The organism is Pedobacter sp. KBS0701, from assembly GCF_005938645.2.
In the GTDB taxonomy this organism is placed as follows: domain Bacteria; phylum Bacteroidota; class Bacteroidia; order Sphingobacteriales; family Sphingobacteriaceae; genus Pedobacter.
The window spans coordinates 4,383,028-4,844,400 of record NZ_CP042171.1 but is presented as its reverse complement, the minus strand read 5'-3'; the positions used below and the strand labels follow the sequence as shown (position 1 = coordinate 4,844,400).

Annotated in this window: 361 protein-coding genes, 8 tRNA genes and 1 pseudogene (2 of these 370 cut by a window edge); 213 read left to right on the top strand and 157 right to left on the bottom strand. The window is 38.3% G+C overall.

The features are described from left to right. On the top strand, positions 1–1,057 hold the 3' portion of the coding sequence (locus FFJ24_RS19520) for a hybrid sensor histidine kinase/response regulator (protein ID WP_138818842.1). 1,421 nt of this gene lie to the left of the window's left edge; the window shows 1,057 of its 2,478 coding nt (coding positions 1,422–2,478); the start codon falls outside the window, past its left edge; its stop codon occupies positions 1,055–1,057. On the opposite strand, the gene FFJ24_RS19515 is transcribed toward FFJ24_RS19520, so the two are convergent. The 4 genes from FFJ24_RS19515 to FFJ24_RS19500 all read right to left on the bottom strand — a co-directional run bounded on the left by FFJ24_RS19515 (position 1,058) and on the right by FFJ24_RS19500 (position 3,561). Further along, entirely contained in the window at positions 1,058–2,389 is a 1,332-nt protein-coding gene (locus FFJ24_RS19515; RefSeq protein ID WP_138818841.1) for a sigma-54 dependent transcriptional regulator, read from the bottom strand. It lies immediately after the preceding gene. Between the two features lie 69 nt (positions 2,390–2,458). Further along, positions 2,459–2,773, bottom strand: a complete 315-nt coding sequence (locus FFJ24_RS19510) for a hypothetical protein (protein WP_116169014.1) — start codon at positions 2,771–2,773, stop codon at positions 2,459–2,461. A gap of 79 nt (positions 2,774–2,852) precedes the next feature. Further along, complete coding sequence (locus FFJ24_RS19505) at positions 2,853–3,164, bottom strand: hypothetical protein (RefSeq protein WP_138818840.1); 312 nt, start codon at positions 3,162–3,164, stop codon at positions 2,853–2,855. A gap of 82 nt (positions 3,165–3,246) precedes the next feature. After that, positions 3,247–3,561: a hypothetical protein gene (locus tag FFJ24_RS19500; protein WP_138818839.1), complete on the bottom strand. Its 315-nt coding sequence runs from the start codon at positions 3,559–3,561 to the stop codon at positions 3,247–3,249. 387 nt (positions 3,562–3,948) lie between these two features. Here FFJ24_RS19500 and FFJ24_RS19495 point away from each other — a divergent pair. From FFJ24_RS19495 to FFJ24_RS19485, 3 genes are all read left to right on the top strand, one after another. Further along, positions 3,949–4,021: transfer RNA gene (locus FFJ24_RS19495), tRNA-Thr, on the top strand. Between the two features lie 114 nt (positions 4,022–4,135). Then, a complete protein-coding gene (locus tag FFJ24_RS19490) occupies positions 4,136–5,302 on the top strand; it encodes an amidohydrolase family protein (protein ID WP_138818838.1) in 1,167 nt (388 codons plus the stop codon). Positions 5,303–5,529: 227 nt separating this feature from the next. Next, positions 5,530–6,486: a nitronate monooxygenase family protein gene (locus tag FFJ24_RS19485; protein ID WP_138818837.1), complete on the top strand. Its 957-nt coding sequence runs from the start codon at positions 5,530–5,532 to the stop codon at positions 6,484–6,486. 124 nt (positions 6,487–6,610) lie between these two features. On the opposite strand, the gene FFJ24_RS19480 is transcribed toward FFJ24_RS19485, so the two are convergent. Continuing rightward, the gene (locus FFJ24_RS19480) at positions 6,611–6,976 is read right to left on the bottom strand and encodes a hypothetical protein (RefSeq protein ID WP_138818836.1); all 366 of its coding nucleotides are present in this window, start codon (positions 6,974–6,976) and stop codon (positions 6,611–6,613) included. Positions 6,977–7,367: 391 nt separating this feature from the next. On the opposite strand from FFJ24_RS19480, the gene FFJ24_RS19475 reads away from it, so the two are divergent. From FFJ24_RS19475 to feoB, 19 genes are all read left to right on the top strand, one after another. Further along, positions 7,368–7,640 carry an acylphosphatase gene (locus FFJ24_RS19475; RefSeq protein ID WP_138818835.1) on the top strand — a complete coding sequence of 91 codons (273 nt, stop codon included), beginning with the start codon at positions 7,368–7,370 and terminating at the stop codon, positions 7,638–7,640. Positions 7,641–7,709: 69 nt separating this feature from the next. Further along, on the top strand, positions 7,710–9,191 hold the full coding sequence (locus FFJ24_RS19470) for a lipopolysaccharide biosynthesis protein (protein ID WP_138818834.1): 1,482 nt from the start codon (positions 7,710–7,712) through the stop codon (positions 9,189–9,191). Between the two features lie 81 nt (positions 9,192–9,272). Then, positions 9,273–9,704: a dUTP diphosphatase gene (dut, locus tag FFJ24_RS19465; RefSeq protein ID WP_138818833.1), complete on the top strand. Its 432-nt coding sequence runs from the start codon at positions 9,273–9,275 to the stop codon at positions 9,702–9,704. Positions 9,705–9,762: 58 nt separating this feature from the next. Then, positions 9,763–11,460, top strand: coding sequence for a tetratricopeptide repeat protein (locus tag FFJ24_RS19460; protein WP_138818832.1), 1,698 nt, complete (start codon positions 9,763–9,765; stop codon positions 11,458–11,460). Further along, a complete protein-coding gene (locus tag FFJ24_RS19455; protein WP_138818831.1) occupies positions 11,438–12,229 on the top strand; it encodes a DUF4292 domain-containing protein in 792 nt (263 codons plus the stop codon). The genes FFJ24_RS19460 and FFJ24_RS19455 overlap by 23 nt, the downstream gene beginning before the upstream one ends. 187 nt (positions 12,230–12,416) lie before the next feature. Beyond that, positions 12,417–13,712: a murein hydrolase activator EnvC gene (locus FFJ24_RS19450; RefSeq protein ID WP_138818830.1), complete on the top strand. Its 1,296-nt coding sequence runs from the start codon at positions 12,417–12,419 to the stop codon at positions 13,710–13,712. A 46-nt stretch (positions 13,713–13,758) separates the two neighbouring features. After that, complete coding sequence (locus FFJ24_RS19445; RefSeq protein ID WP_138818829.1) at positions 13,759–14,121, top strand: twin-arginine translocase TatA/TatE family subunit; 363 nt, start codon at positions 13,759–13,761, stop codon at positions 14,119–14,121. A gap of 11 nt (positions 14,122–14,132) precedes the next feature. Continuing rightward, positions 14,133–14,333, top strand: a complete 201-nt coding sequence (locus FFJ24_RS19440; protein ID WP_029287719.1) for a twin-arginine translocase TatA/TatE family subunit — start codon at positions 14,133–14,135, stop codon at positions 14,331–14,333. Positions 14,334–14,351: 18 nt separating this feature from the next. Further along, positions 14,352–15,770, top strand: a complete 1,419-nt coding sequence (gene gatA / locus FFJ24_RS19435; RefSeq protein ID WP_138818828.1) for an Asp-tRNA(Asn)/Glu-tRNA(Gln) amidotransferase subunit GatA — start codon at positions 14,352–14,354, stop codon at positions 15,768–15,770. Positions 15,771–15,976: 206 nt separating this feature from the next. After that, positions 15,977–17,380 (top strand): lytic transglycosylase domain-containing protein, encoded by a 1,404-nt coding sequence (locus FFJ24_RS19430; protein WP_138818827.1) that lies wholly within the window; start codon positions 15,977–15,979, stop codon positions 17,378–17,380. Between the two features lie 190 nt (positions 17,381–17,570). Further along, the gene (locus tag FFJ24_RS19425) at positions 17,571–19,892 is read left to right on the top strand and encodes an NADP-dependent malic enzyme (protein WP_138818826.1); all 2,322 of its coding nucleotides are present in this window, start codon (positions 17,571–17,573) and stop codon (positions 19,890–19,892) included. A gap of 6 nt (positions 19,893–19,898) precedes the next feature. Then, positions 19,899–20,483: a Holliday junction branch migration protein RuvA gene (ruvA, locus tag FFJ24_RS19420; RefSeq protein ID WP_138818825.1), complete on the top strand. Its 585-nt coding sequence runs from the start codon at positions 19,899–19,901 to the stop codon at positions 20,481–20,483. 11 nt (positions 20,484–20,494) lie between these two features. Continuing rightward, complete coding sequence (sprA, locus tag FFJ24_RS19415) at positions 20,495–27,694, top strand: cell surface protein SprA (protein WP_138818824.1); 7,200 nt, start codon at positions 20,495–20,497, stop codon at positions 27,692–27,694. A 2,662-nt stretch (positions 27,695–30,356) separates the two neighbouring features. After that, positions 30,357–30,737: a glycine cleavage system protein GcvH gene (gene gcvH, locus FFJ24_RS19410; protein WP_138818823.1), complete on the top strand. Its 381-nt coding sequence runs from the start codon at positions 30,357–30,359 to the stop codon at positions 30,735–30,737. Positions 30,738–30,747: 10 nt separating this feature from the next. After that, positions 30,748–31,149 carry a VanZ family protein gene (locus FFJ24_RS19405; protein ID WP_138818822.1) on the top strand — a complete coding sequence of 134 codons (402 nt, stop codon included), beginning with the start codon at positions 30,748–30,750 and terminating at the stop codon, positions 31,147–31,149. Positions 31,150–31,408: 259 nt separating this feature from the next. Then, the gene (locus FFJ24_RS19400; RefSeq protein WP_138818821.1) at positions 31,409–34,219 is read left to right on the top strand and encodes an outer membrane beta-barrel family protein; all 2,811 of its coding nucleotides are present in this window, start codon (positions 31,409–31,411) and stop codon (positions 34,217–34,219) included. Between the two features lie 228 nt (positions 34,220–34,447). After that, the gene (locus FFJ24_RS19395) at positions 34,448–37,219 is read left to right on the top strand and encodes a TonB-dependent receptor (protein WP_138818820.1); all 2,772 of its coding nucleotides are present in this window, start codon (positions 34,448–34,450) and stop codon (positions 37,217–37,219) included. Between the two features lie 97 nt (positions 37,220–37,316). Next, positions 37,317–37,532 (top strand): FeoA family protein, encoded by a 216-nt coding sequence (locus FFJ24_RS19390; RefSeq protein WP_025145397.1) that lies wholly within the window; start codon positions 37,317–37,319, stop codon positions 37,530–37,532. Positions 37,533–37,537: 5 nt separating this feature from the next. After that, positions 37,538–39,652 carry a ferrous iron transport protein B gene (feoB, locus tag FFJ24_RS19385; RefSeq protein ID WP_168202570.1) on the top strand — a complete coding sequence of 705 codons (2,115 nt, stop codon included), beginning with the start codon at positions 37,538–37,540 and terminating at the stop codon, positions 39,650–39,652. 662 nt (positions 39,653–40,314) lie between these two features. On the opposite strand, the gene FFJ24_RS19380 is transcribed toward feoB, so the two are convergent. Then, on the bottom strand, positions 40,315–40,791 hold the full coding sequence (locus tag FFJ24_RS19380; protein ID WP_138818818.1) for an Lrp/AsnC ligand binding domain-containing protein: 477 nt from the start codon (positions 40,789–40,791) through the stop codon (positions 40,315–40,317). A gap of 156 nt (positions 40,792–40,947) precedes the next feature. Here FFJ24_RS19380 and FFJ24_RS26185 point away from each other — a divergent pair. The 3 genes from FFJ24_RS26185 (at position 40,948) to FFJ24_RS19375 (ending at position 42,438) form a co-directional block, all read left to right on the top strand. Continuing rightward, positions 40,948–41,064 (top strand) — tRNA-Asp (locus tag FFJ24_RS26185). A 70-nt stretch (positions 41,065–41,134) separates the two neighbouring features. Further along, positions 41,135–41,279 (top strand) — tRNA-Asp (locus FFJ24_RS26180). A 145-nt stretch (positions 41,280–41,424) separates the two neighbouring features. Next, positions 41,425–42,438, top strand: a complete 1,014-nt coding sequence (locus tag FFJ24_RS19375; RefSeq protein ID WP_138818817.1) for a LacI family DNA-binding transcriptional regulator — start codon at positions 41,425–41,427, stop codon at positions 42,436–42,438. Between the two features lie 58 nt (positions 42,439–42,496). On the opposite strand, the gene frr is transcribed toward FFJ24_RS19375, so the two are convergent. The 11 genes from frr to pnuC all read right to left on the bottom strand — a co-directional run bounded on the left by frr (position 42,497) and on the right by pnuC (position 53,895). Then, a complete protein-coding gene (gene frr, locus FFJ24_RS19370) occupies positions 42,497–43,060 on the bottom strand; it encodes a ribosome recycling factor (RefSeq protein WP_029279059.1) in 564 nt (187 codons plus the stop codon). A gap of 39 nt (positions 43,061–43,099) precedes the next feature. Then, positions 43,100–43,804: a UMP kinase gene (gene pyrH / locus FFJ24_RS19365; RefSeq protein ID WP_138818816.1), complete on the bottom strand. Its 705-nt coding sequence runs from the start codon at positions 43,802–43,804 to the stop codon at positions 43,100–43,102. Between the two features lie 140 nt (positions 43,805–43,944). Next, positions 43,945–47,214, bottom strand: a complete 3,270-nt coding sequence (locus FFJ24_RS19360; protein ID WP_138818815.1) for a carboxypeptidase regulatory-like domain-containing protein — start codon at positions 47,212–47,214, stop codon at positions 43,945–43,947. A 57-nt stretch (positions 47,215–47,271) separates the two neighbouring features. Then, the gene (locus FFJ24_RS19355; RefSeq protein WP_138818814.1) at positions 47,272–48,234 is read right to left on the bottom strand and encodes an MBL fold metallo-hydrolase; all 963 of its coding nucleotides are present in this window, start codon (positions 48,232–48,234) and stop codon (positions 47,272–47,274) included. A 10-nt stretch (positions 48,235–48,244) separates the two neighbouring features. Continuing rightward, positions 48,245–49,336: an N-acetylglucosamine-6-phosphate deacetylase gene (gene nagA, locus FFJ24_RS19350; RefSeq protein WP_138818813.1), complete on the bottom strand. Its 1,092-nt coding sequence runs from the start codon at positions 49,334–49,336 to the stop codon at positions 48,245–48,247. A 301-nt stretch (positions 49,337–49,637) separates the two neighbouring features. Beyond that, positions 49,638–50,483, bottom strand: coding sequence for a translation elongation factor Ts (gene tsf / locus FFJ24_RS19345; protein WP_138818812.1), 846 nt, complete (start codon positions 50,481–50,483; stop codon positions 49,638–49,640). Between the two features lie 128 nt (positions 50,484–50,611). Beyond that, positions 50,612–51,445, bottom strand: coding sequence for a 30S ribosomal protein S2 (gene rpsB / locus FFJ24_RS19340; RefSeq protein ID WP_057931874.1), 834 nt, complete (start codon positions 51,443–51,445; stop codon positions 50,612–50,614). Between the two features lie 18 nt (positions 51,446–51,463). Continuing rightward, a complete protein-coding gene (gene rpsI, locus FFJ24_RS19335; protein WP_055913282.1) occupies positions 51,464–51,850 on the bottom strand; it encodes a 30S ribosomal protein S9 in 387 nt (128 codons plus the stop codon). A 3-nt stretch (positions 51,851–51,853) separates the two neighbouring features. Then, positions 51,854–52,297 carry a 50S ribosomal protein L13 gene (gene rplM / locus FFJ24_RS19330; RefSeq protein ID WP_010602007.1) on the bottom strand — a complete coding sequence of 148 codons (444 nt, stop codon included), beginning with the start codon at positions 52,295–52,297 and terminating at the stop codon, positions 51,854–51,856. 533 nt (positions 52,298–52,830) lie between these two features. Continuing rightward, positions 52,831–53,193, bottom strand: coding sequence for an ORF6N domain-containing protein (locus FFJ24_RS19325; protein WP_246862659.1), 363 nt, complete (start codon positions 53,191–53,193; stop codon positions 52,831–52,833). Between the two features lie 90 nt (positions 53,194–53,283). Then, positions 53,284–53,895, bottom strand: coding sequence for a nicotinamide riboside transporter PnuC (gene pnuC, locus FFJ24_RS19320; RefSeq protein WP_246862658.1), 612 nt, complete (start codon positions 53,893–53,895; stop codon positions 53,284–53,286). A 199-nt stretch (positions 53,896–54,094) separates the two neighbouring features. Here pnuC and FFJ24_RS19315 point away from each other — a divergent pair, with 199 nt between their 5' ends. Both FFJ24_RS19315 and FFJ24_RS19310 read left to right on the top strand, forming a co-directional pair. Further along, the gene (locus tag FFJ24_RS19315; RefSeq protein WP_138818810.1) at positions 54,095–55,174 is read left to right on the top strand and encodes a mechanosensitive ion channel family protein; all 1,080 of its coding nucleotides are present in this window, start codon (positions 54,095–54,097) and stop codon (positions 55,172–55,174) included. 330 nt (positions 55,175–55,504) lie between these two features. Further along, a complete protein-coding gene (locus tag FFJ24_RS19310; RefSeq protein WP_138818809.1) occupies positions 55,505–55,960 on the top strand; it encodes a hypothetical protein in 456 nt (151 codons plus the stop codon). Between the two features lie 142 nt (positions 55,961–56,102). Here the strand turns inward: FFJ24_RS19310 and FFJ24_RS19305 are convergent, their stop codons facing one another. The 5 genes from FFJ24_RS19305 to FFJ24_RS19285 form a co-directional block, all read right to left on the bottom strand. Next, on the bottom strand, positions 56,103–58,394 hold the full coding sequence (locus FFJ24_RS19305; RefSeq protein WP_138818808.1) for a Tex family protein: 2,292 nt from the start codon (positions 58,392–58,394) through the stop codon (positions 56,103–56,105). 488 nt (positions 58,395–58,882) lie between these two features. Then, entirely contained in the window at positions 58,883–59,179 is a 297-nt protein-coding gene (locus tag FFJ24_RS19300; protein ID WP_246862657.1) for an iron chaperone, read from the bottom strand. A 113-nt stretch (positions 59,180–59,292) separates the two neighbouring features. Further along, positions 59,293–59,865, bottom strand: coding sequence for a pentapeptide repeat-containing protein (locus FFJ24_RS19295; protein ID WP_138818806.1), 573 nt, complete (start codon positions 59,863–59,865; stop codon positions 59,293–59,295). 331 nt (positions 59,866–60,196) lie between these two features. Beyond that, a complete protein-coding gene (locus tag FFJ24_RS19290) occupies positions 60,197–61,183 on the bottom strand; it encodes a pyruvate dehydrogenase complex E1 component subunit beta (RefSeq protein WP_138818805.1) in 987 nt (328 codons plus the stop codon). A gap of 300 nt (positions 61,184–61,483) precedes the next feature. Further along, positions 61,484–62,041: a GNAT family N-acetyltransferase gene (locus tag FFJ24_RS19285; RefSeq protein WP_138818804.1), complete on the bottom strand. Its 558-nt coding sequence runs from the start codon at positions 62,039–62,041 to the stop codon at positions 61,484–61,486. A gap of 173 nt (positions 62,042–62,214) precedes the next feature. Here FFJ24_RS19285 and FFJ24_RS19280 point away from each other — a divergent pair, with 173 nt between their 5' ends. Further along, positions 62,215–63,336 (top strand): ATP-binding protein, encoded by a 1,122-nt coding sequence (locus FFJ24_RS19280; RefSeq protein WP_138818803.1) that lies wholly within the window; start codon positions 62,215–62,217, stop codon positions 63,334–63,336. Positions 63,337–63,440: 104 nt separating this feature from the next. Here the strand turns inward: FFJ24_RS19280 and FFJ24_RS19275 are convergent, their stop codons facing one another. The 5 genes from FFJ24_RS19275 to FFJ24_RS19255 form a co-directional block, all read right to left on the bottom strand. Beyond that, entirely contained in the window at positions 63,441–66,302 is a 2,862-nt protein-coding gene (locus FFJ24_RS19275; RefSeq protein ID WP_210419397.1) for a PD-(D/E)XK nuclease family protein, read from the bottom strand. Position 66,303: 1 nt separating this feature from the next. Then, positions 66,304–69,522: an exodeoxyribonuclease V subunit beta gene (locus tag FFJ24_RS19270; RefSeq protein WP_138818802.1), complete on the bottom strand. Its 3,219-nt coding sequence runs from the start codon at positions 69,520–69,522 to the stop codon at positions 66,304–66,306. Between the two features lie 101 nt (positions 69,523–69,623). Further along, positions 69,624–70,139: an endonuclease domain-containing protein gene (locus tag FFJ24_RS19265; RefSeq protein WP_138818801.1), complete on the bottom strand. Its 516-nt coding sequence runs from the start codon at positions 70,137–70,139 to the stop codon at positions 69,624–69,626. A gap of 133 nt (positions 70,140–70,272) precedes the next feature. Then, positions 70,273–71,064: a ThiF family adenylyltransferase gene (locus tag FFJ24_RS19260; protein WP_138818800.1), complete on the bottom strand. Its 792-nt coding sequence runs from the start codon at positions 71,062–71,064 to the stop codon at positions 70,273–70,275. A 113-nt stretch (positions 71,065–71,177) separates the two neighbouring features. Then, positions 71,178–71,837, bottom strand: coding sequence for a TatD family hydrolase (locus tag FFJ24_RS19255; RefSeq protein ID WP_138818799.1), 660 nt, complete (start codon positions 71,835–71,837; stop codon positions 71,178–71,180). 251 nt (positions 71,838–72,088) lie between these two features. Between FFJ24_RS19255 and FFJ24_RS19250 the strand changes: the two genes are divergently transcribed. Beyond that, a complete protein-coding gene (locus FFJ24_RS19250) occupies positions 72,089–72,622 on the top strand; it encodes a thioredoxin family protein (protein ID WP_138818798.1) in 534 nt (177 codons plus the stop codon). Between the two features lie 100 nt (positions 72,623–72,722). Here FFJ24_RS19250 and FFJ24_RS19245 read toward each other — a convergent pair whose 3' ends face one another. From FFJ24_RS19245 to FFJ24_RS19215, 7 genes are all read right to left on the bottom strand, one after another. Then, positions 72,723–72,932, bottom strand: a complete 210-nt coding sequence (locus FFJ24_RS19245; RefSeq protein ID WP_138818797.1) for a hypothetical protein — start codon at positions 72,930–72,932, stop codon at positions 72,723–72,725. Positions 72,933–73,480: 548 nt separating this feature from the next. Further along, the gene (locus FFJ24_RS19240) at positions 73,481–75,214 is read right to left on the bottom strand and encodes a glycoside hydrolase family 3 protein (RefSeq protein ID WP_168202509.1); all 1,734 of its coding nucleotides are present in this window, start codon (positions 75,212–75,214) and stop codon (positions 73,481–73,483) included. Positions 75,215–75,304: 90 nt separating this feature from the next. Continuing rightward, complete coding sequence (gene nadD / locus FFJ24_RS19235) at positions 75,305–75,877, bottom strand: nicotinate (nicotinamide) nucleotide adenylyltransferase (protein WP_138818796.1); 573 nt, start codon at positions 75,875–75,877, stop codon at positions 75,305–75,307. A gap of 147 nt (positions 75,878–76,024) precedes the next feature. Next, complete coding sequence (locus FFJ24_RS19230; protein ID WP_138818795.1) at positions 76,025–76,408, bottom strand: type II toxin-antitoxin system VapC family toxin; 384 nt, start codon at positions 76,406–76,408, stop codon at positions 76,025–76,027. After that, a complete protein-coding gene (locus FFJ24_RS19225) occupies positions 76,408–76,611 on the bottom strand; it encodes a DUF2281 domain-containing protein (protein WP_138818794.1) in 204 nt (67 codons plus the stop codon). Before FFJ24_RS19225 ends, FFJ24_RS19230 begins: the two co-directional genes overlap by 1 nt. A gap of 36 nt (positions 76,612–76,647) precedes the next feature. Next, positions 76,648–77,214: a guanylate kinase gene (gene gmk / locus FFJ24_RS19220; protein WP_138818793.1), complete on the bottom strand. Its 567-nt coding sequence runs from the start codon at positions 77,212–77,214 to the stop codon at positions 76,648–76,650. 65 nt (positions 77,215–77,279) lie between these two features. After that, entirely contained in the window at positions 77,280–78,143 is an 864-nt protein-coding gene (locus FFJ24_RS19215) for a YicC/YloC family endoribonuclease (protein WP_138818792.1), read from the bottom strand. Positions 78,144–78,553: 410 nt separating this feature from the next. Between FFJ24_RS19215 and FFJ24_RS19210 the strand changes: the two genes are divergently transcribed. From FFJ24_RS19210 to FFJ24_RS19200, 3 genes are read left to right on the top strand one after another with little or no spacing between them, the layout of a single operon-like run. After that, on the top strand, positions 78,554–79,267 hold the full coding sequence (locus FFJ24_RS19210; RefSeq protein ID WP_138818791.1) for a hypothetical protein: 714 nt from the start codon (positions 78,554–78,556) through the stop codon (positions 79,265–79,267). Positions 79,268–79,271: 4 nt separating this feature from the next. Then, positions 79,272–79,997 (top strand): hypothetical protein, encoded by a 726-nt coding sequence (locus tag FFJ24_RS19205; RefSeq protein ID WP_138818790.1) that lies wholly within the window; start codon positions 79,272–79,274, stop codon positions 79,995–79,997. After that, complete coding sequence (locus tag FFJ24_RS19200) at positions 79,994–80,704, top strand: hypothetical protein (RefSeq protein WP_138818789.1); 711 nt, start codon at positions 79,994–79,996, stop codon at positions 80,702–80,704. The genes FFJ24_RS19205 and FFJ24_RS19200 overlap by 4 nt, the downstream gene beginning before the upstream one ends. A 221-nt stretch (positions 80,705–80,925) precedes the next feature. Here FFJ24_RS19200 and rnc read toward each other — a convergent pair whose 3' ends face one another. From rnc to FFJ24_RS19185, 3 genes are all read right to left on the bottom strand, one after another. Next, positions 80,926–81,654, bottom strand: coding sequence for a ribonuclease III (gene rnc, locus FFJ24_RS19195; RefSeq protein WP_138818788.1), 729 nt, complete (start codon positions 81,652–81,654; stop codon positions 80,926–80,928). A gap of 95 nt (positions 81,655–81,749) precedes the next feature. Further along, a complete protein-coding gene (gene fabF, locus FFJ24_RS19190; protein ID WP_025145352.1) occupies positions 81,750–83,003 on the bottom strand; it encodes a beta-ketoacyl-ACP synthase II in 1,254 nt (417 codons plus the stop codon). Positions 83,004–83,024: 21 nt separating this feature from the next. Continuing rightward, positions 83,025–83,261, bottom strand: coding sequence for an acyl carrier protein (locus FFJ24_RS19185; RefSeq protein WP_008508386.1), 237 nt, complete (start codon positions 83,259–83,261; stop codon positions 83,025–83,027). Positions 83,262–83,419: 158 nt separating this feature from the next. Here FFJ24_RS19185 and FFJ24_RS19180 point away from each other — a divergent pair, with 158 nt between their 5' ends. The 3 genes from FFJ24_RS19180 (at position 83,420) to FFJ24_RS19170 (ending at position 85,901) form a co-directional block, all read left to right on the top strand. Next, positions 83,420–83,839, top strand: coding sequence for an IPExxxVDY family protein (locus FFJ24_RS19180; protein ID WP_138818787.1), 420 nt, complete (start codon positions 83,420–83,422; stop codon positions 83,837–83,839). Between the two features lie 149 nt (positions 83,840–83,988). Next, positions 83,989–85,419 carry a pyruvate kinase gene (pyk, locus tag FFJ24_RS19175; RefSeq protein WP_138818786.1) on the top strand — a complete coding sequence of 477 codons (1,431 nt, stop codon included), beginning with the start codon at positions 83,989–83,991 and terminating at the stop codon, positions 85,417–85,419. A 397-nt stretch (positions 85,420–85,816) separates the two neighbouring features. Continuing rightward, positions 85,817–85,901 (top strand) — tRNA-Ser (locus FFJ24_RS19170). Between the two features lie 380 nt (positions 85,902–86,281). On the opposite strand, the pseudogene FFJ24_RS26805 reads toward FFJ24_RS19170, so the two are convergent. After that, positions 86,282–87,145, bottom strand: a pseudogene (locus FFJ24_RS26805) (DNA cytosine methyltransferase); the annotation flags it as partial. Positions 87,146–87,701: 556 nt separating this feature from the next. Here FFJ24_RS26805 and FFJ24_RS19160 point away from each other — a divergent pair. The 7 genes from FFJ24_RS19160 to FFJ24_RS19130 all read left to right on the top strand — a co-directional run bounded on the left by FFJ24_RS19160 (position 87,702) and on the right by FFJ24_RS19130 (position 103,712). Further along, on the top strand, positions 87,702–88,019 hold the full coding sequence (locus tag FFJ24_RS19160) for a T9SS type A sorting domain-containing protein (RefSeq protein WP_210419396.1): 318 nt from the start codon (positions 87,702–87,704) through the stop codon (positions 88,017–88,019). 28 nt (positions 88,020–88,047) lie between these two features. Further along, positions 88,048–94,635 carry a polymorphic toxin type 23 domain-containing protein gene (locus tag FFJ24_RS19155; protein WP_138818783.1) on the top strand — a complete coding sequence of 2,196 codons (6,588 nt, stop codon included), beginning with the start codon at positions 88,048–88,050 and terminating at the stop codon, positions 94,633–94,635. Continuing rightward, positions 94,629–95,129 (top strand): hypothetical protein, encoded by a 501-nt coding sequence (locus tag FFJ24_RS19150; protein WP_138818782.1) that lies wholly within the window; start codon positions 94,629–94,631, stop codon positions 95,127–95,129. The genes FFJ24_RS19155 and FFJ24_RS19150 overlap by 7 nt, the downstream gene beginning before the upstream one ends. Before the next feature lie 454 nt (positions 95,130–95,583). Continuing rightward, entirely contained in the window at positions 95,584–96,780 is a 1,197-nt protein-coding gene (porV, locus tag FFJ24_RS19145; RefSeq protein WP_138818781.1) for a type IX secretion system outer membrane channel protein PorV, read from the top strand. Between the two features lie 1,226 nt (positions 96,781–98,006). Further along, the gene (gene ppsA / locus FFJ24_RS19140; protein ID WP_138818780.1) at positions 98,007–100,631 is read left to right on the top strand and encodes a phosphoenolpyruvate synthase; all 2,625 of its coding nucleotides are present in this window, start codon (positions 98,007–98,009) and stop codon (positions 100,629–100,631) included. A 183-nt stretch (positions 100,632–100,814) separates the two neighbouring features. Beyond that, positions 100,815–102,950, top strand: coding sequence for a S9 family peptidase (locus FFJ24_RS19135; protein WP_246862656.1), 2,136 nt, complete (start codon positions 100,815–100,817; stop codon positions 102,948–102,950). A gap of 90 nt (positions 102,951–103,040) precedes the next feature. Next, entirely contained in the window at positions 103,041–103,712 is a 672-nt protein-coding gene (locus tag FFJ24_RS19130) for an NAD-dependent epimerase/dehydratase family protein (RefSeq protein WP_138818779.1), read from the top strand. Between the two features lie 86 nt (positions 103,713–103,798). Here the strand turns inward: FFJ24_RS19130 and FFJ24_RS19125 are convergent, their stop codons facing one another. Next, positions 103,799–104,560 carry a M57 family metalloprotease gene (locus tag FFJ24_RS19125; protein ID WP_138818778.1) on the bottom strand — a complete coding sequence of 254 codons (762 nt, stop codon included), beginning with the start codon at positions 104,558–104,560 and terminating at the stop codon, positions 103,799–103,801. Between the two features lie 305 nt (positions 104,561–104,865). Here FFJ24_RS19125 and FFJ24_RS19120 point away from each other — a divergent pair, with 305 nt between their 5' ends. After that, positions 104,866–105,183 (top strand): hypothetical protein, encoded by a 318-nt coding sequence (locus tag FFJ24_RS19120; protein ID WP_138818777.1) that lies wholly within the window; start codon positions 104,866–104,868, stop codon positions 105,181–105,183. A 160-nt stretch (positions 105,184–105,343) separates the two neighbouring features. Further along, positions 105,344–105,868: a DinB family protein gene (locus FFJ24_RS19115; RefSeq protein WP_138818776.1), complete on the top strand. Its 525-nt coding sequence runs from the start codon at positions 105,344–105,346 to the stop codon at positions 105,866–105,868. 328 nt (positions 105,869–106,196) lie between these two features. On the opposite strand, the gene FFJ24_RS19110 is transcribed toward FFJ24_RS19115, so the two are convergent. Both FFJ24_RS19110 and FFJ24_RS19105 read right to left on the bottom strand, forming a co-directional pair. Then, entirely contained in the window at positions 106,197–106,376 is a 180-nt protein-coding gene (locus tag FFJ24_RS19110; protein WP_090765130.1) for a hypothetical protein, read from the bottom strand. A gap of 256 nt (positions 106,377–106,632) precedes the next feature. Continuing rightward, positions 106,633–107,334 (bottom strand): SAM-dependent methyltransferase, encoded by a 702-nt coding sequence (locus FFJ24_RS19105; RefSeq protein ID WP_138818775.1) that lies wholly within the window; start codon positions 107,332–107,334, stop codon positions 106,633–106,635. 278 nt (positions 107,335–107,612) lie between these two features. Here FFJ24_RS19105 and FFJ24_RS19100 point away from each other — a divergent pair, with 278 nt between their 5' ends. Further along, complete coding sequence (locus tag FFJ24_RS19100) at positions 107,613–109,226, top strand: DUF6600 domain-containing protein (protein WP_210419395.1); 1,614 nt, start codon at positions 107,613–107,615, stop codon at positions 109,224–109,226. A 297-nt stretch (positions 109,227–109,523) separates the two neighbouring features. Here the strand turns inward: FFJ24_RS19100 and FFJ24_RS19095 are convergent, their stop codons facing one another. Then, complete coding sequence (locus FFJ24_RS19095) at positions 109,524–110,150, bottom strand: HAD family hydrolase (protein WP_168202508.1); 627 nt, start codon at positions 110,148–110,150, stop codon at positions 109,524–109,526. 79 nt (positions 110,151–110,229) lie between these two features. On the opposite strand from FFJ24_RS19095, the gene FFJ24_RS19090 reads away from it, so the two are divergent. The 3 genes from FFJ24_RS19090 (at position 110,230) to FFJ24_RS19080 (ending at position 112,764) form a co-directional block, all read left to right on the top strand. After that, a complete protein-coding gene (locus tag FFJ24_RS19090; RefSeq protein WP_138818773.1) occupies positions 110,230–110,457 on the top strand; it encodes a YtxH domain-containing protein in 228 nt (75 codons plus the stop codon). 63 nt (positions 110,458–110,520) lie between these two features. Beyond that, on the top strand, positions 110,521–111,921 hold the full coding sequence (locus FFJ24_RS19085) for an MBL fold metallo-hydrolase RNA specificity domain-containing protein (protein WP_138818772.1): 1,401 nt from the start codon (positions 110,521–110,523) through the stop codon (positions 111,919–111,921). A 156-nt stretch (positions 111,922–112,077) separates the two neighbouring features. Beyond that, positions 112,078–112,764 carry a bifunctional 2-polyprenyl-6-hydroxyphenol methylase/3-demethylubiquinol 3-O-methyltransferase UbiG gene (locus FFJ24_RS19080; protein WP_138818771.1) on the top strand — a complete coding sequence of 229 codons (687 nt, stop codon included), beginning with the start codon at positions 112,078–112,080 and terminating at the stop codon, positions 112,762–112,764. A gap of 156 nt (positions 112,765–112,920) precedes the next feature. Here the strand turns inward: FFJ24_RS19080 and FFJ24_RS19075 are convergent, their stop codons facing one another. From FFJ24_RS19075 to FFJ24_RS19045, 7 genes are all read right to left on the bottom strand, one after another. Further along, a complete protein-coding gene (locus FFJ24_RS19075) occupies positions 112,921–113,997 on the bottom strand; it encodes a DUF5694 domain-containing protein (protein ID WP_138818770.1) in 1,077 nt (358 codons plus the stop codon). Positions 113,998–114,172: 175 nt separating this feature from the next. Continuing rightward, complete coding sequence (locus FFJ24_RS19070) at positions 114,173–115,312, bottom strand: M28 family metallopeptidase (protein WP_138818769.1); 1,140 nt, start codon at positions 115,310–115,312, stop codon at positions 114,173–114,175. 27 nt (positions 115,313–115,339) lie between these two features. Continuing rightward, positions 115,340–115,522 carry a hypothetical protein gene (locus FFJ24_RS19065; RefSeq protein WP_121287516.1) on the bottom strand — a complete coding sequence of 61 codons (183 nt, stop codon included), beginning with the start codon at positions 115,520–115,522 and terminating at the stop codon, positions 115,340–115,342. Between the two features lie 222 nt (positions 115,523–115,744). Continuing rightward, complete coding sequence (locus FFJ24_RS19060) at positions 115,745–116,683, bottom strand: DUF6607 family protein (RefSeq protein ID WP_138818768.1); 939 nt, start codon at positions 116,681–116,683, stop codon at positions 115,745–115,747. A gap of 23 nt (positions 116,684–116,706) precedes the next feature. Then, positions 116,707–117,909 carry a PepSY domain-containing protein gene (locus FFJ24_RS19055; protein ID WP_138818767.1) on the bottom strand — a complete coding sequence of 401 codons (1,203 nt, stop codon included), beginning with the start codon at positions 117,907–117,909 and terminating at the stop codon, positions 116,707–116,709. Positions 117,910–117,984: 75 nt separating this feature from the next. Beyond that, positions 117,985–118,695, bottom strand: a complete 711-nt coding sequence (locus FFJ24_RS19050; protein ID WP_138818766.1) for a DUF4198 domain-containing protein — start codon at positions 118,693–118,695, stop codon at positions 117,985–117,987. Positions 118,696–118,753: 58 nt separating this feature from the next. Continuing rightward, entirely contained in the window at positions 118,754–121,171 is a 2,418-nt protein-coding gene (locus FFJ24_RS19045; protein ID WP_138818765.1) for a TonB-dependent receptor, read from the bottom strand. Between the two features lie 466 nt (positions 121,172–121,637). On the opposite strand from FFJ24_RS19045, the gene FFJ24_RS19040 reads away from it, so the two are divergent. From FFJ24_RS19040 to FFJ24_RS19025, 4 genes are read left to right on the top strand one after another with little or no spacing between them, the layout of a single operon-like run. Continuing rightward, entirely contained in the window at positions 121,638–124,847 is a 3,210-nt protein-coding gene (locus tag FFJ24_RS19040; RefSeq protein ID WP_138818764.1) for a SusC/RagA family TonB-linked outer membrane protein, read from the top strand. Positions 124,848–124,859: 12 nt separating this feature from the next. Next, entirely contained in the window at positions 124,860–126,377 is a 1,518-nt protein-coding gene (locus FFJ24_RS19035) for a RagB/SusD family nutrient uptake outer membrane protein (protein WP_138818763.1), read from the top strand. 27 nt (positions 126,378–126,404) lie between these two features. Next, the gene (locus tag FFJ24_RS19030) at positions 126,405–127,091 is read left to right on the top strand and encodes a hypothetical protein (protein WP_138818762.1); all 687 of its coding nucleotides are present in this window, start codon (positions 126,405–126,407) and stop codon (positions 127,089–127,091) included. A gap of 19 nt (positions 127,092–127,110) precedes the next feature. Continuing rightward, positions 127,111–128,088, top strand: coding sequence for a DUF5007 domain-containing protein (locus tag FFJ24_RS19025; protein ID WP_168202507.1), 978 nt, complete (start codon positions 127,111–127,113; stop codon positions 128,086–128,088). A 110-nt stretch (positions 128,089–128,198) separates the two neighbouring features. Here FFJ24_RS19025 and FFJ24_RS19020 read toward each other — a convergent pair whose 3' ends face one another. Beyond that, the gene (locus FFJ24_RS19020; protein WP_138818760.1) at positions 128,199–128,900 is read right to left on the bottom strand and encodes a DUF4397 domain-containing protein; all 702 of its coding nucleotides are present in this window, start codon (positions 128,898–128,900) and stop codon (positions 128,199–128,201) included. Positions 128,901–129,481: 581 nt separating this feature from the next. Between FFJ24_RS19020 and FFJ24_RS19015 the strand changes: the two genes are divergently transcribed. The 19 genes from FFJ24_RS19015 (at position 129,482) to FFJ24_RS18925 (ending at position 145,160) form a co-directional block, all read left to right on the top strand. Continuing rightward, positions 129,482–130,183, top strand: coding sequence for a GNAT family N-acetyltransferase (locus FFJ24_RS19015; RefSeq protein WP_138818759.1), 702 nt, complete (start codon positions 129,482–129,484; stop codon positions 130,181–130,183). A 1-nt stretch (position 130,184) separates the two neighbouring features. Then, the gene (gene argG / locus FFJ24_RS19010; RefSeq protein WP_138818758.1) at positions 130,185–131,375 is read left to right on the top strand and encodes an argininosuccinate synthase; all 1,191 of its coding nucleotides are present in this window, start codon (positions 130,185–130,187) and stop codon (positions 131,373–131,375) included. Between the two features lie 84 nt (positions 131,376–131,459). Then, the gene (locus FFJ24_RS19005; protein ID WP_138818757.1) at positions 131,460–131,810 is read left to right on the top strand and encodes a cupin domain-containing protein; all 351 of its coding nucleotides are present in this window, start codon (positions 131,460–131,462) and stop codon (positions 131,808–131,810) included. After that, on the top strand, positions 131,803–132,273 hold the full coding sequence (locus FFJ24_RS19000; RefSeq protein WP_138818756.1) for an N-acetyltransferase: 471 nt from the start codon (positions 131,803–131,805) through the stop codon (positions 132,271–132,273). Before FFJ24_RS19005 ends, FFJ24_RS19000 begins: the two co-directional genes overlap by 8 nt. Before the next feature lie 2 nt (positions 132,274–132,275). After that, positions 132,276–133,259: an N-acetyl-gamma-glutamyl-phosphate reductase gene (argC, locus tag FFJ24_RS18995; RefSeq protein ID WP_138818755.1), complete on the top strand. Its 984-nt coding sequence runs from the start codon at positions 132,276–132,278 to the stop codon at positions 133,257–133,259. A 59-nt stretch (positions 133,260–133,318) separates the two neighbouring features. Beyond that, positions 133,319–133,687, top strand: a complete 369-nt coding sequence (locus FFJ24_RS18990; RefSeq protein ID WP_138818754.1) for a four helix bundle protein — start codon at positions 133,319–133,321, stop codon at positions 133,685–133,687. Between the two features lie 51 nt (positions 133,688–133,738). Next, positions 133,739–134,869, top strand: coding sequence for an aspartate aminotransferase family protein (locus tag FFJ24_RS18985; protein WP_138818753.1), 1,131 nt, complete (start codon positions 133,739–133,741; stop codon positions 134,867–134,869). Positions 134,870–134,915: 46 nt separating this feature from the next. Then, positions 134,916–135,887, top strand: coding sequence for an acetylornithine carbamoyltransferase (locus tag FFJ24_RS18980; protein ID WP_138818752.1), 972 nt, complete (start codon positions 134,916–134,918; stop codon positions 135,885–135,887). Between the two features lie 14 nt (positions 135,888–135,901). Then, the gene (locus tag FFJ24_RS18975; RefSeq protein WP_168202506.1) at positions 135,902–136,954 is read left to right on the top strand and encodes a YhcG family protein; all 1,053 of its coding nucleotides are present in this window, start codon (positions 135,902–135,904) and stop codon (positions 136,952–136,954) included. Beyond that, a complete protein-coding gene (gene argB, locus FFJ24_RS18970) occupies positions 136,944–137,780 on the top strand; it encodes an acetylglutamate kinase (protein WP_138818751.1) in 837 nt (278 codons plus the stop codon). Before FFJ24_RS18975 ends, argB begins: the two co-directional genes overlap by 11 nt. A 429-nt stretch (positions 137,781–138,209) precedes the next feature. Next, positions 138,210–139,022 carry a pyrroline-5-carboxylate reductase gene (gene proC, locus FFJ24_RS18965; protein ID WP_138818750.1) on the top strand — a complete coding sequence of 271 codons (813 nt, stop codon included), beginning with the start codon at positions 138,210–138,212 and terminating at the stop codon, positions 139,020–139,022. A 76-nt stretch (positions 139,023–139,098) separates the two neighbouring features. Continuing rightward, positions 139,099–140,166, top strand: coding sequence for a M20 family metallo-hydrolase (locus FFJ24_RS18960; RefSeq protein WP_138818749.1), 1,068 nt, complete (start codon positions 139,099–139,101; stop codon positions 140,164–140,166). Positions 140,167–140,400: 234 nt separating this feature from the next. After that, positions 140,401–140,625, top strand: coding sequence for a DUF433 domain-containing protein (locus tag FFJ24_RS18955; RefSeq protein WP_210419394.1), 225 nt, complete (start codon positions 140,401–140,403; stop codon positions 140,623–140,625). Next, on the top strand, positions 140,625–140,957 hold the full coding sequence (locus FFJ24_RS18950; RefSeq protein ID WP_138818748.1) for a DUF5615 family PIN-like protein: 333 nt from the start codon (positions 140,625–140,627) through the stop codon (positions 140,955–140,957). The genes FFJ24_RS18955 and FFJ24_RS18950 overlap by 1 nt, the downstream gene beginning before the upstream one ends. Positions 140,958–141,012: 55 nt before the next feature. Further along, positions 141,013–142,344, top strand: coding sequence for an argininosuccinate lyase (gene argH, locus FFJ24_RS18945; protein ID WP_138818747.1), 1,332 nt, complete (start codon positions 141,013–141,015; stop codon positions 142,342–142,344). Between the two features lie 20 nt (positions 142,345–142,364). Further along, positions 142,365–142,553, top strand: a complete 189-nt coding sequence (locus FFJ24_RS18940) for a hypothetical protein (RefSeq protein ID WP_138818746.1) — start codon at positions 142,365–142,367, stop codon at positions 142,551–142,553. Continuing rightward, complete coding sequence (locus tag FFJ24_RS18935) at positions 142,553–142,864, top strand: hypothetical protein (RefSeq protein ID WP_138818745.1); 312 nt, start codon at positions 142,553–142,555, stop codon at positions 142,862–142,864. Before FFJ24_RS18940 ends, FFJ24_RS18935 begins: the two co-directional genes overlap by 1 nt. Positions 142,865–142,984: 120 nt before the next feature. Further along, positions 142,985–144,238, top strand: a complete 1,254-nt coding sequence (locus FFJ24_RS18930) for a pyridoxal phosphate-dependent aminotransferase (protein ID WP_138818744.1) — start codon at positions 142,985–142,987, stop codon at positions 144,236–144,238. Positions 144,239–144,308: 70 nt separating this feature from the next. Then, on the top strand, positions 144,309–145,160 hold the full coding sequence (locus FFJ24_RS18925) for a hypothetical protein (RefSeq protein ID WP_138818743.1): 852 nt from the start codon (positions 144,309–144,311) through the stop codon (positions 145,158–145,160). A 361-nt stretch (positions 145,161–145,521) separates the two neighbouring features. On the opposite strand, the gene FFJ24_RS18920 is transcribed toward FFJ24_RS18925, so the two are convergent. The 4 genes from FFJ24_RS18920 to FFJ24_RS26170 all read right to left on the bottom strand — a co-directional run bounded on the left by FFJ24_RS18920 (position 145,522) and on the right by FFJ24_RS26170 (position 149,427). Then, entirely contained in the window at positions 145,522–146,946 is a 1,425-nt protein-coding gene (locus FFJ24_RS18920) for an RtcB family protein (protein ID WP_138818742.1), read from the bottom strand. A gap of 11 nt (positions 146,947–146,957) precedes the next feature. After that, the gene (locus FFJ24_RS18915) at positions 146,958–147,794 is read right to left on the bottom strand and encodes a hypothetical protein (RefSeq protein WP_138818741.1); all 837 of its coding nucleotides are present in this window, start codon (positions 147,792–147,794) and stop codon (positions 146,958–146,960) included. A gap of 63 nt (positions 147,795–147,857) precedes the next feature. Continuing rightward, positions 147,858–148,955, bottom strand: a complete 1,098-nt coding sequence (locus FFJ24_RS18910) for a slipin family protein (RefSeq protein WP_138818740.1) — start codon at positions 148,953–148,955, stop codon at positions 147,858–147,860. Between the two features lie 410 nt (positions 148,956–149,365). Then, positions 149,366–149,427: transfer RNA gene (locus FFJ24_RS26170), tRNA-OTHER, on the bottom strand. Between the two features lie 598 nt (positions 149,428–150,025). On the opposite strand from FFJ24_RS26170, the gene FFJ24_RS18905 reads away from it, so the two are divergent. After that, the gene (locus FFJ24_RS18905; protein WP_138818739.1) at positions 150,026–151,060 is read left to right on the top strand and encodes a YafY family protein; all 1,035 of its coding nucleotides are present in this window, start codon (positions 150,026–150,028) and stop codon (positions 151,058–151,060) included. 32 nt (positions 151,061–151,092) lie between these two features. Here FFJ24_RS18905 and FFJ24_RS18900 read toward each other — a convergent pair whose 3' ends face one another. Together FFJ24_RS18900 and FFJ24_RS18895 are read right to left on the bottom strand one after the other, a co-directional pair. Next, positions 151,093–152,067, bottom strand: a complete 975-nt coding sequence (locus FFJ24_RS18900; RefSeq protein WP_138818738.1) for a thiol-activated cytolysin family protein — start codon at positions 152,065–152,067, stop codon at positions 151,093–151,095. A 179-nt stretch (positions 152,068–152,246) separates the two neighbouring features. Beyond that, positions 152,247–153,830, bottom strand: a complete 1,584-nt coding sequence (locus tag FFJ24_RS18895; protein ID WP_056094020.1) for a peptide chain release factor 3 — start codon at positions 153,828–153,830, stop codon at positions 152,247–152,249. A gap of 506 nt (positions 153,831–154,336) precedes the next feature. On the opposite strand from FFJ24_RS18895, the gene FFJ24_RS26690 reads away from it, so the two are divergent. The 5 genes from FFJ24_RS26690 (at position 154,337) to FFJ24_RS18870 (ending at position 158,323) form a co-directional block, all read left to right on the top strand. After that, on the top strand, positions 154,337–156,604 hold the full coding sequence (locus tag FFJ24_RS26690; protein ID WP_138818737.1) for a helix-turn-helix domain-containing protein: 2,268 nt from the start codon (positions 154,337–154,339) through the stop codon (positions 156,602–156,604). 67 nt (positions 156,605–156,671) lie between these two features. Beyond that, positions 156,672–157,049, top strand: a complete 378-nt coding sequence (locus tag FFJ24_RS18885; protein WP_138818736.1) for a GxxExxY protein — start codon at positions 156,672–156,674, stop codon at positions 157,047–157,049. A 46-nt stretch (positions 157,050–157,095) separates the two neighbouring features. After that, entirely contained in the window at positions 157,096–157,704 is a 609-nt protein-coding gene (locus FFJ24_RS18880; protein ID WP_138818735.1) for a SprT-like domain-containing protein, read from the top strand. A gap of 38 nt (positions 157,705–157,742) precedes the next feature. Next, complete coding sequence (locus FFJ24_RS18875; protein WP_138818734.1) at positions 157,743–157,979, top strand: DUF433 domain-containing protein; 237 nt, start codon at positions 157,743–157,745, stop codon at positions 157,977–157,979. Further along, complete coding sequence (locus FFJ24_RS18870) at positions 157,979–158,323, top strand: DUF5615 family PIN-like protein (RefSeq protein WP_138818733.1); 345 nt, start codon at positions 157,979–157,981, stop codon at positions 158,321–158,323. Before FFJ24_RS18875 ends, FFJ24_RS18870 begins: the two co-directional genes overlap by 1 nt. A gap of 1 nt (position 158,324) precedes the next feature. Here FFJ24_RS18870 and ade read toward each other — a convergent pair whose 3' ends face one another. From ade to pdxA, 19 genes are all read right to left on the bottom strand, one after another. Next, positions 158,325–159,962 carry an adenine deaminase gene (gene ade, locus FFJ24_RS18865; RefSeq protein WP_138818732.1) on the bottom strand — a complete coding sequence of 546 codons (1,638 nt, stop codon included), beginning with the start codon at positions 159,960–159,962 and terminating at the stop codon, positions 158,325–158,327. A 110-nt stretch (positions 159,963–160,072) separates the two neighbouring features. Beyond that, positions 160,073–162,049, bottom strand: a complete 1,977-nt coding sequence (locus FFJ24_RS18860) for a thiamine pyrophosphate-dependent enzyme (RefSeq protein ID WP_138818731.1) — start codon at positions 162,047–162,049, stop codon at positions 160,073–160,075. A 21-nt stretch (positions 162,050–162,070) separates the two neighbouring features. After that, positions 162,071–162,454, bottom strand: a complete 384-nt coding sequence (locus tag FFJ24_RS18855; protein WP_138818730.1) for a type II toxin-antitoxin system VapC family toxin — start codon at positions 162,452–162,454, stop codon at positions 162,071–162,073. Further along, positions 162,436–162,672: a hypothetical protein gene (locus FFJ24_RS18850; protein WP_138818729.1), complete on the bottom strand. Its 237-nt coding sequence runs from the start codon at positions 162,670–162,672 to the stop codon at positions 162,436–162,438. The genes FFJ24_RS18855 and FFJ24_RS18850 overlap by 19 nt, the downstream gene beginning before the upstream one ends. 80 nt (positions 162,673–162,752) lie before the next feature. Beyond that, positions 162,753–164,138, bottom strand: coding sequence for a LutB/LldF family L-lactate oxidation iron-sulfur protein (locus FFJ24_RS18845; RefSeq protein ID WP_371716856.1), 1,386 nt, complete (start codon positions 164,136–164,138; stop codon positions 162,753–162,755). Between the two features lie 464 nt (positions 164,139–164,602). Next, positions 164,603–166,237 (bottom strand): M28 family peptidase, encoded by a 1,635-nt coding sequence (locus tag FFJ24_RS18840; RefSeq protein WP_138818728.1) that lies wholly within the window; start codon positions 166,235–166,237, stop codon positions 164,603–164,605. 27 nt (positions 166,238–166,264) lie between these two features. Next, positions 166,265–166,702 (bottom strand): ribose 5-phosphate isomerase B, encoded by a 438-nt coding sequence (rpiB, locus tag FFJ24_RS18835; RefSeq protein WP_138818727.1) that lies wholly within the window; start codon positions 166,700–166,702, stop codon positions 166,265–166,267. 45 nt (positions 166,703–166,747) lie between these two features. After that, the gene (tatC, locus tag FFJ24_RS18830) at positions 166,748–167,629 is read right to left on the bottom strand and encodes a twin-arginine translocase subunit TatC (protein WP_121287609.1); all 882 of its coding nucleotides are present in this window, start codon (positions 167,627–167,629) and stop codon (positions 166,748–166,750) included. 116 nt (positions 167,630–167,745) lie between these two features. After that, positions 167,746–168,012: a Txe/YoeB family addiction module toxin gene (locus FFJ24_RS18825; protein ID WP_138818726.1), complete on the bottom strand. Its 267-nt coding sequence runs from the start codon at positions 168,010–168,012 to the stop codon at positions 167,746–167,748. Then, positions 168,003–168,200: a DUF2683 family protein gene (locus FFJ24_RS18820; protein WP_138818725.1), complete on the bottom strand. Its 198-nt coding sequence runs from the start codon at positions 168,198–168,200 to the stop codon at positions 168,003–168,005. Before FFJ24_RS18820 ends, FFJ24_RS18825 begins: the two co-directional genes overlap by 10 nt. A 96-nt stretch (positions 168,201–168,296) precedes the next feature. After that, on the bottom strand, positions 168,297–169,637 hold the full coding sequence (gene accC / locus FFJ24_RS18815; RefSeq protein ID WP_138818724.1) for an acetyl-CoA carboxylase biotin carboxylase subunit: 1,341 nt from the start codon (positions 169,635–169,637) through the stop codon (positions 168,297–168,299). 97 nt (positions 169,638–169,734) lie between these two features. Further along, positions 169,735–170,211, bottom strand: coding sequence for an acetyl-CoA carboxylase biotin carboxyl carrier protein (accB, locus tag FFJ24_RS18810; RefSeq protein ID WP_138818723.1), 477 nt, complete (start codon positions 170,209–170,211; stop codon positions 169,735–169,737). A 118-nt stretch (positions 170,212–170,329) separates the two neighbouring features. Continuing rightward, complete coding sequence (locus tag FFJ24_RS18805; protein WP_138818722.1) at positions 170,330–171,328, bottom strand: beta-ketoacyl-ACP synthase III; 999 nt, start codon at positions 171,326–171,328, stop codon at positions 170,330–170,332. Positions 171,329–171,346: 18 nt separating this feature from the next. Beyond that, the gene (gene plsX / locus FFJ24_RS18800) at positions 171,347–172,285 is read right to left on the bottom strand and encodes a phosphate acyltransferase PlsX (protein WP_138818721.1); all 939 of its coding nucleotides are present in this window, start codon (positions 172,283–172,285) and stop codon (positions 171,347–171,349) included. A 101-nt stretch (positions 172,286–172,386) separates the two neighbouring features. Then, positions 172,387–172,578, bottom strand: coding sequence for a 50S ribosomal protein L32 (gene rpmF / locus FFJ24_RS18795; protein WP_025143959.1), 192 nt, complete (start codon positions 172,576–172,578; stop codon positions 172,387–172,389). Positions 172,579–172,593: 15 nt separating this feature from the next. Continuing rightward, the gene (locus FFJ24_RS18790; protein WP_138818720.1) at positions 172,594–173,124 is read right to left on the bottom strand and encodes a DUF177 domain-containing protein; all 531 of its coding nucleotides are present in this window, start codon (positions 173,122–173,124) and stop codon (positions 172,594–172,596) included. A gap of 134 nt (positions 173,125–173,258) precedes the next feature. Continuing rightward, entirely contained in the window at positions 173,259–174,101 is an 843-nt protein-coding gene (locus tag FFJ24_RS18785; protein WP_138818719.1) for a sulfurtransferase, read from the bottom strand. A 178-nt stretch (positions 174,102–174,279) separates the two neighbouring features. After that, the gene (locus FFJ24_RS18780) at positions 174,280–175,467 is read right to left on the bottom strand and encodes a nitrate/nitrite transporter (RefSeq protein WP_138818718.1); all 1,188 of its coding nucleotides are present in this window, start codon (positions 175,465–175,467) and stop codon (positions 174,280–174,282) included. 246 nt (positions 175,468–175,713) lie between these two features. Continuing rightward, the gene (gene pdxA, locus FFJ24_RS18775) at positions 175,714–176,793 is read right to left on the bottom strand and encodes a 4-hydroxythreonine-4-phosphate dehydrogenase PdxA (protein WP_138818717.1); all 1,080 of its coding nucleotides are present in this window, start codon (positions 176,791–176,793) and stop codon (positions 175,714–175,716) included. A gap of 173 nt (positions 176,794–176,966) precedes the next feature. Here pdxA and rsmA point away from each other — a divergent pair, with 173 nt between their 5' ends. Both rsmA and FFJ24_RS18765 read left to right on the top strand, forming a co-directional pair. Continuing rightward, complete coding sequence (rsmA, locus tag FFJ24_RS18770) at positions 176,967–177,752, top strand: 16S rRNA (adenine(1518)-N(6)/adenine(1519)-N(6))-dimethyltransferase RsmA (protein ID WP_138818716.1); 786 nt, start codon at positions 176,967–176,969, stop codon at positions 177,750–177,752. 194 nt (positions 177,753–177,946) lie between these two features. Beyond that, positions 177,947–178,546, top strand: coding sequence for a thioredoxin family protein (locus FFJ24_RS18765; protein WP_138818715.1), 600 nt, complete (start codon positions 177,947–177,949; stop codon positions 178,544–178,546). A gap of 178 nt (positions 178,547–178,724) precedes the next feature. Here the strand turns inward: FFJ24_RS18765 and FFJ24_RS18760 are convergent, their stop codons facing one another. Next, complete coding sequence (locus tag FFJ24_RS18760; RefSeq protein ID WP_025143968.1) at positions 178,725–179,006, bottom strand: ATP-dependent Clp protease adaptor ClpS; 282 nt, start codon at positions 179,004–179,006, stop codon at positions 178,725–178,727. 173 nt (positions 179,007–179,179) lie between these two features. On the opposite strand from FFJ24_RS18760, the gene FFJ24_RS18755 reads away from it, so the two are divergent. Continuing rightward, positions 179,180–180,226 (top strand): 3-oxoacyl-ACP synthase III family protein, encoded by a 1,047-nt coding sequence (locus FFJ24_RS18755; protein WP_138818714.1) that lies wholly within the window; start codon positions 179,180–179,182, stop codon positions 180,224–180,226. A gap of 145 nt (positions 180,227–180,371) precedes the next feature. Here FFJ24_RS18755 and FFJ24_RS18750 read toward each other — a convergent pair whose 3' ends face one another. Together FFJ24_RS18750 and FFJ24_RS18745 are read right to left on the bottom strand one after the other, a co-directional pair. Beyond that, positions 180,372–182,819 (bottom strand): hypothetical protein, encoded by a 2,448-nt coding sequence (locus FFJ24_RS18750; protein ID WP_138818713.1) that lies wholly within the window; start codon positions 182,817–182,819, stop codon positions 180,372–180,374. After that, on the bottom strand, positions 182,785–183,810 hold the full coding sequence (locus FFJ24_RS18745) for a hypothetical protein (protein ID WP_246862655.1): 1,026 nt from the start codon (positions 183,808–183,810) through the stop codon (positions 182,785–182,787). Before FFJ24_RS18745 ends, FFJ24_RS18750 begins: the two co-directional genes overlap by 35 nt. A 30-nt stretch (positions 183,811–183,840) precedes the next feature. On the opposite strand from FFJ24_RS18745, the gene dtd reads away from it, so the two are divergent. The 3 genes from dtd (at position 183,841) to FFJ24_RS18730 (ending at position 186,245) form a co-directional block, all read left to right on the top strand. Then, positions 183,841–184,293 carry a D-aminoacyl-tRNA deacylase gene (gene dtd, locus FFJ24_RS18740; protein WP_138818711.1) on the top strand — a complete coding sequence of 151 codons (453 nt, stop codon included), beginning with the start codon at positions 183,841–183,843 and terminating at the stop codon, positions 184,291–184,293. 91 nt (positions 184,294–184,384) lie between these two features. After that, a complete protein-coding gene (locus tag FFJ24_RS18735) occupies positions 184,385–185,926 on the top strand; it encodes a glycosyltransferase family 39 protein (protein ID WP_138818710.1) in 1,542 nt (513 codons plus the stop codon). After that, positions 185,916–186,245, top strand: coding sequence for a nucleotide pyrophosphohydrolase (locus FFJ24_RS18730; protein WP_138818709.1), 330 nt, complete (start codon positions 185,916–185,918; stop codon positions 186,243–186,245). Before FFJ24_RS18735 ends, FFJ24_RS18730 begins: the two co-directional genes overlap by 11 nt. A gap of 42 nt (positions 186,246–186,287) precedes the next feature. Here the strand turns inward: FFJ24_RS18730 and FFJ24_RS18725 are convergent, their stop codons facing one another. Continuing rightward, positions 186,288–186,599, bottom strand: coding sequence for a DUF4286 family protein (locus FFJ24_RS18725; RefSeq protein ID WP_138818708.1), 312 nt, complete (start codon positions 186,597–186,599; stop codon positions 186,288–186,290). Positions 186,600–186,985: 386 nt separating this feature from the next. Here FFJ24_RS18725 and FFJ24_RS18720 point away from each other — a divergent pair, with 386 nt between their 5' ends. Together FFJ24_RS18720 and FFJ24_RS18715 are read left to right on the top strand one after the other, a co-directional pair. Then, on the top strand, positions 186,986–187,549 hold the full coding sequence (locus FFJ24_RS18720; protein WP_138818707.1) for a GNAT family N-acetyltransferase: 564 nt from the start codon (positions 186,986–186,988) through the stop codon (positions 187,547–187,549). A gap of 29 nt (positions 187,550–187,578) precedes the next feature. Further along, positions 187,579–188,238: a hypothetical protein gene (locus FFJ24_RS18715; protein ID WP_138818706.1), complete on the top strand. Its 660-nt coding sequence runs from the start codon at positions 187,579–187,581 to the stop codon at positions 188,236–188,238. Positions 188,239–188,481: 243 nt separating this feature from the next. Here the strand turns inward: FFJ24_RS18715 and FFJ24_RS18710 are convergent, their stop codons facing one another. Then, the gene (locus FFJ24_RS18710; RefSeq protein ID WP_138818705.1) at positions 188,482–190,305 is read right to left on the bottom strand and encodes a tetratricopeptide repeat protein; all 1,824 of its coding nucleotides are present in this window, start codon (positions 190,303–190,305) and stop codon (positions 188,482–188,484) included. A 229-nt stretch (positions 190,306–190,534) separates the two neighbouring features. Here FFJ24_RS18710 and FFJ24_RS18705 point away from each other — a divergent pair, with 229 nt between their 5' ends. The 3 genes from FFJ24_RS18705 to FFJ24_RS18695 all read left to right on the top strand — a co-directional run bounded on the left by FFJ24_RS18705 (position 190,535) and on the right by FFJ24_RS18695 (position 194,886). Continuing rightward, entirely contained in the window at positions 190,535–192,418 is a 1,884-nt protein-coding gene (locus FFJ24_RS18705) for a prolyl oligopeptidase family serine peptidase (protein ID WP_138818704.1), read from the top strand. Between the two features lie 2 nt (positions 192,419–192,420). Further along, complete coding sequence (locus tag FFJ24_RS18700; protein WP_138818703.1) at positions 192,421–194,094, top strand: sensor histidine kinase KdpD; 1,674 nt, start codon at positions 192,421–192,423, stop codon at positions 194,092–194,094. 102 nt (positions 194,095–194,196) lie between these two features. After that, complete coding sequence (locus FFJ24_RS18695) at positions 194,197–194,886, top strand: response regulator transcription factor (RefSeq protein WP_025143982.1); 690 nt, start codon at positions 194,197–194,199, stop codon at positions 194,884–194,886. An 84-nt stretch (positions 194,887–194,970) separates the two neighbouring features. Here the strand turns inward: FFJ24_RS18695 and FFJ24_RS18690 are convergent, their stop codons facing one another. The 5 genes from FFJ24_RS18690 to FFJ24_RS18670 all read right to left on the bottom strand — a co-directional run bounded on the left by FFJ24_RS18690 (position 194,971) and on the right by FFJ24_RS18670 (position 200,989). After that, positions 194,971–196,212 carry a metallophosphoesterase gene (locus tag FFJ24_RS18690; RefSeq protein WP_138818702.1) on the bottom strand — a complete coding sequence of 414 codons (1,242 nt, stop codon included), beginning with the start codon at positions 196,210–196,212 and terminating at the stop codon, positions 194,971–194,973. 59 nt (positions 196,213–196,271) lie between these two features. After that, complete coding sequence (locus FFJ24_RS18685) at positions 196,272–197,021, bottom strand: AAA family ATPase (protein WP_138818701.1); 750 nt, start codon at positions 197,019–197,021, stop codon at positions 196,272–196,274. Between the two features lie 28 nt (positions 197,022–197,049). Further along, a complete protein-coding gene (locus FFJ24_RS18680; protein WP_138818700.1) occupies positions 197,050–198,537 on the bottom strand; it encodes a magnesium chelatase in 1,488 nt (495 codons plus the stop codon). Between the two features lie 149 nt (positions 198,538–198,686). Continuing rightward, positions 198,687–199,784 carry a VWA domain-containing protein gene (locus tag FFJ24_RS18675; RefSeq protein WP_138818699.1) on the bottom strand — a complete coding sequence of 366 codons (1,098 nt, stop codon included), beginning with the start codon at positions 199,782–199,784 and terminating at the stop codon, positions 198,687–198,689. 323 nt (positions 199,785–200,107) lie between these two features. Continuing rightward, positions 200,108–200,989 (bottom strand): carbohydrate kinase family protein, encoded by an 882-nt coding sequence (locus tag FFJ24_RS18670; RefSeq protein WP_138818698.1) that lies wholly within the window; start codon positions 200,987–200,989, stop codon positions 200,108–200,110. A 93-nt stretch (positions 200,990–201,082) separates the two neighbouring features. On the opposite strand from FFJ24_RS18670, the gene FFJ24_RS18665 reads away from it, so the two are divergent. Next, positions 201,083–201,508 (top strand): DUF4440 domain-containing protein, encoded by a 426-nt coding sequence (locus tag FFJ24_RS18665; protein ID WP_138818697.1) that lies wholly within the window; start codon positions 201,083–201,085, stop codon positions 201,506–201,508. A 606-nt stretch (positions 201,509–202,114) separates the two neighbouring features. Here FFJ24_RS18665 and FFJ24_RS18660 read toward each other — a convergent pair. The 7 genes from FFJ24_RS18660 to hemW all read right to left on the bottom strand — a co-directional run bounded on the left by FFJ24_RS18660 (position 202,115) and on the right by hemW (position 208,723). Beyond that, positions 202,115–202,729, bottom strand: coding sequence for a sugar O-acetyltransferase (locus tag FFJ24_RS18660; protein WP_138818696.1), 615 nt, complete (start codon positions 202,727–202,729; stop codon positions 202,115–202,117). Between the two features lie 103 nt (positions 202,730–202,832). Further along, positions 202,833–203,711: a cupin-like domain-containing protein gene (locus tag FFJ24_RS18655; RefSeq protein WP_113947658.1), complete on the bottom strand. Its 879-nt coding sequence runs from the start codon at positions 203,709–203,711 to the stop codon at positions 202,833–202,835. Positions 203,712–203,822: 111 nt separating this feature from the next. After that, positions 203,823–204,623, bottom strand: coding sequence for a DUF3050 domain-containing protein (locus FFJ24_RS18650; RefSeq protein ID WP_138818695.1), 801 nt, complete (start codon positions 204,621–204,623; stop codon positions 203,823–203,825). Positions 204,624–204,752: 129 nt separating this feature from the next. Then, a complete protein-coding gene (locus FFJ24_RS18645; RefSeq protein WP_138818694.1) occupies positions 204,753–205,634 on the bottom strand; it encodes a cupin-like domain-containing protein in 882 nt (293 codons plus the stop codon). Positions 205,635–205,834: 200 nt separating this feature from the next. Further along, positions 205,835–206,386, bottom strand: coding sequence for a fasciclin domain-containing protein (locus FFJ24_RS18640; protein ID WP_138818693.1), 552 nt, complete (start codon positions 206,384–206,386; stop codon positions 205,835–205,837). A 320-nt stretch (positions 206,387–206,706) separates the two neighbouring features. Continuing rightward, a complete protein-coding gene (locus FFJ24_RS18635) occupies positions 206,707–207,489 on the bottom strand; it encodes an SDR family oxidoreductase (RefSeq protein ID WP_138818692.1) in 783 nt (260 codons plus the stop codon). A 100-nt stretch (positions 207,490–207,589) separates the two neighbouring features. Continuing rightward, entirely contained in the window at positions 207,590–208,723 is a 1,134-nt protein-coding gene (gene hemW / locus FFJ24_RS18630) for a radical SAM family heme chaperone HemW (RefSeq protein ID WP_138818691.1), read from the bottom strand. Positions 208,724–208,983: 260 nt separating this feature from the next. Here hemW and FFJ24_RS18625 point away from each other — a divergent pair, with 260 nt between their 5' ends. The 6 genes from FFJ24_RS18625 to gldN all read left to right on the top strand — a co-directional run bounded on the left by FFJ24_RS18625 (position 208,984) and on the right by gldN (position 215,632). Next, positions 208,984–209,961 (top strand): DUF4271 domain-containing protein, encoded by a 978-nt coding sequence (locus FFJ24_RS18625; RefSeq protein ID WP_138818690.1) that lies wholly within the window; start codon positions 208,984–208,986, stop codon positions 209,959–209,961. A gap of 13 nt (positions 209,962–209,974) precedes the next feature. Continuing rightward, positions 209,975–210,745 (top strand): uroporphyrinogen-III synthase, encoded by a 771-nt coding sequence (locus FFJ24_RS18620; RefSeq protein WP_029274186.1) that lies wholly within the window; start codon positions 209,975–209,977, stop codon positions 210,743–210,745. A 223-nt stretch (positions 210,746–210,968) separates the two neighbouring features. Continuing rightward, positions 210,969–212,294, top strand: coding sequence for an SUMF1/EgtB/PvdO family nonheme iron enzyme (locus tag FFJ24_RS18615; RefSeq protein ID WP_138818689.1), 1,326 nt, complete (start codon positions 210,969–210,971; stop codon positions 212,292–212,294). A gap of 38 nt (positions 212,295–212,332) precedes the next feature. After that, complete coding sequence (gldL, locus tag FFJ24_RS18610) at positions 212,333–213,139, top strand: gliding motility protein GldL (RefSeq protein ID WP_138818688.1); 807 nt, start codon at positions 212,333–212,335, stop codon at positions 213,137–213,139. A 41-nt stretch (positions 213,140–213,180) separates the two neighbouring features. Beyond that, complete coding sequence (gene gldM / locus FFJ24_RS18605) at positions 213,181–214,713, top strand: gliding motility protein GldM (protein WP_138818687.1); 1,533 nt, start codon at positions 213,181–213,183, stop codon at positions 214,711–214,713. 7 nt (positions 214,714–214,720) lie between these two features. Then, positions 214,721–215,632, top strand: coding sequence for a gliding motility protein GldN (gldN, locus tag FFJ24_RS18600; RefSeq protein ID WP_138818686.1), 912 nt, complete (start codon positions 214,721–214,723; stop codon positions 215,630–215,632). Between the two features lie 244 nt (positions 215,633–215,876). Here the strand turns inward: gldN and uvrC are convergent, their stop codons facing one another. The 3 genes from uvrC to FFJ24_RS18585 form a co-directional block, all read right to left on the bottom strand. Then, a complete protein-coding gene (uvrC, locus tag FFJ24_RS18595) occupies positions 215,877–217,679 on the bottom strand; it encodes an excinuclease ABC subunit UvrC (RefSeq protein WP_138818685.1) in 1,803 nt (600 codons plus the stop codon). Between the two features lie 193 nt (positions 217,680–217,872). Then, positions 217,873–220,092 (bottom strand): transglycosylase domain-containing protein, encoded by a 2,220-nt coding sequence (locus FFJ24_RS18590; protein WP_138818684.1) that lies wholly within the window; start codon positions 220,090–220,092, stop codon positions 217,873–217,875. A 192-nt stretch (positions 220,093–220,284) separates the two neighbouring features. Then, positions 220,285–223,047 carry a tol-pal system YbgF family protein gene (locus tag FFJ24_RS18585; RefSeq protein WP_138818683.1) on the bottom strand — a complete coding sequence of 921 codons (2,763 nt, stop codon included), beginning with the start codon at positions 223,045–223,047 and terminating at the stop codon, positions 220,285–220,287. Between the two features lie 111 nt (positions 223,048–223,158). Here FFJ24_RS18585 and FFJ24_RS18580 point away from each other — a divergent pair, with 111 nt between their 5' ends. The 12 genes from FFJ24_RS18580 (at position 223,159) to FFJ24_RS18525 (ending at position 232,981) form a co-directional block, all read left to right on the top strand. Further along, positions 223,159–223,383, top strand: a complete 225-nt coding sequence (locus FFJ24_RS18580; protein WP_138818682.1) for an AtpZ/AtpI family protein — start codon at positions 223,159–223,161, stop codon at positions 223,381–223,383. Between the two features lie 187 nt (positions 223,384–223,570). Then, positions 223,571–223,960 (top strand): hypothetical protein, encoded by a 390-nt coding sequence (locus tag FFJ24_RS18575; protein WP_246862654.1) that lies wholly within the window; start codon positions 223,571–223,573, stop codon positions 223,958–223,960. Positions 223,961–223,974: 14 nt separating this feature from the next. Continuing rightward, positions 223,975–225,108 carry a F0F1 ATP synthase subunit A gene (gene atpB, locus FFJ24_RS18570; RefSeq protein WP_138818681.1) on the top strand — a complete coding sequence of 378 codons (1,134 nt, stop codon included), beginning with the start codon at positions 223,975–223,977 and terminating at the stop codon, positions 225,106–225,108. A 42-nt stretch (positions 225,109–225,150) separates the two neighbouring features. Next, a complete protein-coding gene (gene atpE / locus FFJ24_RS18565) occupies positions 225,151–225,363 on the top strand; it encodes an ATP synthase F0 subunit C (RefSeq protein WP_025144011.1) in 213 nt (70 codons plus the stop codon). Between the two features lie 88 nt (positions 225,364–225,451). After that, positions 225,452–225,946 carry a F0F1 ATP synthase subunit B gene (locus tag FFJ24_RS18560; protein ID WP_025144012.1) on the top strand — a complete coding sequence of 165 codons (495 nt, stop codon included), beginning with the start codon at positions 225,452–225,454 and terminating at the stop codon, positions 225,944–225,946. Between the two features lie 61 nt (positions 225,947–226,007). Continuing rightward, positions 226,008–226,547 (top strand): ATP synthase F1 subunit delta, encoded by a 540-nt coding sequence (gene atpH / locus FFJ24_RS18555; RefSeq protein ID WP_138818679.1) that lies wholly within the window; start codon positions 226,008–226,010, stop codon positions 226,545–226,547. Positions 226,548–226,668: 121 nt separating this feature from the next. Next, positions 226,669–228,243 (top strand): F0F1 ATP synthase subunit alpha, encoded by a 1,575-nt coding sequence (gene atpA / locus FFJ24_RS18550; RefSeq protein WP_138818677.1) that lies wholly within the window; start codon positions 226,669–226,671, stop codon positions 228,241–228,243. An 85-nt stretch (positions 228,244–228,328) separates the two neighbouring features. After that, positions 228,329–229,225 carry an ATP synthase F1 subunit gamma gene (gene atpG, locus FFJ24_RS18545; RefSeq protein ID WP_138818675.1) on the top strand — a complete coding sequence of 299 codons (897 nt, stop codon included), beginning with the start codon at positions 228,329–228,331 and terminating at the stop codon, positions 229,223–229,225. Between the two features lie 154 nt (positions 229,226–229,379). Beyond that, positions 229,380–230,507, top strand: coding sequence for an ATP-binding protein (locus tag FFJ24_RS18540; RefSeq protein WP_138818673.1), 1,128 nt, complete (start codon positions 229,380–229,382; stop codon positions 230,505–230,507). Between the two features lie 28 nt (positions 230,508–230,535). After that, positions 230,536–231,300 carry a 5'-nucleotidase, lipoprotein e(P4) family gene (locus FFJ24_RS18535; protein WP_138818671.1) on the top strand — a complete coding sequence of 255 codons (765 nt, stop codon included), beginning with the start codon at positions 230,536–230,538 and terminating at the stop codon, positions 231,298–231,300. A 57-nt stretch (positions 231,301–231,357) separates the two neighbouring features. Next, positions 231,358–231,576 carry a hypothetical protein gene (locus tag FFJ24_RS18530; protein ID WP_029278686.1) on the top strand — a complete coding sequence of 73 codons (219 nt, stop codon included), beginning with the start codon at positions 231,358–231,360 and terminating at the stop codon, positions 231,574–231,576. 511 nt (positions 231,577–232,087) lie between these two features. After that, complete coding sequence (locus FFJ24_RS18525; protein WP_138818669.1) at positions 232,088–232,981, top strand: DUF4349 domain-containing protein; 894 nt, start codon at positions 232,088–232,090, stop codon at positions 232,979–232,981. Positions 232,982–233,151: 170 nt separating this feature from the next. Here the strand turns inward: FFJ24_RS18525 and ruvC are convergent, their stop codons facing one another. Then, complete coding sequence (ruvC, locus tag FFJ24_RS18520; protein ID WP_138818668.1) at positions 233,152–233,739, bottom strand: crossover junction endodeoxyribonuclease RuvC; 588 nt, start codon at positions 233,737–233,739, stop codon at positions 233,152–233,154. A gap of 40 nt (positions 233,740–233,779) precedes the next feature. On the opposite strand from ruvC, the gene FFJ24_RS18515 reads away from it, so the two are divergent. From FFJ24_RS18515 to FFJ24_RS18505, 3 genes are read left to right on the top strand one after another with little or no spacing between them, the layout of a single operon-like run. Further along, a complete protein-coding gene (locus tag FFJ24_RS18515; RefSeq protein WP_138818667.1) occupies positions 233,780–234,757 on the top strand; it encodes a lysylphosphatidylglycerol synthase domain-containing protein in 978 nt (325 codons plus the stop codon). Beyond that, positions 234,735–235,871, top strand: a complete 1,137-nt coding sequence (locus FFJ24_RS18510; protein ID WP_138818666.1) for a glycosyltransferase — start codon at positions 234,735–234,737, stop codon at positions 235,869–235,871. The genes FFJ24_RS18515 and FFJ24_RS18510 overlap by 23 nt, the downstream gene beginning before the upstream one ends. Beyond that, the gene (locus FFJ24_RS18505) at positions 235,871–237,013 is read left to right on the top strand and encodes an ABC transporter permease (RefSeq protein WP_138818665.1); all 1,143 of its coding nucleotides are present in this window, start codon (positions 235,871–235,873) and stop codon (positions 237,011–237,013) included. The genes FFJ24_RS18510 and FFJ24_RS18505 overlap by 1 nt, the downstream gene beginning before the upstream one ends. Before the next feature lie 60 nt (positions 237,014–237,073). Here the strand turns inward: FFJ24_RS18505 and FFJ24_RS18500 are convergent, their stop codons facing one another. The 7 genes from FFJ24_RS18500 to pgi form a co-directional block, all read right to left on the bottom strand. Next, positions 237,074–237,526, bottom strand: coding sequence for a ubiquinol-cytochrome c reductase iron-sulfur subunit (locus FFJ24_RS18500; RefSeq protein ID WP_138818664.1), 453 nt, complete (start codon positions 237,524–237,526; stop codon positions 237,074–237,076). Positions 237,527–237,561: 35 nt separating this feature from the next. Then, positions 237,562–238,509: a DUF5777 family beta-barrel protein gene (locus tag FFJ24_RS18495; protein WP_138818663.1), complete on the bottom strand. Its 948-nt coding sequence runs from the start codon at positions 238,507–238,509 to the stop codon at positions 237,562–237,564. A 5-nt stretch (positions 238,510–238,514) separates the two neighbouring features. Further along, positions 238,515–239,057, bottom strand: a complete 543-nt coding sequence (locus tag FFJ24_RS18490) for a YceI family protein (RefSeq protein WP_138818662.1) — start codon at positions 239,055–239,057, stop codon at positions 238,515–238,517. 48 nt (positions 239,058–239,105) lie between these two features. Continuing rightward, on the bottom strand, positions 239,106–239,468 hold the full coding sequence (locus FFJ24_RS18485; protein ID WP_138818661.1) for a cytochrome c: 363 nt from the start codon (positions 239,466–239,468) through the stop codon (positions 239,106–239,108). 282 nt (positions 239,469–239,750) lie between these two features. Further along, a complete protein-coding gene (locus tag FFJ24_RS18480) occupies positions 239,751–241,829 on the bottom strand; it encodes an insulinase family protein (RefSeq protein WP_138818660.1) in 2,079 nt (692 codons plus the stop codon). Between the two features lie 33 nt (positions 241,830–241,862). Beyond that, a complete protein-coding gene (locus FFJ24_RS18475) occupies positions 241,863–243,176 on the bottom strand; it encodes a pitrilysin family protein (protein WP_138818659.1) in 1,314 nt (437 codons plus the stop codon). Between the two features lie 161 nt (positions 243,177–243,337). Next, positions 243,338–244,984 (bottom strand): glucose-6-phosphate isomerase, encoded by a 1,647-nt coding sequence (gene pgi, locus FFJ24_RS18470; RefSeq protein WP_138818657.1) that lies wholly within the window; start codon positions 244,982–244,984, stop codon positions 243,338–243,340. A gap of 796 nt (positions 244,985–245,780) precedes the next feature. On the opposite strand from pgi, the gene FFJ24_RS18465 reads away from it, so the two are divergent. From FFJ24_RS18465 to FFJ24_RS18435, 7 genes are all read left to right on the top strand, one after another. After that, positions 245,781–246,509, top strand: a complete 729-nt coding sequence (locus tag FFJ24_RS18465) for an NHL repeat-containing protein (protein ID WP_138818655.1) — start codon at positions 245,781–245,783, stop codon at positions 246,507–246,509. Positions 246,510–246,634: 125 nt separating this feature from the next. Beyond that, entirely contained in the window at positions 246,635–247,939 is a 1,305-nt protein-coding gene (locus FFJ24_RS18460; RefSeq protein WP_138818653.1) for an amidohydrolase, read from the top strand. Positions 247,940–248,073: 134 nt separating this feature from the next. Beyond that, positions 248,074–249,148 (top strand): peptide chain release factor 2 gene (gene prfB / locus FFJ24_RS18455; protein WP_138818651.1). Its coding sequence is split into 2 segments (ribosomal slippage): positions 248,074–248,133 and positions 248,135–249,148, totalling 1,074 coding nucleotides; the frame shifts between segments, so codons are not numbered across the junction. Between the two features lie 39 nt (positions 249,149–249,187). Then, on the top strand, positions 249,188–249,706 hold the full coding sequence (locus FFJ24_RS18450; RefSeq protein ID WP_138818649.1) for a hypothetical protein: 519 nt from the start codon (positions 249,188–249,190) through the stop codon (positions 249,704–249,706). A 2-nt stretch (positions 249,707–249,708) separates the two neighbouring features. After that, the gene (locus FFJ24_RS18445; RefSeq protein WP_138818647.1) at positions 249,709–250,620 is read left to right on the top strand and encodes an alpha/beta hydrolase; all 912 of its coding nucleotides are present in this window, start codon (positions 249,709–249,711) and stop codon (positions 250,618–250,620) included. A 353-nt stretch (positions 250,621–250,973) separates the two neighbouring features. Then, entirely contained in the window at positions 250,974–251,801 is an 828-nt protein-coding gene (locus FFJ24_RS18440; RefSeq protein WP_138818645.1) for a glycoside hydrolase, read from the top strand. Between the two features lie 66 nt (positions 251,802–251,867). Then, a complete protein-coding gene (locus tag FFJ24_RS18435) occupies positions 251,868–252,350 on the top strand; it encodes a CAP domain-containing protein (RefSeq protein WP_138818643.1) in 483 nt (160 codons plus the stop codon). Here FFJ24_RS18435 and FFJ24_RS18430 read toward each other — a convergent pair. Together FFJ24_RS18430 and FFJ24_RS18425 are read right to left on the bottom strand one after the other, a co-directional pair. Further along, entirely contained in the window at positions 252,345–253,454 is a 1,110-nt protein-coding gene (locus FFJ24_RS18430; RefSeq protein WP_246862653.1) for a glycoside hydrolase family 18 protein, read from the bottom strand. The genes FFJ24_RS18435 and FFJ24_RS18430 overlap by 6 nt on opposite strands. A 12-nt stretch (positions 253,455–253,466) precedes the next feature. Beyond that, the gene (locus FFJ24_RS18425) at positions 253,467–254,336 is read right to left on the bottom strand and encodes a transglutaminase-like domain-containing protein (RefSeq protein WP_138818641.1); all 870 of its coding nucleotides are present in this window, start codon (positions 254,334–254,336) and stop codon (positions 253,467–253,469) included. Between the two features lie 44 nt (positions 254,337–254,380). Between FFJ24_RS18425 and FFJ24_RS18420 the strand changes: the two genes are divergently transcribed. The 6 genes from FFJ24_RS18420 (at position 254,381) to FFJ24_RS18395 (ending at position 263,330) form a co-directional block, all read left to right on the top strand. Continuing rightward, positions 254,381–255,163 carry an O-methyltransferase gene (locus FFJ24_RS18420; RefSeq protein ID WP_138818639.1) on the top strand — a complete coding sequence of 261 codons (783 nt, stop codon included), beginning with the start codon at positions 254,381–254,383 and terminating at the stop codon, positions 255,161–255,163. A 3-nt stretch (positions 255,164–255,166) separates the two neighbouring features. Next, the gene (locus FFJ24_RS18415; RefSeq protein ID WP_138818637.1) at positions 255,167–255,835 is read left to right on the top strand and encodes a DUF1345 domain-containing protein; all 669 of its coding nucleotides are present in this window, start codon (positions 255,167–255,169) and stop codon (positions 255,833–255,835) included. Positions 255,836–256,857: 1,022 nt separating this feature from the next. Beyond that, complete coding sequence (locus tag FFJ24_RS18410) at positions 256,858–257,226, top strand: BlaI/MecI/CopY family transcriptional regulator (protein WP_138818635.1); 369 nt, start codon at positions 256,858–256,860, stop codon at positions 257,224–257,226. Continuing rightward, positions 257,223–258,776, top strand: a complete 1,554-nt coding sequence (locus FFJ24_RS18405; protein WP_138818633.1) for an N-acetylmuramoyl-L-alanine amidase — start codon at positions 257,223–257,225, stop codon at positions 258,774–258,776. Before FFJ24_RS18410 ends, FFJ24_RS18405 begins: the two co-directional genes overlap by 4 nt. A 12-nt stretch (positions 258,777–258,788) precedes the next feature. Beyond that, positions 258,789–260,957, top strand: coding sequence for a M56 family metallopeptidase (locus FFJ24_RS18400; protein WP_138818631.1), 2,169 nt, complete (start codon positions 258,789–258,791; stop codon positions 260,955–260,957). Next, complete coding sequence (locus tag FFJ24_RS18395) at positions 260,958–263,330, top strand: outer membrane beta-barrel family protein (RefSeq protein ID WP_138818630.1); 2,373 nt, start codon at positions 260,958–260,960, stop codon at positions 263,328–263,330. Between the two features lie 341 nt (positions 263,331–263,671). On the opposite strand, the gene FFJ24_RS18390 is transcribed toward FFJ24_RS18395, so the two are convergent. After that, positions 263,672–264,802, bottom strand: coding sequence for a BamA/TamA family outer membrane protein (locus tag FFJ24_RS18390; protein WP_138818628.1), 1,131 nt, complete (start codon positions 264,800–264,802; stop codon positions 263,672–263,674). Positions 264,803–265,465: 663 nt separating this feature from the next. Between FFJ24_RS18390 and FFJ24_RS18385 the strand changes: the two genes are divergently transcribed. The 26 genes from FFJ24_RS18385 (at position 265,466) to FFJ24_RS18260 (ending at position 295,001) form a co-directional block, all read left to right on the top strand. Beyond that, positions 265,466–266,446, top strand: coding sequence for a deoxyhypusine synthase family protein (locus tag FFJ24_RS18385; protein ID WP_121284005.1), 981 nt, complete (start codon positions 265,466–265,468; stop codon positions 266,444–266,446). A gap of 255 nt (positions 266,447–266,701) precedes the next feature. Beyond that, positions 266,702–268,000: a c-type cytochrome gene (locus tag FFJ24_RS18380; protein ID WP_138818626.1), complete on the top strand. Its 1,299-nt coding sequence runs from the start codon at positions 266,702–266,704 to the stop codon at positions 267,998–268,000. Positions 268,001–268,048: 48 nt separating this feature from the next. Continuing rightward, complete coding sequence (locus tag FFJ24_RS18375; protein ID WP_138818624.1) at positions 268,049–271,081, top strand: TAT-variant-translocated molybdopterin oxidoreductase; 3,033 nt, start codon at positions 268,049–268,051, stop codon at positions 271,079–271,081. Positions 271,082–271,107: 26 nt separating this feature from the next. Further along, on the top strand, positions 271,108–272,580 hold the full coding sequence (gene nrfD, locus FFJ24_RS18370; protein WP_138818622.1) for an NrfD/PsrC family molybdoenzyme membrane anchor subunit: 1,473 nt from the start codon (positions 271,108–271,110) through the stop codon (positions 272,578–272,580). 2 nt (positions 272,581–272,582) lie between these two features. Further along, complete coding sequence (locus tag FFJ24_RS18365) at positions 272,583–273,119, top strand: DUF3341 domain-containing protein (RefSeq protein WP_090498415.1); 537 nt, start codon at positions 272,583–272,585, stop codon at positions 273,117–273,119. Beyond that, a complete protein-coding gene (locus FFJ24_RS18360; RefSeq protein ID WP_138818620.1) occupies positions 273,091–273,696 on the top strand; it encodes a cytochrome c in 606 nt (201 codons plus the stop codon). Before FFJ24_RS18365 ends, FFJ24_RS18360 begins: the two co-directional genes overlap by 29 nt. Before the next feature lie 14 nt (positions 273,697–273,710). Further along, complete coding sequence (locus FFJ24_RS18355) at positions 273,711–274,964, top strand: quinol:cytochrome C oxidoreductase (RefSeq protein WP_138818618.1); 1,254 nt, start codon at positions 273,711–273,713, stop codon at positions 274,962–274,964. Positions 274,965–275,033: 69 nt separating this feature from the next. Continuing rightward, complete coding sequence (locus FFJ24_RS18350; RefSeq protein ID WP_138818616.1) at positions 275,034–276,266, top strand: cytochrome c oxidase subunit II; 1,233 nt, start codon at positions 275,034–275,036, stop codon at positions 276,264–276,266. 23 nt (positions 276,267–276,289) lie between these two features. Next, on the top strand, positions 276,290–278,170 hold the full coding sequence (locus FFJ24_RS18345; RefSeq protein WP_210419393.1) for a cbb3-type cytochrome c oxidase subunit I: 1,881 nt from the start codon (positions 276,290–276,292) through the stop codon (positions 278,168–278,170). A gap of 82 nt (positions 278,171–278,252) precedes the next feature. Further along, a complete protein-coding gene (locus FFJ24_RS18340) occupies positions 278,253–279,311 on the top strand; it encodes a heme A synthase (protein WP_138818614.1) in 1,059 nt (352 codons plus the stop codon). A 12-nt stretch (positions 279,312–279,323) separates the two neighbouring features. Next, the gene (cyoE, locus tag FFJ24_RS18335; protein WP_138818612.1) at positions 279,324–280,232 is read left to right on the top strand and encodes a heme o synthase; all 909 of its coding nucleotides are present in this window, start codon (positions 279,324–279,326) and stop codon (positions 280,230–280,232) included. A gap of 15 nt (positions 280,233–280,247) precedes the next feature. Continuing rightward, entirely contained in the window at positions 280,248–280,814 is a 567-nt protein-coding gene (locus FFJ24_RS18330) for a cytochrome c oxidase subunit 3 (protein WP_138818610.1), read from the top strand. Between the two features lie 31 nt (positions 280,815–280,845). After that, positions 280,846–281,559, top strand: coding sequence for a cytochrome c oxidase subunit 3 (locus tag FFJ24_RS18325; protein WP_138818608.1), 714 nt, complete (start codon positions 280,846–280,848; stop codon positions 281,557–281,559). A gap of 25 nt (positions 281,560–281,584) precedes the next feature. Continuing rightward, positions 281,585–281,938: a cytochrome C oxidase subunit IV family protein gene (locus tag FFJ24_RS18320; RefSeq protein ID WP_138818606.1), complete on the top strand. Its 354-nt coding sequence runs from the start codon at positions 281,585–281,587 to the stop codon at positions 281,936–281,938. Then, positions 281,938–282,633, top strand: a complete 696-nt coding sequence (locus FFJ24_RS18315) for a redoxin domain-containing protein (RefSeq protein ID WP_138818604.1) — start codon at positions 281,938–281,940, stop codon at positions 282,631–282,633. Before FFJ24_RS18320 ends, FFJ24_RS18315 begins: the two co-directional genes overlap by 1 nt. Positions 282,634–282,718: 85 nt before the next feature. Continuing rightward, positions 282,719–283,261 (top strand): DUF420 domain-containing protein, encoded by a 543-nt coding sequence (locus FFJ24_RS18310; RefSeq protein WP_138818602.1) that lies wholly within the window; start codon positions 282,719–282,721, stop codon positions 283,259–283,261. Positions 283,262–283,443: 182 nt separating this feature from the next. Next, the gene (locus tag FFJ24_RS18305; protein WP_138818600.1) at positions 283,444–284,043 is read left to right on the top strand and encodes an RNA polymerase sigma-70 factor; all 600 of its coding nucleotides are present in this window, start codon (positions 283,444–283,446) and stop codon (positions 284,041–284,043) included. A gap of 62 nt (positions 284,044–284,105) precedes the next feature. Beyond that, on the top strand, positions 284,106–285,263 hold the full coding sequence (locus FFJ24_RS18300) for a FecR family protein (protein ID WP_138818598.1): 1,158 nt from the start codon (positions 284,106–284,108) through the stop codon (positions 285,261–285,263). Positions 285,264–285,609: 346 nt separating this feature from the next. Then, positions 285,610–289,176: a SusC/RagA family TonB-linked outer membrane protein gene (locus FFJ24_RS18295; protein WP_246862652.1), complete on the top strand. Its 3,567-nt coding sequence runs from the start codon at positions 285,610–285,612 to the stop codon at positions 289,174–289,176. Positions 289,177–289,191: 15 nt separating this feature from the next. Next, positions 289,192–290,778, top strand: a complete 1,587-nt coding sequence (locus FFJ24_RS18290) for a RagB/SusD family nutrient uptake outer membrane protein (RefSeq protein ID WP_138818594.1) — start codon at positions 289,192–289,194, stop codon at positions 290,776–290,778. Positions 290,779–290,780: 2 nt separating this feature from the next. Beyond that, on the top strand, positions 290,781–291,674 hold the full coding sequence (locus tag FFJ24_RS18285) for a putative zinc-binding metallopeptidase (protein ID WP_138818592.1): 894 nt from the start codon (positions 290,781–290,783) through the stop codon (positions 291,672–291,674). An 11-nt stretch (positions 291,675–291,685) separates the two neighbouring features. Then, positions 291,686–292,489 carry a DUF4302 domain-containing protein gene (locus FFJ24_RS18280; protein WP_138818590.1) on the top strand — a complete coding sequence of 268 codons (804 nt, stop codon included), beginning with the start codon at positions 291,686–291,688 and terminating at the stop codon, positions 292,487–292,489. A gap of 103 nt (positions 292,490–292,592) precedes the next feature. Beyond that, positions 292,593–292,865 carry a hypothetical protein gene (locus tag FFJ24_RS18275; RefSeq protein ID WP_138818588.1) on the top strand — a complete coding sequence of 91 codons (273 nt, stop codon included), beginning with the start codon at positions 292,593–292,595 and terminating at the stop codon, positions 292,863–292,865. A gap of 4 nt (positions 292,866–292,869) precedes the next feature. Beyond that, the gene (locus FFJ24_RS26165; RefSeq protein WP_168202505.1) at positions 292,870–293,268 is read left to right on the top strand and encodes a DUF983 domain-containing protein; all 399 of its coding nucleotides are present in this window, start codon (positions 292,870–292,872) and stop codon (positions 293,266–293,268) included. A 115-nt stretch (positions 293,269–293,383) separates the two neighbouring features. Beyond that, positions 293,384–294,046 carry a DUF2461 domain-containing protein gene (locus FFJ24_RS18265; protein ID WP_138818586.1) on the top strand — a complete coding sequence of 221 codons (663 nt, stop codon included), beginning with the start codon at positions 293,384–293,386 and terminating at the stop codon, positions 294,044–294,046. A gap of 115 nt (positions 294,047–294,161) precedes the next feature. Further along, complete coding sequence (locus FFJ24_RS18260; protein WP_138818584.1) at positions 294,162–295,001, top strand: OmpA family protein; 840 nt, start codon at positions 294,162–294,164, stop codon at positions 294,999–295,001. Between the two features lie 372 nt (positions 295,002–295,373). Here the strand turns inward: FFJ24_RS18260 and FFJ24_RS18255 are convergent, their stop codons facing one another. After that, on the bottom strand, positions 295,374–297,965 hold the full coding sequence (locus tag FFJ24_RS18255; RefSeq protein ID WP_138818582.1) for a tol-pal system YbgF family protein: 2,592 nt from the start codon (positions 297,963–297,965) through the stop codon (positions 295,374–295,376). A 241-nt stretch (positions 297,966–298,206) separates the two neighbouring features. On the opposite strand from FFJ24_RS18255, the gene FFJ24_RS18250 reads away from it, so the two are divergent. The 4 genes from FFJ24_RS18250 to FFJ24_RS18235 all read left to right on the top strand — a co-directional run bounded on the left by FFJ24_RS18250 (position 298,207) and on the right by FFJ24_RS18235 (position 317,988). Next, positions 298,207–311,667 carry a putative Ig domain-containing protein gene (locus FFJ24_RS18250; RefSeq protein WP_168202504.1) on the top strand — a complete coding sequence of 4,487 codons (13,461 nt, stop codon included), beginning with the start codon at positions 298,207–298,209 and terminating at the stop codon, positions 311,665–311,667. 37 nt (positions 311,668–311,704) lie between these two features. Then, positions 311,705–312,706 (top strand): PorP/SprF family type IX secretion system membrane protein, encoded by a 1,002-nt coding sequence (locus FFJ24_RS18245; RefSeq protein ID WP_138818578.1) that lies wholly within the window; start codon positions 311,705–311,707, stop codon positions 312,704–312,706. 69 nt (positions 312,707–312,775) lie between these two features. Further along, on the top strand, positions 312,776–314,776 hold the full coding sequence (locus tag FFJ24_RS18240; protein WP_138818576.1) for an OmpA family protein: 2,001 nt from the start codon (positions 312,776–312,778) through the stop codon (positions 314,774–314,776). A 413-nt stretch (positions 314,777–315,189) separates the two neighbouring features. Continuing rightward, positions 315,190–317,988, top strand: a complete 2,799-nt coding sequence (locus FFJ24_RS18235) for a lantibiotic dehydratase (protein WP_138818574.1) — start codon at positions 315,190–315,192, stop codon at positions 317,986–317,988. Here FFJ24_RS18235 and FFJ24_RS18230 read toward each other — a convergent pair. Then, a complete protein-coding gene (locus tag FFJ24_RS18230) occupies positions 317,985–318,755 on the bottom strand; it encodes a sensor histidine kinase (protein ID WP_168202503.1) in 771 nt (256 codons plus the stop codon). The genes FFJ24_RS18235 and FFJ24_RS18230 overlap by 4 nt on opposite strands. Before the next feature lie 487 nt (positions 318,756–319,242). On the opposite strand from FFJ24_RS18230, the gene FFJ24_RS26160 reads away from it, so the two are divergent. Beyond that, positions 319,243–319,392 carry a hypothetical protein gene (locus tag FFJ24_RS26160; RefSeq protein WP_168202502.1) on the top strand — a complete coding sequence of 50 codons (150 nt, stop codon included), beginning with the start codon at positions 319,243–319,245 and terminating at the stop codon, positions 319,390–319,392. A 5-nt stretch (positions 319,393–319,397) separates the two neighbouring features. Here FFJ24_RS26160 and FFJ24_RS18225 read toward each other — a convergent pair whose 3' ends face one another. Then, on the bottom strand, positions 319,398–320,144 hold the full coding sequence (locus FFJ24_RS18225; RefSeq protein WP_138818570.1) for a LytTR family DNA-binding domain-containing protein: 747 nt from the start codon (positions 320,142–320,144) through the stop codon (positions 319,398–319,400). Positions 320,145–320,513: 369 nt separating this feature from the next. Here FFJ24_RS18225 and FFJ24_RS18220 point away from each other — a divergent pair, with 369 nt between their 5' ends. Continuing rightward, entirely contained in the window at positions 320,514–320,885 is a 372-nt protein-coding gene (locus FFJ24_RS18220; protein WP_138818568.1) for a hypothetical protein, read from the top strand. A gap of 19 nt (positions 320,886–320,904) precedes the next feature. Then, complete coding sequence (locus FFJ24_RS18215) at positions 320,905–321,402, top strand: type I restriction enzyme HsdR N-terminal domain-containing protein (RefSeq protein ID WP_138818566.1); 498 nt, start codon at positions 320,905–320,907, stop codon at positions 321,400–321,402. 142 nt (positions 321,403–321,544) lie between these two features. Here the strand turns inward: FFJ24_RS18215 and htpG are convergent, their stop codons facing one another. The 7 genes from htpG to FFJ24_RS18180 all read right to left on the bottom strand — a co-directional run bounded on the left by htpG (position 321,545) and on the right by FFJ24_RS18180 (position 332,088). Continuing rightward, positions 321,545–323,431 (bottom strand): molecular chaperone HtpG, encoded by a 1,887-nt coding sequence (htpG, locus tag FFJ24_RS18210; protein ID WP_210419392.1) that lies wholly within the window; start codon positions 323,429–323,431, stop codon positions 321,545–321,547. 649 nt (positions 323,432–324,080) lie between these two features. Continuing rightward, positions 324,081–324,818 (bottom strand): DUF4241 domain-containing protein, encoded by a 738-nt coding sequence (locus tag FFJ24_RS18205; protein ID WP_138818565.1) that lies wholly within the window; start codon positions 324,816–324,818, stop codon positions 324,081–324,083. Between the two features lie 90 nt (positions 324,819–324,908). Beyond that, positions 324,909–325,301, bottom strand: a complete 393-nt coding sequence (locus FFJ24_RS18200; protein ID WP_121283970.1) for a PleD family two-component system response regulator — start codon at positions 325,299–325,301, stop codon at positions 324,909–324,911. A 109-nt stretch (positions 325,302–325,410) separates the two neighbouring features. After that, complete coding sequence (locus FFJ24_RS18195) at positions 325,411–326,274, bottom strand: N-acetylglucosamine kinase (RefSeq protein ID WP_246862651.1); 864 nt, start codon at positions 326,272–326,274, stop codon at positions 325,411–325,413. A 292-nt stretch (positions 326,275–326,566) separates the two neighbouring features. After that, positions 326,567–327,877 (bottom strand): TolC family protein, encoded by a 1,311-nt coding sequence (locus FFJ24_RS18190; protein ID WP_138818563.1) that lies wholly within the window; start codon positions 327,875–327,877, stop codon positions 326,567–326,569. A gap of 1 nt (position 327,878) precedes the next feature. After that, positions 327,879–330,989 (bottom strand): efflux RND transporter permease subunit, encoded by a 3,111-nt coding sequence (locus FFJ24_RS18185; RefSeq protein ID WP_138818561.1) that lies wholly within the window; start codon positions 330,987–330,989, stop codon positions 327,879–327,881. Between the two features lies 1 nt (position 330,990). Further along, positions 330,991–332,088 (bottom strand): efflux RND transporter periplasmic adaptor subunit, encoded by a 1,098-nt coding sequence (locus FFJ24_RS18180; RefSeq protein ID WP_138818559.1) that lies wholly within the window; start codon positions 332,086–332,088, stop codon positions 330,991–330,993. 371 nt (positions 332,089–332,459) lie between these two features. Between FFJ24_RS18180 and FFJ24_RS18175 the strand changes: the two genes are divergently transcribed. After that, positions 332,460–334,289 carry a M61 family metallopeptidase gene (locus tag FFJ24_RS18175; RefSeq protein ID WP_138818557.1) on the top strand — a complete coding sequence of 610 codons (1,830 nt, stop codon included), beginning with the start codon at positions 332,460–332,462 and terminating at the stop codon, positions 334,287–334,289. A gap of 137 nt (positions 334,290–334,426) precedes the next feature. Here the strand turns inward: FFJ24_RS18175 and FFJ24_RS18170 are convergent, their stop codons facing one another. Beyond that, a complete protein-coding gene (locus FFJ24_RS18170) occupies positions 334,427–334,891 on the bottom strand; it encodes a hypothetical protein (RefSeq protein WP_138818555.1) in 465 nt (154 codons plus the stop codon). 256 nt (positions 334,892–335,147) lie between these two features. On the opposite strand from FFJ24_RS18170, the gene FFJ24_RS18165 reads away from it, so the two are divergent. From FFJ24_RS18165 to FFJ24_RS18150, 4 genes are all read left to right on the top strand, one after another. Next, positions 335,148–336,923, top strand: coding sequence for a long-chain fatty acid--CoA ligase (locus FFJ24_RS18165; RefSeq protein ID WP_138818553.1), 1,776 nt, complete (start codon positions 335,148–335,150; stop codon positions 336,921–336,923). Then, complete coding sequence (gene ggt / locus FFJ24_RS18160) at positions 336,895–338,616, top strand: gamma-glutamyltransferase (protein WP_138818551.1); 1,722 nt, start codon at positions 336,895–336,897, stop codon at positions 338,614–338,616. Before FFJ24_RS18165 ends, ggt begins: the two co-directional genes overlap by 29 nt. Positions 338,617–338,756: 140 nt before the next feature. After that, entirely contained in the window at positions 338,757–340,466 is a 1,710-nt protein-coding gene (locus tag FFJ24_RS18155; protein WP_138818549.1) for a DUF885 family protein, read from the top strand. Between the two features lie 703 nt (positions 340,467–341,169). Beyond that, complete coding sequence (locus FFJ24_RS18150) at positions 341,170–342,492, top strand: DUF6089 family protein (protein WP_138818547.1); 1,323 nt, start codon at positions 341,170–341,172, stop codon at positions 342,490–342,492. A 482-nt stretch (positions 342,493–342,974) separates the two neighbouring features. Here FFJ24_RS18150 and FFJ24_RS18145 read toward each other — a convergent pair whose 3' ends face one another. After that, positions 342,975–343,952 carry a hypothetical protein gene (locus FFJ24_RS18145; RefSeq protein ID WP_138818545.1) on the bottom strand — a complete coding sequence of 326 codons (978 nt, stop codon included), beginning with the start codon at positions 343,950–343,952 and terminating at the stop codon, positions 342,975–342,977. Positions 343,953–344,062: 110 nt separating this feature from the next. On the opposite strand from FFJ24_RS18145, the gene FFJ24_RS18140 reads away from it, so the two are divergent. The 8 genes from FFJ24_RS18140 (at position 344,063) to FFJ24_RS18105 (ending at position 353,001) form a co-directional block, all read left to right on the top strand. After that, on the top strand, positions 344,063–344,497 hold the full coding sequence (locus FFJ24_RS18140) for a MarR family winged helix-turn-helix transcriptional regulator (protein WP_086547854.1): 435 nt from the start codon (positions 344,063–344,065) through the stop codon (positions 344,495–344,497). 79 nt (positions 344,498–344,576) lie between these two features. Then, on the top strand, positions 344,577–346,982 hold the full coding sequence (locus tag FFJ24_RS18135; protein WP_210419391.1) for a 3-hydroxyacyl-CoA dehydrogenase/enoyl-CoA hydratase family protein: 2,406 nt from the start codon (positions 344,577–344,579) through the stop codon (positions 346,980–346,982). A gap of 153 nt (positions 346,983–347,135) precedes the next feature. Beyond that, complete coding sequence (locus FFJ24_RS18130) at positions 347,136–348,311, top strand: acetyl-CoA C-acyltransferase (RefSeq protein WP_086547852.1); 1,176 nt, start codon at positions 347,136–347,138, stop codon at positions 348,309–348,311. Between the two features lie 111 nt (positions 348,312–348,422). Then, the gene (locus tag FFJ24_RS18125; protein WP_138818541.1) at positions 348,423–348,779 is read left to right on the top strand and encodes a four helix bundle protein; all 357 of its coding nucleotides are present in this window, start codon (positions 348,423–348,425) and stop codon (positions 348,777–348,779) included. Between the two features lie 236 nt (positions 348,780–349,015). After that, positions 349,016–350,809, top strand: coding sequence for an acyl-CoA dehydrogenase family protein (locus tag FFJ24_RS18120; protein ID WP_138818539.1), 1,794 nt, complete (start codon positions 349,016–349,018; stop codon positions 350,807–350,809). A gap of 137 nt (positions 350,810–350,946) precedes the next feature. After that, entirely contained in the window at positions 350,947–351,510 is a 564-nt protein-coding gene (locus tag FFJ24_RS18115) for an FKBP-type peptidyl-prolyl cis-trans isomerase (RefSeq protein WP_246862650.1), read from the top strand. 87 nt (positions 351,511–351,597) lie between these two features. After that, positions 351,598–352,086 carry an FKBP-type peptidyl-prolyl cis-trans isomerase gene (locus FFJ24_RS18110; RefSeq protein ID WP_138818537.1) on the top strand — a complete coding sequence of 163 codons (489 nt, stop codon included), beginning with the start codon at positions 351,598–351,600 and terminating at the stop codon, positions 352,084–352,086. A 3-nt stretch (positions 352,087–352,089) separates the two neighbouring features. After that, positions 352,090–353,001 (top strand): FKBP-type peptidyl-prolyl cis-trans isomerase, encoded by a 912-nt coding sequence (locus tag FFJ24_RS18105; protein WP_138818535.1) that lies wholly within the window; start codon positions 352,090–352,092, stop codon positions 352,999–353,001. On the opposite strand, the gene FFJ24_RS18100 is transcribed toward FFJ24_RS18105, so the two are convergent. From FFJ24_RS18100 to FFJ24_RS18090, 3 genes are all read right to left on the bottom strand, one after another. Beyond that, entirely contained in the window at positions 352,991–354,292 is a 1,302-nt protein-coding gene (locus tag FFJ24_RS18100; protein ID WP_138818533.1) for a deoxyribodipyrimidine photo-lyase, read from the bottom strand. The two genes, FFJ24_RS18105 and FFJ24_RS18100, sit on opposite strands and share 11 nt — an antisense overlap. Positions 354,293–354,495: 203 nt before the next feature. Beyond that, positions 354,496–355,398 (bottom strand): TIGR01777 family oxidoreductase, encoded by a 903-nt coding sequence (locus FFJ24_RS18095; RefSeq protein WP_138818531.1) that lies wholly within the window; start codon positions 355,396–355,398, stop codon positions 354,496–354,498. A 69-nt stretch (positions 355,399–355,467) separates the two neighbouring features. Next, positions 355,468–357,081 carry a DUF4139 domain-containing protein gene (locus FFJ24_RS18090; RefSeq protein ID WP_138818530.1) on the bottom strand — a complete coding sequence of 538 codons (1,614 nt, stop codon included), beginning with the start codon at positions 357,079–357,081 and terminating at the stop codon, positions 355,468–355,470. A 176-nt stretch (positions 357,082–357,257) separates the two neighbouring features. On the opposite strand from FFJ24_RS18090, the gene FFJ24_RS18085 reads away from it, so the two are divergent. From FFJ24_RS18085 to FFJ24_RS18070, 4 genes are all read left to right on the top strand, one after another. Continuing rightward, the gene (locus tag FFJ24_RS18085; protein WP_138818528.1) at positions 357,258–358,532 is read left to right on the top strand and encodes a DASH family cryptochrome; all 1,275 of its coding nucleotides are present in this window, start codon (positions 357,258–357,260) and stop codon (positions 358,530–358,532) included. A gap of 210 nt (positions 358,533–358,742) precedes the next feature. Continuing rightward, entirely contained in the window at positions 358,743–361,541 is a 2,799-nt protein-coding gene (locus FFJ24_RS18080; protein WP_138818526.1) for a 2-oxoglutarate dehydrogenase E1 component, read from the top strand. Positions 361,542–361,644: 103 nt separating this feature from the next. Further along, positions 361,645–362,871, top strand: a complete 1,227-nt coding sequence (odhB, locus tag FFJ24_RS18075) for a 2-oxoglutarate dehydrogenase complex dihydrolipoyllysine-residue succinyltransferase (RefSeq protein WP_138818524.1) — start codon at positions 361,645–361,647, stop codon at positions 362,869–362,871. 112 nt (positions 362,872–362,983) lie between these two features. Beyond that, positions 362,984–363,343: a DUF2809 domain-containing protein gene (locus FFJ24_RS18070; protein WP_138818522.1), complete on the top strand. Its 360-nt coding sequence runs from the start codon at positions 362,984–362,986 to the stop codon at positions 363,341–363,343. 13 nt (positions 363,344–363,356) lie between these two features. Here FFJ24_RS18070 and FFJ24_RS18065 read toward each other — a convergent pair whose 3' ends face one another. The 5 genes from FFJ24_RS18065 to ileS form a co-directional block, all read right to left on the bottom strand. Beyond that, a complete protein-coding gene (locus tag FFJ24_RS18065; RefSeq protein ID WP_138818520.1) occupies positions 363,357–364,037 on the bottom strand; it encodes a DUF1080 domain-containing protein in 681 nt (226 codons plus the stop codon). Between the two features lie 216 nt (positions 364,038–364,253). Then, positions 364,254–364,775 carry a DUF4269 domain-containing protein gene (locus FFJ24_RS18060; protein ID WP_210419390.1) on the bottom strand — a complete coding sequence of 174 codons (522 nt, stop codon included), beginning with the start codon at positions 364,773–364,775 and terminating at the stop codon, positions 364,254–364,256. 438 nt (positions 364,776–365,213) lie between these two features. Next, complete coding sequence (locus FFJ24_RS18055) at positions 365,214–365,816, bottom strand: lipoprotein signal peptidase (RefSeq protein WP_138818518.1); 603 nt, start codon at positions 365,814–365,816, stop codon at positions 365,214–365,216. Continuing rightward, on the bottom strand, positions 365,816–366,199 hold the full coding sequence (locus FFJ24_RS18050; protein ID WP_025144123.1) for a TraR/DksA C4-type zinc finger protein: 384 nt from the start codon (positions 366,197–366,199) through the stop codon (positions 365,816–365,818). The genes FFJ24_RS18055 and FFJ24_RS18050 overlap by 1 nt, the downstream gene beginning before the upstream one ends. A 30-nt stretch (positions 366,200–366,229) precedes the next feature. Then, positions 366,230–369,631: an isoleucine--tRNA ligase gene (ileS, locus tag FFJ24_RS18045; protein WP_138818517.1), complete on the bottom strand. Its 3,402-nt coding sequence runs from the start codon at positions 369,629–369,631 to the stop codon at positions 366,230–366,232. An 83-nt stretch (positions 369,632–369,714) separates the two neighbouring features. On the opposite strand from ileS, the gene FFJ24_RS18040 reads away from it, so the two are divergent. From FFJ24_RS18040 to FFJ24_RS18005, 8 genes are all read left to right on the top strand, one after another. Further along, a complete protein-coding gene (locus FFJ24_RS18040; protein WP_138818515.1) occupies positions 369,715–369,903 on the top strand; it encodes a hypothetical protein in 189 nt (62 codons plus the stop codon). After that, a complete protein-coding gene (locus tag FFJ24_RS18035) occupies positions 369,900–370,172 on the top strand; it encodes an isoleucyl-tRNA synthetase (protein WP_138818513.1) in 273 nt (90 codons plus the stop codon). Before FFJ24_RS18040 ends, FFJ24_RS18035 begins: the two co-directional genes overlap by 4 nt. A 529-nt stretch (positions 370,173–370,701) precedes the next feature. After that, positions 370,702–371,367: a DUF6134 family protein gene (locus FFJ24_RS18030; protein WP_138818511.1), complete on the top strand. Its 666-nt coding sequence runs from the start codon at positions 370,702–370,704 to the stop codon at positions 371,365–371,367. A 1-nt stretch (position 371,368) separates the two neighbouring features. Next, complete coding sequence (locus tag FFJ24_RS18025; protein WP_138818509.1) at positions 371,369–372,373, top strand: NAD-dependent epimerase/dehydratase family protein; 1,005 nt, start codon at positions 371,369–371,371, stop codon at positions 372,371–372,373. Between the two features lie 142 nt (positions 372,374–372,515). Continuing rightward, positions 372,516–373,307 carry an SDR family oxidoreductase gene (locus tag FFJ24_RS18020; protein WP_138818508.1) on the top strand — a complete coding sequence of 264 codons (792 nt, stop codon included), beginning with the start codon at positions 372,516–372,518 and terminating at the stop codon, positions 373,305–373,307. Between the two features lie 192 nt (positions 373,308–373,499). Further along, a complete protein-coding gene (locus tag FFJ24_RS18015; RefSeq protein WP_246862649.1) occupies positions 373,500–374,066 on the top strand; it encodes an RNA polymerase sigma-70 factor in 567 nt (188 codons plus the stop codon). Between the two features lie 4 nt (positions 374,067–374,070). Continuing rightward, positions 374,071–375,021 carry a FecR domain-containing protein gene (locus FFJ24_RS18010; RefSeq protein ID WP_138818506.1) on the top strand — a complete coding sequence of 317 codons (951 nt, stop codon included), beginning with the start codon at positions 374,071–374,073 and terminating at the stop codon, positions 375,019–375,021. 5 nt (positions 375,022–375,026) lie between these two features. Further along, entirely contained in the window at positions 375,027–376,883 is a 1,857-nt protein-coding gene (locus FFJ24_RS18005) for an STN and carboxypeptidase regulatory-like domain-containing protein (protein ID WP_138818504.1), read from the top strand. Positions 376,884–377,147: 264 nt separating this feature from the next. Here the strand turns inward: FFJ24_RS18005 and FFJ24_RS18000 are convergent, their stop codons facing one another. Beyond that, positions 377,148–379,499, bottom strand: a complete 2,352-nt coding sequence (locus FFJ24_RS18000; protein WP_246862648.1) for an RND family transporter — start codon at positions 379,497–379,499, stop codon at positions 377,148–377,150. Positions 379,500–379,618: 119 nt separating this feature from the next. On the opposite strand from FFJ24_RS18000, the gene recO reads away from it, so the two are divergent. From recO to FFJ24_RS17985, 3 genes are all read left to right on the top strand, one after another. Beyond that, a complete protein-coding gene (gene recO, locus FFJ24_RS17995; protein ID WP_138818502.1) occupies positions 379,619–380,344 on the top strand; it encodes a DNA repair protein RecO in 726 nt (241 codons plus the stop codon). A gap of 96 nt (positions 380,345–380,440) precedes the next feature. Next, positions 380,441–380,515: transfer RNA gene (locus FFJ24_RS17990), tRNA-Val, on the top strand. Between the two features lie 58 nt (positions 380,516–380,573). Then, positions 380,574–380,651: transfer RNA gene (locus FFJ24_RS17985), tRNA-Val, on the top strand. 47 nt (positions 380,652–380,698) lie between these two features. Here FFJ24_RS17985 and FFJ24_RS17980 read toward each other — a convergent pair. Together FFJ24_RS17980 and FFJ24_RS17975 are read right to left on the bottom strand one after the other, a co-directional pair. Further along, positions 380,699–381,625, bottom strand: a complete 927-nt coding sequence (locus FFJ24_RS17980) for a hypothetical protein (RefSeq protein ID WP_145315349.1) — start codon at positions 381,623–381,625, stop codon at positions 380,699–380,701. Between the two features lie 459 nt (positions 381,626–382,084). Further along, the gene (locus tag FFJ24_RS17975; RefSeq protein ID WP_138818499.1) at positions 382,085–382,501 is read right to left on the bottom strand and encodes a VOC family protein; all 417 of its coding nucleotides are present in this window, start codon (positions 382,499–382,501) and stop codon (positions 382,085–382,087) included. Between the two features lie 169 nt (positions 382,502–382,670). Here FFJ24_RS17975 and FFJ24_RS17970 point away from each other — a divergent pair, with 169 nt between their 5' ends. The 3 genes from FFJ24_RS17970 to FFJ24_RS17960 all read left to right on the top strand — a co-directional run bounded on the left by FFJ24_RS17970 (position 382,671) and on the right by FFJ24_RS17960 (position 385,292). Further along, complete coding sequence (locus tag FFJ24_RS17970) at positions 382,671–383,582, top strand: hypothetical protein (RefSeq protein ID WP_138818497.1); 912 nt, start codon at positions 382,671–382,673, stop codon at positions 383,580–383,582. 113 nt (positions 383,583–383,695) lie between these two features. Continuing rightward, positions 383,696–384,322, top strand: a complete 627-nt coding sequence (locus tag FFJ24_RS17965; RefSeq protein WP_138818495.1) for a class I SAM-dependent methyltransferase — start codon at positions 383,696–383,698, stop codon at positions 384,320–384,322. Between the two features lie 73 nt (positions 384,323–384,395). Continuing rightward, on the top strand, positions 384,396–385,292 hold the full coding sequence (locus tag FFJ24_RS17960) for an NAD(P)/FAD-dependent oxidoreductase (RefSeq protein WP_138818494.1): 897 nt from the start codon (positions 384,396–384,398) through the stop codon (positions 385,290–385,292). A gap of 14 nt (positions 385,293–385,306) precedes the next feature. On the opposite strand, the gene FFJ24_RS26155 is transcribed toward FFJ24_RS17960, so the two are convergent. Next, positions 385,307–385,471 (bottom strand): hypothetical protein, encoded by a 165-nt coding sequence (locus FFJ24_RS26155; RefSeq protein ID WP_168202501.1) that lies wholly within the window; start codon positions 385,469–385,471, stop codon positions 385,307–385,309. 206 nt (positions 385,472–385,677) lie between these two features. Continuing rightward, entirely contained in the window at positions 385,678–387,132 is a 1,455-nt protein-coding gene (locus FFJ24_RS17955) for an amino acid permease (protein ID WP_138818492.1), read from the bottom strand. Between the two features lie 613 nt (positions 387,133–387,745). On the opposite strand from FFJ24_RS17955, the gene FFJ24_RS17950 reads away from it, so the two are divergent. The 4 genes from FFJ24_RS17950 (at position 387,746) to FFJ24_RS17935 (ending at position 392,980) form a co-directional block, all read left to right on the top strand. Further along, positions 387,746–388,081, top strand: a complete 336-nt coding sequence (locus tag FFJ24_RS17950) for a PadR family transcriptional regulator (protein ID WP_025145298.1) — start codon at positions 387,746–387,748, stop codon at positions 388,079–388,081. A 15-nt stretch (positions 388,082–388,096) separates the two neighbouring features. Further along, positions 388,097–389,839 carry a PspC domain-containing protein gene (locus FFJ24_RS17945; protein WP_138818490.1) on the top strand — a complete coding sequence of 581 codons (1,743 nt, stop codon included), beginning with the start codon at positions 388,097–388,099 and terminating at the stop codon, positions 389,837–389,839. A 174-nt stretch (positions 389,840–390,013) separates the two neighbouring features. Continuing rightward, on the top strand, positions 390,014–392,467 hold the full coding sequence (locus FFJ24_RS17940) for an outer membrane beta-barrel family protein (protein WP_138818488.1): 2,454 nt from the start codon (positions 390,014–390,016) through the stop codon (positions 392,465–392,467). A 150-nt stretch (positions 392,468–392,617) separates the two neighbouring features. Further along, positions 392,618–392,980 (top strand): hypothetical protein, encoded by a 363-nt coding sequence (locus tag FFJ24_RS17935; protein ID WP_138818487.1) that lies wholly within the window; start codon positions 392,618–392,620, stop codon positions 392,978–392,980. 292 nt (positions 392,981–393,272) lie between these two features. Here the strand turns inward: FFJ24_RS17935 and FFJ24_RS17930 are convergent, their stop codons facing one another. The 3 genes from FFJ24_RS17930 to FFJ24_RS17920 all read right to left on the bottom strand — a co-directional run bounded on the left by FFJ24_RS17930 (position 393,273) and on the right by FFJ24_RS17920 (position 394,483). Then, the gene (locus FFJ24_RS17930) at positions 393,273–393,623 is read right to left on the bottom strand and encodes a VOC family protein (protein ID WP_138818486.1); all 351 of its coding nucleotides are present in this window, start codon (positions 393,621–393,623) and stop codon (positions 393,273–393,275) included. Between the two features lie 50 nt (positions 393,624–393,673). Then, the gene (locus tag FFJ24_RS17925) at positions 393,674–394,120 is read right to left on the bottom strand and encodes a hypothetical protein (RefSeq protein WP_138818485.1); all 447 of its coding nucleotides are present in this window, start codon (positions 394,118–394,120) and stop codon (positions 393,674–393,676) included. A 63-nt stretch (positions 394,121–394,183) separates the two neighbouring features. After that, complete coding sequence (locus FFJ24_RS17920; protein ID WP_138818484.1) at positions 394,184–394,483, bottom strand: hypothetical protein; 300 nt, start codon at positions 394,481–394,483, stop codon at positions 394,184–394,186. Positions 394,484–395,024: 541 nt separating this feature from the next. On the opposite strand from FFJ24_RS17920, the gene FFJ24_RS17915 reads away from it, so the two are divergent. Beyond that, positions 395,025–395,519: a dihydrofolate reductase family protein gene (locus FFJ24_RS17915; RefSeq protein ID WP_246862647.1), complete on the top strand. Its 495-nt coding sequence runs from the start codon at positions 395,025–395,027 to the stop codon at positions 395,517–395,519. 407 nt (positions 395,520–395,926) lie between these two features. On the opposite strand, the gene FFJ24_RS17910 is transcribed toward FFJ24_RS17915, so the two are convergent. Beyond that, positions 395,927–396,574, bottom strand: a complete 648-nt coding sequence (locus tag FFJ24_RS17910) for a DUF4279 domain-containing protein (protein WP_138818483.1) — start codon at positions 396,572–396,574, stop codon at positions 395,927–395,929. A gap of 140 nt (positions 396,575–396,714) precedes the next feature. Next, the gene (locus FFJ24_RS17905; RefSeq protein WP_138818482.1) at positions 396,715–397,791 is read right to left on the bottom strand and encodes an FISUMP domain-containing protein; all 1,077 of its coding nucleotides are present in this window, start codon (positions 397,789–397,791) and stop codon (positions 396,715–396,717) included. A gap of 493 nt (positions 397,792–398,284) precedes the next feature. On the opposite strand from FFJ24_RS17905, the gene FFJ24_RS17900 reads away from it, so the two are divergent. Then, positions 398,285–398,971, top strand: coding sequence for a hypothetical protein (locus tag FFJ24_RS17900; protein ID WP_138818481.1), 687 nt, complete (start codon positions 398,285–398,287; stop codon positions 398,969–398,971). Between the two features lie 815 nt (positions 398,972–399,786). Beyond that, positions 399,787–399,859 (top strand) — tRNA-Lys (locus FFJ24_RS17895). 61 nt (positions 399,860–399,920) lie between these two features. Here the strand turns inward: FFJ24_RS17895 and FFJ24_RS17890 are convergent. Beyond that, positions 399,921–400,112, bottom strand: a complete 192-nt coding sequence (locus FFJ24_RS17890; protein ID WP_138818480.1) for a hypothetical protein — start codon at positions 400,110–400,112, stop codon at positions 399,921–399,923. A 397-nt stretch (positions 400,113–400,509) separates the two neighbouring features. On the opposite strand from FFJ24_RS17890, the gene FFJ24_RS17885 reads away from it, so the two are divergent. Then, entirely contained in the window at positions 400,510–400,956 is a 447-nt protein-coding gene (locus tag FFJ24_RS17885; RefSeq protein WP_138818479.1) for a hypothetical protein, read from the top strand. 288 nt (positions 400,957–401,244) lie between these two features. Here the strand turns inward: FFJ24_RS17885 and FFJ24_RS17880 are convergent, their stop codons facing one another. Both FFJ24_RS17880 and FFJ24_RS17875 read right to left on the bottom strand, forming a co-directional pair. After that, complete coding sequence (locus FFJ24_RS17880; RefSeq protein WP_138818478.1) at positions 401,245–401,733, bottom strand: hypothetical protein; 489 nt, start codon at positions 401,731–401,733, stop codon at positions 401,245–401,247. Between the two features lie 2 nt (positions 401,734–401,735). Further along, entirely contained in the window at positions 401,736–403,025 is a 1,290-nt protein-coding gene (locus tag FFJ24_RS17875; RefSeq protein ID WP_138818477.1) for a hypothetical protein, read from the bottom strand. A gap of 1,070 nt (positions 403,026–404,095) precedes the next feature. Here FFJ24_RS17875 and FFJ24_RS17870 point away from each other — a divergent pair. The 11 genes from FFJ24_RS17870 (at position 404,096) to FFJ24_RS17820 (ending at position 425,757) form a co-directional block, all read left to right on the top strand. Beyond that, positions 404,096–406,234 carry an FUSC family membrane protein gene (locus tag FFJ24_RS17870; RefSeq protein ID WP_138818476.1) on the top strand — a complete coding sequence of 713 codons (2,139 nt, stop codon included), beginning with the start codon at positions 404,096–404,098 and terminating at the stop codon, positions 406,232–406,234. 1,406 nt (positions 406,235–407,640) lie between these two features. Then, positions 407,641–408,300, top strand: a complete 660-nt coding sequence (locus FFJ24_RS17865; RefSeq protein ID WP_138818475.1) for a GDSL-type esterase/lipase family protein — start codon at positions 407,641–407,643, stop codon at positions 408,298–408,300. Positions 408,301–409,192: 892 nt separating this feature from the next. Continuing rightward, complete coding sequence (locus FFJ24_RS17860; protein ID WP_138818474.1) at positions 409,193–412,111, top strand: triple tyrosine motif-containing protein; 2,919 nt, start codon at positions 409,193–409,195, stop codon at positions 412,109–412,111. 260 nt (positions 412,112–412,371) lie between these two features. After that, a complete protein-coding gene (locus tag FFJ24_RS17855) occupies positions 412,372–415,515 on the top strand; it encodes a TonB-dependent receptor (RefSeq protein WP_138818473.1) in 3,144 nt (1,047 codons plus the stop codon). A gap of 13 nt (positions 415,516–415,528) precedes the next feature. Then, positions 415,529–417,055: a RagB/SusD family nutrient uptake outer membrane protein gene (locus FFJ24_RS17850; RefSeq protein ID WP_138818472.1), complete on the top strand. Its 1,527-nt coding sequence runs from the start codon at positions 415,529–415,531 to the stop codon at positions 417,053–417,055. Positions 417,056–417,140: 85 nt separating this feature from the next. Further along, entirely contained in the window at positions 417,141–418,538 is a 1,398-nt protein-coding gene (locus FFJ24_RS17845; protein WP_138818471.1) for a glycoside hydrolase family 30 beta sandwich domain-containing protein, read from the top strand. A 17-nt stretch (positions 418,539–418,555) separates the two neighbouring features. Beyond that, on the top strand, positions 418,556–420,307 hold the full coding sequence (locus FFJ24_RS17840) for a cellulase family glycosylhydrolase (RefSeq protein ID WP_138818470.1): 1,752 nt from the start codon (positions 418,556–418,558) through the stop codon (positions 420,305–420,307). A 16-nt stretch (positions 420,308–420,323) separates the two neighbouring features. Then, the gene (locus FFJ24_RS17835; RefSeq protein WP_138818469.1) at positions 420,324–421,520 is read left to right on the top strand and encodes a multiheme c-type cytochrome; all 1,197 of its coding nucleotides are present in this window, start codon (positions 420,324–420,326) and stop codon (positions 421,518–421,520) included. Between the two features lie 99 nt (positions 421,521–421,619). After that, positions 421,620–423,944, top strand: a complete 2,325-nt coding sequence (locus tag FFJ24_RS17830; protein WP_138818468.1) for a TonB-dependent receptor — start codon at positions 421,620–421,622, stop codon at positions 423,942–423,944. A gap of 4 nt (positions 423,945–423,948) precedes the next feature. Then, entirely contained in the window at positions 423,949–424,755 is an 807-nt protein-coding gene (locus tag FFJ24_RS17825; protein ID WP_138818467.1) for a DUF4249 domain-containing protein, read from the top strand. Positions 424,756–424,797: 42 nt separating this feature from the next. Beyond that, a complete protein-coding gene (locus tag FFJ24_RS17820) occupies positions 424,798–425,757 on the top strand; it encodes a D-glycerate dehydrogenase (protein ID WP_138818466.1) in 960 nt (319 codons plus the stop codon). An 87-nt stretch (positions 425,758–425,844) separates the two neighbouring features. On the opposite strand, the gene FFJ24_RS17815 is transcribed toward FFJ24_RS17820, so the two are convergent. From FFJ24_RS17815 to mutL, 6 genes are all read right to left on the bottom strand, one after another. Beyond that, positions 425,845–428,571 carry a carboxypeptidase regulatory-like domain-containing protein gene (locus FFJ24_RS17815; RefSeq protein ID WP_246862646.1) on the bottom strand — a complete coding sequence of 909 codons (2,727 nt, stop codon included), beginning with the start codon at positions 428,569–428,571 and terminating at the stop codon, positions 425,845–425,847. Positions 428,572–428,868: 297 nt separating this feature from the next. After that, entirely contained in the window at positions 428,869–429,501 is a 633-nt protein-coding gene (locus FFJ24_RS17810; protein WP_121283905.1) for a nitroreductase family protein, read from the bottom strand. 1,367 nt (positions 429,502–430,868) lie between these two features. Next, on the bottom strand, positions 430,869–431,951 hold the full coding sequence (locus FFJ24_RS17805; protein ID WP_246862645.1) for an endonuclease/exonuclease/phosphatase family protein: 1,083 nt from the start codon (positions 431,949–431,951) through the stop codon (positions 430,869–430,871). Between the two features lie 29 nt (positions 431,952–431,980). After that, entirely contained in the window at positions 431,981–432,835 is an 855-nt protein-coding gene (locus tag FFJ24_RS17800; protein WP_138818464.1) for a rhomboid family intramembrane serine protease, read from the bottom strand. Continuing rightward, positions 432,828–433,559, bottom strand: a complete 732-nt coding sequence (locus tag FFJ24_RS17795; protein WP_138818463.1) for a rhomboid family intramembrane serine protease — start codon at positions 433,557–433,559, stop codon at positions 432,828–432,830. Before FFJ24_RS17795 ends, FFJ24_RS17800 begins: the two co-directional genes overlap by 8 nt. 164 nt (positions 433,560–433,723) lie before the next feature. Continuing rightward, on the bottom strand, positions 433,724–435,559 hold the full coding sequence (mutL, locus tag FFJ24_RS17790) for a DNA mismatch repair endonuclease MutL (protein WP_138818462.1): 1,836 nt from the start codon (positions 435,557–435,559) through the stop codon (positions 433,724–433,726). A gap of 1,774 nt (positions 435,560–437,333) precedes the next feature. Between mutL and FFJ24_RS17785 the strand changes: the two genes are divergently transcribed. The 3 genes from FFJ24_RS17785 to FFJ24_RS17775 all read left to right on the top strand — a co-directional run bounded on the left by FFJ24_RS17785 (position 437,334) and on the right by FFJ24_RS17775 (position 441,369). Beyond that, the gene (locus FFJ24_RS17785) at positions 437,334–438,968 is read left to right on the top strand and encodes an amidohydrolase (RefSeq protein WP_138818461.1); all 1,635 of its coding nucleotides are present in this window, start codon (positions 437,334–437,336) and stop codon (positions 438,966–438,968) included. After that, on the top strand, positions 438,955–440,772 hold the full coding sequence (locus FFJ24_RS17780) for a serine hydrolase (RefSeq protein WP_138818460.1): 1,818 nt from the start codon (positions 438,955–438,957) through the stop codon (positions 440,770–440,772). Before FFJ24_RS17785 ends, FFJ24_RS17780 begins: the two co-directional genes overlap by 14 nt. A gap of 75 nt (positions 440,773–440,847) precedes the next feature. Continuing rightward, the gene (locus FFJ24_RS17775) at positions 440,848–441,369 is read left to right on the top strand and encodes a hypothetical protein (protein ID WP_138818459.1); all 522 of its coding nucleotides are present in this window, start codon (positions 440,848–440,850) and stop codon (positions 441,367–441,369) included. 64 nt (positions 441,370–441,433) lie between these two features. Here FFJ24_RS17775 and FFJ24_RS17770 read toward each other — a convergent pair whose 3' ends face one another. From FFJ24_RS17770 to FFJ24_RS17745, 6 genes are all read right to left on the bottom strand, one after another. Next, a complete protein-coding gene (locus tag FFJ24_RS17770) occupies positions 441,434–442,039 on the bottom strand; it encodes a tetratricopeptide repeat protein (RefSeq protein ID WP_138818458.1) in 606 nt (201 codons plus the stop codon). A 69-nt stretch (positions 442,040–442,108) separates the two neighbouring features. Continuing rightward, a complete protein-coding gene (locus FFJ24_RS17765; protein WP_138818457.1) occupies positions 442,109–442,570 on the bottom strand; it encodes a hypothetical protein in 462 nt (153 codons plus the stop codon). A gap of 1 nt (position 442,571) precedes the next feature. Then, positions 442,572–444,068, bottom strand: a complete 1,497-nt coding sequence (locus tag FFJ24_RS17760) for a hypothetical protein (RefSeq protein ID WP_138818456.1) — start codon at positions 444,066–444,068, stop codon at positions 442,572–442,574. Positions 444,069–444,138: 70 nt separating this feature from the next. After that, positions 444,139–444,726 carry a Crp/Fnr family transcriptional regulator gene (locus FFJ24_RS17755; RefSeq protein WP_138818455.1) on the bottom strand — a complete coding sequence of 196 codons (588 nt, stop codon included), beginning with the start codon at positions 444,724–444,726 and terminating at the stop codon, positions 444,139–444,141. A gap of 140 nt (positions 444,727–444,866) precedes the next feature. Then, entirely contained in the window at positions 444,867–445,712 is an 846-nt protein-coding gene (locus tag FFJ24_RS17750) for a hypothetical protein (RefSeq protein WP_138818454.1), read from the bottom strand. A 107-nt stretch (positions 445,713–445,819) separates the two neighbouring features. Then, complete coding sequence (locus FFJ24_RS17745) at positions 445,820–446,782, bottom strand: isopenicillin N synthase family oxygenase (RefSeq protein ID WP_138818453.1); 963 nt, start codon at positions 446,780–446,782, stop codon at positions 445,820–445,822. Positions 446,783–447,056: 274 nt separating this feature from the next. Between FFJ24_RS17745 and msrA the strand changes: the two genes are divergently transcribed. After that, positions 447,057–447,656: a peptide-methionine (S)-S-oxide reductase MsrA gene (msrA, locus tag FFJ24_RS17740; RefSeq protein ID WP_138818452.1), complete on the top strand. Its 600-nt coding sequence runs from the start codon at positions 447,057–447,059 to the stop codon at positions 447,654–447,656. An 81-nt stretch (positions 447,657–447,737) separates the two neighbouring features. On the opposite strand, the gene FFJ24_RS17735 is transcribed toward msrA, so the two are convergent. After that, positions 447,738–449,039: a short-chain dehydrogenase gene (locus FFJ24_RS17735; protein WP_138818451.1), complete on the bottom strand. Its 1,302-nt coding sequence runs from the start codon at positions 449,037–449,039 to the stop codon at positions 447,738–447,740. A 385-nt stretch (positions 449,040–449,424) separates the two neighbouring features. On the opposite strand from FFJ24_RS17735, the gene FFJ24_RS17730 reads away from it, so the two are divergent. After that, positions 449,425–450,942, top strand: a complete 1,518-nt coding sequence (locus tag FFJ24_RS17730; protein WP_138818450.1) for a malate:quinone oxidoreductase — start codon at positions 449,425–449,427, stop codon at positions 450,940–450,942. Positions 450,943–451,608: 666 nt separating this feature from the next. On the opposite strand, the gene ytxJ is transcribed toward FFJ24_RS17730, so the two are convergent. Together ytxJ and ribH are read right to left on the bottom strand one after the other, a co-directional pair. Continuing rightward, positions 451,609–451,941, bottom strand: coding sequence for a bacillithiol system redox-active protein YtxJ (gene ytxJ, locus FFJ24_RS17725; RefSeq protein ID WP_138818449.1), 333 nt, complete (start codon positions 451,939–451,941; stop codon positions 451,609–451,611). A gap of 261 nt (positions 451,942–452,202) precedes the next feature. Next, complete coding sequence (gene ribH, locus FFJ24_RS17720; RefSeq protein WP_138818448.1) at positions 452,203–452,694, bottom strand: 6,7-dimethyl-8-ribityllumazine synthase; 492 nt, start codon at positions 452,692–452,694, stop codon at positions 452,203–452,205. 162 nt (positions 452,695–452,856) lie between these two features. On the opposite strand from ribH, the gene FFJ24_RS17715 reads away from it, so the two are divergent. Further along, positions 452,857–459,210 (top strand): alpha-2-macroglobulin, encoded by a 6,354-nt coding sequence (locus tag FFJ24_RS17715; RefSeq protein ID WP_138818447.1) that lies wholly within the window; start codon positions 452,857–452,859, stop codon positions 459,208–459,210. A gap of 269 nt (positions 459,211–459,479) precedes the next feature. On the opposite strand, the gene FFJ24_RS17710 is transcribed toward FFJ24_RS17715, so the two are convergent. The 3 genes from FFJ24_RS17710 to FFJ24_RS17705 all read right to left on the bottom strand — a co-directional run. Further along, positions 459,480–460,154, bottom strand: a complete 675-nt coding sequence (locus tag FFJ24_RS17710; RefSeq protein ID WP_138818446.1) for a LytTR family DNA-binding domain-containing protein — start codon at positions 460,152–460,154, stop codon at positions 459,480–459,482. A 47-nt stretch (positions 460,155–460,201) separates the two neighbouring features. Continuing rightward, positions 460,202–460,435 (bottom strand): GIY-YIG nuclease family protein, encoded by a 234-nt coding sequence (locus tag FFJ24_RS26800; protein WP_371717076.1) that lies wholly within the window; start codon positions 460,433–460,435, stop codon positions 460,202–460,204. 226 nt (positions 460,436–460,661) lie between these two features. Further along, on the bottom strand, positions 460,662–461,373 hold the final stretch of the coding sequence (locus tag FFJ24_RS17705; RefSeq protein WP_210419389.1) for a sensor histidine kinase. The gene runs 827 nt beyond the window's last position; the window shows 712 of its 1,539 coding nt (coding positions 828–1,539); its start codon lies off the right edge, out of view; its stop codon occupies positions 460,662–460,664.

Here is a 461,373-nt window from a genome sequence, read left to right as displayed (position 1 = left end):
AGGTGAAATTAAACTTTCTGTATCTTACAAAAAGCAAGGTGAGGATCTTCACTTTCATTTTACCATAAAGGATACCGGAATAGGATTTGAAGAAAAAGATATCCCTAAAATATTTAATGAATTTGAGCAGATAGAATCTCCTGAGAAATATATTATTAACCCTGCCGGTACAGGTTTGGGCCTACCTATTGTTAAATCTTTGATTGAAACTCAGGGAGGAAGAATTTATGTGAAAAGTAAGCCGGGCATTGGTACCACATTTAATATCTACATGAGGTATGAAAATACCACTGAGCGCGTAAATGATGCTTTAGACTTAGCGCATTATGCTATTGTAAACCCTGGAACGGTTTGGGTAATTGATGATGATAAACTTATTCTCGATTTATGCGGAATGATTTTTCAAAAAAACAAAATCCCTTACAGAAGTTTTACCCAGGTAGCAGATATTTTAAATGCTGAACCCGACCAGGATTTAAAGTATGTTTTAGTTGATATGCGCATGCCCGAAATGACAGGTTTCGAACTGTGCCATTTATTAAAAAAGAAACTGCCGCAAAATATTAAATTCTATGCCATTACTGCACAGGTTTTACCTGAAGAGCGTGAGATGGTTTTGAGTGAGGGTTTTGACGGCCTGATTATGAAACCGTTTAGGGCGGTCGATATCCTATCTATATTTGATAAAACAGAAGTATTAACAGCGCAGCCCGAATTTGATTTTTCTTCGATAGAAAAAATGACTTTTGGCGATCAGGAGATGCTTGAAAAAATCCTAAACCGTTTTAAGCAGGATTCGATCGATGATGCTGCTGAACTCAAAAAACACCTGGACGAAAACGAGCAGGATAAGAGTAGGTTATTGGTTCATCGCCTTGCAGGACGCACTGCACAAATGGGGTCGAAGACATTGGCCAATGCCTTTAGAACCTTAGAAATAGAAATAGCTGAAAAAGGCTTAACGGGGAACATTAAAACTGAAGTTCTGTTACAGATCGGAAAGCTGGATAGTTTGATTGCCTTTATGGAAAATATAGACTACGCTAATGCGGGCTAACTACTCTATCCCGTAGCGTTCCATTTTGGCATATAGTGTTTTACGATCGATGTTTAAAATTTTAGCAGCTTTTGATTTGTTATGTCTTACTTTGATTAACGTTTCCGTAATTAACGCTTTTTCATTCTGTTCGTTAACTGCTTTCAGATCAGATGAATTGCCAGGAGCTGATTGCTGATGGATAGAAATCATCATTTCATCAGGTAGTGCACTAATCTGGGCAATATCGCCAGGGCTCAATAAAACCATACGTTTGATCACATTGCTAAGCTCGCGCAGATTTCCCGGCCAATCGTAACTTAACAATAATGCTTTCGCTTCAGCAGATACACTTTTAACATTCCGGTCTAAATCGCGGTTTGATAACTGTATAAAATGATTAATAAACAGTTCCAAATCTCCACCTCTTTCTCTCAATGGCGGAAGCTGGATTTTGAATTCATTTAAACGGTGGTATAAATCTTCTCTAAATTCTCCCTGTTGCATGCTATTGGCCAGGTCATCATTGGTAGCCGTGATGATACGGACATTAACCGGAATCTGTTTGGTGCTACCCAAAGGCTGGATTACCCTTTCCTGTAAGGCCCTAAGCAATTTAATCTGCACTTCATAGCTCAGGTTACCCACTTCATCCAGAAACAAGGTTCCTCCGTCGGCCGCTTCAAACTGACCTTTTTTATCATTTAAAGCACCCGTAAAAGCACCTTTAACATGTCCGAATAATTCGCTGGCGGCTAAATCTTTTGATAAAGCACCACAATCTATTGCCACAAAAGGTTTATCAGCACGTTTACTCTGTTGATGCAGGGTTCTGGCGGCAAATTCTTTTCCTGTGCCGCTTTCGCCCTGTATAATTACCGACATGTCTGTAGGGGCTACCAAATTAATATGTTCATATAGTTTATCTGCAATTGCACTTTTCCCTTTTATAAAGTCGCTGTTTGTTTCTTTTGGTTCAATACTTTTTAAATCCTTTTTAGCTAAAGAATTTTTGATCACCATTAATAATTCGTCTGGATTAACTGGCTTTGTAATGTAATCAAACGCACCCAATTGAATAGATTTTACTGCTGTGCGAACATCATTAAAGCTGGTCATGATGATTACCGGAATGGAAAGACCCAGATCACGAAGATGAGTAAGCACTTCAAATCCGGTTCCGTCTGGCAGGCGGTAATCGATTAAAAGTAAATCGAATGTATAGGTTTCAACCTGTTTAAATGATTGCTTTACCTGGGTTACGAGGGTAATTTCGTGACCTTTTTTTGTTAAAAAGCCATCAAGTAATTGAGCAAATGTGGTATCGTCTTCTAAAATCAGGATTCTCGCCATGTAACAAAAATAAGAAAAGCCGGACATAATCCGGCTTTCTTATCATAGGTAGATGTAATTATTTGGGTTTTATTGTACGGGCTTACCGTCTTTATCAATTTTAACCGAACCAGTTTCGGCTTCTTTTTTAACATTGATCAAGTAGTATTCCTTTGTTCCTTCTTTAACAGACCAGGCTTCAGTAGCGGTCCATCCTTTATAAGCATCAGATTTTAATGCTGTTGTAACCGGCTCAGGAAGTTCTTCCAATTTAACCGGAGTTTTCACTGCGCTATCTTGAACTGCAACAATTGCAGCATTTTTAATTGTATTTACTTCACTTGCCTGTACTGCTGAGAATCCTGCAAAAGCTAAGAACGCAGCTGATAAAATTAATTTTTTCATCTTGATTATTTTTTAAGTTAGTGCGAGCATTAAGGCTACGCTTATATTGATTATGCCTTTATGGCGTATTTATTTTAAATTATTGAACTGGTTTACCGTCTTTATCAAATTTAAGTGAACCTGTTTCTGCTTCCTTTTTAACATTTACTAAATAATACTCTTTAGTACCTTCTTTAACTGTGAAAGCTTCAGTTGCTGTCCAACCTTTGTAGGTGTCAGATTTTAATGCTGTTGTAATCGGCTCAGGAAGTTCTTCCAATTTAATTGGAGTTTTTACTGCACTATCTTGAACTGCAACAATTGCAGCATTTTTGATTGTATTTACTTCACTTGCTTGTACTGCTGTGAATCCTACGAATGCTAAAGTAGCGGCTAAAATGATCTTTTTCATGATATTGTGTTTTAATATGATTGGTAACTTTCGTTACTGTTTAAATATAATTGTTAATTGTGGAGCGCTAATTTTGTATTGATTATTGAACTGGTTTACCGTCTTTGTCGATCTTTACCGAACCGGTTTCAGCTTCTTTTTTCACATTGATTAAATAATACTCTTTTGTACCTTCTTTAACTGACCAGGCTTCAGTAGCGGTCCAACCTTTATATGCATCAGATTTTAATGCGGTTGTTACTGGCTCAGGAAGTTCTTCCAATTTAACTGGAGTTTTCACTGCGCTATCTTGAACTGAAACAATTGCAGTAGTTTTAAAATCTTTTACTTCACTTGCCTGTACTGCTGAGAATCCTGCGAATGCTAATACTGTAGCTGCTAAAACGAATTTTTTCATGGTATATATTTTAAAATTTAATTTGTGTAACAATACTTGCTAATGTTTCATAATGGTGCCAAACAGCGTTTTTTATTTAAATAATTGATTTACAGTAATTTATTTCTGTGCCAAAGTTTTAATGTTGTGGAGTTTGTCCACACTTTGTGGTGAATGACTACAAGTTTAGCAACCATTTGTTATTAGCCCGGTAGTGTGCCGTTGTTCTTTTGCCATTAGATATTACCATCTGATGGATTTAAAATTCTTTGGAGTGGAATTGCAAACTATTGCAACTCCAGAGTTCCTTTAGCTTTCAGATGGTAACATCTGAAAGCACGTCGGAAAAAATAAATCTCAATTTTTGAAAAAAGAAGATTTTTTTCTATCATTGCAGCCCGATTGAAAGCCTCCTTAGCTCAGCTGGTAGAGCAACTGACTTGTAATCAGTAGGTCATTGGTTCGATTCCGATAGGAGGCTCTTTTTCTTTTTCTAATTTCTTAAGAAGTTAAATCAAAAATCATTTTATCATCAAAATAGGTCAGGCAGATAAAATATTTTTTATTTGCTCCGGTTATTCCGCTAATTTGCGATATGTTAAAATACTTTTCAGCAGATTGGATCTTTCCTGTTTCCTCCCCACCAATGAAAAACGGAGTAGTAGCTGTAAATCCAGAGGGCGAAATTGAAGAAGTGTTAACCAAAAAAGAAGCCGAAAACCTTAATTTGGATATCATAAAATATAAAGGGGCAATCGTTCCAGGCTTAATTAATACCCATTGCCATTTAGAATTATCGCATATATTAGATCAAATCCCTGAGCAAACGGGTTTGGTAGAATTTGTACAGCATATTATTAAAAGCAGACAGGGCGATATAGCAGAGATTAAAGCGGCTATGTATGCAGCCGACCAGGAAATGTTCGAAAATGGGATTGTAGCCGTTGGCGATATTTCCAATCAAATTTCCTCTAAAGAAGTGAAAGAGAAGAGTAAAATCCATTACCATACCTTTGTAGAGGCCATGGGTTTTAATCCCGAAAGGGCCGGAGCCATAATGGATAATGTGAAGGGAATTAAGGAGGATTTTAAACCACTGCCTGTATCTATTGTTCCGCATGCACCTTATTCAGTATCTCCGGCATTATTCGAATTAATAAGGGAAGAGGCAGAAAAAGATAATAGCCTTATTAGTGTTCACAATCAGGAAACGGACAATGAAAATGCTTTTTTTGAAAATAAAACAGGTGGATTTTTAGATCTCTATCAATTTTTAGGACTGGACATCACTTTCTTCGAGCCAACCCATAAAACATCATTACAAAGCTGGCTACCTTATATTAAGGAACAGAAAACTTTATTGGTACACAATACCGTTTCAAACAAAGCTGACATTACTTTTGCGAAAGCGAATAACCCGAATTTATACTGGTGCCTTTGTCCGCAGGCTAATCTTTATATTGAAAACACTTTGCCAGATGTTAATCTCCTGATAGATGAAAAAGTGAAAATTACTTTAGGTACGGATAGTTTGGCCAGTAACCATCAACTTAATATTCTGTCGGAAATGTTCACTTTACAGAAATACAAACAGGTTCCTTTTGAAAAACTGTTGAGCTGGGCAACAATAAACGGAGCAGAATTTTTGGAGCTTGATCAACAAATTGGTACAATAGAAGTTGGTAAAAAACCAGGATTGAATTTAATCCGGCTGTCTGCCAATTTTACAATTGAAAGCGACAAAGTACAGCGACTGATTTAAAGAAAGTATCCGTTCTTTAATAACCTTAAAAATCGCTTGTTTTGAAGAGTCATTTTATTTGGTCATGAGTTTAATGCCATTTCGAGCTTATACATTAAAAATCAGCTTTTTTATGTATAAGGGTATTATTTCAATTTATTTAACGCGATTTTGGAATTATATAGAATTCTTTCGGAATAAGTGATATTTCAATAATTTGCCAACTATTTGTAAAGTAAATTTTCCTCATGAACCCAATCTGTAAACTATTCAATATTAAATATCCTATTATTCAGGCTGGAATGGTTTGGTGCAGTGGCTGGAGACTGGCTTCAGCAGTTTCTAATGCAGGAGGCCTGGGCATTATTGGAGCAGGTTCAATGTATCCTGACGTTTTAAGAACACATATTCAAAAGTGTAGATTAGCAACTCATCAGCCATTTGGCGTTAATATTCCATTACTTTACCCTAATATTCAGGAAATTATAGATGTAGTAATTGAAGAAAAGGTAAAAATTGTATTTTCTTCTGCCGGTAACCCGGCAACATGGACCAGTTTTTTAAAAGAAAAGGGTATTACTGTGGTTCATGTAATTGCGAATACAAAATTTGCTATAAAAGCTCAGGAAGCCGGTGTTGATGCGATTGTTGCCGAAGGTTTTGAGGCGGGTGGGCATAACGGGAGAGAAGAAACTACAACGATGTGTTTAATCCCTATAATAAAAGAGCTTGTTAACATTCCGGTCATCGCTGCAGGTGGCATCGGGAGTGGTAAAGCCATGCTGGCTGCATTTGCCTTAGGTGCTGATGCCGTTCAAATAGGTTCGGCTTTTGCAGTGGCCGAAGAATCGTCTGCTCATCAGGCGTTTAAACATAAAATTATTGCTGCCAGTGAGGGCGATACTAAACTAGCGATGAAAAAACTGGTTCCGGTAAGGTTACTGAAAAATGAATTTGCTGATGCTATTACCAAAGCTGAAGCCGACGGAGCAAGCCGGGATGAGCTGGCTGAACTTTTGGGCCATGCCAGGGCGAAACTGGGAATGTTTGAAGGCGATATGGAAAATGGCGAACTTGAAATCGGTCAGGTTTCGGCAATGCTGAAAGAAATTAAGCCTGCAAGAGTTATCCTTGACGAAATATGGCAGGAATTTAATGTAAAAATAGCCCAGCTTGCGCAACTGCAAAACAATTTTTATATCTAAATCAACATCGTATTATGCAATTATAAGGCTTATCTCACCACATCTATTGGTTTTGGGGCTAAATGGATGATTGGTAGTGTTGTTGTTCTTTGAAAGACTTATTCGACAACAATCATGCTTCCAATTAACGGTATTGGACTTTTTCGAGTAAAGAAACGGTATGTGAGAGGTTTTGGATTATTTTATCCTTAAGTTCGATGGCTTTATTTTTCTCGCTTAGCAGGCTTTTTAGCCTTTTGATCTCTTCTGCTGATGCCTGCGTTTCCTTTTTACTAAACTCCGAAAATAGTTTACCCTTTTCGTAATAGCTGAAAAAATTGTAGCCCAGTATTTCACTCACATTGGCAAGCAGTGAAACATCCAGGCTTGGACTATTGATGATTTCCTGTGCTTTGGTTTTGCTAATGGCCATTTTTTCTGCGAATAGGGAAACAGAAATCTCTTTGGTTTTCATTTCCTTCCAGATCATCAATCCTATATGTACACTCATTATCGTCTCCGTTTTAAAATTCAAATTACCTAAATGTTAGCCTAATCCGGAAAAATTAGTGTTAATGATAACCAGTCTAATTATAATTTTTGATTTGGCAGATAATTACCCCGTTCTTTTATAAACTCACTTCGGCTATTGATACTCCTTTAAGTTTCAACTTTATTTTACAATTCATATTCGACTACGCTCAGACTGACATACAAAATAAATTTTATTTAATTTAAATAGGCTCTTGTAGCTCTAAGATAAAACGTAATTGATTTTGTATAACCAAACAAATGGGTATAGCTCCATTACATCAGCTTGGTGCCATCATGAACAGGTGTTAAAGAATTGTTATAATTCATTTACCTTTGCAACAGTAAACATTTCAACTTTACAACAATAAATGAAACATCTCAATATAAAAGTAACAGGCAAAGTACAGGGCGTTGGCTTTAGAGAAACTACTAAAATTATTGCCAACCAAATGATGGTAAATGGTTTTGTAAGGAACGAAAAAGACGGATCGGTTTATATAGAAGCGGAAGGCGAAGAAATTTTTTTGGAAGAATTTCTAAACTGGTGCAATGAAGGCCCTGACCGCTCACGTGTAGAAAATGTGGCGGTGAGCGATGGCGAAGTGAAAAACTATCGTAATTTTGAAGTCTTAAGAAAATAAATTGCTGAATTGCTATTTGTTCCGGTATGGAACTTATCTCAATACGCAATGCTCAAATCTCAATCATAAATGTCTGTATATAAAAAGTTTCTCGGGCAAACCATGATTTATGGTATTAGTACCATTTTTTCCCGGTTGTTCAATTTTATTTTAACGCCTGTTTACACGGGTGTTTTCGCTCCTGGAGTTTATGGTGTTTTTACCAAAATGTTCAGTTACGTGTCCATCATCAATCCAATACTGGCTTTTGGGATGGAAACCACTTTTTTCAGGTATTTAAATAAACATGAAGATCGGAAGCAGGAAGTATATAACAATAGCTTTTTAGTAATTGCTTTTATATCAACCCTGTTTTTAATCACCGCATTAATTTTTTCCGATTACCTGGCCAGGTATACATTAGACGGAAACATCGCAGAATTGGCTGACCAAAAATCTTATGTACATTATTTCGCATGGATTTTATTTGTGGATGCCATCAGTGTAATTCCATTCGCCAAATTAAGGGCCGATGGAAAGCCATTTAAATATAGCTTAATCAAGTTTCTCAATATAGGCACATTTGTGGGCTTAAACCTGGTGTTTATTTACGTTATCCCGTTCCTCATCAAACATGATATCTTGAGCGGATGGTTCACTTCGTGGTATAAAGGCCGTTGGGTGGGGTATGTATTCGTAGCCAATTTAATCGCGAGCATTGTCACGCTGCTTATGCTTATTCCACAGTTTTTGGAAATCCAGTTTAAGTTTAATAAAAGCTTATTTAACAATATGCTGGGATATAGCTGGCCTGTTTTGGTGGCCAATTTATCATTTATTATCAATGAAAATTTAGACAAAATTTTATTGGGTAAGTACCTGCCAGCAAGTATTGCCAATCATGATGTTGGTATCTACGGGGCCGTATGTAAGCTGGCCATCTTCATCAGTATTTTTAATACGGCCTTTAGGTTAGGTGCCGAACCATTTTTCTTTAGTCACGCTAAAAATGCAAATGCAAAACAAACCTATGCTAACATTTTATATTACTTTGTACTTGCTTTATCCATCCTTTTTGTAGGCTTAACAGCCAATATCGAAATCATCAAATATTTCATCAATTCAAGGTATTGGGTGGGGCTCAACGCAGTTCCGTTTTTGTTGTTCGGCTATGTTTGTTTAGGTATTTATATGAATTTATCGGTATGGTACCGTTTATCCGATCAAACCAGGTACGGCCTATATATCTCTTTGGTCGGCGCTGTTTTCACCATCATCATGAACATTATCCTGATTCCTAAATTTAGTTATATGGGTTCTGCATGGGTATCAATGTTTGCCTATTTTATCATTATGGTTATTTCTTATTTACTCGGACAAAAACATTACCCCATACCTTATAAACTTAAAGCAATGAGTGTCTATGTATTGGTTTCTATTGTGATGGTATACTTATCTTTTTGGGTTTTTAAACGCAACATTTACATCGGGAATGGCATTTTAGTGTTATTTCTCCTGGGTATTTTCTATTTTGAGAAGAATAATGTAATGAAAATGCTAAAGAAGGGTTAAAAAATATTTATAATTATTGGTTCATGGTCAATGGCCATTAAATTATGAACTATCAACCTGGGCATCCAATTATAAAAAAGAATGGAAATAAAAATCATCAATACATCCGGGCACCCGCTTCCTCAGTACGAAACTGCAAATGCGGCAGGAATGGATTTAAGGGCAGCCATCACAGAAGAAATAATACTTAAACCTTTACAACGTCTGTTAGTACCAACGGGTTTGTTTATCGAACTGCCTATTGGTTACGAAGCACAGATCAGACCAAGAAGCGGCCTGGCCTATAAGCACGGCATCAGCATTGTAAATTCACCAGGTACAATTGATGCTGATTACCGTGGCGAAATAAAAGTATTATTGGTAAATTTATCGGATACAGATTTTAAAATCGTTAATGGCGATAGGATTGCACAAATGATAGTGGCCAAACACGAAACTGTAAGCTGGCAAACCGTTGAACAATTAGGAGAAACTGCACGCGGCGAAGGCGGTTACGGACATACGGGGAAATAGTCAACAGTCCTAAGTCATAAGTCCTTAGTCTGGAGTTAATTTTGGATTGATAAATGATATGAAATACAAAGTACATTTTCTTGTTGGAGCCACTTTGATTAGCTTCCAGGCTTTTGGGCAGGGAACGGTTGTACCAGGTACCAACCGTGATAGCAATATGGTAAAGCAATTGTTTTTTGCCGGTCTGCGGGAGAAAATGTCTGAAAATTATGCTGTCGCCTCTACCAATTTTAATAAAATTGTTGGATTAGATCCAAATAACCATGCCGCTTATTTCGAGCTGGCCAATGCCAATCTCCGTTTAGATAAACTTAGCGAGGCCGAACAGAACATCAAACAGGCAATCAAATTAAATACTGGTAATTTATGGTACTGGCGCTTACTCGGTGAGATATACAAGCGCAGCAATCAAATGCCCGAACTGATTGAGGTTTTTAATCAGTTGATCCGCATTGATCCCGAAAATGATGCCTATTATTTTGATAAGGCCAATGCCCAGTTTTTAGCTAATCAGTTAGATGCTGCAAAAAAAACTTATGATGAAATCCAGGTTAAATTTGGCGATTCAAGAGACCTGACGAATGCCAGAAAGCGCTTTCAGGCAAATGGAAGTGCAACAGAAAGTGATATTGTAAAATTATTGGAAGGTAACCAGGCGGATGTAAAGAACTATTTATACGCAGCAGGTTTGCTTTTACAAAAAGGAAATGATCCGGAAGCATTAAAGGTATTAACCAAAGCCCGGCAGCTGGAACCGAATAATTTTGAGGTAAACCTGGCTCTGGCCGATATTTACCGCAAGCAGAAAAATGATGACGCTGCATTTTCATCCTTAAAATTGGCTTTCCAAAGTGATGAAATGCCGCTTGCTGAAAAGGTAAAGATTATTGCAGCACTTTTTCCGAAACTTAACCAGCCTGTTATTGCTAAAAATGTAAGTGAACTGAGTAAGTTAGTTGCAGAGAAAAATCCGACTGAAGCAAAAGCATTAGCACTTTATGGCGATGTACTTTATCAGCAGAATAACCTGAAAGAGGCATTGGGCCAATATCAGGCTGCTTTGAAACTTAACGAACAGGTTTATGTAGTTTGGGAACAGGTAATTAATATCCAAACTTTACTGGGGAATTATGATGATGCTATAAAAGTAGGCGATGAAGCGCTAACCATTTACCCAAATCAGGCCAGTTTATACTACTACATGGCTTATGCAATGTTTAGGACCGGTAAATATGAGTCTGCTCAAAACAATTTAAAAACATCCTTACAGTTAGATGTGGAGAATAAAAGCCTGCAGGCACAAATTTATGCCCTTCAGGGCGATATCTACATCAACCAGAATAATTTTCCCCTGGCTAAAACAGCTTTTGAAAAAGCCATTTCAACGGAGCCCGATAATTATCTCATCATGAATAATTATGCGTATTATCTGGCGTTAAGAAATGATGACTTAACAAAGGCGGAGAAATATGCGGAAACAGCAGCCAATGCAATGCCAAATAATCCCTCAATTGCAGATACTTATGCTTTTATTTTGTTTAAACAGCAGAAATACGATCTGGCGAAAACATGGATAGAAAAGGCTTTGCAAAACAATAACAATAAAAATGGTGTTTACCTGGAGCGATATGGCGATATACTTTTTATGAAAGGTGAAAAGGACGCCGCATTAATTCAATGGCAAAAAGCAAAAGAGTCCGGAAACGGATCAGAAGTATTAATTAAAAAGATAAATGAAAAGAAATATTTTAAATAGTGCATTCCTGTTAGGAGCTGTAATTTTTGTTTCGGCATGCAAACCTAAAAAAGAAATTGTTGTGGCTCCCCCTACCAAAACGGAAACCAAAACAGATAATTCAAAAGCCGAAGCCTTAACCTTATTAAATAGCAAACAACTTAAATTTAATACACTTTCTTTAAAAGCAAAAGCAACTTTAGCTATTGGCACCGATGCAAATGACGTTACCATGAATTTCAAAATGAAAGACAAGGAAACCATTTGGGTAAGTATTACGGCCTTAGGTGGAATGGCGGAGGTGGCAAGGGCTTTGATTACGCCTGATAGCATCAAGATCATGAACCGGATGAAAAGTGAATACCTCAAAAAGCCGTTTAGTTATATTTACAATTTCACCAACAAACAGGTTAATTTTAATACGCTCCAGGCTATTTTAACGGGAAATGCCATGGGTGAGTTTTTAACTGCAGAATCAGATGTTAAACAGGAAAATGGTGTTTGGGTAGTTTCGGGAAGCAAAGCGGAGTTAGATTACAAACTGCTTTTTAATACGCTGTTCAAGGTATCTGAAACCAATTTAAATGACGTTAGAAACGGACAGGCATTAAAAGTTACCTATTCCGATTATCAGAAGTTAAATGAATCTTTATTCCCAAGTGCTTTACAGATCAAAACACTGTCTAAAGCGAAGAAAATAAACATCGATCTACAGTTTGTGAAAATTGATGGCAATGTTCCTATCGATTTTCCGTTTAATGTACCAAAGAGGTTTGCGGTTGTGAAATAAGCTTAGGACTTAATAATTTAATATTTATAACTGGCTTGCCAAAGGTATCTGCTGCTTCAGTATGGTCACTTTGGCAATCTTTGCATGATATGAAGATTAGGTGAAGACGATTTTGTAATAAGCAATTATGACTTTAGTATCTCGATTTTAATACTTTTTACTATAAAATTTTTATACTTTTGGCTTAATGAAGCTACAAAAACTCCTATTTATCCTTTTTTTAAGCGTGTTAACACTTTCGGCTGTTGCACAAACTGAAAGTCAGCTCAGAAGGAAAAAAGAAGCTATACAACGCGAAATCGAACAGCTTCAGAAGAATTTGAATAAAACTGCCAGTGGTAAAAAGCTTACTATACAGCAGATTAATACTATAAATGCTCAGATTAGGTTGCGCCAGGATAAAATTGGGACCATTAACTCTGAAATAAAAAATCTGGATAACCAAATCTCTCAGAACACAAATACCGTACATACATTACAAGGTCAGTTAGGAGATCTTAAAAAAGAGTATGCAGGCATGATCCGATTTGCCCAGCGCAACAGAAATTCGTACGATAAAATGATGTTCATTTTTGCAGCGAAGGATTTTAACCAGGCATATAAAAGGATCAAATATTTACAGCAGTTTAGTCAATACCGTAAAAAACAGGCCGGATATATTGAAAATACCCAGCAAGATCTGAACGGTAAAATTAAAGTGCTGGATAAAACACTTAGAGAAAAAAGTGATCTGTTGAAGGAACAGGAAAGAGAGCGTGAGCGTTTAAGCAAAGATAAAAGTAAGCAATCAGTAGAATTAAACAAACTGAGCAAGGACGAAAAACAGTTTAAACAGGATATCACCAGTCGTAAAAAACAACAGGCTCAGATAGACAGGGCCATTAGTGCTGCAATTCAGCGGGCAATTGAAGAAGCGAGAAGGAAGGCCGCAGAAGAGGCAAGAAGGAAAGCAGCTGAAGAAGCAAGAATTGCGGCAGCAAAAGCCAAGGCAGAAAATAAACCTGCACCAACAGCTCCTGCTACCCCTACAGCTAAAGCAAAATCGACTGGGGAATTGCTTACCGCAACTCCGGAAGCGGCAAGGTTATCGGCGGGCTTTGAAAATAACAGGGGTAGGTTACCCTGGCCGGTAGCAACAGGTACCATAACCGAAAGGTTTGGTATGCATAAGATAGATCAGGCAAGTTATACCAACGATGGTGTAGATATTACTACAACAGATGGGGCGGCGGTTAGAGCGGTATTTGCAGGTAAAGTTGCTGCTGTTCAGGTAATGATGGGAAGAACGGTAGTTTTGATCAACCACGGTGAATACTTTACGGTTTATCAGAATTTAAAATCGGTTAGTGTGAGCGTGGGTAATTCTGTTGATACCAAACAAACCATTGGGGTTGTAGCCAATACTGGTGATGATGCTGTGCTGAAGTTTCAGATCAGAAGAGGGCAGGCAGCTTTAAATCCGGAAGCCTGGATCAGTAAATAAAAGAATAGTTTTTAAAATGTCTATATTTGTATAAATTATATTAGTGATGTATCAAGGCACGTTATTAGAGTTTTTAAATATGGGTGGATCGGAGATCGTGCTCATTTTAGTGGTAGTTCTATTGTTGTTCGGAGGTAAAAAATTACCTGAACTGGCAAGAGGACTGGGGAAAGGGATCAGAGAATTTAAAGATGCCTCTGATGGTGTGAAGCGTGAAATTCACAGAAATATTAATGCTATGGACTTAGATAAAGAAGAAGCGGAAGAAACAGCTGTAAATACCCATAGTCAACGTCATCACCCAACAGAAGAATCGCCTGTTGATGAAAAAGTTGAGTCAAGTGTGCCACATATCGATTTGGCAAAGCCTACGGATGAGAAAATTGTAACTGACAAAGAAAAAGTTTAAACAAAAAAATCATGTTAAATACAACAATAGCAGCAATGCTTGGAACACCAGAAATTATCATTATTGCGGTAGTGGTATTGTTATTATTTGGTGGTAAAAAAATTCCTGAACTGATGAGAGGTTTAGGTAAAGGTGTTAAAGAATTTAAAGATGGTAAAGATGGCGTTGACGGAGAACAAGTAGATCCATCTAACCGCGATAAAACTGTTTAATTGCAATAATTTTTAGTTTTGAAGAAATACAGCTCTCTGAAGGAGATTCAAACACTCATTTCGCAAAAGCAATTAACTTTACCCGATTTATTAGCTTATTACTTTAAGCAAATTGAATATAATGAACACCTCAATGCATTTAATGAGGTGTTTTTTTTATCGGCAGAAGTTCAGGCGAAAGCAGTGCAGCAAAAAATAGAAGAAGGCACTGCAGGTAAACTTGCAGGGATGGTAATTGGTATTAAAGATAATATCTGTTATGAAGGCCATATTGTTACCGCATCATCAAAAATGCTAGAAGGCTTCGTATCCCCATATTCTTCTACAGTTGTACAACGTTTGTTACAGGAAGATGCCGTTATTATCGGCCGTTTAAACTGTGATGAATTTGCTATGGGCGGCTCTAATGAAACTTCATACTATGGGGTTGCTAAAAATGCGGCAAATCCCGAACTTGTTCCGGGTGGATCTTCAGGCGGCTCTGCTGTTGCAGTTCAGGCCGATATGTGTTTGTCGGCCCTGGGTACCGATACCGGTGGTTCGGTAAGACAACCAGCTGCTTTTTGCGGACAGATTGGACTTAAACCGACTTATGGCCGCATTTCAAGGTACGGTGTTATTGCTTATGCTTCCTCTTTCGATCAGGTTGGGCCCATTACATCTTCAGTAGAAGATGCTGCTCTGCTCTTACAGGTTTTAGCTGGTGCTGACGATTATGATTCTACAGTTTCTCCAGCTGCAGTACCCGATTATCCTGCTCATTTGGATGAACGTAAAAAACAAAAAATAGCGGTATTAAGGGAAACTATTGAGAGCGAAGCCCTTGATCCCGAAATCAAATCTGCTATTTTAAAATCAATCGAACAGCTTAAGGCTGATGGGCATTCTGTTGAGTATGTTTCTTTTGATCTGTTGGATTATCTGGTTCCGGCTTATTACATTTTAACAACGGCCGAAGCTTCTTCCAATCTTTCGCGTTATGATGGCGTTCATTACGGACATCGTAATATGGATGCGAAATCCCTGAATGAACTTTATAAATTATCCCGCGCCGAAGGTTTTGGCGAAGAAGTAAAACGCCGCATCCTTTTAGGTACTTTTGTTTTAAGTGCAGGATATTACGATGCATATTATCAAAAAGCACAGCAGGTTCGTCGATTGATCAGAGAAAAAATGGACGTTTTGCTTCAGGATTATGATTTGATTCTGTCTCCTGTGGCACCAACAGCAGCTTTTAAAATTGGCGATCATGTTCAGGATGCAATTGTAATGTATATGGCCGATATTTTTACCGTATTACCTTCTTTAAGCGGGAATCCGGCAATTGCTTTACCAATAGGCAATAATGCGGCAGGTTTACCGTTAAGTATACAATTTACAGCCAAACATTTTGAGGAAGACAAGCTTCTGGCTTTTTCTCAGGCATTTTTATCATAGTTTTATCGTCATTGCAATTACGAAGCAATTTTAATGCAAAAAGCATTATAGTTAAGTATGGCAATGGCATTTATTAACTGTTTTCCAGGCGTCGTCTGGAAGGTTCGCAGATTCTTAACTTTTCCTTATTGTGAGAGAAAAAGAAATCTGGTTAAAGGTTTGTGAAAACACAAACTACGGTTAATGAAAATTTGAACCAATAGCCCATGATTAAAAAATTACTTTTTGCTTCAATTTGTACTTGTTTAGGATACGTTTCTTCCTCTTCCGCGCAACAAACACTCAAACTGGATAGCCTTCCGAAGATTCATAACAACATCTTTATCAATACCGATACTGTAGCGGTACCGGTTGTTTCTGAAAACCCATTAACTATGGGGCAGAACTTTATCTATAAGCTCAGGCTAGATTCTATCGCTAAAACAGTACCCCTTCCATACAACGAATACGTTCAGCAGTACATCGATATTTATGCCAAACGTAAAGATATGTTCGGTAAAATGATCGGCTTATCAAGCTATTACTTCCCGATTTTTGATAAGGCCTTAAAGGATTATAACATTCCGCAGGAAATAAAATATTTAACTATCGTCGAATCGCAGATGAATCCGCATGCTATTTCGAGAGTAGGGGCAACGGGTATCTGGCAGTTTATGTTTGGCACTGGTAAGGCCTATGGGCTAAAGATGGACAATTTTGTAGATGAACGCAAAGATCCGATCCAGGCCAGTTATGCTGCGGCAGCATATTTTAGAGATGCTTTTGAAGAGCTTGGTGATTGGCTGTTGGCCATTGCCGCATATAATTGCGGAAAGGGAAATGTGAACCGGGCTATCGATAAAGCGGGATCGAGGGATTTTTGGGTAATCAGACAGTTTTTGCCTAAGGAAACCAGAAATTACGTGCCCGCATTTATTGCCGCGGTATATGTGATGAACTATTCGCACAAGCATCAGATTATGGCGCAGGCATCGAGCATGTTCCTGAAAACCGATACCGTTCAAACCACTCGTTTTGTTTCGTTGTCCACGCTTGCAAAAGTGTTAAATGTTGATGAAGCAGCGATTATGGCCTTAAACCCATCGTATAAGAAAAAGATTGTAAATGGGACAGATGATGAGCCGAAGCGGATTGTAATGCCCAAATTGAGGGATGTTGATTATGCCGGTATTTACGACGTACTAAACAACCAGGAAGTGGATGTAAGCATGAAAGTGGTGGCCGCGAGTACTGATGATGTAAGAGATTTAAGAAAGAAAAAAACTAAAAGTATAGCTACATCGGCTGTGGTGTATTATAAAGTTACTTCAGGACAGAGTTTAACAACTGTTGCCGACAAATATGGTGTAGAGGTACAGGATTTAAGAGTTTGGAATGGTTTAAAAAGCAAAACCTTAGTGCCAGGACAAAGACTAAAGATCTATGCCAAAAACCGTACACCATTAAAAGCACCATCATCATTTTTAAGTTACAAAGTAAAAACGGGCGATACCTTATCGGAAATTGCGGAGAAATTTGACGGTGCAACTGTTCAAAGCATCAGAAGAGATAACCGTTTATCAAAAGCAGGTTTGCAGGTTGGGATGATCTTGAAAATTAGCAAGGGATAGTACTTTAAACTTGATTATAATATTTACTTATCGATCAGGCTTTTCTGAAATCTTATCATAACAACTGTTTACTCTATTTGACATTACCAGTAGCTTAACGTTGCGTCTTATTTAACTTTTTTGAACGGCTTTTTATTTTAAGCCTCATAAAAAGAATTGTACCTTTGCGACGTCACTAATAAGTTACTTAATGAGTAATACGAATAGAAAGCAAGATGCGTTGGATTACCACTCGCAAGGCCGTCCGGGAAAGATACAAGTAGTACCCACAAAACCCACAACATCGCAGAGGGATTTAACCCTGGCATACTCTCCGGGAGTTGCTGAGCCTTGTTTAAAAATAGCAAACAACAAAGATGATGTTTATAAATATACCGCAAAAGGTAATTTAGTTGCTGTAATCAGTAATGGAACAGCCGTTTTGGGGCTGGGCAACATCGGTCCTGAAGCAGGTAAACCGGTAATGGAAGGCAAAGGCCTTCTGTTTAAAATATTCTCCGACATCGATGTATTTGATTTGGAGCTGGATACTGAAAATGTAGATGATTTTGTAAAAATCGTTAAAGCTTTGGAGCCAACTTTCGGAGGAATCAATCTGGAAGATATTAAGGCACCGGAGTGTTTCGAGATTGAGCGCCGTTTAAAACAGGAAATGAATATTCCTGTAATGCACGATGATCAGCATGGAACAGCCATCATTTCTGGTGCAGCATTATTAAATGCCTGCGAAATTCAAAAAAAGAAAATAGATAAAATCCAGGTTGTGGTGAGTGGCGCAGGCGCTGCTGCGGTTTCCTGCTCTAAAATGTACCTGAGTTTAGGGGTTAAAAAAGAAAATTTGGTGATGTTCGATATCAATGGATTAATTGATATCCACCGGACTGATCTGGATGATATCCGCATGAGCTTTGCAACCACCAGAAAAGGTATTTCTAATATTGGAGAGGCAATGAAAGGGGCCGATGTTTTTATCGGACTTTCAGCAGCAAACGTCATTTCTCCGGATATGTTGGTGGGGATGGCTAAAAACCCAATTGTTTTCGCGATGGCGAATCCAAATCCTGAAATTGCCTATGAACTGGCAATCAAAACCCGTAAAGATCTGATCATGGCTACAGGCCGTTCTGATTATCCGAACCAGGTGAATAATGTACTGGGTTTTCCTTATATTTTCCGTGGAGCGCTTGATGTTCGGGCAACCAGTATCAATGAAGCCATGAAAATCGCTGCGGTTAGGGCAATTGCCGAACTTGCCAAAAAATCAGTTCCCGAAGCCGTTAACCTGGCCTACAATGCGCGTAATTTAAAATTCGGACGTGACTATATCATCCCAAAACCTGTTGATTTCAGGTTAATTACCGAAGTATCAACTGCCGTTGCTAAAGCTGCAATTGAAAGTGGCGTGGCCAGAAAAATTATTACCGATTGGGATGCCTACAATGAAGAATTAAGGAAACGTTTAGGTTTGGATGATGCCATCATGAGGGCGGTAACTACCAAAGCGAAGATGGACCCTAAACGCGTGGTATTCGCAGAGGCTGATAATTATAAAATTTTAAAAGCTGCTCAGATTGTAAAAGATGAGAATATCGCCATTCCCATTCTTTTAGGGAATAAAGAAAAGATACAAGCCATTATTGATGAGCATGCGCTGGAGCTTGTGGGAGTAGAGATCATCGATCAGATGCAAAATCCTGAAAAAACCCAACAATATGCAGAAGCACTTTTTAAAAAACGCCAACGCAAGGGCGTTTCTTCGATGCGCGATGCGACAAAATTATTGAGAGACCGTAACTATTACGGTGCTTCTATGGTTGAATTTGGCGAGGCCGATGCCATGATTTCAGGTTTGACCAAAAATTATGGCGCTACTATTAAACCTGCCCTGCAGGTAATCGGTGTAGAACCAGGCGTTAAGCGGGTTGCAGGTATGTACATGATGATGACCAAAAAAGGTCCTGTTTTCTTTGGCGATACCACTGTAAACGTAGACCCAACTGCTGAAGAGTTGGTAGATATCACGCTGTTGATTGATAAATCTGTTAAACAGTTTAACATCAAACCGCGCATTGCCTTGTTATCTTATTCAAATTTTGGATCTAACGATGGGATAACCCCAAACAAAGTAAGGGAAACAGTAAGGCTTCTTCATCAAAATCATCCTGAAATTGTGGTGGATGGAGAAATGCAGGGAAACTTTGCCATCAACAACGAACTGTTGCAGGATAATTTTCCATTTAGCACTTTGGCAGATGCCCCGGCCAACACTTTGGTGTTCCCAAATCTGGAGTCGGGAAACATTGCATACAAATTGTTACAAGAGCTTGGCGGTGCCGAAGCAGTTGGTCCAATCTTATTAGGACTGAATAAACCTGTTCATATTGTTCAATTAGGTAGTTCTGTACGTGAAATCGTTAATATGGTTACCATAGCTGTTGTAGATGTGCAGGCAAAAGAAGAAATTGCAACATCGAAACGAAAAGGTATATTTGGGAAAACAACTAAAAAGTAATATTACATGTACGCCTATATTGATGGTAGATTGACATTTAAAAACCCAGCCTATGTTGTGGTTGAAGCCGGAGGTATAGGCTATCATATAAACATTTCATTAAATACATACAGCGCTTTGGGCGATGCAGAAAGGTGTAAATTGTATACCTGGTTGCATGTAAAAGAAGATGCACATACGTTATACGGCTTCGCTGATGAAGGCGAACGCCGTTTATTTTTACATTTAATTTCGGTATCGGGTATCGGACCGAATACGGGCAGGATGATTTTATCCTCCATCACCCCCGTTGAGATTCAGACTGCAATTGTGAAGGCAGATTTGCCACTCATACAGCGGATTAAGGGCTTGGGTGCAAAAACCGCACAACGCCTGGTTTTAGAACTGCAGGATAAGTTAAAAAAAGAAGGTGCTGACTCATTAATTTCTATGCCTCAGCACAATACTGTTAAAGATGAAGCGTTATCAGCATTGGTAATGCTCGGATTCGCCAAACAAACCGCCGAAAAAACTATAGACCAGATATTAAAAGTGACAGAGGGAAGCCTATCGGTAGAGCAGTTAATTAAACAAGCTTTGAAAACTTTATAGATTTAACGCCTTTGAAGAGAATATCTACATTTCTGTTTCTCATTCCTCTTTTTTTAATTGCTTCTCAAACTGCTTATGCTCAAGTTGTTCCAAGCAAAACGGATACTATTATCCCGAAAAACAATTTTAGCTTACGGGAAAAAGAACGGTTAGGCCTTAGTCCGGCAATTCATCCATTTTATCCATCTCCCAGTAATTTAAAGCGTGTTGTAGAATACGATGCAAAAAACAGGCGTTATATTGTTAAAGAACTCATCGGCGAAAACTTCGTTCTTAATACCCAATACCTTACCATTGATGAGTACCAACGGCTGGTAAACAGTGAAATAAAAAGGAGTAACTGGCGAAGCATTTCTAATGCTGAGGTGAGCGACTATAGAAGCACCGGCATTATTCCGCAGATCCAGGTAAACAGCAGAGCTTTTGAAAAACTGTTTGGAGGCACAACGATTGATATTCAGCCACGCGGTGAGGCCGAGCTTACTTTTTTGGGAAGGGTGAATAAAAATGAAAACCCTCTTTTTAATGAAAGACAAAGGGTACAAACCAATTTCGATTTTAACCAGAGGATTCAGATGGACCTGGTTGGAAATATTGGTACCAAATTAAAAATTAAAAGTAATTACAACACAGAAGCACAGTTTGATTTTGAAAATCAAATCAAACTGGATTATACAGGCGGCGTAGATGATATTATTCAAAAAATAGAAGCCGGTAACGTAAGTCTGCCATTAAATACTTCTTTAATTACCGGAACACAGGCCCTTTTTGGTATTAAAACGCAACTAAAATTCGGGCGTTTAAACGTAACAAGTGTTTATACCCAACAAAAATCACAATCTAGAGAGATTAAAATTACCAATGGGGCACAGCAAAATACCACCACGGTAAATATCGATAACTACGAAGCCAATAAACACTATTTCCTGTCGCAATATTTTAGAAATAACTATAACAAAAACCTGGCTAACGCACCTATCATTACCTCTCCGATCCAGATTACCAAAATTGAAGTTTGGATTACTAATAAAGCAGGAAATACCACCGACTCCAGGGATGTATTGGGTTTGATGGATTTGGGTGAAAACGTTCCTTTTAACAATAATTTAATTACCGGAGGTACTTCTGGTCTGCCGGCAGGAACTACCGCCACCGGTTTCCCACAGCAATCTAACAACTTGATCTCGCAATTAAATGCTTATCAGGGTGGTGCTATCAGGCAGACAAATTCTAATGCCGTCCTTTCTTTTTTCCAAACAACGCCAGCTAACAGTAGCAATACCGATAATTTTGCTAAATTGGTTTATGCGAGGAAGTTAACAGATCGCGAATTTACTTTTCAGCCACAACTCGGTTATTTATCATTAAACAATCCGCTAAATGCCGATGAGGTTTTAGCAGTTGCTTACCGCTATACCTATAACGGTGTGGAATATCAGGTGGGCGAGTTTTCTACCGATGTTTCTTTTGATGCGGCTAATCCAAAAGTGCTTTATGCCAAATTATTAAAGAACGAAACCACGAAGATTCAGCTGCCAACATGGGACCTGATGATGAAAAATATTTACGCTATCGGCGGATATCAGATTAGCAGTCAGAATTTTAAACTGGATATTTACCGTATCGATAACGAAACAGGTGTAGACAATCCGGTCATGACCGAAGGTCAGAATACCGCTAATAAACAGTGGATTGCCCTAACTGAATTCGATCGTTTGAATCAGCAAAATGAGCGGAAGCCCGATGGGGTTTTCGATTTTGTATCTGCAAACAATGCTTTTGGATCTTATTCTACGGCAAGCAATGCCAACCAAGCCAGTATGTTCGGTGTAGGCAGCAATGGGCAGACCTCATTGGTTACCAATACCAATTCGGGATATATCACCATTGATCCGGCAAATGGGAGGATTATTTTTCCTGTGATTGAGCCATTTGGTAAAGATCTGGCTGCAAAGTTTTTGCCGAGCGAACAGGCATTGATCAATAAATATACTTTTACCGCGCTTTACGATTCAACACAAACCATCGCCAGGCAGCTGTTTCAAAACCAGAACAGGTATACCATCAAAGTAAACTACCAATCTGATATTTCTTCTGAATTCAGCTTAAATGCCATTAATGTTCCGGAAGGATCGGTAAAGGTTTTTGCAGGAACAATGCCGCTGACAGAAGGCGTAGATTTCACGGTCGATTATCAGGGTGGACGTGTAAGCATCATTAATCAGGCACTTTTGGTATCTGGACAACCGATTAGAATTACCACAGAAAACAGTGAAACCTTTGGTCTGCAACAGCGGTCGCTTTTCGGAACCCGTTTAGACTACCGTGTAAACAATAAACTAAACCTGGGGGGTACGATCATGAACCTGACCGAAAAACCCTTAACCCAAAAGGTAAACATCGGCGAGGAACCCATCTCGAATACCATTTGGGGAGCAGATATTAACTATAGTTCACCCTCACGGTTTTTAACAAAACTGGTTGATAAACTTCCTTTTATTTCAACTAAAGCGCCATCAAGTGTAACTTTTTACGGTGAATTTGCTCAACTAATTCCAGGTCACCCAAGGGCGTTGAATTTTGCAGGCAGTAAAAACGGGGTAAGTTATTTAGATGATTTCGAAGCATCAAGATCGGTAATCGATTTAAAGAGTGCCATTGCCTGGCAGCTGTCTGGTACTCCTCAGCTTTTCCCGGAATTTGATAAATCCAACGATTTATCCTATGGTTACCACCGGGCACGAATTGCATTTTATAACATCGATCCAACTTTTTATAATTCGGCGGCTTCTACCACTCCTGCCAATATCAGGGGCAACCGCGCAGAACTTTCCAATCACTATGTAAGAGAGGTAATTGAGCAGGAAGTTTTTCCTTTTAAGGAAACGGCAACCGGGCAGGCCTTAAATATTACCACTCTGGATGTGGCCTTTTACCCAACCGTTAGGGGACCTTATAATTTCCGTACCACTGATTTCAGACCAGATGGAAGTTTATTGCAACCCAGAAATAATTGGGGAGGTTTTCAGCGAAAGATCGAAACAAACGATTTTGAAGCTTTAAATGTTGGCTTTATCGAATTTTGGGTAATGGACCCATTTATTTATAAACCAAATTCGGCAGGTGGTGATATATATTTTAACCTGGGGAATATTTCGGAAGATATTCTTAAAGATGGAAGAAAATCGTTGGAAAATGGTTTGCCGGCAACAAACGATCCGGGCAAGTACGATGAAACTGTTTGGGGGCGCGTGCCGAAATTACAACCCGTTGTACAGGCTTTCGATAATAATGCCGATTCGCGCAGGGCACAGGATGTAGGTTTGGACGGATTATCAGATGCTGATGAAAAAGTAAAATTTGCTGCAGCAATCACTCAGATCAAATCGCAACTAAACGCAACAGCTTCAACTGCTCTTGATGCCGATCCATCATCAGATAATTATACTTATTTCAGGGGGCCGGCATTAGATCAGATTAATGCAGGTATTCTTAAACGCTATGAAAAATATAACGGAACTGAAGGAAACTCTAAAACTTCGCAGCAGTCGCAAGAAGAATTAGGACTGGAAAACTCCGCTTCGACTTCTTTACCTGATGGGGAAGACATCAACCGCGATAATAACATGACGCAAAGTGATGAGTATTTTCAGTATAAAGTTTCGATGCGCCCGGGAGATTTAAATGTTGGACAGAATTTTATTACCGATAAAGTAACGTCGCAGGTAAAACTGGCCAATGGAAACACACAGGCTGTTTCGTGGTATCAATTCAGGATTCCGATTAGCCAGTACCAGGATAGGGTAGGCGGTATCCAGGATTTTAAATCTATCCGTTTCTTTAGGATGTTTATGACTAATTTTGCCGATACTGCCGTAATGCGTTTCGCGAAGTTACAATTGATCCGCGGGGAATGGAGACCATATAATGCTTCGAATCTGGCTGCACAAGTAATCGTCGATCCATCTTTGCCCGCACTTACGCCTGATAATTCTACTATTGAAGTATCAACAGTAAACATCGAAGAAAATGGAAAACGTTCACCAATTCCGTATGTTACACCTCCTGGTATTCTTCGTGAGCGCGACTATAGCAACTATCGTGGCGATACGCGTTTAAATGAGCAATCACTATCCGTTACCGTAAAATCGTTAAGAGATGGCTATGGCAGAGCAGCTTTTAAAACAGCCTACAGCGATTTCAGATCTTATAAACATTTGGAAATGTTTATTCATGCCGAGGCTGTTAATAACCAAATTTTAAATGATAACGATGTTGCCGCATTCTTAAGAATCGGAACCGATAACCAGGATAATTATTATGAATATGTAATCCCGTTAAAGGTGACTAATCCGGGTACCAGCGATCCTGATGCTATTTGGCCAGAAGCCAACAGAATGGATATTGATCTGATGCTTTTCCAGAATGCCAAGCTGGCCCGTAACGTAGCCAAACAAGCTAACGGACAGCCATGGCCTACAAATGTTCCATTTACCTATACCGACGGAACAAAAACAATCATCGTTAAAGGGCAACCTGATATGAGTAAGGTTAGGGTATATATGGTGGGTGTTAAAAATCCGCTCCGTGCCACCAATGATGAACGTAATGATGATGGTCTTGATAAAAATGCGCTGGTTTGGTTTAACGAATTAAGATTAACTGAATTCGATGAAAGAGGTGGTTGGGCAGCTACGGGAAGATTGAATTTAAAATTAGCCGATTTTGCCGATGTCAATATTTCCGGAAGTAAATCAACCATCGGTTTTGGATCTATCGATTCGAAAGTGAGCGAGCGGAACCGTGCAGATAATGTATTGCTTGATGTTTCTTCTGCCATGGAGTTAGGTAAGTTTCTGCCACAAAAATCGGGGATGAAAATCCCGATGTTTGTGAGTTACTCTAAACAGGTTTCTACTCCGCAGTACAATCCAAGGACACCAGATATCGAACTCAAAAATGCTTTGGAGCAATCCACAAAAGAACAAAAAGATTCGATTTTAAATTTTGCACAGGATTATACTGTTAGAAGGGGGATAAACTTTACCAACGTAAGAAAAGAAAGGACCAATAACAGTAAACCTGCCCGCCTTTGGGATATTGAGAACTTTGCAGCAAGTTATGCTTATACCCAATATAACCATCGCGACTTTATTAACCAGAGCAGTATTCAGAATACCTATAGGGCATCGCTACAATACAGTTATGCTAAAGAAGCGAAAACAATAGCGCCGTTTGAAAAGATTATAAAATCGAACATGCTGGCTTTATTGAAGGATTTCAATTTCAGTATTTTTCCAAGTGCCATTAATTTCAGGATTGATGTAGACCGCTTGTATTCAGAAAATACCTTACGGAATAACGATCCGAATAATACCATCGGGCTTTACCAGAGTGGCTATGGCACCACCTTTAACAAAAACTTTACCATGAGCCGGATTTATGGTATCGCATGGAACCTTACCCGTTCGTTACAATTAGATTTTAATGCCACAAATTATTCGATCATCGATGAGCCGGATGGACGAATTGACGGCATGAAACGCGATACTGTCTGGCAAAACTTAAAACGCTTGGGACGTACAACCGATTATAACCACAATTTAAACGTTACCTATAATTTACCAATTGATAAAATACCAGGGCTAAACTGGGTTACCGTAAAAACCCGTTATGGTACCAACTTTAACTGGCAAACCGAACCGCTTTCTACCTTACTGGATCCAAATATTAATTTGGGTAATACCGTACAAAACAGCAGAACTGTACAGGTGAACCCAACGTTAAACCTTATTACATTGTACAACAAGTTTGGCTTTATCAGGAATGCTGGTAATGATCAGGACGGTGGCAAAGCGAAGAATTTTTTCATCAACATCTTAACCAGTTTAAAAAATGTTAATGCCAGTTTCGTACAAACTAAAGGTATTTTTCTCCCTGGTTATTTGCCAACCACGAAGTATTTCGGTATCGACAATGCAACAGGGGCACCAGGCTTAGGTTTTGCTTTTGGTAGTCAGCGGGATATTAGGGAAATGGCTTTGAATAATGGTTGGTTAACAACTGATACTTTACAGAACCAATTGTATGTAAATACCTTAAGAGAGGATTTTCAATTCACCGGTTTACTGGAGCCTTTTAAAGATCTACGGATTACCTTAAAGGCAAATAAAGCGCAAACAAGAAACTTTTCTACTAATTTCAGGTATGTGGCCAGCGTATCATCTTTTGAGAATCTGAGTGCAATTACTACGGGCGATTACAGCGTATCGTACATCGCTTTGGGTACTGCATTTAAAGAAAGCAACTCCACCATTATTTCAGGGTTATTTAATCAGTTTATGGCTAATAGGATTATTATTTCCAGAAGGCTGGGCGCTGAAAACCCAAATTCCGGAGGCATTAATGCGGGCTATGCAGATGGTTACGGTAAGGAGAGCCAGGATGTAATTATCTCTGCTTTTATGGCGGCTTATACGGGTAAAGATGCAGGTAAAACAAAAATGAATGCTTTCCCTAAAATACCGCTTCCAAACTGGAGCCTAACTTATAGCGGCTTAACACGTATTCCTTTTATTGCCGATAAATTTTCGTCTGTCGATATCCGTCATGGCTATCGTTCGGCCTATAATATTAATGGTTTTAACTCATTGTTGCGTTACCAGGAAACAAACGGTGCCGTTAGCAGCAGAGATGTAAATAATAACTTTTTACCGGAATACCAGTTTGCTCAGGTAACCATTTCAGAATATTTTTCTCCTTTGGTTGGCGTTGATACGAGGTTTAAAAATAACCTGACCGCTTCTTTTGAATTAAACCGTTCGAGGTTATTGGGCTTAAGTTTATCAAATAGTCAGCTGGCACAGTTATCAGAAAACAATATGGTTTTGGGATTGGGCTACCGTACCAATAAATTCCGTTTCCCTTTTGGATGGTTTAAAAGCCTGAAAATGGATAACAATATGGACTTTAAATTGGATGTGGCTATCCGTGATAATAAAACGGTGATTTACCGTGCCGATGTTACCGAAGCAGAAGTTTCTTCAGGTGCAAAAAACATTACGCTTCGGCCAAGTGTAGATTATGTTTTGAATCAGAAATTTAACATCAAATTGTTTTACGATTCGAACATTACCAAACCTTATACCTCACAAACTTTTAATACCTCATTCAGTAATTTCGGATTTAGTTTAAGGTTTACATTAAATTAGAAGATATAGTCCTGGTATTAAGAAGTGGTACAACCTGCATAAATGATCTGGTGTTGCACGTGAATTTTCTTTTAAAAATACCTGTTTTATGGATAGTCCTGAAATGATTGTTCGTGCTTTACGCTACCATTAACAGACTATAAAAAAAGGTCGTCATCTCGACCGGAGCAACGCGAAGTGGAGAGATCTATCAAACAAATTTTGCTTTACAGAGCCTTCTGGTTCTCAACTACATTACCGATGTAAAATCGATACAGGTATTCCGCCGCTCGAAAGGACGGTAACTCGGGGAATTTTTACACATAGATAAATTGCTGTCATTCATGTTGATTTTTATACAATAAATTACCCCTCAAGATGATAATCTATATTTATGAAACAGCCTCATGACCGGTTTTATTCTATGTTTTTTGCATGCCTTGTATTCAACCAGAATATAGTGCTCGTCAATAGGATAAAAGCAATAATAATAATAGGTTGTACGAACAGAAGGACTGTCCAAAATAAGGTGAAAAAAATAATTGCAATAATAATTAGCTTACTCATATTTGGTTTTCGGTTAGATATCTGTATGGTTAGATTTACATATATACGTAATTTTTGACATATTGGATTTTATTTTTATAAAAAAAATATTTTTTTTATAGAGTCGTATACATTTTGAAATGTGCTGTTTTATTGGTTAACAGATATTTTTATGATTATTGTAGCGTAATTATGTGTGTATGTATAAACAGGCAAGAATGCAGGAATCTAACCGTTAATTGGAAATCAGTTTTTTCCTGGTTTAAGTTCCGGTTATTTTTTTGTTAAGCAATCGGAGATTTTCTTTGAAAGAGAAGTTTTGACTTATTTGTTCGATTTGATATTTATTAATTTTTTCCATTGTGCGGTTCTTTGGTTTAACTGCAGTTCATTTTTCTCTAAATTTGCATGTATTTAATACTCAGATTATGAAAAAGCAATTCACAACAGACTGGATGTTAATTTCGTTATTAATTTGTGCTATAATTATGATTTTAATAGATATGGCCAGTCAGAACAGACGAGTCCAAAAAATTAATAACTCCTTTGGAGTTTCGTACAGCAGGTAATTTTAGAAGAGATTTCACAAATAGGACTGGATTTAATTTAAAATGTTGCCGGCCAATTCTATCCCCCCGGCAAATGCGTTTGCATATATGCCTGTCGGTTAATAATAAACCGTACTTTCTGCAGTATTGTGTTGCTTTAAGTTTTTTACTATGTTTGCAGTCTAACCAATTATTTCTTATGAGAGACCGTCCAACAGTGGACTGGGTATTGATTGCTTTGTTAATTATAGCACTAATGCTAATGATATTTGATTTTCATTACCAGAAAAAACGCACTCAAGATAGAAAGAAGTCGATAACAATAGCACATCAGAACTAGTGATTTACTACAGTTATGATGCTTATCCGTGTTGTATATTGCTCCGAAAAGTCAGACACCAGAGCGAATCCAAAACTCCTGACCGAAAATCAGTGTGGTAATCGCATAGTAAGCGGAAAATACGATAAGGCTGTTTAAAAATTAATTCGTATGTCAGTCTGAACGTAGTCGAAGACCATTTTAATGCATTAATAAAAGCAATCCATTGTGCTCAGCGTGAAAGCAAAATGCTATGTAATATTTGCTGTAAAAATTTAAACAGGTTCATAGCAAAAAGCGATAACATTTAAAAGTCACCAGGTCTATCTTCCTGAGTACACCACCGGGAAATACGATGCCATAATTAAGTTAAATGCTGGTAGATTGATGTCGATCTGCAATTGTTTTATCATTTTTCTCCTGATCTTCTTGTTACTTCTTCTGGATGATAGAATTTCTTGTATCAAGTTCTGATTTTGCTTCGGATTCTACAATATTAAATTCTAATAATCGGATTGACTGAAAAAATGAACAAAGCGAACAACCATTTTATAAAACATTTCGTATGTATCAATTTGTTATCTACTAACTAACCAAATATTATGAGCAACTTTAATATAATCGGATCAATATTTACACTATTACTTATTATCTCATTACTGGTGTGGATAATTACGATGGAATGAAAACGTTATGTTACGGCATAAAGATTTTGATATAGGCACTGTCTTTAAAGTACTGAAGGTTTTTAGAACATCATATTATTAGTGGAATAGAATTGAGTTTTTTGAGGCAGTTACACGAAGATTCAAGTACTGTCTGATCTCACCATAACTTTTCTAGCGAATATCATGGGTTCTTTGCCAGGAAAAAATCAATCATTGGTGTATTGAGTGGAATAGGTATCTTAAAGTTGACCGAAGCATAGACAATCCGGCATATTAGCCTTTGTCGAATTCCTTCATGTAATTCACTGCTTCAGCTAACATAGGCATAAAATTCATGCCTTTTGCTTATCAGGAATTCTTTAACAGCTTTATATCTCACCTTAACGCAATCGCTGCTAGTGCAATTAACATACGTCACTATACATGCGCACAGTACTGACACCATTAATATTTTTAAGTTAATTCGCCTGGCATTGCGATATGTAAAACTTAATTGTATTTTTGAAGGGCAAACGAAATGAATAATTAAATGTTTGCAACTATGCGTGCAAGCCTGATAGAGCAACGAACTTAAATAACTTATTTTCAAAAATATATAAATAATGAATTTTCCATCAGAATTAAAGTACACTAAAGACCACGAGTGGGTTAGAGTTGAAGGTAATGAAGCTTATATCGGCGTAACTGATTTTGCACAACGCGAATTGGGCGATATCGTTTATGTTGATATTAACACTGTAGGTAGCGAGGTAGCTAAAGAAGAAGTTTTTGGTACGGTAGAAGCTGTTAAAACGGTATCTGATTTATATATGCCAGTTACAGGGACAGTATTGGAACTTAATGCTGAATTAAACGACAACCCGGAATTGGTTAACTCTGATCCATACGGACAGGGATGGATGGTAAAAGTATCTTTAGCTGATTTAGCTGAAGTAGAGGGTTTATTAACAGCAGAAGCTTATCAGGAACTTGTAGGTGCCTAATTCTAATATTTTGTACAAAACACTAAAACAGCAAAAATGGGCCATTCTTTGGACAGTTGTTGTTTTGGTGTTTTGTAATATGCACATTTCCGATTCTGTTGGAAAAAGCGGCTTTTTCTTCGAAGGCTTTGATAAAATGACCCATCTGGGATTTTTCTTTGTTTTATCTGTATTACTTTTCTATGGTAAAATAAAATACCAGCATACCTATGCTTTCAGAACCTTAACCATTTTTAAGGTTTTACTTGTCTGTGCTATTATCGGTGGCGGAATTGAACTATTACAATGGAAAGTTTTTACCTATCGTTCTGCAGAATGGTGGGATTTTGGCTGTGATATGTTAGGCGCATCAATGGCAGTTTTTAGTTATGTATTGCTCCATAAATTGAATTTCAATGAGAAGAAAGGTTAGCATCATCTGTTTAATCGCAGCCCTATATTTAAGCGGCTGCAGTATTTTTAAAAAGAACTGTAATTGCCCAAAAGTATATTACAAAAGCTATCCTTCTCAGCAAAAATAATCCTCTTACTGATCATCTTCCTGTTTGATCTGACTACCTTCCTCAGGCTGTATTTAAAATGTTACCAAGCTTTTAACACACCTTAACAAACCTTTCTGCTTTTCTACAGTCTGATAGCTTAGTTTTATATTATAATATCTAATTTTTTTAATGAAAAGAAACGTTCAGCGGGCAATATTCATTGTTCTTCTATTTTGTGGTTACATCGCCCAGGCTCAAAATACTGGTTCGATAAGCGGAAAAGTAATTAACGCGAAAGATAAAAAGCCAGTTGATTTTGCTACAATCGCAATTAAGAGTTTAAAAGATTCGAGTGTTGTGGCATCCGGTCAAACCGATCCTGATGGAAGCTTTAACTTTAAAGCCATAGCTCCGGGTAAGTACAGGATTTATTCCGCCTTTTTAGGTTTAAAAACAACAACGAAAGATATAGAAGTGGCTAAAGCAGCCGTAAATGCCGGTGAAATTGCCATGAGTGATGATGGCGTTGATTTAAAAACAGTTAATGTAACCGCTACCATCCCAATTGTGGTGAAGAAAGATACTTTAGAATTTGATGCCAAATCGATTAAAGTGCGCGAAAATGCCGTGGTAGAAGATCTCCTGAAAAAGGTGCCTGGGGTTGAGGTAGCAAAAGATGGCAGTGTTAAAGCGCAGGGCGAAACCATTACCAAAGTAAAGGTTGATGGTAAAGAATTTTTTGGCAATGATCCATTATTGGCGACTAAAAATCTTCCGGCCGATATGGTTGATAAGATCCAGGTAATTGACGAACTTTCTGAACAGGCACAGTTTACCGGCATTGATGATGGAACAAGGAACAAAATCTTAAACATTACCACCAAAAATGGCATGAAACATGGTTATTTTGGTAACAGCACTGTAGGTTATGGTTCTAACGATCGTTATGATGCCAGCTTGAACGTAAACAAATTTGATGATGACAGGCAGATCAGCTTTATTGGTCAGTTTAACAATGTGAACAAGCAGAACTTTGGCCAGGGCGGAGGTGTAGGTAATGGATTTGGAGGTGGAGGCGGCCGTGGTGGATTTGGTGGTGGGGGTGGAGCAGGTTCCGGCGGCGGAAATGGTGGGATCACCACTACCAATGCAGCAGGCTTAAACTTTGCCGACACCTATAAAGACGGTACTCAGTTTCAGGCCAGTTATTTCTTTAATAAAGCAATTTCTGAAAATATCCAGAACTCCAACACCCAAAACCTGGCAGGAGGTACGAACAACATTGCTGAAGATATAAATAATACTTCCGATAGGATTAACCATCGCTTCAATTTCATGGTTGATACCAAGATAAATCCATCTTTATCTATTAAAATTCAGCCCAACGTGGCTTATACCGAAACAGACGGAAACAATTTGAATAAATATACGAGAACGCTTGATGATGGCTCGACCGATGGTACACAGCGCAATACCACAACTTCTGCTACGCCTACCATGAGTAATAATTTATTAATCCGTAAAAGTTTTAAACGGAGAGGTCGCACACTTTCCTTAAATGTAAATACTAGTATAAATGATAATGACGGTACAAACCTTAACTATAGAAATGATAAAATTACGGAAGGGACAGCAACGAGAGACACCATTACCAATCAATTCAATAATACCAATAGCCATTCCATAAATAATACCACGAGGCTTGTTTATACTGAACCGATAAATAAAACCCTAAGCGTAGAGGTTAACTATCAGAATGGTTACTCAAATAGCGATTCGCAAAGAGATGTGTTTAATTACAATCCGTTAACCCTTCAATTCGACCTTGTAGATAATGCATTTTCGAATATCTATAACAATCGTACCTTAACAAATGCGGCTGGGTTAAGCCTTACTACAACTGAAAAAAAATACAACTGGAATATCGGCTTAGCCGCACAACAAACCAACAGGGTAAATAATAATTTAACCACAGGTTTAAAACGTACACAGAATTTTATCAATATTACGCCATCGGCGCAGTTCAGGTATAATTTTAGTAACCGTAAACGTTTGTTCATTAATTATAGGGGCTCTACCTCACAACCAACTATCGATCAGATCCAGCCGATTCTGGATAATACAAACTCTCAGACCATTTATATAGGTAATCCGGCATTAAAACCATCGTTCAACAACCAGTTGAGGATCAACTTTAACAACTTTAATATCGAAAATGGCCGGTTTTTCTTTGCGGGCTTAAATCTTACCCAAACCTTTAATGCCATTGGAAATACGGTTGTGCCTTTGTCAGGAGGTGTTCAACAGGTAAGTTATATTAATGTGGATGGCGTTTATGCTGGTAATGCCAATGCCACTTGGTCTTTACCATTGATGGCAGAACGTAAGCTAACGTTGAATATTTCTGGAAACGGAGCGTACAGTAGAAACGTGAATTTTATTACAGGACAGGGGATTACCGATCTGGTAAAAAATATAACCAATAGTTATACCATTTCAAACGGGTATAAATTGGTAACCAACGTTGATAAATTCGATTTAACTGGGGGTATAACCGGAAGCTATACCAACTCTACATTTTCTGCAAGGCCATCATCCAATACGCAGTATTATACCATTAATCCAAGTTTTGATGTCAGTTATGTATTGCCAGCCAATATCAGGTTAGCAATCGATATCGATTATTTCAGGAACTTTGGTGGTGGTGATCTGTTTAATCAGGAATACACTATTCTTAATCCTTACATCAGCCGTCAGTTTTTTAAAAACAGAGGAACATTTAAATTTTCTATAAATGATGCGCTTAACCAGAATACCGGTGTAAGCAGAACTGCTACCGGGACTTCAATTGTTGATTTAACCACAAATGTGTTAAGACGTTATTATATGTTCTCATTCACCTACTCGTTAACGCGTATAGGTGGCAGAAACATGAGTGGCGATATGCAGATGCCAGGCCAACGCGGTGGCGGTGGCGGCGGTGGCCGTCCAAGGATGTAAGCTTTTCCAATAGTCGGTGGCTCACCGACCATCAATATGATAATAAAAGTCCCGGTTTTAACCAGGACTTTTTGTTTTACACTTTTTCTATCGGTTAGTCTCAACCACTGATACCCAAACCTTTGGATTAAATGTACAATTGATATTTATGTATTTCAAATGTTACTAAAATAAAAATAAACCTTTATAACAGCCGGTAGTCTTTATCTCAACAATCAAACTAACCGAATGAAACAAATTTTTACGTTCCTGCTTATTTTATCGTCTTTTTATGCTTACGCCCAGAAAACGGGTTCAGTCAGCGGAAGGGTTATTCAATCAAAGGATAAAAAGCCAATTGATTATGCTTCTTTGGCTGTTAGAAATCTGGCAGACTCAAGCATGGTAGGCGCTGTAAGTACTACAGAAGATGGAAAGTTCGTTTTCAAAAACCTGAAGCCAGGTACGTACAGGTTATATGCGGCATTTTTAGGCTTAAAGAATACCACTAAAGATTTTACCATCTCAACAGATAAACTTGATATCATCCTGGGCGATATTATTTTAGAAGGCGGCGCAATAGATCTTCAAACGGTAGATATTAAAGCAGAAATTCCACCAATTGTGGTAAAAAAAGATACCCTTGAGTTTAATGCAAGTTCGTTTAAAGTGGTAGAGAATGCTGTAGTTGAGGATCTGTTAAAGAAATTACCAGGAGTAGAGGTAGATAAAGCCGGGACAGTAAAAGCCCAGGGTGAAACCATTACCAAAGTTAAGGTAGATGGAAAAGAGTTTTTTGGGAATGATCCCTTATTGGCTACTAAAAACCTTCCGGCCGATATGATCGATAAAATTCAGATTATTGATGAACTTTCCGATCAGGCACAGTTTACCGGAATTGATGATGGATCAAGAACCAAAATCATTAATATCACCACCAGGAAGGATAAAAAAAACGGCTATTTCGGGAACAGTACAGCTGGTTATGGTTCCAACGATCGTTACGACGTAAATGCGAATATCAACCATTTTGATCAGGATAAGCGATTGAGTGTAGTTGCCCAGTTTAATAATGTAAACAAACAAAATTTTGGTGGCGGCCTGGGCGGCGGAAGTGGGGGTGGCAATGGCGGACGTAGCGGTATTACCGATACTAAAGCAGGTGGATTTAACTTCTCGGATGTGTATGCTGACCAGACAGAAGTAAGTTTAAGTTATTTTGTGAATAAATCCGATAACCTGATTTTAAGAAATAGCGTTACCCAAAATCTTTTGGGCAATGTAACTACGGTTTTCAATAATAACCAGACCAATGCTTCCGATCGTTTAAATCACCGCTTAAACTTTATGGTTGATACCAAAATCGATTCGCTAACCTCACTTAAAGTACAGCCCAATTTAAGTTATACCGATAACGAAAGCCTAAACAGCAGTATTTATACCCGCGATTTTGGTACCTATAACACAAGCGGATCTCAGCGCTTAACCAATCATAATACGGCGCCCGCTATCAGTAATAATATTTTGTTGCGCAAAAAGTTTATGCGCCGCGGAAGAACATTGTCGCTGAATTTTAACACGAACATTAACAATAACGACGCTGATAATTATAATTACAATCCCGAAACACGTGAAAAAGATAATGTTAAAACGGTAAAGATTATTAATCAGCTTAATGATCAGGAAAGCGAATCTATTAGTCAGAATACCCGACTGGTTTATACAGAGCCTTTAAGTAAAACCCTTAGCCTTGAATTTAACTATCAGAACGGCTATAGCCATAATACTTCTGATCGTTTTACTTACGACTTTAACCCGGCTACGCTGAACTATGATTTGCTGAATGATTCATTAAGTAACGTTTACGAAAACACCATCTTAACCAATACGGCTGGTTTCAGTTTCAATAAAATGGACAAAAAATACAACTGGAATGTGGGGATGGCCGTTCAGAATACCGATCGTAATAACAATAACATTACCCGTGGATTTATATTAAAACAGAACGTATTTAACTATACACCTTCTGCCATGTTCAGGTATAATTTTAGCAATAGTAAGCGTTTGGTCTTCAATTATCGTGGTAGTACGAATCAGCCTACCATACAACAGTTGCAGCCTATCCCCAATAATACCAATACACAAAGTATCCCGTTGGGAAACCCCAATTTAAAACCCGAATTTAACAATACCCTACGTATTGCATACAACACTTTTACGGTAGGAAAAAACAGGTCGCTATTTGTTAATGTGAACTTAACCCAGACTTCCAATAAAATTGCCAATAGCAGCAGTTTAATCGAAAGCGGTGTTAACCAGGGTAAATTTGCAGTACTGCCCGTAAACGTAAGTGGTGTTTACTCTGGCTCACTATCCTCCTCATTAAGTTTGCCCATTATGGCAGAAAATAAGCTTAATTTTCACATCAACATCAGTAGTAACTATGATCGGGATGTAAACTTTACCAATGCCTTAAAAAATATTACCAATAGCTGGTCAATTAACAATGGTTACCGTTTGGTTTCCAATTTGGATAAACTCGATTTAACCGCAGGTGTTAGTGGCTCAATTAACCGTGCTACCTATTCTGTTCAGCCCAGTTCCAACACGCGTTATTATACTTTTAGTCCAAATATCAGTATCAGCTATATGTTTCCTGGCGATATCCGCTGGTCAGTAGATGCAGACTACAACCAGAATACAGGTAGGGGAGAGGATTTCGATACCCACTTTACTTTGGTGAATTCGTACCTAAGCAAACAATTTTTTAAAAACCGCGGCACTTTTAAAGCTGCCGTAAACGATTTGCTGAATGAAAACCAGGGTGTAAATCGTACGGCTAACAACAACACTATTCGTGATGAAAGCTACAACGTATTGCAGCGTTACTTCATGTTTTCATTTACCTATTCCTTAAACCGAATGGGCGGTAAAAACAGAATCAGGGGTGCAGAAGAAGGTGGTAGAAACCGTGGCGGCAATGGTGGCGGGGGCTTTGGCGGCGGCGGGCAGAGAAACTAAATCATTTAAGCGTAAAGCTGTGCAATTTATACAACCATATTGGTTTTCTTATTTGGAATAAATCTAAAGAAAGGCTAACTTGCGCCAAATTTAGCACATGAAACTGTCGCACCTAAAGATTGGAGAAAAAGGAACAATTGTAGCATTTACAGATTTAGATATGTCTGTAAAGTTAATGGAGATGGGATGTTTGCCGGGCGAGGTGGTAGAAGTTGAGCGTTTTGCTCCGCTGGGCGATCCAATGGCGATCCGTGTTGCTGGTTATCAGCTTTGTTTGCGTAAAAGCGAAGCCGATGTAATCATTATACAATAAATAAGCTGGGTTTGGATATTAAAGTTGCGTTAGTTGGTAATCCCAATACAGGTAAATCTACTTTATTTAACCGTTTAACAGGGTTAAATCAGAAAATAGGAAACTTTCCAGGTATCACTGTCGATAAGAAAACTGGTTTTACGAAACTTACTGGCGAAAAGGATGCCGAGATTATCGATTTACCCGGAACCTATAGCTTATATCCCAAAAGTTCTGATGAAAGTATCGTTTTTCAGGTACTTGCCGATAAAAATAACAATAGTCATCCCGATGTAATCGTATTGATTGCCGATGCCTCCAACCTGAAGCGAAACATGCTTTTGTATTCGCAGGTGGCCGATTTGGGCATCCCGATGATTTTAGCATTGAACATGATCGATCTTTCCACTAAACAAGGCATTGAGATCGACCTTGATAAACTTGCACAAAAATTGGGCGTTCAGGTGGTTTCCATTTCAGCAAGAAATAACATCGGAATTGATAAGTTAAAACAAGCCATTGCCAATACCAATAAAATTGCCACCCAGTTTCAGGATGTTGATGTGAATTTTCTGGCACCCGAAGCCATTAATGCCATCAAATCGAAACTGAATTCGGATAAGGATTATTATGCCCTTCAGGTGCTTCACCAGCACGAATACCTTACTTTTTTTACCGAAAAAGAGCAGGAAGAAATTGAAAAAATAGAGCAATCGCATCATTTCGAATCTTCCAAAGTTCAGGCAGCAGAAACGATTGCGCGTTACAAGCACCTCAGCAGCATATTATCTGGTGTTGTGGTGGATAATGGTACAGAAAAGAAATTTTCTTTTAGCGATAAAATAGACGCGATCCTTACCCATAAAATATGGGGTTTCGCCATTTTCCTGTTGATCTTGTTCGTCATTTTTAATGCCATTTTTGCCTGGTCGTCTTATCCAATGGATTGGATTGAAGGTGGATTCGGTTATATTACCAATGTTGGTCACGAATATTTACCTGCCGGCATGCTTACCGACCTATTATTGGATGGCGTAATTGCAGGTTTAGGCGGTATTTTTGTTTTTATTCCACAGATTGCTATTCTCTTCGCATTCATATCCATTTTAGAAGATACGGGATATATGGCCCGTGTTACCTTCATGATGGATAAAATTATGAGTAAAGTTGGACTTAATGGTAAATCGGTAGTGCCGATGATTGGTGGTTTAGCCTGCGCAGTTCCATCTATTATGGCGGCCCGGAATATCGAAAACTGGAAAGACAGAATGATTACCATTATGGTTACCCCATTGGTAAGCTGTTCGGCAAGGCTTCCGGTGTATATTTTGATCATTTCCTTAATTATTCCTTCTCAAACCGTCCTGGGTATTTTTAATCTGCAGGGATTGGCCCTAATGGTGATGTACCTGGTGGGGATTTTTGCTGCGGTATTAGTGGCCTGGGTCATGAAATTCATCATCAAAACCAAAGAAAGATCGTATTTTATCATGGAATTGCCGGTTTACCGCATGCCAAGATGGAAAAATGTGTTCTACACCATGTACGAGAAATCGAAAACATTTGTGTTTGAGGCTGGTAAAGTAATTATTGCCATTTCCATCATCCTTTGGGTAATGGCTTCTTTTGGACCTGGAGGCCGCTTTGAAAGTATTGATAAAAAATATGAAACGGCATTGGCCGATACCTCAAAAAATACCGATCATATTAAAACTTTGGTAGCAACTGAGAAGTTGGAAAACTCTTATGTGGGTATTCTTGGTCATGCGATTGAACCTGTCATCCGCCCTTTGGGTTACGATTGGAAGATTGGTATTGGTTTAATTACTTCTTTTGCTGCCCGTGAAGCCTTTGTAGGTACCATGGCTACCATTTACAGTGTTGATGGAGGTGATGAGGATACAGGTACGATTAGAGAGCGTATGTCTGCCTCTAAGAACAGCCGTACAGGTTTGCCTGTTTACACTTTTGCTACAGGTATTTCATTGATGCTTTTTTATGCTTTTGCCATGCAATGCATGAGTACAGTTGCTATAGTTTACCGCGAAACCAAAGGCTGGAAATGGCCGGTAATCCAATTGGCTTACATGACAGCTATGGCTTATGTTGCTGCGCTGGTTGCTTATCAGCTACTGAAATAGTGTTATCTTTTTTTGTTTGTCACCCTGAGCGTAGTCGAAGGGCCTCCTTATAAATATGATTATTAAGGGTAGGAGAGCAAGGCCTGTACAATTATCCAGGTTTCTTCCCGCTTTCCGTTTTATCCCGACTGAAAATGTCGGGATGCCCACTCCAATCGGGTCTAGGTGGGCGATAGGCGATACTATTTAATAGCGGGGTGCTTATTTGTACTTTCTCTAAACTTCGTTTTATCGCATTTGTCACCCTGAGCGTAGTCGAAGGGCCTCCTTATAAACATGATTATTAAGGGTAGGAGAGCAAGGCCTGTATAATTATTTGAGTTTGCTCCCGCTTTCTGTTTTACTTATCCCGATGAAATATCGGGATTGCGTGTTCACTCCAATCGGGTCTGGGTGGCCCATTAGGTGGTGCTCTTTTTGGCTGGTTGCTTAGCTGCGCCAATCTTTGTTTCTAAACCCGGTAGAAGCGGCAGCCCCCGATTGTAATTCGGGGCTATAGCGGATAACGGGGCTGCTCTTCCCGAAATCCCACCGAACGTTCATTTTCAAATAAAATCACTAAAGGTTTTTACCATATAAGACATATAAGGTCATCCAAGCTCAGGTATGATTACACAGATTGGGGTCCTTCACCTTTAATCTTTATGCTTTAGTCTTTCCGCTTATCCCAGTTCAATCTGCCGCTTAATGCTTTCTTCCAGTGATATTAAAGTCTCCGTACGCTGGATACCGTTCACCGCCTGTATTTCTTCGTTTAAAACGTGACGTAAGTGATTGGTATCCCTGCAAATAATTTTGGCAAACATGCTGTAGGCACCCGTGGTGTAGTGTAATTCCACTACTTCTTTAATTTTGCTCAACTGTGAAACCGCATCCTTGTACTGGATTCCTTTCTCCAGGTAAATACCCAAAAAGGCACAAATATCGTATCCAGCCTTTTGCGGATCGATGATAAGATGAGAACCTTTTATAATCCCCATTTCCTGCAGTTTCTTCATTCTAACGTGTATCGTTCCGCCAGAAACAATCAGATCTTTAGCGATTTCTGTATAGGGTTTAGTGGCATCCTGCATCAATTGTTTCAGTATATCGATGTCGAGGTTGTCAATTTCTAAATTGGAATTGTCTTTTTTAAGCATATTTTTGAATTATGATAAGCAAATTTAATAATATTTATCAATATTATAAAAATAAAATTAAATGTTTAAAATATTTGCAAGGTATTGGTTGTTCCTTTACATTTGTATCAAGCAATTAACAAAAAGGAAACGTTCTTTCAAAATTGCATAACATAATGTAGGGTGGTGAAACAGGCAGACACACCTCCTTGTCTCGGTGGCGGAGAATAATGGGAATATACCGGTTTCGGTACTAACCACTCCTTGAAGGTTCGATTCCTTCCCCTACAGCCAGTTCAGTTAACAATTTACAGTTAGCAGTTTAAACTGAAAATTGGAAATTGAAAACTGTCAACTTTTAAAATGTTGGGTGGTGAAATTGGCAGACACGCCTCCTTGTCTCGGTGGTGGGGAATAATGGGACAAACGCAGTTTATTGGGTTGACCACAAATTAATTTTTTGAACTGTAGCTAACTACCCCTTGAAGGTTCGACTCCTTCCCCAACAGCATTTTTTATGAATAATAAGTTAGTTAATCGAGCAATCCTGGATAGGTTGCTCTTTTTCTTTTTAGGCTAGTTTTTTCATATCCATCATATATTTATAGTAATATTGTTATATTACCAATCAAATTTATTCGTTCAATGCCTGTGATGAAGAAACGCATTTCAATTAAAGATATCGCTAAACAATTAAATATTTCCATTACAACCGTGTCGTTTGTAATTAATGGAAAAGCCAGAGAGAAAAACATTAGCGAATCGCTTACTAAAAAGGTTTTAGATCTTGTGGCTGAATTAAATTACCAGCCTAATGCCCTTGCCACAAGTTTAAGAACAGGCAAAACAAAAATTATAGGTTTCTTGGTTGATGACATTTCTGAACCTTTTTTCTCTGGTATAGCACGCCGAATTGATGAAATTGCTTCAAGCCTTGGTTATAAAATTCTTTTTAGCAGTACCAGAAACGATACCGGGAAGGCAATAGAACTGTTGCAGATTTTTAAAGACAGGCATGTTGATGGCTATATTATGGCTTTGCCTGAGGGATTGGAAGAAGAAGTTAAAAAATTGATTCAAACAGATGCTCCCGTAGTGCTTTTCGATCGGTATGTACAAGATGTTAAAACAGATTATGTAATAATCGATAATCTAAACAGCACCTACGAAGCTACTGAGCACCTCATTAAAAATAATTACAAAAAAATAGGGTTTGTAACCATCGATACCTTACAACAACAGATGGTAGACCGTTTGGCCGGTTATGAAAGCGCTGTCGGAAAATATAAATTGCCGTCAATTGTAAAGAAGATCAAATATGTAAACTCTGCCGATTCCATTGAGGAGATGATAAAATTTTTTAAAGAGGAGCAGCTAGATGCGGTAGTTTTTGCAGCTAACTACATCTGCTTGGATGGCTTAAGAACTTTTAAAAAATTAGGTATTCAGATCCACAAAGATATAGCGGTTGTTTCTTTTGATGATTTCGAAATCCTGGAATTTTGTGAACCTGCGGTTACGGCTATAGCACAGCCTCTTGAGGCCATTGCAGAAAACGTGATGAAGATTTTATTGAATAAGCTTAAAAAAGCTGGCAAATCTATCGAAAACATGCAGGTCTCGTTACCTACCGTCTTAAACGTTAGAGGCTCAAGCGCAAAGAAATAAAGCAATAAAAAAGGGAATAGATTTAAGTCCATTCCCCTCCGATTTTATATTGAACAGATTAAACTGTCATTACATCTTTTTCTTTGGCTTCGGCATGTTTGTCAACCTTGATGATATAGGCATCGGTTAATTTTTGTACTTCGCCTTCACCTGTTTTAATCTCGTCATCAGAAACACCTTCACCTTTCAGTTTTTGAATTTTGGTATTGGCATCCTTACGGATGTTACGAACGGTAATTCGGCCTCTTTCGGCTTCCTCCTTCACTTTTTTCACTAAGTCTTTTCTACGCTCTTCTGTTAAAGGCGGTACAACCAGGCGGATAACAATGCCATCATTTTGTGGATTGATACCAATGTTAGCTACCTGAATAGCTTTTTCAATTGCAGTTAAAAGTGATTTTTCCCAGGGTTGGATTACGATTGTTCTGGCATCAGGCGTATTAATGCTGGCTACTTGTGATAGTGCTGTAGCTGCGCCATAATAATCTACGAAAATACCATCCAACATTCCAGCTGATGCTTTACCAGCTCTGATTTTAGTTAATTCAGATTCACAATGATCGATTGCTCTATCCATTGCAGATTGGGCATCCATTAATTGTAATTGTATGAGGTCGTTCATAATTGTGTGTATTTCTACGAAAATAATAATTTTTATTCCTTATTTAACCAGGGTTCCAATAGGTTCGCCACTAGCGATTTTCATGAAATTGCCATGTTTGTTCATATCAAACACAATAATCGGCACTTGGTTTTCTTCACAAAGAGTAAAGGCTGTCATATCCATTACATTAAGGCCTTTATCGTACACTTCTCTGAAAGAAATTTCTTCGTATTTAGTGGCTAACGGGTCTTTTTCAGGATCTGCGGTATAAATTCCATCAACACGCGTTCCTTTTAAAACAACATCAGCTTTGATTTCGATAGCTCGTAAAGCAGCAGCAGAATCAGTTGTGAAGTATGGGTTTCCGGTACCTGCACCAAAAATAACCACACGGCCTTTTTCTAAATGTCGAACAGCCCTTCTGCGGATAAATGGTTCGCAGATCTGCTCCATTTTAATTGCGGTAAGTAAACGTGTTTTAATCCCAACTTTTTCTAAAGCATCTTGTAAGGCCATAGAGTTGATTACTGTAGCCAACATGCCCATATAATCGGCCTGTGCTCTGTCCATCCCACTTTTTTCGGCGCTTAAGCCCCTAAAAATATTCCCTCCTCCAATTACGATTGCGATTTCTAAACCTTTATCGTGTACGGCTTTGATATCTTCAGCGTATTGCTTAACGCGTTCATTATCAATACCGTATTGTTTTTCGCCCATTAGCGATTCTCCACTAAGCTTAAGTAGGATGCGTTTATATTTCATGGCCCCAAAAATATTAACAATTTTTTACTTACGGGCTATCGTTTTTAATAATTGATGTAAATTGTTTATTGGATTTTACCTGGCAAACAATAAAAGCTCCTGTTACAGAGCTTTTATTGTGAAAAGATACGGATCGCGAATTAATTAAAAATGTAACGCACACCAAATTGTGCCTGCCAACGCGAAATCTGATCAGTAATATTTTTGTATGTTGTGGTATATGGCGTTAAATTGGCCTTATCCTGATAAGGGAATGAATATGTAGGCTTCCCTGATGTAGCATCTAAACCTTTATAAGCCAATAATACAGCGGTATTGTAAGTTGATAATGGGATATTTGGTGTTTGATATAAGCCCCAATCACTATTTAACAGGTTCCCAAGGTTAATGATATCCAATGTAAACTGAAGCGTGTTTCTCTTGCCTTTCTGACCAACAAAAAAATCTTGTGCAATGTGTAAATCTGCCCTTTTGAAGTACGACATGATGGCACCATTTCTCTTTGCAAATTCACCCCTGTGTTTACTAAGATAGCTATCTTGAGTAATATAGGCGTTCAACTGGTTCCAGATCTGATCCTGGGTACGCGTATCGCCAGCAAAATCAGGAACCAAAGTAATATCGCCTTTGTTTTGTGGAATGTAAACTAAATCGTTCGCGCCACCATCGTTATTGATATCGCCAGATGAAACATAACTGAATGCGCCGTTATTGGCCGATTCGAAGATTAAACCTATAGTGGTAGCCGCATGTTTAAAATACTCTTTTTTATAGCTTAAGGAAGCAATAACCCTGTTCGGCTGAATAAAATTGGTATTGGCTAAAACATCCGAATTTGCATCGCCGGCAATTGCCCTTTGCGACCAGATTGAACTTGCAGTAGAACCACCGTCGTTTACAGATTTCGATTGACTGTAAGTATAAGCTACACTTGCATTAAATCCACTTAAAAAAGATTTTTGCAACTGACCTGTAATGAAGTAAGAATAGCCTTTTTTGGTATTCTGCATATAAATAAATGGTGAAATCGATGGATTTGCTGCTGTAGTACCTGTATGTGTAGATTTTACGGTATAACGCTGCTGACCTTCAATACCAGGAAGAGTATTTAAGCCGGTTGAATTGTTTGGTAATGCCGCGTTAGAAAAGTTTACGGCATTGATATCTTTAGTATAGGATGCTTCTAAAGTGGCAATAATGCCCATTGGTAATTTTTGGTCAACTGCTACGTTTGTTCTCCAGATCTGTGGGTATTTAAAATCTTTCGAAGCTGCATCTACCTCATAAGAAGTATTGGCTGATGCGGTACCAGGTACAGGACGGTTGGCATTCACATTCGGATTAAAAATCAAACGTGGATCGCCAGTGGTAGAAACGGTACTTGAGCTAAATAATGTTCCGGTATTAGAGGCCTGGTTAGAGATCCAAACATAAGGCACCTGACCAGTAAAAATTCCGGTTCCACCACGTAGCTGTGTAGTTTTATCGCCAAAAACATCATAATTAAAGCCTACACGTGGCGAGAACAATAATTTCTTGTTCGGGAATTTAGAAATGTCTACCTGCAATCCATTCTGGAAGGTTAAAGCAGCCAAATTTGGGTTTGGATCCAGTTTGGTAGGGAAATAAGTATAATCGGCACGGATACCATAGGTTAATTTAAAATTATCACTCACCTGATATTTATCCTGTGCATATAGGCTTAAGTTGTAAGAAGACATTTTTGCGAATGGAAATGATCCATCGGCCAATGCCGAGTTGCGGTATGAATAACTTACCGCGGGCTGGTTATTGATAAAATCATCAGCTGTTCTAAAATAATACAAGCCGTTATAATTTGGGGCAAAACCATTCAAGAATTTGTTTAACTGGTTGCTGGTACCGATGGTGATTTCGTGTTTACCGGCATAGATCGAGAAATCATCAGAGAACTGATAAATGTCGGAGTTTAACAGGTTGTTTGCGGTAAAAACTTCATAACCAAAACTGGTTAAAATACCACCGTTTCCATTACCGATATCAACCATTGGCAGTTCAGCACCGTTTGAAGCGCGGAAATCTCTCAAGGCTGAATAACCCAATGTTAATTTGTTTGACATATTATTGCCAATCCTGGTGTTTAACTCCACAATGCCAATATTAAAGTTATTGTTGATCGTATAACTAGAACCAAAATAAGGCATAGAAGTTGAAGAAGGTGAGCGGCTACCGTTTAAGCCTGCGGGAATACCCGAGCCACTGGCAACAACCTGTCTGTTCGATTTCAGGTAGAAATATTTTGCACTTAAGGTATTGTTTGCATTGATGTTCCAATCTATTTTTGCCGTGATTTTATCACTCTGTGTTTTGTAAGGATAATTTTCGTAAGGACCGGTTGCATAGTTGTATTTACTCATTAAATAGTTCGATAAACGATCTAATGTAGCGGCATCTGCTGTTGAAACATTTGCACCCGATAAACCTGATCTTGATGCGACGAACGAAGTTGCAGGTGTACTGATCCTTTCCTGTTCACCGGAAACAAAGAAGAATAATTTGTCTTTAATAATCGGTCCACCGATATTTAAACCACGTTGATTGTAGCTAAAATCAACAACAGGTATTTTGGTTACCCCGGCAGAGTATCCGGTTAAATCAGTTCCCCTGGTATAGTAATACGCCGAACCCTTAAAATTATTTGTTCCTGATTTTACAATGGTATTAATACCCGCGCCAGTAAAAGATCCCTGGCGGACATCATAAGGCGCAATATCTACCTGGATCTGCTCAATCGCATCTAACGAAATCGGTTGCGAATTCGCCTGTCCACCCAAACTGCCCGACAATCCGAACGAGTTGTTGAATAAGGCTCCATCAACCGTTAAGTTATTGTAAGAACCACTTCTGCCACCGAAACTTAAGCCCCCAACTGTTGTAGAGTTTGCAGACGGGGTTAATTTGGTGAAATCAGATAATGAACGGCTGATGGTTGGTAAATTATCAATCTGCTGTCTTGTAATGGTTTCCCTTGCGCCGGTACGTGAGGAGTTAATGACCTTGTCCTGAGTTCCTTTTACTACAACATCGGCCAGGTTTTGCGAGGTTTCGGTAAGCGATGCGTCAACTCTTAAATCTTCCCCAATGGTTGTGTTCAGGTTTTCTTTAACCAGTTCGTTGTAGCCGACGTAACTAATTTTAATCGTATATGGCCCGCCAACACGTACATTGGGCAGGTTATACCTTCCGTCCGCCCTGGTTAGCGTTGAGTATTTTGTGCCCGAAGGAATATGTATGGCGGTAACTGTTGCACCGGGTATTACCCCTTTTTGATCTTTAACCGTACCAATAAATGATGCCGTAGTTACCCCTTGTGCAAAACCGTAGATGGTTAAGGCAAACACAAAAGTTATTAATAATATAAGTCTTTTCATCAGTCTTTTTTTTTGACAAAAATACACTGACTTACTGCTGCTTATGTTCTGTTTATATTAATTAATTGTTAAGCGCCTACCTTGTTCCGGGAAGATTAATTTTAAACCTTTTATATTTCCCGAAATCAATTGTTGTTTTACTTTTTCTGCAGACTGAAATGGGGGTTTGGTATGGGTTACAATAAAAGAAACTTTCCTAAATGCTTTCTCATTAATTAAAGCTTCAAGTTTCGACAGCTCGCTAAAGAAAAGTTTTGGTGTGAGGTGCCCGAACAATTGTTTATCGGGCTGTTCGTTAGGGAAAGAAACCTCTATAAAGATAGCTTTTAGCTGGCCCGCATTAATCAGCGGTACTATATTTTGCCATAAGCTGGCCAGTTTATCTGATTTTTCAATTTCATCGGCGCCGGTATCTCCCAGATAAAGTACATAACTATCATCATGGCTGATTAGAAAAGCAGTACTTTTATAAGGATTACCATGGCTCAGTTCAAAAGCTTTTACTTTCATTTCTGTGCCCGCTAACGGATAAGTATTGCCTTCAATCAGTGGGAAATAGGTATACTTTTTTAGCTGTGGTTTTTCGCCTTCGTTAGCAAAATTGGCCCATGCATCCCATGTAAAATATTTATCCCTTAAAATATTGAGGACAGAGGGTAAGCCATAAATGTTTTTGGCCGTATCTGCCGGCGAATTGATAATCAGGCCAGCTAAATGGTCCAGGTGACCATGGGAGATGAGATAACCTTTAATCTGCTTGCGCTGGATTTCTTCGCTATTGCCTTTTAAAGATTTAAAATCAATTGCTTTTTGGATGCCTGCGTTTATGGTTCCCGCATCAAGGCAAACATATTGGTCACTTCCTTTTGGCGTTATCATATACGATGATAAATTGCTCTCATCATCCCCACCTTTTACACCAAGCGGAATGATGGTAAACGCAGAACCGGTTCCCTGCGCCCACAAATTACTTGCATAAATGGATAGAAAGATAATCGCTGGAAGAATTCTTTTGAACATGTTGGTTTGATTATACCGTTTTACCTTTAAAAATAACCTCTTTTAAGTTTAGTGCATCATCAAGCACTACTAAATTTGCCTGCTCGCCAGCTGCGATATTTGCCGTTAAGCTTTCGATTCCGATTAATTTTGCAGGATAACTTGTTCCCATTTTAACTGCATCATTTAAACTGATGCCACAGTGTAATACACAGTTTTTAACGGCTTCTAACATCGTTAGCGATGAGCCTGAAAGTGTACCATCGGGCATCGCAAATTTGTTTCCTTTTTCACTATGCTGATAAGGACCGGTTGAACAGGCTGTAACGGCATCAGTGATCAGGAATAAACGCTCTTTCAATATTTTCTGCGCAAATTTAACCACTTCAAAATCTACATGTTGCCCGTCAACGATAATACTGGTCATAGCCTTATCATGACTGAAAAGAGCAGTTGGTATGCCAGGTTCGCGGTGGTGTATCGGACTCATGGCATTAAAAAGATGTGTGGTAGTCTGAATCCCTTTGTTATAAGCTGCTGTAGCTTCTTCGAAAGTTGCGTTGCTATGCCCAAGCGAAACAATCACGCCGTTATCCAATAGATATTGGATAACTTCATCATCTTGAATTTCTGGGGCTATCGTCATCATTTTAATAACACCATCACCAAAATCAATTAGACTCTTAATTTCATCGAGTGAAGCTTTCCTTACAAATTCAGGCACATGGGCACCCAAACGTTTTGGATTCAAAAATGGACCTTCTAAGTGTAGCCCAAGGCAATTTTTTGCAGATGATCGATGTGCTTTGGCTGCTTTGATACACTCATTAAAAACTTCCGGAGAATTTGTTGCCATACAAGCTAAAAAGCCTGTTGTTCCTTTTTTAAGCAGGTCATCTTCCATTATGATTAATGATTCTACAGTTGGATCGGCAGAAAATAATCTGTCGCCTGCTCCATAAATCTGTAAATCTATAAAGCCTGGTACAACAAGTAAGCGCCCATTTTCAGTATTGCTACTTCCTTTAACAGCTGAAATGATATCACCATCGATGATGATGTCTTGATTCTTTTTTAAATCGTTGCCCTTAAAATAGGAGGTGTTGGAAATTACTTTAGGCATATCAAACTTTTGAGTGAATTTAATCTTATACGGCTAAAGTTAAATATTGTGACTATATATTTGGATAATAAGATGAAATAACCAAATAAATGAAATCAGCCCAATAGAAGAAGTTGCAGGCTCAGCCAGGTTAAATTTGTCTTCATAGATCTCTCCTTTTTACTGTGTTTCAGTCGAGATGAAAACATCTTTTATTGAAGGGCAGAATGGTAGTAGCAGAGATGAGGGCCATGCTTTAGAATTATTGGGCAAAAAAAAAGGCTCCAATTTCTTGGAGCCTTTTTAATATGTTTTCTTTTGCTTATGCACCTAATTGTACGCGTTTGAAAGCAGATACAGTTAATCCTTTAGCAGTATTATCTAAGAATTTACGAACATCTACAGAACTATCTTTTACAAACTCCTGATTTAATAAAGTACTGTCTTTGTAGAATTTGTTCAATTTACCAGCAGCAATTTTCTCAACCATTTCTTCTGGTTTGCCTTCTTGACGAATAACGTCTTTCGCAATTTCAATTTCACGTTGAATAGTAGCCGGATCAACTCCGTCTTTATCAACAGCAACTGGGTTCATTGCAGCAATCTGCATAGCAACATCTTTACCAGCTTCAGTAATATCTACGCCATTAGCGCCTTCAAATACCACTAAAACACCCATTTTACCATTAGAGTGGATGTAAGAAACGATTTTTTCACCAGATATATTTGCGTATTCCTGAATAACGATTTTCTCTCCGATTTTTCCGGTTAGTTCAGTTATGGTTTCGGCAACTGTACGTCCATCTTCCAAAGTGATCGCTGATAACTCTTCAGTGGTAGCAGGATTGTTGGCAACTGCTGCAGCTAAAACAGCCTGAGCCAGGTTACGGAAATCTTCAACTTTAGAAACTGGTTCAGTTTCACAAGCCAAAGCAACTAATTTACCATTTGTACCATCCGCTGAAACAGCAATTGATACTAAGCCTTCTGAAGTAGCATTACCAGAACGAGCGGCAGATACTTTTTGACCTTTTTTGCGCAATAAATCAACAGCAGCTTCGAAATCGCCATTAGCTTCTAATAATGCTTTTTTGCAATCCATCATACCAGCACCAGTTTGTTGGCGTAGTTTATTTACATCAGCGGCAGTAATTTGTACTGTAGACATTTTATTTCCTTTTTTAAATTTACAATCTTGTTATAACAATTACAGGTTACAAGTTACAAGCGCCAAGTTAAACTCATGTTAAGCCAACTTAAAACCTGAAACCAGTAACCTGCAATTAAAAAATATTACTATTCTTCTGTTTTAGTTTCTTCTGATGCTGACGCTTCAACTTCTGCTTCAGCAGCTTTTTTACGTCTTGGCTCTTTTGCTTCCGGAGCATCAGCCGCAGCTTTAGCAGCTACCGCTTCTTTTTCAGCCTCATCATCTTTTTCGCGTTTACGCTCGTCTAAACCTTCTTCAATAGCTTTGATAATTACATCAGTAATTAAAGAGATTGATTTTGTAGCATCATCATTCGCTGGGATAGGGAAGTCGATGTTAGAAGGATCAGAGTTAGTATCAACCATCGCAAAAGTAGGGATGTTTAATTTTAACGCTTCAGTAACTGCAATGTGTTCTTTCTTAACATCAATTAAGAATAATGCTGCAGGTAAACGGTTTAAATCAGCAATACCACCTAAAAGTGATTCTAATTTAATACGCTCACGTTGAATCATTAAACGCTCTTTTTTAGATAAGATTGAATAAGTACCGTCTTTAGTCATTTTATCGATGTTAGACATCTTTTTGATTGACTTGCGAACAGTAGCAAAGTTAGTTAACATACCACCTAACCAACGCTCGGTTACGAAAGGCATGTTTACTTTTTTCGCTTGTTCAGCTACGATTCCTTTTGCTTGTTTTTTTGTTGAAACAAATAATACTTTACGACCTGATTTTACGATTTGTTTAATCGCAGCCGCAGCTTCTTCAGTTTTAGTTAAAGTTTTATTTAAATCTATAATGTGAATTCCATTACGCTCCATGAAAATGTAAGGAGCCATTTTTGGATTCCATTTACGGGTAAGGTGACCAAAGTGTACACCTGCATCCAATAAGTCTTGATAAGTTGTTCTTGCCATTGTTCTTGCCTCCTGTGATTAACGTTTACTGAATTGGAATTTCTTACGGGCTTTAGCACGTCCTGGTTTTTTACGCTCAACCATACGCATATCACGCGTCATCAGGCCTTTAGCACGTAATGCAGGTTTTTTCTCCGCATCTAGTTCAACAATCGCTTTAGCAATAGCTAAACGAACAGCTTCTGCTTGTCCTTTTACTCCACCACCTTGTACATTTACAGTGATATCATAACGACCAGTAAGCTCAGAAACTTCTAAACTTTGGTTTACGATATATTGCAAAGGTAAAGTTGGGAAATATACTTTGTGATCTTTACCGTTAACGGTAATTGCGCCAGCACCATCTTTTAAGTAGATACGTGCAACAGCTGTTTTTCTTCTTCCTGAAGTGTTAGTAACTGACATTTCTTAAAGTTTAATGGTTTTTGGAGATTGAGCTGCATGAGGATGAGTTTCACCAGCATACACAAAAAGATTGGTGTATAATTTTTTACCCAATTTAGTTTTCGGTAACATACCACGTACCGCTTTCTCAATTACACGTTGAGGGTGTTTCGCCATTAACTCCTTAGGAGAAATAAAACGTTGACCACCTGGATAACCAGTATAAGAAACATATTGCTTTTCGCTGAATTTGTTTCCTGTCAATTTAACCTTGTCTGCATTGATAACAATTACGTTATCGCCGCAATCTACGTGTGGGGTGTACTCAGGCTTGTTTTTACCACGGATGATCATAGCGATCTTCGATGACAAGCGCCCCAAAATCTCGCCTTGCGCATCAACAACAATCCACTGTTTGTTAACAGTTTTCGCATTGGCCGAGACAGTTTTGTAACTTAACGTATTCACTTGCTTGTATTTAATTTATTAAACAATTTATTATTCCCATTAAATTTGGGACTGCAAAGATAGATAGAATACTTTTATTATCAAATAGTTGAAGAGAAAAATTTTGATATTAAATTATCGTCATTGCGCAGCGCGCAACAATGTGGCAATCTAATTGTTGCTTTTTGTAAAGCGTAACCTGTAGTTCTTGGGGTGGTTCCAGTCGGGCTTTACGCTAAATCTTTTTTGTTTTTTTAAGCTTTGACAAATTTCTTGCCAGTGCTATTAATTTGTCAAGGCAAAAAACAAAAAAGGATATCGCTGCAATCCCGTTTAAGAATCAGAGCTAGTACAATTATTAAAGGTTAGGGGGTAAGTGCATAGATATTAATGCTATCTCTTACAAATCATCAGGCATATAGCCAATCCTTTTTCTTGGTCCAATTTTCTTATCAATGAGTTTATCCAGATAGGTAAAAACCAATTCGATGTTTTTATCCTGATTACTCACTTTTTGTTTGATTTCTTCGATTTCAAGTTTAAGCTCACCGCTGTCAATAATGAATTGGTGTTCGGGAGAAAATTCTAACAATCTGAATATTTACCTGAATGGCTTGTTTGCTGTTTAATACACTTGAAAGCATGAGGATGCCATGTTCGGTAAAAACAAAGGGAAGTTTTCTTCTTCCTCCCCAACTTGAAGTCGCAAATTGCGACTTCAAGTTTAACCACTCTTCATCAGTGAGTTGAAACATGAAGTCTTCAGGGAATCGATCTGAATTTCTACCAACTTGCTCATTAAGGCGTTTAGTCTCTACACCGTAAAGCTCTGCCAGATCGCTGTCTAGCATCACTTTTAGACCTCTTAACTCGTAAATTTTATTAACTACAATATTGTCAGGGATGATAGGAAGCACTTATTTAGCTGTCATATCATTTTTGGATTTAAATTGAAGATACAAAAAAATAGATTATTTATATCAATATGCAATATGCTAAAATTCCTTTTATGGAGTTTTAGCATAACTTCTATATTCTTTAACCCAATGCCGCAAGGCAAAAGCAGCAATAATGGTAAAAATGAAATATTCGACCCCCATAAATTTAATTCCTTTTAGAAAATAAAGATAAGTGGCTACAATATCGATAATCAGCCAGATAATCCAGCATTCCACTCTTTTCTGAATCATCAGAAAAGTGGTGATCACACTCATTACAAAAATAAATGAATCAATAAAAGGGTATGCGCTGGGTAAGTTAAATAATAGAGGCAGCCAGTTGTGTAGCTGGCTGGCCAGGGTACCCATCAGTAAAGTACCAATAATGCCAATTGCCAATAAGATCAAAAATTGACTTAGGGGCATAAAACTGATTTTGAGTTCATTATTTTTATCTTCTTCTCCGGGTTTTGGATTTGTCCATCGCCACCAACCCATAATGTTGGTTACAAAAAAGAAAACCATTAAAAACATATCGGGGTAAAGCTGGCTTTGGTAATATAGAAAGGCTGATAAGAATACATTGACGATACCCATGGGCCAGCTCCAAACGCTGGCTTTTGCTGAAAGTATAACGGAAATAATCCCGGTAATTACAGCAAAGAATTCTAAATAGCTCATTTTATAGCCAAGAACTGTGAAAAAAATACTGTGGGCATCGAAAAAATCCATCTTTCTCTTTTAAAAAATCTACAAGATGCTAATGTAAATAATTTATTTGCGGCTCTTGCTTTTCTATTGGCAAACAATCCCAAAATATAGCTGTTATAAGAGTATCTATTGGCTTATCGCCGTATTTATTAACCAGCAAATTTCGTGTATGCAGTATATCGACCAGATTTTCGGTTATCCCATTCCTTTATTTTTCAAGAACCTGATTATTGGTTTAGCAGCAGTTTTGCTCGGTATAATCATCAAATTTATCATCCACAAAACTTTTATCCTGCTTTCGCGTTGGTGGGATTTCATCATTATAAAATCTACAATTAAACATTTAAGAAGGCCGGTTGCGGTTTTTATCCCATTGTTATTGCTTAATTTCTCACTTACATTGATGGAGATGTCGCCCACATTTAGGTTGCCGATTACTAAAGCATTGGAAATTGCTTTAACCATTACTTTCGCATTAATATTGGTGCGTTTAATAAATGTACTGGAGGATTATTTTTACCTTAAATACGATCTGAATAAAGAAAACAACCTTAAAGAGCGGAAAATAAGGACACAGTTGCAGTTTGTAAGGAAATTTATCGTTTCGCTCATCATTTTAATTACAGCAGCCATTATTTTATTGAGTTTTGATAGTATGCGCAAAATTGGAGCGGGTTTGCTTACTGGGGTTGGGATAGGGGGAATTATCATTGGTTTTGCCGCGCAAAAATCGCTTGGGAATTTATTGGCAGGCTTTCAGATTGCCTTTACGCAGCCGATCAGGATTGATGATGTTTTAATTGTAGAAGGTGAATGGGGTAAGGTAGAGGAAATAACCCTAACTTATGTGGTTATCAATATATGGGATCAACGCAGGTTAATTTTGCCGATAACCTATTTTATCGAAAAACCATTTCAAAATTGGACGCGTGTTTCGGCCGATTTGCTTGGAACGGTTTTTTTATATATGGATTATACCATCCCAATTGAACCACTTCGGAAAGAACTTACCAGGCTCTTAAATAATAATCCCCTGTGGGATAAAAGAGTAAATGTTGTACAAGTGACTGACACCAATAAAGATGGTTCGATTGAAATCAGGTTTTTGATGAGTGCTTCAAATTCCTCCAGGGCTTTTGATTTACGTTGCCATGTAAGAGAAGCCATGATCACTTTCATCCAGAATAACTATCCTGATAGTTTACCTAAAACAAGATTAGAACATCGGGATAAATTTGCTGGTTTGTAGTTTTTACAATGTAAAACAAGTAAGTCATTTTTTCTGTGTAAAAGCAGCTGGTTTAAGAACTTCTGAAAACTGATCACCCGGATGTTGCGATTAGGGAATTTGTGCCGTAAAGATAGGCATCTTAAAACCCGCTAAGTTTACGCTATCTGATTTTTAAAATCCGTGATTTGAAAGAATAATCAGGATAATTTTTAGCACAGGCAGTTATCAAAACATTTTAAAACTACCTAAAAGTAGGTAGTTTTATTTACCTGAAATTTAGTGTTTTGATTATAGCAATAGGTTTTGGCATTTTTTTGGCACCTGTAATAAGAAAACAACTAAAAATCTATGAAAAAAAATTCAAAATTATTATCTATTGTGCTTGTTCTGGCGTTATTATTTTCTTGTAAAAAAGATTCGGAAACTACTCCTGCAGCAAATGGTAAAACCGCAAAGTTTACCATCACTGCAAACGGAGTGAACTCGTCTGATGACTACGTTTCGTTCGTGATTGTAGGCGGTGATACTAAAGGCACTAAAACCATCTGGAAGGTAAATGGAGTGACCAGAAATAATGAAGCTGCTATTTCTTTAGGGAAAGACGATTTCACAGGAAGCACCAAAACCTATGTAATTGAGACTGTATTGCCAGTTGATGTAATTACTGCCGGCGTGCAGTGCATTAACTTTAATGCCAGTTATCAGATCAGCTATAAAGCGGAGATAAATGGCAAAGTGATCACTAATGATGATGGTGTTACAGTCGATGTTAATAAAGATTATACTCACCAATTCGACTATTAATCGCTCATTGTTAAATTTCCTCGCTGAAGCGGCACAGGCCAAGTTTTGTGCCGCTCAGTACCGATGATAGTTAATCCTTTTGAACTGTCATTCGGTTAAGTTAATATCCAGTTCTACAGTCGAAATGATAAAAGGCATATTATTATTTAAACATCCCTTTTAGCTTTGCCAATTTTTCCTGTAAATCCCCATCAGCATCCTTTGGCTCGTTACGCGGCTTGAAGTTTTGTTTATTGCTATTCGGTTTGAAGTCCTGTTTAGATTTCTGCTCCTTGGGCTCCCGGCTCCGGACTTCCGGCTTCGGACTAACTTCAGCTTTCATAGATAACGAAATCCTTTTACGGGCTGCATCAACTTCCATAACCGTAACTTCGACTTTTTGATGTACTTTAACTATGTCGTTTGGATTCGCTACAAAACGATTTGCCAGTTGACTGGTATGCACCAAACCATCTTGATGGACACCAATATCTACAAAGGCGCCAAAATTGGTGATGTTGGTTACAATTCCCGGTAACTTCATGCCTACTCTTAAATCGGCAATTTCATTTACACCATCAGTAAAACTAAAAGCCTCAAATTGCTCACGTGGATCGCGGCCTGGTTTAGCCAATTCCTTTAAGATATCATTCAGAGTTGGTAAACCGATTTCATCCGTAACGTATTGTTGTGGCTTAATTTGCTTTTGCAATTGCGTATCTTTCATTAATGCCGAAACTGTTGTGCCTAAATCTTTCGCCATTTGATCTACAACGGCATAACGCTCAGGGTGAACACCACTGGTATCTAAAACATTTTCGGCATTGCGAATACGTAAGAAACCCGCTGCCTGCTCATAAGCTTTATCACCCAGGCGGGGAACTTTTTTCAAACTTGCCCGATTTTTAAAAGCGCCGTTGGTGTTTCTATACTCTACAATATTCTGCGCCAGTGTTGGTCCGAGGCCAGAGACATAAGCTAAAATTTGTTTCGATGCCGTATTTAATTCCACTCCAACAGCATTTACAGCACTGATTACAGTATCATCTAAACTTGCCTGTAATTTATTTTGATCAACATCGTGCTGGTATTGACCAACGCCGATAGATTTTGGGTCAATTTTTACCAATTCGGCCAATGGATCCATTAGACGTCGCCCGATTGAAACTGCTCCACGCACAGTAATATCTTGTGTAGGAAATTCTTCTCTGGCTACTTCCGATGCTGAATAAATCGAAGCGCCACTTTCGTTAACCATTACTATAGTGATGTGCGGTAAATTCAATGCTCGGACAAAAACTTCAGTTTCTCTTCCTGCAGTACCGTTGCCAATGGCTATAGCTTCAACATTATGTTTTTCGCAAAGTTGTTGGATCGTGAATGCAGCGTTTTTCACATTTCCCTGTCCGGTATGCGGATAAATTGCTGTATTCTCTAACAATTGACCTTGTTTATCTAAACAAACGACTTTACAGCCAGTACGGAACCCCGGATCGATAGCCAGTACATTTTTTTGTCCCATTGGAGCTGCCAATAATAATTGACGTGCATTTTCGGCAAAAACCCGGATGGCTTCCTCATCTGCTTTTTGTTTGGTGAAAACCCGAAGCTCGGTTTCCATTGCTGGTTCCAACAAGCGTTTATAACCATCTTCTAAAGCTTGCTGAACCTGCTTTGAAGCCGCATTATTGCCTAAAACAAATTGGTTCTCTAAAATAGCAATGGCATCTTCTGCTGGTGGAAGTGCATCTAATCTTAAAATAAGTTCCTTTTCGCCACGGCGCATGGCCAGAACACGGTGTGATGCAGCTGTTTTAACCGGCTCGCTCCATTCGAAGTAATCTTTATATTTAATACCCTCTTCTTCTTTCCCTTTGATCACTTCTGATTTAAAAACAGCTTTTTCCTGAAAATAAGTGCGCATTTTGGTGCGGGCCTCGGCATTTTCAGAAATCATTTCGGCAATAATATCCCTTGCGCCAGCTAAAGCGTCATCAAGTGAGTTTACTCCCTTCTTGGCATCGATAAATTTACCTGCTTCAGCGTTTAAGTTAAAAGCATTCTGCTCAAATATCTGCAAGGCCAAAGGCTCTAATCCTTTTTCTTTTGCAACAGATGCACGTGTTTTACGCTTAGGTTTAAACGGCAGATAAATGTCCTCTAAAAGTGAAATAGTTTCTGCATCGTTGATCTTTTTTTCCAGTTCTGGCGTTAACTTACCAAGCTCGGTCATTGATTTTAAAATCGCTTCCCGGCGCTTGTCTAAATCGCGTAGTTGCAAAACCCGGTCACGAATAGCGGCTACTTCAACTTCATCTAAACTACCTGTAGCCTCTTTACGGTAACGCGAGATAAACGGTACAGTTGCACCTTCATCTAACAGGTTTACGGTTGCGGTTACTTGTTTTTCTGCAACTTTTAATTCGGCTGCAATTATTTTATGGTGGGTCAACATATCCTAAGGGTAAAAATTAAAGAAGCAAAGCTAATCAGGATTTGCGGGATTTTTAAGATCAATTTTTCCACTGCAAACCGTTGAAAGATTTCAAAATTTACCTAATCAGAAGTTTTTGACTTATTTATTAGACGTAAACACAACTTAAATGATTTACTATTGGCACAATATTTGTATTTTATTGATTGGGCTAACCAAATAAATTAATAATAAACTAATGTCTAATTCATATCCCCGATGTTGGAAATGCAACACGCAGTACCACTATCAAATCCCCAGACCTTGGCTGATCAAAAATGTGCTTTTTTTTCTTCCCATTAGAAAATATTTTTGTCCTCATTGTGTGACCGCTAGATATGCCTGGATAAAGTCGGAAAATGGAAAAAATTATTTAGAGACTGAGCATACCGAAAAGACTGCCGGGAAAAAGAGTAGAAAAAAATAAATTTTATCAGAGGAAAATATTAACAGTAAGATGTTACGCTTTCTTATTTCTTAGCTTTTTCAAAATCCCGCTCCGCTTTAAACTTAGTAATTCTTGTAATCAAATCCAGGGGCAGGGGCTTATCCAAAGGAAACTGAACAGCACCTTTGCTCCATTTATAATCGATAAATTCATTATTAAAAGCTTCGATGCCCGATCCGGTTGGATAAAAGCCAATATGTTTGTCATAACCTGCAAAATACACCAAAACTGCATGCTGTTTAAAAGCAGGCATACCGTAGCTGATCACTTCTTTTGCGGCAGGTACCGCTTTATGGATAGTTTCGCGGACTTTTTGCAATAGTTTTTGTGTTTCAACAGGGAAAGTAGCGATATATTGATCGATGTTCTCGGGTTTTTGTCACCCTATATCAGTCGGTTTCATAAACTGAATTTACAGAAAATTATTAAAAGTTATTCGCTGATCTGGATATCGTATCTGTACAATAAGCCTGCAAGACCGGATTTTGAAAATCTTGCTTTTTTGATCCTGTTGTTATCCGGGTCTATGGAATAATTGTAAGCCGTTCTAAAATCTGCCTTTTCGAGTATTGTTCTATCAAAAGTAGCTTTTAATAAATCGCAATTGTTGAGTACTGCGCTGGTTAAGTCGCATTCAGAGAAATCAACTTCATGTAATTGTGAGTTTTTGAAATTGGTTTTTTTTAATTTTAATTTATAGAACGAGGAATGATCTAATTTGCAGTTGGTAAAACTAAACGCGAGGCCGAAATCGTTACAGTTATCTAACCTTAAACCAAGCATTTTGCAATTCTGGAAATCAGCATCGATCAACGATGTTTTGGTTAAATCCGCCAAACTTAAATTGCAGGAAATGAATTGGCAATCTAAAAATTTTACACCGCTTAAATCTGAACTGGAAAAATCGCAATTGATGAATTTACAGTTTTCGTATTCTGCTTTTGGAAGTGGACGTATAGTAAAATTGGCTTTTTCGAATGTTTGATCGGCTATGTATTCGGGCATGAGAAAAATTTAATGGGTATAGCTAAGATAAAAATATTAGTTTGGAAACCTCGCAGGTTTTTATCTCAAGATTAAATGCCCTTGTCAATGAACCCGATAGTAGCGTAAAACCCGGAGGTGAGGAACGAACCAAGGCTTTGAAGCGAATAGCGGGGCTGATATTGCCGAAGAATTACAGGCTTTGCTTTTCATAAAGATCTAAATTTTATTTAGGATATAAGGGACTCCCCCGCCCGTTGGGCAGCCCTCTGATAGAGGGGAATAAAAAAATCCCCCAAATTGCTTTGGAGGATTTTATATGTTTTGGTCTTTGACATGCTTAGACTGATAATTATTTTTTAACGTACATCACTTCTTTTACCGCTTTAACTACACGTTCAGCATTTGGTAAGCTTGCTGCAATTAAAGTTGGTGAATATGGAAGTGGAACATCTGCACAGGTAATACGTAAAACTGGTGCATCTAAATAATCGAATGCATGTTTCTGTACCATGAAAGCGATCTCGCCAGAAAGAGATGCCAATGGCCAAGCCTCTTCTACCACAACCAAACGGTTTGTTTTCTTAACGGATGTAATAATGGTATCGTAATCGATAGGACGTACAGTACGTAAATCAATAACTTCTACGTTGATCCCCTCTTTTGCTAATTCTTCTACCGCAGGGTTTACAACGCGTGTTAACATTTTACCAAAAGTTACGATGGTTACATCTGTACCTTCTTTAGTTACTTTAGCTTTACCAAGTTCGATATAGTATTCTTCTGCAGGAACATCACCCTTATCGCCGTACATTACTTCCGATTCCATGAAAATAACCGGATCCGGATCTATAATTGATTGTTTTAATAAACCTTTTGCATCATAAGGAGTAGCCGGAACAACAACTTTTAACCCTGGAGTATTTGCAAACCAGTTTTCGAAGTTTTGAGAGTGTTGCGCACCTAATTGGCCTGCGTTACCTGTTGGACCACGGAAAACCATTGGACATGAGAACTGACCGCCACTCATTGATAAGATTTTAGCTGCTCCGTTGATAATCTGATCGATCGCAACTAAAGAGAAGTTAAATGTCATGAACTCCACAATTGGAACAAGGCCAGCTGTTGCGGCACCAGTTGCAATACCTGCAAAACCTAATTCTGCAATCGGGGTATCGATAATTCGTTTTGCACCAAATTCATCAAGCATACCCTGACTTACTTTGTACGCACCGTTATATTCTGCTACTTCTTCACCTAATAAAAAAACGCGGTCATCTTTGCGCATTTCTTCGCTCATGGCTTCGCGTAGTGCTTCTCTAAATTGGATTTCTCTCATTGTAAATTTTTATAACGGGGGCAAATATAATTATTAATCGCTTTGAAACCAAAGGCTAAAATGCCTATGTTTTGTAATAATTATAAGTGTTTTGATCGATTATTTGAAGTTTTTTAAGTTTCATTTGTTGCTAATTCCATTAAAGAAGAAATAATATTGGGCAATTGCGTTTTTGTTAAGCTTTTTATATCAAAGCCTATTCTTTTTTCGAAATATCTTCTCCAAAAGGAATAATATGGTTGTAGTTGATTGAAAAGGAAAGCTGACCCGCTTCAGTTTAATATTTTTAACTTCGTTGATTTAATGATTTGGATTTAACAACCCGTAAATCTCACTATCCAAAAACTGCCCCCTGAAGTAATAATCCTGTTTAAAATGTGCTTCTTTTACAAAGCCATGTTTAAGCAGCATCTGTCTTGAGGCATTGTTTCCTACATTGATGTTTGCACTAATGGTATGCAAATTAACCTCATTAAAGCCAAAATCAATTGATTTTTTTAGTGCTTCAGAGATAATTCCCTTTCTCCAATAATCAGGGTGGAGCATATAACCTATTTCTGCGCGGTGGTTGGCAAAATCGGTTCGCCAATAACCCACAGAGCCAATCATCTGTTTGGGGTTTTCTTTTAAAGCAATTACCCAGGCCAGGTTGTCGCCATTTTCATAACCATTTCTGAAACGGGAAATAAAATCTTTGACTTCAAAAATATCTTTTGGCCTTTCCCTGTCAATATATTTCATTACCGTTTCGTTAGTGCGCATGGCAAAAAGTGCTTCAGCATCGGCCAGATCGTGTTCGCGGAGGATTAAGCGCTCGGTTTCGAGTATGGGAAAATTTGTGAAATTTAAGGTTAGCATTTTTAAAGATAAGCTTTAAGCAAAAAAACGAGAATAAAAAAACAATTATCCCCAGATTTCTCAAGGTATAAGGTAATTCCTAAATCTCTTTTAATCTACTAATCCCTAAATATAGCTATATTTGGGGATTATATTCTCCAAAAACAACTATATTTGGGGAATTGATAGGATTTATGATTAGAAGAGCACTGCAACAAACTTTAGAGAGTAAAGTTGATTTCAAAAAAGCAATAGTTGTACTTGGTCCAAGACAGGTAGGTAAAACTACGCTGATTAATAAAATCGCTGGCTCTTTAACTAGTGATTATCTCTACATCAATGGAGATGACCCTGGCGTAAGACTATTATGGAACAATCCAACACAAGCCTTTATTAATACTTTTATCGGCGAGGTTAAGGTTGTTGTATTTGATGAGGCACAGCGACTTGAAAATATAGGCTTAACTGCAAAGATGATCATTGACGCTAACAAAGATGTTCAGTTCTTTATATCTGGTTCTTCAGCGTTGGAAATTGCAAGTCAGATTAATGAACCTCTTACAGGTCGTAAGTGGGAGTACAGATTATATCCTTTGTCTTGGAGGGAATTGAAGGATCAATATTCCTTTGCCAAAATTCACCCACGTTTAGAGGAATTTTTGATAACTGGCATGTATCCTGACGTAATTAATCATAGCGAAAATGCGATAGAAATATTAAATAATCTTGCTGGAAGTTATCTATATAAGGATATTTTAGAAGCGGGTGGTATTCGTCGACCGGATGCGCTTTTAAAACTTTTGCAGGCCCTTGCCTGGCAGGTGGGAAATGAGGTTTCTTATAATGAGCTTGCCCAAACTGTAGGTATTGACAAGGCAACGGTTAACAATTACATAGATCTGCTTGAAAAATCATTTGTGGTCTTTCGCTTAAATCCTTTGGCCCGAAATTTAAGAAATGAGATTAGCTCTTCCCGGAAAATCTATTTTTATGATAATGGGATCAGAAACAGCATCATTAATAATTTTTCGCCGATTGCTCAACGTAATGATATCGGTGCCTTGTGGGAAAACTTTATTATAAGTGAACGGAAAAAAAACCTGGCCTATAGTGGCTTTTATGGTAATACTTATTTTTGGCGAACCGTAAGTAAAACAGAAATAGATTATATTGAGGAACAGGATAACAAAATAACAGTTTTTGAGCTAAAATGGAATCCTAAAGTAAAAGTAAAGTTTCCTAATGCTTTTATGGAAAAATATGTTCCTGAGGCAGCACATGTTATCAATAGGGATAATTACTGGGAATTTTTATAAACCAGCATGCCATTTAAAAATATACCCTTATTTAAATAGACTACTTACGTTCCTGCCAGTAAGATGTTGAAAAAAGTTCTATTTAGACATTTTTTTGCTTTTAATTATTTCCCAAATAAAGTTTTATAAATAGAATATTTGTAATTATCCTCAACAGCACTGGCTACGAAATAAGGTGCTTCGAAAAGTTCGGTCAGTTTTTTTCTTAGTTCGGCAAGAAATTCGGGTTTAATTTCTTCCAGATAGGCGCCGGACAGATTTTGCCTGCCCGATTTAAACCAAACGCCATCTGCGCTCATTGTTTTTACTACATATAAATTAGGTTCGACGAAGCTTTTGCCAGAGAACTGTTCATAAGCGTATGTGTACAATAGGGTTTGAACCAAGGCTTTGTTAATATGCTTTCCGTCTGAGTTGAAAAGTTCAGGTACATCCTTAAAGGTTAACTTATCACTTCCGGTTTTGTAATCAATAATTTTAGTTACCCCATCCTTTACATCAACACGATCAATAAAACCAAATATCTTTACGCTGGCTTCTTTTCCTTTAAGCGGGAAACTTATTTCGGCCTCTACTTTTTGCTCCAGACTAATGATGTTGAATGGCGTTTGAGCTTCATCCTGGTTTAAAATGATGTTTACATAAGCATCTACAATTGATAAAATTACCTTTTGCATGCCCTTATATTCCATCACCGTATCTGGATTTTTAAACATCACGGCATTAAAGGCTTTTTGTATAAAAGCAGGAATTTGTTTCCTTTTCTCTTTAATCCGCTCTGCTGTAATTTCAGCAGACCTTAAATCCTCATAAAAATACTCCATCACTTTGTGTAGAATTGAACCAATTTCGTTGGCTTCTACCACTGCACTGATCTCTTTAGGCTCTTTAATACCTGCAATGTAATTGAAAAAGAAATCTATCGGGTTGGAAATGTATTGGGTAAGTGCCGATGGCGAAAGCACTTTCTTTTTATCGAGGTATTTTTGAAGTGTTTCCTGGATAAGGGCATTATTGGTCTTTTCGATCTTTACTTCTTTAAAAGGTTCAGTTTTTACCTCGAGATTAAGTTCGTTATATTCAAAATCGAAACCGCTTTCGTACTCAAGTTGTTTTAAGATCCTGCTGGCTTCGCCCGAAGTAGATTCGTCAGTTAAGCTATTATAGACAAAATTGATATTCTTAGCTTTCTGTAATAGACGGTATACCATGTAAGAGGAAATGGCATCCAGATTTTCGAGAACTGGGAGGCCATAAACGCGACGTATAGAGTCTGGAATGAAACTATTGCCAATGGATGATTTTGGAATAATGCCTTCGTTAAAACCTAAAATGACCACTTTATCGAAGTTCAAGTTCCTGGTTTCAAGCAACCCCATTACTTGTATCCCATTCAGCGGATCTCCTGAAAGCGGTACTGCAATGGCCTGTAGCGATTTTTGAACGAGGTAAATTACAAAAGGGATTTCTTCTTTACCAATATGGTTGCTAAAGGTATCATGCAAACGGTTTAACTCCTGTATGGTTTTTACAAAAAGTTCTGCATCGATTTTTTTAAGCGTTTTTGCGTTGGATAAACGGGTTAACACATAATCCAGCACATCCAGTAAATTGGTGACCACATGCTGCGGATCATCGATTTTTTTATAAAAAGTTTCAAACAATCCACTTTGGCGTAACAGACGTTTATGGTCGATCTCTACCTGGTTTTCTTCCAACAAAGCGGTTAAAATTTTATCCCGCATTTTTTGGGTAAGGCCTGTTAAAGGATGGGTTAAAAAAGCCTCTACATTTTTGTAGCTTACTTTATCCCGCTGTAAAATCTCCAACTGGCTCCCCAGCCATAAATCAACCAGGCCAAAAATACTCGAGGTTGATAAAGCGAAACCCATAGTTACGTTGAGGTCGATTTCTTTTCCATTCAGGTGAGTTGGAATCGTTTGCAGCGTAGGGATCAACAGGCTTTCATCAGCCAAAACCACTACTGTTTTTCCAACAGTTTCGGCTGCTGTATAATCATCTGCTAAAATGTTGTTCAGGATTTTGGCCTGTGCCGATTGCCCCTGGACCTTAAAAACATTTACATTGTGCGAGGCTGATTTCATTAAACTTTCCTGCCCTGCAAATTCATTTTTCAATCCAAGCTGGTTGATGTTTTTACGCAAAAACAAACCTGCTTCCTGCGAAACGTCATCTAAATAATAGGTGTCGGCATCAAAATAGAACAATGCTTTTCCTGCCTCCTGTAGTTGGGTGAATATTTTAGCCTCGGCACTACTCAAAGCATTAAAACCTACGAAAATAATCTTCCCTTTATCAAAATTGGAAATAAACTCCTGGTGATTAGTAATATCATCCGCCAGGTAACGGTAAACCGAACCATTAGTTAAATAACCTTGCTCTTTAAGCGTAACGTGATATTTATGGTAAAGCTTGGGCATCCTGCGCCACATCTTGATGAACAGTTCCTGCTGTTTTTTATGTTTTCCTTCTGAATAGGAAGTCCAGAACTGTGCAAGAAACTCATATTGCTCCGGGCTTAAATAATCAAAATCTTTATTAATGACCGATATATCTTCCAAGTCGCGGTATAGTTTTTCAGCATGTACCAGATCGGCATCAATCTGGTTGAAATCACTTAAGATGATCTTTGCTAAAGGGAAAAACTTGTGACTTGATATATTTTCCAGCTTCTCTTCTGCGAGCAGTTGGTTATAAATTCTATGAAGGGTGAAAAACTGCAGGTAAAAATCGGCTATTTTATAACTGGTAGAACTTGCAAAGAATTCCTGTATGGTAAAAAATGAAGGACTGAAAAATGGTTTCCCAATAATATCGGCAAAGTGTTTCTGCAAATATGCAGATGGACGTTTGTTATTAAAAACGATGGCACAGTTTTCCAGCTGATTTCCAAACCGGGCAACTAAATCTTCAGCAACTTCCTGTAAAAATGGTTTTATCTGCATATTATACTAATTTCAATTTCCCTTTAACTGCGTAAAAAAGATAGGTTTTGATATTTTGATAACCCATTTCAGTAAGTAAGATTTTGTAATTATTTACCTGTTCGATGTGTTTATCGCTTTCTTCCAACGTAAATTTATAATCGAGGATAATTACTTCATAGGTGTTGATCAATACCCGATCAGGACGGTGCAGTTTCCCATTGGCATCAATGATGTTTTTTTCTACAATACTTTCACTTGCTTTGTCTAAAATTTCTTTGAGCTCTGGGTTGTTCAACACTTCAAGTGCTGAATTAATTAATTGCTGTTTTTCTTCTTCTTTGATAATGCCCTGCAAAACCAGGTTTATCGCATAATCTTCTACTTCTTTTGTATTACTTGCACTGGCCAGGATATCGTGTAGTAAGGAACCTTTTCTCCCTGATTTTTCAATATTGACCAGGTGTTTTAGATGTTTTTCCGCTGAAGGAACATAGAGTTCCGACAAACGGGTTGTGGTTGGATAACTATTTAAATTAATAAAATTCGATTCTTCAGATTTACTTTCGACAATTACAGGTTCTATAATTTCGTACACACCGTTTTCATCAAACTGCTCATCAAAAGTGAAATTAATTACATCACCCATGTTAGATAGTTTCAATTCCTTTTTAGTCATTGTAGCAATGTAGAGGTAATCTTTGGATCGTGTGGTTGCCACATAAAGCATGTTGAGCGCATCCATATTGTTATAAAGAAGCTCTTCGTAATAGGCCTTAGCAATTGCCGAATCGGCCAATGCTTCATTATATTTTAAAGGAATGCCTTTCAATTCTTTATACACCGTTTCTTCCGATGAAACCCAGAAAGTGGCATTGGGTTTGCCTTTGATCTCCCAATTACAAAAGGGAACAAAAACAGCCCTAAAAGCTAAACCTTTCGATTTGTGAATAGTAATAATCTGTATCGCATCAGCACCTTCAGGCGATGGCAATGATTTTTTAACGCCGTCTTCTTCCCACCAGGTTAGAAACGAAATTATACCTTTTTCGCCCAATTTTCCGGCAGAAGCTGTGAGGTCTCTAAATGCTAACAGATAGGGTAGGTTGGCCGTTAGGTTTTTTAAGCCATAACTTTCAATCAAAATTTCAACCAGTTCAGGTAAGGGAAGCTGTAACCAACTTTGCCAGTTTTCGCATAAAGCAACGGGCAAAACTGCTGTAAGTGTATGGAGTGGTCTATTGGTGAGGTTAAGGTAATAATTGGCATCAATATCTTTTTCGTGCAAAGAATGATAAAGTGCTATACAATTGGCTTTGTAAAGAGCCGTTTGAGTTTCTAAACCAATCAGTACTTTTAAGGTGTTAACGATGAGTTGTATGGCCGAGTTATTCGAAATCAGTAAGGCATCGCCCGATAAAACAGGCAATTTGTGCTCCATTAATTTTTTAACAGTTAATAAAGCTTCGCTGTTTGAACGTACCAAAATGGCAATGTCTTTTAATGCATATAGCTGCTCATTTTTGAGGTGGTTTATTTCTTCAACAATATCATCCAGAGCAATATCCCTAAAAACAGTTTCAGTAAAGCGTGCTTCATTTGGGGCATGATCTTTACCAAACTTTTTGATTTTTATAGTTCCACCTTTTAGCGTATTAGTAGCGAAATTTTGGGTTGATCCGCTATAAATATCGGTAATAATCTGCTGATAATGCTGCTCTTGCCACCATTCGGAAATACTTTCGGGTTTGGTAGCCAGATTTTCATTCAACTCATTCTGTAAGGTAAGCGGAATGGCTTTGTAGAGGAAATTATTAAAAGTGATGATGTTTTCCGCGCTCCGGTAGTTCTCTTCTAAACTTTCTTCCAATACATTTTCAGCACCAACATCTAACTTGGCATGTTTATGCAGGATGTTCCAGTCGCCATTACGCCAGCGGTAAATGGATTGTTTAGTATCGCCAACAATCAGGTGATCGATCAGATCCTGACTTGGCGTGGCCATGGCATTTGTCAACAATGATTTGAAACTTCCCCACTGACTGGTAGAAGTATCCTGAAATTCATCAAACAAAAAATTGCGGTAACGGTTGCCGACTTTTTCCCAGATGAAAGAAGGATTATCACCTGCATCTTCAGTAATTCCCGAAATCAGTTTTTGGGCATCGCTGATTAGCAGGTTATCATTTTCTGCCCTGTATTCTTTCAACAACACTGCAATTTCCTGCATCAACCTTAAATAATAGAGATTTTTATTAAAGGCAATGGCCAGACTATAATTCGGTAAATGCGTTAAATAATACGTTTTTAACTTTTGAAGAATTGGATTTACCGTATCATAGGCTTCAGGGAAGTTTGCATTCTTCTGAAACCACTCATCTGGCTCATCGATTAAATTGAAAAGCGGTTCAATCTTCGAAAAATCGCCCCTGGCGACCAAGATAATTTTAGCCAGCGGACTTCTTGATTTCCCTTTCAGGTGTTCCGTTTCTACGCCAATCACATTTAAAGCTTCGTTGGCTTCGGTTGCCAGCGAAACCAGTTCCTCCTCAAATTTTTTAATTTCTGCCTTGGTAACACTAATATATTTTTTAAATAATTCGTCGATGTTTTCTAAACCTATAGCATTAACCGCATCTTCAAAAATCTGGAAACGTTCAGAAAATATTTCCCCGATCAGGTTATAGAGTTCGAACTTATAATTCCAGCTTTTATTGTCGCTGATGCGTTCGATGGCCAAATCGATAATCCATTGCAAAAGCTGTTTGTTATGATCTAAAGCTTCATCCAGTTTATTTACGAGATCATCTTTCACCTTATCATAATTCATTTCTAAATTATAATCGGCATTAAGGCCCAGTTCGAATGCAAAGCCACGGATTACTTTTTGCACGAAACCATCAATGGTGCTCACCGAAAAACGGCTGTAGTCGTGCAAAATTTTGCGGTAAATTTTATCTGCTTTGAACTGCAGTTCCTGCGGGCTTAATATCGGATAGGCGATTAAAATGAGTTTCCGATAATCATCGATTTTTTTTGATGGATTGCCTTTTGCCAACCCTAACAATACCTCCAGAATCCGGTTTTTCATTTCTTCAGTGGCCTTATTGGTAAAGGTTACAGCTAAAATTTCGCGGTATTTATTGTCGCCACTAAATAGCAAAGTGAGGTAATGTGCAGTTAAACTGAACGTTTTACCTGAACCTGCGGAGGCTTGAAGAATTTTGAGGGGTTGGGACATATCGTTTTATTAATTCCCCCTCCTTTGGAGGGGTGCCAGTAGGGCGGGGTGGCTTTAGTTTATAATATTGAATTGTTTTATCAAAACTTTTAGATGATTTATTAAGGAGGAATAATCCCATATTCTTTAATAATATACTCTTCCAAGGCTATGATTACAAAATCCATTTGTTTCATGACATCATCAACCGTAATCCGATATATTTTTAATCCTAATGAAATTAAATTCTCTTCTCTTAGTTCATCGTAAATTTGTTTATCATCATGACTACTGCCTTCAATTTCTATTATTAAGCCAAGCCGCTTGATATAAAAATCAACAATGTAATTTCCGATTATACGCTGCCTGTCAAAATCTATTTTATGAAATCGCTTTTTGGTTACCTGCATCAAAAATAAGACTTCTGGTAAATTTCCGGCTTGCCGAAGTGCTTTTGCTCTTTCTTTTAATCGAGGTTGATAAGGTAAATCAGTAATGGGCACTGTGGTTATAATCGTGCCATCTACTATAATCTCATTTTGCAAATTCTTTTTTAACACCCCGTCCTGCGGACACCCCTCTGGGAGAGGGAAATGCCGGATGCCTAAATTGGCATGGGTGTTAGTTTTCTTTTGCATTTTTTGGTTTTATTCCCCCGATATAAAATTGGGAGGTGCCCGCAGGGCAGTTATAGTTACACCTGGTATTCACCTACCCTAACTTACAACAATTTAAAATCTTCACGAAATCAGGATATCAACAATTCAACTTCTATTTTTTACTTTTCCTCTTATTAAGTGTTTTATGACTGATCCTTGCAGGACGTTCGGCCATTTCGATGGGTAGGCCAAGCAAATCGCGGATGACCACCGATGCACATGCACCGCCAAAAGCTGCGGGCAGGTAAGAGACTGTACCATAAGCAGAACGTTTGAAATTACTTCCATCGGTCATGATCATGGAGTTTTTATCCATTTCTTCTGTAGAAAAAACTGCTTTTATTTTTGCTGCATTAGGGAGTTTATTCAACCTTTTGCGCACATAACTGGCAAATACACATTGATAAGTATCAGGAAGAAGCGTAATCCTTAAACGTGTTGGATCCATTTTACCACCGGCCCCCATCGAACTCACGATTGGGATGTTTTTTTCTAAAGCAGTTCCCAACAAAGTAATTTTAGGCATCACACTATCAATGCAATCCATAATGTAGTCGAATTTCGATTCTAAAATTTCCCTGCATTTTTCAGGAGTAAGAAAGGTATTTACCACATGGAGCTTTAAATCAGGATTAATAGCCAACAAACGTTCCTGCATGATTGCAGCTTTACTTACGCCATGGTTGGTGGCTAAAGCGGGCAGTTGCCTGTTCCGGTTGGTTGGATCTACCACGTCACCATCAACAATAGTCATTTCGCCAATACCCGAACGGCAGATAAATTCGGCAGCAAATGAGCCTACGCCACCCAAACCGATCACCAAAATGTGTTTCGATTGAAGTTTATCTATTCCATCATTCCCAACAAGGAGGGCAGAGCGCGAAAGCCAGCTAACATCAGACATATCATTTTATATTTAACCACAGATGAAAAAGGATGAACACAGATTTAGTTTATCTTGCAACTCGATGGTTTTTTTTAACTATATTTTAGCTACGAAGTAAACTTTTTCCGTGGCTAGTTTTTTAAATTCAATTTATTCCAGTCAGCAAAAATACGAGCTTTAAGTTCATCAACTGTACATTTTTTTAAAATGGCTGCGGCCTGGTAAATTTCTTCAATCGAAATATCTGAATCATCAGTTTCCAGGAAAAAATGATCGGTACTTTGAATCAGTTTAGCTGCGCCTGAATTTTCTTTTAAAACAGTTATTCCAAAGGAAAGAAAGAAACCCTTATCCAGTAGTTGTTGGCCAAGTTGCTCATTTTTGTTAAAACCATGGATAATCATCGGTACTTTAACTTTTAATCGTTCTTTAATGGCAATTAACTCTGAAAAGCATTTAACACAATGTAAAATCAACGGTTTATTAATTTTTTCTGCCAGTTCGATCTGTTTTGCCAGAATAAAAAGTTGGTTTTCCATACTTTCGCCTCTTAGCCGATCTAAACCACACTCACCAATCAGTTTTACATTGGCTTGATTGGCTACAACACTTAGGTATTTCATCTGCATTTCGAGCTGATCAATTTTAGCAAACCAGGGATGTAGCCCAACAGAGATTGGCTTGGTTTTGGGCATTGCTAAAAAGATATCGTTGGTTAACGACAAACTTTGAATGCTGATTACTCCAGGCTGGGTGGCAACTTTATGGGTATGTATGTCTAGGAAATCCATTGGTTAGCAAAGATAATGTTTTGGTGGGGACGGAGGTTTAGTCGTGGTGTCAGATATTTCTATCTGACACTTTAAAAAATAATTTTGAATCAATGGAGTTGCTACCTTTTACTGTTAATTTAGTAGTCTGTCAGATGGTAACATCTGACAGCACAGAAAATGACCAATGTTTCCGCTCTGTAAAGAATTTACTAATCATCTATAACATTAGTAGACTTTATTACATTTGCTATTATTATTCATCTAAAATCATGAAAAAATTAATCATTTTATTAACTGCTGTATTGATTTCGACTGCAGCTTTTAGTCAGGCGAAAAAGGAGGGCGTTCATATTTATAACCCGCAGGCCGATGCCAAAGCAGAAATTGCTGCTGCTGTCGCAAAAGCGGCTAAAGAAAATAAACATGTTTTATTACAGGTTGGAGGAAATTGGTGCACCTGGTGTATCGCGTTCCATAACTTAGTTGATAGTACCGCTACACTGAAAAAATACATCAACGATAATTTTGAAACCGTTTTAGTGAATTACAGTCCTGAGAATAAAAACGAAACCGTTTTAGCTAGCTTAGGATATCCTCAACGTTTTGGTTTCCCGGTATTTTTGATTTTAGACGGCAAAGGAAAAGTATTGCACATTGAAAATTCATCTTATTTGGAAACGGATGAAGTTGCTGCCAATGGTAAAAAGAAAGTTGGACATGACGTTAAAAAGATCACCTCGTTTTTAAAAGGCTGGACCACCACAGCGGTAAATCCTGAAACCTATAAAGCGAAAGCTAAGTAGAGGTTTAAGGTAGAGGGTATAAGGTATAAGGCTGAACGGTAAAACCGAAACCTAAAATTAAGAAAGCGGTCCCGATTTTTAAATCAGGACGGCTTTCTTACTAATCATCTAGTTCATCTTCGCTTACCTCATCATCGAGGTTTAGCTCATAAGAGGCCCTTGAAGCTTCATCGGCTTGTTCCAGCAGATCTTTATTATGCTCAATGCTGGTGTCATCGCCACTAATTTCGTTGATATTTTCTACATCGTCTTCTCTGCGCAAAGCATCGTTCGGATCGTTTGAATAATTGTCGTTTTCTGGATCTATCATAATATTGAGATTTTATCATTAGATAATCGTTTTGAAGACGAAATTGTTTTGGGAAAAGCTGAAAGGTAAAAGTCCAAATACTAAAGCTAAAAGACTTATGTCCAGATACACAGTTCTCCGTGGCAAAAGATTTTTCGCTGTACTACCATTGACGTTATTTTATAAAACACTATTAGTTAAAACTTTAGATGCTTTCGTGTTTTCATCCAGCTAGGCCGTAGCACAGTATCCCCGTTCTACTTAAATCCGGCCTAACAAATTTTTCGGGCTGCACTGTTCTGGCCGCACAACTGGCTTCAAAAGAAAAATTTTCAGCCGGCATTTTTTGTTTTTTCATGTGTTTTATATTTTTAATGGCATTCAAGCTAGCTCCGCTGGTCTTTTTGATGCCAAAAAGAAAGAGCCCTTCGACGGCGGCGAGCCGAGGCCAGACCGTGTTGTATGGCAAAAGAAATCAATTATACGTCACTAATATTGATTTTTATAACATAATTACCCCTCAGAATGACAAAATACTAATTCTTGTGCCTTAGTACCTTTGTGGTCTTTTATAACCCCTCACCAAATTTATAAAATGGTGCTACGCTCACCGGTAATTTACCTGTTGGTACCAACCTGTTATTGATCACAGCTGCCGCAGAAATCTGCATGAAATCTTCTTTTTGATAAGCTACTATCAAGCCTTTGCTGTTTTCTAAACCCGATAAGCCAGCCAGGTTATAAGGATTGGCAAATAAAGCAAAAACTGCATTCTTGGCTGATAACTCTTTAATAAAGTTTTTTACACCTGAATTTAAGAGAATACCATTTGCAGGACGTGATCTGCTATCATGAATACCTACAATCACCTGATCAAATGCACCGATTTCGCGGGCGATGTTCGAAATCTGTGTGGCAGTCGCGTCCTTATCTAATACATAATAAACAGAGTTATAATATCCTTTCGAAACCTCTTTTTGAAAAGTGGTAACCGATGGCACGCCTATGCTGATAATGGCCGTTCTTCTGATCGGGATGAGTCGCTTGATATAATCTTTACCTTTTAATAACGTTACCGATGCATTGGCCAGTTCCTGCACCAATGCATTGCTCGAGTTGCGGTTTACACCTGCAACAATACCTTGGGTTACAACCGTATCGCGTTTAGCTAAGCCTGCCCAATATTTTGCAGTCAAGATCTTACGCACGCTTTGGTCAATTTCGGCCATGCTCACACGATCTTGTCTTACCGCTTTACGCACCAGTTTAATGGCTCTATCGCTGTTTTCAGATAACTCAATAATATCGTTTCCTGCGATGATGCCCATTAAATCGGCTTCACCATCTTTGAAATATTTTACAACGCCTTTCATATCCATCGCATCAGAGATAATCAAACCTTTAAAGCCTAATTTCTGCTTTAAAATACCCGTAACAATCGGTTTTGATAAGGTAGAAGGAAGGTTTGGTGTAGCATCTAAAGATGGAATGTTCATGTGGGCAATCATCACGCCTGAGGCACCTTGTTTAATCAGCTCTTTAAAAGGATACATTTCTAAAGTATCCAGGCGAGTCGCTGAAAAAGTAAGTTGCGGTAAATCGTAGTGCGAATCTACATCAGTATCGCCATGACCAGGAAAATGTTTCAACGTGGTTAATAAACCACCATCCTGCATGCCTTTCATATAAGCGGCAACTTTAGTGGCTACGTTATATTTATTTTCGCCGAAAGAACGGTAATTGATTACGGGGTTTTTGGGGTTGTTATTGATATCCGCATCAGGAGCTAAATTCATCTGCATCCCCATGCGCTTGTAATCTTTGGCCACTTCAAGACCCATTTTATACAATAATTCTTTGTTTTGAATGGCCCCTAAAGTCATTTGATAAGGATAAGAAATGGTACTATCCAACCGCATACCCAAACCCCATTCGCCATCGTTTGCTATAATAAGTGGCACCCTGCTTAGTTTTTGATAAGCATTGGTGGCTAAAACCTGTCGACCAGGCCCCCCCTGAAAAAAGATCACTCCCCCCAATTGCTCTTTTTTAATCACCTGACCAACGGAATCGGTATATTTTTTTCCCAGATTGGTATGCGCCCGCACAAAAAATAGCTGTGCAATACGCTCTCGGCGGTTAAGTTTGTTAAAAACCGAATCCACCCATTTCGGTTGGTTGGCCAGTAATTCTAAATAGGTTTTTTGTTGTGCACTTACAGAAAATGCAGTACCGCAGAGGGCAATAAGTATAAATAAATTTCTTCTCACGTGTTTTGTTGTATCAGCTGCTAAATTAATCATCTAAGGGCTAATTAAACAAAAACCAATCCAAGTAATTGATTTAATACAATTTGTTGTAAGCCTGTTGATTTATGGAAGAAAAGATTGATGCTATCTGTACATCCCTTTGCCATCTATAAAATCGATTACTTTATCCGGAAGGAAAAACTGAACGTTTTTTTTCTCCTTTATCGCCTTGCGAATAAAAGTGGAGGATATTTCCATTAAAGGGGTATTAGTAAAAGTAATAGCCGGATGGTTTTCCCAATCGCTAACATCTGCCCCAGGGCGGGGGTATACATAAATCTGGTAATTTTTTAGCAATACCTCATAGTTTTTCCATTTTTTAAATGAAACGAGGTTGTCAGCACCCATGATCAATACAAATTCCTTTTCCGGATATTTTTCGTGGAGATAAGTTAAAGTATCTATGGTATATGAAGGCTGCGGCAATGCAAATTCAATATCACTTACGCGGATATGATCTGCATTTTCGGTAGCCAGTTTCGCCATTTCCAGGCGGTCGTACATATTGGTTAAACCACTTTTATCTTTTAGTGGATTATGTGGAGAAACTACCAGCCAAACTTCATCAAGCGCTGTGTGGTTGGCCATATAATTGGCAATAATTAAATGGCCGGTGTGGATTGGGTTATATGAACCGAAGAAAAGACCAGTTTTCATATTTGCGGTTTTCAGTATCTGTGATCGTCATTGAGAGGCTGGATTGAGGGAGCCAAAGCAATCTATTTTGCGAAAAAGATTGCTTCATTATTGTGCGCTTTTCCCGTCACTTCATTTCGCAATGACGGATTTATTTATATTATTAGTTTACCAAAGTGTTTTAGTCTTATAAAAGCTAAAGTTTTGGTCTTTTGTTAAAATGGTTAAATTTTCTGAGATGCCTTGAGCACTCAAAATCCGATCAAATGGATCACGATGATGAAAATCTAATTCGTTCAGCTTAACAATATGATCGAATGAAATTGGCAATATTTCTATTTGATTCTGATCCAGAAAGTCTAAAATCCTATCGAAGTCTGCATTTAAAGACAGCTTATTTAGTTTGCATTTTATCGCAATCTCCCAAATACTGGCAATGCTAATAAAACATTGATTTTTTAGATTTTTGATTTCATCAATTATTTTATTTGGCAAAGATGAATCTCCATTTATAAACCAAATAAATGTATGCGTATCTAACAGAAATTGCATTACATATAATCTTTAAAGTCTTCTAATGGTTCATCAAAATCGGCAAACATTTTAAAGAAATCTTTGGCATAGCCAAATTGTCTTTCTTTCAGTTTTTTACTGGCTTTCGATTTTTTCTTTAGGGATGAGACAAAATCAGACACTTGCTTCTTCAGGTCTGAAGGCAATGAAGATATTTGGCTATATAATTGAATATCAGTCATCAATCAAATATAAAGATTTCTGTGCTCTTAAGAAAACTATTTCTTCAGGAAATCACCTACCAACTGCTCTGCTTCAGCACAAGCCGTAGCCAGATCGTAATTTTTTAAAATTACATCAAACTTATCTGCATAAAGCAATTCTTTCTCCGCTTTAATAAAACGTTCCTGTAATTTTTCCGGACTATCTGTTCCGCGACCGCTTAATCGTTCCTTTAAAACATCTAAAGATGGCGGCTGAACAAAAATAGCCAGCGCATCTTCTTCATATTTCCTTTTCAAACGGATACCGCCTTCTACATCAATATCGAAAATTACATGTTTGCCATCGTTCCAGATACGCTCAATTTCTGAACGTAAAGTGCCATAAAAGGTTCCATTGTAAACCTCTTCAAACTCTACAAATTCCTGATGGGCAACTTTGTGTAAAAACTCTTCTTTACTGATAAAATAGTAATCGTTTTCATGTTGTTCATTACCTCTCGACTCGCGTGTTGTGGCAGAAATAGAAAAGCTCAGTTCAGGAAACTTTTTTAATAAATGATGAACTATGGTGGTTTTACCTGCTCCTGATGGTGCCGAAAATATGATTAATTTGCCTTGCATTTTTAAAAGTTTTGCGATTGGCGTTAGGCGTTAGGCGTTAAGCGCTTGTCGCTTTACGCCTAACGCTACAACACATTCAGTAACTGTTCTTTTATCTTTTCTAATTCTTCTTTCATACCTACAACAAACTGTTGCATCCGGGCATCATTTGCTTTTGCACCCATAGTATTAATTTCACGTCCAATTTCCTGAGAAATGAATCCCATTTTTTTTCCGTTTGCTTCTTTGCTTGCTAAAGTTTGCAAGAAATAATCGCAATGGCTTTTTAAACGGGTTTTTTCTTCAGTAATATCAATTTTATCGATGTAATAAATCAATTCCTGTTCGAAACGGTTCTGATCGATATTTACTTTGCCTACTGCATCATCCAAAAACTGGGTAAATTTATCGCGGATAGCCGAAATTCTCTTAGGCTCCAGTTCCTCAACAGATTTGAAATAAGAAAGAATGTTTTTAATTCTCAGCTCTAAATCAGCCTTTAAAACAGCGCCTTCATCTTCTCTGAATTTATTGAAATTGGTTAAAGCCGAGTTGAAAATCTGGAATAAATGGTTCCACTCATCCTCACTCACACTTTCTTCCTTATAACTAATTACGTCAGGAAAGGTTAATGCTGTTTGCAATAAGTTACTGCTGTCAGCACCTAGTTCATTGTTAACGTCAACAAGCTGCTTGTAATAGTGACTTAATAATGCGGTATTAATGGTTGCACCTGTAACTTCGCCATTGGTGCGTTCTACATTGATGCTTAAACTTACCTTTCCTCTTTCGATGTCTTTACTGCAGATGTTGCGCAGAATCAACTCTTTATCAGAAAAAGCTTTAGGATATTTTAAATTCAGCTCCAGAAATTTACTGTTGAGCGATTTGATTTCGACACTATACTTTGCGTTTGCATAATCGGCTGTTGCTAAGCCGTATCCTGTCATGGATTTTATCATGCGCAAAGATAGGGTTTTAAGCTGAAAGGAGAAATAATAATGGTCAAGGAGCCAGGAAATATAGCTTGCCGGATAAAATAGCTTTATCATTAGAAAACCAGCGTTCAGTATTTCTTCGGGGATTGCAGCTCTGCTTTTTATTGCAAGTCCTCGCTGCGCTGTGGGCTTTTCATTTCAATCAGGTTTATTTACAAAGTGGGAGGCTTTTAGCAGGCCTGTTGCCTACATGATGCAGCTCCTCTATCCATAAACATAAATGTGGCAACTGTAAGCATGAATACAAAGAATATAATACACAAAATAAACAAATCTACCCGTTACTTTCTCATGATTATTAACGTTTCTTTAACAGTTTACAAGGTTAACAAATGTTAATTTTACAAAAATATCTTATAGATATGAAAGCATTTTTGATCATGTTATCACTTTCATTGCTATTGTTCATTTTGCCTAAAAAAACGCTCGCCCAAATTACATCAGCAAAAGGAGTTATTTTAGAAAAAGGAACTCAGATCCGTATTGCATTAGCTGTGGTAACCAATATTAATAATAAACAAGCGGTAGGAAGTAACGATATGGGTTTCTTTGAGGTGAAAGCCAAATCCGGCGATACTCTATTGATTACCAAAAGGCATTTCGATAATGTTTATGTGGTTGTACCGAACAATCAGGACTTGATTATTAACCTGGTTAGGACAGATATGCTGCTTGATGATGTAACAATTAAGGCAGAAAACAAACAACAAAACCTATCAGCTGTTAGGTTAGAACACCGTAAGAAAACTTATTTTTATGGTAAAAAGAGAAACCCGCTTTATTATGTGCGTTACCCGTTGGCCGCAATAATGGAGCTTTTTAGCGCAGAACGAAAAAATGCAAAACGCTTTGACCGCTATTATGATAACGAGGCAAAAGAGTTGGAAATAGACCGGTTTTTTAATGTAAGCCTGGTTAAAAATAACACCAGTTTAACAGGAAAGCAACTGAATAAGTTTATGCTGGATTATAGGCCGAAACATAAACAGATTAAAAACTGGAATACTTATGATGCCGCTGATTACATTAAAAAATCTGCAAAACAGTATTTGGATACTTTAAATACCTCATTATAATAAAATGAAACCTTTAAAAGCTACTCTTTTAATCATCATCTTAATGCAAGGCTTAAAAATTAAAGCCCAGGATTTTGTATTGAAAGGGGTGGTGATTGAAAAGGGTTCCAATGTGCGTGTTGCTTTAGCCGGAATAACCAATTTGCGTAGTAAAATGGGCGCTAGCAGTAACGATATCGGAATGTTTCAGCTAAAGGCTAAGATTGGTGATACTTTGTTGATTACGAAGAAAAATTTAACCGATCAAAAATTAGTGCTAAATACCGATGAGGATCTGGTGGTATATTTACTGAGGGGGAGTACTGTGCTTGAAGAGGTGACGGTTAAAGGCCAGGCTAAAAAGCAGGAGATGGAAAGTGTTAAGCGCGACTTTAAAAGAAACGGGTCATTTTTTGAAGGTAAACCTCCATTAAGTTTACTAAATCCCTTCGGTGGTAGTCCGTTAACGTTTTTATACGAATTATTTGGGAAAACACCGACCAGGGCACGTAACTTTAACCGTTATTACAAAAAGGAATTAGGCCTAATGGAAGTGGATAAATTCTTCAATAAAAGCCTGGTTTCAAATAATACCACATTAACAGGGAAAGATCTCGACAAATTTCTGCTTGATTATTACCCAACTCGCGGCATGGTGAGTAACTGGAACAATTACGATGCTGTTAAATACATCAGGGAATCGGCCAAACAATATACCGATACCCTGAAGCACAAATTCGCTACACAATGAAAAATTTAAAATTTGTCATCATACTTTTCGTTCTTACTTCAATTGGCTTTGTCGCAAAGGCACAAGAATTTATTATCAGAGGTGTGGTTATCGAAAAAGGTTCAAATATCAGGATTGCCTTATCAGAAATTACCAACCTGCGTACCGGAATAGGGGTGGGCAGTAATGATATCGGGATGTTCCAGCTTAAAGCTAAAATTGGTGATACACTGTTGGTTATTAAGCGCGATCTGATCGATCAGCGTGTTGTGGTGAACAGCGAAAAAGATTTGGTTATTTACCTGATTAGAGGAAGTACCACGCTTGATGATGTAACCATTAGGGGAAATACCAAAAAACAGGATTTAGACGATATTAAGCGTGAGTTTAAAAACAAGGGGGTGTACAACGGCGGTAAAACAACGGTTTTGTCAGCTATATTTAGTCCATTGAATGCGCTATATAACCTATTTGGTACTGATCCTAAAAATGCAAGGAGGTTTGGCAGGTATGCCGATAATGAAATCAAACAATCGCAAATTGACGTATACTTCAATCAGAGTATGATTAAAAACAACACCGAACTAAGAGGTGATACCTTAGAGAAATACATGTTAAACTGCCGTCCTGAATTTGATAAAGCGCAGTACTGGAATAGTTATGATTACATTAAATACATTAAAGAATCTTCTAAGAAGTTTACCGATACTTTGGGGAAAGGCAAGTAGTAGAGAGTCTTTAAGCCATCCTGAGTCAGTTTGGCGTTAGAAGTTTGGGGTGCTGAGTTTTGGGTGTATAAAATAAATTCCGAAGTCAGGTGTTGGAGGTCTGAAGTTTTAACTTATATCGACAATTAACCGACTATTCCCAACAATCTGCAATCCCATCAATAAAGCAATTAAGTTTAATACTGTAAACAGCTAACCCAATGGTAATTCAACCAATGAACCTATATACTCAACGCTTCACAAGCTTTTTCAGCTGCTAATTTCTCTGCGTTTTTCTTATTGTAATCTCTTCCTGTACCATATTTTTCACCTTCAACAATCGCGCTAATGGTAAATAGTTTGGCACTTTCCCCTTCACCATTTTCCGCCAGTTCGAACATTACATCCTTACCATGGCGTTGGCACCATTCAATAAGTTTGCTTTTGAAATTCGTTTCTGTGAGCTCTAAGGTGTGGATATCGATATGAGGTTTTACAATTCTGCGCAATAAAAATTCTTTGGTAAAATTGTATCCTTTATCCATGTAGATGGCACCAATAATGGCTTCAAAAGCATCACCCAGCATCGAATTGTGTTTGGTTTGTATGCTTACTGATCGTTGATCAAACTGAATAAGCTTATCAAAACCAATTTTTTTTGCCAACTGGTTTAAATTAGCCCGGTTTACAATCTTAGAACGCATTTCGGTTAAAAACCCTTCTTCTTTATAGGGATAGTGTTTAAAAAGGAGCTCTGCTATTACCGAACCCAGAACAGCGTCGCCTAAAAATTCCAGGCGCTCGTTGCTACTCCTGCTTCCATTTTTTAGAATTTTTGCAGCAGAACGATGTCTGAACGCCATTTTATAGAGCGTAACATTGCCTGGAACAAAGCCTAAAATGTTTTTCAGCTTTTTAACAAACTCCTTTTCAGGAGAGAGATAGAGTTTATATAATTTTAATATCGGCATTAAATAAATAACACAATTAACGGCTAATCAGCATATTTAACTAAGTTATCTATTTTTAATTAGCATACAAAATTATATAGCGGTACTGTTCTAAATTAATCTTCGTATTTCTTGAAAATAACAGAAGCGTTATGGCCACCAAAACCGAATGTATTACTTAAAGCAGCTCTAACAGTACGTTTTTGCGCTTTGTTAAAAGTAAAATTCAATTTAGGGTCAAATGCAGGATCATCAGTAAAATGATTGATTGTTGGAGGAACAATATCATTTTTAACAGAAAGAATTGCTGCAATAGCCTCAATAGCTCCGGCTGCACCCAACAGGTGACCAGTCATTGATTTGGTTGAACTGATGTTTAAACGATAAGCATCCTCACCAAACAATGTACCAATGGCCTTGGTTTCACTAATATCACCCAGTGGGGTAGAAGTACCATGAACATTGATATAATCTATATCAGCAGTTGTTAAACCAGCATCTTTTAGTGCATTAGTCATTACCATTCTAGCGCCCAAACCTTCAGGATGTGGTGCCGTGATGTGATTTGCATCAGCACTCATTCCACCGCCCACAAGTTCTGCATAAATTTTTGCACCCCTTGCCTTAGCATGTTCAAGTTCTTCTAAAATAATGGTTCCTGCACCTTCACCGGCCACAAATCCATCACGGTCTTTATCAAAAGGACGCGAGGCCGTTGCCGGATCATCATTACGTGTTGATAATGCATGCATGGCGTTAAAGCCACCCATACCCGCTTCGTTAATGATGGCTTCAGAACCTCCGCTGATGATGACATCGGCCATACCCAAACGGATATAGTTAAATGCATCAATCATGGCGTTGGTAGAAGAAGCACATGCCGAAACAGTTGCAAAATTCGGCCCACGTAAGCCGTATTTGATCGAGATATGCCCTGGAGCAATATCTACAATCATTTTAGGAATAAAAAATGGATTGTACCTTGGCGTACCGTCTCCTTTGGCGAAATTTGAAATTTCATCAAGGAAAGTTTTTAATCCACCTATGCCCGCACCCCAGATTACACCGATCCGGTTAGTATCTAATTTTTCAAAATCAAAACCACCGTCCTTAACCGCTTCCTCTGTTGATACAAGAGCATATTGTACAAACGGATCTAATTTACGGGCTTCTTTTTTATCCAAAAAGTCTTCTGGATTAAAGTTTTTTACCTCGCAAGCGAATTTAGTTTTAAACTTTTCAGTGTTAAAACCCTTAATAGGAGCAGCGCCACTCACCCCGTTAGTCAATCCTTCCCAAAAATCAGGAACATTATTGCCTATAGGAGTGAGCGCACCCAACCCTGTTACTACTACTCTTTTTAATTCCATTTATACTGAAAAAGCGTAATTCTATTTAACGTTTTTTTCCAAATAAGCAATCGCCTGGCCAACTGTACCGATGGTTTCAGCCTGATCATCAGGAATAGCTACATTGAATTCTTTTTCAAATTCCATAATCAATTCTACGGTATCTAAAGAATCTGCACCTAAATCGTTGGTGAATGAAGCCTCTGGCGTAACTTCGCTTTCGTCAACACCTAGTTTTTCTACGATAATAGCCTTAACTCTTGAAGCAATATCAGACATAATTTTATAATTTAATGGTTAAATAATTCTGTGCAAAGAAAAATAAATTCTTACAATTTTCAAATGTTTTTATTTCGATACGTAATTTTGGTACCTCAATAACACAGCGAATATAGAATTAGTTTTTTAATTTCGTTCTGTAAATAATTTATTTCGCTTTGAATAAGACTTACCTAAAACTTACCTTAGACCTTGATTTTATACTAATTGCGATCACAGCACCCCTAAAAGACTATGTGCTTTGCCACAAAATTAATACCCGGTTAAATACACAATTTGAAAAAATAGAAGACCACGAAATATTTTTTAATATCGACGAACCAGCCTGGTCTTTCTCTAAATATTACTTTTTTGTAGAGCAAGGTGAGGTAGAATACTACTTAATTTGCAATAAAAGTAGTGATGGTTTTCTAATTCCGGAGATGAGCAAAGTCGATTTTTTTATTATTATTAAAGAATTTATTGATAAGGAAGATTTGGATTATTTAATTAACGGATTGAATAAACTGCCTGATATACAGGTGGCTGCAAAGATAGATCCAACAAAATTAAAGAGTCGTGAGAATTTGGTAATATAAAAATTATATACATGGTGTATTAAATACACTATATTTGACGGTTACAAACAAAGAACAAAAAAACAAAATATATAAAATTTAATGCAGTTTGATTATTTTAGATAATAATTAGTGCTTTCTTAAACTGCATTGCTAAAATCAATTAATAAATGAAACCTTTTCATTCGAGAACTAAAATTGTCGCCACGCTTGGGCCTGCATCAGCAAAACCAGATGTATTATATAGTATGTTTAACGCAGGTTTAGATGTTTGCCGTCTAAATTTTTCACACGGATCACAAGCCGATCATCAGGCTGTTTTGGATACCATCCGCGATTTAAACAAAAAATACGAATATAATGTAGGTATCCTTGCCGATTTACAAGGCCCTAAAATCCGTATTGGTTTAGTAAAAGAAGGTGGTATTAACCTGATTAACGGAAAAACTACTGTAATTACAACTAACGAATGTATTGGTAATGAAGAACGTATTTACATCACTTACCAAAACTTTCCTCAGGATGTTCAGGCTGGAGAAATCATCCTTTTAGATGATGGAAAGCTGCAGATGAAAGTGATTTCTACGAATTTAAAAGATGAAGTAGTTTGTGAAATCGTTCACGGTGGAATTTTAACCTCAAGAAAAGGTGTTAACCTGCCAAATACCAAAGTTTCTATTCCTTCATTAACACCAGAAGATCGCGAAAACTTAGAATTTGTTTTAGAGAACGATGTAGAATGGATCGGTTTATCTTTCGTGCGTAAGGCAGAAGATATTATCGAACTTAAAAAAATTATTGCTGAACGTGGCAAAACTGCCCGTGTAATCGCCAAAATAGAAAAACCAGAGGCTATTGCCAACATAGACGAGATTATTGCCGTTACAGATGGTATTATGGTGGCCCGTGGCGATTTGGGTGTTGAATGTCCGATGGAAGAAGTTCCATTGTTACAAAAAATGATTGTTGCTAAATGTAGGGCAGCTTCTAAACCAGTAATTGTGGCTACCCAGATGTTAGAGAGTATGATCACTACACCTCGCCCAACACGCGCAGAGGTGAATGATGTAGCAAATTCTGTTCTGGATGGTGCTGACGCAGTGATGCTAAGCGGCGAAACTTCAGTTGGAGAATTCCCGCTGATCGTGATCGAAACCATGCAAAAAATTATTCAGAACATTGAGCAAAACAACTATCCTTTCAATCCTGATAAATTTTTAAAACCAAAATCTCCATCTTTCTTAAGCGATGCGATTTGCGATTCGGCTTGTTTCTTAGCGAAACAGACCAATGCAGTGGGTATTGTATCGATGACTTTAAGCGGTTATACTGCTTTCGAAATTTCGAGTCACCGTCCGGAGGCTTTAACCTTTATTTTTACCAGCAACAGGGCATTATTAAATGCAGTAAGTTTGCTTTGGGGCGTTAGAGGTTTCTACTACGATAAGTGGGAAAGCACCGATAATACCATCATTGAGGTAAATGAATTCTTAAAAAGCAAAAAATTGGTTAAACAAGGCGATATCGTAATTAATACCGCCGCTATCCCGATGGAAGCAAAAGGAAAAACCAATATGTTAAAAATTACAGTTATAGATTAATTATATAAAATTTATTGCAAGGCGCTTCATTTTAAATGAAGCGCCTTTTTTTATGCCCGCTCCTTTACATACCCGGCTAAGTGCTTATCCTTATCTACAGATATAAGAGGGAATTAAGTCGTACTTTAGTCGGATATGATTGTCATAAGTCCGACGAAACCCCGACTTAAGTCCGCCGAAAGTCCGTCAAAAGAGTAAAACTGTCTGCTTTGCGAACCATCCTTTCGACCGCAGTGGAGAAATCTTTGGAATGTGTTTTATACGATTTCAGCTCTACAAAAAACAAGCGATTAAAAGGGATATAACTTAACAAAAGAATAAATTCATCAGACTGAATTTATTGTCATTAATTTTTTGTGGAGATATAAATAAAAAAATTACTTTTGCAATCCGATACGGAGAGGTGTCAGAGTGGTCGATCGAGCACGCTTGGAAAGCGTGTGTACTGCAAGGTACCGCGGGTTCGAATCCCGCCCTCTCCGCTGAGCAGGGGAATTGAAAAATTCTCCCGCTTTTTTTCATATATAAGCAGCCCTTTCTCGCTCATTATCTGTGAGTTATGTGATGATAAATCTATCATTGTAGGTGTTCGATACATACCGTTTTGATAGTAGAGATTTCGCTCGAACACCACCCTTAAGAGCTCCTGTTTATCCAATGGCGACGCATTTTTATAGATAAATTCCAAGTCTGTAAGTTTTTCCACATTAGTCATCAGAATCTTATGAGTAGCATTATAGTCTCCACTCAACCTACCTATCATTCCTTCAATTATCCGCTTATTATTATTTATTGAGGAGTGCCATCTATCGTATGTCTCTTGTGAAATCTGATTTGTAATCCAATTTTCCGGGAATCCCATCATTTCCTCTACAAATAGTGGGTTCAGTTTGTGGGAAGTTTTCCCATCCCGGAATTCTATAGTTCCCGGCAGGCTCGACGGTTTCAGGACCAGGTTGCCCTCTGTGTCCTTTCGGTAATCCCTCGGATGCATCCCTTTCCAGTCCGAAGCTAGTGGCGTTGGAAGAAGTTGCATCAACCGCGCCAGCCCCACACTTCCCGACTTGCCATTCTGATTGATCTTTCTTGGAAGACCTTTGGTTGGTTTGAATCGGTCGTCTTGCCAATTATAGCTCCCACTGTCGCGTCGGACACTATTGGTGTGGGAAGAAGCATGCGTTGCACCATCTCTGCCAGGCTCATGCCGAAACCGTTGCCGTTCATCTTCATTGCTTTTAGCCTTTCCCTTCTCTCGTCTATCTTCTGGATATCCATTGCCCCCGTATCCATTGCGACCGGAGTAGGCAATAAACCAAACCCGCTCCCTACGGTGCGGAGCGCCGAGACCTGCAGCAGGAAGTACATACGGTTGAACCTGGTATCCTTCAGTCTCCAGCTCAGCCTGTACCTGCTCGAAGACCACTCCGCCATTCCAACTAATAATTCCGCGAACATTTTCGCCCACGATCCATTGTGGTCTGATCTCCCGTATTGCTCTAAGCATGTCGGGCCACAAGTGGCGCTCATCGGCGGTTCCTTGCCGTTTCCCGGCGACGCTGAACGGCTGGCAGGGAAATCCCCCGGTGAGGATGTCAATGCTACTCCTGTGCGGTCTGAAGTCTGTTTCTTTAATGTTGCCATAGCTCTTTGCTTTTGGGTAATAATAACTCAACACTTGTTTACAGAATGCACTGAGTTCACAGTGAAACACATTGTCCCATCCCATCCATCCTGCTGCCAGGTCAAAGCCGCCTATTCCACTGAATAAACTTCCATGCCTGAATTTTCTCTGTCCTTTCATTCTGGCCTCCTCGTTTAAGGGGCGGTTATCGGACCATCGGGTACGGTGGCAAAATTGGATATGGATGATTTACAATTATGATACTTTGGTAGTAGGTAATAAATTTAACCAGATAGAAATTGAACCAGCTCTCCATTAAGAGGATCGCAAAAGAATTCCGAAAAAGCTATTCCATTATTGATTGCGCTACGCAATGGTTTCGGTTGGAAAATTGGTTCGTGTAAAAAACTGATTGGTTGACATCCTGAAAAACAGGCGGTTGATGTAAAAAAAATTATTTCGACTAAAATTTTAGGTAAAATCGATCATCAGATTTTAACGAAACCTCTCTACAATGGAAAAGTGCGCTCTATTCTTCTTCGTATTTACATTAGCCTTTTTAAAAAATTCGATCGCGCAGAAACTGGCCTTCAGCTATGACGCATCTGGGAATCAGACCGAGCGGCGCTGGGTATGTATAAACTGTCCATCCGCGAGACAGATGGCAACAGCGAATAAAAACCTTATTACTCCCGGAAGCGAACTGGGAAGCGAGGGGCTAATTACTGAACGGGGTATAAAGGCCTACCCAAACCCACTTAAGGAAACGCTTAACGTTTCCTGGGGTGCCCCAGATAAAATCTTTCTCAAAAGCCTGGATGTATATAGTGTCGGCGGCAACAAGGTTTTTAGAATGTCATATAAGCCTGATGAACGCCAAACTGTTATTCCTTTTCAACAATTACCACCCGGTACTTATCTATTGGTCGGGCAGTATTCCGATTTGAAAACAGAAACGATAAAGTTGATTAAACACTAACCTCTCATTTTTCAAAAACATCGCTCCAATGAAAAATATTTCTATACTCTTGCTAATAGTTTTTGCCCTCAGCTTTCAGATCAGCCGAGCACAGGTTAAGACCAACTTACCGAAAAAAACTAACGACACAACTAAACGTATTATCATTCCCGGACAGGAATTAAAGTTTATTAAAGGCAGTATCCCTGTATTCAAGACCGACGCATCAGCTGGGAAAGGTGCCAATGCTACAAAAAATGTCTATTATCCTCCGGGCGACCCCGGTCACCCCGGCGATCCGGGAGACCCTACTGATCCAATAGACCCAAGAGATCCGGGAGACCCTGTTGGTCCTGTTATATTTTCTACAGCAGGTAGGATTGCAGGAAGCGTAGATGTATCCGCTACAGGTGGCGCAACTTATTCTATTCCCCTGACCCTGCCGCCAGGACTAGGCAATGCTGTGCCTAAGCTTGCATTGGTCTATAATAGTCAGGGAGGCAATGGGAGCCTTGGCTTGGGTTGGAGCCTATCAGGTTTATCTACTATTACACGTATACCTGCTACAATGTTCCACGACGGATTTATAGGAAATACATACTGGGATTCAAAAGACCGCTTTGCCCTGGATGGGCAAAGGTTAATGCTTAAGAGCGGGGTTTATGGCGCGGATGGTTCGGAATACCAGACCGAAAATTATTCTAATATCAGGATATTCTCCAGAGGGGAATCAGGAATTGGGCCAGATTATTTTGAAGTAATCCACCCTGATGGCTCAAAAGTTTACTATGGAGTTGGTGTTGCTTCTGAAACATCCTTGACCTATGCCATTACTTATTCTGAAAACCCACTTGGTGCGCGGATTAGCTACTATTATAACAATAGTAACAATAATCTATCTATTGCGCGGATAGAATATGGCAGTTTGGGTAACTCTGCTAGTCTAAACCAAATTGTTTTCAATTACATGTCGGCAACTAGGGGTGAACAAGCATATGCCGGGGGTGCTGAATCCTACAGTTCCAACTTGCTTAGTAATATTTCTGTTATTGCCAATGGCAGTGGCTTCCGAAATTACCAGTTAGACTACGGTACGGTATCTGACCTCAACTATCAGCGGATAACGGCAGTACAGGAAAAGAATGGGGACGGGACAACACCCCTTGCACCGGTTTCTTTTACCTATGGGGCTACCGGAAATATTATCCCTTCCAGTACCATTTCAAATTTTGGCATATCTGGAATTGATTTCAACAACTCGGAAATTGTAACAGCCGATTTTACCGGTAACGGTACAATGGATTTTCTGTGGTACAATAAAGCCGATAAAACCAAATTCTATGCTTTTTATGATATGGTTCCAAGTGGTTCAAATCTTCAGTGGGGCATGCCTGTCAATACCGGTGCTTTCAAAGAACTGATTCCGGCTACCTGGCTAAGTCATAATAATAAATTATTGCCACAACAGGGCTTGATCGTAGTTAAGGACAACGGACCGGGCGCTTACAAATTTGAGATGCTTTCCGCAGGCATTACATCTACTGTTTATTATCAATATGACAGGGTATGGGATACGGCCCCATACAGTCCGACATTCTATGCAGAATGTGATGGGATCACCTATCAGGGCACTCCGCTTGATATTAAGTTTGTTTCGGGGGATTTCAATGGAGATGGGCTCACTGATGTTATCGGGATAAACAATTCCTATGCGCTTCTAAATAAATTTTACGGTGCAGACCCCGTAACGGGGGTTAATTTCTGTGACTATTTATTCGGAGATGTTGGCTCCTCTGCTTACCTGATTAATATGGACCGGAGACTAACTTCCGGTTATGTGACAAATATAGGAGCACTCGCTGTCTCCTATCGTACAGGCCAACCTCTCTTAACCGCAGACTTTAATGGCGATGGAAAAACAGATATCCTTCAGCTCTCGGATGGTTATTTAGTGGTCTACTCAATGAATGACGCAGGAACACTAGAACTTTTGTGGCAAACTCCTGGTGCGCCTACGAGCAGTACTGATATTCCCTTAATTGGAGACTACAATGGGGACGGGAAAATGGACATCATGTTTTCGACAGGATATAATTCACAGTTTTCAACGTTTATATCCACAGGTTATTCGTTTTTAAAATATACCCAAAACCAACCTTTTTCGAACACTGCGGCTTATTGGTCACCGGGACCAGGGTCTGGCTATGAAGTATTACGTCAATACTATCTTGTTTCCAATGACGTGGACGGCGATGGAAAAACAGATATTATCAGAGGAGAGACCGTTTCGCAAAATGGAGTGAACGGCGGGACAATAAACCTCAATATTTATTATAACCTAGGCCCATCTTCCTCAGATCATACACCAACCTTTAGCTCATCCTATTCTATGAGCCAGTTTACAAATCTCAAGCATAACCCAATCCCGATATTCCTAAATCCAAACCGAAAGAACTTCAGGCCCGAATTTGGATTTATAAGTGATGCCACTATTTCGCTATTTAAATTTCAGAAAGATTTTAGGGATGAGGTGCAGATCACAGGTATTTATCAGGATGGAGTAACGCACTCGATCACCTATAACGAACTTAGCGGTGAACAGAGTACAACTGATATTGAACTCTACCAAGCGGGAAACAGCCAAACTTATCCCTATGCTGACTCGTATACGCTACCTGGAGTGAGCGTGGTCAGTAAGCTGGCAAGGAATTATAACGGGGAGCAAATTCAGCAAGTATTTGGTTATGGTAAAGCCGTAAGCCACATTGGCGGACTGGGGTTTATGGGCTTTGGCGAACTCACACGTAGTAATTGGCATGTAAACAGTAGTGACAATAACAGGATGTTTAATATCAGTATTTCTGATCCGCTTCTACGGGGTGCAGCAGTCAGAAGTTTCAGTGCAAAATCAACCTACATCAATTCGTCGATAAAAGATATGGCCCTGACACCAACAAACACTGCAGACGGGGCATCGCTGAACGACTATATCAGCAGGACAGACCAGGTTTACAGCACACAGCTTTTGCCGAATAAAGTCCTCGTAAACCTAGCTGTGGGAACAATTAGTAAAGATATGCTTGGTGGAACTTTCAGTACTCAAACTATGGAATATGATAATTTCTATAATGTTACTAAAAGCATAGGCAATTTTAACGGTGAGGGATCAAAAACAGCAGACATTACTTATGATAACAATCCGGCCGGTAATTACATCGGAAGGATATTGTCCAGCAAGGCTACCCTAACTAATGGGGCAGAGATTTTTACAACGGAAGACGAATATACTTATAGTGGTTTTTTGCCAAGCCGGGTAAAAAAGAAAGGAAACAACACAGGCTGGGTTATAGAGGATATGACCTATGACAGTTTTGGTAATGTGACCCAAAAAACGACGACGGCACCCGGTGGTGCCCAGCGGACTATTTCAATGCAGTATGACGGATCAGGAAGGTTTATGGTCAGTTCAACAGATATTAATGGGATGACCACTACTTGTACTTATAATAGTAGTACTGGAAATCTGCTTACTGCAACCAATCCTTTTGGGCAGACGACAACCAATGATTATGATACCTGGGGCAGGGTAATTTCAATCACCGACTATCTCGGCAAGGTGACAGCCACAACGTATGCAACCGCGCCGAACGGGGGTATTACAATTACGCAGATCAATGATGAGGGCGGCGTTGCTGGCACTGCCTTAAACGCGTTCGAGCAAAAAATAAGCAGCTATACTAAAACCGTACTGGGAGACAACCTGGCATCCGAAACGGAATATGATGTTTATGGTCGTCTTGCCCGTCAGAGCGAACAAGCTGCACAAGGTTCGGCTAGCCAGTGGAACGACACCGCATATGATGAATATGGAAGGGTAAAACAAACTACCAGTTTTACTGGCAAAGTGACCAATATCAGTTATGGTGGATTAAGCACTACAATGAACGATGGAATCAAAAGCATAACCTCTACCAAAAACGCAATGGGCCAGGTGGTGAGCTTACAAGATCCTGGAGGGACAATCAACTATACTTATTTTGCCAATGGCAATTTGAAAACCGCCGATTATAGCGGGATTGTACAGACCATGGAACAGGATGGCTGGGGACGAAAAACCAGGCTCACTGATCCATCTGCCGGGGTATACGAATACCAGTATGATGAGTGGGGGCAGGTGATCAAAGAAATAACACCCAAAGGGACCACAGAAATGACCTATGATGGTGCGGGTAATCTGACGCAGAAAAAAATCACTGGTGATGAAACCAATATCCAACAAGACTATACATATGATGGTACAACCAAGTTGCTGAGAGCTATGGCGCTGACCAATGCCGATGGCAATAATGCGACTTATACCTACAATTATGACGGAGACAAAAGGATAAGTAGCACAGTTGAAGATAATCTGCACGCCCGCTTCGTCAAAGGATATACTTATGACAGCTTTGGCCGGATTAGCACGGAAAGTTACGAGGCAAAAAACAAAGCCAATAATATCGTAGCCGCCAAAAGTATAGAATTGCAATACCAGAACGGCTGGCTTGTGCAAACAACTTTACAGGGCACCGGGCAGATACTTTGGAAGGTGGATCTGCTAGATGGCAGGGGGAATTTAACACAAGCTATGCAAGGGACGGCATTAAAAAAAACCATTCAGTACGATGCCTATGGATTGCCACAGCAGAACCTGTTAGAAAACGTGTCTGGTACACCCGTAACCCTGATGAGCCTCGGTTATAGTTATGATGCGCAGCGGGGTTTATTAAACAGTAGGAGCAACAGCGCCTTTAACTGGAGCGAAAGCTTCAGCTATGATAACCAGGATCGGCTCACTGCATTTAATGATAACGTGGGCAATAACAGCCAAGTATACGACAATCGCGGAAGGATAACCGACAATAGCCAGTTAGGAACTTACACTTATGATGGCAATACTTACCGCCAAAGTGAGCTTATACTAAATACTGGTGCCAATCCTTATTATCAAACTGACCATCCACTTCAACAGATCAGCTATAATGCTTTTAAAAGTCCCGTGGAGATTATAGAGCAAGGTAAGGAGCGTGTCAGCTTTCAGTATAATGCGTTACTTGGCCGGGCGCACATGTATTATGGCGATGAACAGGTCGATAAAATGTTGCGTAGGTACAGGCGGCATTATAGCGAAGATGGTGTCATGGAAATTACTAACGATATACAGTCGGGAAAAACCAGTTTTGTTTTTTATCTGGGTGGCGATGCATACAATGCCCCGGCTATTTGGAAAGAAGAATACTCGTCGGGAAGCGTGCAGACTGCTAACTTATATTACCTGCACCGTGACCATTTGGGAAGCATTGTAATGATCACTAACGACCAGGGAGCAGTGGTCGAGAAGCGTCAATTTGATGCGTGGGGCAATATTGTGAAAATACAGGACGGGCTTGGGAATGATCTTGCTGCATTTCTAGTATTGGACAGGGGCTATACCGGCCACGAACACTTATTAGGGGTAGGGTTGATCCATATGAATGGACGTTTGTATGACCCTAGACTACACCGTTTCTTATCTCCTGATAATTTTGTACAAGATCTTTACAATACTCAAAATTATAACAGGTATGGTTACGCAATGAACAACCCACTAATGTTTACCGACCCAAGTGGGGAGTTTATCTGGGCATTTGTTGCGGTTGGGGCTCTCATAGGAGCATTAACCGGTGGAATAAGTTATGTGGCGTCGGCAATAAGGACAGACAGCTGGAACTGGGGCTCGCTAGGAATGTCTATGTTGTCGGGGGCCGTTATCGGGGGAATTACGGGAGGGGTCAATCCCTCCGCATTAATAAGTAATTCATTAACGACAACTTTTGCGACAGCCTTCGTTGGCGGTTTTATGCCATCTGCAAACTTTTCGCTCGGAGATTTTAATTTCAGTATTTCTCCATCAATAGTTTTTGGCAAGTCGTTCGGTATGGGTGCAAATTTAAGCGTCGGATACTCAACAGGGAAATGGAATTTTGCCGCCGGATTCGGGTTCATGGCTTATAGTAACTATCAAGGCTTTGGGAAAGGAGGTGCTGAAATCCGCGCTTCTCTTATGGGTGGTTATGATAACGGAACAAATGGATTTAACTTAGGCACTAATCAATGGTGGGGAACGGGCGAAATGAGCGAATTTAAACAAAGGACCGGCTTGATCGATTTTCATTTTGGAGATTTCAAGGTGTCCTATGAAAATGACGGCGGAAAACCGATTGCTCAGATGCGTTTAGGTGACAGAAATGATAGTTATAGAACAGCGGCATTAAGCTTGTCTTACAAAAAAATCGGTGTAGCTTTTAGTCTTTTTACAGGTAATAGAAGTTTGGAAAACCAAAGAACTGAGAAATTTGCTGAAAGAGCATCAGAAGATCAATTTGGTGTATACCACAGAAATACATACGTAAACGAGACGGGCACCCGTTACAGGCTCGGCGCTTTAACTGTTTCATACGGAAATTATAGGGCCGGTGTAGATAGCGAACACGTACGTCATGCAATCCAAAATAGTGTCATCCACCGATTTATTCACGATACTGAATTTACTAACCAGTCATGGAACTGGAATGGCTTTTCTCAATATAAGACACGTAATAGCTTTACATCATGGTAAGAAAAATTGTGGCTATGGCCGTGGCAGTCCTTTTATCAGGATGCCAGGTTCGAACAGAATATGGCAAGATAAGAAATACAAATGCACCGAAGGGAGGGGAAGTGGATACAAAGGTCTTTAGCATTATAGATACCGCAAAGATATATGAGCAGGTTGGCGCGATTGATACTGCCCATAACGAAACATTACAGAACGTTAAGCAAGAATTTGTCAAATTTTATAGTAATGGGAAAATAGCCACATTCTCCAATTACGACCCTAATGATGTCTCTTCTCTTAATCCAAGGAAAGCAGATATGGGATTTTACGAGTATAAAGATCAAAATTTAAAAGTAAGATTCTTTTTTAAACATCCTCAAGGAGGTGGCTGGGTTAAGGGTGTGTACAAAAAAACCGTTAACGATGATTTCTATATGACTTCTGGGAGCCTCTTAATACGTTATAAAATCCGTAATCTACCCCGTAAGTTTTTAATATATAAGCCTGATTGGTAATTAAATGTTCACTGAGAATGAGTCCATGACGACTTCCTCCGATGACCATTCATTCAATGAGATTGGGATCGGCGATATGAAAGGAAACGTATTTGTTGACAGCAGGCAGTCAGTAATGCCGCCGGACAATTTCCAGCTTAAGGTAATAAAAAATAAAAAAGGTGAATCAGATATTATAGTCACTAATTGTGATCCAATGAGTACGGCTGATGCACAAAACAATCATAAGCTTTAAAGCGACTGTTGTTTGAGTTTTGAATCGGAACAATAATTTTAAAGCAGCGAAGGAAGCTTTTTCTAAATTTCAGAAAGGCTCAGGTGCATTGATTTTCTAAATAAGAATAGTGTAGTGGATTAACCCGGAATTTATCCCAGCTGTAAAATTATAGGAATGGATACGGTATTTATGTTTTAAGTTGCCATGAATAGACTTGTTTTTACTTTTCTGATCTTTATGAAAAATGGGAGAAATATTTTTTTATGTTTTTTTTTGCTTGTCCTTATGGACTGGAATACTGTTTGTGCCCAGTCTGTGGAGAAGATTACGATAGACGGTAGCCGCGCCAGCAATATTCTAACCTCTGTGCCATTCCTATTGATCACTCCGCAGGCAAGAAGCGGCGGCATGGGCAATGCGGGAGTCGCCGTCGAAGCAGACGCAAATGCTCCTTCCTTAAATATGGCATCAATGGCGTACCTAAAAGACGGCAGCTACGGATTTTCTGTTACCTATAGCCCATGGCTAAAAAACCTGACACAAGGGATGAGCCTTTCCTATTTGAGTGGTTATTACAGAATCGATGAAAGAAATACGATAGCGGCTTCACTGAGATACTTTTCTATCGGCGACGTAAAATTTATTGACAATAACCAACAGGATCTGGGGATATTTAATCCAAATGAATTTGCTGCTGATTTAAGCTACGCACGGAGTTTCGGACCAGATTTTTCGCTTGGAGGAAGTTTGCGGTTTATCTATAGCAATCTCTATAGTGCGCAATTTAATTCCGAAGGTCAGAGCGGAACTGGGAAAGCCGTCGCGGTAGACGTTTCCGGGCTTTACAAAAAAGATGGTTATTTTCTGGGTGGTCCTGTAATCTGGTCTGCCGGCTTGAATATATCGAATATCGGCACCAAAATTTCGTATAACATTGGGGACAATCCATATTTTCTCCCAGCTAATTTAAAAATTGGGACAGCCGCTACGTTGGTGGGAGAGGAAAGCAAATTGATCATAGCGCTGGACCTGAATAAATTGCTTGTTCCCACCCAACCTGTTTATGATGCGGATGGTAACATTGTAAATGGGAGCTATCCTGACCGATCGGTACCGTCTGGTATCTTCGGCTCTTTTGCTGACGCTCCAGGAGGACTGAGAGAAGAGTTGCAAGAGGTGGGGATTTCCACAGGACTAGAGTTCTCGTTCAAGGAAAGGTTTGCTGTACGAGCAGGCTATAATTATCAGAATCCAAATAAAGGGAACAACAATTACCTTACCCTTGGGGCAGGCTTGAAGTATAATGTCCTATCTATTGATTTCTCCTATCTTGCCGGTTCTATAAATAGCAATCCCCTTGCAAATACGCTTCGGTTTGGACTGCAGTTCTCTTTTGATAAAAGAAGAGCGACCAAATATTCAAAAGTAAATTAAGTCGCCAAACCGATTTTTAAAATTACTTCTCAGCAATTCAATCTTGATAAGTTCATTTAAAAACTATTCTGATAAATTAGTCTAAATCAGAAAGTAAAATTATAGAAGCTTTCAGGATACTTATGCATCCATCAAAAGCATTATGCTTTTTTTGTCAACCGATTTTAGTAAACAACTTATCAAAAAATGGATTATGACGATTTATAGAAAAATCAAGCAATTTTCTAAATGTCATTACTTCTATATGAAGATTGGTTGCCGGTTCGATTTTATAATAAGTGCCAAATGGCGTCTTCTGCCAACCTTTATTCTCGTTATATTTAACAATAAAGAACTGCAAGAAGAGGTTACTGACCTTTTAGATATAATTCCTGCTGACACAATAACTCTTTTTAGTAATCGTCTGAGGACTTGCTGGAGCGACTATAATGAGGCTCTCGCATCTGAAAAAGCCTTTTCGCAGCAGGAAATTGATCGCGCTACGAACGCATTAATGCGGTGTATTTGCCGGGAGCTGAATCGAGTTTACAGACTAAATGGAAATGTCCTGCCAAATGAACAATGGAAGCAGTGGTGGGATACTTACAGTTGCCAAACCAATTCGACGTCATAATTTATCATGTTATCACAGATTAAATAGATTTATAGTAAGCTAAGAGTTCGATAGAATCCCGCTCACTATTTTTTCGTAGAAAAAATTAAATTTTCGGACCTCTATTTTTCCTTTTTTTTAAAGGTGGATTCTTTAGGTTTTTTTGCATAGCAAATTGAGTCTCTTTTTTAATTACCTCATTTTCAATTACTTTTTTTATATTTTGATCGTTTAATAATAATAAAAGAGGCACTAGGGGTTCGATTGTAGCCCGTTCAGCCCGACAGCAAAAACAAAGCCCGATGATAGTCGGGTTTTTTGTTTTCCGGATTTTTCACTAAGGCACTGTCTTAAATGAAAGAGGCACTACAAATAAGTTGAGTCTTTTTTGGTCAAAACACTACTCTAAAACGACTTTTTGTAACCCATTCGTTGTAAGGATAACGCAGATCCCGCAAGCATTATTGCGTTTTGAAAAATATAGGTTAAAAAGGTTGTTTCCGCATTTTATAGCTTATATTTTTGGCTTTTTACTTCCTTTTAAATTGAGTTTAAAGTATTGATAAACAAGGTTTAATTGTTTTTTAAATACGAAGGAAGAACAAAACTCTACCAGATAAGAACAATAAAATAAATGAGTACATACGCGATTGGTTTTCAGGAAATCGACAGGTCTGATATTTCAGGCGTAGGGAGTAAGGGTGCAAATCTTGGCGAACTATCAAGAATTGAAGGGATACAAGTACCCGATGGCTTTTGTATAACAACCAAAGCTTATAAAAAAATAACAGCAAACAATGAGCAGCTTACTGATTTATTGGATGAATTGAGTCAGTTTAAAACAGTAGATCTGGAGTCGGTTGGTATAACGAGTGCAGAAATACGTAAACTTATCGAAAATGTATGCATTCCTGATGATGTAACGGAAGAGATTGAAAGTTATCTTATTAATTTTAACGAACAGGAGGCTTTTGCTATCAGATCGAGTTCGACCGCAGAAGACTTACCAATGGCATCTTCTGCAGGGCAACTGGATACTTATTTGAATATCATCGGTAAAACAAACGTCCTTAAGCATATCAGCAAATGCTGGGCATCGTTATTTACGGATAGAGCTGTAATTTACCGCATTCAGAATGGGTTTGATCACCGAAAAGTTCAATTGTCTGTCGTTGTGCAGAAAATGGTTTTTCCGCAGGCAGCAGGAATTTTATTTACAGCAGATCCTGTTTCTGGAAATCGGAAAATATTATCTATTGATGCCAGTTTTGGGCTGGGTGAGACACTGGTTTCAGGCCTGGTTAATGCTGATCATTATCAGGTTTGCAATGGCAGGATTATCCATAAAAAAATATCAGCCAAGAAACTGGCCATTTATGCTTTAAAAGATGGAGGTACTGAATCTCAGGCGCTTTCGGCAGAAGTGCAAAATAAGCAAGTGCTAACAGACGAACAGATTTTACAGCTGGAGCAATTGGGCCGAAAAATCGAAGAACATTTCGGCCAGCCACAGGATATCGAATGGTGTTTGTTCAACGATACATTTTATATGGTACAGAGCAGGCCAATTACCACATTATATCCCATCCCTGAAACAAATGATGCTGAAAATCGTGTGTTTATATCTGTGGGGCATCAGCAAATGATGACAGATGCCATGAAACCATTAGGACTATCATTATGGCAATTAAGAGCGGCCAGACCTATGTTTGGTGCTGGCGGAAGGTTGTTTGTTGATGTAACGGATAATTTGGCTACACCAGTTGGTAGAGAAAGTTTATTAGATGCGATGAGCCAACATGATCCGCTCATAAAAGATGCATTGATCAACATTACAGAACGGGGTGATTTCATAAAACCGTTACCAGATGATGGAAACGGCCCGGTGCTGGTTAAAAGCACTAAGGGCTTGTCGGCTGCAGCTATTTTGGCACAAATAGGAAACGACCCCACTATTGTTGCTGACCTGATTAAACATAATCAGACATCAGTAGAGACACTAAAGCGAAATATCCAAACGAAATCAGGACCAGCGTTATTTGATTTTATTCTGGAAGATATTGAGCAGTCAAAGAAGATGATATTTGATTCGCAACATATGGGGGTGATTATAGCCGCGATGAATGCTTCATCATGGCTCAATGAAAAGATGGAAGAATGGCTGGGTGAAAAAAATCCCGCAGACATACTGTCTCAGTCGGCACCAAACAATATCACTTCAGAAATGGGCCTGGCACTATTGGATGTTGCAGATATAATTCGCCCTTATCCCGAGGTAATTGATTACTTACAAGAGGCAAAGGAGGATGATTTTTTAGATAAACTGATTCAGTTCGATGGCGGAGAGGAAGCTCAGGAAGCTATTTATGCTTATCTCGGAAAATATGGAATGCGGTGCGCCGGAGAGATTGATATTACAAATACACGTTGGAGCGAAAAACCATTAATACTCATTCCCTTGATCCTTAGTAATATCAAAAATTTTGAGCCCAATGCCAGCAAACGGAAATTTGAGCAGGGGCAACAGGAAGCTTTAAAAAAGGAGAATGAATTATTGGATAAATTGGCGTTATTGCGGGAGGGCGAACAAAAAGTAAGGGAAACAAAACAAATGATTAGCCTGCTCCGGAATTTTGCTGGTTATCGCGAGTATCCAAAATACGGAATCGTTAACCGTTTCTTCATTTATAAACAGGCCTTAATGAAAGAAGGCGAACAGCTCTTAAAAGCCGAAGTAATTAATGAGAGAGAAGATATTTATTATCTCACCTTTCATGAATTACATGAAGCGGTAAGCGCCAATAAATTAGATATTCAACTTGTAAATAAAAGAAAAGAAGTATTTAAACGGGACGAAAAATTAATTCCACCCAGGGTAATTACATCCAATGGAGAAATTATAAGGGGTAAATACAAACGCGAAAACCTTCCTGACGAAGCCATTATAGGTTTAGCTGTTTCCTCCGGCGTGATTGAAGGGCGGGCTCGGGTCATCTTAAACATGAAAGATGCGAATCTGGAGGACGGAGATATACTCGTTACCCCATTTACCGATCCTAGTTGGACGCCATTGTTCGTTTCTATAAAGGGCCTGATTACCGAGGTTGGTGGATTAATGACGCATGGGGCTGTAATTGCAAGAGAATATGGCTTGCCAGCAGTAGTGGGGGTGGAAAACGCGACTAAACTGATCAAAGACGGACAACGTATCAGAGTGAATGGAACAGATGGTTATGTAGAGATACTGGAAAGTTGGTAAACGATAAGATTTAGTCCGAAGTTCGATGTCGAAAGTTAATGCGTGAAGATAGATGACTGGCTTTGCGTGCCTTTCGCCTTCTCTCTGCGCTCTTATGGTTAAAAATAAGCCAATCATTTTGTATCACGATTAATACCAATCATTTGCCAAAACAGTATTATTTTTATCGCAAGATTAACTAACATGATGAATAAATATTGGCTTACTGTAACGGCTTGTACTTTAGCCATAACAGCAAATGCTCAGCAAAAAGCTTTAACCGTTAGCGACTACGAAAGAGCGGAAAGTTTTATGAGTTACAACACCGCAAAGTATATCGACCATGCCAACGTGCAGCCGAACTGGCTAAAAGAAGATAAATTTTGGTACAGCATAAAAACCAATGGTTCTGAACAGACTTTTCTGGTAGATCCTGCAAAGAGAACAAAAATACCTACTACTGATTATAAAGGTGGCGAAATGTCATCGCGAGGCATTGGTGGCCGCAACGAGGTAGTATCACCTGATGGAAAAAAAGCCATTTTAATTAAAGATTATAATCTTTTTGTGAAAGATGTGGCCTCTGGCAAATTAACACAGCTCACCACTGATGGCATTAAAGATTATGGTTATGCCACTGATAATGCGGGATGGAAACATAGCGATGCGCCAATTTTGAGATGGTCGCCTGATTCTAAAAAGATAGCCACTTTTCAACAAGACCAAAGAAATTCAAAAGATATGTACCTCGTAACCACTAATGTGGGTGCGCCGGTATTAAAAGCATGGAAATATCCTTTGCCTGGTGATAAAGAGATCGCGACCATCAGAAGGGTGATCATTGATGTAGAAAATCCAAAAGTAATTTCGCTTAACATTCCTGCCGATCCGCATCGTGCAACTTTGAGTGATGATATATCAAGCAGCGGTACTTTTGATGATATCGATTGGAAAGCTGATGGCTCGGAAGTAGCCTTTGTATCTACCTCACGCGATCATAAAAACGAAAAATTCCGTATTGCCAATGCAACAACCGGTGCGGTGAGGGAAGTTTTCGAAGAAACGGTAAAAACACAGTACGAATCTGGCCAGGGTGCCATTAACTGGCGCTATCTTCCTGCCTCAAAAGAAATTATCTGGTATTCGGAAAGAGATAACTGGGGACATTTGTATTTATACGATTCCGGTAATGGGAAATTGAAAAAACAGATCACCAAAGGTGATTTTGTGGTTTCGCGTTTGGTTAAAGTTGATGAAAAAACAAGAACATTATATTTCTTTGCCAATGGACGCGAAAAAGGTAATCCTTATTTCAGTTACCTGTATAAAATTGGTTTCGACGGAAAAAATTTAACCCTTTTAACGCCAGAAGCTGGTAATCACCAGATAGTATTTTCTCCATCTTTCAACTATTTTGTAGATAGTTATTCGCAACCTGATATACCCGCAATAACAGTGCTAAGAAGCATTGACGGAAAACTGATCAACACTTTAGAAAAAACTGATGTTTCGAGATTAACCGCTACAGGTTGGAAAGCACCTACTTCTGTTTCAGTGAAAGCTAAAGATGGTAAAACTGATATCTATGGTCTGGTTTTTACACCAACAAAAATGGATGCTAACCAAAAATATCCCGTTATCGATTATATTTATCCAGGCCCACAGGGTGGTAGTGTAGGCAGCTGGGCATTTGCAGCTTCGCGTGGCGATAACCAGGCCCTGGCCGAGCTGGGTTTTATCGTTGTGGTAATAGAAGGTACCAGTAACCCAGATCGTTCTAAAAGTTTCCACGACATGAGCTACGGTAACATGGCAGAGAACACCTTACCTGATCAGATTGCAGCCATCAGACAGCTTTCTGCAAAATATCCCATCGATACAACAAAAGTAGGTATCTGGGGCCATTCGGGCGGAGGTTTTGCCACTGCTACTGCGATGTTTCGTTACCCGGATTTCTTTAAAGTAGGAATTTCCGAATCAGGTAACCATGACAATAGAAACTACGAAGATGATTGGGGCGAGCGTTACAATGGTTTGGTCGAAAATTCGGATTATGAAGCGCAAGCCAACCAGAACTATGCTAAAAACCTGAAGGGAAAATTGATGTTGGTACATGGTATGATGGATGATAACGTACCGCCATACAATACGCTACTGGTAGTAGAGGCACTGGAAAAAGCAAATAAATCTTTCGACCTTGTAATTTTTCCAAACAGTGCGCATGGTTATGGTGCTTATTCACCTTATATGATGCGCCGCCGTTGGGATTACTTTGTACAAAATCTTTTGGGGGCAGAACCGCCTAAAGATTACCAGATGAAAGCCCCAACAGCAAGATAGTATGATAAGAGCAAATTAACAGTTTGCTCTTTTTGTATATTATGCTAAACAATGCCACTTTTTAGCGGTTTAATTTGTAAATCATTAATCATGGGAAAAACCAGAGATCAAAATAACGTTATTATAACAGGTGCTACGGGAATGGTTGGCGAAGGCGTATTGATGCAATGTTTAAACAGTCCCGAAATTAATAGCGTTTTAGTGATTAACCGCAAACCTTGTGGTTATAGCCATCCAAAGCTGAAAGAGATTATTCATGCTGATTTTTTTGATTTCTCAGCGATTGAAAGTGAGTTATCGGGCTATAATGCCTGTTTCTTTTGTTTAGGCATTACTTCAGTAGGTGCTGATCAGGAAACCTATTATAAAATGACCTACACACTCACTATGCATGTTGCACAGACATTGAGCAAACTCAATAATGATATGACTTTTTGTTATGTTTCTGGTGGGGGAACTAATGAGCATAGCCGTTTGAAATGGGCACAGGTAAAAGGCAAAACGGAAAGCGATTTAACAAAATTACCTTTCGAACAGGTTTTTAATTTCCGTCCGGGTTTTATCAAGCCTTTGCCAGGGCAAAAATATGCACATCAATTCTATCAATACATCAACTGGTTATTTCCGATTGGTAGGGCGGTTTACGCAAGTGGTTTCTGTACCATGGCTGAACTGGGACAGGCAATGATCAATACCTTGAGCCATAATGACGAAAGACGGATTTTGGAGGGAAGAGACATTATTGCCTTATCAAAAGAATAAAGCCCGGGTGCTACAATGAGCTCCCGGGCTTCTTAATGATCAGCTCTTTAAAACTAGTTTAGGTTTGTTTAGTTTTTTAGCAAATTTTAATATAGTACAGCAGTCGCATCTTTATCTTTTTGTGATAATACTGTGGCGCCTGATCCGCATTGGCCACCATTCATAAGTGATAGGGCATCTGTTCCGGTAACGCCAGGAACATTTGTAGCAGTAGATTCGCCTTGAGCAGCCCAGTTGGTATGTCTGAAAGAAATACAATGTCCAAACTCATGGCAAATAGTCCTGGCGCGTTGTGCAAAAGAGTTACCTGCAATGTAATTTTTATTGATTTTAACCAAAGCGCCTGCGCTTCCTCCCGAAGGGAATTGCCCCTGGCCACAAACACCATTTCCTAAATTCTCATTTTTGATCAGGATGTCGTAAGGGGCAGTAGTTACAACGCTGAAGCGTAAAGTTGAATTTGGCACACCATTCCATTGCGCAATTGCACTATTGATCTCGCTGCTCATAGAAGTCATAGACGGATCTACAAAAATTCTAATGTTTAGCTTTTTAGTGCTGTTTACAATGCTTCCGGTATAATACTGCTCAGTTTTAACGCCAGCACCATAAGCCGGAATTTCCATGTTTTTAGGGAAGGTAATATCTTCTTCAACGATAAATTCATTTCCATTATCAACAATACTTGTTGAAGGGAAGCCCAGGTCTTTAATATACTGCAAAACTTTGTCTGCATTTTTTACCGTTTCTTGTGGTTCGATGGTTGATGATTCTTGATTTTTTTTACAGGCTGCAATTACCAATACAACCAATGCAACGATGGCGATTTGTTTTAGATTTTTTTTCATAGGGTTTAAGTTTAGTTAGTCCGTTAAGAGCTGATTAGCAAATGTAACAGAACGTGTTACATTATTTTTTGGCTGTAGGAAAATTTTACACGAAAACTTAGTTAACGTGCTTTGTAGTGTTTAAAAGCCTAATTTGTATTTTAAAATTTACGCAAATCTGTTTTTCCGATAATATCTATGCTAAATAATTGCTTTTAAATAAAAACAGGGTTAATCCATATTGTTTATCAATTAAAAAAAGGGTACTACCAGTTAATTCTTCTTACCTTACCAAATTATCGCCAAAAAGGCCCAAATTTTATAGTATGCAAAATGAGAGTATAGCCTTACAGGCGAAAGTATTTTTATACCATTTAAATAATGCTAACAACGAAAATGGTTTTCGGGCCACAGAATCGTGGACGTTTAGCCAGGTAAGTAAGCAGGGAAAGGCCGCGATAGAGCACGATTTCTTTCCTACAGTTTCTTTTCATGTAGATCCCAAAAAGATACACGATTTTACTGCTAGTGTATTATCGCAGCTTAAAGAGCAGCCCAAAGTTAATGTACCCAATCTTAATGTTAGTATCGAAACCGGATCTGAATATTTTATTGCCTTTTCTCCTGACAGGGTGATTAGATAAGATTGGTATTGCGTGTAGTCGGTTAGCGTATTCTTTTAAAGCATATATCCTTTATTGCAGGAAATTTAGCCGGTAAAAAATATTTTCGGATGAGTTTTTAAACTGCCATAGGGTTGTCAGTGGGCTGTATTTTCTTTGTATAAATAAAACAAAGAAGAACATGGTACAGGAACAATTATTCGCAGAAACAATGGAAGAAACTTCCCTTGTGTATTTAATGAAAAATTATGCAAACTATAATTTCTGGGCAAACTTAACCCTGATAAACTGGTTGAAAAAACATCCGGAAAATTTATTGGAGCAAGAAGTGCTATCAAGTTTTAAAAGTGTAAAATTAACCCTTGCTCATATTTTACAAACACAAGAATACTGGTATTCCATCCTCGCCAAAACTGAATTTGAATTTAGGGAATACAAAAGTTTGGCAGAGATTTTTAGTTCATTATTAAAACAGTCAGAAAACCTTGCTGTTTATGTTACTGCGATAAGCGAACATAAATTTAATGAAAAAACAGAAATTCAAAGTCCATGGTTTACCTCCGATTTTCAGAATTTTGAATATGTACTGCATGTTTTCAACCACAGTACCTACCACCGTGGTCAGATCATTACAATATGCCATAATTTAGGAATTACCGGTGCACCAATGACGGATTATAATTTCTATAACATAATGGCGAAATAAGATCATTTTGTTTTATTTAGGAATATTAAACATAAATAAAAACACTATGGATTTAATGCCGGGGACTATAACCCTTTTTGCCGGCAATTATGCGCCGATAGGATTTGCGATGGCTCCTGTTATCGATCAGTAAAAATATAAAGTTTCCTATACTCAAAACAAGGTATAAGCAGCGATGGCATATGGAGTTTGCCATGCCTAAACTTCCGTCAGCAGAAGATGCAATATATATCATTGCTACAGAGGGCTATTATCCTGGACATCCCATGGATTAGGAATTTATAATTAATAAAAAGGTGATGATCTTGCAAGACCATCACCTTTTTTATTATTTCTTATTGTCGTACTTCCTTTGATTGTCCTTGTTCGAAGTCTGATCAGATCGTTGTCCGCCGCCATTGGTAATGCCCTGGATTTTTTTATCCGTTTTAACATCATGATTTGCCCGATCGGCGATTGAACTGCCTTGAACTGTGGGGTTGTTTTTTGGTGTGCCCGTATTTTTCATAACTGTAAAATTTAGTGAATAATATTGCAGAGCGCTACATTAACAACCAATGTGGGACTGGATATGTTTTGATTTTTTTGAGTTATTGGACTTCGATTAGTTGTCATTTCGAACAGAATACATTGCTGCCAAGAAATCTAAGAAGAATAGATCTCTCCATTTCGCTACGCTTCAGTCGAGATGACGACAATTTGAAAGGCATATTTGGCCAATGTCAATCACCAATGAACGAATGGATACTGAACCAATGAACAATTTAGTACAACAAAAATATAGTTGGCTGTTTATGCAGGTCTATTTCCTCTTTTCGCCAATTGTAAACACTTTGGGTTTTAATAAATTCATCTGCTGCGGTAAGGTTGCTGGCTACACAAACCTGTGTATTAGGCTTACAGCTTTTCAGCACTTCTTCAAAAAGCTGGTTATTGCGAAAAGGTGTTTCGATGAATATCTGTGTTTGTTTGTAGCGGCTGGCCGATAAATCTAAATCTTTAATTCTTTTGGTTCGCTGCTCCTTGTCGATAGGTAAATATCCCCAAAAGGCGAAACTTTGGCCGTTAAAACCCGATGCCATTAAGGCCAGTAAAATTGAGCTTGGCCCTACCAATGGAACCACTTTAATACCACGTTTATGCGCTTCGGCCACAATATCTGCTCCAGGATCGGCGATACCAGGGCAACCTGCTTCGCTCATCAAGCCTACATCTTTACCAGCATTAAGCTCCACAAAAAACTGACCTAAATCGGTGCGGTTATGTTTGCCATAATCGTGTACGATCAAATCTTTCTGAGGGGTTTTTAAACCTGCCTCTTTTAAAAAGCGACGGGCTGTTTTACTGTTTTCTACAATGTAAGTATCAATCTGGTTAATGGTATCAACCAAATAAGGAGTAAACGTTTTGTGTGCTACCTCTTCTGCCAATGGTACGGGAATAAGGTATAAAGTGCCTTTTTGCATGGTACAAAAATACTTACAATAAATAGAATTTAAGTTCTAAAGTTTGCAGTACTCACAATATAATCTCTTTTATAAGGAAAGGTGTAGCAAATTTTATTTCTAACTGACTAATTTTCTGCACAATTAAACTTCACTTAAAACGTTAAATATTAGTTAAATATGCCCTGAAATACAATATTTGAAGGAAAACGCTAAAACTATGCATGCATATTAAACCTTCTGTAATTTTGGTTCTCTAATTGATACACACACATTAGGTTATTAAAATAAACACACAAATGAAAACACTGAAATCTACGGCACTTGTGCTGGGGCTCTTTGCGCTCCTTGCCGGAACCACCACCCTTGTCAGGGCACAAGACTATCAAAACGATTACCAGAATGATGGTTACAGTACTGGCAATATCTCTTTACAGACTTTTTACGATGAACTTTCGCCTTATGGTACCTGGATACAGGATCCCCAGTATGGATATGTCTGGCGTCCGGATGTAGATCAAAGTGATTTCCGTCCGTATTATACAAACGGGCGTTGGGCGATGACCGAATACGGTAATACCTGGGTTTCTAATTACGATTGGGGCTGGGCACCTTTCCACTATGGCCGTTGGGTAATTAACAGTTACAGGCAGTGGATCTGGTTACCAGATACCAATTGGGGACCAGCCTGGGTAGATTGGAGAAGTGGCGACGGTTATTACGGATGGGCACCTATGGCACCAAGCATCAGTATTAATTTAAGCTTTGGCCGCCGTTATGCAGTACCAGAATTCTGTTGGAACTTTATTCCACAGCGCAATATTTATATCAATACTTTCCCAAGATATGACTACGGTCGCAATAATGTTTACATCCGCAACACCACCATCATCAATAATACTTATGTATATAACAGAAGAACTTATTATGGCGGACCAAGGATTGAAGATATCAGGCGTGCAACCAATAGAGACGTAACGGTTTATCGTTATGCACAAAGTTCAAGACCTGGTGCAAGCAGGGTTGGTGGTAGAGAGGTTTCTATTTACAGACCAAGACCTGAACGTAATGCAGTAGATAATCGTAATGCTGCACCAAGAAGATTTGAACAAGGTAATGCTGGTATTAGCAGAGGCGGAAGAAACGAAGGGTATACCAACCGCGATCAAAGAGGTGGAAATCCAGGTAATAACGATAACCGTTTTGGATCAAGAGATAACCGCACTTCTACACAACCAGATAGAAATAATAGTACTGTAGGCAGAGATAATAATCAGCCTAGTAACAGGGGCGAGGCTTATAACAGGGATGCAAACGGACGTGTTAGCCGTGGAGGTAGCAACGGTATCGATAATGGAAACAGACAGCATAATGCAAACCGTGGTCAGGATCAGCAACGTTTAGAGCAGATGAGACAGCAACGTGATCAGGGCCGTCTGAGTGCAGATCAACAACGTACACAACGTGATATGCAGCCACAGCAACGCGGTCAGGATGATCAGCGACGTGTTCAAATGGAGCAACAAAGGGCACAACGTAACGAACAGATGCAACAGCAACGTGCACAACAAGTACAGCAGCAACAGCAGGAAAGGACTCAACGTGATGCTCAAGTTCAGCAACAACGCAATGAGCAAATGCAACAACAGCGTGCGCAACAAGCCCAGCAGCAACAACAAGAAAGAGCCCAACGCGATGCACAGGCTCAACAACAACGTAATGAACAGGCACAACAGCAACGTGCCCAGCAAGCGCAACAACAGCAACAAGAGCGTGCACAACGTGATGCTCAGGCTCAACAACAAAGAGCTCAACAGCAGCAACAGAGACAGGAACAAAGAAGAGAAGCTCCGCCTCAACAACAAAGAGGTGGCGGTGAAAGTGGAAGACCATCAAGAGGTGGCAGAGGATAAAATGAAAAGTTCCGATGAAAGTCGGAACTTTTTTATTGATGAGCTTTTCTAAGGTGTGCTTAGGTGAATTAGGTGGTATGACAATTAGAAACTTTTTTAGTAACATCTGGTTTTTAACCATCTTATTTTATGTTGACTACCTGAGTCAACTTAGAACTTTAAGTTTTAATTGCGATCATCATCCTTAGAGTAAGGCGGAATAGAGGGATCTATATAAGTTTAGTTTCGATATTTAGATTTTGCTTCACAGAGGCTTCGGGTTCTCGGCTACGCTGCACTTCGCACGAAATGACGTAACTAAGCTTGTCCCGCTGCTGCATGCAAATTACTCAAATTATTCCCTCTAAAAGTGCTTTCGGCATTTGGATGCAGGTTTTCAGGATCAAGTAAAAAAGTGCTGATCCCCAGTTCCAATCCGAATTTAATTTCCGATTCGGCATCATCGCCTATAATTAAAATATCATCTCTGTTTAAATCATGCTGATTGATCAGCTGTTCAAAAACGTCCTTCTTGTTGTTAACTGAAACATCCACGACATGTACTTCTTCAAAATCGTCGGCAATGCCCAACATTTTTACTTTTGATTGCTGTTGTTTTGGAAAACCTGCAGTTACAATAAATTTCCGGCCGGTCAGGCTTTTGATATGATGATAATCGTCGCTCGGTTTTAAAGGCCTGGTTACTTCTCTGTTTTGGAGATATGAAATCACTTCGGGCATTACTTCTTCCTTAAAACCATATTTTTTAGCCACTTTTATAAAAGGCGTTTTTAACATTTCCTGCTTGGCAAGTTGAAAATTTTCTTTGCTGATCCCTAAATCCATGCTTTCTAAAAAACGGTATAATTCGCCCATCAACTGTTCCTCGTTCGGTTTGGTAAAATAAATGGTATTGTCCAGGTCTATAAAAAATATGCGCTTCATTGTGGATTGGTTTTTGCAAGATGAAAAAAATAAAAACACCTGTGGGTTAAATATGTTTAATAAGTAAATCACTAAGATCATGAAAAAAGAGACAAAAATTATAGTAGGCGTATTAGCCGGAGCAGCACTTGGTGCAACCATCGCATTGGCATTATCATCAGATTCTACCAGCGATCTGAAAAATAAAGTATCAGATTTCTTTGCTGATCTTTTAGATGCTTCGAAAGATAAATTAGCAAACCTGGCAGATAAAGCCACAAGTGTTGCAGACAAGGTTAAAGATAAAGTAGCAGAAATAAATGCTTAAAGAATTGGAAGTGCCGGATAAATCCGGCATTTTTATTCTATATATTTTCTAACCAACATCTTGATGAATATTGCTTTTCATGGTGCTGCCCGTACGGTTACGGGGAGTAAGCACCTTATTACATTAAAAAACGGTACCCAGATATTATTAGATTGTGGCTTATTCCAGGGAATGGGACATGTTACTGATAAATTAAACGATTACTTTGGTTTCGACGCTAAAAAAGTTTCCTACCTCGTTCTATCACACGCCCATATTGATCATTGCGGTTTATTGCCCAAACTGGTTGCGGAAGGTTTTGAAGGCAAAATTTTCTGTACCTCGGCCACTATGGACCTTGCCCGCATACTGATGATGGATTCTGCCAAAATCCAGATGCAGGACGCTGAATATGCAAACCGGCACATTAGTCACGGCGAAGAAATGGAAGAAGCGCTTTATACAGAAGAAGATGTTATCAAAACACTTAGTCTGATGAAGGTCGTGGAGTATGAAGAAGATTTTGAAATTGAACCGGGAATACGCTTGAAATTTACCGATGCCGGTCATATTTTGGGCAGTGCTGCCACCCACCTTACGATTACCGAAGATGGCAAACCAACACGGATTACCTTTTCTGGCGATGTTGGCCGCTATGGTGATCTGCTTTTAAAAAATCCCCAGCAGTTTGATCAGGCCGATTATATTCTAATGGAATCTACTTACGGCGATTCACTGCACAAAGACCTTGATCCGATCGAAAACATGCTGTTGGAGATCATTAACAATACCTGCAAAGTAAAAAAAGGTAAAGTAATTATTCCGGCATTCGCCGTAGGCCGTACACAGGAACTGCTTTATGCCTTAAATGGATTGGAGTTAAAAGGAAAATTACCTGATGTGCCTTATTATATAGATAGTCCGTTATCGTCAAAAGCGACCGAAATCCTTAAGAATCACCCAGAAGTGTATAATAATGGAGTTAAAGAAACCTTAAAGATAGATCATGATGTGTTCGGATTTAAGGGGCTGCGTTTTATTGAGAGTGTAGAAGAATCGAAAGCTTTAAATGAAGATCCAAGGCCATGTGTGATTATTTCGGCATCCGGTATGGCTGAGGCTGGTCGCGTAAAACACCATATCCGTAATAATATCAGTAACCAGAAAAATACCATTTTAATGGTGGGGTATTGTGAGCCAAATTCACTTGGTGGCAGGTTAATTGCCGGACAAAAAGTAGTTGAAATTTTTCGTGATGAATATGAAGTGAAAGCCGAAGTACAATCGATTAAATCGATGAGTGCACATGGCGATTATGAAGATTTACTGCACTTTTTATCTTGCCAGGATCCGGCGAAAGTAAAACAATTGTTTCTGGTTCATGGAGAGTACGAGGTACAACAGCATTTTGCCACTAGATTAAAAGATAACGGTTTTAAACATGTAGCCATACCAGAATACCATCAGGTGTTTGAGTTGGAGTAATCATTTCTCATGCAGAAGTACGAAGCATCTGTTTCATCGGTTGCAGATGCTTCGTACCTCAGCATGACAACTTAATTTTTGCCTCAGGATGATTATCATGTCATTCCATTTCCCATCTTCCCTCATACATCTTTCCATTTTCCCTATCTTTGCCTCATGGATGTTTTTGGTAAAGCGTTAACAGATATTTACAGAACAGGCGAAGCTGATACGCTTTGGCTACACAATTCGTATGGTGAGCCAGAAGAAATGCCTTTAGAATTCTTCTTTCGAGATGAAGAAGAAATGCCTGTTTTAGAACTCCATGCTTTGCATTTATGTAGTGGTAAGGTGTTAGATATTGGTGCCGGTGTAGGCAGTCATGCTTTACTTCTACAGGCATTTAATATGGATGTTACCGCGATTGATATTTCTGAAGCAGCGGTAAATATTATGAAAGATCGCGGTGTAAAAAAAGCATTTGTGCAGGATATTTTTACCTATCAGGAGAAATTCGATACCATCATCATGCTCATGAACGGTATCGGCCTTACCGGAACTTTAGCTGGGTTTAAAAATTTCCTGATCAAATTAAAGGACCTCATCAATCCAAAGGGACAGGTAATTTTCGATTCGTCGGATATCACTTATTTATATGAAGATATGCCGAAACCGCAAAACCAATATTATGGCGAGGTATCTTACCAGTATGAATATAAAGGTGAAAAAGGCAACTGGTTCAACTGGATTTATATAGATGAAGAAACTATCAAACATACTGCAAAGGAAACAGGATGGGATGCTGAACTAATTTTTGATGATGGAGAAGATCAGTATTTGGTCAAATTGACTTTAGCGCAATAATTTAAAAGTCGTAAAGCTTTTCGAAATCGTGTTTTAAATGAGCAGGCCCATAAGTTCGTTAGATACAAATATGAGCAATGCAAAGTGAGACTAGGTGAGTTAGCTTAATAAGCCCCACTGCAATGCAATGAGGCTTAATTTAGAGCACGTAATGTATTAATGAAGATCGTTATAGCTGACTATTTTAACAGATGGATTTTTGGCTAAAATTTCTTCCATCCATTTCCGGTGCGAAGCACCAACACCTACTACAACCCTATTTGCTTTTTTCGCCTTTGCCTGTTCGACGATGTTTTTACACATGCCTTCGTTTCTTAAAGTCCATTGTGCGATCATTTCTTTTACTGTTTCAGTAGGAAAACCAGCATAGCCATAAAAATGACGGCCACCATAAAAATTCCAGGCTTCATCTAAAACACCATATTTTGCGGTGTTCATACCGGCATACGGATCAGCGTTGAAAATTTTCGCTTCATCTTCATTGTAAGACCAATATTTTTCTATGGCTTTAATGGTAGCGGCTTCCTGTGAAGTGTTATCGGCTTTCGCTTTGCTTGTTAAAATTTTATATAAAGAATCCGTTTTGCCCCAGGCTTCACTCCATGGTTTATCATAGGTTTGGCAATCCATATTGTAAATCCGATCTTGTTTTAATTGATAAATGAGGGGGAAATAGATTTTGCTGTATTCGCTTCCTGGTCTGTATAAACCTATCTTTTTTAACGAATCTATACCACCAAACATCTTTGTGTAGGTTAATTGTTCTTCTTTGCCGAAGCTTTTTTTCATGTAATTTTCGAGTACAAAAATTTGATAATCGGTATTGCCCCGGTCCCAGTTTTTAGCATAATTAACGGCTAAATTCATTCTTGTTTTATGGTAGTAGGCGAATTTGGCGAGTGCTTTTTGGTCTTTTTTAATTTGTACTTCAATATTTTTCGGAGATTCCGGGTTTAATTTTTCCAGATAATCATATTCTTTTTTAAACAATTCTTTTGCCCAGTTACTTTCTTCCAGTTTGGCATAATCACCTTGGGGCAGGTACTCACCAAAAACCATATCGGGCTTAAAGTTTTTAAGTTTATCAATTATTGCCTGAAAATTTATTGTCGATTTTGAATTGTCATGGGCAGAGCCAACTATAACAATTTCGATTTGATTTTGAGCATTCAATTTAATTGTAAATGCCATTAGCAGTAATAATGCAAGACTAAGTTTTTGTATAGTTCTCATAATTTTTGTTTCGTTTTTGTTGATTCAAAGATGAGTATACAAGCATTACTGCTAAATTTAATTATCCCAAGGGTTTATAATATTATCCCAATTGCAGAAAAAGGGAATTTGAGTATTGAGCATTCAGAATTAAGTGTTTGAATAGAGATTTACAGCTTTCGTCCTAAAAAAGAAGCTATTCCATCAGTTTTTGATTAAAGCCAACGATCAATTTAAATAGATCTTTGTACTCCGTAAGGGGCAAGGTTTCGGGTTTGTCGAATATGTCATGATAGGCTGATGGGCCACCCTGGGTGTAGATAAAAAATGCAGGTACACCCTTTTCGGTAAAGAAATAATGATCGCTATTGGCTGCTTTACCTCTTGAGTTTATTTTAGAGATATATTGATTTTTATTGTTAATGGCGTTGAGCATAGCAAATGCTTTGGGGTAGACAGATGCATTAACCACGGTCATTCCGACTTCACCTGTTCCAACCAGATCGAGGTTGAGGAGGAATTTTATATTACTTAAGGGAACCAAAGGATTTTCTACAAAATATCCTGACCCCAACAATCCAGCTTCTTCGCCGGCAAAACAGATAAAACCAATAGAAAAGGGTTGGGGATTGGCGGCATAATATTTGGCTAAACTTAATAGGGTAGCCACACCAGCCGCGTTATCATTTGCTCCAGGGAAAAAGGTATCAGCCCCCATACCACCCAAATGATCGTAATGTGCGGTAATGATTAAAAGTGAGTCTGGATACTTAGTGCCCTTAACTAAACCGCAAACGTTAGCGGCCTCAAATTTTGGAATGAATTTGTTTTCAATGTCAACATTGATTTCTTTTGGTATTGTAGTAAAGTTGTTTTTATTGAGCTGAATGGTAGTTACTTCTCCAACTTCTGTAGCTACGGACCAGGTAAGTTTATCTTTTAGTGAAATAATTAATGAAGGTGTAGCTTGATAGTTAAGGCTATCAATTTGTGTTAAATTGGCTTTTTGTTTAATGCCCGGACTCTCATTGTTTACAATGAAATCTTTGCCAGGAATAAGTTTCTGTCCGTTGATGGCCACCATCATTTTTCCCGGGAATGTATTTACAGGAAAATTAAAAGGCTGTTTATATGCTGTACCCATTGGTAACAGCCCAATTTTTTGATAAGCCGCTACGAGATAATCTGCAGATTTTTTCATCCCGTTCCTGGTATAACCCCTGCCCCAAAATTCTTTTGAAGTAAGGGTGTTGATTATATTTCTGGTGTAGGTAGAATCCTGTGCAAAAACGTACTTTGAAAAGAGAAAAAATGCAATTAAGAAAAAAAATCTCATATCAAAATATTGAATCGTATTGAGGTATTACTCTGTTTTGGGTAATTGTTTTGGTTGATCAAATAACCTGAAAATAGCATACGAAAGCGGAATAATAAGTGTTATGGTAATTTCCTTTGCCTGAAAGTTAAAATTTAAAAATAGAATTGACAATGCACATAATGTCCAGACAATGCCAGCGGCCAGAAAATAGTTTTTAAAAAAGTTCATGAGATTAACATTAGATATTTGCTAATATAGCGCATAATTGAGATTTTCACAAGCCTTCAGTCTTTATAGGTAAAACCTGTTGGCAAAATCTAGACTAACCTCTCAAGTCTTTCAAACCTTTCATGTTTTTTAAAACCTGAGATGTTTAGGCATAAAAAAATGGTCGATGTTTAACAGCTCCTGCCATTAATCACCAACCATTACTTATAAAATTAATCTTTTTTATTTTACCAGATAAGGCTGTAAAGCGGTTTTAATTTTTTCTTTGTTCTGGCTTGCTGACCATTTTTCTTTAATAGATTGATCGCCCAAGCTAAAAAGTGTTTCGTAAAGCAATTTGCCATTTGCCATGGTTTGTACTTTGAAGGTGTTTTGCGATCCGATAATATCGGCCCAAACGCCACGAACATCAGCCCAGTAAGATTTTTGGCTTGCCCACCATTTTTGAGCATTGGCAAAAGTTTTAGGATCTATTTTGGTAAATTCCTCATAACCTTTCTCAATAGCTAAAAGTTTATCGCCACTGGCAGAGCGTACAATCTTTTTATTGTCCTGCTCAAACATCCAGCCATCTTTGGTAATGGTTATTCTGCTGCCGCGGTTTAATACATTGTAATCTTTACGAACGGTCGATTCTCTTCTTGGAAGTGGAGAATCGGTTTCGCTTTGCCATGAATCGTGACCGCCAACATGGCTCCAGGTTCCGTAACCCTGATAACGTGGACTATCATCAACCTGATACACTTTTTGGGTCCATTTACCTTTTACATCAGCCGGGGTTAAATTACCTTTTTTCCATGCATTACCTTCGGTATAAAGCATAATGTCGGTATCTTCATAAGTCCAGTCCTGGCGCCAGTGTTTAATAACCGTAGTATCGTTAATGGCCAACATGTGTTGTATCACAATTCTTTTAGGCTCATCTACAATAATTTCGGCCCATTCATTGCCATGGCTTTCGTAAGGTTTGCTGAATTTGTAATTAGGGTCTGGTGCGGTAACCTCACCATAGTTAAAATTCACTTCATAAAAACCGGCTAAAGATTTAATGGCCTTTCTGTCTTTTTCCAATTTTTCTTCCGGCGAATCTACTTTTGTTTGTGCGCTTGTATTAAGGGTAATTAAACCGGTTAATACTAAAATTAGGTTTAAAAATTTCATGTTTATTATGAATTAGGGTGTGCTTATTTTTCCGCCTTTGCGGGATTTTTTTTCTTTTTTCCTTTTCCCAACCAGATAATAAAGCCGGTGATGGGCAAACTTGCTGCAATAAGGCTTGCAAAAAATGCCATGATTTTTCCGGGAAGACCTAAAATAGCGCCTACGTGTATATCGTAGTTCATGCCAATTAAAGTTTCACCTCCGTTTTTTTCTGATTGGTTTGTTCTATGTAATAACTTGCCCGAGTACTGATCGAACTGTAAAATATCATAATCCCAGTAAGTTTCTTCACCACGGTAACCTGTGGCATTAATGGTTGCTGTACCGCCTCCCGCTGGCGACACACCAATACGGTCTTCGTTTTTAAAAATATTTTTAGCCTGATCAAAAGCAATATCGAATGGAACAGCTTTAATGGTTTTTGTTGAGTCGGATTTTATTTCTACCACTTTTGGTGGGGCAGTGGTTCCTGCTGCCACTACATACACTGTTTGCTGGAACCATTGAAAGGCCCAGACTAGGCCAGTTAGGGCCAGCATCAGGCAAATGATCATCACATAAAAACCTAATACATTGTGCATATCATAGTTGATGCGTTTAAATTTTGCCTTCCACTTAACTTTAAAACTCTTATCGAAGTTCGATTTTTTGAGATTTTTCGGCCACCACATCACCATGCCTGAAATGAGCAGGAATACAAAAATAAAAGTAGACCAACCAATAAGCTGTTGAGCAATGGGATGATTGATCAGTAAACTCCAATGGATCATTTTAACCACCGAAAAAAACTCATATTTATAATCTGCTACCAGGGTTACTTTTCCGGTATATGGGTTTACCAGTACCAGGTCATAATAATCAACTGAATCGAAGTACCAGAAAGCTTTAGGATTACCTGCTTTATAGGTACTAAATTCCCATGCCCTTTCAGGCATCCTATAAGTAGAAATAAAGCCAATTTTCTTTTTATTTCCCAAAGCTTTTTCGGCATTAGTTTGCAGTAAACTTAGTGGCAAGGTTTTAGGATTTGATGGAACATCAACAAAATATGCCTTGCGATGGATCAGCTCAGTAATTTCCTTTTGAAAAACATACATACATCCGGTAACGCCTAACATCAATACGATCAGGCCAGATGCGATACCCAACCACAAGTGCAGCCAATCGCTGATTCTTCTTATCTGCGATTTATTCGTTTTTTTCTGTACAGGTTTTGTTGGCGACATTAAGCTTTATTTAATAAAAGAACCCATTGACAGTTTTCTGTCTGCCAATGGGTTGAAAAGTTTGGAGTTAACCGGTTATTTAACTTCGGTAGTGTAGGTTACCAAATGCCAGGTTTTTTCGTAATCCTGTCCGTTCAGTTTGCCCGGTGTTTTATCTTCGGTAAAAGCTTCAAGAAAGTAATTCCCTTTTTCAACCGGTTTGAAGGTAAATTTACCCTGTGCATCAGTTTCGGTAGTCTGGCCTTTTTTATCAGGACCAACAACGGTTAATTTTTGGTTTGCGAAAGGTATTTTGTTATAAATAACCTCATGAACTGCCGTTTCACCAACTTTTAAACTGTGTTTATCGGGCCTGATGGTTAAAGCCGCATCGGCAGGAAATGCCTTGTTTATTTTTAAGTTACCAACAGCAACATCGGCAAAAGCATAATATTCAATTTTTGCTTTCTCGTAAACTGCAGCCACCTCGTGTACCACAGAAACTTTATAAGTTCCGTCCTGATCTGGTATAAAACTAGCTTTGTAAAAAAGTACATCCGGCGAAGTTGTTAACACCTTTGTGGTACCATTAGGTGCCGTTAAAACCAATTTGAAATCTTTCAGGTTGCTGAACCATTTTGCTGCGGTATCAGGCTCGTTGCTTTCATATTCTCCAAAAAAAACTTTTACATCCTGCGGCTGTCCTTTTTTGCCTGTTGAGGCTGTTTCTATCCATAACGCATGTGCAAATACGTTCGAAATGCTAAAGGCAAGGAATAATGCTAATAATGAGATTTTAGTTTTCATGTTTTCGGTTTTTAATCAGGAGCAGCTGATCTGATCCAGTTGCTCCTGATGGGGGTTATTAAAATTTATAGGCTACACTTACTCTGTAATTTCTTGGTGCTTCGGCTTGCCATGAGTAAGCCGGTTGGTTGTAAGTTGGGGCATTCCAATAGTTGGTATAATACGCTCCGCTGTATAAATACTTGTCCAAAATGTTAAATACATTGGCCGTGATTTTTATTTTTTTATTTCCCCAGAATAAGCCTCCATCCAGTTTGAAATAATCGGGGAGATTCTCGTTTGCATTTTCACCACTGTAGGTACCTACGGCCCTGTCGGCTAAATAGGTAAACCCTCCGGAAATTCCTGCACCTTTAAACGGACCATTTTGTAATGAGTAGGTTAACCATGCGTTAGTGGTATGTTTTGAAAAACCCGGTACTACCTGACCAACATAAACGCCTTCAACGCCATCTGCTACCTTTGTTACCTTTGCATCGGTATAGGCATAGTTTGCAATTAAGTTTAATCCTTTGGCCAGTTCGCCACGAATATCAAACTCAACGCCCTGGGCTCTTTTTTCACCAATTACGATGCTAAAAGTTTCTCCTGCCTTATTGTTAGGATCCCCTGTAATCTCGTTTTGTTTGGTAATCCTGTAAAGGGATAGGGTGGTATTCCAGCGGCCATCAAACCAGTCTTTTTTGATGCCAAATTCTTTATTGTTACCGGTAATGGGTTTTGCGGTACCACCATCCCGGAAAAAGCCGGTTTGTGGAGTAAAAGCTTCATCGTAAACCGCGTAAACAGAGGTGTTTTTATCCGCTGATACACTTAAACCAACCCTGGGGGTAACGTGTTTTGCTTTGTCTGCCGGGCTGCCGTAGGCCGACTGGTTAACATAAGTATAACGGCCAGCAAGGGTTAGGCGGACAATGTTGTTAAAAAAGCCTAATTCATCCTGCACATAACCGCTCAGGTATTTTTGATCCATTAAACCTCCTGCTGCAATAGCCCTTTGTTCTAATGGAGTAGAACGGTCAAAGTTTGGATAACCGTTTGACGGGAAGCCATAATTAGGGTTGTATAAATTAAATGGAGAACTGGCCAGGTCTAAATCATGAGATTGACCCCAATCGGCTATATAATTTTTCTTACCCCCATCAAAACCAGCTAAAATCCGGTGTACAATACCGCCGGTTTTAACCGTTCCATTCACAAATAACTGAGCTAATTTCATACTGCTTTCGGCATCCCATATACCAACATTTCGAATGATGGTGCCATTTGGATATATCGCAGATGGCCATGAGCTTGAACCATTTTGTAAATATTTGTAATAGGCTGCCTGAGCAGTTAATTTCCAGTTTTGACCTAGTTGTTGTGTTAGGTTCAATGTTAAACTATGATCGTTGATTCGCGTAGGTTGTACCCCGGGTTGTGTTAAGGTAAATTCTCTAGGTAAGCTGGCATACCCAGCGGTATTAAAAATGTAATAAGAACCCACTTCGGTCATTTTTGCATTTTGCAAAGTATACTCTGCTGTCAGCTTAGTGCCTGGCGTAATCTGATAGCTCAGTACAGGTGCAAAACTGTAACGGTCATTTTTTTCGTATGGTCTGAATGAAGCTTTGTTTTGTGCCGCAGCATTTAACCGGAATAAGAATTTACCATCTGCTGTTAGCTTATGGTCAAGATCGATTGTTGTCCGGTATAAATCAAAGCTACCGGCAGTAAACGAAACCTCTCCCTGGTTTAAGCCAGTAGGCTTTTTGGTTACCACATTATACATTCCGCTTGGATCACCATTGCCCAGCATAAATCCGGCAGGACCTTTAACAAACTCAATATGGTCGACAAAACTCATGTCTTCGGTTAATGGTCCCCAGTAAGAAGAAACGACATTAAAACCATTACGCATGGCCTGAATTTGCGATCCACGCATTAAAATATTGGTGTACATATCTCCCCAATGTTCAAGACGAACTGCACCACTTACATTTCTAATCAACCCATCACTCATGCTAATGATCTGCTGGTCTTTAAGGATTTGGTTACTTACGATTTGAATGTTTTGTGGCGCTTCTAGTAATGGTTCGTTTAACCTAAGTGTAGCAGAAGGTAAGCTTACTTTGTATTTTTGATTAATACCTGCTATCGTAATTTCCTCCAGCGCCTGATCATTTTCTTTCAACACGAAATCGATAATTTTATTCTCCCCTGCAGCAATTGTGACGTTTTTTTCTGAGGCTTCAATACCAACTGCAGAAGCTTTAATCGTATAAGTGCCGGCTTTAATACGGTTTATGGTATATAAACCATTAGCATCTGATGTAGTACCCTGACCCTTGCCCTTTAATCCAATGGAAATAAAGGGCGCTGGTTTTCCATTAGAAGTGGTTATCGTACCGCTAATGGTCGAAAACTGCTGGGCGAAGGAAATTATGCTGGCAAAGGATAATAGAAACGTTAAACTGGAAAGTTTGATTTTAAACATATCAATATTTATTTGGATTAATTCTAAACAGCGCAAAATAACGTTAGAAAATCTTATAATCCAAATTATTTTGAATTATTCTAAATAGAGTAATGTGGCAGGTGATTATAGGTAACTTTAATTTTGGAATTAATCCTGTACTAAAAGATTAGTTTAACGTTTTAGCTGCTGCTTTCTGCAGATTTTTCTTGAAATTTCTTATCAAAATTTATCTGCTAATTAATTAGTGTAATGTATTCCAAAAATGATTGAAAATATGACTTATTTGCTTAAAAAGTGCTATTTGGTGCAATAGAGGTATGTTTTAAATTGCAAAAGTCAGGTGTTGAAGAGTTAAATGTTAATTAATGTTAAATTTTTAAGTTAAAATATGGTTTTATTTAGCTAAAAAGTAGTTAAATGCCTAGTAAAAATGTTGATACTTTAGGTCATAGTCAAACTTAACTAATTAACTAACTAACCATCAATGGAAAAAAATTCTACAAAACATTGCTATGTGAAATTTTTAACGGCAACATTATTTTATCTACTCATCCCCTGGCTGGCCTTCGCCCAGAAAACCATTAAGGGAACGGTTGTAGATCAAACCAACAAACCCATACCAGGAGTTTCTATTATTGAAAAAGGTACCAAGAACGGTACTGCTACTAATGCTGATGGAAAGTTCAGCCTAACGGTGCAAAAAGATAATGCGATTATTACGGCCAGGATTGTAGGTTATCGTTCACTGGAAAAACCAGTATCAGCAAGCGGTACATTAAACTTTTCTTTGGAAGAGGATAATAATACACTTAGTGAAGTGGTTACTATCGGTTATCAGAAAATTACCAGAAAGAAAACTACGGCAGCAATTTCCAGTATTTCTGGTAAAGAACTGGCCAACTTACCTGCTGCAAGTTTTGATCAGTTGTTGCAAGGACGTTTATCAGGTGTAAACGTTCAAAACTTTACCGGTCAGCCAGGTGTGGCACCAACAGTATCGGTAAGGGGTAACTCAACAGGTAGCACAGGTTATGATCAGTTTAATGTAATCAGATCGCCACTTTATGTAGTAGATGGTGTTCCTCAATCATCTGATGATCTTGTGCCACCAGGAACAGGTACAGGAACCAACTACATGGCCGGCCTTAATCCGAATGATATCGAATCTATTGATGTGTTAAAAGATGCTTCGGCAGCAGCTATTTATGGTTCAAGGGCAGCGAATGGTGTAATTTTAATTACAACCAAAAAAGGTGTAGGTGGCGATACGAGAGTAAGCTTTAACTCTTATTATGGAATGGTGCAACGCCCTAACTTAAGGCAGGCTACCATGGGTACTACAGAGCGCAGACAAAAAATGGAGGTACTTCAAAGACAGCTAAGTTACGATCAGCGTGTACAATTGCCTTACATCCTTACAGACAGTTTAAATCCAGCCTTTAACGGCCATACCGATTGGCAGGATTTATTTTATCAGACGGGTAAAATCAATGATAATAACCTGAGTATAAGCGGCGGTACTGATAATGGAACAACTTATCGTTTCAGCGGAGGATATTATGATGAGGATGGTATTATAAAAGGAACAGGCTTCAAACGTTATAGTACGCGCTTAAATCTTACCTCGAGAGCAATGAATAAAAAATTAATGATCAACCCCATATTTTCTTATTCAAGTGCCAGCAGGGGTAGAGGCAATGAAGATCCAAATGATCCATCTAAGCCTACAAAAGTTGGTTCTGGGAATTTACCTTCCTCATTATTAAATATATCTCCAGAAAAATTGGATTATTTTGTAAGTAAAGATGGTGAAAACTTAAACAAAAATGTGTCGAACCAATTTGGAGCTAACCTGAACCTGGCCTATGAATTTAATAAACACTTTACCTTAAATTCACAATCTTCCTATACTAGTAACAATAATCGTAGGGATGTAAGTATGAGCAATTTGTTAAACAATGGTTTTGGTAACAGCTCTTCCAGTTTCTCCTCAACTGATATGGGCTTAAGAACATCGAATTATCTAGCTTATAACGGTTCTATTAAAAAACATTCTTTTAGTGCAGTAGCGGGTCAGGATATAGAGTATAGTTTGTTTCAATCTACCCAGGCATCGGGTTATGGTGGTGCATCGGATAATATTCAGACAGTTACTGGTTTTAAGCAACAGAATATTTATGCTTATTCAAACTACCTCGCACATGGATTGGTAGCTTATTATGGCCGTTTTAATTATGATTACGATGGCAAGTACCTTTTATCAGGAACGATGAGAACGGATGGTTCGTCTGGTTTTGGGGAAAATAATAAATATGGAGTATTCCCTTCCATTTCTGCAGGGTGGCTTCTTTCCGAGGAAAACTTCATGAAAAACCTATCCAACAACCCTTTTACGCTAATTAAAATTAGAGGAAGTTATGGGGTGACAGGTAACGAAGATAAAAGAAATGCTTACGTGCAATACAATAAATACCTAGTTAATAATGGTGGATTTGCGGGAAATGGTGCAGCTAACGGGGTGGCATTTGGTATTCAAGGTGCTACTTCTTATAATGGTGTTACGGCTATTACCCCTAATTTTATAAATGGTGTGGCCCAAAAGGATATTAGTTGGGAGAAATCGACACAATGGAATATTGGTACCGATATGGAAATTGATAACGGTAGATATGCCATTTCATTTGATGTGTATAACAAAGAAGTAAAGCAAAAACTTTTTAATGTTGATTTACCAGTTACATCAGGCTATGACAATGCCTTCACCAATGCATTTGCCGTTCGTAATGCCGGTATGGAGTTGACTTTAACTGCAAATCCTTTCCGCAAGGAATTTAAGTGGAATAGCTCTTTCAATATCTCTTATAATAAAAATCAGATCATGAGTTTGCCGAATGGTGGCCGTGATATTATTTTGAGTGGAGATCGTTTTGATAAAAACCATGTGCTTTCTGTAGGTAGTCCATTAAATGCTTTCTATTTATACCGTACAAAAGGTGTATTTTCTACTTCAGCAGATATTCCCCAGAATCCTTATACCGGAGAAAGATATCGAAACAGTAATGGAACATTTAGTGCAGGTGATTTTTATCTGGCAGATTTGGATGGAGATTATTTTATAGATGTTTTTAATGATGGTATCAATCCGGATAAGGCTCCAATTGGTGATCCTAACCCACGTTTTACCGGTGGTTGGACCAATAACTTTTCTTACAAAAATTTCTCTTTGGGAATTTTTGTAACATTCACTCTTAAACGTGACGTACTCAATCTATTTGATTCAGATCGTTTTACGAACTCAACTGATGCTAATGCAGTATATAATTTTGCCAGTGTCTCTTCACCGGATCTCAGTCGCCTGAACATCTGGAGAAACCCTGGAGATCAGGCTGAGTATGCAAAACTCGATTTGGGATCCTATCGATATTATTATACGGCTGCACAATCCTTTTTCCTCGAAAAGGGTGGTTATGCAAGGATCAGAAGTATCAATCTTGGTTATGATTTCAGCTCTAAAATCGTAAGAAAATTAGGCTTAAGTCAGTTGAAATTATACGCTATTGCTGATAACGTATATATGTTCCAGCAATCAAAAAAATTACCGGATGCAGAAGCTGTTAGCGGATATGGAGAGTATAATGGAACCGGATATCCTATTCCAAGAAAATATACATTAGGTGTACAAGTTCAATTTTAATATCGTCAATAAATGAAAAATATAATCACAAAAACCGGTGTACTTATCGCAATGGCTACAGCGGTTACCGTAAGTTCCTGTAAAAAACTATTATATGAGGAACCTAAGGATGCACCTTACGAACAAACATTCTGGCAATCATCAAGAGACGTAAGAAGTGCCATCGCTGGTAATTATGCCATGATGCGTAGTGCGATTACCAGTAAAAACAATCGTTATTACATGTACGGTGATGCTATCGCCAAAAATTATTTTACGATACAGTATGGCGGGGATGGTTTAGAAGGGATTCAGGGTGGAGATTTTACCTTTCAATACAATATTAATACGCTGGCAAATTATACTTTATATTATAAAAGTATTGCCATGTCTAATCTGATTTTGAAAAAAGTTAATGCCATGAGCGATGCGCAGTTGTCAACCGAAGATGATCCTGCTCAATTCCGGAATTCAGTGATTGGTCAGGCGTATTTCCTTCGTGCATTAAGTTACTTTATGGCGGTAAGGGTCTGGGGCGATGTACCACTAGTTACAGAGTCTTATGAAGACCCGATCAATGCGCCTCAATTGCCAAGAAGTCCGAAATCGGAGATCATGAAATTAGTTGAAAATGATTGCCACAAAGCCATTAATCTATTAAGCTGGAATTATGCCAATACCGGAGACGCAAAGGTCACTGCAAATAAGGGCTCAGCATATGCCCTTTTAGCTCATCTGTATCTTTGGAGAGCTACCATGTCAGATGTTTCCGTTGATGCACCTAATTTGACTGATGTAAACAATGCTGATACAACTATAAATACATTAATTAGTAAAGGAGGTTATGTTTTAACAGATACCGCTAATTATAAAAATACTTTTATCGGTCGTTCTTCTGAAGGAATATTTGAAATTAACATTAGTGAGAATACATTGGAAGGTTCTAATAGTTCCATAGGTTCGTATTTTTTAAATGAAAATTATATTAAAGGTTATGGAAACAACCCACGTTTTTATACCACGCCTCTGTATCTTAATAATCATTTCGAAACCACCACTGATATCCGTTATAAAAAGGGCTTTGACCTTGCTAACCCAGATAAACCAATGAGTGTAAAGTACAGTAATGTAACTTACAGAAATCCTGGGCAAAAATTAGACCCTTATCTAAGCAATAACATTATCATTTTCAGACTGGGTGATATGAAACTACTTAAGGCGGAGATTGCACTTTACAAAAAGGATGCAGCAACAGCTATCGGTATTATCAATGATTTCAGAAAAAGAAATGATCCAGATCCGGTATTAATTCCTGCTGGAAGCTCCGTAGATCAGGTAATGGATGAATATGCTTATGAGCGTGGTAAAGAAATGTACCTGGAAGGACATTTATTCTATGATTTGCTTAGGACCAGAAGATACGGTCTTATCGTAGATTGGCTTACAGAAAGCAGGTTTAGAAGAGAAGGTTTTTATTGGCCTGTAGACCCTGCATTGTTTAGAAACAATCCGTTATTGAAACAAACACCATATTGGTTGGGTAAAGTATAAGTTGTTTTTATTAAGAGATTAAAAAATATGAAAAATAATATATTAGTATATCTTTCATTAATATTACTGGCGCTAACGGCTTGTAAAAAAAATGATTATAAAAGGGATGGCGGCCCAAGTGATCCCAATGTAAATTTAAGTACTTACGATTACTTAAAGTCTAACCGCAACTTCGATTCCTTGGTGAAAGTGATAGACAGGGCAGGTTTAAAGGATGCTGTAAATGGCAATGTAACCTTTTTTGCAACTACAAATTATGGAATAGCGGAGTATGTAAAGGCCAAAAAATATCAGAAATCTCTCCAGCTTGGAACAGAAAACTTTGACTTCGGTATCAAAGATATTCCGGCACAGGAATTAAATGATTCATTAAAGACCTATTTATTTGCTGGCAAGATCAACAGAGACCAGATGACCGTTAGCGGTAAGCTTTATAATAGTTTACTCGGAGCTATTCCAAATGTTCAATACCTGATCAAATTGAGACGTTCTTATGAATATACACAGTATGTTAATTATGTAGATTATGTAACTTATACTAAAGTAATCGGAACCCGTGATGATCAGGAGGCGGATCAAAGTACTATTCCCGATTCACAAAAAGATAAGGCTGTGGATTGTCAAACATCAGGAATCGTCACAACCAATGGTATAGTTCATGTATTAAATGGATACCACAGGTTATTTTTTAATGCACAGTCTTTGGGCAATTAATTTAATCACAAATATGAAAATGAAATACATTTTAGGTTTATTACTCTTGTTAAGTGTAGTGGCCTGTAAAAAAATACAGAATGGTTTTCTAAGTGATTCCATTCGATATAAAGACAATAATATTTATGCAAAAAGAGGCTTAACTCTTTTTCAATCAGATCGAATCAATGCAGATGGTTCTACACCACCTTTTACCTATAAATTGCTCAATTTAAGAAAAGAAGATGGTTCTCCTGCGCCTGCAGAGTTTTCGAAGGAATATGAAATTACTGTTTTTAAGACAGGTGCCAATTTTGATCCAGAAACAGATGTAACCCTCGAGCTTTTGAATAAGAAAAGGGAAGTGGTTAAAAAGAAACCAATGGAGTTTAATGAATTGAGCGGACAGCTTACCTTTAACCAAGCATCTGGTTTCTTACCCTTAGGAAGATATGTGTATGATGTAGAAATGACTAATGGTACTGGTACCAAGCTATTTCCTAAATTAGCAACAATTAATGTGGTGGATCCCACTATAGATGACCTGTTTGAGATTACTGATAATGTAGCTAACGGCTTTAATGATGTTACAGGTGTGGCAACGCCAATGAAAAACCCAATTATTACCTGTACAAAAATTTCATCTTTAGGTGCAAGAGCTATACTGAAAATGGTGGATAAAAATGGAAATGTTTTTAATCCTAAAGCAAAGGAAATTATAGCAAGGGGAGATAGGCCAATTTTTGAAAACTATGCGAAATTCAACCCGGTTATTCAGACTGATACTGCTATGATCTGCGATTTTGAGGTAGCACCGTTTCCTTTAACAAAATATGTTACGCCAACTACCGATTGGGGTTTCTTAATGTATTATAGAATACCGAGTACCTATATAAAATCAATAGATGGCTTTCCATCATCGCCAGGTTTCTCAGTAAACCCAAGGTGGTCCTGGAGACTCAAATTGGAAGGTACTTATGTCATCCAGGTAAAATTTACTGATGTAACTAGAAAATAATTAATTTGGCCTGTGTCTTAACGGCCCGTTGTTGAATTACAAATCTAAAAGGGGCAATTTTCCTATTGAAAATTGCCCTTTTTTATGAAAGTCGAAAAATAAAATCCTTCTTACTTGATCGTGATAACCTGTAAACTCAATGGTCGTTCCGTATCATTTGCAGGTGTTACCAAACCACCACAAATAATATCATAATGATAACCTGCTGTAAAACTGGTACTCGCAGATGTAGCTTTAACTGTGCCTGATGAAGTTTCTTTCGCATCTAATGTATAAGTTCCGGCATCTACTGCGATGAAGGCGCTTGCACTTTTAAAGGCTTTATTGGTAACCAACGAGGTGGTTGCGCTGGTTTTTGTCAGGTCTAGTGCAGGGGCATCAGGCGATAAGTTAATAAAACGGATGTAGGCTTTATCAGTTGATGGGGTGGAAAGATCATCACCAATGGTATAAACATCTAATGCAGCAGGTTTATTAATCAAATAAGACGAGTAATAGGTGCTTGCATTCAAAGTAATGGTTTTGGTTAATAAACTCTCCGCACTGCTGGCCGTTGTAAATTTTAAACTGTAAGCACCAGCGGCGTATGAAAGATAATTAACAGCGCCTCCAAATGGCAAAGCTGCTGAGTTAACCATATTACCGTTAAAGTAAGCATTGTAGGTAGCCAAAGATGGTGATGCATTGATTACCCTTAAATAAGATATGGTAAGATCGGTAGTTTCAGCTTTTTTACATGAAGTTATTGCTGTAAAAGTAATTAAAACAAATAAAATGATTGATTTAAAATGAAATGGCGTAAAATTCTTCATACGGTTAAAATTTTATTTAATATTTAAGGAGTACCTATAAAACGATAGCCAGATCGCATTCGCTACAGGCATGTAAATATTGGATTTAAGCAGCATAGTAGGATGTTAAATGTTGTTAAGCAGATGTTAAATTTTATCTCCAGTTTTTAACAATGTTGAAATTGGCACTTGGATAGGTTTGAAAGATAAATTTAAGATAAAAGTTCTGGATGCCTTGAAGTACAATTACGGGCCGTTTAAGTCAGATTAGTTCAATAAAACCAAAAGCTTAACATAAAAAAATCACGATATTATTGTGTAACTCGATTTTTATTTAAACCTTTGCACCTCAATAGAATTAAAGCCGTTTTAATACGCAAGAAATGATTAAGCAAATTTTACATAAACTTTCAGTTTCCTCAACACAAATGGTGTCTGGGAAGGGTTTGTTTATTAATCATTTTCAACCTGTATTTTATTGTCCCACAAGCCGGCAAAATTTCACTCCACGTATTTAGTACCTACACTAAACGTAACGAGGAATTGATCCTCTCTAAAAACCCAATTAACAAGAATACTTATAATTTTTCGTTAGAAAACGAATGGATATTAACGAATTTATAGTGCAGGTTGCACTTCCTGAACATCGTGTATTTGCAGAAGAAATAGTAACCGAGATGGCTGAATCGGCAAAAGCTCGTGGAACAGGCATTGCCAGGCGTTCGCCAGAATACATTTCCAATAAAATGCACGAGGGTAAATCGGTTATTGCTTTCCACAAAGATGGTTCCTGGGCAGGGTTTTGCTATATCGAAACCTGGAGCCATGGCCAGTTTGTCGCCAATAGTGGTTTGGTAGTAAGTCCTAAATACCGTAAAGCCGGATTAGCAAAAGCCATTAAAAATGAAATTTTCGGTTTATCGAGAAAGTTGTATCCCAAGGCAAAAATCTTTGGTTTAACAACTGGTTTAGCGGTAATGAAAATAAACTCAGACCTGGGTTACGAACCAGTAACTTACAGCGAGCTTACCCAGGATGAAGAATTTTGGAAAGGCTGCCAGAGTTGCGTAAACTTTGAGATTTTAAAAATGAAGGAGCGCAAAAACTGCATGTGCACTGCCATGCTTTACGATCCGGCTGAAAAAAAACACGAAGTAGCCAAGCAATTTGCCGAAGAACTGCAGAAAAAACCCAAATTATACGAGCGTTTTATGCGCATTAAACAACGTTTAGTTGTTAAACCTAAGCCCAAAACAGGCTTAAAAGCCCTTTTATTTTTATTTACGTTTTTATTTAATAAATAGCATGAAAAAAGTTGTTTTAGCATTTAGCGGAGGATTAGATACCTCATTTTGTTGTATTTACCTGGCACAGGATCGCGGATTGGAAGTTCACTCGGTAATAGTAAATACTGGTGGTTTCTCTGACGAAGAGTTACAGGAGATTGAGAAAAGAGCTTATGCTTTGGGCGTAAAATCGCATGCTGTGGTAGATGAAACAGAGGGTTACTATGATGATTGTATCAAATACCTGATTTTTGGCAACGTATTAAAAAATGCTACTTACCCATTATCGGTTAGTGCAGAACGTGTAAGTCAGGCGACTGCTATTGCCAACTATGTAAAAAAAATCGGAGCTGATTATGTAGCGCATGGTAGCACCGGAGCAGGTAACGATCAGGTACGTTTTGATATGATTTTCAATATCCTGATTCCAGGAGTAGAAATCATTACCCCGATCAGGGATTTAAAGTTATCACGAGAAGCAGAAATAGAATATTTGGCGCAACATGGAGTTGAATATAGTGTTGAAAAAGCCAGGTATTCAATCAATAAAGGTTTATGGGGAACTTCGGTAGGAGGAAAAGAAACTTTAACTTCTCACGAAACCTTGCCTGAAAGCGCCTGGCCAACCCAGGTTACCGAAACCGAATCGCGAAAAGTAGAATTAACTTTCGAAAAAGGAGAATTGGTTGCTATTGATGGCGAAAAATTGGCGCCTGTGAGGGCAATTCAAAAATTACAGGCCATTGCTCAACCTTTTGGTATTGGTCGCGATATCCACGTGGGTGATACCATCATTGGTATTAAAGGTCGCGTAGGTTTTGAGGCTGCTGGCCCCATCATCATTATCAAAGCACACCATACTTTGGAAAAACATACGTTAACCAAATGGCAGTTAAGCTGGAAAGAGCAACTATCATCTTTCTATGGTAACTGGTTACACGAAGGTCAGTTCCACGATCCGATTATGCGGAATATTGAGGCTTTTTTAGCTGACACCCAGAAATTTGTGAGCGGTAAAGTGTTTGTTGAATTGTTGCCGTACCGTTTCCAGATTATCGGAATTGAATCAAACCATGATTTAATGAGTAATAAATTTGGTAGCTACGGCGAAATGAACAACGCCTGGAGCGGAGAAGATGTTAAAGGTTTCTCTAAAATATTCGGTAACCAGGTAATGATCTGGCATAAGGTGAATAGTGAAGAAGCCTAGTTTATGAAAGCTGTAAAATGGAAGAGGTGAAATGTAAGTTTATATCCTCTCTTGATACTTGACCCCAAATACTTGATACTTAAAATGAGCGAAATCCTTTCAAAAGAGAATGGTTTAAATCACTATAAATGGGGCAATAATTGTGATGGATGGAATTTTGTAAGCAAACCTGAGGCAGTAATTAAACAAGAATTAATGCCGCCTCAAACTGCTGAGAAATTACATTTTCATACTTATGCAGAACAGTTTTTCTTCATATTGAAAGGGCAGGCAACATTTTTAATTGAAGCTGAATCATTTGCAGTTGATGCCAACAAAGGTTTACAGATTAAAGCTGGCGATAAACATAAAATTATGAACAATGGTGTTGATGATTTAGAATTTATTCTTTTCTCCTATCCATCAACCCAAAACGACAGAACTGATTGTGAATAATATAAAGATAAAGCAAATAGGATTAACAGAATCCCACCTCGTAGTTGGCCTGTTTAACCAATATCGCATATTTTATAACCAGTTTTCGGATATTGGCATGGCCAAAGCTTTTATTGATGAGCGTTTGCAACATAACGAATCGATCATTTTTTTAGCGATAGACGAGGATACTGAAAAACCGGTGGGTTTCACGCAGTTATACCCGAAATTCTCGTCGGCAAAATTAAGTAAAAACTGGATTCTGAACGATCTGTATGTTGATGAGGTTTACCGTAAGCAGGGAATCGGTGAAAAATTGATTAAAACCGCCATGGAGTTTTCCAAAACCACTGGTGCTACATTTATACAACTGGAAACTGCTGTAGATAATTACACTGCACAGCAGTTATACGAAAACATAGGCTTTGAAAAACAAGGTAATGACGAAGAATTTTTTCTTTATAAAATGGCATTAAACTCATAGAGATGAATAAAATTAAAGCAGGAATAATCGGTGGTGCAGGTTACACAGGAGGCGAAATGCTGCGCATTTTGGTTAATCATCCAAATGTTGAAATTGCTTTCGTAAATAGTACCAGTAACGCCGGAAACCTGATTTCTGATGTACATACTGATCTGATCGGAGACACGGATTTAAAATTTGTAAGTGATATTCCACAGGATATTGATGTACTTTTTCTTTGTGTTGGTCATGGCGATGCGAAAAAGTTTTTAGCCGCTAACCCCATCAATGAAAACATTAAAATAATCGATTTATCGCAGGATTTCAGGTTACATGAAAAATCGACATTCGAAAACCGCGAATTTATTTACGGATTGCCAGAACTTAACCGCGATAAAATTAAAGCAGCTAAAAATATTGCCAATCCGGGTTGTTTTGCAACCTGTATACAGTTAGGTTTATTGCCCTTGGCTGCTAAAGGTTTGATCAAAAAAGAAGTTCACATCAATGCAACTACCGGTTCAACCGGTGCCGGGCAGAGTTTAGCTGCCACTTCGCATTTTAGCTGGAGAAACAATAACCTTTCTATTTATAAGGCATTTGAGCATCAGCATCTGAACGAGATCAGCGAAAGTTTGTTGCAGTTGCAGCCATCACTTTCGGAGGTTTTAAACTTTATTCCACAGCGTGGAGCATTTACCAGGGGCATTTTGGCTGCCATTTACCTCGAAAGCGATCTTAGTTTGGAAGAGGCACAGAACCTTTACGAAGAATATTATAGTACACATCCTTTTACGCATGTAAGCCGGAAAAATATCGATTTAAAACAGGTCGTAAATACCAATAAAGCGCTGGTGCATGTAGAAAAACATGGCGGTAAATTATTTATCATCAGCATTATCGATAACCTGTTAAAAGGTGCCAGCGGACAAGCGGTTCAGAATATGAATTTAATGTTTGGATTGGATGAAGCAGCAGGACTTAAGTTAAAGGCAGCCAATTTCTAGACAGAGGGCGGGAAGGCAGAAGGCAGAAAGGTCTGGATTCAGATCTAAAATTTAAATGTATGAGAGATTATCAAAAACTTGATGTTTGGAAAAAGGCTCACTTATTTACTTTACAGGTTTATAAGGAAATCCTACCTATAATGCCTATTGAAGAAAAATTTGCTTTAACCCAACAAATTCGGCGGGCCACCTATTCTATTCCTTTAAATATTGTAGAAGGAAGCGGTAAAAACACAGATAAGGATTTTGTTCATTATCTTGATAATGCACTTGGCTCTACAAAAGAAATAGAATATGCTTTTATTCTCATCCGTGATTTAGCTTACATCAGTTTAGCCGTTTACGAGGCTGTGAATAAAAGTGTTAATGAAATTAAGGCGATGTTAATCGCATTTATTAAATTTTTGAGAGGCGGTGGAAAAGCTTAGGCATACAAACCTTCTGCCTTCCAGCCCTCAACCTTCAAACCTTATTAAGATATGCAACTATTCGACGTTTATCCACTTAACGATATAGAAATAACCAAAGCAGCAGGCAGCAATGTTTGGGACGCTAACGAACAACAATATTTAGATTTATATGGCGGTCATGCCGTGATTTCGATAGGCCACACGCATCCAGATTACGTAAGCCGTTTAACTGACCAGTTGAACAAAGTTGGCTTTTATTCGAATTCCGTTAAAATTCCTTTACAGGTTCAGCTTGCTGAAAAGTTGGGCGAAGTTTCTGGTAAAAAAGATTTTCAGCTCTTTTTATGCAATTCTGGAGCCGAAGCAAATGAAAATGCTTTAAAACTGGCTTCATTTTACAACGGAAGAAAAAAGGTAATTGCTTTTACAGGCGCTTTCCACGGACGTACCTCTTTAGCAGTTGCCGTAACCGATAATCCTAAAATTGTAGCACCTGTTAATCAAACTGAAAATGTAATCTTTTTGCCTTTTAATAATGAAATTGCTTTAGAAGAAACTTTCAAAGCACAAGGCAATGATATTTCAGCGGTAATTATCGAAGGTATCCAAGGTGTTGGAGGGATTAAAGAAGCTTCAAAAAGTTTTCTGCAAAAAATCCGTTTACTTTGTGATGAATATAATGCCGTTTACATTGCCGATAGCGTACAATGTGGTTATGGACGTACCGGCTCGTTTTACTCGCACGATTATTCGGGTGTTGAAGCAGATGTGTATACGATGGCAAAAGGAATGGGAAATGGATTTCCGGTAGCCGGGATTTCTATTGCGCCTAAATTTAAACCTTGGCATGGAGAGTTGGGTACAACTTTCGGTGGTAACCATTTAGCTTGCGCTGCGGCTCTAGCGGTTTTGGAAGTGATGGAAAAAGATAACCTGATCAAAAATGCTGAAGAAGTTGGGAACTATCTCATTACTGAATTAAAGAAATTTGAGCAGGTAGTAGAAATTCGTGGCCGTGGGCTAATGATCGGTATCGAACTGCCAGCCGAACTGGCACATGTTAAAAAAGAATTATTGTTTACACACCATATTTTTACCGGCGAGGCAAAACCTAATGTAATCCGTTTATTGCCGGCTTTAAATTTGACTAAGGCACATGCTGATGAATTTTTAGCTGCTTTTAGAAAATTAGTAAAATAGATATTGTCATGCTGAGCCTGTCGAAGCACCCTTTAAGCTTTAAAAAATGAAACTTTTCACTTCCGTACACGATGTTCCAAGCATCAAACAATTTGTAAATGATGCGCTTGCGTTAAAGGCAGATCCTTATGCACATCAGGATTTAGGTAAAAACAAAACCTTGGGTCTGGTTTTTATGAATCCAAGTTTACGTACCCGGTTAAGTACGCAGAAAGCTGCCTTAAATTTAGGTATGAACGTAATGGTGATGAACATGGATAAAGAAGGCTGGGCTTTAGAAACACAGGATGGCGTGGTGATGAATGGTTCAACCGTTGAGCATATCCGTGAAGCGGCAGCCGTAATGGGACAATATTGCGATATCCTGGGTTTACGCTCCTTTCCAAAATTGAACAATCGCGAAGAGGATTATAGCGAAGATTTCTTCAATAAATTTGTGAAATACTGTGCTGTACCTGTAGTAAGTTTGGAGAGTGCAACGCGTCACCCTTTGCAAAGCTTCGCCGATATTATTACCATCCACGAAACCTGGACGAAAAAAACCGATGGCCGCAAACCAAAAGTAGTTTTGGCCTGGGCGCCCCATGTTAAGGCTTTGCCACAAGCCGTACCAAATTCTTTTGCGGAGTGGATGTGTAAAGCGCAGGCAGAAGGAATGATCGATTTTACCATTGCCCAACCTGAGGGTTACGAACTTTCGGAGGATTTTACACCAAATGCAGATATTCAATATAATTTAGAGGAGGCTTTGGCCGGAGCGGATTACGTGTATGTGAAAAACTGGAGCAGTTATACAGAGTACGGTAAAGTATTAACTTACCCGGATGGTTGGATGATGAATAACCAAAAGTTGAAATTTACCAACGATGCCAAAGTAATGCACTGTTTGCCGGTTCGTCGTGATCTTGAATTATCATCTGAAATTTTAGATGGACCAAACTCATTGGTTATCCACGAGGCTGGCAATCGTTTGTGGGCTGCACAAGCAGTGATTAAAGCGATGTTGGAAGAGTTGTAACTATTACTAGCTAAATGAATAAGCCAATAAAAAGTATAACATCAGATTTTGAGCAGGTCATTTTGCTTATTACTGAAGCCCGGAATAGGGTCTACAGTAAAGCAAATGCAGAACTCGTAATGTTATATTTTAGTGTTGGACAAATTGTTTCCGAAAAAGTTGCCAATGGCAAATGGGGCGATGGAACTGTTAATGATTTAGCAGACTATATTGCAGAGAAACAACCTCTGTTAAAGGGATTTAACCGTCGTGGACTTTATAGAATGAAACAATTTTATGAAGTTTATAGTGAGAAGGAAATCGTGACAACACTGCTGACACAATTTCAAGATGCTGATAATGAGTTTGATAAATTTGTGACAACAGTGTTGACACAAATACCGTGGTCTTCTCATTTACACATTTTAAACAAAACCAAAACTATAGAGGAAAAGCTATTTTATATCCATACTTCTATTAAAGAGAAACTATCGGTAAGAGAACTCGAGCGCCAGTTAAATTCAGCCACTTTTGAACGGACTATGCTTAGTGATAAATTTGGACACGCAATAGCTAAACAATTGCCTCGTGGAATTTTTAAAGACCCTTACATTTTTGAGTTTTTGGCTTTACCCGAGATCCATTCTGAAGATGACCTGCAGAACGCATTAATTAAAAACCTACAAAATTTTATATTAGAGATGGGAAAGGGTTTTACGTATATGGGGAGTAAATACAGACTGCAGGTAGGAAATAAAGATTACTATACAGATTTATTATTTTATCACCGCGATTTGCAGTGTATGGTTTTATTTGAATTGAAGATAGAAGAATTTCAACCGGAATTTTTGGGAAAATTGAATTTCTATCTCGAAGCCTTGGATAGGGATGTTAAACGGCCGCATGAAAATCCAAGTATTGGTGTCTTATTGTGCAAAGGTAAAGATGTTGAAGTTGTGGAATACGCGCTAGCTAGAAATTTGTCACCTGCTTTAATTGCAGATTATGAAACTAAACTCATTGATAAAAAGTTACTCGTAGAAAAACTACATCAGCTTTCAGAAATTTTCTATAAAAATGAAGAATAAACAACTCACAATCATAAAAATCGGTGGAAACGTAATCGATAATTCAGAAAACCTGCATCAGTTTTTGCTGGATTTTACGGCATTGCCAGGAGATAAAATTTTGGTTCATGGTGGTGGTAAAATTGCAACTGAACTGGGTGAATCATTGGGAATTGAAGCCAAAATGGTTGAGGGAAGAAGAATCACCGATATTGAAACCCTGCGGATTGTAACCATGGTTTACGCAGGTTTGATCAATAAAAATATGGTTGCGCAACTACAGGCTAAAGGTAGCAATGCCATTGGCTTAAGTGGAGCCGACGGTAATGTGATCAAAGCAAAAAAACGGCCGGTTAGTACCAAAACTTATGGTGCAGATGCAGGACCTATGGCCGGTGCAGTAATTGATTATGGTTTTGTGGGCGATTTGGATGAAAATTCTGTTTCTTCAACAACTTTAGATAACTTGCTGAAGGCCGGATTGGTTCCTGTTTTATGTGCTATAACACATGATGGTGATACGCAACTCTTAAATACCAACGCTGACACTATTGCTTCATCTGTTGCGATAGCAATGTCAAACTTATATGAAACCCGTTTGGTATATTGCTTTGAGAAAAAGGGTGTGTTAAAGGATGTTAATGATGATGCTACTGTGGTAAGAGAAATCAAGGCTGATGAGTTTGAAGGTTTGAAAGCTGACGGAACGGTACAAGGCGGAATGATCCCTAAACTGCACAATGCTTTTGAAGCGATTAAAAAAGGAGTTTCGGCTGTATATATCGGTAAAGCAGACGAGCTGGCCGAGCTTGCTGATGGTACTTTTGGAACCAAAATGCTGAAATGAGGTAGACGGCAGGGAGGTTGAGGGTGTAAGGTTTTTGGCGAGGGGCATAAACTCATCGCTAAAAGATTTTAACCACCAGGACACAAAAGCACTAAGTTGATTTATAATTCTTTGAGGTTTCGCTTTCTGGTGGTAGTAGCTATATAGGCATTTCGAGGGGAAAAGAAACCGACTAACTACTGCTTTTGCAAACTAAACCTGATAGAAACGGAAATACTTTTTGTGTTAAACACGAAAAAGATTGCCACATCGTTCCTCCTTGCAATGACGATGAATAGATGAAATGGCAGAAGTTAAAAAGATTGAAGTGGATAACAGGACTGAGGCATCAATAGAATCACTGAAATTGCTTTTCAAAAACTGTAGGAAAAAAAATATAAATCTGTAATCAAAATAATCTGTGATCAACCCGCAGGAAAATTAGTAATCATGTCAAAAAAAATAGCCATTATTGGAAGCGGAAATATCGGTTTATCTTTAGCAAAAGGTTTAGTGAAAGCTGATTTTGCTCAAGCTGCCGACATTACGTTAACCCGCAGAAATATTGATCATTTAAAATCGTATGCCGAATCAGGTTTTAGGGTAAGTAATAACAATAAACAAGCCGTTGTAGAGGCTGATGTTGTGATTTTAGCCGTTCTGCCACAACAATTAAATACGGTTTTGGATGAAATTCAGACTTCGATTGTTCCGGTTAAACACCTGGTTATTTCGGTTATTTCGGGCGTGAGTTGCGCTGCAGTTAGAGAAAAACTGGGAGAAGATGTTGAAGTGATCCGTGTGATGCCAAATACGGCAATTGCCATCGGGCAATCCATGACCTGTATGGCCAGCGATAATGCCTCAGCAGAAAATATCGCAAGTGTGACCAAAATGTTCGAAACAGTTGGTTCAGTGGTGAAAATTAACGAAGATTTAATGACTTCGGCAACAGCGCTTTGTGCCTGTGGTATTGCGTTCTTTTTAAGGGCCATCCGGGCTGCATCGCAGGGTGGGGTAGAAATTGGTTTCCATGCTGATGAAGCGCTAAAAATGGCTGTTCAAACGGCAAAAGGTGCGGCAGATTTGCTTTTATTACATGGAACACACCCGGAATCAGAAATAGATAAAGTAACTTCGCCGAAAGGTTGTACTATTGCCGGTTTGAACGAAATGGAGCATAACGGTTTTAGTTCTTCATTGATAAAAGGGATTAAACTTTCGGCTTTAAAAGCAGGAAACTTGTACACCAAAGAAAGCTAAAAGCCAAAAGCAAAATAAAAGGTAAAAGTTTAAATTCGGGTTTATTCCTGATGCTTTCTACCAATTACTTGATACTATGTTACTAGAAAATATACAAAAAGAAAGTCTCGACTTATTGCGGCAGTTGATCCGTATCCAGTCTTTTAGCAAAGAAGAAGATAGAACAGCGAATTTAATCGCCCAGTTTTTGGAGGAGAGAGGGGTTAAGACTCAACGCAAAATGAATAACGTTTGGGCCTACAACAAACATTTTGATGCCAATAAGCCAACTTTGTTGTTAAACTCGCACCATGATACGGTTAAGCCTAATTCAGGTTATACCCGCGATCCTTATGATGCTGCAATTGAAGGGGACAAATTGTTTGGCTTGGGCAGTAATGATGCCGGCGGTTGTCTGGTTTCGTTAATCGGTACGTTTTTATATTATTACGAACAGGAAAATTTAAAATATAATATCTGTTTGGCAGCCACTGCTGAAGAAGAAATTTCGGGTAATAATGGTTTGGAACTGGTGTTGCCTGATTTAGGTGAGCTTGAGTTTGGTATCGTTGGTGAACCAACAGAAATGAATTTGGCTATTGCCGAACGGGGTTTGCTGGTATTGGATTGCGTTTCGCATGGTAAAGCCGGGCATGCTGCCCGTGAAGAAGGAGAAAATGCAATTTACAAAGCATTAAAAGATATTGAATGGTTCAGAAATTATCACTTTCCTAAAGTGTCTGAGGTTTTTGGTCCTTTGAAAATGACGGTAACGATTATTAATGCAGGTTCGCAGCATAATGTTGTTCCTGCAAACTGTACTTTCACAGTTGATGTACGTGTAACCGATGCTTATACCAATGAAGAAGTGTTAGAAATCATCAGGGCAAATGTAGATTGTGATGTTACCCCGCGTTCCATCCGTTTAAAACCATCATCGATTGATAAAAACCATCCGGTTGTTCAAGCCGGAGTAGCACTTGGAAAAACTACTTACGGTTCGCCAACTACATCCGATCAGGCTTTACTGGATATCCCTTCAGTAAAATGTGGACCAGGTTTTTCTGGCCGCTCGCACATGGCTGATGAATTTTTATATGTTCGCGAGGTTGCAGAAGGCGTTGAAGGATATGTAAATATGCTAAAACCGGTTATTGAAGGTTGAAGGTTTTAAGGTTGAGGCGTAAGGTTCAGATGTGAAACTTAAATGCCCCTTTATCTTTTAAAAGATTCGAAAACCTTTGTACTTGGTGTCTTTGTGGTAAAAATAGCCTTGTATCTCAGTTAAAAACTCCGTAAATGCTGTGGTAAAATTATAAAATAGCTTTGTGTGCTTTGCGAAAAAACTTAGTGCCCTTTGCGGTTGAATGAAAATTCTTATAATATTGTTTATCTTTACATGATGAAAACTTATTCTAATTTCATAGAAATTGATTCGAATAAACGCTTTGGTAGGCCGTGCATTAAGGGAACCAGGATTGCTGTTTATGATGTTTTAAGTTGGTTATCAAACGGAATGACCATTCAGAATATTTTAGATGATTTTCCAGAAATTAAAGAAGAGGAAGTATTGGCCTGTCTTGCCTACTCTGCAGATAGGGAACATAATATAAGAGTTGCCTAGTGAAACTATTGTTCGATCAAAACATCTCTCACAGGATCACAAAACTTTTAGAAGCCGATTTTCCAGCTTGCGACCAAATACAGCGGTTAAAGTTGGAAAACAAATCATACAAGGAAATCTTGACTTTTGCTGGTCAAAGTGGTTATGTAATTGTAACTTTCGACGCAGATTTCTATGAGTTTTTAAATCTGTATGGTCATCCACCTAAAATTATTTGGCTTCGTTCCGGAAACAATACAACGAGTGGGATTGCAGAGACTTTAATAGAAAAAAGAGAATTAATAAGTGATTTTATAAAGCAGGATGAATTTTCTTGTTTGGAATTACAATAAATGCTTGGCGCACTTTGCGAAAAACTTAGCGCCCTTCGCGGTTAAATAGATTATAATGAAGATTTGGCAAAAAAATATAGATGTTAATCAGTTTGTAGAAAGCTTTACGGTAGGAAAAGACCGCGAAATGGATCTGCAAATGGCAAAATTTGATGTTTTGGGCTCTTTGGCACATACCCAAATGCTCGAAACCATTAATTTGCTAACTGCTGAGGAATTGAAAACCGTTCAACAAGAGCTGAAAAATATTTACGCTGAAATTGAAGCCGGAAATTTTACCATTGAAGACAGTGTAGAAGATGTACACTCGCAGGTAGAATGGCTGCTTACCCAACGCATTGGCGAAGCGGGCAAAAAAATTCACAGTGGCCGTTCGCGTAATGATCAGGTTTTGGTTGATTTAAAATTGTTCTTCAGGGCTTGTATTGAAGATATGGTTAATCAAACTTCAACTTTGTTTAACCAATTGATCGAACTGAGCAATACACATAAAGGCAAATTGGTACCGGGTTATACACATTTGCAGATTGCCATGCCATCATCTTTCGGTTTGTGGTTTGGTGCTTATGCCGAAAGCCTTGCCGATGATATGGAGCTGATGCTTGCCGCCTGGAAAATCACCAATAAAAACCCATTGGGTTCAGCAGCAGGTTATGGCTCATCATTTCCTTTAAACAGAACTTTAACAACCGAATTATTGGGCTTTGAAAGTTTAAACTACAATGTGGTTTATGCACAGATGGGCCGCGGAAAAACCGAAAGGATTTTAGCGCAAGCCATGAGTGCTGTAGCCGCAACGCTAGCTAAAATGGCGATGGATGTTTGTTTATTCATCAATCAGAATTTCGGATTCATCAGTTTCCCGGCAGAACTGACTACAGGTTCGAGCATTATGCCGCATAAGAAAAATCCGGATGTTTTCGAACTGATCCGTTCGCGTTGTAATAAAATTCAGGCTTTGCCAAATGAAATAGCGATGATGATTACCAATTTACCATCAGGTTATCACCGCGATTTACAACTGTTAAAAGAAAATTTGTTTCCGGCGATTACTTCATTAAACGAATGTTTGGAAATCGCCACTTTTATGTTCCAGAACATCACCATTAAGGATGATATTTTGAAAGATAAAAAATATGATTACCTGTTTAGCGTTGAAGTAGTGAACGACCTGGCGCTGCAGGGGGTTCCATTTAGAGAAGCCTATAAAATTGTTGGTGAACAGATAGAAAATGGTACTTTTGCTCCATCTGGCCAGATACATCATACACACGAAGGAAGCATTGGCAACCTTTGTAACGAGCAGATTACTGCAGCAATGCACGACGTTTTATCGCAATTTGGTTTCGAAAAAGTGAACAAAGCAATTGAAGATTTGGTTAAATAAATTTTGCTAATTTTGTAATTATGACAACTTTAACAATAGAAATTAAGGATAAAGACGAAGGTTTCGTAAAAGAGTTCCTCAGCAAAATTGGTGCTAAAGTTAAATCGGAACCAACAAGTCAGATTACTTCTGAAATTGCTCAGGCTTTAAAAGAAATTAAGGATATGCAGCAAGGAAAACGGAAGCATTTAGGTTTAAAGGATATTTGATGGCTAACGAGGTTATCTATTCCGCCGTTTTTATCAAAAAAGCCAAAATTTACAAAAAGAAACATTTTTCTTTAGTAGACGATCTCTACGAACTAGAAGAAAAACTTTTGGAAAATCCTGAACAGGGAAATGATCTGGGCGCAGGGCTGTACAAAATCAGGCTAGCCATAAAAAGTAAGGGTAAAGGCAAAAGTGGTGGATTTAGAATAATAACTTATCTAGTTTCAAATATGCCAGATGGCGTCATTATCAATATGCTTACCCTATATGATAAATCAGAAGAAAGTACAAGAACTTCAGAAAATAATTAAAGCATTATAAATCTCCTAATAGCAGTTTTAATATATATTTATGAAACCATCATGATTTTCCATCAGGAATAATTAATAAGTCATGATAGCTTCATCACCCTACAAATAAAATATAAACAGATGAAAGTTTCAGTATTGGCCAGTTCATTAATTGGTTCAGAAATTATAAAAATTGGAAACGAGGTTAATGAAATGAAACGCAAAGGCGCTTCAATCGCTAATTTAACCATAGGTGATTTTGATGCAAATATTTATCCGATTCCAACCGAATTAAAGGCTGGAATCGTTGATGCTTACCATGCCAACCAAACCAATTATCCACCAGCTGACGGAGTTTTGCCATTACGCGAAACGGTTTCAGAATTATTGAAGGATAGGTTCGGGTTAGAATATAATACCAACAGTATTTTGGTTTCTGGAGGTTCTCGTCCATTGATTTATGCTACTTACCTGGCTTTGATCGATCCGGGCGATACCGTGGTTTTCCCTGCACCATCCTGGAACAATAATCACTATTCTCACTTAACTTCGGCTAAAACCATTGCTGTAGAAACAGATGCTGCGCATAATTTTATGCCAACAGCTGCGCAATTGAAACCGCATTTAAAAGGAGCAACTTTATTGGCTTTATGTTCGCCATTAAATCCAACCGGAACCATGTTTGATGCAGATTCGCTGGCTGAAATCTGTGATGCGGTTTTAGAAGAAAATGCTTCGCGTGGCGCAGATGAAAAACCATTGTACATGATGTATGATCAGATTTATTCGCTTTTAACTTTTGGTAAGGAGCATGTAAATCCAGTTTCTTTAAGGCCGGAAATGAGACCATTTACCATTTTTGTAGATGGCAGTTCGAAATGTCTGGCTGCAACAGGCGTGCGTGTAGGATGGGGTTTTGGTCCTGAAGATATTATCAACAGGATGAAAGCATTGGTTGGCCACATGGGTGCCTGGGCACCAAAAGCTGAGCAGGTTGCCATGTCTAACTATTTTAACGACAAGTCACAGGTTGATACTTTTTTAACCAGCTTTAAAGCAAAGATCCAGGATAGCTTAAATGCACTTTATAATGGTTTTAACGAACTAAAAGCAGAGGGTTTTAATGTCGATGCGGTGGAGCCGATGGGTGCCATTTATTTGACCATCAAAATCGATTATATTGGAAAAACAACTGAAGATGGTCAAGTTTTAAAAGACAGTGCAGATGTAAATTTCTATCTGATTAAAGAAGCTGGTGCAGCTTTAGTTCCATTCTCTGCATTTGGAAATGAAGACAGTATGCCTTGGTTCAGGGCATCAGTAGGGGCTTGTACTTTACAAGATATTAAAGACATGTTGCCAAGGATTAAAAAAGCATTAAGCAAGTTAAAATAGATAAAATTGGACACCCATTCAAACAATTACGGGAGATGGGTGTTCAAATAAAAATCTCATTTTACGCTTTATGGAACCCAAATACACGCCTCAAGGATACGCTTCGCCATCAGCTATTCTTACTTCACTTGCCATCGGTATTTTGGCATCTTTTATTCTGCCTCTTTTTTATATTATTCTTGGCAGGCTGATCCCCAATATTTGGTTCATCGCTATTATCGCTTTGCTTTTGGGAATTGGATTAGGTTTTAGCATTGATATTGGTGTCAGAATCGGAAAACTCAGGAATAAAAAGATCGTTACCATCATTGCAATCTTCTGTGGACTATTCGCCTTTTATATTCAATGGGTATTCTTCGATACTTTAGCCTACAGTAATAAGGGTTTTACTTTTAATCTGGATAGTGCAGATTTAAAGGTTCTGGCTTCTGATTTCTTTTTCCTTTTTACCCATCCTAATATTTTGATTCAGGAAATTATTAATCTGAATAAAATAGGTACATTTCGCATCGAAAGTACAGGTACCATTAGTGGCGTATTGTTATGGGTTATTTGGGCTGGAGAGTTTGTCGTTATTCTTGGGGGCGCCATTTTTGCAGTTCTGAATGGCCAGGCAAGCATGCCATACTCAGAAATAAATGACCAGTGGATGAAAAGACGTAAAATCCATAATCGTATTCCTGTAGTTGTAAATAAAGAAGAGATTTTAAATGAGCTTGGTAAAAGAGATTTTACGGTCTTGAATGATCATCCTTCTTTGCATAGCGAAACGAATTATGCCGAAGTAATTATTTTCGAATCAACAGGAGATCCGACAAAGTATATCAACATAATTAATGTGACCAACCTAACCGGTAAACCAAAAGATAAAAAAGTGAAAAGTGTAATTAAATATTATCCGCTTCAGAATGCGAATATTTAAACGAGGCTATCTCGTCAAAACCATAATTCTCAAACAGAATTAAATTTTCAGGCTTTTTTATAAAAATGACTTAAGTGATTTTAAAAAGAATACTATTAAAACATTGGAGTTAATTGGCAATTCATCTATAAAAGGCTGAATTTGATCCTAATATCCGACTAGGATTAATTAAAAAGCTTTCTTCTGTATTTTATGAGGTTAAAACCGATAGGATTGAAGTTCTTTTCTTTTGGCACAATAGGCAAGAACCAATATTTTCTAATTTTTTTATTCGAAATAAACATAAAAAACCTCGCAGGTTTTAAAACCAACGAGGTTAATTTAGAATTTTGACTAAGGACTAAGGACTAAGGACTAAGGACTAATCCTCCCTGCTTCCATCATCAGCCATTCTCACCATTTTAGGCTCAAATTTAGCCACTATATCAACCAGTTCAGTTTGTGCTGCCATTACCTTGTTAATGTCTTTATAAGCCATTGGCGCCTCATCTAAGCCGGCTCCAATTAAAGTAACATTGTGATCCTTTAAAATAGCTTTCATATCCGATTTCGTAATCGATTGAATCGCTTTTGTTCGGCTCATTTGTCTACCTGCGCCATGTGATGCTGAATTAATTGCATTCATTTCGCCTTTTCCCCTAACCAGAAATCCCGGGGCCGTCATACTACCGGGGATAATCCCCATTACGCCTTTGCCAGCCGGTGTTGCTCCTTTTCGGTGAACAATCACTTCTTGGCCATTAAACATTTCTTTCCAGGCAAAATTATGATGGTTTTCTACTTTGGCCAAAACTTTGGCACCAATGGCTTTAGTCAACCTTTTATGGATCACCTCATGACAAGCAGAAGCATAATCACCAGCTAAGTTCATGGCAATCCAGTATTCTTGCCCTTCAGAAGAGTTTAAATCAAGGTAAGCAAGATTTACAGCCTCTTTAGGCAATTTACAGATGTCTTTAGCAAGTTTGGTATAATGACCTGCAATGGTAGCGCCAAAACCTCTTGAACCAGAGTGGGTTAATAAAGCCACATAACGTCCTTTATCAATATTTAAAATTTCATCACGTTTGGCAAAATCAATAATCCCCCATTCCACAAAGTGGTTACCCCCACCAGAGGTTCCCAATTGAGCCCAGGCTTTTCCATGCAGATTTTTCAGGAAAGGAGTGCTGTTGAAAGCCTCATTCTCTAAAACCTCATGATCTGCTTTTTCACTGCCTTTAAAATTTTGACCTGCACCAAATTTCGTAAAAGCAATCAATTCGCGTTTGTACATCGCATCTTTCCCGAAATAATGTTTTTCGGGGATATCGAAAATACTCAAAGCCATTCTGCAACCGATATCTACACCTACGCCATACGGGATAATTGCATTTCTGGTCGCCAAAACACCGCCAATCGGCAAACCATAACCCTGGTGGGCATCGGGCATTAGTGCGCCAGCCACCGAAACCGGTAATTTCATGGCGATATCCATTTGATTTCTGGCGCCTTCTTCAATGTAATCAGGGCCAAATACCGCGTAGGGTTTCACATTGTTTACTAGTTTGATAGTTTCATCTTTTGGTGCATTAGCTTCTTCAATCAGTGCTGTGGCCAAAGTGTTTAATACTTCGTCATCCAAAAAACTTTCCGGATAATCTTTTACTTTTTTAAATAAGGCCAATAATTCTTTTTCTTCAATATCCGCAAAATTTTCTTTCACGATAGCTAAAGCCAGGCCTACTATTTTTCCTTCGGTATAACCTATTTCGATCAGGTTATTACCTGTTATGTTGTTGTTCATTGTTTTGTTTTTTAATTCATTCCTATGAATTTTAAGTCTTCTTTATCAAACATGAATTTTACGATGTTTAGCGAAAGATCATTAAATAATGATAGGAAGTTTGAAAATTGTTCATTATTTGGATGAAGGTTTATATAATCATTTTCATCTTTTACTAGAGTAAAATGGTGTTGAAAGATGTCCTTCGCTTTTGATTTAATTTCATTATGAGTGTCCGAGCTAATTACAGTTCCTTGGTGTGCGATTACATTTCTTAATATCGAAATTAACTCAAATAAATTTTCCCAATTTGTATTTAAGTCAATTCTCACAGGGATGTCTAAAAATGAAGAAATTGTCGTTGACTTTGCCTTTAAGAATTGAATAATATGGCGATTGTTTTTAGTGTCTAAATTTGCCCCAATTTCTTTTAAATATGTTTTGATTTCATTATTGACATCATCGACTACCTTTTTACTTCCGATCAAATCTTTATCGGAGCTAAAATATTTTATATGAATAGCTTGCAAAATGAATATCTCAAGAGCGTTATATGTTTTTAAAATTACAAGATTTGATATCCATGAAAAGAAATCACTCTTATACTTTTCTAATTCATTTGATCCAATTGAGCGAATTGCTTCGTGTGATTTTAAGGATCCCTGATTATTTATTGGGCTAAGATTGTAAACAAAAAAACCTGCTGTAAATAATTCTGCGGATTGAGCATTCCCTTTTTTATATTCATTTATAGATAGTTCCATAAAAGATTTCCAAAAGCTTAAATCCACTCCAGTTGCAAAAACAATATTTTTGTATATCTCAAATGCTTTTAATATTTCATTTTCGTTATTTTTATAATTTTCCATTTCATTCTTAATTAATCCCCCGGCAGGCAACATTCACCTGACCGAGAGGTTTCTAAATTTAGTTTATTTTACGAAGATCTGTTTCAATTGATCTACAATTTGTCCACTGCCAGATAAACTGATGTTATTGATTTTCTCCGCGATTTTCTCTACGTATTCCATCTCTTTCAACTTATATAACATGTTGTTGTCTTCCATTAATTTGGCGGTATTCAACAAACTTCTGGTCGAGGCCGTTTCTTCTCTTCGGGTAATGATATTAGCTTGTGCCCTTTTTTCGGCAACTAAAACCTGGTTCATAATCTCCTTAACATCACCTGGTAAAACAATGTCTTTAACACCACAGTTGGTCAATTTTACACCCAGGTTATCAACCTTATCAAAGGTGATGGCCATTACCATTTCAGCAATTTTTTCTTTGCTTTCCATCAATTCATCAAAAGTCATTAAGCCAATACATTCTCTTAATGCCAATTGCATGGTGATGTACAATTGTTTTTCAAATTCTTTGTTTTCCAATAAGGCTTTGATGATGTCATCAACTTTATATTGAATGCTGAAGTTTACCCTCAATTGTGCTTTATCTTTGGTTAAGATTTCTTGTCCGATAATCTCCATATTCAATTGTCTCATATCGGTTTTCAAAACTTGAATGGTGGTACTGTTTTTCCAGTAAACATAGTTTCCGGCTTCCATTACCCTTTCAAATTTACCATCAATAAATAACAAGGCCTTTTCGAAAGATTCTACCTTATAGGCCCTGATGTAATTTAATAATGGTGCTTTCTCCAACAGGTTTTTATCAATTGTTTCGTCAATATTAATGTTACTGATGTCTACCTTAACAAAATCATATGTTGACAAACCTTTCCAGATGGCATGTCTGCCAGCAGTTAAAACAGATTTGAAGTTTTTATTTTGATAAACCAAGGCCAATTCGTTGTCGGCAACGCTTACCAGGTGAATCAAATTCACGAAATCTGCATTTTCCAGCAAAATATCCAATTCGGCAACCGGGTAATAGTACTCTTTAGCCATATCATATAATGTCATACTTTCGCCAAAACCTAACCAGTAAGTTCCTGCTGTTAAAACGTTTTTTAATTTTCCTCTTTTAAACACCAATCCAACATAATTGGTGTTAATGGTTACTCTTTTCATGTTTTATGGTTTTAGCCCTACCTAAATCCTTTCCTAAAAGGGAGGACTTAAATAAGTATGGTTGATTATTTATTCTTTTAAAAGCGTTGCACAAGAACATTTACCTGTTTTTTGCGGAATTAAAAGTTTATCAAGCTTTGTTCAAAAATGAAAGGAGGCTTGTCTTACCGGTTTTATACTCCCTTGGAGCATTTTTCCTTCTCGATTTAACCCCGTTTGATTTTTAAATCTCTTCTTGTTGCACTGATTCTCACTGAGCAAATGCAGATTTGCTTTTTGGATTTCGAAAAATCCTAAAGCCAAATGCTGTTGCGCAACGCTTATTCTGGTGGGCGGTTTGAAAAGTTGCCCTTCTTTTTAGATGGAACCCTAATCCATTGCATTACCATTTTGCTATTCCAAGTGACGGTTGGAAGCAGGATTCGAACCTGCATTTTGGTGTTGTTACTCTAACCCCTGAGCTATTCCGATTGCTCGGAAGTGGGATTCGAACCCACGACACACAACGTGTTCAGACAATCTATCATAATTCTTATCAGCATATTCTACGCAAATTGCCCGAATACTTTGGGGCTATTCTGAAACCCACAACAATGGATAAGTTTTATTTAGTATTGCCATTCCGATTATTCATCGGAATTTCTTTATATATATTGATTTACTCAAACTGTTTAATTGCTGCCATTAACCCTGTTCCGCATATCCGGAACAGGGGCTTCATATTTTGCTGTTCTAATTGATCAGCATGGCGGAGAGCGCGTATTATTGAAACAGTTTAATTGTATTGTAAATCAGTTATTTATTATTGATCTTTTTCAAAGAACTTCATTATCGACTGGCGACAAGACAAAGATGCCACTACCACTGCGCGCTAGATTTGCGCAGATAAAAATATTTTTAAAATTTTTATTTAAGTGTCTGACAATTAGGTGAATAAATTTTATTTTTCTTTTGAAATGTTTCTTTTTATGATAATCTGCGCAATTGTATTGCGTAGATGTAAAACCCTTTCTTATATTTAGCTTAACAAAATCAACGGATTTTTAGCAGAAATCTAAATACACTCCAAAATGGCAGTAAATAAATTAGCACTGATCAGGTATAAAACCATCGACGATTGTTTGAAAAACCGTTTCCGAAAATGGACATTGGAAGATCTTATCGAAAAGGTATCAGCAACCCTTTACGAACTGGAGGGGATTACCACTGGTGTAAGTAAGCGGACCATCCAGGCGGATATTCAACTGATGCGAAGCGATAAGTTAGGCTACAATGCGCCGATTGTAGTGAAGGATAAACGCTTCTATGCATACGAAGATGCTAGTTTTAGTATTACTAAAGCGCCGATCAATAATGCTGATGTAGATAAAATGAAAGAAATTGTTGGTGTACTGAAACAATTTAATGCCTTTAATTATTTCGACGAAATGAGCGATATGATTGCCCGTTTGGAAAATAACCTCTACAAATCAACCAAACAAAGCGGTAATAACATCCAGTTGGAAAGTAATAAGTTGGTAAAAGGATTGGAATGTATTCCACCCCTATACCAGGCGGTTTTAAATAAGCGTTCGTTATTGATTGAATATAAATCGTTCAAGGCGCAACAATCGCAACAGGGGATTTATTTTCCGTATCTATTAAAAGAGTACAGAAACAGATGGTTTTTGATCTGTAAAGCAAAAAAAAGATCAGGAATTTTAAACTTAGCTTTAGATCGAATCATAGAATTTCAGGAACTGCCCAACGAAGAATTCATTGCTTACCAGGGGGTAGATTTCGACCGCTATTACGATGATTTAATCGGGGTAACCAAAAATGAAAGCGACCGGGCTCAAAAGGTCATTCTGGAATTTACCAATGACCATGCGCCTTATGTAGTTACCAAACCTTTACATTCTTCGCAAGTGGTGTTAAGTAAAAACGACAAAACAACAACGTTTAGGATTGATGTGGTTTTGAACTATGAACTGGAGCGTGAAATTCTAGGCTTTGGTGAGTGTGTTAAGGTGCTTTCCCCAAGATTGTTGATTTCGAAAATTAAAAGAAGATTGGCGCAAACTTATAAGCAATATGAAATAGAAAAAATGCAGACGCTTAAATAATTAGCTCCTAAGCCTGGCCAATTGACGCATTACTAATGAATCATATTAACCTTTATTTCATGTTCAAACAAACTGAAATTCTTTACCGAGCGCAGTGAGTATGAAACAGGATAAGAAATGGCTGTATTATTAAAGATTTCAAATTCTTTTGTTACAGCTTTTATTTCGTCTAAAGTATTAGCAATCCTGATAAAAGACTTTTCGCTTCCTCCCCTAGCATAAAAAGTAACTTTTGCTGTGCTTAAAGATTGAATTTGTGCGGATGTTAACTCCTGTTTTAAAAGCACGGCTTTTAGTGCAGTTTTTAATAAGGCATAATCGGTATCAGCTTCTGCTAAAATTAAAGTATTATTGCCATACATAACACTATTGATATAGTATGCACTATTAGTGGTGTTTATCTTCTCTACATCCGCTATTGATAATAATTCGCTTTTAGTAGGTAGGTTCATGTCGAGCGAAAACTTAACATTATTAGAGAAAAAATATACAGCATGTTTTTTGGTGATTCTTGTAGATGTTTTAATTCCAATTTTTTCAAATATTGACTTTACATCATCATTGTTCGATAAATAATATTTTAGCACGTTGTAATCCTTAAATTCATCTTCTGAATAAGCCGAACTTTCATTATTATTTTTAGTCTGTAATTTTTTGGTATAAGCGGTAATTTTTTCGAAAGATGGAATATCATTAAAGATTTTATTGCCCTCACCAACAAGAGAAGTTGAAGCGGTAATGGGCAATGGGGTATACTTATCTTTTAAAGAAACCAATTTAAGATCATTCCCATTCTCTGTAATGGTAAAGATTGCTCCTGGAAAAACTTGTGTTACGTTACCATCATCAACAATAAAGGAATCGAATTTCCAGGTTAGCAACTCTGTTTTATCTATTTCGGTAGGGATAACAGACTCAGGAACTGGTAACGGACCATTGTTTTTTTTACAGGAAACGGCAAATAAAAGGGCAAAAATAACCAGAGAATGGTTTAGAATGTTTTTCATTAGATAGTATAAATAGTGTATTTAGAATGTGCAAGTTACAATATTTATGCCAAAAAACTAATTTTTTAGTTATACTTAAGTGTTATTTATCATAATAATAAAGCGCATAAAAAACCTCGCAGGTCTTTAAGACCTGCGAGGTTTAATTTCATTTATAAATCCCCTTTAGGATTTTGGGGTTAACTCTTAAACTCACTCGTTTTATGGAATTCGATATCAGGATAATCCTGTTTTGTTAAATTAATCATATACTCACTATCGGCCAGATAAACCGGATTGGCTTCTTTATCAAAACCAATGTGCTGTTGTTTACGTTTCACAAATTCATCCAGTTTCTTTCTGTCAGTAGAAGTTACCCAGCTCGAACGGGTATAACTCAAGGTACGAAAACGACATTTTGCACCATACTCATGCTCTAACCTGAAATTGATTACTTCAAACTGAAGTTCACCAACTGCACCGATTACTTTCCTGTTTCCGGGTTGCATCACAAATAACTGTGCAACTCCTTCATCGGTTAGCTGTTCAATACCCTTTTCCAATTGTTTGGTACGCATAGGGTCCATGTTTTCTACTTCTTTAAAGATAGATGGAGAGAAGCTAGGGATGCCTTTGAACTGCAGTTTTTCACCTTCGGTTAAGGTATCACCAATTTTAAAGTTGCCGCTATCGTATAAGCCCACCACGTCGCCTGGCCAGGCTTCTTCAACAATACTTTTTTCGTTAGCCATAAAGTCCATCGGGTTAGAGAATTTTAGTTTCTTATCCTGACGGGTATGATAATAAAATTTATTGCGTTCAAATTTACCTGAACAAATCCTTAAAAAGGCAATCCTGTCCCGGTGTTTGGGATCTAAGTTGGCGTGGATTTTAAATACGAAACCGCTGAAATTTTTCTCCTCTACCAGTACATCACGCTCTTCCGCTTCTCTATGGCGCGGACTTGGAGCAATATCGATGAATGTATCTAAAAGTTCTTTTATCCCGAAGTTATTGATCGCACTGCCAAAGAACACTGGTGCAACCAAGCCATCGGTATATAAATCCTTATCTATCTTACCGTAGATACCGTCAACCAATTCAACATCATCTTTCAACGTATTGATTTCGTTTTCTTTAAGGTAATTTAATAAAGAAGGGTCATTTAAATCACTTGCCGCCACCACCGAATCGGTTACTTTGGTTTTATCCGAATTAAATAAATTTAAATGTTTGTTATAAATGCTGTAAACACCTTTAAAGGTATGCCCCTGGCCTATAGGCCATGAAAGTGGACAAAGACTGATGTTTAACTTTTCTTCAATTTCATCCAGTAAATCGTAAGCCTCTTTACCTTCACGGTCCATTTTGTTGATGAAAATAATTACCGGCGTGTTACGCATACGGCAAACCGACATCAGTTTTTCCGTTTGTTCCTCCACACCCTTCACGCAGTCTACCACCAAAATCACACTATCCACAGCCGATAAAGTCCTGTAAGTATCTTCTGCGAAATCCTTGTGACCAGGAGTATCCAGAATATTGATACGTTTACCACTGTATTCGAAACCCATTACCGAAGTAGCCACCGAGATACCACGTTGTTTTTCGATCTCCATAAAATCGGAGGTATTACTTTGGTTCGCTTTGTTCCGCTTTACTGCACCTGCGGTATTGATGGCGCCACCAAAAAGCAGAAACTTTTCTGTCAGCGTGGTTTTACCTGCATCGGGGTGACTAATAATGGCAAAGGTTTTACGTTTTTCTATTTCGGGGTTAAGCATAATAAAATTTTGGGTGTAAAAGATGATGAAACCTGGTTAAAGGAATTTAACAGCGATAAGATTTGAATATTGTTGTTTCATCAGGACGCAAAGATAAGAAAAAGCTTTATCATTAATTGTTAGGTTGTTGTATTGTTTTATTGTTGAGGTGAATAGATTTAGAAAATGATTTGGAAAAGTAAGGACAGTGCTTCTTTTGTTATTGCAGTCCTGCCATACACTATAGCTCCGATAGAAAACCTGTGAAACAAGCAAGCACACCAAAATATAACATAAACCGGTGCTTAAATCGGAGGCTGTCGTTTCTGTCAGGTTTAGGTTGCTTCTGCAGTAATTCTATTGAGGTTTTTTATTCCGCTAATCAAGAAATTATTGATTAAATAAAAGTGGTGACCAAAAATATCCACTTAAAATTAAAATTTCTCATCAATCATTCTTTAGTTTTGTGCTAAAATGTTTAGCTTTATTCGTCCCTCCGTTTATTGCTAACTAAAATTTTACTGCCGATGCCTACTTTGGAAGAAACTTCTATGCCCGCAGAAATTGCGGCTAAATTTGTTAATTATACCTCAAAACATGTTTTTTTGACCGGAAAAGCCGGAACAGGTAAAACAACTTTTTTGCGGAAACTGATCCAGCTTACGCATAAAAAGGCTTTAATTGTGGCGCCTACGGGTATTGCAGCCATTAATGCCGCAGGAGTAACCATTCACTCCTTATTTCAAATGCCCTTTGGCGCTTTTTTTCCTGATGCTGCAGGAGCGCTGGTCAACGAAAATATTAATTTCAACTTTAATACACCCAAAACTTTAGTAAAACACTTAAACATGCAGGGCAATAAACGCCGCATGTTGCAGGAACTGGAACTGTTGGTAATTGACGAGGTGAGTATGTTGAGGGCAGATATGCTCGATGCTATAGATTTCGCTTTGCGGTATGTACGCCGTAACAGAAACCTTCCATTCGGTGGAGTACAGTTATTATTTATCGGCGACCTACACCAGTTACCTCCAGTGGTAAAAAATGACGAGTGGCGCATTATGGCTAAATTTTATAAGAGCATTTATTTCTTCGATGCGCTGGCCCTGCAGGATAATCCACCGGTTTATATCGAACTGGATAAAATTTATCGTCAGGATGATGCTGTTTTTATCGATCTGCTGAACAACCTGCGGAACAATAAAATTACCGTTGAAGATACTGCCTTGCTAAAGCAACATTTCAAACAGGATTTTAAACCTGCTGCCGATGAAAATTATATCACTTTAACCACCCATAATCATAAAGCTGATAGCATTAACCGCGAAAGGTTGACCCAACTGAAAACAAAATCATATTTCTTCGAAGCAAAAGTTCAGGGAGAGTTTAATGAATATGCTTATCCAAATGATAAAAGTTTAGAGCTAAAGGTTGGTGCGCAGGTAATGTTTATTAAAAATGATATGACCGCCGAAAAGCGCTATTACAATGGTAAAATTGGCGTGGTACACCATATCGAAAAAGATGTAATTGAAATTGAACTACCGGAAGATAAAGTGGTAATCCAGATTTCGCCCTACACCTGGGAGAACGTAAAATATAAACTGGATGAAGTAACCAACGAGATCAAAGAAAATGTTGCCGGTTCATTTATACAATATCCCATTAAACTGGCATGGGCCATCACCGTCCATAAAAGTCAGGGTTTAACTTTTGATAAGGCTATTATTGATGTAGGTGATGCTTTTGCACCTGGTCAGGCTTATGTGGCCTTATCGCGTTTACGCTCATTAAAGGGTTTAGTTTTAACTTCTCATCTTCGCGATAGTGGTTTGCAGCAGGATCAGAATGTGCATTATTTCTCTAAAACAAAACAACCTTCGGAAGTGCTGAACGAGCAGATCAGTATAGAGAGTTATGCTTTTATCCGCAGTTATTTGCTTGCCGCATTTGATTTGAACCTAATCCGCTATTACTTAAAAGAACACCGCCAAACATTTGATAAAAGTGAAAAATCGGCCAAGCAAAGGCACGAAGACTGGACAGATACTATTTATACCGACTTTCAAAAAATTACAGCCACAGCCGATACGTTTGTTAATCAGCTCAAAAACCTGTTCGCACAGCAAACTGAGCATACATTATTTAATGTATCGAAAAGGGTAGAGGCGGCCTTAAAATATTTTAATCCGCTGGTTAAGGAGATCTCAGACCGTTTTCTAGCTCAAATAGAAGTGATAAAAGAAGAAAAGCAGATTAAAACTTATGTTACAGAGCTACTCGAACTCGAAATTTTAGTGTATGAGCAATTGAAAAAAATGCATAAAAGTAAAGCATTGTTGCAAGCACTTATCGCTGGGAAGGAGTTTAGCAAAGCAGATACCGATGCGCTGTTGAATACGGTCGAAAGAAACCATCAACTCCAAAAAGCGATCCAGTTAAAAGGAGAAACACTGAAAGTAAAATCTGCAGCCGAGAAAAAGAAAAAAGAACCAAAAATCGACACCAAACTGGTAAGCTTCGAGCTGTATGAGCAAGGGAAAACCATCGACGAAATTGCAAAAGATCGTGGTTTTTCTGCCGGTACCATTGAGGGACATTTGGCCTATTATGTTTCTACACAACAATTGGATGTAACCAAACTGGTAAAGGCCAACAAGATCAAAAATATTGCTGATGCAGTAGAAAGCCAGAAAACAAAATCAATGGCAACGATAAGAGAGTTTTTAGGAAAGGATTATTCATTTGGGGAGATTAAACTCGTGCTGGCATCATTGTTTCCATCAGAGGAATAGATCGAAATCTAACCGCAAAGATTGCTAAGGACAAAAACGCAAAGGGCGCAAAAGCAAATTCAAAGATATGGATGAGAATGAATTATCAAGAATTGTAATCGGATTGTCAATAGAAGTTCATAGTGCTTTAGGTCTTGGTCTGTTGGAAAGCGCCTATAAAGAATGTCTGTATTATAAAATTCTCAAGGCAGGGTTATTTGTTGAAAAAGAAAAGATAATGCCTTTAATTTTCGAAGAGGTAAAACTAGACTGTGGATATCGAATTGATATTTTGGTTGAGCGCAAATTGGTTTTAGAATTGAAAAGTATAGAAGCTTTTAATGAGATTCATTTGGCACAAACATTAACTTATATGAAGTTAGGTAATTACAAATTAGGTCTTTTGATGAATTTTAACGTAATTAGGTTAAAGGATGGATTAAAACGTGTAGTGAATGGCTTATAACTTTTCTTTGTTTCTTTGCGGAAAACTTTGCGAACTTTGCGGTTAAATGGAAAAGGTTAAAGTTTTAGCGCAGTATATGCCAGAACCAGCGGCACCGCTAATTGCCAAGTGGATTGATTATTTTCAGTGCGAATTTAAAATCTCTAAAACCCGTTCTACAAAACTGGGCGATTACCGTCACCCTTATCAGGGCAAAGGCCACAGGATTTCAGTAAATTTCAACCTCAACCATTATGCTTTTTTGGTTACTACGGTACACGAATTTGCGCATTTACTCACGTGGAACGATTTTAAAAATAAAGTAAAACCACATGGCTCAGAGTGGAAAAAGAATTTCCAAAGGATGATGGTTCCTTTTTTTGAGCTGAATATCTTTCCATATGATATTCATAAAGCAATTGATAATTATATGTCTAATCCGGCGGCATCAAGCTGCTCTGATCTGCATTTATCGCGTGCATTAAAAAAGTACGATAGTAATAAAACAGAAACTTTACATTTAGAGCAATTACCCATCAATACCACTTTTAAAATTAAAGATGGCCGGCGTTTCACAAAAGGAGAAAGGATCAGAAAGCGGTACCGTTGTATTTGTTTAGATGATAAACGGTTGTATTTATTTAATCCTTTGGCAGAGGTTTTTGTGGTAGAATAAGATTATCAAAAATTAAACTAATTGATTAACTTTAAGTTATGGAAAAGATTTTTGACCGTATTTATATTGATGCAAATATTTGTGGTGGTAAGCCCATCATAAGAGGTAAAAGAATTACTGTGCAAACCATAATGGAATTTTTAGCAGCAGGGGAGACTTCAGAAGAAATTTTAAAGCAGTATCCATCTTTAGAAGCGGCAGATATTACTGCCTGCATGCTTTATGCAACTGAATTAATGAACCATAGTTTTGTAATTAAGCAAGCTGTGGCTTAATGCAAAAGGTTTTTCTCATTGATGTAAATTTACCAAGATTCTTTTCGTTGTGGAATTCTGACGAGTATATTCATCAATATGAATTAGGTGATGAATGGTCTGATAGCGAAATCTGGAAATATGCTGAGTCGGAAAATTTGACAATCATTACTAAAGATAGTGATTTCTCCTCCCGTATTTTGCTTCATAACCCTCCACCAAAAGTTATACATATTAAGCTCGGAAACATGAAAATGAATCAATTCTATGATGTTCTTAAAAATCTATGGCCTCAAGTGATTGAACTTAATAAAGATTTTAAATTGATTAGTGTCTTCGCTGATCGGATTGAAGGCGTAAAATAAGCTATATAAACTTAAACTCATCGCCATCAAATAAACCTTTGTCACTGAGCTTTAAATGTGGAATCACCAATAAAGCCATAAAAGAAAGTGTCATAAATGGAGCAAGTAAAGTAGAACCTAAACCTTTCGCAAATTGATCTATAGAAGTATAACTTTCCGCAACTTTATAACCATTCTGGTTACTCATTAAGCCTGCTACCGGTAAAGCTATAACTTCTTTTTTTCCTTTTCCCAGCGCCACTACACCACCAGTTGCTGCAATTACCCAATTTACCGCTTCACAGATACTCTTGTCGTCTACACCAACAGCAATAATATTATGACTATCGTGAGCAACGCTTGAAGCAATGGCTCCTTTTTTTAAACCAAAATTCTTTACAAAAGATACAGCCACAGGAGCATCATGGTAACGGTTTACCACCACCATCTTCAATACATCGTTTTCCAGATCGCTGATAATGCTATTATTTAAAACTTTTGGTTTAGCGGTTAACCTATTGGTAATCAATTGTCCATCTAAAGCTTCTATTACAGGGATTTCTTCTTGTCCTGTGAAGGGATAAACAAAATCTTCTTCCTTTTTCAAACTGCAATCGAAATGATTTACCGATTCCTGATCTTCTACATGTTTTACCCAATCTCCAACTGTTTTGCCATTTTCGGCAAGCAACAATCCATCAATATAGGTTTGTTTAATTTTGAAGTTTTTTAGATCCTCGATTACAATAAAATCTGCCGGATCGTTATGTTGTAATGTTCCAACATCTAATTTGTAGTGAAGAATAGGATTGATGCAGGCTGCCTGAAGAATATTGAAAATATCAATTCCCTTTTCTACTGCTCTTGCACAAAGCTGATTGATGTGGTTTTCGACTAAACTATCGGGATGTTTATCATCACTGCAAAACATCATCATTTCCGGCCAATCGTTCAGCAAATGGATCAGCGCCTCAAAATTTTTGGCTGCACTTCCTTCACGGATCAGGATTTTCATGCCGCGCTGTAATTTGTCTAAAGCTTCTTCGGCAGTAAAACATTCGTGATCAGTAGAAATTCCGGCATCTATATATTGCTGGACGTCATCGCCTCGTAAACCAGGAGCATGCCCATCAACAGGTTTACCCAAGTGGTGTGCCGCAGCAATCTTTTTTAAAACTTCTTCATCTTTATAAAGTACACCAGGGAAATTCATCATTTCGCTCAGATATTTTATTTCCGGACGCTCTAATAATGCTTTTACATCATCATGATTCAGTTCTGCGCCTGCGGTTTCAAAAATGGTAGCAGGAACACAGCTTGGTGCACCGAAGTTGAATTTAAAAGGCACAGTATTGCCATTTTCAATCATAAATTCTACACCTTCCATCCCACAAACGTTGGCAATTTCGTGTGGATCGCTAATCGTAGAAACCGTTCCATGAACAACTGCCAATCGTGCAAATTCACTTGGAATTAACATACTACTTTCGATGTGCACATGGCTATCGATAAAGCCTGGAGAAATAAAATGAGTGCCTTCCCGCTGATCGGAAATTTTGGAAATTGATTTTATTTTTCCATCCTCAACGGCTACTTCGCCAAAGAAAATATTTCGCTTTGTGATGTTAATGATATTTCCTTCGACTTTGAAATTGCTCATTTTTCTGTTTTTTGATGTCGTCACCCTGAATTTATTTCAGGATCTTTAATGCTGCTGAAATAAATCCGATAGCTATCGGATCAGTATGACGATAGTGTACTAAACCACTCTTAATATTTTAATAACTTATCAATCGTTTCCGCTAATCTTGCTTTAGCCAGAAAATCTTCTTCTAATATTTTATTCATTGGAATGGCGGTATCTAAACTTGCACAACGCATTACCGGTGCATCCAGATAAGCGAAACAATGTTCCCCAATCCAGGCTGATATTTCTGCTCCAAAGCCATTTGTCAAGGTATCTTCGTGCAAAATTAAAATCTTTCCGGTTTCTTTAACAGCCTGTTGTACGGCTTCTTTATCCCATGGCTGAAGTGTGCGCAGATCAATTAATGTAGCGCCGCTTTCAGGATATTGATTCAGGTACTCTAATGCCCAATGTACACCCAGTCCGTAAGTAATGATTGCAAACTTGCCTCCTTCGGCAAGCCTGACTGCTTTGCCGATTTCTGTGGTGTAATAGCCATCCGGAACAGGAGCTGTTAAACTTCGGTAGAGGTATTTATGCTCAAAATATAATACAGGATTTGGATCTTCGATCGCAGCTAACAATAATCCTTTAGCATCTTCAGGGAAAGCCGGATAAACAATTTTAAGTCCGGGAGTTTTGGTAAACCAGGCTTCATTACTTTGCGAATGGAATGGCCCGGCACCCGTACCTGCACCTGTAGGCATACGCACCACTACATCAGCCTTTTCGCCCCAACGGTAATGCGTTTTGGCCAGGTTGTTTACAATCTGATTAAAGCCTACCGTCACAAAATCTGCAAATTGCATCTCTACCACAGCTTTATAACCATTTATAGATAGGCCCAGGCCTGCACCCACAATGGCCGATTCGCAAATAGGCGTATTACGCACTCTGCCTTTGCCATATTTAGCGGTAAAGCCATCTGTAATTTTAAAAGCCCCGCCATAATCGGCAATATCCTGCCCCATTAAAACCAGGTTAGGATACTTTTGCATGGCTAAATCGAGTGCATCGCTAATGGCATCTAAATATCGTTTTTCGGTTGAAGATTCATTGGCCTGAGTAACCTGTTGCGTATAAGGGAAATACATGTCTGCTTCTTCCTGATCGGCATTAGCAATGGGCTCATCTTCGTTAAAAGCTTCTTCAATTTCCAGTTCAATATCTCTTTTGATCTGGATTTTGACATCGATAACCGTATCAGAGGTTAAAATACCCTGCTCAATTAAATAGGTTTCGTAATTACTTAGCGGATCTTTCTTTTCCCACTCATCAAAAAGTTCTTGCGGAACATATTTAGTGCCTGATGCTTCTTCATGTCCACGCATCCGGAAAGTAAGGCATTCCACTAAAACTGGTCTTGGATCCTTCCGGATTTCCATAGCCAGCTGGTTGATGGTATTATAAACCTCCAGAATATTGTTTCCGTCTATCTGAATACCTTCTACGCCATAACCGATGGCTTTATCCACCAGGTTTTTACATCTAAACTGTTCTGATTTTGGAGTGGAAAGGCCATATCCGTTATTCTCAATGAGAAAAATAACCGGAAGGCCCCAAACGGCTGCAACATTTACCGCTTCATGGAAATCGCCCTCGCTGGTTGCGCCTTCACCGGTGTAAACTAAGGTAGCATGTTGCTTTTTGGCCAAAACATTGGCCAATGCAATGCCATCTGCTAAAGCCATTTGCGGTCCGAGGTGGGAGATCATCCCGATGATTTTATAATCTTGTGTGCCGAAATGGAAGGAGCGGTCGCGACCTTTAGTAAAGCCGGTAATCTTGCCCTGCCATTGGGCCATTAATTTTTTTAAGGGAATATCGCGTGAGGTAAAAACACCCAAATTACGGTGCATGGGCAAAATATATTCATCGTTTTGCATGGCTAAGGTGCTGCCAACTGCAATGGCTTCCTGTCCAATACCCGAAAACCATTTGCCAATTCGGCCCTGACGCAAAAGTTTAAGCATCTTGTCTTCAACCATCCGGGGGTAAAGCAATCTTTTGTATAAATTCAATAAGAATTTGTCGTCTTTATCTCCTCGATTGAAATGCATAATAGGCTTTTGATTATTGCTTTAAGAAATATCCCATGGATTGAGGACTTGGAGATTTACAATTTTTTTAAAATCGGAAGTATTTCTTGTGATTAAGGTAAGGTTATTGGTTATTGCTGTGGCTGCTATTATTGCATCTGGAAGTTTAATTCTATGCGATTTTCTTATTTTGATAGTGTTTTGGATAATTTCTTCTGATAGATCATAAACAAGCGATGCTGAAATGAATCCGCTTAATTGTTGAAATTGATGTTCTGTCATCTTAGACCAGCCTAAAAGTTCTATTCTTGAAATAACAGATAAATGCATTTCGAGATTATCCATAAATACGAGTATTTTTTCAGGTAATTTATTTTCAAGATACTCAATTACCGAATTGGTATCTGCTAAATATCCCTTTCCCATTCGTTCCTGCTATCGATAATATATTGCTGGAATTCTTCGTATTGCTTGTCAGTAAGGTTTAGTGAACCACGAAAATCAGAATGCTTTCTTTTAGGTTTCTCCATCTCGTTAAGTTCGTCGACAGCATAAACCAAAACCTCAATTTGTTTCCCAATATAAGCCTTAGGAACATCTATTGAGATGTTTTCTTTATCCGGTGTTATTATTGTTCGTACCATACTCAAATATACAAAATATCAAGGACGATTAAAATTACATTTCAGGTATTAGTTAATTTAAAGACCAAAGACTTGGCGGCTTAAGACTCCCGATTCTTCTTCAGCTCTTCCCACTGTTTAGCAAAAGATTTATCGGCAACTCTAGGCATCTCCCGGTATTTGCCCCAGCTTTTTTTGAAAAAACTTTTGAGCATAAAGTTTTTAAACTTTCCACCGAAGAAATCCATCCATTTGCGTTTTTGCATCATTTTGCTGAACATGCTCCAGCCAATTTCTTCTTTTTTGCCATTATCATGAGCCGCTGCAGCGTCTCGCCGGTTTAACAGCAACATTTTGTGGATATCGATTTTAACCGGACAAACCTCTGAACATTTTCCGCAGAGACTGGAAGCATAGCTTAAGTGTTTAAACTCTTCCATACCCTTTAAATGCGGCGTAATCACAGAGCCGATTGGACCGCTATATGTGGTGTTATAGGTATGTCCACCAATATTTTTATATACGGGGCAGGCATTTAAGCAGGCGCCACAACGGATGCAATACAAGCCTTGTCGCTGATCTTTTTGAGCCAGTAAGTTGGTACGGCCATTATCCAGCAGGATAACATACATTTCTTCGGGGCCATCGGTTTCATTTGGCTGGCGCGGGCCACTTAAAATGGTATTGTAAACCGTTAAATTCTGCCCGGTTCCATGTGAAGCCAATAAAGGCCAGAACAGATCCAGGTCGGCCATAGAAGGAATTATCTTTTCGATACCTACAATAGCGATGTGGATTTTAGGAAAAGTGGTGCTTAAACGTGCATTACCTTCATTTTCAGTGAGGGCAATACTTCCCGTATCGGCAATTAAAAAATTCCCGCCGCTAATACCAATATCAGCATTCAGGTATTTATCGCGAAGTAATTCTCTCGCTTTTTGTACCAGCTGCGGAGGAGTGGCATCTATAGGCGTGCCAAATTTATCATGAAATAACTGCGAAATATCTGTAGCACTTAAGTGCATGGCTGGGGTAACAATATGGTAGGGAGCCTGGCCCAATAACTGAACGATGTATTCACCTAAATCACTCTCCAGCGATTCGATATTGTTTTGTTCCAGAAAGTCGTTCAGGTGTATTTCCTCTGTTGTCATCGATTTAGATTTGATGACTGTTTTACCATTGTTTCTTTTAATGATATTGAGGATTTCTTGCTGGGCTTCTTCAGCATCGTTAGCCCAAATTACCTTACCGCCACGACGCTGAAAGTTCGATTCGAACTCGGGTAAAAACTTGTCGAGGTTTTCCATCACACGCCATTTAATTACATGCGCCTTTTTTTTCGAGGCTTCGAGGTTTTCGAATTTTGATAAACCGCGTTCAACTGCCGCATTGTATTTGCCAATATTATAATTTATGGTTTTACGGTGCGGTAAATCGAAAGCTTTCTCATCAGACTTCTCTAAAAATTCCTCGGCAGTTTTCATCAATGGCAATTTCATTATAGGGGTAACGAAGAATAGCTGTTTTTAGTTTCAGGCTACTCTGTTAAAAACCAAAGATAGGAAACCCTGTTGAGTTTATTTTTAGAAAATTGAAACTTGACTATCAAGCAATTATTTTTATTGTATATAATCCTTGAAATCATCTAGTGGAGGATTAAAATCATCACTCATTTCATCTTAAATAGATCTCAATTCGATTAATACTATTCATACTGACTAATTTTGAGTCTGTGAAACTAGCGAGATCGTCATGCTGAATTTATTTCAGCATCTTTCCTATTAGATAGACCCTGAAATAAATTCAGGGTGACGAGTGCGCCAAAAATTTCTAATGCAGATTTTAAAGGTATATTAATAATCTAATCAGGTTTTTAATTTTGAAATATATAGCGACAGTTAAGCATAAAAAAGCCCCAACATTTCGTTGAGGCTTAGTATTTTGAATATTATTTCTTTGGATTTCCTTTTCCGTCCATATCTACTGCCGGGCGTTTAGGTCTGTTTGCCAGTTCCCATGCGGTAAAGTAGGTTAATTTTGCTCTTTTTGCCAATAGGGGGAAGTTAATTTTGCTTACTTCATCGCCAGGTTTGTGGTAGTCTTGTTGTAACATGCCGTCATAATAGAAGATAATCGGAATACCCAATTTTGCGAAGTTATAATGATCTGAACGGTAATAAATTTGCTCAGGATCTTTTGGATCATCATACTTATAATCCAGTTTCATTTTGGTATAGGTTGCATTAACCTGCTCGCTTAAGTTAGCAAGGTCGCTACTTAACATTCTAGAGCCTACTGAGTAAATGTAGTTTGCTGAATCTGGTTTGCCCAAATACTCTTCGCCAGTACGGCCAATCATATCAGTATTTAAATCAGCAATGGTATTGGCTACCGGAAAAACAGGATGCTCAGAGTACCACTCAGAACCCCAAAGGCCTTTTTCTTCTCCAACTACAGTCATAAATAAGATACTGCGTTTAGCACCCTTACCTGCTTTTTTGGCATCGGTAAAGGCTTTTGCCATTAATAATACACCAGTAGTACCCGATCCATCATCATCTGCTCCATTGTTTACTTTGTCTTTTGCGTTTGGATCAGTTTCTAAACCAATATGATCGTAGTGACCGGTTAAAATTAATACTTCCTTTTTTAGAACCGGATCAGACCCCTCTAAATAACCTAAAACATTTTCGCACCTAACTGATGCCTCATTTTTAGCAGCACTTGCTGAAAAAGGAACACCTACGATTTGTGAAGCAGGAGTAAGGCTTTCGGTAATTTTCTTTTGTAAATCTGCTACCGTAGTATTGGCTGATTTTAACAGATCGTTTGCTAATGCTACTGAGATTGAAATGCGTGGAATTTCGTTTTGCTTCTGAGCCTCAATAGCTGCGTTGGTTTTTACCATTACACGACCATTATTTTGAGCTTGTTTGCTATTTTCGGTAATTCTGTCTACACTTGGATCGATCAGAATGATGGCTTTAACATTATTCTCTGCAAAATATTTTGCTCTTCCTTCCAACATAGCACGGTAAGATGCCCTGTCAATTCTGGTACCTGGTTTAATGGTCGGATCGCCGCCGTTAAACATCATCACCACTTTGCCTTTAATATCAGTTCCGGCAAAATCGTTGTAATTGTCTTTTTTGATTCCATAACCAATAAATACAATCTGATCGGTAGAAAAAGTGAAACCGTTATCGCTGATTAAGCTCGGTGAAACGATATAATCTTTCTGGTATTCTTTCGGCTGACCGTTAACAGTTACATGGCTCTCTTTTAGTGTAACATTAACCAGATCGATCTTTTGGAAATAGCTGCCATTTACAGGTGCTTTTAGACCTAAAGATTTGAAATAGTCGCGGATATAATCTGCTGCCATCCAGGCACCTTTAGTACCTGTTTCGCGGCCTTCATATTCATCAGAAGCCAAAACTGAAAGGTGCTTGTAAGCATTTTCCGGACTAATCGCCTTGCTGAATTTTATCGCATCCTTATTCGGTATAAGGGGCTTTATCTGGCTAAAGCAACTTGCGGAAACAAGTGATACCAAACTAAGGGTTAAAAACTTTTTGTTCATTATGATAATAGTTAGTTGAGTTTGTTGTTAACACGAAATTTTTTCAACCCTGTTCTGGTGGCGACCACCTTCAAATTCAGTAGCTAAAAAAGTTGTCGTTATTTCTTTTGCCAGTTCTTCCGAAACAAATCTGGCAGGGATACATAAAACGTTTGCGTTATTGTGCTTGCGGACCAAAGAAGCTACCTCATTTTCCCAGCATAAACCAGCCCTGACGTGCTGGTGTTTATTGGCCGTGATGGCTACTCCATTTGCCGATCCACAAAGCAAGATACCGTATGTAAAATCACCATTTTCTACCGCTTCGGCAACAGGATGAGCAAAATCTGGATAATCAACTGAACTTTCAGAATAGGTGCCAAAATCTTTTACCTCGTAATCCTGTAAAAAATCTTTTAATATTTCTTTGTATTCGAATCCGGCATGATCCGCGCCAATGGCAATTTTTATTTTTGTACCAGACATTGTCAAATTTATAGAGAATTATGAATTCTGTTCGTAATGTTTTTGTTAGTTAGCGTAGAAAGCAGCATCAGCCTTTTTCTTCTTTTTTTCGATGTAGGCCGATACAAAAATACTCAGCTCATAAAGTAAGAACAATGGCGTAGCTACAATCAGCATCGTCATAATATCAGGTGTTGGCGTAACAATAGCGGCAATGATTAAGATAATAACTGCGGCATACCTTCTGCTCGATCTCATTAGTTTCGGTGTCATCAACCCAAGTTTCGACAGGATGAAAATAATAACCGGAAGTTCGAAGATAATTCCGGTGCCTAAAGTTAAAGTTGCCACAGATGATAGATACGAATCGACGGTAAATGTGTTTTTAATTTCGGCACTCACAGTATATCCTGTTAAAAAGTTAACCGATAATGGGCATACTACAAAGTACCCGAAAAAGATACCGATAATGAAAAGTACCGATGCAAAGAATACAAAGCCACTTGCAGATTTACGTTCGTTCTCATGCAGTGCTGGTTTGATAAAACGCCATATTTCCCATAATAAATACGGGAAACCAACAACAATACCACACATTACACAAACATTTAACTGCAGGTTAAACTGACCTGCCATTTCTGTATTGATGATTTCACCATTAATTTTGGTGATACACATATCCTTGCCTAAGGAAGGAAAGTGCTCTACCAGTTTACACATCATGCGATAGGTCCAAAAATCTGGTTTTTTAGGCCCGAAAATAATTTTATCAAGGATTTCCTCGTTGAAATAAAAAGCGATACCGGTAAAAACGGCAATGGCAATTACGGCTCTGATTAAATGTTTACGGAGAACATCCAGGTGATCAAAAAAAGACATCTCTGCCTCTAATGTGGTGCTCTTTTGTCCGATAGCTTTTGTAAGTAGATTTTTTTTAGTGTCGCTCATGTTGAAAACAAAAATACCATTCTATTTGAATAGAATGGTATTTACGTGTTAAATATAGAAATAGTTTATATTATTATGAGAAATGCTTTAATATATTATGTAGATCAATATGTTAATTATTTATAATGTCCTCTTAGGGAGTGAATTTTAATAACTTGCTCAACTTCCATAACCTGATAGATAATTCTGTGCTCTGAATTTATCCTCCTCGACCACATCCCTGAAAAATCATATTTAAGTTGTTCAGGTTTTCCGATACCCTTAAACGGGGATTCTAGTATGGCAATAAGAAGAGATTCTATTTTCTTTTGAATAGCGATATTGCCACTTTTTTTCCAGTAACTTAGGTCTTCTTTGGCTATCTCATCAAAAGCTATTTCCATAAATCATCTATAGCTATCTTAGTAAATTTTCCCTCTTTAAAGTTTTGCTCTGATTTTTTTATTTTAGCAACAAATTCGGGATTGTAAGGCTTATCCTCTTTTTCAAAAGAAATCTTCATGGCTTTTAAAACCTGCTTTACGGCATTTAATTGAGCCTTGTTTTCCGGATGTACAATTAATGTTTCCATAATTCAAATTTACTGAAATAATTCTTAAATTTTTAATAAAGAAAAATCCCATTCTGTTTTACCAAAATGGGATTTAAATTTTTATAATCGTTTATATTATTCCGTAAATTCAAACGTTTCCATAAACTTAGTGGTGAAGTTTCCTGCCCTGAAGTTAGGATCTTTCATCAATTGTAAGTGGAAAGGAATGGTAGTTTTAATACCTTCAATTACGAATTCGCTCAAAGCACGCTCCATGGTACAGATGGCTTCTTCACGTGTTTGCGCTACGCAGATTAATTTTGCAATCATCGAATCGTAGTTGGAAGGAATTGAATAACCTGCATACACGTGGGTATCTACACGAACACCATGCCCGCCCGGAGAATGGAAATTAGTGATTCTACCAGGTGAAGGACGGAAGTTATTCGCAGGATCTTCTGCATTGATACGACATTCAATGGCATGCATCTCCGGCGTATAGTTTTTGCCCGAAATCGGAATTCCGGCAGCTACTTTAATCTGTTCTTTAATTAGATCGAAGTTGATCACCTCTTCGGTAACCGGGTGCTCTACCTGGATACGGGTGTTCATTTCCATAAAATAGAAGTTGCGGTGTTTATCAACCAGGAATTCGATTGTACCTGCACCTTCGTAGTTTACGGCCATTGCACCTTTAATCGCAGCTTCACCCATTCTTTCACGAAGTTCTTCGGTCATAAACGGAGATGGAGATTCTTCTACCAATTTCTGGTGACGGCGTTGAATGGAACAATCGCGTTCTGATAAGTGACATGCTTTACCAAACTGATCTCCGATGATCTGGATTTCAATGTGACGTGGATCTTCAATGTATTTTTCTAAATATAAGCCATCGTTACCAAATGCCGCACCAGATTCCTGACGCGCACTGTCCCAGGCATTTTCGAAATCTTCATCTTTCCAGACTACACGCATACCGCGTCCACCACCACCGGCAGTTGCTTTTAGAATTACAGGGTAGCCCATTTCATTGGCAATTGCAATACCTTCTTTAACGCTGGTAAGCAAACCTTCCGATCCTGGAATAGTTGGAACACCCGCGATTTTCATGGTTTCTTTTGCTGAGGCTTTATCGCCCATGCCATTGATCTGCTCTGGGGTAGCACCAATAAATTTGATGTTGTATTCGCGGCATATATTAGAAAACTTAGCGTTTTCAGATAAGAAACCGTAACCTGGGTGTATGGCATCGGCATTAGTTAATTCTGCAGCCGAGATAATATTTGGGATATTTAAATAAGAATCTTTACTGGGTGGGGGCCCAATACAAACAGCCTCATCAGCAAAACGTACGTGTAAACTCTCGCGATCTGCAGTAGAGTAAACAGCAACCGTTTTGATGCCCATTTCCTTACAGGTACGGATAATTCGCAAAGCGATTTCACCCCTGTTGGCAATTAGTATTTTTTTAAACATAATTTTTAATTTAGGATTACACAGATTTAAACGATTACACCGGTTTAACGGTATGATCAAAAATCTGCGAAATCAAATTAATCTGTGAAATCAGCTTCTAAATAGGTTCTACTAAAAATAACGGTTGATCATATTCTACAGGTGATGCATTATCAACTAATATTTTAACTATACGGCCTGAAACTTCACTTTCAATCTCGTTAAATAGTTTCATTGCCTCTATAATACAAACTACTTTACCTGTGCTAACCTCATCGCCAACGTTAACAAACATCGGTTTTTCCGGACTAGCTGAACGATAGAAGGTACCGATCATTGGCGATTTAATAGTAATGTATTTTGAAGTGTCATCTGCAACTGGTACAGCAGGTGTTGCTGCATTTGGTGCAGTAGGAGCTGTGGCAACAGGGGCAGCAGCCTGTACAAGCGGAGCCTGTGGCACGGTAGCATGCACAACTGTTGGTGCTTGGTTTGTTTTGATCGTGATTTTGAAGTTTTCTTGCTCAATAGCAACTTCATTTACTCCAGAACGAGAAACAAATTTAATCAGTTCCTGTATTTGTTTGATATCCATTTTTTAGGCTAGTTATGTAAAAAATAGTGTTTATTGAATTAACTAAGTTATACTTTTTTTGTTTTATATTTTTATCCGGGCAGTACCTTACTTCTGACTCCCGACTAAAGACTTCTGACTATTTTGTGTCGTACGCCCATTTAAGGTATACCGAACCCCAGGTAAAGCCACCACCGAATGCAGCTAAAACGATGTTGTCACCTTTTTTCAATCTGCTTTCCCATTCCCATAAGCATAACGGAATGGTTCCGTTGGTTGTATTGCCATAACGTTCGATGTTGATCATTACCTTATCGGTAGTAACCCCCATACGGTTTGCAGTAGCATCGATAATGCGTTTATTGGCTTGGTGAGGCACTAACCAGGCAACATCATCAGCAGTTAAGCTGTTGCGTTCCATAATTTCGGCAGCAACATCAGCCATATTGGTTACGGCAAATTTAAATACTGTTGGGCCTTCCTGGTGTGCGAAATGCTCCCTGGCATCAATAGTTTCGTGGGTTGCAGGTTTAACTGAACCACCAGCCTTCATGCCTAAGAAATCTCTTCCGGAACCATCTGTTCTTAAAATAGAATCCTGGATGCCAAATCCTTCTTCATTTGGTTCTAGTAAGGCACAGCCACAACCATCGCCAAAAATGATGCAGGTTGTACGGTCTTCATAGTTAATGATTGACGACATTTTATCACCGCCAACTACTAAAACTTTTTTGTGTCTTCCTGATTCGATAAATGATGCACCTGTAGAAAGTCCGAAAATAAAGCCAGAACAAGCGGCTTGTAAATCGTAACCCCATGCATTTTTAGCTCCGATTTTATCTGCTAAAACGTTTGCTGTAGCAGGGAAAGTAAAATCTGGAGTAGTAGTGCAAAAGATAATCAGTTCAATTTCACTTGCATCAATTCCTCTCTTTTTAAGTAAACCGTTTACAGCATGAACCGCCATATCGGAAGTACCTAAACCTTCTCCCTTTAAAATTCTACGTTCTTTAATTCCCGTTCTGCTGGTAATCCATTCATCCGAAGTGTCAACAATGGTTTCTAACTCTGCGTTTGTAAGCACATAGTCGGGGACGTAACCATTTACTGCTGTAATAGCAGCGTGAATTTTACTCATTTTAAGAATTTTAATAAATTATTTAAATGCCATTCTAATTTTTTCTACCAACCCGGTAGTAATCATTTCCCTGGATTGGAGAACCATATTTTTAACAGCTAGCGGACTGGAAATTCCGTGTCCGATAACAACTGGAGCGTTAACCCCTAAAACCGGACTTCCACCGTACTGTTCATAATTAAAACGATCGAAGAATTCATCTTTAAGTCCTTTTTTGATGGTAAGTACGTAAAACGATTCTGCTAATTTAAGCATTACATTTCCGGTAAAGCCATCGCAAACAATTACATCCGCTTTTTCATTAAATAAATCCCTTCCTTCCACATTACCCACAAAGTTGAACAGGTTGCTTTCTTTCATTAACGGAAAAGTAGCCATGCTAAGCATGTTTCCTTTTTCATCTTCTTCACCAATGTTCATTAAGGCAACCTTAGGATCGTTAATCTGCAAAAGATTTTCTGCATATAAACTGCCCAGAACGCCAAATTGTAATAAAATATCGGGTTTACAGTCGGCATTTGCACCTACATCTAAGAGTAAGCCTGTGCCGCCTTTAATTTTTGGAAGAATTGTACATAAACAAGGGCGGATGATGCCCGGGATGGTTTTAACGCTAAATACAGCGCCAACCAACATGGCTCCAGAGTTACCTGCACTTGCAAAAGAATCGATTTTACCTTCTTTTAAAAGGTTAAAACCAACTGCTATGCTCGAATTCGGTTTCTGAACGATTGCTTTGGTGGGATGTTCGCCCATACCAATTACTTCATCAGTATGAACGTATTCAAAATGATCTGGATTAAAACCTTCTTCTGCAAGGATGGGTTTAATCTGTTCGGTATCGCCAATAAGAACTAAATGCTCTCCAGCGTTAAGCGATTGATGAGCAGCTATTGCTCCCAAAACAATTGCTTTGGGAGCATAGTCTCCGCCCATTATGTCGAGGCCTATTTTCATAGAAAAAATCTGTTTGTGTTAAGTCAGGTGTAATCCTGAATTTTTCAGTTGACTAAGGTATGACTAAAGCCGCTGAAAACACAAACAATTTTTTAAGAAAATTACCCTATCTGAGTATTTTCGATAACCAGTTTGCCGTTGTAGTATAAGTTACCATCAACGTTGTAAGCACGGTGAGGTACGTGGATAGCACCTGTTGCCGAGCATGTTGCTAAAGAAGGAGTAACAGCTTTATAGTGCGTTCTTCTTTTATTTTTTCTCTGTTTCGAGATCTTCCGTTTTGGATGTGCCATTGCTGTATAATCTAATTATTTTTTTAACTTATTAAGGGCTTCCCAACGTGGGTCGCTTGTTTGTTCATTTTCTTCAGCCTGCTTTTGGATAGATAACTGATTTAAGCGGTCAATCATTTCCTGATCGCAATCTTTACCTGCCTGCTCGCAGTTTTTGATATAAGGTACCGCTACGTTAATCATCTCGTATAAAGGCCCCGATATATCAATCTCGGTGTCTTTTCGGCTTAATGAGATAATTTCTTCATCATCACTTTCCAGTTCATCTTCAGCAAACTTTACAATCTGCCTTTCGTAAAGGTTTACCGGGTAAGCAAATTCTGATAAACATTTATCGCAATCTAAATTTACGGTACCAATAACTTTGAATTTTAGGATCAACATGGTCTCTTGTTTCTCAAGTTCCAGGTCTACCTTTAAATTTCCACTTTTGATTAGCGAGTACTCAAATGCATTAAAAAAGGTGTCATCAAGCTCATAATCAAACTGATGAGATCCCAATTTTAATCCGGTAAACGGTAATGAAAATTGTTTTAGTGGGTTCAAAGTACTGTAAAATTTTAGCCTGCAAATGTAGGGATAAAATAATTAGATTAAAAATGTTTTTTAAAAATTGTTGGCGTTAACTCTTGATTTTTAGAGCTTATAGGTTTCTCAAGGCTATAAGGTCTGCAGAATGATTAGCTGGCCAGTACCATTTCTTTATTATTCCTGCTCCATTCGCTCCACGAGCCTACATAGAGTTTAGGAATGGGCAGGCCTGCATAATCCATAGCCAAAAGGGTATGACATGCCGTAATACCCGAACCACAGTGTACAATTACATTTTCGGGCTTTACATGTGCCAGGGCTTCTTCGTATTTTTCTTTTAATATTTCAGGAGCAAGGAAAGCACCGTTTGCATCTAAGTTTTCGGTATAAGGAATATTGGCCGCTCCAGGGATATGGCCTGCAATTAAATCAATAGGTTCAGTTAAGCCTGCAAAACGATTGGCATCGCGTACGTCGATCACAATGTAGTTATCAGTTTTAGCTACTCTTTCTACTTCATTGATGTTGGATAAAGGCAATGCCCATTCTTTTACTTGGTATGGTTCAACCGATTTTGGGATCTCCACTTTATCGGTAGTCGGAAAACCTGCTTTAACAGCCGCCTGAAAGCCGCCATCAATAACCTGTACTTTTTCATGACCGATTGCTTTCAACATCCACCAGAGCCGCGCAGCTGCATTACCAGCATTTTTGTCATCGTATATAATAACATGGCTATGTTCAGTGATCCCGAGTTTTTGTAGCACATTGGAAAACTGTTCAGAAGTTGGTAATGGATGACGTCCGCCAATTGCAAAATCGCCAATGCTGGCTAAATCTTCATTTACATCGGCAAAAAGCGCTCCAGCCAAATGTTGCTCATCATACCTTGCTTTTGATCCGGCGCTGGCATCAATGATTACGATTTCATCATCCTGGTTTAACCAGGTTAATTCTTCGGGTTTTATAATTGGGGATAATTTTGTACTCATATTTGTTTTTTTGGGTTAACTGATGTTATTATAATTCCAGCAATTAATGTTGGAAGCCATAGTATGAAAGAATAATATCCAATCTTTGCTGTTATAAAGGCTATGTCGCCTCGGTACGAAAAAAGTACTGCACAGAAAATCCCCATTAACACACTTACAATAATTAATATAATTCCTGTTAGTCGCATTTAGATTGTTTTTTTAGCAAAGCCCATAGCCCGAAAACTGGTCCAATTGCAAGCACCATATAAAGATATTGAATATTAATCTGTTTTGATAGTAGATTAAGTGACTGGATACTAATGATCGTGATGGCAAAGCCGATGCAATTAACCAAAGTTAATGAAGTCCCTCTCAAACTTTCGGGTGCGTGTTTGGCAATTAAGGAAGAAAATAGTGGCGAATCGGCCGTGCCGGATAAACCCCAGCAGAATAAGAATATCAAAAAAGAATAGACTGAGCAGCTAAATAGAAAAACAGGAGAGAGCAAGCAACATAAGCCCGATATTGTTAAGGCGATAGTGGCAATCCGTTTTGCGCCAAATTTTTGTGAAAGCAAACCGCCAATCATGCAAGATAAACCTCCTGATGCGATAATTAGGAACGAAAACAGCGGTATATTTAAAGTTGTATGTACATGTTTAGTGTTGTAAAGCAGTAGCATGCCGGGTAAAAAAGCCCAAAAGGTATAAAGTTCCCACATGTGTCCGAAATAGCCGAAAGCGGCGGACCGAAAACCTGGATTTTTAAAGCCATCGAAACAAGAGCGGAAATTGAATTTTTGTCCGGCAGTTCTAAATGGACCGTTTGGTACCAGCCATAAAATGCAAAGCGCACCAATTAGAGATAAACCCGAAGTAGCGAAGATTACATATTGCCATTTAAAATTTCCTGTGAATGTCTTTAGGAGATGTGGAAAGGCTGTGCCTAAAACCAACGCACCTACTAAAAAGCCCAGCGATTTGCCGAGGCCGTCTTTAAAGTAATCGGATGCTATTTTCATGCCGACAGGATAAATCCCAGCTAACATAAAGCCAGTTAAAAAACGAAAAAGCAATAATAAATGGACATTAGATAATTCAAGACAGATGGCCAGATTAAACAATGCGGCTGCAATTCCACAGATAAAGAAAACTTTTGAGGGTGAAAAGACATCTGAAATGGCAAAAAATGCGAAGACTAAAGTGCCGCTGATAAAACCGAACTGCACCATGCTGGTGAGGTTAGCCAAAAGGTTCGCTTCGGTAGGGAAGTTTTTAACGATATCGGGTACTACAGCATTGCCTGCAAACCATAAAGAAGTGCAGAGAAACTGCGCAATAACGATTGTTGGGAGAATATGATTGCTTGCTTTTACGCTTTTCATTTTTTAGTTTACAGCACAATTTTGACTAAAATAAACCTGATAGAAGTGGAAATCTTTTTTGTTGCTGTGCTTCGACAAGCTCAGCATGACAATCACAAAAAGATTGGAACGGATAGCAGGGCTTTCAGAACCGATGGAACACAAGGCCTTGCTTTGAAAAAAAAATGTTGACCACCTAAGCCACCTTAGTACATCTGAGTTTAATGCATCTTTGGTCTTTCAGCCTTAGTCTTTCTGCCTTCTACCTTAAGATGCATCATCCTTAATGTCAAATTGAGTTTCAACCACTTTTCCACCTGTGCGTAGTTGGTTGCCCAGCATTTCCTCTTGCTCGCGGCGGTTTTTTACAATGTGAATGGCTGAAAATAAAGCTTCGGTAAAGGAAGTCGAATCAGCTAAATTTTTTCCTGCAATATCATAACCTGTTCCATGATCGGGAGAGGTGCGGACGAAGTTTAAACCAGCGGTATAATTTACGCCATTATGGAAAGCTAATGTTTTAAAAGGAATTAAACCCTGATCGTGGTACATAGCCAAAACAGCATCAAACTGTTTGTAGCTACCATTACCGAAAAAGCCATCAGCAGGGTATGGACCAAAACATACAATGCCTTTGTCGTAAGCTTCCTGGATGGCTGGCGTAATAATTTCAGCCTCTTCGGTACCCAATAAACCATTATCGCTGGCATGTGGATTTAAGCCCAAAACAGCAATTTTCGGTTTTTCGATCCAGAAGTCTTTTTTTAAACTTTCGTTAATCAGTTTTAACTTATTTACGATTTTATCTTTCGTAATTGCCGCCGGAACATCTTTCACCGGAATATGACCTGTTACAACACCTACCCGTAGATTTTCGCTGATCAAAAACATCAGCACATCTTTACTTCCGCTTTTTTCCTGTAGATATTCGGTATGGCCGGGAAAAGCAAAAGTATCTGATTGAATATTATGTTTGTTAATTGGAGCAGTAACTAAAGCATCAATATCACCGTTTACCAGATCGGCTGTTGCACGCTCTAGTGATACCAAGGCATATTTTCCACCCGTTGCCGTAACCTGACCCAATTCGATTTTTACATCTTCTTCCCAGCAATTGATCATGTTCGCCTTTTTTGGCAGTGCCTGGTTGGCATGGTTAACTACATTAAAACTGAAATCACCCAAATTATTCGCTTTTCTGTGAAAAGATGAAACCTTGGTATGGCCATAAACGATTGGAGTGCAATAATTTAAAATAGCAGGATTGGATAATGTTTTAATGATTACCTCTAAACCTATGCCGTTTACGTCGCCTATACTGATACCAATTTTAAGTTTATCGCTCATAATTACTGGAAAATTTTAGCGCAAATTACTGATTTTCGTTTAAAGACTTTAAAAAAAATGAAACCTCAGAGAACAGAGATTGATTCGCAAAGAAATAATAAGTCTATCTTTGCGTTCATAGCGCCGAATCTTAGCACCCCTTTGCGGTTAAAATATTCGATTAATTTTAAGGTATGAGTTTAGTAAAAGCGAAAAAACATTTAGGACAACATTTTTTAACCGATAAAGGCATTGCCAACCGCATTGTAGAGGCTTTGGTAAATACCAATAAATATAATCAGGTTTTAGAGGTTGGGCCGGGAATGGGAATCTTATCTGATTTTTTGCTGCAGCGTACAGACCTGGAAACCTATCTTATCGATATAGATACAGAATCTTTCCATTTTTTAAATGAAAAATACCCCCAGCTTGGCGATAGGTTGATTAATGGCGATTTTCTGAAACTTGATTTCGATGCTATTTTTCCTGGCCAGTTCGCCATTATCGGTAACTTTCCATATAATATCTCATCACAGATTTTATTTAAAATATTAGATAACCGCCACAAGGTTGTAGAAATGGTTGGGATGTTTCAAAAAGAAGTTGCGCAGCGTTGTGCCTCGCCTGCAGGAACCAAAGACTATGGAATTTTGAGTGTGCTTCTTCAAGCCTATTATAAAATTGAATACCTGTTTACGGTTAAGCCGGGTACATTTAATCCGCCACCAAAAGTGCATTCGGCTGTGATCCGTTTAACCAGAAATGACGTGGAAACTTTAGATTGCGATGAAAAATTATTCTGGCGGGTGGTTAAGGCAGGTTTCAACCAACGGAGAAAAACCTTGCGTAATGCGGTTTCAGCAGTGATGCCAAAGGATAAAATGGACGATCATATCTACTTCGAGAAACGTGCCGAGCAGCTAACTGTTGCAGATTTTGTGGCACTAACACAACATCTGAGTAAGTTGATGGAGGCTTAGCGATTTTTTTGTCATGCTGAGGCACGAAGCATCTGTTTCATCGGATGCAGATGCTTCGTGCCTCAGCATGACAGGAGTGAAAAAATATCACTGTAATCCTAAAATCTTTGCAATCATTCACAAAACGATTCTTGCAAATCCGTGATTATTTTCATTGAATTTCTCCTTTCCTTTGCGACATAATTTTAAACATCATGGTTAATTACAGCGAAATTTTCAGCGAGCAAGGAATGGATTATCAAACCTACCGTGAACTGATTGATCAACTTCTGTTAGAGGGAAAGGCAACTGGCGACGTAACTTACGATTTGCACTACACTAAAATGAATGTGCAGCGCATGAGCCGGGTGGATAAAACGATCAGCTTAAATGATGAGTTGGTATCAACTATTGAACATCTTCAAGAAAATTATAAATTTCTGGTGATTACCGAAGGCTGGTGTGGCGATGCTGCACAAATTGTTCCGGTGTTTAATAAAATCGCAACTGCATCGTTGGGTAAAATAGATTTGAAATTTGTGCTTAGAGATAAAAATCTGCCTTTAATCGATGCACATTTAACCAATGGTGGAAGGGCTATCCCGGTTTTAATTGTATTGAATGAATCAGCAGATCAAGTTTTAGCAACCTGGGGGCCAAGACCACAAATTTTACAGGAACTTTTAAAAGAATGGAGAAAAGAAAGTACTGAAATGCCAGTTTTAGCAGAAAAACTTCATGGCTGGTACGCTAAAGATAAAACGCAAACCACACAGGCTGGGTTAAATGAGCTTTTAAAAGGATTGGAGAGTTAATTTTGTGGAATAGTCTTCATCTCGACTGAAACGCAGTGAAATGGAGAGATCTGCCTAGATAGATTTAGCTTCGCTGAGCACTCCGTGGTTCTCGACTGCGTTACCGATGTAAAATCGGTACAGGTAGCACTCCGCTCGAAATGACAATATTGCGAGAATAATTCTCGGGAGTAATCTTTTAATCAACAGAAACAGTTAATCCTTCTTGTTGTAAAATTTTACGGTATACTTCCATCTCTGTAAATGATCCTTCTAAAACAGGGCATTTACCTTCATTATGCACTTTCCATGCAATTTTTTCGGCCTGCGATTCGTTATAATCCAGGTATTTCATCATGCAGTAAATCACATGATCAAAGGTATTGATATCATCATTCCACAAAATAAGGCGGTGTACGGTTTTTAGGGAAGTTAAAATTTCTTCGAGCGTAAAGGTCTCTTCTTTGGTTTCTGTAGACATGGTGCAAAAATAACTATTTTTATGTAAGATATAATAGTTTTAATGTAAGATGGAATAGGTAAAATAGATGAGGTGCAGTAACATAAGTCTATACAACATCTTACATCGTACATTTTACATATCTTCCATCTCTTTTAATACATTTGTTAACCAAATTTATAAAAAACACGAGCATGCACCAGTCTAAAATTGCGGGAATAGGTTACTACGTTCCTAAAAATGTATATACCAACGATGATTTAAGCCGTTTTATGGATACCAATGATGCGTGGATCCAGGAGCGTACGGGAATTAAAGAGCGCCGTTTTGCCGATCGCAATGAGGAAACCACCACTACAATGGGCATTGAAGCCGCCAAAATTGCAATCGAAAGGGCTGGGATTACCGCTAAAGATGTCGATTTTATCGTTTTTGCTACCCTTAGTCCAGATTACTATTTCCCAGGTTGTGGCGTATTGTTGCAACGCGAAATGGGCATGGGTGAGATCGGTGCTTTAGATATCCGAAATCAATGTTCTGGCTTTGTATATGCCCTTTCGGTGGCCGATCAGTTTGTAAAAACTGGCATGTATAAAAATGTTTTGGTAGTGGGAAGCGAGAAACACTCATTTGCGATGGATTTCGAAACCCGGAGCCGTAATGTATCAGTAATTTTTGGCGATGGTGCTGGTGCAGTAGTGTTACAGCCTACAGATGAGCCGGGAAAAGGGATTTTAAGTACACATTTACATAGCGATGGTGCCGATGCCGAAATTTTGGCCATGTATTATCCAGGTTCTCATGCCAATAAATGGTTAAAAGATAAACCTGCTTACCCAGAGCAGGAATTGGGTGGGTTATTTATGACGCAGGAAATTTTAGAAAGTGGTGCCGCGTTACCTTATATGGATGGTCCGGCAGTTTTCAAAAAAGCGGTAGTGAAATTTCCCGAGGTAATTAAAGAGGCTTTGGCTGCTAATCATTTAACTGAAAAAGATATTGATATGCTGGTGCCACACCAGGCAAACTTACGTATCAGTCAATACGTGCAACAGTTATTGGGTTTAAACGATGATCAGGTTTTTAATAATATCCAAAAATATGGCAATACTACGGCAGCTTCCGTGCCTATTGCTTTATGCGAAGCCTGGGAAGCTGGTAAAATTAAAGATGGAGATTTGGTATGCCTCGCTGCATTCGGATCGGGCTTTACCTGGGCTAGTGCGCTGATTAGGTGGTAACTCATAGGTTCGTCATTTCAAGCAAAGAGCAACGAAGTCGAGAAATATGGCCTTTGATATGACCTAAACACTTTATTTACCACTAAGAAGTTAAGAACATTAAGGTTTTATCACATTTTCTTAACTTCTTAATAATAAAAACAATCTATTGTGCTTTAGGCTTAATAAAATCTCCTAAATAACTGCATTCTCCTGCTGCAATAGCGTAAAAAGGCGTTTTGTTGTAGTTAAGTCTTAATTCTTTGAGATAAGGGTTATTATAATTGGCCTTGATAAAGTTTTTCCATTTTACATCGGTTTTATCGTAATAATAAAACGATAATGGATTCGCATTCATAATAATCTGCTTTTGCAAACATTTAGCCAGCATAAAAGTACATTTTGCCTTAAAATCGGCATCAGTGCTTAAGGCCCTGGCTTTTAAATACCATGCTTTTGCGGTTTGTGCTTTTTTGTAATCCCCATCGTACACATATTTCGCTGGGTTGCTGTTATCGTAAGATGACCAATCGTAACTGATCAGGAACCAGCTGTTGCCAAAATAACCTGTCTGATAAACGGCATTGGCCATTTTGTAATAATAAAGCGCAGCATTCTTTTTATCGCTCACCGTTAACTTCTGCAAGCGGAGCATTTCTGCAGCAAAAGCCTTTTTGGTAATAGACGCTTTGGCTGTTACATATTTTTTAGGGAAATCGTTAATGGTCTCAATAAAAGGATTGGCATATAATTTAGCATTGGCTTCATCTGCATACCAATTATCTGGATTAAAATATTTGTAGCCTGCTGAAACTTTTGCAAACATTTGTACAGCTTTATCATATTGATGCGTACGCAGATAAGTAGTGCCATAAAGCTCATAAAAATCATCGTTTTTAAGTTGATTTAAAGCCGAAGCCAATAAACCGGTAACATCATTGCCTGATGCCTTTGTCTTATAAACGGCTAAACCCTGCATACTTTTCGGACTTAAATTTTTCTGCCAAAAAGCGATACTCTGGTAGCTCATATTCTGGAAAAGAGAGTTCTCTTTCATGGTTTTAAATGTTAGATCACCTTTAACCATTGCTAGTGCTGCTTTTGCCGTATCGCCCATGTTCAAATAAGCTGGTGCCAATATTTGTTGGTAGAAATTCCTGGTGGTTCTGCTAAAGCGCTTTTCAGCCTGATCGCTATCGTAATACTGTCCGTTTGACTGATTTTTATTTTCTGCGAAACGTTTTTCGTCCAGCCATTTTAAAGTAGGCAATAGGTCATTTTCGTTAAAAGGATTGCCTTTTTTGATGTTTTTAGCCTTAATTAATAAATCGGTAATGCGATATTGGTCGCGCAATCTTTCTGGTAATTTATCAGGTTTTAATAGCGCAAGGTAATTTGAAGCCATGAAATCTTTATTCTCCATCCACGATAAGTAGGCAGCTGTTAATGTACCCAATTCTGGCTGTGGATATTTCTTCTCCGTGGCCAGTTTTACGGCAAAATTCCTGATTTCATTCAGGTGTTTTAGATTAACTGTTTTTAAACTGTCCTTATACTTAGGATTGCCGTTATCAGAAAAGTAATAATTGTAACCAATTTTGGCGATGTCGTTCGCTTCGATAAGGTCTTGTTCCAATTTATTTACTTCGCGCACCAGTAATGTTCCGTTCAGCTGACTTTTAGGTTCATACTGATAAACTTTATTTAAACTTTCCATACCCGAATCGGAATTTCCGAAACCATTTATTGCCCAGATATTCGCTTTTTCATTATTGGTTTTAGCATATTTTAAGGCCCCGTTAACAGGAGTGCTGTTGTAGTAATAGTTTTTATAAGCTTGCACCCTCCGTTCCGGATTGCTTGCAAAAACTTTTGAAAATAAAAAGGCAGATTCTTCGGGATTTCCCAACCTGCGGGTAGATCCGGCATATAATGCCAATGCCCAGCCTTTGGCCGCACTATTTACCTTGCTGTTTCTAATGTATTTATCGTAAGTTGATTTACTTTCGGCATGGTAACCGGCAAAGTGGAACATCCGCTCAGCCTGATAAGCATAACGTAATTTCAGAAAATCATTCTTTTCAGCTTCTGTTAATTGTAATGCTTCTTTAGCTTTTGAGCCCATTGCTGTAGTATCGCGTGGTTTTGGATCCCAAAGACTAAAATCTACATTGGCCAGGGGTTCGCAGCTCTTAGCAAACAGGTAATATTTTAAAGATTCTTTACGTTTGCTTAAAGCCTGCATAAAGCTGTTCTGCTGTAAACTGTCTGGCAATTGCGAAAGGTTGCCATCAAAATTAACCAGTTTTACACCGGTAGCGCTATCGGTTTTGTACATTACTTTTAGCACATCCTCCTTTTTAACATTGAGGTATTTCGCCCATTCGCGGCTGTTAATGTCAGGCTCACTTTCAATATCGGTTTCACTGTTGAGGTAAACCATTTGATTATAAGCAAATGGCGAATATTCATCTCCTTCTATATTGTTATGGAAATAGGAAATGTAATCGTAGGGATCTATCTCACCTCCACAGGCAAGATTCACGGCAATTTCGCCGAAAAAAGTAATCAGAAATACACTAAAAATTAGCGATAACTTTTTGAAGGTTTTCATTGGTAAAATGTTTTAATAGGTCGGTGTCTAAATGGTAGAAAACGAGATTCCGCTCTCTTGGGGCTAAAGATCGGGATAAAAATTTAGAGGTAACAAGTAAATCTTCAGGAGAAATTTGCTCCCATCTTACTATATCGTCTTTTTTTAATCCAGCGGCAGGGTAATCAACCAAAAGATCGTAAAGGATGGAATTTTCCTTTCGCTTAAAAAGTTTTTTGTCGTCGATCTGAATTTTACTGATCCGTTTAGAAATACCCGCATATTGCCCGTTCCTGAATACCACCGCCCATTCGAAAATAGGCAGAGCTACATCAAGCGGCAATGGATATTGTGATAAATAATCTTTTAGGTAAAGATCCATTTCGTGTTGGTCCAATATGGAGTTTTGCTCGCCATATTTACGCAGGTTGCCCATGTTGTAGCACATTAAAATAGCCTTTTCTACTGGCGGTACACCACTTGATACAATGTTTTTAACCTGATGAAGGCGCAAGGTTACCGAAATGGTTTTTCCCTTTAAAAGCGGTCTTGCCTTTAACTGTTCGAGGAATTTAAAATACCTGTTCCTGGTGCCTTTAGTCCAATCGCAATCGATCTGAAGTTCGTGGTAATTTTGTTTTCCGGCCTGTTTTACTTTAGCCTCTACAAATTTGGCAATGCGATCGGCCATCACCACAGTCTGCATGGTGTCAATTTTGTTAAAAACCTGGTTAACAATAAACACTACAGGTATAATATTGGTGTGTTTGGGGATTGAATCCGAGAATTTAATTGGCGAAACAGGTACGGGCAGTTGCAGATCGGGATTAAAATCTACATCCATGATCCGCACATACAAAGAGTTGGATTTAAACTGATCCAGATAAGCGGTTTCTTCTTTTTTATTCTGGTAATCCGTCTTCCAATAATAAAAAGTAGGATGCACGATTGATTTTTGCTTACAACCAAGGAAGAGAAATACAAAAATCACTAAAATACTTATCTTGCGCATAATAATTTTATTGGGCAAAAGTAGTATAAAATGCGGGCAGTTTTACAAAGAGTTACACAGGCGAGTTGCACTGTTGATGGTGAAGTAACAGGAGTTATTGAAGGCGGATTTTTGGTGTTACTAGGTATTGAAGACGCTGATCAGGTAGAGGACCTGGACTGGTTGGCACAGAAAATTATCGGGATGCGTGTTTTTGGCGATGAAAATGGAATGATGAATAAGGCACTTGCTGATGTAGGTGGAGATATTTTGCTGATTAGCCAGTTTACTTTATTTGCATCTACTAAAAAAGGAAACCGTCCGGGTTTTAAGAGGGCGGCACGACCAGATGTGGCGATTCCACTTTACGAGAAAATGATAGAAAAGCTGTCTGCTTTATTGGGCAGACAAGTAAAAACGGGAATTTTTGGGGCTGATATGAAAATAGCACTTTTAAACGATGGACCTGTTACGATTCTAATTGATACAAAAGATAAGGAATAATTAAAATTTGAACAGTAGTGGCGTAACTTATTAAGTCTTGAATGGTCAGAAAACAATATTAATTTATCCCAAACTTTTAACCTAAGCTTATATGAAAGATAAAAATCCGAACCGTTTAACTGAATATGGTTTTTTGGTATTTTTTTTAGGGCTAAAACTAATTTTATCTTTTGTATTGGTTAATTCGGTTTATGAATTACAACGCGACGAGTTTCTCCATTTAGACCAGGCCAATCACCTGGCTGCAGGTTTTACTTCAGTTCCACCTTTAACCTCGCTATTTTCGTGGCTGATTAAAGCTTTTGGAAATGGTATTTTTATGGTAAGGATTATACCTGCATTATTGGGAGCCATAACCATACTGTATTGCTGGAAAATCGTCGATTTTTTGAAAGGGAACTTATTGGCCAAATGTTTGGTTGCCGTAGCCTGTATATGTTCTTCTTTGCTGAGGCTAAATACCCTTTATCAGCCCAACTCCTTCGATGTTTTAGCCTGGACAGCCATATTTTATTATTTACTGAGATATTTTGATCAAAAAGAGGCTAAATATCTATATGCTTTTGCCATTTTTGTGGCTTTAGGCTTTTTAAACAAATACAATGTTCTGTTTCTGATCATTGGTTTGTTGCCAGCCATAATTCTTACCCCAAATAGAAAAATATTCACCGATAAACACCTTTATCTATCTATATTACTGGTCGTTTTAATCATTTCGCCTAATGTAATCTGGCAAATTGACAATCATTTCCCAGTGCTTAAACACATGAAACTTTTGCGGGCAACACAATTGGTGCATGTAAACCGGATCGATTTTTTCATCGGGCAGGTTCTCTTTTTTATCAGTTCAATTTTTATCCTTTTAGCGGGGATCGGCAGTTTGATTTTTTATAAAGATTTCAGGAAATACAGCTGGATTATTTTGACCTACATTATTACCCTAATCGTATTTAGCTATTTTAAAGCAAAAGATTATTATGCCTTAGGTTTATATCCGGTTTTACTGGCTTTTGGTGCGGTTTATTTAAGTCGGGTTTTAGCGAAGAAATATATACTATCGGGCTTGCTGTTCGCTTTTAATATAGGCACATTTATTTACCTTTTGCCACTTTTGATGCCGGTTTATAGTCCTGCACAAATTATTGCCCACCATAAAAGGTTCGAGCGGGTAGGCGCATTACGCTGGGAAGATGGCAAGAACCATGAGTTGCCTCAGGATTATGCGGATATGCAAGGCTGGAAAGAACTGGCAGCACTTGTTGATATTGCTTACGATAAGGTTAAAGATAAATCTACCGTATTGATACGTGCCGATGATTACGGACAGGCGGGCGCAATTAACTATTATTCGAAATATAAAAACATCAATGCAGTATCGTACAATGCCGATTACCTGTATTGGTTTAAAATGGATAAACCAATAAAAGATTTAATTTTAATTGAATGGTCTGGTGATGAAGATCCTCAAAGGAAGAGAGAGCAACCATTATTTGATAAAATTACTAAAATTGGCGAATTGAAAAATCCTTATGCCAGAGAAAAAGGTGCGGCAGTTTTTTTACTGGAAGGCGCAAAAAAAGAAGTTACCGGTATCATAAAATCAGAAATAGAAGAAGAAAAAAATGACCATTAACGAAGCACAGGAAACGGTAGACCGTTGGATTAAAACTACAGGAATCCGTTATTTTAATGAATTAACCAACACGGCCATTTTAATGGAAGAAGTTGGGGAGGTTGCACGGATTATGGCCCGTAAATATGGCGAGCAGTCTTTCAAAAAAAGCGACGAAGAGGTAAACCTTGCCGATGAAATGGCCGATGTAATGTTTGTGCTGATCTGCTTGGCCAATCAAACCGGTATCAATCTGACAGAAGCCTTGGAAAAGAACCTGGAGAAAAAGAGTATCCGTGATGCAGACAGGCATAAGAATAACGAGAAGCTTAACCCCTAATCCCCTAAAGGGGAATTATATTTTGCTTGGGTCAAGCCCCCTTTAGGGGGTTGGGGGAATAAATTCCATCAAACTTCTATAGGCAACAAAACGGTTCTTAAACCTTTCGTTTAATTCAGCCTGTAAAGCTGGTGCAAATTCTTCCTGGTATTTATTGTATTGGTCGAGTGTTTCTGCTACATACTGCGTGCAATAAGTTATGCCCTCATTTGGCGAATCTACAACCTTTAATAAGCGGTTAGAAACAAACAGACCTGTTGCCATCACTTCAGGGATGTGAACATCCTGCATCCATTGTAACCATTCTTCGGCTGCTGCATCTTCGAGGATGAGCGTAACATTATATAAAAGCATATTGCAAAGGTAAATAATATATAAATGGGAAAAAATGCATGGATAACTGTTTTTATTCTTTTAAAGCTATTGTTCAATTAAATTTTTGGTATAATTCATATAGCATGATATGAAATAATACCACTCAAAAAATCGATAACTCAATGAGCAATTACATCTATATGGGTGACCTAACCGCAATTTTTGATTGTGTTTTGTGCTTTGTAATCGGTAGGGGGGATCATGGAGAAAAAAGACATTGCGTACCTGGAAAAGGTATTTTCTTATAACTTAATTAATCGACAGCACGGGGGGCAAGAATTTTAATTTTAGCCTGGATTTGCTTCATTTTGTTGTTAACCTTAACTATTATTACATTAGATGCATAAGTTAGCTGCAATATCAAAATGATTACCATTACCACATCTTCCACTATAAAAGAACTTGAAGGAATTCTTGAACTTCAAAAGCAAAACCTAAAACAGGATTTAACACCCGAACAAATTAAAGCACAAGGCTTTGTTACGGTTTCGCATTCGCTAGATGACCTGGAAAAGATGCATCGATACGAGCCTAATATTATTGCGAAGGACGGAGATACCGTAGCAGCTTACGTGCTGGGAATGACCAAGCAATCAAAAAACGATATTCCAAGGCTGGTTGAAATGTACGAAAGCTTCGATGACATTTTATACCGGGGAAAACCTGTGTCTGATTATCATTATATTGTAGTTGGGCAGGTTTGTGTAGGAAACGATTATAGGGGCAAAGGTTTATTTGATGAATGCTACAATGCCTATAAAGATTATTTTAAAAGTAGGTATGCCTTCGCCATCACTGAGATTGCGAGTATTAACCTGCGATCTATGAATGCACATAATCGTATCGGCTTCGAAGTAATACATAATTATACCGACAGTAGCGGTGTAGAATGGAATGTGGTAGTTTGGGATTGGGATGATTTTAATTAGTATCTTCATCCTAAAGCTTTATTCAAACAATGATGACCACTGATTTTGTAACCTTCCAAAGATTTAATGATAAAGCAGCAGCTTTAGGAATAGCAGAAACATTTAGAGAAAATGGGATTGAGTGTGGGGTGGAAGATGTTTCTGAAAACTTTGATGTTTCGTTTGCCAATAATGAAATCAATAAAGACTTTAGAATAAAGTTAAAGCCTGCCGATTTTGAACGGGCCGACACTTTGCTGCTGCAACTGGCAGAGAAAGATTTAGCAGATATCGATCCGGGTTACTATATTTTTGATTTCAATAATGATGAACTAAAGGAAATTATTGAAAAACAGGATGAGTGGAGCAGTTTAGACTTTTTACTAGCCAAAAAAATATTAAAAGAACGCGGTGTAGAGGTAAACCTTAGTCAGATCCAAACATTTAAAGAAAAAAGGTTAGCAGCGTTGGCTAAACCTGAAGAAAGTCCGAAAGTGCTGATTGTAGCGGGTTATATGCTAGCCGTTGTGGGCGGATTAATAGCCATTGTTATTGGGGCTTATCTACGCACCCATAAAAAACTATTGCCTAACGGAGAACGGGTTTTTGGTTACGCCGCTTCAGACAGGGCGCATGGCGAAAGGATTTTGATCTTAGGTACCTTAGGATTGATACTCTCTGCAGTGTACCAATTTATGAAGTATACTTAATCTAGTTTGGCATTTGGGGCTAGGCGTTTGGCGTTAATCAATCTTTTATTGGCCATTAAGAAGTTAAGAAAATTAAGATTTTTACAATCTGGCTACGAATCAAATTATTGATCAATGAACGATTGAAAAATTTTAAGTAGTTTGGCTGTTGGAACTTTGCCAGGGCAATACAGTCAACCAATTAACCAACGATGCAGTTCCCAATGAACCAATGGCTAATGAACCATTGACCAAAAAAAACAACTAAACCCCGTCTCCCCTTAAATTCCTGAATCTTTTTCTTGCTTCAGCGCTGAACATGCTGCCTGGATAATCTGTAATCAGTTTCTGGAAATAAATTTTAGCCAGTGCAATATCATTCAGTTTCTTTTCATAAAGGTCTCCTAATGTAAAAAGGGCATCATCTGTCCAGATCCCGTCTTTAAATTCTTCTGTTACTTTTTTAAGGATATCTGCTGCTTTTTGAAAATCGTTCGCTTTAATAAAAATACGCGCTTTACTCATCATGATGGCATCTGCCAAACTGTTCTGAGGATAAGTAATTGCAATGCTATCCATTTTTTTTACCGCTTTTTCGGGTAGGTTTCTAAATAAAAGCATCTCTGCATCAGCATACATTTTTAAGGCGTTGCTATCAGCTGGTGTTTGGATATTATCGCTAATCAATAAACTAAGATTTAATGCATCATTGGCGATCAGTTGTGAGGTAGCGGCCTTTAAAACCAAACATTGACCATTGCTGTATTCGAAATTGCCTTGGTAAAAGGAAAGTTTAGCACTCCTGAAGCGTGCCTCATTTCCAACGGGCTGTCCTTCAAACTGTTTGCTCACCTGCTCGTACACTAAAAAAGCTTCCCAGGGTTGGTTGGTTAAAATGTAAATGTCGCCTAAATCGAGTTTTAGCTGACCCAAGTCCTGATCGTTAATGCCGGGCATCTTTATCGCTTCTTCCAGTTCTTTTTCTGCACTACCGGGTTGATTTAAATAATAGGCCTGCAAGTTTGCCAGTTTTTTTATGGCAAAAAGTGTGTTCCTGTTCTTGCCGTTTTCGCTTAACAATGCCTGATAATCTTTCGCCAGCAGATCAAGGTCTGCAACTGTATATTTTCCGCTGGTACGTAGGTTGTACCTGGTGTTCAGCATTTCTATTTTTGAAGGAAGATAATACTGGTTATCCTTTCCTTTGGTTAGTAGATAATCGTATGCTTTAATCGCTGTTTCGTAAGCGCCATTATCAACAAAGGTATAAATGGCATTAAACAGGGTAGCCCCATCAGCTTTGGTGCGTTTATCGTAAGCGATAAGCTGGCGCAGGGCCATGTCAAATTCCTGTTGCTGAATGTAATTCCAGGTAAGCAACTGAATATAAATCCTGGCATCGGGTTCTTTCTGTATTTTCTTTAAAATAGCCGCCTGAAATGTCTGGTAGTCATTTTTATCTTCAAAAATAGATGATAATACTGCTTCGGCCTGTGGCAAAAGCTGTGGTATGGTGGCCATCGCATCCAGGTATTCCTGCATCAGCATGGGTTTATCCTTTTTAAAACGATAGATGTTCAACAGTTCGAAAGTGAAAGCCTGATCGTTACCCAGCAATTTTCGACCTTGTTTAAAAGTTTGAACCGCAAAATCATAATTTTCGAAACGATAAAAGCTGTTTGCCAGGTTTCTGATCCTAAATTCTTCTTTTGGCAGTTTTGCAATTACCTCATTAAAAATTTTGTTGGCCGCCTGTACATCGCCTTTTTCCTGGTAAAGTTTGCCCAATGCAATGGGATAAGTTTCATTCTGTGGATTTTTTTTGATTTCCCTTTTAACCACTTTCTCTGCAACATCATAACGTTTCAATTTTAGCAATGCATTAAAGTAAATGTCGAAATAAGCATCATTATTAGGGATAGCATAAAGTTTTTCGAGCAGCACTACTGCTTTTTCATACTCTCCATCCTGATAATATTGAATAGCCAGACTACTTTCATCAGGCGCAATCTGCTGATTGGGACGAAAGATCTGCGCATTGACCCCAAGCGATAGAAATAAGAAGATGATGAAAAACAAGCGGTTCATAAACCCTAAATTATAAGTTTTAAATGTAACATTTTAATACTTCTTTGGCTAAACCGCCAATTGATATTAAACGTATTTTAAATGTTACCTGCATTTTATTTTGTAGATATTTTATAAATACTAAATTGAACCACGACTTATTATTGACTGCATAAGGTAACATTGTTGGTGTAAATTGGGGTTAAGTAGTTGCGATGCTTATTTTTGTCATCCCATAAAGAATTTATTTATGCTAAAAAGGATTTTTCTATTGTTAATGGTTACATTGATTTGGGCTTGTAAAGGCACAAACCATGATACTATTCCTGTAGACGATTTTTTTAAAACGCAGGATAAAGCTTACTATCGCATTTCTCCGGATGGGAAAAGTTTATCTTATTTAAAACTTCATGATAAAAAACTTGATCTTTTTGCTGAAGATCTCGCCACCGGAAATAGCATTCAGTTAACCCATCTGAATGGGAAGAATATCAGTTTCCATTTCTGGACCAGCAACAATGAACTGATTTATTATACCGAGGATGGATCTAAAGAACGCCGGTCTGATATTTTTGTGATCAATAAAGACGGAAGCAAACAGGTGCAGCTAAGTGCCAATGAAAAAAACAGGTTGAGGGTGATAGAAGATCAGCTGATTGATGATAAATATATCATTGTAGCTTCCAATAAACGCGATTCGACCGTTTTTGATGTGTATCGCTTAAACGTGCGCAACGGGAAAATGGATATTGCTGCAAAAAATCCTGGTAATATTACTAAATGGATGACAGATAGTAAAGGTGTTCTTAAAATTGCAGTTGCCAGCGATGGAGTGAACGAAACCTTGATGTACCGCGAAAAGGAAAATCAGGCTTTTACGCCGGTAATTACCAATAATTTTGAAACTACTTTTCAGCCAATTGCATTTTCGGAAGACCAACCCAATGTACTTTATGCGATCTCAAGTGTTAACCGTGATAAAAATGCACTGGTAGCGCTTGATTTAAAAAACGGTAAAGAAAAACAGGTTCTTTTTGCAAACGATACCTTAAACGTAGTAGATGCAACCTACTCCCGTTTCCGGAAAAAAATGCTTTTTGCAACCTGCGAAACCTGGAAAAGGGAGAAGTTTTACCTTGATGACAGTACAAAGATTGCGTACTCGAGGATTGATAAACTTTTGCCCGGTACCGAATGGGTAATTATGGATAGGGATAAAACGGACAAAGTGTTTGTGATACGTACTTTTACTGATAAAAATCCAGGATCTTATTATCTGTATACGGCTGTTGACAAAAGGCTTAAAAAACTTACCGATGTGAGTCCTTCCATTAAACCGGAAGATATGAATGCCATGAAGCCGATCAGTTTCAAAAGTCGCGATGGTTTAACCATTAATGGTTATTTAACGCTGCCTAAAAATAAAAAGGCGGTTAACTTACCTGTTGTTGTGCTACCACATAATGGTCCTAAATCGAGAAATAGTTGGGGATACAATGCTGAAGTGCAATTTTTAGCCAACCGTGGTTATGCCATATTGCAGGTAAATTATCGTGGCTCTACCGGTTATGGAAAATCATTTTATGCTGCGGGTTTTAAACAGTGGAGCGATAAAATACAGGAAGATGTAAATGATGGTGTAAAATGGCTTATTGCAGAAAAGATTGCCAATCCTAAAAAAATTGCCATTTACGGTAATGGTTTTGGGGGCTATATTGCTTTAAATTGTTTGTATAAAAATCCCGATCTTTATAAATGCGGCGGATCAAATTCGGGTGTGATTAACCTGTTTAGTTACCTGAAAACTTTTCCTCCATTTTTAAAGGCCAAATTAAAGATGTATTATGAAATTGTAGGTAATCCGGTAACCGAGACCGATTATATGCGTTTTGCTTCGCCTGTGTTTCATGCAGACCGGTTTAAGTCTCCTGTTTTTATTGCCCAAAACCCAAAAGACCCAAGTGTTAACGTAGCAGAAGGTGTACAGTTTATCAAAGAACTTAAAAAAAGGAATGTCCAGGTTACTTATATCGAAAAAGAAGAAGGTCCGGATCCGGTAGTACGCCAACAGAGCAGAACGGCTCTGTATAAAGCCCTGGAAGAGTTTTTAAAAGAAAATCTAGGTAAGAAATAGGTATGGCCTTAGATAAAAAAAGCAGTTACCGTAAAAATTTCTCTTTAGGTGTAACCTTCATTGTACTCATTTCCATTCTTTTTATCCTATCGCTTTTCCTAGCGTTCAACTATAGCAAAAAATCGATAGAGAATGATTTTGTTTCCGAAAAGGTAAATGTGCTGGAACAGAGTATTAAGCCTTACAATGATTTTTTTCAGAACAAAATGCCTGAGATTTCTTATTACAATGGCTATTTGGATTCTTCTACTGCAGCAAAGTTTGTAGATACCGTGATGTTAAAATATCCCTTTATCTCTAAGGTTACTTTTTACGATACAGAGGTGAAGAATGTTCCTGTTAAAGATGGGATCAATGCAAACCACCTTGGTATTGGTCCAAAATCTATTTTCCAGTTTGGGAAAGGGGTAAAGCCCGATTCGGTGAAGTTGTATTCAGAAGATGATACGAGATCTTTTAATGTAGGAAGTGATTTTAATGCAATCGCAATTAAACTTGCCACTTTTGTTGAAGATCTTGATACCGCATCAGTACCCTCACAAGAAGAATTGTTTACCAACTTTTCTATTGTTAATTCTAACGAAAATAAAATCACTTATTTAAATATTCCCCGAAGGGAAGATTTAAGAGTTTATAAAGATATGATCAGGCGGAAGTTAAATCCGGCACCTGTTTATCAACAGGATGTACTTGTTTTTAATCTTGACGCACATAAAATCAAAATCATCAATACCAGGCCATTGTTATACCAAACGATCAGGATTGAACCGCTAACTTATGATCCGATTGATACCTCAGAAGAAAATATTAATACCGAAATAGCGCTGCCGGGTGCATTTTCTGATTTCAAGCTATACCTCATTTCATCAAAATCTTATATCAAGAAAGAAATTTTTATTTACTTCATGCCAATTGCCTTGGTGTTATTGCTGGTGTATGGGGTACTTTTATTGGTTGCTTTTTTGATTTACCGTAATCTGAACATCAATAGTAAAATGTTTAAGCTGCAGTACGATTTCGTGAATAACCTTACACATGAGTTTAAAACGCCCGTTAGCGTAATCAAGATTGCAGGAAACAATATTAAAAGTGCTACTGCATTAAGTCAAAAAGAGCAGCAGCTCTATGGTAAGATACTGGATGAAGAAGCCGACAAACTGAATGGTTTAATGAATAAATTACTGGCCTTTACGCAAATTGAAAATAAGGCAATTAAATTAAATCAGGAAGAAGTTAATGTTGTGGATTTTATTGAAAGTACGATCGAGTCGCATACTTTAAAACATCCCGATTTTAAGATTACTTATGAAGTAGTAGGCTTTAAAACCTTTATCACCGACCCGGTGTTACTAGGGAGTTTGTTCGATAACCTGGCAGAGAATGCCTATAAATATTCAAAACCAGAACAGAAAAAATTACACATCAGTGCAAAGCTGATTAAAGGGGTACTGGTTTTCAGGTTTGCCGATAAAGGGATAGGCATCGCATCGTCAGAATTAAACAATATATTTAAGAAGTTTTTCAGGATTCAGAATGAATATAACCAAATGGGTAGCGTAGGCCTGGGTTTGGCATTCTGCAAAGAACTGGTTAACTTTATGGAGGGGGAAATCTCTGTAAAAAGTAAAGTAGGGAGCGGTACGGAATTTAAAATCGTGCTGCCATACAATAGTTAAATTTTAATAGTTGAAATATTAAACCTTGAAAGGTTGGAATGTAAACTTGACCTTAAAACATTAAAACTTTTCAACCTTACAACCGCATTAAAACACACATAAATGTCTAAAGAAGTAAAAATATTAATCGTAGAAGATGATGAAAATCTTCGCTTTCTGGTAGCCCACCGTTTAAAAGCTGAGGGTTATACGGTGCTTGAAGCAAATGATGGCGAAGCTGGAGAAAGAATGATTTTGGCCGATCAGCCGGACATTGTTTTGTTGGACTGGATGATGCCTGGTAAACAAGGTGCCGAGGTTTGTGAGAATGTGCGCAAGCAAGGTTTCGAAAACCTGGTGATTATGATGACCGCAAAAGCCCAGGATGTAGATAAAATTGATGCTTATAACTTTGGTGCATCTGATTACATTACCAAGCCATTTAATATGGACGTTTTGGTAGCCATGTTAGAAAGCAAGGTGAAATTTATCGTCAATAAGGATTCTGCAGAGATTCACCGTTTTGGCAATATGGAACATCACCCAAATATCCACACGCTGTTCAGAGACGGAAAGAAGATCGAACTAACGATATTGGAAAACCGTATCCTGCTTTATTTTCTGCGCAATCCGGGCAAAGTAATCAACCGTGATGAACTGATGTTGGTGGTGTGGGGCTACAACTCTGATGTGAACACCAGAACACTAGATATGCATATTGTGCGCTTGCGTAAAAAGATAGAATTAAATCCTGACAATCCACAGTTGCTACAAACGGTCAGAGGGGTTGGTTATCGCTTTAACGCGGGATAAGAAAATGATTGAGTTTTGAATGAGAGAATGTTTTAGGCGGATCGCCCTATTCTCTCATTCCATCATTCTCTCATTCAAAATTATCTATGCTCTTTTCAAGGTAAATATCGTTATCTCTGGTAAAACTCCAACTCTACCTGGATAACCCAGGAAACCGTAGCCAACGTTAACGTAAAGTTGTTGTTTTTGTTCCTGATATAAACCTGCCCATTCTTTGTAAATGTATTGCACGGGGCTCCATTGATATTCTTTTAAACGAACACCAAATTGCATGCCGTGTGTGTGTCCGCTGAACATGGCGTCGATTTGCGGGTACTTCTGTAAAACTTCTCCACGCCAATGCGATGGGTCGTGACTTAATAAAAGTTTGACAGGTAAATCGTCTGTATTTTGAACTGCAAGTTCCATTTTTCCATATTTTGGAAAGCGGCCCATTCCCCAGTTTTCAATACCTAAAATGCCGATTTCTTCTCCGTCAACCTTCAGTCTGCGGTTTTCATTCATCAATAAATCGTAACCCATTATTTTGTGAACCTCAACCATATCTTTCAGATTTTTTACTTTGGCGGGCGATGACTCCTTGCCGAAATAATAGTCACCATAGTCGTGGTTTCCTAAAGATGAATATACACCAAGTGGTGCTTTAACTTTCGAAAATATATCCTGGTAATCCCTTACTTCGTTGGTGAGGTTGTTTACTAAATCGCCGGTAAAAAAGATAAAATCAGGCTTTTCTCCCAATAACATTTCCACACCGCCTTTTACTGCGGTTTTGTTATAGAAACTGCCCGAATGAATGTCAGAAATTTGCCCCATAGTAATGCCGTCAAATGCCTTTGGCAGATTAGGAAGAATTAAGTTAACTCTTCTAACCTGGTAATCATAAGCACCAGAAATAATGCCCCAGCTTAAAGAGGTTAGAGGAACGGCAGCGGCAACTAAGCCTGCTTTTACTAAAAATTCTGAACGTGATATGGGTTCTGCCTTGCTAATTGGCTGGTCTTTTATGATTTGTTTTTTTCTGAAAAGTTTGATGAATAATCTTCGCAAATCATCCAGAATTAGAAATGGCAGCATCGCCATTTTACAGGCTACTGTTAAAAAGAAAGCGACTAGAATGATGGCTCTAAGCGTAAGGAAAAGGTTAAGGTAAATTCCTGCGAAAATGCCAATAATTAACAGAATGCTATAACTCCAGTACAAAATACCGAAGATTTTTTTTGTTCTGGGTTTCCACTTAAAAACTGAAACAATGGCTTTAAAAAAATAAATATCAAAGGCTGTAATCAATATGCAGGCTGCAATGATGAAAGGTAATCTTCCCATATACTCGGGTTATTCGATTTAAATTAAAAAATAAGGCAGGTTTCTCTGACCCGCCTAAATTAAGTATTTGAACTAAATAAATTATCTAAAATTCGCTTAGGATGGTCTAAAAAGGATTTATAAACCCTGTATATCTCTGATTCCTCATATTTTACTTTCGTTATTTTACCATTGGCCATTTCGTAAATCGTTGCATTTGGATAAGCAAGCAAAATAGGGGAATGGGTTGTAATAATGAACTGTGCATTTTTATCAATCAAATTGTCAAGTTTTGATAGCATTGCGATTTGTTTTGTAGCTGATAAAGCAGATTCAGGCTCATCCAGAATATAAACACCACTGCCGCCAAAGCGGTTCATAAACAGCGACCAGAATGATTGACCGTGAGATTGTTCGTGCAAAGAGACACCTCCGTAGGATTTTATAAGTTTTGGCCCAAAAGATGGTTCTTCATCAAGTTTATCAATCTCACTTGCTACATTATAAAAACTTTCACCTCGTAAGAAAAAACCATCTTTTGGTTTCCTGAAACTTTTGCTAATGGTTAAATAATGATGCAATTCTGAGTGTGTTGCTTTACTTGCAAAATTGAAATTTTTACCTCCACCCTCGGCATTGAAACCTAAGCTTACCGCAATTGCTTCAATCAATGTTGATTTTCCGACGCCATTTTCGCCAGTGAAAAAAGTAACGTTTGGATGAAAGGCCAGTTCCTGAAATGATTTTAAGCAAGGAATGTTAAACGGATATCTATCAGGAAGATTCTCCTGATTCAATCTTAACGATAAAAGATATCCGTTAAACTCCATTTTAATTTAATCCCTTATTCATTTGCTTTTACCTGAAATCGTCTTCATCCTCTTCCTCGTCAAATTCGGCATTAAATAAGCTGCCAAACATATCAGAAAAGCCGAAGCCACCATTTAAAAAGTTTTTGCTCAGTTGTGAATATTCGGCTAAACCATGTAATACAAATTCCATTAAGAGCAAGGTTTGGTTTTCGCTCAGTTTAGGATGGAATTTCTTTACCAGATCATACAAGCCTGGTACCAACATCAATGCTTTTTTGTATTGTGTATTGCTCAAGGTATCCGTAACATCAACATTATGGCCTTCGGTAAACCATTCGGTTACTTCGGTGTAAGGATTGGCTGTTTTGGTTTTTTTTGCTTTTTCAGGGTCAGGGAAATAGCGTGCAAACAAAGTTTTAACTGCCTTGCCAATTAAGGTGGTGGCCACATGCGCAGGTCCTTCCAATTCGCCTTCGTAAACCAATTCTATTTTACCCGTTATCGCTGGGATAATTCCTGCCAAATCTGCCAAACGAACAACTGTATTTTTTTCACCAGATATTAACATTCTGCGTTCAGCTGTGCTGATTAAATTCTCGTATGCCGAAATGGTTAATCTTGCTGATACACCCGATTTCTGGTCGATATATTCACTTTTGCGAGCCTCGAAAGCAATTTGTTCAACCAGGTCTTTCACCAAACCATCAGCTTCAATATTGGCTTTTTGTTCTGCTGTAAGCTTAGCTTCCTGAAAAGTAATTTTACGCGAAATCTCGATGCTTTTTGGGTAGTGAGTCAAGATCTGACTTTCGATCCTATCTTTCAATGGCGTAACAATGCTTCCACGGTTGGTGTAATCTTCCGGGTTTGCGGTAAATAGAAACTGGATATCTAAAGGTAAACGCAATTTGAAACCACGGATCTGTATATCTTTTTCCTGCAACATGTTAAACAGCGCGACCTGGATACGGGCCTGTAAATCGGGTAATTCGTTAATGACGAAAATGCTGCGGTGCGCGCGTGGAATTAAACCAAAATGGATTACACGTTCATCATTATAGGTTAACTTTAAAGTAGCGGCCTTAATCGGGTCAACATCGCCAATTAAATCAGCAACGGTAACATCTGGTGTGGCCAGTTTTTCGGTATACCTTTCACTGCGGTGCAGCCAGGCAATTTCGGTATCATCACCTTTGGTGGCAATTTCATTTTTGGCGTACCACGAAATTGGATTTAACGGATCATCAAAAATCTCGCTTCCGGCAACATAAGGCACATATTCATCCAATAAATTGACCATTAAACGGGCAATACGTGTTTTTGCCTGTCCGCGTAAACCTAAAAGTAAAATATTGTGACGTGATAAAATTGCGGTCTGTAATTCTGGAATAACCGTTTCATCGTAGCCGATAATGCCCTCAAATTCGGTTTTTTTATCGCGCAGCACTTTAATCAGATTTTCTCTGAGTTCTTCTTTTACCGATCTTGATTTATATCCTGTGGTTTTTAACTCTCCTAATGTAGTATTTTGCATCTTTTTTAAATGGGTTTGAGGTTTAAGTCTTGGGGTTTCAGTATGCAACATCAATCGCTAAATCCTTGCCTGTTTTAAATATTTCTAAGATTTGTTTAGTAGATCTTTTTGGCTTTGGTCCTAAACCTTCCACCTTTTTACCCTCTACCTTATTTAACTGTCTTACGTCTATTCTTAATGTAATCTTCAAAAATGTATTCACCTAAGCCGTTTAAAGAGCTGTAAAAAGCCCTGCCGCCATTAATTTCTGTAAATTGACGGACAAATTGCTGTAAATAGGGATCCTTCGCAATCATAAAGGTGGTAATTGGGATTTTTAAACGTTTACATTGGGCCGCCATATTTAAGGTTTTGTTAATCACCTTTCTATCCAAACCCATACTGTTTTTATAGTATTTGCCATTTTCCTTTAAGCAGGTTGGTTTCCCATCTGTAATCATGAAAATCTGTTTATTATGGGTTTTCCTGCGGCGGAGCAAATCGGCAGCAAGTTCCAAACCTGCATAGGTATTGGTGTGGTAAGGGCCAACCTGTAAATAAGGCAAATCTTTCACGCTGATGGGCCAGGCATCATTTCCAAAAACAACAATATCTAAAGTATCTTTAGGATACTTCGTTTTAATCAGTTCAGCAAGTGCCATGGCAACTTTTTTGGCCGGGGTAATGCGGTCTTCGCCATATAATATCATCGAATGCGAAATGTCGATCATCAATACCGTAGATGTTAAGGTTTTAAAATCCTTTTCCTCTACTTCCAAATCGCGGTCTGTTAAAGTGAAATCGCCAATTCCGTGATTAATCTGTGCATTTTGGATAGAAGCAGTCATGTCGATCTGATCTAAACTGTCGCCGAAGTTATATTCCCGTCTGTCGGCATTTTTCTCTTCGCCAATACCCGATTGGTTACTGTTGTGGTTACCACGTCCAGATTTTTTCAGTTTCCCGAAAATTTCATCCAATGCAGATTTGCGGATGGTCTGTTCCGTTTTGGCCGTAATCTTAAACTCTCCCGATTGATTGTCTTCAGTAAGGTAACCCTTATCCTTCAGGTCGTCGATAAAATTACCGATACCATAATCATTATTGGTTAATTTATATTGTTTATCGAGCTCGTTCAGCCAGCTTAAAGCTTCTGCCGCGTCTCCGGCTGTATAATTCAGCAGTTCGCTAAATAATTTCAGCAACTCATCAAACCCACCCTTTGGCGCATCGCCCGGCTTATAATCAGAAAAACGAAAACCTCTCATGTGCTTGTATTAACGATTTATCGAAGATAAAAGTTTCGTTTTGCATAAATTTAAGCGCGGTGTCATATTTGGAGGGAAGAAGAAACGTAAAAACGGAAAGACCAAAGCATGGTTAAATTGGAAACTGAAAACTGAAAACAGCCAACTGATTAGGGCGTTCCCCAAGCTGCGCAAGGGTCTGGCTTTTCAGGGCTACGCTTCGCTTCGGTACCGCTGAAGAACCGGCACTGAACCCTTACAATCCCTAACGTAAAACCCACCGTTTAAAAAATAAATCTAACAGACCTTATAGGTTTCAAAAACCTATAAGGTCTTATAAAAGCTTAACCCAGCGCTATATGGTAAATCTTTTTATTATAATCAGGATTTGCACCCGGTTGTGAGGCTACAAAAGCACCTACCTTACAGGCATTATCCAAAGTGGTTTCCATGGGGTAACCTTGCAGGTAGCAGGCAATAAATGTGGCTAAAAAAGCATCACCCGCACCAACGGTATCCGCAACCTGAACTTTGTAACCGGTATGTTTAAATAATTTGCCTTCTTTTAAAACACAGGCACCCTTATCACCTAATGTCAGGCAAATGATTTCTATATTGAACTGACTCGAAAGCTGTTTTAGTAACTGTTCATCAGTATTGCCCGTTAAACCAAATGATTCTTTTACCCAAAGAATTTCATCTTCGTTTATTTTAAGGATATCTGCTTTTGTCAAAAGCTCTCTAATTAATTCCTTTGAATAAAAAGGAGCGCGGAGATTGATGTCGAATATTTTAGTTTTGGCATTTTCTAAAAGTGCCAGAATGGTTTTTTTAGATTTTTCATCCCTGCAGGTTAAACTACAATATACTAATGCATCTGCTTGTTTTACAGCTGATGTGTTTTCCTCGGTGATTTTGATCTCATCCCATGCTACGGGTTGTTTAATGGTATAAGTAGCCTGATGATTTTCATCCAGTTGTACTACAACTGTACTGGTTGGTAATTCATCGTTAACTTGGATCAAATCTGTTGCAAAATGATTGCTGGCTAGAAAATTGAATAGCTCTTTGCCGTTTTCATCATTGCCTATGGCACTAATAAAGCGGCTCTCTATCCCTTGTTTGTGTAAATTAAGCGCAACGTTCATGCTCGAGCCGCCAGCTTTTTTGCCTTCTGGAAAAACATCCCAGAGTATTTCGCCAATCGTGATTACTTTATTTTGCATAGAAGATTTATAGATACGTAAATAAAGAATTTTTACGCATTGAACAAAATAATTTGTTTCATATCTTTAATTTTTACCTCAACTCAATTAACCATGAAAAAAATACTTGTAATTGCATTGTTTTTAGCTTCCTTCAGCGCTTTTGCTCAAAATGAGAAAGATAAACAGGTCATACTTAATTTGCTGGAGAAGCAACGTACCGACTGGAACAAAGGTGATGTTGAAGCTTTTATGCAGGGATATGAAAAATCGGATAGTTTACTTTTTGTGGGTAAAACCGGACCAACCTACGGATGGCAAAAAACGTTGGATAATTATAAAAAAGGCTACCCGGATAAATCTGCTATGGGCTTTTTGGTGTTTGGAATAAAAAAGGTCGAATTTTTGAAACCCGATCTGGCATTTGTATTAGGCAGTTGGAATGTAAAACGCGAAAAAGATGAGTTAAAAGGGTATTTTACGCTTTTAATCAAAAAAATTAAGGGGGAATGGAAGGTGATCGTTGATCATAGCAGCTAGGAATGGAAGATGTGGGATGGGAAATGGATGAGGGAGATAAAGTTGTCTCGGTAACGAAGTTCCCCTCGTGTCATCATTGGAGTAATAATCAGAGCCTTTACCTGAAAAATGAGGGTGACGTTTAGTGCCTGCTGCATACTATTAGATTTATACTGTGCACATGGCAAGACTCAGGTGAACTAAGGTTGCTTAGGTGGTCATAAAAATAAAGGCTCCTTTATTTAATTAATCATCTCTGGCATCTGAGAACATCTAAGTTGTTAAATTCCTTTTGCAGGGCTGTGCGCAAAATTTACCATTTAAGATCATATAAGAACATGTAATCTCATATGACCTTAAATGTCTTATATGGTAAAAAACACCTAAAATTTCAGCTATTTAAATGAATTCATTTTAAGCGGAGTGCATCATGTACCGATTTAAGTATCTACTTTTTTACTTATAGTATGCTTACCTGTTTAACAGGTTACATCATCGGTAACGAAGTCGAGAACCGGAAGGCTCAGCGAAGCTAAATCTGTTTAGATGGATCTCTCCACTCCACTGCGTTCCAGTCGAGATGACGCCGTTTTTTATTAAGGTCTCTTAAGTTAGGAGATGATGAATTTATTCGCCCAACTTAAAATCCTTATAATAATAATCCTTATCCGCATCTGTTAACTCACGGATTACCCTGCATGGGTTTCCTGCAGCAAAAACGTTATCCGGAATATCCCTCGTAACTACGCTACCAGATCCGATAACCACATTTGATCCGATTTTTACGCCAGGGTTAATCACTACATTTCCACCGATCCATACACTATTGCCTATGGTCACTTCCTGCGCCCATTCGTATTCCTGATCTCTTAAATGCGCATGCATTGGATGTCCGGCAGTATAAATGGCTACATTCGGTGCGATAAAAACACTATTTCCGATGCTTACTTTTGCGCAGTCTAAAATAACGAGGTTAAAGTTCGCATAAAAATTATCTCCAATTTCGATGTTATAGCCATAATCACATCTAAAGGGAGGCTCAACGTAGAACATTCTTTCTGTTTTTCCGAACAATCTTTTTAGTAATTCTTTTCGCTGCTTGATAAATTTGGGTGCCAGGTTATTAAACTCATAAACGATTTCACGGGCTTTTAATCTTTCCTTTGATAGTTCTTCGCCTCCAGCCTGATAAGCTTTGCCAGCAAGCATTTTTTGTTTTTCCGTAAGAGTATTGATATCCATTGATGATCTGATTTTTTAATCTGCACTAAATGTATTCACAATAATAACAAAAAACGGGACTATCGTTACCGATGCCCCGTTGTAGTTTAATTTTTTTTAAGTTTTATGGTCTGCCTTTGGCTAAAGCTCTTTCAGCAATTTTTACTGCTTTTTTCTCTCTCCAGTTAGCATATTTTTCTTTGAAAGTCATTTTAATCAAACTATCAATGGCACCATGGGTAAATAAACTCCAAACACTGGCTACCTTTCGGGTAATTGATTGGTCCCATGCCCTTAGGCTTAAAGAGAATGAACCATCCAGGTATTTCATCCAGTGCCACATACCTGTAGGCATAAATAGGGTATCGCCATGCTCTAAGAAAACTTCATAACCCTCAACACCGTTTAACGCAGGGAATTTTTCGAAATCAGGGTTGGCAACATCATAATCTTCCAAAGCATAAGTTGCATTTGGCAGGCAGTACAATCTATCTTTCCATTTATTATCAAATAAAACAATGTGTTTTCTGCCACCAAAGTGGGTATGGAAAATGTGTGGCAAATCGATATCGTAGTGCAAAAAGGTTACCGAATTAGAACCACCAAAAAACATGGCGGGCATACTTTCAATAAAACCGCCCATTAAATCTTTCGGGATTTTTACATCATTGATTAAACTAGGCACTTTTTTAAACAGGTTGAAAAAGAAAATCCTCAATTCAGTCGGCTCACGTTTGATCAGGTCAAGGTAATCGCCAAATTTCATGTGTGCAGTGGCCGCATTGATGGGTTTTGACGGATCAGCTTTCGAGTTATCGTAAAGTGGAACCTCTAATTCGCCGCCAATTTCTTTTAAATATTCAGTGGTCCATTTTTCTCTTGCAGGCCAATCTTTGGTCAGGCCCCTGATTACTAACGGACGTTTAGTTTTCAAATAATTTTTCTTAAAATCTTCAGGAGTGATATTCTCAACAATATCAACAGGTTTTAAAATGAAACTCATGCGCTTAAATCGGTTATTTGTGCCGAACAACAAATGTGTAAATTTTATTTTACAAAATTGATGTTAACAGGTAAATGTGACTAAAATCACGTAATCTAAATTAGCAAATACTTAACAATTTAATAATTGCGCTTCAACTTTATTTTTAATAATTTCTGCATAAGCGGCATCCCAAAGGTCGATCCTTTTTTGTAAGGCCTGTTTTGTAGTTTCTTCAGCCTCAGCCCAAAATGCTTCCTCTTTTTCGCAGAGTTTTTCCGTCATAGAAAGTGCCAAATGGCTGTGGTGATCGCCATCTACCTCGATGTGTCGCTCCAGGTAATATTTAAAAACCGATACTTTATCGGCCTGGGTACTGTTCAAATCATTTACCATGCTGTAAAACATATTCGGGATCAGATCCTCCCGACCGAAGGTAAAACTGGCTGCCTGTAAGTGTGTTTTACCGCTGTTGATGGTTTCGAATGTTGCATTCACGAAATCTTTGGCGGCAGCAGGAACATTTGCCATGTCAAATGCTTCATTAAAACTTTTACCGTTTTTTAAGGCGTTTAAAAAATCATTAATGGGTTTTGTATTTGCTCCGCATTGATCCATCGCGTCTAAATACAGTTCGAAATGGCTTTTAATCGCGCCATCAGCATCCACATCCGATTCTTCTCCGGCAACAATTTCGTTGATCAGCTGCCTGGTAACCGGATCACCAACCGGGAACCAGGGCAAACTGGTGCAAGTCAGGTTAATCTGTAAAGCCTTAAGCAGCGACATAAAATCCCAAACCGCGAAAATATGGTGTTCCATAAAAACGCGCAGATCTTCCAGTTCGCTAATGGCCGAATAAACCTTGTGGTTAATAATTTCCTGTTTAAGGGAAGTAATACTTTCTTGTATTTTTATAATGTTAGGATGCATGTATTTTAATGATTGAATGTTGAATGAGAGAATGATTGAATAGTAAATTGGTGACTTTTGATTTAGTGAATGGGCATAAGGCTAGCACTACTCATTTTATCATTCAATCACTTATTCATGCTCTCATTGTTATCTCGGTAAATTTTTTTCCAACGCTTTACTTGCCCTTTTAATGGCGAGTTCTTCTTTCCAGTGCATGTATTTTTCACGGTAGTTTGCCTTCATAAAGTCGTCAAATTTACGCTGTAAAGTTAAGTTATACAAGCTTTTTGCTTTTACTGCCCAGCTTTTATCCCACGCCCTCAGGCTGATGGAGAAGGAGCCATCAAGGTATTTCATCCAGTGCCAGTAACCGGTAGGCATAAATAAGGTATCGCCATGTTCTAGAAAAGCTTCTACTCCCTTAACGCCTTTTAATGCCGGAAATTTTTCGAAATCAGGGTTTTCTACATCATAATCTTCAAGCGCATAAGTGGCATAAGGAATCTGGTATAACCGCTCTTTCCATTTATAATCAAACAGGATGACATGTTTCCTCCCGTTAAAGTGAGTATGGAAAATGTGTGCCAGGTCGATATCGTAATGCAAGAAGGTAACAGAGCCCTTTCCACCAAAAAACATATTCGGATAACTATCTAAAAAGCCGCCCATCAACTCTTTTGGGGCAATATAATCTTCCAGTAATTTCGGTGCAAACTTTATCGGGTCGAACAAAAATATGCGCAGGTCTGTTGGTGTTTTCTTAATCAGATCAATATAATCACCAAATTTCATTTCTGCTGCCGATGCATTGATCGGTTTAGAAGGATCAGCCTTCGAACTGTCGTAAAGAGGAACAGTTTTATCTCCAACAATATCTTTCATGTAATCCATTGTCCACTTTTGGTAAGCCGGCCATTTCTTTGCCATATTTTTAATTACCAAGGGTCTGCGTGGCTTGAGGTAGTTTAGCTCGAAATCTGATTTAGATATGTTTTCAACTACATCTATCGGAGATAAATTGAATTTCATGTTAAATAACTATTAATGCAGCAAAATTAAATAGTTAAAAACAGGAAGTATCAGAAATGGAAAAACTTTAAAAAAAACTGACAATTCATCAAAAAAAGTCAGATGGTATGAATTAAGGGAAGTGTTAAAAAAACTAGTTAAAACCAAAACGTTCCGGCAAAAGCCAGAACGTTTAGTTTAGACATAAGGATAATGATAGCTTATTTAGGCATTAAAACGGTATCAACCACATGGATTACACCATTTTTTTGATTAACATCTGCTATAGTTACAGTGCTCATTCCGCCTTTTTCATCTTTTAAAACCAATTTTTTACCTTCCATCCAGGCCCAAAGTTTACCACCCTCTACTGTAGTTAATTCTGCTTTGCCACCACCAGCTTTAATTGCTTTTGCGATTGCCTTGCTATCCATTTTACCGGCAACAACATGGTAAGTTAAAATTTTGGTAAGGGTTGCTTTGTTTTCTGGTTTAACCAAATTATCTACAGTTCCGGCAGGAAGTTTGTCAAAAGCTGCATTGGTTGGAGCGAAAACGGTGAAAGGTCCGGCGCCTTTTAAAGTTTCTACCAAACCTGCTGCTTTAACTGCTGCCACCAAGGTGGTGTGGTCTTTTGAATTTACTGCATTGTCTACAATATCTTTAGTTGCATACATTGCTGCCCCACCAACCATTGGGTTTTTTTGAGCATAAACTTGAGTTGTGAATGCCATTGTAATTACGGCAAATACTGATAAGATTAAATTTTTCATTATTTCTAATTATTAAGTTTCTGTTATTTGATTCCATTTACGACGGCCTACAGATACTTGGTTTTTAGAAATAAAATTTATTATTTAATGAATTGATTATTAGTTGATTAATTTTTGTTTTTTTTGATTTTGAAAAGGTACTGTAGTGGTTCTTCGGAAATTACAGTCCCGCTTTTTACTACTTTCGATGAAGAATCGAAACCGCTTCAATCCGGGTTTGTTTAACAGGGGGCTGCTCTTGCCAGGACTCACGATTTGACAGATCCACAAGCCACTGTGAAATCGCTGGTCACGCTTAACGCCAACCGCAAAACGACAGTCTAATTCACCTTCGCTGTCCTCACCTTTTTAGAAAAAATCTTGGGGAAAAAACGCTTCAATAGTACTGCTTTTGTTTCCTTTCCACCAATATAAACTTCTTCTTTTTTATTACGGATGGCTTGTACAATCTGTTTGGCGCAATCGGCAGGTGTCATCGCATTTTCATGTGCTTCGCCCATGATATTTAATGGCTTTCCGTCTGCAGTGAGTGCATTATAAGTTACATTGGTTTTAATGAATCCAGGACAGATAATGGTAATATCGATGTTTTTGTCATAAACTTCTGATCGGAGGGAGTCGAAATAACCATGTAGTGCATGTTTAGAAGCGGCATAAGTAGAACGGAACTTCGTGCCGAATTTTCCAACCAAACTGCTGATTAGGGCAATTTGCCCACCACCATTGGAGATCATCAAGGGTAAAACTGCTTTACTCAACACCACTGTTCCCCAAAAATTGGTGTCCATAATCTGTTGTTCCGTTTGCAGATTGGTTTCTAAGGCTAAACTCCGCTGGCTCACACCTCCACTATTGATCAGTAAGTCTATTTTTCCAAAAATACGTATGGCATCAGCGGCTTTATTTTCCAGTGTTTCGGTTTCGCTTAAATCGAATGGTAAAACATGCACATTAAAAGAATTTTGGCAGTTCCCTTTAACGCGGAACAATTCATCGCGGTTTCTCCCCGAAATAATCAGCTTTTCACCTCCTTTAAAATATTCATATACCAGGGCCTCGCCAATACCTGACGATGCGCCTGTAATCCATACAATTTTTGACATATATATTTTAATTAATTATTGAATGATTGAGTTTTGAATGAGTGAATGTTGTTTTGATCGCTAAATCCGTCATTCTCTAATTCAATCCTTCTCAATTCACTCATTCATTCCCTACAATGAATAATTCCGAAGCAATATGATCGGCAAATAATTTTCCATTCTGGCTTAACCTGAGTTTGTCGCCATCAATGATCAGCCAATCTTTATCCTCAAAATTTTTAAGGTTGTATTTTGTTTCCTCTAAAAAATCTTTCCCAAAATCAGTATTTATTTTCTGTAAATCAGTTCCCCACATCGTTCTTAACGAGGTCATTACATATTCGTTAAATCTATCGTTCAAACTCAGTTCTTCAACCATTTCCGGGAGCTTATTATGCCCTAAAGTTTCCATGTACAAGGCATTATTCGCTGGGTTCATGAACCTGTTTTGGCCATTAAAACCATGTGCCGACGGACCGATGCCAATGTAATCTATACCCTTCCAATAATTGGTATTGTGCACGGCATAATGGCCTGGTTTAGCAAAATTTGAAATTTCATAGTGTTCAAATCCGGCATCAACCAGTTGCTCCATTAAAATGAGAAATTGGGCAGCACTTTGGTTATCGTTTACGGGTGTTTGTTTTTTGCTTTTTATGGCATGAGCTAAAGCTGTCCGAGGTTCTACCGTGAGTGCGTAAGCCGAAATATGAGGAACCTCAAGCTCAATTGCCTTTTGGATATTGTTCAGCCATTTTTGATCCGTTAATAAAGGATATCCGTAAATCAGATCAAGTGTTAAGTTTTCAAAACCGGCATCCTGACTTCTCCTGATGCAATCTTCAGCTTCTCTGGCCTGGTGTGCCCTGTTCATCCAGATCAGGTCTTCATCATAAAAAGATTGTATACCCACGCTAAAGCGGTTAACAGGCAATTGTTTCAGTTCTTTTAACTTCTGCGCGGTTAAATCATCGGGATTGGTTTCAATGGTGATTTCGGCATCTGCATCAACCGAAAAAGTATGGTTAATGGTATCGAAAATCTTTTGCAAAGCTGCCTGAGATAAAATAGAGGGGGTGCCGCCACCCAGATAAATACTTCCGACTTGTCCGCTAATCCGGTCTTTTTTTATTTTGATTTCCTTGCAGATGGCCTCCACCATTTCTTCTGCATATTTTAATGAGGTGCTGAAATGGAAATCGCAATAGTGACAAGCCTTTTTACAGAAAGGAATATGGATATAGATACCGGACATTGATGCAAAGATAGTGAAGTTAAATTTTCTTTATTGTCATAAATATATGGTTGGCGATTGGAGCTATGAAATTAATAATTCTTAGTAAAGTAATAGCTTTACTTTATTGTTGTTTTTGTAAAGTAATAGCTTTACTTTTTAGATGCTTATTAGGTGTGTAGTCATTGTTCCTAAATAAGTTCTTCATCAATCCATTTATTTTCTTTAGGTAAACCATGATTATTCGACTACTTTTGCATCCTTAAGTTTTGATTTACAGCATGCCGAAATTTATTTTCTTTTTGTTTGCCTTTTTATGGTCTGCAGATTTTGTGGCAGCAAATCAATTGCCCTTTCAGGCAGATAGCGCGGTGGTAAATCAATACCGGTACCGAAGATACCGCCCCGATTCGGCAACGTTGGCCAGGCAGAAATTTTATACCGATTCTTTAATTCACCATACCTGGGTACTTCCTGATAGTTTAATTAATAAAAGTGCACTTTTAGATACTATTGAAAAGGAATATCTTTCTGCAAAGCTGGATTTATGGGCATGGCACAAGAAATACCAGCATTTAAAGAAAAAAGCTAATCCATACCAGTTGGGTACAAAAATCCCTAAGGGAAACGTAGGCTTGCTAGGATTTATTTTTGGTATGCTTATCATTTTTGCGATTCTAAAAAATGCTTTTTCGAAACAACTATCTGCAATCGTGCAATCATTTTTCAGTAACAGGATTTTGAATAATATTAACAAAGAAGATAACCTCTTTAGCTCATGGCCATTTTTGTTACTTTTTGTGCAGTTCGGTTTTGTTTTTGGGATGTTCTTTTTTCTGGTGGCCCAATGGAATGATATGTATCAGGCGAAAGATGGGTTTAAATTTTTCTTTAGTATATCAATTACTATAATTGTTTTTTATGCGTTAAAACTGGTTCTTTTACGCTTTTTGGGCTACCTCTTCAATGTGCAGAAACCGGTGGGCGAATACATCTCAATTTTATACCTCAGCTACTTCAATGCATCATTACTATTTATTCCTTTAGTGGTTGCTTTTGCGCTATCACCACTTAAATATGGCGAAGTTTATATCGTGTTGGCATTCTTGTTGTTAGGTGTCATTTTTACTTTTCAGCTTTTGCGGGCAGGCATAACGATACTTTCTAATAATAAGTTTTCTAAAATGCATTTATTTTTGTACTTTTGCGCCCTCGAAATATGTCCCGTCGTAATACTAATTAAAACGATAGGACTGTAGCAGGAAAAGGAAAATGCAAGAAAAGAACGACTCTAGAATCCGCAAAGTAAAAAGTATTTTGGTTACTTTACCAAAACCTGAAACAGAAAAATCTCCTTACTACGATTTGGCCAAAAAACACAACTTAAAAGTTGATTTCAGGTCTTTTATTCATGTTGAGGGTGTACCCGCAAGAGACTTTAGAAAGGATAAGATTAACCTTGCCGATTTTACGGCAGTAATTTTTACCAGCCGTAATGCCGCAGATCATTTTTTTAGAATCTGTGAAGAAATGCGTTATGAGGTGCCAGCAGAATTAAAATATTTCTGTCTTTCTGAAACCATTGCATTGTATTTGCAGAAGTATATCCAATACAGAAAGCGTAAGATCTTTTTCGGTAAACAAACTGCAGCTGACTTAGCAGAGGTGTTAAAGAAACATGCAAACGAAAAGTTTTTATACCCTTGCTCTGATATGGCTACCGAAGACACAATGAAGTTTTTGGAAAAAAGCGGGTATAATTTTACACCTGCGGTTTTATTTAGGACCGTAGTAAGTGATCTATCTGATTTAGCTGAAGTATTCTACGATGTTATCGCGTTTTTTAGCCCATCAAGTATTCAGTCTTTGTTTAAAAATTTCCCCGATTTTAAACAGAATAACACCCGGATTGCTGCTTTTGGAACCAATACCAGTAAAGCTTGTACTGATATGGATTTGATAGTGGATATTGCTGCGCCAACCCCAGGCGTTCCATCAATGACGATGGCCATTGAAAATTACATTAAAATATCTAATAAATAATACGATAAATAATTTATTATCAGTCGATACAATAAATGCGTAACTTTACTGTTAATAAGAGAGTTACGCATATTGTTGAACGATACACAAAGTTGTTGGATAATTATTAATCTAACTTTAATTGCCTTTGGGTAATGATTTAATATAAAATATTTGCTTTTATAGATAATTTCAGTGATTTTTGATAAAATTGCTCCTAATCGTGCTGTGCACAATATAAAATATGAAGAAAATCTACCTTCTAGCTATTGTAGGTGTAACTGTAATGCTGGCAAGCTGTGGTCATGGCGGCCAAGGCGAGCTGGTTGGCGCTTATAACCGAAAATTTAAAAACGATAGAATCCCACTAGGAATGGTTTATGTACCACCAGGGCATACCCCACTGGGAGGTTCGGATGAAGATATCACTTTCTCTCAGAATGGGCCAAGTAAAATGGTTACCATTAGCGCATTCTTCATGGATCAGACCGAAATTTCCAATGCGGAATATCGCCAGTTTACCAACTGGGTACGAGATTCTATTGCGATTGTAATGATGGGCAACCCACAACAATTTATGGTTACTCCAAGAGGAAATGCCGCAGCTGCTCTTGGCGGAGAGAAATATATTGACTGGAAAAAAGTTGGTCCAAATGGTGCCAACATTTGGCGTAATAGAGGTAGGGGTGCAGCAGCAGCCCAAGTGAGTCAGCTAGATGGCATGTATTACTCAGGTTTGGATGCTCTTCCAGGCAAGAAAGAATTAGATGTTCGTAAATTCGAATATTCTTATGCAGAGTTGAATATGGAGAAAGCTGCTATCGGGCATAAAGATCCAAACAGCAAACGTCAGGATTATATCGATCGCTATACGGTTGCTATATATCCTGATACAATGGTTTGGAAAACAGATTATTCTTACTCACAAAATGATCCAATGGTGCGCGGTTATTACAACCACCCTTCCTATGATGATTATCCTGTAGTTGGCGTAAGCTGGGAGCAGGCAAAAGCTTTCTCTCACTGGAGAACCAAATTATACGATGGTGTTGCAACGGCAAGGAAACTTCCTGCAGGGTCAAGATCGGATTATAGGTTGCCGGCTGAAACAGAATTTGAATATGCTGCAAGAGGCGGTAATACCAAGACTAAATATCCTTGGGGAGGTCCTTACATTAGAAATACAAAAGGATGTTTACAGGCTAACTTTAAACCAGGCCGTGGTGATTATTCGAGCGATGGTGGTATTTATACAGTAGGTGTCAGATCATATTTTCCTAACGATTATGGCTTGTACAACATGGCAGGTAATGTTTCAGAATGGACTTTAACAGCATATAATAAAGGCGCTAGCCCGTTATTGCATGACTTAAACCCTAACTTTACTTATGATGCTGGTGCAAACGATAGTAAATACAAAAAACGTAAAGTGGTAAAAGGCGGTTCTTGGAAAGATACAGGTTATTTTCTTCAAAATGCTGTAGCGACATACGAATATCAGGATACACAAAGGTCATATATTGGTTTCAGATGCGTTTCATCTTATCCTGGCACCGATTTAAGACGTTAAACCGAACAAACTAAAAACTAAGAAAAACATCAAAATTTATGGCAGCAAAGAAACAACCAGGCTGGTTACACGTAGCGATTTCATGGGGAGCAAGTATTGTAATTATCGGAGCGTTATTTAAAATTCTACATATTGGTGGAATTATGGGTAACTACATGATTGGGCTTGGTCTAGGAGTGGAAGCATTTCTATTCTTCTTAACCGGATTTTTCCCACCAGAACCAGAACCAGCATGGGAAAGAGTTTATCCTGAACTAAAAGCAGATTTTAAAGGCGAATTACCAACAGCTTCATCCAGGCCTGTTGCAGCAGTTGCCTCGTCCAATACAGTAGCTTTAGATAAAATGTTATCTGATGCTAAAATTGGCCCGGAATTAATTGAGAGCCTGGGTGCTGGTTTGCGTACGTTTGGTGATAAGGTAGCAACAATTTCTAATGTTGCAGATGCATCTACTGCAACAAATGAATTTACAGGTAAGATTAAAACGGCATCAGCTGGTTTTGATAATTTGAGCGCATCTTTTGAGAAAGCTACGGCTAATTTAAAAGCAATGGGCGAAAGCAATGTAGATTCTCAGGCATACCACGAGCAGGTTAACAATTTGGCTAAGAACTTATCTGCTTTAAATGCTGTTTATGAACTGGAATTGCAAGATTCAAGCGCACATCTAAAATCGATGAATAAATTCTATTCAAACTTATCATTAACCATGCAGAACTTTAACGAATCGATGGAAGATTCGAAACAGTTTAAAGAAGAGGTGAATAAGCTGGCTAAAAACCTATCATCGCTTAATGCAATTTATGGCAATATGTTATCGGCTATGAACGGCCCACGTATATAATTTGTTTAGTTTTTAATTTTTAAAGAAAAGCTACATCAAATATGGCAGGCGGAAAAGAAACAACAAGGCAGCGGATGATCAATATCATGTATTTGGTATTGTTGGCTATGCTCGCCTTAAACGTATCAGATACCATTTTAGATGCATTCAAAAATATCAACGATAGTTTGGATACTTCTAAAAACAATGTAAATACAAGTATTAATCAGTTGTTTTCTGCCTTCGAAAATTCGAAGTTGAAAGAAGAGCCAGCACGTGCTCAGCCTATTTATGACAAGGCTAAACAAGCTCAGAAAGCAGCTGATGAACTAAATAATTATATTGAAAGTATTAAGAAAGAATTTACTCAGGCTGGTGACGGGATCGATCCTGAAACTGAAGATCTGGTAAATAGATCTAATCAGGATATTGCTCAGAATATCATGATTAACCAAAAGAAAGCTGATGAACTAAAGAAAAGAATTAATGCGACTAGAGAGAAATTAATCTCTTTATTAGATCCTGCAGATAGAGCAAATGTTTCTTTCTCTCTTGAAGCTAAAGATCCGGTAAGAAAAAGAAAGGGCAATTGGCAGGAAACTTATTTTGGTGAGGGAACCCCGTTAACCGCTGCGATGACTATTTTAACCAAACTGCAAACAGACACTAAAAATGCTGAAGCAGAAGTTGTGAAAAAATTGTTTGGAAATATGGATAAAGCGCAGGTTAATTTGGATCAGTTTGCTGCAGTCGCAGTAGCACCTACTTCTTACGTAATCCAGGGACAACCATATACCGCTGAAGTATTTCTAACCGCTAGCGATTCAAGATCAACACCTGATATTACCGTTAACGGAAGTAAATTATCCGTTAAAGATGGTAAAGGAACTTACAGCGGTGGTACCGGTAGCGTTGGACAGTTTACCTGGGTTGGTACTATACGTGTTCGCCAAACCGATGGTCAGGTAAAGGAATATAAAACCCAACCACAAACTTATCAGGTAGCGAAACCATCTGCATCTGTTTCTTCAACAAAACTAAATGTAATTTATGCAGGTATTGCCAATCCATTTACAGTATCGGCGGCAGGTTTCCCACTAGAAAGTGTCCGTGCTTCCATTTCAGGAGGTTCAATGTCTGGCGGTAACGGAAACTACAATGTTAATGTTCCGGGAAGCATGGTTGGTCAGGAAGTATCCATTAATGTATCGGCAACTAACGCTGGTAAAACCGTTAGTTTAGGCTCACAAAAATTCAGGGTTAAAGCTATTCCGGCACCGGTTGCCAAAGTTGGTGGACGCGCAGGTGGCGATATCGCTTCTGTACAGTTAAAAAGCGAAACCGAGATTGAAGCAGATCTGGATGATTTTCCTTTCGATGTTAAGTTTAAAATACAACGTTATAAACTGACGATTATTAAACCACGTTCTGATGCCGTTACCATTGCTGGTAGTGGTGGAAATTTCGCCGGTGCGGTTAAAGGTGCCATGAACTCAATTACACCTGGAACAAGGGTGTTTTTTGAAGATATTGTTTCTGTAGGACCAGATGGGCGTCAAAGAATTTTACCTTCATTAGCGTTTAGTGTAAAATAAAAAGAAGATGAAAAGGATTTTAAGTATTGCTATTCTGGTTTTGCTAACTGCGTTTGCTTTTGCACAAAAAAAGCCAACCAAGTTAGCACCAAAGAAAGCTGCTCCGGTAGTTACTGCTCCTGCAGTAGATACGGTGAAAGCTCCTGTTAAAACAGCTAAAAAGAAACTAAAGGTACCACCTAAAGATGGTTTCTATGCCCGTAAGGACATTGATAGTACTGAAATGGTTCCTTTGGCTGATGTGAGAGAGGAAGATGTTTTTTATGCAAAACGGATATGGAGAGAAATTGATTTACGTGATACGGTTAACTCTGTCTTAAAATCGCCTAAATCAAGATTAATTGATGTTTTGATTGCGTCAATTAAAAAAGATGAACTAACAGCATACTCGCCAATTGATAGCGCCCTAAACGAAGATGATGCATTCCTTAATCCAATGTCTGCAGATTCTGCTGCCAAGTCAGCTTTAGGAACAGCAGAGGTTTCGAACAATAAAACCGGAACAGTTACCACAGTGGTGAATGATTTTAACCCGGAGTTATTCTTAAAATTCAGAATTAAAGAAGATTGGATTTTTGATACTAAACGTTCTATTTTTGAACCGCGTATTGTAGGTATTGCGCCATTAAAATACAATGAAGTTTCCAAACAATGGCAGCCTGTATTTTGGGTGTACTATCCGGAGGCAAGAGAGATTTTAACCAAGAAACGTTTGATTAATACCAATAACGACGCATCGTCACTTAGTTTCGATGATTTCTTTATTCGCCGCTTATTCAGCAGTTATATTGTTAAAGAATCAAATCCTGGTGATAACAAGATCAGAGATATTATTGCCAATCCTAGAGAAAGATTGTACGAATCAGAAAGGATTAAAAAATCTGTTCTGGATTACGAACAAGGACTTTGGGAATATTAATCTTATAAGAAAAGGCTTCGATGAAAATCGGAGCCTTTTTGTTTTATAATGGTTTCGATATAGTGGAGGATTTTAAATTTTAAGAAAACCTACTCATACAGATCTCTCCGTTTCGCTGCGCTTTAGTTGAGATGACGGATTTGTGTGGTGGAAATCGATCATAGAATTGCAGATATAAATCGTTATTTCGACCTTAGCTGGAAAAATCTTAATTCCTCTTAAAAGAGAATCAGAATTAAAAGTGTTATTCCTGATTAAAATATGCTTGCAGCGTAACCATCTGCTTTTTATTCAGTACCTCTGCCAGCTCTTTTTCTGTAGCTTCTTTAATCTTTTTAACCGATTTAAAATGTGTTAACAGTTTATCAGCTGTTGTTTTACCAATACCTTCAATTTGTTCGAGTTCGGTTTTAAGTGTACCCTGATCGCGTTTCTTGCGGTGAAAGGTAATTCCGAAGCGGTGGGCTTCATCACGCAGCTGCTGGATCACTTTTAAGGTTTCCGATTTTTTATCTAAATACAAAGGATAAGAATCACCTGGATAGAACAGTTCTTCCAAACGTTTGGCAATACCGATCACAGTTACCCTGTTTTCTATACCCAGTAATTTTAAACTCTTCATAGCAGATGAAAGCTGGCCTTTACCGCCATCAATAATGATGAGCTGTGGCAAAGTCTGGTTTTCATCCAACATTCGCCTGTAACGACGGAAAACAGCCTCTTCCATGGTCGCAAAATCGTTTGGACCTTCAACCGTTTTCACATTAAAATGGCGATAGTCTTTTTTAGATGGTTTGGCATCCTTAAATACTACAATTGCCGAAACCGGATACTTCCCCTGAAAGTTGGAGTTATCAAAACATTCAATATGTTTTGGAAGCTGCGTTAAACGCAGGTCTTTTTGCATGGTAGTTAAAATCCGGTCGGTACGTAAATCTGGATTTAACTTTTCGTATTGGTTAAGCTTTTCTTTTTTAAAGAACAGTACATTCTTTTGTGAAAGCTCTAAAAGTTTTTTCTTTTCGCCCAGTTTTGGAACGGTGAATTTTAAACTTTCATCTTCCAATGAAGGTTCAAAAGGGACGATGATTTCTTTTGAGGTACTGTTGAATTTTGTTCTGAACTCCAGCATGGCTAAAGTTAAAATCTCATCATCACTCTCATCTAGTTGCTTCTTAACCTCAATGGTCTGTGTCTGGATAATGGTTCCGTTCATCACCTTTAGGTAGTTCACAAAGGCATAACGTTCATCTGAAGCAATACTCACCACATCCACATTCGTAATGGCACTGTTTACCACGGTAGATTTGCTCTGATATTTTTCCAGTACTTCTAATCTCCTTGCATATTGATGCGCAAGTTCGAAATTGAGGTTTTCTGATGCTGATTTAATGATCCCTTTGACATCACGGATAACATTTCCGATTTTACCGTTCAGGATTTCTTTGATTTCGCCAATATTTTTATCATAATCGGCCTCGGTCTGATAATTTTGGCAAGGCCCTTTACAGTTACCGATCTGGTATTCGAGGCATACTTTAAATTTGCCTTCGTCTATATTTTTCTCCGTTAGGGGCAGGCTGCAGGTACGTAACGGATAGGTTTCTTTAATCAGATCCAAAATGGTATGCATCATGCCTATCGAGCCATAAGGGCCGAAATAGGTAGAGCCATCTTTAATCACTTTCCTTGTCCAGTAAATGCGGGGGAAATTCTCATTTTTAACGATAATCCATGGATAAGTTTTATCGTCCTTTAAATTGATGTTAAATTTCGGCTGGTGTTTTTTAATCAGGCTGTTTTCCAATAGCCAGGCATCAATTTCCGTATCTACAATGGTAAAGGTGATTTTACGGATCTTAGATACCAGTACCCTTGTTTTGCCATTAAACTGGCTTTTATCGCTATTAAAATAAGAACCCACACGGTTACGCAGGTCTTTCGCCTTTCCAATATACATAAGCTTTCCATCAGCATCCCAATATTGGTAAACACCAGGTTTATGCGGAATTGCGGTTAATGCTGTTTTATGGTCGAAACTGCTCATTATTTACAAAAATAGGATTCGGGAGTAATAGTTTTGATTAAAATGAACTGATTGCTATATTTATAATTTGGGCGTGCCCCTAAGCTGCGCAAAGGGTCAGGCTATCCGTTACAATCTTTTGTTGCCTTTTGGCTGCGCTCAAGGCGACAACAAAAGGATTTCCACTGCTATCCTTCACGCAACCGCCAACACATTAAAAACCTAACTTCTCATCCAATTCTGTTGCGCCTTCTTCCTGTTGCTGGTACTGATTGCAATCAAAAGTAATCGAAACACCCGATTTTGGCGCTTCAAAATCAGCATGACTGATCTTCAATGCTGGATTAGCGTAAACTCTTTTGATAAATCCTGCAAAAATTGGTAAAGCCGTATTGGCACCCTCACCCTGGCTGGTGCTGATGAAGTGGAAAGCCCTGTCCTCGCAACCTGTCCAGATACCGGTTACCAATTGTGGAGTAATTGCCATAAACCAGCCATCGGAGTTATTTTGGGTAGTACCTGTTTTTGCTCCGATCGGTGCATTTACTTTGTATTTATAATTCAATCTCGATCCTGTTCCGTTGGTAACCACACCTTTCAACATCCTGGTCATTACATAAGCAACTTCTTCACTCATTACAGGTTTTGGTATTTCCTTTTGAGAAAATAGTACCACCCCGTTTTTATCTTCAATTCTCAATAAATAAATCGGCTTGGTGTAAGTTCCTTTGTTGGCAAAAGCTCCGTAAGCACCCACCATATTATAAACAGAAGAATCGAAAGTACCTAAACAAATAGATGGGAATGCCGGAACATTAGGAATACCCATTTTTGTGGCCAATGTAGATACGGCAACAGGACCAACCTGTTTCATTAAATAAGCCGTAACAAAGTTCTGCGAGTAGGCCAGTGCTTTTTGTAAAGTAATACTTCCTGGTAATGGTTTGCCTGAGTTTCTTGGTGTCCATGGCTCTCCATAACCATCAATCGTTACCGGAACATTAGGTACGGTATAACAAGGAGAATAACCATTTTCAATGGCTACGGCATAGGTAAATGGTTTTGCTGTTGAGCCTACCTGACGGGTTCCCATTTTAACCTGATCGTATTTAAAATGTTCGTAATTGATTCCGCCAACCCATGCTTTAACGTGTCCATTGGTAGGGTCCATCGTCATCATGGCATTCCGCAAAAGCATTTTGTAATAACGTACCGAATCGATCGGTTTCATTACGGTATCAATATTACCTTTCCAGGTGAAAATGGTCATTTCAGTTTTGGTATTGAAATCATCTTTAATTTCATCATCCGATTTACCTTCCAGTTTTAACGATTTATAACGGTCAGATCGCTTAATTCCCTGTTCAATCTGTAAAGTTTTATCTTTAAAAGGGTTTCTGCCTTTCCAACTGGCAATAAATTGTGCCTGCAGCACTTTCATGTATTCCTTTTGTGCTTCCTCGGCGTATACCTGCATATCATAATTTAATGTGGTATATATCTTCAATCCATCACGGTCTAAGTCGTAAGGCGTTCCATCGGGCTTGGTAATCGATTGTTCCTGGAAAATGGTTCTGATATCGTTTTTCAATACCGAACGAAAATATGGCGCAATACCATCATTAACGGTTGCGGCATTGAAATGCAGGTTTAACGGTTTTTCTTTTTGTTCATCAAATTCCGCCTGGGTTAAGAGCTCAGCTTTAACCATCAAAGCCATTACGGTATTTCTACGGTCTCTGGAACGCTCAGGATGGCGGGTTGGCGAATACATGGTAATCCCTTTTTGCATGCCCACTAAGGTTGCCGCCTGTGTTAAAGTTAACTTATCGGGAGTGGTATTGAAATAAACCCTGGCTGCCGATTTAATACCATAAGCCTGATTACCAAAATCGACCGTATTTAAGTACATGGTAATAATTTCTTCCTTGGTATAGTTGCGTTCTAATTTAACGGCAACAATCCACTCTTTAAATTTTGTTAGTACCAGCGAGAAAAAATTAAGGTTCGATTCGCGTGGAAAAAGATTTTTAGCCAATTGCTGTGTAATGGTACTGGCGCCCTGCTTTTTGCCAATTAAATTATAACCGATAATAGAGAAGGTGCGTTTAAAATCGATGCCGGAGTGTTCTTTAAAACGGGTATCTTCTGTCGCAATTAATCCGTTGATTACATTTTCGGAAATATCTTTATAAGTAACATTCGATCTGTTTTGAACAAAATAAGTACCTAGTGGACGGCCATCTTCGGCAATAATTTCGGATGCCTGGTTACTTTTTGGGTGTTCTATGTCTCTAAAAGAGGGCAAGGCACCAAACAGACCTAATCCGATCATTGAAATGAAAATGGCGAATAGGGCAATTCCCCCAATCAGTATTTTCCAGATGATTAAACTGTATCTTTTTGTTTCTTGTGCAGAAAGGGATTTGTTCATTTTGTGTTGTTATTTTCCAAAAACACCGGGATAGGTGATTTCGGATGCAAATTTATTAATTTTTTATAGAATCAACTTTTAAGCTTTGAACTTTGGCCATTCTACCATTTAAGATATATAAGGGTATCAAAGCTTTTAACTTCAGTCTTTCTGCTTCGGTTTTTAGCCTTTTAGTCTTTCCGCTTTGCTCTACTATTTATAATTGTCTTTTAAAAACTCCAGATATTCGTTGATCCGTGTCCTGTCTGTCAGTTTTCCAAAGTTTTCTTTACTGATGATAAAGCCTTTATACAGGTTAGCCGGAACTTTCATAATGTTCTTTAACTGTCCTGTAATGCTCGATTCGTAAAGTTTGGCATCTTCAAGGTCGATAAAACTCGTGATGTAAATCAACTGATCGTTATCCAGTTCTACCAATTTATGTTCCAAATCGTTGTCAGGATAATTTCCGCGGTTAAACTGACCGATTCCGAAACGAGATGAACTTAAGGTTAAAGTGGCGTCGGCCACGTCGATTACATAATAATATTCTTCTGATTTTGCAGCACTGAAAATACTGGTAGGTTTGCTTGGATCTGTCGGTTTAACCTCAGCAGGTTTAGCTATTGGGTTAGGTTCTGCAGTCTTTACTACAGGATTTTCAACCACCAGCGGTTTTGTCGCAACGGTAGCCGGAGTAGCCTGGGCCACAAAACGAGGTTCACTTGCATCAAAATCAATCAGCGCAACTGGTCGTTGTTTAAATTCATCAAGGTTGGCCTCAATATATCTTAAATGATTGCGTACCAAAGGTGTAATAATTTTATCATTAGGATAGCGATTGGTAATCAGGTTAAATTCGCTAAGCAGCGGATCAACCTTTGCTGTACGGCCAACTGCTATTGCCTTTAAATAAGCATACTGCGGTGCCAGATCGTTATTTGGGAAAGCTGAAATATTATCATCAGCCTGCTTTACTACATTGGCATAATCTTTTCTTGCATAAGCATCAAAAGCTGCATTGTAATTGTTGATGGCAATGTTTTCCATCTGTGTTTGTTTGGCCGAGTACGATGGATCTAAAATATTCTTCGCAAAATTAGATTCGGGGAATTTGGTGAGCACCAATTGTTTATACTGATCAGATTTTACTTCATCAACACCTTTATAATTCAGGTATAAACTGTAATAAATAGCAACCAGATGGTTGTTATCTGGATATCTTTTAATCAGTTCAAGATATATTTTATTTGCTTCCGGCTTATCATTCAGTTCTTGTTGGTAAAAACTGGCGATTTCAAAATAAGCATCAATAATTTTTTGGTCGGATATTGCCAATAGCGGCTGTGTAGTAGGTAAAGCATCCAAAAACTGCTTTTCTAATGAAGTTTGGTCGGAGGCAGCCGCATTGGTTTGCCCGTTTGCAGGTATAATTTCTGTAGCTACTTTTCCTCCGGCTAAAACCTGGTTGGTTTCCTGTGCGGATGAGCGTACACTCTGGCGCCAGTTATCTTCCAGCGGTCTGGTGCCCCAGCGTTTTTTAAAGTCACCAAAGCCATTGCTTATCGCTGCATTATTATTAAAATAAAAGGTGTTTCCTGCATTATTGTTGGGTGTATTTAAACTGATGTTCGGAAAATCCGGATCATTTAAAAATTGATTGTTGATTACGCCTCCTGTACTGCTTACTACGACCTTTGGCGTTAAATATGCTTTAACTTTAGCCTCACGTTCAGCAGCCGGAAGTTTGGCAATGGCCTGGGCAGTATCTTCTTTTGCAATAATGGTGTACCTGTCGGTTAGATATTGCAGGTTATCTGCCTTTTTAACAATGTTGTCATAATCAGGGAAGTTTTTAGGTAAAGTCATCACGGTACTATCGTAGTACAGTTTTGCTTTAATATAGTTGTTAAATTCTTTAAAGTTTAAGTCGGCAATTCTTAAGTAAGACAACGCCTTTTGAGTCTGGTTTCTTGTGCTTTTTAAAACTGACTTATGGTAATTCTCTTCAGCCTTAACAAAGTTTCCTTCAGCAGAGAAAAGCTCTCCAACCTGATAATAAATCTGATCGGTATAATCAAAATTCTTATCATCTTTTAACAAAGCCAGCAGCTGCTCTTCCTTGTTCAATTTTACGCCGCTTAACAGGGCACGTAGTTTAATGCGGTTTAAATTTGCATGAAAATACATCTCGAAGGGTGCATTGCTTTTTTCAACTTTAGTGAAATTAGCATAGGCATCCTGGATGTTTTTCTCTTTTTCCTGCAATTGCGCCAATATAAAACGCCAACGGATACGAAGCTGTTTTTCGGCCGGAAGTGCAATGGCGGATTCTAAAAATAAGATGGCTTCTTTATTGCGTTTCTGATAAATGCGCATCTGCGCGGCAGTAGCCAAAGGTTCTGCCAGGTCCTTTTTTAATTCATCAGAAGCACGCAACATGGTATCGATAATTTTATCGGCGAGCACCATATTGTTCAATTGCATTTGGCTACGCGCTTTCCAGTTCATTGCCATAATGAATGTTTTTAAATCGCTGTTATAGGTTTTGGCCGTATAATCGAAGTATTCAGAAGCGATAAAATAATTGCCTTTCAGGTAATTTGCCTTACCCAAAAGCATATAGGCATCATCAATATAGTTGCTAAAACTTTTATCATTGATAATGGTTTGTCCTTTTGCGATCACATCGTCCAATTGTTTATTGGCAACACCAGGCGTTAAAACCAGATTTATTTGTGGCTCAGGATCGAGGTAAACAGGAAGGATTTTTTCGTAATTATCTGCATAACTTTGTAACAGACTCTCATTGTACTCGCTTAGTAAAACATTGGAGTTATAGATATAGTTGTATTTTGCTGTTAAGTTCTGAAACCTACGATCTACCGCTGTATCTTTATTTGCGACACAGCCATAAATAAAGACACTGATGAGGATGAAAAAAGGATTTAAGTTTTTGTTAGCGTAATTTTTCAAGTATGATAAATCTCTTAGGTGGATATACAATAAACAATATATGTAGAAAAATATTTTATTTGGCAACAAATGTTTAATTATTCAAAGTTAATTTAATTATTGCATTAAAAAATGGAAAATCCGAAAGAAGAAAATACAAAGAAAAAGGTAAACGTAGCTGCTAAATATTCTGCTATCGGCTTCCAGATGATCGCCACCATAGGCCTGCTTACTTTTATTGGTTATAAAATTGATGAACACAGAAACAGCAAAACCAATCTCATTACAGCGGCTTTTGCTTTGGCAGGGGTGGGGATTGCATTATATCAGGCTATCAGGCAGGTTACGAGAAATTAGTTTTCGGGGGGGCAGTTTTCAATTATCAGTTTCTGGTTAATCAACCAGGCAATTTAACAATCCAGCAATCAAACAATCTTTTAAAGTTAACAGGTTAACCATCTTCACAATATTTTTCTTGCTTATACTTACTTGATACTAAAAACCTTATCTTTGCAAAAGTTTTTATCTGCTAAGAAATTATACATTGACTCTAGCCAAATTTACCAGTATCTATTTCATCTTCGTAGGCTTATTAATAGGCGTTGTTGCTGTTTTACCTTTATTATTTCCCGATGCACCACTTTTTGTAAACAACTTTTGGGTGATGTTTGGCTTTTTGGCCGGTATCACTTACATCGCTTACATGCTTGTTGATATTGGTGTAAAACGCGATCCTGAAGTGGGTATTATGGCTATTATGGGATCAATCGCGGTGAAGATGATTTTTTGTATGGCTTTTGTGCTGATTTACAGTATAAAAGCAAAGGGAATCGGGCTTGTATTTCTGCTTAATTTTTTTTCTTTATATTTATTGTTTACGGCCTTTGAAATTTACTGTTTGTTACGTAACTTGCGCCACCAAAATTTAAAGTAAAAAACTGCCAATAAATGGATTGTAACCGAGTTTTTGTGTCTAAAGTTAAAAGGCTAACTATTGTTTTTACGCTTTTAATCGCGTTTTTATCTGTCAAAATTGATACTTTCGCTCAAGTTGATAGCGCTGTTGTACCTGTTGATAGTGTTGTTGCCGAATCTGCTCACGCAGCTTCCGGAGAACAAGGAGAAGCGGCCGAGCATGGCAAAGAAAAATTCGAGCCAACCAAAGTAATTATGGAACACATTGCTGATTCGCACATGTGGCATCTTTGGGGTCATACTTCATTGCCTCTTCCTGTAATTTTATATACGGCTAATGGTTTGGAAGTTTTTTCTTCTGGTAACTTTCATCATGGAGAGCATGATTATAATGGTAAATACAACAACTACCGTTTAGAAGAAGATCATGTTAAAGTGGTTGGTGCTGATGGAAAAATCGATGAAGAAGCAAGTAAGTCAATTTTAGATTTCTCGATCACTAAAAACGTTGCTGCGATGTTCGTAGCGATTTTGGTAATCTTAATCGTATTCATTTCGGTAGCCGGGGCTTATAAAAAACGCGTTGGTAAAGCACCAAAAGGTTTGCAATCTTTTATCGAACCTGTTATCGTTTTTGTGAGAGATGATATTGCTAAACCAAATATCGGGCATAAGTATGCTAAATTTATGCCTTATTTGTTGACTACGTTTTTCTTTATCTTATTTAATAACTTATTTGGTTTAATTCCAATTTTTCCAGGTGGTGCTAACGTTACCGGTAATATTGCCTTAACTTTTGTAATGGCTTTAGGTACTTTGATTATTGTTAACATTAATGGTAACAAATACTATTGGAAACACATTTTTAGACCAGATGTTCCTTTTTGGTTATATCCGATTATGATTCCTGTGGAATTAATCGGTATCATATCAAAACCGTTCGCTTTAATGGTGCGTTTGTTTGCAAACATTACAGCAGGTCACATTATCGTATTAAGTTTAATTTCCTTAATCTTTATTTTCGAAACATTGGCTATTGCTCCGGTTTCAGTTGCATTTGTATTGTTTATGGATGTGTTAGAATTATTGGTAGCATTTTTACAGGCCTTTATTTTTACACTATTAACTGCCTTGTTTATTGGTATGGCAGTAGAAGAACATCATTAATAGAAAACTATTTTTTACAAATTAATATAAATTAAATTAGTTATGGTAGGTTCAATCGCGGCAATTGGTGCCGGTTTAGCAGTAATCGGTGCAGGTATCGGTATCGGTCAAGTAGGTGGTAAAGCAATGGAAGGTATTGCTCGTCAACCAGAAGCTGCATCAAAAATTCAGACTGCAATGATTATCGCTGCTGCCCTTATTGAGGGTGCTGCTTTATTCGGTGTGGTAGTTGCATTATTAGGCTTAAACGGTTAATAATCACTGAAGAAATTAGGCTGGGTATTTAACGATTGGTTATTTACCCGGCCCTATTAAAAAGATTGTTTTTAAAAATTAGATAAAAATGGAATTAGTAACCCCAAGCATAGGATTGGTTTTTTGGACATCGTTAGCATTCATCTGCTTATTGATCTTACTTAGAAAATTTGCATGGAAACCTATTTTAGGTGCAATTCACGAACGTGAGCAAAGTATTGATGAGGCCCTTAACAAAGCGGAATTAGCTAAGCAGGAAATGGCACGTTTAACCAGCCAGAATCAGGATTTGATGCAGCAGGCGCGTGCTGAACGTGATGAGATTTTAAAGGAAGCTAAAACCTTGAAAGATGGTATCCTGAACGAAGCTAAAAAACAAGCTCAGGTTGAAGGTGCTAAATTGATTGAGAAAGCTAAAATCGAGATCGAAAACCAAAAGAAAGCAGCTTTAGCTGAAGTTAAAGATCAGGTTTCTTCTTTATCATTAGAAATTGCTGAACGTGTATTGCGTACTCAGTTAGATGATAAAACCAAACAGGAAGCTTTAGTAGCTAACTTGTTAAAAGACGTTGAATTAAACTAAGCGTATTGCGTAAAGCTGTAAGCGTGCCAAACGCCAAACGCTAAACGCCAACCCAAAAGATATGTCAGAAATTAAAGTTGCAGGCAGATATGCCAAATCATTAATAGACCTAGCCGTTGAAAACAATGCGTTAGAATCAGCTTATAGTGATATGGTTTTGTTTGAAAAAGTGGTTGATGAAACTCCTGAACTAGAAGCAATATTAAAAAACCCGATTGTACCTTTAGATAAGAAAACTGGTATTTTAAACGGAATTTTTGCAGATAAGGTAAGCAAATTAACCATCTCGTTTTTCAAGATTGTGGTAAGCAAAGGTCGCTCTGCGATTTTATTTGCAACAGCAAAACAGTTTATACAACAATATAATTTAATTAAGGGGATTGTTACTGCTGATGTAACTACTGCAGCTACTTTAAGCCCTGAGGCTAAAGAGCAGATTATAGCGATTGTAAAAAAAGAATTAGGCGCCAACCAGGTTATTGTTAACGAAAAAATTAACGAGAAGCTAATTGGTGGTTTTATATTAAAAGTTGGCGATAAGCAATTTGATGCCAGTATCGCCAGCGGTTTAAGTAAACTTAAAAAAGAATTTGCGCAGTAAGCGCGAGGCGATAAGCGTATAGCGTAAAACGCCAAACAAAAAAATATTGCGATAAGCGTATGGCACGGAAAACGCCATGCGCTAAGCACTAAACATTTATAAAAAGATATAAAGTAAAATTATGGTAGAGGTAAGACCAGACGAAGTATCGGCAATTATCAGACAGCAATTGGCGGGCTTCAAATCAGAAACCGAACTGGAAGAAGTTGGTACCGTGTTGCAAGTGGGCGACGGTATTGCCCGTGTTTACGGTTTAACTAAAGTTCAATCGGGAGAGTTAGTTGAATTTGCAAACGGCCTGCAAGGTATCGTATTAAACCTTGAAGAAGATAACGTTGGTGTGGTACTTTTAGGTGCTTCAGACGAGATCAAAGAAGGCGATACGATTAAACGTACCAAAAAAATTGCCTCTATTAAAGTTGGTGAAGGTATGCTTGGCCGCGTAGTAAACACTTTAGGCGAGCCTTTAGATGGTAAAGGTCCGATCTTGGGTGAAACTTACGAAATGCCTTTAGAGCGTAAAGCACCAGGTGTAATTTACCGTCAGCCGGTAAATGAGCCTTTACAAACAGGTATAAAAGCAATCGATGCGATGATTCCAATCGGTCGTGGTCAGCGTGAGTTGGTTATTGGCGATCGTCAGATTGGTAAAACTGCCGTTTGTATCGATACCATTATCAATCAAAAAGAATTTTATGAAGCAGGCCAGCCTGTGTTCTGTATTTATGTAGCTATCGGTCAGAAAAACTCTACCGTTGCTAACATTGTACGTACACTTGAGGAAAACGGCGCTTTACCATATACAGTTGTTGTTGCTGCTTCGGCCGCAGATCCTGCTCCAATGCAGTTCTATGCTCCGTTTGCTGGTGCTGCAATTGGTGAGTTTTTTCGCGATACAGGTAAACCAGCTTTAATTGTTTATGATGATTTATCTAAACAAGCTGTAGCTTACCGTGAGGTATCTTTATTACTTCGTCGTCCACCGGGCCGTGAAGCTTATCCAGGTGACGTTTTCTACTTACATAGTCGTTTGTTAGAAAGAGCTGCGAAAATCAATGCTAACGATGATATCGCTAAAGCAATGAACGATTTACCTGAGTCGATTAAACACATCGTTAAAGGTGGTGGTTCATTAACCGCTTTACCAATTATCGAAACACAAGCGGGTGACGTTTCTGCATATATCCCAACCAACGTAATTTCAATTACCGATGGTCAGATCTTCTTAGAGTCGAACTTGTTCAACTCAGGTATCCGTCCGGCAATTAACGTAGGTATCTCGGTATCACGTGTTGGTGGTAATGCGCAGATCAAATCAATGAAAAAAGTAGCAGGTACTTTAAAGTTAGACCAGGCTCAATACCGCGAGTTAGAGGCTTTCTCTAAATTCGGTTCTGATTTAGATGCTGCAACTAAATCGGTATTGGATAAAGGTGCACGTAACGTAGAAATGTTGAAACAAGCACAGTTCTCTCCATTTACTGTTGAGAAACAAGTTGCAATTGTTTACGCTGGTACTAAAAACTTAATGCGTAGCGTTCCGGTTAATAAAGTAAAAGAATTTGAAACTGAATTCTTAACTCAATTGGAATTACGTCATCCAGAAACTTTAGCGGCATTAAAAGCTGGTAAATTTGATGATACTATCACTGGTGTTTTAGATACCGTAGCAAAAGAGATTTCAAGTAAATACTAGATAGAAGTATTGGAGTATCAAGTATCAGGTATCAAGATAAAATCTTGTCTTGATACTCGATACTCTAAGTACCAGACACTAAAATATGGCTAATTTAAAAGAAGTAAGAAACCGGATTGCATCGGTACAATCAACACAGCAGATTACCAAAGCTATGAAAATGGTTTCTGCAGCAAAGTTGAAACGTGCTACCAATGCAATTATCGCTTTACGTCCTTATGCAACTAAACTGAAAGAGATTTTAGGTAATCTATCAGCAAGTTTAGAGGGATCGTCATCGCCTTTTATCCAGGAGCGTGAGCCCAATAAGGTTTTAATTGTTACTGTATCTTCAAACCGTGGTTTGGCTGGTGCTTTTAACATGAACGTAATTAAAGCGGCCAACAATTTAATTGCTGAGAAATATAGCGAACAGTTGAAAAACGGTAACGTTAGCATTATTTCTATTGGTAAGAAAACTCAGGATTTTTACGAAAAACGTAAATACAATGTTATTGGAAACAATAATGAAGTATATTCGGCCTTAACTTTCGAAAATGTAACCAAAATTACAGATGCGATTATGGCTGGTTTTATTAAAGGTGAGTTTGATAAAGTAGAAGTAGTTTATAACCGTTTTAGAAACGCTGCAGTACAATTTATTACTACTGAGCAGTTGTTACCTCTACCTAAAGCAGAAGAAACACCAGCGGATCTTAAAAAGGATAAGAAAACAACAAACGTTGATTATATTTTAGAGCCTTCGCAAGAAGAGATTGTAGAACAATTAATTCCTAAATCAATTAAGATCCAGCTATATAAAGCAGTGTTAGATTCTCATGCTTCTGAGCACGGCGCACGTATGACATCGATGGATAAAGCAACTGAAAATGCAGGTGAGTTATTGAAAGCCTTAAAACTTTCATACAACCAGGCACGTCAGGCAGCAATTACAACTGAGTTAACTGAGATTGTAAGTGGTGCAGCAGCATTGAACGGATAATAGTTTGCAGTTCTAATTGCATAAAATATAAAGCCCATTTCTTCATTGAAATGGGCTTTTTTATTGACTTTGCTAGTCTTAATCTTAAAATTATTATGTTTTTTATGGATTATAATCCAAAATTATTATACTTTTGTTGAGGAATTTTTATATTATGATTATTCGTAAACAGCTGGATTACGCTCTTGCAAGGCTTTTTAAAGGCAAAGCCTTTATCATCTTTGGGCCACGTCAAACTGGTAAAACTACTTTTGTTGAACAGTTATTGGCAAAGGTTAATAAAAAGACCCTGTACCTCAACGGGGATGATGCTGACATACGCGAAGCTTTGGCTGAACCCAATGCGGCACAAATAGCACAAATGCTCGCCGGCTACGAAGTACTTTTTATAGATGAGGCCCAACGAATCAATGATGTAGGCTTGCTCATTAAAATTATTGTAGATCGCTTTAAGCCTGTTCAGGTTATTGCAACGGGGTCATCTGCATTTGAGTTATCAGGTAAAATAAACGAACCCTTAACCGGTAGAAAATATGAAATGATGCTCTTGCCATTTTCATACGCAGAGCTGGTAAATGATACTGATTTTATTACCGAAGAAAGATCATTGGAACAACGGTTAATTTATGGATCTTATCCCGAGATTATTAACGATCCTCAGAATGCAGAAGAGCATTTAAAATTACTAGCAGATAGTTATCTATATAAGGATCTTTTTACTTTGGAAGATGTTAAAAAGCCGCTACTCTTCGAAAAAATTGTAAAGACCCTGGCTTTACAGGTTGGGAGCGAAGTTAACTTTTCTGAACTGGCACAACTGGTAAAGGCCGATCAGAAAACCGTCGATAAGTACATCGGTCTACTCGAAAAATCTTTTGTGGTTTTTAGCTTACCTGCCTTTGCAGGTAATGTGCGTAACGAAATTAAAAAAAATAAGAAAATCTATTTTTATGATACGGGTATTGTGAATGCCATTACGCGGAATTTTAACCCGATAGCAAACAGGAATGATGTTGGTGCACTATTTGAAAATTATATGATTGCTGAACGGATGAAGTTTTTGCACCAAAATCAGATAGAAGCAGAATGCTTTTTCTGGCGTACCACGCAACAACAGGAAATTGATTATATAGAAAAAACAAAAGAAAAATTTTTGGCTGTCGAGTTTAAATGGAGCGAAAGAGGGAAAAATAAAATTCCACTTACCTTTACACATGCTTATCCTGATGCAGAAACATTATTGATATCAAAAGCTGATAGGGGAACTTTTTTGAACGGTTAAACTTATCTTTGCAGTATAATATTAATACATGAAAAAATACATCCTCATCATCTTATCGCTCATTCCGTTTTTTGTCACAGCCCAAAATCCTGCACGGGATTATACCAATGCAGTACTTTGGCAGCAAACTTCGGGTGAGTACCGTGCGCTATGTTTCCAAGCCTACAATTTTGCACGTTTATCGTTAAAAGAAGCTTTGTGGGCTGATACGAGTAAAAAACCAAATTGCGTGATTGTTGATATTGATGAAACAGTTCTGGATAATTCTGCTTTTCAGGGGCATGAAATTAAAAAAGGACTAAGTTATGTGCCTGCCGATTGGACAGAATGGACCAGTTTAGCTCAGGCAGATACCGTTCCCGGCGCTTTGGCATTTTTAAAATTTGCAGCTTCAAAAAATATCGAAACTTTTTATGTAAGTAATCGTGATGAAAAGGATTATGCGGCTACGTTAAAAAATCTGCAACATTTTGGTTTCCCTTATGCAGATGATGCGCATTTAGTGGTTTCAAAAGGAACCTCAAATAAAGAGCCACGGCGCCAAAAAATTAGCGAAATGTACAATATTCTGTTGTTATGTGGCGATAATTTAAGCGATTTCAGCAACATTTTTTATCGCGAAAATAAAAATACCTTCGGGCAGGTAAATACAAATCAGAACTTATTTGGAACAAAGTATATTGTGTTGCCAAACCCAATGTACGGGGATTGGGAAAAGCCTTTGTATCAGGGAGAAAAACTTAGTGATAAAGATAAAGCGAAACAAAGGTTGGAACGATTAAAAAGTTACTAAGTTTTATAATTATTCAGCAATAAGTATTACTTTTGCAGCATCATAAAAATAAACATTATGGAGAACAACGAATTAAAGCACAATACAGAAAGTATGAAAACGGCTAACCAGCCAGGAATTTATAAATTAATGATTTTTGGTGTACTGGTTTGCATGGTGGGTACTTACGCACGTTTCGCTTACGATTCGTGGCAGGTATCATTAGCATCCTGGATTGTTTTGTTCATTGGAGCAATTATTGCCATTAAAGGTGTATTCAAAATATTAGACGCATAAGCATTCTACTATCAAAATATAAAGCCGGTCATGTTCATTCACGACCGGCTTTTTTGTTTATATACACTTCTTTTTTGAAAAGCAAATTCAGTAGGTACTAGGTTAAGGTAGTCCTGCCATCCGCTTTAGCTCCGATAGAAAAATCGGAGGCTGCCGCTCCTGTCAGGTTTATGATAGAAAGGTCTGCCGATGTAATCTAAACCTGACAGGAGCGGACACCGAACGTAGTGAGGTAAAGCGGATGGCAGGGCTTTCGGAACCGATAAACACAGTAACCTGCTTTTCAAAAAAAACGCCATAAAAACTTCTACTTAAACCTGCGAGGTTTAATACTAGCTGAAAAACTGCGAAAACACCCTTCTCACGTCACTAAACCCAACATAGGGTTACCTAAATATAATTTTCGTATTAAGGGTAAATACAGCGTTAAAAACTAACCAGATACGCTACACTTCTCATGGCCATTTGAAGCAAATATTTAAAATGATTATTTATTTAGAACCGCACAATCATGAAAAGGAATATTATTGCTATAGCCATAGTTTTAACAATTTTTGGCTGCCAAAACGAAAATAAAAAATATGCAAGCGCTGATACCGTAGCGCTGGAGCCTTTGAGCAAAGAATCTGCAGATAGTACTGCCGCTGAGAAAATCATCAAAACTGCCGATATGCGGTTTAGGGTTAAAGATGTGCAGCAGACCAAAGAACAGCTGAGTAAAACCATTAAAGCAGAAGGTGGTACTGTTGCTGAGTTCTCTATCGAAAGCACCATCCAGGAGACAGACAAGGTTAAACAATCAACAGATTCGTTGAAAGAAATTACTTCTTACCGCACTCAGGGTTATCTGGTAGCGAAAGTACCATCAGATAAATTGGACGAATTTACCAATACCATCGCAAAAATGGCCGTCTTTGTAGATAACCAGTCAATGAAAATGGACGATCAAAGCATTGCTTATTTAGCTAATAAATTAAAAGCGCAGAACCGCATTGATGCTATTGAAAAAATCAATAAAGTTGCGACGAAAAAGAGCGCCAATGTAGAATCATCACTTTATATCAAAGATGATTATGTGGATAAAAGAATCGAGAATATGCAGATCGATAACCGCGTAAAATTTAGCACCATTACCCTTAATTTTTATCAGGAAAATACCGTTAAAACTATGATTGTTGCTAACGATAACCTGTACGATTACCGTCCGGCATTTATAAACAGGTTATGGTTGGGTATTGTAAACGGCTGGACGATTTTTAAAGAAATCATTATTGCTATTTCTAACCTCTGGATGCTGATATTGGTGGGTGTAGTGATATTTTTTGTGATAAAACATTTTATCCGGAAGAATAAAATGGCAATGAATGAAGCGACTAAAAACATGATCGATCAGGCCAGGCAATAAGAATCTATTCCTTCTACAAATGACAGATTTAAATAATCGGCCGTCATTCCCGCGCAGGCGGGAATCTTAAAACTTATAAAATTAGGATTCAATCAAGTTGGAAATGACGATACCTCGTGACCTATCATCGTCATTCGCTCTCCATCGGTTGGTGATTCACCAACCGATAATTATTTTTTCGCCTTAGCTGCTAAACCTTTAACCTTGGTTTTATTATCGCTTACAAAAGATTCCCAGCCCGAATAGGTTTTAGATTTACCACCAGTGGTAATTTTTTGAAAAGAATGGCAAACGGCAACAGCCAAACCATCGGTAGCATCTAAAAATTCGGGTGTTTCTTTAAAGTTGAGTAAGCGCTGCAACATGGCTGCTACCTGTTCTTTAGTGGCGTTTCCGCTGCCTGTAATGGATTGTTTGATCTTGCGTGGAGAATATTCGGTTACGGGCACATTTCTGGATAGTGCGGCTGCAATGGCAATGCCTTGTGCACGGCCAAGTTTCAATAGTACCTGGATGTTTTTACCATAAAATGGGGCTTCTATGGCCAATACATCGGGTTTATACTGCTCCATCAGCACTACCGTTTTTTCAAATATCCGCTGAAGTTTAAGAAAAGGATCGTCTAAATGGGTCATTTTAACCACTCCCAAACTGATCAGTTCCGTTTTATTTCCCTTCTCCAAAATTACACCATAACCCATCACCGCAGTGCCCGGATCGATGCCCATAATTACCCGCTCCTTTTTTTCGTTCAACATTACAGCAATATTAAGCATATTTGCAAATAAAAAGAGAATCTTGACAGGCAGGCAAAAAAAAATATTATCGCTTTTTATCAAAGTTGCAATTGTAATATTTGCCTTTTGGTTTATTTACCATAAACTGGTTGCGAATAAAAATCTCCACGACTTCAGCACACTATTAAAAGATATCCCTCAGATAGAAATTATCATGGTAATCGGGATAGTGATACTCCTGATGTTTGTAAACTGGTTTTTAGAGTCAGGTAAATGGAAATACTTAATGAGCCATATCGAACCCATCAGTTTCTACAGGGCTATCGAATCTGTTTTCTGTGGTTTAACGCTTGCTATTTTTACGCCAAACAGACTAGGAGAATATGGAGGTCGTGTATTTTTCCTCTCCCCCCGAAGAAGAATTGTTGGAATAGTGGCCATGAGTGTGGGCAGCATCGGTCAATTGGTGCTGACCAATGTTTTTGGGGCCATTGCAGCCTGCTTTTTCGTGTACCGCTTTATCCCGATCGATAAGGTACTATTTATTGCTTTGGTTTTTTTTGCGGTAATTTTTTGCCTGTTTTTTCTGATTTTTTACTTTAACATCCGTTGGCTAAACGGGATTTTATTATCCTTCAAATTCACCAGAAGATACAAGAAATTTTATAGCATTTTGGCTCGGTACAAAAAAAGGGAACTATTCAAAATTATTACTTATTGTTTTGCCCGTTACCTGATATTCAGTTCGCAATATTTCATTCTTTTTATTTGGCTGGTGCCCGGATTACATTATGCAGATATTGTGATGATGACCTGTTTGCTATTTTTGGTACAGTCGGCACTGCCTTCACTTGATCTTTTCGATGTGGGCATTAGAAGTGTCACTGCGGTTGAGCTATTTAAACATGTAACCGATCAGCACGTGGCGGTTATCGCATGTACTGCCAGCATTTGGCTTATAAATATTATAATTCCTGCTATCTTAGGCACTTATTTCGTTTTTAAACTCAATTTTTTTGGAAATCTTAAATCTAACTAGTCTATTTTCTGCTGCTTTAACTTTAATTTATGGTTTTTTGGTGCTTAATTTTATCAGAGGATGGCATAACCTGATCTATTTTACGCCACAAAATTCTGATCCCCGAACCAAAGTTTCTATTATAGTTGCTGCAAGGGATGAGGAAGAGAATATTGCCAAAACGATTAATGATCTGATTGCTCAGCAATATCCTAAAGCTTTAACAGAAATTATTATTATTGATGACCATTCTACTGATAGAACGGCAGAAATTGTGTTAAGCTATGCCGGTAGTAATGTGAAACTAATTAAGTTAAACGAGGATAGGGCATTAAACTCGTATAAGAAGAAAGCAATACAAACAGCTATCGGCACCTGCTCCGGCGATCTGATCATTACCACTGATGCCGATTGCAGGATGGGGCAGGATTGGCTGGTTACCATTGTAAACCTATACGAACAGAAAAACTATAAAATGATTTCTTCACCCGTAGCTTATTTTCAGGAGAAAAGTTTTTTTGAGCGATTACAATCCCTAGAATTCCTTTATCTTATCGGCTTAGGGGCTTCTACCATTGGAAATAAGCAACCATCTACTTGTAATGGTGCAAATTTGGCCTACGAAAAAACAACTTTTTATGAAGTTGGGGGCTTTCAGGGAATTGATGATCTGGCATCGGGCGACGATGAGCTATTGTTGCATAAAATTGCAGCTAAATATCCAGATCAGATTGGTTTCCTCAAAAATAGAGAAGCCATTGTGTACACCCATGCCAAAGAAACTTTGGGTGCATTTATTCAGCAACGCAAACGCTGGGCTTCAAAGAGTACCCGTTATAAAAATAAGGCTATTATTGTGTTGGGGGTATTGATTTGGATCTTTAACCTATCTATACTCGCAAATTTTATCACAGGCCTTTTTATTCCGGGGTTTTTAACCGTCACATTTTATCAATTATTGGTTAAAATGGTTTTAGAAACACTATTTTTATGGGATGTAACCGGCTTTGCCAAAAGGCGCAGTTTACTCATTTTAATACCTGTTTTAAATGTGCTTCATGTAATTTACATGGTGTACATTGGCATTGCCGGAAACAGCGGAAAATACAATTGGAAAGGCAGAATGGTTAGGTAATGGATAATAGCCCATCAAAAAAAGTATGGTTAAAGTTTAAACGGAATAAGCTGGCCTTCGGCGGGCTGATTTTTATCCTGCTATTAATGCTGATGGGTATTTTGGGCTATTTAATTATGCCCGATCATTCTCCAAATGCAAATGTGCAAACACTCCAGTTAAACAAAAAGAAACCCGGCAGTACCTTTACTTTTTTAATCATCAGCAGAAATCCTAAAGTAGAAAAAGTTAACCTTTTCGAGAGAATGCTTAATGGGCAAACACCTACCTTTAAAAGCATCCCGATAACTTCATACAAGATAAAGGGTAATGCTGTTTTTGTGCAGGAGTATATCGGAGATGACGAAAAAGCCAAAGAAACAGTATACGGATTAAAAGATTTATGCACCGGTTGTGTTTTACCTTCAAAAGCGGGCACTCCACAGACTCTTTTTGAGAAAAACAACATTTACAAAGAAACCTTTATTCTTGGAACTGATATTTATGGCCGGGATTTATGCAGTCGCCTGATTTTAGGCATTCGCGTTTCATTATCGGTTGGTTTAATGGCTGTTCTCATTTCACTTTTTATTGGGGTGAGTTTAGGTGCCATTGCGGGTTATTTTGGTGGCAGGATAGATGCCACAATCAGCTGGTTTATGAATGTGGTTTGGTCGCTACCGTCATTACTGCTCGTTATTGCTATATCTTTCGCTTTGGGGAAAGGTTTCTGGCAGATATTTATTGCAGTTGGTTTATCAACCTGGGTAGATGTGGCCAGATTGGTCCGCGGGCAGGTAATGGCTTTAAAAGAGGTAGAATTTGTAGAGGCCGCAAGAGCCTTAGGTTTTAGCACTAGCCGAACCATTATTAAACATATACTCCCAAATATTGCAGGGCCGATATTGGTGGTTGCTTCTTCTAATTTTGCCTCGGCCATATTATTGGAAACAGGGCTAAGCTTTTTGGGTTTTGGTGCTCAGCCCCCAATGCCAAGCTGGGGCAGTATGATCAAAGAACATTATGGTTATATTATTATGGATGCCGCTTACCTCGCCATTTTGCCAGGTTTAGCCATTATGTTTACCGTTTATGCCTTTAATGTGCTTGCTATTGGCTTACGTGATGCCTTTGATGTTAAGGGTCAGAATATAACGGTCTAAAATCCTTCCATAAAAAAAGCAGTACCAATACGATACTGCTTTACTCCTTAAAAGCAAAAGTTAAGCTGTTGCAGTCAGCGTGTTCCCTGAAACAGTAAGTGGATAAACTTTTAGTGCGCTCGTGGTTCCGCCGTCGCTCGGTTGGGCCAAAATGCTGCCCGAAGTGGTATACCTCGAACTATGTAAGCCACATTGAATGTAATTACTGGTCTGAATAAAAGTTAATGCTCCGCCCTGGTGCGGGCAAACGGCTTGTGTGGCTACAAATGAGGTGTTGGTATTTCCCCCGGCAGTACGGATAAATAATATGCTGTTTACGGTGACAGATGCGCCAACTGTTAGTAATTGCGTGCTCAGATCAACACTTGCGGTAGTGCCTGAAGGAACACCACCACCATTTGGTTTACTGGGCTCTGGTGAATCGCTTTTTTTGCCACAGGCTGAAAAGCAGGTTCCTGTGCATACCAATGCTACGCCCAGGCCTAAAGATTTGATAAATTCATTACGTTCCATAATTGTTTTGTTGGTTTATTTTGGTTGATTTTGAATTACTTTGCTTTTTTCTTATCGAAAGAAAACCTACGTGCTATACTAAAGCCCCAACGGTATTGCCCTTTAAGCCAAGAAGTATTCGTGTCGGTAATAAACTGTGATTCCTGTATTGCGGTGGCATTGGTGAAATTGAGGTGAAAAATATGCCCTCCGGTTTCAAACTCCAATCCGGCACCAAGCGTTTTGTAATATTGTGTTCCCAATGTGCTTTCGAGATAAGCTTCTTTGTTTTTATCCCTGAATGGAATGGTATAATCGGCTACAAAAGCCATGCGTTTGGTAATTTTGATACGGCCACCAACAGATAGGGCAAGCATATCGTTCTGGTCGCCAAAAACAGTAAAATTTCGGTGCACATACGACGGCATTATCAGCATCGAAAAGTTTGAGTTAAACTTACGGGCAATTACGGCTTGCACCACGTAAGTTAATCGATCCTGGAATTCGCCAAATGCATTTGCAGCGGTGGGGTCAGTTGAAGCTTTCGCTGCTGAAAGGGTAGTACTGCCGAATAAGGTTACTGCAACAGGTACTTTATCATCAGCAGTTTGCTCCAGTAAACGGTATTTTAAGTTCCCTTCGTAGAGCTGTGTTACCACGCCAGCTCCTTTTGCCCTTGATAAACCAACGGAAAGCCTATCGCTGATCCCGTATTCAAAACCAATGCGGATATCTGTTGATTGATCCAGTCCAAAAAAGTTTTTAGTACCCCCCGCACTACCCGCTATATCACCAAAACGGTGATCTACCCTGAAATCCAGTTCATTTTTATAAATGGTTTCATTGGTTTGGATGTTGATCAGTTTGGTTGCCTTAAAAGTAGCCTGTACATTCTTTTTTTCAGTAGGCATCTGCAATGCTTTTTCGAGCGAATCCTGTGCAAAAGCCAAAGTAGGCAGGAGGGTTACAGATAGGTATAAAAGAGATTTTAGATGTAATTTCATAAATTTTATTTTTTGGGTTGATAAATAGCGGTCATTTTTACCTGTATGGTTTCTGCAATTTGTTTAAAAACGATCGTTGGGATTTTGATATCATGATCGGCCAGTTTTACATTGAATGTAGAAGTGGCTCTTGCCTCATCGCCGGTAATTACTAAGGATCCTTTTGTCGTATATGCTTTGGTTACACCATGAATCTGCAGGTTACCCTTAACCGTAACGGGATAAGTACCAGGTTTTGAAAAATCGATCTGTTCTACAATTTTTCCTTTAAAATCAGAAGTTGGGAACTTATCGCTCTCCATATAATTTTCGTTAAAATGTTCCTGCATCAGTTTTTTCTTAAACTGAAAAGAAGTATTGTTGATTTTGAAAATGATATCGTTGGTTTTAGTATTAAGCGCCGAAGCACCGGTTTTACTCTGTGCATCGATATCTTCTACAGGTGTTGAAGAAAAAAATGAAGAATTAACGCTTTTACTTACCCAAATCTGGGCTTTTATGCCTGTGCATAAAAACAGGGCTGTTAATGTGAAAAATAATTTTTGCATCTGCAATGTATTTAAGTGATTAATAAAACCGGCGTTAATTTCGAAGGGTTATTCTGGCATACCTTTATCAACCCAGGCCTGTAATAATTCTCTTTCGTTGGCGGTCAAAGAACCGCCTTTTGGCATTGTTTTGGTAACCAGAACAGCATTCGCTACGCGGGTGTCATCTTTAACAGAGGGTAAGCCATTAAATAACCAGATGGATTTAAGTGCGCCGTTTGGACCATGGCAGTTGTTACATTTGGTTTGGAAAAGTGCACCTGCAAAATTGGTGTAGGTTACATTGGCTGTGGTTACAGCTGTCGGGCCTGTAGGGGTTGCTGGTTTCAATTCTTCAGCCTGTCTTTTAGAGCAGGCAAAAAGTAAGGCCGTAATTGCGGCTAATAAAAAGATTGAATTTTGTTTTTTCATAGGTATTTAGTTAAGGTTAAAATTGGTGGTAGATTCATTTCTATATCCTCATGTTCGATTGCGGTGTAATTGAAGTTTTTAGGGCGATAGCCGATTTTTTAAAATTTATGTTCTGTTTGTTTAAAAAGCATAACTGTTTTTGAATAAGCATAGCTTTTCATATAATTTTTGCTTAAATCTTAATCGTTACGTAGCTTTCTTAGGATTGGTTGCCTGCGGGACAAAAAAAAGCCGTTCCGATTTTACATCGGAACGGCTTTCGGGATAAATTTTATCTAAAACCTAGTTAAAATCTTCGGCCTTTAAAGGCGGATTAACTTTAATGTCTTTAATTATAACTGAAAACTCCTGAGAACCTTGTGGGCTTGCCACCGATTGAGTTAGGGTAAACGGAAATAATACATCGCCAACTTTCTGGTAGTTTGAATATTCCGTAGACTGACTAATTTCAGCGCCACCTTTGGTAATGGTACGCTCATCTTTTAAAAGTAAACCCGATTTGGTGTCGTAATATTCAGTTTTCTTTTTGCCGGAAGGAGAAGTGATGTTTAACTTAAACGCATCAGCAATACCAACTTTTGCCGTACCTGCAGATTCAATTTTAGTTCCATCAGTAGCATAATAAATTTGATTACCATAACCTTTATCCTCTTTCTTTTCAGTCAGATCATCGCCGGTTAATTCAGCTTTCTGGCCCATTTGCATTGCATATCCTGTTTTACCATTGTAAACCTGTTTCATCGCAGTTTGGCCACCCATAGAAATTTCCATGCTGCTTAGGTTAGGTGCCATATTTTTAATGGTAACGGCAAGCTTTTGACCCTGCATTTCCATTTCACCGTTTTGCTGTAATGAAGTGATTTTTTTAATAGCTTCTTCACCACCAATGGCTTTAATGTAGTTTTTGATAATTTCTGCAGGTGCAACTGTTGGTGCGGCAGCAGTTTCGGTTGCTTTCACCGGATTTGCATAATTATCATAAACCTGTGTTTTAAAGCCTGCTTTATTTAAGCCAGCTGCAAATGCATCAGTTTTACCCACAATAACAATACGGGTGTTATCATGGCTGTAATATTTTTTAGCGACCCTTAAAATATCATCAGTAGTTACTGCATTAATCTTTTGTAAATAAGTGCGATAAAAATCTTTAGGTAAGTTATTAATTAAGATATTACTCGCAAAGCCTGCAGTACGTGCCGGATTTTCTAAGCCCAGTGCAAACGATCCATTGAAAAGATTTTTCGCATTCTGTAATTCATCAGCAGTCACCTTGGTCGTGCGGATACTGTTAATCTCTCTTAAAAATTCTACTACTGCACTATCAACCTTCTCGTTTCTAACCGCTGCATTAGCCGAAAATTTAGATTGGAAACGGCCTGAGCCAGTGCTTGAATATGCGCCATAAGTAAAGCCATGTTTCTCGCGGAGGTTGCCAAATAATCTTGATTCAGAGCCGCCACCTAAAATCTGGTTCGCCAATAAAACCGGGAAATAATCAGGACTGCTCATTGGAAGGTCGATTAAGTTTACCACTGTAATTTCAGATTGAACAGCGTTGCTTACATTGATGATATCCACTTCCGTTTTGGCAGGATTAGCAACTTTAGTAAGAACAGGTAAAGTTAAGCTAGTGCCTTTCCAATCGCCAAAGGCTTTCTCTGCCAATGCTTTTGCCGCTTCGGGTTTAATATCGCCAACAAAGGTTAAGTAACCTCTTGAAGGGGTAATGTATTTTTTATAGGCTATTTTAACGTCATCTAAAGTAATTCCTTTTAGAGAAGCTTCGGTTTCGAACTCACCATAAGGATGGCTTTTGCCATAAGCCAAAGCATTTACCACACGGGCTGAAATGGCTTTTGCACTTTTCTCGTTGGATTTTAATCCTGTAATAGTCTGCGACTTTAATTTTTCGAAAGATTCTGCAGGAAAGGCTGGTTTACGGATACTCTCGGCCATTAAATTAAATGCCTCTGGAAAGTAACGGGTTAAGGCCGATACCGAGCCACCACTTGCACCTGTACTTACATCAGCCCCCAGTTGATCAACAGCCTCATCAAATTGAGCCTTTGTTTTAGAGGTTGTACCTTCATTAAGCATACTGCCCATTAAACCAACTACCCCAGCTTTTGCACCTTCGTTAATCGGGCCAGCATCTATACTGTAACTTGCAGATACTTTTGGTAATTTATGGTTTTCTACAATTAGAACGGTGATTCCATTTGCCAATTTATAAATCACAGGATCGCCAACAGTAATAACGGGTGCCGGACCAGGTTTTGGTTTGTGGCTTCGATCTATTGTTTGTGCTGAAATCCCTTGAGCCAATAAGGAAATTGCAGCTATAATGAATAATTTCTTCATGTTTTTAAATAATTAAAATGAAAAGCAATTTGCTTATTTCTTAGGTAAGTAATACAATACAACTCTTTGGTTTTTGTTCAGATACTTTTTAGCAACATCTCTGATCTCCTCACGGGTGATGGACCTGATTACCTCTAATTCCTTATTGATATCATTTGTATCCTTATCATGGAAAGTATAACCATTGGCCAGGTTTTCGGCAACACCTAACATTTTACTGTTTGCACTTACATAGCTGTTTTCGAATTTATTCTGCAGCTTTTTATAGTCACTTTCGCTGATTAAATCAGTTTGAAGGCGTAAAACTTCTTCATCAATATCTTTTAATAAATCATTAAGTGGCGTATTATTGTTGGGTAATGCCAGGGTGATATAAGCACCATAATCCTCAAGCGAATAGTTAAAAGCAGCAACCTGTAAAGCTGTTTTCTTTTGATCGACCATTTTAGTGCTTAATCTCGAACTTCCACCTTCTGATAAAATAGCGCTGATCATGCCCAACACCTTGCTCTCCCTGCTCTTCATGCCTGGTACGCGGTAAGCGGCAAAGATGGCTGGAATTTGAATATTGGCATCGTAAGCGGTATCGATAATCTCTTTGGTAATATCCGGTAGCTTATAATCTTTACGTACTACTGGTTCACCTTTAGGTACTTCAGCGAAGTAAGCTTTTACCAATGCTTTTGTTTTGTCTACATCTAAATCGCCGGCAATGGTTAAAACGGCATTATTGGGTACGTAGTATTTTTTAAAGAAAGCAATAAACTCGCTCAGTTTTGCCGCATCTAAGTGCTCCATTGAGCCAATTGGCTGCCAACGGTAAGGGTGTCCGTCAAACAAATGGCCGAAAATTTTCTCGGTGAATTTTCCATAAGGAGCATTGTCTATGCGTAAACGTTTTTCTTCTTTTACTACCTCGTTTTGTGTTTTTACACCACCTTCGTTAATTACGGGGTGCAGCATTCTTTCACTTTCTAACCATAAACCGAGTTCTAATTGGTTTGATGGAAAAAGTTCATAATAAAAAGTACGGTCTTGAGAAGTATTGGCATTGTTCTGTCCGCCATTACTGCTTACCAGTTTCATAAACTCACCGCGTTTAATATTATCGGAACCTTCAAATAATAAATGTTCGAAAAAGTGGGCGAAGCCTGTACGTTGGGTTTCTTCATCTTTAGAACCAACATGATACATTACCGAAACGGCAACAACGGGAGCAGTTTTGTCTTGATGTAGAATGACATGGAGGCCATTGTCCAGGTCGAATTCCGTAAACTGTACTTTTTGAGCAGAAGCACTTAAGCTCAGACCGGAAATGGCCAAAGCAAAAAGAATTCTTTTTTTCATAGAAAATTTGTTTTTAATGATTAGAAATAATCAAAAGCGGGCAATTATTTCATTAATAAGTTAATTTGGATTTTTCACTAGCGTGAAACAATATAAATATGGGCCTAAATTATGGGATTTAAATAAAAAAGCGAGTATTTACACTCGCTTTTTTATTTATTTTATCTCCAGGCCTTGTATTGATTTATTAAGCCGTTGGTAGAGCTATCGTGGCTCGAAACTTTATCGTTATCCGCGAGCTCCGGAAGAATTTTTTTGGCCAGTTGTTTGCCAAGTTCTACTCCCCACTGATCAAAACTAAAGATGTTCCAGATAATTCCCTGAACAAATATTTTATGTTCGTAAATGGCTACTAAACTACCTAAAGTATATGGAGTTACTTTTTTTAATAATATTGAGTTTGTTGGACGATTGCCTTCAAAAACTTTGAATGGTGCAATTTTTTCAATTTCTGAATCAGATTTACCTTCCTTCTTCAATTCTGCTGTTACTTCTTCTTCGGTTTTACCGTTCATTAAAGCTTCAGTTTGGGCAAAGAAATTCGATAATAAGATAGGATGATGCTCGCCCAGTGGATTTAAGCTCTGCGCCGGAGCAATAAAATCAGCAGGAATAATCCGGGTACCCTGATGAATTAACTGATAAAAGGCATGCTGACCATTTGTACCTGGTTCGCCCCAGATAATCGGTCCGGTTTCATAATCAACCTCGTTGCCGTTTCTATCAACATGTTTACCGTTACTCTCCATATCTCCCTGCTGGAAATAAGCAGCAAAACGATGCATATATTGGTCGTAAGGTAAGATAACCTGCGTTTCTGCATTGTAGAAATTGATATACCAAACGCCTAACAAACCTAATATTACGGGTAGGTTACTTTCAAATTCGGCAGTTTTAAAGTGGTTATCAGTTGCATGGGCACCAGCCAGCAATTGTTTGAAATTTTCAAAGCCTATACTTAAAGAGATGGATAAGCCGATAGCACTCCATAAAGAGTAACGACCGCCAACCCAATCCCAAAACTCAAACATGTTCTCGGTATCGATACCAAAAGCAGAAACGTCTTTGGCATTGGTCGATAATGCTGCAAAATGTTTAGCAATATCAATTTCTTTGCCGCCTTTTTCTAAAAACCAGGTACGGGCAGAATGCGCATTCGTCATGGTTTCTTGTGTGGTAAAAGTTTTCGATGCTACCAGGAATAACGTTGTTTCTGCATTCAGATCTGCTAATGTTTCGGCGATGTGTGTACCATCAATATTCGAAACAAAGTGAATATTTAAATGGTTTTTATAGTGTTTTAAAGCTTCGGTAACCATTACAGGCCCCAAGTCCGATCCGCCGATACCAATATTTACCACATCAGTAATGGTTTTGCCAGTATAACCTTTCCATTCACCGCTGATGATGCTGTTGCTAAATTTCTCCATTTTAGCAAGCACTGCATTTACTTCGGGCATTACATCTTTACCATCAACTAAAATTGGCGTATTGCTTAAATTACGTAAGGCGATGTGGAGTACCGAACGGTCTTCGGTTTCATTAATCTTATCACCGTTATACATTGATTTTATCGCTTCATCTAATTTACACTCGCGTGCCAGTTGAATCAATAGCGCTAATGTTTCATCGCTAATGCGGTTCTTGCTGTAATCAAGCAGGATATCCTCAAAAAAAACAGAAAACTTATTGAAACGATCTGCATCCTCAGCAAAAAGATCTTCAATGCTTTTTTGATTAATATCTATAAAATGATCGGCTAAATACTTATAGGCCTCAGTTTCTGTGAAATTTACTTTAGGTAACATAATCTTTGTTTTTTTGTAAAAGTAATAAAGCAAAAATTTAAAATCGTCTTTTTAATGTTCTAAATCAATAAGAATTTTTAATGTTGATTATACACATTAACTTTAATAGAACGTGCTGTTAGTTCATCGCTTATTCAATGTTAGATTGCAATGATGGCAAATCTGATGTAGGCGATGTAATCGGGATGTTCAATAGCTGGTAATTGCAATAAGGTGGATCAGGCTGGCGAAGGCGTGATTATGGATAAGTTGAAGGTTGTTCGGGTAAAAATATCAGATACCTACTTCTAATATGCTTCGAAATTAAGTACATTTGTAAAAAAATATAAATATGTTTAGATCGCTCTCTCTGTTGGCTGCCTGCTGCCTGTTTTTTTCTTGTTTCTTTTTTTCTTCATGCGAAAAGGAAGGAATAACTAAAATAGATACCTTAAGAATTATTGACACCCTTGATGTCGATCGCCCAATAAATTTAAAAGCAACAAAAGGTGTGTATGGTTCTCGTATTACATTGTCATGGACCCCAATGCCCTTGGCTCAGAAATATCAGTTATTCAAGTTTAATGATGTTACTCAGAAATACGTTTTGCTAAAAGAATTAACCGATACAACTTTTGATGATTCGGTAATTAGCAAATCTTTAACCAAGAACTTTTACAAAGTTAGAACTTATAATAGTGCAACGTCGTTCAGTAGGTTTAGCGACGCTGATTTTGGATATACTTCTGCATCTAGCTACTATAAGGCACTTACTTTTGGCTCTGAAGGATCAGGGGCTTCACAGTTTAACTTTAATATGCACATTGAAGTTGACAAAACAGGAAATATTTATGTTAGTGATGAAGGGTTAAACAGGGTTTTGAAATTCAGTTCCACTGGAAGTTTTATTGAACAATTTTATAGTGGATCTGCTGCCAGAGCTGTAGCATTTTTTAGTAATGGAAATTATATCGCAACCCGTACACAAAGCAGTAGTTATGTTCAAATATTTAATCCGAACAAACAACTGATAAAGGAATGGGGTACTTATGGAACAGGAGATAGCAATTTTGGGAATATTGAATGTTTAACAATTGATGATGAACAAAACATTTGGATTGTTGACGGTGTAAATCACCGTATTAAAAAATATGATCAAAATGGAAATTTATTGCTAAAATTTGGTAAGCAGGGAAAAGCAGAAGGAGACTTTGATGCCCCATTCGGTATATGCTATTTCAAAAACAAGATATATGTTTCAGATACTAGGAATAATCGTATTGAAGTTTTTGACAAAAATGGTAAATTCTTAAAAGTTTTTGCTGTAAAGGGTTACCTTTTTGGGCTACGGGCTTTTGGCGATAATATTTATATCGCCAATTCTGGTGAAAGTGTTATTATTAAGACCGATGAAAATGGAGATATTCAAGAAAAAATAGGTGCTGGTTCATTTTTGAACTTAGTAGACGTAGCGGTTGCGCCAAATGGAGATGTCCTTGCCTGCGATGTTTATGGCAGAAGGATAATCGTATTTAAAAAGGGGTAGTATTTAATTTTTTTTATTTAAAGCCACTCTGCATTGCATTGCAGAGTGGCTTTTGTTGTTTTACACAGCTACATCTCTTCTTAAAATTGATTACCTTAGGGCAACCTAAACTAAATAGTTCATTTATGAAGAAAATATTCCTGATCGGGTTTTCATTGATGGCATTAAATTCTTTCGCCCAAAAATCAGATTTAAGGCCATTGGTTTCGAGAAAAGCAGATGCCATTGAACAAAAAGTAATTACCTGGAGGCGTGATTTTCACGAACATCCTGAACTGGGGAATGCTGAAGTAAGAACAGCTGGTATTATTGCAAAACATTTAGAATCCTTAGGGATACAGGTAAAAACAGGCGTTGCCAAAACAGGTGTTGTTGGTGTGTTAAAAGGAGGTAAACCCGGGCCGGTAGTGGCTTTACGTGCTGATATGGATGGTTTGCCAGTTACCGAGCGGGTAGATATTCCGTTTGCCTCCAAAGTAAAAACACAATATAATGGTCAGGAGGTTGGCGTAATGCATGCTTGCGGACATGATAGTCATGTGGCTATTTTAATGGGCGTAGCAGAAGTACTGGCTTCGATGCAAAAAGATATTCAAGGTACGGTGAAATTCATATTTCAGCCTGCTGAAGAAGGTGTGCCTGCGGGAGATGAAGGTGGAGCTGCATTAATGATTAAAGAAGGTGTACTCGAAAACCCTAAAGTTGATGTAATTTTCGGTTTACACATTAACTCTCAAACGGAGGTTGGCGATGTAACCTATCGTCCGGGTGGAACTATGGCTGCCGTAAACGATATGAAAATTACGGTTACTGGTAGGCAGGCACATGGGGCATACCCTTGGAGCAGTATTGATCCCGTGGTGATTTCGGCTCAGATTATCAATAATCTGCAAACCATTGTTAGCCGCAATTTAAATGTTACTGAGAATCCGGGCGTGGTTACCATTGGTGCCATTAACGGTGGTGTAAGATCGAATATTATACCGGAAAAAGTAGAGATGCTCGGTACTGTTCGCAATTTTAGTAAAGAAGATGAGGCGATGTTTATCGAACGGATAAAAACTATTGTCACCAAAACAGCTGAGGCAGGTGGCGCAACAGCCGAAGTGAAAATTCCTTACAGTAACCACTATCCCGTTACCTTTAATAACGTTGCATTAACAGAAAAGATGTTGCCAAGCATGGAATCAACAGCAGGTAAAAATCATGTGAAATTAAAACCGCCTGTTACCGGTGCAGAAGATTTCTCTTTCTTCCAGGAAAAAGTACCGGGTTTGTTTGTGTTTTTAGGAGGCATGCCAAAAGGTAAAGATCCATTAAAAGCTGCATCGCACCATACACCAGATTTTTACCTTGATGAAAGTGGTTTTGCTTTAGGTGTTAAATTATTGTCTAATCTAGCGCTGGATTATATGTCGATTAAGAAATAAGGGGGGCATTAGTCATGATGCCGTATGAATTAATAGCGAAAATAAAATTGTTTAACAAACAGTAAAGATTCAGTTTTAATTGAAATCGCTTTCCGCCATTCGCTATGCTCAAAGCGATTTTATATATTTGCTCCATGACCAAAGAACAGATTCAGGATTTAAGAGACAGAGTTACGTCTCTAAGGAGGTATCTTTGACGTCGATGAGCTACTTTACGCCATTCGCGAAGAAGAAAAATTAACCATTGCGCCCGATTTCTGGGACGATCCAAAAAAAGCAGAAAAAATTCTGGCAGAAATTAGTGTAAAGAAAAAGTGGACTGATGGCTTTAACCAAACCCATACTGCGGTTGAGGATGCAGCGGTGATGTTTGATTTTTTTCAATCCGGAGATGCTTCGGAATCCGAATTGAAAGACCAGTTCGAAACCGGTAAACAGGCTGTTGAAGACCTTGAGCTTAAAAACATGTTGCGCAGCAAAGAAGATCAGCTTTCTGCAGTAATGCAGATTACCGCTGGTGCCGGCGGTACAGAGAGTTGCGACTGGGCTTACATGCTGATGCGGATGTATATGATGTGGGGTGAAAAAAACGGCTACAAAATTACTGAACAGGACAGTCAGGAAGGGGAGATTGCAGGGATAAAATCGGTAACGCTTCAATTTGATGGCGATTTCTCTTATGGCTACCTAAAAGGTGAAAATGGGGTGCATCGTTTGGTACGGATATCGCCTTTCGATTCGAACGCCCGTAGACATACTTCTTTTGCCTCGGTATATGTTTATCCTTTAGTTGATGATACCATACAGATTGATATTAACCCAGCTGATATTGAATTTGAAACATTCAGGGCGGGCGGTGCCGGCGGACAAAATGTAAATAAAGTTGAGACAGCTGTGCGTTTATATCACAAACCATCTGGTATTATTATTAAAAACCAGGAGTCGAGATCGCAATTACAGAATAAAGAGAATGCCATTCGGTTGCTTAAATCTCAATTGTACGAGATCGAAGAACGGAAACGTAATGAAGCCATTGCTGCGGTAGAAGGATCGAAGAAAAAGATAGAGTGGGGTTCGCAGATCAGGAGTTATGTTTTAGACGACAGGCGCGTGAAAGACCACCGTACCAATTACCAGACCTCCAATCCTGATGCTGTTTTAAACGGCGATATTAACGACTTTTTAAAGGCTTATTTAATGGAGTTCTAGCAAATGTATTTCGATCAGATATAAGCAAAGGAATTAGGTATGGATATCATCATCGAAGACTTTAATGTGAAAAAAAGCTTATTAGAGTCAAACCAGATAATCTGGAAGACGTTTAGCAAGAGACTTAAAATTGTTTCATTAATCTTCTTCGTGTTAGGAATTGTTATGTACGGCTATTTGCACTACATTGTAAGGAATGAAGATACGGATTTAAGTGTATTAATTTTCTGTTGGGTTGTTGCTTTAAGTGCTTTTGGTAGGCTATTAAGAACAAAACGTAGTTTTTGGGCTAAGTTTGAAAATACTACGAATCTGGCATTTCCTTCAAACACGCGTAAGTTGGTAATTACTGATGAAGGCATAGAAGGTATTACCGATAATTATCGATCTTTCGCAAAATGGAATATCCTTACATCGTTCAAAGTTTATGATCAATACATCAGCATAACAAATGTGATGATGCATACGTCATTTTTTATTCCAATCCATTTAATGACTGATGAGGAATTTAAATCGCTATTGTTTTATCTTAGATCTACTAAAAAAGAAATAAAATAGATATGAAATTTTGTTTAACCCTGTTAATTCTAGCCATTTTAGTGATGGATGTGAAAGCACAAGAAGTAATCCCATTGTACACTGGCGACATTCCAGGTGCAAAACCTACACCAGCAACCTATATAGAAAATACCGAAGTCCGCTCAAATGGCACATTAAGTGTTACAAAAGTCTCTATACCTACAATAACGGTTTTTGAAGCGCCTAAAAACATTGCCACTGGCACAGCAGTAATTATCTGTCCGGGTGGGGGCTATGGTGCACTCGCATTTAGTCATGAAGGAACAGATGTAGCTAAACGCTTTAATGCCATTGGTGTAACCGCCTTTGTATTGAAATACCGTTTGCCTAGCGATGAAATTATGTTTGATAAGACCTATGGACCGCTGCAAGATGCACAGCAAGCCGTTTATCTGGTTAGAAAAAATGCAAAAAAATATAGGATTAAGGCTAATAAGATTGGAATTATGGGCTTTTCTGCCGGTGGACATTTTGCTTCAACCCTAATCGCACATTACAACGACTTAAAAATTGCTGATCCTGAAAAAATAAATTTAAAGCCAAATTTTGGGGCATTAATTTATCCGGTTATCAGTTTCGAAGAATCAGTACATACAGGTACGATGAAGAATTTATTGGGACCAAATCCTACTAACAGTTTAAAACATTATTTTTCAGCTAATAAAAATATAAGCAAAAAAACGCCTCCTGTTTTCTTTGTGCATGCTAAAGATGATAAAACCGTTCCTTATGAAAATAGTGTTGTAATGAATGAGGCACTAAAGCAGAATAAGGTAGATACCGATATTTATTTATACGAAAACGGTGGTCATGGCTTTGGTTTGATTAATAAAACTTCAGATGTAGACTGGTTTAGCTTATTGGCTGCCTGGATGAAAAAAGAGAAATTTTAATATCTTCAATAGCAATTTGAACATTTAATAAAGCCTGATCATGATTTGTGGTCAGGCTTTTGCTTTCATATCGTTTTTCTATTTTTCTGCGAAACAGGCTAAAGTCCCATTTTACCACTCTATTTTTACGATTTAGCCCCTTATTTTTCAGTATTTGTTTGTATAGATTTGTTTACGCAAAAGTAGTTTTTTTTGACTCTGTTCACTGCAGATGATCTAACCAAATGCCTTTAAAATTATACAAGCAGCTTTACAGTTTTGAATTTAATATGCTTGTATTTCAGTTTTTATGAAGTTAGACATCAAGTATAATGCGTTTACAATTAACCAAATATTTACCTAATTCAAAAAAAATGAGAAAAGAAACAATGAAACGGTGCCTGCTATGGGTATGCTTGTTTACCGGACTTTTATCTTGCAAAAAAGATAAGGCTGAAGTTAAATCACAAAATGGCCAGGTTAAAGCCTGGGAGACATTAATTGATGGCAATTCTTTTGCCAGCTATGCTAATTTTGAGGCGCAATGGAATTATAATTATCCCTGGGGTACTGATCATAATGGTTCTGCACGTATGGTAGGTAGTTCTTCTAACCATAATCAAATCTCGTTAAGCGGAGGTGTATTAACAATTAAAGCTACCCGCTTAGCTACCTCGCCTGGAAACAGTACAGCTAACGGCTTTACCAATGTAGCCATTTGGTATAACTCTGGCGCATGCTATGCTAAACAACAGGTGCTAATCAACGATCAGTTTCCCAGTTATACCATTTCAGGAGATTTTGCTGTGCCAACAAGTAAGGGCACCTGGCCCGCATTCTGGATTACGGGTGTTAATTCGTGGCCACCAGAAAGCGATATTATGGAATTTAAAGGTAATAATACCAATTGGCAAAACACCTATGATGGTGGTTGGGAAAATAAACTTACAGCAGTTTCTAATGCAGGTTCGTACCACAATTATAAATGCTGGTACAACAAAGCAAGTGCAACTGATGTAGATTGCCATTATTACATTGATAATGTTTGGGTAGCCAAGCATACCATGAGTAATTCGGTAAATAAACCGATGTGGCTAATCATCAACATGCAAATGGAAGGTGATAGTGGCTCTCCCGGTCCGTCTGGTAATACTTTTTATACTGGTAAAAATATTTACCTGGGCAGAGAAAGAGCTTTCTAGTTGATTAAATAAATATTAATTTGGGGGTAGCTGCAACGCTACCTCCATTTGCAGCATACATAAAATATGAACAAATATTTAATCGCGCTTGGCGGTATGTTGCTCTGTGTTTTACTGATGCAGTGCAAAAAGGATAAAATAACAAGGCCAGAAAACAAAATTACTTTATTGATTGACAGGATTAATCTGCTAAGACAGAGCGGATGTAATTGTGGAACTGAATACATGGCCCCGGTACCTGATTTATCTTTAAATAGCCAGTTGCAAAATGCAGCCATAGTGCATGCAAAAGATATGGCTGAACAAAACTATTTTGATCATTTATCTCCAGATGGTGGTACTCCCGCCGAACGTGCATTAAGCGCAGGCTATAAAGGCGATTTTAGGGCAGAAAATTTAGCCAGGGGATATCCTGAAGTAGATCAGGTAATTACCGCATGGAAAAATAGTGTAAGCCATTGTAAAGCCATGATGGATGCTAAAAGTAGAGAAGCTGGTGCAGGTATGGCACAAAATTATTGGGTAGTAACCTTTGGTAGTTCCTTATAAATCTTTTATCGTTTTATCAATTACGTCCAGTAAGCCCTGGCTATACGGATCATTAGCTAATTCCCAGAACATGATGCCATTTAATTTTTGATCAATTACATATTTGGTTTTTAATGAAATTGATTTTGGATCATCAAAAGTAACCAAATACCGCGTTTTCGGATTATAATAATAAGGAGCTTTAGCTGTCTCATCCCAATAATAAGTATAGCCATTTTCGGTTGAGAACTGTTTGTTGAAATCCTTAAAAGCAACGCTGCTTAAAAATTTTGTTGGCTGGTATAATCCATGGTTCGCATCGGTAGTGTTTTCAAAAATACGCGCGTAGAATGCTGCTCCTAAAGCAATTTTTTGCGCAGGTACACCTAAAGTAATTAAAGCTTTTACTGCATAATCGGCTGATAAAGTTTGTTGTGGGGTAGAATATAAAGGTGAATGATGGCCACTTTGTGTTGCGTATCCACTTACCAGATCGTAACTCATTACATTTACCCGGTTTACCAGTGGCATCACCTTTTCCCATTCAAAGCAAGAATCGATGCAATTTTGGGTGCCACCAGCTGCGAAACTAATCTCTGATTTTTTGCCGAGTGTGTTTCTCAGTTCTTTGATCAATAAAGTAAAGTTCTGCTTATCATCAGGCGTATACCGGTGCCCGGGATAACCCATAATAGCCGGGTATTCCCAGTCGATATCTATACCATCGGCCTTAAAGAAATCTAAAAGCGCTTTGGTTGTTTTAGCAAATGTTTTTCTTCCTTCCTTTCTGCTAAATACTTCTGAACAAGAAGCGCAGGCGCTCCATCCACCCATAGCAATCATTACTTTTAAATTGGGGTTACGTTTTTTCAGCTCCACCATTTTCGAAATCAAAGCCGAATCTTTAGCTGAAGTGATGTTTAAACTATCACCCTTTAAGTGCCCGAAACTGTAAATCAGGTGACTGATCTTTTCAATTGGAAAACTATCGATGACCGATCCTCCCTGGCCAGTGTAGTAAGCAATAACGTTTGGTTTAACTATTTTTTGCGCTTTTAGGCTGCCAGCGAAAAGCATTAAAGCCATCAGGCAAATTCTGGGTAGATTACCAATATTTTTGTACACAGGTTGGAGAATTTAAATGCTATTTTCTGCTAAAATGTTTTGAAGTTCGTTTAATTCAGCTACTTTTTCAGTTGCTCCGGCATTTTCATAAGCAGAAATCAGGTTTCTAATTACGCGGCGGATAATATCGGTATTACTGCAGGGTTTATAATATTCGGGTAAAGCTTCTAAGTTAAGCTGACGCAAAAACTGATCCACATCATGTTTGCCAAAAATATTACCACGGTTAAAAGCATTGATATAAAATAGTACACCATACTCAGTGCCCTCTTGTTTACTATCATCAATATAACCTAAAATAAAATGCTGCGGCAAATTAATCCCGTACACAGGCAGATCTAACTTTTGGGCCAGGGTAGAATAGATGATAGCCAGAGAAATCTGATTGCCTTTTTTGCTTTCTAAAACCTGATTTAAGTAAGAGTTTTGCGGATCGTGGTGGTTTTTAGTGTTACCGCCAAAGCCATATTGCTGGTATAAAACATGGTTAATTAATTTTACTTTTTCAACCGAACTCATTTCGTACTGCAGTCCCAGCCAGATATCCCTTTTTATCTCTTCAATTTGGTTAATTACTTTTTGCTCGTCTAAATCAGGGTATTGGTAACGGTTTATAATCAAGGCACCCTGCAATAAATCGAAAGCACCACTTAAATACCAAAGGTTTAGATCTTCTTTAACGGTTTTGAACTGGATTTGATGGACAATATTTTCAATGCGTTCCTGCATCAAGCCATCGAAAGATTGTTCCCAGGCATTTTCTAAATAGTGAATTACCTCACCGCCATATTCAAGCAGTTTTTTCTCCACATGTTGGTACACTTCCTCGTCCGGATCATCCAATAATTTTACTAAAGCACTTATCTCTGCGATATTTTCCATAAAACATACATACGTTTGCGGTGTTTAATTACTTTTGCAATATTATGCTATTTCAATTTATTAAAGATTACCTTAAACACCGTTTAACAGCTAAGAGCAGGCATGGAACGCATTCGCCATTTGTGTACAAGCTCGCTGACGAGGTAATTTACGATTTTAACGACAAATCTGAATACAAAGATATAGAGCAGCAACGAAAAAAACTTTTTAATGACGATTCTATAATCACCGTTACCGACCTCGGCGCTGGCTCTCACCTCAATAAAAACCGGACAAAGAAGGTCAGTCAGATTGCCAAAAATGCATTAAAAAGCCCAAGGTTGGCCAAGCTTATTTATCGGTTAGCCAAAAATACCCAGGCCAAAAGTGCAATTGAATTGGGTACCTGTTTGGGTATTACAACTGCTTATTTAGCAAAGACAGATTCCCAAACCGAGGTTATTACTATAGAAGGTTGTCCACAAACGGCAGATGTGGCCAGGAAAAATTTCCAGGATCTGGATTTAGAGAATATCGAACTCCATGTAGGCAATTTTGATTTAATTTTACCCGATGTTATTGCTCACCAGCCCAGCCTCGATTTTGTATATATTGACGGAAACCACCGGAAAGATGCTACTTTGAATTATTTTAAATGGTGCCTGCCAAAAGTTACCGAAAATTCTTTGCTCATCTTTGACGATATTTATTGGAGTGAAGGTATGAAAGAAGCCTGGACCGAAATTAAAAACCACCCTGATGTTACCATAACCATCGATTTATTTTGGATTGGTTTGGTTTATTTTAAAAAGGGTCAGGCTAAAGAACATTTTAAACTTAAGTTTTAACCCATGCAGGAACCGAAATTAGCAGGTATTCAAAAACGATCAGCACTCTTTGTTTTGCTGCTCAGCTTTTTCTCGGGAATTGGAGCTTACCTGCTTTCGTTTCTTTGTAAAATGGATACCCTTACGCATATTATGTTAGGGTGGGATTTTTTTTGTCTGGTACTCAATACCCTCCATTGGTATATGTTTTTTCACACCTCTGCTGCCGAAACTCACTTAAAAGCCAAAATGCAGGATGAAACCCGTGGCGAAATTTTTGCCATTGTATTGGTTTCTACCTTTGCCGGTTTACTGGCGGTAGTTCTGTTGCTGATTAACAAGGATATTGAACCACTTGATTTAATCGTTGCTATACTTGGCATGTTTTTATCGTGGTTTTTAGTACATACCACTTTTACCATGCGTTATGCCCATTTATATTATGGCGGCAAGCGGAAAGAAAAATCAGAAAAAGATGGTTCGGGATTGGAGTTTCCAGGCAATGATGAGCCTGATTTTATTGACTTTGCCTACTTTTCTTTCGTTCTGGGTATGACTTTCCAGGTCTCGGATGTCGAAATTTCGAATAGAGAGCTCAGAAGACTTTCTCTTTTACATAGTTTAATCGCTTTTATCTTCAATACGGTTATTGTAGCATTAACCATCAATGCATTGGCAGGGTTAAGCAAATAACGAATCGTCGTCTCGACCGAAGTATCGCGAAGTGGAGAGATCTATCATCCCACATTTTTTTGTCATCCTAAACGCAGCGAAAGATCTTTAAAATACATCATTTTTAACAGGAGGAGGTGTCGTGAAAAGATTTATTCCAACCAATTAGAGCAGTTTTTTGGAAATGAGCAGTCCATTTCTTTTGGCGGGCTTCAGTCCCGCTCTCTGTTACTTCCGGGAAGAACCGGAACCACTTTGATCGGGTTTAGTTACGAGGGTTAAATGCTTTTGGCGCTATGTGAGGAACAAGCCATTCGATCATAAACCTGACAGTAGCGAGCATCCCGATTTTTTCATCGGGATAAAGCGGATGGCAGGGCTGCCAGAGCCAATAGCCACAAGCCGTTCATTTTCAAATAAAAAATGTTATTGTTTTGGAAATGAGCAGTCCAGCTCTTTTGGCGGGCTTCAATCCCGCTCTCCGTTACTTCCGGTGAAGAACCGGAACCACTTTGATCGGGTTTAGTTACGAGAGTTAAATGCTTTTGGCGCTATGTGAGGAACAAGCCATTCGATCATAAACCTGACAGTAGCGAGCATCCCGATTTTTTCATCGGGATAAAGCGGATGGCAGGGCTGCCAGAGCCAATAGCCACAAGCCGTTCATTTTCAAATAAAAAATGTTATTGTTTTGGAAATGAGCAGTCCAGCTCTTTTGGCGGGCTTCAATCCCGCTCTCCGTTACTTCCGGTGAAGAACCGGAACCACTTTGATCGGGTTTAGTTACGAGAGTTAAATGCTTTTGGCGCTATGTGAGGAACAAGCCATTCGATCATAAACCTGACAGTAGCGAGCATCCCGATTTTTTCATCGGGATAAAGCGGATGGCAGGGCTGCCAGAGCCAATAGCCACAAACCTTTCGTTTTTAAATATAAAATTTTATTTAGCTGTAAGTCATTGACTTATGTTTTTTAAACTGATTTTTCAGTAATATAACTTGTTTTTTAGTTGTAAAACTGAAAAGTAAGTTATAGATTTGGGTATGGAAGAATTAACCAAAGCAGAAGAACGCATTATGCAGGTTTTATGGAAATTGCAGAAGGCATTCGTGAAAGATATTATAGATGAACTTGACGAGGAACCTAAGCCGCCCTATAATACCATTTCCTCAATTGTCAGGCTTTTAGAGAAGAAAGGCTATGTTGGTTATAAGGCTTACGGTAAAACCTACGAATATTTTCCAGCCATTACAAAGGACGAATATGCCAAAACTACCTTCTCCAAATTGTTTTCAGGTTATTTTGATAATTCTCCAACCAGCCTGTTATCGTTTATGGTAAAAGAGGAAAAACTAAGTGAAAAAGATATAGAAGAAATTAAGAAAATCATTAACCAGGATACAAAGCCATGATTTTAATTTACTTATTGAAGGTTTCGGCCTGTACACTAATGTTTTTTGCCGCTTATCAGTTATTGCTGGCCAGGCTCACGTTTTTTAACCTGAACCGCATTTATTTATTATTGATGTTGGTGTTGAGTTTTGGTATTCCGGCAGTTACCATCGAAAACCATCAGGAAGTAACCGTAGCCAGTCAGGAGATTCCGTCCAAAATAGCCTATAGCAACGATGGTGTTATTGAGCAGGATTTTGAAGATGAAGGTAGCGCAGCCAATAACAGCCTAAACTGGGATCAACTGCTGATGTATGGTTATAGCTCAATTTTAATCGTTCTTGTTTTCAGAATGCTGTTTGTGATGGTACGTATTCAGATCCAGCTGCGTAAACACGCGATTGACAGGAGTGGAACTGTTATCCTGGTTGATGAGAAATCAACCATAAAAAACTGTTCCTTTTTTAACCAGATTATTATCGATTCCTCTTTGCAGCATGAAGAAAAGAATCTGGTCATTAAACACGAATCTGTCCATGTGGAGCAGTTGCATATTGTAGACAAACTTCTAGTCAATTTAGTTGCGGCAATCCTTTGGTTTAACCCCATTATTTATTTCTGGCGAAATGCCATTGGTCATAATCACGAATTTCTGGCAGATCGTGAAACCTCTAAAGTTGCAGACAAGAAGGTTTATGCTTTTTTACTTTTAAACCTGGCTATGCCGGAAAAAAAAATACTCATTAATAGTTTCAGTAAACTTCCACTAAAAAACAGAATCATGATGATGTACAAAGAACCAAATGCACAGCTGCAAAAGCTTGCCTATATAGCCATTATTCCGGTTTTAGTGATTTGCTGTATGGCATTTATAAACCGCAAGGAAATTATTATAGAGAAAAAATTGACGGGGAATCGGGCGTCTGCAGATGCACCGGCAAAACCGAATGTTTATGCTATGAACTACTTAAAAAGCAATATTAAGGTTAATCCAAATGCTGCTTTTAATGAAGTAGAACCTACATTGGTTATTGATGCCGGCCACGGAGGAAAAGATGGTGCAATAGCTGCCCTGGATGGACAAAAAGAAAAAGACCTGAACTTAAGGGCGGTAAAAATACTGAAGGAAGAAGCCGAAAAAAGAGGGATAAAAGTAATATTAACCAGGAACTCTGACCAGTTTATTTCACTTCGCGATCGTTTACCAAAACAGGAGGCCACGGCTTTTATTTCCATTCATCATAATGCAACACTTGCAAATGCGGCTGTACCTTTCGATGGTATTGAAGTTTATGTTTCGAAGCTGAACAGCAATATCAAAACTGCGGAAGATCTGGGTGCCGGAATTTTAAGCAATCTGAAACAGCTTAAAGGGATGGAAGTAAGAGATTCATTAAAAAACGCAAACCTTTTGTTACTTCGCGAATCTAAAATACCTGCAGTTTTAATTGAGCTTGGAAATATATCAGATAGTAAGACTCTTGATTACATCAATCAGGAGAAAAATATCCGAAGGATCAGTAATTTGATTTTAGATGGATTTGTAGCTTTTTCGAAACGGGGTTGTTAATAAATTATTGCTATGGAATGCTTAACCTATCTGCTTAAAGTTACGGCCTGCACAGTGTTTTTCTTTGGGTTTTATATGTTGGTTTTAGGAAAACTGACTTTTTTTAAAATCAACCGCTTTTACCTGTTGGCTACCTTGTTACTAAGTTTTATTATTCCGGCTTTGCGATTTGAGGTCAAACGTGAAATGCCCATGTTAGAAACTGAGCTTGTGGGCATGCCTGATTTAAAACCGATTCAACCTGCGCCTGTGCAACTTATTCACCCCATTATGGTCGAATACCAGCCAGAGGTGACATCTAAAATTGATTGGGTGAGGTTAATACCTTATGCATACGGTGCCGTCGCTTTGCTTTTATTGCTCATCTGTCTGTGGCGCTTATTTGTTTTGCTTAAACATACAGGGAGTTATACCAAAAATAGCAATGGCTTAAAGCTGATTACTAAAACAAAAGGTTTTACCAACTGCTCCTTTTTTAACTATGTTTTTATAAATGCTGCGGGTTTAAGTGCAACGGATTTATCGGTTCTGCTTAAACACGAGCAGGTACACGCCAGGCAATACCATTCAATAGATAAAATTATTTTAATGGTTTTTAAATCCGTTTTATGGTTTAACCCTATAGTTTACCTATATGATAAAGCTTTAGAGCAGGTGCATGAATATGAGGCAGATGAAATTACTTCAGCAGATTATGGGAGTGAGGCTTATGCCAATCTATTATTGAAACTGGCCATCGCCAAAAGTGATATGCCCTTGATCCACAATTTTGTGAAAAGCCCCATTAAAGACCGTATTAAAATGTTGTTTCACTCAAAAACTAAAAATATGAAGAAATTAATGTACCTATTGGCATTGCCAGTTGCCGTGGTCTTGTTTTGGTTGTTTGCCGTACAGGTAGTGTATGCTCAGAACATACAGGAGGATAAAAAACTTTCGAAAGATTTTTATAAAGGAGCATTGAAAGGCAAAGTCCTTGATATTAAAAAAGAAGCTATAGGGCTTTATACATTCTATTTATTATCGGAGGGAAACGTTTACCCGATTGAAGCCACCACTTTTAAAGAAAAAATTAAAGTTGGCGATGAACTGATTGTTTATATATCGGCTAAAGGCTTTAATATCAAAAAAACGGATAAAAACGGCAAAGTTATCGCAGAAACCAAGGAACCGATTTATAACGCAACAAAAGTTACCACCTTAACCGGGAGCTTAATTTATGAGCAAAAAATAGAAAACCATGCTTTTTTGTACGAAGCGAATAAAGCGCGTTCTGCCTCATCTAAAATTAAAACGATAAAGAAAGACGCTAATGGTAAGATTGAAAAGATCGTATTAAATGATGGCTTTTTTACTATCAACCTCAACTTGCAAACTCAAAATATAAAGGATGATAACTTTAAAGCAGGCGATCAGGTATTGGTTAAATTTATCGGCGAAAAGTTGGTGGCAAAAAATATATATAGTACCGATAAAATGATTGTATTGTATTCTGAACCTAAAAAATACCTGATCAAAAATGAAGTGCTTTACAACCGGTTTTATTTTAATGATGGGAAACAGAAAGCTGCTGCAATAAAAAATCAACCAACTGAAGTTGCCAAACCAGTTACGCCTAAAATCATCTCGTTTTCTAAAATAACAGGTGATGTACAGCATAAAGTTTCTTACATGGAAAATGCAGTTATCGATATTGTGAACTGTAGACTAGAGGCCGGATACGTAGAATTGGATCAACTTAATGGTAAAATGATCGCCAAAAATGCAGTATTAAAAGCCAAAGAAGGTGGATCTGCAACTGCTAAAATTATTGTTTTTAATTTGAAAGACGGAAGCTATAGAGCTGAAAATGGGGAGGGTAAACTTGGAGTGAATATACATGATGCTGTGCTTGAGAAGGATTTTTTAACAAAGTTGAATGACAAAGTAGAATATGTTGCCAACGATTCGGTTAAAATGAGTAAAGATAGATTTATCATATCTTTATTTGGAAATGCGAGGTTGTTCTATAAGGAGATAAGGTTATCAGGAGCTAAAATTGTTTACAATAAAAAAGATAATACAGTACTTGTTAGCGATGCTACCATGACCTCAGGTGATAATAAGGTGAAAGCCGATAGTTTATTTTTTGATATAAAAACAAAAAAAGCCAAGTTATACGGTGCCGATTTAAACCGCTAGATGTTCAGGTTTATTTTCTTTCTTATTGCGATTTTTTCTGGCTTATCTTCACAGGCACAGTTTAGTCTCTCAGGTAAGGTAACTAATCAGGAGTTTAAGGCTTTGCCATTTGTTACGGTTAAAATTTCCGGACTTCAGAATAGCGTATTTTATACCCAAACCGATAGTTTAGGCACATACCAATTCAAATTACAAACAGGGAAATACTCGGTTGTTTTTTCCGCGATCAATTTTAAAAACGTAAGCCGGTTAGTTACAATAACAGGCGATACCATCATTAATGTTCAACTCCAGCTAATCCCAAATACCCTGACCGATGTTCAGGTTAATGCTAAAAAAGTATTGATCGAAAAAAAGATCGACAGGACTGTTTTTAATGTAGAGAATAGTATTTCGGCAATCGGAACAGATGCCTTGGAACTGCTTTCAAAAATTCCTGGTGTACGCGTTTTGAATGACAAGGTTTCGCTGGTGGGTAAAGGTGAGGTTAATGTGATGATCAATGATAAACTTGTGCCTTTGTCGGCAGATGAACTGTCGAGTTATTTAAAATCCATCTCCTCAGCTAATATTGCTAAAATTGAAGTCATCACCAACCCGCCAGCCAAATATGATGCTCAAGGAAATAATGGGCTGATCAATATTGTGCTTAAGAAAGTTAGCACTGAGGGTTTCAAAGGGTCGGTAAATGCGGCTTTGACAAAAGCAAGTTATTTTACTGCATCTACTGGCGCAAATTTGAATTACCGGAAAAACAAAATTACACTTTCTTCAAACTTTAATTTTAGAAAAGGATCGATTGTTCCTTATGAGCAAAGTGATGTGTTTTATGCTGTGCAAACCTGGAATATTGTAAATAAAGACTGGAATTTCAGAACGGTGCCCAGCGGACAGATCGGGATAGATTATCAGGCTTCTCCAAAAACTGTATTGGGTTTATTTTATAATGGCGGACTGACCAATTTCCATTCGGAAGAAAATATTAAAACAAGGGTTTATAACCAAGGTAAAGGCATCGATTCTATGCTGAATTCGGACGCAAATGCCAAAATCAATTCGCATTACCATTCGGCGAATATTTATTTAAAACAAGCTTTAGATTCGGCCGGTAAGCAAATCACCTTTAATGGCGATTGGTTTACCTATCGAGATGATAAAAACAGGTTTTTTAATAATACCAGTTATTTTCAAAACGGAATGTTAATTCCAAATTCCTTTGCCAAATACCTTTCGACCAGTAAGCAAAACATTGATTTATATACCTTGAAAGCTGATGTTGATCTTCCTTATAGAACCTTTAAATTGTCTTTCGGCACAAAGCTGAGTTTTATTAAAAACCAAAGCGATCTTGCTTTTTACCAATCTCAGAATGGGAGTTACAGAATAGATCTACAACAAAGTAATTTGTTCAATTACAATGAAAATACCCAGGCATTATATGCGAATTTTAATAAAACAATTAAAAAATGGGATTTTCAGGCTGGATTAAGGGGGGAATACACACAAATTGATGGGATTTCTCTTAATGAGCAAAATAAAAATGAATATTTCCGCCTTTTTCCAACACTTTACATAATTTACAGGGCAAACGATAAAAATAATTTTTCGATCAACTATGGCCGACGGATTAACCGCCCTGCTTACCGCAAATTGAACCCTTTCCGTTGGTACAGCAATGAATATGCCTATGCCGAAGGAAATCCATTTTTGCAGCCGTCTTATAATGATAACATTGAATTTTCGCATACCTATAATATATTTACTACTTCGTTATCTTTCAGCAAAACTACTAATGGTTTTAATGATGTTAATTTTATTGATCCGGAGACAAATATCCAGGCTTCCAAACCGGTTAATTTTATAACAGGCTATCATTATCAACTGAGTAATGCCATTACTTTTAATGCGCTGAAGGGTTGGGAAAGTTTCAACCAGCTGGATGTTTTTTACAATGCAGCTAATTCCAGTATTGCACAAACTCTGGGGAAACTAAAAGGATTTGGTGCTTATTATTCTACACTCAACCAGTTTGTCTTTAATTCTTCGAAAACCATTTTGGGCGAAGTAAGTTTCTGGTACCAATTCCCAACTGTTGACGGACTTAATAAAAATAAAAATCAATATAACCTTGATTTGGGGGTGAAAACTTTATTGCTCGATAAAAAGATGCAACTGGCTATTACAGCTAGTGATGTTTTTAAAACCAATCGATACCGGTTTAGCAGTTTGATCAACAACATCAGGCAGGAATACAATAACTATTATGATAGCCGCCAGATACGGCTTACCTTCCGTTACAATTTCGGTAATGAGAAAATTAAACAGCAGGATAGGAAGTTGGGTAATGAAGAGGAGCGGAGGAGGAGTAATTAATTATGGAAGATATAATATGGATGATGGGTGGATGGAAGGGATCCTTATGTATCTGTGGTTAAAATCCTTCGACTACGCTCAGGATGACAATCTTAACAAGATGATGATTAGTGAAATTCTCCGTGTTGACCTGTGTGTATCTGTGGTTAATTCTTCGACATCGCTAACATTGATAGAATCCACTAGAGCGGCCGTCATTCCCGCGCAGGTGGGAATCGTAATACAAAGCGCTTTAAGATTCCCAATCGAGTTGGGAATGACGATCTCTTGCAGCCCCTCAGGATGACGAAACGAGCGGATGATCGCATGAAGCCCATCATCCCTCTTACGTCATCCATCCCCTAAAACGCTTCCGCTAAACTGATATAAAACCCTGCCTGGCGTTTTTCATTTGGCAATTTTTCTCCTATACCATAATCTAAGCGAACGCTCAGACCTTTAGCCGGGTCGAAAAAGTAGCGGCCACCAACACCAAAATTTGGTTTTAATCCATCGCCATTAAATTGGCCGTTAGCAAATACTTTACCCGTACCAGCGAAAGCCACGATGCCGAAACGGTTCATAAAACGGTAGCGGATTTCGGCTTGTGCTGCCATCAGGTTTTCATCGCGGTAGCGGCCACTATAGTAACCGCGCATCATCTGGTCGTTGCCCAGCTGTTGTAATAAATAAAATGGTGTACTTTTACTCTGTACGGTATAATAAATTCCCTGTACGCCCAAAACCACTTTTGGTGCCAAACTAAAGAAACCACGTAGGTCTACTTTAATCTGCGAGCCGTTAAAACTTTCTCCCCCAAAAAAATCCGGTGCATATTGATAGGTTGCCCTGCCGAAAAAACCTTTGGTGGGGTAATTGTTGCTGTTGCGAGTATCGTAACTTTGCGATGCACCGATCCAGGCTACCGAACCACCATCTTTATCTAAAATTTGTGGGTTAGTGGTATAAATGCCTCCAGCTTGTTTATCTATAAAATGATAATTCTCAAAACCTAATGAAACACCTGTATAAGCTTTGGGTAAAGTATTCATTTCGGCATCAAAAAGTGTCTTAAAAACCCTTTGGTCTAGTTTGTCCTCATCTATTTTCTTAGCCACGTTGCCTATACCATAAAAATTAAACGGCTGGTTTTTAAAACGAATATCGCCAATAAAGTGATATTTGTTTCCTTTGGTCCACATATCGCCTTTAAGCATAAAATTAGCTGTCTTTTTGGTGGAGTAGGTGGTGTTCAACGCGAAGTTCGAACTGCGGTTCAGTGTATCTTTACGGTCTACATAAAAAGAATAAATAGCACCAACACCAAATTCAAATCCGGTTTCCTGACTATAGCCAAAGGCTGGCAAAGGTAAAAAGCTGGCTTTACGCGTAGTATCTTTTTCGTTCGAGAGCATCTTCCTGATCAGTTTCATTTGTGCGAATGAACTTCCTGAAACGAGCGCCAGTAAAATAATCAGATAATATTTTTTCATCAAGTTTTTTTTGATTTTATAGGCGATGAAGCTATCATGAGCATATCCTCGTATTGTAAGTGGTTTGCTCATGATGGTTTCATTACTGCAAAGAAAAGGAAATTTAGTAAGAAGTTGGTTAACCGGTTGATTGTTTAAATTGGTTAACTGTATCTGGCAACTGCTCAATCTCAATTCCAAACACCCAAACCGTCATTTCGGGCGGAGTGCAACGTAGCCGAGAACCACGAAGTGCTCAGCGAAGCTAAATCTGGCTAGATAGATCTCTCCATTTCACTGCGTTCAGTCGACATGACGACGCTTTTATTGAAATTTATCATTGGAAATTGAAATCTGCATTATTAGCTCTCCCAGCCGCCACCTAAACCGGATTGCAGGGGAAAGCCCACAGGTGAGGTACGAACCGAGGACTTGTACAGGAAAGCCGGGCTAACGTTAAAAAGAACTATTGACACTGCTTTCCAAAAAAGATCCTTCGACTACCCTTAGGATGACAATCGCTGGTAAAGCACTTTTTATGATTTAATCGACTTAGACTACAGACTGAAGACTCTGGACTAACCAACGGTATGCGCCAAACGCCCTGCTCCAAATGCTAAACGCTTTTACGTTTTCACCTTTCGGCCTAAATACCTATTTTTGCGGCAAACAATACAAAACGAAATGAGCAATACAAGAGGACCAATATCTCAGTTTATGGAGCGTAATTACCTCCATTTTAATGCTGCGGCAATGATGGATGCGGCTAAAGGATACGAAACGCATTTGGATGAAGGTGGTAAAATGATGATCACACTTGCTGGTGCAATGAGTACTGCAGAATTGGGAATTTCACTTGCAGAGATGATCCGCCAGGATAAAGTGGCTATTATTTCTTGTACGGGTGCAAACCTTGAAGAAGATATTATGAACCTGGTAGCACATTCCCATTATAAACGCGTACCAAACTATCGAGATTTAAGTCCACAAGACGAATGGGACCTTTTAGAGAACCATTACAACCGCGTTACCGATACCTGTATCCCTGAAGAAGAAGCTTTCCGTCGTTTGCAAAAACACATCCATAAAATCTGGATGGATGCTGAAGCTGCAGGCGAGCGTTATTTTCCGCATGAGTTTATGTACAAAATGCTTTTGAGCGGCGATTTGGAGCAATACTATGAAATTGATCCTAAAAATTCATGGATGTTAGCTGCGGCAGAAAAGAATTTGCCAATTGTGGTACCAGGATGGGAAGATTCTACTATGGGTAACATCTTCGCCTCTTATGTAATGAAAAAGGAACTTACTGCAACCACAGTAAAAGGCGGTATTGAATATATGGGTTGGCTGGCCGATTGGTATATTGCAAACAGCGGTGGTAAAGGAATCGGCTTCTTCCAGATAGGTGGTGGTATTGCCGGCGATTTCCCGATCTGCGTGGTGCCAATGCTTTACCAGGATATGGAAATGGAAAATATTCCTTTCTGGAGTTATTTCTGCCAGATCTCGGATTCGACCACTTCTTATGGCTCTTATTCTGGTGCCGTACCAAACGAAAAGATCACGTGGGGTAAACTGGATATCCACACGCCAAAATTTATCGTAGAAAGTGATGCGACAATTGTAGCACCGTTAATGTTTGCCTGGATATTAAAACAATAATCAGAAAAAATAAATAAACCAAATTGGTTTATGGTATGCCCATTGGAGATAACCTGTCAAAAATGGGCATTTTTATTGGCTGAATGGCTGGAAATGACATTTGTTTAGAATGATTATAAATTGTATTTCAAGTCACTATTATGTCATGGGATTTATTAATAAGTTATACTTTTGTTCAAGTTTTGGTGGGGCTACCCCTAGTTCAGCATCAATTTCACAACAAAAAGTAAATTAAATAAGTATAAAGTGTTCATTATGAGAGATATCTCGATGATTTTAAAAAGCGTTTGGAAGTCGTTATTCGTATTTTCAGCAATTTCCGTAATAGCGGTTTCTACCGTAAATGCGCAGGATGCTAAAGAAGGAAGAACGCTTTTCAAAGCAAAATGTTCTTCGTGCCATGCGTTAGATCACAAAGTTGTTGGTCCGGCATTAGAAGGAGTAAGCGATCGTCACCCTGAAGCGTTCCTGTTAAAATGGATCCCTAACAACGCAGCAATGATTGCTGCCGGAGATCCTGCAGCTGTTAAATTATTTAACGATAATGGCAAAGTACCAATGACTACTTTCCCTGAGTTAGATGAAGCAAAAGTAAAAGATATCTTAGCGTACATTAAAGAGGGTGAGCCAAAAGCACCTGTTGATCCAAATGCACCTAAAGCTGGTACTGCAGAAAGTGGTACTTCAGGTTTATCAATTGCAGGTATTGTAGCTATCGTTGTATTGGCGATTGTTATTTTGGTAATCTTAGGCCGTGCTTCTAAATTGTTAGAGCGCCTGATTTTACAAAAACAAGGTATCGAGATTGAAGAAGATGTGCCATTAAAAGTTGGTGTGCGCAAGATGTTCAAAAACAAGAAATTTGTGATGTTCTTTATCTTGTGTTTAATCATCTGTTTAGGTTCATTCGGTTGGATGGGCATGTGGAATACTGGTGTTCATACCGGTTACCAGCCAGTTCAGCCAATTAAATTCTCTCACGAGTTGCACGCGGGTATCAATCAGATCGATTGTCAGTATTGCCACAACGGCGCATTTAAATCAAAAAATGCAACTATTCCTTCATTAAACGTTTGTATGAACTGCCATAAAGCTGTTCAGGCAAGAGATAAATATGATGGAGAGATTTCTCCTGAGATCAAAAAAATCTATAATGCTTTAGGTTACGATCCGGAAACACAGAAATATGATGAAGGTAAAGCTAAACCAATGGAGTGGGTACGTGTACACAACCTTCCTGATTTTGCTTACTTCAATCACTCTCAGCACGTAGTTGTTGCAGAAGATGCCATCCGTAAAGCAAAAGGATTACAACCAACAGAACCTGTATGTTTCGCTTGTCACGGCCCGGTTAATACCATGGAAGAAATTTATCAATATTCTCCACTAACCATGAAATGGTGTATTAACTGCCACAAAGAAACAGATATTTCTGGTCAGAAAAATAATGCTTTCTACGCTAAGGTTATCGAAGCGCACGAAAAGATTAAAAAAGGCGAGAAAATTACACCAGCGTTATTGGGTGGTTTAGAGTGTGGTAAATGCCACTATTAATAGATAGAGTTTAGTAAGAACATTCGAATAAACAGTAATATAGCTTAAATGGAAAGCAACAAAAAATACTGGAAAGGCTTAGAGGAGTATAACAATACACCCGATTTTGTTAAGAATAACAAAAACGAATTCGCCGAGCCACTTCCAATAGAAGATGTTTTAAATGAAGCAGGGTTAAGTACCGTTACCCCACGCCGCGACTTTTTAAAGGCGTTGGGTTTTGGTTTAGGTGCAGTAACTTTAGCAGCATGTCAAACTGCCCCTGTTCATAAATCTATTCCTTACCTGGTAAAACCTGAAGAGGTTACTCCAGGTATTCCTAACTATTATACTTCGAGCTTTAATGGCCAGAGTATTTTAGTTAAAACCAGAGAGGGGCGCCCAATTAAAATTGAACCAAATCCAAATGCGGGTCAATTTAACTGTGGTACAGATGCGAGAGCGCAGGCTTCGGTTTTAGATTTATATGATGTATCTAAACTAAAAGCACCAGCTTTAGTAAAAGATGGAAAAGTTGAAGAAACTACTTGGGCAAAAATCGACAACTTTGTTAAAGGCGAGTTGGCAAAAGCACAGGCAGGCGGAAAGAAAATCCGCATTGTATCATCAACTGTAAACAGCCCGTCAACTAATGCTGTTATTGCACAGTTTATTGCAAAATATCCTGCTGCTAAATTGGTTCAGTACGATGCGGTTTCTTATACTGGTATTATCCAGGCCAACCAAAACAGTTTCGGTAAAGCAGTTTTACCTAAATACAATTTTGATAAGGCTGATTTAATTGTAAGTTTCAGTGCAGATTTCTTAGGTACCTGGATTAGCGGAGAAGAGTTTACTGCTCAATATACAGCTAACCGTAACTACAAATCGTTAGAAAATAAAAAAATGAGCCGCCACATTCAGTTCGAAAGTGGAATGAGTTTAACAGGTACCAATGCAGATACCCGTGTTCCGGTTAAATTATCGGAAGAAGGACCTGCTTTAATTGCTTTATATAATGCAATTACCGGCAGTGCTTTACCTGGTGGAACGTTGGGTAACAACACTACTGCCGATAAAGTAATTAAACTGGTAGCTAAAGAATTAGTCCAAGCTAAAGGTAAAGGACTTGTGGTTTGTGGTTCGAACGATGTTTCTACACAAATTTTAGTAAATGCCATTAACGCCGCTATTGGAAGTTATGGAACTACTATCGATTTAGATAACCCTTGTTATTTATATGCAGGTAACGATGCCGAATTTAATGGCTTAGTTGCTGAAATGAACCGTGGTGAAGTTGGTGCTGTTTTATTCTTAAATAGTAACCCTGTTTACGATGCTGCAAATGCAAAAGCATTTACTGATGCATTAGCTAAGGTTCCTGCTAAAATTTCATTCTCTGATCGTGCTGACGAAACTGCTACCGCTTGTGATGCTATTGCTATTAACCATAACTATTTAGAATCATGGGGTGATGCAAATGCTTACGAAGGATATTATTCAATCGTTCAGCCAACCATCAACCCTGTTTTCAACAGCCGCCAGGCTGAAGAGAGTTTATTAACCTGGGCTGATGCTCCTGTTAAAGACTACTATCAGTTTGTACGCAGCAACTGGGAAGCTAAAATGCTACCAGCTGTTGGTTTAAAATGGGAAGAGGTTTTAGAAAAAGGTGTAGTTACTTCAACAGCTAAAGCTGCTGGTGCTTATTCATTCACGCAATCTTTAGCACAAGTTGCTACTTCGATTGCAAACAACAGCAAAGCTTTAGATAAAGATGTTCAGTTACAGGTTTACGAAAACATCCCAATGCGTGATGGTAAAAATGCAAACAACGCATTCTTACAAGAATTACCTGATCCGGTTTCGAAAGTAACCTGGGATAACTTTGTTGCTCTCGCGCCAAAATTTGCTGAGAAATTAAAAGTTAAAGAATTTGATGTTGTAACGGTTAAAGGTAGCAACGGATATTCAGTAGATCTTCCGGTATTGATCCAGCCAGGACAAGCACAGGGAACTGCATCTATCGCATTAGGTTATGGCCGTACCAAAGTTGGTAAAGCTGGTAACGATGTGGGTAAAAATGCTTTTCCTTTTGTTTCTTTTGTAAATGGAACATTCCAATATGCTACTTCGGTAACCATTACGCCAACAGGCGGTTATTATGAATTGGCTCAAACACAAACTCACCACTCTTTCGAGGGCCGTGCAGTGATTAAAGAAGCTACTTTTAAGGAGTACTTAAAAAATCCTGGTGCTGGTAACGAAAAAGGCGAACATAAAGATTACGATCTTTGGGATCAATACGAAAAACCAGGTAATAACTGGGTTATGGCAATTGATTTGAATGCTTGTACAGGTTGTGGTTCTTGTATTGTTGCCTGTAACGTAGAAAATAACATTCCTGTTGTAGGCCGTGATGAGGTTCGCCGTCGTCGTGAAATGCACTGGATCCGTATCGACCGTTATTACAGCTACGAAACTGCAGCTGGTGATGTAACCAAAGAGAAAGAGATTGCTAAGTTAGAAGACTTAGATCACGTTTCTGTGGTTCACCAACCTATGTTGTGCCAACACTGTGATCACGCACCTTGCGAAACAGTTTGTCCGGTATTGGCAACTGTACACTCAAGTGATGGTTTAAATCACATGGCTTACAACCGTTGCGTAGGTACACGTTACTGTGCAAATAACTGTCCGTATAAAGTACGTCGTTTCAACTGGTTTAACTACTGGAACGATTCACGTTTCGATAACTATTTAAATAACGAGTTTACCCAATTGGTTTTAAACCCTGATGTAACTACACGTTCAAGAGGGGTAATGGAAAAATGCTCTATGTGTATTCAACGTATACAAGGTGGCAAATTACAAGCTAAACTGGAGAAACGTCCATTAAAAGATGGCGATATTAAAATGGCCTGTCAGGAAGCTTGTTCAGCAAATGCGATTGTATTTGGTGATGCAAACGATCCAAATTCAGAGGTTTCAAAAGCATTACGTTCTGAGCGTATCTACTACGTATTAGAAGAGATCAATGTGAAACCGGGTATCGGCTACATGACAAAAATTAGAAATACAGATACAACAGTACAAGCGTAAGCTTTAGTATAAAGAAAATACAAATTATGTCAGGACATAACGAATCAATACTTAGAGAACCATTAATTACCGGAGATAACATCACGTATGCAAAAATTACGGATGATATTTTAAGCCCGGTAGAAAACAAGCCGAACAAGGCCTGGTGGATTGGTTTCATCGTTGCCTCATTAGGTGCTTTACTTTGGGTAGTGGCAGTAAGCTACACTTTCTGGAACGGTATCGGTGCATGGGGCTTAAATAAAACAGTTGGTTGGGCTTGGGATATCACCGGTTTCGTATGGTGGGTAGGTATCGGTCACGCTGGAACACTAATTTCGGCTGTACTATTACTCTTCCGTCAGAACTGGCGTAACTCCATCAACCGTTCGGCAGAGGCGATGACCATTTTCGCCGTAATCTGTGCCGCAACGTATGTTGTATCACACATGGGCCGTCCTTGGTTAGCATATTGGGTTTTACCTTTACCAAACCAGTTCGGATCATTATGGGTAAACTTTAACTCACCATTGGTGTGGGATATGTTTGCCATCTCTACTTATTTCTCTGTATCATTATTATTCTGGTACACAGGTTTATTACCAGATATCGCTACCATCCGCGATCGTGCAGTTGGCACCCGTAGAAAAATCTATTCTATCTTCTCTTTTGGATGGAGTGGAAGTGTTAAAACCTGGCAACGTTTCGAAGCAGTTTCGTTAATCTTAGCTGGTATTTCTACACCACTTGTACTTTCGGTACACACCATTGTATCAATGGACTTTGCAACATCGGTAATTCCGGGATGGCATACCACCATCTTCCCGCCATACTTTGTGGCAGGGGCGATTTTCTCAGGCTTTGCGATGGTATTAACCTTATTATTGGTTGCACGTAAAGTATTGGGCTTGGAAAACTACATCACCATGTTCCACATTGAGTCGATGAATAAAATCATCATCTTAACCGGATCAATCGTAGGTGTGGCTTATTTAACTGAGTTCTTTATTGCCTGGTATTCAGGTTCAGAGTATGAACAGTATGCATTTATCAACAGATCTACAGGTCCTTACTGGTGGTCTTACTGGATGATGATGACTTGTAACGTAATCTCTCCTCAATTGTTATGGTTTAAAAAGATCCGTTTAAGCATTAAAGCTACCTGGATTTTATCAATCGTGGTAAACGTAGGTATGTGGTTCGAGCGTTTCGTAATTATCGTTACTTCATTACACCGCGATTATATTCCATCAAGTTGGGCAATGTTCTATCCAACCTGGGTTGATATCAGTGTATTCGTAGGTTCAATCGGTTTGTTCTTTACTTTATTCTTATTATTCTTAAGAGTATTGCCATCAATCGCTATAGCAGAGGTTAAATTATTATTAAAAACTGCAAGTGAGCAAGCTAAAATGAAACAGATTAAAGAAGGGCATGAGAATAAAGAATATGTAGCAGAGTACATAGAATCTTTAGAAAAATTTGATAGTGTTAAACAAGAAGATTACGCAAAAATATAACAATGAGTGATATCAAATATATTTTAGGCAGCTTTGGCGATCCTGACGAAATGATGCACGGCATCGAAAAGCTTCAGGAAAATAACATCAGCATTTATGATGTATATACACCGATGCCTATACACGGAATAGAAGCCAAATTAGGAATTAAAAGATCTAGAATCGATATCGCAGCATTTTGCTTTGGTATTACCGGTACTTGCTGTGCGTTCGCTTTGATTTATTTCTGCGCAGTAATCGATTGGAGAGTAAATATAGGTGGTAAACCATCATTTGCATTACCGGATTTTATTCCGATAATGTTCGAACTTACAGTATTATTCTGTGCTTTCGGTATGGTGTTAACTTATTATGCATCTACTCACTTATTTCCAGGAAGAGCACCTAGAGTGATGGATTTACGTGCTACTGATGATCGTTTTGTTATTGCAGTTGATGCAAAAGACAATGTAGAACATACTGTAATTGATGGATTATTAAAAGATGCAGGTGCTTTAGAAATAAAGTATAATGAAAGGAAGTACATTAGCTATGAATAAGAATAAATTTGTTTACACAGCGTTTTTAGCTATCGCTTTTGCAGCTACCTTTTCTGCTTGTAAAGATAAACGCAGTACTGGTTTAGAATACGCCAGAAACATGTATGATCCGATTGCTTACAATCCGGATCAACCGAACAAAAATTTTAAAGATGGTAAAACAGCTCAGTTGCCACCTGCGCATACTAAACCGGTAGGTTTTACAGAATATGATGAGTATCCTAATACAAAAGAAGGATATGAAGCAGCAGGTTTGAGTATGGTTAACCCTTTACCGGTAGATACAGTTAATTTGGCTCAGGGTAAACACTTATTTACCGTTTTCTGTAGCCCTTGCCATGGCGAAAAAGGGGATGGACAAGGACACCTGGTTAAAATTGAGAAATTTAGCGGTGTACCTGCTTATCAAACAGGTTCATCATCTAGAGGTGGTAACATGGTTGATCTTACCGCAGGTAAAATTTACCACACCATTACGTACGGTGTAAATAACATGGGCTCGCATGCTTCGCAAATCTCACCAACAGATCGTTGGAAAGTGGTGATGTATGTTCAACAATTACAAAAAGGACAATAGTAAAGCAAATATAAATGGGAACTCACAATATTAATTTTAGTGAACAGTTTGAGTTTACAGGTAAAGTAAAAACATTAAGTATAGTTGGTATCGCTTTAGGTGTGGCTGCTATTGCTTTTGGTTTCTTAAGTGGCCTTCAAGAGCGTACTTTTGCCAACCTGTTGCTTATGGGATATTACTTCGCATGCGTTTGTATGTCGGGAATGTTTTTCTTAGCTGTTCAATTTGTTGCTCAGGCAGGTTGGTCTGCATCAATTTTACGTGTACCACAGGCAATGGCCAAAACATTGCCAATTGCTGCAGTTATACTTATTGCTATCGTATCTGCAGGTTTATTTATGGAGCATACAATTGTAGAACATGGACAAAGTGTTAGTGTACCTTATCTTTATAAACATTGGGCAACTCAGGGCCTGGCAGAAAAAGGTTCGGAACATTATGATGCGATTATTGCCGGTAAATCTGTATTTTTAAATAAGCCTTTCTTTTTAGGTCGTCAATTATTGTTTTTAGGTGTTTACAGTATTTTTGCAATGATGTTTGTTAAGTTTTCATATAATGAAGATTTAACTGGGGGGTTAAATTCTTACAGAAAGAGCTTTAAAAATGCTTGTATCTTCCTGGTAATTTACGGTTTTACAACACCAATTTTTGCTTTCGATACCATCATGTCATTAGAAGCACACTGGTTCTCAACCATGTTTGGTTGGTATAACTTTGCAGCAATGTGGGTAAGCAGTTTAGCAACTATCGCCATTATCATTATTTTATTAAGAAGAGCAGGTTACATGCAGTGGGTTAACAATAGCCACTTGCACAACTTAGGTCAGTTTATTTTTGGTTTCTCTATTTTCTGGACTTATGTATGGTTTGCTCAATTCTTATTGATCTACTATGCAAACATGCCTGAAGAGACTGTATATTTCTACAAACGTTTTGAATATTATAAATTCTGGTTTTTCTTAAACCTAGCCATGAATTTCTTAGCGCCGGTATTATTATTAATGGATAGAGATAACAAAAGGACCGATGCAAAATTATTATTTGTTTCTATCATCGTATTATTAGGTCACTGGGTAGATTACTACCAAATGATTATGCCAGGAGCCGTAGAAGAAGGACATAATGGTTTTGGAATTGTAGAAATTGGTACTGCAATAGGTTTCGTAGGATTGTTTACCTTTACGGTTTTAACATCATTAAGCAAAAAGCCGTTAATTGCAAAAAATCATCCATTATTACAAGAAAGTTTGCATCATCAACTATAGTGGTGATAAGATAAAGCAAATATTTAATTATTATTATAATTAGCAGTACAGCGTACTACTTTTAAGAAAATGAGTTTAAGAAAGTTTATAACGAATAAAACGACCGCAGCTTTAGCAGTATTGATTACTGCTTTTGCAAACACTAGCGTATTTGCGCAAGATGCAGCAGCAGGTGCTGCCGCGGCACCGAAGGTTGATATGGGCGAGGTTTATAAATCGGTAATATTTTATATTCTGGTTTTCCTTGCTGTATGCTTATTCATTGCCATTATTGGTAAAGCAATAAAAGTGTATGAGTTAAGCCGCGAAGCACAAGGTAAGCCTGTTGGTATTAACTGGAACAGGGTACACGCAAGTTTATTTGCACTGTTTTTAGTGATCGGTTTATATGGTGTATATTGGGAATATACAGTGCATGGATCAATGTTACTTCCTGATGCAGCATCTGAGCACGGAAAGAAAATTGATAAGATGTTTAATTTAACATTAATCATCACTACTATTGTATTTGTAGTTACACACATTTTATTATTCGGATTTTCTTATATCTATAAATACTCTGCTAAAAGAAAAGCTTACTACTATCCACACAATAATACGATCGAAAAAATCTGGACAATCGTTCCTGCTTTAGTATTGACCGTTTTGGTATTGATGGGTTTCTTAACCTGGAGATCTATTTTCTTTAAAGTTGAAGATCCAAACAATAAGCCATTGCAAATAGAGGTTACTTCTGAGCAGTTTAAATGGTCTATCCGTTATCCTGGTGCTGATGGAATTGTTGGTAATAAGAATTACAAGTTAACTACAGCTACCAACACATTGGGTATCGATTTTAAAGATATCAACTCTCGTGATGATGAAATGGCAGATGAGATGGTGCTTCCTGTGGGCAAACCAGTTAAACTTATTTTGACCAGTAAAGACGTAATTCACAGTTTTTATATGCCGCACTTCAGAGTACAGTTAAATACCGTACCAGGTATGAGAACGATATTTGAGTTTACGCCTACAAAGACTACTGCAGAAATGCAGCAAGAGACTAACGATCCTAACTTTAACTACCTTTTCTTATGTGCTAAAATTTGTGGTGCCGGTCACTACAATATGCAAAAAGTGGTACGCGTAGTTTCTGAGGCCGAGTATAAAACTTGGATTGCAGAGCAGAAAACATACTTAAACGACGATTTAAGAAAACAATTTAATTTGCCAGTGGCACCTGCAGCTGTAAAATCAGTAGCAGATTCAGCAGCTAAAGATTCAGCAGCTGTGAAAACTAACCAAATGGCTTTAAATAAATAATATTAAGCAGGAGCGAAAGAATTATGTCAACAATAGCATTACACGACGAACACAATCACGATCACGCTGATCATGGGCATCATAAAGAGACTTTGATTTCAAAGTACATCTTTAGTATGGATCATAAAATGATTGCCAAGCAATTTTTGATTACCGGTATTATTATGGCGGTAATTGCAATGGGCTTATCAATTTTATTCCGTATTCAATTGGCATGGCCAGATCAAAACTTTCCATTCTTAGAAACATTTTTAGGTAAATGGGCAGAAGGTGGCCGTATCAAACCCGATTTTTACCTCGCTTTGGTTACCATTCACGGTACCATCATGGTATTCTTTGTACTAACTGCTGGTTTAAGTGGTACATTTAGTAATTTACTTATTCCACTTCAGATAGGGGCAAGAGATATGGCTTCGCCATTCTTAAACATGCTTTCATACTGGTTCTTCTTTACTGCTTGTGTGGTAATGATGTCATCATTCTTTATACAGACGGGCCCTGCATCGGGTGGTTGGACAGTTTATCCGCCACTATCTGTTGTTGCCAAGGCAATGCCAGGTTCAGGAATGGGTATGACTTTATGGTTAATCAGTATGGTCCTTTTCGTAGCATCATCTTTAATGGGTGGTATCAACTACGTCAGTACAATTTTAAACATGCGTACTAAAGGTATGGACCTTTGGAAAATGCCATTAACCATTTGGGCTTTCTTTTTGACCGCTATTTTAGGTATCTTATCCTTCCCTGTTCTTGTAGCTGGGGTAGTGTTAATGGTATTCGACCGTAGCTTCGGTACAAGTTTCTACCTATCAGATATCGTAATGGGTACTGATATTTTACCAAATGAAGGTGGTTCTCCAATTTTATGGCAACACTTATTCTGGTTCTTAGGTCACCCTGAGGTATACATTGTAATTATGCCAGCTTTGGGTATCTCGTCTGAGGTTATCTCTGTAAACTCACGTAAACCGATCTTCGGTTACCATGCAATGGTTTACTCTTTAATTGGTATTACCGTATTGTCATTCATCGTTTGGGGTCACCACATGTTTGTAACCGGTATGAATCCATTGTTAGGTGGTGTATTTATGATTACCACGTTAATCATCGCGGTACCATCAGCAGTAAAAACATTCAACTATTTAGCTACATTATGGCGTGGTAATATCCGTTTCACTCCGGCAATGTTATTTGCTATTGGTTTAGTTTCATTTTTTATCTCTGGTGGTTTAACCGGTATCTTCTTAGGAAATGCATCTTTAGATATTAACTTACACGATACTTACTTTGTTGTTGCCCACTTCCATCTGGTAATGGGATCTGCAGCAATCTTTGGTATGCTTGCAGGTGTGTATCATTGGTTCCCTAAAATGTTCGGTAGAATGATGAATGCTAAATTAGGTTACTTACACTTCTGGTTAACTTTCATTGCAGCTTACCTGGTATTCTTCCCACTTCACTTCTTAGGTTTAGATGGTGTACCTCGTCGTTACTATGCATTTACCGAGTTCGAATTCATGAAAAAATGGTTAACCGTTAACGTATTTGTAACATGGGCAGCTATTATGGCAGCACTTGCGCAGGTAGCTTTCTTGTTTAACTTCTTTTATTCAATCTTTAAAGGAAAAGTATCTCCTCAAAATCCATGGGAATCTAATACTTTAGAATGGACTGCACCTGTTGAACATTTACACGGTAACTGGCCAGGAGAAATCCCAACAGTTTACAGATGGCCATACGATTACAGCAAACCAGGACATGATGCAGATTTTATTCCTCAAACCGTTCCTTTCTCTCAAACCATGAGCTCTAACTTGCCTCACGATTTTGAAGGAAATGAGGAAGCAGAAAAAATCCAGCAAGATTGGGAGCTAGCCAATCCTGTAACAGAAAACAAGGGCTAGTTTAAGCTTAAAACAAAATTTTAAAAGGGGTATCTGATTAAGTTTCTGCTTATCCGGATACCCTTTTCATCTTAATAGATATATGGTCAGCAGATCAGAGCAGCGTTTCATTAGAATTAATCTTATAACCATCATAGTTACGCTATTGGTTATACTTGCCGGTGGTATTGTGCGCAGTACCGGATCGGGCATGGGTTGTCCGGATTGGCCTAAATGCTTCGATCGTTATATTCCACCAACCGATGTATCACAGCTTCCTGCTAACTATAAAGAAAAATATGTTGCAGGCAGATTGAAAAAGAATGAAAAATTTGCCAAATATCTGGAAAGCATGGGTAAAGTTGCCTTAGCTGATAGTATCAGGCACGATCAGAGCATTACTATACCCGAAGAGTTTAATCCGGCTAAAACCTGGACGGAGTACTTAAACCGCTTGGCTGGGGTAGCAGCAGGAATATTCCTGTTTTTGACGGCTGTTTATTCTTTTACTTACCGTAAAACAGCAAAACGGATTATTTTGCTGAGTATCCTCAACATTTTTGTAGTAGGGTATCAGGCCTGGTTAGGTTCCATAGTGGTATCAACCAATCTGGCACAATGGGTAGTAACGGTACACATGCTTTTGGCACTGGTTATTTTAGCGATATCGATCTATACCTACAATTATGCGAAACAGCTAAATAAAGCACCTTCGGTAATTATGTACAGGATATTATGGCTGAAAGGGTTTTTGTTCTTTACACTAGTAGTTAGTATTATCCAGATCGTTTTGGGTACTGATGTGAGGGAAGCTGTTGATGTAATTGCAAAGTCTTTAGCCTATAGTGGAAAAGCATTATGGATATCCAAGGTAGGAAGTGTTTTTTCTTATCACCGCGATTTGGCTATATTGGTAATCATCACCAATGGTGTGGTTTATAAAATGGTTATTGATCGTTTTAGTGGCAAAGCTGCTCCATTGTTAACAGCAAGGTTTATTTTAATTACGCTTTTAGTTCAGTTATTAAGTGGTTTAGCTTTAGCATATATTGCTTTTCCACCTGCAGCGCAGGCATTACATATTCTGTTCTCTACGCTGTTGTTTAGTTTACAGTTTTACCTGTACTTATTGGTTTACAGAACAAGTACATATAAACAATAATATTTAAGAAAATTGAAGCAATATCTTTCAGATTTTTCTAAGCTTATCAAATTCCGGCTATCGTTTACGGTAGTATTTTCGGCATCAATCTCCTTTTTGATCGGGCAGAAAATGCAGGTAGGTAGAGGCCATATTCCCAGCATTGATTGGGGAAATTGGTTAATCTTGGTTGCAGGTGGTTTTTTAGTAACTGCGGCTGCAAACTGTTTTAACGAAATTATAGAGAAAGATTTGGATAAGTTAATGTCAAGAACCAAAGACCGTCCGATGCCTGCAGGTAGGATGACAACCGGGCAGGGATTGATTTTGGGTGTTTTTATGGCTTTTTTAGGTACCTGGTTATTGGGTAAGTTAAACCTTGAAACAGGTTTACTTTCTGTGTTTTCAATACTGTTATATGCTTTTGCTTACACACCGCTAAAAAGGAAATCACCGATTGCTGTTTTTGTAGGTGCTATTCCAGGAGCTTTACCACCGCTTATTGGTTATCTTGCTGCATTTGGTAGTTTAAAAGCCGAAATGTTCCACGAAATTGATTATTATATTGCAGGAATCTTATTTTTAATCCAGTTTGTATGGCAGTTTCCTCATTTTTGGGCGATTGCATGGGTTTTGGATGATGATTACAAAAAAGCTGGTTTTAGGTTATTACCTACCAAAAAAAGAGATAAAACATCAGCGCTGCTTACCTTTTTAAGTACGCTGATTTTAATACCTGTTAGTTTATTGCCAACCATTTACGGATTTGGCGGTTATTACATTGCAGGTTTATCTTTAATAGCGGGAATTATTTTTAGCTGGCTGGCTTTTAAACTTTTAATGAGCAGAGAATTGGCCGATGCCAGGAAAGTAATGTTTTGTTCGTTTTTTTACATCCCGGCTGTACAGCTGGGCTTATTATTAAATTTTATAGCAAAATAATTTATGGTGCTAACAATGGAAAAGATGCAGGATACGTTTGACCCAAAACCAAGAAAATTTATTGTTTGGTTATTTGTCGTATCGTCAACAATTATGTTTGGAGGCTTTACCAGTTATTATCTGGTATTCGCCGCCTCAAAAGGAAAGGGACACGGTTTAGTGTTGCCCGATGCCTTTATTTACTCTAGTTTGGTTATTATTGCGAGCAGCATCACTTTAGTGTTGGCTTCGAGGGCTTTAAAAAAACTTAATTTTAGCTTACAGCGCATTATGCTCTGGATTACCGTAATACTGGCTATTGCCTTTGGTGTAATGCAGTTTAACGCTTGGGGGAGTATGGTGAGAACCGGAGCTACTTTGGTAGGAAATAACGCCGCAATATCATTTATATATGTGGTATCTGGTATGCACCTTTTACACATTATTGCTGGTGTAGGCCTTATTATTAATGCTTTAGCTGGTAGCTACAAAAGCCTGCCAGTTGCGAAAGTCCAATACAGGATGGAAATTGCTTCTATTTTTTGGCATTTTATAGATATATTATGGATATATCTGTATGTTTTTTTACTTTTGAACCGTTAAATTTGTTAACAAACTATTATACTATTTCCAAATGAATGCAGTATCACAATTAGATCAAGTTAAAACCGGACCATGGAATGGTGGTCGTTCTCCGTGGTCGGTAGAATATGGTAAAATCATGATGTGGTTTTTCCTATTATCAGATGCTTTTACCTTTTCATCTTTATTGATCTACTACGGCGCTCAGCGTTTTTCTAAATTAACATGGCCAGCTCCAGATAAAGTTTTTCAATCAATTCCAGGTATCGCCGAACACGGTGCACCATTGGTTTTCGTTGGTATCATGACTTTTATCTTAATTATGAGTTCGGTAACCATGGTTTTAGCGGTAGAGGCAGGTCACAGACGTGCTAAAAAAGAAGTTATCGGCTGGATGATTGCAACCATTATTGGTGGTTTTATGTTTTTAGGCTGTCAGGCAATTGAGTGGACTCACTTACACCATGATGGTTTCTGGTGGGGACACATTCCTTCTGCTGAGGAGTTAAAGCACTTTTTCCTTAAACCTGAAGATGTTTCCTTAATAGCCGCGCAACAATTTGCAAACTTATTTTTCACCATCACCGGTTTTCACGGTTTCCACGTATTTAGCGGTGTTATAATTAACATCATTATATTAATCATGACGATAAACGGAACTTTCGAAAGAAGAGGCCACTATTTAATGGTTGAAAAAGTTGGTTTATACTGGCACTTCGTAGATTTAGTTTGGGTGTTCGTATTTACATTCTTCTATTTGGTTTAATTTATCATATTATAAAAATATTTCTATGTCAGAGCACACACATACAACAGAAGAACACGTACACGATGACCACGCAGGTTTATCGAAGGGTAAAATCTGGAAGGTTTTTGGAATCCTTTTATTAATTACGGTAATTGAATTTATCATTGCACTGGTGTTAATTCCTAAAGGATATATGACCCAGCACATTGGTAACTATGTTTATATCGTTTTAACACTATTAAAAGCATTTTATATTGTAGCTTATTTCATGCACTTAAAGTATGAGAAACTGGGCTTGCAGTTAGCCTTAACAGTATCGTTCATTTTCATTATTTACTTTATTGTTTTAATGCTGATAGAAGGTGGGTTTTTAAACATCCACATGATGAACCATTAATGAAAAGAAACCCTATAAAAAAGGTAATAATCCTGGTAAGCATTTTAGCTATACCGGGATTTTTGTTTTTTTACTTATTGCCACACTTTGCAAAGAACAGGTATAAGAGTTTGCCCATCTTTGGTGAAAAGGTTGTTGCCACAACTTTCCATAGTGTAAAGGGCAAGAAGATACCCGATACCATTTACCACCAGGTTCCAGATTTTAAACTGATCAATCAACATCAAGATACCGTTAGCTGGAAATCGTTAGAGAACAAAATTGTGGTGCTTAACCTGTTTTATTCAGGTGCAGGTAGTCAACAGGCAAATAAATATATCAAACAACTATCTGATGGCTATGAACAAAAGCCCCTGGTTAAATTTTTAAGCCTATCTGTTGATCCTGGTGATACGGTTCAGATCAAAGATTTTGCAGCTCATTTTAAAGCAAAAGAAGGTAAATGGGACTTTTTAGCTGGCGATACTGCACAAACCTATCCGCTTATCAGAAAAGGCTTGCTGCTTGATATAGTAGCAAACGATGCCAATGGAAAGCGCAGTTTCATATTTAGCAATAAAATAGTGCTTGTTGATAATTTACACCGCATAAGAGGTATTTATGATGCCGACGATGCAGGAGCGAACGCTAAGTTGGAAGATGAGATAAAAGTACTTATTGCGGAGTATTTAAGGAATATTAAAGATGGTAGGTAGTTTAGTCTGCAGTCTTTAGTCAAAAGTCCAAAGTCTCTTGTCCGGGTTTGAAGCAAAATAATAATTATAAAAAGATTTAATATTCATGGAAAATAGTCCGATTGAGAAAAAGTATAATAAGTGGATCATAATTCTTTCTATCCTTATACCTGTAGCTGTAGCCTTTTTATTTGTGGTAAAGCTAAAAGATTTAGGCATTGATGCACCAACCCTGCCTTTTTTACCACCAATATACGCTACCATAAATGGGATTACAGCCACACTATTGGTAATTGCGGTTTGGGCAATAAAAAACGGAAAGATACAATTGCACCAAAATTTAATGAAAACAGCAATAGGCTGCTCTTTATTGTTTTTGGTGATGTACATCGCATACCATATGACTACGCCCTCTACTAAGTTTGGAGGGGATGGAGTAATAAAATATGCTTATTTCTTTATTTTATTAACACATATCTTATTGTCAATTGCAATTATTCCCTTGGTTTTGGTTACTTATGTGAGAGCTTTGGCCGAGCGTTTTGATCGTCACAGAAAAATTGCACGGATAACATTTCCATTATGGCTATATGTTGCTATAACTGGTGTGGTGGTCTATTTGATGATTTCGCCATATTATCAGTACTAAAGATGTATTAATGATAAAAAATTTGAAAAACCTTACTCAGAAATGTAAGGTTTTTTTGATTATAGGAATTTTGCCTACAGAAGATATTTGCTTTAACCCATTTTTTTTTTCACTTTTATGTATATTATATCACACAAAAGGATTCATAAAATTTGTATGTAAATATACCAATTGACTAATTTATGGCGCTAGGAAGGATAGAAGATGAACGTAGGCTTATAGAAAAAATCGTAGAGGGAGATGAGCAGGCCTTTTCTGTTTTATTCTTCAAATATCTTCCAGTACTCCACATTTTTGCTGCTAAGTTCACCAAGTCGGATGATGCTGCCGAAGAAATTATTCAAGATGCATTTTTAAGAGTCTGGCTAAATCGCGATAAATTGGCTGAAGTAGATAATGTGAAAGCCTATCTATATAAATATGTTTCTAACGAATGTTTAAGTTACCTGCGTAAAAAATTAAAAGAAGATAGAGTTGTTGATGCATTTACTGCCAAACAACAAAATAGCCATAATAACACTGTAGAAACTATTAATTTAAATGAGGTAACAAAAATTATTGCTATTGCGGTAGATAAATTACCTGATCAGCGGAAAAATATATACCAATTAAGTAGACGCGATGGTAAAACTATTCCTGAAATAGCAGAAATACTTAATATTTCTCCAAATACGGTTAAAAATGCCCTTGTAATTGCCTTAAAATCGATACGTATACACCTCGATCAACACGGTATTGTATTCTTTTTACCAATTGTTTTTTTCTTTTTGAAAATAAAATAGAAAAAAATTAATATCCCGGTAGTCCTGATTTTGTTTTGCTGCTTCTTAGTATCAGAATCTCTATGGAACGTATACATTATCTGTTGCAACAATTTACAGCTAAGACCTTAAGTCAGTCCGAAAAGGAAGAACTTTTAGTATTGGCCGAAAACAGCACATCACTGCTTTCTGAAGAAATCGTGAAAATGATTACCGAAGAAGAAGCGCATGCTGTTAATGTTGTGGATGAAAAATGGAATCCTGTTCTCCATAAAATTCTGGCGGTAGACAAGCCAACCCGATCGCCTAAACGAATTTTAATGAATAGTTTAAAGTGGGCTGCCGCTGCTGCTGTTTTTATTGCATTTTCTTTAACTGCCTACCTTTCTCAACAGAAAAAGAAAGAGCACGTTTTTGCTACTGATGTAGCGCCCGGAAAAAATAAAGCTATTCTTACTCTGGCTGATGGAAGGAAAATTTCACTTTCAGATGCTATGAAAGGCGATATAGCCAAAGAAGCTGGTTTTTCTATCACTAAAACTGCCGATGGCCAGTTGGTGTATAATGTTGCCGGATCTGAAAATGTAAATGATACCAGATTAAATACCATTTCAACCCCAAATGGCGGCGAGTGGCAAATCCAGTTACCTGATGGTTCTACGGTTTGGCTAAATGCAGCATCTTCAGTTCAATACTCATTAAACATTGGAACTGCAAAACAGCGTGTAGTTAAGTTAGACGGTGAAGCTTATTTTGAAGTCGCTAAAAATGCATCACATCCTTTTATTGTAGAAACAGATAAACAAGCTGTTGAGGTATTGGGTACGCACTTTAACATTAACAGCTATAAAGATGAAAAGGTAACTAAAACCACTTTGTTGGAAGGAAGTGTGCGTGTTACTCATAAAAATACCAATGAGAGCGAAGTACTTAAACCCGGAGAACAATCACTGGTATCTGTTTCCGGTATTGCCATAAAAGAAGTAGATGTTGATGAAGCAATAGCCTGGAAAAAGGGCTATTTTATGTTTAATAATGAAAGGCAGGAAAGCATTTTACGTAAAGTTGCCCGTTGGTACAATGTAGAAATAGAATATGCTGATCCTGCTGCAAAAGATGTAATGTACTACGGAACAGTAAGCCGTTTCGAAAAAATATCAAAAATGCTGACAAAGTTTGAAAAAACCGGGGAAGTATATTTTGATATTAAGGGCAATAAATTAATTGTTCATAAAGAATAAATGATAACAGATGAAGGCATAACTAACCTTTATCTCTAAAAATAAACAACTAATTAATCAACCTTTAACCTAACAAATCATGAATAAACTTCGACAACACTCCTAACTATTCAGTGCTGAATTAATAAAAAAGGAGTGCCTGAAACACCCCTTTTATATCTGTTTAGCCACTCCGTAAAACGGAATCGATTAAAAAATCAATTATTTCTTGGATAACAGCGAAACGCTTTTTGGCGTCCAAACTTCATTGCGCTTCGCAAAAAAAAAAACAGACTAATAAATGTACAAAATTTATACTGGAATTTTATGTACGCATCGACGCTACATACCTAAATTGCTATTAATTATGAAGTTAGTTACGGTCATATTGCTTGCCTCTTTAATGCAGGTAAGTGCAGCTTCATTTGGCCAGCTGGTTACATTGAAAGAAAAGAATGTAACATTAGAAAAAATGTTCAGAGAAATCAGGCAGCAATCTGGTTATGATGTATTATTATCTACCAATAAGATAAAAAGCACGACCACAATTAATGCCAATTTCAGCAATGCTACTATTGAAGAGGTGGTAGAAAAAATTATCTCTGGTAAAGACTTAACTTATACAATTGAAGACAAAACTGTTTTAATTACACCTGTACCAAAATCACTCTTCGATAGAGTTGTAGATTATTTTGCTGCTGTAAAAGTAACCGGTAAGGTAAGAGATAAAAATGGCAATGAACTACCGGGTGTAAGTGTAAAAGAGAAAGGTGCAACTAATGGCGTCTCAACAAATTCGGCCGGCGAGTATACAATTACTGTAAACGACCGGGCAACTTTGGTTTTTAGCTACATTGGTTACCAAACCATTGAAGTTGCAATAAACGGCAGAACAAATATCAATGTTACTTTAGAGGAAGATGCAGCGCAGTTAAATGAAGTAGTAGTAACCGGTATGGGAACTACAGTAGATAAAAGAACCTTTACAGGAGCTACTTCAAATTTAAAAGTAAGTGATGCTGAAATAGGTGGTTTGCCAGATCCCAGTAGGATGTTAGATGGTAGGGTAGCAGGTGTTGTCGTTCAAAATACTACGGGTACATTTGGTACAGCGCCTAAAATTAGGGTGCGTGGAGCAACCTCTATTTATGGTAGTTCTAAACCACTTTGGGTTGTAGATGGTGTGATTTTAGAAGATGTAGCTGACGTAAGTTCTGACGCTTTATCATCTGGTGATGCCTTAACGCTAATCAGTTCAGCTGTTGGTGGTTTAAACTCAAATGACATTGAGTCTTTCCAGATTTTAAAAGATGGTGCGGCGACTTCAATTTATGGAGCTAAAGGAATGGGTGGGGTTATCGTAATTACCACCAAAAGAGGTAAAAACGGTGTAAGTTCTTTTAATTATGTATCAGAATTTACAACCAGAGCAACGCCTTCCTATAATAATTTTAACATTATGAACTCTCAGGAACAAATGGGTGTTTACCAAATGTTAGAGCAAAGGGGCTGGTTAAATAATTCTAGTGTATCAAATGCTTCAAATAGTGGTGTTTATGGAAAAATGTATCAACTGATCAATTCTGGTCAACTCTTAAACACACAGGAAGCTAAAAATGCTTATTTGAGAGAGGCAGAATATAGAAATACAGATTGGTTTAAAGAATTGTTCAGCACTAATATCGCACAAAATCACTCTATTAGTATTAGTTCAGGAAGTGAAAAAGCGCAATATTATTCTTCTTTAAGTGCAATTTCTGATCCTGGATGGTCTAAACAAAGTAAGTTTAAAAGATACACCGCTAATTTTAATGCTAATTATAATTTACGTGATAACCTGAAATTGACGCTGCTTTCAAACGGATCTTACCGTGACCAAAGAGCACCAGGTACTTTAGGCCAATCTACAGATGTAGTTTTTGGTACAGTAGGACGTGATTTTGATATTAATCCTTTTTCTTATGCATTAAATTCATCAAGAACATTAGATCCAAATGAGACTTATACCAGAAATTATGCCCCATTTAATATTCTAAAAGAAATGGAAAATAATTATATGGATGTAAATGTAGCAGATGTTAAATTCCAGGGTGAGATCAACTGGAAAGCCTTAAAAACATTAAACTTTGGTTTTCTTGCCTCAACCAGGTATCAACAAACATCGCAACAGCATTACATCAAAGATGAATCTAATCAGGCAATGGCATACCGAGCTATGGGAACAACCATAATCAGGGATGCTAATCCTTATTTATATACAGATCCAAGCATATTATATGCTGTGCCAGTTTCAATTCTGCCATCAGGTGGTATATATAACCGTACCGACTACAAAATGACGAGTAATGATTTCCGCTTTATTACTCAATATAACGAGACTTTTGCAGAAAAACATACTATTGATATTGTTGCTGGATCAACACTGAGCTCTATTAATAGGAACAATAACTGGAATAGGGGTTGGGGTTTACAGTACGGCTTGGGTGAAATTCCTTTTACTGATTACCGTATTTTTAAAAGAGGTGCAGAAGAAAATTCAAACTACTTTTCTGTAGAAAATACCCGAAGCAGAGAGGTTGCATTTTTTGGTGAGGGTGCTTATACTTATGATAACAGATATACCATAAAAGCAACAGGAAGGTATGAAGGATCTAACCGGTTAGGTAAAGCCACTTCTGCAAGATGGATGCCAACATGGAGTGTGTCTGGTTTATGGAATGTAACAGAGGAAAAGTTTTTTCAAGATCTAAACACTCCGTTTTCTAGCTTATCTTTCAAAGGCTCTTATGGGTTATCAGCCAATAGAGGACCAAATTACGTAACTAACTCACAGGCTATTTATGGTAGCTATAATCCATGGCGACCAGCAACCGGGGACAGAGAGACCGGATTGGAACTTAGAACTTTAGAGAATTCTGGACTAACCTATGAGAAAAAACATGAGGTAAACTTAGGAACAAGTTTTGGGTTATTTAAAAACAGACTAGCTGTAGATGTAGATTGGTACAAAAGAAATAATTTTGATTTAATCGGCATTGTAAATACACAGGGCTTAGGTGGCGAAATTACCAAATATGGTAATGTTGCCGAGATGAAGTCGAGTGGGCTTGAAGTAAGTATTGCTGGTACAGTCCTTAAAAAAGGAGATTTCTCATGGAATTCTAGTCTAATTTATACTCATACTACTAATAAGATTACAAAATCGGAAAATAACGCAAGGGTAATAGATCTGATTACTGGAAAAGGTTATGGTCTTCCTGACTATGCTGCACGATCATTATTTTCAATTCCTTTCGTTAAATTACAGAATGACGGTTTACCTGTATTTATTAATAATGATGGATCAGAAACAGTATCTGGGGTATATCTTCAAAATAGAGATGATGTTAGCTTCCTTAAATATGAAGGAACTTTAGAGCCAACAGATTTAGGAAGTTTTGGAAACATTTTTGCGTACAAAGCATTTAAACTAAATGTTTTTGTTACTTATTCATTTGGTAACGTGGTACGTTTAGATCCGGCCTTTAAAACAGGTTATACAGATTTAGATGCAAACACAAGAGAGTTTTTCGATGCCTGGACAGTTCCCGGTGATGAACTTAAAACCAATATTCCTGTAATATTGGATACCAGGTATATCAGAAACGATGCTGACTATCGTATTGCCTACAATTCTTATAATTATTCTAGTGCAAATATTGCAAAAGGTGATTTCGTGAGATTAAAAGATATTTCTTTATCTTATGATTTTGCTAAAGAAAAGCTTGCTAAAATAGGACTAGCTTCTGCAGGACTACGTTTAAATGCTACAAATTTATGGTTTATTTATGCTGATAAAAAGCTAAATGGGCAAGATCCTGAATTTGTAAATTCTGGTGGGGTAGCCTTACCATTACCAAAACAATACACCTTAACTTTAAGAGTTGGATTTTAATTAATGAAATTTAAGATGAAAAATAAATTTTTATTTATAGCCATTGGTGCGATTACTATCTTAAGTATTTCTTCGTGTAAGAAATTCTTGGATGAATTGCCAGATAATAGAGCAGAACTAAACAATACCGATAAAATCGCTAAAATGTTGGTTTCCGCCTACCCTCAGAGTACTTATGTAATGGCAACAGAACTTTCTTCAGATAACGTTGACGATTACGGAGATTCAAATCCTTATAGTGATAGATATACAACTCAGTTATTTAACTGGCAGGATGTTACCGAAACTACTAATGATGGAATAGATGTATTATGGAGTTCTTGTTACAGCGCCATTGCGAGTGCCAATGCTGCACTTGCTGCAATTGAAGCACAAGGTAATCCAGCTTCTCTTTCTGCGCAAAGAGGTGAAGCACTGGTTGCCAGAGCCTATGGCCATTTTATATTAGTAAATGTTTTTGCTCAACATTATTCTCCAACAAAATCGACTACTGATTTGGGCGTAACTTATATGACAAAGCCGGAGACTACACTAAATCCTAAGTATCAGAGAAATACCGTTGCTGAAGTGTATGACTTTATGATTAAAGATTTAGAAGAAGGTGTGCCGTTGATTAATGACGCATCTTATGCCAACGCTAATGTTGCAAAATACCATTTCAACAAATCGGCTGCAAATGCTTTCGCTGCAAGGTTATTCCTTTACAGAGGAAAAGATGATGAAGATTGGAAAAAAGCAGTAAGTTATGCTACTGCATCTTTCAACAATGCCCCATCAGCTTATTTAAGAGATTGGGCTTATATTTCTACTTTTAGTGCAACTTTTGCGAATATAACCAGAGAATATAATGGTAGTGGTATTAAAGCCAATTTTTTAATTAACACACCCGCCTCTTCTATTGGACTGAATTTTGGAAACTATTATACTGGAAGTAGATATTCACATGGTGCATACATAGCTGATAAAGAAAGTATTAGGTCTGCAACTCCACATGGAATTACAAATGCTGGATATAGAATAAGAACATATGGCTATTCGGGAGCAAACTTAGATAAGGTATTGTTGCCGCATGCATCCTATCAATTTGAGTATACAGATCCTGTTGCTGGAATTGGTTATTCGCACGGTGTTTTTACATCATTTACTGCAGAAGAAGCAATACTTACTCGGGCTGAAGCAAATATTCATTTAAAAAACTACGCATTGGCAATTGCAGATATGCAGCTTTTCGTAAACAATACTTACAACACGAATCCTGTTTTAACCGAGGCTTCAATTAATGCCTGGGCAAATGGAAGAGAATATTCTACACCTGCCGCATCTACTGCCAAAAAGAAATTCAATGCAGAGTTTCCTATTGAAGCCGGTACACAGGAAAATATGCTTCATGCGGTATTATTTTATAGAAGAGTCGAAACTTTACACACCGGTTTACGCTGGTTTGATGTAAAGCGTTTTGGAATTGAAATTACCAGACGTACAATAGTTTCTAATGCAGTTGGAACTATAAGCACAAACACCCTTAGCGTTAGAGATAATAGAAGAGCAATACAATTGCCACAAGATGTAATAAATTCTGGTTTAACCCCAAATCCAAGATAGACATGAAATTTTCAAAATTTTATTTAGTTCTATTTGCAAGCGCTTTAGTGATGAGTGCATGTAAAAAAGAAAAGTTGGACTCAAACAGTGTATTTGTTGATTCAACCATAGAGAAAAATCCATTAGATAACTATATCTATTCTAATTTTATATTAAATTATAATGTTGACATTTTATATAAATATGTGGATAAGGAGTCTGATTTAAACTATAATTTAATTCCTGCGAGTTATACCAGTTCAATACGTTTAACCAAATTGTTCAAATATCTGGGCTTCGAACCTTACGATGATGTAACCGGTAGTAAAGCTTTTATTAAGAGGTATTTTCCAAAACTTATTAATTTTATAGGAGAAGCAGCTTATAGGAACAACGGTACAAGGGTATTGGGTACCGCAGAAGGCGCCAGAAAAATAACCCTTTACGAAGTAAACAGGTTAACTGCAACTACGGGTGTTAATGCAGACTTTTTAACAGATAGTTATTTTCATACCATACATCATGAGTTTCAGCATATTCTAAACCAAACCACAGAATTCCCTACAAGTTTCAGAACAATTTCAGGAACAGGATATGTTGATGATGTTTGGAATACAACCTACACTTCAACAGGTGCGGCAGTAGCAGCTGGTTTCATTTCTCCTTACGCAAGTAGTTCTGATAAAGAGGATTTTGCTGAACTTTACTCTTTTTATATCACTTTATCAGCTACACAATTTAATGCATTGTTAAATTCTAACGGAAGCACAGCTGCAGGAAGAACAATCATCAATAATAAACTTGTAGTTGTAAAAAATTATATGTTAAGCGTATGGAACATTGATATGGATGTACTAAGAGCAAATATTGTAAACAGGAAAGCTAACTTAGGCACTTTTGATCAAACATCATTATAATCTATTATATTATGAAAAGAAATTATTATTTATTATTAGTAATATCATGCCTGCTCTTTGCCGCCTGCGACAAGAAGAAAGACCGGGTATTTGAAGAAAGTCCAACACAGCGACTAAACACTGCCGTTACCAATGCACAAACCATTCTGAAAAGTAAACCTAATGGCTGGATTATGCAATACTACCCTGGTGATGATGCTCAATATGGTGGTTTCAACTTTTTTGTGAATTTTACATCAAACGCCAATGTAAATGTTCAGGCAGATTATATAGCTACAAATGAAACCAGTACTTATAAAGTTTATCCTGGTGCCGGGCCAATACTAACGTTTGATACTTACAATTCTATTTTCGCCTTTTTTGCGGCTCCTGGCGCAATTTCTGGTGCTATTAACTATGATGTTGGCTATGGTGGCGATATTGAGTTTTTGGTAATGAAAGCTACAGCCGATTCTGTAATTTTAAAAAGCAGAAAAAGAGGTAATAATATTATCATGGTGCCAATGCCGGCCAATCCGGCTACAGTGATCTCAAATTATAGGGATGCACTTGATCATTATTATAGCTTTGACTCATTTAGATTTGAAACTGCAACGGGCCAGGTGCCGCTATCCTATGGAGCTGGTAATAATTTGGAATCGCTTACTGATAATTATTCGTTAAGGGTGACTGAAACAGGTGTCGACTTTTATAAAGAATATGAAGTGAATGGTATTAAATTTAAACTGTTAACCTTTAAGCCAGCAACGGCTGCTTATCCTGATGGTTACTATGAAAACGCCGCAGGAACGATAAAACTTGTTCCAATAAGTTAAAAAATGCTATAACCTCTCATAAAAACCTCACCCTCAAAAGTGAGGTTTTTTTATGACATAATTTTTAAACCTCCACATCCGTTTATTCCTATATTTGTAAACGATGAAGAAGAAAGCAATTTTTATCCTGTTTGTTTTGGTATTTACCTTTGTGGTAAGCCCCAATGTTAATGCACAATGTTCAATGTGTACCATTAATGCTGAACAAGGTGTTAAAAACGGAAATACACAAACTGCAGGCTTGAATACAGGTGTGTTGTATCTTTTATCTCTTCCCTATTTAATGGCTGTTATTGTTGGTGTGGTTTGGTATAAAAAATACCGTAAAAGGAATATCCACCTTAATATGAAAAAGGAACCTTTTAATTTAAATTAAAAGTATGTCTGATCAAACTACTTCAAAACTTTACGCTATTGTACATTGTAAGTGTCCGCATTGCCGCAGGGGAGATATTTTTACAGGCAGTATGTATGGCTGGAACATTCAGCATACCAAAGAAATCTGTGGGCATTGTGCACAACGGATAGAGATTGAACCGGGTTACTTTTATGCAGCGATGTATGTAAGTTATGCGATGAATGTAATCGAAATGCTCTTTGCTAGTTTCATTACCTATTTGATTTTCGGCCCACTTACAGATGAAACATTCTGGCCTTATCTGATTGTTATTTTTGCAGGTTGTTTTATCCTGTATCCGTTTAACTATCGCTATTCGAGAATTATACTGCTCCATGTTTTATCGCCGAACATTAAATATAAGCCATATTACGATAAGTAAGTCGGGAGTCTGAAGTCAAGAGGTATAGGTTGACTGTTGAAACAGTTTGATGGGCATTTGACCTGTTGACCATGAACTATCAACCATTTTAAATATAATCTTTCAATTTTTAGCAATGTTAAAAAAAGAAACCCTAAACTTTATAAAAGACGTTGCGGAAAATAACAACCGCGAATGGTTTGCTGCCAATAAAGGTGTTTACGAAACAGCAAAAGCAGATGTACTGGCGTTGGTAACCGCACTTATCCCCGAACTGGCCAAGGCAGATCCATTACTTTCGGCAGAGGCAGATCCTAAAAAGAGTCTTTTGCGCATTTACCGTGATGTTCGCTTCAGTAAAAATAAAGATCCCTATAAAAACAACTTTGGTATCTGGTTTTCGGCCAAAAGCAAAGGAGGGAACGAACCGGGTTATTATCTGCATATCCAGCCTGGGAAAAGCTTTATTGCCGGCGGATACTGGATGCCTGATGCGCCGCACTTAAAACTGATCAGGCAGGAGATAGATTATAATATAGGCGATTTTAAAGAAATTATCAACGGGAAGGATTTTAAGAAAAACTTTAAACTTGGTTTTGATAATGCACTAAAAAATGCACCTAAAGGTTATGATCCGGCAGATCCAAACATCGAATTTTTAAAGCTTAAAAGCTTCGAGGCCACCACAAAAATTGATGATGAAGAATTTTTACAGCCAAACCTCGTTAATAAGTTGATAAGTTCTTTTAAAACAGTACAGCCATTAGTTGCATTTTTACGAAACGCAATAGAACAATAATCAATGACCAATTAACAATAATCAATTTTCAAACAGAATACCCTCTTGATACTTGCTACTAAATACTTGCTATTGAACACTCCAACCCTAATACTAAACTCTTGAAACTTTAAACATGAAAAATATCTTTGTTGCCTTTGCTGTTCTCCTCTTTTTTTCTTCCTTAACTTCATGTGTGGTATTATCTCCAAAAAAGTATAAAGCTTTATTGGGAACCAAAGACTCACTTTATACCGCATTTAATGAAGGTTTAATTAAAATAGAAAATCTTGAAAAAGAAGTAGCAAAGTTGAAAAAAGATACGACTTTAATGGCTGAAGAGCTTCGCGATTTGCAAAGTAATTACAATACCATTGATGCAAACTATAAGAAACTTAAAAACAATTCTTCAAGTGAGATTACCAAGCTATCGGGCGATTTAGCTGCCCGCGAGAAACGTTTAAAGGAAGTGGAAGAGGTGTTGCGCAAACGTGATGAAGCCACCAACTCACTCAAAGAAAAACTACAGCAGGCCCTATTGGGCTTTACCAAAAGCGGTTTAACTGTCGAAATTAAAAATGGTAAGGTGTATGTTTCTTTAACCGATAAACTCTTATTCCCCTCAGGAAGTATCATCATTGATGAAAAAGGTAAACAGGCTTTAACGCAATTGGCTAATGTATTAAAACAGCAGCCTGAAATTAACATTGCAGTGGAGGGCCATACCGATAATCAGAAAATAAATAATCTGGGGCAGATTAAAGATAACTGGGATTTAAGTGTGCTGAGGGCCACTTCTGTTGTACGCTATTTAACAGAGAACGAAAAGGTAGAAAGTGTAAGGATGACGGCTACTGGTAAAGGTGAATTTCAGCCCTTGGGTACAAACGCAAATGCAGATGGGAGAAGCAAAAACAGAAGGATAGAGATCGTGCTTTCTCCAAAACTGGATGAACTTTACAATTTGATTAAATGAGAACCTCTTTAAATAACCATGTTTTTATGATCAGGAAATGAAGGTGTAGTAGTTCCTGGCATTTTGCAGTCCCGCTATTCACTTCTATTTTTTTTGTGCCACAGCATATTAAGGGTTGCTGCAACAAAAAGTATTTTCGCTGCTGTCAGATTTAGGCACAAGGGTTTGTACACCCTAAAGCCTCAAAAATGAAAAAACTGTTTTAGCGCCTTTAGCCCAGGTTGTATCTTGCAGCAACGAGTTAGGGGAAGCGAAGCGTAAACGCAAAAAACGGGAAGAAACTCAGTGTTTTGTACAAGGCTTGCGCTCCAAACCCGAAAATTTTTTTATTAAGAAATGAGAGGCTTGTGTTTTTTGGAGAAGAAGGCCTCTTTATAGGTTTTGGTGCTTGCGATAAGATTTTAAAATCTTAAATGTATGTTCGAACTCATGACTGCTTAGGTTAGAATAATCTGGCATAGAGAGTTTATGAGCCGTTAAAAAGTTTAACAGTTCTTTAATAACGCTTGATACCTCTTCTGATTCTTCGGTATGTTTTAGGGTATCGATCTTACTTAATAGTAAGGTTATTTCTAACATCTTAAAATTATTCTTTCTGGTAATATCCAAACCAATATTAGTTTCTATAAGTGCTTGTTCGTAATGATGCGTGGCGTTGTAAAAGTTGGCTTTAAAAACATTAAAGCTGGCCAATATAAAATTTGTATGATAGGTATAATCGCTGCTGATGATTTTATCTACGAATTGCATAATGCGCTGCGCTTTTTTAAAATAGTTGAGTTTGATGTAGGTTTGCCCTAAATGAAGCAATAAAAAAGGAGAAAATACCGAATGCCTTACGTAAAAAATATTGGGATATTTACTCAGTATGGCCATAATAAAACGGTGGCATTCTGCATAATTTTTCTGAGAAAATAAGGCAATCAATACCAGTCGGTAGGTGAGTATTTCGGCAGAGGTAATCTCTTCGTTTCTCATTGGTTTACTTTGATCTATCTCCTGGCAAAGTTTTATAATTTTTTCTTCAAGGCTTTTGCTCTCGTTAGGTTTATTAATCAGGTTATTATAAAAATAAAGGATTAAATCATAAGGGTTAATTGGAAACAATTCGTTTAATCTCTTATAATTTCTCTTTAACAGCTGCATGGTATTGGCTAAAGCTATTTTATCTACATCAATAAGATTAACGTTGCATTCTATTACATGCAGCATAATCTGGATGTCTTCATTCAGTACATTTTCCGATATGGTTTTGATCGTTTCTTTGTAGAGGTTGCTCATGGTTCGTCCTGTAGCCATAATGTCTATAAAATCGATACCAATGCTCAGCTTGTTGAAGTTCGAATTGGGTTTGCTAAGTTCGTATTTCGATACATAACAAATAAAATCAAGAGCACTGTTTTTTTCATAGTTTGAAAATGGCAACCTGAAAATATTTTTTAAAGCAGCAATTTCGTTACGGTTAATAGAAAATCTGATCGACCAGTTAAGGATATGATCTCTCTGGGAGTTTTGACCAGGGAAACTGTTTAGGATGTGCTCGAAAAATGGTTTACTTGGTTTATATTCAAATTTATCGGTAATCTGTATAAATAGGAAATAGGTATAAATATCATCGTTTAAAAAGCGGACAATTTCTGTTGGAATGGTGGTACTTAACCTTTTTTCCTCGATGATAATCCCAGCATTTATAAGTTCTTCGTATGCATCGGGATAACAATTGATGTAACTCAGAATTTTTTCTTTAGAAACCCTTAATTTCTTATTTCCTTCTGAAATGGAATCGCTTATTTTTTTGAGAAGAAATATTTTTTCGGTGCTTTTTTTGGCCATAAATACGCGCCTCTCTAAAAAATAACTAATTAATTCATAACATAACAAGGGGTTATTCAGCTCAATGTGCTGGTGCTCATCTTTGAGCTTGAAATAAACCTGTAACCAGAATGGTGTTTTAAACTGTGTTAACAGGGACAAACTTACGTCTGCCCTGTTGATAATTCTATTTTCTATATGGCTTAAGGTATAGAGTACCTCCTCAGCATTTAACGATGGTACATTACTTAGGGTTTCCTCATCATAAAATAAGCCCATATACCAGGCTTTAGTTAAAGATGCAGAACCATAAATGGCCGGCTGAAGATTAATCCAGCTGTCAGTTCGCAATCCAAATATGAGTTTAACAAAATTGTTTTCTTCTATGCTGTATAAGAAGTCGATAAATGTTTTAAAATAATGACTTCTGGCTAAATGTCCATCAATACCATCAACGATAATAATAAAACGGCCATCTCTCTTTTCGGGATTTTTTTTGAAAAAACTGATTAACTCACTAAGGCTTCCAAATTTAAATTCCTTTAAAAACCACTCCTGTAAGGTATCTCCACTTTGGATAATAGTATTGATACTGGTAGAGTTAACCAATAAAACAATGTCGTTTTTATAAAGGGCATTTTCTGAAAAGAAAAAATACTCTACCATGTGTGCAAGCAGTATCGATTTCCCCTGACCTGGTTGGGCACTTACGGTTGTAAACTGGTAATTGTTTTTGAAGAAATAATCAAAGTCAGGATACAAAAAACTTCTGTTCGCAGTAGCATTAAATGGAACACCTGAATTATTTTTTTTAGCGATTAACGATACTTCTGTAATGGCATGTGCTTTTAACTTTAAATCCTGCCAGATACTTTGAACGGAGGTAGTTTGATTTTTCTTATCTGTACAAAATGAGTCCCAATCGTTATAGCCTATATATTGCGAAAGGCTATTTAAAGTAAATAGGGAGAATTTATGTAATGTGTTTGCAAAGCCAAAGAATCGTTTGATCGTCGTTTCACTTACGTAGTTTTTGGTTTCCTGATATACGTATTCAGAAATAATCTTACAGTGAGCTGGGTCGATATTTCTCAAACCAGATTTTAAAAGGACAAACTTCCGGAGTTCGATAAGGAGGTCGTTAGCGTTCATTAATTATATGGGATGACTTATTGCTAATGTCATCATAATTTCACAATTGAAGAAATCTATTCGTTAAGAAAGCCCTGTATGAATAAAATGAATGAAATGCAACAAGATAAAAATGAATAGTAATGGATAGAATAGGTACCTATTCTAGATTTAGATTTGTCATAGTAATATAATGCCCCTTGAAAAACATTACCAAACTGTAGTATTAGTACATAGTAAGTCTTCCAAAATAACGCCTGACATGATGAAAACCCGTACTTTCTCATCCCGAATAGGGATAATCCGCAATACTTGTGTTGCAGTCATCGTTCTATTAACGCTCTTCTCTGCCAAATCGTATGCACAAACTAAAATTTTTGCAAATACTGTATCTGCTCAGAGCAGAGTGGATAATGCATTAAATGCAACTTTAAACGACAACACGTTTGCTTCAGTTAATTCTTATGGCGGAATAGCTATTGGTATTGGCGCTTATAGTGGCGAGCTGGAATTAAAATATCCGGCTGCTGTAGCTGCGGGAATAACATCTTATATCAGAATAGATTTTGATGGCGATGTACTGAACAGGTTATTAGGGGGGAGTTTGGGTACCTTACTGGCTAATGTAGGCGGAACAGTAGTTCTTGGAAACCATTCATTCCAGGTGGGGGCCAGAAACGGTGCTTCTGCAGTTCCCCCAAACGGCGGTAACAGTATTAATGGATTTTCTTCAGATAATCTGCGTTTAGTAAAAGATGCAAATGGTTTCTTTTATATCGCAATAACCCCTACACAGGCTTATGATAGGGTATTTATAAAAGATGTAACCAATGCACTTTTGGTTTCAGTAGCCAATAGTACAAAGGTTTATTATTCTTTTTATACTTCAGGTACTGATCCTTGTGCACAGGCATTTGCTACAGGTTATGAAGGAACCGGTATTACACTTGATGCTTTACAGCTGGGCAGTTCTGGTGTAACAAATAGTGAAAGGGCAATAGATTCAGATCCAAATAATTTTTCTCAACTTAGTTTAGGGGTACTTGGTGTGGGATCATCCATTAGCCAAAATTTCTATTTTGCAACAGCATCAAATCCAGGTGATGATATTAACCTGCGACTTAGTGCTTCCCCTGCATTATTAACGGCAGGGCTTTTACAAAACATTTCTATAACTGCATATAATGGTGCTACCCAGGTTTACACTGGTTCAGCGTCAAGTTTATTAAATCTAGACTTATTAGGTTTACTGAATAGTGGACAGCCAGTATCGATACCTTTTTCTCCAGGTGCAAATGTAGTGTACGACAGAGTGAAGGTTACACTGGGATCTGTACTTGCGCTAAACCTTACTCAAACCATCAATGTTTATGGCGTAATTCGCTCTGCAGGCAGGCCTACGCCAGCAAGTACAGCAATTGATGCATGTTATAATTCTACAGTTGCTTTAAACGCTACTACTCCAAACACCAACGAATTAAGATGGTATGAAGCAATAGAAGGAGGAACAGCATTACAAACAGTTGCTTTTAATGGTACCTTTACTACACCAGTATTAACAGCTACTAAAACTTATTATGTTGCTGCCAGAAGAGTTGGCTGTACGGCCGAATCGGCAAGAATACCTGTTGTAATTACAGTAAATCCACAGATTGTTTTTAATGGGGCGACATTACCAAATGCCACGCCAGGTTTTGCCTACGCCAAACAATTAGATATAGCTACAGGCGGAACAGCTGGATATACTTATGCTTTGGCTGCAGGAAATACATTGCCAGCAGGATTAAGTTTATCATCAGCCGGTGCAATTACCGGAACACCTACTGTTGCTAATACTTACACTTTTTCTGTAGTTGCAACTGATGCAAAAGGCTGTAAAGCAACTGCAACTTATAATTTAACGGTTACTGCAGCATTGATACTTACACCAGGTGCATTGCCTGATGGTTTAACCGGAACTGTTTATCCAACACAGACTATACCAGTTGCTACTGGTGGAACAGGACCGTATACCTATACTGCAACAGGTGTTCCTCCGGGCTTAACTTTTAATCCAACAACAAGAGAAATTACCGGCACACCAACCCAACCTGGAATATATACGATACCAGTTACGGTTGTTGATGCAAACGGTAATACCATTACTTCCAACTATACCGTAAAAATTACTGATCCTTTATTGTTACCTACAGCAACATTAGCTGATGGCACTACAGGAACGGTTTATACTACACAGATTATTCCGGGTGCAACCGGAGGAACTACACCTTATACTTATTCGGCAACAGGTCTTCCTCCAGGTTTAACTTTTAATCCATCTACCAGAGCCATTACAGGTACACCAACAACTATAGGTACTTATACCATACCAGTTACTGTAACAGACGCTGATGGAAAAACAGTAAGCACTAATTATAGCATTACGATAAATAACCCATTGGTTTTATCTGCGGCAACCTTGCCAGATGGAACTGAAGGAACAGTTTATGCTACACAAACTTTACCAGCTGCAACTGGTGGTGTTGGTCCTTATTCTTATGTAGCTACCGGTGTTCCTGCGGGATTATCATTTAATCCTGCTACAAGAGAAATTACTGGTACGCCAACACAGGCAGGTAATTATACAATTGGTTTAACTGTAACCGATAGCCAGGGTAAAACAGCCAGCAATAATTACCCAATTAAAGTAAATGGTACCTTAACTTTACCAACAAAAACTTTACCCAATGGTATTGTGGGTAATTCTTATCTGCCACAAACTTTACCAGCGGTAACCGGCGGTGTTGGTCCATATACTTATGCGGCAACTGGTCTTCCTCCGGGATTATCGTTTAACCCAATTACGAGAGAAATTACCGGAACACCAACTCAAGGTGGTAATTATACTATTTCTGTAACGGCTACCGATGCAAACAATAATAAAGCTACTACTACTTATGCATTAGCTGTAACAGTAAATGATCCGGTTGTAGCTTCTGCAACAGTTTGTGCTGGAAACACGGCTACTTTAACTGTAAGCAATCTTCAAACTGGCGTAACGTATAACTGGTATGCCTCTACTGGAAGTACCCCATTAGTAACTGGCAATAACGGTACTTTTGTAACGCCTGCAGTAAGTTCGGCAACTGTATTCTATGTAGAAGCCGTTTCCGGAACAGCAGTCAGTTCGAGGACATCGGTTACGGTTTCAGTTAACCCACCGGCAACTTTAGCCACAGTTACCACTAATAACCAGGTTATCAATTCCGGACAAACGACAACTTTAACCGCGATTGCTGATGCTGGAAATACCATTGCCTGGTTTGATGCTCCATCAGCAGGAACACAGGTTGGAACAGGAACTTCGTTCACTACACCAGCTTTAACTGCAACCAAAACTTATTATATAGAAACCACAAGTAGTAATGGCTGTAAAAGTGCAAGCCGCGTTCCGGTAACTGTAACTGTAATTAATGGTGGAGGCGCAACAGCTTGCAACGCGGCAAATAGTCAGAATACTGGTATTAATGGCATCTGTTTATTATGCGCTATAAATGGTGCAGGTAACTCCACTGATGCTAATACAAACAACTTCACCAGAATTTCTCTTGCGGTAGGTGTTACAGCAACAGGTTATCAACAATTAATTTTCCCATCTTCAGGTGTTGCTACAGATAGCATCCGTTTAGATCTGGCTTTACCAACTGGTTTAGCCGATGTTGGTCTTTTAAATAATGTAACCGTTACGGTATTAAATGGTAATACGGTTGTAAGAACAGTACAATTAAACGGTGCATTATTAAGTCTTCAACTTTTATCAGGCAATCGTTTTGCAGCAACTGTTTTAGCTGGTGGCGTTTATGACAGGGTTCAGGTAAGCTTTGGTGCACTGGTTTCCGCTTTAACCAGCTTAGATATTTATGGAGCAAGTGTAGTTTATCCTAACCCAACATTTATTGCCGGCACGCAATCTATCTGTTCAGGCAGCACTGCAACATTAAGTGCAACTGCGAATGGTGGTACTACTTTAGCCTGGTTTGATGCGCCGACAGGTGGGAACCAGGTGGGTACCGGAGCAAACTTTACTACTCCTGCATTAACAACAAACACTACTTATTATGTTCAGGTAACTAAAGGAACTTGTTCAAATACAACAAGGGTTCCGGTGGTTATTACCGTTAATCCTGCAATTGTATTTGCAGGATTAACTTTAAACAATGCAACAATTGCCTCTCCATACAGTAAGCAACTTCCTGTAGCTTCTGGCGGAACACCAGGTTATACTTATACCTTAGCTGCAGGTAGTACCTTACCAGCTGGTTTAACTTTATCATCAAGTGGCCTGGTTAGTGGAACACCAACTGCAACTGGTAATCCAACATTCGATGTAGTAGCAACTGATACAAAAGGTTGTAGTACAACAGCAACATTTACTTTAGCTGTAACACCAGCATTGGCCTTGGCTCCTGGAGCATTACCAAACGGCGTAACAGGCACAACCTATACTACAAATGGAATTCCGGCTGCAACAGGCGGAACAGGCCCTTACACTTATTCGGCTACTGGTCTTCCTCCGGGATTAACCTTTAACCCGGCAACAAGAGAAATTACTGGTACACCAACGCAGATTGGGACCTATACTATACCGGTTACGGTAACTGATGCCAATGGCAATACCATTACCGCTAACTATACGCTTAAAGTAACCGATCCTTTGGTTTTACCGGCAGCAACTTTGGCTAATGGAACAACCGGAACAGTTTATCCTACGCAAACTATTCCTTCTGCCACTGGCGGATCAACTCCTTATACTTATGCTGCAACCGGTCTTCCTCCGGGATTAACCTTCGATCCGGCTACAAGAGAAATTAAAGGAACCCCTACACAGTCAGGAACTTTCACGGTGCCGGTAACGGTTACCGATGCTGATGGAAAAACAGCAACCAATAATTATACTATTACAGTGGTTAATCCTTTGTTGTTACCAGCAGCTACTTTGCCTGATGGAACAGAAGGAACAGTTTATGCCACGCAAACCCTGCCATCGGCAACCGGAGGCGTTGGCCCATATACTTATGTAGCAAGCTATGTTCCAGCAGGGTTAACGTTTAATCCAGCAACGAGAGAAGTTTCTGGAACGCCTACACAGGCCGGAAATTATTCGATTGGTGTTACCGCTACGGATAGTGAGGGCAGAACAGCAAGTAACACTTATGCAATTAAAATAATAGGTGTATTAACATTACCAGGTGCTACTTTACCAAACGGTATTGTAGGTGCATCTTACCCAACGCAAACTTTGCCAGCGGTAACTGGCGGAACAGCACCATATACTTATTTGGCAAGTGGTCTTCCTCCTGGATTAAACTTTAATACCACAACAAGAGAAATTACAGGAACGCCATTATTGGGTGGAACTTTCACTATTTCGTTAACCGCAACAGATGCAAACGGAAATAAAGCAACAACAGCTTATAGTTTAACAGTAACTGTTAATGCTCCGGTGGTTGCAGCAGCAACAGTATGTGCCGGTAGCCCTGCCAGTTTAAGCGTAAGCAACCTGCAGGCAGGTGTAACTTATAACTGGTACGCTTCTACCGGAAATACACCATTGGTTACCAATAATACAGGTGTGTTTGTAACACCAGCGATAACTGGTCCAACTGTTTATTATGTAGAAGCAGTATCCGGAACTGCAGTGAGTGCTAGAACTGCTGTAAATGTTTCAGTTAATCCTCCGGCAACTCCAGCAACTGTTACAACAAACAGCCAGGTAATTAACGCGGGTCAGTCTACAACTTTATTGGCTACAGCAGATGCAGGTAACACCATTCAATGGTACGATGCTGCAACCGCTGGTACACAGGTAGGTGCAGGTACTTCATTTACTACCCCGATACTTACTGCAACCACTACTTATTATGTAGAAACAACCAATGCAAATGGCTGTAAAAGTGCAAGCCGTGTACCGGTAACTGTAACCGTATTAAATAACAATGGCGGTACTGCCTGTAACGCTGCAAATTCGCAAAATTCTGGTATAAACGGAATCTGTTTATTATGCGGTATAACTGGTGCAGGAAATTCTACTGATGCTGATCCTGCTAATTTTACCAGAATATCTCTTGCAGTAGGTGTGGGTGCTTCGGGTTACCAGCAATTGATTTTCCCTTCAGTTGGATCAGCTACCGATAGTATCCGTTTAGATTTAGCTTTACCAGGTGGCTTATTGGATTTAACCGCATTGGGTAATGTTACTGTAAATGTATTAAACGGTACTACGGTTGTTAGGACAGTTCAGTTAAACTCATCATTATTAAATCTTCAATTGCTTTCAGGTAACCGTTTCGCTGCAACAGTAGCAGCTGGTGGTGCTTACGATAGGGTACAGGTTAGTTTCGGTGCATTAGCTACCGTTCTAACCAGCTTAGATGTTTATGGTGCAACTGTAATTTATCCTGGTCCAACAGTTACAGCAGGTGCGCAGACAATATGTGCCGGCAGTACTGCAACTTTAACCGCAACTGCAAACGGCGGTACAACATTAGCCTGGTACGATGCAGCAACCGGTGGCACACAATTAGCCACTGGCGAAACATTTACTACACCAGCATTAACTGCTACTACAACTTATTATATACAGGTTAGCAAAGCAGGTTGTCCAAACACAACAAGAGTTCCGGTAACTGTAACCGTTACACCAGCATTACCAACTCCGGTATTGGCAACAATTGCTAATGTTTGTGAAGGCTCTTCAGTAACTTTATCTGTTGCTAATCCTGATCCGGCAGTAACTTACAAATGGTACGATGCTGCAACAGCAGGTAATTTGGTGTTTACCGGTTCAGTATTCCAAACTCCGGCACTGGCAGCTGCAACTACCTATTATGTAGAAGCATCACAAGGAAACTGTACAAGTGCTGCACGTGCAGCAGCTGCGGTATCGGTTAATCCTCGTCCGGCTTTACCTGTAGTAACTGCAAGCTCATCAACTGTGAGCGCAGGTCAGACAGCAATTTTAACAGCAACTTCTGCTGATCCAACCAATACTTTCAACTGGTATACTTCTAACACTTCAACTACGCCGGTTTATGTTGGCGCTACTTATGTTACACCTCCGCTGTTGGCTACTACAACTTATTATGTAGAATCAGTCTCTACCAATGGTTGTACTTCGGCAAACCGCGTTCAGGTGACCATTACTGTTGATGGTAACGGATCGCCAAATCCTGTCCCTTGCGAGGCAGCAATCACACAGGTTAACGGCGTTACTGGTGTAGCCTTGTTATCAGGTGTGTTTAACCCAGCCTTAGCTATTGATAATGATACCCAGACTGCATCTTCATTGGTCATGCCAGTTGGAGCGCTTGGGGCATCAGTTTATCAAAGAGTTGGTTTTGGGTCACTATCTACTGTAGGTGATACCGTACGTGTATTGGTATCATCTCCAGGGAAACTATTGTCGCTTTCATTATTAGGTAATGCGGCCATCACCACTTATGTTGGAACAAACAGCAATGGTGATTCGCAATTATTAAACAATAATTTATTAGATGTTCAGTTGTTAAGCGGTAATACACAGGCCTTAATCACTTTTGTTCCAACCAATGTTTTTGATGGGGTAGAAGTAAGATTGAACTCAGGTGTATTGGGTGCATTAACTTCGATCAACTTAAATTACGCACAACGTATTTTGGTTGCGCCAACAGTAACGGCTGCTAATGTAACCGCTTGTGTGGGCTCAACTGCTCAATTGCAGGTGAATAATCCGTCGGCGGGTTTAACCTACAGGTGGTACGATGCTACCGGTACTTACCTAAGCGGTAAAGACGGTATTATCTTTACTACCCCTGTTTTAACTGGCGATACTAAATTCTACGTAGCGGCAGTTTCTGCAACAGGCTGTGTAAGTTACAAAACAGTAGTAAACGTTACTACGAATCCTGCTCCGGTAACACCTGATCTACTTTCGGCCTCGGTTAATACCTGCCCTAATACATCTGTTACCTTTCAGGTTAAAAACCCTGTTGCAGGTACAACTTATAACTGGTACGATACTGCAACCTCAACAGCAGTTTTATTTACTGGTGATAACTTTACCACACCATTAATTACGGCAGACAGAAGTTACTTTGTAGCTGCAGTAAACAGCTGCGGTACTTCATCAGCAAGAACGGAGGGTAAAATTGTGCTTGGAACCATTGATGTTCCGGTAATCACACCGCCATCAATCACCATTAGTGAGGGTGCTGTTGCCGTATTAAAAGCAACTTCGGGTACAGCAGGAGCAACTATTAACTGGTATACTACTGCAAACGGAACAGTTCCGGTATATACTGGCGAAACGTATGTAACGCCTCAATTAAGCGCCACAACAACTTATTATGTTGAGGCGACAATTCCTGGTGGATGTACTGCAACCAGCAGGGCTACTGTAACTGTCACCGTAGTACCTAATGGTAATCCGGTAGTTACACCTTGCGGCGCAGCGACTACAACAGTGGCAAGCGGAGTAACAGGGGTAGCAGTATTGGCTGGCGTTTATAATCCAACATTTGCGGTTGATAACGACATCAATACAGGATCCAGCCTGGTTATTCCTGTTGGCTTATTAGGTGCATCTGTTTATCACCAGGTAGGTTTTACAGGTTTATCATATATAGGCGATACCTTAAGGGTGAAAATTACCACTCCAGGTACATTACTTTCAGCAGCAGTATTACCGAATTTAACGGTAACTACTTTCCAGGGTACAACCAGCAATAATGATGCGGTATCTGTATCCAACCCATTAATCAACTTACAATTATTATCAGGCGGAACATCTGCCATATTAACTTTCGTACCAACCAGCAGATTTGATGGCGTAGAATTGAGGTTAAACTCAGGACTCCTTGGTGCATTAACTTCTGTTAATTTAGATTACGCACAAAGGGTAATTACTACACCAACAGTTGCTTCTGCTACAGCAACTGCTTGTCAAGGTTCATCTGCAACATTAAGTGTGCAGAACCCACAGGCAGGTATAGTGTACAAATGGTACTTAGGCACAACTTATCAGGCAGGAAAAGATGGAACAACTTTCACAACTGATCCGGCCTTAACTGCGGGTATTTATACTTATTCGGTAACCGCAACAGCGAACGGTTGTGAGACTCCAGGTACCAAAGTAACGGTAACTGTATTGCCTCCGGCAGTAGCACCTGTTCCGTCAACGACCAATCCGGTGACAACTTGTATCGGTACATCTGCTACTTTGAGTGTACAGGCAGTGGCAGGCATTACTTACAACTGGTACGATGCGGCTACAGGCGGAAACATGTTGGTAACCAACAACAGCAGCTTTAACACACCAACAATACTTGCTGCAGGAACCTACAATTATTATGTAGAGGCCGTAAGTGGAGCAGCTTGTTCAAGTTCGACCCGTACCAGGATTTCAATAACGGTTAATCCATCGGCATTACCTACCGATTTAACGGTAACCGGAACAACTTCATTATGTGCTTCTGGCACAACAGTACTTACCGCAGCCAGCACAACTGTAATCAACCCGGTATTTACCTGGTACAGTGATGCGGCCTTAACACAGGTGGCTTCCGTTGGTGCGGTATTTACTACACCGGCTATTACCACAACAACTAAATACTATGTTACTGTAAGCGGAACAAATAAATGTGCTAATACAGCAGGTAATGCAAAAGAGGTTACCATTACGGTAAATCCGGTTGCAGGCCCATCTGATATCAATTTAGCCGGAACAAATACTGTTTGCGGTGGCGCTTCAGTTACTTTAAATGCAACAAGTACAACCGTAATCAATCCGATATTTACCTGGTACAGTGATGCAGCTTTAACCACCGTTGCATTTACAGGTGCTAACTTCACTACTCCGGTACTTACGGCAAACACCACTTATTATGTAACGGTTAAAGGTGATAATAAATGTGAGAATATAGCGGCTACTGCAAAATCGATTACCATTACAGTTAATCCTGCGGCCATTGATTCAGACCTTGCCATTAACGGAATTACATCAATCTGTAAAGGAGCTACAGCTGCCCTGTCAGCTTCAACAACAACAGTAATCAATCCTGTATTTACCTGGTACAGCAATGCTGCTTTAACTACAGTAGCTTATGTGGGTGCTAGCTTTACTACACCTGCACTTAATGCAAACACTACTTATTATGTAACTGTTAAAGGGGATAACAAATGTGAAAATTCACCAGCCAACGCTAGGGTAGTTACCGTAACCGTTAAGGATTTTGCTACCGCTACTGATATTGCAGTAAGCAATGCCCAAATCTGTTCGGGTTCTACCGTAATGTTGATGGCTTCGAGTACTACGGTAACTCAACCGGTATTTACTTGGTACAGCGATGCTTCTTTAACCAGCGTGGTATTTACTGGCCCAACCTTTACCGTAACTGGCTTAACCGCTACTACAACTTATTATGTAAGTGTTAAAGGAACTAATAAATGCGAAAATGCTGCAGCTGATGCTAAAGCAGTAACCGTAACGGTTAATCCATTGGCTACTACTACCGATATTATTCTGAACGGAAGCACAACAGCTTGCGCAGGTTCATCGGCAGTATTAAGTGCAACAAGTACAACCGTAACCAATCCGGCATTTACCTGGTATAGTGATGCCGCCTTAACCAATGTAAGTTTCATTGGTGCAACATTTACTACACCGCCATTAAATGCTACCACTACTTATTATGTAACCGTAAAAGGTGATAATAAATGTGAGAATGCACCTGGTACTGCAAGAGTAATTACCATCACTGTTAGTCCGGTGGCAACTGCTTCGGATATCACCGCAGCTGATGCAAGCATCTGCTCAGGATCGGGTACTAATTTGGTAGCAAGCACCACAACAGTAACCAACCCAACCTTTACCTGGTACAATGATGCTGCCTTAACTTCGGTAGCCTATGTGGGTGCCTCTTTTGTAACGCCAACATTAACTGTAACCACTAAATACTATGTTACGGTTAAAGGCGATAATAAATGTGAAAACTCAGGTATTACAGCTAAAGTAGTTACTGTTAACGTGAACCAGGCTGCAACAGCTGCAGATATTACCTTATCAACACCAAGCTTCGTATGTGGATCGGGCACGGCAGTAATCAATGCAAGTTCAACAACTGTAACTAACCCGGTATTTACCTGGTACAATGATGCTTCGTTAACCAGTGTGGCTTTTACCGGACCAATATTTACTACACCGGTATTAACCACTACCACTACTTATTATGTAACGGTTAAAGGAAACAATAAATGTGAAAACAGTGCCGCAAATGCAGCCACTGTTACCATTAAGGTTAACCCGATAGCAGTTGCAACCGATATTATAGTAAATGGTTCAACAAATATTTGCGGAGGATCTGCAGCAGTATTGACCGCTAGCAGCACAACAGTAACCAATCCGGTATTTACCTGGTACACTAACGCTACCTTAACTGATGTAGCTTTTGTTGGTGCAGTCTTTACTACACCAACATTAACCGCCAATACCACTTACTATGTAACGGTTAAAGGGGACAATAAGTGCGAAAACAGTGTAGCAACGGCTAAATCTATAAATGTTGTGGTTAACCCGGTAGCTTCGGCAACGGATGTTACCGCGGCTGACGCAAATATCTGCGCAGGCTCATCAGCAAGTTTGGCAGCCAGCACAACAACCGTAACCAATCCAGTATTTACCTGGTACAGCGACGCGGCCTTAACATCGCCGGTATTTACAGGTGCTACTTTCAATACGCCAGCATTAACGGCAACTACCAAGTATTACCTAACTGTAAAAGGTGATAACAGATGTGAAAGTTCTGCTGCAAATGCAAAATTGGTTACCGTTACGGTAAATGCAGGTGCAACAGCTGCTGATATTACCTTATCAACTCTGGCAATCGTATGTGGATCGGGTACATCAGTAATTAATGCCAGTTCAACAACAGTAACTAATCCGGTATTTACCTGGTACAACGATGCTTCGCTAACCAGTGTGGCTTTTACCGGACCTATATTTACTACACCGGTATTAAGCACTACCACTACTTATTATGTAACTGTTAAAGGAACCAATAAATGTGAAAATACTGCTGCTAATGCAGTAGCGGTAACCATCAAAGTTAATCCGGTTGCCACTGCAACAGATATTACAGTGAACGGTTCAACATCGGTTTGTGCAAATGCAACAGCAACATTAGCTGCAACCAGCACAACAGTTACCAACCCAATATTTACCTGGTACAGCGATGCTACTTTAAGTACAGTCGTGTTTACTGGTCCGGTATTTACTACCCCGGTATTAACTGCAAATACAACCTATTATGTAACCATTAAAGGCGATAACAGGTGCGAAAGTTCTGCAGCAACAGCAAGGGCAGTAGCCATTACGGTAAATGCATTGCCAAACAATCCTGTGGTATCCGCTCCGAATGGAGGTATCTGCGCAGGTGATGGTGTAACCTTAACCGTAACCAATGCACAGGCAGGTGTTACTTACGAATGGTACAACGCAGCGGTTGGTGGTAACTTATTATTTACCGGTACAAGTTACAATGTTAATGCGTTAGCCGCCACAACAGATTACTATATACTGGCAATCGGTACAGGCGGTTGTAACAACAATAGTGGGCGTGTTAAAGTAACGGTTACTGTTAACGCTAAACCAACAGTACCAACCGTGGCTTCGTCATCGGTAAGTGTTTGTGCAGGGAGCTCGGCTATATTAACAGTTACCAACCCTCAAGCAGGTGTAACATACGATTGGTACACCGCATCAGTAGGCGGAACGTTAGCCGGAACAGGTGTAAACTTTACAACACCTTCGGTTAATACGAACATCACTTACTATGTTGAAGGAGCAAATGGAGCTTGTATATCATCATCTAGAACAGCAGTTAATGTAACCGCGTTACCGGTACCAGTTGCGCCAGCATCAGTAACAGCAACAAATGGAACACTTTGCTCAGGAAGCTCAACTATATTAACCGTAAATAATCCGGTAACTGGATTAGTTTACAGATGGTACGCTGCAAGCTCAGGCGGAGCGGTATTGGCAGAAGGTATAACTTTTACCTCACCAAACTTAAGTGCTACTACAATTTACTATGTAGAAACGGTTGCAGCAGGTGGCTGTGTAAGTCCAACAAGAACAGGAGTTACAGTAAATGTACTGCCGGTATTAGATAAACCAGTTGTAGTTGTACAAACTACTACATCAAATAGTGTAACGTTTGCATGGGCTGCGGTTGCAGGTGCTACTGCATACCAGGTTTCATTAGACAATGGTTTAACATGGATCAATCCAACAAATGGGGCAACCGGAACAACTTATTTAGTATCAGGCCTGAAACCAGATCAAAGTGTAAGTATCCTGGTAAGGGCTAAAGGTCAGATCGAGTGCCAAGCCAGTCAAAACGGTTCAGCAACAGGCAAAGCAGCTAATCCTTTTGGAGATCAGGTTTATATACCAAATGCATTTACACCAAATAACGACGGTAAAAACGATATATTCTTAGTCTACGGTAATACCATATCAAGTGCGAAAATGAGTATTTACACTCAATGGGGTCAATTAATATTCCAATCAGACAATGTAGCAAACGGATGGGATGGAACTTTCAAAGGAGTAAATCAGCCGATCGGGGTTTATGTGTACATGGTTGATATTACCTTCAATAATGGAACAACATCATTGAGAAAAGGTACAGTAACACTGATTAGATAAGAAGAGGATTAACAATAAACAGATAAAATAAAAGACCATGAAAATACTATCGGCTTTAAAAATATATGTTGCAGTGCTAGGATTGCTGCTGTGTACAGCTAAGTCCTTTGCACAAACTGATCCGCATTTTTCACAATATTATGCAAATCCGTTATATCTTAACCCGGCTTTAACAGGGGTAATAGATGGCGATTACCGTGCAACTGTAAACTTTAAACAACAATGGAGTGCGCTAAACAGTTCTTTTTTAACGGGTGGAGCATCTTTCGATATGGCCCCCAAAAAGAACCTGGCATTTGGTGCAACCATTTTAAATCAAAGGGCTGGAGAGCTGGATTTTAACTACCTATCTGCCTCTGTATCGGGCTCGTACCGTTTAAGGTTTGGTGCCGAAGGCTTGCAGATGGTGAGCTTTGGTTTACAGGCTGGTATAATTAACCGCAGTTTCGATTTCTCTCAGGCCAGGTTTGGTAATCAGTTTAATCCAATTTCAGGTTATGATGGTGGCATGATGAGCGGCGAAACACTTTCATCTCAGTCATCTTTGGTTCCCGATGTAAATGCAGGCATCATGTTTTTTGACGGCAATCCGAATAAGAATGTAAACGTTTTTTTTGGCGCAAGTGCAGCGCATTTAACCCGGCCTATGGATCGTTTTTCTGGTTCAAATTCACGTATCCCTGTTCGTTTCACTGCACATGGCGGTGCGCGGATCAAAGCTTCAGAGCTATTGGATATTGTACCTAACGCTTTGTTCATGTATCAGGGGAATACAAACGAAGTTTCATTAGGCGCTTATGCACAACTTAACGTTAACCCGTCAGCTAACATTTTATTTGGTGGTAATTACCGTAATAAAGATGCTGCAATTGCCTTTGTTGGTTTACAATTAAAGAATATGGTGTTCGGATTAAGCTATGATGTAAATACCTCTTCCTTTAATCGTGCATCAAACAGTAACGGTGGTTTAGAGCTTTCAATATCACTTATTGGTCGTAATGGTATAATTGGTCCAAACTTCTTTTGTCCACGTTTATAATTAATCAAATGAAACCATCATGATATTAAATTATGATGGCTTCATCACCATTGAAAACAAGTTTAAAAGATGAAAAAAATATTACTCTTTTTGTTAGTGGCATTTGGCGGTTTTGCAAACGCACAGTATGTGATAAATTATAAAAAGGTTGCTGATACTTATTTCGAAAATAAGGATTACTATGCAGCATCAACTTTTTACAAAAAAGCCTTAAAAATTACTGGCGATAGTACCCAGGCCATTTTACCGTATGGTAAAGAAAGGAAATCAGCAACTGATGATAAAGTGATAGAAGATTATGAAGGATCGATTTATAACCTTGCAGAATCTAGCAGACTGTATAGGGAATTTAACGAGGCTGAAAAATATTATGCTATGGCGGTAACTTTTACAAATACACGTTTTAGAAAGGCACTATATTATTATGCTGAAAGCTTAAGGGCAAATAAAAAATTTAATCCGGCTATTGACGCTTTTCAACAGTTTATCCAGAAATACCCCGGCGATGCTTTAGCTAAAGATGCTCAAAAGGAAATTGAGTCGTGTAAGTTTGCCATTGAAGAAATGCGCTTTCCGCGTATAATACAGGTTAAAAAAGTACCAGGTAATGTAAATGGCCTGGGATCTAACTACGCTCCTGTTAAAGTCAAAAATGAATTGTATTTTACTTCTTCCCGTCCGGTTGCTGTAGGGAGTAAAAAAGACATGGTTAAAACAGATGCCGGAGAGGTTCAGGTATCAACTAAGTCCAACCCGTTTATTAATAACATTTATACAGTTAAAGGCGAATTAACTTCGGCTGATATCGAAGTGAGAAAAATCGACATCAATTTTCCTAAAAACATGGAAATTGCCGCAGTTACTTTTACCCCTGATGGGAATACGATGTACTTTACTGCTTGGAAAGAGAAAGAAAAATATGCTATTTATTCTTCTAAAAAAACAGGTGATAAATGGACAGATCCGCAATCTGTTGGTTTGCAGGTAAATAGTAAAGATTTTAATTCTTCACAACCTTTTGTAACCAGTGATGGTAAATTCCTCCTTTTCTCATCTGATAGAAGTGGTGGTTATGGTAAATTTGACCTCTGGTATTGTGCCGTTCGGGAAGATGGTTCATTAGGTCAGGCGGTAAATTTTGGACCAACCATTAATACCGGAGATGACGAACGTGCGCCATACTACAATTCCTTAACTAAAAAATTATTGTTTAGTACCGACGGGCGTATTGGTTTCGGCGGCCTTGATTTCTTTGAGTCAGAGGGAGATCTGGTAAATTGGTCTAACCCCAAAAATCTGGGTTATCCTTTCAACTCATCAAAAGATGATCTTTACTTTACCGCAACTGATGATATTGGAACAAAAGGATACATTAGTTCTGATCGCGAATCATCGTGCTGTTTGGAAGTGTTTGAAGTGAAAAAAGAATACCTTTCTATTACCGGCCTTTTAACTGATTGCAAAACTAAATTGCCTTTAGCAGGTGCTAATGTAACTTTAACCAATGCCGAAGGGTCACAGAAAATAATTACAGGTACCGATGGGATTTACAGTTTTAAAGTAGACTCGAAAAGACCGGTTAAATTGCTTTTTGCAAAAGATAATTATTTCGCAATTACTAAAAACTATCTTTATGAAGAACTGGCAAAGGCAGATACCTTGATTTATAAAGATTATTGCTTAAGTCCTTTCAAATTGGGTATCCCAATGACTTTGGATAATGTTTATTATGAATTTAACAGTGCCGAACTTACCGAGCCTTCTAAAAAAGTATTAGACTTCCTGATCCCTATTATGGAAGATAATCCTGAAATGGAAATCGAACTAAGTTCTCATACCGATAATATTGGTACAGATGAATATAACCTTGATCTGTCGAACAGAAGAGCAAAATCTTGTACAGATTATTTGGAAAGTAAAGGAATTGCCGCTGCCAGAATGACTTCTAAAGGATATGGAGAATCGATGCCGATTGCGCCAAACGAAATTATTGTAAAACGCAAGAAAAAAGATAATCCTGAAGGAAGAGCGAAAAACAGAAGAACAGAGTTTAAAGTAACTAAAAAATAAGATGCATAATATCTCTGTGGGCAATGTCAATTGAGTTAAGAATAAATCGCAAAAAGATATCATCCTGACATAATCGAAGAGCATTTATTTGAGAATTATCAGTCTCATTAAGGCTATGCTAACGCTGACGACTGTAGTACTTAACTTAATGATATTGCCGGTGAGCCATCTTCTTTTTAGGAAGATGGCTTTTTTAGTTGCGCTGATTGGGATTTGTAATCCCGACCTATTTTACTGTGGATTTTCAATCCGCTAAATGAAAAAGATCCTTTGTTCACGAGGGATTGTAAATTCCGGCTAACTACATAAACAGTTTTCAATAGGCAATTTTCAGTTAGCTAAAACTGCCAACTGAAAACTGATCGTCTGTTTTTAAATTAATCTTTGTAATTTTCCCCTATCATTTAAATGCAATGAAGCTGAATATCCAACCAACCGTAATTTTTAGAACACCTAAATTTTCATATCAATCCGAACTGGTAGATTGTTGGGAGGAATTAAAATTGGCCATTTCAATATCTTCCGCAGCCTTTTATGAAACCATAAAAGAAGTAAAGGCAAACGAACTCAAAGATCTTCCACCTAAGGTTTATTTTACCATCTGGAAATATTTTAACCGTGCGAAATTCAGAGCGACCCCTTATGGCACTTTTGCTGGTTTTAGTTTGTTAAATAATGCCATTAAGCCATCCGAAAGCAGAATAGTAATTGAAGAAGCTCAAAAGGTGCGCGAACTGATTGATTGGCCTTATAAAAATAGTATTCAATTCCCATTGGCAGATCTGTTGCAAAAGAACTGCCTCATATTTAGCAATAGCAGTTATTATTTAACGCCCAATAGTATCCGTTATATAGCCTGTACCGACGGTGTTTTCGAACTGGCCGAGTTAGATCAAAACGATTTTGTAATACAAATATTAACTGCATGTTTAAAGCCGATCAGGCTTAATGATCTGGTAAAACAATTAAATTTAAGTGATACTGAGACCGGGGATCTATTTGTTTTGCTGCAGGATATGCACGATTTGCAGCTTGTTTTTACCAACTATGATCCCAATATTATCGGAGATGATTATTTTGAAGGTTTAGGCCTCACCGCTACGGATGAGTTACCAAAATATCTTATCGCGCAACGCACAGCTTTATCTGGTGGTATTAATGAACGGTGGCTTCAGGCTATTCCAGGTTTGATCAGTATGCTTCATACTATAATGCCTGCTAAAGATCGTGATGCCCTTAGTCAGTTCCAGGTTAGGTTTAAGAAAAAATTCGAAGATCAGGAAGTACCTCTTTTACTGGCGCTAGATCCTGAAATGGGTATAGGATACGATGAGTTGGAGCAATCCGGTCAAAATAGTGAATTTATCACACGCTTTAATACTAAACCGCCAAAAAAAGCAGAAACAGAAAATATCAGAGCGGCATTAAAAACCTACCTGACGGCGCAAAAATTTGAGAAAGGAAAAGCCGTTTATCTGAACAAACTTGTCTTGACACCTAATCAAAAACTAGCATCTTTACCCAATTCATTCAGTATGGTAATGTCTGTTCATGATGATTTGATTTTTATAGAACAGATTGGTGGAGTAACCTCAAATGCACTAAGTGGAAGGTTTACCATGGCGGCCGATGAGGTGGCGAAGTACGCTAAAAACATAGCATCGGCAGAACAGCAGGCAAATCCGGAGGTGTTATTTTTCGATGTGGCCTATATGGTAGAGGCCAATGTAGATAACGTAAACCGGCGGAAGCTAATCTATGGGTATCAATTGTCAATATTAAATTTTGATACTTCAGCAGTTCCACTTGCTTTAAATGATATACAGATTTCAGTTCGGGGCACTGAGATTATCCTTCGCTCTAAGCAGTTAAATAAACGGCTGGTGCCTAGAATGGCTTCTGCCTACAACTACATCCGTTCAGATCTTTCTGTATTTAGGTTATTGTGTGATTTGCAACATCAAGGCTTACAAACAAATCTCTCCTTACCGCTCGATACTATTTTCCCTGATTTGGATTATTACCCAAGGTTACAATATCAGAATATTGTTTTAAGCGGTAACAAATGGAAAGTTAAAAAAGAAGCCCTTTCAGGGCCTGATCAAAAGTTGCTATCTATCGCCGGATGTAGATCATTCCTAAACAGTTTAGGCGTTAGTGAATATTTCAAAGCCGGTATTTCCGATCAAACTTTGTGCTTTGCCCTACAAAATGACGACGATATCAATGCTTTCTTACAATATATGCAAAAACAAGGCAGTACTTATATTGAAGAAATGTTAATGCCTCAAAATAGCATTGTGGTTGATGAAACAGCTAAACCCTATTTAGCACAGTTTGTTTTAAGCATAAGTCACGGCGAACAAATTTATCGTGGTTTGGTTGAGCAATCAGCAAATGCCGGGGTAACCCGACTTTTTCCGCCAGGTAAAGAATGGCTTTATTTCGAAATTTATTGCCATCAGCAACGTAGTGATCAGATTTTGACGGAAGTAATTGCGCCTTTCCTAACCACTCATACAGATCAGGTAAAATCTTGGTTTTTTATCCGCTACAATGAAAATGGAAACCACATCCGGTTTAGGATTCAACTAAACAATCCAATGGATGGACAGCTGTTAATATCAAAGCTCATGGATGATCTGGAATTGTTTTTATACTCTGGTTTGGTATCTGACGTACAGATTAAAACCTATAAGCGTGAGTTAGAACGTTACGGCAGTAATATGATTGAAGATGTTGAACGGCACTTTGCTATAGATAGTGCATTTGTAATATTGCTTTTAGAAACACAGATAGATGATTTTAACAAATATAAACTGTGTAATCTTTTGGTTTCAAAGATTATCGGAGCCGGCATTATAGATAAGCCGGCCATCAATAAGGTCGTGAGATTAATGTCTGATAACTTTAATGAAGAGCATCGATTGGATGCCGCTGATTTTAAACAATTAAATATTCATTATCAGGAGTTTCGAAAAGCAGAATGGGCAGCATTAACAGCAGAACAGGAGCAGGGCTTTAGCTTGTTTTCAGATTCTTTTATCAGAGTTCTTACACAATGTGCTCCTGAAAATGCATTAAAGCTATTCACCGATTTAATACACATGCACGTAAACAGACTCTTCAACAAAGATCAGCGGACGCATGAAATGGTTATGTATTATTTTCTGCTAAAAGACATTCAACGTCAGAATGCAACAAAAATTTAGCGGTTTAACCTGGCCAATGGATTAACTACAGTTACATCTATTTCTGTAATGTAGCGGTTAAGTGGATCCTGGTAATATCTGAATACATAGTCGTTACCATAAAAATTACTCAGGCGCTTGCCAATATTATCAATTCCTACATGATGGCTTTCCGTTTGTTTGCCTTTATTATCATTAATCATGTTTATGGTGCTGATATTCAGCTTATCTTTTTCGTAAGTGATTTTAATGATCGCTGGTTGAGTAGAGTGCGAAATATTTCCGTGCTTAAATATGTTTTCAACCAAAGTTAGTAAGATAAGTGGTGGAAATCTTAATCCAAACATATCGCCCGTTATTTCAAGTTGCAGATTAATTGCATTAGCTGTCCGGAGTTTGTGAAGATTGATCAGGTGTTCAATTTGTTCAATTTCTTCACTTAGCGGAACCATCTCTGATGCTTCAGGACGTTTTAGGGCATAGCGCATCATTTCGGCCAGATTCATAATGGCATCTGCTGCCATAGGTGCCTTTTTGCGGGCATCGTTATAGATGAAGTTTAATGTGTTAAATAGAAAGTGTGGATTGATTTGACTGCGCAGATAATTGTTTTGCGATTGAACCAGATCATTCTCTAAAGCCTGTTTTTCTATTTGTGTAACCAGGTTCTGCCGTTCCAGTGCTTCTACTTTCTTCTGATCCTGAAATGATTTAATAAGATAAACATAACCCGTTGCAAAGCCGATATAATATAAAGAACGATAAATACAGCTTAGAATGAATGCCATATCAATTGCAATTGGAGTCGGGACTATAATTAATCCAACTGCTCTAAATAATGCACTTAATAAAAAGGTAACTGAAGTATACAATAAACTCGCTAACAATATCAGTAACGAAATCCTTATCACTTTAAAAATGTCATTTCTTTTGTTTAGTATCTTATTTAGAAAAAAAGAATAACCATAAAAAACAGAAATATTAGTAACATAAATGATAATATAAACTCCTGGTTGCTTAAAAGATTTTGAAAATAGACCTAGGATAAATACCTCATAAATGATATAAATTCCCCAAATTAAGAAATGAAGTTTATAATTCTGAAAGAATTTTTTGAGGTTAAAAAAAATCATTTTATTGCTTTTTATCTATTAAATTAAGGTTTTGGCCTGTTAAAAATGGGGGTTTGTGTAAAAAACTGGTTGCGTTATGTTTTGAGTTGCACCTTTACAGAAATTAATAACAACAACAAGTAAACACATAAAATATTATATCATGAAAGCTCAACACATTACTAAACTTGCTAAAAGAACTGTTTTTGTTTATAAAAACATTAAAGATCAAAACAATTTTACAACACAGCCAACTGGTGATCAAAGTCAAACTATCATTATGACTGGAACAGTTAGCAATATTATATTGTAATATATCTACTGATTCCGGTTGGACTTTAATAAACTGCTCTGTACATAGGCGAAGAAAGTTTCTTTATAACCTTCGCCAATTTGTATCATCTCGTTATTTACCAAACGGATTATATTTCCATCTACTTTTTTGATTGCCGATTTAGCCACAATGTTCGATTTATTAACACGGATAAAAGGGTGGTTCTCTAAGGCCTTTTCAATTTCCTTAAGTGTAAGATAGGTAGTGTGGATTTCAGACTTAGTAATAATCTGTATATAATTCTGTAGTGCTTTGATATAAAGTATTTCATCAATAGCGATGTTGGAAAAAGCATATTTATGGTCGCCTTTGATGTAAAGGGCCGCAACCTGATCAGCTTCTTTCGTAGTGCCTTTGCTATTATTATTTGATTCCTTTTTTAAAATCCTATCAATACCTAATGCAAATTTTGCAAAAGAAATAGGTTTTAATAAGTACTGATCTGATTGTACATCAAATGCTTGCAAGGCATAATCGGGATGAGCAGTTGTGAAAATCAAATATTTTGCTTTTTCTCTGATATTTTTCGCCAGTTCTAATCCATTGATTCCTGGCATATCAATATCCATAAATAATAAATCAATTTCGTCCTCAATACTTATCTCGGTAAGTGCTTGGACAGGGCTGGTAAAAGTTTTAAAAACTGTTAAACCAGGCATTTCTGCAATGTGGTCAGTTAATACCTCAATTGCATGTTGCTCGTCGTCTATAACAACGCATTTTAGATTCATGAGTATAAAGATGTGGGTTTATTTGATTTGAATGCAAGTTAAATAAAAATGAATTGAATTAACAATTGCATCTAAAAAAAACTCATATCCGGTTTTGTCTAAAAAAAACCAGGGTTTCGTGTAATATTCTGGGTGGTTGATGTAAAAAAATTATCCGCACCCATTCTTTTTATAATCTTTAAACTGTTTGCCAAAAACAAAATAATTAGCGGTGAGAGCTACTAATTGTGAAAAACATCTGCCTGCCCAATCTTGTGTAGCCTGTGGATAATAAAATTGAAAACAGGCCATACAATACTGGGTTAGATTACCAAAAACAAGAAAACCGAAAAGCAAAGAAATATTCCCTACATCTACCCGAGCATCCACATGAAAAACAACGAATACGAGTATTTACTGAATAAAATCTATTACAAGGGGATTCTAAAAAATCAAGGAATCAACTCAGATATGTACCAGAGGATGCAAAATGAATATCGTAATCTTGATGGAAAGCCTGTTAAGGGCCAGTTAGATGGCGAACATGCCTTCAGGAAATCTTTTTTGGTTGTACGCAATTATGTTCAACAGGCTATAAAAGATGGCATGAAAAGCTTTCAGTTTACGATGCAGGCAAATGATATCAATAAATTAACTTATATGGTTGATATGTTGAACAGAAACTTTTTTGATAAACAAAGTTTAGATCAAATTATTATCACTGCAAATTCGGTATTTAACCAGTATAATTTAAAAAATTAACTACCTAAAATAGATAACAATGGAATTGAAAGACGAAATCGGGCAGTTTGCCGTAAGAATTAAGAAAATGCTTCCACAAGTTCAATCTGAGGATTTAACAAGGAATGCGTTAGTTATGCCTTTTATCCAGATCTTAGGGTTTGACCCTTCTGAGGTTCAATCTGAAGCCGTTCTAGACTTCGGGGTTAAAAAAAGTAAAAAAGTTGATTACACCATTATGAAAGATGGCGAACCAACAATTCTGGTTGAATGTAAACACCATAACGATAATTTGGATATTCATGATTCACGCCTGTCTAAATACTTCCGTAAAACAAAAGCGAAATATGGCTTATTAACCAACGGTTTAGTTTACCGCTTTTACACAGAGAAAATGGTGAGATCAAAGAAAAATCAAGAGCCATTATTCGAGTTTAAAATAACTGATACCAAAGCAGCTACTATTGCTAAAATGATCGAAGATCATAAAGATTATTTCAATGTAGATCAAAAAACTAATGTAGCAGCTACAAGCTAACAATATTAATTTAATCTAAGAGTTCCCAAAAATTTTCATCTAAAAGTCTTGATCTGATCAGGACTTTTTTTATGCCCTGTTGCAAAAGAAAAGGGAGAAACCGGTTCAGTTTCTCCCTTTAAACAATGACAGGATTTCCTGATTAAATTAACGCTACGCTTCTGCTTACAAATGCGGTTAACTCTGCTCCGGTTAACATCCCCTGTGCCAATAGCGCTAAATCTACCGCTTGTTTGGCCAAAGTGCTTTGTTCTGCTTCATCAGCGTTTAAAATCTTGCTGATCAACTTGTGGTTCCCATTAATGGCAACCTTGTAATTGTCCGGCATCTGGCCATAAAAGCCCATTCCACCGCCCATAGCAGCCATATCTTTCATACGGCGCATAAACTCGTCCATGGTGATCGTTACAGGCAGTTCCTCAGGGTGTAAAGCCACAATTTCTACATGCATACCTGGTTTGGTAATTGCTTTTTCAAAAATAGTGGTCACTTCTTTTACTTGATCTTCTGTTAAAACATGCTCATTTTGCTCGTCTTTCTCAATTAATTTATCTGCGACGCTCGAATCAACACGTTTGATCGATGTTTTTTCTAATTTTTGCTCTAACTGATTAATAAAGTGATTATCGATAGGCGAATCCAGCACTAAAACATCGTAATCTTTTTTATTGGCTGATTGGATAAATGCATCTTGTTTCGCAGCATCATTCGTGTATAAATACACTACCGTGCCGTTTTTATCAGTCTGTAAAGGAGATACTTTTTCTTTATATTCAGGAAGTGTGAAAAGCTCGTTTTTCGTGTTGCCTACTAAAGCAAAATCTTTGGCTTTGTCGTAAAATTTCTCTTCGCTAATCATACCGTATTTAACAAAAAGACCAATGTCTTTCCATTTATCTTCATAAGCTTTACGGTCTTTAGCAAATAGCTCACCTAATTTATCAGCAACCTTTTTTGTAATGTAGTTGTTGATCTTTTTAACATTGCTATCGGCCTGCAGGAAACTACGCGATACATTTAAAGGAATATCCGGAGAGTCAATTACCCCGTGCAATAACATTAAAAATTCAGGAACAATATCTTTAACCTCATCAGTAATAAATACCTGGCGAGAGTACAATTTGATTTTGTTGCGTTGCATTTCAAAATCGTTTTTCAACTTAGGGAAATACAGTACGCCCGTTAAATTAAAAGGATAATCAACATTTAAGTGGATCCAGAATAATGGTTCTTCACTAAATGGATATAATTCGCGGTAAAAGTTTAAATAATCCTCATCTGACAAATCTGCAGGAGCTTTTGTCCAGATCGGGTTAGTGGTATTGATAATGTTATCAACTTCAACATCGTTATATTTAGCTTTACCTTCTTCATCTACGCCATCTTCAACAGATTCTGTTTTAGTACCAAACTTAATTGGAACTGGTAAAAATTTAGCATATTTATTAAGGATTTCCTGCAGTTTGCTTTCTTCTAAAAACTCTTCCGAATCTTTGTTTACATGGAGGATAATATCAGTACCGCGGGTAGTTTTAGTACCTTCAGTAATTTCAAATTCTGTACTACCATCACAAACCCAACGTGCAGGCTCGGCGCCATCCTGGTATGATAAAGTTTGAATTTCTACCAAATCTGCAACCATAAAGGCCGAATAGAAGCCTAAACCGAATTTACCAATAATTTCATTGGCATCTTTAGCATCTTTAAATTTCTCTACAAACTCACTCGCGCCAGAAAATGCAACCTGGTTAATGTACTTTTTAATCTCTTCAGCAGTCATACCCAAACCATTATCACTAATGGTAATGGTTTTAGCATCCTTATCAACAGCAACTTGTACCAATGGTGCACCAACTTCGCCATTAAACTGGCCTAATGAACCTAGTCTTTTAATTTTCTGAACAGCATCTACTGCGTTAGAAACCAACTCACGAAGAAAAATTTCGTTATCAGAGTATAAAAACTTCTTAATTATCGGGAAAATATTCTCGGTATGTATAGAAATATTTCCTTTTTCCTGTATGCTCATATGTAAATAAATTGTTTAATCTACATCCTGCATAACAAGGGTTGTTCCAAAAGAATTTATTTGACAAAATGACAGCCGCACGAATCGTCATTGCGAAGCCAATTCTTTATTGGCTGTGGCGATCTAACTTGTAAATGGTTTTCTTGTTGTTGGAAGTTACTTGCTTTATGATTCCATGGTCTGTGTCTCACAGACCACTAGTTTGTTTTTATTATTACACAGTTTAAATAATGATTTGAAAAGCAAAACCTGTATTCACAATTATTGTTAGCCCCGCTGTACCTTCTGCCGACTGAAGGATCGGGCATTCGTCCCATCGGGTTTAGATCAGGTAGTGCTGTGCCAGTAGGAGGGGTTTCCACTCATAGCGCCTATTCAATAGTCTTTATTTCCACTATGTTGTTAAGTTAAGCACAGTCGTTGTCAGTCTGAGCGGAGTCGAAGACCTTTTTCTCAGTAGTCGATTCCAAATCCATGATCTATGTTCCACAGACCAAGGTCCTTAAGTTAAGATTTTTAACCACAGATACACACGGATTTCATATCTGTGTGCATCCTTCCTATCTGTGGTTAAATTATTTTTGCTTGTTGCCTGCCCGAGGCTTAACTTAATGATATTGCCGCACAGGCCATCATTAGTAATCGTAATTTACTCTTCATCACGATAAGCCAATTCAATATCAATAAACTGGATAATTAACGAGCATACATTACCTTCAACATCAAAACCATAATAAACAGGGTAGGTGCCATCGCCAAAACCACTCTGGAAAAATGGAATATGATAATCTGTTCCAGGAATTTTCCAGTTGATCCAGTCGCCGGCTTCGCGTTGATAAATAGGATTTTCTGCATAGTTAGCGGCAAAAAGTACCGCGAAATGATCATCGTATAAGTTTTTACCTGGATTTTCGTTATGAAATTTATCCTGGAAGGCACAGAAATGTTTTAGTGTTTCTTTATCTAGAACACAACCTAAACCCGCATCCACGTTAAACCCGAAAAATTCACCTTCGTTAAAATCAACAAGGTCTTCGGTTCCGATTAATGCTTCTTCAAACCTGATTGCATCATAAGCGGTAAACTGTACCTTAACCGCGGCATAACGGGCACAATCATGATCATCAGGTACCACTACAGCGGCAGTAACGGGAAATTCGCCCGTTGGTACTTTGATCAGATAGGGCTCTGCATCTTTTTGAATATAAACCAATGGATCGCGTACCAAAATATCGCCTGTTGGAATGGAAACGCTACCAAGTTCAAGATGATCGATTTTTTTTCCTCCTACAGTTGTTTCTTCGAAATAATCATTAAGGTTGTTTGGGCAAGCTAGCAGGTTACGCTTTTCATTCCAGGTTTTCAACCATTCTTCACTTGGTTTCATGATATTCAGTTTTTCGTTTTAAGATATATGAAAATAAAAAAGCCAGGAAGATTAAAGTCTTTCTGGCTAATATTTTGATCCAAATGGGATTTAATTTAAATGAAAACTTGGTTTATCTTCTTCCAATGATAGGATTTTACTGATTTTTTTAAGCAACACATCCATTTGGAATGGTTTCGATAAGAAATCGTCCTGGCCGTAGTTTAAGGTTGTAAAATCTTTTGGATCGTATAAGCCAGAAATAAGCAAAATTGGAATTTTAGAAGTGCTTTCAATTGATTTTAACTGTTCGCATAATACACGCCCATCAATATGCCCAAGAGAAATATCGAGTAAAATTAAATCAGGATTAAATTTTTCAATTCTGTTAAAAATCTCTTCACCATCATTCAGTGCCGAAACTTTAAACCCTCCGATTTCCAGTATTAATTGTATGGTTTCTAAAACCTCAATATCATCGTCTACTACCAGTATTCTTTTCATATATGTGTGTGCAATTATATGCTGTTGAAAGTATAACAAAAGTTTTTGTGGATATGTTTACAATCTTAAGCATATTTTAACAATTTATTATGGCAAAGTAGATTTTGATTTAGCTGGCCTGTTGTATAATGCCTTCTTTATGTAAAATGAAATTAAACAGTTCATCTATCGGTTTTTGTAAAATTTTACCTGGCTCGATGCCATTTTCTACCAATACCGAAATGAGTGCATCCTGATAATAGTAGGCAATAGAGCCTACAAAGTGGCAAGGTACATTTTTGTGTTTAGGGTAGTCTTTAACATTCGTATCTACAAATTCCTGAAAACCGCTTCTTAAAATGTCCTGAATAAATGGATGGTCTTTATGGTTGGCCATAAAACGGCTAAAACCGGCTAAGTAAATATTAGGGAAAGGTTTTTGATACACGTTAGTAATAATCTGCTCTTTTTCTGCAGGGAAAGACTTTTTAAATTCTGCCGCTAAAGATGGTGGCATTTTATTGTATAAATAACTTAGAAGCACTTTTTTACCAAAGAAAGTACCAGAACCTTCATCGCCTAGAACGTAGCCCAGGCCATGGTGCCCGTCATGGATTTTTTTTCCATCAAAATAACAGATATTCGATCCTGTACCTAAAATACAGTTTAAACCTTCTGCATTTCCGCAAGTAGCATATACCGAACCCAGAAGGTCGTGATCTACCGAAATAAAAGCATTACCAAAAACAGCTGAAAGACCATTTGAGACAACTTCATGTTTGTCGGGAGAAGAACAACCAGCTCCAAAAAAGTAGATTTCTTTTACCTCATCGGCATATTGTAATAAAGATTCATTTTTAGAAATCAGATTGGTTATTTCTTGCTCACTTAAGAAATAAGGGTTTATTCCAGGAGTGCTAAATTTAATGGTTTCGCCATTGTGATAGCCCATCCAATCAGTTTTTGATGAGCCACTATCTGCAACAAGTATCATGGCACTAAATATAAAAATTAATTATAGAATTTTATACTTGAAATAATTTCGTTACTTCTGTTAAACCGTTTAATTTAAGTAAATAAAATAACCATTCACCAGTAAAAAATGATCAATCAATTACCAATGAACCAATTGGGGTTTAATGCTAAATTCACGGAGTCATTTTACAATAAAATAATTTAATACCGCGAACCATTTGATTTGTGCACCATGTCAGCCATTGACTAAGGAATGAACAAGTACCAATGAGCTAATGACTATTGAACAAATGAACATATAAATCGGCACACTATTTCGATAAATCTATAGTTCCACTAATTGCTTTTAAGTTTGTTTCGGCTATTTTTGCCTGATACTGCATTTCAATAAAGCGGTTTTGCGCGTCGATGGCATTACGTTGTGCTTCTCTTAGCTCTAAAGGAGCGATGCTTCCCAACCGGTATTTTGCCAGCGTGATATCAAGGTTTTCTTTTGCAATATCCACATTGCGTTGCTCTAATTTGATCAGATCAAGGTAAGTACTGTAATTTTGATAAGCCGTGAGCAATTGCGAGTTTACATCGAGTTTGGTTTTGCTTAAGGTTAAGGTCGAGTTTTCAATATCTATCCTGGCATTTCGCTCATTCTGTCTTTGTAAAAAACCATTAAATAAGTTGATACTTGCCGTAACGCCATAGGTAAATCCATTGGCGGCAAATTTTTGGTTAAAACCTGTTGGGCTGGTACTATTTGCCCTGCTATAGCCAGAGTTTAGGCTAACTGACGGATAGCGGGCCCCACGGATAGATTTTAAATTTAAGGAAGCAATGCGTTGATTAATAAACGCATTTTGCACATTGGGATTCTGCTGCTCGGCCATTTCGGCCATTTTACTATATAAGATACCTTTATCTACATCAATATTACTATCTACAGAAAACATTGTGCCAATATCGCGAACCATTAATTGGTTTAAACGAATTTTAGCTACCTGTAAAGCATTTTTGCTTTGCAGGTAATTTGAAGTGTCGGTATTGTAATCAACTTGTGCGGTTAATACATCGAGCTTTGAACCCCGGCCTAATTGTAATTTGGTATTAGCAATATTGGTGCGCAACACTGAAACATCCATGGCGCTATCTGCCGCTATAACCAGTTGTTGTTGCCTCACCACATCATAATAAGCTGTAATTACATCGGCAACGGTGGTTAAGATGGTTAACCTCGAATTAAGTTCGCCTTGTTTTTGCAGTTCTTTCAAGCGGTCATAATTGGCAAACATGCTAAAACCGTCAAAAATAGTCCAGTTTAAGTCGGCACCATAGCTGTTATTGGTACTTTTTGCACCCGTAATTACCCTATCTGGGCCTGTTGCTGGCGTTTGGCGTGTATTTTGGATACTTCCACCATTGGTATAATTTCCGGTTAAATTAGGCAACATCCCCGCATTACCGATATTGGCGTTGTTTTTTGCAATATCGATCTGGTTTTTGCTGATTTTTATATCGTAGTTATTCTGTAAAGCAATGGTGATGGCCTCCTGTAAGCTCAGTTTCTCTTGTGCAAAGGCCGAAAGCGATAGGCTTAATAACAGAATCAATATTTTTAATTTCTTGCTCATCTTATTCTTCTGTATGTAAAGCTTCTTGTTCAAAACGATGGGCTTCTTTTAATTCTTTGTTTGGTTTATATGGTTTTGCCCAATAAGAGTAAATGGCCGGGATCACAAATAAGGTTAATACCAGCGAGAACAATGTTCCACCTACAATTACGGTTCCCATACTCATCCTGCTTTTTGCAGCGGCACCTAAAGCTAAGGCAATAGGTAAGGCACCAATGGCAATGGCCAAACTGGTCATTAAAATTGGGCGCAAACGCGAAACAGCAGCTTCACGGATGGCTTCTGGTATCGGAGTACCTTTTTCTTTTAACTGGTTGGCAAATTCGACAATCAAAATACCATTTTTGGTTACCAGACCAATTAACATAATGGTTCCGATCTGACTAAAAATATTCCAGCTCTGTCCGCAGAGCCACAACGATAAAAATGCGCCCGCAACGGCCATTGGTACCGTTAAAATAATGATAATCGGGTCTTTAAAACTTTCAAACTGTGCCGAAAGGATTAAATAAACCAATAGGAGGGCTAAACCAAAGGCAAAGAAAGTGTTAGATGAACTCTCCTTAAAATCCCGCGATTCTCCACTTAAATCGGTCGAAAAGGTTTCGTCCAATACTTTTTTAGAAATGGCATCCATGGCATCTATACCTTCGCCGATACTTTTTCCAGGGGCTAAACCTGCCGAAACAGTGGCCGCAATAAAACGGTTATTTCTGTACAGTTGCGGTGGACTACTTTCTTCTTTGGCAGTAACTACGTTGTCGAGCTGTACCAGTTCGCCTTTATCATTACGAACATAAACCGAACTCAGATCTAATGGATCTTTTCTGTCGCCACGGTCAAACTGACCGATTACCTGGTATTGTTTTCCGTTCATAAAAAAGTACGAAAACCTTTGCCCGCTTAAACCAAGATTTAAGGTTTGGGCGATGGCAGAGATCGAAACTCCTAAATTCTTGGCTTTGTCTCTGTCTATGGTTAGGTTAATTTCGGGTTTGTTAAATTTCAGGTTCACATCCGAAACGGTAAATGTAGGGTCTTTGGCCACTGCATCCATGAACAATGGGATTTTCTCCCGTAGCTTTTCAAAATTTTGTGCCTGAATGATGTAACTAATGGGTAATCCACCACGGCGCCCAACGGAAATGGTAGGCTGCTGGTTAACGATGGTTTTACCTTCGGTATATTTTTTAGTCACCCTGGTAAGCATATCAGCAATATCTTTTTGCGAACGTTCACGTTCTTCCGGATCGATTAAACCCATCCTAACAAAACCAGAATTTACCGAACCCGAACCACCAAAACCCGGTGAGGTGATGGTAATGTTCACATTTTTTTCCGGAACAGAATCGATCACCAATTGGTTCAGTTTCATGATAAACTTATCAGTATAGGTAAAAGATGCACCTTCTGGAGTGGTTACGTTGATGTTGATTGCACTTCTATCATCGTAAGGAGCGGTTTCTTTTGGTAAAACCTTCCAGAATAAGAAAATTAGGCCCATACATACCAGAATAATCGGGATGGAAAGCCACCTTTTATCTAGAAACTTATTCAAATTCGATTCGTACGCATCGTTCAGCTTTACAAAATAAGGCTCTGTCCAATTGTAAAACCTTGAAGGTTTATGCCCACCTTTTTTCATCAGGTAGGCATTCAACATCGGGGTTAAAGTAAGGGATACAAACGCGGATACCAATACGGCAGCGCCGATTACCACCCCAAATTCCCTGAATAAACGGCCAACAAAACCCTGTAAGAAAATTACGGGCAGGAATACTGCGGCAAGCGTAATGGAAATGGAAATTACGGCAAAAAAGATTTCGTTTGATCCTTTAATGGCCGCCTCAAATGGCGACATCCCTTCTTCCACCTTTTTGAAGATATTTTCAGTTACCACAATGCCATCATCCACTACTAAACCTGTAGCGAGTACAATGGCCAGTAAACTCAATACGTTTATCGAGAAGCCAAAAGCATACATAATAAAGAAAGTGAAAACTAAGGATACCGGAATATCAATCAATGGCCTGAAAGCAATGGCCCAATCTCTAAAGAACAGGTAAATGATCAAAATTACCAATACCAGTGATAAACCAATGGTTTCGGCCACCTCTGTTACAGAACGTTTAATAAACAAGGTATTATCTAAGGCTACTTTAAGCTTAATGTCCTGTGGAATGTCAGCTTTTAATTTATCAAAACGTTTGTAAAACTCTTTACTGATATCGAGATAATTGGCTCCCGGCTGCGGGATAATGGCAATAGCCACCATCGGTCTGCCCGACTCGCGCAGAATGGTTTCTTCGTTTTCTGGCCCTAAAACTGCATAACCCACATCCTTTAGCTTAACTACCTGATTGCTATCGGCTTTTAAGATTAAGTTGTTAAACTGACTTTCGTTTGTTAGTTTTCCTAAAGTCTTAACCGTTAGTTCAGTAGTTGCCCCGGTAATTTTTCCTGATGGAAGCTCGACATTTTCATTGTCTAATGCGGTAACAATATCCTGCGAGGTTAAGCCGTAAGCACTTAGTTTATTCGGATCCATCCAGATACGCATGGCATATTTTCTTTGCCCCTGGATTTGTACACTACTTACCCCCGGAATGGTTTGAATACGGTCGGCAATTACGTTTTCAGCGAAATCGCTTAGCTCTAATGTATTGCGTTTATCGCTCTGTATCGTCATCGATAAAATGGGATCAGAGTTGGCATCGGCCTTACTTACAACTGGTAAACCGTCAATATCTTTAGGTAAAGTTCTGGCCGCTTGCGATACTTTATCACGCACATCATTTGCGGCCTCCTCAATATTTTTATCGAGGTTAAACTCTATGGTAATATTGCTCGTTCCCTGGTTACTTGATGAAGAAATATTTCTGATCCCATCGATAGAATTGATCGATTTTTCTAAGGGCTCGGTAATTTGTGATTCGATAATATCAGAGTTGGCCCCAGGATAAGAGGTTCTTACCGAAACCACCGTTGGATCGATAGATGGATATTCCCGTACACCGAGAAAGGTATAGCCGATTATCCCGAAAAGGACAATCAATAAGTTCATCACAATGGCCAGAACGGGCCTTTTTATACTCGTGGTTGAGATGCTCATATTATTCTTTTACCAAATGAACTTTTACAGGAGCATCTTTCTTCAAGGCCATTGATCCGGTAGTCAGTACTGTGTCGCCAGCTTTTAATCCTGATGTAATCACAATGTTTTCATCGGTACGGGTGCCGGCTTCTACCTTAACTTCCTTTGCTTTGCCATTCTTTTGGATGTACACGATTTTTCCTTTTAAAACCGGGACAACTGCTTCGTTTGGAATCAGAATGGCATTTTGAAGGGTATTTAGGGCCAGTTTAATTTTGGCGAAAGACCCTGGTAATAGCGCATTATCTGCATTTGGTGCCAAAGCCCTGATTTGTAATGTTCTGGTAGTGGCATTAATCCCTGGCTCTATCGCATAAACTTTTCCTTTATTTTCTTTGGAAGAACCATCGGTAGTAAATATGATTTCAGAATTTACTTTAATCTGTCCTGCATATTTCTCCGGAACAGAAAAAGTAACTTTAACCGGATTGGTACTCACCAGGTTTGCAATTACCGTTGCCGGGGTTAAATAAGTGCCGGCAGAAATACTGCGTAAACCCACGCGGCCTGTAAAAGGTGCCCGGATAGTAGTTTTGGCCAGCTGCGCCCTGATTAATTGCGCTTGTGCCTGTAATGATTTTAAATCAGCTAAAGAAGTATCGTACTCCTCTTGGCTGATGGCACCTTTGGCCAGCAATTGTTTTGCGCGGTTCTCGTTTGTGCCCGAAAGTTTTTGTTTGGTCAACGCATCCTGCAATTGCGCCTGTATATCTCTGTCGTTTACTTTCACCAGCACACTTCCTTTTGATACCGTTGTACCTTCCTGGAAATAAATTCCGGTAACCAATCCTGATACTTCACTTTTCAATACAACCGATTCGTTTGCATCAATAGCACCGGTTATCTCCAGGTCATTGTCAAACGATACTGGCTTAACTATAATTCCATCAACTACCAATGGCGCAGAAGAACCTCCTTTACCCCCGTCTTTACCTTTCCCTGCCCCCGCAGATGCCCCGCCTTTTCCTTCGAGTTTCTTGTTAGCGTTAATTCTGTAATAGACTAAATAAGCCAGGCCTATAGCTAAAACAGCATAGATAATATACCTTTTCTTCATGTTTATATTTGTGTCGTGCGTATTCCAAACATTAAAATAAGATTAATGTTCCAGAATTAGAGCGTAAAAATATTCAAATAGTTTAGTCCTAAATTTGTTGTATTAAGGATGTTACCGATTTTAGTTCGAAGTCTGAAGCGGGAAAGTTTATAGTTTGGATGAAAAATAATAAGTAGCGATCAATTATTATCCGTCGAAAATGAACAAACTAATGCCTGGTGCCACTTGGGCTGTTAAAGTTCCATCCGCATTCCGCATATCCCCCAACGCCAAACGCGGGGCAAACAGAAACAACTATTTTACAACACATTTAGCTATTTTATATTAAAACACCATCAATAAATCTAAATTTGCAGCAAAACACAGTGAATATGTTTAATAAAAAATCAATTTTAAGTTTAGTTTTACTACTAACGTGTATTATGGCAGCGAAGGCGCAGGTAAAAATAGGCTTTGAGGTTTCTTTTAAAGAGCCGCAAGCGCATTATGCAGAGGTGCAGATGAATATTTCCGGACTGATAAAAGATTATGTAGATGTAAAAATGCCGGTTTGGACCCCGGGTTCTTATTTGATCCGCGAGTTTGAAAAAAGTGTAGAAGAATTTAAGGCAACTGCAGCAGGTAAGACCGTAAAAGTTGAAAAAGTAAAGAAAAACACCTGGAGAATTTTTTCAGCCAAAGCGGCTAAAATCCAGATCAATTACCGTGTTTATGCATTTGAAATTTCGGTGCGTACACCATTTATAGACGAATCTCACGCTTTCTTATCCCCAACAGGGATTTTTATGCATCCTGACGGCATGATTAAATCGCCAAGTACAGTGAAAATTATTCCTTTTAATACTTGGAGCAAAGTTTCTACCGGATTAACCCCGGTTGCTGGCGAGCAGTTTACTTATAAGGCAACCGATTTTGATATTCTTTACGATAGCCCTATTGAAGTGGGTAACCAGGATATTTTCGAATTTACAGCCGCAGGTGTGCGCCATGAAGTGGCCATGTACGGTGGGGGTAATTATGATAAAGAAAAGCTAAAAGTAGATATGGCCAAAATTGTAGAAAAAGAAACTGCAGTTTATGGCGAAAACCCTAATAAATATTACCTTTTCATTGTCCATAATTTCTTAAAAGGTGGAGGTGGTTTAGAACACTTAAACTCTACCACTTTAGGTGCTACAAGAAATGCTTACAATACTGTTGAAGGATATAAAGGCTTTTTAGGTTTGGTTGCACACGAGTATCACCACTTATGGAATGTGAAACGTTTGCGCCCTATCGCTTTAGGTCCATTCGATTACGATAACGAAAATTACACCACCAATCTTTGGGTTGCCGAAGGTTTTACCTCTTATTACGAAAACAAATATTTGCACCGTGCCGGTTTTACTGACGTGAGCGAATTTTTGAAAGATTTAGCAGGTGGCGTAGGTACAGTTTTAAATACCCCGGGTGCCAAATACCAGTCGGCCGCTTCGTCTAGTTATGATGCATGGATTATAGGGTATCGCCCGAACGAGAACTCAAAGAATAATTCAATATCTTATTATAACAAAGGCGAAGTGATTGGAATTTTGATGGACCTCGAAATTATTAACGCGACCAAAGGTGCTAAAAGCTTAGATGATGTAATGAAAGCCATGTACCTGCAATGCAAAACATTAAAACGGGGTTACACCGATGCAGAGTTTAAAGCAATGGTAGAGAAAATAGCTGGAATTAGCTTTACCAATTTCTGGACAAAATATGTTAACGGGGTAGATGATGTAGATTATGTGAAATACTTCGGTTATGCGGGTGTAGATATATCGACCGAAAATGCAACACCAGGCAAACCGGTTACAGGTGCTTCTGGCCAGTTGACCAACGATGGTTTGGTGATTACTTCTACCACAAGAAATTCTGCAGCCTGGATTAGCGGGTTAAACGTAAATGATGTGGTACTCAGTTTAGATGATTCATCACTAAGTGATGCACTATCAACGGTAAGGTTAAAAAGCCCGATGATTTCTTTAGATGCAATCCCATTGGTAGGTAAAAAGAATATTGGTGATTTATTGAAAGTTATGGTTAAACGTGATGGATTAGAGAAGGAAATTTCTTTAACCCTGAAAGAGAATCCAAGTGTACGCTTAAATGTAACTGTTAACGAAAATGCAACTCCTGCACAAAAAGCAGTATTAAAAAAATGGACGGGTGTTTAATCCGTAGTCTTAAGTCCTCAGTCTTGAGTCTATAGTTCAAGGCATAAAAAATCCCGTAAGATTAATTTCCTACGGGATTTTTTATACCATATACTTTTGCTTTAGTCTTTCAGCACTCAGCGCCAAACGCTCTCCGCTTAAAAAGTATATCTGAAGCCTAAACCGAATCTTCCGGCGTTAAAATCGCTATCATTACTTCCGATATATAATCTAGGTCTCCAGTCTAAAGCCAATGCCAAAGGTGCGCCAGAGAATTTATAATCTAAACCAACCATCGGAACCAGGTAAAAACTAGAACCACCATCATACAATTGAATCGAAGGACCACCACCTAAATACCAGTCTAAACCTTTTGCACCAGGGATAGATGAATTGTATTGAAGAAATGCCTGTATAATAGTAGAATTTCCACCAAATAATACATCACCTTGAATGGCTGCTTTAGGGCTAAAGTGATGCCTAACTGATGGACCAACCAATGTTGCGCCATCACCAAAATCAATGCCTAAACCTAATCCGGTTTTGTAGTTTTGGGCTTTAACGTTTGTTGTAGTAAGGGCAAACAATGCAATGCATCCTAAAATTGTAAATAACTTTTTCATAATTTAAATGTTTTGTAAATAATTATCACCCTAACAACTTTAATGCCGTTTCTGTTTTTTTGGTAAAAATTCCATCAGGATAAAAAACAATGCTTGCATAGTAATTTTGTAATTACTAAGTTTATTAAAATATTTTTAATGTAAAATAAATGCAGCATTTTACTAACTGCGAGGTATTATTTTAATTAAAAAGGCATAATAGGTGGCAATCTTTATGTTTGATTTTTATAATTTAACCAAATAATATACAATTGATATGGCGGCAGAAATTAAACGGGTTTTTGATCTTTTGAAATACAGCCTCGAAAATCCTAAGCAGGAATTCATCAGCGGAAAAATTAACGGAAAATGGATAAATTATAGTACAGTCAATTTTTGTAACGCTGTAGATAACCTAAGCCGTGGATTAATTAAACAGGGCATAGGCAAAGGGGGCAGGGTTGCTGTAATGTCGCACAACCGGCCAGAGTGGAATATTGCCGATTTTGCGGCCAACCAGATTGGGGCTTATCAGATTCCATTATATCCAACTTTAGCCGAGCACGATATTCAGTTTATCTTAAAAGATGCAGAAATCGCCATTATTTTTGTGGCTGATGAAGATTTGCATAAAAAAATTAAACCTTGTGCCGATGCCATAAACCCGGATATTAAAATTTATAGCTTTAACGAAATTACGGAAGTCGAAAACTGGAATACGTTAATTGAACTGGGCAAAGCGAGTAACGATATCGATTTGGAAGAATATCGCGCAAAAGTGGAGCCTGAAGATGTTTTAACCTTAATTTATACTTCAGGTACAACAGGAACACCTAAGGGAGTAATGTTAACACACAATAACTTAGTCGCAAATTTTGTAAACTCAGCCGTAGTTATACCAGAAGGCGTTAAAAAAGGTTTAAGTTTTCTGCCTTTATCACACATTTTCGAGCGGATGATCATTTATTTATATCTGTTCAATTATACCGGAATTTATTATGCAGAAAGTATGGAAACTATTGTAGCCGATATTCAGCATGTAAAACCCAATGTATTTTCTACCGTTCCAAGGCTTCTCGAAAAAGTATACGATAAGATAATGGAAAAGGGTAAAGCATTAACTGGAATTAAGAAAGGAATTTTCTTCTGGTCTGTAGCTTTAGCCGAAAAATATACCATTGATGCAGGTGCCTGGTATAACTTTAAATTGGGGATTGCCCGTAAGTTGGTTTTCAAAAAATGGCAGGAAGCTTTAGGCGGCGAAATCGTGGTGATCGTATCTGGCGGAGCAGCGCTAAATCCGCGTCTGGCGAGAATTTTCTGGGCAGCTGGTATGCCTGTTTTTGAAGGATATGGACTTACTGAAACCTCGCCGGTAATTACGGTTAACCATTTGGGAGGAACCATGTTCGGAACGGTAGGGGAAGTAATTAAAGGTGTGGAAGTTAAAATAGCACCAGATGGAGAAGTCTTAACCCGGGGACATCAGGTAATGAAAGGTTACTATAACCGACCTGACTTAACTGATGAAGCGATAGATAAAGAGGGGTGGTTCCATACCGGAGATATTGGAGAACTGGTTGATGGCCGCTTTTTAAGAATCACCGACCGTAAAAAAGAAATGTTTAAAACAGCAGGCGGTAAGTATGTTGCTCCACAAATGCTGGAGAATAAATATAAAGAATCGATTTTTATCGAACAGATTATGGTTTTGGGTGAAAATAGAAAATTCCCTTCTGCATTGATCGTTCCTAATTTCGAAACCTTAAAAACCTGGGCAGGTAGAAAAGGCATTACTTTTACCTCGAATGAAGAGATTATTAAAAACGAACAGGTGCTTACTAAATATAATGAGGTTATCGAAGCCGCAAATGTAGGGTTTGGTAAATGGGAGCAGGTAAAAAGATTTGCATTGTTAGCTAAAGAGTGGAGCATAGATGGCGGTGAGCTTACCCCAAAATTAAGTTTGAAAAGAAAGGTAATTACCGAAAAAAACAATGAGGTAATAGAAAAAATATATAAAGATGCGGAAAACTATAAAGCCCCTCAATAACCTAAAAATATCGTTAATATACCTAAGCACTGTGTTGTTATTCGCTGGCTGTGTAACCGGACAATTGGGTAAAAACAACAGCGGTGAATATAAAAATGGAATGGTGGTTTCTGCCCATCCGGAAGCGTCGCAGGTGGGTATAGATATTTTAAAAAGAGGAGGGAATGCTGTTGATGCAGCCGTTGCAGTTCAGTTCGCGCTTGCAGTAGTTTATCCTAACGCAGGGAATATTGGCGGGGGTGGCTTTATGGTATATCGTGGTGCAAACGGCGAAATCAGTGCTTTAGATTTTAGAGAAAAAGCCGCTGCGGCAGCCAGCAGAGATATGTATCTGGATGCTGCTGGCAATCCGGTTGTTGATAAAAGTCTTTACGGCCATTTAGCTGCGGGCGTACCAGGATCTGTAGATGGTATGGTAGAGGCACACAAAAAATACGGAAGGCTTTCCTGGGCACAAGTATTGCAGCCGGCAATAAATTTAGCGCAAAACGGTTTTAAAATTACTAAAAGGCAGGCTGGTGAATTGAATGCTTTGCATAGAAAGTTTATGGATTTTAATCCAAATGGAACGGCCCTTGTAAATTTGGAAAAAACCTGGCAGGAAAATGATCTTTTGATCCAAAAAGAACTTGGTAATACCATAAAACAGATCCAGGAAAAAGGCAGGGCAGGTTTTTATGAAGGTGCTGTAGCCGATTCGGTTGTGGCAGAAATGCAACGCGGCAAAGGACTTATAACAAGAGAAGATTTAAAAAATTACCACGCTATCTGGCGTAAACCCATAACCGGTAACTATAGGGGCTACAAAATTATTACTATGCCGCCTACTTCTAGTGGAGGTATAGCACTGATCCAATTGCTCCAGTCTGTAGAGCCTTATCCTTTAAAAAAATGGGGACACAATGCCGATTCAACCGTGCAGGTGATTGTAGAAGCCGAAAGGAGAGTGTATGCCGATCGCGCAACATATTTAGGCGATCCTGATTTTTACGCCGTGCCACAACAACAATTATTAAATGCCTCCTATAATAAAAGTCGAATGGCAAACTTTAGCTGGACAGCAGCAACGCCAAGCAGTGCTGTTTTGGCTGGCGAAATAAAAGGTGCAGAACACGAAGAAACCACACATTTCTCCATTGTAGACCGCGATGGAAATGCCGTCTCCATTACCACTACTTTAAATGGCTCTTATGGATCGCTGGTTGCAGTAAAAGGAGCTGGCTTTTTGTTGAATAACGAAATGGACGATTTTTCTGTTAAACCTGGCGCACCCAATATGTATGGCTTAGTAGGTGGAGAAGCCAATGCCATTGCACCGAATAAACGAATGTTAAGTTCTATGACGCCAAGCATTGTAGAGAAAGATGGAAAATTATTTATGGTGGTAGGTACACCAGGCGGATCAACTATTATCACTTCTGTATTTCAAACCATTATTAATGTAATCGATTTCGATATGCCTATGCAATCCGCTGTAGCGGCTAAAAAGTTTCATCATCAATGGTTACCGGATGAGGTGTATGTAGAAAAAGATGCCATCGATAGTTTATCAGTAGAGAAATTAAAAGCAAAAGGCTATAAAATCATACAAAGAGGCCCGATTGGTAGGGTTGATGCTATTTTAAAGACAAAATGGGGAAATTATCAGGGTGGTGCTGACCCGAGGGGAGATGATAAAGCCATCGGTTGGTAACTGTTTTTAGGGCAAGAAATTATGATCGACCTGAGTTACTTTTAATCAAATAGCTTTAAATAAGTTACATAGGCGCCCTGCAGCAAATGCTTAGCGGTTTAGTTATATTGCGTCAACTAATTCAAAATGTACGGATCGCTATGCGCAAACTATTTTCCCTGTTTTTATTTCTAACAGTTGCGGTACAATTACACGCTCAAACTAATGAAGCCAGCCTGATAAGTCCACTGATTAATCAATACCAATCAGATGTGACCATGCTTAACCGTAAATATACGCTCAAGCGATCGGATGAATATTTTAAGCGGATGCAAGGCTTTTATGCTGAATGGCAAAAACAGTTAAGGGCATTGCCTTTTAACAAGCTAACTGTAAACGAAAGGGTAGATTATATTTTGCTTAAACGCGATATCCGATCAGACTCGGCAAATTTGCAACAGCAATACACCGAATTTAAAAGCAATATTTTTGCTTTGCCATTTGCCAAAACAGTATTAGATTTTGAGGCAAAACGGAGGATTGGTACGCAACAAGATGGCAAAATTATCCAACAACAGTTCGAACAACTGAAAGAGGCCATTCAGAAAACCACAAAGGCAGTAAAAAACAAAGATTTAATTGTGACGCCAGTACAGGCTTCATGGGCACAGCAAACTGTGAATCAATACCTGGCTGTATTTACTGAAGCTTATAAATTTTATAATGGTTACGATCCGCAATTTACCAAAGCCACAAAAGCAGTTTATCCGGATGTAGTAGGTGCAGTAAATGAATATGCTGCTGTACTGGGTAAAATAGCTAAAACCTCAAATGCCAAAGACGATGGAAGTGGTATTATTGGTAATCCGATAGGAAGAATAGCTTTATTAAGCAGCTTAAACGATGAGATGATTGCCTATACACCTGAGCAGATTGAGGCTATTGCCATGAGGGAATTTGCCTGGTGCGATGCAGAAATGCTTAAAGCCTCGCAACTAATGGGCTTTGGTAACGATTGGAAAAAAGCATTGGAAAAGGTAAAAACTGATTACCCTGAATTGGGTAAACAGCCCGAATTGGTTTATGAACTAGCCAATGAAGCCATAAATTTTGTAGAGAAAAATAACCTCATCGCCATTCCTCCCCTGGCCAAAGAAGGCTGGCGCATGCGCATGTTAAGTCCGCAGGAACAATTATATGCACCGTTTTTTCTGGGTGGCGAATCTGTATTAATTGCTTATCCGACAGAAGATATGAGCGAAGATGCCAAAATGATGACCCTGCGCGGTAACAACAGGCATTTTTCCAGAGCTGTAGTTTTTCATGAACTTATTCCGGGACACAACCTTCAATATTTTATGCAAAGCCGCTACAAGCCTTATCGCAAGGTATTTGGCACCCCTTTCTGGACGGAAGGCTGGTCGCTGTACTGGGAGATGTTGCTTTGGGACCAGAATTTTGCAACATCTCCGGAGGATAAAATTGGAATGCTTTTTTGGCGCATGCACCGCTGTGCACGTATTATTTTTTCGATGAACTATCATTTAGGTAAATGGACACCTCAGCAGTGCATCGACTTTTTGGTAGATCGTGTAGGTTTTGAACGTGCCAATGCAGAGGCAGAAGTACGCAGATCGTTTACCGGGGGGTATGGGCCATTGTATCAAATTGGCTACATGTTAGGTGGATTACAGTTTAGGGCGTTGCATAACGAATTGGTACAAAGCGGTAAAATGACCAATATCGAGTTTCATAATCGCATATTGTATGAAAATAATATGCCGGTAGAAATGGTAAGGGCCTTATTAACCAACCAGCGATTACCAGAAAATTTTAGTACGCGATGGAAATTTGCGGGCGATATCAATTAATATACAGCATGTTTAAAATTAAATAAAATTTATTTCGTATGTCAGTCTGAGTGTATTCGAAGACTATTTCAACACATTAATAAAGTAATCGACTATCCTACCATTGACAGACTCCAACAGAATGGCCGTCATCTCGACCGGAGCAACGCGAAGCGGAGAGATCTTTATACTATTTATTGAAATCAAATTTAAAAGATTTTGCTTTGCAGAGCCTTCGGGTTCTCTACTCCGTTTGAAACGATACTTCGAGACAATTCACCTTCCTTATCTATCTGTTCATTCATATTGATTTTTATACCATAAATTATCCCTCAGTGTGACAGCAAAAAGGCATTTATATTTAAACTGGCTAGTATAATAAATTGGTAAATGTGCTTACAATATGAGGTAATAATCGATCAAAAAGTGAGACTTGTAAATATTTGTCTACTTCAGAATGCTTTTAAAACCTGATGTATACCCTTTGATCTATAAAATGGTAACTAAAATAGAGATGTTGACGTCTAAAACTTAAGTTTTTTATAAAATCCATTAAGTGAGTAGCTTATAGCGATGTACTTAATATACTAAATATTTTTTTATTCCTACAAGTTGCTTCATGGTAATTAGTGTTAAAAAGTTGATAAGTATTTTTACCTGCCTGTATTTTTGGTATGGCTATTGTAAAGGATATCAGACGCTATTCAACGTTATACAGAAAATTATGAAACTACAATTATTCAAAACACTACCGGTTGCACTCGCTGGTTTATTGATTGGGTCGGCTGCTTCAGCTCAGGAAAGTCCTGCAACTTCATCAACCACCTTCAGGACCTGGTCTGTCGGCGTAAATGCCGGTGTACTTACGCCATTATCACCATTGGGTGGAAAAAATGATTTCAGTAATAACAAGTCAAGCTTTGGTTATGGCCTTTACGTCAAAAAACAGTTTACACCTTATTTCTCTCTTCGTTTAGATGGAGTTCGGGGTAAATTAAAAGGCGATAATTCCGAGCCTTATGAAGGTGGTTCGGTAAATAACTCTCCTGTAAAAGCTTTCGACACACAGTTGTCTTATTCAGGAACTTTAAGTGCTGTAGTAAACATGTTCAATATAGATATGTTTAAGAAAGAGAATGCTTTGCAACTTTATGCTTCTGCAGGTGCGGGTATTGCAGGTTATAAGCCTACTATTACCACAGCAGCTGGTACATCTTTATATGCAGGTGATAAAAACATTAATGAATTAATCATCCCGGTAGGTTTAGGCGCAAAATTTAAAATTTCTGATGCAGTTAACTTCGATTTAGGTTGGACGATCAGCTTTGTTGATGGCGATAACTTAGATGGTTACTACAAAAATGGAAATGATAAATACAACTATGCTTATGCCGGTTTAGAGTTTGCCTTAGGTAGCGGAAAACAATTGGCTTTCCACAATCCGGTTGCTTTAACTTATGATGAAGCTTTAAAAGCGAAACAAACCGCAGAAGGTTTAAAATCAGAGTTGAATGCCCAAAAAGCTGATAATGCAAAATTACGTTCGGAACTAAATGATATTTTGAAAGATACTGATGGTGATGGTGTTGCAGACAAATTGGATAAATGCCCTGATACACCAGCAGGTACTGTTGTAGATGGAGCTGGTTGTCCGTTAAAAACGCCGGAAAAAGTTGTAGAAAAAGTTATTGTTACTGAAGAAGACCGTAAGGTAGTTAACGAAGCGATTAAAAACCTGGAATTCGATTTAGGTAAAGCAACTATCCGTTCTAAATCTTATGCATCCTTAAATAGAGTTGCAGCATTATTGATTCAGAAAAACTTTAGCTTAAAATTAGCTGGTCATACAGATAATACAGGTTCAAAAGAATTAAACTTGCGTTTATCGAAAGATAGAGCAGAATCTGTAAAAGCTTATTTAGTTTCTCAAGGCGCTAATGCATCACGTATTGAGGCTACAGGTTACGGTATGGGTCAACCAATTGCTACTAATAAAACTGCAGCTGGTCGTCAACAAAACCGTCGCGTAGAGTTTACACTTTACTAGTCTGTTTTTAACAACAATTAAAAAGTCCCGATTTTTATCGGGACTTTTTTTGATTTAAGAGGTTTTGTTTATAATAACTAGCTGCTTTGGTTAGTAGTATAAAGAGAATTTGTCAATCTTGAGGGGTAATTTTTTTATAAAAATCAATATAAATAACGGTGATTAATCTAAAGATTCTCTCGTCTACCGTCATTTCGGGCGGAATGCTGCCTTTACCGAGTTTACATCAGTAATTTAATCGAGAACTACGGAGTGCTCGGCGAAACTAAATCTGTTTTGATAAATCTCTCCATTTCGAGTTGATGCGGTCGTGATGACGACCATTCTATTGAAGTTTGTCAACAAGTAATATAGTGAAGGATCTTTTGTTAAACTAATTCTAGCGCAACAGTCTTTTGAAATTATAAAACCAGTGGCTCTTTTGTTAGGGATTCTTCACTGTGTTCAGCGTGACAGCACAATAGATATTATTTGAACTCCACTTATTTAAGCGAAACAATTACCTTTTTAATCTCGCTTAAATCATTCATCTCAAAATTTGGTGATTCCGGATAAAAGCGCTGATAAATAATTTTATCGTCTTTACTATCGTACACACTGATTATTTTATCGCTGGATCGTTGTGTGTAAACCACATATTTAACGTTGGCAGTTTTATTCAGAATTAAACTATCAAGTTCTTTATACGGTATAAATTTAAGTTTGTAATTATAAGGTTCAGCAATAATGCCTGACGGTGGTAAAAGCGTTAATCTTGAAGAAAATACTTCCTTAATATATTCGGGTATATAAAGTGTTTCCTTTGCCAGTTCAGGTAAGCGTACCTTATTATAAAACTGGTAATCTATGTTACAGTTTTCATTTGCGAGCAATCCATCATTAATCTGTTTTAAATAACCCGTTAAAAAGCCTGGCGACCAGTTGAAGAAACTAGCTTTGTTATAGAAATAGGATAGAATATTATTTTTTATACTTCTTCTGGTGCCATATTGCTGATCTTGCGTTCTGACCAGCAGATTTGTGTTAGGATCAGCAAAAAGTGTAACTGTTGCTAATATACTTTCTTCTTTTACCTTGGGTTTTTTAGATGGCGTTAATAACTTCAGTGCATAAATTATATTCACGTTGTATGTACTGTCTGACTTCTCGCCATAAGCATCGAAATAAAAAACAGAATAATTTGCAAGCGTATCATAACGGGCCAGCTCTTCGGGCTTAATAATTTTATATGGTGTAATTGTCCAGTTTTTTTTAATGGCCTGATCAAATTTTTCCAGTTCAGCATAATCAACGTATTGCAAAGTAAATAAGGTAGTTGTTTTTTTAAAAACCTCTAATTTTTGACTGTTTAACAAGGCTTTTCCAAAATAAGATACCTGGCTTTGGCAAATTGTAGCCCATAAAATAAATGGACTAAACAAGAGTATTTGTTTCACTTTTAACATATAACGTGTTTTCATTTTGTGTATGACTATGATAAGAAAAATTTGACAAATATTTTGAATTTTTCTATTGCATTAACAAAATACATTCATTAGCTTTGTTATGCAAGCATAATAAATTAGTGAAAATGAAACAACAACAAACCATAGATTACCATGTTAAGTTTGCCTGGCAAAATATGTTTAATAAATACAATCAGATGGCATCCAGTTTCGGGATTACCCAGGCTATTGGTTATATGCTTATTAATATAGATGATGTTGAGGGAACTGCGGTATCGAATTTGGCCGGCTTGCTTGGGGTTAAAGCAACCAGTTTGTCCCGCATGTTAAATAACATGGAAGAGGCTAACCTCATTTATCGTGAAACATCTGCAGGTGATAAACGTTCGGTAAAGGTTTTTCTGACCGATTTTGGTAAAGAGAAAAAACAATTAGCCAAAGGGGTTGTGCGAAAATTTAATGAATATCTTGATGAGCATTTCTCGAAAAAAGAAAAAGAGACTTTTATTAACCTGCTTATCAAACTAAATGATATTACAGTAGCATATACTGTTGATTAATAAATATAATCATGAAACCTGCTGTGTAAATTTTTACATAACAGGTTACATCAGACCATAAAAAGAAAAATATATACTGATGAAACGAAGCATTAATAAAGTTGCTGTTCTAGGTTCAGGTATTATGGGTTCCCGTATTGCATGCCACTTCGCCAATATTGGTGTTGAGGTTTTGCTACTGGATATTGCCCCTAAAGATTTGAGTCCTGAAGAGCAGGCAAAAGGATTATCACTGGATAGCCCAGCTGTAAAAAACCGGATTGTAAATACAGCTTTGCAAACGGCTGTAAAAACAAATCCATCGCCAGTTTATACCAAAAAAGCGTTAAATAAAATCAAAACGGGGAATTTCGATGATGATATGTCGAAAATTGCCGGTTACGATTGGGTAATTGAAGTCGTTGTCGAAAATCTTGATATCAAGAAAAAAGTTTTCGAACAGGTAGAGCAATTCCGTAAACCAGGTACTTTAATCACTTCAAATACTTCTGGTATCCCTATTCATTTGATGGCTGAGGAAAGAAGTGAAGATTTTAAATCGCATTTCTGTGGAACACACTTTTTCAATCCACCGCGTTATTTAAAGTTATTGGAAATTATTCCTACGCCACATACGCAGCCGGAAATTGTAGATTTCCTGATGCATTATGGTGATAAGTTTTTAGGTAAAACAACTGTTTTATGTAAGGATACGCCAGCCTTTATTGCCAACCGTGTGGGGGTTTATTCCATCATGGCACTTTTGCATTTGGTCGAAAAATTAGATTTAACGGTAGAGGAGGTTGATAAATTTACAGGGCCGGCATTGGGCAGACCAAAATCTGCTACTTTCCGTACGTCGGATGTGGTAGGTTTAGATACCATGATTAAAGTGGCTAAAGGGCTTTATGATAACTGTCCAGATGATAAAGCACACGATTTGTTTAAACTTCCTGCTTATGTGCAAAAAATGGAAGAGAACAAATGGCTTGGCGATAAAACTAAACAAGGTTTCTATAAAAAAACCAAATCTGCTGAGGGTAAAACCGAAATCCTGGCGTTGGATTTAAAAACCCTGGAATATAAGCCTCAGCAAAAAGTAAAATCGGCGACTTTAGAAATGACCAAGCCGGTGGAGAACCTTCGTGAGCGCATGAAAATTTTTGCCAAAGGAAAAGATAAGGCAGGCGAATTGTTCCGCCATTCTTCCTTTGGTTTATTTGAATATGTATCTGATCGGATCCCTGAAATTTCTGATGAATTGTATCGTATTGACGATGCCATGCGAGCCGGTTTTGGCTGGGAATTAGGTCCGTTTGAGCTTTGGGATGCCGTTGGCGTAAAAGAAGCCATCGAAGGAATGGAACAATATGGCAATAAAGCCGCAGTTTGGGTACACGAAATGCTAAATGCCGGAAATACTTCGTTTTATAAAGTAGAAAACGGTGTCAAAAAATATTACGATATCCCCTCTAAAAGTTATAAAGCTTTACCTGGAACTGATGAGTTTATCATTTTAGATAATCTCCGTGAAAATAAAACGCTTTGGAAAAATTCGGGTGTTTCGATTATTGATTTGGGAGATGGCATTCTGAATGTAGAATTCCACACTAAAATGAATACCATTGGAGGTGATGTAATCTCCGGAATTAACAAAGCCATCGATATGGCCGAGAAAGATTACCGTGGTTTGGTAATCGGTAACGATGGTGCAAATTTCTCTGCGGGTGCAAACGTAGGGATGATTTTTATGATGGCAGTAGAACAGGAGTGGGACGAATTGAACATGGCGATCAGAATGTTCCAGAATACCTCGATGCGCATCCGTTATTCTTCTATTCCGGTCGTGGTAGCCCCTCATAATTTAACTTTGGGTGGTGGTTGCGAGTTCAGTTTACATGCCGATCACGTGCAGCTATCTGCCGAAACTTATATGGGTTTGGTAGAGTTTGGTGTAGGCGTTATCCCTGGTGGTGGTGGTACAAAAGAGTTTGCTTTGCGTGCATCTGATGAATATAAAGATGATCAAATTGTGCAGAATGCCCTGAAAGATCGTTTCTTAACTATTGGTATGGCTAAAGTTTCTACTTCAGGTTACGAAGCTTACGAACTGGGTTATCTGCAAAAAGATAAATTCTCGATCTCGATGAACCGGAACCGTTTATTGGCCGATGCAAAAGCTAAAGCGATAGAACTTGCCGATGCAGGATATACCAAACCCGTTCAACGAAACGATATTAAAGTATTAGGAAAGCAAGGCCTTGGAATTGTGTATGCTGGTGCAAATAGCATGTATGCCGGGCATTTCATTTCTGAACATGATAAAAAAATATCCGAGAAATTAGGTTATGTAATGTGTGGCGGCGATTTATCTGCACCAACAGAAGTAACGGAGCAATATTTATTGGATCTGGAGAGAGAAGCATTTTTATCACTCGCAGGAGAGCGGAAATCGTTAGAGCGGATCCAAAGTATTATTACAAAAGGGAAGCCGTTGAGAAATTAGTGAGTTAAATATGAGATATGAGTATCAAGTATCAGGATACAAAAATTTCGTATAGAATTTTACTTAAATTAATTAACAAATAAAATATTGCGAGGGTTAAGTCTCGATACTTGAGACCTGTTACTAAAAATTCTCGCTACTAGATACTAAACAATGGAAGCATATATTATAGCCGGATATCGTACAGCAGTGGGTAAAGCACCCCGTGGCGTATTCCGTTTTACAAGAGCTGATGATTTAGCCGCAGAAGTAATCAGGGCTTTAGTGGCGTCGGTTCCGAATTTAGATAACGAACAAATTGATGATGTAATTGTGGGTAACGCTACTCCGGAAGCAGAACAGGGGCTGAATATTGGCCGTATGATTTCGCTGATGGGCCTGGATACCGATAAAGTTCCGGGTGTTACCGTAAACCGTTACTGTGCATCGGGTTTAGATACCATTGCTACGGCGGTTGCCAAAATTAAGGCTGGCATGGCCGATTGTATCATTGCCGGTGGGGTAGAGGTAATGAGTGGAATGCCTTTTGGCGGATGGAAGCTCGTGCCTAACGCAGAGGTCGCAAAAAACAATCCGGATTGGTACTGGGGCATGGGCTTAACCGCCGAAGCAGTAGCCAAAGAATATAATGTGAGTCGTGAAGATCAGGATGCCTTTTCGTTAAAATCTCACGAGAAAGCCATTCATGCTATTAAAAATGGTCATTTAAAAGATGGTATCCTGCCAATCACCGTAAATGAAAATTACCTCGATGCAAACCTTAAAAAGAAAACACGTTCTTACGTGGTTGATACCGATGAAGGTCCGCGTGCAGATACGACATTAGATAAGCTGGCGAAACTGAAACCTGTATTCGATGCTGTTGGGAGTGTAACTGCTGGTAATTCATCGCAAACATCAGATGGAGCTGCTTTTGTTCTGGTGGTGTCTGAAAAGAAAATGAAAGAATTAAATGCAGAACCGATTGCCAGATTGGTAAGTTACGGTATTGCAGGTGTGCCGCCGCGCATCATGGGGATTGGTCCAATTGAGGCGATTCCAAAAGCATTGAAACAAGCTGGTTTGAAAAAAGAAGATATCGATTTAATCGAGTTGAATGAAGCTTTTGCTTCTCAATCTTTAGCCGTAATCAGAACATTGGATTTAAACCCTGATGTGATCAATGTTAATGGAGGTGCAATTGCACTGGGCCATCCATTAGGCTGTACCGGAGCAAAATTGACTGTGCAGATCATGAACGAATTAAAAAGACAAAATAAGAAATATGGAATGGTAACCATGTGCGTAGGAACAGGACAGGGTGCCGCAGGAATTTTTGAACTTTTATAGAATATAGTATCAAGATAGGAGTATCAAGTATCGAGATTGAATAATAGGTGTATACCAGTTTATAAAATCATCCCCAAACGTATTTGTATTCATAATTTAATACTAAAGTATATGCACAATTTTAAAGAGTTAAAAGTTTGGCAGAGATCTATTGAGCTAGCCGTAGAAGTTTATAATGCGACATCATTTTTTCCTGGTGATGAAAGGTTTGGGCTGATTTCGCAAATGAAAAGATGTTCAGTTTCAATTGCCTCGAATATTGCTGAGGGGGCTGGTAGAGGCAGTGGTCCCCAGTTTAAATATTTTTTAACGATTAGTCAAGGTTCAGCATTCGAGTTGGAAACACAGCTAATTATATCAAATCAACTTGGGTTATTAGATGACATTCTTTCAACGGGATTAATTGAAAAAGTTACTGAAGTTCAAAAAATGATTTATGCGTTAGAAAGAAAATTAATTATTAAGTAGGACTATCGAGAGGTATCAAGATAGGAGTATCAAGATCGAATTGCCAGAAACAAAGGGGATATTTAATTTTTGAACTTAGTCTTTATACTTAGTACTTAATACTAACAAAGAAACAATAAGGGTGTCATGTTTTGATATTAGATACTCACAACTTAATACTAACAAAGAAACAATAGGGAGTACAGGAGCTAGAGATTTGTCTTGATACCTAACACTCACTACTAGATACTAAAACAATGGAAACAACTGAAAAAAAGACAATTAAAGGCGGTGAATTCTTAATTAAGGATACCACTTATCAGGAAGTATTTATCCCTGAAGAATTTGATGAAGAGCAGCAGATGATCGCACAGACTTGTCGCGATTTTCTGGCAGCTGAAGTTTATCCCAATTTAGATAAAATAGATAAACAGGAAGACCCGGAGTTAATGCCGACACTTTTAACCAAAGCTGGCGAACTGGGCATTCTCGGCGTTTCAGTACCGGAAGAATACGAAGGTTTTGGTAAAAACTTCAATACTTCCATGTTGGTTGCAGATGTGGTTGGTGCCGGACACTCTTTTGCTGTCGCACTTTCCGCACATACAGGGATAGGTACTTTACCGATTCTATACTATGGTAATGAAGAACAGAAAGCAAAATATATCCCTAAACTTGGTTCGGGCGAATGGAAAGCCGCTTACTGTTTAACGGAGCCAAATTCAGGTTCAGATGCAAACTCTGGTAAAACAAAGGCAAAACTAAGCGAGGATGGTAAACATTATATCATCAATGGTCAGAAAATGTGGATCACAAACGGTGGTTTTGCTGATATTTTCATTGTGTTTGCCAAAATAGACGATGATAAGAACTTAACCGCATTTATTGTGGAGAAAGATTTCGGTGGTATTACCATGAATCCTGAAGAGCATAAAATGGGTATTAAAGGTTCTTCAACCCGTCAGGTTTTCTTTAACGACTGTCCGGTACCAGTTGAGAATATGTTGAGCGATAGGGAAAATGGTTTTAAAATCGCGGTAAATATTTTAAACATTGGCCGTATCAAATTATCTGCGGCTGCTATCGGTGCTTCAAAAGCAACTTTAAATACGGCGATTAATTATTCGAACGAACGGATCCAGTTTGGTCGTCCAATTTCTAAATACGGTGCTATCCGTTTCAAAATTGCAGAAATTGCTGCTAAACTTTATGCTGTTGATTCGGCAAACTATCGTGCCGGACAGAATATTGATGATACTTATGATCAACTGGTTGCAGGTGGAATGGAATCTGGTAAAGCCAGGCTGAAATCTGTTGAGCAATTCGCGGTAGAGTGTGCCATTTTAAAAGTATGGGGTTCTGAAGCTTTAGATTATACGGTAGATGAAGGTGTGCAGATTTACGGGGGTATGGGCTTTAGTGCCGATGCACCAATGGATAGGGCCTACCGGGATGCCCGTATCAACCGGATTTTTGAAGGTACAAACGAAATTAATCGACTGTTGACCGTTGATATGATGCTAAAGCGCGCCATGAAAGGTGAATTGGATTTAATGACGCCAGCTACTGCGGTTGCAGCTGAATTGATGAGCATTCCTGATTTTGGTGAAGAAGATACCACCTTGTTTGCTGCAGAGAAAAAGGTACTCTCTAATTTGAAAAAAGCAACTTTAATGGTGGCTGGCGCTGCGGTTCAGAAATTGATGATGACCTTAAGCAAAGAACAGGAAATTTTAATGAACATTGCCGACATGGCCAGTTATGTTTACGTGCTTGAGTCGGCTTTGCTGAGAACAGAAAAACTGGTGAATACACGAGGTGAAGCAGCGTCTGCAGGTCAGCTGGATTTACTACGGATTTATTTGGTAGAAGCCGTAGATGGCATAACCAAAGCAGGTAAAGAAGCACTTTGGGCTTTCGCAGAAGGAGATGAGCAACGCATGATGTTGGTTGGCTTGCGCCGTTTTACAAAAGTGGAGCCGTTTAATGTTAAAGAGGCCCGTCAAAGAGTTGCACAACAGCTTATTGAGGCAAATAAGTATATTTTTTAAGGTAGAAGGCTGAAAGGCGCAGGGTTTAAGGATTGGGTGCATAACCTAAAACTTAAACCCTTTTTAATTTTATTAACTAATTTTCAACCTTAAATAAAACGTTATTCTTTTCTGGCAGGAGTTCATAACATGCTGTCATGCTGAGGCACGAAGCATCTGTTTCATCGGGTGCAGATGCTTCGTGCCTCAGCATGACAGAAGTTGAAAAAATAATAAGTCCTTACCTTTATGATATTAAAATCCTATTTTCGCACATGATTAAATTTAGATTCCTCACCATACTCTTTTTATGTGTAGCTGCAGTTTCATCTTGTAAAAAAGATGAGGATCCTGAAAAACAGATTACCGATTTCATCAAACAAAATAATATCAATGCCGTTAGAGATAACTCTGGTCTATATTATCAAATCATTAAACCAGGTACTGGTTCTTTTACTTATCCCAGCAATACTAAAATCACCATCAAATATGAGGGCAGGTTGTTAAATGGCAATGTGTTTGATAATGGTGGCGGTAAAGAGCAGACTTTTAATCTGGCAGAATTAATACAGGGCTGGAGAATAGGCATTCCTAAAATTCAAAAAGGCGGTGAAATCAGATTAATTGTTCCACCAAGTTTAGGTTATGGAAGCGGAGCCGTAGGTTCTATTCCAGGTAATTCAGTATTGGATTTTACAATCCAGCTTTCGAACACACAGTAGGCCTATCTTAAGTGTTAACAATAGGCTTATTTGTTAAAATAGGTTAAAAATTGTAGCATCCGTATTAAAAGCTTATTTTTGCGATTGATGGTTAAGTTTAAACATATTATTCTATTGATATGCCTCACAGGATGTTTTGCAGCTTGTAAGAAAGATGTATCTATTGATGATTCTTACGATCCTACTCCCCAGTTTAAGGCTGATACGGCTGCAATAAGTGCTTTTGTAAAGGCTAATAATATTCCGGCAACAAAAGATGCGAGTGGTATTTTTTATCAGATTATAGCTCCTGGAACAGGAAACGTAAGTTATCTACCCTCAACGGTGATTACTGCAGATTATGATGGCAGATTATTAAATGGTACTATTTTCGATAGCACCAAAGGAACCCCAACCTCTTTTAAACTTGGAAATGTAATTTTAGGATGGCAGTTTGGGATTCAAAAAATACAAAAAGGAGGAAAGATCAGGTTAATTATCCCATCTTATTACGCCTACGGAACACAGTCACCATCATCCTTGGTACCTGCTAATTCGGTACTCGATTTTACTATAACACTTACAGACGTACAATAATAAATGAACAAATTTACTAAACTTGGCCTGTTGACACTTTTACTGGCTACTGTAGTTTTCAGCTCTTGCAAAAAGGACTATGATACTGCACAAACTGTAGATGATGCAGCTATAAAGGCATATATATCAAAGAATAGTTTAACACAAATGGTGCCTGATTCTGCTAAAACAGGATTTTATTATCAGGTTACAAACCCTACTGATGGTGAGCTATTCTTAAATACAGATTCGGTATTGTATGATGTGACTGTTAAATCTATGACGAATGGAACAACTTATCTCCAGTCACCCTCAAATGGTAATTTAGGTACTTACGTTGGCTATTTGAATAGCTTTTATCAGGGCTCTTTATCAACAAGTACATACAACATACCCGCATTAAGAACAGCTGTACTTAAATTAAAACCAGGAGGTACAGCCAGGATTTTGTTGCCTTCATATTTAGCCTTTGGTAGAAATGGTGTAGGACCAATTCCTTCAAATGAAAATCTTGATTTTATAATTAAAACTTACCCATACCATAAACAGTGGTTATTTGATGATGCAAAGATCCAAAGCTTTTTAGCTGCTAAAAATTTAACAGCAACTAAAGATCCCTCTCGTGTTTATTATATTACTAATACTGTTGGTACAGGTACTGATGCAATTAGCGATGAAAGCACTGTTGTTTATAAATATACTGGAAGATTTTTAGACGGTACCGTTTTTGATTCATCTACAGATGGTACTTTTTCGGCAACTTTTGCCAGTATTTATGTTCAAGGATGGAAAAATATTGTTAGGAAATATACTGCTGGTGCAAAATTTAGAATGATTATTCCATCTGATTTGGCTTATAAAACCAGTGGAAGTAATGCTATTCCTCCTAATGCCATACTAGATTTTGATATCGAAATAGTAAGTGTTACGAATTAGATAAAGCTTCCTTAAAAACTTTTAAAACCCTTTCCCTTGCAAAAGTATGCTCAACTATTGGTTGGGCATATTTTTTTGTGCCGAATTCGGGTACCCATTTTTTAATGTATTCAAATTTTGGGTCAAATTTTTTAGTCTGGAGTTCCGGATTAAAAACCCTAAAATAAGGGGCAGCATCGTTTCCTGATCCTGCAGCCCACTGCCAGCCGCCAACATTACTGGCCATTTCATAATCCAATAGTTTTTCAGCAAAATAGGTTTCTCCCCAGCGCCAATCGATCAGTAAATGTTTAGTTAAAAAACTGCCCACAATCATGCGTACGCGGTTGTGCATCCATCCGGTTTGGTTAAGCTGGCGCATGCCGGCATCAACAATAGGATAGCCCGTATTGCCCTCACGCCATGCCTTAAACTCATCTTCGTTGTTACGCCATTTAATTTTATCGTATTGTTTTTTAAACGAATCTGAAGCCGAGTAGGGGAAATGCCAAAGGATGGTCATATAAAATTCCCGCCAGGCCAATTCAGAAAGCCAGACATTTGATTTTGCTTCTAAAGCATCTTTAACGGCTTTCCGGATGCTTAAGGTGCCAAAACGCAAATGCAGACCAATATGCGTAGTGCCATCAAGCGCGGGGAAATCGCGTTCTTTTGCATAATCACCGAGTTTGCTCTTATAACTGATTTCAGGAAAATCCAGCTTACTTTTTTCAAAGTCGATTTCTTTTAAAGTTGGGAGCGGCAGGTGTTTGGTTTGTAATAAATTTCTGAAGTATTTTTTTGTAGGATATGCTTTTACATAAAAATCATTCAATTTAGCATGCCATTGTTTGTAGAAGGGGGTAAAAACGGTGTAAGGCGTCTTGTCTGCTTTTAAGATTTCGTTCTTTTCAAAAATAACCTGGTCTTTATACGTTTTAAACACAATTTTTTCGCTGGTTAAAAACTCGGCCATGTTATCATCACGTTCGCGGGCATAAGGCTCATAATCGTGATTGGTATAAACTTCCTTAATGTTGTACTCCTTTAAAACTTCTGGCCATATTTTTTCAGGTTCACCATATTTTACCAGTAAATCTGACCCTTGCTGCTGAAGTTCTTTCTTTAGCTCTTCAATGGTTTGATAAATGAAAGTTACACGGGCATCATCTTTGGGCAGTTTATCCAATATATTCTTGTCAAAAATGAAAAGCGGTAGAACTGGATAATCGCCTCTAAGGGCATGATATAAAGCGGCATTATCTGCTAAACGTAAATCGCGACGGAACCAGAGAATGGATATTGAAGTCATGTGTAATTTTAAAGTTGTAATTTTTTTGAGATGGTTTATAATTGGCAGTTAGCGGTTTGCAGTTAACAATTAATCTGGTTTCGCGTTAAGCATGTAGCGTAAATTAACTAATTTGAACAATTAACCGATTAGCCATTTATACAGTTCTCAATGGGCAGTTAACAATAGAACAATTAACCACTTTGAAAAATTAACCAGTTAAATTATTTATACAAATCTTTTAAAGCATCATCCAAATGCGTGAATTTAAATTTGAATCCCGCATCCAGAATTTTTTGTGCTGAAGTATTATTGCTCATCAAAACGGCATCTACGCGTTCTCCCAGTAATAATTCCAATGCTTTTTTAGGTACTTTAATTGGCCAGAAAGGTCGGTGAAGATGGTTGGCGATGGCTTTGGTTAAAGCAGTGTTGGTTACCGGGAAGGGAGCACAGGCATTGTAGCACCCTTCCATTTTGAGGTTTTCGATGGCTTCGATATACATTTCAACCATGTCGTCAATGTGCAACCAGGGTGTCCATTGTTTTCCTGTGCCTAAGCCAGCCCCAACGAACAATTTTACCGGTTTATCCAATTGGGGTAATGCACCGCCATCGTTGCTCAATACAATGCCGGTACGGAGTTTTACAACCCTGAGGCTTAATTTTTTGCCCTGATCTACCGCATCTTCCCAAAGTTTACAGCAGTCTGCCAAAAAGCCATAACCATTCGGGCTTTCTTCTGTTAAAATTTCATCGCCGCAATCGCCATAAAAACCAACTGCCGAAGCAGAAATGAACGATTTTAGCTGATGATCAGGTTTAGATTTAATGGTTTTGAAGAGTAATTCTGTTGACTTTACACGGCTATCGATGATCTGTTTTTTGCGTTCATCGGTCCATTTTTTATTGGCAACTGCCTCTCCCGCCAAATGGATAATGGCATCTACACCATTCAAACAGTCAGCATCAATAGTTCCTTTGTACACATCCCACATAAAATTATTCGCATCGTCATCTTTCTTTCGTGAAAGTGTATTCACCGCATAACCCTTGCTTAGCAAGTGCTTTTTCAGTTCAGTACCCACAAGTCCTGTAGCCCCGGTAATCAGAATTTTCTTTCCCATCTTTTTTAAACACTAAAGATACAAAAGGGTTTTTTTAAAGACTAAAGACTAAAGACTAAAGACTAAAGACTAAAGGCCTGCAATGATTTTATTTTTAGGGGCTTTAACCGAATAGCTTAATTTGATGGTTTTGGTCTCGTTTGGAGCAATTTTTAACTGCCAGGAGAGCATGCCGTTTTCTTTGTTTACCTCTGCACCACTGTTTTCTAACAATTCGGTTTCAATATCACTTTCTGTTGATAATGGATATTGATCTTTTAGTGATAAATCAATGGATTCTTTTTTGGTGTTTCTAATCTTGATCAGATAAGTAAAAACCTGTTTTTTATTCGAACCAATAAATTTTGTGCTGCTAAAATCCTGTTGTTTTTCTTTTGTGATAATAATCTTTTTGTCTTTTCCCATGCTTAAACTAAGTGTATCCAAAATGTTCGCTGGGTTGATATATGATTTTCCGGTATAAGTACCTTCAAAAATGATATTCGCATTTCCAGCCTGGAGATTTAGTTTTTCCCAGTCGGTTACATTAGCCAGTAAATAAGCATCGGTACTTAGTTTTGGAGCAGCATAATATTTGTATCTGGCAGGCACTTCGTATTCTTTAAATGCAACGGTATGAGGTTTGTTGTCACTATTCACATCATAGGGGATGTCAATATCAAATGTTACGCCCAACTGGGTCTCGTTAACAGTAGTATAATCGGTCACAGTAGAAACTGCACCGGTAAAATTTTTCTTTTTTTCAGTACCATAGCCCACAACTACAACTTCATTCAGTTCACTTTTTTCGTCAATTGGTGATGCCATTCCTCTGATCCGTAGTTGTTGTTGCGGATAGGTGGATACAAACCAAGGGTTTAAATTTGGTGCAGTAATGTTATAATTTGGGTTACCGGTAGATAAAGAAAGCTTAACTTTTTTCCAATCGAGGCCTGTACTTTGTGTAATTGCAGCCTTATACACTATGCCTAAGGGATTGGAGGTACCCACCGCTTTTATATCATAACTGGCCAGCCAATTTGCATTTGGTGTAACATACGAAACATGATAACTGACATCTATATTTTCATTTGCCGTTAATTGAAGAACCAATTGTCCAAGTTGCTGATTTGGATTGTTCCTTAATTCTGAAATTTGCTGCTGTAATGCGTTTAGTTTTTGGTTTTGTTTATCCTCTGTCAGTGTGAGTGCTGATATAGCATTCCTAACTTCTGCATTTTTTGTACGGTAGTATTCGGCTAATTTAATCAGTTCTGCCACATTCGTTCCATTGCTTGTGCCACCCGATTTTCTGTTCTCATCGAGTAAAAGCAAAGTTTGTTCTTCAATGGTTTTTGCATTTTTTGTTTTGATTAATTCGTTGCTTATTATTTTAACACTATCACTCAGTTTTTTTATTTCAGGATTGGCCGCATCGGTATTCAGGAAATCTTTATTGAATTGAACGGATAAAATGGTAACTCCCGGCGAAACACTAACCTGTATCGAATTTTCATTTACCCGTCCGGAAATATTGTTAACTACAATTTCTGATGTTCCGGCTGGGAGGTTTACTTTTCCTTTATGTAAAAGTTGTGCGCCGTTGTTATAAACCGTTACGCTTTCCAGTATGGCTTTACTTTTTATCTGTTGCTGCGCAAATACGCTTATTGGGAATAACAGGCTGATGAGTAATCGTTTCATAGTTTTTTATTAAGGTGTGTTTAGATCAATATTTGATTGAAAGATGTGTTAATACCCAGGTTTCCATAAAAGAGTATTTTTTTGTTACCTATTTGTAAAGAATTATTCAGGGGTTTGATGAAGAAGAAAAATAAGATAAATTTGTAAACGTGTTCTTACACCCTTTTCGATAAAAGATGTCCAAAAAAATTTTAGTCTGGTTTAGAAATGATCTTCGCCTGCATGATAACGAAATGCTGGTCGAGGCAATTGCTAAATCTGATTCGATTTTGCCTGTTTACATTCTCGATCGCCGTTCTTTTGGCGAAACAAAATACGGTACCTTAAAAACAGGTAATATCAGGGCACAGTTTATTTTAGAAAGTGTTTTAGGTTTACGCAATTCTTTAAAAAAGATTGGAGGGAACCTGCTCATTGCCGAAGGTAATCCCGAAGATATTATTCCTCAGCTTGTGCAGGAATATGAGATTACAGAAGTTTATCATCACCGTGAGGTGGCAAGGGAAGAAACACATGTTTCAACTTTGGTAGAAAATGCACTTTGGAAATTACGTGTCAACCTTAAACATTTTATCGGTCACACCTTGTATAATAAGGAGGACCTACCATTTCCGATCAAGGATATTCCTGATGCTTTTAATCAGTTTAAAAAGAAAATTGAGCGCGACTCGATTATTAAACCATGTTTTGCAGCACCTGATCGGATTAACGTAGCCGAAGTGATTGATTGGGGAACATTATCTTCGTTAGAAGATCTTAATCTTTTACCTCAACAAAAGGATCAACGTTCCGATTTTGAATTTGCAGGTGGAGAAGCCGAAGGTTTGGCCCATCTTCAAAAAGTGATTGTGGCCATGCAACAAGCTGCAACCTCTAAAAACTTAATTTTGGCTTCAAAATTATCAGCCTGGTTGGCCATGGGTAGTTTATCGCCGCGAAAAGTTTACTGGGAAATTAAAAAGATGGAAGGTGTGCCTAACACTAAAGCCATGTTCAATCATATCTTACTAGGCCTGCTTTGGAGAGATTATTTCCGTTTCATGTTTAAGAAATACGGCAATACGTTTTTTAGTCCGGATGGTTTTGGCAGCCAGGGGCTAATTGATGTTGCGAATGAGCAGGATAACTTTAATAAGTGGAAGAATGCACAAACGGGTTTTGCTGTGGTAGATGCGGTGATGACGGAACTAAATCAGACCGGTTTCATCTCGAATATTGCGAGACAAACCGCTGCCTTATATCTGATCAATAATTTAGAAGTAAGCTGGGTTTTTGGCGCAGCGTATTTTGAAGAAAAATTGATTGATTATAATCCTGCAAGTAATTGGGGGAACTGGGCTAATGTAGCCGGTGTAGGTAACGATCAGAAATCAAAAAGTGTTTTCGATCTTGATAAAAATATCAAAAACCTCGATCCAAAAGGCAATTACTCCTTAACTTGGGCATCATAGTTGTGAGGATTGGATTATAAAATGACTGAATGTTGAATGAGCGCATTTGGGTGATTGAATTTTAACAAATTTTGCCCGTTTTTTGTAGGTTAAGCTAGTTCATTTGCTCGCTCATTAATTTAAAACCCGCTCATTTATTTTAATCGAGATTTTTGCCATTTATATAAGGTAAAATTCTAATTTTGTAATGCTTATAGTAAACAGTTAATAATGGATAAATTATCTTATCTTAATGGCGCAAACGCCGAATATATAGAGTCTTTATATCAATCATATCAACAAGATCCCGGGTCTGTTGAATTTGGCTGGCAGAAATTTTTCGAAGGTTTTGATTTTGGAAGAGGATCGGAGGCTCCTGCAGTAACGGCAGAAACGCCTGAACAATTTTTAAAAGAAGTTAATGTTTTAAACCTGATTGATGGCTATCGTAGCCGTGGGCACTTATTTACGCATACCAATCCGGTTCGCGAAAGACGTAAACATTTGCCAACATTAGATCTGGCAAATTTTGGCTTGTCGGATGCGGATTTAGAAACCGTTTTCAACTCTGGTGTGGAGATTGGTATTGGTGCCGCAAAATTGAAAGATATTGTAGCCTTTTTAAAACAAACCTACGCACACTCTATCGGTGCAGAATATAAATTTTTACGTACACCGGAAGTGTTGAACTGGATTCAGCAAAAAATGGAAAGTGCACGTAATACGCCTAATTTCTCAATTGAAGAAAAAAAACGCATTCTTCGGAAATTAAACGAAGCGGTAAGTTTCGAAAATTTCTTAGGTACGAAATTCTTGGGGCAAAAACGTTTCTCTTTAGAAGGAGCAGAAGCTTTAATTCCGGCTTTAGATTCAGTAATCGAAAAAGGTGCTGAACTGGGTATTGAAGAATTTGTAATTGGTATGGCTCACCGCGGTCGTTTAAATGTGTTGGCCAATATCATGCAAAAAACATATAAAGATATTTTTGCTGAGTTTGAAGGTAAAAGCTACAACCCGGATACCCCTTTTGGTGGCGACGTAAAATACCACCTGGGTTATTCTACAGATGTGACTACCGTTTCGGGTAAAAGTGTTCACTTAAGTTTATGCCCTAATCCATCGCACTTAGAAACGGTTGATGGTGTGGTAGAAGGCATGAGCCGCTCGAAAATCGATTTCAAATATGGTGGCGATAACAGTCGGTTAGCGCCAATTTTGATTCACGGTGATGCATCAGTTGCCGGACAGGGTATTGTGTATGAAGTAATTCAGATGGCAGGCCTTGAAGGTTATAAAACCGGTGGAACCATTCACCTGGTAATTAATAACCAGATTGGTTTTACCACCAATTATAAAGATGCCCGTACAAGTACTTATTGTACCGACATTGCTAAAGTTACTTTGTCTCCGGTTTTCCATGTCAATGGTGATGATCCTGAGGCTTTGGTTTATGCAATTAACCTGGCAATGGAATACCGTCAGAAATATAAAAACGATGTTTTTATTGATATCCTTTGCTACCGCCGTTTCGGTCACAATGAGTCTGATGAGCCTAAGTTCACCCAGCCTTTATTATACAAAACAATCGAAAAACACCCTAATCCAAGGGAAATTTATATCGAGCAGTTAACTAAAGAAGGTAAGTTGGAAGCTGGTTTGGCAAAAGAAATGGAAAAAGATTTCCGTGGTATTTTGCAGGAACGTTTAAACGAAGCTAAAGAGTTTGTTGCGGGTAATGCTGAAGTTAAATTTGGTGGTGCATGGGCAGATTTGCGTATGGCAACGCCGAAAGATTTCGAATCTTCTCCGGTTACTGCAGTTAAAAAATCTACTTTGTTAGAAATTGGTAAACGCATTACTGCTTTACCATCAAATAAAAAGTTCTTCAAAAAAATTGAAAAATTATTTGTTGAACGGAGTAAAATGGTTAACGAAACCAATGTTTTCGATTGGGCAATGGGCGAGCAGCTGGCTTATGGTACTTTGTTATCAGAAGGTAAACGTGTGCGTTTAAGTGGCCAGGATGTGGAACGTGGTACTTTCTCTCACCGTCATGCCGTTTTAACGCTTGAAGACAGCGAGGAAGAATATGTACCATTGGCAAACATTTCTGATCAGCAGGCACCATTTGATATTTACAATTCACACTTATCAGAATATGGTGTTTTAGGTTTCGAATATGGTTATGCCATGGCAAATCCAAATGCATTAACCATCTGGGAAGCTCAATTTGGAGATTTCTTTAATGGGGCACAAATTGTTGTGGATCAGTATATTGCAAGTGCTGAAACTAAATGGCAACGCGAAAACGGTTTAGTGATGTTATTGCCTCACGGTTACGAAGGGCAAGGACCAGAGCACTCATCAGCGCGTATTGAGCGTTTTATGGAGCTTTGTGCCGATTACAACATGCAGGTAACCAATTGTACTACTCCGGCAAACTTCTTCCACGTATTGCGCCGTCAGTTTAAACGCGATTTCCGTAAACCATTGGTGGTATTTACACCTAAAAGTTTATTGCGCCACCCGGCTTGTGTATCTAAATTAGAAGAATTTACCGAAGGTGGTTTTAAAGAGGTAATTGATGATGTAAATGCTAAAGTTGCAGATGTAACTCGTATTGTTTTCTGCAGCGGTAAAATTTACTATGAATTGTTGGAGAAACAACAGGCTGATAAAATCAAACATGTAGCCCTGGTTCGTGTAGAGCAGTTGTATCCGACTCCGGTTGATCAGATGGAGGCCGTCCAGACAAAATATAAAAATGCAAAAGAAATTTTCTGGGTGCAGGAAGAACCAGAGAACATGGGCGCATGGCCATATTTGTTCCGCAGGTTATACAAAACCGCATTAAAAGGTATTGATGTAATTTCGAGAAGAGAGAGCAGCAGTACGGCTACAGGTTTTGCAAAACAACATGCTAACCAACAGGCTTATATTTTGGCAAAAGCTTTAGAACTTCCTATTAAACAGGAAGAAGTAAAGGAAGCGACCAAAAAGGCCAGTAAAAAAATGGCAGAAGCGGATTAGAAGTAGAAGGTTCCAGGGTTTAAGGTATGGGATTTAAGTAATCCACAATTTTAAACTTTAAATCTTAAAACATAATAACAACAAAAATTACAATTTTAAAAATATGAGTTTAGAGATAAAAGTTCCACCTGTTGGTGAATCGATAACCGAAGTTGTTTTATCACGTTGGATAAAAAACGATGGCGATGTTGTTGAAATGGATGAAGTTATTGCCGAATTAGAATCGGATAAAGCAACATTCGAATTAACTGCAGAACAAGCTGGAACTTTAAAAACCATAGCAGCCGAAGGCGATACTTTAGCCATTGGTGCAGTAGTTTGTAAAATTGAAGATGGTGGTGCAGTCCCAGCGAAAGCTGATGCGCCAAAGGCTGAAGAAAAGGCTGTTGTTGCTGAAGATAAAATTGCGGCTCCAGTTACCGAAAAAGCAGGCGAAAGTTATGCTACAGGAAGTCCTTCTCCTGCTGCTGGTAAAATTCTTGCAGAAAAAGGAATTGATGCTGCTGCGGTAAAAGGTACTGGTGTTGATGGTCGTATTACCAAAGATGATGCGGTGAAAGCGGAAGTGGGTAAAAAACCAGAAGCACCCAAAGCTAGTGCTCCGGTTGTAACTGCTGCTCCTGCAGGTAGTCGTGGCGAGCGTCGTGAGAAAATGTCGCCACTGCGTAGAACGGTTGCAAAACGTTTGGTTGCCGTTAAAAATGAAACTGCAATGTTAACCACTTTCAACGAGGTTAACATGAAACCAATTATGGATTTACGCGGAAAATATAAAGATCAGTTTAAAGAGAAATTTGGTGTTGGTTTAGGTTTTATGAGCTTTTTCACAAAAGCAGTTACCGAAGCATTAAAAGATTTCCCGGCGGTTAATGGTCGTATTGAAGGTGAAGAATTGGTATACAATGATTTCGCCGATATTTCTATCGCTGTTTCTGCGCCGAAAGGTTTAGTGGTTCCGGTGATCCGTAATGCAGAAAGCATGACTTTAGCTCAGATTGAAAAATCGGTGTTAGAATTGGCTTTAAAGGCACGTGATAGTAAATTAACCATTGAAGAAATGACTGGTGGAACATTCACCATTACTAACGGTGGCGTTTTTGGTTCAATGATGTCGACTCCGATTATCAACGCACCACAATCGGCTATTTTAGGTATGCACAACATCGTTGAGCGTCCGGTAGCTGAAAAAGGTGAGGTGGTCATCCGTCCGATGATGTATGTTGCTTTATCTTACGATCACAGAATTATCGACGGACGTGAGTCAGTTGGTTTCCTGGTTCGTGTGAAACAATTGTTAGAAGATCCAGCTAGATTATTATTAGGTATCTAACCCCTAAATCCTCTAAAGGGAACTTAAATTTTTATAGAAAGTCAAGATAAAGAAGTCAAGTTTTAATGGCCAATGTGCTGGAAAAACTTGACTTCTTTTTTATACCCGAAAAATGAAATTAACGTTCAACTTAAAATTTCTTTTCATTTTTTTAGCGATATTCCTTATCGAAATTTTAATCGCTAAATATCTTCACGATGCATTTATCCGGCCTTTTGGTGGTGATGTTTTAGTGGTTGTATTAATTTATGCCTTCTTTAGAATATTCTTAACTACCAATAATAAAAGACTTGCTTTAGGTGTATTGATTTTCTCTTTTGTTATCGAATTTTTACAGGCCATTCATTATGTAAATTGGTTGGGCCTGCAGGATAATAAGTTCTGGAGTGTTGTGTTGGGAACTTATTTTTCTGTTTATGATCTGCTTGCTTATTTTGTTGGATACCTGATCTGTTTGTGTTTTAAGGATTAAGATAATACTTTTCTTATTTAGAAAGTGCTTTAATCGGTTTCAGATCCAGTTGTTTAAACTCTACTTCACTACCTTCTGCCTGTAGAGCAATCTGTCCGCTGCTTGCCGTACAGTTTGTACCATAATTTACTAATGTGCCGTTTACCCAAACCTTCACTTCTTTGTTTAAACACTGAATAATCATGGTATTCCATTCGCCAACAGGTTTTTCACTATCGTCTGTTAAATTTTTAATCCGGCGCAGTTTATCGCCGTTTACACCCCAGTTTTCTTTCGGGCCGCGTCTGGCTACCATATCTGGTACGGTAATGTCTTCTTCAATACACCAAAAATCGCCGGCATCTTTATGTTGCATCTGAACTTCCAGCGATTTTGGAAACATACCGTACAGTGCCCGTGGGGTTGAGGCATGTACCAAAACGCCACAGTTGCCAGGTTTGCCTGCAAAGCGGTATTTTACTGTTAACTGGTAATTTTTATAAATTTTATCGGTTATTAAATGTCCGCCTGGCGTTCCTAAACTTACCAGCATACCATTGCGTACAATAAACGGATTAATGGTATCGGGCTTTTTGTCCATTGCAGGTACATCTATGTGCCAGCCGTTTAAATTTTTTCCGTTAAAAAGGCTTTTTTGAGCAAATGCTGAGCTGCTCAGTGTAATGAGCAATAAAAGGGCATAGTAGCGTTTCATGATATCTGGTTTTTGTATTCCAAATATATTTTAAAAAATGATGAAATAATAGTGGTCAGAATAAAGTATAGGGAAATAGTGTAAATGGTTGTCATCCTGAATGAAATGAAGGATCTTTATGAGTGGTACACTTCTGCATTTCTTTGATTAAGATTCTTCACTGCGTTCAGAATGACAGTGAGGCTCCAACTTCAAGATCTGGTCTTAGCGTCCTCACTAAGACTCCAATTTCAGTAATTCTTCGTATGGATTTCCCTCAAGCCCTAACAGTTTAGCAAAGGCTGGTTCTGTTTTATAACCTTGCTTTTTTAAGGAGATAATTTCCTGTCTGAATGCTTCTCCTTTTTCTAAAAGTAATTTATATTCGATTAACATGTGGCGGTAAGCATTCTGTTGCATCGTCGGCCTGTTTTGTCCGAATATTTCAATCTCAAAATTCTCAATTTTAAATGTCGCTTTGATTGCATCGAATTTGATACTTTCGGTAACCGAGAAATCTTTTTCGGGGCCAAAAATGGCCATTATTTGGTCGATAAATTCATCGTTATCATATACTTCGCAGATGATATCCAGATCACTGTTTTCAATATCGATATTGATTGGTATGGTGCCCACTAGTATCGGATGATAGAAAGCAAGTTTTTCTAAAATCTTATTATCCATTAAAACCTGATAAGCTTTTACCTGTTTTTCGTTGCCAAATTGGAGATAAGATATATCGAGGAAGTTGATCATCATTCTTTTATATTTAGCTTTAGGCCGGTGAGCCACCGACCTTTGGATTCGGATTTTTTCTGTGAGCCTATTGCTTAATAAACTCTTGTTGGTTGGTGTGACACCAACCAATAGATAATTTTCTTTCCTGCACTACCCAATTTACTAAGTCCGATAGGATGAATGCCAATGCGTTTTGGTACTACTCTGATTTTTCTGATGAAACGCAGTTAAACACGGGACTTCATTGGCAGTAAGGATAGCGGGAACAGACTTAAATATTTGCTGCTGTACCTGCTTTCCAAATGAATTTAAGGTATGTTCTCTTTTTGGTCGGTGTTGACACCAACAATAGAATTTATAAAATGATGACTTAATAAAAAAAAGCCCATCTCAGTTATGAAATGGGTAGTTATTTAAGTTAAGATGCTGAAACAAGTTCCAGCATGACGATTTGGTAATTTAATCTTCTACAATTTCGCTGTTGATACTTACATCATCCTTTACATCTTCTTTAAAGTAGTTTTTTTGGAAGATGAGGATCAATATCACGCCAACCGAAATGGCTGCGTCTGCAAGGTTAAAAACAGGTCTGAAGAAAACAAACTCTTCACCTCCCCAAATCGGTAGCCAGGTAGGGAAGTGACCTTCTGCAATCGGAAAGTAGAACATATCTGCCACTCGGCCGTGGAACCAGCTTTCGTAACCATAAATCTTTCCATAAAACACCGAATCGATGATGTTTCCTAATGCGCCAGAAAAAATCAGTGCTACGTTTAGGATTAAACCGCGGTGATATTTATGTTTAATCAGATAATGTAAACCATAACCAATACCAGTTACAGCAGCAATACGGAAAAGTGATAAGGCTAATTTTCCAAATTCGCCACCAAACTCCATACCGAAAGCCATGCCATTATTTTCGGTAAAATGGATAATAAACCATTTACCAATGATATGGAACTCCTGGCCCAGGTACATGTGTGTTTTAACCCAGGTTTTCACCAGCTGGTCGGCCAGTAAAACCAAAAAGATAACAATTAAAGGTTTTGTATAGCCTTTCATTAACTCTGCTTTAATTTAGCTTCCATGCTTAAGGTAGCATGAGGAACAGCACGTAAACGCTCTTTTTGGATTAATTTTCCGGTTTCGCGGCAAATACCATAAGTTTTGTTCTCGATACGCACCAATGCGTTCTCCAGGTTATCGATAAATTTTTTCTGACGGGCAGCCAATTGATTGATCTGCTCTTTTTCCATCGTTGCCGAACCATCTTCCAATGTTTTGTATGCACCTGAAGTATCTTCAGTTCCATTTGCATTAGGGTTACTCAAAGAGGTGGTTAAAGAGTTAAGTTCCTCTTTCGCCATGCGTAATTTATCTTGAATTAATTCTTTAAATTCCTGTAATTCACTGTCTGAGTAGCGTGTTTTGTTGCTGTTTTCCATGTTTTTAATTTAGTTTTCTAATATATGGATTTATATTTTAGTTACTGAAATGCTTAACTCAACATCGTCGATAACGATTTTGTTTGCATTATTTACAGTATCTGTTAATTCAAATTCATCGGCCAATATTTCCGCGCAAATATAGTCCTTGTTTTTAGCAACTGCATGAGCTACCAAATTATCATTTTGTAACGAAACTTTAATCCTGTCGGTTACTTCAAAGTTTAATTCTTTTCGTAAATTCTGGATGCGGTTAACCAGTTCGCGCGAAATACCTTCTTGCTTTAATTCTTCCGAAATGGTCACATCCAAAGCAACCGTTAGGCTGCCCAGATTGGTTACCTGCCATCCCGGAATATCTTCGGCAAAAACTTCTACATCGTCATTTAAATTAATGGTAAATTCTTCTCCGTTGCTTCCAATTACGATAATGAAACCGTCATTTTCTAAACGCTGGATATCATCCTGATTTGAATTTTCTAAAGCCTGTTTAACGAGGCTCATGTCTTTTCCAACCTTTTTACCCAACGATTTGAAGTTCGGTTTAAGCTTTTTCTTTACGATACCATGTGTATCGGTAATGAACTCGATATGTTTCACATTCGTTTCAGAAAGGATATAATCCGCAACCTTTGATATTTTTTGTTCGAAATCGCCACTTAACGATGGGATTAAGATTTTCTCAAGTGGTTGACGCACATTGATGCCCGATTTTTTACGTAATGATAAAACCATTGATGAAATATCCTGTGCGTAAACCATACGCTCATTCAAATCGGTATCAATCAAACTCTGGTCAGCCTCTTTCCATAAAGTTAAGTGAACAGACTGCTCTGCGTATGCATCGGTAACAGTTAAGTTTCTATATAACCAATCAGCGAAGAAAGGCGCAACAGGACTCATTAACTGTGCTAAGGTTTCTAAACAGGTATATAATGTTTCGTAAGCTGCACGTTTATCATCGGTCATTTCGCCTTTCCAGAAACGACGGCGACTTAACCTGATGTACCAGTTACTCAAATGTTCATCAACAAAAGCCTGAATAGCACGGGTTGCTTTCGTTGGCTCGTATGTGTTATAACTTTCATCAACTTCGTTAATTAAGGTTTGCAACAACGATAAAATCCAACGGTCTAATTCCGTTCTGTCTTCCACTTTGCTTAAATTGTTTTTATCGATCTCGAATTTATCGATATTGGCATACAGGGCAAAGAAAGCATAGGTATTGTAAAGCGTTCCGAAGAATTTACGGCGAACTTCAGCAATTCCATCAATGTCAAATTTCAGATTATCCCAGGGATTTGCATTCGAAATCATGTACCAACGCGTTGCATCAGCACCATATTCGTTTATAGTTTGGAATGGATCAGCAGCATTGCCTAAACGTTTAGACATTTTTTGTCCGTTTTTGTCTAGTACAAGTCCATTTGAAACTACATTCTTGTACGCTACTTTATCAAAAACTAATGTAGAGATTGCATGTAGGGTATAAAACCAGCCACGGGTTTGGTCTACACCTTCGGCAATAAAATCTGCTGGAAAATCTTCATTTCCATCGATTGTTTCTTTGTTTTCAAAAGGGTAGTGCCACTGGGCATAAGGCATAGCACCAGAGTCAAACCAAACATCAATTAAATCACTTTCGCGACTCATCGGTTTACCTGATGGAGATACTAAAACAATTTTGTCGACCACATTTTTATGTAAATCGATCAAATCATAGTTCTCTTCAGACATGTTCCCGATTTCGAATCCCTTAAAAGGATTTTCTTTCTGGAAACCAGCTGCTATAGATTTTTCAATGGCATTATAAAGTTCCTCGACAGAGCCAATTAACACTTCTTCTTTTTTATCTTCAGTTCTCCAGATTGGCAAAGGAATTCCCCAATATCTCGAACGTGATAAATTCCAGTCGTTAGCGTTTTTTAGCCAGTTTCCAAAACGACCTTCGCCAGTCGATTTTGGTTTCCAGTTAATGGTTTCATTAAGGTCGAACATTCTGTCTTTAACATCTGTAACTTTAATAAACCACGAATCTAAAGGATAATACAAAAGTGGTTCATCAGTTCTCCAGCTGTGTGGGTAACTGTGAACATATTTTTCTACTTTAAAAGCTTTATTTTCTTCCTTTAATAAAATGGCGATTTCTACATCAACCGATTTTTCAGGTGCTTCGCCAGCGTTGTAATATTCGTTCTTTACATATTTGCCTGCAAAAGGGCCAACATGTTTGGTAAATTTACCCTGTAAATCTACTAATGGAACAGGGGTATCATTTTCGTCTAATACCAGCATTGGCGGTACTTCAGGAGTAGCTTCTTTAGCTACTTTAGCATCATCTGCACCAAAAGTAGGGGCGGTATGCACAATACCAGTACCATCTTCTGTAGTTACAAAATCTCCTGAAATTACCCTAAATGCATTTTCAGAATTTTGGTATGGCAATGCGTAAGTTAAAAGTTGTTCATATCTAATGCCAACCAACTCACTTCCTTTGCATTCCGCAAGTATTTGATAGGGGATTTTTTTATCGCCAGTTTTAAAATTTGTAAAATCTTCAACTTCATTGCTTTCAAAGAAAATTTTACTAAACTGCTTGCCAACCAGGTTTTTTGCCAGAATTACATTTGTCGGCAAGAATGTATATTGGTTAAACGTTTTGATTAAAACATAGTCGATTTTTGGCCCAACCGTTAAAGCAGTGTTTGATGGTAAAGTCCATGGTGTAGTGGTCCATGCCATCAGGTAAATATCTCCAAATGCTTGTAAAAAAGATGGTAACGTATTTGTTATCGCCTTAAATTGAGCAACAATCGTTGTATCTGTAACATCCCGGTAAGCGCCAGGCTGATTGACCTCATGCGAACTCAATCCTGTTCCGGCTTTAGGCGAATAGGGTTGGATAGTATAACCTTTGTAGATTAATCCTTTATCATAAATCTGCTTTAAAAGCCACCACACTGATTCCATGTATTTCGACTTATAGGTAATGTATGGATCATCCATATCTACCCAATAGCCCATTTTTTCAGTCAAGTCGTTCCACACATCAGTGTAGCGCATTACTGTTTTTTTGCAAGCTTCATTATAATCTTCAATAGAAATAGTTTTACCAATATCTTCTTTAGTAATTCCTAGTTCCTTTTCGGTTCCAAGCTCAACCGGCAGGCCATGCGTATCCCAACCAGCTTTTCTTTTAACCTGATAACCCTTAATTGTTTTATAGCGGCAAAAAATATCTTTAATTGCACGCGCCATTACATGGTGGATCCCCGGCATGCCATTGGCAGACGGTGGGCCTTCGTAAAAAGTAAACGGATTAGATTTAGGACGCGAAGAAATGCTTTTTTCAAAGATGTTTTCTTTTTTCCAAAAATCTAATATTTCCTGCCCTATTTTGGCAAGTTCCAGTTGTTTAAATTCGCTATACATCAATCAAGTACCTCAAAAAATTAAGGTTGCAAAGTTAACAGAATTGACTGAATTTTGGTAGTTTTGATGTAAATACTTTTAACGTGAAATTATTTAATATCGGGCTTACACTGATGATTGTAGCTGTAATTGCTTTGCCAATTGTTGCGGTTATCAATCCATCTAACCGTGATTTTGTGCTTTATGCATTTTATTTCTGCGGCCTGCTCGAACTAATTGGGCTCATCATTGTTTTAATCCATATTGTAACACTAAAAAGAAAGAATCCATGATCAAGCTGTTAAAATTGCAGAAAGCCGTTTTCGTACTGGTAGCTGGCCTACTTTCTTTTATTGCCTATAAAATTTTAGATGCTTACGAAGTAAAAGGAAGTATCTATTTCCAAATGCTGGCCGGCGTACTCATTATCATTGGTGCATTGTGGTTGTTATATCCAATTTTATTCGCTAAAAAAGATAACGATGGCAATGCCGAAATCATTACCGATCCAACGGTGGAAGTTCCGGTAGATGAAGAGGATAAAAAGCCAGCGACTGAATAGACCTCACCCTATCTACGCTTTTTGCTTTATCATCTGTCTGTTCGGTCCCTCTCCTCGAGGAGAGGGATGCATAGTTTCTGCGTTTAACCACTAACTTGCATAGGGAGAGGTTTTGGAAAGCAAGGCCTGTAATCATTTTAATGTTCATCCTGCTGTACGCTTGTCCCGATGAAAAATCGGGATCGCTACCATAAGGTTTAGATAACTTGGGTCTGTGTAAGAATTAGGGAGGCTTTCTTTACATCGCTAGCTAGGCCTCTTTGAGCTTACGTGTTCTTAAATGTCTTATATGGTTTTAAAAAAGGTTTTTGGAAAGCAAGGCCTGTCATCATTTTAATGTTCGTCCTGCTGTACGCTTGTCCCGATGAAAAATCGGGATCGCTACCATCAGGTTTAGATAACTTGGGTCTGTGTAAGAAATAGATGACTCTTTTTCAAAGGCATTAAATATTTTCAAAAAAAATAAAATCTACATAGGGGTAAATCTCTTGTGAGTTGTAATAGCTCTAAATTAACAAATAGAGATATTATGATTCCTGCATTAATTATTTGGCTCTGTAAGAAATATCTTGCTCCAAAAACCTACAAAACATTCTCGTCTAAAAGCTCAATCAATCCAAAAAGTGTTGCTTCGGTGCTCTTTCTTATCTGTTCATTTTCATCGGCTTTTGCGCAGCAAAGTAAATTTAACATCAAGCGCAATGGCGAAGTAATCGGTCAGCTATATTTTCAGCAAAAAGACGATGGCGATAATATTTATCTAAAAATAACTTCGAAAGTACAAGCCCGTTTTGTTTTCAAAATAGATGTTGAAACGGAAGATGTTGCCCATTTCAAAAATGGCAAACTGCTTACTTCAAACGTAAACAGGGTTGTAAATGGCAGCGCCAAAGAAGTTAAGAAAACAAACTTGATCAATAATGCCTATCAAATTAAAACCGGCAATAAAACCAGTACGCTCAACCAGCCAATCAGTTATAATATGATGCTTTTATATGCGAAAGAGCCTGTAAATATCCCGGAAATTTATTCCGATAACTTTCAATGTTTTATTCCCATTCAAAAAAATGGTGCACATCAGTATAGAATCAATCTTCCCGACGGTAACTATAACGATTACCATTTCGAAAACGGGATCTGTAAACTGGTGGTCGTAAATCATTCATTGTACACCATCCGGATGGAAAGGGTTTAATATGGAAGTAGTAGCAAATAAATACCTAAAGGTTTTGGTTACCGGAGCGTCGGGCTTTATCGGTCGAAAATTAAGTTTTGCCCTGGCAGAAATGGGTTTCGAGGTGATTGCACTTTGCCGAAATATAAAACATCCATTTTTGATTCAACATAGAAACATCCGGCTTGTAAAAGGTGATATTTTGGACCTTGTAAGTTTAGAACATGCAATGGAAGATTGTTACCAGGTTTACCATACCGCTGCCATGGCCAAAATGTGGTGTAAAAATGAGCAGGATTTTTACGATGTAAATGTAATCGGAACCAGAAATGTACTCAGTTGTGCTTTAAAACTGGGAGTCGGGCGGGTAGTGCATACTTCAACCTGTGGGGTATGGGGACCAACTTTAAATTTGCCGGTTTCGGAGAACGACCCCCGGGCGGTTGGTTTCCCGATCAGTTACGAACGCACAAAATACCTGGCCGAGCTGGAGGTAAGAGAATTTGTAAAAAAGGGACTGGAAGTGGTGATTGTAAATCCATCGAGGGTATACGGTGACGGACCAATTACCGATAGCAATACGGTGAGTAAAATGGTTACAGGCTACATTAACGGTACCTGGCATTTTATTCCAGGTGATGGAAAATCAATAGCCAATTATGCTTTTGTTGATGATGTGGTAGATGGGCATATCGCCGCTATGCAAAATGGAAGAAACGGCGAACGGTATATTTTAGGTGGAACTGATATCTCATTTAACGGCTTTTTCAATACTTTAAAGCAGCTAACAGGTAAACAGCGGATTTTATATAAAATCCCGGTTAACATTATTAAAGCTTATAGTTTGCTGGAGTCGATCAAAACAAGGCTGTTTAACCTTACGCCGTTTTTCCTGCCAGAATTTGCAGATAGGTTAAGGTGCAATCAGCAATACTCAAGCAACAAAGCCATTACCGAACTAAATTACAGGATTACGCCTTTTGCGGTGGGTTTGGGGAAAACCATTAATCACTTTAAATCTAATTAGATTAAGATTATTGTTCTCGTTTGCAACGAGGATGCAGGAGAATGTCGATTGTATCGACTTTTGATAACTCTATAATCCACATTGCAAATGTAGTCCTCAACCGTCCTCGTTACAAACGAGGACGATATTAAAAAGATATAAAATGAGACAGTTAACAGCACTAATTACAGGGGCAAGTGAGGGTTTGGGCAAATCTTTCGCCATTGAATCGGCCAAACGCAGTCTAGGGCTGGTATTGGTTTCGCTACCTAACAGTGGCTTAGAGCATTTGGCAAATTATCTTCGTGTAAATTTTAACAGCAAAGTTTTGTGCATTGAGCTCGATTTGACCAAAAACGATGCAGCAATCGAAATATTTGAAAAACTAAAGGAACGGAAAATTGAGGTCAACGTTTTGATTAATAACGCAGGTTTGGGAAACTGGAGTTGGTTTGAAGATAAAAATGTAGATTTTTACCGGACACAGATTGATCTTAACATTACGAATACCGTGCTGCTTACCCGTTTGTTTTTAAACCATATCGATAAAAACGCAGCAAGTTATATTTTAAACGTGGGGAGTTTAGGTGGTCACTTTATCGTTCCTAAAAAACAGGTTTATGGGGCAACTAAGTCGTTTATAGGTTATTTTACCCGTTGTTTACAGCTAGAGTTAAGCGGTACAAATGTGCATATTAGTTTACTCAGTCCTGGTGGCATTAACACCAAACCAGAATTATTGGTAATGAACAATGAACTTAAAGGTTTTGCCAAAGCGACTATTTTAGAAGCTGATTATGTAGCCAAAACAGCAATGGATGGTATGTTGAAAGGAAAAAAAGAAATTATACCGGGTTTTGCGAATCGCATTTTGGTGTTGCTGGATAAAATTATACCAGGCTTTTTAAAAGAAATTATAATTAGGCGTAAATTGAAATCGATTTTAGCAGCATAGCGTAAAATATTAACCACGGATAAAAAGGATAAACACAGATAAATTTTTTGTTTAAAACTGGTTGGTTTAAGTAAACTATTGGTCAGTCTGAGCGCGTAGTCGAAGACTGTTTGAATAATTATTAAATGGGGCAACCCGCATCTTTGTTTATCTGTGCGCATCTGTGGTAAAAACGAAAACATTATAACAAGCTTGGAAAGTAACGATACCCATCTTATCGGATTAATTAAAAGCGGTAATAAACAGGCTTTCGACGAAGTGTTTTTAAAACATTTCAAAAGTCTGCATGCATACGCTTTTACCATAATCAGAGAAAAAGATGATGCTGAAGAGATTGTTCAAAATGTTTTTGTGCGCATCTGGACAAAAAGGGATCAGCTTAAAGAAGATGGTTTTTTAAAATCTTTTCTTTACCGATCAGTACATAACGAAAGTTTAAACTACCTCAAACATCAAAAAGTGAGGTCAAATTTTAACATCCATTATGCCGATACGGTGAAAAACGATACAGGTAACTTAAATACAGAGATTATGGCAACAGAACTGGAAAAAAATATCCATTCGGCGATAAACGAACTACCTGAGAAGTGCCGGAATGTATTTCAGTTGAGCAGGTTCGACCAGATGAAATATCAGGAAATTGCCGACGCACTAAATATTTCGATCAAAACGGTAGAAAACCAGATGGGGAAAGCTTTAAAAATTTTACGCCTTAAGGTGGTCGATTTCCTGATCCTCGTTTTTATATTATTGAAATAAGCTTATGGATAAAAACTATACAAATATTAACGATGATTTGCTGGCAAAATACCTGCTTGGAGAGGCTAATATGCCCGAATGCGAGCAGGTTGAAGCCTGGGCATCATCCAATCCGGATCACCATAAACAGCTGGAGGATTTCAGGACGATACTGGAGAAAAGCAAACTTCAGATCGACCACTCTATAGACGAGCACCAGGCTTTGGAGCGGTTAAACATCCGTTTGCAGCGCGAGAAAAAATCAATTAATTATCCATTCGTTTTACGTTGGGTGGCGGTTGTTGCCATCATTTTTAGTGCGGGTTTATTCTTTTACAACAATTTAGTCGGCAATAAATTAAGCGTGAGCAGTGGCTTAAATACACTAACCCAGCTTTTGCCTGATGGTTCTACCGCGATACTGAATAAACAGTCTTCTATATCCTTTATCGGTGGTTTTTTTAATAAAACCCGGGCTGTAAAATTAAAAGGGGAAGCATTTTTTAAAGTGAGTGCCGATAAATCGAAACCTTTTATCATCAGCATTAACGATGTTCAGGTAACTGTTGTAGGAACGGCATTTAATGTAAAAGGCGATGAAAAAGGAACCATCGTAATTGTAGAAAGTGGTATAGTTAAGGTGAATAACCAAAAAGATAGTGTGCGTTTAACTGCCGGGGAAAAAGTAGAAATTAACCAAAGTCAGGTGCATTTTACCAAAGGTGAAAATCAGGGCAAATTGTACAATTACTATTATACAAATGAGTTGGTTTGCGATGGAACACCGCTGGCTGACCTGGTTGCTGTACTCAATGAAAAATTTAAAAGCAATATCGTAATCGTGGATCCATCTTTAAAGGCACTCCCGATCAGTACTACTTTTAAAAACGAATCGCTTAAAGAAATCCTGAATGTAATAGCCGAAACTTTTAAAATAAAAGTGGAGTATGGGCAGAATGTGATTAAACTTAAATAATACCTATGCGTGCGCTCAAAATTACCGCTATTTTTTTCCTCATTTCCTGTTCTCTGGTAAAAGCACAATCTACTTTATCCAGAAATATTTCTCTCAATATAGAACGGCAGAAATTAAGTTTGGTTCTGGCTGCAATTGAAGAGAAAGGTGGCTTCAGATTTTCTTATAACAGCAATATATTGCCGCTTGATAGTTTGGTGAGTATTCACGAAAATAACCTGAACATTGCTGAGGCCCTGGATAAATTACTAAGCCATCGGTTCGAATACCGCCAATCGGGTAATTTTGTGATCATCAGGTATGCTCCGCTCGAACTGGTTCTACTGGTCAACGAATCAATTGGTAATCCAGAACTTTACACCATTTCCGGACAAGTGGTGGATAAACAGACCAATAAACCGATCCAGGATGCCAGTATTTATGAAAAAACCTTGCTGGTTTCCGAAATATCCGATGGGAATGGTTACTTCTCAATACGTTTGAAAAACATTACACAACCCATATCGCTCACCGTGAGCAAAGAAAATTACAAATCTATCATTACCCATTTTTTGGCCGAGGTAAACATAACCAATAAAAAGGAAAGCCCGACTGAGCGATTTATCAGTGAAAATTTGGATATTGTAGAAAATACCTGGCTGGGCAATGCCTTGGTTACAGCGCAACAAAAAATCCAGTCGATTAATATCGGTGGTTTTATTTCTAAAGCGCCTTTCCAGTTTTCACTGATTCCAAAATTAAACTCTCATGGCTCACTAAGCGGACAGGTGGTGAACAAATTTTCACTTAATGTAATCGGCGCTTATAGTGCGGGCGTAGATGGTGCGGAAATTGGTTTTGGCTTCAACATTGATAAAAGTGATGTCCAGTATTTTCAGTTTGCAGGAGGTTTTAATCTAGTTGGAGGAAATGTTCGTGGAATTCAAATTGCAGGTTTTTTTAATCACGTAAATGGTAATGTAAATGCCATGCAGATTGCGTTAGCTCACAACGATGTTAGTAAGGATTTTGAAGGCTTACAAATAGGAGGTATATATAATAACGTTAAAAACAATTTTAAGGGGGCACAATTTTCTGTTGGCCTTAATACAATCGGCAGAACCTTAAAAGGCTGGCAAACAGGAGCATTTAATGTGGTTGGTCAAGATACTAAAGGAGTTCAGATTGGAGTTGGTGGGAACATCGTAAAAGGCAGAACCAGCGGAATACAGATTGGTGGAATTGCTAATATCGACCAGGAAACAAGTGGATTAAATCTTGCTGTACTCGCCAATTTTACTTCAAAAACTGCCAGTGGACTGCAGGTTGGGTCAATTAATTATGCGAATAATTTGAAAGGTGTTCAATTAGGAGTATTAAATGTTTCGAATAAAAATGATGGTTATTCCATCGGTTTGATAAATGTAGCTTTAAAAGGCTATCATAAATTTAGCTTTGTTACGAATGAAAGCACTAATTATAATGTGGCTTATAAAGCTGGAAGTAAACGTTTATATAATATGCTGATGTTCGGCACAAACAAAAAGTCAGCAGATAAAATATATACCGGCGGACTAGGCTTTGGAAAGGAAATGAAACTGTTTCGTAGTGTTTCATTAAACCCTGAAATCAGCAGTCAATATGTATATCAGGGCAGTTGGGATTACCTGAACCTATTAAATAAATTTGAACTGCCGATAAACATCAGGTTAAATAAATGGCTGGCCATTCAGGGTGGTCCATCGGTTAATGTGTATTACACCAGGCAAAACACTAAAATCGGAGAATTTGGCCTTTTACAGGAAAAACATCGGGATTTTACCTTTAAGGATTCGAGATATACTGGTTGGATAGGTTGGAATGTTGGAATTGTGATTTTATAAAATGAGGCTGTCTCAAAAGTCTCTTTTTCAAAAGTTTGTGCAAAATTAAAATTTGTCTCAAATCTTTAATAAGACCAAAAAGGGCAATTTTCTAAATTGAAAATTGCCCTTTTTACATTCGAGTCTGACCATTTTTGGTATTCTGCCAAATTAAATTCCGAGAAGGCTGTCTTGTTTTTATTTTTTGAGACAGCCTCATAATAATATCGTGTTAATTTAGGCTCCCAAAAATCCAGTCTCCAAACGCCCAACTCCTAACTGATCTTAATGGTCAAACTCACCAGCATTTTTCGCCGATTCCTCATCAGAAACTACTTTTCTTACTTTCTTTTTGTCTAACCATAAAACCAGTGCAGGCAATAACGTTAAATTGAAAATTAAAGCCACCAATAAAGTTATTGATAAAAGTAAACCCAGTACTACTGTACCTCCGAAGGTAGAAGCTGTGAAAATCCCAAAACCAAAGAATAAAATTAGGGCGATGTGCGTCATACTTACACCGGTTTCAGTAATGGTATCCGTAATTACTTTGGGTACACTGAAATTGGTTAAATTTAATTCCTGCTGATAACGTGTAAGGAAATAAATCGTCTGATCGGATGCCAGACCAAAGGCAATGGTGAAAATTAAAATGGTTGATGGTTTTAACGAAATGCCGAAATAGCCCATAATTCCTGCCGTAATAATTAAAGGAACAATGTTCGGAAGCAGGGAAATAAACATAATCCCCAAGCTCTTAAACTGCGCCAACCTTAAAAGCGATATTAATACAATGGCAAGTGCAATACTCTCCACCAAATGCCTTAACATGTAATCTGTTCCTTTCGAAAATATGATACTTGATCCGGTCAATTCTACATCAAATTTGGATGGAGGCAAAATGCTGTCAATACGCGGTTTTAGCTCAGCCATAATCGCATCCAACCGTTTCGAGCCCACATCAGCCATCTGGAAGCTGATCCTGGTGCTTTGATTCCCTTTGCTGATAAAGTTCGTCAACAGACTTGCATTTCCTTTTCCGCCGTTGGCGATGTACGCTAAAATAAAATTCTTTTCTAAGTTATCCGGTAAACGGAAAAAAGTTGAATCGTTATTGTAAAAAGCCTGAGTAGCATATTTCAATCCCATATTTACAGAAATGGAGCGAGAAAATTCAGGATAAGCCGAAATCATTTTTTCCAGTTTTTCCATTCTTTTCAGGTTGGTTAAATTGAAAACGCCGTTCTTTTTCTTGGTATCCACACTTACCTCTAAAGGTAAAATTCCCTCAAAATTTTTCTCAAAAAATTTAAGATCGGTTAAAATTTCAGAGTTTTTCGGAAGATCATCAACCACATATCCGTTAACGTTGATTTTCATTACTCCGATAAAAGCAATAATCGATATAATAATCGTTCCGATACAAATCAAGCCACTTTTATGCTGAACAAGGGTATCGGTTTTAACCAATAATTTATGCAGAAAACCTTCATCAATATGGGTTTGTGGTTTAAGTTTTGGTGCGGGTAAATAGCTGAAGATAATCGGGATTAAACATAAACACATTAACCAGGTAACCATCACATTGATAGAGGCCACACTACCAAACTGCATCAATAGCTCACTTCCGGTAAAATAAAGCACACCAAAACCAATGGCTGCGGTAATGTTTGCAATTAGAGTGGTAATGGCAATCCTTTCAATGGTAATGCTTAGCGCTTTCTGTTTGTCACCATGTTTGCGAAGTTCATTCTGGTATTTGTTCAGCAATAAAATACTGTTTGGAATACCAATAATTACAATCAGTGGTGGAATTAATCCTGTTAAAATAGTCAGTTCGAATCCGAATAATACCAAAGTACCGATGCTCCAGATTACGCCCATTACCACCACTAAAATAGGGAAGAATACGGCATAGAACTTTTTAAAGAAAAACAATAAGATCAGGGCCGAAACCAGGATCGATAAGCCCAGAAACAATACGAATTCGTTACTCACCAATTTACTTACTGCCGTACGGATATATGGCAAACCGGAAATATGCACCTTAATTTTGGTAGAAGCCTGGAAAGCTTTTGCCTTTGCCTCAATTTCTTTTAAAATAGGATTACGTTCGGCAGTATTTAAGATTTTGGTATCGAAAGTAATGGCCATTAAAGTAGCATTCTGACGGTTGTAAACCAGCCCTTCGAAAAACGGGTTGCTATAAATGGTATTCCTGATCGAATCCATTTCGGTGTCAGTTTTAACCAAACCGCCAGGAAGCGGTTTTAAAACAAATTTTTGATTTACAGTATCTTTTTCGAGTTGAAAAATGCGTCCTGAAGATAAGACCTGTTTAATACCCTTTAATTTCTGAATATCATTAGAAAGCTGAACCCATTGGTTGTATACTTCTTTTTTAAAAATATCGGGCGATTGTATCCCCACCACCATTACACTCCCATCTTCACCAAAAGTCTTTTTAAAAGCATTGTATTTTACAAATGCGCTATCGGTAACTGGCAGGATTTTGCTTCCGGTATAGGAGAGTTTTACATTTTTGGCCTGATAAGCCATGAAAATTGTTCCTAACACGAAAAATACGATGATTGCGATACGATTCTGAAGAATAAATCTCGATAGCTTAACCCACATGTGCAGCTTAGTTTTAATAATATTAAAGGCAAAACTAATCTTATTTGTAAAACCTGATTACTTTTCGCACAATTAAATTTGCACAAATAACATACTTTTGAAAAAATTGTTTTAACCGGATGTTGCACAAAGTTAGAGGCATTGTTTTAAAGACTACAAATTATAGCGAAAGCAGTGTGGTAGTACAGGTGCTTACCGATAAATTCGGCATGCAATCTTACCTGATCAATGGGGTTAAAAAACCAAAGGCCAGGATTAAAATGAACATGTTGCAGTCGCTACATTTGTTGGATATGGTGGTTTATCATAAAACAAATACCAATATTCAACGGATATCGGAAGTTCGGCAAACGCCTGTTTTTAAAAGTATCCCTTATGATATGATTAAAACCAGCATCGTTATTTTTTTAAATGAGGTGCTGTATAAAAGTATCCGACAGCAATCGGCTGATGAAAGTTTATTCGATTACATTTTCAATTCAATAGCCTGGTTTGACGAAGTGGAAGAGATAAACCCAAATTTTCATTTATCCTTTTTATTAAAACTTACGAGGTTTTTAGGCTTTTCTCCTAACGGAAAAAGAAGGAACGATCAGATTTACTTTGATCTCCAGGAAGGGGAATTTACTTCACGGTTGCCGGTTCACTCCAATTATCTTCAATTAGATGATGCGACAGGTTTTATTTCGTTATTTGATTCACCGCTCGAAAAAATTTCTGAAATAAAGTTAAGCAATACCCAGCGGCGCTTTTTGTTAGATAAGATATTGGTTTTCTATACCTTACATACAGCCTCTTTTGGGGTGGTGCAATCGCATAAAATCCTCGAAATTTTATTAAGTTGAAAAAAAAGAAAAAAAGATTTGCAGAACAGTTTTATAGCGCTATATTTGCATTCCCAAACGGAGGATGGGGCATTAAAGTTTGACAAAATTATCAAAGGGAAATTAGCTCAGCTGGTTCAGAGCACCTCGTTTACACCGAGGGGGTCGGGGGTTCGAACCCCTCATTTCCCACTAAGCCTTTCAGTATTCTGGAAGGCTTTTTTATCAAACTTTGACATGCACCTGAAAAGGGAAATTAGCTCAGCTGGTTCAGAGCACCTCGTTTACACCGAGGGGGTCGGGGGTTCGAACCCCTCATTTCCCACCATTTAAAGCCTTTCAATTTATTGAGAGGCTTTTTTGCTATTAGTGAAATTAACTCATCTGTTTAGGGATCACCTTTATGCCGAGGGTCGTCCCGATTGGAATCGGGATCATTTCCCACCATTTAAAGCCTTTCAATTTATTGAGAGGCTTTTTTGCTATTAGTGAAGTTAACTCATCTGGTTTAGGGATCACCTTTATGCCGAGGGTCGTCCCGATTGGAATCGGGATCATTTCCCACCATTTAAAGCCTTTCAATTTATTGAGAGGCTTTTTTGCTATTAGTGAAGTTAACTCATCTGGTTTAGGGATCACCTTTATGCCGAGGGTCGTCCCGATTGGAATCGGGATCATTTCCCACCATTTAAAGCCTTTCAATTTATTGAGAGGCTTTTTTGCTATTAGTGAAATTAACTCATCTGGTTTAGGGATCACCTTTATGCCGAGGGTCGTCCCGATTGGAATCGGGATCATTTCCCACCATTTAAAGCCTTTCAATTTATTGAGAGGCTTTTTTGCTATTAGTGAAATTAACTCATCTGGTTTAGGGATCACCTTTATGCCGAGGGTCGTCCCGATTGGAATCGGGATCATTTCCCACCATTTAAAGCCTTTCAATTTATTGAGAGGCTTTTTTGCTATTAGTGAAATTAACTCATCTGGTTTAGGGATCACCTTTATGCCGAGGGTCGTCCCGATTGGAATCGGGATCATTTCCCACCATTTAAAGCCTTTCAATTTATTGAGAGGCTTTTTTGCTATTAGTGAAATTAACTCATCTGGTTTAGGGATCACCTTTATGCCGAGGGTCGTCCCGATTGGAATCGGGATCATTTCCCACCATTTAAAGCCTTTCAATTTATTGAGAGGCTTTTTTGCTATTAGTGAAATTAACTCATCTGGTTTAGGGATCACCTTTATGCCGAGGGTCGTCCCGATTGGAATCGGGATCATTTCCCACCATTTAAAGCCTTTCAATTTATTGAGAGGCTTTTTTGCTATTAGTGAAGTTAACTCATCTGGTTTAGGGATCACCTTTATGCAAAGGGTCGTCCCGATTGGAATCGGGATCATTTCCCACCGAAGCCTTTCATGAAACTGGAAGGCTTTTTTGTGCTGTCATTCTGAACGCAGTGAAGAATCTTTCATCTAAATTAAAAGTTATCTTGACTTGGAGTATATCTCAAAGGATTAGATTAACATAAACTATGATAGTTTATTTCGTAAAGATCCTTCGCTGCGCTACCATAGACAGAATCCATTAACACGGCCGTCATTCCCGCGCAGGCTGGAATCTCAAAGCGCTTGCATTACGATTCCCAATCGAGTTGGGAATGACGATCTCGCGCAGCCTACCATTTTGCCAAAAAGATCTGTCTTTTATATTGATTTTTATACCATAAATTACCCCTCAGGATGACAAAGATAGTAGAGTAATTATTTAGGTTCCCATAACTCAATCTTATTACCTTCTGCATCCATAATATGAACAAACTTTCCATAGTCATAAGTGGCAATTTCATCGAGTATCGTTACACCATTTTCTTTTAGTTTTTCTAATAGCGCTTCAAGGTTTTGAACGCGGTAATTAATCATAAATTCCTTTTTTGAAGGCGAAAAGTATTCATCCCCTTTTTTAAATGGACTCCATTGAAGTGATTCCACCTCGTCAGGATTGTTGATATTCCGGGAATCAAAACTTACAGCACCCCATGCATTGATTTCGACTCCTAAATTTTTAGCATACCAGTCTTTAGTTTCCTTCGGATGATCCGAGAAAAAGAAAATACCACCAATTCCTGTCACCTTTGGTATGGTATCGGTACCTGAAGTTGAGTTTTTTGAATCTTCCATTGTAATCATTTTTTGAATTATAAATTTAAGAACTAATGTGATAGATTATTAAAATTGTTTTCTTTTTGGTTTTAAGATTGCATAACTGCTTTGCAATTATTTTAATCTTCATAATTATTTACCTTATTCAATTATATATCCGAAATTGCCTGACGAAAAACAGCGGTAAATGCTCGGTAAAATAATCAGGTTTATTTTCTTTGGAAACTACTTTGTAGGAATTTTGGCAGTAGCCCTTACCCTCGAAGCCACCCTGCAATTAAGGCTGCCTTTTAACTCCCTCAATTATTACCTGTTATTATTTGTGGCACCAACCATTTATTATACCTACGCCTATAATAAAGTTTCTACTGCACCATCCACCACCAATCTCCGTAATCAATGGTATTTCAAGCATAGGAAATTTATCAACTGGAGTCAGGCGGTGCTTTTTATTTCTTGCATGCTGTTGGCTATTAATCTGCTGTACCAAAACTTTCAGCATATTCTGGCACTTCCGCTCAGTTATTGGGTGGCTATAGTAATTGTCATTGTTGCAGCAGGTTTGTACTACGGTTTATTGCCTAAATCTTTCTTGAAATTCAATCTGCGCAATACCGGGTGGTTTAAAGCCTTCGTTATTGGTTTTGTTTGGGCCTGTTGTGCCAATGTGCTGCCATTAATTATGCTTAAAATTGAAACAGGGGTAGGCTATCATGATTCCGTGCTGTGGACCTGGCTGTTTATTAAAAACTGGATGTTCTGTACTGTAAACGCAATCATTTTCGATATTAAAGATTACCCTACAGATGCGAATAAACACTTGCGCACTTTTGTGGTGCGTTATGGTTTGCGTAGAACCATTTTTAATATTTTGATTCCGCTGTTAATTATCGGTTTAATTTCGCTGGGCATATTCGCCAGTTACAAAGGCTTCGGGATACCGCAGGTTTTATTTAATGTTCTGCCGTTTATATTAACCATTTACGTGGCCTATTCTATGCACAGGAGAAAAAATATCCTCTATTATCTGATGGTAATTGATGGATTGATTTTGTTTAAGGCAATATGTGGGATGATAGGAATGCAGTTTGTGCATTAAGCTGAAAAGACAAAAGAGTAAAGACCAAAGTGTATATTACACTTGAGAGGTATGTCTTTATACTTGATACTCAATACTCAATACCTGATACTGAATACTTAACACCTGATACCATGAACAATAACTACGATAAAATAGCCAATCATTACGATACCTTAAGTCGATTGGTATTTTTTAAATCGCAGGTTAATGCACAGGTCAATCAACTTCAGTATATTCCAAAAGATAGTTCCGTTTTAATTGTGGGTGGTGGCACAGGATCGATTTTGGAAGAAATTACCAAAATATATCCCAATGGACTAAAAATTGTTTATGTAGAAATATCAGCTAAAATGATTGCACTTTCTCAAAAACGGGACTTTAAAAATAACCAGGTCGAATTTGTGAATCTGGGCATTGAGGATTTTAGCACAGATACCGTATTTGATGTGGTTTTAACACCATTTCTTTTCGATAATTTTGCTGAGCAACGTGCCGCAAAAGTATTTAACCTTTTAAATGCATCACTAAAAAAAGATGGTCTATGGTTTTTAGTCGATTTTTCGCTAAACAAAAATAATGGGAACTGGTGGAAATGGCTGTTGCTCAAATCGATGTACAGCTTTTTTAAATTACTGGGAATTGTAGAGGCCAATCACCTGATCGACATGAATCCTTACTTTCTGAATGCAGATTATCAGGTTTTAGAACTTCGTTTGTATTATGGAAACTTCATTAAGGCGGTAATTTTCAAAAAATAAAATGACATTCAATTAATGCATCAATGTTGCGTTTGTTATTTGAATTCAGATCTTTGTATCAAATGATAAGGATATGGATTTTGATGTAATTATAATTGGAGGTAGCTATGCTGGTTTATCTGCCGCATTAACTTTAGGCCGTTCAACCCGGAATGTTTTGATAATCGATGCCGGCAAACCCTGTAACAGGCAAACCCCTCATTCGCATAATTTTTTAACGCATGATGGCGACCGGCCAGCCGAAATTTCCAAGGCAGCAAAAGCTGAAGTGTTAAAATATTCAACGGTTAAATTTTTAAATGCAAAAGCCGATTCGGCCAAACCAATAGCGGGTGGATTTCGTGTTGGCATAGGAGATGGACAGCATTTTACTTCCCGCAAATTATTATTGGCCACAGGTTTAAAAGATACGCTGCCCGGTATTAAAGGATTGGCCGCATGTTGGGCCATTTCTGCAATACATTGCCCTTACTGCCATGGATATGAAGTGAAAAATGAAAAAATAGCTTTGTTAATGAACTGTGATCATGCCTTCGATATGGTCAAAAACATCCACCTTTGGAATAAAGATTTAAGCATTTTAACCAATGGAAAATCAGAATTAAATGTAGAACAGGCCGAAAAGCTGAAATCTAAATCGATTGCCATTTTAGAAGAGGAGATTGTTGAACTGGAACACCAAAATGGTCAGCTCGAAAACATTGTTTTTAAAAACGGAGAAAAGATAGCCTTTAAAGCAATTTACGTTAAACCTGAAATAGAGCAGCATGTAAATTTTAGTGAACAGCTCGGATTCGAATTAACAGATCTGAAAACAATAAAAGTAAATGAGCAGCAACAAACTACTGCAATGGGCGTTTATGCCGCAGGAGATTGCGCAACCTTGTTCAGGTCATTGCCTATCGTTACAGCCGCTGGAACCATGGCTGCAGTGATGATCAATAAAGAGTTAATTTCTGAAGATTTTTGATCAATCATCGGGAATTAAAATAAGATGGCACCAATAACAGTGAGAATAAACATTGCTGCCATTACAATTCTGTCAGCCGTGATCCACTGGTCTCTTGTAAGTGGTGCTGCCACTTTTTTTACTGTTTCAGCTTTATGCCTCGAAAGTCTGAAAACTGATGTGTCTAATTTAATAATCATGGGATAGTGTTTAAATAGGGTCGATTTTGTTAAGGCAAATCCCAAGCCAAAAATTTAGAAAAATGTTAAATTGTGGATAACTTATATTTTTTCTTAATTAATTGATATTTATGCGGTTGTAAATACAGCGTATGATTGAAAAAGGGCAATCGGGCTGTATGGAAAATCCAACAACCCGATTGCCCAATGTGTATAGCAATGTTTTATTATCGCTTTTCAGCCTGTTTTTCTACAGTGTTTAATTTACTGTTCTTTTTACCATAGCCAAAGTAAATGGCTAATCCGATCGCCAGCCAAACCGCAAGCCTTAACCAGGTTTCCCAAGGTAAAAATACCACCATCGCAATACAGGTTAAAATGCCTAAAACCGGGATTAATGGCACTAAAGGGACCCTAAATGGGCGTTTAGCTTCAGGGTTTGTTTTTCTTAAAATCAGGATACCTACACAAACCATTAAAAAGGCCAGTAAGGTGCCGATACTGGTCATTTCGCCTACCACATTCATGGGCACAAATGCAGCGAATAAACCGATAAATAAACAAAGGATAATGTTCGATTTATATGGTGTTTTAAATTTTGCATGTACATCAGAGAACATTTTTGGTAATAATCCATCTTTACTGATGGAATAGAACATCCGCGATTGTGCCATTAAATCGATCAGGATCACTGAAGTATAGCCAATCAGGATAGCTAAAATAATGGCCTGACTTAACCAGGCGTAGGGTGTTTTTTCTATGGCTATGGCTACCGGTGCACCGCTATTGGCAAATTCTTTGTAATTGGCCAGGCCTGTCATTACGTGACCGAACAATCCAAATAAAACCGTACAAACCACCAATGAACCAATAATACCGATCGGTAAATCCCTCGCTGGGTTTTTGGTTTCCTGTGCTGAGGCGGCAACGGCATCAAAACCGATAAACACAAAAAATACCAGTCCTGCGCCGCGCAATACACCACTCCATCCAAACTGACCAAATGTCCCTGTATTTTCGGGGATATAAGGATGATAATTTGCCGGATCGATATACTGCCAGCCTAAAGCAATAAAAACCAACACTACGCCCACTTTAAGAAATACAATAATTCCATTTACAATGGCCGAGCCTTTTGTGCCGCGGATGAGTATAGCCGTCATCAATACCACAACCAATGCTGCGGGGATGTTAATAATGCCGTGAACAGCAGAACCATCTGCCAGTTTCGCGGTTTCGAAAGGGGATAGAGTTAATTGCGGGGGAAGATAAATGTGTAGGCTGGCCAAAAACCGGGTTAAATACTGCGACCAGCTAATGGCTACTGTAGCGCAACCTACAGAGTATTCCAATACCAGATCCCAGCCGATAATCCAGGCGAAAAGCTCGCCCATAGTGGCATAAGAATAGGTATAGGCACTGCCTGCAACGGGAATCATGGAGGCAAATTCTGCATAACAAAGTGCCGCAAAACCGCACCCTAAAGCGGCAATTACAAATGATAGGGTTACTGCAGGGCCGGAATGATTGGCTGCTGCCAAACCCGTAATGGAAAATAAACCGGCGCCAAGTGTCAGGCCAACACCAATTAAAATCAGGTTGATGGGGCCTAAGGTTCTTTTAAGCGTTCCTTCGCCGCTTTCGTTTGCCTCGGCAACAATGCTGGCAATAGATTTCTTCATGAAAATAAGTTAAGACTTTGCAAAATTATTAAAATATATTAAATCTATCGTATTTATGTGTTTAATCCCTATGGCCAACTTCCGCAGTCTGCAATGGGCTTTTGTGATAGCAGACTTCGGAAGTTTAAAGGGCTTTGGAGAAATCTGTTTAATTATTTTTGAAAATTTGCGTGCTGCTTTTCATAGGGGCCTGCAGTCCCGCCATCGCTTGTAGTCCTCGTTACGCCTTGCTTCACTGTGGGCTACCCGCTCTGTCGGGTTTATTTACAAAGGACCGTTATGGAATTATTCCAAAACCATAAATAGTAATACCAGCCCCCTCCAATCTAAACCTGATAGAACCAAATAGCTCCCGGTTTTACCGAATATTTTATATTTAAAAAGGTATCTAAATCGGGACTATAGGTGATAGCAGGACTGCAGGAAGCTAAGCATTACAAGGCCTTGCTTTTCTAAAAAAACATCAAAATTTTTACCTTTTAAAGAATTATTTCTAAAAAACAGAATTTAATTTAAAATTATATTATTGATAATCAATGATTTAATAATTTACTTTGATTTATTTTAGTACTATGTATTGCATGGTAGTATATAAAACATATATCTTTGTTATATGATAGCAGAAAATACGCAAACGCAAATGCGGAAAGGAATTCTGGAATACTGTGTTTTATCAATCATCTCTCGGGGCGAAATTTATGCTTCGGATATTATTGCCGAATTGAGGTCGGCAAAACTGTTGGTGGTTGAGGGTACATTATATCCACTATTAACCAGGCTTAAAAACAATGGTTTGTTAAGCTACAACTGGGTAGAATCTACCTCGGGCCCACCGCGTAAATATTATACCTTAACCGAAGATGGTCGGGGCATTTTATCACAATTAGATCAAACCTGGCAGGAGCTGGCTTATGCTGTAGGTATTTCACAAAAAGGAGCCAATTCATAATTAGTAAAAAAGGAAATGGAAAAGACTATCATTATCAATATAGGAAACACAATTATTCACATTGAGGAAAGTGCCTACGAACGCTTAAAGGCCTACCTGAATGAAGTAAAACAATATTTTGCCAATCATGCAGATGACCTTGAAATTGTAACGGATATTGAAAACCGGATTGCGGAACTGTTGACCGAGCAATTGGAAGAGCAGAAAAAACAGGTGGTAGATTCGGCCAATGTAAATTCGGTAATTGGACAGATGGGCAGGGTACAGGATTTTGATACGACGGAAGAAAGTGAAGAGCAACCGGTGATTAACAATGCCTATCAATACCAGTATACGGAGAAAAAACTGTACCGGGATATGGATGACCGTGTTGTGGCAGGTGTTTGTGCAGGTATAGCGCATTATGTAAATGCCGATCCAAAATGGATCAGGTTGGCTACATTGCTGATCAGTTTTGTTGGTGGATTTGGCGTATTGGTATATGCCCTGCTTTGGATCATTATGCCGAAAGCAAAATCAAGGGTAGAAAAAATGGAGATGAAAGGCGAACCCGCAAACCTTCAGGGTTTCCAAAAAAATCTGGATGAAGAATTACAGGCGGTTAAGGAACGTTTAAATGAAGTAAATAAACATGCTCAGCCTATATTCGGACGGATAGGCATTTTTATCGGTGAATTTTTCGAGTGGCTTGGGCGTTTTATATCGGGCACGGGAAAAGTGATTTTTAAAGTGATAGCAGGTTTTATCGTAGTGCTCGGGATATTCTTTTTACTGGCCTTGATTATCGGCATAGCCGCTTTCCAGGGATTTTGGGATGCCAGTATTTACGAATATTTTCCCTTCTCGATTGTTAATGAAGGCAATAGGGGCATCATTGTATTCGGTGCATTTATTGTATGTTTTGTGCCGGTTTTAGCTTTGGTGTTATTCTCGATCAGGGTTGCTTTTAACAAACAGGCCATCAATAAAACATTTTCTTTCGCACTGTTGATTATCTGGCTGGCAGGTGTGGCGGTAACTGGTTATCAGGCGGCCAAGATTTCATCAGAATTTAAACAACATGCAGAGTTAACACAAACCACTGACCTGAAAGCGTATCCGGTTTATACCATCAATATCGATAAAAGTAAATATTTCAGTAAAGAAGATAGTGTGGCTTACCACATTGATGCGAACAACCGCCACCAGATTGTAGTTGATGATTTTGAGGACGGGCCATTTGTTTCTCCGAACCATATCCGTATTGATATTAATAAAAGCGAAACCGGTACTAGCCGTTTAACACAGAAGTACGAATCGCAGGGCAAAACCTTCCAAAGTGCATTGCAAAATGCGCAGAACATTAGTTACAATTATGTAGTGAAAGATTCTGAACTGATTTTTAGTCCGCGGTTTCAATTGAGAAAGGGTACCATCTGGAGAAACCAGGAAGTAAGGTTAAATCTTGAAATTCCGGTGGGAACCAGATTAATTTTAAAGCAGGATGCTTACCGTTACGTTAATAATTACTGGACGTGGGAATGTAACGACAGCGAAAATGATCATAACGATTCCAGTACATGGATTATGACCGATGATGGTTTGAAATGTGTTGCCAAATTAAAAGAAGAAGCTTTAAAAAAACAAAAGCTAAAAGAAGAACTATACGATTTAGAATTGTTGCAAAAGAATAAACTTACGGATACCATTTATCAGGATTCTGTATCAAACCGGATTAAGGAAGTTAAAGAAGAATTGGGGATTGAACCTGAACAATAACAGCATTATTTCAAAATAGCCTGTCTTTTCAAACGTCAAATAGGTCGTTATTTCAAGCGGCGTGTAACGGAGTCGAGAAATCTATCGGGATAGATCTCTCCATTCCACTACGTTCCAGTCGAGATGACGATCGGACGCGGACAAGATGACGATCTTACCTAAAAAGAAGAAACCATGAAAACATTATTTACACTAATTGCATGCCTGATGGTGTGTGGGGCTTCTTTTGCCCAAAAATTAAATAAACTGACGGGGAAAATCGTCGATGAAAAGACTGTCCCGGTGTCGTTTGCCATTGTCCGGGTGCTGAATTATCCGGATACCACTGTCGCCAAAAGTGTATCCACCAATATAGACGGTGAGTTTAACATCGACCAGTTAAAAAGTGGCGATTATATACTTTCGGTTTCGATCGTCGGTTTTAAAAGCAAAAAGACCGACCGTTTTTCGCTTAACGGAGATTTAAAATTACCTGTTATCAGCATCGAAAGCTTAACCAAACAATTGAAAGAAGTGAGCGTACAAGGTAGAAAACCTTTTGTTGAGCACCAGATTGATAAAACCGTGCTGAATGTGGAAAACAGTATTGTTTCGTCAGGCAGTACTGCACTCGAAATTTTAGAAAAAGCGCCGGGTGTACAGATTGACAGGCAAAATGAACGGGTTTTATTGAACAATAAATCAGGTGTAACGGTAATGATTGATGGAAAGAACAATTTTTTATCAGCTGCTGATTTAACTATTTATCTGAATAACTTAAGCAGTAGCCAGATTGCAACCATTGAAATTATTACCAATCCATCAGCCAAATACGATGCGGCGGGTAATTCGGGTATTATTAATATTAAACTGAAAAAAAATAAGGCATTTGGTACAAATGGAAGCATTTCATCAACCTATCGTAATGCAATAAGGGCTAATCTGCCTACCAATATTTACGGATCGGAGCTTAACTTCAATTTAAATCACCGCGTAGAAAAGTGGAATTTTTACACCAATGCAAATGTCTCTAAAAACAACAATTTTTCTAATTTATTTTTAGACAGGAATACCAATTCCAATGGTTTGCAAAGTGCATTTAATCAAAACTTTCAAAAAATATATACCGGATCGCGCCTGGCTGCAAAAGTGGGTGCAGATTATTATGCCAGTGAAAAAACTACGATCGGGATTATGCTGGATGGCAGCAGCAGTACGCGGAAACTGGATAATTTCTCTCAAACATTTATAAATGAAACTCAGGCTGGTTTAGTAAGCAACAATTCATTGATCCAGTATTCTGATGCCAATACGCCAAACAAAAATTATAGCATAAATTTTAATATCAGACACGATTTTAAAAAGGAAGGTGCGAGTTTAAATTTCGATGCTGATTTCTCTGGTTTTGATTATTCGGGACTGGAAAATTTTAACACCAATTTTTTCGACGAAAAAGGGGTGGTTTACAACAATACCATCATTAAAAATGATAGTAAAACAGCGATTGATATTTATGCGGCAAAAACCGATTTTACCTGGCCATTATCAAAAACTACCAAGCTGGAAACCGGCCTGAAAAGTACTTATGTTAAAACCAATAACGATTTTCTGTCGTCGGCATTTCTCAATAACGAATGGCAGAATATTGTAGGGCAGAGCAATAACTTTATTTATAAGGAAAACGTAAACGCCGCTTATGCGAATTTTTCAAAGGATTTGGGCAAGTGGCAAGTTCAGGCAGGTTTACGGGCAGAGTACACTCAATCTACGGGTACATCGGTAACCAATAATACTGTGGCAAAACAGCATTATTTATCGTTGTTCCCAACGATTTTTGTTAGTCAGAAAATTTCGGAGAGCAGTAATTTGCGTTATTCGTATGGCAGGCGGATAGATCGCCCCAATTACCAGCAGTTAAATCCATTTAATTTTTACATGGATCCTTACACGATACAACAAGGCAATCCGTATTTGAAGCCTCAGTTTACCAACAATTTCGAAGTGAGTTATAATTATAAAAGTGGATTATCATTTTCTTTGGGTTATTCAAAAACAAAAGATCTCATTTTGGACAGTAAAACTGCACAAAACGATAGCACCAGGATTGTTACGGTTGGACAGGGTAATATAGGCAGCGGACAATATTATACAGCCGGATTATATTTTCCTTTGGCCATTACCAAATGGTGGAACCTGCAGAACAATTTTAGTTTATTTTACAACAAATTTAATGATGATAATTTAGAAGGTGCTCCTTTTATGTTGAGTAAAGTATCGTATAATTTTAATATCAGCAGCTCCATCACTTTGCCGGATAACTGGACATTGGAAACCAATTTCTGGTTAAATTCTCCCCGGGTACGTGGTTTGGAACGGACCATTATTTATCAGAATGCCCTGAACATGGGGGTGCAGAAAAGTTTCTTAAACAAAGCTTTAAAACTTAGGTTAAATGTTGACGATATCTTTCAGACCAATTACTGGAAAGGTACATTGGATTATCAAAATGTGAATTTAAGGGTCCAGAACAATTACATTAGTAGAAGGGCTTCGTTCAATGTCAGTTATAGCTTTGGTAACCAGAATTTAAAGTCGAACCAAAACCGGAAAACAGCTGCCGATGATATTAAGAACAGAGCGGGAGGGTAAGGGAGTTTGGAGTTGGACGTTTGGAGTCGTGAGTCTGAAGTCCGGGGTCTTGAGTTTTTAGTCCGGAGTCCGGAAAGTCAGAGGTCAGAAGTTTGGGAGGTAAATCCCCAGTTAACCAATTTAAACAATTAACCAGTTAACCATTTCAATATGAAAAATATCTTTTACAGCATCGCAATTTTAGTTGTCGTTTTAATTTTTGGCTGCAATGGTGGCGAAGGACATTTATCGGTAAGCACGATAGACAACCAATCTGACTTTAAATTTGAGGCAAATTACGCCGAAAGTAAAACAGATAAATTGGAGAAATACCTCGACAGTGCTTTAAACAATGAACTACCACTAGATCAGCATATTGATCTGTTCGTGAACTTAAATGGCAGCGATAAGTTTAACCTTAAAGCGAAAAAGGGTTGGTTAGTGATCGATTTCGATAAAAGGAATAGCTCTTTGGCAGGCTATATGAAAGTGAAAAAGCTTACTGAAGGGATTAAAAAGAAGTTAACAGAGTAATCGTGTTTTAACCGCAAAGTACACAAAGAGAAAGGCGAAGAGGGCACAAAGTTTAGCAGTCTTCGACTTCGTTTAGAGCAATGATTTATAAAGAAAATCTGCGAATATCTGTGTGATCTGCGGGGAACTTATGGTTTTTCTCCCGCAGATTTAAGATGACGGGCGCAGAGATTGAAGGCGATGGTTATCCCCAAGCGGACGAGAACCGCGTATTGCTGAGCGAAGCTAATCTTAATGCTTCCGTGTTTCTGTGGCTTTTTTAACCACAAAGTACACGAAGAGAAGGGAGCGATTAACTGTTTTTATACAATTCAATTTTCCGGCCATCGGGATCAATGATTATTGCCATAAAACCAAATTCTGTTTGGGTTGGTTCTTGTGAAAAATCAACTTGTAATGTTTTTAACGTTATCATCACCTGATCAAAATTTTCTATACCAAAACCTAACCTTAAGTTCCTGTCTGCTTCAATTTGGTTTTTCGCCAATGGATAAATTTCAAGAACAGTTACCCCGATTGTAGCCGAATAATGATACGGTGAATTGTTATGTTTGTGATATTCAAATTGAATTCCAAGTAAACTGTAAAAATCGGCTAGAAGTTTTGTGTCTCCAGTTCGTAGCACCAGTAATCGAATATCCATATTTATTTTTTATTGAAGCTAAAACTAAAAGTGCTTTATATACAATCTATTCAAAGCGTTGTGTTTTTCTTAATGAATTGGATATCTGGTCTTTCTGAGGTAATCCAAATTTCAAATTCGTAAGGTTTATGGTCTATCTCAAGGATTAATTCTCTTTGATTGGAGTTTAATTTTACATCTCTCCCAATTTCTTTAATTTTTCCTTCACATAGGAAAGTATAAATTTCCGCCCGGCCATTCTTTATCGCATATGGGAAATACCGGTCTTTTAAGTCAGGATTAAAAGATGCAACATTACTTTTTACATTGTCAATTGAGATTATTGCAAAACAATGATTTTGGGACACCTTTACAGATTTTAGGGTGCCTGTAAATTCAATGTTGTTCTTTAGTAGCTTGTCATCTTCAGTTTTTTGGCTTCTACCCGTTTTATACCAGATAAAAATAAGTAATAGCCAAAGGATAAAAAAGATAAAAACAATTTTTGGGTGTTTCATAACATGGAAAGCTATATATTAATTTAATCAGTGTAAATCCGAGCAATCTGCGTGTTTAATATATCAGCAAATCACAAAAAACTCATCGATTAATGCTCCATTTAGGGCGAAAATCAATTTGTAATAACCAATTTTATTGCCGTCTTGATCGATTTGGCTTTTGAAAGCAATCGCATCTCCATTAACTAGTTCGAAATCGAGATTTTCGGTTTCTATTGAAATATTCTTGTGGCTAATATCTAAATCTGTGCAAGTATTTTGATTCAATAATGAGCTGAAAGATTTGATGAACTTTTGGTGTATATCATGTATCGTTATAAAATCTTTTATTTTAAAGTCGGTCATCATATTATTTCTTTGCATTACCAGGAGCTAAATATACAATGTCCCTACTAATAGTAGATATTTGATGAAAAATGTTAAGGTCTGTATTAATTTCAGATACAACAAGATAGGAATTTAGTAGGTTTTTTAGGCAATCGGCTCAAGAATTAACCACATAAGAAATTTAAGGAACATATAAGCTAACGCAGTCGCTATTCAACCCAGCCAAAAGCCACAAGCCCTCCTTCCTAAACCCGACAGCAGCGATTCCGATTCTTCATCGGAAGTAGCGAATGGCGGGGCTGCGTTGCCCGAAAAGCACAGCACCCATCGTTTCTAAATTCTCTACTATTTCCAGCTGGCCTTTTCAGTTAAACCATTAACCCATAAATTAAATTCAAATAGTCATAAAAACGCCTTTATATTGTCATGATTACCCCTCATGGGCATAAACCTTCCGTTGTAACTTTATCATCGTTAAAAAAATAGAAAATAACATGAGAAAGATCAAAATAATGGAACACATCTCGCTTGATGGCGTGATGCAGCACGAAAATAGTGAGGATTTTACACATGGCGGGTGGACAACACCTTACGGAGTGCGGAAGGCCTAGCCGCAGTACTGGAAGCTCAAGGCACTAACATTGATCTGCTGCTTGGCCGTAAAACCTACGATAGCTGGACCCAGTACTGGCCAAAGGCAGGTGATAATCCGATGGCGAACAGTTTGAATAATGGTAAAAAATACGTGGCTACCCACAGACCAGAGAGCCTCGAATGGCGTCCGGTTGAAGATTTAGGCACAGACATCGTAACGCGTATCCGTGAGCTCAAATCAACCGAAGGCCCTGATCTGATCGTATATGGAAGTTCAACGGTGGTTGCTGTGCTATTGGAACAGGGACTGGTTGACGAGGTTGTACTGATGGTATATCCGGTGTTGCTGGGCAAAGGCAAACGTTTCTTTTCGGATACTGCCGATGCCCGCGTACTGGCTTTTGTAAGCACAAGCACTACGCCTACCGGAGTGCAGGTGAACACTTATCGGTATGTTGGCGAACTGGGTAAGGGGTAGTTTGGAGTCGGAGGTAAGGGGCCGAAGGTCCGAAGTCTGCATTTCTAAAGAGAAAACTAGAAGAAGATCAGTTTGGAGTTGAAAGGTTTTTTGGAGCGCAGCGGCTGTGATCCTTAGGTTGGCTTCGGTCCTGCTGTCCGTTTCACTTCCATCAGGGCTATTTAACGATGGCCGTACCTCGAAAACACGGGAAATGACGGGCAATCTTTTGATCGGCTGGTCAGAAGTCGGAGGTTCAGGTCTAAATGTGCATTGATTCGTCATTGCGAACCGAAGGCTAGGGATTGTGAGGTGGTGTGAAGCAATCTATTTTGTGAATTAGTCAGAGGCTTGAAGTTTCGACTAGTAATCAGGTAGATAATTCAGCACAACACCTTAAACAGAACCAGATTAAGGCCAATCGTTTTCTACCTGAAACTATTGCCGCTAACATAGAGATCGAAATCGATGGAAAGCCCAAGGTTGTGCATTCTGGCAATGCTTTCCCTTTTGATACTCGGACCACCAATCATTCCATTGCCATTATGAATATCCATGGCCACCTGAATGTAGCCCTCAGCTTTTTCTACAAGTTCGCTAACTCCTTTCTTGTCTGTTTCCAGATAGGTTAATAACTTATCAAGTTTATCTTCAAACTCATCCGGTTCGCTATTGGGCATTATTTTAAGCGCACTAAAGTTATATGCCGATCTGCCGTTTTTCTTTAAATCTCCAATGTTCCAGCTCTCATCAACCGATAAGCTACACATGGCTTTAAGCTCCGTTTCTGAGAAATTTTCGGAAGTGGCCAAAAAATAAACCCGATGATCAGGTTCGGTACCGATATTGATCAGTTTATCTAAATCCTCATCAATATATACCGCAAAGTAAAACCGTTCATCAATAACCGGTAAGTAAGCTATAATGAACTTGTCACGGTCGCGATCGATCCGCACGATCTGTAATTTATTATTGATGTAGATTGGCGCATGGATTTCAAGATATTGTTCGGTTACACCAAACGTTTTTTCCTGAAATTCCTTTTCAATTAGCGTGATAACTTGTTCGTCTGTCATTTATTGTTTGTGGTGCCTAAATATAAGGTTTGATTGTTATTCCCTTAAACAAAATCAACCGGAAATCTGATTATTCCCGGTTGATTAAGTGATTTCAAACCTTTAGGTTCCAAAATATGAGCATTATAGGATACGGGCAATTAATCTTTCACTAGCCTTACCGCACAGCCTGTGGTTTTACTGTAATCGGTTACACGTGGTTCACTGTATTTGTTAAAGTCAAGGTAATAGGCAAAGCTGTCGCCACTTGATTTGGTACTACCCGACCACCAATAACTTAACCATACGCCATAAAGGAAAGATTTTCCGCCACCATACTCATCACCACCTGCACTGCCATTGGTCAATAAATTGAGGCCCGATGAGTTATCGCCATTGCCATGTGCAAATTTGTACGAATCTTTTACGTCCCAACCCGTAGTACCACGCATTTTTTTACCGGCTACCTTTTCACCACCTAAAGTCGCAATAAGGGTTAAAAACTCACCGCTGCTGGGTACATGCCAACCGGCAGGCGCTAAGCCACGGCGATCGGTAACTGCATAAAAGTTGTACAGCTTACCGTATTTCTTTTCATTGCTACTATCGAAATTAAGGTAACAATAAGCCGGAATCTTATCCCTGCTTACTTTTTCCCATTCTTTTTGGTTGGCTGCGTAATAAATCTGCTCGCCGTTTCTATAAGTGTTCACATTTAAATTGGTGCTTGTCCATACCTGGTTGCCAATTTTTACCGGACCTGTAATTTCCGGTGAGGCATTGTATATTTCTTTTAACTGTGCCGCTTGTGCTGCATTACAAGTCCAGACAAAGTTAGCAGGCTGTATGCCGCCGCTTCTTTTTAAACATTCTTTGGTAGCTATTGCATCAGCTTCTTCTTTCGTTTTGGCTATGCCCCAGCCAAATGCGGTACCCACATTACCGTTTATGGTGCGGTAGGCGGCACAACCTGTGCCTGAGTAGGTAAGTACAATACTGCAGGCGCCACCGCGTTTGTTGCATTCGTCAACCGCTTTCTTCTCTGCTGCCACCAGGCTTGGCTGATCGAATGAAAAACCATAATAAAAACCATTTGATCGGTCTACAGCTAAAGCGCCGTATTTGGTTTTAACCGGAGCAGCCGTTTTGGTCGCCGGTTTTTTTACTTGCGCAATTAAACTGGATGTAGTAACCAGTTGCACAAGCATTGCCTTTAATAGTAGTTTGTTTATTTTCATGCCTTATTGTTTGTTTGTTATTGGCAAATTTCACAATCGTATATGAGGCAGACAATACCGCTTAGTGGGTATATTTTGATGAGGGTCGTGAGAGATTAGGAGCGGAGGTTCGAAGTTTGGATTTATAAGGCGAAACTGTACGCTATTGCGAACTGAAGGGCGGGGGACGAAGGCTTGAAGTTGTTCTACATTTAATAAAAGCACAAGTTAGGCCTTGTTTAGGCCAAGGTGTAAAGACTTGCGCTAGATAGGTGCCTTGCTTTTTACTTACTGTTACCTTATAACAGCCGTTAGAAATCTAATTATGTGGGTTAGATTGCCCAAGAAGAAACTAGTTATTTGCACTAGTTTAACTGCTACAAATTTATGTGAAAAATGAAAGGGATTTTATGTGCTGAATAATTCCGACATCCTCTTGTTAAATATGTAGTCTTACCATTCGAAGACTAATTATATTTTATTCTGATTGTAAGTTATTACCTTTGATTAGTTTATGAAAGACTCCTTTGAAGTAAAGATAGAAGCCTCCCTGATGCCATTAACAATTGAAGAATCTGATTCTTTAGGTGGTATAATAGAAGAATTGTTGGAGTTGGATAACTCTTTAACCTTTAAAATAAAATATGTAGGTGAGATAAATGTTGGGATATCTCTCTTGCAAGATCATTCAGTCGTTTTTCAAAAGCATAGAGTTTATGAGCCAAATGAAGCACTTGCTTTCAAATTTATAATACCTAACAAGTATAAAGATATTAGTCCAAAATTTATAAAGATGGGAGAGGTATCAGATCTCTCAGAAGCTGATTCTTTTGAATTCTTTAAATCTTTGGTCATTAATGATATTATATCCAAGTTGCATAATTTATTAATACTATCTCAGATTGCTCATCCAGGCTCGTTAGTTTTACTTGGAGGTGATGTTTATTTTGATGGTCAGCTATATAAGGGATTCATTAGTACTAATGGGATCCAAAGAGAAACATTGGAGTACTCAAAAACCATTGCTTGGCCTAATTATAAGAAAATTCCAATTCTTAAAGTATTGGGGTGGTTTAGTAGTAATAACTTCTCCTTTGATAGACATAGTAATACGAAAACAGAAAGAGCATTAAATGCTTTTACTTATCTATTTGAAGATGATAAAGCAATATTACGATTAAGTTATTATGGGCCTTATTAGGAATAGAGGCATTATATGCTTCAAGTAAAGAGGGTATTTCTAGTCAGATATTTAACAAAACTCAAGTATTATTGGGACCAATAGTTAACTTTAATAAAAAACTCAAACAAATGTATGATTTCCGTTCAAGGTTAGTTCATGGTGACCTAGACATTCCTCCAAGTAATTATGGTCTTCATGATGATGAGGCAGAACTATACATGTTAAAAGCATACGAATCAAGTTGTCTAGCAATATCCATTCTTACAGTAACTTTTCAAGAAATGGTTTTGGAGAATAAAAGTGAGTTAATTTTCAGATACGTATTGGATTAATAAGGTTCAAAGTCGGGCATATGGTATTTCAGATCCTCATTTGTAGCCTCACCAAGACCTATTAAATATTTAAGGGTTACAATTATGTCTGAATGACCTAGGAGTTGCTGTATGATGTTAAATCCTTGCTTTTCCTATAGACTTTAATTGCTGCTGTATGTATAAATGAATAAGTGCCTGACCTTTTTCAATCATATTTAATCAAACATTTCTTTCCAAAATCTTATTGAAATAGCTGTCATTATGTGGCTCTTTCAGTCCTGTAATATATTGGTATCCTGATCTGAGTAGTTACTTAGAAATGCAAGCTCCCTTTTTACGTAGCTAGGAATATATACAACTCTCACTCGACCATCCATTACTGGTGCAGGTCTTAATAGGCAGGGCAGTGGTATGAATGACTTGTGCCCTTACAATAATTAATTGAGTAAGATTTTTCTTTGGATTGATCTCTATTAATAAAAGCACTTCCTCCCTTTTTATCCTATATTTAATCCACCAGACTTCTTAGCTTAGTTGGTAGAGCAACAGACTCTTAATCTGTGTGCCCAGGGTTCGAACCCCTGAGGGGTCACTAGCCTTAACAAAAAACGCCCATACTTTTCGGCATGAGCGCTTTTGTTTGTTCATTTTCTTTAATGTTTTATATCAGCAGGGGCATTCGTGGTTGAATCTGCTGTAGAATCGGTCTTTGTACTATCAATCACCTTGTTGGTGTCGGTGTATTTGTACATGCTATCAGCATTTTCCTGATCAGCCTTTTTGCCACTACAGGCTGACAATGCCAGGCCAAAGGCGGCCACTAAGATTATTATTTTCGTTTTCATATCAAAAGGTTATAGGTGTACTTATATAATTCTTTTTAAAAGGCAATTGTTTTGGGAATGGTAAATTAGTCAGGAGTTGGGTGACCGGGGACCGAGGTTTGGTGCGTTACCGTGATCGTTCAATATACGGTCGCTACCTGTTCATTGAAATTTGGTTATTGATAATTAAATGCTCCGCTTCGTCATTGCGAACTGAAGGGTTGGAACGTTGCGATGGTGTGAAGCAATCTTTTTGGTCGGGAGGTGGGCGACCGAGGTCGGAAGTCTGGGTCCATTTTTCAAAACCAAAACCAAAACTAAAATCTTTTTCATCACCCTCAATTTATTTTTGCATCTGATCATATTTTGCTATATTTATATCGCGAACACAGTTGGGCATGTATTTAATTTTTTTAAAATGCACCTAACAAAAAATCAAATTACTTTAGCTAAACTGGAGTTTAGTTATCACACACTCAAAAGACAGGTAAACGTAAACCTGGTCCAAAATTCAATTCAATTTTTAAAACAGCTCCGTGGCAAACCATCATCTGGTAAAGCCTGCGATTGGTATGTACTGTTTGTAAACCAAAACCACGAGGTTTTTTGCTGGCACAAGCTAAAGCAACAGGCAAAACCAATTAACTGCATACAGCAACTGGCAGGCTTGGCCGTTGCCTGTAATGCTTATGGTGTACTGGTGTTAAACTATTGCGATGTAAAAAGCATTAAGGTTAACCCCCTAGATGAACTTTTTGTAAGCACCTGTTTTAATACCTGCGCAAAGCTAAACATCGAAATTATCGATTATGTAATCTGTAATGCACAAACGCATTATAGTTTCAGGGATGGGTATAGGGATTAAAATACTACTGGGCTGTTGAAAGACAGCTCAGTAGTTTACTTTTTGTGGATAAGCACTTTTAAAGCACAAGTCTGGCCATTACTTGAGTTAAGGCCCTAAGGCTTGCGCTAGAGTGCGGAGATCCCCAAAGAATGGTAAATCCCCGCATATTAACGCTCTCAAACGCAAAAATACAAACTATAACTAATAACTTAGATCATTGAGTAGGTGTAAAATACACCCATAATAGTCAACATGGCTTCCAGCATTCATTTTCTACTTAGATATAGATGCATTTTTTTTTAAACGCTACTTGATTTTTCCGTGGGCAGATGGCAGACTTGCATCAACTATAGGCTCCAATATGATTATAGGTTTTCCAGAAACTGCATCAGGAACTAAATTCTTTATGCTGTCTAAAAACCCATTTTCGTAGTTTACAGAATCATCTGTTGAATTATAAGAATAGTAAGAATAAAGGACTAGCTTAGATGAATATTCTTTGAAATTAAAGTTGTAAGATTTAATTCTTTTTAATAAAGAGTTATCAAGTGCATATATTCTTTTTGTTTCGGGATTCAATTTACTGGAATAGTACAGGGTATCAATTTTTCCATCTGCATCAAAAGAAAGCGCTAATCCAAAAAAGTGTGCAAAATTCTTTTTTGTACGCTCATAAGCTTCTCCTTTTGTACCCTTAACGACACAATTACTTACAAATACGGACAACTTAGGTGTTTTTTGTCCAAATGTTATGCTACTCAATAGCATAAAAAAAATAATTATTAGATATCTCATGATTAATTACAATATGTTCCTAGTTTGGTAGCTGATTTATTGGTATGCCCTTTGTTTACGTCAGCTATTGTATCCCTTTGTGCCTTGGTTAATTTTGTTTTGTAAAGATTCGTATCTTCTAAGCCTCCCCAGCTAAGTCCCCAAGCATCTTGATCACTGATGCCCGGAAAAGCAATTTTCAAAGCACCCGTCATTAAAAATACGTATTTATTAGCCATATCTTCATGCTGGGTTGTAATATTGTATTTCCCATCTGGGCCCGGAGTTAATTTACTGAACATATATGCATGCAAAATCTCATGGTAAATTGTGCTTAAAATATATTCCTTTGAGTAACCCTTTAGGGTGTTTTGGTTCAATCGAATTTCAAAATCATTATTAGTTGCACTCCATCTTTTTGCATCCCCAGAAATAGTATCAGGTAAATTGGTAACATCTCTAAAGGTTAAATTTAAACTTTCAACCTCAGTCGGTCCACCAAAAACTTCTCTCATCATATTTCTAATAGTTGTCTGAGCAGTACCTGCCCAAGTAACTTGAGTTTTAATGCAAGGATTTTTAACACTATCTATAACTTCCCTTAACGGGCACTCGCTTATCCCGGTTGACCCTCCAATACAACCACAATCCGTAGCATAAGCTCCTCCGGCTACTACCCCTTGACAATCTATCGACCCGCCGTGGTCTGGTTCAGGATAGTCTCCCAAATCACCACTACATGACTGAAAGAGGTATCTTGATGTGCTGCCAAGTTCTGTTCCATCATAAGCATAATAAGTTGTAGTCAGATACCAGCTGGTGCAGGTAATCGACATCAATTTATTTTTATTACTTATTCGGGGCACATTCATAAGATTATTATTGGTCGTCTGTTTATAAACAGCTATCATCCCATTATCACTAATATGATCTTTAAAATAATTTTTTTCAGGGCTATAGGCAACTTGCACCCTGTAATTATTCTTTAGTTTGTCAAATAGAAGCATATAGCTGCCTCCAAGTGCTCCTTCGCCTAAAATCATTTTTACAGGAACACTTACCACATCGTTACCATTATCAAGTTTAAATGTTCTTGCGTTAGACCAGTCTACTTCCTCTTTAATCTGCTGTTTACTGCCCTTGCTTGATTGAAGTATAGTATTGCCATTTACATTGTCATTTAAGTACCAGTCTTTGGCACTCGCTATCGGATCTTCTGGTTTTTGGTTTTTTTTACAGGAATTAAAAATAATCAATGCACCACTTATAAAGCAACTGATTATAAAGAGTTTTAACGTTAATTTTTTTGACATGTTAATTTAGAATTAAAAAGCATTTAAAATATATTTATTATAAATAATTAAATTATCACTAATAAGTATCTTTTAGTTCGTTCTTACAGACGTAGGTAAAGATCATTATAGCCATAGTCAATAAGCTACAATGTGCTTTTATTTCCATAAAATTTTGATATGAATTAGTTATTAGTCCCCTTACAAATCTAATATTTTGGGTAATTATTAATGGAGGGGGTAAAACATGATTTGTGAGATTTTATCCAGAACCACTGTTTTTCTTAACAGATAGGCGTAATTCTTGTATAGAACGTATATTTCACTGAAACTGAAATACACAGTTAGAAATCCGTATTTCTTTGATATTGCGAAGGTTGTTGGATTGTGGCATAAGCGTTACTTATAATAATAAATTAAGAATCAGTATCCTGGGCTTAGCTTGCCAAGTGCAAATGTGCCGGAAATCTTTCCTTGTTTTGTTAAATATGGGTCGAGCTTTTTTAAAACAAGCCTTGCTCTGGCAATCGTCTTTTTAAAATAATCATTATAAAAATTGTAATCGGGATATTGATTGCTGCCCCTAATTGTATATCCGTTTTGGGCTAATTCGGTAAGAAGTGCTTTAAGTTTTTTAATTCGCCCTATAGCATTTAGTATATCGTCCCGCAGTATAGCGGGCGTTTTTTCGTTTATGCATTCGCCTTGGTTAGCAATGCTCAATTTTGCCAGATCGGTAAGGTATCCTAAATAGTCATTCTCATGCTCTAAATAAATGGCATGGTATAAAATATCCTGTTTAAACTGTTACATATCACAATAAGCTTCCATTTGTCAGGAGCTACTTTGTTGAAAGTAAAAAACGGAGGCAAACCAGAACGACTTTACCCGATTCTAGCACAAGTCTTAGTGGGTAGGATAGTAGGGCTGGGTTGACTTGTGCTTTCCAGAATTTGGATAGATAGATTTTTACCTTAGAGATTATTGTCAGTCTTTTGCACCGCCCTCAAGCACTTAGACCTGCGCCAGTATGGTTTTCTAAAGTCCAAAGAACGAAACCGTATCTGGTTTTCTATAGCTATTTACTATGCATGCATTATAAATCTGTTATCTTTGCAGCTTTTAACATCATCGTATCATTATTCATGGGCAAAAACAGCATCGGCTCTACCATTTCGTATTTCTTTTTAGGTGAGTACTTTTCTGATGCCCTGCGCACCACCATTACCGTGGTATTGCCCATTATTTTATTCTTTTACCTGGGCAATACTGAAGCAGCAAAAGGAATAGGGGTTGGTGCTTTATTGATCAGCCTGACCGATCTGCCCGATAACCGGCTGAACAAACTGAAAACAGCACTATGGAGTATTATCGTTTTTTTCGCTACTACGCTAGTGGTTTCATCAGTTTTAGATCATGTTTACCTTACCGCAGTTGTGGTGATTATCGCTGCTTTTAGCTTTTCGATGCTTGCCGTATATGGGCAGAAACTCTCACTGATCGGCACAATGGCCCTGATTGTATGTACTTTTGTAATGGGCCTTCACCCGGCGCGGCCAATTTATTTTAGTAGTTATATTTTTGTGGGTGGGGTTTGGTATTACGTGATTAGTTTGATCCAGACCTTGTTGAGGCCTTACCGCTCGCTTCACCATGCCATTTTCGAATGCCTGATGAGCAGCGCGGTATTTTTAAATGCCAAAGCAAAGAATTATGATGTGGATGTTCCGCTCGATCTGCAACAGAAGGAAGCCATCAAACTGCACATTAAGGTAAACCAGAAACACGAGTTGATCCGGAACCTGTTGCTTACCGATAAATACGCCATGAATCCCGACAACCCCAAAGGCCAGTTGTTGCTGGAGCGGGCCAGGTTACTGATCGATTTGTATGAGCAGTTGAATGCGGTGCATTACGATTATGTTTTAGTTCGAAAAACTTTGGATACTGGTCCGAGCTTGAAACTGATTGCGACCTTGATTAGATTACTGGCTAAAGAGCTGGAGCAGTTGGGCAGGCACGTACGTTCGGCAAAGGCTTATAAAGGTGAGGTAGCCACCAACATCGAATATCAGCAGCAACGCATCCTGTTATTGCAGGAAATGGAGCGTTTGAACGAAAGCCAGCGTAAAATTGTGCTGAAAGTGCTTTCGAACATGAACGATATTGTGCGCATTATCGAAATGATCAGGGGCAATGAACGTACATCCGAAAAACACTTGCAGGAACTGAGCGGAAAGATTTCTTACCCACTGTTTATTACCGGCGATCGTTTTTCTATTAAAGAACACCTGACGCTAAAATCGCCCATTTTCAGGTTTTCGTTGCGGTTGGCCATCTGTTTCCTGTTTGGTTTTTTACTCATCTGGCAGCTCGAACCCAGCAAATACAGTTACTGGCTTTTTCTTACGCTGGTTATTATAGCCCGGCCTAAATTTTCAATCACCTGGAAACGGAATTTACAGCGTTTAAAGGGCAGTATGGGGGGCGTTGTCATCGGGCTGGTCATCATCTATTTTGTGAAGAGTCCAGCCATACTGCTGTCATTTTCGGTGATTTTCTTGCTTGGTTTTTATGCCTTTAACCGTTTAAACTATACGATAAGTGTATTGTGTATTACCCCTGCGGTAATTTTAACCCTGGGCAGTTACCAAGGCCATTTCGATCATATTGTACACGACCGGATTATCTTCACCGTACTGGGCTGTGTTATTGCCATTTTTGCTACCTATTTGTTCCCGATTTGGGATAGCCAGCAACTAAGGGCAAAAATTACGGATGCGGCTAAGGCCAGTATCCGTTACCTGGAGGTGGCCATTCAAAATCAGACAGAAAGGGATGAGAATCAATCCCGTATGGCGCGAAAAAATGCCAATTTAAGTTTATCTGGCTTAAGCGAAGCGATTGATTCCGCCAGCCAGGAACCCATGCGGGAGCATATCGATTTTAATGATTTGTATGGTATCCAATCGACCATTTACCAGATCAATGCGATTATCACTTCCATTTATCTTTCTGTTAACCACAAACCCGGGCAGGCTGATCCTTTGCTGGTTGATCAGATCGTAAGTAATTTAATGGACGGAGAGGAGGTACAAAGCAATACCGAATGGCATGCTGATGAGATTTATCTGGTTGATGAGGGTGGCCATTCCACTAACCAGAAACTAACACATATTGCAGCTTTATCGTTCGATTTTATCAGGTTTAGTACTGGTTTTAAGGGATAAATTTATTTGTTGTCAGTCTCAGAGGAGTCGAAGACCTTGTCAATACCATAGACAGAATCCATTAGCATGGTCGTCATCCGATAGTGCTAATTTTTTTTGGAAATGAAAGGGCGGTGAGCCTTGGCGGCTGTGGTCCTGCTTTCCATTCCAAGTCCTCGCTGCGCTGCGGGCTTTCCATTCCATCCGATGGCTATCGGATCAGGTTTATTCACAACGTTCAGAGCTGGTTTTCGACGATAAATTTAATTTGTTGTCCGTCTGAGCGGAGTCGAAGACCGTGTCTGTCCGTATCGTTCCAAAGGGTTTTACTGATTAATAATAGAAAAGAGTCTGTCACTCGTTTTAATTTAGTGTATAAATTCAATTTTATTCTTGATAGAAACACCGCTATGCTTAACGCTACGGACAGCGCGGGATAAAAAAAATCCGGACAGCGGTTTATTGTTTTCTTTAACCGGTTGCTCCGACACAGTAATACATCAACAATACCTTAAGGTAACTTTCCTTTTATCTTTTATTTAGCTATTGTTAGCCTGCCGATCTAAAGCGAGTCAAATCTTTGATCTACCTGATCTCCACCAGGGGCATCACTCCACCAAAGCAAGGGTTAAGCAGTGTGCAGGCAGGTGTCAGGCAAACCTGGCCAGAAGGTAGCTAAAACGTGGGGTAAATGTGGCGTAAAGGTGGACTTGGAATATTTTTTTGGGATTTTTAATCAGATGGGTTGATTTGGGTTATCATTCCTTTTGATTAACCTAATATAAAAAAATATGGTGAAGCAGGCAAAAAAGAGCTTCGTAATTTTTTTCACAGGCAGCAGCAATGCAATTTGTTCGTGTCTGTGACTCGTTTTAATTGAGTTTATAAACTCAATTTTATTCTTGTATCCATAGAGAGGCTATGTTTAAACTATGGACAGAGCGGTTTAGTGCTGGTTTTAAGGGATAATTTTTTTGTTGTCAGTCTGAGCGGAGTCGAAGACCCTGCCAATCGTTAATTGTTGTAAGTATATCTATCGTAAAAGATCCTTCGACTAGGCTCAGGATGACAATGCGGGGGGAAACAACCTGATTTGTCCGTCTGAGCCGAGTCGAAGACCTTACCAATCGTTAATTTTTGAAGTATAACCTATCGTAAAAGATCCTTCGACTACGCTACCATAGACAGAATCCATTAGTACGGTCGTCATTCCCGCGCGGGCGGGAATCTTAAAGCGCTTGCATTACGATTATTCATAAGTGTTTTTTATTCAGGGGCATTCATGAGTACTTCGTCGTTCCTCCTCGCAATGACGATTTTTCCTTTGGAATCTGTTAGGCTTTTAATAACCGGGCGTAATAAATTTGATTGAATTGATTGTAAAAAACAGGATATTGGTATATTGTGAGCCTTAAATCCTTATTCGCATGAAAAGATCATTTTTAAGCTTCCTTTTAATTTCTTTTTTAACTGTAACTGCTTTTGCCCAAAAGAAACCAAACTTTTGGGATGATGTGCAGACCATTAAAAAATACGATCAAATGTATAAACCACCCGTTCATCCGGTGCTGTTCGTAGGCAGTTCATCCATCCGGAAATGGGACGATTGTACACAGATTTTTGCTAAATACAATGCCTTGAACCGCGGTATTGGTGGTGCAGTAATTAATGATATTACCTATTATTTAAATGATGTGGTTTTCCCCTATCAACCAAAACAGATTGTACTTTATGTGGGTGAGAACGACCTGCCTAATGATATGGTAACACCCGATACCGTTTTAAACCGCACCATTAAGTTATACCAGGCCATCAGGGCCAAACTGCCAACGGTTCCTATTGTGTATATTTCGATTAAACCGAGCCCAAGCCGCGATCAATTTAAAGAAAAAGCAGTAGCCTCAAATGCGCTAATTCAAAAGTTTTTAGCAGGCGAAGTCAACACCAAATTCGTTAATGTTTATTCTTTGATGCTTACTAAAGACGGGAAGCTGCGCCCAGAGCTGTTTGTTAGCGATATGCTGCACATGAATGCTAAGGGGTACGCTATCTGGCGCAAGGCTGTAGAACCGCATTTGTTGAAGTAGATTTTAGTCATAAGTCCGATGTCAGAGGTCCGAAGACCAAAGTTGAATACCAATAGGAAATTTCGTCATTTCGACCGGAGTGCAACGAAGTGGAGAAATCTATGGTAAGGATATTGAGATTAAAATTCATTGCAATAGGCGATCAAAGTGTATTGGAATAGCGTAACGATGCAATCGTTGAGCTATTTCTGCACGCGTTAGAAACGCGCGCAAGCTTGATAACTAAGGCTTACCATATAAGATATATAAGAACACATAAGCTTGCATGACCTTAAATTCCTTATATGGTCAAGAATTTTTTGAGATATTGTTCAGTACAAATAAACCCTGGTCTATTTTCTTACCACCTTAGTCACTTGAGGACACCCGATTGTATCTTTTCTTGCACGGTCTCCAATAAACTAGCCCCGATCCGATAGCTATCGGATGAACGGAAAGCCCGGAGCACAGCGAGGACTTGCAGTGAAAGCGGGACTGGACCAAGCCTAAGCAATACAGGCTTTGCGCTTCAAAGAGATAAGGTCAAATTTTCACCTTTGGAACCGCTACTAACAGATTTCTATCAATTATACCATGTAAGACACATAAGAACACATAAGCTTACATGACCTTAAATTTCTTATATGGTTAAAAAACTTTTTTTTGCAGATGGCTTTGAAAAAATAACCTTTTTTTCTCACCACCTTAGGCACCTTAGCACCTAAATATTTAGGCATTCCTTGGTTTATTGTACTGTCTTTTGTTAACTAACCCCGATTGAACGGCTCAGACTGACGACTGCAGTACTTAACTTAATGACATTGGACACACGCAAGCCACTGAAATTGTAAGCGCGGCTAACCGGAATTAAAATTATATATTTATTATTGCGTTTTAACCGTTCCCTAACCAAATGAAGAAACTTCTACCTGCTATATTATTTTTTTTGACTGCTTATTGTGCCCAAGCCCAGGTGCTTTTAGGAATCCCTCAGGTGGTAAACTACAATAATGAGCAATATAGTGGGGGTATTCAAAATTGGGATGTAGAGCAGGATAAAAATGGCATCCTATATTTTGGTAACAATGAGGGGCTGCTTACTTTTAACGGCCGCTATTGGAACCTGTTCAGGTTGCCCAACTTTACCTCGGTACGTTCGGTAGGGATCGATTCTAAAAACCGCATTTACGTAGGCGGGCAAGATGAGTTTGGTTATTTCTACCCTAATGCGCAAGGTATTTTAAAATATACCTCGCTGTTAAATCTATTGCCTGAAAATATGCGGAAACTAGCCGATATCTGGGGCGTTTCAGTTGTTCAGGATGAAGTGTTTTTTAGGTCGATACATGCTATTCTGCATTATAAAGACGGGGTAATTAAAAGTTATAAAACCAATACGAACTGGCTGTTTATGGGGGCTGTAAAGAATAAGGTTTTTTCGCAGTCATCTGATTCGGGCCTGATGATTTACGACCACGCTATGTGGAAGCCATTTTGCGTGGATAGTGTTTTAAACCGTTCGGGCATTACCGCTGTGCTTCCTTATGGTGGCGATACGCTATTGGTTTCGATGTTAAAAAAAGGATTCTTTTTAGTTATTAACCATCAACTAAAACCTTTGAGGACCAGTTTAGATCAGGTTTTTTTAAACGAAAGGATTTATTTTGCCACCCAAATCAGTCCCGATTTATATGGCGTGGCCACCACGTCGGGTGGGGTGTATATTATGAACAAGCGCGGCGACCTGGTACAGAAATACAACTATAAAGAAGGCCTGCAGAACAATAATGTAAGAGGCATACTACTTGATAAAGATAAGAACATGTGGCTGGCACTCGATGACGGAATTGCTTATGTGGCCATAAACAGTGCGGTGAAAAGTATTTCGCCCGACCGCAATAAGCAAATTACCAGTTACGCTTTCCGCAAATATGGTAATTCGATCTATATTGGCACCTCTAATGGTTTGTACCGGGCCAAAATTAATACGGCAATGCCCGATTTAAGCTATTCGCCTGCCAATTTTGAAGAGGTAAAAAATACTAAAGGGCAGGTATGGGGGCTGGATGAAATTAACAACCAGCTGTTAATGGCTCACGAGGATGGGACCCTCCTGGTGAAGGATAATACGGCTACGCCACTATATAACCTTATTGGCACCTGGACATATCAAACCATGGATAATGTTTATCCCAGCAAAGAGGTAATTGCAGGTACTTACACCGGATTGCAGGAAATAACCTACGCCGGTGGCCACTTTGTTAACGGCGGTAAAATTGCCGGCATTAATGAAACCCTTCGCTTTATTGTAACCGATAACAATAACCCCGATCTAATCTGGGCCTCACACCCCTATCATGGCGTGTATAAAATAGAACTCAAGCCCGATCATAAAAGCATCTTACGCACTACGCTGTTCTCTGATCGGGATGGTTTACCAACTAAGCTGTATAATTATGTATTCCATATTAAAAACAGGGTAGTAATTGCCACTACAAGCGGGGTTTTTGAATATCATGCCGGGAGTAAAAAGTTTACCCGTTTTAAATTGTTCGGCTCGGCACTTAATGGTATCCCTATTCAATATCTTAAAGAGGATAACGATGGTAACATCTGGTTTGTAACCAATAAAAAAGTAGGTGTAATTGATTTCCACAGGCCGAATGGAAAAGATGCCTTCAGCATTTTATACCTGCCCGAGCTAAACGGCAAAGTGGTTGGCGGTTTCGAATCGATATACACGCCGGATAGCAAAAATATATTTATAGGGGCCAATAAAGGCGCCTATCATATCAATTATAAAAAATACATTCAGAATATTACCCGGCCAAAGGTGGTGTTGGGCACCGTTAAGCTAATGGGAAATAAAGATAGTGTGGTTTTTGGAGGATATTTTGTAAATAAGGGCGCTATTACAGCCAGGCAAGACCTATACGAGATTCCTGAATACGTGTACAGCTTAAATTCGATCCATTTTGAATACGCTTCAACGCTTTTTGAGCATGATAAGAACATTAAATTCAGTTATCAACTTACGGGTTTTGATAGCGAATGGTCTGCATGGGGTACGAAAAGTGAAAAAGATTATACCAATTTACCAGCCGGAAAATATACGTTTAATGTTAAGGCGAGTACCGGCATCAGTAACGAATCTGAAGTGGTAAGTTATACTTTTATAGTGCTGCCAGCCTGGTACAATACTATATGGATGCGGATTTTTTACCTCATTTTAATTGTGCTGGCTTTAAGATTGATTATCAGATGGCAGAAAAAGAAACACATCAAGGAGCAGGAGCGCATGAGTTACCTGCATCAGCTGGAACTGGATAGGAATGAGAAGGAAATTGTGCGGCTGCAGAACGAAAAGCTCGAAGCGGATGTAAATTATAAAAACAAAGAGCTTTCTACCATGACCATGCATTTAGTGCAACGGGGTAAGGTATTGGCTAAGATTAAAGAGGTGATATCGGCGGTAATTAAAAACCACGACCTCAATGAAAGTTCCCCAAGTTTCAGGCACCTGATCAGGCTGATTAAAGATGTAGAAAAGAAGGATCAGGAGCTAGACCACATGAGTGTGCACTTTAATCATGTAAACACTGAATTCTTTACCCGGCTTAAAGATCTATATCCAGACCTGAGCCAGAATGATCTGAAATTCTGTGCCTACCTGTCTATGAATCTTTCTTCAAAAGAAATGGCACAGCTCATGAATGTGACGATTAAGGCGATTGAAGTGGGGCGTTATCGCTTAAGAAAAAAACTTCAGCTTAAGCCAGAAACGAATTTATACGAGTTTTTGATCGAAATAGCGCGACAAAAAATGGCCTAACGCCTGTTTTTGTTACAAATGATGTTATTTTCTGATGAAAAAATTAAATTACTGTAATACAGGTATTTACATTTATGCTGTAGGGCTTATGTAGGCCTGTTTTTTTTGTTTTTTTGCCTTTTTAAGGGGTGATGTATGGTTGGTGTAGTAGTAGCAAATTCTGCTATTGCGTACACAGGTGTATAGATTTGATTGATGAACAGCAACCAGTAAGACTGTATCATGAACTAACCAAATATCATCACTTAAAACTAATTTCTATGAGAGGAAGATTTACATTCGTATTCTTCATTTACTGTATCATGGCATTGCCGCTGGCCTTATTGGCACAAGACATTCCCGTTACAGGAAAAGTAACAGAACAAAATGGTAGTCCATTACCAGGCGTAACCGTTCGGCTGGAAGGCACAACCAAGGCTGCATCTACTGATGCAAATGGTGTTTTCAACATCCAGGCGCCCCTAGGTGGAAAATTAAACATCAGTTTGATTGGTATGACCACACAGACGATAACTGTTCCTGCTGATGGCCGTATTAATGTATCGCTATCTGCCAATTCGAAAGATTTAACCGAGGTGGTAGTTGTGGGTTACGGTACTCAGAAAAAAGCCCTTGTAACCGGATCCATCTCCAGCGTAAAGGCAAAAGATCTGGAATCGATGCCCATTAACAGGGTAGAGCAAGCCTTACAAGGAAGAACATCTGGTTTAACGATTGCAAGTGGTAACGGACAGCCGGGCTCCGCATCAACAGTACGGGTAAGGGGCTTTACCTCTTTTGCCTCTTCAGGTAATAACGATCCGCTTTGGGTTGTTGATGGGGTAATTGTAGATAATGGTGGTATTGGTTATCTAAATCAATCAGACATTGAATCTATTGAGGTTTTAAAGGATGCAGCTTCGCAAGCCATTTATGGCGCCAGAGCAGCAAATGGGGTAATTATTGTTTCTACCAAAAAAGGTAGAGAAGGAAGGTTATCTATTAATTACAATGGATTTTATGGTACACAGGCACCGGCTAAAAAGTTAAAACTGTTAAATGCCACAGAATATGCTACAATCAGGAATGAAGCGTATGCAAACAGTTATAATGCGGCCACCGACGGTACTTTTACACTTCCGTATGCAAATCCATCTGCTTATGGAGAAGGTACTGATTGGCAATCGGTTGTTTTTAATGACGATGCCCGCAGACAGACCCATGAGTTTAGCGTTTCAGGCGGAACGAATAAATCTACCTTTTATACTTCCTTTGGTTATATCGATCAGGATGGTATTGTATCTACACCTATTTCTAGTTTTAACCGTGCAAACATCCGTCTTAATTCTACATTTAAGCCTGCCAAGTGGATAAGCTTTGGCGAGAATTTAGGTTACAGCCATTCAGTTAATAAGTCGTTAGGTAACACCAATAGTGAATTTGGTGGTCCGCTAAGCTCGGCCATTCATTTAGATCCCATAACTCCGGTTATTCAAACAGATCCAAACATCATTAGCAAATCTCCTTATACCATTGCCAATATTATAAGAGATCCGGCAACAGGATTTCCTTATGGTATCTCGGGCCCTGTTGGTCAGGAAATGAGCAATCCTTTAGCATATAATCAAACCAGATTAGGTAACTATGGCTGGGATCACAACATTGTTGGTAATGCGTTCTTAGAAATTGAGCCTATTGAAAATTTAAAATTCAGGTCATCGCTGGGAACTAAACTTGCTTTTTATGGTTCAGAATCTTATACCCCACTATACTGGTTGAGTCCAGCAAATACGAATTCGAAGACTAACTTCTATCGTGAGATGAACATGACCCTAAATTACAACTGGGAGAATACCATTAGCTATTCTAAAAGTTTTGGTAAACACCATGCTTATGCAATCTTTGGTCAGGGTTATTATATGGACAACAATAACCGTGGTTTAAATGTAAGATTTAACAATATTATTGCTCAGGATTTTTATCAGGCCAATTTAAACTATAAGCCGGCAACTGCCGATATTCAGGGTGATGGCAGTGATGCTACCTTGCATGTTGTTAACTCTTTATTTACCCGTGTAACTTATGATTATGATGAAAAATACCTATTTACAGGTATTATCCGTCGTGATGGTTCTTCACGCTTTGGTACCAACAACCGGTTTGGTTACTTCCCTTCAGCTTCAATAGGCTGGGTGCCTACAAAAGAGGCTTTCTGGAAAGAAAATAAAGTCGTTAATTTCTTAAAATTACGTGGTAGCTACGGAATTACAGGAAATGATGCCATTGGCGATTTCAGTTACGTATCGTTAGTCAATAGCGGGCGTAATTATACTTTTGGAACTACTGATGTAAGTACCATTGGATGGAGTCCGGCTGCCTTATCCAATCCTGATTTGAAATGGGAGGAAACCCATCAGACAGATATTGGTTTGGATGCAACCTTGTTTAATGATTTTAGCCTTAGCGCTTCTTATTTCAAAAAGAAAACCATTGGTGTATTGCAAACGCCATCTATTCCTCTTTATTTAGGTGCAGCTGGTGGTGCCGCAGAAAATGTTGGCGATATGCAGAATACTGGTATAGAATTCGAATTAGGCTACAGAAAAAAAATCGGGGAGCTTAATCTGGGGATTAATGCCAATATCTCAACCTTGAAAAATAAGGTAACCAAGTTATTGCCAGGAAGAGAGTTTATAGAGGATAATGCACAGAGTTTTCAGGGCATGGGCAACTTTACCCGTACCGGACTTGGGCGTGCATTCAATGAGTTTTATGGATACGAAGTGCTTGGTATTTTCCAGTCGCAGGCAGAAGTTAATGCTTATAAAGGTCCAGGAGGTACCGTGTTGCAACCTTCAGCAAAACCCGGAGATATTAAATTTGCCAACTTAGATGGCAATGAAACCATAAACGGTAGCGATCGTACTTATTTAGGCAGTCCGCTTCCAAAATATACCTACGGTATTACCATTAATCTGGCTTATAAAAACTTTGATTTTGTTGCCTTCGGAAATGGTGTTGGCGGAAACATGATTTTCCAGGGATTAAGACGTTTAGATGTAACTTACGGAAACTGGCAACAATCAATTCTGGACAGGTGGACACCAACCAACACTTCAACTGATATTCCTCGTGTTGCAGACAAGGATCTGAATGGAAACTATACCAAGTTCTCTAAAAATTATTTAGAAAAAGGAGATTACTTCCGTTTAAAAACCCTTCAGGTAGGTTATAATCTTCCAGCTAATGTGATTAAAAAAATTGGCGCACAAAAAGTTAGGGTATATCTAATGAGTGAAAACCTGTGGACCATTACAAAATATACAGGTTACGACCCTGAAATCGGTGGAACTGTATTGGGCGTAGATCGTGGAGTTTATCCGCAAGCACGTTCGTTTATGGTAGGTTTAAATGTTGGATTCTAAAAAAAAATTAAAAATGAAAAAGAATATTTTAGCTATTGCAGCCCTTTTAACCGCTTCTCAGCTTATCGTTTCTTGTCAAAAACAGCTTGATGTAAATCCGCGTGAACGTATCCTGGAGACAAGTTATTATCAAAATCAGCAGCAGGCATTTACGGGTTTGGTGGCGGTTTATGATCAATTGGGTAACCAATCTAGTGGCTACCTCACCAAACTTAATTTATTTAGCTCTGCATCGGATGATCACTATGCTGGTGCCGATTCTCCGTCAGATTTAGGAGATATGCAGGCGATGAATAATTATACAGTAAACTCCTTATCAGGAGCCCCAAGTTATTTATGGAGTAAGGGCTTTACCGGTGTTTACCGTGCAAATGTGCTATTAAAAAAAATAGAAGGCATTTCAATGGATGCTACAACCAAGGCAAGGTATATTGCCGAAGCTAAAGCATTACGGGCCATATTCTATTTTGATTTGGTACGTATCTTCAAGAATATACCTTTAATCTTAGCGCCGGTAGAGCCTTCTGGTATGTTCGATGTTACACAGGCTGCCCCTGCAGATGTATATAAACAGATAGAAAAAGATTTAGGAGAGGCATTAACTGCTCTTCCTGTAACTATCCCTGTTGCTGATGCCGGGCGTTTGAATCAAGGTGCAGCTCATGCCGTTTTAGGTAAGGTTTATTTATGGCAGGAAAAATGGGCCCTGGCAGCTACAGAGTTTGCGCTTGTAAATGGTACAGCTCCTGGTGCAAGCACTTATGGCTATAAGCTGCTTCCAAATTTTGCTGATTTATGGAATGTTAAAAACAAGTTTAATTCTGAATCCATTTTAGAACTCAGCTACAATACTACCTCTAACATGGGTTGGAGTAACGTTGGCAGCCGTGAAGGTAATGTGATGGGCATTCTGGTAGGGCCACGTAACTATGTTCCTGTAATTGCTGCACAAGCGCCAGACTATGTTTCGGGTTGGAGTGTGATGCCAATAACCAAAGAATTGTTTGATCTGATTCACTACGATCCGCGTAACAAACCTACGGTTGCCAATTTAGATAGTTTGGAAAAGGCAGGCATTGTAACCTATAAACATGCAAATGATAACACCGGATATTTTGTTGAGAAATACGCCGGAAGAGTTTCTACCAAAGCTGCTGTTGGCCAGTTGGAGTTAAACTTTGGTCAGAATATGTATGAAATACGTTTAGCTGATACCTATTTAATGGAAGCTGAAGCATTGTTGAGAAGTGGTGCTGCAGTTGGTGCAGGCACCAGGGCTTATATTTTCCTCAATGCAGTAAGAGCCCGTGTAGGTTTAAATCCTGTTGCCGTAACCATGGATAATATCATGAAAGAAAGGCGTCTGGAACTGGTAGCTGAAGGACAAAGATGGTTTGATTTGGTGAGATGGGGGCTTGCTCCTGCTAAACTGGCCTTTAAAGGATTTCAGGCAAATAAAAATGAGACCTTACCTATCCCACAGGCTGAGTTAAACAACACCAAAATTCTTCAAAGTAAAGAATGGGGTGGCACTAAGTAAAGTCGAGTATAATATCCTTAAAGTTTAATTGTTACAGGGAGAGAGCGAGTTCTTTCTTCCTGTTTTTTATCAAATCATCTTTCTTATGCTATTTACCAGGTCCATTGGACTCTTAATGTGTTGTGCTTTTACTTTTTCGGTTATGGCGCAAAGCCAGCCACAGGTATGGTTAACCAAAGCCGATCGTACAGCCTTATTTACCCGTCAGGCTACAGGTTTAAGGTTGTCTACAGCTAAAAACAAACAACCTGTAATTGCAATAAACGATAAAAAAACTTTCCAAAGTATAGATGGCTTCGGTTATGCCCTAACAGGTGGAAGTGCCCAGCACATTATCAAAATGTCAGCGCCAGCAAGAGCGGCTTTGCTTAAAGAACTTTTTGCAGCCGATGGCAATAATATCGGTGTTAGTTATATCCGCCTGAGTATTGGTGCATCGGATTTAAATGAAAAAGTATTTTCTTACAACGACCTTCCAGAAGGACAAACCGATTTGGAACAAGCTAAATTTGATTTAGGCCCTGATCAGGCAGATGTTATTCCGGTAATGAAGGAGATCCTCGCCATTAACCCTAAAATTAAAATTATGGGTTCGCCATGGTCTCCTCCCTTATGGATGAAAACAACATACGATGCCCGCGGAGGCATGCTTAAACCTGAATATTATGCGGCTTATGCCAAATATTTTGTGCATTACGTACAGGAAATGCAAAAAGCAGGTATTCCTATTGATGCCATTACCGTTCAAAATGAACCGCTGCACCCGGGCAATAATCCCAGCTTGCTTATGGTGGCACCGGATCAGGCACTTTTTGTAAAGAAATTCTTAGGACCTGCTTTCGCAAAAGCCCATATTAAAACCAAAATTATTATTTACGATCACAATGCCGATCGGCCCGATTATCCGATCAGTATTTTAGATGACGCGGAAGCCAGAAAATATATCGATGGATCTGCCTTCCACCTTTACGGCGGCAGGATTGAAGCCTTAACTGATGTGCACAATGCCCATCCAGATAAAAACATCTATTTCTCAGAGCAAATGGTGGTAGAACCGCCTGATGCCACGACCATTGATATCGTAAATCCGGTAGCACGCTTAATTATCGGTGCCACACGTAACTGGGCTAAAAATGTATTGGAGTGGAACCTTGCTGCAGATCCGGAAAATAAACCTTATACCGATAGGGGTGGTTGCTCCATGTGTCAGGGTGCAGTTACCATTAATGGCGACAATTATAGCCGTAACCTGGCCTATTTCTCCATTGCCCATGCTTCGAAGTTTGTAAGGCCTGGCGCTGTACGGATTGCTTCGAGCGAGCCAGATGGTTTGGCCAATGTTGCATTTAAAACGTCAGCGGGGAAATATGTACTTATTTTGGCCAATACCGGTAAAGCAACTGCAGCATTTAACATCAGCCTAAAGGGCAAAACCTATGCTGCGGCGCTCGATAAGGGTGCTGTAGCTACTTATATCTGGTAATTTTCAATCAATCAACTATGTTTTTAAAAAAATCACTCTTATCTGTTTTTTTGTTCAGTAGCATTTCGTTCACCGGTTTTGGTCAGGGTTTTTTAAAAGCATCAGGCATAAAAATTATTGATGGGCAAGGCCAGAATGTGTTGTTACGCGGCATTGGCCTGGGTGGCTGGATGTTGCAGGAGGGCTACATGCTTAAAATTAATAAAGAGGCACAGCAGTATCGCATCCGCGAAAGGATAGCAGAGCTGATGGGCCCGAAGCAAACCCAGGAATTTTACGATGCCTGGTTGACTAACCATACGCGCAAAATAGATGTCGATTCGATGAAACGCTGGGGTTTTAATTCCATTCGCCTGCCTATGCATTATAATCTCTATACTTTACCGGTTGATCAGGAACCTGTAGCAGGAAAAAATACCTGGCTTGAAAAAGGTTTTGCCTTAACCGATAGTTTACTCAACTGGTGTAAGGCCAATAACATGTACCTTATTTTAGATTTACATGCAGCACCGGGCGGACAGGGTAATGATTTAAATATTGCCGACCGCGATCCGTCTAACCCCTACCTGTGGGATAGTGAGGCCAACCAGGAGAAAACCGTTGCCCTTTGGCGAAAGCTGGCCGAAAGGTATAAAAACGAGCCCTACATTGGTGCCTACGATATTATAAACGAACCAAACTATGGTTTCACCAATCCCGAAGAAGATAAAAATGGTACTCAGGAAAAAGTGAACGCTCCCTTAAGAAAACTGATGGTAGCGATTACCAAAGCCATCCGCGAGGTAGATGAGCAACACCTCATTATAATCGAAGGCAACGGCTGGGGCAATAACTACAATGGTATTTTCCCGCTGTGGGATAAAAACATGGCCTTAAGTTTTCATAAATACTGGAATTATAACGATCAGGCTTCGATAGCGCACATCATCAAAGCCCGCGATGAACAAAATGTACCCGTTTGGCTGGGCGAAACAGGCGAAAACTCTAATGTTTGGTTTACCGACGCCATCCACCTTTTAGAAAAAAATAATATCGGCTGGTCATGGTGGCCTTTAAAGAAAATAGGCGTTAATAATCCGCTTGAAATTAAATCGAATCCCAATTATGATGAACTGGTAAAATACCTGAATAATGGCGGCAACAAACCTAAGGATAGCAATGTGTACAGCGGCCTGATGGAACTGGCCATTTATTCGAGGTTAGAAAATAATATCATTCACCGCGATGTAATTGATGCAATGATTCGTCAGCCCTTTAGCAACGAAACCAAACCTTTTAAAGCCAATTTAATTAAAAACAAGAGTATTATTTATGCGGTTGATTTCGACCTGGGGAAAAACGGGTTTGCCTATTTCGATAATGATACAGCCGATTACCATACTTCAACCAATAAAAGATCAGCAGGAAACCGCGGCAGGATTTACCGGAATGATGGTGTCGATATTGCAAAAGATTCACTACAGTACGAAAAGTATTATGTAAACCATATCGAAAAAGGAGAGTGGTTGCAATACTCGGTTAATGTTGCCCAAAAAGGTATTTATACTTTAAAAATTAAGACAGCAGCAGATCATGCTGGCGGACGGATCACCATTTTAGTTGATGGTAAAACCATTGCCAGAGAAGTGGCCGTTCCCAATACTGGTGATGAGAAAAAGTTTAGTACTTTCGAAATCAAAAATGTGTCTTTAAAGGCCGGGAATCAAAAAATTAGGGTATTGGCAGCTACGGGTGGTTATAATTTTAGTTATATTCAGTTTATAAAATAAAAAGTAAAACATCATCTTGAAAGGTATAAAAAGGATCCTGGTTATTTTAGGAGCGATGGCAGTAATCATCAGTATTCTTTCAAGATGCATGAATGCGGCCGATGAGTTACCAAAAGACATTAGGGGAGAAGCTTACACCGGCGCTGCCACCTGCGTAAAGTGCCATCAGGAGATTAAGCAATCTTATGCACATAACGCACATGGTTTAACCTCTAAACCTGTGGCCGACCAGGAATTGTTGAAGGTTTTTGCCCCGGATTCTAATGCCTTTAACTTCGATATCCACCAAAAGGTTATTATTGAGAAAAGGACAGGCGGCATTTTTCAGGTTGCTTATGTAGATGGAAAAGAAGTACGTGCCCAAAAGTTCGATATGGTTTTTGGTTCGGGCGAAAAAGCCTATACCTATGCTTACTGGAAGAGCAAAAAACTGTATGAACTACCACTTTCCTATTTTTCGGAGATCCGTAACTGGGCCATTAGTCCGGGTTTTACAAAAGAAACCTTTTATTACGACCGGCCCATTGGTAGCCGTTGTTTAGAATGCCATGCTTCGTACGTAGATAAAAAAAATATCCAAACTTCGGGCATCACTACAGATGAAGAAATGGAGCGCGGTGCCTTGCTTTATGGTATTGATTGTGAGCGTTGCCACGGACCAGGCCGGCAACATGCGGTTTTTCATCTTGAAAATCCAGCAGAGAAAACTGCCCAATTCATCACCATTTATAAAACATTAAGCCGTAAACAAAAGATGGATGCCTGCGGAGTTTGCCATTCCGGAAATACCCTGGTTGCCCAGAAGTCGGTTTTTGGTTTCACACCCGGTGATCATTTAGATGATTACTACTCGCAGGATTTTGTGGGTTTTGGTGGCGGCAATCCAGATGTGCATGGCAACCAGACCAACATGTTAATGGGAAGCAATTGTTATCGGAAAAGCAAAAACATGACTTGCCAATCGTGCCACAATACACACGAAAATATTAAAGGTAATTTAACGATTTACTCGCAACGCTGTATCGGCTGTCACCAAAATACAAAGCACAGTCAGGCAATTTTGGCAAAAGGATCGCTCAGTACCAATTGTATCGATTGCCACATGCCTAAAGAATCTTCGAAATTAATCACGTTTCAACAGGCAGGTAAAGATCATCTCAGCCCGTACCGTTTACGCTCGCACCATATTGCCATTTATCCCGTTATCAATTAGTAAAAACCAAACTTTTATTAAGAAATGCTCCAATATCTTTTAATAGGACTTGGATTTCGTACATTTGGTTTCCACCTTAAAAATTAGATAGTAGCCAATATGCCCCTAAAATACTACTTAGCTTTATTATCCTTCCTTTTTCTATCTACCTCTATTTTTGCTCAAAAGAAATTTACCCTTAGCGGCACTATTCGCGATGCAGGCACAGGCGAAACCTTAATTGGCGCAACGGTAAGAATTTCCGGAGCTTCTACCGCAGCAACCTTAACCAATAATTATGGATATTTTGCCTTAACGCAGACCCAAGGAACCTACACGGTGGCGGTAAGTTATACCGGCTATACATCCATCGTTAAAACCATCAATTTAACAAAAGATACCAAGTTAAATGAGGAATTAAGAAGTGCGAACGATTTAGATGAAGTAAATGTCAGTGCCAATAACCGTAAAAACGAAAATGTAAAAAGTGCGCAAATGGGTTTGGAAAGAATTGATATGAAAACGCTCAATTCCATTCCCGTATTGCTTGGAGAAAGAGATATTTTAAAAACCATCCAATTGTTGCCGGGTGTAAAATCTGGTGGCGAAGGAAATACGGGTTTCTATGTTCGTGGTGGTGCTGCCGATCAGAATTTAATCATTTTAGATGAGGCTGTGGTGTATAACTCTTCGCATCTTCTGGGCTTTTTCTCTACTTTTAATGCCGATGCGATTAAGGATGTAAGTTTATATAAGGGGGGCATGCCGGCACAGTATGGAGGCCGTTTATCATCTGTTTTAGATGTTAAAATGGATGATGGAAACAATAAAGAATTTAAGTTTCAGGGCGGTATTGGTTTAATTGCCTCGCGTTTAAAAGCTGAAGGACCAATTGTAAAAGACAGAGGCTCATTCATGGTGAGTTTTCGCAGAACCTATATAGATCTGTTTTTAAGGGCTTCGCCAGATTCGTCGGTGAATGGAAGCACGCTGAATTTTTACGATATTAATGCAAAGGCGAATTATAAAATCAATGATAAAAACACCATTTATATTTCGGGCTATTTTGGTAAGGATAATATTGGTGTGAAGGATTTGTTTGAGAATAACTGGGGAAACGTAACCACCACCATCCGCTTAAACCATATTTTTAACGATCGCTTGTTTTCTAATACTTCGTTAATTTACAACAACTACAATTATACCGTTCGTTTGTTAAATGATGCGACTAATTTTAAGGCTACTTCGCTGGTACGCGATTTTAATTTTAAAGAAGATTTTCAGTATTTCAGTAACAAACATATTCTCAGGTTCGGGCTAAATGCTACCCAGCACCGCATATCGCCGATTGATATTGATAGCGATGTATCCTCGCAGGTAAATTCGCTTACGCAAGAGCGTAGGTATGGGATAGAGTCTGCTGCCTATATTTCTGATGAATGGAATGTAAACGAGCATCTTAACTTTTTATATGGTGTAAGGCTGGCCGCTTTTTCTTTAATGGGGCCAGGAAATTTTAATAATTACAATGCAGCAGGCGAAATCACCTCAACAGAAAATGTGGGCAAAGGCAAGTTTTACAAAAACTATCTCAACCTCGAGCCCCGCTTTTCAGTGAGTTACCTGTTTAACGAAGAAAATTCTATTAAGGCATCGTACAACCGCAATACGCAGAATGTTCACATTTTAACCAATGCCACTTCCAGTTCACCAACCGATCAATATGTGTTGAGCAGCAATAATATCAAACCAGAAGTTGCCGATCAGGTAGCGCTGGGTTATTTTAAAAATATTAAGGAGAATACTTACGAGCTATCAGCCGAAATTTATTATAAATGGTTGCAAAACCAGATCGATTATAAGAATGCCGCCCAGTTGCTGGCCAATTCGAATGTAGAATCGGAACTGATATACGGCGTAGGTAGAGCTTACGGGATGGAATTGTTTTTTAAAAAGAAATTTGGCAAGCTGAATGGCTGGGTAGGATATACCTTATCCCGCACTGAGCGCAAATTTACAGAACTGAATAACGGCAAATATTTTCCGGCCAGGCAAGACCGTACACACGATATTTCGTTGGTTGGTATTTACAACATGACCTCAAGGTGGACATTTTCGTCAAGCTTTATTTACAGTACCGGTAATGCAGTTACCTATCCGGCAGGGAAATATACCGTTGGCGGGCAACCGGCCTACTATTACACCCAGCGCAATGCAGGCCGCATGCCTTACAATATGCGTTTAGATATAAGTGCCACATTAGATGGCAAGAAAAAAGGCAAATACCAATCGAGCTGGAATTTTGGTATTTACAATGTGCTGGCCAGAAAAAATCCTTATTCCATAGAGTTCATTACCGATCCGCAAAATCCGAACAAAACTGCTGCACAGCAAACCTCTCTTTTCGGACTTATTCCATCTGTTACCTGGAATTTTAAATTTTAATGCCATGAAAAAACTGACCATATATTTTGCCTTATTTACCTTGTGCCTCGCTTCATGCAAGAAAATCATTTCTATCGATACGGAGAATGCCGACCCACAGTTAGTGATTGAAGGGATCATTAATAACCAGTTGATGGACCAGGAAATTAAAATCAGCAAAACGATAGGGTATACCGAGGAAAATGTTTTTCCGAAAATTTCGGGTGCCATGGTTACCGTAACCGATAGCAAGGGAAATACGTTTGTATTTAAAGAAGGAACTAAGCCAGGTACTTATGTTAATCGCATGAAGGGTGAGCCTGGTGTTACCTATAATTTAAATGCGACTGTCGAAGGACAAAACTATACCGCCAGTTCTAAAATGCCTAATGTGGTTAAGATGGATTCAATCGGGATCATTAATAACACTTTTTTTGGTCGTGAACGCAAAACAGCGGCAGTCTTCTTTAAAGATCCGGTTAATGAAGTAAATTTCTACCATTTTAACCTCTATGTAAATGATGTGTTGTCGCGACGCTATTATGCCAGTAACGACAGGCTAACCAATGGTAACGATCTGCGGATCCAGCTCTTTTTTAAACCCAATAATGATCACGACAGCGATGAGCTGAATGCCAATGATAAGGTTAGGGTTGAAATGGAATGTGTTGACAGTAATATTTTTAATTATTGGTATGCACTAAGCGAGCAAGCAGACCGCGGGCCTAATCAGGGTACCACGCCGGCCAACCCCACATCAAACCTTTCGAATAATGCATTGGGGTATTTCAGTGCAAACACCTACCAGGTACTCACGGCTACTGTAAAGTAAACATTAAGCAAAACTCCTGTTCAGATTTACTGTTAAATGAGTATGAAAGTATTTATAAGCGGCAATCTTGCTCCAGTTGGTTTAAAGGAACTGGAAGAAAATAATATTACCATTACTCAATGGAAAGAAAACAGGCAGATTACTGCCGAAGAACTGATTGAAGCCTGCCATCATCAGGATGCGTTGATTAGTGTTGGCCCCAATAAGCTTAATGCAGCATTTTTAAATGCCTGTAGCCACTTAAAGGTGATCGCGCTACATTCAGTAGGTTTCGACCAGGTAGATGTAACTACCGCTAAAAAATTAAACATTCCTATTGGTAATACGCCCGGAGTTTTGAGCGGTGCAACTGCTGATACTGCTTTTTTACTGATGCTGGCTGTATCGCGAAAGGCTTTTTTCTCGCATAAAAAAATCATTCAGGGAGAGTGGAAAAACTACGAGCCCTCGCCAGAACTCGGAATTGAAGTAAATGGGAAAACCCTCGGTGTTTTTGGCCTGGGCAAAATTGGGTTAGAAATGGCCAAAAAATGTGCTGCAGCCTACCAAATGGAGGTGATTTACCACAACCGATCGCGTAACGAAGAAGCTGAAAGAGAAATCGGCGCAAAATATGTATCCTTCGAAAAACTTTTGGCACAAAGTGATGTACTCTCTATCCATACGGCGCTAACGCCCGAAACGAAAGATAAATTTACACTTGATGTTTTTAAGAAGATGAAGCCCAATTCTATTTTTATTAATACAGCCAGAGGTGGTATCCATAACGAAAAGGATTTAATTAAAGCCTTACAAGAGAAAATAATATGGGGAGCCGGTTTGGATGTAACGAACCCGGAACCAATGGATAAAAATAATCCCTTGTTGGCTATGGAAAACGTTGCCATTTTACCACATATTGGCTCAGCCACCGAAGAAACGAGAGCAGCAATGGCCAGAATTATCGTTCAGAATATCGTTGCAGGGCTAAAAGGGGAGAAGCTGCCGTTTGAAGTGATGTAAGATGGGAGATGTGAGATGGAAAATGTAAGATGGATGAGGGGGCGAAAAGCCAATTCCATCATCCATCTTACATTTTCCATCAATCAATTATTTTACGGTGTACTTAAAAATCGCTCTTCCCAAATTTCCATTGGCATCTATTCCTTCGATAATTACTTTGTACTGTCCTCTTCCATCAGCGTTATAATATTCAAAAGAAGTATTACCCGTTACGTCTGTAACTACTTTAGGATTCCAATAAATGGTGGTTCTTAAATCGTTCCGGTTCATGCTGGCAGGAACATCATATTTAGGTGAGTAGAACTGTTTTTCTTTGTTATAACCCTGTGGCGAGAAAGTAAGCTCATAGTATTTAGGAAGCATATCCATTAACTGAGCTTTCGTAATCTTGGTGCCTTTAGGTGCTTTTTTCTGGTTAAATACAATTACACCGTTTACATTGTTGGCACGGTTCACCAAACCTAAATCGTCTCTTAAAAATACCTCAACCGATTCAAGCTGGTTCGGATCTAATGTATTGATTTGGTTAACATCCACGTTCATACCATTGATGAAAATACCCATCGGGATTTTTTTGCCCTGGTTGTAATCGCGGGTTACGTAAAAGTTATTATCGGCAAAGGTAACCCCCGCAAGCATACCTTGTAAACAATTAATCAATAAACCACAGCCTTTAAACCGATCGCCACTAACTTCATGGTCGGCCATTTGGCTTAGTCCGCTCAGTGCGGGGTAATCCTTATGACTTACTTTCGGAACCACTGTGGCTTTAATATTTACATCTTTTAGTGTATGCAAATAAGCATATTGTCTTTTGCTGTTATCTAAATAACTGGTTAAAGCACTGTCTATATTTAAAACCTCTTCAGCTGCACTAAAGTTTCTGGTTAATGTCGGTACTGGTGCACCATTTAAGCTTAAGGTCATGTTTTTATAGTTTACATTATACTTAGCGGTAATGGTTACTTTAGAGGAGTCGTTAAATACCAGGTTCGAAAATTTAAAATTCCCAACCGGGTCGGTAGTGCCTTCCAAATTGAAACGTTTATCCGGAATACTCAATAATAATGCACCTTTCCTCACCGGTATGCCGTTGTTCTGTCTTAAAATACCAGAAATTTCGATTCCTTGTTCCGGTAAGAAATCAATTTTTGGCAATTTATTGGCAATGATATCGGTATATTTAAAACTGCGGTATCCCTGGGTAAGGAGCAATACATCTAAATCTGAATTTTTCTTTGCGTCAGGTGCATTAAAGTAATAATTTGCTTTTTCAATGTAACCTTTAACATCGCTACTTAATAACAGGCCGGTTAATATCGTACTGGTTGCATCTTCGCTGGATGGAACTTTGGTTTCATCTACAACAGCTACCGAGAAGCTACCTTCTACAGGGGCGCCATCTTTTTTAGCAGCAACATTTATCTTAACCTTTTTCTTGATTCCATAAGTAGTTGCAGCACTGGTTAGCGTTACCGCCATGGTATTTTTGTGCTGAACAAAAACCAATCTTTCGCTTAAGGGTTTACCAAACTCGTTAAACAGCGTAAACTGGGCAATTCCGGTAGGAAATTTTGATTTAAGCACAGTAGTATTATATTCTTTATTTGATAATGCAGTTTGTGCACCATAACAGATAACACCTTTACTTTGCGCGATTAAATAAAGCTTTTTGCCTTGGTTCTGTTCAAAGAAGGCATCGTTAGCCGAAATTTTTATGGCTATATTATCTGCACTGCTGTTATCTATAATTACAGAAACGCCATTTGCGGCAACAGCTGGCAAATTATAATTTTGAGTGGTTCCATCTGCATAGGTAACAGCTGCTTTGTACGTTTTTCCAGTCTCGGCCAATAAGTTGAAACTACCCATCCCCAAATGCTGAGCCGCAAAAGTAGCAACAGTTTTGCCATCATTATCGGTTACCGTACCTTTTGAGTTAATGCCCAAACCATCACTTTTAATGGCTTTGAAGGCTACCTTGTTGGTTAAGCCGGCAATTAAACTCCCACCTTCAGGGAAAAATTGAAAATCTTTGCTTAAAATAGCGTTTTTAAGTTGAAAGCTATTGCTCACCACATCTTTATCAGTGGTATTAATGCTGGTAATCAATTCACCTTTTTGTAATTGATATTCCGCTTTCTGTGCATTGCTCATCGCGATGGTTAAATAACCGTTCGCATCTGTTGTACCTCTGCCTTTGGCAATTACCGTAAAACTGGTAACCACCTGCCAGCTTACATTTTTATTGGCGTAGGGTTTGTTATTGGCATCTTTAAATTGTACACGGGCATCAATTTTTTCTAACTTATCTGTAGAAGTATTTTTATAAGTGATATGGGTTTTTACCTCCTTGTCAATCGCTTCGCCTACATAAAAGGTCTTGTTAAAATAAGCGGGATCATCACTGTTGAGCATCCATAGCGTATAAGCCCTGATGTGGTAATTACCTTGTTTATAGTTGATCTGGTCTAGGGGAAAACTGCCATAAGCAAAACCACCGGTAATGGGTAATTTTAAGGTTTGGATAAGGGAATCTTTCTGATTGATAACATCCACATAAATGATCTTACTAATTCCGGATAAGAAATTCTGGTTTTCGGTAACATAAGCTTTAAACCAAACCGTATCGGCAACAGCATAATAAGGCTTATCGAAATGAAGATAAATTTTTTCGGAAGGGTAATCGCTCAATACCTTGTTGGTTTTGGTAATGATGGTATTTATGCTAATGGTATCGGTTTGGGCCGAAGAAGAAAAACTTAATGTTGATAAAAGTGACAGTATGATAAACGATAATCTAAAAATCTTCATGTATTGGATATTAAATGCTAAGCCCGTAAATATATCCAATTATAAAGAGAGCGCATAAAATGTGATGAGGTTTAACATTTTTTTACAAAATTTTCTCAGAACATCGTCATCCTGAACTTGTTTCAGGATCTACGGAATGAAGTGCTTTTTAGGTTAACCACTTAATTGTTTAACCCGGTTAACTGTAAACTGAAAACTGGGAACTTGTAAATCGGTTAATCGACTCCAAACTAACTCTGCTAAAACAAAACAAGCCGCTAAAAGCGGCTTGTTTTAAAATATAATGGTGTTTGCCTGTTATTTAAACTCGATCAAGAATTCTTCTTTAGGTGAACGTACTTTTTTAAGATTTACCAACCAATCGCCGGCCTCGTCCCTGTTTCCTAATGGCAATAGGGTAACACTTTTTAAACCTTTTTTATCTAAGCCTAAAAGTTCATCTAATGCAGGTCCGTTAAAACCTTCCATTGGTGTAGCGTCTACTTTTAGTACCGCAGCTTCTGCAATGGCAATACCGAAAGCAATATAAGCCTGACGGGCTGCATGGTTGAAGTTTTCTTCTGCAGTTCTGGATAAGATCATGCCTTTAAGTTGTGCCTTATAGGCATCTGTGGTATCCAGTGGTAAGCCACGCTCTGCATTCATTCTGTTAAAAACGGCATCAATGCCTTCTTCTGTGTAATTTTCGTTTGCCGCGAAAATTAACAGGTGAGAAGAATCGATCACTTGCGATTGGTTAAAAGCAATCGGCGCAATTTTCTCTTTTAATTCCTGGTTGGTTACCACAATTAATTTAAAAGGCTGTAAACCTGATGATGTTGGTGCCAAATGTGCTGCAGCAATAATTTTATCAACCTTTTCTTGTTCAACAGGCTGACCGTTCATTTTCTTAACGGCATAACGCCAGTTCAGGGCATCTATTAAGCTCATATTTTTGGAGATTTTTTTTAAATTTTATGTAGCAAATATGCAGATAAGCTTTAAGGCTAGTGTTGATGTATGGTAAGAATTTTTTTTATTGGGCTCCGCTGGCTGAAGTCAATGGTAAAGAGGGGGCTTGGCCATTGACTTTTCCTATCGGTTGGTATCTCACCGACCGAAATAGAATTAGGAAATGAATGGATTATGGTTCTTGGCGGTTTTCAGCCCTGCTTTGCGCTTTACTCCGTTGCACTTCGTGTTCGCTCCAATCAGGTTTAGGAACAGGGGGCTTTGCGCACTGCAACCGCAAAAATGAAATGCTGTTTTGCCCATCTGGCCCCGGTTGAAGTGTTACCCTGTAGTAACGAGGTACGAGGAAGCGAAGCGTAAAAGTGGGAAACGGGAAGAAACTTGGTGTCTTGTAGAGGCAAAGCGCTCCAAATATGAAATGCAATTTTTTCCTATCGGTTGGTGTCTCACCGACCGAAATAGAATTAGGAAATGAATGGCTTGTGGTTCTTGGCGGTTTTCAGCCCTGCTTTACGCTTTACTCCGTTGCACTTCGTGTTCGCTCCAATCAGGTTTAGGAACAGGGGGCTTGTGCGCACCGCAACCGCAAAAATGAAATGCTGTTTTGCCCACCTGGCCCCGTTGAAGTGCTACCCTGCAGCAACGAGGTTAGGAAATGAATGGATTATGGTTCTTGTCGGTTTTCAGCCCTGCTTTGCGCTTTACTCCGTTGCACTTCGTGTTCGCTCCAATCAGGTTTAGGAACAGGGGGCTTGTGCGCACTGCAACCGCAAAAATGAAAAACTTTTTTTGCCTACCTGGCCCCGGTTGAAGTGTTACTCTGCAGCAACGAGGCACGAGAAAGTGAAGCTTAAAAGTGGAAAACGGGAAGAAACTAACTGTTTTGTACAGTTATTGCGCTCCATATGACAATGTTTTTTTATTTTTCCTATCGGTTGGTGTCTCACCGACCGAAATGGAATAAATTCAGAATGACGAATTATGAAAGAGTTTTATTAAAATTAGGAAATGGTTGGCCTGTGGTTCTTGGCGGTTTTCAGTCCCGCTTTTATTTCAAGTCCTCGCTGCGCTGTGGGCTTTACATGGCAATCGGGTTTATGAACAAGGGTTCTGCATCCTGCAACCGCAAAAATAAAATACTGTTTTTCCCACCTAGCCCCGGTTGAAGTGTTACCCTGGCAGCAACGAGGTACGAGGAAGCGAAGCGTAAAAGCGGAAAACGGGAAGAAACTTGGTGTCTTGAAGAGGCAACGCTCCAAAGAAAGATCATTAAACTACAATCGAAAGCGTGATTTTTTCCATTGCCATGGTTCGTGTCTCACGCACCATAAGATCGTAATTAAGCTTTAGGGAACAAACCTCAAATCGCTGCGCACCGGAAAGTGATCAGATAATTTGGCTTGGGTAATTTTGTAGTTTAACACCTCGAGTTCTTTAGAAGTAGCAATATAATCAATCTGAAAATTGGGAAATTTACCATTATAGGTTTTACCAAAGCCATTACCCTTTTTAATAAAACTATTGTTTAAACCGGCGGTAATTTGCGTAACCACATAAGATGCTGGCGTATCGTTAAAATCGCCTGCAATAAGGTAAGGTGTTTTACAGGTGGCCATTTCCTTTTTCATAATATCTACCTGACCGCTCCGTTTCAAAAAGGCATTTTTCAGCATTCTTAAAATCCGTTTGGATGGTTGCAGTTCGGTATTCATTTCTTTTACCTTATCCAGGTATTCGTAATCCTGTTTTTCAAAAGAAATAGATTGAAAATGTACGTTATAGACCCTCAGGATTTTGCCCTTAATATTTAAATCGGCATAAATACTCATGTTATTGGAGAAACCTTCAACAAAAGGGATTTTGCCAGAATTTTTAATAGGATATTTGGAAAATATGGCCAAGCCAACGGCCTCATAGTCATTTTTATTGATGGGTACGAAGTAATAGTATTTTGTGTTCAATAATGCTTTCAAGCTATCAACAGTATCAAATGCGCCTTTGTAACGCGTAAAAAATTCCTGGAAACAGATAATATCGGGATTTTGGTCTTTCACCACCTGAAGCATTTTTTCTTTTACCGATTCGGTATTGTCTTCACCATATAGTTTAAAACTGTGCACATTATAAGTCATCATTCTGATGCTATTGTCTGCTTTTTCAGCTCCACCTTCATCGCCGCCAATGGCAAAGGTTGCTTTTAAAGTTTTAGCACCAAGTGCGATCACCAGAATGGTTGCGATTGCAAAAATCCATTTTTTGCCTATAAACCACCAAACCAGAAAGATGATATTAGCGAATAGAATAAAGGGGTAGGCGAGACCGAAAAAAGCAATAATGGCATGTTTTCTTGGATCCATATTTCCGGCCAGAACTCCCAAAAGCAAAGCTACTGCCAACATAAAGGCAATAGGCAAGAGGAGTTTATCCATGAAACTATATTTCTTCTTTTTCGTGGCCATTAATCTTTACTTGCCTTAAATAGTTTTTCTTTTTCTACTGCTGTTAATTTATCGTACCCTGAAGTCGATATTTTGTCTAAAATGGCATCTATTTCCTGTTGAGAAACGCCACCTTTGAATTCGGGTTTTTTAACAGGTTTTTCATTCCGAACAACTTTTAATTTTGGCTTACGCTCAAAGAGCTTGCTCCAATCTCTTCCGTTTTGTAAACTTTTAATAAAGGTGAAACCCAAAAGTGCGCCACCAATATGTGCTAAACTTCCACCTGCATTTATTGAGCCGATAGCAATAAAATCGAGAACAAAATATACAATCGCAATCCACTTGATTTTAACCTCCCCAAAAATGAAAAGCACAATGGTATAGTTGGGAACTAGCGTCGCCGCAGCAAAAATAATGGACATTACTGCCGCAGAGGCACCTACTATGGTTACATTGGTTAATCCTGCTGCATATACCGGGAATATATTTAATATGGCTACCGCAAACAAACCGCCAAATAAACCACCCGCAAGGTAAACAAAATGAAATTGCCTGCTTTTTAAGAAATTCATGAATATATTGCCGAACCAGAATAAGCCCAGCATATTAAACAGGATGTGAAGAACCCCATCATGAATAAACATGTAGGTGAATACGGTGTAAAAACGTTCTGGTAATTTAGAAATGCTTGCAGGTAAACCTACATACTCCCTAACCAACGGACTGATCAAATCTCCTTTGCCACTTAGCCAACTAAATACCCCAATAACAGCGATAATCAGAAACAACAGCACGTTAATGCCAATGTAAAAGAATATTGGGTTGCCAGATTGAAAAACCTTGTATTTTAAATCTTTGAAAGTACTATTCATAGAGTGTATAAAATGTATCGTTCTTATCTTTCCATATTTTAACGAGTATAAAACCAATTAAGGCGCCCCCAAGATGCGCATAATGGGCAATAGAATCGCCTTCAAACTGGGCAACACCCAAAGATAACTCTACTAAAATATAAATTGGTATAATATATTTGGCTTTTACCGGAACAGGAATAAACATGATTAATAATTCGGCATTTGGATAAAGCATGCCAAAGGCAACCAGTAAGCCAAATATCGCACCTGAGGCACCAACCATACCACCAAAATAGATGCTTCTAAGTGTAACCGCTTGCGTTATAGAGAGTTGTGCTGTATTAAATTCGCCCTGAAATAGTGCGGGAAGATTTATCTTCCCGTTGTTGGTCGCACTACCGATAATCTGGTGTACTTCGTAAGCCTGTACGGCCCACTGCAATGCCAGAGCGCCTAATCCGGTAATAAAATAAAAGATAATAAACTTTTTGCCTCCCCATCTTGATTCGAGAATACTTCCAAAAGAGTACAATGCAAACATGTTAAAGAAAATATGCGCAATGCCACCATGCATAAACATATAGGTGATAGGCTGCCAGATCTCAAACTTCGGGGAATCGAAATAATATACTGCTAACCGGTCATCAAGGTGGAGCGTTGTGAGCAGGTAACTAGCCGCGAAAAATAGGATGTTAATAATCAGTAGGTTTTTTACTACCGGTGGAATATATATGTTATTCATTTAATTTTAAAAAGGGTTAACTGGTTAATGGTTTAAACTGGTTAATCGGTTAACTGTTTTGTATTTCTCTTTGGCTTCAAGTTTTGCTATGTAGTTCAATTTTCTGACTTCCAGCACCTGGTCTCCAACTTTTTCTCTTTAGTCTTTTAGCTTTGGTCTTTAGTCTATTTCTCAAACTTTTTATCCAGCTCTGCCAGAGTAATGGTCTGGATAATCGGTTTGCCACTCACGCTAAAGTTAGGTGTTTTACAGGCAAAAAGCTCATCAATCAAGGTATTCATTTCTTCCTGACCAAGGCTTGTTCCGGCTTTTATGGCACTATTTTTAGCTAAACTTCTGGCCAGGCTATCACGTTTGCTTAATTTTAGTTCCTGCTGCGAGTTTTTAAAACCTTCAATCAATTGTTCAAATAACTGGGTTTCGTTAATATTGCTGCTCCCTAAATCAACCGGGACACCTTCTACTACCAACGTATTTTTCCCAAATTCCCGTACATCGAAGCCTAAACTTTTTATATCGTCCAATAAACTTTTGGCCAGTTCAAAATCATGGGCATTCAGTGTAATGGTTTGCGGAAATAAACTCTGCTGCGATGCGCCTTTGCGATCATCAAGATGTACGAGAAAACGTTCGTAAAGGATCCGCTCATGAGCCATTTGTTGATCGATTACCATTAAACCCGACTTGATCTGTGAAACAATATATCTATTATGCAATTGCATATACTGCTTTTGCTTCGTTTCCAAAACTGTTTCATCCTCGTAAATAGAGGTCTGTTCTACAACAGGCTGTTCGGTTATATCATATAACGAGCCCCAGTTTTTTGCACTTGGTTTTGCGTCATAATTTCTTGGTGATGAGGCGTAACCCGATGTAGAACTGCTATCACTCGCAAATGGATTAAAATCAGGATTGAAGTTAATGCTTGGTGGTATAATATCTTCGACTGCCTTATGCGTAATCATATTGCTGAAACCTGTTTCCTGATCAAAATCTAAAGTAGGCGAAATGTTATAACGGCCAATGGAACGTTTTACCGCCGATTTCATGATCGCATAGATCGACTTTTCGTCGAGATATTTAATCTCTGTTTTAGTAGGATGCACGTTTACGTCGATTTTCGACGGATCGATCTCAATAAACAAAACATATAGCGGATAACTATCATCGGGCAATAACTCTTCGAAAGCAGAGCTTACTGCGTGGTTTAAATAAGGATCTTTAATGAAACGGTTATTCACAAAAAAGAACTGCTCACCCCTGGTTTTCTTTGCAAAAGCAGGTTTTCCGATATAGCCTTTTAAGTTTATAATAGTCGTTTCTTCTTCAACTGGAACCAAACGTTCGTTATAGTTGTTACCAAAAAGGTGGACAATCCGCTGTTTTAAGTTGCCTTTTGGAAGGTTGAAAATTTCAACTCCATCTTGGTGCAGAGTAAAAAAAACAGCTGGATGTGCCAATGCTACACGCTGAAATTCATCCAGAATATGACGCATTTCTACCGGATTACTTTTAAGGAAGTTCCTTCTGGCGGGCGTGTTGAAAAATAGGTTTTTAATCGAAATCTGCGTTCCGGGAGAGGTAGCTACAGGTTCCTGATTGGTTACCTGTGCACCTTCGATAGAAATGCAGGTGCCGATTTCATCTTCATGCCTGCGGGTTTTCATTTCTACCTGCGCAATGGCCGCAATAGAAGCCATGGCCTCGCCACGGAAACCCATGGTGCGGATGGCGAATAAATCCTCTGCTTTTTTTACCTTCGATGTAGCATGACGCTCAAAACACATTCTTGCATCCGTAACGCTCATTCCACAGCCATTATCAATAATCTGAATCAGTGCCTTACCGGCATCTTTTACTACCAGTTGAATTTTATCTGCGCCGGCATCTATCGAATTTTCGAGCAATTCTTTTACCGCAGAAGCAGGTCGTTGTACAACTTCTCCGGCAGCAATCTGATTGGCAACAGCATCAGGCAATAAGTGAATAATATCAGTCATGTATTAAGGCAAAGTGAATTCGCTAAATTATGCAAAATAAGCTTAAAGAACCCGATTTGTTTAAAACTCAACATGTAAATGACTGTAGTTAAATAGGATTGATTGCTCCTATCGGTTTATTATACACTTGTCATCCTGAGCGGAGTCGAAGGATCTGGCGCAAGAATTAATTGTTACCTGTTATTTTGAACGTAGTGAAGAATCTTTGTAAGGATCAATTTGTTATTCCTGCCTCGGTTTTGTTTTTTTTGAAAAGCAGGGTTCTGCACCAATCGTTTCCGGTAGTCCTGCTGTACACTGTATCCCGATAGAAAAAATCGGGATGCCGTTCCCATCAGGTTTATTTTACATAGGTCTGTCGTTCTGAACCTGGTGAAGAAATTTCTGTTGGATTACTGCTGTTTTGATCAATCAATCTATATTTTTCATGCTTCTGTGCCTCCGTGGCAAAAAATAATTGCTGCTAGCCATATTGGCGGCAAAGCTAAGAGAAAGGAAAGTGCCTGTTGGGACACAGACTATGGCGTAGGAATTAGTTGCGATCTGTCATTCTGAACCTAGTGAAGAATCTTTGTAAGGATCAATTTGTCATTCCTGCCTGGGTTTTGTTTTTTTTTGAAAAGCAGGGTTCTGCACCAATCGTTTCCGGTAGTCCTGCTGTACACTGTATCCCGATAGAAAAAATCGGGATGCCGTTCCCATCAGGTTTATTTTACATAGGCCTGTCGTTCTGAACCTGGTGAAGAAATTTCTGCTGGATTACTGCTGTTTTAATCTACTCAAGCTATGTTTTCCGTGCTTTCTGTGCTTCCGTGGCAAAAAATAATTGCTGCAAGTCATATTGCGGCAACGCTAAGAGAAAGGAAAGTGCCTGTAGGGACACAGACTACGGCGTAGGAATTAGTTGTGATCTGTCATTCTGAACGTAGTGAAGAATCTTTGTAAGGAACAATTTGTTATTCCTGCCTGGGTTTTGTTTTTTTTGAAAAGCAGGGTTCTGCACCAATCGTTTCCGGTAGTCCTGCTGTACACTGTATCCCGATAGAAAAAATCGGGATGCCGTTCCCATCAGGTTTATTTTACATAGGCCTGTCGTTCTGAACCTGGTAAAGAAATTTCTGCTGGATTACTGCTGTTTTAATCTACTCAAGCTATGTTTTCCGTGCTTCCGTGGCAAAAAATAATTGCTGCAAGTCATATTGCGGCAACGCTAAGAGAAAGGAAAGTGCCTGTAGGGACACAGACTACGGCGTAGGAATTAGTTGTGATCTGTCATTCTGAACGTAGTGAAGAATCTTTGTAAGGAACAATTTGTTATTCCTGCCTGGGTTTTGTTTTTTTTGAAAAGCAGGGTTCTGCACCAATCGTTTCCGGTAGTCCTGCTGTACACTGTATCCCGATAGAAAAAATCGGGATGCCGTTCCCATCAGGTTTATTTTACATAGGCCTGTCGTTCTGAACCTGGTGAAGAAATTTCTGCTGGATTACTGCTGTTTTAATCTACTCAAGCTATGTTTTCCGTGCTTTCTGTGCCTCCGTGAGCAAAAAATAATTGCTGCTAGCCATATTGGCGGCAACGCTAAGAGAAAGGAAAGTGCCTGTAGGGACACAGACTACGGCGTATGATAAAAATCGGTGTTTATCTGTGTGCATCTGTGGCAAAAAAACTAATTGACGCTAGTCTTAGCGACAATGCTAAAACCAAGAGCACAAATCCTTTCTGTAAAACCGAATTTACAAATCCAAATGCTTTCAATTTTCTATCTTTATCGGTATGAAATCCATCCTATACAGCCTTTTTCTGGCTTTATTGTTCACTTCCTGCACCAAAAAAGAAGCAGTTGATGTAATTGTTTACAACGCCAAAGTATATACCGTTAACAGTAAGTTTGATACAGTCGAAGCTTTCGCAGTAAAAAATGGAAAAATCATCGCGCTGGGTAAAAGTGATGAGATAAAAGGTAAATATACTGCCAATGAAGAGGTTAATGCCAATAGAAAAGCTGTATACCCAGGTTTTATAGATGCACATGCACATTTTTATGGCTATGGACAAAGTTTGCAAACAGCTGATTTAAGAGAAACCAAATCCTGGGATGAAGTGCTCAGCCGTTTAACTGCTTTTGCTAAAACACATCCCGATGGCTGGCTGATCGGTAATGGCTGGGACCAAAACGATTGGGATAATAAAGCTTTCCCAACAAATGAAAAGTTAACAGCTCTTTTTCCGGATCGCCCGGTATTTTTAAACCGGATTGATGGGCATGCAGCCATTGCTAATCAAAAAGCGTTGGATAATGCCGGAATTAAAAGTGAACAGAAATTGTCAGGTGGCGATATGCTTACCGAAAATGGAAAGCTCACTGGTGTGTTAATCGATAATGCTGTAGGCCTGGTAGAACGTAAAATCCCATCACCAGATGCTAAACTGGCTGAAAAGATATTTATCGATGCAGAGAAAAACTGTTTCGCTGCTGGTTTAACCACCATTGATGATTGCGGCTTGAGTTACCTGGCTGTAGAATTTATCGAAAAACTGCAGCAATCAAACAAACTTAAAATGAGGCTCTATGTAATGCTTTCGGATGAGCCTGATAATTATAAATATCTTTTTAACCGCGGGCCAATTAAAACCGATCGGTTAAATGTTCGGGCTTTTAAGGTTTATGCCGATGGTGCTTTAGGTTCGCGTGGTGCTTGCCTGCTGCATCCATACAGCGACATGCCGAATAAAACAGGTTTTCTATTAAGTGATCAGAAACATTTTGAAGAAGTAGCCAGAAAAATTGCTGCTAACCACTTTCAGATGTGTACCCATGCCATTGGCGATTCGGCCAACCGCGTAATCCTGAATATTTACAATAAAATTTTAAAAGGTAAAAACGATCAGCGCTGGCGTATCGAACATGCACAGGTAGTTAACACTAAAGATTTTGACCTGTTCGGCAAAGCCAGTATTATCCCCTCCGTTCAACCTACACATGCTACTTCCGATATGTACTGGGCCGGGCAGCGTTTAGGTGCCGAAAGGTTAAAAAGTGCTTACGCCTACAAACAATTGTTAAAACAAAATGGTTGGATTCCTTTGGGTACCGATTTCCCGGTAGAAAACATTAATCCATTATTAACGTTTTATGCAGCAACAGTGAGAGCAGATGCAAAAGGTTTTCCAAAAGGGGGCTTTCAGATTGAAAATGCCTTAACACCCGAAGAAGCCTTACGCGGGATGACGATATGGGCCGCCAAAGCCAATTTCGAGGAAGAAGAAAAAGGAAGTTTGGAGAAAGGTAAATTAGCTGATTTTGTTATCCTCGATCACGATATTTTAAAATCAACACTACAGAACATATTAAAAACCAAAGTCTTAAAAACCTATTTGAACGGAGAGAAAGTATATGAAGCGAAATAGATTGTGTATCCTGGCTGTAGCATTTTGCTGCAATGTTTTATGCTTAATGGCTTGTGCACAGGATCATACAGCAAATGAGAAAAAACTGGCTGTTGCCAATGCGATTTCTAACGCAACGGTGTTGTTAAACAACCAGGATGGAATTATTCCTTTAAAATCATTAGAGAAGAAGAATATTGCTTCGGTCAGCCTTAGTTTTGCTTACAGTGCCGTTTTCGATAGTTTGGCCAATAAATATGATAAAATCACCTCATTTTCTGCCGATTCTTATAAAGATAGTTTGAATTTGAACGATTTAGAAGATGACCTTAAATATTTCAACACCATCTTAATTTCTATTGATGATCAAAATGTAAGTAAAGCCAGATACATTAACTTTATTAACAGTATCAGTAAAAATAAAGAGGTAATTATTTCTTTTTTTGGTAACGGACCTGGTTTAAAATCATTCGATCTGTTAAAATCGCCAATTGTATGGACTGGTCAGAACAATATTGATGCTGCCGCCATTGTGCCACAATATATTTTTGGAGGCATTGCGGCTTCAAATAAGTTAATTACTGCTTATTCATCTCGTTATACTTCGGGTTCTGGTTTTACTACAACAGCTACGCGCTTAAAGTACACTGTACCCGAAGATGCAGGCTTAAATTCGAACAACTTAAAAGAAATCGATGCCATTGCTGCCGAAGCGATAGCGCAGAAAGCTACACCAGGACTGGTGGTTTTAGTAGCGAAAGATGGTAAAGTAATCTTTAATAAAGCTTATGGTACCCATACTTACGATACCACTGTGCCTGATAAAGTAACCGATATTTTTGATCTTGCTTCAGTAACCAAAGTAACGGCAACCACACCTGCTGTAATGCGTTTGTTTGAAGAAGGAAAACTAAAGCTAGACACTAATATTGGCGCTTATATCCCGAAAGCGCGTACCACACCCATGAACAATATCCAGGTGCGGGAAGTAATGTTGCACCAGGCTGGTTTTATCCCATACATTCCTTTTCATGATTATGTTAAAACAGGTGATTACAGCAGAGATTCATCTGCAGCTTTCCCAACAAAGGTGGCTGATAACTATTATATCAAAAAAGGCTTTTTTAAAGATTTTATGTGGCCTAAGATGCTTAATTCGCCCATTAAAACACGTGGCAAATATGTGTACAGCGATATCAGTATGTATGTAATGAAAGATATTGTAGAGCACATCAGCGAAGAACCGCTAAATCAATATACTTACGAAAATTTTTATAAACCATTGGGCATGCAAACTGCAGGTTTCTTACCGCGCAACCGTTTTAAACCAGAGCAGATTATTCCAACGGAAATGGATACCTATTTCAGGAAAACGCTTTTAGTTGGCTATGTTCACGATCAGGGGGCAGCTTTGGCTGGTGGTGTATCTGGCCATGCAGGTTTATTTGCCAGTGCCAACGATCTGGCCATTATTTACCAGATGCTATTGAACCGTGGCACCTATGGCGGGGTGGAGTATTTCAAAAATTCGACGGTTGATATGTTTACGTCTAAGCAATCGAATGTAAGTCGCAGGGGTTTGGGTTTCGATCGCTGGGATCCGGACAGCACCAAACATTATCCCTCTAATTTAGCTTCACCACAAACTTATGGACATACCGGTTATACCGGAACATGTGTTTGGGTAGATCCATCACGTGGTTTGGTTTATGTGTTTCTGTCGAACCGTGTTAACCCTACCGTTACCGATAAACTTTCTAACCTGAAAATCAGGGGTAGGATACAAGATGTGGTAAACAAAGCAATTGACGAATCAAAGAAATAGAATCAGCTGTAATCATTGATCAAGTTTATTTTTATTCGTAATTTCAGAATACAAACCTAAAAACAGCTTAATACTATGAAATTAATTAAAACATTAACTTTTTTACTGCCTTTTTTGGCAGTGATTTCAATCGCAAATGCACAGCAGATTAAAGATGGAGAAACCGTAGATGTAAACGGAATTGCCGTAACCTATTCTGTTACCAATAAAGAAAAGTTGACCATAAAAGACCAGGATTTTGACCGCTATAAAGTTTTAGTTTCGATCAAAAACAATACTGGCAAATCTTTTAACATCCGTTTGGCCAATTCATTGGATCTTACTGGGATTTCCAATTCAAAAATTATAGAGTTAGATTGTATCAATGCCACAGGCGCGAGGTTAACCTCAAAAAAGGTTCAGGTGAGCATGAAAAGCCATTTAATTAATGTCACCTATCCTACAAAAGACAAAGATGGAAAATCAATCACGGCGATTCTTCCGGTTACAGCCGGATATTACTTTGATGAAGGACAGGTAATCGAAAACGATGCAATTTTTATTGTGCCTGCTGGAGAAACGCCAAAGGTTAGTGTAAGGAGTTTGTTGAAGAATTAAAATTTAGAGTTGTCAACTTTAATAGCCACCTGGCTAGAAAGTTGACAACTCTCCATTGGGATATTTAATATTCGTCATCAAGTATACTCACGCAATCAGCAGCGTTTTTCTTTAGCCTTTCATCAAGCGAAGCAATAGCTGCATTATCCTTTAAGCTCCGGTATAAATTAGTAATGACTGTTCTGGTTTCATCATCAGGATCACAAGCCTGTGATTTTTCTAAATAAGGTAGTGCTTTAAGTGCGATGACTTTATATTGGGCATAAAGTTCGCCATGCGCTTTTAAATCTTTCGCTTTTCCCGCTTCGTTCATCTTTGCGCCAATGGCATTACATTTTTTAACGAAAATAAACCCTAAGGCCCTGTAAGGAACATAATAAGCTGGTGTAATTTTAATGGCTTCCTGATACTTTGGGATTGCCTTTTCTATTTCTCCGGTTTCTTCATAAAGCCTTCCTAAATGATAGCTAGTATTGCCCAGTTGGGTTTTGGTGAGCTCAGGCGATCTTTTAATGAGCTCTTCCGCTATTTGAATAACTTTTTGTCTTTCTGAGTCGGTCATTCTAATTTGAGCGTAATCCCAATATAAATCTTTAATGCTTTTGCTTTGAGAAAAACAGGTTTGTGCAACCGTTAGTGGAAATAAGAGTGCTAATAGGTGTTTGATCATAGGTGTTTTAATTTTTCTGAAAATAATAATTTAGTTTGAAGTTGGTTTAGGTTAAAAACTATTTGCTAATTATATAGCGCCATCCTTTTCCTTCTCTTCACTAGCTTTAAATAAAATTTGCCAAATTGTTAAAGCTGCACTCGTTATAGATATAAGTAAAAACATTATAATCGTAGCGATAGAAAATGTGCTTTCAATTGGATTGGAAAGCGCTTGCCAAACAGGTATGGAAAGAACCGCAATACATATTAAGTGAAGTATATTGTTGTTTTGTATTTTTCTGAAATAAGATAATAATAAAAAAAATATTGAAAAAAAAATTCCCGCAACATATATTATATCAATGATGTAAATGATTTCTTTGCTTAAGGTTAAAGAAAATATATTTCCCGAACCATCAATGACCAACAATGGAAGAAATGTTATATACATGAACATGAACATTGAATTTTTTTCCCCACTAAAAAAAATTGTTAGAAAAGATAGAACAATGAAAAGAGTAAGAACTCTTGGGTGTTGAATGATTTTCATATTAATTACATCCTCCTTTCTTTGCGGGAGACTTTTTTTCTCCTTTAGATATGTTTGTATAACCGTTTTCTTTCATCGTTAATAGCTTGTTATATAGTCCGTTTGGTGTTTTTCCATAATTGAAACCAGATGACCCTACCCAATCGTTAATTTCAATTTGGTGGTTGGCATCTCTAATAATGTTAAATACATCTAATGCATAATTAGTACAATTATAATTGTTTATATCATAGCTAGAATTTTTTTGTGCCAAGGCTTTTGTTTGAACCAATTGAAATTCTTCTTGAGTTATATTTGACATAGTCATGCTCGCGTCATAATCGTGGTTACCATTATCGTTAAGTTTACTTCCAACTGGCCCTGTGGTCAGACTTAAAATGTCAGGGGAAGGATAAAATCCAAAAGATTGACTTACTGAATTATTCCCATTTGTTTTAGTCATTGTTATAAATGCATGACCTGGACTAGGAGGCATAGATTGATAACTGACTAATTTTAGTGGATCATCATTTACAGGTAGATCTGTGCTTAATGTTACTGAATAGGTTGCCCCATTATCAGAAACTGTATTGAAGCAATTAAAAAGTTTTTGTAGATCAACTGCCGGATCTGATAAAATTTTATAATTCTGAGGATTGTATTCACTTGCAGTACCTCCAGTATTACCACTACTGCCTCCGCCATGTGTGCCTGCATATCCTTCATTGTCTCCATAATCACCATCGCAACTTCCAGGTAAATGGGCAAAACCAGATATATAGGGTGAGCACACTTCATATCCCTCTGCCCCCACACAAGATTGGCCCCATATTGGTATTTCTATTCCGTCTGCGCATGGAGATTTTACTGCAACTGTTTTATCCTTTAGGCTTCCGTTTAATTTTTTTGCATCAGAGAGTTGTAGCTTTATATTTATTAAAGATTGATTTAATAAATTTAGGTTGCCCGTACTCTTTGCAATTTGGCCTTCGGCATAAAGCGAACCATTGCTAAAACTACCGTCAGTATTAAAATAATAGACTTTACCGCTTAAATTGCCTACATTTTTATAATGCAGGATTTCTGTTCTTTTTTGTTGTGCATTATTCACAATAGCCATATAACAACCGGTAACGATTGTATTCTTGTTTATGTTTTTGAATAAAACTAATCTGATGTTACTTTTTGATAAACCCAATTTCGGCTCATTAGCATCATTAGGGCTATCTCCAATAAAAATTCTATTAGGATTATTTAATCCTATTTCAATAATGGTCTGATTGCCTTGATTTGTTGTATAAATATCATCCCAATTAGGTAACATAGTTGTAAATGGGTTATTATCAGTTGTTTTAAAATTCGATTTTACCCAAGCTTTGGTCGCTATTAAATCAATGTTAATTGATTTTGACTGGCTATTGCTGTCTTTTTTACATGAGTAAGATATAAAGCAAAGTAACAACACTACGAGTATGTATTTTGAATTGTCTAGAGTGAGTAATTTAAATTCTAATTTCATAATTGGCTTAAGTTTACACAAAGCTACAACCATTAAATCATTTCACTTTTGATAAAAGTCAAAAAACAAATTACTTTCTAATTCTACTCAATGTTTCCTGCGAGATACCTAAATACGAAGCAATATGACCTAAAGAAACGCGTTGAAAAAGCTGAGGGCTTCGTTTCAACAACGTTTCATAACGCTCTTTGGCGCTTAACATCCGCAGTTCGTTGGCCTGTATTTCATTACGGATATAATAATACTCCGTAAGTTTCCGGCCAATAAAGTTAAATTCCATAAACTGGAGATAAATTTCATCGAGTTTTTCTCTTTTTACTACTATTAAGGTTGTGTCTTCTAAGGTTTCAATGTATTCGAAGCTGGGCTGTCCCGTGAAGAAGCCATAAACAGAAATTAATAGTTCATTTTCGAATAAAAACCAGGTATTGGTTTGTTTGCCATCTTTATCAAGATAATATACCCTGGCTCCACCTGCTACAATGAAATATATGGTATTACTATTTTCACCAGCGCTTAATAACGTGGTTTTTCTTTTGACTTGAGCAATATGACTATTGCTAATAATAGCTGATTTTAATTCCTCACTAAGTGGATGAATGGCATTAAAAACGGCAAATAAACCTTGGTAACTTTCTGGATAAATCTCTTTTAGCATAAATTAATATATTGGTGGGACGCCATCATTCAATAGGGATCAATTCGAATATAGGATTAATAGGTTAACATCGGTTTGCAAATAAAGAATTTAGAGTTGTCAACTTTACTGACCTGCTTGCTAGAAAGTTCACAACTCTTCTATCTAAAATTGATTGCCAATTTATAAATAACCGTTTTAAGTTCTTCGGTATCGCGATCTTCACACAATAAAAAAGTTGTATTATGCTCGGTTTGACTAAATAAAGTAATGCCTTCGAACTTATGCTTGCCTGAGATTTTATTGCTAAAAGTTAGTTTGAGGCTTTGCAGGTTAATGCAGCCAATAAAACTGCCCAAAATTTCTCCGTCCGCATAAGTAGATTTGGTATCCTCTGCTGTGGCAATGAAAAATATTTCATTTTTTACCAATGCAGCATCGGTAAAGGACGATTCAACGTGGTTAATATTTGGAAGCTTAAAATAGTTAAAATGAGCTTGTTGAATTTTAGCTAAATCTGCTCCATGGGTTTTGAATATGCCATTCTTTGTATCGGTTCCGTTACCACGGTTAAAAAGCAACCACTCAGTTCCCGTAAAAATTGCTCCTTCGAGGTTAAAGTTCTGATCATCTACTTTAGTAACAGCTTTAATTCTGGCGTAGGTACTGGTCAGGTCTTTTTGAACAAAATTTTGTGTTTTCAGATCGAATTCGATCATCAGATTTCTTTTGGGTGTTGAGCCTGAACCTAAAATGTAAAGCTTATTGTCTTTATGACAAAGGATTTCGAAATCGGGTTTTAAGGATTTAGGTATATTTTCTAACTGATTAAGTGATCTGTCAAATAAGATCTTAATTTTCCGTAGCTTCCTGGTTTTGATGTTATATTCATTCAAATAGCCACTATTATCGCCAATGATATACAGTAAATCTTCATGAAGGAACAAGCCTGAGGCAGAACCAATCCCATCAAGCTCGGCGAAAACTTCTAAAGTTGTTGAATGCATGTTTTGAAAATAACAAAAAAGCACCGGTTTTATCCAGTGCTTATATTTTTTCGAATAAGATTGCCACGTCTCGATGAAGAATCGTGCCTCGCAATGACGATCTTTTTTTATTTCTTCAATCCAATTTCTCTTAATCTTTCATCTAAATACTCTCCGGCAGTCATATCGCTATAAGCTTTAGGATGTTCCGCATCAATGGTTGATGGTAAACTGGTTAAATCCATATCACTGCGCGGGTGTAGAAAGAATGGAACAGAGAAACGAGAAGTTTTCATCAACTCACGCGGCGGGTTAACCACTCTGTGTGTTGTCGATTTTAATTTATTGTTGGTTAAACGCTGTAGCATATCTCCAACATTTACTACGATATCTGTGTGGTGTGCTTTAATTGGCAACCACTCATTGCTGCGGGTTAATACTTCCAGTCCATCGGCACTGGCACCAATTAATAAGGTAATCAGGTTAATATCTTCGTGCGCACCAGCACGTACTGCGTCATCAGGAATGGTTTCCGGATTTTCGATCGGGAAATAGTGGATACCCCTTAAAATAGAATTTCCGTTGTGAACATGTTTATCAAAATAATTGATCGGCAATTCTAAATAAGTCGCAATGGCACGTAATAAATGCGTTCCGTTCTCTTCCAGTTTTTTATAAATGTCGCCCGTTACTTTGTTAAATTCAGGCAGTTCCTCTAAAATTTCGTTGTCAGGATATTCGTTTTTAACCGGATCTCCGTCAGTAACTTCCTGACCAATTTGCCAGAACTCTTTCAAATCCGGGGTTTTAGCACCTTTTGCTGTTTCTTTACCCGCACTGGTATAACCGCGTTGACCAGCTAATTCTGGCTTTTCATATTTTCTTTTGGTCTCAACTGGTAAAGAAAAAGCAGCTTTAATATTTTCATAAAGCTTATCAATTAATTCCTGGCTTAAACCATGGTTAGTGATGGTGACAAACCCCGAATCGTTAAAGGCCCTGCCCAGTTCATCAGAAAACTTTTTGCGCTCTTCTTCAGAACCGTTGACGTAGGAACCTAAATCTAAGCAAGGAATATACGGTGTAGACATAATTTTAAATTTTAATGTTATACGAATTTAAAAAAGAATTGTTAATAAGTGCGTTTGGCTATTGAGATAGCTGTTTAATAATTTGTTAGTCAGTATTTTAAGTTATTAACATAAGCAACGAAATCAACAAATTTTCTTATTGTCATACAAAACCCATTATTGATTTAATGCAAACTACAGCCTCTTTTTTTGCGTATAATTAGATGTGAATAATTCAATTTAACTGTAAGGTCTGTGGATTATTTTCGACTAACAAATAAAAACACACACATACATGAGAAAAATAATTTTAATCTTACTGGCTGTATTGGCGCTGAACCAGGCCAATGCGCAAGGGAAAAAGACAGAGAAAGCAACTTTCGGGATGGGTTGTTTTTGGTGTACAGAAGCCATATTTCAACGTTTAAAAGGGGTAGTTTCGGTTAAATCAGGTTATGAAGGTGGTACTTTGGCCAATCCAACTTACGAAGAAGTATGTACCGGTGCCACCGGACATGCAGAGGTTTTAGAAATTACCTATAACCCAATGGTGATTTCTTATGATGATTTACTGGAGGTGTTTTGGAAAAGTCACGATCCGACTACATTAAACCGTCAGGGAGCTGATAGTGGCACGCAATACCGGTCTGTGGTTTTTTACCACACGCCTGAACAAAAATTGCTGGCTGAAAAATATAAAGCAGAATTAAACAAGACTAACGCTTATGGCAAAAAAGTGGTCACCGCTATTGAAGCTGCCAAACCCTTTTATGTGGCTGAAAATTATCACCAGAACTATTTCAATAAAAATGGAAGCGAACCTTATTGCAGGTTAGTCATCCAGCCAAAAATTGATAAGCTGGAAAAGATATTTAAAGCAAAGCTTAAAAATTAATAGATGAGCTTTCTAGTGTGTTCGTCATTCCCAACCTGATTGGGAATGACGAATCATCTTAACTTATCAAAACGGTCGCAATTAATTCCATAAACCTTTAGCTTTTTCGAGCAATTCGCTGCCTTTTTTGCCAATTTCTTTCTTGCCCTTTTCAATTGTTGAGGGTTGGGTGTATTCACTCACCGAATTGGAAAGTGCTTTAAACTTGCCTATGCCGGCAAATACTTCTTCGGTATATGGAACACCCTGCTGTTTCATCAGTTTTTCCCAGTCTATTTTCGAGAGTATCGCCACCATGTATTTGGTAGCAATTTTACCAATAAATGCTTTATCATACACATTTGTTAAAGCCTGATCTGATTTGCGGCCTTTTACATATACCATAGTTTGTTGTAGTGTTTCGCGTTCACTATTAGAAAATAATGGGCTTTTACTTAACTTTTCTAACGCTGGAAGCGACTGTTCCGGTCTTTCTTTTTTTAAGTTCAGGTAAGCGGTTATTCCCCAAACCAGTTCATTTTGAATGCCCAGTTTATTCATGTCGTTTAAAAAAGCCTCAAAATCTTGAAGTGATCTTTCCTCGTCAATTTTTCGCTCCATTCTCATCCGGTCGAAGCCTCTAAAAAGATAGTTCATGCTATGAAATGCAACATGGGTTTGCTCATCGTTTAAACGGCCCCAGCCAAAAAATGATTTGGTGTAGGGGAGTGGGATTTTCTCGTTTTTATCCAGCCATTTTATGTTTCTCGAAAGGCCATCTTCAGATAGATAAAACAGGTTGTTGCTAAAAAATAAAAAACCGCGCACAAATTCTAAAAGTGTTTTAATTTCGCAATCATCCAGCAGTTCAGGTTGAGTTTTAGCACATTCATATAACGCAAAAGGTTGCCCAAGATCTCTGGTGGCCAGTACAGCCATGCTTAAAATGGCATGTTCTATATTTTGATAATAGGCCTTGTTTGCATCCTTGAAAAATGGTTGTGGTGCTTTTGCACCCGTTTTCATCGCGATAAAACCAGCGGTGAGCAGTGGAAAAACATCTTCATCAGTTTCTTTTACAAATTGTTTAACCGATCGATATTCTTTATACACCCTTAAGGCGTCAATCACAGAAATATTTTCATTTCCGCGTCCGTTCACCTTATTTAAGGTTCTGACAACACTTTGTGCCTGTTTGCTGAATTTTTGGTACTCGGGCTGGGTAGTATCCTGAACAGCAGTTGAACGGACAGCTATTTTAGCAAATTTATAAAATGTGATTTTATCGTAATTGATGTTTTCGGCCAGTTTCTTTTTATCAAGTTCGAGTAAAAGCTGATCAGTTTTTTCGCCAGAACAGGCAGCTAAAAATAAAATCGTACAAAATAAAACTAAATTCTTCATGAGTATGTTTTAAGCAAATAGATTTATAAAACTAATATTTTAGGAGAGAAAAAAACAAGAATTGTTGCTTCTTCTTCATTTCATCAGTTAAATGGCTGGGCTTGTTTTCGAAATTTAATTTATTTTGGTCATTTATGAATAAAATGGCAAATACTTTAGGGAAATGAGGAGTGCAATTAGCAAATTAATAATCCGCTTTTAATAGGGGGCTAATATCTTTTTTTGCTTGTTCGTATTCTAACTGAGTTTTGGATTAAAATTTGATTAGAAGTAGTCAAAAAAATAGAAAGTATTTCTAATTTTTTGGCAATTTTTTCAGATTTAATGTTTTAAAATTCGTGGTATGTTTAAAATCATTCTAAATTTGTAACTCCTTTAAGCTAAGATGACAAAAAAGAAAAAGACAGTTGGTAAAACTGACGCTGATGTAATTTTAATAGGGGCTGGCATCATGAGTGCAACCCTGGGTGTTTTGTTAAAACAATTAGAGCCCAATTTAAGCATAGAAATTTACGAACGTTTAGATATTGCGGCGGCAGAAAGTTCTGACGCCTGGAATAATGCCGGAACGGGACACTCTGCTTTTTGCGAATTAAACTATACACCTGAAAAAAAAGATGGTACGGTTGAAATTAAAAAGGCGGTTCAGATTGCTGAACATTTTGAAGTGTCTAAGCAATTTTGGTCTTACCTGGTCAATAAAGGATTGGTTTCTGATCCCTGCAATTTTATCCGCAATATTCCTCACATGAGTTTTGTTTGGGGTAAAAAGAATGTAGAATACCTTAAAAAACGTTATGACGCATTAACTCAATGCGATCTGTTTAGCGACATGCAATATACCGAGGATGCTGAACAGGTAAAAAACTGGGCACCATTGATTATGGATGGCCGCAAGAAAAACGAAAAAGTTGCCGCAACCAAAATGGATCTTGGAACCGATGTTAACTTCGGTACCTTAACCCGAGACATGTTCAACAACTTAAAGGAGCAAAGCAATGTGAGCATGTATTTTAACCACGAAATCCGCGACCTGAAAAAGAATAAAGATGGCAACTGGATTGTAAAGGTTAAAGATTTGGAAAGCGGAGATAAACGTAAACGTGTAGCTAAATTTGTATTTATTGGCGCAGGTGGTGGTTCTTTGCCATTGTTAGAAAAATCAGATATTCCTGAAGGAAAAGGTTTTGGTGGTTTCCCGGTAAGTGGGCAATGGCTGAAATGCACCAATGAGGAAATCATTAAAAAACACCATGCAAAAGTTTACGGAAAAGCTGCGGTTGGTGCGCCACCAATGTCGGTACCGCATTTAGATACCAGGATGATTAATGGGAAACAGGCTTTGTTGTTTGGTCCTTATGCTGGTTTTTCTACTAAATTCCTTAAAAATGGATCGTTTCTGGATTTACCAAAATCGATTAAATTCAATAATATCCGTCCGATGATTTCTGCCGGATTGCACAACCTCGATTTAACGAAATATTTAATTGAGCAGGTGAGGCAATCGCCAGAAGACAGGTTGGAAGCATTGAAAGAATATTTACCAACTGCACAACTTAAAGATTGGGAACTGGAATATGCCGGACAGCGCGTTCAGGTAATTAAAAAAGACGAAAAACAAGGCGGTATTTTAGAGTTTGGTACCGAGGTGGTAAGTGCTGCTGATGGTTCTATTGCAGCTTTGCTTGGTGCATCTCCCGGAGCTTCAACAGCAGTTTCTATTATGCTCGACTTGTTAAACCGTTGTTTTGCTGATGATTTGGCTACTGATGAATGGCAGGCAAAAATCAAAGAGATGATTCCTACTTATGGAAAATCACTTGCTCAGGATCCTGAATTGTGCAAAGCAACCAGAGATAAAACCTCAAAAGTGTTAAAAATTGAAAATGCTGTGGTAGTTTAAGCGATAACAATTATAAATTTTAGAAGGTCGTGATGTAAATCGGGACCTTTTTTTGTTACCCTATTGTCTGCCCAGTGTACGTCCCTCTGGGACGGCGCATAGAATTATTATGCATCGGCATTGGATAGCCCAATTGAGCAATGTCACTAAGTTAAGCCATTGGCAGAATGAAATAATTTAACCACAGATAAAAAGGATGCGCACAGATATAAAATCTGTGTTATCCGTGTACATTTGTGGTAAAAACCTCAACTTAATGAGACAGTCTAATAAATATAGAATTGTCATCCTGAGCTTGTCGAAGGACCTATTTTAAATGTTTTACAGGGCTTCGTTAAGCTCAGCACAGGCTAAGCTCAACGTGACAAATTCGATTGAATACAATTTATGATACAGCCTCATCGGTAATATAAACTAATAGGCGTTTTTCGTTCCATAGGAACCTTTGATGTTTTCCTTACACAGGCCTTACGGTAATAAACCTGATGGGAACGGCAGCTTTTTAGCTGTCACCCTGAGCGAAGTCGAAGGGTAGCCAAAAAGGTATAGTATACAGCAGGACTACCGCAACCGATAACACACCGGACATTGCTTTTCTAAAAAAACACCAACCACAAAAAAGGGTATCCAATGCTTGAATACCCTTTGTCTTAAATCTTTTTATCGTTAAGCTGCGATTACTTCAGCAACTTCATCAGCAGAAATATCGCTATGTGAGGCTTCCAATACGCAATCGCCGTTTTTAATTAATAAAATCTGCGGCGATTGATGAGCTACCTGAAATATCTCGGCAATTTTGTTCGAAATGTCGCGGTAACTGATCAGATCTAAAAAGTAAAGTTTTGTATCTGCCGGAATTACATCCCAATCAAATTCGAAATTCTTTTTAGCCATTAAACTAATGGAGCATCGTGTGCTGTGCTTAAAAATAAGGCTAAAACCGCTTGCGTTTTTGATTTCATCAAGCTGTTCTATTGAAGTTAAGTTAACCCAAGTCATGATATGATAAATTATTTACAGGACAACAATTGCAGTTGAATAAAGTTCTGCAGATGACCTGAATATGAAGATTGTAGATACGAAGCTTAATTTCTTCTGCGTCTACCTTCTGGATATGATCCATAGGCAGGACAAAGTTTAGAAGAACAAGATTCTAAAATGGTAATGGTGCAGAACACCGCCAATAATAAGATGGCTACTTTTTTCATCGATCTGATAAATTTAAACCTCTAAGTTACAAATAATTATTAAAACGCAAGTTTAAATCTGTGCAGAAAAATCGACCATTTTAATGGCGGTAATTGCAGCTTCATCGCCTTTATTGCCATGCTTGCCACCTGCACGGTCTTGGGCCTGCTCTAAATTATTAGTGGTTAACACCCCAAAAATAACCGGTTTACTGTATTTAATGCCAACATTGGTTACGCCCTGCGCCACTGCATCGCAAATAAAATCGAAATGTTTGGTATCACCCTGGATTACGCAACCTAAACAGATTACGGCATCTATATCGCTTCTTTTGCTCAATAAAATTTCTGCACCACCGGTTAATTCAAAACTTCCTGGTACAGGTAAAGAAACAATATTTTCTTCGGCAACGCCATTTGCTAATAAGGTTTTTAATGCACCATCGTATAAAGCACCGGTAATTTCAGCATTCCACTCGGCTACAATAATTCCGAATTTATAGTTTGCACCACTGGGAACAGTGGTGTGAGAGAAATCAGAAAGATTTTTTAATTGTGTTGACATGGGGCAAAGATAATGTTATGCCGTGAATGTTAAAAACCTTAATGTTTGCTGCTTGTAACATTTAGTTCATTAATACTTAGATTCGTATAAGAATCAGATAAATATCTACCGCTTATGGAATTTAGGCGTTCATTCCATCTATACTAAAAACGCACGCTACCTATGAATATATCATTACGCCTCCCCGCCCTATTTTTTCTCCTCATTTTGCTGTCCTTACGTATTTCTGCACAACAGAAATATACACTCAACGATTTTTACAGGGTAGATTCTATTGCCAGCCAGGCCAAACCAAAAAATGCACTTGCTTTGATTGAAAAAATTAATGAGCAGGCGCGCCAAACACATAATACACCTTTGTTGGTTAAATCGGTTATTTACCGGATGATGTTTCAAAGTTACCTGGAAGAAAATGCCTTTGATAAGATTTTGATCAATTTGCGCAAAGATATCAATATCACCAAACAGCCTGAAAAAAGCATTTTACAATCACTTTTAGCTGAAACCTATTGGAACTACCTGCAACAGAACCGTTGGCAGATTAACCAGCGTACGCAGGTGCAGGGTGATATTGGCGATGACCTTAAAACCTGGAGCATTAAAAAGCTGAATGATGAAACGGTTAAATATTACCTGTTATCGTTAAAAGAAAGCCAGATTTTACAACAGACGAAAGTAGATACTTTAGATGCAGTTTTAGCGGGTGATAAAAAATACAGAAGCTTTAGACCTACTTTATACGACCTGCTGGCCCACCGTGCCATTGATGTTTTTAGTAATACACAACTCAATCTTACGCAATATGATGATGAATTGATTGACATGAGCAATGCTGATTGGTTTGGTAACAGGCAAACATTTTTAAACATTACCATACCGGCCGATAGTTCTTCATTTAAAGCACAGGCGTTGCAGCTATTTAAAAATCTGATCAGATTTCATCAAAACAGCAGTAATTCTTCAGCACTAGCAGATGTGGATTTAAAACGGTTAAAATTTGTACAACAGCATTTTACCGGCGACAAACAGGAATTGTACTATAACGCTTTAAGTCACTTGGCTGAGCAAAGCACCCAAAGCGAAGTTTTTGCTGATATTTTATATGAGCAGGCCGTTATACATAAAAATGCACAATTACCTGTTGATACCAATAAGCAAAACCTGATTACGGCAATTGCTTTCGCCGAAAAAGCGATAAATGCCTTTCCAAAAAGCATCGGAGCAGATAATGGCAGGAATTTAATTGAAGAGATTAAAAGCAGCAGTTTATCGGTTAAAGTAAAAGAATTTGTACAGCCTGATCAGCCCAGCCAATTATATCTATCCTACAAAAATACAGATACCGTACAGCTGAAGTTGTACCATTCGCCCGAATTTAAAAATGACTATGAACAGTTTAACAATAAGGCCGATTTTTTAGCTTTTTTAAGGAAGAATAAAATAGTTAAGCAGTGGGCAGTGGCTGTGCCTAAAACCAACGATTATCAAACCCACAGTTTAGTTGATAAAATTGAGGCATTGCCTTTTGGTAGTTATACTCTAATTGCCCGGACCATTAATGGCAAACAGAACGATACTGTTTATATTAACATCAACTTTAAGGTTACGGCAATGGCGGTTATTAACAGGCGCAATATTGATAAACATGAATATTTTGTTCGTCAGTCGAATAATGGTGAACCTTTAAAAAATGTTACGATCAGGCAACGGAGATATGATTACAATACCCGTAAATATATTGATGGTGAATTATTAACTACAGATGGGAATGGTTATGCCAGTACTGCCGAAACCCAATCTGGCATGATTGCCGCATTATTAAGGCTTGGTAAGGATGAATTACAGATCAACATTAATAATTATAATGGCTACCGGGATGATGAAGATGAAGAAGAGGAACGTGTAATTCTATTTACCGACAGACCTATCTACCGCCCGGGACAAACCATTTATTATAAAGGATTGTGTTTGAATATTCTGAATGGGAAGAATAAAATTGCCGTAAATAAGGCCGTTGATATTTCTTTTAATGATGCCAATGGAAAAGAGATTACCAAAACGAAATTGATGAGTAACAATTACGGCACATTTCAAGGTTCGTTTACCATCCCGATAGGCATATTGAACGGTCAGATGGAAATTGAAACCGAATATGGCCACATTGCTGTACAGGTTGAAGAATATAAGCGGCCTACTTTCGAAGTGGTTTTTGATAAACCCAACAAACACTATAAACTGAATGATAGCATTAAAGTAGAGGGTAAAGCCAGTTCTTTTTCTGGCTATTCGGTGAGCAACGCGAAGGTAAATTATAAAGTTTTCCGGAGCGTGATGGATGATTACAGGCTCAGCTATGAGCAGCGGAGTGTTATTTATGGCTCAAGGATGTACGCTGAAAGAAAGCAGGTAGCCATCGGGAAAACAAGCACCAAAGCAGGTGGTAAATTCGAGATTACTTTTTTTGCAAACGTTACGGATACCAGGGCAAATTATAGCTATGAAATTGTGGCGGATATTACTGATTTAAATGGCGAAACCCGTTCTAAAACGACCAGCCTAAATGTTGGAAAGAAGGATATTACACTTAATATCAGTGCAGCGCAAGTTGAGTATTTGAGTAATAAAACAGATAGTATCTCCTTTTCGGTTACCAATTTAAACAATGAAGCCATTAAGGCTGATGTTAAAGCTGAATGGAGTTTACTGCAGGCGCCATCAAGGCTGATGAACAAAAGCCCTTTTTATGCCGAAAATTATGCCATGAGCAAGGAAGATTTTATTAAAAACTTTCCTGATGATGACTATAACAATGAACTTGAAGTAGCCAAATGGCCGGTAAAATCAGTAGAATTTAAGCAAAACCTTAGCGCCAAAAACGGTCGTGGAAATTTAAGCTTTAGTCAGAAAGATCTGAAACCAGGTTATTATAAAATCAGCTTAATGGCAGTAAATGGAGCAAATGATACGGTTACAGTAGATAAATACGTGGTGATTTATCATGCAGCACCTGCGGTAATACAATCAAACCTCGAATGGATTGCACCAGAAGTTACTGTGATCAAACCAAACGAAAGCGCTGTATTTCGTTTGGCAGGTTTGGCAGAAAACAGCAAGGCTTATTACGAAATTTATTATCGCGATAGCATAGCAGAAAAAGTGTGGATCAATTTATCGCCAAAACAGACCATTGTTAAAATACAACCAAAAGCCAATTACGAAGATGGTTTTGCTGTGCAATTTACCATGGTGCATCAAGGCACTGTTTACAACTCCATGCAACAGGTTCAAATTGCAGACCCACAAAAAGAACTGGACATCCGCTTTTTAACCTTTCGCGATAAGTTGCAACCTGGTGAAAAGGAAAGCTGGAAACTGCAGATCAGTAATAACAAGGGAGAAAAACAAATGGCCGAAATGGTGGCTACACTTTACGATGCAAGTTTGGACGACCTGAGGAAGATGAACTGGAATACCAATCTGCAAACCAGTTTTAATTATGGTTTTTATAACTGGAATTTCAATGTAAGCAATGTTGCTAACCCAGGTTATCTATGGTTTTTAAGACAGGATAGAAATTATAGCGTAATTACCCGGGGCTACGAAAACCTTAATCTGTTTGGGTATAACTATTATGGCGGATACAACTCTGGTTACAGGAACTACATCAGCAATTTACAAAGGGCTAAACGAAAAGGTTTATCTCCGGAAGCGTTAAAAAAACTCGCGGAGTTGGAAAATGGTAAATTAATTTATGGGGTGGTGTTTGATAATCAGGGCGAAATACTGCCGGGCGTACAGGTTAGCGTAGGTAAAATGGTTACTACCACCAATATTTTTGGTATTTACACCATTAATGCCAAAGCAGGGGAGACGCTTAATTTTTCTTTTATCGGCTTTAAACGCTATTCTATAAAAATAGGTAGTAAAAAACGGATTGATATAACGCTGAAAGAAGATGGGAATGCTTTAAATGAAGTGGTGTTTACTGGATATGCTACACAAAAAAAGCAAAATATGACTGGTTCGGTTGTTCAGATTAGGGGTGTTGCCACTTTACAAAGTGCTCCAGTTGCGGCCAATGCAATTTATGGCAGTAGATCTGCCGATGCGATTATCTTTCCAATGGCAGCTGAAGATAAGTCAACAACACTACGGGAGGAAATTGAACCTCTTAAAAAAGCCAACGTAACCCCACGCACCAACTTTAACGAACTTGCATTTTTTTATCCGCAGTTGTTAACTGATGCTAGAGGCGAAATCAAGATCGAGTTTACCATCCCGCAAAGTTTAACACGTTATAAAATGATGGGTTTTGCACATACCAAAGATTTAAGAACGGCATCTATCACAAAGGAGTTGATTACGCAAAAACAATTGGCCATTGCCATTAATGCACCACGTTTTTTTCGTGAGGGTGATACCATTTTATTAAGCGCCAAACTGAATAACCTGGCCGGTAAAAAACTGACAGGTAATGCCAGTTTAGCGCTCACCGATGCTTTAACAGGAAAACCGGTCCAGGTTTTTGGTGCAAATGAAAAATCGGAAAAAACTTTTGAAGTGGATGATGAGGGCAATACTGTTTTAAAATGGACATTGATTATCCCGTCAGGCATTAGTGCCATTACCTATAAAGTTTTGGCCCAAAGTGGCAAATTTAGCGATGGTGAAGAAAATACCATTCCGGTTTTAGCAAATGCCATGTTGGTTACCGAAAGTATGCAGATAAATGTACGCGGCAACACCACCAAAACTTTCGATTTTGAGAAACTGAAGAAATCAGGAGCCTCAAAAACTTTACGCAACCAAAGTTTAACTTTCGAGTTTACCTCCAATCCGGTTTGGTATGCGGTGCAGGCCTTACCTTACTTGATGGAATATCCGTATGAGTGTGCCGAGCAAACATTTAGCCGCTTTTATGCTAATAGTTTCGCAACTGGAATTATTAATTCATCGCCAAAAATTAAAACGGTTTTTGAACAATGGAAAAACACCAATAACGGCGAAGCATTGTTATCGAACCTGGAGAAAAACCAGGAATTGAAATCGATTTTATTAGAAGAAACTCCCTGGATGCGCAATGCAGCTAATGAAAGCGAACGTAAAAAACGTTTGGCTACACTTTTCGACTTAAACAGAATGACCTATGAGTTAAAAGCAAATTTTGAGAAATTAGAAAAAATGCAGTTTAATAACGGTGCTTTCCCATGGTTTAGTGGCATGCGCGAAGATCGCTACATTACCCAGCACATCGTTTTGGGAATGGGTCAGTTAAAAAAACTGAAACTGATCGACGAAAAATCTTATCCAAATTTTAATGCAATGCTAAATAGGGCTATTATTTATTTAGATGCGGAATTCGTTAAGGATTATAAGAAAGAAGTCAAGGAAAAACGCTTTGGTTACTTGCCTTTACACTACCTGTTTGCCAGAAGTTACACCAATCAAAAAAATACTTCAGCAGCCTTTGTAAAAGCTAAAGATTTTTACCTCAAAAAATTAGTGGCCGACTGGAAAACCTTTGATGCTTACCAGTTGGCACAGGCAGCTTTGGTTTTAAACAGAAACGGCAATAGTGTAGAAGCGAAAAAAATCATTACCCTGTTAAGTCAAACCGCACAACAAAACGACGAACTGGGTATGTACTGGGCTACGAATAGAGCGGGCTGGTGGTGGTACCAAAGTCCGGTTGAAACGCAGGCTTTGTTGATTGAGGCTTTTGATGAAGTGGCCAATGATACCAAAGCGGTAGAGGAAATGAAAATCTGGTTGCTCAAAAATAAACAAACCAACGATTGGCAAACTACAAAAGCTACTGCAGCTGCCTGTTATGCCTTATTAATGAAAGGTACTGATTTACTAGCCGAAAATAATGAACCAGAAATCACCTTTGGTGGTCAGAAATTAACGGAACTGCAGCAACCCAATGCTATAAAAGAGGCTGGAACCGGTTATCAGAAAGTAAGCATTGCGGGTGCAAATGTTAAACCTGAAATGGGCAGGGTAGAGGTTAAAAACAATAATCAAACCATAGCCTGGGGTGCATTATACTGGCAATATTTTGAGCAATTGGATAAAATCGCATCGGCCAATACCGGGGTTAAAATCAAAAAGCAATTATTTATTCAGAAAGCCAGCAATAAGGGCGATATGTTAACGCCGCTTACTACCAGCAATGTTTTGGCACCAGGCGATTTATTGAAGGTGCGTATAGAAATTAACTGCGATAGGGATATGGAATATATCCATTTAAAAGATATGCGTTCATCAGGTTTCGAGCCCGTAAATGTGATCTCCCAATATAAATACCAGGATGGTTTGGGTTATTATGAAAGTACAAAAGACGCTTCAACCAATTTCTTTATCAGTTACATGCCAAAAGGAACTTATGTATTCGAATATCCGTTAAGGGTTACACATGCCGGTAATTTTTCGAATGGGATTACCAGTTTGCAAAGTATGTATGCGCCAGAGTTTACCACACATTCTGCAGGGATAAGAGTAAGTGTAAAATAAATGGGGTACAAACCTCGCAGGTTTTTAAAACCGGTGAGGTTTAAACCTACATATTACTTAGATGCAGGTGACTTAAGTGATCAATGTTTTTTGGAAAGCAGGGTTAGGCGTACTTGGGTTATAAAAGTCCCGCTATCCGCTTCAAAGCCTTGGTTCGTGCCTCACCTTCGGGTTTTACGCTACTATCGGGTTTATTAACAATGGTTCTGCGTTTCATATCGCTGTTCCAGACCCAGCAGATTTCGAAAACCTGCGAGGCTTAAATTGCATTAAGTAAGTTGTATCCCACCGTAAGTGGCCCCAATGGGTATAATTTTATCTCCCATCCAAATTTGGCTGCGGTCAAATTTGGATACTTTGTTTTTGGCCACAATAAAGGCCCGGTGGCAGCGGATAAAATCTGTTTTTGGTAGTAAATCAGCCAGATCGTTAATGGTAATACGCGAGCTCAGTAATTTATCTTTAAGCTGGATCTGCGTGTAATTTCCCGAGGCTTCCACATAGCAGATTTCATCTAAATTCACTTTAATTTGTTCATAACCATCTTTTACAAAAATATAGTCCGTTTTAGCTTCCCGTTTCTGGCTACGCAGGTTAAAGAGTTCGTGGGCCTTATTGCAGGCCTTTAAAAAACGGGAAAGTGAAAAAGGTTTTAACAAATAATCAACAGCATCAAGTTCAAAACTTTGTACTGCATGTTCGGTATAAGCCGTGGTAAAAATAACCATGGGCGGCTTACTTAAACTCTTTAAAAAGTCAATGCCACTAATATCTGGCATTTTAATATCCAGAAAAATCAGGTCAATCTTATTGTGCTGAAGATAAGTAATGGCTGCAAAGGCATCAGTAAAGGTTTCCTGCAGTTCTACAAACGGAACTTTTGAGGCATGCGATTTTATAATATCAAGTGCAATCGGTTCATCATCTATAGCAATGGCAATCATTTTTTATTTATTCTTATGGATGTCAGGCTGAAGGCAGTCGAAGCTCATTACTTGGTAAGATTCGTATGGCTAGTCGTGTTTTTGCAAATAGCCAATTCTTTAAGTCTATCCCAGTTATCATTTATAATAGCCTCTTTCTTTTTTCTCGTCCAACCTTTAATTTGTTTTTCTAAACTTATTGCTTCGTTAATGTCTTCAAAGTGCTCGCAAAATACTAAGATTAAAGGTCTTTTTCTAGCGGTATAACAATTTGGGTCATCCTGAGCGGAGTCGAAGGATATTTAAGCCTAATAATATAGCAAAATCATGATAAGTTTAAACAACTAGTTTAAAAACGATCTATTGGCGCTTCGACTTCGCTGGGCGTGACAAAACTAATAATGTCATCCTGAGCGGAGTCGAAGGAAATTTAAGCCTAATTAAATATAGCAAAATCATGATAAGCGTAAACAACCAGCTTAAAAACAATCTATTGGCGCTTCGAATCCGCTCAGTGTGACAATCAGCCTAATCCAACTGCAAAGTCAAATGGACAAAAAACTCATTAGCACTTTCACGGATAATCAGTTCATGTTTTCCATAATAAAGCAGCGACAGTCGCTGTTTTACATTTTCAAGTCCGATACCGCTTTTCAATTTTTCAGGATCGTTATCTGCCTTGATGTAAATGCTGTTGCTCACATCAAAATATAAGGTACTTTCTTTAGTTTGGAGCGTAATTTTAATATATGATGGCTGTTGCAAACTGATCCCATGTTTAAATGCATTTTCGATAAAGGGAATTAACAACATTGGCGTAATATGCAAATTGTTCAATTGTTCCTCAATATGGGTGTCAATCCTGATATCTGCCGAGCGTGAGGTACGCAGTTTTTGCAGATCGATATAATTGTTCAGGTATTCCACCTCCCGGGTTAGCGAAATCTTATCCTGGGTATTTTCGTGGAGCATAAAACGCATCATATCACCCAGTTTTTGAATCCCCTCACCCGTTCTTTCCGCATTTTCCTGTAAAGCCGTGCCAAAAAGGGTGTTTAACGCATTAAACAAAAAGTGTGGATTGATCTGCGATTTTAAGAAATTCAGGTTGGCGTCCGATTTTCCCAGCTCTGTTTTAAGCATTTGTATTTCGCTCAGCTTTTCAAATTTATGCTTGTAAACATACCAGGCAGATGGTGTGGTAATGCAGATTAAACATATTGCATTTAAACTTAAGGTA

Excerpts from the sequence above, each read along its gene's own strand:
- porV (WP_138818781.1), top strand. The coding sequence starts at position 95,584 with ATGAAAAATGGGAGAAATATTTTTTTATGTTTTTTTTTGCTTGTCCTT.
- FFJ24_RS19500 (WP_138818839.1), bottom strand. The coding sequence starts at position 3,561 with ATGAAAAAATTCGTTTTAGCAGCTACAGTATTAGCATTCGCAGGATTC.
- gldN (WP_138818686.1), top strand. The coding sequence starts at position 214,721 with ATGAAAAGGATTTTAAGTATTGCTATTCTGGTTTTGCTAACTGCGTTT.
- FFJ24_RS17795 (WP_138818463.1), bottom strand. The coding sequence starts at position 433,559 with ATGAATAACATATATATTCCACCGGTAGTAAAAAACCTACTGATTATT.
- FFJ24_RS18115 (WP_246862650.1), top strand. The coding sequence starts at position 350,947 with ATGCTGAGGCACGAAGCATCTGTTTCATCGGGTGCAGATGCTTCGTGC.
- FFJ24_RS17830 (WP_138818468.1), top strand. The coding sequence starts at position 421,620 with ATGCCCCTAAAATACTACTTAGCTTTATTATCCTTCCTTTTTCTATCT.
- FFJ24_RS18840 (WP_138818728.1), bottom strand. The coding sequence starts at position 166,237 with ATGAACAAAAAGTTTTTAACCCTTAGTTTGGTATCACTTGTTTCCGCA.
- FFJ24_RS18465 (WP_138818655.1), top strand. The coding sequence starts at position 245,781 with ATGCACATTGAAGTTGACAAAACAGGAAATATTTATGTTAGTGATGAA.
- FFJ24_RS19430 (WP_138818827.1), top strand. The coding sequence starts at position 15,977 with ATGATTAAAAAATTACTTTTTGCTTCAATTTGTACTTGTTTAGGATAC.
- FFJ24_RS18425 (WP_138818641.1), bottom strand. The coding sequence starts at position 254,336 with ATGGAAAATATCGCAGAGATAAGTGCTTTAGTAAAATTATTGGATGAT.
- ribH (WP_138818448.1), bottom strand. The coding sequence starts at position 452,694 with ATGTCAACACAATTAAAAAATCTTTCTGATTTCTCTCACACCACTGTT.
- FFJ24_RS19255 (WP_138818799.1), bottom strand. The coding sequence starts at position 71,837 with ATGGATTTCCTAGACATACATACCCATAAAGTTGCCACCCAGCCTGGA.
- FFJ24_RS18745 (WP_246862655.1), bottom strand. The coding sequence starts at position 183,810 with ATGCGCAAGATAAGTATTTTAGTGATTTTTGTATTTCTCTTCCTTGGT.
- FFJ24_RS19505 (WP_138818840.1), bottom strand. The coding sequence starts at position 3,164 with ATGAAAAAGATCATTTTAGCCGCTACTTTAGCATTCGTAGGATTCACA.
- FFJ24_RS18780 (WP_138818718.1), bottom strand. The coding sequence starts at position 175,467 with ATGAAAAGCGTAAAAGCAAGCAATCATATTCTCCCAACAATCGTTATT.
- FFJ24_RS18805 (WP_138818722.1), bottom strand. The coding sequence starts at position 171,328 with ATGAGTAAAATTCACGCTGCTATTACAGCAGTAAATGGTTACGTCCCC.
- FFJ24_RS18240 (WP_138818576.1), top strand. The coding sequence starts at position 312,776 with ATGAAAAAAATATTACTCTTTTTGTTAGTGGCATTTGGCGGTTTTGCA.
- FFJ24_RS17870 (WP_138818476.1), top strand. The coding sequence starts at position 404,096 with ATGCATTATAAATCTGTTATCTTTGCAGCTTTTAACATCATCGTATCA.
- FFJ24_RS17925 (WP_138818485.1), bottom strand. The coding sequence starts at position 394,120 with ATGAAACACCCAAAAATTGTTTTTATCTTTTTTATCCTTTGGCTATTA.
- gcvH (WP_138818823.1), top strand. The coding sequence starts at position 30,357 with ATGAATTTTCCATCAGAATTAAAGTACACTAAAGACCACGAGTGGGTT.
- FFJ24_RS18395 (WP_138818630.1), top strand. The coding sequence starts at position 260,958 with ATGTTCAGGTTTATTTTCTTTCTTATTGCGATTTTTTCTGGCTTATCT.
- odhB (WP_138818524.1), top strand. The coding sequence starts at position 361,645 with ATGAGTTTAGAGATAAAAGTTCCACCTGTTGGTGAATCGATAACCGAA.
- FFJ24_RS19080 (WP_138818771.1), top strand. The coding sequence starts at position 112,078 with ATGGATGTTTTTGGTAAAGCGTTAACAGATATTTACAGAACAGGCGAA.
- FFJ24_RS18930 (WP_138818744.1), top strand. The coding sequence starts at position 142,985 with ATGAAAGTTTCAGTATTGGCCAGTTCATTAATTGGTTCAGAAATTATA.
- recO (WP_138818502.1), top strand. The coding sequence starts at position 379,619 with ATGTTGCACAAAGTTAGAGGCATTGTTTTAAAGACTACAAATTATAGC.
- pgi (WP_138818657.1), bottom strand. The coding sequence starts at position 244,984 with ATGTTACCTAAAGTAAATTTCACAGAAACTGAGGCCTATAAGTATTTA.
- FFJ24_RS19310 (WP_138818809.1), top strand. The coding sequence starts at position 55,505 with ATGAAAAAAAATTCAAAATTATTATCTATTGTGCTTGTTCTGGCGTTA.
- FFJ24_RS19230 (WP_138818795.1), bottom strand. The coding sequence starts at position 76,408 with ATGCAATTTCTGTTAGATACGCATACATTTATTTGGTTTATAAATGGA.
- accC (WP_138818724.1), bottom strand. The coding sequence starts at position 169,637 with ATGTTTAAAAAAATACTAATTGCCAACAGGGGTGAAATCGCTTTGCGA.
- FFJ24_RS19315 (WP_138818810.1), top strand. The coding sequence starts at position 54,095 with ATGCAGTATATCGACCAGATTTTCGGTTATCCCATTCCTTTATTTTTC.
- FFJ24_RS19355 (WP_138818814.1), bottom strand. The coding sequence starts at position 48,234 with ATGTTCAAAAGAATTCTTCCAGCGATTATCTTTCTATCCATTTATGCA.
- FFJ24_RS17860 (WP_138818474.1), top strand. The coding sequence starts at position 409,193 with ATGAAGAAACTTCTACCTGCTATATTATTTTTTTTGACTGCTTATTGT.
- FFJ24_RS18905 (WP_138818739.1), top strand. The coding sequence starts at position 150,026 with ATGGCAGTAAATAAATTAGCACTGATCAGGTATAAAACCATCGACGAT.
- FFJ24_RS18400 (WP_138818631.1), top strand. The coding sequence starts at position 258,789 with ATGGAATGCTTAACCTATCTGCTTAAAGTTACGGCCTGCACAGTGTTT.
- FFJ24_RS19240 (WP_168202509.1), bottom strand. The coding sequence starts at position 75,214 with ATGATTAATTTAGCAGCTGATACAACAAAACACGTGAGAAGAAATTTA.
- rnc (WP_138818788.1), bottom strand. The coding sequence starts at position 81,654 with ATGCCGATATTAAAATTATATAAACTCTATCTCTCTCCTGAAAAGGAG.
- FFJ24_RS17955 (WP_138818492.1), bottom strand. The coding sequence starts at position 387,132 with ATGAAGAAATCTATTGCCAGCATTGTTGCCGAGGCAAACGAAAGCGGC.
- FFJ24_RS18065 (WP_138818520.1), bottom strand. The coding sequence starts at position 364,037 with ATGAAACGCTACTATGCCCTTTTATTGCTCATTACACTGAGCAGCTCA.
- FFJ24_RS18500 (WP_138818664.1), bottom strand. The coding sequence starts at position 237,526 with ATGGAACGTAATGAATTTATCAAATCTTTAGGCCTGGGCGTAGCATTG.
- atpB (WP_138818681.1), top strand. The coding sequence starts at position 223,975 with ATGGATTGTAACCGAGTTTTTGTGTCTAAAGTTAAAAGGCTAACTATT.
- FFJ24_RS19470 (WP_138818834.1), top strand. The coding sequence starts at position 7,710 with ATGTCTGTATATAAAAAGTTTCTCGGGCAAACCATGATTTATGGTATT.
- FFJ24_RS18695 (WP_025143982.1), top strand. The coding sequence starts at position 194,197 with ATGTCTAAAGAAGTAAAAATATTAATCGTAGAAGATGATGAAAATCTT.
- FFJ24_RS18405 (WP_138818633.1), top strand. The coding sequence starts at position 257,223 with ATGATTTTAATTTACTTATTGAAGGTTTCGGCCTGTACACTAATGTTT.
- FFJ24_RS19030 (WP_138818762.1), top strand. The coding sequence starts at position 126,405 with ATGAAAAATAATATATTAGTATATCTTTCATTAATATTACTGGCGCTA.
- FFJ24_RS18505 (WP_138818665.1), top strand. The coding sequence starts at position 235,871 with ATGGATAATAGCCCATCAAAAAAAGTATGGTTAAAGTTTAAACGGAAT.
- FFJ24_RS19445 (WP_138818829.1), top strand. The coding sequence starts at position 13,759 with ATGTATCAAGGCACGTTATTAGAGTTTTTAAATATGGGTGGATCGGAG.
- rpsI (WP_055913282.1), bottom strand. The coding sequence starts at position 51,850 with ATGTCAGTTACTAACACTTCAGGAAGAAGAAAAACAGCTGTTGCACGT.
- FFJ24_RS18315 (WP_138818604.1), top strand. The coding sequence starts at position 281,938 with ATGAAAAGAAACCCTATAAAAAAGGTAATAATCCTGGTAAGCATTTTA.
- FFJ24_RS18715 (WP_138818706.1), top strand. The coding sequence starts at position 187,579 with ATGATGACCACTGATTTTGTAACCTTCCAAAGATTTAATGATAAAGCA.
- fabF (WP_025145352.1), bottom strand. The coding sequence starts at position 83,003 with ATGGAATTAAAAAGAGTAGTAGTAACAGGGTTGGGTGCGCTCACTCCT.
- FFJ24_RS17820 (WP_138818466.1), top strand. The coding sequence starts at position 424,798 with ATGAAAGTATTTATAAGCGGCAATCTTGCTCCAGTTGGTTTAAAGGAA.
- FFJ24_RS18675 (WP_138818699.1), bottom strand. The coding sequence starts at position 199,784 with ATGAGAGGTTTTCGTTTTTCTGATTATAAGCCGGGCGATGCGCCAAAG.
- FFJ24_RS18200 (WP_121283970.1), bottom strand. The coding sequence starts at position 325,301 with ATGAAAAGAATACTGGTAGTAGACGATGATATTGAGGTTTTAGAAACC.
- FFJ24_RS17825 (WP_138818467.1), top strand. The coding sequence starts at position 423,949 with ATGAAAAAACTGACCATATATTTTGCCTTATTTACCTTGTGCCTCGCT.
- FFJ24_RS18755 (WP_138818714.1), top strand. The coding sequence starts at position 179,180 with ATGCACCAGTCTAAAATTGCGGGAATAGGTTACTACGTTCCTAAAAAT.
- FFJ24_RS18450 (WP_138818649.1), top strand. The coding sequence starts at position 249,188 with ATGGATATCATCATCGAAGACTTTAATGTGAAAAAAAGCTTATTAGAG.
- FFJ24_RS19035 (WP_138818763.1), top strand. The coding sequence starts at position 124,860 with ATGAAAAATATAATCACAAAAACCGGTGTACTTATCGCAATGGCTACA.
- FFJ24_RS19510 (WP_116169014.1), bottom strand. The coding sequence starts at position 2,773 with ATGAAAAAATTAATTTTATCAGCTGCGTTCTTAGCTTTTGCAGGATTC.
- ruvA (WP_138818825.1), top strand. The coding sequence starts at position 19,899 with ATGTACGCCTATATTGATGGTAGATTGACATTTAAAAACCCAGCCTAT.
- FFJ24_RS18120 (WP_138818539.1), top strand. The coding sequence starts at position 349,016 with ATGGAAACAACTGAAAAAAAGACAATTAAAGGCGGTGAATTCTTAATT.
- FFJ24_RS18050 (WP_025144123.1), bottom strand. The coding sequence starts at position 366,199 with ATGGAAAACAGCAACAAAACACGCTACTCAGACAGTGAATTACAGGAA.
- FFJ24_RS18590 (WP_138818684.1), bottom strand. The coding sequence starts at position 220,092 with ATGAACAAATCCCTTTCTGCACAAGAAACAAAAAGATACAGTTTAATC.
- FFJ24_RS17810 (WP_121283905.1), bottom strand. The coding sequence starts at position 429,501 with ATGAGCTTAATAGATGCCCTGAACTGGCGTTATGCCGTTAAGAAAATG.
- FFJ24_RS18730 (WP_138818709.1), top strand. The coding sequence starts at position 185,916 with ATGACCATTAACGAAGCACAGGAAACGGTAGACCGTTGGATTAAAACT.
- FFJ24_RS18340 (WP_138818614.1), top strand. The coding sequence starts at position 278,253 with ATGGTCAGCAGATCAGAGCAGCGTTTCATTAGAATTAATCTTATAACC.
- FFJ24_RS19395 (WP_138818820.1), top strand. The coding sequence starts at position 34,448 with ATGAAACAAATTTTTACGTTCCTGCTTATTTTATCGTCTTTTTATGCT.
- FFJ24_RS18440 (WP_138818645.1), top strand. The coding sequence starts at position 250,974 with ATGAGAAAAGAAACAATGAAACGGTGCCTGCTATGGGTATGCTTGTTT.
- FFJ24_RS18030 (WP_138818511.1), top strand. The coding sequence starts at position 370,702 with ATGATTCCTGCATTAATTATTTGGCTCTGTAAGAAATATCTTGCTCCA.
- FFJ24_RS19045 (WP_138818765.1), bottom strand. The coding sequence starts at position 121,171 with ATGTTTAAAATCAAACTTTCCAGTTTAACGTTTCTATTATCCTTTGCC.
- FFJ24_RS18670 (WP_138818698.1), bottom strand. The coding sequence starts at position 200,989 with ATGCAAAATAAAGTAATCACGATTGGCGAAATACTCTGGGATGTTTTT.
- FFJ24_RS18825 (WP_138818726.1), bottom strand. The coding sequence starts at position 168,012 with ATGGAAATAGCTTTTGATGAGATAGCCAAAGAAGACCTAAGTTACTGG.
- FFJ24_RS26690 (WP_138818737.1), top strand. The coding sequence starts at position 154,337 with ATGCCTACTTTGGAAGAAACTTCTATGCCCGCAGAAATTGCGGCTAAA.
- FFJ24_RS18910 (WP_138818740.1), bottom strand. The coding sequence starts at position 148,955 with ATGAAAAGAGTAACCATTAACACCAATTATGTTGGATTGGTGTTTAAA.
- FFJ24_RS18010 (WP_138818506.1), top strand. The coding sequence starts at position 374,071 with ATGGATAAAAACTATACAAATATTAACGATGATTTGCTGGCAAAATAC.
- FFJ24_RS17930 (WP_138818486.1), bottom strand. The coding sequence starts at position 393,623 with ATGGATATTCGATTACTGGTGCTACGAACTGGAGACACAAAACTTCTA.
- FFJ24_RS17935 (WP_138818487.1), top strand. The coding sequence starts at position 392,618 with ATGAAAAATATCTTTTACAGCATCGCAATTTTAGTTGTCGTTTTAATT.
- FFJ24_RS18180 (WP_138818559.1), bottom strand. The coding sequence starts at position 332,088 with ATGAAGAAAAGGTATATTATCTATGCTGTTTTAGCTATAGGCCTGGCT.
- FFJ24_RS18175 (WP_138818557.1), top strand. The coding sequence starts at position 332,460 with ATGTTTAATAAAAAATCAATTTTAAGTTTAGTTTTACTACTAACGTGT.
- FFJ24_RS18305 (WP_138818600.1), top strand. The coding sequence starts at position 283,444 with ATGGCGCTAGGAAGGATAGAAGATGAACGTAGGCTTATAGAAAAAATC.
- tsf (WP_138818812.1), bottom strand. The coding sequence starts at position 50,483 with ATGTCTACAGTACAAATTACTGCCGCTGATGTAAATAAACTACGCCAA.
- FFJ24_RS18250 (WP_168202504.1), top strand. The coding sequence starts at position 298,207 with ATGATGAAAACCCGTACTTTCTCATCCCGAATAGGGATAATCCGCAAT.
- FFJ24_RS18345 (WP_210419393.1), top strand. The coding sequence starts at position 276,290 with ATGTCAACAATAGCATTACACGACGAACACAATCACGATCACGCTGAT.
- FFJ24_RS19130 (WP_138818779.1), top strand. The coding sequence starts at position 103,041 with ATGGGAAAAACCAGAGATCAAAATAACGTTATTATAACAGGTGCTACG.
- FFJ24_RS18490 (WP_138818662.1), bottom strand. The coding sequence starts at position 239,057 with ATGCAAAAATTATTTTTCACATTAACAGCCCTGTTTTTATGCACAGGC.
- FFJ24_RS18445 (WP_138818647.1), top strand. The coding sequence starts at position 249,709 with ATGAAATTTTGTTTAACCCTGTTAATTCTAGCCATTTTAGTGATGGAT.
- pdxA (WP_138818717.1), bottom strand. The coding sequence starts at position 176,793 with ATGAGCGATAAACTTAAAATTGGTATCAGTATAGGCGACGTAAACGGC.
- FFJ24_RS19265 (WP_138818801.1), bottom strand. The coding sequence starts at position 70,139 with ATGCAAAAGAAAACTAACACCCATGCCAATTTAGGCATCCGGCATTTC.
- FFJ24_RS17950 (WP_025145298.1), top strand. The coding sequence starts at position 387,746 with ATGATAGCAGAAAATACGCAAACGCAAATGCGGAAAGGAATTCTGGAA.
- FFJ24_RS18720 (WP_138818707.1), top strand. The coding sequence starts at position 186,986 with ATGATTACCATTACCACATCTTCCACTATAAAAGAACTTGAAGGAATT.
- FFJ24_RS18725 (WP_138818708.1), bottom strand. The coding sequence starts at position 186,599 with ATGCTTTTATATAATGTTACGCTCATCCTCGAAGATGCAGCAGCCGAA.
- FFJ24_RS18480 (WP_138818660.1), bottom strand. The coding sequence starts at position 241,829 with ATGAAGAAATTATTCATTATAGCTGCAATTTCCTTATTGGCTCAAGGG.
- FFJ24_RS19185 (WP_008508386.1), bottom strand. The coding sequence starts at position 83,261 with ATGTCTGATATTGCTTCAAGAGTTAAGGCTATTATCGTAGAAAAACTA.
- pyrH (WP_138818816.1), bottom strand. The coding sequence starts at position 43,804 with ATGAAATATAAACGCATCCTACTTAAGCTTAGTGGAGAATCGCTAATG.
- FFJ24_RS17770 (WP_138818458.1), bottom strand. The coding sequence starts at position 442,039 with ATGATCAAACACCTATTAGCACTCTTATTTCCACTAACGGTTGCACAA.
- FFJ24_RS18145 (WP_138818545.1), bottom strand. The coding sequence starts at position 343,952 with ATGAAAACACGTTATATGTTAAAAGTGAAACAAATACTCTTGTTTAGT.
- FFJ24_RS17780 (WP_138818460.1), top strand. The coding sequence starts at position 438,955 with ATGAAGCGAAATAGATTGTGTATCCTGGCTGTAGCATTTTGCTGCAAT.
- argB (WP_138818751.1), top strand. The coding sequence starts at position 136,944 with ATGAAGAATAAACAACTCACAATCATAAAAATCGGTGGAAACGTAATC.
- FFJ24_RS18635 (WP_138818692.1), bottom strand. The coding sequence starts at position 207,489 with ATGTCAAAAATTGTATGGATTACAGGCGCATCGTCAGGTATTGGCGAG.
- FFJ24_RS19260 (WP_138818800.1), bottom strand. The coding sequence starts at position 71,064 with ATGTCTGATGTTAGCTGGCTTTCGCGCTCTGCCCTCCTTGTTGGGAAT.
- FFJ24_RS18110 (WP_138818537.1), top strand. The coding sequence starts at position 351,598 with ATGGTTAAGTTTAAACATATTATTCTATTGATATGCCTCACAGGATGT.
- FFJ24_RS19200 (WP_138818789.1), top strand. The coding sequence starts at position 79,994 with ATGAAAAATTTAAAATTTGTCATCATACTTTTCGTTCTTACTTCAATT.
- FFJ24_RS18300 (WP_138818598.1), top strand. The coding sequence starts at position 284,106 with ATGGAACGTATACATTATCTGTTGCAACAATTTACAGCTAAGACCTTA.
- mutL (WP_138818462.1), bottom strand. The coding sequence starts at position 435,559 with ATGACTGATATTATTCACTTATTGCCTGATGCTGTTGCCAATCAGATT.
- plsX (WP_138818721.1), bottom strand. The coding sequence starts at position 172,285 with ATGAAAATAGGCCTCGACATAATGGGCGGAGACTATGCTCCCAAAGCA.
- FFJ24_RS18710 (WP_138818705.1), bottom strand. The coding sequence starts at position 190,305 with ATGAACCGCTTGTTTTTCATCATCTTCTTATTTCTATCGCTTGGGGTC.
- FFJ24_RS18060 (WP_210419390.1), bottom strand. The coding sequence starts at position 364,775 with ATGATGATCAACTTCCTCGATATATCTTATCTCCAATTTGGCAACGAA.
- atpA (WP_138818677.1), top strand. The coding sequence starts at position 226,669 with ATGGTAGAGGTAAGACCAGACGAAGTATCGGCAATTATCAGACAGCAA.
- FFJ24_RS26155 (WP_168202501.1), bottom strand. The coding sequence starts at position 385,471 with ATGATTATTAAATTAGACACATCAGTTTTCAGACTTTCGAGGCATAAA.
- pyk (WP_138818786.1), top strand. The coding sequence starts at position 83,989 with ATGAAACCTTTTCATTCGAGAACTAAAATTGTCGCCACGCTTGGGCCT.
- tatC (WP_121287609.1), bottom strand. The coding sequence starts at position 167,629 with ATGAGCGACACTAAAAAAAATCTACTTACAAAAGCTATCGGACAAAAG.
- FFJ24_RS17885 (WP_138818479.1), top strand. The coding sequence starts at position 400,510 with ATGCACCTAACAAAAAATCAAATTACTTTAGCTAAACTGGAGTTTAGT.
- FFJ24_RS18895 (WP_056094020.1), bottom strand. The coding sequence starts at position 153,830 with ATGCTTAACCCCGAAATAGAAAAACGTAAAACCTTTGCCATTATTAGT.
- FFJ24_RS18920 (WP_138818742.1), bottom strand. The coding sequence starts at position 146,946 with ATGAACAACAACATAACAGGTAATAACCTGATCGAAATAGGTTATACC.
- argH (WP_138818747.1), top strand. The coding sequence starts at position 141,013 with ATGAAGATTTGGCAAAAAAATATAGATGTTAATCAGTTTGTAGAAAGC.
- FFJ24_RS18530 (WP_029278686.1), top strand. The coding sequence starts at position 231,358 with ATGGAGAACAACGAATTAAAGCACAATACAGAAAGTATGAAAACGGCT.
- FFJ24_RS18375 (WP_138818624.1), top strand. The coding sequence starts at position 268,049 with ATGGAAAGCAACAAAAAATACTGGAAAGGCTTAGAGGAGTATAACAAT.
- frr (WP_029279059.1), bottom strand. The coding sequence starts at position 43,060 with ATGAACGACCTCATACAATTACAATTAATGGATGCCCAATCTGCAATG.
- FFJ24_RS17910 (WP_138818483.1), bottom strand. The coding sequence starts at position 396,574 with ATGACAGACGAACAAGTTATCACGCTAATTGAAAAGGAATTTCAGGAA.
- FFJ24_RS18230 (WP_168202503.1), bottom strand. The coding sequence starts at position 318,755 with ATGGCATTCATTCTAAGCTGTATTTATCGTTCTTTATATTATATCGGC.
- FFJ24_RS18435 (WP_138818643.1), top strand. The coding sequence starts at position 251,868 with ATGAACAAATATTTAATCGCGCTTGGCGGTATGTTGCTCTGTGTTTTA.
- FFJ24_RS18365 (WP_090498415.1), top strand. The coding sequence starts at position 272,583 with ATGAGTGATATCAAATATATTTTAGGCAGCTTTGGCGATCCTGACGAA.
- FFJ24_RS18265 (WP_138818586.1), top strand. The coding sequence starts at position 293,384 with ATGTTAAAAAAAGAAACCCTAAACTTTATAAAAGACGTTGCGGAAAAT.
- FFJ24_RS18540 (WP_138818673.1), top strand. The coding sequence starts at position 229,380 with ATGATTATTCGTAAACAGCTGGATTACGCTCTTGCAAGGCTTTTTAAA.
- FFJ24_RS18280 (WP_138818590.1), top strand. The coding sequence starts at position 291,686 with ATGAAAAGAAATTATTATTTATTATTAGTAATATCATGCCTGCTCTTT.
- FFJ24_RS19285 (WP_138818804.1), bottom strand. The coding sequence starts at position 62,041 with ATGCTAACCTTAAATTTCACAAATTTTCCCATACTCGAAACCGAGCGC.
- FFJ24_RS18185 (WP_138818561.1), bottom strand. The coding sequence starts at position 330,989 with ATGAGCATCTCAACCACGAGTATAAAAAGGCCCGTTCTGGCCATTGTG.
- FFJ24_RS18390 (WP_138818628.1), bottom strand. The coding sequence starts at position 264,802 with ATGAAAAAATATTATCTGATTATTTTACTGGCGCTCGTTTCAGGAAGT.
- FFJ24_RS18975 (WP_168202506.1), top strand. The coding sequence starts at position 135,902 with ATGAATAAGCCAATAAAAAGTATAACATCAGATTTTGAGCAGGTCATT.
- FFJ24_RS19215 (WP_138818792.1), bottom strand. The coding sequence starts at position 78,143 with ATGACAGGATACGGCTTAGCAACAGCCGATTATGCAAACGCAAAGTAT.
- nrfD (WP_138818622.1), top strand. The coding sequence starts at position 271,108 with ATGTCAGGACATAACGAATCAATACTTAGAGAACCATTAATTACCGGA.
- FFJ24_RS17840 (WP_138818470.1), top strand. The coding sequence starts at position 418,556 with ATGTTTTTAAAAAAATCACTCTTATCTGTTTTTTTGTTCAGTAGCATT.
- FFJ24_RS17900 (WP_138818481.1), top strand. The coding sequence starts at position 398,285 with ATGAAAGACTCCTTTGAAGTAAAGATAGAAGCCTCCCTGATGCCATTA.
- FFJ24_RS19095 (WP_168202508.1), bottom strand. The coding sequence starts at position 110,150 with ATGAAGCGCATATTTTTTATAGACCTGGACAATACCATTTATTTTACC.
- FFJ24_RS18245 (WP_138818578.1), top strand. The coding sequence starts at position 311,705 with ATGAAAATACTATCGGCTTTAAAAATATATGTTGCAGTGCTAGGATTG.
- FFJ24_RS18915 (WP_138818741.1), bottom strand. The coding sequence starts at position 147,794 with ATGGAAAATTATAAAAATAACGAAAATGAAATATTAAAAGCATTTGAG.
- FFJ24_RS17735 (WP_138818451.1), bottom strand. The coding sequence starts at position 449,039 with ATGAAGAATTTAGTTTTATTTTGTACGATTTTATTTTTAGCTGCCTGT.
- FFJ24_RS19290 (WP_138818805.1), bottom strand. The coding sequence starts at position 61,183 with ATGAGAGAAATCCAATTTAGAGAAGCACTACGCGAAGCCATGAGCGAA.
- FFJ24_RS18070 (WP_138818522.1), top strand. The coding sequence starts at position 362,984 with ATGAAATTAACGTTCAACTTAAAATTTCTTTTCATTTTTTTAGCGATA.
- FFJ24_RS18005 (WP_138818504.1), top strand. The coding sequence starts at position 375,027 with ATGCGTGCGCTCAAAATTACCGCTATTTTTTTCCTCATTTCCTGTTCT.
- FFJ24_RS19015 (WP_138818759.1), top strand. The coding sequence starts at position 129,482 with ATGGATATTAACGAATTTATAGTGCAGGTTGCACTTCCTGAACATCGT.
- dtd (WP_138818711.1), top strand. The coding sequence starts at position 183,841 with ATGCGGGCAGTTTTACAAAGAGTTACACAGGCGAGTTGCACTGTTGAT.
- FFJ24_RS19100 (WP_210419395.1), top strand. The coding sequence starts at position 107,613 with ATGAAAACACTGAAATCTACGGCACTTGTGCTGGGGCTCTTTGCGCTC.
- ade (WP_138818732.1), bottom strand. The coding sequence starts at position 159,962 with ATGAGCAATTTCAAAGTCGAAGGAAATATCATTAACATCACAAAGCGA.
- accB (WP_138818723.1), bottom strand. The coding sequence starts at position 170,211 with ATGGATATCAAACAAATACAGGAACTGATTAAATTTGTTTCTCGTTCT.
- FFJ24_RS17775 (WP_138818459.1), top strand. The coding sequence starts at position 440,848 with ATGAAATTAATTAAAACATTAACTTTTTTACTGCCTTTTTTGGCAGTG.
- FFJ24_RS18135 (WP_210419391.1), top strand. The coding sequence starts at position 344,577 with ATGAAACGAAGCATTAATAAAGTTGCTGTTCTAGGTTCAGGTATTATG.
- FFJ24_RS18685 (WP_138818701.1), bottom strand. The coding sequence starts at position 197,021 with ATGGAGTTTAACGGATATCTTTTATCGTTAAGATTGAATCAGGAGAAT.
- FFJ24_RS18000 (WP_246862648.1), bottom strand. The coding sequence starts at position 379,499 with ATGTGGGTTAAGCTATCGAGATTTATTCTTCAGAATCGTATCGCAATC.
- FFJ24_RS17760 (WP_138818456.1), bottom strand. The coding sequence starts at position 444,068 with ATGAAATTAGAATTTAAATTACTCACTCTAGACAATTCAAAATACATA.
- FFJ24_RS17710 (WP_138818446.1), bottom strand. The coding sequence starts at position 460,154 with ATGATTGCCATTGCTATAGATGATGAACCGATTGCACTTGATATTATA.
- FFJ24_RS19020 (WP_138818760.1), bottom strand. The coding sequence starts at position 128,900 with ATGAAGAATTTTACGCCATTTCATTTTAAATCAATCATTTTATTTGTT.
- atpG (WP_138818675.1), top strand. The coding sequence starts at position 228,329 with ATGGCTAATTTAAAAGAAGTAAGAAACCGGATTGCATCGGTACAATCA.
- FFJ24_RS19460 (WP_138818832.1), top strand. The coding sequence starts at position 9,763 with ATGAAATACAAAGTACATTTTCTTGTTGGAGCCACTTTGATTAGCTTC.
- FFJ24_RS19480 (WP_138818836.1), bottom strand. The coding sequence starts at position 6,976 with ATGAGTGTACATATAGGATTGATGATCTGGAAGGAAATGAAAACCAAA.
- FFJ24_RS19135 (WP_246862656.1), top strand. The coding sequence starts at position 100,815 with ATGATGAATAAATATTGGCTTACTGTAACGGCTTGTACTTTAGCCATA.
- FFJ24_RS18680 (WP_138818700.1), bottom strand. The coding sequence starts at position 198,537 with ATGCAAAATACTACATTAGGAGAGTTAAAAACCACAGGATATAAATCA.
- FFJ24_RS18855 (WP_138818730.1), bottom strand. The coding sequence starts at position 162,454 with ATGGGAAAGGGATATTTAGCAGATACCAATTCGGTAATTGAGTATCTT.
- FFJ24_RS18735 (WP_138818710.1), top strand. The coding sequence starts at position 184,385 with ATGAAAGATAAAAATCCGAACCGTTTAACTGAATATGGTTTTTTGGTA.
- FFJ24_RS17855 (WP_138818473.1), top strand. The coding sequence starts at position 412,372 with ATGAGAGGAAGATTTACATTCGTATTCTTCATTTACTGTATCATGGCA.
- ppsA (WP_138818780.1), top strand. The coding sequence starts at position 98,007 with ATGAGTACATACGCGATTGGTTTTCAGGAAATCGACAGGTCTGATATT.
- FFJ24_RS19490 (WP_138818838.1), top strand. The coding sequence starts at position 4,136 with ATGTTAAAATACTTTTCAGCAGATTGGATCTTTCCTGTTTCCTCCCCA.
- FFJ24_RS19060 (WP_138818768.1), bottom strand. The coding sequence starts at position 116,683 with ATGAAATTTTTAAACCTAATTTTAGTATTAACCGGTTTAATTACCCTT.
- FFJ24_RS18625 (WP_138818690.1), top strand. The coding sequence starts at position 208,984 with ATGCCGAAATTTATTTTCTTTTTGTTTGCCTTTTTATGGTCTGCAGAT.
- FFJ24_RS18125 (WP_138818541.1), top strand. The coding sequence starts at position 348,423 with ATGCACAATTTTAAAGAGTTAAAAGTTTGGCAGAGATCTATTGAGCTA.
- FFJ24_RS18330 (WP_138818610.1), top strand. The coding sequence starts at position 280,248 with ATGGAAAAGATGCAGGATACGTTTGACCCAAAACCAAGAAAATTTATT.
- FFJ24_RS18355 (WP_138818618.1), top strand. The coding sequence starts at position 273,711 with ATGGGAACTCACAATATTAATTTTAGTGAACAGTTTGAGTTTACAGGT.
- FFJ24_RS18785 (WP_138818719.1), bottom strand. The coding sequence starts at position 174,101 with ATGAGTACAAAATTATCCCCAATTATAAAACCCGAAGAATTAACCTGG.
- FFJ24_RS19160 (WP_210419396.1), top strand. The coding sequence starts at position 87,702 with ATGGCAACAGCGAATAAAAACCTTATTACTCCCGGAAGCGAACTGGGA.
- FFJ24_RS17940 (WP_138818488.1), top strand. The coding sequence starts at position 390,014 with ATGAAAACATTATTTACACTAATTGCATGCCTGATGGTGTGTGGGGCT.
- FFJ24_RS18360 (WP_138818620.1), top strand. The coding sequence starts at position 273,091 with ATGAAAGGAAGTACATTAGCTATGAATAAGAATAAATTTGTTTACACA.
- FFJ24_RS18485 (WP_138818661.1), bottom strand. The coding sequence starts at position 239,468 with ATGAAAAAACAAAATTCAATCTTTTTATTAGCCGCAATTACGGCCTTA.
- FFJ24_RS18765 (WP_138818715.1), top strand. The coding sequence starts at position 177,947 with ATGGTTAATTACAGCGAAATTTTCAGCGAGCAAGGAATGGATTATCAA.
- FFJ24_RS17880 (WP_138818478.1), bottom strand. The coding sequence starts at position 401,733 with ATGAGATATCTAATAATTATTTTTTTTATGCTATTGAGTAGCATAACA.
- FFJ24_RS19390 (WP_025145397.1), top strand. The coding sequence starts at position 37,317 with ATGAAACTGTCGCACCTAAAGATTGGAGAAAAAGGAACAATTGTAGCA.
- FFJ24_RS17975 (WP_138818499.1), bottom strand. The coding sequence starts at position 382,501 with ATGGAAGATTCAAAAAACTCAACTTCAGGTACCGATACCATACCAAAG.
- FFJ24_RS18760 (WP_025143968.1), bottom strand. The coding sequence starts at position 179,006 with ATGTCTACAGAAACCAAAGAAGAGACCTTTACGCTCGAAGAAATTTTA.
- FFJ24_RS19455 (WP_138818831.1), top strand. The coding sequence starts at position 11,438 with ATGAAAAGAAATATTTTAAATAGTGCATTCCTGTTAGGAGCTGTAATT.
- FFJ24_RS17800 (WP_138818464.1), bottom strand. The coding sequence starts at position 432,835 with ATGAATAGTACTTTCAAAGATTTAAAATACAAGGTTTTTCAATCTGGC.
- FFJ24_RS18420 (WP_138818639.1), top strand. The coding sequence starts at position 254,381 with ATGCTATTTCAATTTATTAAAGATTACCTTAAACACCGTTTAACAGCT.
- FFJ24_RS18290 (WP_138818594.1), top strand. The coding sequence starts at position 289,192 with ATGAAAAATAAATTTTTATTTATAGCCATTGGTGCGATTACTATCTTA.
- FFJ24_RS18880 (WP_138818735.1), top strand. The coding sequence starts at position 157,096 with ATGGAAAAGGTTAAAGTTTTAGCGCAGTATATGCCAGAACCAGCGGCA.
- atpE (WP_025144011.1), top strand. The coding sequence starts at position 225,151 with ATGGTAGGTTCAATCGCGGCAATTGGTGCCGGTTTAGCAGTAATCGGT.
- FFJ24_RS18850 (WP_138818729.1), bottom strand. The coding sequence starts at position 162,672 with ATGGTACGAACAATAATAACACCGGATAAAGAAAACATCTCAATAGAT.
- FFJ24_RS18055 (WP_138818518.1), bottom strand. The coding sequence starts at position 365,816 with ATGAAAGGCTATACAAAACCTTTAATTGTTATCTTTTTGGTTTTACTG.
- FFJ24_RS18935 (WP_138818745.1), top strand. The coding sequence starts at position 142,553 with ATGGCTAACGAGGTTATCTATTCCGCCGTTTTTATCAAAAAAGCCAAA.
- FFJ24_RS17865 (WP_138818475.1), top strand. The coding sequence starts at position 407,641 with ATGAAAAGATCATTTTTAAGCTTCCTTTTAATTTCTTTTTTAACTGTA.
- msrA (WP_138818452.1), top strand. The coding sequence starts at position 447,057 with ATGAGAAAAATAATTTTAATCTTACTGGCTGTATTGGCGCTGAACCAG.
- FFJ24_RS18940 (WP_138818746.1), top strand. The coding sequence starts at position 142,365 with ATGACAACTTTAACAATAGAAATTAAGGATAAAGACGAAGGTTTCGTA.
- FFJ24_RS18665 (WP_138818697.1), top strand. The coding sequence starts at position 201,083 with ATGAAAAAAATACTTGTAATTGCATTGTTTTTAGCTTCCTTCAGCGCT.
- FFJ24_RS18655 (WP_113947658.1), bottom strand. The coding sequence starts at position 203,711 with ATGAGTTTCATTTTAAAACCTGTTGATATTGTTGAGAATATCACTCCT.
- FFJ24_RS18225 (WP_138818570.1), bottom strand. The coding sequence starts at position 320,144 with ATGAATCTAAAATGCGTTGTTATAGACGACGAGCAACATGCAATTGAG.
- FFJ24_RS18105 (WP_138818535.1), top strand. The coding sequence starts at position 352,090 with ATGAACAAATTTACTAAACTTGGCCTGTTGACACTTTTACTGGCTACT.
- FFJ24_RS18085 (WP_138818528.1), top strand. The coding sequence starts at position 357,258 with ATGTCCAAAAAAATTTTAGTCTGGTTTAGAAATGATCTTCGCCTGCAT.
- FFJ24_RS17755 (WP_138818455.1), bottom strand. The coding sequence starts at position 444,726 with ATGCTAAAAGAGATTTATCCAGAAAGTTACCAAGGTTTATTTGCCGTT.
- FFJ24_RS18875 (WP_138818734.1), top strand. The coding sequence starts at position 157,743 with ATGGAAAAGATTTTTGACCGTATTTATATTGATGCAAATATTTGTGGT.
- FFJ24_RS19115 (WP_138818776.1), top strand. The coding sequence starts at position 105,344 with ATGGTACAGGAACAATTATTCGCAGAAACAATGGAAGAAACTTCCCTT.
- FFJ24_RS19105 (WP_138818775.1), bottom strand. The coding sequence starts at position 107,334 with ATGCAAAAAGGCACTTTATACCTTATTCCCGTACCATTGGCAGAAGAG.
- FFJ24_RS18090 (WP_138818530.1), bottom strand. The coding sequence starts at position 357,081 with ATGAAACGATTACTCATCAGCCTGTTATTCCCAATAAGCGTATTTGCG.
- ggt (WP_138818551.1), top strand. The coding sequence starts at position 336,895 with ATGCGGAAAACTATAAAGCCCCTCAATAACCTAAAAATATCGTTAATA.
- FFJ24_RS18885 (WP_138818736.1), top strand. The coding sequence starts at position 156,672 with ATGGATGAGAATGAATTATCAAGAATTGTAATCGGATTGTCAATAGAA.
- FFJ24_RS18205 (WP_138818565.1), bottom strand. The coding sequence starts at position 324,818 with ATGAAACCAAGTGAAGAATGGTTGAAAACCTGGAATGAAAAGCGTAAC.
- rpmF (WP_025143959.1), bottom strand. The coding sequence starts at position 172,578 with ATGGCACATCCAAAACGGAAGATCTCGAAACAGAGAAAAAATAAAAGA.
- FFJ24_RS17970 (WP_138818497.1), top strand. The coding sequence starts at position 382,671 with ATGCTCGGTAAAATAATCAGGTTTATTTTCTTTGGAAACTACTTTGTA.
- FFJ24_RS18415 (WP_138818637.1), top strand. The coding sequence starts at position 255,167 with ATGCAGGAACCGAAATTAGCAGGTATTCAAAAACGATCAGCACTCTTT.
- FFJ24_RS19225 (WP_138818794.1), bottom strand. The coding sequence starts at position 76,611 with ATGACTGATATTCAATTATATAGCCAAATATCTTCATTGCCTTCAGAC.
- nagA (WP_138818813.1), bottom strand. The coding sequence starts at position 49,336 with ATGCCTAAAGTAATTTCCAACACCTCCTATTTTAAGGGCAACGATTTA.
- FFJ24_RS18700 (WP_138818703.1), top strand. The coding sequence starts at position 192,421 with ATGGCCTTAGATAAAAAAAGCAGTTACCGTAAAAATTTCTCTTTAGGT.
- FFJ24_RS19250 (WP_138818798.1), top strand. The coding sequence starts at position 72,089 with ATGAAAAAATTAATCATTTTATTAACTGCTGTATTGATTTCGACTGCA.
- FFJ24_RS18385 (WP_121284005.1), top strand. The coding sequence starts at position 265,466 with ATGAGCAATACAAGAGGACCAATATCTCAGTTTATGGAGCGTAATTAC.
- FFJ24_RS19380 (WP_138818818.1), bottom strand. The coding sequence starts at position 40,791 with ATGCTTAAAAAAGACAATTCCAATTTAGAAATTGACAACCTCGACATC.
- hemW (WP_138818691.1), bottom strand. The coding sequence starts at position 208,723 with ATGTCCGGTATCTATATCCATATTCCTTTCTGTAAAAAGGCTTGTCAC.
- FFJ24_RS18535 (WP_138818671.1), top strand. The coding sequence starts at position 230,536 with ATGAAAAAATACATCCTCATCATCTTATCGCTCATTCCGTTTTTTGTC.
- FFJ24_RS18615 (WP_138818689.1), top strand. The coding sequence starts at position 210,969 with ATGAAGAAAATCTACCTTCTAGCTATTGTAGGTGTAACTGTAATGCTG.
- rpiB (WP_138818727.1), bottom strand. The coding sequence starts at position 166,702 with ATGTCTGGTACAAAAATAAAAATTGCCATTGGCGCGGATCATGCCGGA.
- FFJ24_RS19450 (WP_138818830.1), top strand. The coding sequence starts at position 12,417 with ATGAAGCTACAAAAACTCCTATTTATCCTTTTTTTAAGCGTGTTAACA.
- FFJ24_RS18690 (WP_138818702.1), bottom strand. The coding sequence starts at position 196,212 with ATGGGAAGATTACCTTTCATCATTGCAGCCTGCATATTGATTACAGCC.
- FFJ24_RS18845 (WP_371716856.1), bottom strand. The coding sequence starts at position 164,138 with ATGAAAACTGCCGAGGAATTTTTAGAGAAGTCTGATGAGAAAGCTTTC.
- FFJ24_RS18080 (WP_138818526.1), top strand. The coding sequence starts at position 358,743 with ATGGATAAATTATCTTATCTTAATGGCGCAAACGCCGAATATATAGAG.
- FFJ24_RS18285 (WP_138818592.1), top strand. The coding sequence starts at position 290,781 with ATGAAATTTTCAAAATTTTATTTAGTTCTATTTGCAAGCGCTTTAGTG.
- FFJ24_RS17845 (WP_138818471.1), top strand. The coding sequence starts at position 417,141 with ATGCTATTTACCAGGTCCATTGGACTCTTAATGTGTTGTGCTTTTACT.
- FFJ24_RS18495 (WP_138818663.1), bottom strand. The coding sequence starts at position 238,509 with ATGAAATTACATCTAAAATCTCTTTTATACCTATCTGTAACCCTCCTG.
- FFJ24_RS17960 (WP_138818494.1), top strand. The coding sequence starts at position 384,396 with ATGGATTTTGATGTAATTATAATTGGAGGTAGCTATGCTGGTTTATCT.
- FFJ24_RS18955 (WP_210419394.1), top strand. The coding sequence starts at position 140,401 with ATGATGAAAACTTATTCTAATTTCATAGAAATTGATTCGAATAAACGC.
- FFJ24_RS19305 (WP_138818808.1), bottom strand. The coding sequence starts at position 58,394 with ATGTTGACCCACCATAAAATAATTGCAGCCGAATTAAAAGTTGCAGAA.
- FFJ24_RS18025 (WP_138818509.1), top strand. The coding sequence starts at position 371,369 with ATGGAAGTAGTAGCAAATAAATACCTAAAGGTTTTGGTTACCGGAGCG.
- FFJ24_RS18215 (WP_138818566.1), top strand. The coding sequence starts at position 320,905 with ATGGAATTGAAAGACGAAATCGGGCAGTTTGCCGTAAGAATTAAGAAA.
- FFJ24_RS18650 (WP_138818695.1), bottom strand. The coding sequence starts at position 204,623 with ATGCATCCTAACATTATAAAAATACAAGAAAGTATTACTTCCCTTAAA.
- FFJ24_RS18295 (WP_246862652.1), top strand. The coding sequence starts at position 285,610 with ATGAAGTTAGTTACGGTCATATTGCTTGCCTCTTTAATGCAGGTAAGT.
- FFJ24_RS19295 (WP_138818806.1), bottom strand. The coding sequence starts at position 59,865 with ATGCCCGAATACATAGCCGATCAAACATTCGAAAAAGCCAATTTTACT.
- FFJ24_RS18235 (WP_138818574.1), top strand. The coding sequence starts at position 315,190 with ATGAAGCTGAATATCCAACCAACCGTAATTTTTAGAACACCTAAATTT.
- FFJ24_RS18640 (WP_138818693.1), bottom strand. The coding sequence starts at position 206,386 with ATGAAAAATTTAATCTTATCAGTATTTGCCGTAATTACAATGGCATTC.
- FFJ24_RS17875 (WP_138818477.1), bottom strand. The coding sequence starts at position 403,025 with ATGTCAAAAAAATTAACGTTAAAACTCTTTATAATCAGTTGCTTTATA.
- FFJ24_RS19205 (WP_138818790.1), top strand. The coding sequence starts at position 79,272 with ATGAAACCTTTAAAAGCTACTCTTTTAATCATCATCTTAATGCAAGGC.
- FFJ24_RS19070 (WP_138818769.1), bottom strand. The coding sequence starts at position 115,312 with ATGAGATTTTTTTTCTTAATTGCATTTTTTCTCTTTTCAAAGTACGTT.
- FFJ24_RS17905 (WP_138818482.1), bottom strand. The coding sequence starts at position 397,791 with ATGAAAATAAACAAACTACTATTAAAGGCAATGCTTGTGCAACTGGTT.
- FFJ24_RS18380 (WP_138818626.1), top strand. The coding sequence starts at position 266,702 with ATGAGAGATATCTCGATGATTTTAAAAAGCGTTTGGAAGTCGTTATTC.
- FFJ24_RS19245 (WP_138818797.1), bottom strand. The coding sequence starts at position 72,932 with ATGATAGATCCAGAAAACGACAATTATTCAAACGATCCGAACGATGCT.
- FFJ24_RS19150 (WP_138818782.1), top strand. The coding sequence starts at position 94,629 with ATGGTAAGAAAAATTGTGGCTATGGCCGTGGCAGTCCTTTTATCAGGA.
- FFJ24_RS26165 (WP_168202505.1), top strand. The coding sequence starts at position 292,870 with ATGTCTGATCAAACTACTTCAAAACTTTACGCTATTGTACATTGTAAG.
- FFJ24_RS18150 (WP_138818547.1), top strand. The coding sequence starts at position 341,170 with ATGAAACTACAATTATTCAAAACACTACCGGTTGCACTCGCTGGTTTA.
- FFJ24_RS18705 (WP_138818704.1), top strand. The coding sequence starts at position 190,535 with ATGCTAAAAAGGATTTTTCTATTGTTAATGGTTACATTGATTTGGGCT.
- FFJ24_RS18460 (WP_138818653.1), top strand. The coding sequence starts at position 246,635 with ATGAAGAAAATATTCCTGATCGGGTTTTCATTGATGGCATTAAATTCT.
- FFJ24_RS19005 (WP_138818757.1), top strand. The coding sequence starts at position 131,460 with ATGAGCGAAATCCTTTCAAAAGAGAATGGTTTAAATCACTATAAATGG.
- atpH (WP_138818679.1), top strand. The coding sequence starts at position 226,008 with ATGTCAGAAATTAAAGTTGCAGGCAGATATGCCAAATCATTAATAGAC.
- FFJ24_RS17745 (WP_138818453.1), bottom strand. The coding sequence starts at position 446,782 with ATGTCTACACCGTATATTCCTTGCTTAGATTTAGGTTCCTACGTCAAC.
- FFJ24_RS17805 (WP_246862645.1), bottom strand. The coding sequence starts at position 431,951 with ATGGATAAACTCCTCTTGCCTATTGCCTTTATGTTGGCAGTAGCTTTG.
- FFJ24_RS19440 (WP_029287719.1), top strand. The coding sequence starts at position 14,133 with ATGTTAAATACAACAATAGCAGCAATGCTTGGAACACCAGAAATTATC.
- FFJ24_RS18320 (WP_138818606.1), top strand. The coding sequence starts at position 281,585 with ATGTCAGAGCACACACATACAACAGAAGAACACGTACACGATGACCAC.
- FFJ24_RS18990 (WP_138818754.1), top strand. The coding sequence starts at position 133,319 with ATGAGAGATTATCAAAAACTTGATGTTTGGAAAAAGGCTCACTTATTT.
- FFJ24_RS19085 (WP_138818772.1), top strand. The coding sequence starts at position 110,521 with ATGAATATTGCTTTTCATGGTGCTGCCCGTACGGTTACGGGGAGTAAG.
- FFJ24_RS26160 (WP_168202502.1), top strand. The coding sequence starts at position 319,243 with ATGAAAGCTCAACACATTACTAAACTTGCTAAAAGAACTGTTTTTGTT.
- FFJ24_RS17920 (WP_138818484.1), bottom strand. The coding sequence starts at position 394,483 with ATGCAAAGAAATAATATGATGACCGACTTTAAAATAAAAGATTTTATA.
- FFJ24_RS17785 (WP_138818461.1), top strand. The coding sequence starts at position 437,334 with ATGAAATCCATCCTATACAGCCTTTTTCTGGCTTTATTGTTCACTTCC.
- ytxJ (WP_138818449.1), bottom strand. The coding sequence starts at position 451,941 with ATGACTTGGGTTAACTTAACTTCAATAGAACAGCTTGATGAAATCAAA.
- FFJ24_RS18410 (WP_138818635.1), top strand. The coding sequence starts at position 256,858 with ATGGAAGAATTAACCAAAGCAGAAGAACGCATTATGCAGGTTTTATGG.
- FFJ24_RS17750 (WP_138818454.1), bottom strand. The coding sequence starts at position 445,712 with ATGCATTCAACAACTTTAGAAGTTTTCGCCGAGCTTGATGGGATTGGT.
- FFJ24_RS18900 (WP_138818738.1), bottom strand. The coding sequence starts at position 152,067 with ATGAAAAACATTCTAAACCATTCTCTGGTTATTTTTGCCCTTTTATTT.
- gmk (WP_138818793.1), bottom strand. The coding sequence starts at position 77,214 with ATGCAAGGCAAATTAATCATATTTTCGGCACCATCAGGAGCAGGTAAA.
- ileS (WP_138818517.1), bottom strand. The coding sequence starts at position 369,631 with ATGTATAGCGAATTTAAACAACTGGAACTTGCCAAAATAGGGCAGGAA.
- FFJ24_RS19110 (WP_090765130.1), bottom strand. The coding sequence starts at position 106,376 with ATGAAAAATACGGGCACACCAAAAAACAACCCCACAGTTCAAGGCAGT.
- FFJ24_RS17765 (WP_138818457.1), bottom strand. The coding sequence starts at position 442,570 with ATGAAAATCATTCAACACCCAAGAGTTCTTACTCTTTTCATTGTTCTA.
- FFJ24_RS18140 (WP_086547854.1), top strand. The coding sequence starts at position 344,063 with ATGAAACAACAACAAACCATAGATTACCATGTTAAGTTTGCCTGGCAA.
- FFJ24_RS19375 (WP_138818817.1), top strand. The coding sequence starts at position 41,425 with ATGAAGAAACGCATTTCAATTAAAGATATCGCTAAACAATTAAATATT.
- FFJ24_RS18165 (WP_138818553.1), top strand. The coding sequence starts at position 335,148 with ATGGCGGCAGAAATTAAACGGGTTTTTGATCTTTTGAAATACAGCCTC.
- FFJ24_RS18260 (WP_138818584.1), top strand. The coding sequence starts at position 294,162 with ATGAAAAATATCTTTGTTGCCTTTGCTGTTCTCCTCTTTTTTTCTTCC.
- FFJ24_RS19075 (WP_138818770.1), bottom strand. The coding sequence starts at position 113,997 with ATGAGAACTATACAAAAACTTAGTCTTGCATTATTACTGCTAATGGCA.
- FFJ24_RS19485 (WP_138818837.1), top strand. The coding sequence starts at position 5,530 with ATGAACCCAATCTGTAAACTATTCAATATTAAATATCCTATTATTCAG.
- FFJ24_RS17890 (WP_138818480.1), bottom strand. The coding sequence starts at position 400,112 with ATGAAAACGAAAATAATAATCTTAGTGGCCGCCTTTGGCCTGGCATTG.
- FFJ24_RS18095 (WP_138818531.1), bottom strand. The coding sequence starts at position 355,398 with ATGGGAAAGAAAATTCTGATTACCGGGGCTACAGGACTTGTGGGTACT.
- FFJ24_RS19515 (WP_138818841.1), bottom strand. The coding sequence starts at position 2,389 with ATGGCGAGAATCCTGATTTTAGAAGACGATACCACATTTGCTCAATTA.
- FFJ24_RS18560 (WP_025144012.1), top strand. The coding sequence starts at position 225,452 with ATGGAATTAGTAACCCCAAGCATAGGATTGGTTTTTTGGACATCGTTA.
- gldM (WP_138818687.1), top strand. The coding sequence starts at position 213,181 with ATGGCAGGCGGAAAAGAAACAACAAGGCAGCGGATGATCAATATCATG.
- FFJ24_RS18195 (WP_246862651.1), bottom strand. The coding sequence starts at position 326,274 with ATGATACTTGTTGCAGATAGTGGCTCATCAAAAACTGATTGGATGGGC.
- FFJ24_RS18660 (WP_138818696.1), bottom strand. The coding sequence starts at position 202,729 with ATGGATATCAATACTCTTACGGAAAAACAAAAAATGCTTGCTGGCAAA.
- FFJ24_RS19270 (WP_138818802.1), bottom strand. The coding sequence starts at position 69,522 with ATGTCCCAACCCCTCAAAATTCTTCAAGCCTCCGCAGGTTCAGGTAAA.
- FFJ24_RS17850 (WP_138818472.1), top strand. The coding sequence starts at position 415,529 with ATGAAAAAGAATATTTTAGCTATTGCAGCCCTTTTAACCGCTTCTCAG.
- nadD (WP_138818796.1), bottom strand. The coding sequence starts at position 75,877 with ATGAAAACTGGTCTTTTCTTCGGTTCATATAACCCAATCCACACCGGC.
- FFJ24_RS19090 (WP_138818773.1), top strand. The coding sequence starts at position 110,230 with ATGAAAAAAGAGACAAAAATTATAGTAGGCGTATTAGCCGGAGCAGCA.
- FFJ24_RS18190 (WP_138818563.1), bottom strand. The coding sequence starts at position 327,877 with ATGAGCAAGAAATTAAAAATATTGATTCTGTTATTAAGCCTATCGCTT.
- FFJ24_RS19125 (WP_138818778.1), bottom strand. The coding sequence starts at position 104,560 with ATGAAAAAAAATCTAAAACAAATCGCCATCGTTGCATTGGTTGTATTG.
- ruvC (WP_138818668.1), bottom strand. The coding sequence starts at position 233,739 with ATGTTGAACGAAAAAAAGGAGCGGGTAATTATGGGCATCGATCCGGGC.
- FFJ24_RS18350 (WP_138818616.1), top strand. The coding sequence starts at position 275,034 with ATGAGTTTAAGAAAGTTTATAACGAATAAAACGACCGCAGCTTTAGCA.
- FFJ24_RS18020 (WP_138818508.1), top strand. The coding sequence starts at position 372,516 with ATGAGACAGTTAACAGCACTAATTACAGGGGCAAGTGAGGGTTTGGGC.
- FFJ24_RS18310 (WP_138818602.1), top strand. The coding sequence starts at position 282,719 with ATGGAAAATAGTCCGATTGAGAAAAAGTATAATAAGTGGATCATAATT.
- FFJ24_RS18985 (WP_138818753.1), top strand. The coding sequence starts at position 133,739 with ATGCAACTATTCGACGTTTATCCACTTAACGATATAGAAATAACCAAA.
- FFJ24_RS18130 (WP_086547852.1), top strand. The coding sequence starts at position 347,136 with ATGGAAGCATATATTATAGCCGGATATCGTACAGCAGTGGGTAAAGCA.
- argG (WP_138818758.1), top strand. The coding sequence starts at position 130,185 with ATGAAAAAAGTTGTTTTAGCATTTAGCGGAGGATTAGATACCTCATTT.
- FFJ24_RS18860 (WP_138818731.1), bottom strand. The coding sequence starts at position 162,049 with ATGCATTTCAATCGAGGAGATAAAGACGACAAATTCTTATTGAATTTA.
- htpG (WP_210419392.1), bottom strand. The coding sequence starts at position 323,431 with ATGAGCATACAGGAAAAAGGAAATATTTCTATACATACCGAGAATATT.
- FFJ24_RS19040 (WP_138818764.1), top strand. The coding sequence starts at position 121,638 with ATGGAAAAAAATTCTACAAAACATTGCTATGTGAAATTTTTAACGGCA.
- FFJ24_RS18960 (WP_138818749.1), top strand. The coding sequence starts at position 139,099 with ATGTTACTAGAAAATATACAAAAAGAAAGTCTCGACTTATTGCGGCAG.
- FFJ24_RS17945 (WP_138818490.1), top strand. The coding sequence starts at position 388,097 with ATGGAAAAGACTATCATTATCAATATAGGAAACACAATTATTCACATT.
- FFJ24_RS17815 (WP_246862646.1), bottom strand. The coding sequence starts at position 428,571 with ATGAAGATTTTTAGATTATCGTTTATCATACTGTCACTTTTATCAACA.
- FFJ24_RS18155 (WP_138818549.1), top strand. The coding sequence starts at position 338,757 with ATGCGCAAACTATTTTCCCTGTTTTTATTTCTAACAGTTGCGGTACAA.
- FFJ24_RS18925 (WP_138818743.1), top strand. The coding sequence starts at position 144,309 with ATGGAACCCAAATACACGCCTCAAGGATACGCTTCGCCATCAGCTATT.
- FFJ24_RS19050 (WP_138818766.1), bottom strand. The coding sequence starts at position 118,695 with ATGAAAACTAAAATCTCATTATTAGCATTATTCCTTGCCTTTAGCATT.
- proC (WP_138818750.1), top strand. The coding sequence starts at position 138,210 with ATGTCAAAAAAAATAGCCATTATTGGAAGCGGAAATATCGGTTTATCT.
- FFJ24_RS18255 (WP_138818582.1), bottom strand. The coding sequence starts at position 297,965 with ATGAACGCTAACGACCTCCTTATCGAACTCCGGAAGTTTGTCCTTTTA.
- FFJ24_RS18275 (WP_138818588.1), top strand. The coding sequence starts at position 292,593 with ATGAAGAAGAAAGCAATTTTTATCCTGTTTGTTTTGGTATTTACCTTT.
- FFJ24_RS18620 (WP_029274186.1), top strand. The coding sequence starts at position 209,975 with ATGCAAGAAAAGAACGACTCTAGAATCCGCAAAGTAAAAAGTATTTTG.
- FFJ24_RS18870 (WP_138818733.1), top strand. The coding sequence starts at position 157,979 with ATGCAAAAGGTTTTTCTCATTGATGTAAATTTACCAAGATTCTTTTCG.
- uvrC (WP_138818685.1), bottom strand. The coding sequence starts at position 217,679 with ATGAGCAGTTTCGACCATAAAACAGCATTAACCGCAATTCCGCATAAA.
- FFJ24_RS19280 (WP_138818803.1), top strand. The coding sequence starts at position 62,215 with ATGATTAGAAGAGCACTGCAACAAACTTTAGAGAGTAAAGTTGATTTC.
- FFJ24_RS17730 (WP_138818450.1), top strand. The coding sequence starts at position 449,425 with ATGACAAAAAAGAAAAAGACAGTTGGTAAAACTGACGCTGATGTAATT.
- FFJ24_RS18100 (WP_138818533.1), bottom strand. The coding sequence starts at position 354,292 with ATGACTTCAATATCCATTCTCTGGTTCCGTCGCGATTTACGTTTAGCA.
- FFJ24_RS18525 (WP_138818669.1), top strand. The coding sequence starts at position 232,088 with ATGAAAAGGAATATTATTGCTATAGCCATAGTTTTAACAATTTTTGGC.
- FFJ24_RS18980 (WP_138818752.1), top strand. The coding sequence starts at position 134,916 with ATGAAACTTTTCACTTCCGTACACGATGTTCCAAGCATCAAACAATTT.
- rpsB (WP_057931874.1), bottom strand. The coding sequence starts at position 51,445 with ATGGCAAGAACAACTTATCAAGACTTATTGGATGCAGGTGTACACTTT.
- rsmA (WP_138818716.1), top strand. The coding sequence starts at position 176,967 with ATGAGTTTAGTAAAAGCGAAAAAACATTTAGGACAACATTTTTTAACC.
- pnuC (WP_246862658.1), bottom strand. The coding sequence starts at position 53,895 with ATGAGCTATTTAGAATTCTTTGCTGTAATTACCGGGATTATTTCCGTT.
- FFJ24_RS18645 (WP_138818694.1), bottom strand. The coding sequence starts at position 205,634 with ATGAAATTCAATTTATCTCCGATAGATGTAGTTGAAAACATATCTAAA.
- FFJ24_RS19425 (WP_138818826.1), top strand. The coding sequence starts at position 17,571 with ATGAGTAATACGAATAGAAAGCAAGATGCGTTGGATTACCACTCGCAA.
- gldL (WP_138818688.1), top strand. The coding sequence starts at position 212,333 with ATGGCAGCAAAGAAACAACCAGGCTGGTTACACGTAGCGATTTCATGG.
- FFJ24_RS18035 (WP_138818513.1), top strand. The coding sequence starts at position 369,900 with ATGATCAAGCTGTTAAAATTGCAGAAAGCCGTTTTCGTACTGGTAGCT.
- FFJ24_RS18820 (WP_138818725.1), bottom strand. The coding sequence starts at position 168,200 with ATGGAAACATTAATTGTACATCCGGAAAACAAGGCTCAATTAAATGCC.
- FFJ24_RS18325 (WP_138818608.1), top strand. The coding sequence starts at position 280,846 with ATGAATGCAGTATCACAATTAGATCAAGTTAAAACCGGACCATGGAAT.
- FFJ24_RS19120 (WP_138818777.1), top strand. The coding sequence starts at position 104,866 with ATGCAAAATGAGAGTATAGCCTTACAGGCGAAAGTATTTTTATACCAT.
- FFJ24_RS19055 (WP_138818767.1), bottom strand. The coding sequence starts at position 117,909 with ATGTCGCCAACAAAACCTGTACAGAAAAAAACGAATAAATCGCAGATA.
- FFJ24_RS19360 (WP_138818815.1), bottom strand. The coding sequence starts at position 47,214 with ATGAAAAGACTTATATTATTAATAACTTTTGTGTTTGCCTTAACCATC.
- FFJ24_RS19155 (WP_138818783.1), top strand. The coding sequence starts at position 88,048 with ATGAAAAATATTTCTATACTCTTGCTAATAGTTTTTGCCCTCAGCTTT.
- FFJ24_RS18580 (WP_138818682.1), top strand. The coding sequence starts at position 223,159 with ATGGAAAATCCGAAAGAAGAAAATACAAAGAAAAAGGTAAACGTAGCT.
- FFJ24_RS19475 (WP_138818835.1), top strand. The coding sequence starts at position 7,368 with ATGAAACATCTCAATATAAAAGTAACAGGCAAAGTACAGGGCGTTGGC.
- FFJ24_RS18220 (WP_138818568.1), top strand. The coding sequence starts at position 320,514 with ATGAAAAACAACGAATACGAGTATTTACTGAATAAAATCTATTACAAG.
- FFJ24_RS17965 (WP_138818495.1), top strand. The coding sequence starts at position 383,696 with ATGAACAATAACTACGATAAAATAGCCAATCATTACGATACCTTAAGT.
- FFJ24_RS17715 (WP_138818447.1), top strand. The coding sequence starts at position 452,857 with ATGAATATATCATTACGCCTCCCCGCCCTATTTTTTCTCCTCATTTTG.
- FFJ24_RS19400 (WP_138818821.1), top strand. The coding sequence starts at position 31,409 with ATGAAAAGAAACGTTCAGCGGGCAATATTCATTGTTCTTCTATTTTGT.
- FFJ24_RS19210 (WP_138818791.1), top strand. The coding sequence starts at position 78,554 with ATGAAAGCATTTTTGATCATGTTATCACTTTCATTGCTATTGTTCATT.
- FFJ24_RS18750 (WP_138818713.1), bottom strand. The coding sequence starts at position 182,819 with ATGAAAACCTTCAAAAAGTTATCGCTAATTTTTAGTGTATTTCTGATT.
- FFJ24_RS19275 (WP_210419397.1), bottom strand. The coding sequence starts at position 66,302 with ATGCAGATAAAACCATTTTTACAGGAAGTTGCTGAAGATTTAGTTGCC.
- FFJ24_RS18170 (WP_138818555.1), bottom strand. The coding sequence starts at position 334,891 with ATGAAAAAGTTATTTACAATTTTAGGATGCATTGCATTGTTTGCCCTT.
- FFJ24_RS18475 (WP_138818659.1), bottom strand. The coding sequence starts at position 243,176 with ATGAAAAAAAGAATTCTTTTTGCTTTGGCCATTTCCGGTCTGAGCTTA.
- FFJ24_RS19025 (WP_168202507.1), top strand. The coding sequence starts at position 127,111 with ATGAAATACATTTTAGGTTTATTACTCTTGTTAAGTGTAGTGGCCTGT.
- FFJ24_RS19065 (WP_121287516.1), bottom strand. The coding sequence starts at position 115,522 with ATGAACTTTTTTAAAAACTATTTTCTGGCCGCTGGCATTGTCTGGACA.
- argC (WP_138818755.1), top strand. The coding sequence starts at position 132,276 with ATGAATAAAATTAAAGCAGGAATAATCGGTGGTGCAGGTTACACAGGA.
- dut (WP_138818833.1), top strand. The coding sequence starts at position 9,273 with ATGGAAATAAAAATCATCAATACATCCGGGCACCCGCTTCCTCAGTAC.